The following is a 445014-nucleotide window of genomic DNA, read 5'->3' as shown; positions in this document are numbered from 1 at the left end:
GCCGCAGCCGCGAACCGCTCGATCTTCTTCGACAAGGCCGGCCGGGCCCGCAGCGCTCAGGAGGTCTACGGCCTGCTCGCCGCCAGCCACGCCAACACCCAGGTCGCGGCGACGACCGGTGCCATGCTGGCGCAGGCCAAGCCGATAGGGGCGGCCGCCACCACCGCGGCCGCCTATGCTGCGGAGCCGCCGGTCGTGCCGATCGCCGCCGCGCTGGCGCCGGATCGGGCGAGGGGGCTGATCGGCCTGTTCTCGACCGAAGGGTCGCGCGCGCCGGTCTCGAAGGCCGTCGCCAATCTCTGGACGACGCCGCGCAGCGGAGGCGGATCCCGAACCGCCAATGACGATCCGTCGCTACGCTATTTCCCGCGCGTCGGTTCCGCGGCGAGCGAAGGCGAGGCCTCGTCCGCCAGCAAGGCCGCCAAGACCGAGAGCGGCGCGACAACCAAGACCACGACTGCTGTCAACGCACCGCTGCCGCCGTCGCGGCCGCGCGACCTTGCGGTCGCGGACACGCAGACGGCCTCCAGCGAGGCCGTCGCGCCCCGCCGCCAGCGGCGCGGGCCGCTCGACCTCAGCCAGTTCATGACCCATGGGAGGCGCGGATGATCGTGCGTCGCTTCCTGCTCTGGGCCCGCACCGCGCCGGCCGAGGCGCGCGCGAAAGGCGCTGCCGCGCTGGCTGGCGCCTATCTGCGCTCGGCCATGTCACCCGAGGACCGGCGCGAGGCCGAAACGGCGCTGATCGCCCTGGTCGACGATCCCTCGCCATTGGTCCGCCGCGCGCTGGCCGAGGAACTCGCTGCCGCGCCGCAGGCGCCGCGCAATCTGGTGCTCGGCCTGATCGCCGAGCAGAGCGACATCGCTGCCCTGCTGCTGGCGCAGTCGCCGGTGCTGACCGAGGCCGATCTGGTCGACGCCGCCGCGATCGGCGACGGGCTCGCGCAGCGTGCGATCGCACAGCGGCCTTGGCTGTCGCCGGGAATCTGCGCGGCGCTCGCCGAAGTCGGCTGCGAGGACGCGCTGGTCGCGCTGCTCGCCAATCCGACGGCGGAGATTCCGGATTTCTCGCTGGAGCGCATCTTCGAGCGCGAGGGCGAGGCCGGCGCGGTGCGCGAGGCCATGCTGGCGCGCGACGATCTTCCGACAGGCCTGCGCCAGGCGATCGCCGCCAAGGTCTCCGATGCGCTCGCCGCCTTCGTCTCCGGTTGCGGCTGGTTGACCGAAGAGCGAAGCGCCCGGCTCGCGCGCGAATCGACCGAGCGCGTCGCGGTCGCGCTTGCGGCCGGCGGCGAAGCAAGCGATGCCCCGGCGATCGTCGATTGCCTGCGCGAGAATGGCCGCCTGACGCCGGGCGTGATCCTGCGTTCGCTGCTGAGCGGCGAGCCGGCTCTGGCCGAATCCGCTTTTGCAGCACTGTCCGACCTGCCGCTGAAGCGCGTGCGGGCGCTGCTCTGGGATCGGCGCGGGGCAGGCCTCAAGGCGCTCTATCGCAAGGCGGCGATGCCGGAGGCACTGTTGCCGGCCTTCGCCGCCGCTGTGGAGGCGCTGAAACAGGCGGGCCACGGCGAAAGGCGGGGTGGTGGCATCGATCGGGATCTGCTGGCAGAGGTGCTGATCGCTTGCGAGGGCCTGGAAGGGCCTCAGGCCAATGCACTCATGGCGCTGCTGCGCCGGCTCGATGCCGAGGCGGCCCGGGACGAGGCGCGGGCACTGGCGGATTCGCTCGCCGACGATGCGGCCCTGGCTTTGCTGGTCGAAGCCGATCCGAACTTCCTGATCGAGCTCGATCTCGGCGACCTGCGCGACGCAGCTTGAACGGTCCGGGGGAGGTAGCAGCCGGCTTGACCGGTCGCTGGCATGCTGGTTGCCTGCAGCCCGCCGTATTGCCAGGGCCTCACCATCCCGGATCGACGCCCTGCTGCAGAGCCGGATCCGATCAGGTTGTTCCAACCTGATCGGTGAATCCGTCTCTCCCTTTAGTTTGGAGACCGTTTGCCGATCGGCTTGCGGTACAAGCTGATCGGAACGGGCTCCAGGGAGCCTGAAATGCCGACACGTCGCGCTTTCATCGCAGGCACGGCTGCCGCCATTGCGGTCAGCAAACCCAATATCGGCCGCGGGGCCGACAAGAATGTCATCAAATTCGTGCCGCAGGGCGATCTCGCCGTCGTCGATCCGATCTGGACGACAGCGACCGTCACCCGCAACCACGCCTTCCTCGCCTATGACACGCTGTTCGGCCAGGACGAGAGCTACAAGGCCCAGCCACAAATGGCGGAGGGCGCGCTCGCCGAGGCCGATGGCAAGAGCTGGACGATCAAGCTGCGCGATGGCCTCACATTCCATGACGGCACGCCGGTGCTGGCGAAGGACTGCGTCGCCAGCCTGAACCGCTGGGGCAAGCGCGACTCCTTCGGCCAGACGCTGATGGCGCAGACCGATGAGCTCGCCGCTGTCGACGACAGGACTTTGCGCTTCCGGCTGAAGAAGCCGTTCCCGCTGCTACCCGACGCGCTCGCCAAGATGACGGCCTCGGTGCCAGTGATCATGCCGGAGCGGCTGGCTCAGACCGATGCGGCGACCCAGGTCACCGAAGTCGTCGGCAGCGGCCCGTTCCGCTTCATCGCCAGCGAACGCCAGTCCGGGAGCCGGGCGGTCTACGAGAAATTCGCGGGTTACGTGCCACGCAGCGATGGCAGGCCCGGGCGCACGGCGGGGCCGAAGATCGTCCATGTCGAGCGGATCGAATGGCATACCCTGCCGGACCCCGCGACGGCGGCGGCGGCACTGCAAAGCGGCGAGATCGATTGGGTCGAGCAGCCGCTGCCGGACATCCTGCCGCTCCTGGCGAAGGACCCGAAGCTCGAAGTCGCGGTCAAGGAGACGACGGGCGCCATCGCGATCATGCGGATGAACCACCTGCATCCGCCCTTCGACAATCCGGCGATCCGCCGGGCGATGCTGCTGGCGATCGACCAGGCCGAGTTCATGGAGGCGGTCGGCGGACCGGACAAGGCGCTGTGGCGCACGGGCGTCGGCCTGTTCCCGCCGGGCACGCCAATGGCCAACGATGCCGGTATGGAGATTCTGAACGGCCCGCGCGATACCGGCAAGGTCAAGCAGGCATTGGCTGCTGCCGGCTACAATGGCGAGAAGGTCGTGCTGCTTGGCGTCACCGATCTCGCCAACCTCAAGGCTGAGTGCGAGGTCGCGGGCGAGATGCTGAAGCGCATCGGCATGAACGTCGACTATCAGGTGATGGACTGGGGCACGGTGGTGACGCGCCGCGCCAAGAAGGAACCCCCGGCACAAGGTGGCTGGAACTGCTTCTTCACAGGCTGGAACGGCATCGACATCCTCGATCCCGTCGGCCACATCTCGCTGCGCGGCAATGGCATGGCAGCCTGGCCGGGCTGGCCGGTGGCGCCGAAGATCGAGGCGCTGCGCGAAGCCTGGATGGAAGCCGCCGACCTGCCGGCCAAGCAGAGGATCGCGGCCGAGTTGCAGAAGCAGGCCTTCGAGGACGTGCCTTACGCGCCGCTCGGCCAGTATTTCCAGCCGACGGCCTTCAGCCGCAAGCTGACGGGCGTGCTGCCGAGCTTCCCGACCTTCTGGAACGTCAAGCGCGTCTAGCCATCGCGATGCGGGCAAGGAGGCCGCCGAGCAGCAGGCAACCTGCCCGCAGCCAGGCGGCCAGAGCCTGGCGGCCGAGTTCCGGCATTGGCTGGGCCGCCGGCGGCGGCAGGCCAATCGCGCGCAAGGCCTGGTCGGCAAGGAGCGCCAGCCCGAGGACTGCGGTGAAGCCGGCGAGCGCCGCCACGAGGCCGCGCAGCCGGGGCAGGGCCGGCAATAGGGCGGTGGCTGGGACGGCTGGCGGGCGCATCGTCTTGTCCTCGGCGGGTTCGCTTCGAGGACGGGCGAGGATCGGTGTTGCCGACATCGCATCAGAAATTTTTTAAAGCGCAGGGTCCGCAGGGCAGCTAGGCGCGTTTCGACATGGACAAAGCCGGCGAATTGACGAATGTCCTGTTATCGCCACGCTTTCCTGCGAAAACCCTTCCCATCATGACCATTCACGATCCCGCCGTCCCCGCGCTCTCCGTCTGGGTTGCGCTGGAGAGCCCCACCCATCACGTGCCCGGCGTCAACGGCATGATGGACCTCGTCGCCAGGGAGGTCGAAGGCCTGCCCATCGCCGTCGAGCGCATTCCCGGCCGCAACGGGCTCGGCGACAATCTGATCCTGCGCGCCGGCGTCCGGAACGGCGAGAAGGCGATCGCATTGATGTCGCATCTCGACACGGTCCACCCGGTCGGGACCAGCGCCCAGGACCTGCCGGTGCGGGTCGAGGGTGACCGGCTCTACGGTCCCGGCGTCTACGACATGAAGGGCGGTGCCTGGCTGGCGCTGCAGGCCTTCAAGGATGCGGCCAGGTCCGGCACGGTGCAGCGGCCGCTGGTCTTTCTGTTCACGCCGGATGAGGAGATCGGCTCGCCGACCTCGCGGGATCTGATCGAGGCCGTCGGCCGCGAGGCGATGGCGGTGCTGGTGACCGAGCCAGCGCGCGAGGGCGGCAAGATCGTCACGGCGCGCAAGGGCGTCGGCCGTTTCGAGGTTAAGCTCGAAGGCCGGCCGGCACATTCCGGCTCGCGCCATGCCGATGGCCGCAACGCCATCCGCGAGGCGGCGCACCAGATCCTCGCGATCGAGGGCATGACCGATTATTCGCGCGGCATCACCACGACGGTGGCGCTGGTCGGCGGCGGCACGGCCGCGAACGTCATCCCGCAGCATGCCTGGTTCAGCGTCGATTGCCGCGTCACAACGGTGGCGGACGGCGTCGCCATGGAAGAACGCATCCTTGGGCTGAAGCCGCATGATCCGGATGTGAAGCTCTCGATCACCGGCGGCATGAACCGGCCGCCCTACGAGAAGTCGCCGGAGGTCGCGGCGCTCTATGAACAGGCGCGGGCGGTGGCGGCCAAGGTCGGCTTCGACCTGCAGGACTGCCCGATGACCGGCGGCGGCTCCGACGGCAATTTCACTGCGGCGCTCGGCATTCCGACGCTGGACGGGCTCGGCATCGACGGCGACGGCGCTCACACCTTGCAGGAATACGCGCTGATCTCCTCGATCGCGCCGCGCCGGGCCCTGATCAAGGGGCTGCTGGAGACGCTGTGAGATAAACCTGCCGTCATGCTCGGGCTCGACCCGAGCATCTCAGGCCGAAGGAGAGTCCAACCAGCGCCTCCTCGTCCTGAGATTCTCGGATCTGCGCTTCGCTTCGCCCGAGAATGACAGTAAGCCACCCCCTTCCGTTAGCCGGACAAATCCGCTCTGATCTCCCGCAAGGCCGTGCGACGGCCGGAGTGGAGGAGTGCGGCATGAAGGGCTGGATCGCAGGTGTGCTCGGTGTCGTTGGCGTGATGGTGACGGGAATGGCTGACGCGCAGGATCTGATCGTCGAGAAGAAGGTCTTCGAGCTGCCGAGCTACACCACGCAAGGCGGGCGGACGCTGAAGAACGTCAAGGTCGGCTGGGAAAGCTACGGCACGCTCAACGCCGACAAGTCCAACGCGATCCTGATCTGCCATTTCTTCTCGGCCAATTCGCACGCCGCCGGCAAATATGCCGCCGCCGATGCCGCCCCCGGCTATTGGGACGCGATCATCGGCCCGGGCAAGGCGATCGACACCAACAAGTATTTCGTCCTGTCCTCCGATACGCTGGTGAACCTCAACACCGGCGACCCCAAGACCACGACCACCGGCCCGGCCTCGATCGACCCGGACACCAACAAGCCCTACGCACTCGACTTCCCGGTCGTGACCGTCGGCGATTTCGTCAATGTCCAGAAAGCCTTGGTCGAGAGTCTTGGGATCAAGAAGCTCGTCATGGTCGCCGGCCCGTCAATGGGCGCGCTGCAGACCTATGAATGGGCGGCGAGCCATCCCGACATGGTCGGCAAGGCGATGGCGGTGATCGGCGCGGCCGAGGCTGATGCTCAATTGATCGCCTGGCTCGACGTCTGGGCGGCGCCGATCCTGGTCGATCCGAACTGGAACAAGGGTGATTATTACGGCAAGACGCCGCCCACTGCCGGCCTCGCCAAGGCGCTGACCGTCGTCACCCTGCAGGCCAACCACAGCGACTGGACCAACGGCACCTTCGGCCGCCGCCCGGCCAAGGAGGGCGAGGACCCGGCCAAGGCGCTCGGCAACAAGTTCCAGGTCCAGAGCATTCTGGACAATGCCGGCGAGGCGCGTGCGAAAGTCTCGGACGCCAACCACTTCCTCTATCTGGTCAAGGCCAACCAGCTCTATGCCGCCGGCGGCAAGTCGCTCGCTGACGCGACGAGCCGGATCAAGGCACCGCTGCTGATCGTCAACCAGCCGAAGGACCTGGTCTTCCCCGACGAGATGATCCAGCGCACCGTGGCCGAGGCGAAGAAAGCCGGTCGCGACGTCACTCACGTCACCATCCAAGGCGCGCGCGGCCATCTCGATGGCGTGATCTCGATGAAGCAAGCCGAAGGGGCGGTGAAGGCCTTTCTGGAGAAGTGAGGGCATGGCTTAAGCGTGTTGGTCGTCTCATTGCGCGAGATCACGGCCGAGACCGTGCGCGCAATCTGCGATCTCGAGCCGCATGAGGCGCAGAGCGGCTTCGTCGCGCCCAATGCGGTCTCGATCGCGCAGGCTCATTTCAATCCGGCTGCGGTGTTCCGGGCGATCTATGCCGGTGAGGAGCCGGTCGGCTTCATCATGTGGCGGCCAGACGATGACGGCGCAAGTTGCTTCCTCTGGCGCTTCATGATCGACGGGCGCCATCAGGGCAAAGGCTATGGGCGCGATGCGATCGCGCTCTGGCTGAAAAGCCTTCCGGCGCTGGGATATGGGGTCGCCCGGCTAAGCTACGTGCCTGGTGCCGCCGGGCCGCATGGCTTCTATTTGGCGCAGGGCTTCCGGGATACCGGCGAGCAGCGCGCCAATGGCGAAAAGCTGATGGAGCTGGGGCTGTAGAGGCCTTCAGGCTGGAGTGCCGTGCATCGCCCGGATGCTGCACGACCAGTTCATCCGCTCCGGTGGCCCCCCGATCATGACGCTGGTCCGGAGCTGGGCGTCGAAGCCGTCACGAATGGCTCAAGGAGTTTTTCCCTGCTCGCAATTGACCGCAGACCCGTTCGTTTCCTAGACGGAAAATCGTGATTTCTTCAACGAAATCAATGTAATCGATAAAGAGGAAACGAAAATGTCAAGCGTCGAAATCGAAAAGCACCTTGTCGATTCCATCAGGCTCGGGATGGAGAATGTCAGGGAGCGTCGGACCTGGCCGTTCGGCGCGGTGCTGGTCAAGGATGGCAAGGTCGTCGCGCGCGCCGTCAACCAGGTGGAAAGCCTGTGCGATCCCAGCGCCCATGCCGAGATGCAGGCGGTTCGCGCCGCCGCCAAGACGCTCGGGACGACCGACCTCCGCGGCGCCGTGGTCTATGCCAGCGGCTCTCCGTGCTCGATGTGCTGCTCGGCCATGTATCTGTCCGGCGTTTCCCGGGTCTACTACGCCTATTCGAACGAGGACGGGGCGCCCTATGACCTGTCCGCCGAGCGCGGCTATGTCGAGTTGAGCCGGCCCGCCGAGCAGCGCGAGATGCAGCTGACCCATGTCCGCGTTCGCGATGAGGGCGAGGATCTCTACGAAGCCTGGCAGCATCTGTTCGACGCCGGCAAGGCGTTCTAGGCCGTTCAAAAGAGGGTAGGCGGGCTGTGTCGCCCGCTCACCCCGCGAACCTGTCGCGATAGGCCTGAGGGCTGGCGCCGAGCCGGCGCAGGAAGGCGCGGCGCAGCGTTTCCTCCGAACCGAAGCCGCAGCGGCGGCCGGCTTGCGCGACGGAGAGGCCCTGTTCGAGCAGGCGGCGCGCCGTCTCGATCCTGATCTCCTCGACGGCGCGGGCCGGCGTGCGGCCGGTCGCCTGGCGATAATGCCGGGCGAAGCTGCGCAGGCTCATATTGGCTTGCCCAGCGAGGGCCTCCAGCGAGAGGTCGCCGGGCAGGTTCTCGACGATCCAGCCATGCAGGCGGTCGAAGCGCTCATCTTTCTCCTGCAATGTCAGCGCAGCACTGAACTGCGCCTGCCCGCCGGGGCGCTTCAGGAAGACGACGAGCTGGCGGGCGATGGCGAGCGCCGGCTCGCGGCCGAGATCGGCCTCGACCAGCGCCAGAGCAAGGTCGATCCCGGCGGTGACGCCGGCCGAGGTCCAGACATCGCCGTCGCGGACATAGATCGGGTCGGGCTCCAGCCGCACTTGCGGGAACATCGCGCGGAATTCGACGCAGCGACCCCAATGCGTCACGGCGCGCTTGCCGTCGAGCAGTCCCGCTGCCGCCAGCAGGAAGGCGCCGCTGCAGACCGAAGCGACACGCTGCGCCGCTGCGGCGCGCTGCCGGACCCAACCAACCAGCGCCTCGTCGCGGCAGGCGGCGTTGACGCCATAGCCGCCGGCGACGACCAGCGTGTGCAGTGGCGCATCCGGCTCGGGGAGCGGGGCAGCGCCGAGTTCGAGCCGCGCGCTCGTGACGACACGCCCGCCGGCGGCGACGACCGCAGTTTCGTAGGGCAGGGGCCGGCCGGCGAGGTGGGCGAGGTCGTTGGCGGTGGCGAAAACCTGCAAGGGCCCGGCGACGTCGAGCAATTGCCCGCCGGGGAAGGTCAGGATCTCGATGCGGCGCATGTTTGGCATGAAGCGAGGGATGCTTGGCAGTTCGGCCAGAGCTTTGCGCGCTAGGTTGCGTCAGTCAATCAGGAGTTCTGCCCATGTCCCTCAGCTTTGGCATTCTCGTCTTCCCGCAGGTCCAGCAGCTCGATTTGACCGGCCCCTATGAGGTCTTCGCCTCGGCCAAGGGCGCACAGGTGCATCTGATCTGGAAGGACACAGCGCCGCTGAAAGCCGCGACCGGGCTGACGCTGACGCCGACCACGACTTTCGCCGAGTGCCCGCCGCTCGATGTGCTCTGCGTGCCGGGCGGCAGCGGGGTCAATCCGTTGCTGACCGATGAGACCGTTCTCACCTTCCTGCGCGAGCGGGCCGGGCAGGTGCGCTATCTCACCTCGGTCTGCACGGGATCGCTGGTGCTGGGGATGGCCGGACTGCTGAAGGGCAAGCGCGCGACCAGCCACTGGAACGCGCATGACCTGCTAGCTCGGTTCGGCGCGATCCCCATCGAGGGGCGCGTGGTGCGCGATGGCAACCTGATCACGGCGGGCGGCGTCACCTCCGGCATCGATTTCGGGCTGACCGTGATCGCCGAGCTGCTCGGCGAGGAGGAGGCGCAATTGATCCAGCTCTCGCTGGAATATGCGCCGCAGCCGCCGTTCAAGGCGGGCACACCGCAGGAGGCGCCCGAGGCGATCCTGGCTGCGGCAAGGCAGCGCCTTGCCGGCTCGCGCGCGGCGCGCGAAAAGCTGCTGGCGGCGCTGTAGCCGTAAGTGCAGGAGCCGCAGAATGGCCGAGGACCGCAGTATCCTTCTGTTCTCCTATGGCACGCTGCAGCAGGAAAACGTGCAGCTATCCTCGTTCGGGCGCCGGCTCGACGGCCATGACGACGCCATGCCGGGCTTTGCCCAGACCATGCTGGAGATCACCGATCCAGAGGTGATCCGCACCAGCGGCAAGCGCTTCCATCCGGTGGTGGCGCCGAGCGACGATCCGGCCGACAGCGTGCCGGGCAAGGTCTTCGCCATCACGGCCGAAGAGCTTGCCGCGGCCGACCGCTACGAGGTCTCCGACTACAAGCGCATCAGCGTCCGGCTCGCTTCCGGCAAGGAGGCTTTCGTTTACGTCAAGGCTTGAGCCGCTGCGGCGGTTCGGCTGATGGACAGCTCTCGGGCCCTTCGCTAACGACGGGGCAGGGAGCCTGTCCTTGAGCGCAGCCAAGTCCATCAGAGCGAGATCCTGGGTCGCGATCATCGCGGCCTATGTGCTCGTGCTGCAGGGGCTGTTCGGCGCGGTCGTGTCGGGACAGAGCCTTGCGCCGGCGCTGCTCGACCGCGCTGCGCATCTGACTCTCTGCGCGCCCGGTGCGCAGAGCGCGCCACTGCCGGGCGAGGAGCCCGCTCCGCATCTGCCGGCCTGCTGCCTGCTCGGTTGCGCCTGGATCGGCGCGGCTTATGCGCCGCCTGATCGGCCGGCGCTCTTCGAGGAAGTCGAGGCGAGCGTCACGATCGTCAGCTTCGACGGTCTGACCGAGCGGCCGCTGCCGGGAGAAGAGCGGCTCGCCGCCCGCCCCAGAGGACCGCCCGCCCGGGCCTGACGCCGCGGCGGCCCTCGGGCCGTTTTCCGTCGCAATGACCGAATGCTCCGCCAGGCCAGCGCGCCGGCGGGATTTCGGCAGGTCCATCTCGGGAAATCCAGCCATGACCGCTCACGCGGATATAAGCACGCGCGCCGATGCCGGCCGCAGCCTTGCCCTGTCGTCCGAATTAAAGGCCTTCATCGCGAGGCTGCACTTCTATGCCGGGCTGTTCGTCGGCCCGTTCATTCTCATCGCAGCGCTGACCGGCACGCTCTATGTGCTGACGCCGCAGATCGAGAGCCTGATCTATCGCGAACAACTGACCGCAACGACGGCGGGAGAGCCAGCTTCGCTCGCCGCCCAGACCGAAGCCGCGCGCAAGCATATAGGCGAGGGGCCGCGCTTCTTCGCCATCCGTCCCGCACCAGCCGCCGGCCAGACCACGCGCGTGATGTTCGCGCAACCCGGCCTCGGCGATTCCGAAAGCCGGGCGATCTTCGTCGACCCAGTCTCTTTGGCGATCAAGGGCGACCTCATCGTCTACGGCACCAGCGGCATCCTGCCGTTCCGGACGCAGCTCGACTATCTCCACCGCAACCTGCTGCTCGGCGAGTTCGGGCGCAATTACAGCGAGCTGGCGGCGTCCTGGCTCTGGGCGGTGGTGCTCGGCGGCGTCCTGATGTGGTTCTGGCGGCGCAATCCCAGGGCGGCCGAGCGGGCGCGCGCCAATCCGGCTTTGCGCGACCGGCGCTGGCACGGGCTGATCGGGCTCACCCTCTCGCTCGGCCTCGTCTTCCTGTCGGTGACGGGGCTGACCTGGTCGAACTATGCCGGCGACCGGATTGATGCTTTGCGAGCCAATCTCGGCTGGGTGACGCTGTCGGTGTCGCTGAAGCTCGGCGCCGCGCCTGCGGCCGACGAGCACGCCCGTCACGGCGATCATGGCTCGGCTATGGGGACGGCTGCTCCCGGCAGCGTCCAGCAGCTCGACGCGGTCTTTTCCGCCGCCAAGGCGGCGGGGATCGATTCCCCGCATGTCGAGATGCGGCCGCCTCGGGCCGAGGGGCAGGCCTGGCTGGTGCGGGAGTACGACCGGAGCTGGCCGACGCAGGTCGATACGCTTGCTATCGACCCGCGCGACCTTTCCGTCGTCAGCCGGGCCGATTTCGAAACTTTCCCGCTGATCGCCAAGCTGATCCGCTGGGGCATCGACGCCCATATGGGCATCCTGTTCGGCTGGCCGAACCAAGTGCTGATGGCGGGGCTCGGCATCGCACTGATCGTGACGACGCTGCTCGGCTACCGGATCTGGTGGCGGCAGCGGCCCGCGCCTGGCTCGTTGCCGCGCACGGTTATCCAGGCCTGGCTGCGGCTCGGCTGGGCGGGCAGGCCGATGGCGGTTCTCGTCGCGGCGGGATTGGGTTGGGCGCTGCCGCTGGTCGGCGCCAGCCTCGCGGCCTTCCTGCTCGTGGACCTCGTCCGCTGGCGGCTGGCGCGAACGGCCTGAGCCCAAATTCGATCCGGGGCGGCTCAGCCGCTCCGGATCACGGCACGGATGCCGTCGATGACGAACTGCACCGCCAAAGCGGCGAGGATGACGCCGAGCAGGCGGGTCAGCACGACATTGCCGGTGACGCCGAGCAGGCGCGCGATCGGCACCGCCATCAGGAAGACGGCAAGGCAGGACAGGACCACCAACCCGCAGATCACCGCGAGCGAGGCCAGCATCGCGACGTCGCCATTGGCGCGGCCGGCGAGCAGCATCATCGCGGTCAGGGCGCCGGGGCCAGCCATCAGCGGGATCGCCAGCGGGAAGGCGGCGACATTGCGGATATGGTCCTGGGTGATGGCGGTGTCGGCCGTCTGCTGCTTGCGCTCGTTGCGGCGCTCGAACACCATCTCGAACGAGATCCAGAACAGCAGCAGGCCGCCGGCGATACGGAAGGCCGGTAGCGAGACGCCGAGCGCCTTCAGTACGACATCGCCGGCGAGGCCGAAGAAGGCCATGATGCAGAAGGCGATGATGCAGGCGCGGACCGCGACCTGCCGCCGTTCGCTCGCCGACATGCCGCGCGTCAGCGACAGAAAGATCGGCGCCAGCCCCGGCGGATCGAGCGTGACCAGCATGGTGACGAGGGCGGAGGAGAGATATTCGGCGAACATGTCTTCTCCCGAGCTTATTGCGCTGCTCTTGCCGCGCCCTCGCGGTTTTGGCTGTCGCCGAACTCCATCGTAGTGCCCAACGCATAGCGATGGAAACCCGGGTTTGCGTCGCCGGCGCCGCTTGTCCAGTCCGATCGTGCCGATGGTCGCGGTGAGGCTTCCCGGGCCAGGTCCAGCCCCTACCGTCAGTTGCACTGTGATGCGGGATTCGCCAGCATCTAGCCTGCGCGGCCACGGGCCGCCGAGCCGGAGCATCGAGATGGACCATGCCTTGTCCCGCCGCCAGCTGACCGCCGCCCTTGCCGCGGCTCCGCTGATCGCCATCGCCGGCCGGGCGCAGGCGCAGGCCTATCCCGCCAAGCCGATCCGCTTCATCGTGCCCTATGTCGCCGGCGGCACCACCGATCTCGTCGCCCGCCTCGTCGGCGAGAAGGTCGGGGCGCGTTTCGGCCAACCGGTCGTGATCGAGAGCCGGCCCGGCGCTGGCGGCAATATCGGCATGGACGCGGTCGCGAAGTCGGCGCCCGACGGCTACACCATCGGCTTCGGCGCGATCTCGACCAATGCGCTCAACCCGCACATCTACAAGAGCGTCTCGTTCGACCCGCGCAAGGATTTTACCGCGATCAGCCTGCTCGGCACCTCGACGATCGTGCTCGAGGTCGGGCCGAAGCTGCCGGTGAAGACCGTCGCCGAATTCATCGCCAAGGCCAAGGCGGAGCCCGGCTTGCAGTACGGTACCGCCGGCAACGGCACCTCGATGCATCTCGCCGCGGTGCTGTTCGGCCAGATGACCGGTACGCAATTGACCCATGTCGCCTATCGCGGCAGCGCGCCCGGCGTCAACGATCTCCTCGGCGGGCATCTCGGCGCGATGTTCGACAATCTCCCTGCCTCGCTGCCGCACATCCAGGCCGGCAAGCTCACCGCTCTGGCGGTTGCAAGCGCGACGCGCTCGCCGGCCTTGCCGGATGTCCCGACGATCGCGGAGGCCGGATTGCCGGGCTACGCGGTCGAGCCCTGGTTCGGTGTCTATGGGCCGGGCGGTCTGCCGCCGGCGATCGTCGAGGCGCTCAATGCGGCCTTCGTCGAGGCGCTCGGCACGCCCGAGGTCAAGGACAAGCTGTCCCAGGCCGGTTTCAACCCCAAATCGTCGAGCGCGGCCGAGCTCACTGCGCTGACGGCGTCCGAGTACGAGAAGTTCGGCAGGATCGCGCGCGAAGCCAAGATCACCATCGAATAGCCCGGCGGCGCGGCGCCCCACCAAGCTTGGCGAGGCTGCGGATGGGGCTTGAAGGCGAGGCAGACGAGATGAGTACCGTCGATGTGCAGGCCGAAATCAATGCGCCGAACCGCATCGAATTTCGCGGCAATGAGCGCCGCTGGGAAACGGGTTTCTATCTTTGTGCTGCCGGGGCCATCGTCTCCGCCTTCATAAGACTCATATACACGGGCGGATCGGGGCCGATCGTTGGACTGCTCATCGCTGCGTTCGTGCTTTTCGGCCTTGGAAGGGCCTGCCGCGATTTCGACCGCTCAGTGCATCTGGCGTTCGATGAGGAGGGGCTGACGGTTCCCGACATCCTTACACGCAAGGTGCCTTGGCCCGCTGTGCAGAGTTACTCGTTCGACCCTGGCAGAAACAAGGAATTGGTTCTCAGCGTCGACCTGATCGAGCCCAATTTATATCGGCCGCATATACTGGATTTCACCAGGTTCCGGAGGCCTTGGCCGTTTCCGAGGTCCGGGGTTCGCCTTTCCCTGGCTGGGGTTGCAGGCGGCGAAAAGGAGATCGATGCCGCCTTTCAGCGCCTCGCTCCGCAGGTTCGGAAGGTCTAGCGCGCAGGCTCCGGACGAGGGTTTCGCCAATTTCAGCGCGCTGCCGCCAGCCAAACATGGCGAGAATGCGGAGGGGGCGCGAAAGCGAATCAAAAACACCCCGTAACATGCTGCAATAAAACGGTTTTATTTTCTCTGAATAGAATCGCGTTTCGCTGGCTTCGCCCGCCGGAATCGGGTAGCCAGAGCGTTGAAAAACCAGCGGTAAACGGGACTTTTTCCCTTGAGCGAAGACAACGACGACAAGCGCGACGACGGCCCGCAGCCGGGCGGCGACATCAAGCCGATCGCGATCACCGACGAGATGAAGAAGAGCTATCTCGATTACGCGATGAGCGTGATCGTGAGCCGCGCTCTGCCTGACGTCCGCGACGGTCTCAAGCCCGTGCACCGGCGCATCCTGTTCTCGATGCACGAGAACAAGAACCTGCCCGACCGGCCCTATACCAAGTGCGCCCGCATCGTCGGCGACACGATGGGTAAGTACCACCCGCACGGCAATCTCGCGGTCTATGACGCGCTCGTGCGCATGGCGCAGGACTTCTCGCTGCGCCTGCCGCTGATCGACGGCCAGGGCAATTTCGGCTCGATGGACGGCGACAGCCCGGCGGCCGATCGCTACACCGAGGCGCGCCTCGACAAGGCGGCGATGCCGCTGCTCGAAGACCTCGATCTCGACACCGTCAATTTCCAGCCGAACTATGACGGCAAGGAGCACGAGCCGACGGTCCTGCCGGCGCGCTATCCGAACCTGCTGGTGAACGGCGCCGGCGGCATCGCCGTCGGCATGGCGACCAACATCCCGCCGCACAATCTCGGCGAGGTCATCGATGCCTGCATCGCGCTGATCGACGATCCGGAACTGACGATCGACCAGTTGATCGAGATCGTGCCCGGCCCCGACTTCCCGACCGGCGCCCAGATCATGGGCCGCAGCGGCATCCACTCGGCCTATCACACCGGGCGCGGCTCGATCGTGATGCGCTCGAAGACCCATATCGAGGAGCTGCGCAAGGAGCGCGAGGCGATCATCGTCACCGAGGTTCCCTATCAGGTGAACAAGGCGACGATGGTCGAGAAGATCGCCGATCTCGTCCGCGAGAAGCGGATTGAGGGCATCTCGGACCTGCGCGACGAATCGAACCGCGAGGGCGTGCGCGTCGTCATCGAGATCAAGCGCGATGCCGTCGCCGACGTGGTGCTGAACCAGCTCTACCGCTTCACGCCGCTGCAGACCTCGTTCGGTGCCAACATGGTGGCGCTGACCGGCGGGCGGCCGGAGATCCTGAACCTCAAGGACTTCATCTCGGCCTTCGTCGAGTTCCGCGAGGAAGTGGTCTCACGGCGTACGCGCTATCTGCTCAACAAGGCGCGCGAGCGCGCCCATGTGCTCTGCGGTCTCGCCACTGCCGTCGCCAATATCGACGAGGTCATCCGCCTGATCCGCACCGCGCCGACCCCGTCGGCCGCGCATGAGGCCCTGATGGCGCGCGACTGGCCGGCCGACGACATCGCGCCGCTGATCGCGCTGGTCGACGACCCGCGCCATCCGATGAACCCGGACGGCACGTACCGCCTGTCGGACGCGCAGGCCAAGGCGATCCTCGAACTGCGCCTGGCACGCCTGACCGCCCTCGGCCGCGACGAGATCGGCGACGAGCTCGAGAAGCTCGCCAAGGAGATCGCCAACTATCTCGACATCCTGCGCTCGCGCGCCCGCATCCAGGAGATCATCAAGGCCGAGCTCGCCGAGGTGAAGGCTGCCTTCGCGACGCCGCGCCGCACCGAGATCCACGACTGGGGCTCGGATCTCGACGACGAGGACCTGATCGCCCGCGAGGACATGGTCGTCACCGTCTCCCATGCCGGCTACATCAAGCGCGTGCCGCTCTCGACCTATCGGTCGCAGAAGCGCGGGGGCAAGGGCCGCTCCGGCATGTCGACCCGCGAGGAGGATTTCGTCACGCGGCTCTTCGTCGCCGATACGCATACTCCGATCATCTTCTTCTCCTCGCTGGGCCAGGCCTACAAGGAGAAGGTCTGGCGGTTGCCGCTCTCGGCGCCCAATGCCCGCGGCAAATTCCTCAACAACATGCTGCCGCTGGACAAGGACGAGCGCATCACCACGGTGATGCCGCTGCCGGAGGACGAGGAGAGCTGGGGCCGGCTCGACGTGATGTTCGCTACCAAGAGCGGCAATGTCCGGCGCAACAAGCTCTCCGACTTCGTCCAGGTCAATCGCAACGGCAAGATCGCGATGAAGCTCGACGAGGGCGATTCCATCGTCGACGTGCAGATCTGCTCCGAGCATGACGACGTGCTGCTCACCACCGCCGGCGGCCAGTGCATCCGCTTCGCCGTGCCTGAGGTGCGCGTCTTCAAGGGCCGGGATTCGACCGGCGTGCGCGGCATCAACCTCGCCGATGGCGACGAGGTGATCTCGCTGGCGATCCTGCATCATCTCGACGCGACTCCGGACGAGCGCGCCGCCTATCTCAAGCGCGCCGCCGCTGCTCGCAGGGCGCTGACCGGCGAGGGCGAGGAGACGGCCGAGCCAGTGACGAGCGGAGATGCCGAGGAGACCGGCAGCGACATCGAACTCGGCCAGGAGAAATATGCCGAGATGGGCGCCGCCGAGCAGTTCATCCTGACGGTGTCGGAGAATGGCTACGGCAAACGCAGCTCGTCCTTCGAGTACCGGGTGACCGGACGCGGCGGCAAGGGCATCGTCGCCATGGTTGTCAACGACCGCAACGGCAAGCTTGTCGCCTCCTTCCCGGCCGAGGAGAAGGAGCAGATCATGCTCGTCACCGATGGCGGGCAGGTGATCCGCGTGCCGGTCGATGCCGGCCCACAGAACCGCATCCGCATCGCCGGGCGCTCGACCCAGGGCGTCACCGTGTTCAACACGGCTGAGGGCGAGAAGGTGGTCTCGGTCGAGCGGATCGGCGAGGAAGCCGAGGACGAGGGCGAGGCCGGTGAGGCCGAGAATGGGGCGGGCGAGGAGCCGGCCGGGGAGGCGTGAGCCTCCTTTCAGATGCGGCGGCGTTCTTCTGCTGAAATCGAAAAGTCCCGGGTCGAGCTGTGCTCACCCGGGACTTTTTTGGCTCGCGGCGCTGACAACCCTTCTTGGGCCGGCAGCAACGCTGGTCCGGAATAGACCTTCTAATCAGGGGAGCGGTGGCGTCAGCGCAGCAGCGGGATCGCCGGGCCGATCGGCCGCAAGGCCGCGTCGATCTCGGGGGTGAAGGCGGCGCCGAAGAAGGGGCCGCGCAACTCGAAGGGCACGCGCGCCGAGGTCGTGGTCGAGCTCAGCGCGCCGTTGAGGTCGAGCCAGCGCCGGGTGAGATCGGCCGTGCCGTTGAGGACGACATTGTAGCCGGAGCCGGCGATCTGCGTGTCGGTGATGTAGAGCACACCGAGATTGGCGAGGGCGGAGAGCTGCAGGGTCTCGAAGGCGCTCTTGCCCTGGCGCCAGTCGCGCGCCGAAGTCGGCGGCTTCTCGGCCTTGCGCAGCAGATCGGGGAAGGCGATGCCGCGGAATTCGCCCTGCCGGATCGTCAGGCCGGCGCGGCCGGTCAGCGAGCTCACCACCTGCTCCAGGCTGCTGCCGACACCGTCGAAGGCGAGCTGCCCGGTGGCGGTGCCGCTGAGGCGGGCGAGCGCCGGCAGATCGTCGGCGACCAGAGCGAGATTCACCTTTTCGAGGCCGAGCTGCAGCTTGACGTCGGCGCCGGCGGCGACCGGTGTGGCGAGGATGCGGGCGCGGGCCGAGCCGCCATAGGTCGAGGCGCGCAGCAGCGATGCTTCGAACCGGCCCTTGCGGATCAGGAGCTGGGCCGCGAGATCGCCGAAGCGTGCCGCGCCGATTCGGGCGGAGTCGAGCGACAGGCGCAGGTCGACATCGTTGGTGGTCCAGCCGTCGAATTCGAGCGGCGTGTCGGCCGTTTCGCTGCTGCCGGCCGGCATCTGCGGCTCGGCCTGGCGCAGCAGGCGCCCGAGATCGAATTCGGCGCCGGCGAGCGTGCCGGACAGCGCCCAGTTGGGCATGGCGCCGTCGAGCTTGAGCGCCCCTTCGAGCTGGTCGCCGTCGACCATGGCGACGACCGAGTCGAGTGCGGCACTGCCCGGGCTGATCTGGGCCTGCGCAGTCAGCTCGACGTGGCGGACCAGGGACGCGATGCGAGGGCGCGGGCCGATCCAGGCCAGGGCGTCGGACAGCGATTTCGTGCTGAACTCGACCTGGCCGCTGGTTGTGCCCTGGGCGGCGGAGCGCGTGCCGTTGAGGCGCAGGTTCATCAGGCGCGAGCCGAGGGAGAAGGCGGTGCGGGCCCGCTCGCCGGCGACGGGCCAGAGGATATCGACCTTGGTGGCCTCGCCGCGCCAGGTGAAGGAGCCGGCGAGCGCGACCGGCGCCTGGGCCGTCCGTTCCTCGATCAGCAGGTTGACGTCGCGCAGCGTCGTCAGGACCGTGCTGTCCGAGCGCATCATGACGCTGCCGGAATTCAGGACGAGCCGGGTCTGGCTGTCGAGGCGCGCGAGATAGCCGAGAATGCGGTCGAGCCAGAGAGCGTAACTGCCACCGGAGTCACTCGCGGCGACGTCGATTTCGGGAGCGACCAGGTCGATGCGGTCGAAGTCGAGCTGTCCGCCGATCAGGGGCAGCAGGCGGGCGCGGGCGCGCAGGCGCGCGGCCTTGCCGGAGAGCACGCCCTGCGGATCGACGAAGCTGACATCGGAGAGGCTGATCCGGGGCAGCGGCAGGATCGCGATCTCGGCGCGACGCATGCCCGTCACCTTGAGGCCGGTCCGGGCCTCGATGCCGGCGACGACGGAGCGCTCGACCTGCGACAGGGCGAGATTCCACGACCGCAGCCCGAGCGTGAGCAGCAGCGCGGCGACGGCGAGGCCGATCAGGAGTGCGCGTCGTGACATGGCCGGGCGTATGGCCTTCATTTGCGTGACGGCAGGGCCCCGTCGTCAGGCAATCCGATAGCGCGAGCGATTCGGCCGGGCGGCCGGCATATCGTCGCGCGGCAAGGGTTTAGTCCTCCGGCTCACGAATGTCGAGTTCTGCACCCGCCTGGACGCCGGAAAGCCGGGGAAACATCTCAATTATCGCGTGAAACCGGTCGCTGTTCGCCGGCGCGGGCGAGTCTCAACGCTGGATAGATGCCGATTGCAACGATCAGCAGCGCCGCCAGCGCGCCGTCCTCGAAGACGCCGCGGGCGGCGTGGCCATAGACCAGGGTGGCGAGGGTGTCGAAGTTGAGCGGGCGCAGCAGCAGCGTCGCCGGCAGTTCCTTCATGCAGTCGACGAAGACGAGCAGCGCGGCGGCGGCGATGGCCGGGCGCATCAGCGGCCAGTGCAGCCGGCGCAGCAATTCGTGCCGGTCGGCGCCGAGCGAGCGCGCGGCGTCGTCGATGCGCGGCGAGATGCGGGCATAGCCGCTCTCGACCCCGTTCACGGCGATGGTCAGGAAGCGCACGAGATAGGCGATGACCAGCGCCGCGCCCGATCCCAGCAGAAGCAGGCCCGGGCTCGCGCCGAAGAGCGCGCGGCTCAAATCGGCGACGAGGTTGTCGAAGGCGGCGAGCGGCACCAGCAGCCCGAGCGCCAGCACCGTGCCGGGCAGGGCATAGCCGAGCGAGGCGATGCGGGCGAGCAGCGGCAAGGCCCGCTCACGCCCGAGCCGCAGCGCCGCGGCGATGCCGATGCCGATCGCGACGATCAATGCGGCTGAGAGTGCGGAGATCGCGACGGTGTTGGCGAGCGCTCGCCAGAGCGTCGCATCGGCCTGGGCGAAGAGGTCGCGGCGCCAGAGTTCGCCGAGCAGGTAATAGAGCGGCAGCACCGCCCCGAACAGCGCCGGGAGGAAGCAGGCGATCGATGCAATCCAGCTGCGAGCCCCCGAGAGCTGGATGCGGCCGACCGGGCGCGGCCGCTTCACCGGCAGGGCGAAGCGCCGCGCGCCGCGCGTGCGCGCCTCGGCGGCCATCAACCCGACCACGACGAGTAGCATGACGCAGGCAATCTGGGTGGCGCCCGCCAGCGAACCGCGATTGATCCAGGTGGTGTAGACCGAGATCGTCAGCGAGCGGACGCCGAGATATTCGCTGGCGCCGATGTCGTTGAGCGTCTCGAGCAAAGCGAGCGTCAGCCCGGCGGCGAGGGCGGGGCGGGCCATCGGCAGGCCGATGCGCCAGAACAGCGGCCAGCGCCTTGTGCCGAGCGTGCGGGCGGATTCGATCAGCGCGGCGCTCTGCATCGAAAAGAGCGCGCGCACGCTGAGATAGACATAAGGGTAGAGCACGAGCCCGAGGATCAGGATCGCGCCCGGCAGGTTGCGCGGATCGGGAAACCAGTAGTCGCGCAGCGAACGCCAGCCGGTCAGCGCCCTGAGCGCGCTCTGGAACGGCCCCTGGAAGCCGAGGATTTCGACGTAGACATAAGCTGTGATGTAGGTCGGCAGTGCCAGCGGCAGCACCAGCAGCCATTCCAGGCTGCGGCGGCCGGGGAAGTCGTATTGCGTCACCAGCCAGGCGGCGCCGGTGCCGACCGCCCCGCAGAACAGGGCGACGCCGGCGAGCAGCAGCGCCGTGTTCCAGAGCGCGACCGGCAGGACATTGGCGGCCAGATGCGGCCAGACCGCCAGCGCCTCGCGCGACAGCGCGGTGAAGGCGAGCGCCAGCACCGGCAGGGCGACCAGGCCGGCGGCTGCCGCGGTGACGTAGACCAGACGCGTCGACGGCCGCCAGCGAGCTGGCGGCCGTTCTGGATGTGCTGCGGAGGCGCTCAGGCTCAATTGTCGAAGCCGGCCTTGTCGACCAGCTCAGAGGCGGCCTTGCGGTTCTTGGCGATGTCGGCGAGCGGCAGCTTGTCCGGGGTAACGGCGCCGAGCAGCTTCACGGCCTCGGCCTCCTTGACGTCGGCGTTGACCGGGAACTCGAAATTGCCGTCGGCATAGATATGCTGCGCCTTCTCGCCGAGCATGTATTCGATCAGCTTGACGGCATTGTCCTTGTTCGGCGCGTGCTTGGCGATCGCCGCGGCCGAGACGTTCACATGGGTGCCGCCATTCGCGAAGGTGGTCTTGAGCGGCTTGATCGCCTCGTACCAGCCCTTCTGCTCGTTTGTCGCCTTGCTCATCAGCCCGATATAGTAGGTGTTGATGATGGCGATGTCGCACTGGCCCGAGAGGATGTCACGGGCGACGTCGCGGTCGCCGCCGCCGGGCTTGCGAGCGGTGTTGGCCTTGAGCGCCTTGAGATAGGCCTCGGTCTTCTCGGCGCCGTGATGGCTGAGATAGGCCGAGAACAGTGCGGTGTTGTAGGGGTGCTGGCCCGAGCGGATGCAGAACTTGCCCTTCCACTTGGGATCGGCGAGGTCTTCATAGGTGATCGCGTCCTGCTTGACCCGGTCCTTGGAGACGACGACGACGCGGGCGCGCTTGGTCAGCGTGATCCAGTTGTCACCGGCGCCGCGCAGCTGGGCCGGCACGGTCTTGTCGACCAGCGCCGACTTGACCGGCTGGGTGATGCCGGCATCGGCCGCCGCCTGGATCTCGCCGACATCGACCACGAGCATCACGTCGGCCGGGCTGTTGTTGCCCTCGGCCTGGATGCGCTGCTGCAGCCCGTCCTTGAGGAAGACCGCGTTGACCTTGATGCCGGTGTCCTTGGTGAAGGCTTCGATGACCGGGTTGAGCAAGGCCGGCTCGCGCGTCGTGTAGAGATTGACGCTCTGCGCAAGGGCAGGGGCGGCCAGCAGGCAGGAAGCCAGGGCTGTCGCGGTGAGCGCGGTGCGGATGGTCATGTTTCGCTCCTTCGGGCGGGGGCTATGAAAATCGGCCATTCGGAGGGAGCGGTAGAGCGGCGAACCGGGGTGGTCAAGGGTAATATCCCTTTTATTTCAATGTGTTATATCTATTCTAAACTGGATCCTCATTAGATGAATTCTAATCCTTGTGACCCAAGGATTGTTGTCGAAAGCTCGGCCGGTTTCGCTCGGATGATCTAAAAGTCGTACGACTTCAATAGCTTGATTAAGAGCTTTCGGGCCGCCGGACGCTGGTTGGAATGGCGCAGGCCGCGCTGACATTGTTTCAGTTCGCCCATTCGGGATCTGACGCTGTGCCGGGATCGTGAAACGCGGGCGATGTCCGGCTGCACGCTGGGATTGCGGGCAAGGCCGGTGCGCATGCCTTTGCGCGCCGGGATGTCGTGACTTTTCTACAACATCGGCAGCTATTGCAGCGTAGCGCGGGCGGGCTGCCACGATTGCCGCGAAGCCGCCACAAAGCGGCCTCAGCTGCAAACTTCAGTAACTATCTGAGATACGGAAGAATTAAGCCCCGTCAGGCAGGATGCGGAGCAGAAAAATGCTTCGCGACCCACTTGGGGGCGGATGATTGCACCAGCGGGTGGCGGCGTGGCACAGCTTTCGCCCGCCAGGTGGGGTGGCGGGACAGAGTTTGAATGGACGCGCGCGTTTTCGATAAGTCGAAGCTGCCCAGCCGGCACGTGAGTGTCGGGCCGGCCCGAGCTCCGCATCGCTCCTATTATTACGCGATGGGCATGACCGCGAAGCAGATCGCGCAGCCCTTCGTCGGCGTCGCCTCCTGCTGGAACGAGGCTGCTCCCTGCAACATCGCCCTGATGCGCCAGGCCCAGGCGGTGAAGAAGGGCGTCGCCTCGGCCAGCGGCACGCCGCGCGAATTCTGCACGATCACTGTCACCGACGGCATCGCCATGGGCCACCAGGGCATGAAGTCGTCGCTCGCCTCGCGCGAGGTCATCGCCGACTCGGTCGAGCTCACCATGCGCGGGCATTGCTATGACGCGCTGGTCGGCCTCGCCGGCTGCGACAAGTCGCTGCCCGGCATGATGATGGCGATGGTGCGCCTCAACGTGCCCTCGATCTTCATCTATGGCGGCTCGATCCTGCCCGGCAATTTCAAGGGCCAGCCGGTCACCATCCAGGACGTGTTCGAGGCGGTCGGCAAGCATTCGGTCGGCGCCATGTCGGACGAGGACCTGAAGGAGCTCGAGGAGGTCGCCTGCCCGTCCTCCGGCTCCTGCGGCGCCCAGTTCACCGCCAACACCATGGCGACCGTGGCCGAGGCGATCGGCCTGGCGCTGCCCTATAGCTGCGGCGCGCCGGCGCCCTATGATGTCCGCGATACCTTCTGCTACACCGCCGGCGAGATGGTGATGGACCTGATCGCCAGGAACATCCGCCCGCGCGACATCGTCACCCGCAAGGCGCTGGAGAATGCGGCGATGGTCGTGGCGGCCTCCGGCGGCTCGACCAATGCGGCGCTGCACTTGCCGGCGATCGCGCATGAATGCGGCATCGATTTCGACCTGTTCGCCGTCGCCGAGATCTTCAAGAGGACGCCCTACGTCGCCGACCTGAAGCCGGGCGGCAAATACGTCGCCAAGGACATGTTCGAGGTCGGCGGCATTCCGCTGCTGATGAAGACGCTGCTGGACAACGGCTATCTGCACGGCGACTGCATGACCGTGACCGGCCGCACCATCGCCGAGAACCTCGCCTCGGTGAAATGGAACGACAAGCAGGACGTCGTCCATCCCGCGAGCAAGCCGATCACCCAGACCGGCGGCGTCGTCGGCCTCGAGGGCAATCTCGCGCCGGAAGGCGCGATCGTGAAGATCGCCGGCATGCCGCAGGAGAGCCTGGTCTTTTCCGGTCCGGCGCGCTGCTTCGACTGCGAGGAGGACGCCTTCAAGGCCGTTACCAACCGCGATTACAAGGTCGGTGACGTGCTGGTCATCCGCTATGAGGGACCGAAGGGCGGCCCGGGCATGCGTGAGATGCTGGCGACCACCGCGGCGCTCTACGGCCAGGGCATGGGCGACAAGGTCGCGCTGATCACCGATGGCCGCTTCTCGGGCGCGACCCGCGGTTTCTGCGTCGGCCATGTCGGCCCCGAGGCCGCTGTCGGCGGGCCGATCGGCCTGATCCGCGACGGTGACATCATCGAGCTCGACGCCATCACAGGAAAGCTCGCAGTCCGCCTTTCTGATGCCGAACTTGAAGAGCGTCGTAAGGCCTGGACGCCGCGCCAGACGGACTATCGGTCGGGCGCGCTTTGGAAATACGCGCAGACGGTCGGATCCGCCAAGGGCGGCGCCGTCACCCATCCGGGAGGCGCAGCCGAGACACAGTGCTATGCGGATATCTGAGGCCATCATTGCCGGAGCGTTGCTTGCTCTGGGCTGCCAGCAGGCAGCCTGGGCGCAGAACGCAGTCGTGGAGCGCGTGCCGCTGCCGCCGCTTCCGATTCCCGGCGCTGCCCTGCCGGAGCCGGAGGTGGAGAGCCGCGCCGCGCCTGCGCCGCTTGCTCCCGGCCGTGGCGCGATCGCGCCTGCCCCGAGTGGGCCAGCCGCCCACACCGCCTTGCCGATCGCCCCGTTCAGCAGCGCCCGCGACGCTCTGAAGGCCTGGATGCGCGACTCGACCGCCGGCGATCAGGCCGGCGCCGTGCGGGCGCTCGAATACGCCGCGGCGCAGGGCCACCTCGCCGCGCAGTTCAAGCTCGGCCGCGTCTATGCCAGCGGCGACGGCGTTCCGACCAATGATCTCAAGGCCTTCGAGTATTTCTCGAAGATCGCGGACGAGAATGCCGACGAGGTTCCCGGCACCTCGGACGGGCGTATCGTCTCGGCGGCCTTCGTCGCGCTCGGCGGCTATTTCCTCGACGGGATCAAGGGCACCTATGTGAAGCCCAATCCCGACCGCGCCTTCGACATGTTCCACTACGCCGCCTCCTATTTCGGCGACCCGGATGGCCAGTACAATCTAGCCCGGCTCTATCTCAACGGCACCGGCGTCTCGCGCGACCCGCGCCAGGCGGCGCGCTGGATGAAGCTCGCGGCCGAGAAGGGCCATGCCCCGGCGCGCGCCGTTTTCGGCGACATGCTGCTGCGCGGCGGCGACGGCGTGCCGCGTCACCCGATCATGGGGCTGATGTGGCTGGCGCTGGCTCGCGAGGGCGCCGATACCGCCCGTGAGGGCTGGATCGTCGAGCGCTACGACGCCGCCTTCGCCAATGCGAGCGCGAGCGACCGCACGGCGGCGCTGGCCCTGGTCGAGCGCCAGCACGTGCGCGCTGAGCGGCGCTGACTGCATCCAGCGTCTGCAGGCCGAAGTAGCCGAGGTATCGAACCTCGGAGCTTCCGCCATGCGTCATACTGCACGCCTCAGCTTCATCGCCGCCTTCGCGGCGCTTGCCATGCACGGCGCGGGCGCGCAGGAGCGCTTCGAGGACTGGCCACCGCTGACCAACCCGTTCCCGAGCACGGGCGGCGGCGGCATCATGATCCACGACTACGACCCGGTCGTCGCTGGCGGCAAATGCACCACGCGCTTCCGGGCGGTCGAGCCGAACGGCACGACCTATCACAACCTGATCGAGTTCGAGGCGAGCGAGACGCAAGGGGGCGTGCTCTGCAGCAAAGGCCGCTGGCGTTCGGCCGATGGCAGCGCCAGCGGCACGACGCCGTTCCGGGTGTTCATCAAGGACGGCGTCAGGCGCGGCTCGCCGCAATGAGCACGGCGGCAGGCCTTAATTCAGCTCGATCAGCACCGGCACGTGGTCGGAAGCCTTGTCCCAGCCGCGGACATGCTTGGCGATCGAGACTGCGCCGAGCCTGTCGGCAGCCTGCGGCGAGAGCAGGAGATGGTCGATGCGGATGCCGTTGTTCCGCTGCCAGGCGCCGGCCTGATAATCCCAGAAGGTGTAGAGACCGGGCGCGTCGGTGGTGGCGCGCAGCGCCTCGGTGAAGCCGAGGCTCTGCAGCTTGCGGAAGGCGGTGCGGGTCGGCGGCAGGAAGAGCGCGTCGCCTGCCCAGGCTGCGGGATCGCGGGCATCGCGCGGCTCGGGGATGACGTTGTAGTCGCCGGCCAGCACCAGCGGTTCCTCATGCGCGAGCAGGCCCTTGGCGTGGACCGCGAGGCGCTCCATCCAGGCGAGCTTGTAGGGGTACTTCTCGGTGTTCGGCGGATTGCCGTTCGGCAGGTAGATCGAGACCAGCCGCACGACGCCGTCGCCATGCGGCAGCACGCCTTCGAGATAGCGCGCCTGTTCGTCGCTCTCATCGCCCGGCAGGCCGCGCCTGACGTCCTCGAGCGCGCTGCGCGAGATGATGGCGACGCCGTTGAAACCCTTCTGGCCATGGGTCGCGACCTGCCAGCCGGCTTCCTCGATCTCGGCCCGCGGAAAATCGGCGTCGACGCATTTCAGCTCCTGCAGGCAGAGCGCGTCGGGCTCGGCTTCCTTCAGGAAAGCGAGGACATGGGTCAGCCGCTGGCGGATCGAATTGACGTTCCAGGTGGCGATGCGCACGGGCCGGCTCCGATTCAGACGAGCGGAGACTAAGAGCCGCCCGAGCCGTCAATGCAAGTCAGCAGCGGCCACAAAAAACCTCCCGGCCACGGCCGGGAGGTTCTGATCGCCGGTGTATCGGCTGGGACTTACGGGCAGGCGCGGACGACACCGCCGGAGCCGATATAGGTGCCGGTCTGCGGGTCGTAGCTACGGAAGCGGCGCGAGCAATAGGCGATCGCGTCGGCGTCGGGCTCCGCGTAGACCGGCGCGGGCGCGGCGTAGACCGGCGGCGGGGCAGCATAGACCGGGCCGGGCGCGAGCAGGGCGCCGGCGGCGAGAGCGCCGAGCGCACCGGCGGCGATGCCGGCGCCGACGGCTGCGCCGCGGTTATAGCGATAGCCTCGCCCATAATAGCCGCCGCGATAGCCGTAGCGCGGGCCGTAATAGCGACGGTACTGCACCTGCTCGACGAGATTAGTCGAGCCGGCGGTGGCAACGCTCGCCTGGGCCGGCGCGAGCGGGGCGGCGGCAGCCGGCGTTGCCAAGGCAAAACCGCCAGCGAGGGCGGCGGCGATCATCGTCGTCCTGATCATCTCGAACTCCTTGTCCCTCCCGGATGGGAGGATTCCCGCGCGAACCTACCGGTATCGCCCGGACACTGTCACCTCAGCGTCAGAACTAGACGCAAAACGCGGCTAAATTTCAACGACTTCCGAGAGCTTTCGGCATTTTTCGGCTTGCGCGTCGCCGCGGCAGGCCCCATTTCGCGTTTCCGCGTTGCACCATCTATCCGGGAGACCCATGTCGCACTCCGCCGAACCCGCCGACCTTTCTGCCAAGGGCCCGCTGCGGCCCCTGCCGATGGTGATCTTCGCCTCGCGCTGGCTGCAGGTGCCGCTCTATCTCGGCCTGATCGTAGCGCAGTGCGTCTACGTCTTCCTGTTCCTCAAGGAGCTCTGGCACCTCGTCACCCACGCCTTCAACTTCAGCGAACAGCAGATCATGCTGGTCGTGCTGGGGCTGATCGACGTGGTGATGATCTCCAACCTGCTGATCATGGTGATCGTCGGTGGGTATGAGACCTTCGTATCGCGGCTAAAACTGCAGGGGCATCCGGACCAGCCGGAATGGCTCAGCCACGTCAACGCCTCGATCCTCAAGATCAAGCTCGCCATGGCGATCATCGGCATCTCGTCGATCCACCTGCTGCGGACCTTCATCGAGGCCGGCAATATCGGCGGGCCGACGGCGACGAACTACACCACCACGGGCGTGCTGCTGCAGACGCTGATCCACACCATCTTCATCTTCTCGGCGCTGGGCATCGCCTGGGTCGACCGGATGACGCTGGCGCCCGGCAAGGGGCATTGAGGATCATTCGCCAGCCTCGGCAACGATGTCGCCGGGGCGCCGAGAGGCCGTCCAATGGACGGCCCGCCAGCCGGCGTGCCGGGCAGCAGTGACATTCTCGACGGTATCGTCGATCAGCAGGAGCGCTTCGGGCGGCTCGCCCAGTGCCTGCTCGATGTGGCGATAGAAGGCGGAATCCGGCTTTCGCGCGCCGATCGCTGCCGAATAGTAGAAGTGGTCGACATGGCCTGCGAGGCCCAGCCGCTCCGAAAGGTCGCGGGCACGCAAGTGCTCCTGATTGCTCGCCAATGCGACGGTCAGGCCACCGCGGCGCAGCGCCGCGATATCCTGCAGCAAGGCCTCTTCCAGCCGCGCGTCGTGCACGAACCAGTACTCGAGAAGAGCCTTGCTGCTCACAGCAGGAGCGATCTCGGCCAGGACTGGCGTCAGTGTCTCTTGTAGGCCGACACGACCAGTGACGATGTCCGCCCAGTAGCGGGCGAAGAAACGCCGCTGAAGCAGCTCGGGCGCGATGCCGAGATCGCGCTCGAGATCATGGCTCCAATGCAGCCCATCTGCTGGCCGCCCGGTGACCAGCACGCCGTCGACATCGAGGAGGACGGCGCGGATCAGGTCTAACCTCGTGCCCGCCGCGGCGGCAGGCCCTTGACCAGTGGCGAGGCGAGGCCCGGCGCGGTCTCGACGCCGAGCGCCGGCAAAGCGAGCGTGCGCTGGCCGCGGAAGTCGACATGGCAGACGAGGAGGCCGCGCTCCTCGATATAGCCGATCAGGCGGCGCGCCCGGCTCGGCGAATGGCTTCCATAGGCTTCTGCCAGTTCGGCATCGGAGGGGCAGGGCGCCCCTTCGATCGCGCTGCGCGCGATGAACAGGAAGAGCCCGTGCAGGTCCTCCGGCAGGGTCTCGGCTGCGGTCAGCGCCTTCTCCCAGGCATCGGAGGACAGGACCTCCTCGCTCGCCCCGGCGCGGGCGACGGCGAGGCGCTTGCGGAAGGCGTCCAGGCTGGTCTCCGGGCCGCTGACGCGGCGCATCCGGCAGCGCACGGTGAAATCCTGGTAGAGTACGGCGACCGGCCGGTCGCGCGCTTCGGGGTCGTCGAGCAATTCGTTGAGGATCTCGACCAGCGCTGCCGCGCGCTCTTCCGGATCCATCTCGATCTCGGGCTCAGGCGGCGGCACCGGCTGGTGCGTCTCGATGCGGCGGATGATCTCGGGTGCCACCACCGGCCGCGGGCGCGGCTGCTTCGGCCAGGGGGCAGGTGCGACCTCGTCCTCGCCGGCGGTGAAGATCAGCTTGCTGGCATCCTCCGGTGCCTGCTCGGGCAGCGGCATCAGGCTCGGCGCGCCACCGCGATCGACCGAGGCGACGGGGCCGATCCGGACCGGCAGCGGCTTCTTCGACAGGGCCGGGCCGAGCGCGACGAACTGGCCGCGTTCGAGATCGCGGAACATCTCGGCCTGGCGCCGGTCCATGCCGAGCAGGTCGGCGGCACGCTGCATGTCGATGTCGAGGAAGGTGCGGCCCATCAGGAAGTTGGAGGCCTCGGCCGCGACGTTCTTGGCGAGCTTGGCGAGGCGCTGCGTCGCGATCACCCCGGCAAGGCCGCGCTTGCGGCCGCGGCACATCAGGTTGGTCATGGCGCCGAGCGAGAGGCGCCGCGCCTCGTCCGAGGCCTCGCCCGCCATCACCGGAGCGAAGAGCTGGGCTTCGTCGACCACGACCAGCATCGGATACCAATGGGCGCGGTCGATATCGAAGAGGCCGCCGAGGAAGGCGGCGGTGGCGCGCAGCTGCTCGTCGGCGTCGAGCTCTTCGAGGTTGAGCACCACCGAGACGCGGTGCTGGCGCACGCGCAGCGCGATCTTCTGCAATTCGACCGGGCTCGCCGTGCCGTCGACCACGACATGGCCGAACTGGTCGGCCAGCGAGACGAAGTCGCCCTCGGGATCGATGATCGCCTGCTGAACCAGCGGCGCGCTCTGCTCCAGCAGGCGGCGCAGCAGATGCGACTTGCCCGAGCCGGAATTGCCCTGAACCAGCAGACGCGTCGCCAGCAATTCGGCGAGGTTAAGCTCAGCGGGCTCGCCGCTGCGCGTCGACCCCATGTCGATGCCAGTCTTCATGCCGGGAATCCAGGCCGCTCCTTGCCGTGGCGGAAAACGCAAGGCGGCGCTTCTAGCACGCCCGCCGGCAGTCAAGGCAAGGCCCGGCCTGCATTCCACAGCTTTGCGCAGCGCAGGACAGGCCTCGGTCAGGGCCGGCGGCGCAGGATCATGCCGCCATGATGCAGCGTGTCCGCGTCGACGAAGGTGCCGTCGGCAGTGAAACCGGTATCGTCCCAGTACTCGATATAGCTGCCGGTGACCTTGTAGCGGCCGCGATAGGCGCTCTCGCGATTGCCGCGCGCTTCGTCGTAGCGGCTATTCGGCAGCAATTCGTGGCGGACATGGCCGTCGGCTGTGACCCACATGCCGACATAGGGGTGGGACTGCGGGTTCTCGGTGGCTGCTGCCCGGGCGATGGTCATATGGCTGGATCCTTCGGGGCCATTCTGGATGGTCGTGGTGGCGAGGCCGATGCCGGCGGCCAGCAACAGGGAGGCATTCACGAGCAGGGTGTTCACGATCGTTTCCCTCACTGCCTGCGGCGTTCGGCGAAGAGCTCCGACAGAGCCTGCGATGCCGCGATCGCGCGCGACATTCCGGCCGGCACGGTGATCAGGTAGACGATCTCCTTCAGCTCTCCCTCGGGCACGCCGATGTTGAGAGCGTAGCCGGCATGGACCTTCATGAAGGCGGTCTGGCCGGTTGCGGCGAAGGCTGCGACCGCTGCGAGCTGGCGTGTGCGGCTGTCGAGGCCGGTTCGCGACCAGACATCGCCGAGCGCATAGGCCTCTGTCGCCTCGGCCAGGAACGGAAACTCCTGCCGCATGCGCTCCAGCGCCTGCTGGGGGGCGCCGTTGTTCAGGCTGCGAATGACGGCTTCGCCGCGCTTGCGCCGCTCCTCGGTCGATTCGGCGATGGCGGGTGCGGGCATCGCGGCTATGGCGACGGCGGCCGCGGCGGTGCGCAGCGGTGATCGCATGGCTCGGGTCATGGCATCCTCCTCAGCGGGTGGCGGTGGGGCGGACGACGATCTCGTTGACGTCGACGTCGTCGGGCTGCTCGATCGCGAAGCGCACGGCGCGGCCGATCGCATCGGGCTGGAGCGCGATGGCGCGATAGCTCTTCATCAGCTCGGCCGCGGCCGGATCGGTGATCGTGCCGGCGAGCTCGCTCTCGACGACGCCGGGATGGATGCAGGTGACGCGCAGGTCGGAGTGCTCCTGTCGCAGACCGTCCGAGATGGCGCGCACCGCGTACTTGGTCGCGCAATAAACGGCGGCGGTCGGCGACACGGCGAGGGCGCCGATCGAGGCGATGTTGACGATCTGGCCGGAACCGCGCGCCAGCATCTGCGGCAGCACCGCGGCGATCCCGTAGAGCACGCCCTTGATGTTGACGTCGACCATGCGGTCCCACTCGTCGACCTTGAGCGAGGCCATCGGCGAGAGCGGCATGACGCCGGCATTGTTGACGATGACGTCGACACGGCCGAAGGCCTCGCCTGCCGCCTCTGCGAAAGCGGCGACATCGGTGCGATCGGTGACGTCGAGCCGGCGGGTACGGACCTCGTCGCCTGTCGCGTTGAGCTCTTCGGCAAGCGCATCGAGGCGTTCTGTGCGCCTTGCGCCGAGCATCAGCTTCGCGCCTGCGGCTGAAAGCTCGCGGGCGATGCCGGCGCCGATCCCGCTCGATGCGCCGGTGATGAGGACGACCTTGTCGATGGCCATGTCTGCTCCGTCTGGTTGTGCCGTGGAACCGCTGTGTTGCGGTTGCCCAAAAGCTAGGAGCGGGTCATTGTCGCGATAAGCCGCTCATTTCTTTCCAGACTGGAGAGTTATTCTAACCAATGGAGATGGACCTCAACGCGCTCGCCGTGTTCGCCCTCGTCGCCGAGGAGAAGAGCTTTCGCGGCGCGGCGGACCGTGTCGGCGTCACACGCTCGGCGGTCAGCCAGACGATCCGGAAGCTGGAGGAGCGGCTCGGGATCGCCCTGGTGCAGCGCACGACGCGCAGCGTCAGCCTGACCGAGGCGGGCGAACGCCTCCTCGCCGATCTCGACCCCGCCCTGGCTGATCTGCGCGCGGCCGTCGAAGCGACACGCGACCTGCGCGCCGGCCCCCGTGGACGTCTGCGTCTAGCGGTGTCGTCGATCGCCGAGCGCTTCCTGTCGGGGCCGTTCCTGGCGAGCTTCGTCGCGGGCCATCCCGAGGTCGAGCTCGACATCACCGTGACCGACGAGGAATTCGACATCGTTGCCGCGGGCTACGACGCCGGCGTCAGGCTCGGCGAGGTGATCGAGCAGGACATGATCGCGGTGCCGATCGGCGGCGAGGAGCGCCAGCTCGCCGTCTGCGCGCCAAGCTATCGCGAGCGCTTCGGCATGCCGTCCCATCCGCGCGAGTTGGCCACGCATCGCTGCATCGGCTGGCGGCCGGGGCCGAAGCTGCCGCCCTATCGCTGGGAATTTGCGGAGGATGGCAGGGAGTTCAGCGTCGCCGTCGCACCGGAGATCACGGCCAGCGACATGGCGCTGATGATCAAGCTCGCGGTGGCGGGCGCCGGCATCACCTTCGGCATGGAAGAGAGCTTCCGCCCGGCGATCGCGCGTGGCGAGCTGGTGCCGCTGCTGGAGGAATACAGCCCGTATTTCGCGGGCTTCTATCTCTACTACCCCGGCCGCCGCGCCATGGCGCCGAAGCTGCGCGCCCTGGTCGACCATCTGCGCGGCTTCGATTGGGATAGGCGCAAGGCGACGACCAGAACGGGATCGGCTATAATCTGATTCCAGGTGCTGCCCGCGCCTCCACCCTCCATCAGGGAAGCACGCTGCCGTGCAGGGTATCTTCATCGTCGAACCGACTGTTCGAGCGCTACGCATAAGGAGGGGTTGCGGACTTCGCTCGCATCAGGAGGTTCACCGATGAAGCTTTCCGCCCCCGTCTATCGCCTGAAGCGCAAGGCCAAGGAATTGGCGCGCAAGGACGACATCCCGCTCCATCTGGCGCTCGACCGCGTCGCCATTGGCGAAGGCTTCGGCACCTGGAGCCTGCTTGCGTCCAAATCCGCTGAGAGCCTCTCCGCCGAGGGGCTGTTGGCCCGCCTGGAGCCGGGCGACCTGCTGCTGATCGGCGCACGGCCTGGGCATGGCAAGACGCTGCTCAGCCTCCAGCTCGCCGTCGAGGCGATGAAGGCCGGCCGCCGTGCAGTGTTCTTCACGCTTGAATATACGGCCAGGGATGTGCTCGGGCGTTTCCGGGTACTCGGCGTCGACCCCGCGCAGTTCGAGGCGCTGTTCTCCTTCGACGATTCGGAGGCGATCAGTGCCGACCACATCATGCAGGCGCTGGTGCAGGCACCGCGCGGCACGCTGGCGATCGTCGATTATCTGCAGCTGCTCGACCAGAAGCGCGGCAATCCCGAGCTCGGCGCCCAGATCCGTGCGCTCAAGGCGTTTGCGGAGGCGAGGGGCGTGATACTGGCCTTCATCTCGCAGATCGACCGTTCCTACGATCCCGCGATGAAACCCTGCCCGGATCTGAGCGATATCCGCCTGCCGAACCCGTTCGATCTCTCGCTGTTCAGCAAGAGCTGCTTCCTGAACGAGGGGGAAGTTCGGTTTCAGGCCGCGGGTTAGGTCCACTCTCAAGGGCTTTCGATCGAGCTGATCGTCATTGCGAAGGGCAAGCGACGAAGCAATCCAGGGGCCGTAGAGCGATACTGGATTGCTTCGCTACGCTCGCAATGACGGCCTGGCGGATCGGATGCCACTCGTTGGAAAGGCGCTCAGCGCGGGCAGCCGCGGGTGCGCTCGGCGCGCTGGATGTCGGCGATGACACGGTGCTGGGTCGCCGAGAGCGGCACGTCCTCGATATTGTCGTACTGGCAGCCGGCATTGCCGAAGGCGCTGATGCCGCGCTGGGTGCGGAAGCAATAGCCCTGCGCCTTGTAGATCTCGTTGCGCTGATACCAGAGGTCCTCGCAGCTCTGGGCCGCCGCGGGCGTGGCGGTCACAAGGAGGGGCAGGGCGATGCCGAGGGCGAGGGCTGGGAGGAGAAATTTCGGCATGACGACCTCTTGCGGTGCGAGCGCTATGTTGTCGCCCCTTGCGGGTGCGACAAGCTTTTTCGCTCCCTGCCATGGCAGGATCACGATCTTGTTGCAGGAGGGCGCGATCGCTCCGCTGGCAAAGCTGTGAATTGACGCTGCCGCGCCCGCGGAGGACAAGAATTGAGGGATTTTTCAGCCTTTCGCCTCCCACATCGAGGCGAGCCGGGCGCCGGCCAAATTGCCGCAGGGATTGCCTGCGGCACTGCGCGCGGGTGCCGTCATCGGGTATGTTTCTCCCGACAAGCAATGGTAGTGCGCGCGAATCGCGCTCTGGAAAGGACCGTCGTCATGATCTTCTCTTCGCTGCGCCGCCTGGCGCTCGCCGGCATCGCCGCCTGCGCGCTCGGCGTCGCTGCCGCGCCGGCACAGGCCCAGTCGCTCTCGGCCGAGCAACGTGCGGCCGTGGTCGAGCTGATCAAGGAGACGCTGCTGAAGAATCCGGAGCTGATCCAGGAGGCCCTGGTCGAGCTGGAGAAGCGCAACCAGGTTGCGCAGGTCGAGGCCCAGCGCAATGCGCTCGCGGCCGAGAAGGCCAGCCTGACCGACCCCGCGACCTCGGTGATCGCCGGCAACCCGCAGGGCGACGTCACCCTGGTCGAGTTCATGGATTACAATTGCGGCTTCTGCAAAAGGGCGATGGAGGATGTCCGCGCCCTCGCCAAGGACGATCCCAAGCTCAAGGTCGTGATCAAGGACTTCCCGATCCTCGGCCCTGACTCGGTCGAAGCGAGCCGCGTCGCCATTGCGGTGAAGAACCAGCTCCAGGGCCAGAAGTACTGGGATTTCCACCTCAAGCTGATGGCGACCAAGGGCCGGGTCAACGGCGCCAAGGCGATGGAGATCGCCAAGGAAGCCGGCGCCGACATCGAGCGCGTCAAGAAGGAGATGGAGGCGCCGGCGACGCGCGCCGTGATCGAGCAGACGGTCGCCCTCGGCGATCGGCTCGGCCTCACGGGCACGCCGGCCTTCATCGTCGGCGACGAGGTGGTGTTCGGCGCTGTCGGCCAGGCGGCGCTGAAGCAGAAGATCGAGGCCGTCCGCAAATGCGGCAAGGCGACCTGCAGCGGCTGACGCCGCCAGTCATAGCGACCACCTGACAAGATGAGGGCGATCCAGCAACCATGCTGGGTTGCCCTTTTTGCTTGGTGAGAGCGGAGAGACCGCGGAGTTAAGCCGCGTTCTTCCTGAACTGCCGGCGATAGCTGGCCGGCGAGATCGAAAACGCCCGGGTGAAATGCTGCCGGAGCGAAACGGCCGAGCCGAAGCCGGCCATCTCCGCGATCTGCTCGATCGAGCAATCGCCGGTTTCGAGCCGCCGCTGCGCCTCGGCGAGGCGGTGGTTCAGCAGCCATTGGACGACGGTCACGCCCGTCTTCTGCTTGAAGCGGCGCGTGAAGCTGCGCAGGCTCATCCCGGCGCGCGCCGCCAGTTGCTCCAGGCCGAGTGGCTGGTTGAGATGCGCGAGCGCCCATTCCAGCGTCGAGGAGAGCTGATCGGGGTTGCCGAAGGCGGGCAGGGGGCTCTCGATATATTGCGCCTGTCCGCCATGGCGGTGAGGCGCAACCACCAATCGCCGGGCGATGCGGTTGGCGATCTCGGCGCCGTGGTCGCGGCGGATCAGATGCAGGCAGCAGTCGATCGCAGCGGCGGTTCCGGCCGAGGTCAGGATGTCGCCATCGTCGACATAGAGGGCGTTGCGATCCAGCGTGACGTCCGGATAGGCCCGTTCGAATTCATCCGCCCAGGCCCAATGCGTCGACGCCGTGCGGCCTTCCAGCAGGCCGGCGCGGGCCAGGACGAAGGTCCCCAGACACAGGCCGACGATTCGGGCGCCGCGCGCATGGGCGGCGCGCAGGGCGTCCAGCAGGATGTCGGAGGGCGGGTCGATCGGATCGCGCCAGGCCGGGACGATCACGGTGTCGGCCTGCGCGAGGGCTTCGAGACCGTGCTGTACGCCGATCTGGAAGCCGGAGATCGTCGGGATCAGCCCAGTGTTCTCGCCGCAGATCAGCAGGCGATAGCGCGGCGCTCCCAGCTTCAGCAGATCGTCGCCGAAGACGATGCAGGGAATCGAGAGATGGAAGGGAATGACCCCCTCATAGGCGAGGACGGCGACGGTGTGCATGGCAAGGCCGGTCATCAGGGCGTTTGGCCGGATCCTATCACATATTGTCTTCCAGGCCACTTTCGCGCAGCCGGCAATCGGTCAGTCTTGGCCGACCACAGACGCGGCGAAGGAGCCAGCCATGACCCAGACCATTCGACAGATGATCGGCGCGAGCGCGCCCGAGAGCCTCGATCCCGCGACGAGCGCCTTGCTGGTGATCGATTTCCAGAAGGAGTATTTCGACGGCAAGATGCCGATCCCGGACGGCGGCAAGGCGTTAGCCAATGCCAGGCGGCTCATCGATAGGGCCGACGCCGCCGGAATCCCGGTCTACCACATCCAGCATGTGACGCCCGCCGGTGCGCCGATCTTCGCCGAAGACGGCGAGACGGTCGCCTTTCATCCGCTGGTCACGCCGGCGCCGCACCATGAGACGGTGCGCAAGAACTCGGTCAGCGTCTTCCCGACAACCAATATCGACGCCCGGCTCAAGGCCCGCGGCGTGAAGACCCTGATCGTCAGCGGGCTGATGACGCATGCCTGTGTTGCAGGCGCGACGCGCGACGCAGTCCCGCTTGGCTACGCTGTCATCGTCGCGGCCGATGCCTGCGCCACGCGCGATATCACCGGGCCGGACGGGGCTGCCGTTCCGCATGCCGAATTGCACCGGTCGTCGCTGGTAGCGCTCGCCGATACCTTCGCCGACGTGCTCGACACGGACGCCATTCTGGCGCTCCCCAGCGCCTGAGAAAGGGGGCCGAGCCCCGTTTCACCTTGGACGGGGCTCCTTTCGCCCTTTTCCTGATGCTCGGTTCCGGGTAAAGACGCGCGACATCGCGAGGCCGCCGGCTTGATCCGGGCGCAGCGCCATCGCATATGCGCATCCTCTTCGGGACCTGCCGTCCCGCCCATCGAGCTCACGAAGACGGTGAAATCCGCCATGGCGACCAAGAGCCCCATCGATCCCGAACTCGTGCGCGAGATGGCGCAACTGATCAACGAGACCGATCTGACCGAGATCGAGGTGCAGAAGGGCGACCTGCGCATCCGCGTCGCCCGCACCATCACCGCCACCGTGATGGCGCCGGTCGCGGCCGCGCCGGCCTTCGCGCCTGCGCCCGTGGTGACTGCGGCGCCTGCCGCTGCCCCGGCCGACGCCAAGGCGGCTGCCGCCCATCCCGGCACGGTCAACTCGCCGATGGTCGGCACCGCCTATCGCCGGCCGTCGCCGGAGGCCAAGCCCTTCATCGAGGTCGGCCAGGAGGTGAAGGTGGGCGAGCGCGTGCTGCTCGTCGAAGCGATGAAGACCTTCAACGACATCGTCGCCCCCCGCGCCGGCAAGGTCGTCGCGATCCTCGTCGAGGACGGCCAGCCGGTCGAATACGGCGAGCCCCTGCTGGTGATCGAGTGAGGATTCATCCGGGCGGGAGCGGGCTCAAGATGTTCGACAAGATCCTGATCGCCAATCGCGGCGAGATCGCTCTGCGGGTGCTGCGGGCCGCCAAGGAACTCGGCATCGCCACCGTCGCGGTGCATTCGACCGCCGACGCCAACGCCATGCATGTGCGCCTCGCCGACGAGAGCGTCTGCATCGGCCCGCCGCCGGCGCGTGAGAGCTATCTCAACATCCCTGCTTTGATCGCCGCCTGCGAGATCACCGGCGCCGATGCGGTCCATCCCGGCTACGGCTTCCTCTCCGAGAACGCCCGCTTCGCCGAGATTCTGGAGCGGCACAACATCGCCTTCATCGGCCCCAAGGCCGAGCACATCCGCAGCATGGGCGACAAGATCGAGGCCAAGCGCACCGCCAAGCGCCTCGGCATCCCCTGCGTGCCGGGCTCTGAGGGCGGCGTCGCCGATGACGAGGAGGCGCTGCGCATCATCAGAGAGATCGGCCTGCCCGTCATCATCAAGGCCGCCTCGGGCGGCGGTGGCAAGGGCATGAAGGTCGTGCGCAGCGAGGACGAGGTGTCCGTCATGCTCGCCACGGCCCGCAGCGAAGCCAAGGCCAATTTCGGCGACGATGCTGTCTACATCGAGAAGTATCTCGAGAAGCCGCGCCATATCGAGATCCAGGTGCTCGGCGACGGCAAGGGCCGGGCGATCCATCTCGGCGAGCGCGACTGCTCGCTGCAGCGCCGCCATCAGAAGGTCTGGGAGGAGGGCCCGTCGCCGGCTCTCAACGCCGGCGAGCGCGACCGGATCGGCGCGATCTGCGCCAAGGCGATGGCCGATATGGGCTATCTCGGCGCCGGCACGATCGAGTTCCTCTACGAGGACGGCGAATTCTACTTCATCGAGATGAACACCCGCATCCAGGTCGAGCATCCGGTCACCGAGATGATAACCGGGATCGACCTGGTCAACGAGCAGATCCGGATCGCTGCCGGCGCGCCGCTCTCGATCAGCCAGAAGGATGTCGTCATCGAGGGCCACGCCATCGAATGCCGCGTCAACGCCGAGCATCCCGCGACCTTCCGGCCTTCGCCCGGCAAGATCGCCTCGTTCCACACGCCGGGCGGACTCGGCGTGCGCGTCGATTCGGCGGCGTATCAGGGCTATGTCATCCCGCCGCATTACGACTCGCTGGTCGGCAAGCTGATCGTGCACGGCCGCAACCGGGCCGAATGCCTGATGCGGCTGCGCCGTTCGCTCGACGAATTCGTCATCGACGGCGTCGACACCACGCTGCCGCTGTTCCGCACGCTGGTGCGCAACCCCGATATCCTGAACGGCGACTACAACATCCACTGGCTGGAGAAATTCCTCGCCAATGGCGGCATGGACCAGCCGGGCGAGGGGTGAGGCCCGGCGTACACCGTCATGCTCGGGCTTGACCCGAGCATCTCAGGCCGGAGGAAGTTCCGACAGTGCCTTCTCGTCAGGAGATTCTCGGGTCTGCGCTTCGCTTTGCCCGAGAATGACGCTTCGGGTTTGACTCAACCGCCCGCCCGCGCTCCCATCGCTGCATGAAGGCCCGTTCCACACCTGCGCGCGCGCCGGCGATCACGCCGGAGATCCTGTTGCGCGCCTATGCGGCCGGCGTCTTCCCGATGGCGGAGAGCGCTGACGATCCCGGCCTGTTCTGGGTCGAGCCGGACATCCGCGGCATTATTCCGCTCGACGCCTTCCATCTGCCGGGCCGCCTGGCGCGCACCGTCCGCTCCGACCGCTTCGAGATCCGGATCGACCACGATTTCGCCCGCGTGATCGCGGCCTGTGCCGAAAGCCGGCCGGACCGGGCCGAGACCTGGATCAACGGCCGCATCCGGGCGCTCTATGGCGAGCTCTTCCATCTCGGCTATGTCCACACCGTCGAATGCTGGCGCGAGGACAGGCTGGTCGGCGGGCTCTATGGCCTGTCGCTGGGCGGTGCCTTCTTCGGCGAAAGCATGTTCCATCGCGAGACCGACGCTTCGAAGGTGGCGCTGGTGCATCTCGTCGCCCGGCTGCGGCGCGGCGGTTACCGGCTGCTCGACACCCAGTTCCAGACCGCGCATCTCTCCCAGTTCGGCACGCGCGAAATCCCGCGCGAGGCCTATCGCGAATTGCTCGACGCCGCGGTCGCGGTCAATGGCGATTGGTGGAGTTGGCCGGCTGGACAGGCGGTCAGTGGCGGCGAAGCGCTCGCGGAGCTCTCCGACTGATCCGATCAGGCGGCAGGTTCGCCCGTCGCCGTCGGCGCGGGCTCCCAGAGCTCGATCGGGTTGCCGTCGGGGTCGTGGATGCGGCAGAAGCGGCCGACCTCCGAATCCCATTCCGGCCGGGTCTCGACGGCGATTCCGGCTGCGCGCAGCGAGGCCATCATCGCATCGAGATCATCGACGCGGAAATTGACCATCCATTGCTGGTTCGGCCGGCCGAAATACTCGGTCGTCGCGGCGAAGGGGCCGAAGATGGTCGGCCCGGCCTCCTGGCTCCAGACCGCCCTGTTCATGTCGGCGATGCCGAGATGACGCTCGTACCAGGCCGCCAAGGCTTGTGGGTCACTGCCGCGGAAGAACAATCCGCCGATGCCGGTGATCCGCGCCATGGTCAGTTCCCGCCGGCCGGATCGCGCCCCGGTGCCGGGTTGGTCGGGAAGAAGCGCTGTGACGGCGTCTGGCGCGGCTGCACCGGCACGCCCTGCGGCGGCGCGACGTCGATGCGCTGGTTCGGCGGCGGGGTCTGCTGGGCCGGACGGGCAGGGCGACGCTGCTCGGGGGTGAGCGGCGGGGGCGGGGCCTCCGGCTCCTTGGGATCGACCACCAGTTCGGTGCCGCCTTTGCAGTCGGTCAGCCAGACATCGTAGATCGCGTGCTCGACGCCGTGCAGGCCGGGGCTCGACGCGTACATCCAGCCGGTGAAGATGCGCCGGTATTCGTTGTTGAAGGTGACCTCGTCGACCTCGGTGAAGGAGGTCGTCTGCGGCGCCTCGGTCGGCGGGCGCGTCCAGCAGACGCGCGGCGTGATCTGCAGCGCGCCGAACTGCACGGTCTCGTCGATCGCCACCTCGAAGGAGATGATCCGCCCGGTGATCTTGTCGAGCCCGGCGAAGACCGCGGTCGGGTTGCGGATGCGGTCGGCCTTGGCGGGGAGGGCCAGTGCGAGCGCCGCGCCGGAGACGGCGGCGAGGGCGAGGATCCTGCGGAGCGAAGGCATGCTGGCTTGCGATTCTCTTCGAGCGGGCCCGAGCCGCGACGGGGCGCAGTAGCACGGCAATCGCAGCGGAAAAAGGGCGGGAAGGCACTCGCGGCCAAGGCTCGCACCGAAAGCTGCCGCGGCCCTCCGTGGCCGGCCATGCGTTTCCCGGGACATTTCCGACATCGAGGTGCATGACAGGCGGGAGTTTCCGCTCTTGCAAACCGTTTGCAACTCGATATCTTGCGAATGGGTTGCAAAAGCAAGATAGGGAATTCGCATGGACGCTCGGGTCGAGAAGATGCCCGCTGGTTGGCGCAGCGAGCGGGGCGAGGCTTCGCTGGCCGACGTCCATCGCTCGATCGCGGTGCGCGGTTCCGGGCCGGGCTGGCGGCGCGCGGCGGCTTTCGTCGGGCCGGGTTATCTCGTCGCCGTCGGCTATATGGATCCCGGCAACTGGGCGACCTCGATCGCCGGCGGCTCGAAGTTCGGCTACACGCTGCTCGTCGTCGCGCTGGTCTCCAACATCATGGCGATCGTGCTGCAGTCGCTCTGCGCGCGGCTCGCGATCGCCTCGGGGCGCGATCTCGCCCAGGCCTGCCGCGACGCCTTCCCCAAGCCCGTCGCCTATGTACTCTGGTTTCTCGCCGAGACCGCCATCATCGCGACCGACATCGCCGAGGTGATCGGCACGGCGATCGGCCTCAACCTGATCTTCGGCATCCCGCTCGAGCTGGGCGTGATCATCACGGCGCTCGATGTCTTCTTGATCCTCTATCTGCAACGGCTCGGCTTCCGCTGGGTCGAGGCGCTGATCATCACCCTGCTCGGCGTGATCGCGGTCTGCTTCGCGATCCAGATCGCGCTCGCCGATCCGAACTGGGGGCAGGTGATCCGCGGCTTTGCGCCGACTACCGAGATCGTCACCAATCCGGAGATGCTGTACCTCGCGCTCGGCATCCTCGGCGCGACCGTAATGCCGCATAACCTCTATTTGCATTCCGGCATCGTGCAGACGCGCGCCTATGGCGAGAGCCTGCCGGAGAAGCGCCAGGCGCTGAAATTCGCCACGATCGATTCGACGGTCGCGCTGATGTTCGCGCTGCTGATCAACGCCTCGATCCTGATCCTGGCGGCGGCCACGTTCTACAAGACCGGCCGGACCGAGGTCGCCGAGCTCGGCGATGCGCACAAGCTGCTCGGTCCGCTGCTGGGTGTGGCGATCGCGCCGACCCTGTTCGGCATCGCGTTGCTCTGCTGCGGCATCAACTCGACGGTGACGGCGACGCTCGCCGGCCAGATCGTGATGGAGGGCTTCCTCAAGATCAAACTGGCGCCCTGGCTGCGTCGGCTGATCACCCGCGGCATCGCCATCATCCCGGCCGCGGCGGTGACGATCTGGTACGGCGATGCCGGCACGGCGCGGCTGCTGATCCTGACCCAGGTCGTGCTCTCGTTGCAGCTCTCCTTCGCCGTCTTCCCGCTGGTGATGTTCACCGCCGACAAGGCCAAGATGGGCGAGCTCGTCGCGCCGCGCTGGCTCATCGCCTTCGCCTATCTGATCGCGGTGGTGATCGCGGCGCTCAACGTCAAGCTGCTGGTCGATTTCGTCGGCGGGGCGGGCTGAAGGACAGCGGCGCGGCTCCACCGGCTGCGCCGCTCCAGACCCAAGGCAAGAGCCGGATCCGATCAGGTTGATTCAACCAGATCGGATCCGGCTTCAATGTGTAGCGCGCCTGGCGCGGAAGCGGGCGATCTTGTCGCGGTTGCCGCAGAGGCTCATCGTGCACCAGCGCCGGGTGTTGTTGCGGCCGCGATCGTAGAAGACGAGCGTGCAATGTTCGGCGGAGCAGCGCTTCAGCCTTGCCGGCTCGGCCTCGCAGACGAAACGCGCGAGATCGAGCGCGATCAATGCCGCGGGCCTGGCGGGATCGAGCGCGAGTCCGAGCACCGGTCCATGCTCGCCACGCTGCAGGACATGGTGGCCGTTGAGGCCGGCTAGCCGCCGATTGACTGACGTCAGAGCCGCATCGGACAGCGGCTGACCTGCCTCGAGCCCCTCGAAGACCGACCGCAGTTCCGCGCGCAGGGCGCGCAGATCGGCCATTGCCTCGCTTGCGTCCCCGGCCGCATCGCCGAGCCCAGCGGCTCTCAGCCAGGCCAGCGCCCGCTCGGGACCATCGATCAGCTCCTCGGGGCCGGTTTCGCTGGCCGGGGTGGTGTTGAGCAGATCCAGCCAGGTCGCGCCGCCGACGAAGGGAAAGCCGTCGCGGAATTCGCTGGAAGCCTCTGTCGTGGATGCCATGTCGGACCTCGGAGGGACATGTCGGTCTGTAACCGCTTATTTATCGATTGACAGGTGTCAAATCAAGTGACACCGTTGAAAGATAGAAACAGAGGTTACGTCTCTCGCAATGACCCGCTCCCTCTGCCGCCTTGCCGCCATCACCCTTGCCGCAGGAGTTCTCACCATGACGTCCGTGACCGCTGCCGAGCCCGTTCCGACCCATTTCCGCACCGCCACGATCGCCGGTACCGAGATCTTCTATCGCGAGGCCGGGCCGCAGGACGCGCCGGCGCTCCTGCTGCTGCACGGCTTCCCAACCTCCTCGCACATGTTTCGCGACCTGATTCCGCGCCTGGCCGGGCAGTACCGAGTGATCGCGCCGGACTATCCCGGCTTCGGCCATAGCGGCGCGCCGTCGCCGGCCGAGTTCGACTATCGCTTCGACCGCCTCGCCGATGTGGTGGAAGCGTTGGTCGATCGGCTCGAGCTGAAGAGCTACGTGCTCTATTTGCAGGACTATGGCGGTCCGGTCGGGTTTCGCCTGGCGCTGCGCCGGCCGGAGCGGGTGCGCGGGCTGATCGTGCAGAACGCGGTCGCCAATGCCGAAGGCTGGAACCCGGAGATCACCGCGCCGATGGGGCCGTTCTGGCGCGAGCGCAACGCCGAGACCGAGAAGCCCTTTGCCGACCTGCTGAAGCCGGAGACGACGCGTTTCCAATACGTCCATGGCGCAACGCGAGCCGAGCGGCTTTCGCCCGATGCCTGGACGATGGACCAGGCCGGGTTGGACAGGCCCGGCAACCGCGAGATCCAGCTGCGGCTGCTGCACGACTATCAGAGCAATTTCGCCGCCTATCCGGCTTGGCAGCGCTACCTCGCCGAACGCCAGCCGCCGATGCTGATCGTCTGGGGCAAGAACGATCCTTTCTTCACGCTCAAGGGGGTCGACTATCTGAAGCAGCAGGTTCCGGGCGCCGAGGTGCACCTGTTCGATGCCGGCCACTTCGCCCTGGAGACGCATGCCGGCGAGATCGCCGAGCACATCCGGACGTTCATGGCGCGATTGCCGGCCGAGTAAGTCGGGCGCTGGGCTCCGGCATCATGATGAGCAGCAGGGCCAATGCGATGCCAGCCGCGATGCCCAGCGTTATGAAGGCGGAGCCATAGCCGTAGCCGACGACGATCGCCCCGGCGACAGAGGTGCTCAGGGCGCCGCCGATGCCCTGAGCTGTCGCGATGGCGCCCTGAGCGACGTTGAAATGGCCGGTGCCAGCGGTGAGATCGGCGACGATGAGCGGAAAGAGCGCACCGAAGATGCCGGCGCCAACACCGTCCAGCAGCTGAACGCCGATCAGCCAGGGCGCCGCATCAGAGAGTGGGTAGAGCAGGCCGCGCAGGCACAGCACCGCCAGCGCGACCGCGAAGATCGGCTTGCGGCCCCAGCGATCGGCCTTCGCGCCGACGACGAGGGCGACCGGGACCATCACCAGCTGGGCCGCGACGATGCAGGCGGACATCATTGTGGTGGCGAGCTCCGGATTGGCCAACGCCAGCTTCTGGCCGACGAGCGGCAGCATTGCCGCATTGGCGAAATGAAAGAGCGTAGTCGACGCAGCGAAGACGAGCAGTGGCGGGCTGGCGAGCAGCACTCCCAAGCCGGACGGGCGCGCCGCATCGGAGCTGCCGGACATATCGTCGAGGCCGCGTGCGACATCGTGATCGATCGCATCGGCGGGCACGCTCAGCGTGGCGACGATGCTGGCTGCTGCCATCGCCGCCATCAGCCAGAAGACTGCGACGGGGCCAAGCCAATAGGCGAGCGCCCCGGCGAGCAGCGCGGCGACAGCATTGCCGGCATGGTTGAAGGCCTCGTTGCGGCCGATCCGCGCTGCGAAGGCCTTCGGCCCGACGATGCCGAGCGTGATCGCAGCGATCGCCGGAGGGAACACTGCGCCGGCGACCCCGGAGATCGCCTGCAGGATCGTGACGGGCACCAGGCCGGGAAAGAGCGGGATGGCGAGCGAGGCTGCCGTGATCGCGACTGCGGCAGCGACGAGGATAGCGCGTTTCGCCCGCACCGTATCGATCAGCGCGCCGGCAGGCGTCTGCGCGATGATGCCGGCGATCCCCGCCGCGGAGAGCGTGAAGCCGATCGAAGCTTCGTCCCAGTGCTGGACCGTCAGCAGGTAGATCGCGAGATAGGGGCCGAGGCCGTCGCGGACATCGGCGAGGAAGAAGTTCAGTGCGTCGAGCGGCCTGCGAGCCGAAGCGGTGCGATCAGGACCCATATCGATCTCTCGGCCGGAATGGCGCGGATCAACGAGCGAGGCTGGGCGCGGTTCCCTTACGTCCGGACACAAAAAAGCCGGCGGTGCGAGGCACCGCCGGCTGATCTCGATTCTCAGTCGCTTGTCAGCGGCCCGGCGTCCAGGGCTGATAGTCGCCGGTTGCGGCCGGGGTCTTGTTCTCGCCCAGCGTCGAGCCGGGCGGGTGATAGGCGAGCGCCGTGCCGGTATGGTTCGGCTGGTGCGGCTTCTGCCACTCGCGCGGAGTGTACTTTTCCTCGGAGGGGGCGACGTCGACGGTGTGGTGCAGCCAGCCGTTCCAGCCCGGCGGGATGGTCGAGGCCTCGATCGGGCCGTTATAGACCACCCAGCGGCGCTGGACGCCGAGCGCCTTGTCTTTCACGCCGCCCTTGGTGCGGTAGTAGACATTGCCGAACTCGTCCTCGCCGACCTTCTCGCCGAAGCGCCAGGTGTGGAACCTCGTGCCGATGGTCTGGCCGTTCCACCAGGTGAAGATCTGGAGCAGGGTCTTGGTCATCGCTTCGCGTCCGCGCAGGCCTTTGGGCCGTCGCGCGACTTATGAAGATGCGGGGGCGCGATGTCCAGTGCGGCCGGGCGCTGCGGGCATTCGCCGTCATGGCGCCGAGGCCACGATCTCGCGCAGAAGGCCGATGAAGTCGCGTGTGCGGGTCCCCTTTCGGCTGCTCCCGGATTCGGCGGTCTGGACCATGACGAGGCGCTTGCCCGGGACGATGGCGAGCAACTGCCCGCCATAGCCGGAGGCGAGCGCCGTACCCTCGCCGGAGCCGTCCTCCGGCAGCGTCCACCACATATAGCCATAGCCGCGCTCCGGCCGATCGGTCATGGCATGGGGCGCTGTCGATTCGTGCACCCAGGTGGCGGGTATGACCTGCCTGCCGTTCCAGCTGCCGCCATTGGCGAAGAGCACGCCGAAACGGGCGAGATCGCGGGCGCTCAGCCGGAACGGATAGGCCGGATGCCGCGAAACTGGCGATTTCGCATAGCGCCCGTCCGCGGTCGAGAAATCCTCCATGCCGATCGGCCCGGCGATGCGGCGGGCAAAGCCCTCGAAAATGTCCTCAGCCGTACGTAGGCGATAGATCGTGCCGAGCGCGTTGAAATCCCAGTTGTTGTAGAACCAGAAGGTGCCGGGCGCGTGGCTGCCGCGGGCCGGGCGCTTCTCCCTGATCTCGGAGGTCTCGTGCGCCGCCGGAAGGTAGATGCCGGAGCGGGCGGTCAGCAGGTCGCGGATCGTCGCGCTCTTCTCCTGTGCGTTCAATCCGGGCGGCTTCTCGTCGATGCCGAGCTCGCCGAGCGTGGCGTCGAGCTTGATGCGCCCATCGGCGACGGCGATGCCGTAGAGGGCGCTGAGCAGGCTCTTACGGACCGAGGCGACGCCGATCTTACGGCTGGGATCGCCGAAGGAGGCGAGGATGGTGCCGTTCTGCACCAGCATCAGGGCGGTCGGCTTGCGCAGCTCTGCATAGTCTCGCAGCGACTGCAGCGCGGTCGCGGTCCAGCCGGCCGAGGCGGGATCGACGGTCTGCCAGTGTAGGCCGGGCTCTGCCCGTGCCGGCAGCACGCAGAGACAGAGCGCGATGATGGCGAGCAAGCGATTCATCGGTCTGGCCTCCGGCGTGCGGGCGCATCAGGCCGAGCCATCCCGGCGACTCTGCGGCACTGGAGCAGACTTAGCGCAAAAGCGAGCGCGCGGTCGGGACGAGACGGGCGATGTCCGGCGCGCGGCCCGTGGCGGGCGCCATCTCGTGCAGGGCCGTTTCGAGCGCCGGTATCGCCTGCGGGACCGCAGGCCTCACCAGCGTGAGCGTCACGCATTCGCCCTCGCGCACGGGCAGGCGCTTGAAGCCGTTCTCGCTGCGATCGCTGATCAGGCTGGCGAGGACCTCGCCGCCTGCGGCGCGTACGGCGTCGGCGATCGCCTTCGCGAGCAGCGCGGCCTCGTCGTCGGCTGCATCCGGCATGAGATGGTGGACGGCGACCAGATAAGTCCGCCCGTCTTCGAGGTCGGCTGTGCCCGGGGGCAACCGCTCGCGTCCGGCAACCGTGAAGCCGGACTCGGCCGTGGCGGGCTTCAGCATCAGCACGTCATGCCATTCCAGCATGGTCTCGTTGGCAGCAGGGCCATGCTGTGCCCAGACCGGGCCGCCATAGAAGGCGGGGAGGGCGCGGGTCCGCGCCGCCTGATCGGCAAAGCCGCGGAACCAGACGAACTGGTCGGGCGCCGCGGGATCGCGGAACTGGCAGAGCACGCTCATCCCGACTGCTTCTTGCGTCTCGACGAGATGGGTGTCGAAGACCTCGATCAGGGCTTCGCGCGCGCCGGGCTTCAAGGTGTAGCGGCGCAGTTCGAACACGGTGTCGGTCATGGCGGCTCTCCCGCTGCCTGGAGCTGCCCCGGCAGCTAGATGGCGGGCGCGACCAATCCCGTCAGCAGCGTCGCTGCGTTCATCGCCACGATTCGGTCATGATTCGGATGGTGCGGGATCGGCGCTCAAGTTGCGTCAGCCGGCCAAGCATCGCGCGGATTCAAGCACTTGTGGCCGCGGCTGCAGAGTGCGCTTCCACTAGTAGGGTTCGCCAGATCCTGTTGATGTCTTGTTAACCATGGTCCGGCGGATTTTAGGGATTTCACACCGGCGAGGATCGTTGCAAGCTCGCAACGGCGCCGCGATTCCGCATGTGATTCCTTGGGCTTAGCGGGTGCCTTGAAACTTATCCCCACGATCCACATCTTCCTACAAGATGTCGTATCCACACCTATCGGCCCGCACTAATCCTTGACGGCGCGACCCAATCGGGACTAAATTTTGACGGTCGCGTGACGGTTGGCGGTGACGCCTTTTTCGACCCGCGAAACGAGTTCCCAGATGGGTCGAGCGATCACCGCGGCGCGCCAGAGATGGCGACGGCGAACGGCGACGTGCGTCTCCGCCTGGCCGCATCAGGACACCGATGGCGGGGCACACCGTCGCGGGATCCAGGGGCATCAAACCGAGTTGGACTGACATCAGGAGCCGGTGATCAACCGGCCGCGCGGAGCGTCGGATACGCCCGCGGCAAGCATTGGGGACGAAGCTTATGCGCATCGAGCGCCGCCATACCACCGCCGGCCAGTCGCCCTATTCGGCGATCCCCTTCCGCTCGGCGGTGAGCGAGATCCGCAATCCCGATGGTTCGATCGTCTTCCGGCTCGAGGGCATCGAGGTGCCCGAGGCCTGGTCGCAGGTCGCGAGCGACGTGCTCGCGCAGAAGTATTTCCGTAAGGCCGGCGTTCCCGCCGCTATGAAGAAGGTCGAGGAGAACGACGTTCCCTCCTTCCTCTGGCGTTCGGTTCCCGATGAGGCGGCGCTTGCGGCGCTGCCGGAAGACAAGCGCTACGGCTCCGAGATCTCGTCCAAGCAGGTCTTCGACCGGCTCGCCGGCTGCTGGACCTATTGGGGCTGGAAGGGCGGCTATTTCTCCTCGGAGGAGGATGCCCACGCCTTCCATGACGAGCTGCGCTTCATGCTGGCCTCGCAGATGGTCGCGCCGAACTCGCCGCAATGGTTCAACACCGGCCTGCACTGGGCCTATGGCATCGACGGGCCGAGCCAGGGCCATTTCTACGTCGACTTCAAGACCGGCAAGCTGGTGAAGTCGAAGTCGAGCTATGAGCACCCGCAGCCGCATGCCTGCTTCATCCAGGGCGTGCAGGACGACCTCGTCAACGAGGGCGGCATCATGGACCTGTGGGTGCGCGAGGCGCGCCTGTTCAAATACGGCTCTGGCACCGGCTCGAACTTCTCGATGCTGCGCGGCGAGGGCGAGAAGCTCGCCGGCGGCGGTCGTTCCTCCGGCCTGATGTCCTTCCTCAAGATCGGTGACCGCGCTGCCGGCGCGATCAAGTCGGGCGGCACCACCCGCCGCGCCGCCAAGATGGTGGTGGTTGATGCCGACCATCCGGACATCGAGGCCTATATCGACTGGAAGGTGAAGGAGGAGCAGAAGGTCGCGGCCCTGGTCGCCGGCTCCAAGACCGTCCAGAAGGCGATGAGGGCGGTGATGAAGGCCTGCGTGAACTGCGAGGCCGCCGACGATGCCTGTTTCGATCCCGAGAAGAACCCGGCGCTGAAGCGCGAGATCAAGCTCGCCCGCAAGGCGATGGTGCCTGACAACTACATCAAGCGCGTCATCCAGTTCGCCAAGCAGGGCTATACCGAGATCCAGTTCGACACCTACGACACCGACTGGGATTCGGAAGCCTATCTCACCGTCTCCGGCCAGAACTCGAACAATTCGGTCTCGCTGACCGACGATTTTCTGCGCGCGGTGGAAACGGATGGGGATTGGAACCTGGTCGGCCGCACCACCGGCAAGGTCACCAAGACCCTGAAGGCGCGCGACCTCTGGGAGAAGATCGGCTACGCCGCCTGGGCCTCGGCCGATCCGGGCCTGCACTTCAACACCACGATGAACGACTGGCACACCAGCCCGGCCTCGGGACGCATCCGCGCCTCGAACCCGTGCTCGGAGTACATGTTCCTCGACGACACCGCCTGCAACCTGGCCTCGGCCAACCTGCTGCAGTTCTATGATCGCGAGGCCAAGGCCTTCGACGTCGCCGGTTACGAGCATCTCTGCCGGCTCTGGACGATCGTGCTCGAGATCTCGGTCGCGATGGCGCAGTTCCCGAGCCGCGAGATCGCCGAGCTCTCCTATGAGTACCGCACGCTCGGCCTCGGCTACGCCAATATCGGCGGCCTGCTGATGACCATGGGCCTCGGCTACGACTCCGACGAGGGCAGGGCGCTCGCCGGCGGCCTGACCGCGATCATGACCGGCGTCGCCTATGCGACCTCGGCCGAGATGGCGGGCGAACTCGGCCCGTTCCCGGGCTACAAGAAGAACGCCAGCCACATGCTGCGCGTCATCCGCAACCACCGCACCGCCGCCCATGGCCTGGCGACGGGCTATGAGGCCCTGCAGGTGACGCCGGTGCCGCTCGACCATGGCACGCTGGAGCGCCTCGGCGGCTCCTCGCTGACGCTGTCGGAGCGGGCCAAGGCGACCTGGGACGATGCGCTCTCGCTCGGCAAGCAGTACGGCTACCGTAACGCCCAGGCGACCGTGATCGCGCCGACCGGCACGATCGGCCTGGTGATGGATTGCGACACCACCGGCATCGAGCCCGATTTCGCGCTGGTGAAGTTCAAGAAGCTCGCCGGTGGCGGCTACTTCAAGATCATCAACCGCGCCGTTCCCGATGCGCTGCGCGCGCTCGGCTATCGCGAGGCCGATATCGCCGAGATCGAGGCCTATGCCGTCGGTCATGGCTCGATGAAGCAGGCGCCCGGCATCAACCCGGGTTCGCTGCGGGCCAAGGGCTTCAGCGACGAGAAGATCGAGGCGGTCGAGAAGGGGCTGAAGAGCGCCTTCGACATCAAGTTCGTCTTCAACAAGTGGACGCTGGGCGAGGATTTCCTCACCGGCACGCTCAAGGTCCCGGCCGAGAAGCTGAACGACATGTCGTTCGAGCTGCTGCCCTTCCTCGGCTTCAGCAAGGCCGAGATCGAGGCCGCCAATGTCCATGTCTGCGGGGCGATGACGCTGGAAGGCGCGCCGCACCTGAAGAAGGAGCACTACAACGTCTTCGACTGCGCCAATCCCTGCGGGCGCATCGGCAAGCGCTATCTCTCGGTCGAGAGCCATATCCGCATGATGGCGGCGGCGCAGCCCTTCATCTCGGGCGCGATCTCCAAGACGATCAACATGCCGAATGACGCCACCGTCGAGGACTGCAAGAGCGCCTATCTGCTCTCCTGGAAGCTGGCGCTCAAGGCGAACGCGCTCTACCGCGACGGCTCGAAGCTGTCGCAGCCGCTGAACTCGGCCCTGATCGCCGACGAGGACGACGACGCCGACGACGCGACCGAGGCGCTCTACCAGCAGCCGCTGGCGGCGCGCGCCACCCAGATCGCCGAGAAGATCGTCGAACGCGTGGTCGAGCGTGTCGAGCGCGTCCGCGAGCGTGAGAAGATGCCGGCGCGGCGCACCGGCTACATCCAGAAGGCGGTGGTCGGCGGCCACAAGGTCTATGTCCACACCGGCGAATATGCCGATGGCCGCCTCGGCGAGATCTTCATCGACATGCACAAGGAGGGCGCGGCCTTCCGGGCGATGATGAACAACTTCGCCATCGCGGTCTCGCTCGGCCTGCAATACGGCGTGCCGCTGGAGGAGTATGTCGAGGCCTTCACCTTCACCCGCTTCGAGCCCTCGGGCTTCGTGCAGGGCAACCAGTCGATCAAGAACGCGACCTCGATCCTCGACTATGTCTTCCGCGAGCTGGCGATCTCCTATCTCGGCCGGCACGACCTCGCCCATGTCGATCCCAGCGAGATCGGCCATGACGTGATGGGCAGCGGCGTCGACCAGGGCCGGGCGCCGGATGCAGCCGGGCCGATCACCTCGACCCCGCTGGCCTCCTCGGGCTTCCGCCGCGGCAAGCCGATCAACCTGCTCGCCATCCAGGGCGGGGCGGCGGCCAATGACGCGGTCGCCCGCTCGACGAGCAGCGCAACCGGCCTCGCCACCGCCGGCGCGACCGCGCTGAAAGAGGAGCCGGAGGAATTCGGAGAGGTTGAGATGAGCAAGCTCGGCTTTGCCGCGCCGGCCGCCCAGCCGACGGCGTCCGAGCGCCGGGCCGAGGCGATCATGAAGGGCTATGTCGGCGACAGCTGCGGCGAGTGCGGCAACTTCACGCTGGTCCGGAACGGCACCTGCCTGAAGTGCAACACGTGCGGCTCGACGACCGGGTGCAGTTGATTATTCCATCCGTTCCGACTGTCGGCGAATTCGGCCAACGGGCATATGTAACGACGATCTGTAGAGTATTTTGCATCGATGGATTTTGCAGGTTGACGGATCGGTTATCGCCACTCGCTCTGGTCTGAGCGAGTGGCGACAGCTCAATCGGTAAGAAATGACGCTGCAATCCACCTCGCGAAGTCTGCTTCGGGCAGACCTCCGCCTCCTGCTAGTGGCGCCTTGGGAAGCGTTCGCTCTCAGCGGCTGGGGTCGTCCGACCGTTTCTGCAGATGGAACAGATAGGCACAGAACATGTCAGCGAGGCCGCCAGCATAGGCCAGAATCTCGGCATCGGTTCTTGCCGTTTCAGAGAAATTCTTGCCCACGGCGCTCATCGTTGCGGTGATCAGGTCACCGGCGAGCGCGCGCTCGCTGGCCGAAGCGACTGGCAATGCCTCCTCCATGAACCTTTTGAACAGGCGGGTACCGGCGGCGCGAGCCGCTTGTGCCTCGGGCGTGTCGCGGTAGAGCGGGGCCGCGTCATTGAGGGCGATGCGCACGGCAGCTTCCTCGCATTCGGAGCGGATGAAGGCATGCACGAGCGTGCGTAGCCGGGCGAGTGGGGGTTGCGCCGCGTCGCTGAGGATTCCGGTTAGCATCGCATGGGTTTGCCGCCATTCATCGCTTTGCAGCCGGAACAGGATGGCCGCCTTGTTCGGGAAGTATTGGTAAAGGGAGCCGACACTGACGCCGGCCTTCTCGGCGACGCGCGCTGTGGTGAAACGTTGCGCGCCCTCCCGCGCCAGAACCTGAACAGCTGCCTCCAGAATCGCCGACACCAGTTCCGCCGAGCGGGCCTGCTGCGGCGCTTTTCGTGAGGAAATTCGGGAGGTTGGCCGGCCGGCCATGATGCGCTCCAGCAATACGAATAGGAAACACGACGAATTATTCGTATTTTCTGCTCCGAGACAAGCACCAGCCCTCTTCCGCTCGGAGATGCCCTATGACGACCCTGGCCACCGCGCCGCTCGCGCCCCTTCTCGATCATCTGTTCGCACAGGCGAATGCCGCTCCCAGCTCTGCGTTTGCAGGCTTCTCGCGCGAGGAGCGAGACCGGCTGATGCGCAGCAAGACCGAATATCTCGACCTCTACGGCCGCCTGAAGGATCTCTGGCTGCCGGTTTCGCGGGAGACAGGCGTGCTGCTCTACATGCTGGCGCGAAGCAGCCGAGCACGGACGATCGTCGAGTTCGGAACTTCCTTCGGCATCTCGACCCTGCACCTCGCCGCCGCTCTGCGCGACAATGGTGGGGGACACCTGATCACCACCGAATTCGAACTCTCCAAGGTGGCGCAGGCTCGCAAGCACTTGGACGCTGGTGGCCTTGCCGACCTCGTCGAGATCAGAGCGGGCGATGCATTGAAGACGCTCGCTGCCGATCTCCCTAAACAGGTCGATCTGCTGCTGCTCGACGGCGCTAAGCCGCTCTACCCAGATATCCTCGATCTGGTCGAAGGCAGCCTTCGTCCTGGCTCGCTTATCGTCGCGGACAATGCCGATGATAGCCCGGACTACCTTCGGCGGGTGCGGGAGCGCGACAGCGGATACCTGTCCGTCCCCTTCGCTGAAGACGTCGAATTGTCGATGCGCATCGACTGATCTGCTGGGACATCGATCATGCGTGTTTTCGCAACGGGAGAGACCGGCTGAGTCGGCTCCGCCGTCGTCATCGTCCTCCTTGGCACTGGGCACCGCCCGACCGGGGTCGTTTGTTTCGGTGAGAAAGCGAAAGCGTATAAGGCTTTGAAAGGAAACGTGAAGCGTGGCGACCCGGCGTTGTTTAGATGTCGTATCGCGCCACGCGCTCACTAGCCGCGGAAATCGTCCGAGAACAGGCCGCGCTCGGCCGTCAAGGCTGACGATGCGCCCCGCGCCGGTCAGTCCCAGCGATCCCAGTAAGGCGGGTCGCCGAAGCTGCGGCGCAGGCTGTCGGCCAGAGCGCGGATCTTCGCCGAGGCGCCGTGATCGCGGGCATAGGTGATGAACAGCTCCGCGCCTTCGCTTTCGGCGCCGACATCGAGCGGAACCAGCGCGCCGCTCTTGATGCTCCCGTGCAGCAGGAAGGTCGGCAGCAGCGCAATCCCCAGGCCCGCGGCGGCTGCATCGCGCATGACGAGGCCGTTGTTGACCCGCAGCGCGGCCTTCGGCCTGATGACCGACCAGCCATGCCCCGTCGCGAACCGCCAGTCGCCCTCGCGGTTCGCATAGAGGACGCCGCGATGCTGGGCGAGCTCGGCGAGCGAGCGCGGATTGCCGTGCTCTGCCAGATAGGCCGGGGACGCCACCAGCAAGCGGCGGCTGACCGCGAGGCGCCTGGCGATCTGCCTGGTGTCGCCGACGGCGCCGTGCCGGAGCACTGCGTCGAAGCCTTCGGCCATCGCGTCGACGAAACGATCGTCGAGCTCCAGCGAGACGTCGATCTCGCGATGCTGCGCGATGAACGTATTCAAGGCGGGGCCGAGATGGAGGATGCCGAAGCTGACCGGCGCCGATAGCCGCAGCGGGCCCGCCAATGTCCCGCTGCGTGCGGCGAGTTCGGCCGAAGCCTCCTCGGCCTCGCGCAGGATGCGCTGGGCCCGCGGCAGGAACATGTGCCCGCCTTCGGTCAGCGAGAGCTTGCGGGTCGTGCGCTGGATCAGCCGGTTGCCGAGGGAGCGCTCGAGCTCGGCCAGGCGCTCGCTGACGACGGATTTGGCCAGGCCGAGGCGCCGCGACGCCGCGCTGATCGAGCCGGCTTCTGCCGTGGCGACGAAAGCGGCGATCCCGTCGAATTTCATCGTTCGGAAAATCCGGCGTCAAATTTCGGGGTTATCCGGCTAGTTCGAACAATACCTTCAGCGCATCTATCGGTCCAGAAAGCACGGGAGCCGTGCCGCAGGTCTGGAGACAGGATGATGACTGATTTCACCGGAAAGAATGTTCTCGTTCTCGGCGGCAGCCGGGGGATCGGGGCCGCGATCGTGCGGCGCTTCGCCAGGGGCGGCGGCAAGGTCGCCTTCACCTATGCCGGCTCGAAGGATGCGGCCGACGCGCTGGCGTCCGAGACGGGTGCCGAGGCGATCCGGGCCGATAGCGCCAATCGGGCCGAGCTGACCGCGACGGTCGCCGGCCGCGGCGCGCTGGACGTGATCGTCATCAATGCCGGCACGCTGGTGCTGGGCGATCCCCTGACCCTCGATGCCGACAGCGTCGACCGGATGATCGACGTCAATGTCCGGGCGCCCTATCACGCCTCGGTCGAGGCGGCCCGGACGATGAACGACAATGGCCGGATCATCGTGATCGGATCGGTCAATGCCGACCGCATGCCGTTCGCGGGCGGCGCCGCCTATGCCCTGACCAAGTCGGCGATGCAGGGGATGGTGCGCGGCCTTGCCCGCGATCTCGGCGAGCGCGGCATCACCGTGAACAGCATCCAGCCCGGCCCGACCGACAGCGACATGAACCCGGCCGAAGGGCCGATGGCGGCGACGATGCACAGCTTCATGGCGATCAAGCGCCATGCCCGGGCCGATGAGGTCTCCGAGCTCGCGGCCTATGTCGCCGGCCCCCATGGCGCGATGATCACGGGCTCGATGCAGACCATCGATGGCGGTTTCGGAGCGTGAGCGACCGAGCCTTGCATTGAAGCGGAATCGGGCCAATCCAATAGAGAGGTCATATCGACGCGCAGTGTCTGATCGGCGCTTTGCTGCGAGCTGACGGTCGCCACAGCGCAAAGGTGTCAGGCTCAGATGGACCGCTTCGATGCGATGCAGGTTTTGCTGGCGGTGGTCGACGCGGGCAGCTTGTCGGCCGGCAGCCGCAAGCTGAACGCGCCGCTGCCGAGCGTCAGCCGGAAAGTCGCGGAGCTCGAACGCCATCTCGGCACGCGGCTCCTGGTCCGGACCAGCCGCAATATCCAGCTCACCGATGCAGGCCGCGACTATGTCGATGCCGCCCGCCAGATCATGGCGCAGCTCGACGATGCCGAGCAGCGGGCTTCGGGCGAATACGAGACACCGCGGGGCGTCCTGACGGTGACCATGCCGATCTCGTTCGGCCATGACCACATCCTGCCGCTCGCCTATGATTTCCTCGGCGAGCACCCGGAGATCACGCTGAACGTGCTTTGCCTCGACCGCGCCGTGAGCCTGGTCGACGAGCATGTCGATGTCGGCATCCGGCTGGGCGAGCTTGCCGACAGCGCGCTGCATGCGGTCAAGCTCGGTGAGTTCGGCTTCGTGACCTGCGCCAGCCCGGACTATCTGAAACGCAAGGGCCATCCGGCGCGGCCGGAAGACCTCGCCGGCCATGACGGCGTGGTTTTCGGGCATATCACCCAGCCGGGCTGGACCTATCACGAGGACGGTCTGAAGGTTGACGCGCAGCCGGATGTCCGGGTCCGGGCGAACACGGCGACCGCAGCCCTTGCCGCCGCCTTGCGCGGGACCGGCATCATCCGGGCTCCTCGCTATCAGGTCGCAAGGGAGCTACGCTCGGGCGCCCTGGTCTCGCTGCTCGACGCCTATGAGAAGCGGCTCTTCCCGGTCCACCTGATCTATGCGCGTCAGGGCCTGTTGCCGCTCAAGGTGCGGGTGTTCATCGACTGGATGGTGCCGCGGTTGCGGCAGGCCCTGAAGGAGCTTGCCGCGTCCCCGCAGGATGACTGATCGGGCGCGCTCAGTCGCTCAGCCTGCCGGCCGGCGGTAGACGACCAGCCTGGCGGTCAGGATCTGCAGGACCTCGCCGCGCTGGTTCAGCGTCCTGCTGACGATGGTGGCGATGCCGCGATCGGGGCGCGAGCGCGAGGGGACGACCTCCTTCACCTCGCTTTCGACATGGAGGATGTCGCCCGGGCGTGTCGGGGCCGGCCATTGGATCTCGCCGCCGGCGCCGATGATGCCGTTGGCGAGCGGCAGGCCGGCCTCGACGTTCAGGCGCATGGTGATCGCGGCGGTGTGCCAGCCGCTGGCGGCGAGGCCGCCGAACAGCGTGCCTTTCGCCGCCTCATGGTCGAGATGGAACGGCTGCGGATCGAAGGCGCTGGCGAAAGCCTTGATCTGCGCCTCGTCGAGCGCGTGCGAGCCGCTGACGAATGTCTGCCCCGCGTGGAGATCCTCGAGATAGAACTTGGTCATTGTTCAAACACCTCGTCCTCGATGCCATCGTCGCCTGGCCGGGCGGTCAGGCCGCGTTGCGATAGCGGGGGGCGGGGTGGGCGGTCGAGAGCTTGCCGATCATCGTTTGCCGAGCGGCTTCGTAGGCATCGTAGAGCGTGTCGTCCTGCAGGGAGGGGATCGAGGCGAACTCGCCGCGGTCGAGCCCGACGAGCGCGGCATCGACGAGATCCTCGCTGCGCATCACGATCTCGGTCGGGAGATGTTCGACCGGCCGGCCCGCGATCGCCCAGAAGTCGGTGGCGGTTGCGCCGGGAAGGACGACCTGCACGGTGACGCCAGTGCCGGCGAGCTCGTGCTGCAGGTTCTGGCTGAAGGCGAGGACGAAGGCCTTGCTGCCGCCGTAGACGCCGTTCAGCAGCTCCGGGTTGATGGCCACGACCGAGGCGATGTTGACGATCATGCCGGCGCCGCGTCCGATGAACTGCGGAACGATCGCATAGGTCAGGCGGGTGAGGGCGGTGACGTTCAGCGCGATCAGCGACGTCATCTGGTCGACATCGGAGTCGACGAGCGTCAGCGCGCCGCCGAGGCCGGCATTGTTGACCAGCAGGGTGATGTCCGGGGTTTCCCGCAGGAAGGCCTCGACACGGGCGAGATCCGACGCGTCGGCCAGATCCGCCGGCAGGATGTCGACCTTGCGCCCGGTCTTCGCGCTGATCCGGCTGGCGACGTCCGCCAGCTTGTCGGCACTGCGCGCGACCAGAACGAGATCATAACCCCGTTCGGCAAGGCGGTCGGCATAGACCGCCCCGATGCCGCTCGATGCGCCGGTGACGACGGCAGTTCCCAATACGTCCGACATGTTTGCTCTCCTCGTTGATCCAGCGGCGACGCGGTGCGGCGTGCCGTGATGGGGAGCAAGCTAGGCCTGCCGGATTGCGCCCGGCAGCCAGCGAGAATGAAAGCCAGCCTCTCAAAACGCAGAGGAGGTGGGGGAGGGGCAGCTCTTCGCGACCCGGGACGATACCGGCTTGGGATTCGCATCGGCCTCAGGAGGGCGAAGTTGATGTCGGTCCGACCATTCGAGACCGGTCTCCCGGTAGACTTTATTAAGGCATCATCCTGCCCCGAGCGGAATAGTCGCTGCGCGATCTTCAGAACTGAAGACGGTCTGCCAAGTCAGTGGCGCCGTTCCATAAGGCCATGAGCGCCGCAATACAGTTTTGTTGCGGTGCAATATTGCTCCTGCGACGTTCCATCGCACTGCATACGATGGTTTAGGCGCGCCTGCCAAAGTGTCGCCTTGACGCCGTACTCCCAGAGTCTCACTATTCCAAATTGAGAGAATGGCGACATGCGCCCTCTGGGAGGTATGAGATGCTGAAGGAGCTATCACGCCGCCAATTTTTAGCAGGGGGAGGGGTCGCACTAGCCGGCTCGGCCATCGCTGCACTCGGCTTCGGCGGGCCGGAAGAGGCGCTCGCCCAGGCGGTGCGCCCGTTCAGGCTGGCGCAGACCACCGAGACTCGGAATACCTGTCCGTACTGCTCCGTCGCCTGCGGCGTCATCATGTACAGCCTGGGCGACAAGTCCAAGAACGCCCATTCCGCCGTCGTCCATATCGAGGGCGATCCGGATCATCCGACCAATCGCGGCACGCTCTGCCCCAAGGGCGCGGCGTTGCTCGACTTCGTCCATTCCGAGACCCGCACCAAATTCCCGCAATATCGCGGCCCCGGCGAGCGAGAGTTCCGCCGCATCGGCTGGAGCGAGGCGCTCGATCGCATCGCCCGGCTGATGAAGGACGATCGCGACAAGAACTTCGTCGCCACCAACCAGGACGGGGTGACCGTCAACCGCTGGCTGACCACCGGCTTCCTGGCGGCTTCGGCGACCACCAACGAAACGGCCTTTCTGACCTACAAGACGGTGCGAAGTCTCGGGATATTGGCGTTCGACAATCAGGCGCGCGTTTGACACGGACCGACGGTGGCCAGTCTGGCCCCAACATTCGGTCGCGGTGCGATGACCAACTCCTGGACGGACATCAAGAACACCGACCTCGTCATCGTCATGGGCGGCAACGCCGCCGAGGCGCATCCTTGCGGCTTCAAATGGGTCACTGAGGCGAAGGCCCAGCGCGGCGCCAAGCTGATCGTCGTCGATCCGCGCTTCACGCGCACGGCCTCGGTCTCCGATTTCTATGCGCCGATCCGGCAGGGCACCGACATCGCCTTCCTGCTCGGGGTGATCAAGTACTGCATCGAGAACGACAAGATCCAGCACGATTATGTGCGCGCCTTCACCAACGCGCCCTATATCGTGAGGGAGGGCTTCAGCTATCAGGACGGCCTCTTCTCCGGCTATGACGAGGCTAAGCGCGACTACGACCGCGCCAGCTGGGAATACGAGCTCGGGCCGGACGGCTATGTGCAGGTCGACGAGACTCTGCAGAACCCGCGCTGCGTCTATCAGCTGCTGAAGCAGCATGTCGCGGCCTATACGCCGGAGATGGTCGAGCGCATCTGCGGCACGCCGAAGGACAAGTACCTGGCGATCTGCAAGATGATCTCGGAGTGCTCGGCGCGCGACAAGACGATGACGTCGATGTACGCGCTCGGCTGGACCCAGCACTCGAAGGGCGCGCAGAACATCCGCACCATGGCGATGGTGCAGCTGCTGCTCGGCAATATCGGCGTGCGCGGTGGCGGTATGAATGCGCTGCGCGGCCACTCCAACATCCAGGGATTGACCGATATCGGCCTGATGTCGGACCTGATCCCAGGCTATCTGGCGATCCCGAAGGACAGGGAGCCCGATTTCGCCGCCTATATGTCGACGCGCGGCTTCAAGCCGCTGCGGCCGAACCAGATGAGCTACTGGCAGAACTACAGGAAGTTCATGGTGAGCTTCCTGAAGTCGATGTGGGGCCCGGCCGCGACGGCGGAGAACGACTTCGCCTATCAATGGCTGCCGAAGCTCGACGTATCCGGCTACGACATGCTGCGCACCTTCGACCTGATGCACCAGGGCAAGGTCAACGGCTATTTCTGCCAGGGCTTCAACCCGCTGCTGTCTGCGCCCAACCGCGGCAAGATCACGGCCTCGCTGTCGAAGCTGAAGTTCCTGGTGGTGATGGACCCGTTGCAGACGGAGACATCGCGCTTCTGGAAGGACGAAGGCGTCCATAACGACGTCAAGCCGGAGTCGATCAAGACCGAGGTCTTCGAGCTGCCGACGACCTGCTTCGCCGAGGACGAGGGCTCGCTGGTCAATTCCGGCCGCTGGCTGCAATGGCATTGGCCGGGGCAGGAACCTCCGGGCGAGGCGAAGACCGACACCTGGATCATGGCACAGCTGCAGTTGCGGCTGCGCGAGCTCTACAAGAAGGAGGGCGGGGCCTTCCCCGACCCGATCGTCAATCTGCACTGGCCCTATCGCGATCCGCAGGACCCGCAGCCCGACGAAATCGCCAAGGAGCTTAACGGCTACGTCGTCTCGACCGTCACCGACCCGGCCGATCCGAGCAAGGTCGTGCTGGAGAAGGGCAAGCAGGTCGACACTTTCGGCCAATTGCGCGATGACGGCTCGACCGCCTGCGGCTGCTGGATTTATTCCGGCTGCTGGACCGAGCGGGGCAACATGATGGCCCGCCGCGACACCAATGATCCCGGCAACACCGGCGCCTATTCGAACTGGGCCTTCTCCTGGCCGGCCAACCGGCGCATCCTCTACAACCGCGCCTCGGCCGATCTCGACGGCAAGGCCTGGGATCCCAAGCGCAAGCTGATCGAGTGGAACGGCACGGCCTGGACCGGATACGACGTGCCGGACATCGCGGTGAACGCCAAGCCGAGGGATGTCGGCCCGTTCATCATGAACCCAGAAGGATCGGCCCGCCTGTTCGCTCGCGGTCTGATGCGGGACGGCCCGTTCCCGGCGCATTACGAGCCGTTCGAAAGCCCCGTGGTCAACCTGATGGCGCCCAAGATTCGGGGCAACCCGGCCGCGCGCATCTTCAAGGACGACCTCGCCGCGCTCGGGACTTCCGACAAGTTCCCCTATGCGGCGACCTCCTACCGCCTGACCGAGCACTTCCACTTCTGGACGAAGCATGTCTGGGTCAATGCGGTGCTGCAGCCGGAGTTCTTCGTCGAGATCAGCGAGCAGCTCGCGGCGGAGAAGAACATCCAGAAGGGCGGCTGGGTGAAGGTCTCCTCCAACCGCGGCTCGGTCTACGCCAAGGCGGTGGTGACCAAGCGCATCAAGCCGCTGATCTGCGACGGCAAGACCGTCCATATCGTCGGCATCCCGCTCCACTGGGGCTTCACCGGTGCGGCACGCAAGGGCTTCGGCCCGAACAGCCTCACCCCGTTCGTCGGCGACGCCAACACCGATACGCCCGAGTTCAAGGCGTTCCTGGTGAATGTCGAGCCGTCCAACGGACCGGCGGTCAGCTAGGGAGGCGGCGATGGCAGGATTGCAAAGTCAGGACTTCGCCCGGATCTCGGCCACCAATTTCCGGCCCCCCGACGTTCGCCACGATTTCGAGGTGGCGAAGCTCATCGACGTCTCCAAGTGCATCGGCTGCAAGGCCTGCCAATCGGCTTGCCTGGAGTGGAACAATCTGCGCGAGGAGATCGGCATCAACCGGGGCGTCTACGACAACCCGCACGATCTGACGCCGAACACCTGGACGTTGATGCGGTTCACCGAATGGGAGAACCCGCAGAGCGGCAATCTCGAATGGCTGATCCGCAAGGACGGCTGCATGCATTGCGCCGATCCGGGCTGCCTCAAGGCCTGCCCTTCGCCTGGCGCGATCGTCCAGTACAACAACGGCATCGTCGATTTCGTCTCGGAGAACTGCATCGGCTGCGGCTATTGCGTGAAGGGCTGCCCCTTCAACATCCCGCGCATCAGCCAGGCCGACCACAAGGCCTATAAGTGCACGCTGTGCTCCGACCGCGTCTCGGTCGGCCAGGCGCCGGCCTGCGCCAAGGCCTGCCCGACCGGCGCGATCGTGTTCGGTACCAAGAAGGCGATGCTGGACTACGCCGAAACGCGGCTCACCGACCTTCGGTCGCGGGGCTTCAAGAATGCCGGTATCTATGATCCGCCCGGCGTCGGCGGCACCCATGTGATGTATGTGCTGCATCATGCCGATCAGCCGCAGCTCTATGCCGGCCTGCCGCAGAATCCGCGGATCAGCCAGGTGGTCGAACTGTGGAAGGGGCTGACCAAATATGCAGGCATGGCGGCGGTCGGCTTCGCCGCCGCCTTCGCCTTCGTCCACGCGACGGTGGCCAGGCGCAACGACGTCAGCCGCGCGGAGGACCGTGAGGCCGAGCATCTGATCGACGAGGAGGCCGCCAGTGGCCGTAAGGCGTGAAGAAGCGCGCACGACCGTCGACCGCTATCCCGGCCGGGTCCGCGTCAACCATTGGGTCACCGCGCTCTCGCTGATCCTGCTAGCGATCAGCGGCGCGGCGCTGTTCCACCCCTCGCTGTTCTTCCTGTCGAGCTTCTTCGGCGGTGGTTCGAACACGCGCTGGCTGCACCCCTGGCTCGGCGTCGTCCTGCTGGCGAGCTTCACCATCCTGTTCATCCAGATGGTGCGCTACAATTTCTGGGCGAAGGTCGACACGCAATGGATGCGCCAGATCGGCGATGTGATGTCGGGCCATGAGGAGAACCTGCCGGAGATCGGCAAGTACAATGGCGCGCAGAAGCTCGTCTTCTGGTCGATGACGCTGCTGATCATCGTCCTGTTCGCGAGCGGGATCGTGATCTGGTACGAGCATTTCGGCGCGACTTTCACCATCGAGCAGCAGCGTCTCGGCCATATCGTCCACGCGCTGGCGGCGGTCGCCATGCTGCTCGTCGTGATCGTCCACATCTATGCCGGCTTCTATGTGCGCGGCACGATGAGCGCGATGACCGAGGGCAAGGTCACCGGCGGCTGGGCCTATCGTCATCATCGGCTCTGGCTGCGCGGCGAGGCGCGCGAGGGCGTGATCGACGAGCGCCAGACGCCGCCGCGCCGGCACAATGCGCGCCCGGCCGAGTAGAACACTGGCGAGGCGGCTCGGGCCGCCTTGCTTACCGACGTGACCCGTGTGGTTCGGAAGGTCTGTGCCTGATGAGTGAAGACCAGGGCTTTGCGACATTCGAGGATGTCGGCATCGCCGAACGCGACAAGCCGCCATTCCTGCGCTTGCCCGAGCCGCGATCGCTCTTCGGCCTGCGCGCCATGCGTTTCGAGGCGCTCGCATCCGGTCACCAGCTCGAACCTTATCTGCGCTTCCTTGCGGCGCTATCACGGGCGCAGGACCAGCTGGTGGGCGAGGTCGATATGCCCGCGCTGCCTTTGCCTGGCGAGCAACGCCGCCGCGCCGCCAACGCGATGCCGCCCGTGCCGCGCGAGGATCTGGCCGAGGACAAGGCTGCCGCCGCCTGCTTCACGCGGCTGATCGCGCTGATGGACGAGGTCGCGATGCCCGAGCTCGCGCGCGAGGCGCTCGGCCGCGCCAAAGCCGCGGACGAGGAGGGCCGGCGCGTCATGTTCGCCGCCGTGCTCAGCGATGCGGTGCCGGCCGAGACCGTCGCCGACCACATCTTCGCAGCCGCGGCGCTTCAGGTGGTCGCGGCCAGGCGCACGGCCGGGCTCGATCCGCTGCTGCCGCAGCCGGTCGCCGACGGCGTCTGCCCATGCTGCGGCGGCCCGCCGGTGACGAGCACCATCGTCGCCACGATCGACATCGACGGGGTGCGCTATGTCCAATGCTCGCTCTGCGCGGCGCAATGGAACCATGTCCGGGTGAAATGCGTCTCCTGTGGCTCGACCAAGGGCATCAACTACCAGGCGATCGAGGGCATCGCCGACACGATCAAGGCCGAGACCTGTGACGAGTGCAGAACCTATGTGAAGATATTGAACCAGCGAAAGGACGCCGAACTGGAGGCGGTGGCCGACGATGTCGCGAGTCTAGGGCTCGACATCCTCGTCTCCGAGGCAGGCTGGCGGCGTGCCGGCGTGAACCCATTCCTGCTGGGATATTGACCATCCTGTCTCCCGGAGGGAGCTGATGAACAGGCCCGAACGCTTCCGCCCGCCATCGGTCGATGAGGTGCTGCGCAGCCCGCATTGCGAGCTGGCGATCGCTCGCCATGGCCGGCAGGCTACGACGGGAGCGGTCCGGCAGGTGCTGGAGCGCCTGCGCCGGGACCAGGGCGTGGCGGCGGTTCCGGTCGAGGCCATCGCCGAGCGGGCGCTGGCGAGCCTGGAGGAGCAGGAGCGGCCGTCGCAGCGTCCGGTGATCAATCTCACCGGCACCGTGCTGCATACCAATCTTGGCCGCGCGCTGCTGGCCGAGGAGGCGATCGAGGCCGTCGTGGCGGCAATGCGGGCGCCGAGCAATCTCGAATACGAGATCGTCACCGGCCAGCGCGGCGAGCGCGATGCGCATGTGCGCGGCTTGATCCGCGAGTTGACCGGGGCCGAGGATGCCGTCCTCGTCAACAACAATGCCTCGGCCGTGCTGCTCGTGCTCAACACCCTCGCCAGGGAGCGCGAGGCGATCGTCTCGCGTGGCGAATTGATCGAGATCGGCGGGGCCTTCCGCATGCCCGACATCATGGCGCGCGCCGGAGCGATGCTGCGCGAGGTCGGCACCACCAATCGCACCCATCTGCGCGACTATGCCGAGGCGGTCGGCCCGCAGACTGGGCTGCTGATGAAGGTCCACACCTCCAATTATCTCGTCCAGGGCTTCACCGCCGAGGTGTCGCCTGCCGAGCTCGCCAAGCTCGGCCGCGAGCACGGCATCCCCTTCGTCGACGATCTCGGCTCCGGCACGCTGGTCGATCTGGCGCGCTGGGGCCTGCGCCATGAGAAGACGGTGCAGGACGCGCTGAAGGGCGGCGCCGATCTCGTCACCTTCTCCGGCGACAAGCTGCTCGGCGGCCCGCAGGCCGGCATCGTCGCCGGTCGGAAGGACCTCGTCGCAAAGCTCGCCAAGAACCCGCTGAAGCGGGCGCTCCGGCTCGACAAGCTCAGGCTGGCCGCGCTCGAAGCGACCCTGAAGCTCTATCGCGATCCCGACCGGCTGGCACAGCGCCTGCCGACATTGCGCCTGTTCACCCGCTCCGCCGCCGAGCTGCGCGCCCTGGCCGAGCGGCTGCTGCCGGCGCTCTCCGGCGCGGTCGGCTCCGGCTGGACCGTCGAGATCGTCGACTGCTCCAGCCAGATCGGTTCAGGCGCGCTGCCGTTGGAGACGCTGCCGAGCGCAGGGCTGGCGCTGAAGCCTGCCGGCAAGGCGTCGGGCTCCGCGGTCGAGGGGCTCGCCGCGGCCTTCCGCGCTCTGCCCTTGCCGGTGATCGGCCGGATCTCGCAAGGAGCGTTGCTCTTCGATCTGCGCTGCCTGGAGGACGAGGCGGCCTTTGCGAGCCAGCTGAGCCAGCTGAAGCCGGGAGCGGACCATGCGCTGGCTTGACCGCCTGCTCGGCAAGGGGGAGGCCGCTCCCGCCGATATTGGCGCGGCGATGGCCGAGGCGGCCGCGGCGGTCGAGCGCGGCGAGCATGGCGCCGCGCTGGCGATCTGGGGGCCGCTCGCCCATGCCGGCGTCGCCCGCGCCCAGAACAATGTCGGGGCGTGCTTCGCCGAGGGACTCGGCGTCGAGCGCGATCCGGCTCTCGCTCTGCGCTGGCTGACGCTCTCGGCCGAAAGCGACGACCCGGTCGGGCAACGCAACCTCGCGACGCTGCATTTCAAGGGTGAGGGCATCGCGCAGGACAATGAAGAGGCGATGAGGCTCTATCGCCTCGCCTCCGAACAGGGCGACGCGCCAGCCCAGGACATGCTGTCCTGGATGCTGCTCGAGACCGGGCTTGAGGCGGATCGGCCGGAGGCGCTGCGCTGGGCGCAAGGAGCGGCCGAGGCCGGCGTTGCCAGCAGCATGACCCGGCTCGGCATGATCCATCACGATGCGCTCGGCGTGGAACGCGATGCCGGGCTCGCCGCGCAGTGGTGGCGGCGCGGCAGCGAGGCCGGCGATCCCGACGCGATGGCGATGCTCGGTGCCGCCACCTTGCTGGGGCAGGGGGTCGACAAGGATCCGGCCCGGGCTCTGGCGCTGCTGCTCGAAGCGGAACGCAATGGCAGCCTGCTCGCCGCGCCCTTCGTCAAGGCCGCGCGCGTGGCCGTCAGCCCGGCGGAGGCTTGAGCCGATGATCATCGGCACCGCCGGCCATATCGACCACGGCAAGACCTCGCTGGTGCGGCGGCTGACCGGCGTCGACACCGACCGTTTGAAGGAGGAGAAGGAGCGCGGCATCACCATCGCGCTCGGCTTCGCCTATTGGCCGCTGGCCGATGGCCGCATCGTCGGCTTCATCGACGTGCCCGGCCATGAGAAGCTGGTCCACACCATGCTCGCCGGCGCCTCCGGCATCGACCTGCTGCTGCTGGTCGTCGCGGCCGATGACGGGGTGATGCCGCAGACGCGCGAGCATCTCGACATCGCCCGCCTGCTCGGGATCGAGCGCGCGGTGGTGGCGCTGACCAAGGCGGACCTCGTCGAGGAGGAGCGGCTCGCCGAGGCGCAGGGAGAGATCGCGGCGCTGCTGGCGGCAACGCAATTCGCGGACGCGCCGATCCTCCCGGTTTCGACGGTCACGGGCTACGGCGTCGATGACCTCGCGCAGTTGCTGCGCGAGCTTGCCCAGGCGGCGCAGCTGCGCCGCAGCGACGGCGCCTTCCGGCTCGCCGTCGACCGCTGCTTCACGCTGCCCGGGGCCGGCACGGTCGTCACCGGCACGGTGCTCTCCGGCACGGTCTCGGCGGGTGACAGCGTCACGGTCTCGCCCTCCGGCATCGCGGCGCGCGTGCGCTCGATCCATGCCCAGAACCGCCCGGCCGAAAGCGGCGCGGCCGGTAATCGCTGCGCGCTCAACCTCGCCGGTCCCGACGTCTCGAAGGACGCGATCCTGCGCGGCGACATGATCGTCTCGCCCGCTCTGCACGCGCCGGCAACACGGATCGACGCCGAGCTGACGGTGCTCGCCTCCGAGAAGAAGCCGCTTGCGACGTGGCAGCCGGTGCGGCTGCACCATGGCTCCAGCGAAACCGGCGCACGCATCGTCCTGCTCGGCGACGAGGTCTCGCCCGGTACGACCGGGCTGGTCCAGCTCGTGCTGGAGACGCCGATCGCGGCCGCGGCGCTCGACCGGTTCGTGCTGCGCGACACCAGCGCCTCGCGGACGCTCGGCGGCGGCCGCTTCCTCGATCTGCGCGCGCCGGAACGAAAGCGCCGCAGCCCGGAACGCCAGGCGCAACTCGTCGCCCTCGCCGGGAGCGACCATGCCGAGGCACTGCGGGGCCTGCTCGATGCGCCGCCGTATCATGTCGATCTCGACGCCTTCGCCCGCGACCGTGCACTCGGCCCGGCACAAGCCGAAGCGTTGGCCGGGCGGCTGGGGCTGGTGCGGATCGGTGCCGCGACGATGCTGCCGGACGTCTGGCAGCGCTTCTCCCGGGCGCTGGTCGAGGCGCTGAAGGTCTATCACCTCGAAAACCCCGACCAGCAGGGCATGGGGCTGGAGCGTTTGCGCCTTTCGCTCCAGCCGCGCCTGCCGGCCGCGCTGTTCCGCGCGGCGCTGGCGCAGCTCGCGGCAGCCGGTGAGCTGGTCGTGATCGGCTCCTGGATCAGGCGGCCCGAGCACGAGATCAGGCTGACGCCGGAGGACGAGGCGCTCTGGAGCCGCATCGCGCCATTGATCGGAGCCGGCGAGCGTTTCCGGCCGCCGCGCGTGCGCGATATCGGCCAGCTGCTCGGCCGGCGCGAGGAAGATATCCGCCGGCTCTTCCGCCTCGCCGGCCGGCGCGGCGACGTACACGAGGTCGCGCTTGACCACTTCTTCCTGCGCGATACGGTTTCCGAGATGGTCGGGATCGCGGCCGAGCTCGCAGCTGCCGATGCCGCCGGCTTCAACGCTGCGCAGTTCCGCGACAGGCTGGACAATGGCCGCAAGGTCGCGATCCAGATCCTGGAATTCTTCGATCGCCATGGCGTCACAATCCGCCGCGGCGATCTCAGGCGCATCAACCGGCAACGGCTCGACCTGTTCGGGCCGCGGCCGGAGGTGCCAGCTGGAGGAGAAGCGTCCCCGGTGGGGCGTCCGGACTTCAAATCCGGGAGGGGCCGTCAAACGGTCTCTGGTGGGTTCGACTCCCATTCTCTTCCGCCAGTTCACTGAGGGGCCATGACGCAGACCGGCAGCGAATCCTGCGCGCTGTTTGAGCGCTCCATCCCGGAGAACCTGCGTGTCGAAGCCTAGGGGCCTCGGCACGGATTTCGAGCGCTGGCTCGGGAAGATGCTCCGCAAGGGCCATTTCACCGCGCTGATCGTGCTCGTCCGGATCGCCGAGCCGAGGCTGGAGCCGCTGCGCTCGACCTTCGTCCATGTGGTCGGCGACGAGCTTGACTGGGGCGACATCGTGCTGCTGCTGCGCGGCGCCGGCGTGAGCTGGGACGGCGCAGCCTTCTTCCCGACGCGCGAGGATGGCGGGCTGGTTCCCGACGAGCTCGCGCGTGCCCGGCTGCGCGAGCTCGAGGCGGCGCTGGATCAGGACCGGCTCGTGCTCAACAAGGGCGAGTTCTTCGACGTCTGGGGTCGGCGCCTGCAGGTGGCGGAGGCGTGAAGGCGTCACGTCATCCCACGGCCACACGACCCGGGCCGGCTTCGACCGTGCCGATGATCCGGGCCGCTGGGTAACCGGCTGCCTTGATGCGCGCGAGCAGATCCTGCGCCCTGCCAGCCGCGCAGGAGACCAACAACCCGCCGGAGGTCTGCGGATCGGTCAGGAGATGGCGCTGCCAGTCCGGCAAGCCGGCCGGCAGATCGATGCCGTCGCCATAGCTCGTCCAGTTGCGATGCGAGGCGCCGGTGACGCGCCCGTCGCGCGCCAGCCGCTCGGCCTGGGACAGGAACGGCAGGTCGGCCAGCCGCAACTTTAACGTTGCATCGGAGCCGCGCGCCATTTCGAGCCCGTGGCCAAGGATACCGAAGCCGGTGACGTCGGTGATCGCGTGCACGTCGGCATCCCTGGCGAGTTCGGTGCCGACACGATTGAGCAGCGTCACCGAGGCGATCATCTCGTCATAGGCCTCGGGCGACAATTGCTCCTTCTTGAAGGCGGCGGAATAGATGCCGACGCCGAGCGCCTTGGTCAGGATCAGCGCATCGCCCGGCTTCGCCCCACTGTTGCGGCGCAGGTTCTTCGGCTTCAGCAGGCCGATGACGGCTAGGCCATAGATCGGCTCGGGCGCGTCGATCGAATGGCCGCCAGCGACGGGGATGCCGGCCTCGGCGCAGATCGAGGCGCCGCCCTTCAGGATCTCGCGGGTGACCTCAACCGGCAGCTTGTCGAGCGGCATGCCGAGGATGGCGAGCGCCATGATCGGCGTCCCGCCCATGGCATAGACGTCGGAGATCGCATTGGTCGCGGCGATACGGCCGAAATCGCGGGGATCGTCGACCATCGGCATGAAGAAATCCGTGGTCGCGACCACGCAGGTCTCGTCGTCGACCTGCCAGACGGCGGCATCGTCGCCGGTCTCGGTGCCGACGAGCAGTTGCTTGTAGGGGCCGGCAGCCGGATGGTCAGCCAGCAATTGCTGCAGCACCGAGGGCGCGAGTTTGCAGCCGCAGCCGCCGCCATGGGCCAGGCTGGTCAGGCGCGGTGCAGCGGTACGCGGCGGGGCTTCGCGCTCGATCGTGTCGCTCATTTCTCAGTTCTCCCTATCAAGCGGCGCTCTGCTGTGCCGATGCGAGCGAGCGCCAGGAGCCGGCAAGCTCCGTGATCGCGGTGTCGATATCCTCGGCCGTGCTGTCCCAGCCGAGCGAAAGCCTGACGGCGCCGAGCGCCGCCTCACGCTCGAAACCGAGCGCGGTCAGGATGGCGGACGGCTCCTCGTTATCGGCATGGCAGGCCGAGCCGACCGAGGCCATCACCGCGGGGCAGCTTTCGAGCAGGCGCCGCCCGGAGACGCCGGGGAAGAGGACGTTCAGCGTGTTCGGCAGCCGGCGCTCGGGATCGCCGACCAGCACCAGTCCAGGCACGGCCTCGCGCAGGCCGGCCAGCAGCCTTTGGCTCAAGGCCGCAAGCGCGGGACACCGATGCTTCAGTCGCTCGCCGGCCAGGGCGCAGGCGGCGCCGAGGCCGACGATATAGGGGACATTCTCAGTGCCGGGCCGGATGCCGCGTTCCTGCCCGCCGCCGACCAGCACCGGCCTGACGGTCACGCTGCGGCGGATGAACAAGACGCCGATACCTTTCGGGGCATTGAGCTTGTGGCCGGCGATCGACAGGAGATCGACGCCGAGCTCTCGGACATCGACGGGCAGCTTGCCGACGGTCTGCGCCGCATCGGTATGGACCAGGGCGCCGGCGGAGCGCGCGAGGGCGGAAATGTCGGCGACCGGCTGCAAGGTGCCGATCTCGTTTTGCGCCAGGATGACCGTGACCAGCCCGACGTCCTGATCGATCGCCTTCGCCATATCGGCGCTGCGGACGATGCCGCCAGGACCGGCGGCGACGCGCCGGACAACGCGTCCGGCCACCTCGTGCAAGCGGCAGCATTCCTCGGTGGCCGGGTGCTCGATCGCGGTGGTGACGATGGCGCGGCGATCATCAGGGGCGAGCGAGCCCCGGATCGCCAGGTTGTTCGACTCCGTCCCGCCGCCGGTGAACAGGATCTCGTCCGGCTCCGCGCCGATCAGCCCGGCGACCTCGGCCCGCGCGCGCTCGACCGCAGCATGCGCCTGCCGGCCGAGCACATGGCTGGACGAAGGATTGCCGAAGCTGCCGGTCAGGAATGGCATCATCGCCGCGAGCACCTCGGGCGCGACCGGTGTCGTGGCGTTGTAGTCGAGATAGACCGGCTGCATCGCAAATCCTTGCAGGGGCAGGGCGAAGGGTTCGCCTTCGCCCTGCGATCGGGTTCAGGCCGTCAGTTCGGCCGCCTTGATCGTGTATTTGAAGGTGTCGGGATCGAGGCAGTCGAGCAGCGCTCCGGCGACCTCCGCCTGCGGATACATCAGGAAGCCGATCTTGTGCTTCGAGCCCGGCAAGGCGAGGTCGTGCGCGACATTGTAGCCGAGCCAGTTGCCCTCCCAGGCGCCGAACAGCACCTGCCGTGCCGCGGCGACCTTGGGATTGTCGACCGCGTTGTTGCCGGGCGGCTCCTCCAGCACGACCTTGCGGACATCGGCCGGATCGGTCGCGACCCAGCCATAGCCGTCGAGCCAGATCTCGGCGCGGCAATGCTGCGCCTTGGTGATGACCTCCGACCCTGCCCCAAGGCTCTTGTAGCCGAACTTCGAGGGCGCGACGCGGATGCCGTAGATGTCGCGGGCCGGGATGCCGACGCTGCGGACCAAGGCGACATAGAGCGCGTTGAGATCGGCGCATTTGCCGCCGAGATTGCCGGTTCGCAGCATCGAGGCGACGTCGCCGGTGCCACAGCCCCGTGTCTTGGCATCGCGGAAGGTGTTGGCGACGACCCATTCATAGATCGCCCGGGCCCGGTCGAGATCACCAGCCTTGCCGGCCGCGGCCTTCTCGGCTGTCTCCTTGACGATGCCGTCGGTCGGCATCAGCTCGGTCGCTTCGAGATAGAGCTTTTGGTCGGCGGCGCTCAAGGCCGGGACGGCGCTTGTCGTGCCGAGATCCTCCGCTCGGTCGCGCAGCGAGAACCGGCTGCGGACTTCGACGCTCGGCGCGCTCTCGCCATCCTTGAAGACGAGATGCAACAGCTCGGCGCCGTATTTCGGATCGCGTACCACCTCGGCCGAGATCGCATTGGTCTCCCAGCTGTTCTTGCCGGGCTTGATCCACTCGTCCTCCCGCACCGATGGCAGGGGGATCCAAGCCTGGGCCTTGCCGCTCGCCGACAGGTCGAGACGGGTCGCCACCGAAAAATCACGCCAGGCGCCCGGCTTCGGCGCGAAGGGCGCGTCCTGCGCGGCAGCGAAGCGCGGGACGGACAGCGCCGCCGCAGCGGCGGCGCCGGTCTTCAACATGTCGCGACGGCTGATCATTGCGATGTCTCCTCTTCCCCGTTGTCTTTTCTCGATCGTTCGGACGGCAGAGCGGCGAGCGCCGCCATGATCGGCGGGCTGGTCCAGTCCAGCGGTTCCTCGGTCTTCAGCGCCGGCTTGAGGTCGCGGTCGAGCACGAAGCTGGTCGGCAGGCCCTCGACGGTCCAGGCCTTCATCGTGGCGCGGTCGCGATCGAGCAGGATAGGGAAGGCGACCGGACGGTCGCGGAAGAAGGTCCGCACGCGCGCATCGACCTCGCCGACATTGACCGCGAGGATGGCCGTGCCGTCCTTCGCAGTCGCGGCGAGCGCATTGAGCGAGGTCATCTCCTCGATGCAGGGCGCGCACCAGGTCGCAAAGAAATGGACGATGACGGGGCGGCCGCGCAGCTCGGCAAGAGCGATGGCGGGGCCGTCGAGCCGGTCGAGGGCGAGCGTCGGGGCTGTCTCGGCGGCCCACGGCTTGAACTCACCGGCCGAACCGGGCGCACTGACGACGCAAAGCCAGCAACTGGCCAGCAGGATGCGCCGGAGCAGTCCCAGCCTGGAATTCAGTCGATGAGCGCCCCGAAACTCGGGAGCCGTGACGGCGACCACACCGCATCTTGGCGGCAAGCCCGGCGAGACGTCAATTTCTACTTTCGCACGGAAACGAGAGCACGGCTCGGCCCGACCGCACGTCCCGATCCGACGATGGATGGCTGGGAAGCCGGAGGTCCGGGGTTCGGCCGGAGGCGTCCCTTCCCGGCATGATTTTCGATTTGAAAGCAAGAGCCGGGGAGGCGCGGCCGGATCCGGGATCTAAGGTCCAACGCATTGAAACAAGAAGGCAAAAACAATGCGTGAGATCATTCGCTTTGCATGGGGGATCAGCTCCCTCGGCGATTTCATCATCGCCCTGTCCGACAAGGGCATCGTGGCGCTGGAATTCGGCTCGACGCGCGAGGCGATGGAAGAGGCTTTGCGGGCACGCCTTGCAGAGGCCGAGCTGCATCGGAGCCAGGATGGGCTGGCGGAGGTCGTCGCGACGGTGACGGGGCTGATCGACGATCCGGCCAGGGATTGCGACCTGCCGCTCGACATGCGCGGGACGGCCTATGAGGTGAACGTCTGGACGATGCTGCGGGAGATCCCGTCCGGACAGACGACGACCTATGGGGCGCTGGCCGCCAGGCTCGGCACGCGCGATCCGCGCGAGGTGACGCAGGCGATCGCGAACAACGCGATCGCGCTCATCGTTCCGTGCCATCGCGTCATCAAGAAGGACGGCTCGATCTCCGGCTATCGCTGGGGCGTCCGGCGCAAGCGCGTGCTGCTGGCGCGCGAGCAGGGCAAGCAGGAGCATTGACATGCCCGGCATCCGCGCTCCCGGCAGATCAAGCAAGCCGCAGGATCGTGGTCTCTGCGAGCAGGTATGTTTCGCCGGAGGTGAAGCGAACCTCGACTTCCCCGTTGTCGAGCATCTCCCAGGCGGCGAAGCCGTCGGCGACGAGCCGGCCGATATAGCTCATGACCAGCGCCTTGTCGGGATTGTCCCTGGCGAGCGCGACCAAGGCGTCGATGGCCTCCTCCGTTCCGGGGAGCTTGCCTCCGCTCGTCCTGGCGTCGAATCCGCCGCGCGAAAACATCGGTGAAACTTTCTCTCTTCCGGTCGCCGATCGCGTCGGGCCGCAAAGGCTCCGGCAGCGTCAGCGGCGACCATCCAAACGATAGCATATCAGGCCGTGAGATCGCCCCGGCATCACTCCGGTTGTTGTCGTCAAAGCGGAAGAAACAAGGGCGTCACAGCGCTCCGCGGAAGGTGAGATTGATGCGCATGCGCCCGACAGTTGCGTGGACGCCGTCCTTCAACTCGGGAACCCCGTGATAGAACAGGCGCGACGGGCCGCCCCATACGGCGACGTCCCCGTGCCGCAGGGCATATTTCCTCACCGGATCGTTGCGCTTGAGGCCGCCGAACTGGAAGATCGCCGGCAGGCCGAGCGAGACAGAGACGATCGGGTTGGCGAAATCGCGCTCGTTCTTATCCTGGTGAAGCGAGAGCCTGGCTCCCGGCTCGTAGCGATTGATCAGGCAGGCATCCGGCCGGAAATCCGGATAGCCGGCCTGCGTGGCGGCTGCCGTCGCCAGCGCGAGGAAGCTCGCAGGCATGGCTGGCCAGGGGCGGCCGGTCTGCGGGTCGTTGCGGTCATAGCGATAGCCGGTGCGGTCCGTGACCCAGCCTGCCACGCCGCAATTCGTCATCGCGACGGACATCACGAACCCTCCCGGCGTGACCATGTGCCGGAACGGCGCCTGGCTGGTGATGTCGTCCAGCGCGGCGAGAAGCTCCGTCTCGAACGGAAGGGCGGCGCCGCGCAGCAGCATGGCGCCCTCGGCCATGGTCTCGGCCGGCGGATTGAGCGGGGCGAGGGTCTCAAACAGATCGAGCATGCTGTGGCCGATCGGTTTCCAGTTCTATGGCAAGGGCCATGGGTGGCTGTCGCTGCGACATGGCGATTGTCCGCTAGGCCAGGACGTTTCCGCGCTCGCGCGGCATCCGCCAAAGGTACCAGGCCGCGACCGTGCGATGCGGGGCCCAGGTCTTCGATATCTCGCGCAGCGCCTTGGGCTTGGGCTGCTCGGGCAGCGACTTGAGCGCGCGATAGCCCTCGCGCACGCCGAAATCGTCGGCCGGCAGGATGTCCATCCGCTCCAGCGAGTACATCAGCAGCATCTCGACGGTCCAACGGCCTATGCCCTTGATCGCCACGATCCGATCGATGAGCTCCTCATCTGTCATCGCGGCGGCGGTTTCGCGGCTGGGAATCGTGCCGGTGATCGCGCCTTCCGCGATCGCCTTGATCGTGGCGATCTTGCTGGCCGAGAAGCCGCAGGCGCGCAGGGCGTCGAACTCGGCCGCGATCAGGTCTTCCGGACCGGGAAAGGCACGGCCCTCGAACAGCGCCTTGAGGCGGCCGATGATGGCGTCCCCGGCCTTGGCGGTGAGCTGCTGATAGGCGATGGCCCGCACCAGCGCCTCATAGGGCTCGCGGGCGGCCTTGGGATCGTGCCGGCACGGGCCGACGAGGGCGATGAGTCTTGCCCAGTCCCCGTCGAGGCCGGCGAGAAAAGCGACGGATGCGTCGTAGCGTGCAAACAGGTTCATCAAGCGTCCGTGGTGTTGCTCATGCGGTTTGCGCCGCCTCCCGATCAAGCAGCGCGCGCTTGCGCTCGACGCCCCAGGCATAGCCTGAGAGCGCGCCGTCATTGCGGACCACGCGATGACAGGGGATGGCAACCGCGAGGTTGTTGGCGGCGCAGGCGCCGGCGACGGCGCGCATCGCGGTCGGCGCCCCGATGCGGCGGGCGATCTCCGCGTAGGAGACCCGCTGGCCGACGGGGATATCCTGGAGCGCCTGCCAGACGCGCCGCTGGAAAGCGGTGCCGCGGACATCGAGCGGCAGGTCGAGGCCGATGCCCGGATTCTCCACGAAGCCGCAGACGCGGGCGATCAGCGCCTCGTATTCGCGGTCCATGCCGATCAGGCGCGCCTTCGGGAAGCGATCCTGCAGATTGCGCACCAGCTGATCCGGATCATCACCGAGCAGGATCGACGCGACGCCCTTGGTGCTCGACGCGACCAGGATGGCGCCGAGCGAGGTCTGGCCGACCGCGAACTTGATCTCCTCGTTGGCGCCGCCCGCCCGGTATTGCGACGGGGTCATCCCGAGCATGCCGGTCGATTTCTCGTAGAAGCGGCCGCTCGAGTTGAAGCCGGCGTCATAGATCGCCTCGGTGATGCTGTCGCAGGCGTCGAGGCCATGGCGGACCTTCCTGGCCCGGTCGGCCGTGGCATAGTCCTTCGGCGTCAGACCTGTCGCCGCCTTGAAGACGCGATGGAAATAGCTGGGGCTGCGCCCGACCGCTTCGGCGAGGTGTTCGAGGGACGGTTCCTCCTCGCTCTCCTCGATGATCCGGCAGGCGTTGGCGACCAGCCCGGCATTCTCGCAGGCGAGCGAGGGGCCATCGGGATTGCAGCGTCGGCACGGTCGGAAACCGGTGGCCCGGGCGCTCTCCAGCGTATCGTGCAGCGCGACGTTCTTGGGATTGGCGGTCCGCGACGGGCAGGACGGACGGCAATAGACCCCGGTCGTCGCGACGGAATACCAGAGCTGGCCGTCGGCGCTCTTGTCGCGCGCGACGATGCGCGCCCAGCGCGGATCCTCCGTGACCGGAAGCGCCTTCATGGGCTGCGATGGCATGGATTTCGCGGTGATTGTCATGGCTGTCATCTCGGATCGTCCTGGCTCGACCGTGCTCCCGATCTGCGTCCGTCACACTCCGATCCTTGCCGCCAAATCGGATTGCCTCCCACCCGGTTCCTGCTGAGCCGATGCAGAACGCTCCTGAAAGACCAAGGGTGGCGATAAAGAAAAGGCCCGCGCTTTCAGCGCGGGCCCAAAGCGTTGCCTCGTTCGGCTCAGACGGCCTTGATCAGGCCGAGCTGCGTCATCGCCGTCAGGCCGTCGTCCAGGCCGATCTCCTCGACGATCTTGCCGTCGACGACCTTCAGGACGGTCGTGCCGGTGAAATGCATCTTGCGGCCGGAGGCGGCCGGAAGGGCCTGGTAGCCGACCAGGACATCGTCGAAGGCTGCGCCGGTATGGGTGCCGCCGCCTTCCCACTGGCCGACGACATAGTCGCCTTCGGCGATCAGGTCGGCCGTGCCCCAGAAGTTGAGGTCCGGGAAGGCCGCGCGGAAATCGGTCATGAACGCCCTGATGTCGTCCCGGCCGCGGCGCGGCTCATGCAGCGAGTACTGCAGAAGCATGTCCGGCGCTGCGATCTCGTCGATGACCGCAAGATTGACGTCCTTGCCCCAGAACTCGGTGAACCAACGACCGACGACGGCCTTGTTGTCATCCTGCTTGCTCATTGGAAAACATCCTTCCATCGACTTCGGTCGGTCGTCGAAAACGCTCGACAACCCAGGCGAAGGGATAGGAGGGCGGCTGCTTTCCAGAACTCCGATTCATGCCTTCAAACCGACGACGACTGCGTTGCCGCCCGGCTGGCCACCTTGCAGCCAGCAGGCCTTTCGGCTCCGCGAACGCGCAACGGCGCCGAAACAGGCCCGATCTCAGGCCGCTTGCCCGACCAATTCGCCGTGCCGGGCGACGATCCTGCCGCGCTTCACGACCGTCCGGTCGGCGGGACGCGCCACCACGGCTTCGACCACGGTTTCACCGGGCAGGATCACCAGGTCGGCGACGCAGCCGATGTCGAGCCCATAATCGGCCAGCTCCATCACCTTGGCGCCGCCATAGGTGCAGACGTCGAGCGCCAGCTGCACCTCCTCGTCGCGGCGGAAATTGTTGCGCAGGCCGACAAGCATCGCCCGCTCCAGCATGTCGCCCATGCCATAGGGGTTCCAGCTGTCACGGACGCCGTCGGAGCCGCCGGCGATCACCACGCCGGCCGCGATGCAGGCCTGGACCGACGGCGCCGGCGAGGCGGCCGGGGCGGTGGTGACGAGCGTGACGCGTTCCCTGGCGAGGTCGTCGAGCAGCCGGCGGGCATTGTCGACGTCCGGCATGCCCAGGCAGAAGGCGTGGCTGATCGCGACCTTGCCCTGCATGCCGAGCGCGCGCGTCCGCTCCAGGATCAGGTCCATCGAGAAGGCGCCCATCTCGCCGCGCTCATGCAGATGGATATCGAGCGGCCGGCCGTATTTCTGCGCCAGCGCGAAGATCGCGTCGAGATGGCCCTTCGGGTCGCGATCGACGGCGCAGGGATCGAGGCCGCCGACGACCTCGGAGCCGAGCGCCATCGCCCGGTCGACCAATTCGAGCGTGCCGGGCCGGATCAGCAGGCCCGACTGGGCGAAGGCGACGATCTCGATGTCGACCACGTCCTTGAGCCGCTCGCGCATGGCCATGACGCCCTCGATACCGGCAAGGCCGACCTCGGTGTCGACGTCGACATGGCTGCGGATATGGGTGGTGCCCATCCTGATCATCTGGCTGGCGAGCCGCTCCGACTGCCGATCGGGATCGAGCTTGAGCTCGCGGCGATTGCGGCGCTCGGTTTCGATCTTCTCGATCAGGCTCGGCCCGGCCGTATGACGCTGCCAGCCCATGCCCCAGAAGCTCTTGTCGAGATGGGTGTGCGCCTCGACCAGGCCGGGGATCATCAGCCGGCCGCCGGCGTCGAACACGGCACCGCCGGTTGAGGTCGCATCCATACCGATGGCAGCGATCCTGCCATCACGGATCAGGACATTCGTCGCCGCTCCGCCGGCGGGCCGGACGTTCCGGATCAAGAGCTCTTCGGCCATCTTTCGTTTCCTCTCTCCAGGTCCGGCGCGCTGCCGGGCGAATTTCCGTGTTTTCTCAGCGATGTGCAGCCAGCGGCTCAGCTCCGGCCGGAAGCTTCATCGACCGCGCATAGCCATGCGGGACGAAGCGCAGCGACAGGAGCGCGACCAGCGCCGCGCAAGCCAGATGCATCAGCCAGCCGGCGGCGAAGCTGCCGGTCTGGTCGTGCAGGACCGCCATGATCCAGGGCGGCAGCCCAGCGAGCAGGAAGCCGCCGCCCTGCATCAGCGCCGACAGCGCCCCGGCATCGGCCGGGTTCTCCAGATGGTCGAGCGCCACGATCATGGAGAGGGCGAAGCTGCCGCCGAGACCGGCGCCGACCAGCATGGTCCAGCCCACCGGCAACAGCCCGGGCCAGAACGCGAGCCCGGCGAAGCCGGCGACCTGGAAGCCGAGCGACAGGCAGATCCAAAGCCGCCGGTCCCGGCGACGCGCGGCGAGGATCGGCATGGCGAGCGCGGCGACGGCCTGGCTCGCCGCCATGATCGCCAGCAGCGTTCCGCTGGCGGCGCCGGTCCAGCCGAGCGCCTGGTAGTAGGGCGCGAGCCAGGCGATGATCGAGGAATAGCCGCCGTTCACCAGGCCGAAGCAGGCCATCAGCAGCCAGGTGCGCGGCCGGCGCAGCAACAGCCCGACCCGCAGCGCACCCGGCTGGGACGATCGATCACGCGGCAAGGCGACGGCCGCGGCCAGGGCTGCGAGGGCCGCCGGCACGGCGATCCAGGCGAGGCCGACATGCCAGCTGCCGGCGAGATCCGCGATGATCGGCGAGACTTGGGCGCCGAGCGCGCCCCCGCCCATCAGCATCGCGGAGTAGAGCCCCATCACGATCGCGACCCGGCTGGGGAAATGCGCCTTGATGATGCCCGGAAAGACGGACTGGACGACCGCGACGCCGAGGCCGCACAGGGCTCCGGTCGCGATCAGCGCATATCCGTCCTCGATGACGAGGCGCGCGGCGGAGGCGAGGCAAAGCAGGGTGAGGGCGCCGACGACCGCGCCGCGCGCGCCCATAACGCGCTGCAGCCATGGGCCGGCGAAGGCGCATAGCCCCATCAGCGCCATCGGCACGAGGGTGAAGAGCGACATGCTCTGATAGGCGAGGCCCGTCGCCCGTTGAATTTGCGGCGCGAGCGGCCCGATCCCCGCGAGGAACGGCCTGAGGTTCAGGCCCACGAGCACGACAGCGATCAGAAGCAGCAGCCGGGACGGGTCGGACGGGTGCCTCCCGGGACTCATGCCGGCCCTGCCTGCCGGCGCTTCCATTCCGCGTACAGGTCCGGTCGATCGTCGAGCCGAACCGGCAGGTGGCCGGCCTTCATTGACTGGTCCGAGAAGGACTTGGCCAGCTCGGCATAGATCGCCGCCGTGGAGAGGCCATAGGGCGCGCCGTCGTCGTTCGAATAGGCGTAGTAGACGCGGGCAACGCCGGAGAGCCGCATCGCGGCCATGCACATCGGGCAGGGGTGGCCGCTGGCATAGACGGTGCAACCCGCCAGGTTGGGCGAGCCGAGCGCACGGCCGGCCGCGCGGAGCGCCATCAGCTCGGCATGGGCGGTCGGGTCGTTGCTGGCGATGATCTCGTTGACACCGGTGGCGACAACCTTGCCGTCCTTGACGACCAGTGCCCCGAAGGGCCGTCCGCCGCTTTCCATATTGGCTTGCGCGAGCTCGATGGCCTCGCAGAGAAAGCGTTGCGCTTCGCTCATCATCCGCTCCTTAGTCGCATGCCGGATACGCCGCGCCCCAATCCAGCCGGCCCGCCAGAGGACGAGTCAGGGGCGCCGCACGACCGGCCCGGTAACCAGATAGAAGTGTCGACACGTATTTGAAAATTAAATGTCTGGATGCCGGCCAGTGGATCTGTGAATGATCAGGGCACCGCCCCGCCATTCGGCGGAGGCGATTGCCGATTCCCGCCCGCCCGCACAGGCCCATGCTTGACCCACGCCTTCTCCGGTCCTTCGTCGCCATCGCCGATGCGGGCAGCTTCACCCAGGCCGCCGAACGACTGAACATGACGCAATCGACCATCAGCCAGCAGCTCGCCCGGCTGGAGGATGCCGTCGGGATCGCGTTGATCGATCGCATCGCCCGCCCTGTCCAGCCGACGGCATCGGGCGAGCGCCTGCTGGGCTATGCGAGGCGGATCCTGTCGCTTCAGCATGAGGCGCAGAGCATGCTCGCGGATCCTGCCGGCACGGCCTCGATCCGCATCGGCGTGCCGGAGGATATCGTGACCGGGGCGATGGCGAAGGTGTTCGCCGGCTTCACCAGCCAGCACCGGGAAATCCGGCTCGACGTCGTCGCAGGGCTGAGCCGCGATCTCACCAGGCGCTATCGCGCCGGCGAGTTCGACATCGTCGTCGTCAAGGAGGCGTCTGCCAGTTCGGACCATCAGGCGACCTTTCCGGAGCCGATCGCCTGGTTCGAGAGTGCCGATGCGCCCGAGGCGTGGCCTGACCCGTTGCCGCTGGTCACGTTTCCGCCTGGCGGGCTCTATCGCGACGCCATGTTCGAGCGGATCGAGCGCGAGCGCCGGCGCTGGTACATCGCCTTCTCGGGTAGCAGCCTGCTCAATGTCCTCGTCGCGGTCGAGGCGGGGCTAGGGCTGTCGCTACTGCCGATCGAGGCCACTGCCGGCCGGCGCCTGCGCCTCTATGCCCCTTTGGGCCAGGAGCCCGCGATCGTGGTCTCGCTCTATTCCTGGGAGAAGAGCGGGCCGACCGCAGCGCTGGTCCAGAGCATGAGGGCGGTGCTGGCCGAGCGCTTCAACACTGGTGGTCAGGCGTGAGCGCGTCGGAGTCTTGTCATTCAGGTATTGGATAATCTGGATTGGATAATTTAATTTGCGCATGATCTGCGCGAGATCATGATCTCCCCAACGACACCGACAACGGGGAGAGACAGGGATGAGACGCCGCGACCTCCTGAAATATGCCGCCCAATCAGCCCTTCTGGCGCAATTGGCGCCCTTCTTCACGGCGCCGGCGCATGCAGCCGGCAAGAAGGAGCTCCGCTACATTCCCGAAGCGGACCTGAACATCCTCGACCCGGTCTGGAGCACCTCGACCATCGTCCAGGTCTATGGCCACCTGGTGTTCGACACGCTCTATGGCTTCGACAAGGACTACAACGTCCATCCGCAGATGGCCGAAGGGCATGTCGTCTCGGACGACAAGCTGCAATGGACGGTGAAGCTGCGCGACGGGCTGCAGTTCCATGACGGCCAGCCGGTCCTCGCCAAGGACTGCGTCGCCAGCATCACCCGCTGGGGCAAGCGCGACTTCATGGGCGCGGCACTGCTCGCCGTGGTCGACGCGCTGACCGCCGCGGATGACCGCACGCTGGTGTTCAAGCTCAAGAAGCCGTTCCCGCTGCTGCCGATGACGCTCGCGACGAGCGGTTCGAACATGCCGGCGATCATGCCGGAGCGCCTGGCCAATACCTCGCCGAACGAGCAGGTCCGCGAAAGCATCGGCAGCGGGCCCTATCGCTTCGTGAAGAGTGAATGGGTCTCCGGATCGAAGGCGGTCTTCGAGAAGTTCGCCGGCTACAAGCCGCGCAGCGACAGTTTCGCGCCGAGCTATACCGCCGGCCCGAAGATCGCTCATTTCGAGCGGATCATCTGGCACGTCATCGCCGATGCCTCGACGGCCGCGGCCGCCCTCCAGGCCGGCGAGATCGACATGGTCGAGATGGTGGGGGCCGACTTCCTGCCGGTGCTGAAGGCCGATCCCAACATCCAGCTGCTGCCGCGCACGACGCCGAATTTCGCGATCATGCGCTTCAACCATCTGCAGCCGCCCTTCAACAACCCGGCGATCCGGCAGGCGCTGCTCAAGGCCTTCGACCAGAAGGAGATCATGGCCGGCACGTTCGGCGAGGAGAACCAGGAGTTCTGGCAGTCGGGCGTCGGCTTCTTCAGCCCGGATTCGCCGATGACGACCACAGTCGGGCTCGAGGTCCTCACCAGCCCCCGCGACGTCAAGAAGGCGGCGGAGGAGATCAAGGCCGCCGGCTACAAGGGCGAGCCCGTCGTCGTGCTCGACCCTGTCGACTATCCCTGGACGCACCCCTGCACGCTGCTCGCCGCTGATACGCTGAAGAAGGTCGGCCTCAACGTCGACATCCAGGCCATGGACTGGGGCACGCTGATGCAGCGGCGCCAGAGCCAGGAGCCGCCGGGCAAGGGCGGCTGGAACGTCTTCCTCACCGCCTTTTCGGGGATGAGCAATTTCAATCCGGTCGGGCATATCGGCCTGCGCGGCAACGGCAAGGACGCCTGGGTCGGCTGGCCGACCAATCCGCGGCTGGAGGAATTGCGCCAGCAATGGCTCGATGCGCCCGACGAGGCGGCGCAGAAGAAGCTCTGCGAGGAGATCCAGAAGCAGGCCCTGATCGACGTGCCTTATATCCCGCTCGGCGCCTTCGCGACGGTGAGCGGCTATCGGCGCAACCTCGTCGACGTCCAGCTGCAGCGGCCGCTGTTCTTCACGATGACGGCCAAGGGCTAGGCCGGCCGAGGGCAGGGCGCTCTGGCAGATCAAGCCCTACATCATCCTGTTTCCGGCGCTGTTCCTGTCGGTCACCGTGCTCGCCATCAACATGCTGGGCGACGGCCTGCGCGACGCGCTCGATCCACGTCTGCTGAAGCGGTTCTGAAGCCTTCACCACTTTCCCCGCGGGGAGCGAAAGCTCGACACGTCCACTCTCCGCGCAACTCGCCCTTCCGGCTTCATGCCGGAAGGGCATTTTTCGTCTGTGGCGAGCGAGGCGCCTATAGCATCGGACCGAAAAGTGGAATCCACTTTTCGGAAAAATCCGATGCGATAACAAAGTGATAGATCATCGTGACCGCGTCCGATCGGACGCGCGATGATCTAAGCAGTCAGCCCCATCTGCCAGAAGTCGGCTTCCAGCCGCGAGGCCTGGCCGAAGAGGGCGGCAAGCTCGGAAAAGCGCGCTTCCGTCATCGCTCGTGCCGCGAGCGCATCGAGATGGCGGCGGGCGTCGCGAGCGACCTGCTGATAGGGCTCGCCGGCGTATTCGCCGATCCAGTCGCGATAGGGATGGGTTTCGAGGGCCGGTCCGATCTCCTTGGCGAGGCGGGCGCCGATCTCGGCATAGCCCACGATGCAGGGGCTGAGCGCGACATGAAGGTCGAGCAGGTCGCCCGAAACGCCGCAATCGAGCACGAAGCGGGTGTAGGCGACCGTCGCCCGGTGCTCGGGCGCGGCTTCGAGCTGCTCGGGCGAAAGCCCCCAGTGGCCGCAGAGCCGGACATGCAGGTCCATTTCGAGGTCGAGGATCGCCGACAGGCCCGCCTTGGCGGCGCGCATGTCGGCGAGATTGCGGCTCTTATAGGCCGCCAGCGCATAGGCGCGGGCGAACTGGATCAGGAAGAGATAGTCCTGGACGAGATAGGTCCGGAACGCCGCCTCGGGCAACGAGCCGTCGCCCATCTGCCGGACGAAATCATGCTCGACATAGGAAGCCCAATCCGCCGCCGCGGCGGCCTTCAACCGGTCGAAAATGTCCACGGCCGCCCTCTCGCAACGGGAATCGCTGGCCGCAGTCTTAGCCCAGTCGGAGACGGGAGGAAGCCGAAGCTCAGACGCTACAGCACCAGCGCCGTCATCGCCTCGTTGATCCACCACCATTCGCGGCCGGGCGCATCTTCGCCGCGCAAGGTCGCGAGCAACTGCTGGTAGCGCAGCGAACGCTCATGGTGGCGGCGGTACTGGTCGAGGTGCCAGGTGCGGAAGCTCTCGTCCGGCTCGCGTTTCATCGCCTTGGCCGAGGCCTCCAGCCAATCCCCGGCGATGGCGCGGCCGGTCTGCGAAGCCGGGGCCTCGCCCGCCGCCATCGCCTTGCGGACGTCAGCGAAGATGCGCTCGGCGGCGGCATGATAGGCGGCCGGGTCGAAGTCCGGCGTCCACATCGCCGCGGCGTCCGCCTTGGCGCTGGCGATGACGGTTTCGTCTGATAGCATCGCCCTGAGCTCGGCGAAGGCGTCGATCTGCTCCGGCGTCGGATCATCGGGAAGTTCGGGCGCGCCGGCTGCGATCGCCTTCTGCCGCCATTCCGGGTTCATCCGGTCGCCGGTGACCTCGTCGTAGAAGCGTTCGGTCAGGCTGCGCATGTCGGCATTGGACAGGCTGGTCATGGTCCATAGTCTCCTGAGGTCGTCGGCGGTGGGTTCGGGATGGCGCAGGGCGGCGCGCAAGGTCGCTGCGATCCGGCGCTTGCCGGCGATCTCCGCTTCGAGCGCCGAGAGGCGCAGCGCCAGCAACTCGGCCAGCGATCCCTTACGGGCGAGGATGCCCCGGATCGCGGCGAGGCCGACGCCCATGGCCCGCAATGCCTGGATCAGGTCGAGCCGGGCCGCATCGGCGTCGGAATAGACGCGGTAGTTCGCCATGGTGCGGGTCGCCGGCGGCAGCAGCCCCTTGTCGGAATAGAAGCGGATGCGCCGCACGGGTACGGCGCAGAGGCGTGCGAGCTCGCCGATGGTGTAGCGCTGGTCGAAAGTCGTCATGAGAGCGTCCTAGCGTCTCCATCAGATGGAGGGTCAAGCGCCCTGGGGCGGCAATCGTTCGAATGCGAGTGATCGCGAAAGGGGGCGGGAAACCCTGTTCGGCGAAAGCCGTGTATCTCTGGCAATGCGTCAAAGCGGCGTTAGCCAGTCGCGGCCATTGTCCTGCGCGTGCACGCCCCACGCCACGATCCGATATCCCGGCACACCGAGCCGGCGAGCGACACGCCGAGCGTCGTTGCCGGGCCGCGCCATGTCGACGGGCTCGGTTTCGAGCCGGCGTTGGAACGTGAATATCGGCACCACATGCGCACGGAGCAGCGCCGCAGCACGCTGGTCTGCCTGATCACGGCGCTCGGCATCTGGCTGACCTTCATCGGGCTCGACCTGACGCGTCTCGACAATCTAATCGCGATCGACAGCCGGGACGTCTTCGTCGAGCTCGCTGTCCTGCTGCGGCTCGGGACGCTTGCCGTGATCCTGCGCCTGGTCTGGGTCGTGCGCCGCAATCGCCAAGCCTATGGCTATCACCACCTCACCATGCTGGCGCTGGCGCTGATCGGCGTGACCTGCGCCTTCATCGCCAACATGTACAAGCTGCGGGGGCTGCCGCAGGCGGACATCGCGCAGCTCGTGATCATCGCTGCGGTGTTCCTGCCGGTCGGGCTGACCTTCTTCCAGAGCCTGAGCATCGCCTTGCTGATCGCGGTGTTCACTACCGGCCTCGGCTTGCTGATGCTCGAGCCAACGCAATTGGCCGAGCACGGCCGGCTATCGATCCTGCTGTTCTTCGCCGTCTTCGTCAGCGCCGTCGGTGCCTGGCTGCGCGAGCGGGCCGAACGCGACCAGTTCCTATTGCGTCGCATGCTGCACAGCCGGGCGATGTCGGATGCGCTCACTGGCGTCGCCAACCGGCGCGGCTTCGAAGAACATGTCGCGATGGCGCTGCTGCAGGCGCGGCGCGAGCGTGCGCCGGTCGTCTTCGCCGTGCTCGATGTCGACCATTTCAAGCGCTACAACGACCGTTATGGCCACCAGGCCGGCGACGTCGCGCTGGCCCTGATCGCCCGCGCCATCGACAGCAGGCTGCGCCCGCCGATGGACATGGTCGGGCGGCTCGGCGGCGAGGAATTCGGGCTATTGCTCTACGATGCCACGCCGGAGAAGGCGCAGGAGCGGCTGCAGCGTGTCGCGCAGGCGATCGCCGAGCTCAGGATCGAGCATGCCGCTTCGCCGACGGCGCAGTATATCACCGTCAGTATGGGGGCGGTCGGCTTCGACGGGCAGGAGACGGCGGTCGATCTCTACCGGCGCGCCGATGCGGCGCTCTATGCCGGCAAAGCCTCGGGTCGCAACCGGGTCGAGCTGGGCGAGGACGGCGAACGCCTGGCGGGGTAGCCTGCCGCGCTACCGAGCTGCTATGCGGCATCCGTCCTGCTGCCACGAGAGAATCCCATGTCCGCACCCGTTTCCATCGGCCTGATCGGCGCCGGCATCATGGGCGAGCGCATGCTGCGCGCGATCCTGGCGCAATCTCCGGAGCTGGTGCGCGCTGCCGGGATTTGGGATCCGTCCGGCGAGGCGATGGCACGGATCGCGGGCGAGCTGCCACAGGTCGCGCAGCAGCCCGACGCGGCCGCCGTGATCGCGGCGAGCGACTGCGTCTACATCGCCTCCCCGCCGGCCTCGCATCTCGGCCATGCCCGCGTCGCGCTCGCCGCCGGCAAGAGCGTCTTCTGCGAGAAGCCGCTGGCGATCGACGTCGCCGATTCCCGCGCCTTCGTCGCCGAGGCAGGCGGGCGCGGGGCGGTCAACTTCCCCTTCGCCTCTTCGCCGGCGGTGTCGCAACTGCAGGAGTGGGCCGGCAGCGTCGGCGACAACCGGCGGATCGCGATCGAGGTCGCTTTCGCCACCTGGCCGCGCTCCTGGCAGGCCGATGCGGCCGGCTGGCTCGACCGGCGCGAGCAGGGCGGCTTCACCCGCGAGGTCGTCTCGCATTTCCTCTTCCTGAGCCGCCGGCTCGGCGGCAAGCTGCACGGCCTGCAAGCGAGCGTGTCGTTCCCGGAGGCGGGCAAGTCGGAACGCCGGATCGAGGCGCGGCTGATGGCCGGCGATATCCCGGTGACGCTCACCGGCAGCGTCGGCACGACCCAGAAGGACGACCACAACATCTGGATGCTGGAAGGTGAGGGCGGTGCGATCAGGCTGTGCGACTGGTCGCTGGCCGAGCAGCGCCAGCAGGACGGTTCCTGGCAGCGGGCGCCGGATGCGCTGACCCAGCTCGAGGCGCGCCCGGTCGCGCTGAAGCGGCAGCTCGAAGGTGTCGCCAGGCTGGCGCATGGAGAGGCGCATCAGCTGGCGACGCTGGAGGAAGCGCTCAACGTGCAGGAGATCGTCGAGGCGATTCTGGCCAGCTAGACGCCTTCATTGAGGCGACATGGCGGGAGGTCTATGATCGGCGGGCTCAGGAGGCCTGCCGATGCGCCATGCCTTCCTCACCGATGCACAGATCGACGCTCGCGCGCTGGCGCATCGGCGTGGGCTCGGCTTCCATGATGACGAGGCCGTCGAGGTCGCTGTGCTGCTGACCAGGCTCGCGGCGCGCTATCCCGAGTTCTCCCATGAGCGCGTGCCGGACGGCGCGCTCGGCGCGGCCGAGGCGCAGTGGGATTCGCAGGGAAAGCGGTTGCTGATCCCGGAAACCGTGTTCCAGGCGGCAGCGCGTGGCGAGGGCAGGGCGCTGATGACGGTTGCGCACGAGGTCGGCCATGCCCTGCTCGGCCATGACGGCAATCTCAACCGCGCGCCGGCCGGCGGCCGGGCCGAGCGGGTCTCGGCCAAGCTGCGCTCGATGGAATACCAGGCCCGGCGCTATGCCGCCGCCTTCCTGATTCCGGATACGCCGGCCGTGCGCAGGCTCGACGCGACGGCGCTGAGCGAGCGCTATCGGGTCAGCATGAGCGCCGCGATCGTGCGCCATAGCGAGCTGCGATCGGGCGAGAGCGCGCGGGCCCTGCCATTGCGACAGGCCGAGCTCGACCTCTGAGCCGCTTGCGGTTCGTCCGCTGGCGGGGCATGGCTCGGGCAACGTGAATGCTATCGAGGACGCCATGACCATCGCCGCTACCGGCCTGCCGCCGGCGCCGAAGCCCGCCCAGCGGGCGCAGGGCGTCTCACCCTTCATCGTGATGGATGTGATGAATGCCGCCGAGGCGATCGAGCGGCGCGGCGGCTCGGTCGTGCACATGGAGGTAGGCCAGCCTTCGGCGGCGACGCCGGCGAGCATCCGGGCCGCTGCGGCGAAGGCGCTGGAGGATGGCCGCATCGGCTACACCCAGGCGCTTGGCATCGGTTCGCTCAGGGCGAGGATCGCGCGCCATTATCGCGACACCTACGGTGTCGAGGTGCCGGCCGAGCGGATCGTCGTGACGACCGGTTCCTCCGGCGGTTTCATCCTCAGCTTCCTCGCCTGCTTCGAGCCGGGCGCACGCATCGCGATCACGGCGCCGGGCTATCCGGCCTATCGCAATATCCTGACTGCGCTTGGGCTCGAGCCGGTCGCGATCCCGGTCGGGCCCGAGACGCGCTATGCGCTGACCCCCGAGCTGATCGCCAAGGCGCATGCCGAGAAGGCGCTCGCCGGCGTGCTGACGATGAGCCCGGCCAATCCGACCGGCGTGGTGATGACGCCGGAGGCGATCGCCGCGGTCGCGGCTGAATGCCGGCGCCTCGGACTCTGGTACATCTCCGACGAGATCTATCACGGCCTGACCTATGAGCGGCCGGCGACGACGGCGCTCGCCGCCGACCCCGACGCGATCATCGTCAACTCCTTCTCCAAGTACTATTGCATGACCGGCTGGCGCGTCGGCTGGCTGGTGGTGCCGGAGCGGCTGGTGCGGGTGATCGAGCGGCTGCAGCAGAATTTCTCGATCTCGGTGCCGATGCTGAGCCAGGTCGCGGGCGAGGCCGCTTTCGATGCGAGCGAGGAATGCGAGGCGATCAAGGCCGGCTATGCGGAAAACCGGGCTTATCTGCTGAAGGCGTTGCCGGAGATCGGGCTCGGCGATTTCCTGCCGGTCGACGGCGCCTTCTACATCTATCTCGACATCGGCCGATATTCGAACGATTCCATGAGCTTCTGCCGGGATGCTCTGGAGAATGCCGGCGTCGCGATCACGCCTGGGCTCGATTTCGACGAAGGCCGCGGCGCGCGGACCGTCAGGCTCTCCTTCGCCGGTTCGCTGGCCGAATGCGAGGAGGCGGTGGCGCGCCTCGGACGCTGGCTGAAGACGCGCTGAGACGGATACTTGCCAAGGCGCAGCGCTGGACTCAATCTGATCCGGCTCGGGGACTGGACATGGTCGCAATGCGGAACCGGCTGAGAGCCATGACGTTGTGCGCGGCGGCGTTGTTGCTGGTCGGCCTGGCCGCGGGGCCGGCTGCGGCGCAACACGCCAAGGCCGAGACCTCGCCGGTCCTGACCCTGCGCGGCGACGAGACGCCCGAGACGGTGCGCAAGCTCGTCGATGCCCTGTCGGCCGGTGGGCGCCAGGTCGAGATCAGGATCGCCGGCAAGGATGAACCCAAGGCCGCTGCAACGCCGTCCGCCGCATCTGCGCCGGCTTCTACCGGTGCCGCCACGCCTTCTGGCAAGGCCCAGCCCCAGGCCGAGGACGAGACGCCGGTCGAGGTGTTCTGGGATCATTTCGTCGACGGGGCGTCGATGGGGCTCGGCGCTGTGCCGCGCCTGAGCCAGCTCCCGGACGCCTGGAGCCAAGCCTGGGCGCAGAACCGCAATGGTGCCAGCGGCGTGTCCGCCAGCTGGCGGCTCATCGCGGGCCTGGCGCTAGCGCTCGTCTTGGCCGGGCTGTACCGCCGCGTGACGGCGCCCTGGTTCGCGCGTCGGCTACAGCCAGAGGGGCCAGAGTTCTCGCCGCGGCTGATCGCCTCGTCTTGGGGGCTGCTGCAGGACCTGGTGACGCTCGGGATCTGCCTCGGCGTGCTGCATGCGGTCCGCATCGTCTGGCTCCCGCAGCCTGACCTTGCCCATTTGACCCTGCGCACCATCGCCAACGGCATCGCAATCGGCGCGGGCCACCTGATCCTCGGACGTTTCCTGCTCGCCCCCGGCGCGCCGGAGCGCCGGATCATGCCGCTGCCGCGGGCCGAGCGGGCCTTCACGTTCCTGGCCATCTACGGCATCGTCATGCCGATCGTGCTGACAGTGACCGTTTCGGCCCAGCATGCCACCGGGCCAGGGCCGGTTACCGGAATGTTCGCGCTGGTCGGAATCGCCTCGACCCTGTTCAAGACGTGGTGGTTCATCGATGCGCGGCACGATCTTGCCGCGCTCATTCTCCATTCCGCACATGAGCCAGGACCGCTCCGGCGCGTGGTCGCTCACACCGCCGGCTGGCTTTATGCCGTGCTTGCGGTCGTGATCTGGATGGTCGGCAATGCGGCGATGATGATGGAAGGTGGCGGGCGCTGGGCAGAAGCCGCCGCGCTGACGCAGTTCATCATCGTACTGGCGCCGATCCTCGCGGTCGGAATCACCAGCCTGATGGCCTGCCGCCAGGCGCATGCGGCGGCGATGGGCGAGGTTGCGCCGCTTTCGCTCGCGGTCGGACATGCGCTGCAGGCTGCCGCCGGCGGAGCGATCTGGGCAGGCGGCTTCTATCTGTTGGCGCGGCTCTGGGCTGGATTCCTCTTTGGTGTCAGCTCCGATCAGTTCGCCGTGCTGATGCGCCAGGCGGGCGGCGTCGCCGTGCTCGCCTTTGCGGGTTGGGTCGCGATCGTTTTCCTGCGCAGTTTCTTCGACGCCTATGCGCCGCACCCGGCCACAGCTGGCCCGGCCGACGAGGATGCCATTCCGCACGACCATGTGCCGTCACGGCTGGCGACCGTGATGCCGATCCTGCGCGGCGTGGTGCTCACCGCCGTGTTCGGCCTGACCGGGCTCGTCCTGCTGTCGCGCCTCGGCGTTGACATCGGCCCGCTACTGGCGGCCTTCAGCATCCTCGGCCTCGCCGTTTCCTTCGGCTCGCAGGCTCTGGTGCGCGACATCGTCTCCGGCTTCTTCTTCATGCTGGAGGACGCTTTCCGCGTCGGCGAATATGTCGATACCGGCCGGCTCAAGGGTACGGTCGAGAAGATATCGCTGCGCTCGATGCAGCTGCGCCATCAGAGCGGCCAGATCCATACCGTGCCGTTCGGGCAGGTGCAGTCGCTGACCAATGCCAGCCGCGACTGGGCGACGGTGAAATTCAACGTCCGCCTCGACCATTCCGCCGACATCGAGAAGGCACGCAAGACGATCAAGAAGATCGGGCTGGCGTTGCTGGAGGATCCCGAATACGGGCCGCATTTCATTACCCAGCTCAAGATGCAGGGCGTGGCCGACATCACCGATTCGGCGGTCGTGATCCGGTTGAAATTCACCGGCAAGCCGAACCAGGCCTCGATGCTGCAGCGAGAGGCGCTGAAGCGGGTCTATCGCGGACTGAACGAGGCAGGGGTTCCGTTCGCCTCCAATGCGGTCACCGTCAAGGAAGGGAGCGGCAAGAGCGGCGCCGCGGCGATCGCGGCCGTGCCGCCGCCGACGCCGCTCGTGCCGGCAGCGGAGTGAGGCGAAGCATGGGCAGCCTGGTGCGATCGGGCTATGCGGCGCTGGCCTTGGCAGCCGGCATGATCGCAAGCGCCACGATGGCGCAAGCGCAGTCGGCGGATGAGCTGATCGCCAGCTATCGCGCGCTCAACAGCGCCTGTCGCGGCGGGTCTGGCGACGATCCCCGCACGCAGAAGGCTTGCGCCGAGCGGGGCCGCGTCGTCACGGGATTGCAACAGGCTGGCTATTGCTATGGGCGGCGCGGCCAGGTCGGCGCGCAGATGAACTGGCATCGCTGCGGGCGGGATTCGCTGCGATAGGGCGTTAGATCATCGCGCATCCAAACGGATGCGATCACGATGATCTATCACATTGTTATCGCATCGGATTTTTCCGAAAAGTGGATTCCACTTTTCGGTCCGTTGCTATAGCGCGCCGGTTACTGCACGAATTCCAGCATGAGGAAGAAGCCGAAGCCGAGCAGGGTCAGAAGGGCACCCATGCCGGCGGCGAGGCGGGCAGCCGAGAGCTGGCCCTTCCATTCATGGCGCCGATCGGCGTGCTCGGCGTCATGCTCGCGGCCGTGCTTGCCGAACTGGCTGGCATAGAGGTCGGGCGTCATCTGCGGGCCGACCGGCAGGTTGCCCTCGAGCTCGTAGCGCACGGCGACGAAGAGGGTGAACAGGCCGAGTAGGCCGACACCGAGCCAGCCGATCGCCTGCTGTGCGAGGACGGCCAAGCCGATCAGGCCGGCACAGGCGAGGGCGGCGATCACGACTCGCTCGGGACTTCGCGGTGGCCGCATATCCTCTCCGCCTAAGGAAAAGGCCGCCGCGATCGCTCGCGACGGCCCGATGTTTACTTGCGTCCGGCCAGCTTGTTCCACCAGCCGCCGCGCTTCGGCCGGTCCGGATCGGGCGGCGTCAGCACGACCGCGACCGGCTCCTCGACCACGCGCGGTGCGGGGGGAGGCTCCTCGGCGACGGGCTCCGGTTCCGGAGCAGCCGCTACCGGCTCGGGAGCAGGCGCCGGTTCGGCCGGGGCCGCGGCGACACCGTCCTCGGTGATCGGCACGACCTTCTTGCGCGAGCGGCTGCGCTTGGGCTTCTCGGCCGGCTCGGCGACGACTTCTGCGGCGACATCGGCAACCTTGGCGGCCTCGGCCGTCTCGGTCTCGGCTTCCGCCTCGACCTTCTTGCTGCGGCTGCGACGGGCGCGCTTCGGCTTGGCATCGGCCTCCGGTTCGGGGGCGGGGGCTTCGCTCACCGGCGCGGCCGGCTCCTCGACGGGCGCTGCTGCGACCGGCGCCGCATCGTCGGACTCGCCGACGGTCGCGTCGTCGTCGTCCTCACCTTCGTCCTGGTCTCCGGCCCCATCGGCCGCGCCTTCGACATGCGGCTGACCATCACGCTCTCCGCCCCGCCGACGACGGCGCCGACGGCGGCGACGACGGCCGTCGCGGCCGTCCTGGCCCTCGCCCTCGGCAGAGCCGTGCTGCGTCGCCTCGTTCTCGCCGTCGCTCTCGCTTTCGACCTCTGCCTCGACTTCGACCTCGACGATGTCCTCATCCTCGGGCTCGTCGATGATCGCTTCGGCGCGCAGGCTCGACACCGGCACGACGCGGTTCTCGTTGCCGACGAACTCGCCGCGCTCGACCTCGAAATAGCGGGAGCCGAGCAGGGCCGCATCAGCCGAGATGGTGATCGCGATGTTGAAGCGCTCTTCCAGGTCGCGCAGATGGGCGCGCTTCTGGTTGAGCACGTAGAGCGCGACCTCCGGCCGGGTGCCGACCTCGAGATTATGCGAGGCGCTCTTGATCAGCGCCTCTTCGAGGGCGCGCAGGATCTGCAGCGCGATCGAGGGCGTCGAGCGGACGAGGCCGGCGCCGGCGCAATGCGGGCACGGCACCGAGGAGCTCTCGAGCACGCCGGTGCGGATGCGCTGGCGCGACATCTCCAGCAGGCCGAAGGCCGAGATGCGGCCGACCTGGATGCGGGCCCGGTCGTTCTTCAGGCACTCCTTCAGCTTCTTCTCGACCGCGCGGTTGTTGCGGTTCTCCTCCATGTCGATGAAATCGATCACGATGAGGCCGGCAAGGTCGCGCAGGCGCAGCTGGCGCGAGATTTCCTCGGCCGCTTCGAGATTGGTCTTGAGAGCGGTGTCCTCGATGTTGTGCTCGCGGGTCGAGCGCCCGGAGTTGATGTCGATCGCGACCAGCGCCTCGGTCTGGTTGATGACGATGTAGCCGCCCGACTTCAGCGTCACCGTGTTCGAGAACATCGCATCGAGCTGGCTCTCGACGCCGAAGGCGGCGAAGAGCGGGGTCTGCTCGCGATAGGGCTTCACGCTCTTGGCATGGCTCGGCATGAGCATGCGCATGAAGTCCTTGGCCTCGCGATAGGCGCTCTCGCCGGCGACGTGAACCTCGTCGATGTCCTTGTTGTAGAGGTCGCGGATCGAGCGCTTGACGAGGTTGCCCTCCTCATAGACCAGCGCCGGAGCGACCGAGCCGAGCGTCAATTCGCGCACGCTCTCCCACATCCGCATCAGGTATTCGTAGTCGCGCCTGATTTCCGGCTTGGTGCGGGAGGCGCCGGCGGTGCGCAGGATGATGCCCATCCCCTCCGGCACCTCCAGTTCCTGGGCGATCTCCTTCAGGCGCTTGCGGTCCTCGGCATTGGTGATCTTGCGCGAGATGCCGCCGCCCTTGCCGGTGTTCGGCATCAGCACCGAATAGCGGCCGGCGAGCGAGAGATAGGTGGTGAGGGCCGCGCCCTTGTTGCCGCGCTCTTCCTTGACGACCTGGACCAGGATGATCTGGCGGCGCTTGATCACCTCCTGGATCTTGTACTGGCGGCGGATGTTGCGCGGCCGCTCGGGCATGTCGTCGAGGGCATCGCCGCCGCCGAGCTGCTCGGGCTCTTCCTGGGCCTCCTCGCTGCCATTCTCCTCGCCATCGTCGCCGGCATCGTCGTCCTGCGCGGGGCGCCGGGCCTCGGAGGCCTCGGCGTTCTCGTCGGCCGCGGGCGCTTCCGTCGTCTCGAAAGTCAGCGGGGCGGCGTTCTCGGCCGCGTTCTCCGTGCTGGATTCGGCGATCTCGGGCGCGAAGAATTCGCCGAAGGCGGGGCCGCCCTCGTTGACCATCGCGGCTTCCTTGCCGTCGGTCTCGACGCGCTCGCCGGAGGCCTCGACCTCGGCGCTGACGGTCTCGCCGCTTTCGGCGGTGCGCTTGGGCCGGTTGTCGCGATCGCGGCGGCCGCGGCGGCCACGGCGCTCGCGCTTCTCCTCGTCACGCTCTTCCTCGCGCTCGGCGCGCGCTTCCTCGGCGAGCAGGGCCTGCCGGTCGGCCACCGGGATCTGGTAGTAGTCGGGGTGGATTTCGGAGAAGGCGAGGAAGCCGTGGCGGTTGCCGCCATACTCCACGAACGCGGCCTGGAGCGAAGGCTCCACCCGCGTCACCTTCGCCAGATAGATATTGCCGCGGAGCGGCTTGCGGCTGGCTGATTCGAAATCAAACTCTTCGATACGCGAACCGCGGGACACCACGACCCGGGTCTCTTCCGGGTGGGTGGCGTCGATGAGCATCTTGTTGGCCATGGGACAATTCCATTGGCGCGACGGCCTTGGCAATCCGCCGGGCTGCGGACGCAAGTCCACGGCCGCGGGCAGGGGCGCCGCGCATGTGCCGGCTGAAGCCGGCCTGTTGCAGGGAGAAAAGTTCGGTCAGGGACGGACGACGGAAGCGAGCGGCAGAGCGGGCGGACAGCCCGTCGCCACCTGAGAGGTTTCGACGAAACACCGAAAGGGAGAACGGCGTCGTTTGCTCCGACATCTTACCTTTGACCTGCAGCGCGCCTCGAACGGGGCGCACCGCGTTGACACGCTCGCGGACAAGAAGACCGGCGCCGATTGCTGCCTGGCGCAAGCCCGTCCGCGGACGATTCCGTTGCTGGCTGCCTTCGCGCCGGCACGGATCGGAATGATCCGGTCGTTCGGCCAGTTCGCAGGGCGTCAGCGGGCCAGGGACCCGGTTTGCGCGCTGCGGTAGCCTTCGCGATGCAACCGTCTCCATTACAGACAGGCGATGCATTTTTGCAAGCGCGTTAACGGTGGGTGATCGGCAAGGCTCGGGTTCCGGGCGCTGGCCGGGCGTGGTAACGAGTTGTCAACGATTGGCGACGCTATGGTTAAGTCTTGTTAAGCGTCGGACCAGCGAATCGAGGAGTTTCCTCCTGCTTCACCGGCTTCGCCTCTCCGCAAAGGGCGTCCCGCACCGCATCGCCATGATGGCCTTGCGGCTTTTCGCATGTGCGGCATTCATCCTGTCGTCGCTCGCGCTCGCAGTTGCGAATTCGCCGGCGCGGCCCTCCGGCGATCTTCCGGTCGCCACCGATGCGCGGCTGGAGGTCCAGGGCGAGAACGTCCGGCTGACCATGGCGCTGTCCCGGCCGGTGAGCGCCAACGCCACGGTCATGGCGGGGCCCGACCGCGTCATCGTCGAGCTGCCCTCGGTCAACTTCCAGGTCGATGCGAAGCAGGGGCGCAAGTCCGCGGGCTTCGTCTCCGGCTTCCGCTACGGCCTGTTCATGGCGGACCGGGCCCGCATCATCCTCGATCTCGCCCAGCCGGCCGCGGTGGCGAGCGTCACGGTCAAGCCGGTGCGCGGCGGCTTCGGCGAGCTCGTCGTCGAGCTGAAGCGGGTCAGCCGCGAGGAGTTCGCCGCGCTCGCCCGCGAGACCGCGGCGAAGACGCAGCTGCCGAGCATCCCGGTCGAGCGCAAGGCCGAGGGCGATTCGCGCCGCATCGTGGTGATCGATCCCGGTCATGGCGGCATCGACCCCGGCACCCAGGTCGCGGCGATCGCCGAGAAGGCGGTGGTGCTCGCCTTCGGGCTGAAGCTGAAGGAGCAGCTCGAGGCGCAGGGGCGCTACCGGGTGATCATGACCCGCTCGGACGATACCTTCATCTCGCTGAACGACCGCGTCCGCATCGCGCGCGGCGTCGAGGCCAATCTCTTCATCTCGATCCACGCCGATTCGCTGGCGCAGGCCCAGGATGTGCGCGGCGCCACGATCTATACCGGCTCTGAGCGCGCCAGTGATGCCGAGGCGGCGCGGCTGGCGGCCAAGGAAAACCAGGCCGACGCCGTCGCCGGCCTCGATTCGAGCGAGGACGTGCAGGATGTCGCCGGTATCCTGATGGATCTCGCCAAGCGCGAGACCCGCAGCTTCTCGACGATCTTCGCGCGAAATCTGGTCGAGCGGCTCGGCGGTTCGGTCAGGATGCACAAGGTGCCGTTGCGTTCGGCGGGTTTTCGCGTATTGACCGCTCCCGACGTGCCGTCGGTTCTGATCGAGCTCGGCTACATGTCGAGCCCGAAGGACGCCGAATTGCTGAATTCCGAGGGCTGGCGCACGCAAGCTTCCGCGGCCGTCCAGCAAGCGGTCGACCAGTATTTCGAGCGCCTGCAGAGCCCGGGCAAGGCTGCGCAAAGCAGGCCCTGACGGGACGACGGCCGAACATGGCGATTTGTGGTCGCAAAGCCACGGTTCCGCCATCTCTGCCGTGATATAGAGACGAGTTGAAGATCAGCCGGGCAGGTCGCGACGCCGTAGGGGGAGGGCGACGACGCTGCCGCTAGCCGAGGTCAAAGTTCTCGATGCGGTTCATACTGCGCCTTTTCGGATGGGCGTTCGCCGCCGGCACGATCCTGTTCGTGATCGGCGTCGCAGGCGCGGCCGGCGTGATCTGGCACTACTCCAAGGACCTGCCCGATTCGGCGCAGCTGCGGAATTACGAGCCGCCGGTGATGAGCCGCGTCCATGCCGGCGACGGCAGCCTGATCGCCGAGTTCGCGCGTGAGCGGCGGCTCTACCTGCCGATCCAGGCGGTGCCGAAGCTGATCATCGACGCCTTCCTCTCGGCCGAGGACAAGAACTTCTACAAGCATTTCGGCGTCGATCCGGAAGGCTTGGCCCGCGCCGCGATCTCGAACTTCCGCAATCGCGGCTCCGGCCGCCGGCCGCAGGGCGCCTCGACCATCACCCAGCAGGTGGCGAAGAACTTCCTGGTCGGCTCCGAGCAGAGCATCGAGCGCAAGATCCGCGAGGCGCTGATCGCGCTGCGCATCGAGTCGACCTATTCGAAGGACAAGATCCTCGAGCTCTATCTCAACGAGATCTATCTCGGCGCGCCGGCGCCGGGGCAGGGTAGCTACGGCGTCGCCGCGGCTGCGCTGAACTATTTCGGCAAGTCGGTGCATGAGCTCAACGCGCAGGAGGCGGCCTATCTCGCCGCCCTGCCGAAGGCGCCGACCGACCTGCACCCGTTCCGCAACCGCGAGCGCGCGATAGAGCGCCGCAACTACGTGCTCGACCGCATGGCCGAGAACGGCTTCCTCAAGCGCGCCGATGCCGACACGGCCAAGAAGCAGCCGCTCGGCGTCAATCCGCGCACGGTCTCGCCGAACCAGATCGCCGCCGGCTACTTCGCCGAGGAGATCCGGCGCGAGCTGCAGGACCGCTATGGCGAGAAGAAGCTGCTCGAAGGCGGCCTCTCCGTCCGCGCCACCGTCGATCCAAAGATGCAATTGATGGCGCGCAAGGCGCTGGTCGACGGCCTCGTGCGCTTCGACGAGGCCCGCGGCTGGCGCGGCGCGATCCAGAAGATCGACGCGGCGAGCCGCGAATGGGGCCTCGCCATCGCCGAATTGCCGGTGCTCGGCGACGTCAAGCCCTGGCGCCTCGCCGTCGTGCTCGACGTGGCCGGTGACAGCGCCCGCCTCGGCCTGCAGCCGATCCGCGAGGCCTCCGGACAGCTCAGGCCGGAGCGCGAGACGGTGACGCTCGGCCCAGACGGCATCCGCTGGACGCGGCGCACCCGTGTCTCGCAGGCGGTTTCGGCGGGCGACGTCGTCTATGTCGAGCCGATCGACGGCAAGCCTGGACAGGTCCGTCTGCGCCAGATGCCCGAGGTCAACGGTGCGATCACCGTGATGGACCCGTTCTCGGGCCGCGTGCTCGCCATGGTCGGCGGCTTCTCGCATGACCAGTCGGAGTTCAACCGGGCGACGCAGGCGCTGCGCCAGCCGGGCTCGTCCTTCAAGCCCTTCGTCTACGCGACTGCGCTCGACAACGGTTACACCCCGTCCAGCATCGTGCTCGACGCGCCGATCGAGGTCGACCAGGGCGGCGGCCTCGGCATGTGGACGCCGAGCAACTACGACGGCAAGTTCACCGGCCCGCGCACGCTGCGCTACGGCATCCAGTTCTCGAAGAACCTGATGACGGTGCGCCTCGCCAAGGATGTCGGCATGCCGCTGATCGCGGAATATGCCCGCCGCTTCGGCATCTATGACGACATGCTTCCGGTGCTCTCGATGTCGCTCGGCGCCGGCGAAACCACGGTCATGCGCATGACCGCGGCCTACTCGATGCTCGCCAATGGCGGCAAGCGTATCCGGCCGACCTTGATCGACCGCATCCAGGACCGCTGGGGCGCGACGATCTACAAGCACGACCAGCGCACCTGCGAAGGCTGCGAGGCGGATAAATGGGCCAACCAGCGTGAGCCGCGCCTGATCGACAATCGCGAGCAGGTGCTCGATCCGCTGACCGCCTACCAGATGGTCTCGATGCTCGAAGGCGTCGTCAACGCTGGCACCGCGACGGTGGTCAAGTCGGTCGGCAAGCCGCTTGCCGGCAAGACCGGCACGACCAACGACGCCAAGGATGTCTGGTTCGTCGGCTTCTCGCCGGACCTCGCCGTCGGCGTCTACATGGGCTTCGACAAGCCGAAGTCGCTTGGCAACTCGGCGACCGCCGGCCAGTACGCCGCGCCGATCTTCCGCGACTTCATGACCGTCGCGCTGAAGGACAAGCCGGCGACGCCGTTCCGCGTGCCGCCGGGCATCAAGCTGATCCGCGTCGATCCCCGCACCGGCATGCGCGCCGGCGGTGAGGGCGGCATCCTCGAAGCCTTCAAGCCGGGCACGGCGCCGCCGGACAGCTATTCGGTGATCGGCGCTTCCGACGGTACCGGCGGGGCGATGAGCGTTGCTCCTGCGGGCGGTCGCTCGGTCGGCTCGGGCACGGGCGGTCTCTACTAGAGATCGTTTCTGCTAATGCGGAGCGCGGGCGCTGAAAGCGGCTCCCGCGCCTGTGGTTGGGTTTTGCAGCTAGGTCTCGGCTTCAGCCGAGATGCTTTGTCCCCTGCGGGCTGTGACCAATGAAGGCCTATGTAGCGCTGCTGCGCGCGGTCAATGTCGGTGGGACCGGAAAGCTCCCGATGAGCGAGCTGACGGCGATGTGCCAGGATGCAGGCCTGCTCAAGGTCCGGACCTATATCGCCAGCGGCAATGTCGTATTTTCCAGCGACGCGGACGAAGCGGATATCAAGGCGAGACTCGAGGCCAGGCTGCAGGCCTATGCCGGAAAGCCCGTCGGCGTGCTGATCCGGTCTGCGGATGAGATGGCTGGGGTGCTGGCTCGCAATCCGTTCTCGGACAAGCCGGGCAATCGGACGGTCGCACTGTTCGTCGATGGTCCGCTTCCTGCCGACGCATTGAATGACGCGCGCGGTGTCCAGGACGAATTGATGCGGCTGGGGCAGCGCGAGATCTACGTCTTCTACGGCGATGGAATGGCTCACTCGCGCCTGCGCATTCCGGCTGGCGATGCCGGCACGGCGCGCAACATGAATACCGTCGCCAAGCTCGCCGAGATGGCCGGAGCGCTCTGACTGCGACTGCCAGCGAGACCATGGCCGCCGTTTACACCCGGTCCTTTCACCCCTATCTGAACAGCTTCGCTCGGCGTGCCCGACCGAATCCCATAAGGAAGCCCCGACCGTACCATGCGACCCGAAATCCAGACGCAACTCGATAACGCCAAGCAGTCGATCGGACTGCTGAGGAGGCATCTTTGACTGGGATGTCGCACAACGACGCCTAGCGGAGCTGAACGCGCTTTCCGAAGGCCCCGATTTCTGGAACGACGCCGAAGCCGCGCAGAAGCTGATGCGCGAGCGCACCCAGCTCGAGACGCAGATCGAGGGCATCACCAAGCTCGAACGTGACGTCGAGGACGCGCTCACGCTGATCGAGCTCGGCGAGATGGAAGAGGATGAGGCGACGATCGCCGAGGGCGAGGCTGCGATCAAGGCGGTCGAGGCCGAGGCCGGCCGCCTGCAGGTCGAATCGCTGCTCTCCGGCGAAGCCGACATGCTCGACACCTATGTCGAGATCCATCCGGGCGCGGGCGGCACGGAGAGCCAGGACTGGGCCGAGATGCTGCTGCGCATGTATCGGCGCTGGGGCGAGCGGCGGAAGTTCAAGGTCGAGACGCTGGAATACCAGGACGGCGACCAGGCTGGCATCAAGTCGGCGACGCTGCAGTTCAAGGGCCACAACGCCTATGGCTGGCTGAAGACCGAATCGGGCGTGCACCGGCTGGTCCGCATCTCGCCGTTTGATTCCAATGCTCGGCGCCAGACCTCGTTCGCGTCGGTCTGGGTCTATCCGGTCGTCGACGACCGCATCGTCATCGACGTCAAGGAATCCGACTGCCGGATCGACACCTACCGGGCCCAGGGCGCTGGCGGCCAGCACATCAACACCACCGATTCGGCGGTGCGCATCACCCATATCCCGACCGGGATCGTGGCCGCGTGCCAGCAGGAGCGTTCGCAGCACAAGAACCGGGCCAAGGCCTGGGAGATGCTGCGCGCCCGCCTCTATGAGGTCGAGCTGAAGAAGCGCGAGGAGAAGGCCAACGCCGAGCAGGCCTCGAAGACCGATATCGGCTGGGGCCACCAGATCCGCTCCTATGTGCTGCAGCCCTACCAACTGGTGAAGGACCTGCGCACCGGCGTCGCCTCGACGGCGCCGTCCGACGTGCTGGACGGCGATCTCGATCCGTTCATGGAGGCCTCGCTGGCGCAGCGTGTCTACGGCACGAGCGTCGAAGTCGAGGACATCGATTGAGCGCGGCCAGAGCCGGATGCATTCAGATGGCAATGCTAGCGTTGCCATCTGAATGCTGAATCCGTCTCTTATCAAAAGCTTAGAGCGGGATTTATGCGAAAAACCGGTTCCCACTTTTTCGCATCCCGCTCTGAGCGTTCCCGCGGCCGCGAGGTTCTCATCAATCTCGCGGTCTCGCTCGGCAGCGTCGTCGTCTTCCTGCTGTTCTGCGAGCTGGTGCTGTTCCGCTTCGTGCTGCCGGCCAGCGACGTGCCGCGCAATGCCTTCGTCAACGAGGTCGTGCGCTACCAGCCCGGGCAGAGCGGCGTCTGGCGTGTGCGCGACGAGATCGCGGCGCCCTTCCAGATCAATGCGCGGGGCTGGAACTCGCCGCTGCCGGACTACCCGGTGGAGCGCAAGCCGGGAGTAAGCCGCATCGCCTTCGTCGGCGACAGCTTCGTCGAGGCGCTGCAGGTGCCGTTCGACAAGACCTTCGCGGAGGCGGTCGGGGCCAGGCTTGCGGCCAGGGGACCGGTCGAGGTCCAGCGCTTCGGCGTCGCCGGCGCCCCGCTCAGCCAGTACCTGCAGATGGTCGAGCGCGAGGTCGAGCAGCGACGGCCCGATCGCATCGTCGTCATGCTGGTCCACAATGATTTCGACGAAAGCTTCGTCTTCAAGCCGGGACGCTACACCTCGAGCTTCCTCAAGCTCAGGATCGAGGGCGGCAAGGTGGTCGGCGAAGTGCCGCCGCAGCCCTGGCAGGCCGGCTGGGTCGAATTCGTCCGGCAGAGCGCGACCGCTCGCTTCCTGCTCTATCGCTGGCAGGTCAGGCCGCAGACGCTGGTCGATGCGATCCTCGGACCGGCCAAGGCAGCGGGTGAGGGTGGCTATGCCGCCAATATCGATGTCGCGAGCGTGTTGGTGCTGGAGGCCGACATTCGGGTTGCGACGGACTATCTCTTCGGCCGCCTGAAGGCGCGCGCCGATTCGATCGGGGCGAAGCTCCAGCTCGTCATGGATGGCGATCGCGAGGCGATCTATGCCGGCCGCGCCAACAGCCCGGCGTTGAAGCTCAACAGGATTTCCGCGGAGATGGCGGCCAGACACGGCATCGCCTTCCTCGACCTGCATCCCGTCTTTGCGGCCGAATGGGCCAAGGCCGGCAAGCGCTTCGAGTTCGGTTCCGATGCGCATTGGAACGAATACGGCCACCAGGTGGCCGGCGCGGCGATCGCCGAGGCGCTGAAGTAGCGAAGAGACAAGTTATCGAATCAAAACAGCCTGCTGTAGCGGAATGCTGCAGCAGGCTGTGAAAGCTTTGCCTATGCCTCTGAGAGACTTCAGAGCTGCCCCGCCAGCTTGTCGCCGGCGCGCAGGAAGCGGTTCGGATCGGCAGGCTCGCCGTCGATACGGGTCTCGTAGTGAAGGTGAGGCCCAGTGGAGCGGCCGGTGGAGCCGACGCGGCCGACCAGCGTGCCGGCCGTGACCGTCTGTCCCTCGCTGACCAGGATCGCCGACATATGGGCATAGCGAGTGGTGATGCCGCTGGCATGCTCGATCTCGACCATATTGCCGTAGCCGCCGGAGTACTCGGCCGTCACGACCTTGCCCGGGCCGGTCGCGCGCACCGGCGAGCCGTGCTCGGCGCGCAGGTCCATGCCGGTGTGCAGGGCGGCGCCGCGCGTGAAGGGGTCGGCGCGATAGCCGTAATTGGAGCTCAGCTCGAGTTCTCCGGCGAGCGGCCGGCGCAGCGGCAGCTGCTCGACGAGGCCACGCAGGCGGAAGACGGTGGCGATGCGCGGCTGCAGCGAGCTCAGGGTCGCCTCGAACGGCCCTGCAGAGGCATCGAGGTTGACCGGGACCAGGGGGCCACCAACGCCTTTTGGAAGCGGGGTCGCGACGGCCAACCTGTCGGTATCAAGGCGGGTTTCGGCAAGGGCGCTGCGCAGGGTCTTCTGGGTATCGCCGAGATTCTTGTCGATCTCGCGCAGGGCCGCAAGCTGCGTCGCCGAGCTGCGTTCGATCGACTGGTCGAGCTGGATGAGCGTTTCGGCGACGCGCTTGGCCGGGGCTACCGGCTCCTCGGCCTCGCCCGACTGCCAGGGCGCCGGGCGGTCGTCCGCCCCACGCAGCGGCAGGGCTTCCGGCGCCGGCGTCGGCTTGCCCGAGGCGAAGGGCGCGAAGCTGGTGACGCCGGAGGCGCGGATTGGCTCCTCGGGCTTGATCATGCGCTGGCGGAGCGGGTTCTTGGCAGCCTGCGACACGCCGATTCCGGCCGATTGCAGGCTCTCGGCGACCGCGCTGACCAGGGATTGCCGCGATTCGAGCTCGGCCTGGCGCATGGCGATCTCGCCGACGCGGGCCTCGACGCCGTCCTGGTCGAGCAACGCGCGGCTGGCGAGCCGGTCGACATCGGCGCGCAGGGTGGCGATCCGATCCTCATAGGCATACTGGCGGGAGGTCTCGCGGCTGATCAAGCGCGCGGCGAGATCGTCCTTGCGTAGGATGTACCAGCTCGTCGCGCCGCTCCAGGCGGTGGTCAGCGCCAGCAGGCTGAGGCCGAGCAGGGCGGTCGAGCGGCGAATGGTGAAGCTGCGGCGGGCGAGGAGGCCGGTCACGGCAAGCTCGTGGCCGGCGGTCTGAGCACGGGAATCGGAGGAGGTCATACGCAATACCGACAGTGACGCTGCGATAGGGTGATTAGACCTCGTTAGGGTTAATCAATCGCAAATCGCCGCGGGTTTTGCAAGCTTTCGAACCGCTATCTCAGATATCGCGTGCTGCCGCGAGCACGGCCTCGGCATGGCCCTTGACCCGGACCTTGGCCCAGACGCGCGCGATCTTGCCGGTCTCGTCGATCAGGAAGGTGCTGCGCTCGACCCCCATATAGTGGCGGCCATACATCTGCTTCTCGACCCAGAGGCCGTAGGCCTCGATCGCCTTGCGCTGCTCGTCGGAGACCAGCGTCAGCTTCAGGTCGTATTTCTGCTTGAACTTGTCGTGGCGCTTCACCGAGTCCGGCGAGATGCCGATCACCGTCGCGCCGGCCGCAGCGAAGTCGTCGCGCAGCGCGTCGAAGGACAGCGCCTCGTTGGTGCAACTCGTCGTGTCGTCCTGCGGATAGGCATAGAGCACGATCTTGCGCCCACGCAGGCTGGAGAGCGTGAGCGAGCCGCCGCCATCTGTCGGCAAGGTGAAGTCGGGGGCCGCCATGCCTTCGTTCAACGCCATCTTCGCCTTCCTTTGGTCTCGATCACATGCAAGGGCCGGGGAAGCCGCAGGCGATAAGCCGGCTCAGACCACAGACCAGAACCGACCGGAGCGAATCAGCTAGCGTGCCGCTGCTGTACCGCTCACCGGATCAGGCGCATCATAGGGATGGCGAGGCGGCCTGGCTGCCAGAGCTGCCGCATCGATCCGCATGATTCGAGCAGCAAGACAAGAAGCGATTTCGTTTGACCGAGACCAGCAAGATCGACGCGGTTCCCGCACCTGCCACGGCTGCCGAGGCGGAGTGCCAGGAGGTCGTCGCCGTGGCCAAGCGCGCCTGGCGCGGCATCGTCACCGTCGCGCTCACGGTCTGCGTCGCCGTCGTCATGCTGGGTTTCGCTGCAGCCGCCTTGCTGGTCAGCGGCTTCATCCCGCTCTCTGGGCTCGAGGGCCGGATCTCCACTGCCATCGAGGAGCGGCTCGGGCCGAACTGGAAGGTCACGGCCGAGCACGCTCAGCTCGACCGCCTCGACGGTCGTTCGCGCCTGCGGGTCCGCGAGGTCTCGTTCCGGCATGCCGGCGGAGCCTCGTTCCGGGCGCCGGAGGCGGTGCTGGGCTATGATCCGATGGCGCTGCTGCGCGGCGACATCCGCCTGGTCTCGCTCGACCTGCGCGGCGTGAACATCCGGCTCGGTGTCAGGCAGGACGGCTCGCTGCTGCTGGAGCAGGACGCCCAGCCGGAGCAGGCGCCGAAGACGCCTGTCGCCGGCGATCCCGTCGACTGGGACGCCTTTGCCGGCGCGATGAACGCCATCGGCGCTCTGGTCTCGAACGACGGGCTGCTCGGCTCTCTGGAAGTCGCCGGCATCGGCGGAGCGCGCGTGACGCTGATCGATCCGGCCGGACGGCAACGCTCCGGCCTGGAGGATGTCGACGTCAGGCTGGAACGGTTCGGTGGCGGGCAGGCGCGGCTCTCGATGAAGGGACGGATCGGTCCACGCTGGAAGGAGCTGGCGATCGACCTGGCGAGCGCACCGGATGGGACGCGTAGCGCCACGGTCGACATCCAGCGCTTCGAGCCGGCCGAGGCGGTGGCGCTGGCCTTCGGCAACGCCATGGTCGCACTCGATGGCCTGGCGCTCAGCGGCAAGATCTCGCTGACCCAGACCGGCGGCGGTGAGCGCAGGATCGCGGCGGGGCTCTCCGTCGCACCGGGCGTGGTCAAGGTCCACAATGCCGGGATCGACCCGGTCGAGATTCAAGGCGCCAAGCTCGACTTCACCAGCGAGGACGGGCTCAAGACGATCAAGATCGCGACCGCCCAGCTCCAGGCCGGCGAGACCAGGCTCGCCGGCAGCGGCGAGGGGCGCAACGAGAACGGCATCTGGCGGCTGGCGCTCGACGGCTCCGGGCAGGTCGCCGGCATCGGCAAGGATCCCGCTGTCGTCCTCTCGAGCCTACACACGCAGCTCGAGGTCGATCCTGGCGCCGGCGAAGTCAGGATGGGGCAACTCTCCTTCAAGGGGCCGCTGATCAACGCCGAGGGCTCCGGCATGGCGCGCCGGCGCGACGACAAGAATTCGCATCAGTTCCAGATCAGGGCGGTCGATACCGACATGCGGGCGGCGCTCGCGGTCTGGCCGGCGGTGACCTCGCCAGGCCTGCATGCGGCTTTGGTCGAGATGGTGAAAAACGGGCGGGTCGAGGAGATCGACGTCAAGCTGGCGATGTCGCCGGAGGCCAATGCACGGCTGTTCGATGGCAAGGGCATGGACGACGACGCCGTCGCTGTGCGCTTGAAAGCCTCGCAAGTCAGCTTCCTGCCCAATCCCGGCCTGCCGCTCCTCACCGATGCGCGCGTCGTCGGCTCGACGACCGGCCGCACTGTCGACCTCGCCATCTCGCAGGCCACGGCCGAGGTCGGGGAGGGCCGCAAGCTCCAGCTCGGCGAAGGCACCTTCGCCATGTCCGACACCTGGGCAGATCGGCCGCAGGCCCGGATCGGCTTCAAGTCGACGGGGTCGGCCGATGCGCTGGTCGCGCTCCTCAATTTCCCGTCCCTGCGCGAGTTCTCGCCGCTCAAGATCGAGCCCGGCGCGCTGCGCGGCGCGATCGACCTGAGCAACCAGCTCTCCCTGCCGCTGGTCAACGATCTGACCTTCAACGACGTCGTGATCCGCAGCAATGGCATGCTCACGAACATCGCCTCGGACAATCTGCTCGGCGGCGAGAAGCTGGAAGGCGCCAATCTGGCGCTGACCTATGATCGCGGCCAGCTCTCGATCAAAGGCGAGGGCAGGGTCGGCGGCGACAAGGCGCCGATCGAGCTCAGGCAGAATGCGAAGGGGCAGGGCGAGGCGACCGTCTCGCTCAATCTCGACAATGCCGCGCTGAAGCGACGCGGCTTCGGCCCCGAGACCGGGATCAGCGGGCCGATGCAGGTCAAGGTCGTGAAGTCGCTCGGCCGGACGCCGGAGGCACCGCCGCGCGTCGAGGTCGACCTGACCAAGGCCGCGATCGACACGGGCGTGCCCGGCGTCAGCAAGCCGGCCGGCCGGGCAGGCAAGGCAGCCTTCAGCTATGTCGTCGACGATGACGGCCCGGATCTTGAGGACCTGACGATCGAGAGCGCGCCGCTGCTGGCCAAGGGACGCATCTCGCTGACCAAGCAGAACACGTTCGAGAGCGCGAGCTTCTCGCAATTGCGCCTGTCGCCCGGCGACAACCTGACCAAGGTCGAGATCGGCCGCGACGGAAACCTGACCAAGCTCTCGGTGCGCGGTGCGGTGCTCGACGCCCGGCCCTTCATCCGCGACCTGTTCGATGCCCCGGCCCCGCCGGCAAGGAGCGGCGCTCGCGGCAGCCAGAACACCGCGTCGGGCCCCGATTTCGACCTCGACCTCGACGTGCCGATCCTCACCGGCTTCAACAGCGAGGCGCTCGGCAATTCGCAGCTCAAGCTGTCGCGCCGGAATGGTGCCCTCCGCTCGATCGCCTATCAGGGCCGTATCGGCAAGGCGGACCTCTCGATCAAGCAGGTCAAGCAAGGCGATGGCGCGTCGCCGATCGTGGTGCAGTCCGAGAATGGCGGCGCCACCTTGCGCTTCCTCGACCTCTATCGCCGCGCCTATGGCGGCGACCTCGTCCTGCAACTGGGAGCTGGCGAGGGGCGCCAGCCGGGCGAACTGCTCCTGCGCAACTTCATGGTGCGGGACGAGCCGGCGTTGCGCCGTGTGGTCGGCCCGCCGGGCTCCCAGGCGCCGGGCGCGCTCGACAGCACCGGTGCGCCGGCCCCGCGCATCGATGCGAGCGATGTCGCCTTCACCAAGCTGCGCGCCGAATTCGTGCGCAGCGCCAGCCGGGTCGACATCAACGATGCCGTGCTCTGGGGCCAGCAGGTCGGCTTCACCATCCAGGGCAATGTCGACTATGGCCGCGATCGCGTCGATATCGGCGGCACCTTCGTGCCGGGCTATGCCTTCAACAACGCCTTCGCCCAGGTGCCGGTGGTCGGCATGATCCTTGGCGGCGGGCAATATGGCGGGCTGTTCGCGGTGAATTTCCGCGTCTCGGGCTCGGCCAGCCAGCCGACAATGACGGTGAATCCGCTTTCGGCGATCGCGCCCGGCATCCTGCGTCGCTTCGTCGACCCGCTCGGCGGCGGGCCGATGGGGCAGACACGGCCCGGGGCGCAGATGCCGGTGCCGGGGACGGCGGAGCGCTAAAAAGGGCGCTTGGCTCGCAATACGAACCGAGCGCTCAAATCAGCCTTTGTGCGGCGAAGGCGGCCGTCAGACCGGCCGCAGCAGGACGTGTTTCTTCTTGCCGAAGGAGAGCTTGACCGCGCCGTCGACGAGGTCGGCCGGCGAGAGCGTCGCGCGCTCGTCCGAGACCTGGGCATCGTTGACGCGCAGGCCGCCGGCCTTGATCTGGCGGCGGGCTTCGCCGGTCGAGGGCACGAGGCCGGCGCTGACGAAGACGCTGAGCACGCCGAGGCCTGCGTTCAGCTCGGCCGCGGGTACCTTGATGCTCGGCAGGTCCTGCGCCGCGCCGCCTTCCTCGAAGGTCTTGCGAGCGGTCTCGGCCGCCGCCTCGGCCGCTTCGCGGCCATGCAGCAGCGCCGTCGCCTCGGTCGCCAGCACCTTCTTGGCTTCGTTGATCTCGGAGCCGCCGAGCGCGGCGAGCTTGGCGATTTCCGCCAGCGACAGGCGCGTGAACACCTTGAGGAAGCGGCCGACATCGGCGTCCTCGGTGTTGCGGAAATACTGCCAGAACTCATAGGGGCTGAAGAGGTCGCCATTGAGCCAGACGGCGCCGCTGGCGGTCTTGCCCATCTTGGCGCCGGATGAGGTGGTCAGCAGCGGCGTTGTCAGCGCGAAGAGCTGCTTGCCCTCCATGCGGTGCGAGAGGTCGACGCCGTTGATGATGTTGCCCCACTGGTCCGAGCCGCCCATCTGCAGGCGGCAATCATAGCGGCGGCTGAGCTCGACGAAGTCGTAGCCCTGCATGATCATGTAATTGAATTCGAGGAAGGAGAGCGACTGCTCGCGATCGAGCCGCAGCTTCACCGAGTCGAAGGAGAGCATGCGGTTGACCGAGAAATGCCGGCCGACGTCGCGCAGGAACTCGACATAGTTGAGCTTGAGCAGCCAGTCGGCGTTGTTCACCATCAGCGCGTCGGTCGGGCCGTCGCCATAGCGCAGGATGCGCGAGTAGACCCGCTTGATGCTCTCGATATTGGCGTTGATCTCCTCGATCGAGAGCAGCTTGCGCTGGTCGTCGCGGAAGGACGGGTCGCCGACCATTGAGGTGCCGCCGCCCATCAGCGTGATCGGCCGATGCCCGGTCTCCTGGAACCAGTAGAGCATGGTGACCGAGATCAGGTTGCCGATATGCAGGCTGGTCGCGGTCGCGTCATAGCCGACATAGGCGGTCTGCGGTCCCTGCCGGCAGAGCTTGTCGAGCTCCTCCGGGTTGGAGATCTGGTGGATCAGGCCGCGCTCGTCGAGCGCACGCAGGAAATCGGACTTGAAGGCGGTCATGACAGGGCTCGATGGTTTGACGGTTCTCGCGTCATGGTCGGGGTTGTCCCGACCATCCACGTCTTCGCTGGTCGCAGGCGGTGTGCAAGACGTGGATGCTCGCCACGAGGGCGAGCATGACGGCGCTGGCGCTCAGGCCTTTTCCTGCTCGCTCTTGAGGATCTCGGGGCCGACCTTGCGGTCGAGATAGACGCCGACCTGGTCCATCAGCTGGTCGACGCGGCCGTCGAAGAAGTGGTTGGCGCCCTCGACCACGGCGTGCTCGATCTGGATGCCCTTCTGGGTCTTCACCTTCTCGATCACCGCCATCACCTCCTTGACCGGGGCGACGCGATCCTCCGAGCCGTGCACGAACAGGCCGGAAGACGGGCAGGGGGCGAGGAAGGAGAAGTCGTAGCGGTTGGCCATCGCCGCGATCGAGAGGAAGCCCTCGATCTCAGGGCGGCGCATCAGCAGCTGCATGCCGATCCAGGCGCCAAAGGAGACGCCGGAGATCCAGCAGCTCTTGGCCTCGGGGTTCAGCGCCTGCATCCAGTCGAGCGCGGCGGCGGCGTCGGAGAGCTCGCCGGCGCCGTGATCGAACTGGCCTTGGCTGCGGCCGACGCCACGGAAATTAAAGCGCAGGGCCGAGAAGCCGCGGTTCACGAAGGTGTAGAACAGGTTGTAGACGATCTGGTTGTTCATCGTCCCGCCGAATTGCGGGTGCGGGTGCAGGATGATCGCCAGCGGCGCGCCGCGCTTCTTGGCGGGCTGGTAGCGGCCCTCGATCCGGCCGGCCGGTCCGTTGAAAATCACCTCAGGCATTCTGATCCCGCCTTTTGCTGGGCGAAACCGCAGGCAGAGCGGGTGCGAAAGCGGCCATGCGACCGCCGCGTACCCGTTCCACCCTTGACGGCCCCGCCGCTCGCGCCCTACATCAAGCGCTTAGAATGGTTCTAACAGCCGTGAACAGAACTGGAACATGCAGGCGAAACACGCCTGCGGTTCCGGTCCATCGCGGCTCGGACGGGCGGCTATAGCACGGCGCAGGGGTGCGATTTCAAGCATTTCGTGCCGCGTCCTCGGGCAAGCCCTCCGGAACGGAGCATAAGCGCAGGTGTTCGCGACGACCCGCAGCTATCTCGACCACAACGCCACGACGCCGGTGCGCCCGGCCGTGGCGGAGGCGATGCTGCGGGCCTTGCAGATGCCGGGCAACCCGTCTTCCGTCCATCATGAGGGCCGTGCGGCCCGCGGCGCCGTCGAGCAGGCGCGCGAGCAGGTCGCGGCGCTCTGCGGCGCCAAGGCGAGCAATGTCGTCTTCACCAGCGGCGGCACCGAGGCCAATGCGACGATCCTGTCGCCCGGCCTCAGCGATTGCAGCGGTGCGCGCGATTGCGCGCGGGCACCGGTGACGCTGCTGCTCTTCAGCGCGAGCGAGCATCCTTGCGTGCGCGACGGCCATCGCTTCCCGACCGGCCAGGCTGAGGCGATCCCGGTCGATGGCGAAGGCATTGTCGATCTCGGTTGGCTTGGCGAGCGGCTCGTGCGCTTTGCGGCGGAGCGGCCGGATGAGCGTGCGCTGGTCTCGGTGCATCTCGCCAACAACGAAACGGGCGTGCTGCAGCCGGTCGCCGAGATCGTTGCCATCGCCAGGCGACATGGCGCGCTCGTGCACTCCGACGCAGTCCAGGCCGCTGGCAAGATCGCGATCGATATCAATAGCTTGGGTGTCGATGCCCTGACATTGTCCGCCCACAAGATCGGTGGCCCCAAGGGCGTCGGCGCGATCGTGTTCCGCACCGGGGCGCTCGAACTCGCCGACAAGCCCTTGCGCGGCGGCGGCCAGGAGCGCGGCTGGCGCGCCGGTACCGAGAACCTGCCGGGCATCGTCGGCTTCGGCGTCGCGGCTGAGGAGGCGGGCAAGGCGCTCGCTGCCGAGGCGACCCGGCTGGGCGGGCTGCGCGATGAGCTGGAGGCCCGGCTGGTGGCGCTGGCGCCGGATACCGCGATCTTCGGCAGCAAGGCACCGCGCCTGCCCAACACCTGCGCCTTCGTAACGCCCGGCATCAAGGCCGAGACGGCGCTGATCATGCTCGATCTCGCCGGGGTCGCCTTGTCCTCGGGCTCGGCCTGTTCCTCCGGCAAGGTTCGGCGCTCGCATGTGCTGACAGCCATGGGCATCGACCCTGTCATGAGCGAAGGGGCCTTGCGCGCCTCGCTCGGATGGACCACCTGCGAGGCAGACATCGACCAGTTTATCGCGGCCTATGCGAAAGCCCTGGCCGTAAACCCGAACCGGAAGGTTCAGGCAGCCGCCTGAGGCCTCCCGCAAGACCAAGACCGAACCGGCGGGCCTTGAACCCGCGACAGGAGTGTAGACATGGCAGCGGTCCAGGAGACCATTGATCAGGTCAAGTCGATCGACGTGACCGAGTACAAATACGGCTTCGTCACGGAGCTTGAGGTCGACAAGCCGGCCAAGGGCCTGACCGAGGACACGGTCCGCTACATCTCGGCTCGCAAGAACGAGCCGGAATGGATGCTGGAATGGCGCCTCGACGCCTTCCGGCGCTGGAAGACCATGACCGAGCCGACCTGGTCGCGCGTCAACTATCCGCCGATCAACTACCAGGACATCTATTACTACGCCGCGCCGAAGAAGGGCGCCGACCCGAAGTCGCTCGACGAGGTCGATCCGGCGATCCTGGAGACCTACAAGAAGCTCGGCATCCCGCTGCGCGAGCAGGAGATCCTGGCCGGCGTCGCGCCGGAGAACCGCGTCGCGGTCGATGCGGTGTTCGACTCGGTCTCGGTCGTCACCACCTTCAAGGACGAGCTCGCCAAGGCCGGCGTGATCTTCTGCTCGATCTCGGAGGCGATCCGCGAGCATTCCGAGCTGGTGAAGAAATATCTCGCCACCGTGGTGCCGGTGACCGACAACTATTTCGCCACGCTGAACAGCGCGGTCTTCACCGACGGCTCCTTCGTCTACATCCCCAAGGGCGTGCGCTGCCCGATGGAGCTGTCGACCTATTTCCGCATCAACGAGCAGAACACCGGCCAGTTCGAGCGCACGCTGATCATCGCCGACGAGGGCTCCTATGTGAGCTATCTCGAAGGCTGCACAGCGCCCAAGCGCGACGAGAACCAGCTGCATGCGGCGGTGGTCGAGCTGATCGCGCTCGACGATGCCGAGATCAAGTACTCGACCGTGCAGAACTGGTTCCCCGGTGACGCCGAGGGCAAGGGCGGCATCTACAACTTCGTGACCAAGCGCGGCGATTGCCGCGGCAAGCGCTCGAAGATCTCGTGGACGCAGGTCGAGACCGGCTCGGCGATCACCTGGAAGTACCCGTCCTGCATCCTGCGCGGCGACGGCTCGCGCGGCGAGTTCTACTCGATCGCGGTGTCGAATGGCGCGCAGCAGGTCGATAGCGGCACCAAGATGCTGCATCTCGGCAAGAACACCACGTCGAAGATCATCGCCAAGGGCATCGCGGCCGGAAAATCCGACTCGACCTATCGCGGCATGGTCTCGGCCCACCGCAAGGCGACCGGCGCGCGCAACTTCACCAATTGCGACTCGCTGCTGATCGGCGACCAGTGCGGCGCCCACACGATCCCGTACATCGAGGCCAAGACCTCCACCGCGATCTTCGAGCACGAGGCGACCACGTCGAAGATCGGCGAGGACCAGATGTTCTACTGCCAGCAGCGTGGCCTCTCCGAGGAGGAGGCGGTGGCGCTGATCGTCAACGGCTTCGTCAAGGAGGTGCTGCAGCAGCTTCCGATGGAGTTCGCCGTCGAAGCGCAGAAGCTGATCACCATTTCTCTTGAAGGCTCCGTGGGCTGACGCCCGGTCGTTTCCGAGGTGCCCGGGTCAAGCCCGGGCATGACGCCTGAATGAAGCGCGTCATGGTCGGGCCTGACCCGACCATCTCCAGCAGAATGGAACTCTGAACAATGCTCGAAATCCGCAACCTCACCGTCAAGATCGCCGACGAGGACAAGCAGATCCTCAACGGCCTCAACCTCACCGTGAACGCCGGCGAGGTCGCCGCGATCATGGGGCCGAACGGCTCCGGCAAGTCGACGCTCTCCTACGTCATCGCCGGCAAGGAGGACTATGAGGTCCTCGACGGCGAGATCCTGCTCAACGGCGAGAACCTGCTGGAGATGGAGGCCGATGCCCGCGCCGCCGCCGGCATCTTCCTTGCCTTCCAGTACCCGCTGGAGATCCCCGGCGTCGCCACCATGACCTTCCTCAAGGCGGCGATGAACGCGCAGCGCAAGGCGCGCGGCGAGGCCGAATTGCTGACGCCCGACTTCATCCGCCAGGTCAACGGCGCCGCCGACAAGCTCGGCATCGACCGCGAGATGCTGCGCCGGCCTCTCAATGTCGGCTTCTCCGGCGGCGAGAAGAAGCGCATGGAGATCCTGCAGATGGCGCTGCTGTCGCCGTCCATGTGCATCCTCGACGAGACCGATTCCGGCCTCGACATCGATGCACTGCGCATCGTCGCCGAGGGCGTCAATGCACTCCGCGCCCAAAACCGCGGCTTCCTGGTCATCACCCACTATCAGCGCCTGCTCGACCATATCGTGCCCGACACCGTGCACGTGATGTCGAAGGGCAAGATCGTGCGGACCGGCGGCAAGGAGCTGGCGCTCGAGCTCGAGAAGAGCGGCTATGCCTCCTATGGCGAGGCCGCGTGATGGCGATCATCACCCCGCTCAAGACCGCGGCCGAGCAGCAGCTCGCCGAGCAGTTCGCCAGCATCAAGGCCGAATTGCCGGGCGCCGGCGCGATGCGCAAGGTCCGCGAGGACGCTTTCGCCGGCTTCGAGGCCAAGGGCCTGCCGCATCGCCGGCTCGAATCCTGGCGCTATACCGATCTGCGCAATCTCGTGCGCGAGGCGATGCCGCTGGTGCGCCGTCCGGCGCGGCCGCAGGCGATCGCCGACCGGCTGGCGCTGCAGACCATCGCCGGCCGGCGCTTCGTCACCATCGACGGCGTGCTCAGCGCGGCTGATTCCGATCTCGGCGCCCTGCCTGATGGCGTCACCGCACGCAGCCTGGCCGAGGCGTTGACCGAGAGCCCCGACGAGATCGCCGCGGCCTTCGCTCCGCCGGAGGTGGCCCGCGACGACAGCGCCCTGATGCTCAATGCCGCCTTCGCCCAGGACGGCGTCGTGATCGAGGTCGCCGATGGTGCGGAAATCGCCCAGCCATTGGTGCTGCTGGCACTGGGCTCCGGGGCGAGCGAGGCGTCGATCGTCTCGCGCGCGCTGATCAGGGTCGGTGCCGGTGCCAAGGTCACGGTGGTGGAGCTGCAGGAGAGCGTCGGCCCGGTGCCGGTGCAGATCAACCACGCGACCTCCTTCGTCATCGACGAGGGGGCAGAGGTCGAGCATGTGCGGATGGTGACGCGCCAGCGCGCCGAGACCGTGCAGGTGCAATCGCTGCTGGTCGAGCTCGGCGGTCACGCCACCTTCGATTCCGTCGCTGTCGCGGTGAATTGCGGCGTGCTGCGCCAGCAGAGCTTCCTGCGCTATGGCGGCGAACATAGCCGCGCTGGCCTGCGCGGCATCAACCTGCTGCGCAAGCAGGAGCACTCCGACGTCACGCTGGTGATGGACCATGCGGCGGCCCATGGCGAGAGCCGCGAGCTGTTCAAGACCATCATCGAGGGCGAGGGCACCGGCGTCTTCCAGGGCAAGGTCGTCGTGCGCCCGCATTCGCAGAAGACCGATGGCAGCATGAAGAGCCATGCGCTGCTGCTGAACGATGGTGCGACCATGTTCAACAAGCCGGAGCTCGAGATCTTCGCCGACGACGTGGTCTGCGGCCATGGCGCGACCGTGGCGCAGATCGATGCCGAGCAGCTCTTCTACCTGATGGCGCGCGGCCTGCCGCGGCCGCAGGCCGAAGCGCTGGTGCTCGCCGCCTTCGTCGGCGAGGTCGCCGATATGGTCAGCGACGAAGGCGTGCGCGAGATCGTCGGCCGCGAGATCGATTGCTGGCTCGGCCAGCGCGAGGGTGCACCCAAGCTTGGAGCGGCCTGATGCCTTACGTCAACCTGCAGATCACCAAGGGCGCGACCCGCGCGCAGAAGGCCGAGATCGTCAAGGAATTCACGCAGACTTTGGTCCGCGTGCTCGGCAAGAACCCGCAGGCCACCCATATCGTGATCCAGGAGATCGAGCGCGAGGATTGGGGCCATGCCGGCATCCTCGTCGCCGATCGGCCCGCAGAGCCCGCCGGGAAGGCCTGAGATGAACGCGATAGCGAAGCCCTACGACGTCGAGACGATCCGCAAGGACTTCGCGATCCTCTCGCGCCAGGTTTACGGCAAGCCGCTGGTCTATCTCGACAATGCCGCTTCGGCCCAGAAGCCGGAAGCGGTGATCGAGGCGATGACGCGGCTGATGCGCGAGGACTATGCCAACGTCCATCGCGGCCTGCACTACCTCGCCAATGCCTCGACCGAGGCCTATGAGGCGGCCCGCGAAAGCGCCCGCCGCTTCCTCAATGCCGCGCATATCGAAGAGGTGCTGTTCACCCGCTCCTCGACCGGGGCGCTGAACACGGTCGCCTCCTCGCTCGGCCAGTACCTCAAGATCCAGGACGGCGACGAAATCATCCTCTCGATCCTGGAGCACCATTCTAACATCGTGCCCTGGCACTACTGGCGCGAGCGGCATGGCGCCGTGATCAAATGGGCGCCGGTCGACGAAGACGGCAATTTCCTCATCGAGGAATTCGAGAAGCTGATCACGCCGCGCACCAAGGTGGTGTCCCTGACGCATATGTCGAACGCGATCGGCACCATCGTCCCGATCGCCGAGGTCGCGAAGATCTGCCAGGCCTATCGTATCCCGCTGGTCGTCGACGGCTCGCAGGGTGCAGTGCATCTGCCGGTCGACGTGCAGGCGCTCGGCTGCGATTTCTACGCTTTCACCGGCCACAAGACCTATGGGCCGACCGGTTCGGGTATCCTCTGGGGCAAGCGTGAATGGCTGCAGAAGCTGCCGCCCTATGAAGGCGGCGGCGAGATGATCGCGACCGTCAGCGAGGACGCGATCACCTATAACGATCCGCCGCACCGCTTCGAGGCCGGCACGCCGGCGATCGTCGAGGCGGTCGGCCTGGGCGCCGCGCTCGACTACATGATGGCGCTCGGACGCGAGAACATCGCCGCGCACGAAGCCAGGCTCAACGCCTATGCGATGGAGCGGCTCGGGCAGATGAACTCGATCCGCGTCTTCGGCAAGGCGAAGGAGAAGGGCGCGATCATCGCTTTCGAGCTCGCCGGCGCGCACGCCCATGACGTCGCGACGGTGATCGACCGGGCCGGCGTTGCGGTCCGGGCCGGAACGCATTGCGCCATGCCGCTGCTCGCGCGCTATGGCGTGACCTCGACCTGCCGTGCGTCCTTCGGCCTCTACAATACGCTGGAGGAAGTCGATATATTGGTGGAAGCCCTGCGCAAGGCGGAAGAGCTGTTCTCCTGACGCTCCCGCTCCCGCTCGCGCCGAACGGACGATTTACGATGACCGACACCGTTGCCGAAGACCTCAAGCCGAACGCGCCGACCATGGGCGCGAGTTCCGGCCTGCCGCCGGAGGAGATCGACCGGCTGACCGACGACATCATCGCGGCGCTGAAGACCGTCTACGACCCGGAGATCCCGTCCGACATCTACGAGCTCGGCCTGATCTACCGCGTGGATATCGCCGATGACCGGCAGGTGGCGATCGACATGACGCTGACCGCGCCGGGTTGTCCGGTCGCCGGCGAGATGCCGGGCTGGGTCGAGAACGCGGTCGGTGCCGTGCCCGGCGTCTCGGGCGTGACGGTCAACATGACGTTCGATCCGCCCTGGGACCAGTCGCGCATGTCGGACGAGGCGAGGGTCGCGCTCGACATGTGGTGAGCCGGGCCGGACAGGCACCGAGGTCGAGTGAAGGCCGCTGCACAACAGCGGCCTTTTTTCATGAGCGCCGTCGCGATCAGAAGCCGAAGTTGAAGCCGGCCCTGACGATGTCGCCGGCGGTGCGCGTCCGCATGGTCGCATACTGGTCGGGCGCCAAACCGGTAAAGTCCCGCAAGGTCATCCGCTTCTGGCCGAATTCGTAGTGGGTGTAGTCGAGCCGGACCGTCATGCCGGGGGCCATCGCGTATTCGACGCCGCCACCGAGCGCCCAGCCGCTGAGCAGGCCCGAGCGCGAGCCGCTGGCGGCTGAGGTAGTCTGCAGATTGTCGGGCGTGATCGAGCCCTTCTGGTCGACGAGGCCATAGGCGTAGCCGCCGGTGCCATAGATCAGGAAGTCCCCGAGCACGACACCGGCGCGCACCCGCACCGTGCCCAACATCGAGAGCTCGTTGCTGGAGCGGGTGGTGAACTGCGTGCCGGGATTGGCGGAGGTGCCCTTGCTGCCGCCCAGGCGCGTGGCGGAGAGGTCGGCCTCGGCGCCGATCACGACCATGCCGATCTGGTAGTTGAAGCCGAACTGGGCACCACCGACCGCGCCGGCACCATCTGGTGTCAGGCTGCGCGGGACTGCCGAGGGGTTGATCGCCCAGGGCGCGAGCGTCGGCGTCCCGGCCACGGTGGTGGCCGTGGTGTTGGTCGCGTTGGCCGTCGTGGCGGTCGTCGTCGTGGTTGTGGTCGTGGTCGTGGTCGAGCCCAGATCGACGGTCGTCGACGTCGTCGTTGACGTGGTCGTGGTCGTGGTCGTGTTCGTTGTGTTGGTCGTCGTGTTCGTCGGCGTCACGGTTGGGGTGCCAAAGGGGCCATTGACCGTCGTGCGCCCGCTTTGCTGTCCGCCGCCGAGCGAGCCGCCGACATAGAAGCCGGTCCAGCGCGGCTGCGTCGGGAGGATGACGGGAAGGGGCGGCGCATAAACGGCCGGTGCCGACTGGACGGGGCGTGGCTGTCGCGGCGCGCCAAGCCGGCTGGGCGAAGGCGAGCGCGGCGTGTAATCGGCGCGGCGCACGCGCGGCTGCAGGGCCGGGCAGACCGGGCAGGTCTGGGCGACCTGGACACGGTTGCGGCTCGGCGCGCTCGCGGCCAGGCGCAGCGCCTCGTTCTCATGCTGCGAGCCGGGATAGAGGCGGGCGAAGAGCTTGAGGGACTCGGCGTCGCCGGCGAGCACGGTCTCGGCCCAGGCGGTCTCCTCGGTCCGCTGCGCCAGGATGCGATGCAGCCTCAGGGCGCCCTGGTCATCCGGGTTGATGGCGAGGGCGCTGCGATAGATGTCGCGGCGATCCCAGGCGATGGCGGTGCGATAGGCGTCTGCGGGCGACATGGCGCGCAGCGCTGCCGCGGTGGGGCGAGCGGCGAGTGGAACTGCACCAGCGGCAGCAGGAGCGCCTGCCGGCTGCGTTGGAGCGGCACCGGCCGGGCGCTGGAAAAAGCTGACATCGGTGATCAGCGAAGAGGTGTCCCAGGGGATCTGCGTACCGCTGGTGGTGTCGTAGACGGCGAGGCGGATGCGGCGGAACACTTGCTCGATCGGCAGGCCGGGCTCGCGCGCCTCGCGCAGGAAGGCGGTGGTGAACGGGCTGTTGGCACCGGTGCCGTCGGCCGCGGTCGAGCCGGGCGAGGTCGCGAAGGCGACGAAGGTGCCGCTGGTGGAATCGACGCGGGCGAGGCCCGCTTCGCTGCGAATGCCCTCGTTGGCGCCGTCGACCATCTGCAGTGCCAGCCCGCGCGACAATTCGCGCGCGGCGAAGGGGTTGTTGCGGCAGGCGTCGAGGATCGCGATCTTCGATTTCGCGCCGGCGGCGTCGAGCTTGCGCAGGATCTCGGTGAGCGAGAGCGACTGGTTCGGGATGTTCGCCGAGGTTTCGACGCGGACATCGGTCGGCAGGATATAGTTGGCGCCGTCGAGCTGCACGGCATGGCCGGCATAGTAGACGAGAGCGGTCGCGCCGGTGCCGCTTTGCTTCACCTTCTCCACGAAGACGTCGAGCGCGCTGCGCAGGCCGGCGAGCGAAAGATCGGTCGCGGCGGTGACGTCGAAGCCGGCCTCCTGCAGCATCGTGCGGGTCGCGTTGGCGTCGTTGAGGGCGTTCGGCAGCTTGGCGATGTTCTGGTAAGCGCCATTGCCCATGACGAAGGCGAAGCGTCTTTGCTGCGCCATGGCCGGCGACAGGCTGAGCGCGAGGGCGCTTGCGATGGCGGCGAACGCCAACAGGAGGCAGATGGGTAGCCGCAGGCCGGTCCGCATGGCGCCTCCTCGGCGGCCTGGTTTGGAGCCCAGCCGCAGCTGATTCGTCTGTTACGCTTACCCTTAGCGACGCATAGATTAGCGGCGGCGCGGCCATGAAGAGAACAACAAACTGCCGTCTGGCGGCCTTCATCTGGCATGTGTGTGCAAATTGCCACCGATCATCCAGCGCTCATCCGGCCAGGTAGCGCTAGGTCAAGGCTCGCGGACGACGCGGAAACCGTTGGTGTAGAAGCGCACATCGCTCTCGTATTTGAAGCGCGCCGCCGAGCGAAGATAGCGCGGGTCGTTGTTGAAGGAACCGCCGCGCAGCACGCGTTCGCGGCAGCCGGCGGGCGCATAGGCGCTGCCGTCGCGGGGGGCGGCGCGATAGTTCTCGCTCCAGCAGTCGGCGACCCATTCGGCGGCGTTTCCGGCCATGTCGCGCAGGCCGAAGCGGTTCGGCGGGAACTGGCCGACCTCGCTCGCCTGTCGGCGCGGCTGCGCATTGCAGCCGAGGCAGTTGGCCATCTCCTTGTCGACCGAGTTGCCCCAGGGATAGCTGGTCGTCGTGCCTGCCCGGGCGGCGTATTCCCATTCCGCCTCGGTCGGCAGCCGGTATTTGCGCCCGGTCTTGTACGAGAGCCAGACGAGATAGGCGTTGGCGTCGTTCCAGTGGATGTCGGTGACCGGGCGCTTGCCGCGGCCGAGATTGCGATCGCTCGGGCGGTGGCTGCAGCCGCCCTCGGCGACGCAAGCGTCCCATTGCGCGAAGGTGACCTCGTCGGAGCCGATATAGAACGGCCTTGCGATGGTGACGGCATGGACGGGCTTCTCGAACTCGAACATCTCGTTCGAGCCCATCTCGAAGCTGCCGGCCGGGATCAGGGCGAGTTCAGGGCAGTCGTCGCAATCGCGCACGGTCCTGGAAGTGGCGGAGGGTGCCGGAGTCGGAGCCTGGGCAGGGGCCGAAGCGGGTGCCTGCGTGGCCGAAGCCCGCTGGGCTCGGAGCGACTGCTCGCGGGTGCGGGCGAGCCCCGCGAAGCGGCCATTCGGATAGGCCTCGAGATAGGCGCGGTACTCGTCCGGATTCCGGCTGTCCTTGATCGTTTCCCAGAAGGAGAGCTCGTAGGGGCCGAGCTGGTCGGATTGTGGTCCGGGCGGCGGCGGCGCGGTGGTGATGGCTCGGGTGGTGTTGAGGGCGGTGGCGACCGGCCGGCCGGTCGGTGTGACGACCAGCCCGGCCGGCGGCATCGAGGACAGCCAGAGCTGCTGCGAGCGCCGTGTCGCCCGGCTGACGGCCTCGCGCGCGCGGGTCAGGGCCGTCGTCATGTCGAGGCCCGGCGTGCGGATCGCCTTCAGCCACTCCTCGGTCGCCGGATCGGTGCGGCCGGGCGTCTCGGCCACGGTCCTTCCCGGCGCAGCCGGCGCCATGATCGCGATCGTCTCGATCCGTTCGATCGGGGCGAGCCCCTTGCCGCCGCCGAGGCCGGTCTGCCAGGGATTGTCGCGGGCCGCGTCGAGCACGACCAGCGCACTGGCGGGCCGGCTGACGATCAGCGCATCGAGCAGCTGGTCGAGGTCGATGGCGTCGCGCGCGACCTCGGCCGGGCCGCGCGGCGTGGCATCGACCGGGACGAGGAAGTTGCGGCCGCGCGACTGCACCGCGTGCCCGGCATAGAAGACGACGACCTGGGCGCCGCGCGTCAGCTTGCCGCGGAAGGTCGCGATCGCGCCGTCCAGCGCGGGACGGTCGGCGTTCTCGATGCTGACGAGGTCGAACTCGCCCTGGCGCAGCACATCCGCGACGGCGCGGGCATCGGCCGCGGCGTTGGCCAGGGGCGCCGTGCGATAGGCGGCATTGCCGACGACCAGGGCGACACGTGGCGGCTGGCCGTCACTGCCTTGGGCGCGGGCCGGGGCGAGCGGCGCGAGGAGCGTCAGCATGGCGACGGCGAGGCAACGATACCAGGACATGGCGTTCATCCTTCGCTGCGGCCTTCCGCTTGGCGATGCGACAGGGCCGCATCGCTCCTTCATCTGACGTAGACTGTGATCTTCTGGGACATAACCGGCGGCCGGTGCGGCGTGTGGGTGTGATCGCCGAGCAGCAGCTGCAGGGTATGCGTGCCCTTCGGCAGCGTGACCACCACCTCGGTCTGGCCGTTGCCGAGATGGATATGGTTGTAGTCGGCCGGGATCGGCTGATCCGGCGGGCCGGAATCGGTGTCGATCAGCAGGTGGTGATGGCCGGTGCCGGGCTTGTCGACACCAGCGGGGGCGACGCCCATCTCCTTCAGCCCGATCCGCACGGTGAAGCGCTCGGGCACGCGCAGGCCGTCGAGCGGATAGTGGAAATAGACCAGGGCGTTGCGCGGGGCCGGCTGACGCGGGCTGGCGGTCTGGGCGCAGAGCGGCGCGGAGATCGGCGCCAGCGCCGTAAGTAGCAGGAGCAGCCTCGCGGTGGCGCGGCGACGGGGCGGGGAGGGAAGGCGGGCAGCGGCCGTCATCGGCGCGCGCTCCGCTTCGCCGGCGCGCCGACATAGACGGTGATGCGCTCTGACAGGATCGGCGGGTCGTGCGGGACATGCTGATCGTCGCCAAGGATGAGCTGCAGCGTATGCTCACCCGGTGGCAAGGTGATCTTGCGCTCGGTCTGGCCGTTGCCGAGATGAATGTGGTTGAGGTCGGCCGGGATCGCGGCGTCGAGCGGCGGCGTCGGCACGTCGATCAGCAGATGGTGGTGGCCGGTATTGGGCCTGACGACGCCGGCCGGCGCGACTCCCATATTGCGCAGGCCGAAGCGGATGGTCGAGGTCGCGAAAATGCGCGTGCCGTCGCGCGGGTAGATGAAATAGACCGCGGCGTCGTTGGGCGCTGGCGTCCGGCCGGATGCGGTGCGGGCGGGGGGCGCAGTCGTCGGTGCCGGGGTCGCCATCGACGCCGTTGCCGAGCCCTCTTGCACGCGCACCCTGATCTTCTGCGACATCACCGGCGGATCGTGCGGAACGTGCTCATGGTCGGCGAAGAGGAGCTGGAGCGTGTGCTCCCCGGGGGGCAAGGTGAGCTCGGTCTCGGTCTGGCCCCGGCCGAAATGCAGATGGTTGAAATCGCTGGGGATCTCGCGGTCGAGCGGCGGCAGTTCGGTGTCGATCAGGAGGTGGTGGTGGCCGGCATTGTCCTGCTTGGTGCCGGCGGGGACGAGCGCGATGTTCTCCTGGCCGAAGCGGACGAGCGAGCGTGGCGGGATCACGGCGCCGTCCTGCAGGCCGACGAAGAAGACCTTGGCATTGGGCGGCGCCGCCGTGCGCGGCTTCTCCTCCGGGGCGGCCAAGACCTCGACGGTGATCTTCTGCGACATCACCGGCGGATCGTGCGGGACATGGTCGTGGTCGGCGAAGAGGAGCTGGAGCGTGTGGCGGCCGGGCGAGAGCAGGATCTCGGCCTCGCTCTGGCCACCGCCGAAATGCAGATGATTGAAATCGCTCGGGATCGGCTGGCCGAGCGGCGGCAGCTCGGTATCGATCAGCAGATGGTGATGTCCGGTGTTGCGTCGCGCCGTCCCAGCCGGCGCGATCTCCATGCCCGATATGGCGAAGCGGATCGTCGCCTTGCCGGGAATGTGGGCATTGTCCTTGAGGTCGATGAAGGTGAGCTTCGCGCCGGCGGGAGCAAGGCTGCGCGCCCGGGCGCGCTCCTGTGCGAAGCCCGCGGAGACGGAGGCGGCGAAAACGGCCGTAACCCCGACAATGAGCTTAAGTCGAAGCCCCCGCATCGGCGCTCTTCCTCGCGGCGCGTGACCGCCGTAAAGTTAGCAGCGGGCCGGGTGGGGAGCAAGCAAACCGGCTGTCATGACAGGCGGATAAATCTGGATTTTCACGGTCGCTTTCTTTAGGGTGACGCAGGGAATGGTGCCATGATCGTAGCCGTCAGATTTTGTGCACTGATCGCTCTTCTTGCCCAGCTCGTCGCGGTGCCGGCGCTGGCGCAGACGCAGGACCGTCGCGTTGCCCTGGTGATCGGCAACTCCGCCTACAAGAACGCGCCCGCTTTGCCCAATACACCGAACGATGCCCGCGACACGGCCGAGGCGCTGCGCAAGGTCGGCTTCGAGGTGGTCGACGGCATCGATCTCGACAAGCGCGGCATGGATGCCGCCGTCTCGCGTTTCGCGCGGCTCGCCCAGGATGCCGATGCGGTGATGTTCTACTATGCTGGCCACGGCTTCCAGTTCAACGGCGAGAACTTCCTGGTCCCGGTCGAGGCCAAGATCGATGACGAGGTCTCGGTCCAGTACGAGACGGTCAAGCTGAGCGAAGTGACCACGGCGCTCGGCTTCGCCAAGGGCGTCAAGATCATGGTGCTCGATGCCTGCCGCAACAATCCCTTCCTCGCCCAATTGTCGAAGAAGTCGACGACGCGCAGCATGTCGGTCGGCGCCGGCCTCGCGCCGATCGTGAAGGCGCAGGGCATGGTGACCGCCTATGCGACGCAGGCCAACGACGTCGCTGCGGACGGCGCCGGCCGCAACAGCCCGTTCACCGCGGCGCTGGTGCAGGAGATCCAGCAGCCCGGCCTCGAGATCGCGACCATGTTCCGCCGCGTCCAGAAGGCGGTCTATGACTCCACCGGCGGCAAGCAGACGCCGGAGCTGTCGCTCTCGCTGCTCGGCGACTTCTACCTCAATCGCGAGGAGACCGACGCCGACATCTGGAAGCGCTTGCGCAGCAGCGACAACCCGGCCGAGATCAAGGCCTTCATCCAGCGCTTCCCGACCAGCTTCTTCGCTGTCGACGCCAAGACGAGGCTCGACCTGATCGAGCGCCGCGGCCTTGGTTCCGGCGAGCGCGAGAAGCTCGAGCAGGAATTCGCCGCGAGGGAGAAGGCGCTGCTCGACCGTGTCCAGCAAGCTGAGAAGGACCGTTCCAAGGCGGCGACTGACCTCGCCGGCCGCGATGCCGGCAAGACCGCCGACATCGAGCGCGCCGTGCCCAAGCCGGGCGATGTGACGCCGGCGAAGCAGACCGACGCGAACGAGCGCGACCGCCTCGCCAAGGAACTGGCCAAGAAGGAGCAGGAGCTCGCCGCGCTCGAAGCCGAGAAGGCCAAGCTGTCGCAGGAGCGCGAGGAGCGCGAGAAGGCGGTGGCGACGCGGATGAATTCCGGCGGCGTGACCGAGTTGCCGCCCCCGCAAAAGCCGCTGCTGCCGGCGGCGCCAGGTACGCGCCCGCAGCGCCAGGAGCCGCGCGAGGTCCAGCAGCCGCGCGTCGTGCTCGACCGCAAGTCGACCGGCATCCTGACTGGCGGCATCGAGACTGCGCCGGAGCCGCGCAACAACAAGCGTCGCCCGAACAGCGGCGCCGCCACCGACTGCACCGACGCGCTGATGCGGGCCCAGCTCGGCGATGGCGGCAGCGTCCCGAAGAACTGCCGCTGACAAACTGCGAAGCGGCCTTCGCCACCGGCGAAGGCCAGACATCGCCTCGGACAGAATGCAATTGGGGGCTTCGATGCGTCGTTCTCCGCTCGTCCGCATGATCTTGCTGGCGCTGCTGGCCTTGCCGGCTGCGGCCCTGGCCCAGACGCAGCCAGCCCCGAGCCCGGCCCCGGCGGCCGCTCCGACGCCCATTCCGTTTCCGCAGGCGCTTGAGCGGGCTGCCAACGATCTGTTCTCCAAGGCGCAGGTCGAGGGAGAGCGAGTCGCGCTGGTGATCGACCCGTTGATCGATGGCGTCTCCGGCGCGCAATCAAACTCGACACGCTCGATGCAGCAGAGCCTGATCGAACTGGTCGGCCGGTCCTATCCGCGCTTCCAGGTGCAGCCCTTCTCGGCCGAGGCGCTGGCGCGCAATCCGGCGGTGCTGGTCGGGACCTTCACCGCGGTCAACAATGCCGGGGATGCTAAGGGCGCGCGCGATGCCTACCGGATCTGCCTGACACTGCTGGACATGAAATCGAAGCGGGTGGTGTCGAAGGGCGTCGCCCGGGCCAAGCCCGAGGGCGTCGACGTTACGCCTACGACCTATTACCGGGACTCGCCGATGTGGTCGAAGGACCCGGCGACCGAGGTCTATATCAAGACCTGCCAGGGCACGAAGCTCGGCGACGCGATCGATCCGCTCTATGCCGAGCGCCTCAACGTCGCAGCGCTGATCAATGACGGCATCCTCGAATACGAGGCGCGGCATTATCGCGAGGCGCTCGCCTTCTACCGGACGGCACGGGTACTGCCGGGCGGCGACCAGCATCGCGTCCGCATCGGCGCCTATCTCTCTTCCAGCAAGCTTGGGCGCAAGGACGATGCGGTCGAAGCTTTCGGCGACCTCGTCGACAGCGGCCTTTCCGGCAACCAGCTGATGGTCAAGCTGCTGTTCCAGCCCGGCTCGACCCAATTCATCGCCAATCCTGAGATCACCGAGCCTTATCCGATGTGGCTGAGCCAGATCGCGACCCGCGCCAAGCAGAAGGGCGCCTGCCTCGAGGTCGTCGGCCACACCTCGCGCACCGGTCTGCCGCAGGTCAACGAACGCCTCTCGGTGCTGCGGGCGCAATATGTGATGGACCTGCTTCAGGCCGGCGCGCCGGACAGCCGGGGACGCATGATTGCGAGCGGGCGTGGCTACAACGAGAATCTGGTCGGCACCGGCAAGGACGATGCCAGCGACGCGCTCGACCGCCGCGTCGAGTTCAAGGTGATCGGCTGCTGACCGCGCCGCAGAATCCGCAACGATACGAACGGGATAGACGGAATTCCGTGATGAACGACATGGCCATGAAAGACTTCGCGACGAACCCTTATGACGCGGTCGCCTATCCCGGGCACGCCTTCTCGCAGACGCACCCCGCGCATCTGGCGACGATCGCGCATATCCACGGCATGAACCCCGCGCCAACCGCGACGATGCGGGTGCTGGAGCTCGGCTGCGGCAGCGGCGGCAATCTGATCCCGATGGCGCTGCAATGCCCAGGCGCCAAGCTCGTCGGCATCGACCTCAGCGGGCGGGCGATCGCGCGCGCCAAGGCCGAGGCGGCTGAGCTGGGACTGAGCAATCTCAGCTTCGAACAGCGCGACATCATGGCCGTGACGGCAGATCTCGGCCAGTTCGACTACATTCTCGTCCATGGCGTCTATTCCTGGGTGCCGCAGCCGGTGCGCGAGCGGATCATGGCGCTCTTCGGCGAATTGCTGGCCCCGCAGGGCATCGCCTATGTCAGCTACAATGCCCTGCCGGGCTGCCGCCTGCGCGATATCGCCCGCGACGTCATGCTGTTCGAGACGCGCGAGATCGACGATCCCGTCGAGAAGGTCAGGGTGGCGCGAGAGGCGATCAAGCGCTTCGCCGAGGCGACCGATGCCGAGACCTTCCATGGCGCGGCGCTGCGCGAGCGGGCGAAGCAGATCGAGGACATCCCGGACAACGTCCTCTACCATGACGATCTCAACCCCGGGGCACGCGCCTTCGCCCTGCACGAAGTGCTGGCTGCAGCCGAGCCGCATGGGCTGCAATTCCTGGCCGAGACCTCGTTCCCGAACAATTTCGGCGGCGCGCGCGGGCCGGCGCAGCAGGTGCTGAACGCGATCCCGATCTCCGAGCCGCTGCGGCAGGAGCAGGCGCTCGATCTGCTGATCGGCCGCTGCTTCCGCCAGACCCTGCTCTGCCGTACCGGCATCGCGCTGCATCGCGGCCTCGCCGGCTTCAGCTTCGCGCCCTATCATCTCGCCGCCAATGTCCAGGAAGAAGTGGACAAGGTGGACGAGAAGCGGCCGGGGGCAGCGAGCTTCCTGTTCGCCGATGGCGTCCGTCTCGCCGTCGATCTGCCGGCCGGCAAGGCGGCCTTGCGGGCGCTCGGCCGGACCTGGCCGGGCAATATCCGTTATGACGAGCTGGTCGCCCTGGCGCTGCGGGAGGCCGGAGCCGGCTCCGATCGCGAGCGCGAGATCGAACGTCTGAATGAGGCGCTGACCGCGATCTACCGGGCCGGGCTGCTTGAGATCGCCCTGGAGCCGCATCGGCTGGCGACGATGATCAGCGAGCGGCCGGTCGCGAGCCGCCTGGCGCGGCGCCAGGCGCTGGCAAGCCACGAAGTCACCGATCTGCGCCATCGCGCGGTTGCGCTCGACGGCGTGGTGGTGCGCAAATTCGTCAGCCTGCTCGATGGGACGCGCACGCAGACGATGCTGCTCGACGAGCTCAACGCCTTCCTGAGCGAAGCGCATGCGTCGGGCCGAGGCGGTCCGGCCCTGCCGAAACAGGCGACGGAGGCGGAGGTCGACATGCATTTGAAGGATGTCGCGCGGCTGGCTCTGCTGGCAGGCTGAGACGTCGAGGCTTGTCGAGGCCACGCCGGCTGCGTATGGCGAGGCGCGGCAGCAGCGGTAGTGAAGGATGGGGCAGCGCTTCAAGCAGTTTCAGGCCGCATTCCAGGAGGATGCCTGCCTCGAAACCATCATGCGGGCGCAGCGGGGCGGCACGACGCTGGCCTGCTCGGCCTGCGGCAAGACCTCGGCCTTCGCGCCGCGGGTGAAGCTGCGCGCCTATGCCTGCCCGCATTGCAACTTCCTGGTCTCGCCCTGCCAGGGCACGCCGCTGGAGAGCCGGCGCATCTCGCTCCAGCTCTGGTTCTTCGCGCTGAAGGCGCTGACCGAGCAGGGCGCGCGCAGTGCGGCCACGACGCTGGAGCGTGAGGCGGACGTTCCGGCCCAGCAGGCGCGCCGGATGATCGCCGACCTGCAGGAAGCCGCCAGCAAGGGCGGCAAGCCGCCGGATTGGCTGGTGCTGGCGCAGAAGGCCGTGGCCGGCGGCGCCACTGCCACCAATGTCGCCGCCGGCGTGCCCTTCGCGGTCGCGGATGGCGGCTCGCGGCTTCGGCTTGTTTCGTTGGTCGGCGGGGGTGCGCTCGTGCTGGCGATCGCCGGCGGTGTCGCCGTCGCGACGCTGAAGCCCGGTTCCACCGAGGTGACCGGTGGCTTCGAGCCGATCGAGAGCGTCGAGGCGCCATCACTGAGGGCGCCGACCCGGCCGTCGCTGATCCTGTCCTCGGTCGAGGGCGATCTCGAGGCTGCCAGGCAGGCGACGCAGTTCGCGCTGAACGCCGATCCCACGCTCGCGGCGATCAAGGAGCAGGTCGCATCGGAGATGCCGAACCAGCCGGCGCTGCCGATCCCGGTGATGCCGCCGTCGAACATCATCCTGGTGCCGCCGACCTTGCCGGGCAAGCCGGGCGCTCCCGTGGCCGGCCCGCGCAGCCAGCTGCCGCAGGCACCGATCAACTATAGCGGCGATCCCAACCAGATCCTGACCTTCGGGCCGATCAAGATCCGCCGGCATCTGGTCGAGATGATCGTCAGGGCAGGGCGCGTCGTCGGCGCCGACCCGACGCTGCTGATGGCGGTCGCCGACAAGGAATCCTCGTTCGCGACGGAGGTGAAGGCCAAGACCTCCTCGGCGACCGGGCTCTACCAGTTCATCGAGCAGACCTGGTTCGGCGTGATCTTCGAGTTCGGCCGCAAGCACGGTATGGTCGCGGAAGCGGCGCTGATCAGCCGCAACGGTCGGCAGTTCGTCATCGCCGACGCCAATGAGCGCCAGCGCATCCTCGATCTCAGGCGCGAGCCCTATCTCTCGGCGCTGCTGGCGGGAGAGATGCTGAAGCGCGACACGCTCCGGCTGGAGAAGGCGATGGGGCGCCATCTCACCGGCGGCGAGATCTACCTGATCCATTTCCTTGGGCCCGACGCCGCCCAGACCTTCATCGAGACGATGGAGGAGACGCCTGGCGCCAGCGCAGCGGCCCTGCTGCCGAAGCCGGCCGAGGCCAACCGGCCGATCTTCTACGCCCAGGCCGGCGGCGAGACCAAGACGCTCTCGGTCTCCGAGGTGCACAAGAAGTTCGACGAGATGATCAAGGTCAGGCTCGACCGCTACAAGGTCGTGCGCGGCGGGCCGGCGACCGCCCCGGCGCCGGCACGACAGAAATAGGGATGGAAGGCGAATACTGGCCAGGTCCGGCCAAAGTGGTTGCGGCCGCTGCGGATTTGCCGCGGGCGTGGCCATGGCCCATGATCAACCCACCGCAGGGGCGAGGAGACGACGATGGCGAAGAACCGGTTCGAGCAGGTCGATGAGCCGCAGCCCGATGCCATCACGCTGAGCCTCGGCCAGCGCGACGGCAAGACCTTCGCCCGCATTGCCTGTCCGGCGGAGCTGGCGGCGGGCCATCTCGCCAATGACTTCGTCAGCGATGAGCTCGAGCCGGTCGAGGGCTTCCGCTCGGCGGTGCGCCTCGCCAACGAGATCAAGGCGCCGATCGTCGTCGAGGACACCGAAGGTCTCTGGCAGGACGAGTGGGGCGAGCTCTACCGCGAGGATTGATGGCGGGCGAATACCTCACAGAGGTTGCCGCTTGTCGTCATGGTCGGGCTTGTCCCGACCATCCACGTCTTCGGATCACCGATCCCGTTTGGCGTCCAAGACGTGGATGCTCGCCACAAGGGCGAGCACGACGTTGAGGCCTTCATCAGTTCACTCGATCCGGAAATATTTGATTCCGACGCCGACCTTGCCGCCGGCGCGGGCGATGTCCTGGTGCAGGCCGGGAAAGATGTCGCCGGCGGGGGCCGGGTTCGGGCCCGACAGCGACGGCAGCGGCGCCGAGCTCACCAGAGCAAGCACAGTCTGCGGCCTGACCGGAGCCCCTGAAGCCGCCGTCGATTCCAGCTTCAGGTTGAAGCTCGCCTTGCCGCCTTCGCGGCGTGTGTAGTTGGCGAGATTGTAGACCAGCCCGTCATCGCCGATCAGCAGAATGTCGAGATTCTTGTTCGGATCGCTCTCGACCGTGCCGGAGAGCGTCTCGCCGCTCTTCATGGTGAAGGCGCCGATCTGCATGACCGGGCTGCGGTCGATGCCGCGGCCGAGTTGGCGCAGGAAATCCACCATCGGGCATTGGGCGGCGGTGACAGTGCGCAGGCTGATCTGCGCCTCGTAGCCCTGCGCCTTCTTGAAGGCCGCGTCGAAGCTTACGAAGGGTTCGGCCGTGCTGCCGAAGCCTTCGACCGTGGTGCGCTTGTCGGCGATCGTCGTCGGCCACAGGAAGAAGCAGGCGCCGCCGTTGTAATCCGCCACATAGCGGGCCGTCCGCTCGGCGGCGGTGCGCGGCTCGGGCTCTGGCGCCGACGAGGCTGGCGGCGGCGCGGCCGGTGGCGATTTCGGGCCGGTTGTCGCGGCCGGGGTGGTGGGCGGTGGTGTCGGAGCCGGTACCGGGTTCAATTCCGGTGTCGGGGGCGCGGGGGATTGCGAAGACGGGGCCGGTTGCGGCGGCGCAGTGGGAACGGAAGGTGCCGGCGGCTGCAGCGTGGGCGGCTCGTTCTGGCTTGCCGGCTGCGGCGACGGCGTCGGAATTGCCGGTGGTGGCGTCGCGGGCGTCAGCTCCGGCACGGGGGCGCTCGATCCCGCGCTCGGCGAGAGCGCCGGGCGATCGTCGCTCAAGGCGGGCGGCGGGCTGTTCAGCGCCTGCTGGACCGGAGTGCTGCCGCCCAGCAGTTTCCAGGCGAAGAAACCGCCACCAGCAAGGAGCGCGAGTGCCGCGACGCCGGCGACAAGCGCCCAGGGAAAGGCACGCCCGCCGCCTCCAGCGGAGCTCGCGCCGCCTTTCGCCTGCCAGGAGGCGACCTCGGCCATGTCGGCCGGGCGGTCCTTCGGATCGGGCGCCAGCATGCGTGCCAGCAGCGGGCGGATGCGCTTGTCGATCGTCGCAAGATCGGGAACGCGGCGGCGCTTCTCCAGAATCTGCATCTGCGTGCCGCCCATGTCGAGCGGGCGGCCGCCGAGCGCCTCGGCCAGCACCAGGCCGAGGCTGTAGATGTCCGACTTGCCGGTGACCTCGGCGCCGTAGAGGCCGAGCTGCTCGGGCGAGACATAATTGTATTTGCCGGCAAAGCCGGAGCCGATCACCGTCTTCTCGGCCAGCTTCGACTTGGCGATGCCGAAATCGATGATCTTGGCGCGCGTGACCTGGCCGCCGGGCAGGATGATGTTGTCCGGCGAGACGTCGCGATGGGTGATCCCCAGCATATGGGCGGCATGCAGGCCGGACGCGATGCGCCGGCGCAGCAGGTCGACCTCCTCGAAGGGCAGCGGGCCCTGCTTCAACAGGTCGGAGAGCGACTTGCCGTCGACGAACTCCATGGCGAGATAGGTCGCCTGCGTCGCCGGGTCGACGGTGAAGACGTAATAGCGGACGATCGCCTCGTTGTAGAGGTTGTGCAGCGCCGACGCCTCGTTGCGGAACAGGGCGATGACGTTGGCGTCCTGCGCCATATCGGAGCGTACGATCTTGATCGCGACGGCATCGCCGGTCTGGATGGCGCGGCCCTGATAGACCTCGCCCATGCCGCCGGTGGCGATCAGGCGCTCGATCTCGTAGATGCCGTTCAGCCGCACGCCGGGCGCCAGGCCCGTGCGCGGCATGAAGACGGTACGGTCGGAATCGCTCATGACGCATCGCTCCTGCGCTGGCGCATGTTCGGCACCCAGCGCGTCTTTTCAGCTCCGCCGTCGTGATGATAGCGCACCACGATCACGGTGACATTGTCGGTGGCGCCGCGCTCCAGCGTCAACGCAAGCAGGGCATCGCAGGCAGCCTGGGCGCCGCTGGAGACGGCCGCGCGCAGAATCTCCTCGTCGCGGACATGGTCGGTGAGCCCGTCCGAGCAGAGCACGAAGACGTCGCCGCCTTCGAGCTCGCCATGGTCGATGTCGAGCTCGGGCCGGTCATGGACGCCGATGGCGCGGGTGATGACATGGCGCCGCGGCCAGGTCCGCGCCTCCTCGATCGTGAGCAGGCCGCGTTCGATCATGTCCTGCGCCTCGGTATGGTCGCGGGTGACCTGGGTGATCTGCCCGCCGCGGATGAGATAGACGCGGCTGTCGCCGCACCAGACGCAGGCGAAATGGCGGCCATGGGCAAGCAGCACGGCGAGCGTCGCGCCCATGGTGGCGCCGTCATGCTCGCGGATCTTGCGGCGCAGTTCCGTATTGGCCTCGACCACGCTGCGTTCGAGCCGGTCGAGCAATTCGGCGGCGGAGGCGGCCTGGCCGACGGCCGACAGGCTTGCCGCCACGGTCGCGCTCGCCATGGCGCCGTTCTGATGGCCGCCCATGCCGTCGGCGACGGCCCAGAGCCCGTATTCGGGCCGGACCACCAGATTGTCCTCGTTGTGGCTGCGCACGCGCCCGGCATGGCTGACCGCGCCGGTCTCGAAGGAAGAGCCGGTGCGGTGCTCGTTCATGCGGTCGATCCTGCGCCGAGGAAAGCGTCGAAGCGGCCGGTCAGGAGACCGGTGAAGAGATAGGGGCTCGGCAGGCCGTGGCCGACTAAAGCGAGCGGTTCGAAATCGTCGCCGCCGATGGTCCAGAGATAGCTGGCATGGGCATAGGCGCGGGTATGGTCCTCGACGCGCAGCGCCGAGAGCCGGGCCGGGAAGGTGGCGGAATCGAGGGCGCTGACGATGGTGCCGTCGGAGAGGCGCACCATGTCGGCGGGCGGGGCCGCCTTGAGATCGTCATTGGGCAAAGCGAGCCCGCCCAGCGCGTGTGAGACGGCCTCGAAGCTCGCCTCGGGTTCGAGCGCGCGCAGGAGGAAGTCCTCGGCCTGGGCGAACCAGGCATCCTGGGGGTCGAGCTCCGGCGGCGGGATCGCGGCGCCGGGGCCGCCGAGGGCGAAGACGGTCAGCGGGAAATAGCGGCCGATGCCGTCGACGGAGGGCATGAAGGCCCCGGCGACCGTGGTGCCGCAGAAGGCGCTGCCGAACCAGAAGCGCCAGATCGGGGCGTTGAGAAAGGCATCCTGCCAGCCGCCGCCAAGCTCGACCCGGCTGGCGGTGAGGCCGCCCTGGAGCCAGCGCTCATAGGCCGACAGGAAGGCCGTCGGCGCATTCAGCGCGATGAAATCCCGCTTGCCCGGAAGCTTCCCGAACAATCCACACGCCATCTCAAATCCCCGCCGGACAACGGATTTCACGCAGCGCCGGCAGCACCAGCGGGTTCTTCAGCGAGCCGACACCGAACTGGTAGCCGATCTGACGGCCGCCGGCGGCAAGGGTGAAGACGACGTTGTCGCCCTGGCGCAGCACCGAGCCGGCATCGAGCAGGCGGAAGAACGACCAGACGCCGGTGCGGTCGAACATCTTCACCTCGGTCGGCGCCGCAGGCGTCGGGCTGTTGGAGAAGAAGCCGCCACCGAAGATGCCGCCGGCATTGTTGTTGGCGGCAGCGGCGCCGCCGATCGTCAGCGTGATCGAGGTCTTGGCGAGGCCGCCGCCAGGCCACATCACCGGCGTCGGCGTGTTGACGCCCTGCTGGCTCGCCACCGTGAAGCCGTTGATCTCGAGCTTGGCGCCGGAGGCGTCGGAGGAGAGGGTGGTCGGCACCACCACCATCTGGAAGTTCGGCAGGTTGCCGCCGGTTGGGAAGAAGGCTTCGCGGATGTCGCTGGCGCGCTGGAACTCGCGCAAGGTCGTCGGCGAGAGGGCGCGGGCGACGCGGCTGTCCTGGCGCCAGCTCCAGTTCTGGCCGGACTTGTCGATATAGGGGTCGAGCCGCTCCTTCATGAACTTGTCCATCGCACCGGTGCCCGGCGCGAAGAGCTGGGCGAAGTCGGCAAGGCCGATCTCGCTCGTGCTGCCCTTGGCGAAGGGATAGCGATTGGCGAGCAGGCTGGAGCAGCGGCCGGTGACCTCGCTGGCCAGCGCTTGGCGCAGCAGCGAGACGGTCGCGCCGGTGGCGTCGCCCTCGAAATCGTTGACGGCAGCAACGATCATCGCGTCGAACGGCGCCGGGTAGCGCGAGGAGTTGCCGCGCAGCGAGGCGATCAGCGGCACCAGCGCGGCGTTGGCCGCCGCCGCCTGTGCCGGCGTGGTCGCGGCCATCGCGAGGTTCTGGTTGATCTCGGCGAAGATCTGCAGCGCCTGGTCGACCGGCCGCTTACCGCCATCGCCCTCGACGAGGACATGGAAAGCCTTGAACTGCGCCTCGATATTGGCGCCGAGCGCCTCGCCGCCGCCACCGCCGGCAATGACGCGATCGACGCCGGGCGCGCTGAGCGGCAAGCTGGTGCCGAGGCGGCTGAGCGAGTAGTTGGCGCGCTCCTCCAGCGTCTTCGCAGCCTTGTCGGCGACTTGCCCGGCCATCTTCTCGGCCGCCTGCGCTGCCGCAGGCCGCTTTGCCGCCCGCTCCTTGGTGAGCTGCGTCTCGTCGCGGATCGATTCGAGCAATTGCTTGAAGGGCGAGGTCGGCGCCGAGATGGCCGAGAGCGCGATGTATTTCGGCTTGTCGGCATTGAGCGGCCGCAGCTTCAGCCGGCGCAAGGCCTTCTGCCAGGAGGCGGTGAAGTCGCGGGCATAGAGCTTGAGCAGGTCCTGGAACAGGCTGGCATATTGCGAGGTGATCGCCGCCTGGTCGGCATTGTCGCCGAGGACCCAGCGCTCCTTCTCGATGCGCTCGCCGATATCGCCGAGCCGGTCGACGAAGGCGCCCTGGAAGCCGTCATAGGTGTAGAAATACGGTACCCGGATCGAATCCAGATCCTCGCCGGAAACACCCTCGAAGACCAGCCGGGCATCGGAGCCGCCACGGATCGCCGCGACCCAGTCACGGGCGGCGTTGCGCCCTTGCGTGCGCAGCAACTCGTAGGCGCGCTCGGCGATGCTGAGCCGGCGCAGAGTGCGCTGGCTGCTCTCGATCAATGGCTGGTTGAGCTTGACCACCGGTTCGCTGCCGTCGTCGAGGTCGAGCAGCGCGACCAGATGCTCCTCCAGCGCCTCGCGACCCTTGGCGTTGGCGGCACCGGGGAAGAGGTTCTCGGCCCAGTCCTGCCGCATCCAGGCGAGGACGAGGTCGCGGTCGAGCGGGGCGCGGCCGCCGACCATCAGATAGACCTTGAGCGCTTCGTAGATGAAGCCGGGATTGTTGACGTTGGCTTCGAGCTGCTCCTCCAGGCGGAAGATGACGCGCGAGCGCAGCAGCCGCTCCAGCGCCTGATGATAGCTCTCCTGCGTCGCCGATTGCAGGCGCTCGCGCTGGCTGAGGCCGAAGGTGGCGGCGACCGGCGTCGGCTCGTCCTTGTCGGCGTAGCCGGCCGGCATGTGGCGAAGCTTGTGGAGCAGCGGCAGGACGCGGCTGAAATTGCGGTCGGAGAGGGTGGTCTCCTGTAGCACCGGGGCGGCGCTGGAGCGGTAGTCGGCGAGGCCGTAATTGGTCTGGTTGATCAGGTCGCTGTTGCGGGCATAGCTCGTCCACCACATGCCGCCGAGCGCCAGCGAGACCAGCGCGATCGCGCTGAAGCCGGCGATGCGCAGCAGGGTGGAGCGGCGGGCGGCGCGCAGGTCGGTCGAGACCCAGCCGGATTCGCCAATGATCACCTTCTGGATCAGATCGGTCAGGAAGAAGCTCTTGCCGCGGCCGGAATAGGAGCCGGAATCGGCGTGATCGCTGCCGAAATTGCGCGAGAGCGCGCCGATCAGCTGGTCGATCGGCGTGCCTTCCTGGGTGCCGGAGGTGAAGTAGAAGCCGCGCAAGGTCGCGCTCGATTGATAGCGCGTCGGCTCGAAGACGCGGCCGAGGAAGTCGATGATAACAGGCTTCAACGTCGCCATCTGGCTCGGCAGGCCGAAGAGCTTGGCACGCGAGGTCGGGTTGTGCTCGTCCTGCAGGCGGTCGGAGAGCCGCTCGTTCAGCCGTTCGATCAGCGCGTCGAACTCCGGCGGCACGTCGCCGATCATGTTGCGGGTCTTGTCGACGGTCTGGAAGGTGTGGCCCCAGACCATGCGCCGCTGCGGCTCCGAGAGCGCGGCGAAGAACTCGTTGAAGCCGGCGATCAGGTCGGCTTTGGTGAAGACCGCATAAACCGGGAAATCGACCTTGAGGCGCTCGTTGAGCTCGAGCAGGCGGGCGCGGATCGCATCGGCATGGGCAATGATCTCCTCCTGCGAGGAGGTCAGCAGGTCCTCGATGCTGATCGCGACGATGACGCCGTTGATCGGCTGGCGCGGACGGTTGGCCTTGAGCAGATCGAGGAAGCCAAGCCAGCTCGTGCGCTCGGCCCGCGTATCGGTATCCTGCGTGGTGTAGCGGCCGGCGGTGTCGATCAGTACCGCGTCCTCGGCGAACCACCAGTCGCAATAGCGCGTGCCGCCGGCGCCGGCGACCGCGGCCGGCGTCTGGCCGCCGCGGGCGAGCGGGAATTTCAGCCCGGAATTGATCAGCGCCGTGGTCTTGCCGGCGCCGGGCGGGCCGATGATGACGTACCAGGGCAGGTCGTAGAGATAATCGCCGCCATCCTTGCCGCGGGTGCGCCGGAGCGTCGCGAGCGCATCGCGCATGGCGGCGGAGAGGGCAGCTCCGTCACCGGTCTGGCTTTCCTCCTTCGCCATCGCTTCCGAGAGCGCGGCGACGGCCTTGCGCCGCTTGATCACGATCCAGGCGATCCAGCCGAGCGCGCCCAGCATCAGGGTGAGCGCGATCGGCAGCCTGACCCAGAACGACTCGAACGGGCGCACCTCGCCGAAGGCGACGAAGGGGCCGCCGAACCAGATCAGCAGCGTCAGCGCCAGCGCGCCGACGAAGATGGCTGCGATCCTGAGCCACGTCGCAAGATTCATCGTCTACCCGTCTCCTGCATCGTCGTCCGTCCTAGCCGTTGCGCTGGATCAGGATCTCGACGCGTCGGTTCTTCGCCTTGCCGGCCGCGGTTGCGTTGGTGTCGATCGGCACGTCGGAGCCCTTGCCGTCGGTGCTGATGCGATCCGGCTGTTTCAGTCTGGTCTTGAGGAGAGCGCCGACCGCCGCGGAGCGCGCCTTCGACAATTCGAGATTGTTGGGGAAGCGGGCGGATCGGATCGGGTCGGAGTCGGAGTGGCCGACGACCTTGATCGTGCCGCCTTCCTCGTTGAGCACGGTCGAGATCCGCTCGATCAGTGGCCTGAACTCATCGCGCACCACCGCCTGGCCGGGATCGAACAGGGTGATGCCCATCAGGCGCACGATGATCAGGTTCGGCGTCACCTCGCAGGTGATCGGCGGCTGCACCGTGCCGCAGACCTTGGGCTGCTGCGCCGGCGGGGGCTGCGGCAGCGGCGGAGGCGGCCGGGCTGCGACCCTGCGGATGATCTCGATGTCGCCCTTGGGATGCACCGCGAGCAAGGCGCTGGCCGAAGCCTCGGCATTGCCGCCGAGCAGGGCGCGGAAGATGAAATACAGGCCGAGCACAGCGACCGCGGCGACGGCCGCGACCGACCAGACCGGAATCTTGAAGCCGGCGAGCCGGGCGGTCAGGGCCTGGCCCTGCCAGCGCGGCGACAGTTCCGGATCGGGCTGCTTCACCCGCCGCAGCGTCTCGAACAGATTGCGCTGGATCATCTGCAGGTTGGCGGAGCCGCCGGCCGAGGTGCGGTGCACGCCCTCGAAGCCGAGCGTCAGGCAGACATGCATCAGCTCGAGCAGGTCGTAATTGACGCTCGGATCACGCTTGGCGCGCTCGAGCTCCTCGAAGAAGCGCACGCCACCGGTCCGCTCGCCGAAGAAGCGCGAGAGCATGCTGTACTGCGTCCAGACATGGCGCTCCTCGCCCGGGATGTTCTGGACGATGTCGTCGGCGAAGGCGCAGATGATGTATTTGGCGGTGCGCGTCTGCTCGGCGGTGAAGCCGGCTGCCCGGACCTCGTGGTCGAAGGCCTCGATCGTCTCGCCGACCTGGCCGATCATCTGCGTCGCCGGTGCTCGGGAGAGATTGGCGCGCAGGCGCCCGAGCAGGAGCAGGAGCGGGCCGGCGGCCTTCAGCAGCGGATTGGTGTTCGGCGTGAGCATCTGCTCGCGCTTGGGCAGGGCCTGCGGCACATAGCCCTGCGGCTGGGGGGGCGGCGCGCTCGGCCGCGGCTGCGGCTGCGACATCCACTCCTCGCCGCCGGGCACGCCCGGCGAGGGCGCGGCACTGGGATATTGCGGCGCGCCCGACGGGGCATAGGGCGAGGGCTGCGGGGGATAGCCGGCAGGCGGAGGCGGGTAGGGCGCGTTCGGCGGTGGGTAAGGCTGGCCCTGGGGCGGATAGGGTTGCCCTTGCGGCGGGTAGCTCGGGGCGGCATCCGCCGGGCGCGAGGGCGACGGCACGCGCCGTCCAGCCGGATTCGGCCGGATGAAGGTCCGGTCCGAGCGGCCGAACGGATCGGAGCCGTCATTGCTCATCGCCTGCCCTCGAGCACGGCCCAGAGCTCCATTTCGAGATCGGGCCAGTCACCGGAGAAATGCATGCCGATCGAGCTCGCCGTGCTGAACTCCGGCCAGAGCGGCGAGGTGCGGTCGAGATAGAAATAGACGTGGTCGGTCAGCGCCCGGATCTGGGGCGGCGGCGTCGGCAGGTGGACGAGATTGATGCCCGGCAGATGGGCATGGACGATCTCGTTCATCTTGGTGTTCGGACCAACCTTGAACAGATGCGGGAACTGCGACTGGATCTCGGTCAGCGGCCGGCGCGCCGCGACTTCCAGGATCAGCGTCGCATTGCGCATCAGGGCGCGGTCGCGGATCGTCGACATGAAGGCGTTCTGCGCCCGCTCGACGATCTCCAGCCGGATGGCGCGGCGGCCGAGCTGGGCCGAGAGGAAGTCCTGGATGTCGCGCACCACCGGGGTGAAGCAGCCTTCCAGGTCGTCATGATCATAGGCCGGATAGTCGCGGGCGCGGCGCTCGGCGGTGGTGAAGGTCGCAAGCTCCCCCGCGATGGCGAGCAGGGTGATGAACAGGCGCTCGGGATGGACGAAACGCGAGCCGCGCATGTGCTTGAGAACCGGGATGTGCCGGTTGAGCAATTGCAGGATGAAATAGTCGGCGCTCTGCAGGCCGCCGCCGGCGGTCGGGTCGGCGGCGTAGCGGGCGAGCTCCTCCAGCTTGTTGTCGATCCAGCCGATGACGCGGTCCATCCAGCCGTCGACCACCGGGTGGGCCGAGCAGAGCAGCACGGGCGGGGCGAACTTCTCGTCGAACAGGATCGCGCGGTCGCGCACTTCGAGGATACGGCCGAGCGCCAGGCCGACATAGCCCGGCTTGCCGGTCTTGCGCAGCTCCAGGCCGAAGCGCGGATGGGCGATGTCGATCTCCTCGTCGACGCGCAGCGAGGCGGTCGAGTCGATCAGCATCTCGGTGGCCGGATAGAAGCGGCTGGCCGAGCCGTTCAGGCTGTCCTCGACCTCGCGGGTATTGGAGGCGGCGAGCGGCAGAGACAGCCAGGCGATCTGGCCGGCGGCGTTCTCCGGCACCTCGATGGCGGGCGGCAAGGGCGAGTTGTCCGGCATGGCGAACGGCGTGCCGTCCGGCATCACGCCGACGGCGCGTCGGAGCCCGATGCGGCTCTGCTGCGCCAGGTCGCGGTCGATCTCGAGCACCGAGAACCCCCACGGATAAGGCGTGACGTGCCGGACGCGGTTCTCCAGCAGATTCTCGAGATAGCGATCGTTCTGCTGCAGGTGATGCGGCCGCAGGAACAAGCCTTCGGACCAGACGACCTTACTGTACCACGACATCCGGTTCTCGCTATCTCAAGGCCTATCCAAGACACTATACGGCTCGTTCCCGAGCGTCACCATTGCAATGTCATCGCTGCCTCGACCATTGGCGGTTTCAGGACGGATTTCGCCGGGGCGCTGCGAAATGATCGCAAGTGCGCGCAGATGGATGTAGCGTGAGAGGCAGCCGACCGACCGTCACCTATCGGGGCAGCAGGATGAACCAGGATCAAGCGCCAGACTACGATCGCAGCGGGCGGTTCCCGATCGACGAGGATGGCTGGCAAGTCATCAATCTCGATCGTGACCTCTACCCCGGCGGGCCCTGGGCGTTCCGCGTCCTCGCGCCCGGATTTCCGGTGTTCCACGGCGGCTACCGTTATGCCGGCGAGCGCGATGCCCAGGGGCGCAGGCGGGTGGTGATGTCGCATCTGGGAGGCAGGCTGGCAGCATCCGAATACGGGCGCGTGATCTTCACCGCTGCGATGCTCAGACGCATCGAGGACCATCTGCGCGCCTATGCCATGCTCCATGCCGGCCAATTGTTCGGAAAGCCGATCCTCGGTGTCGACTTCGTCGCCGAAGACCGGCGGGTCGAGATCTTCTGAGGTGACGCGATGACGACGGCTGCCGACGCGATCGCGCGTCTGAAGGGAGCGAAACCGAGCGTTGCGGATCTCATCGCGCTGGCCCGCGAGGTCCCGGCGACCGCAGCCGGCCCGGGAGCGATCCTCTATTCCCGCCTCGGCTCGAAGGCGGCGAGGGCTGAGGACGTAGTCGCCGAAGCGCAGGAGGCGACCGGATACGCCCTGATCGACGACACGCCCCGTGCGGCCTTCCTCATGAGCCGCCCATTTCAGCTCGCGCTCGCTCAGGCGTTCGGCCTGACGGGTGTCGACGACGACGAGGTGATCGAGAAACTTCAAACGGGCTCCTGGCTGCCGGCGACCGATCCGCAAAGGGCAACCGCGATGGCGGCGAACGAGCTGCTCTACGGGGTCGAGGGCGATGCCAAGTCGCTGCAGGATTCGTTCTGGGGCGATGCCTCGCGTGAGTTCGCCGAGAGCCTCGAGGGACCGGTCCACGTCATGCTGATGATGGGCCAGCCGGTCCAGAAGGTGTTCTGGGCCGTCGAGTTGCCGACGGTGATGGCTGCAGCCGCTGCCGGCAAGCTTGCACCGAACGCGACCATCAACGGTATTCCGGTGGCATCGCTGCCGCCGAACCGGGATGCCGCCTTCGCGGTGCTTACCGCGTCGGCGGACAGGAACGCCAAGGCCTTCATGAGCAGCGCGGCGGTGACCGCGGCTGCAGCCGGTGGTGCTGGAGCCGGGGGTGGCGGCGGTGGCGGGGGAGGAGGCGGAGGTGGGGGAGGCGGCGCCGGTCGCCCCGCGGCCCGCATTCTCGATCCCGTCATCCATCCGCTGCCCGGCATGCTGACGCCAGGGCCGGGAAGCTTCAACGTGGTCATCGGTAGCAAGCCCGCCTGGCGCGGCGTTCCGGCCGCCGCCGCGGCGGGGATCCAGTCCGCCAAGGCAACCTCGGACGCAGCGATCGCAACTGCAGAGGCGGCGACGGTGGCTGCCGCCCCAACGCCAGGCGCGGCCGCCGCAAAGACTGCGGAGGAGGGTGTCAAGGCGACGGCCGCTACCACTATGGGCTCGACGATCACGAGCGCTGCCGGCGGCGCCGACATTCATATGTGTGCGACGCCGCTGCCGATCCCGCCGCATGGGCCGGGCGTGGTGATCGACGGCTCGCAGACCGTGCTGGTCAACGGCCTGCCGCTTTGCCGCATGGGCGACACGATCATCGAGGCGGTCGGGCCGCCGAACAAGATCGCCATGGGCGAGCCGACCGTGCTGATCGGCGGCTGAGATGGGGCGTCGCCGTTCTCCCGACCGGGCCGTGGCCGCGCAGGAGCGCTTCCGCTTGCTGCGGGTCCAGCGCTTCTCATCCGACACCGAGCAGGCGCTCTGGCACGGGCGCTCGCGCAATACCCGGGTCGCCAAGGTCTTGGTCTACATGGCGGCGATCCGGATGCCCGACCGGCCGGGCCTGCCGCTGACGCCCAATCCGAGCGTGACCTGCAAGGGCGCCGAGCAGCAGTTCTTCAGCGCCTCCGGCGACAACCAGGCGGCACATCTGCTGCCGGGGCAGATCCTGATCGACAACACCTATCCCTGGCTCTTCCTGCAGGGCGAGCCGGCGCGGCTGCTGCAGAATGAGTTCGCCTATGTCGATCCGATCCACGCCAACTACAACGCTGCCGACCGGCTGGCTGAGCGCAACGGCATGATCGATGCCTTCGCCGTCGCCTGCCGTGCCGTGCTGACCGGCACGGGCGACGCCGAGCGCGACGTCTCCAACGCTTATCATCGCGCCTGGGTGCCGGGTGCGCTTGCGGCGATCGCCGCGGCGGAGAACGAACTGCGCACCGAGCCGCTGCCGCCGCCGCTGGTCTACGGCACAGGCCCCGAGGACTACGGCATGATCCTCAACCTCGAGGAGCGCAGCCAGGCGATGAACGACGAGGAGATCTGGGACAGCTTCGAGCAACTCAGCATGCTCGACTACTATCGCGCCGCCTTCGACGAGACGCCGCGCGAGATCGAGCCGCGCTCCGTCATCTCGGCGCTGAATGCGCTGGTGAATTGAGGGCGGCGCTGCGTTGCCTCATGGCGCCATGCGACGCTTTGCCGGCGGTGCAGTGGCGACGATCAGCCCGGCTGCGACGATCACCGCGATCCCGGCCCAGGTCATCGGCGAGGGCAGGTCGCCGAACAGGATAAAGCCCAGCGCCGTCGCGCCGATCAGTTCGAGATAGACCAGGGGCGAGAGCGTCGCGACCGGCGCCAGGCGGAAGGCGCTGATCGTCATCAGATGGCCGAATGTCGAGACGAGGCCCATCAGCAGGATCAGCAGCAGCCCGTCGCGCGTCGGCGTCGTCCATTGCAGCAGGGCGACGGGCGTCAGCATCAGGACGCCGAGGGTAAGCTGGATCGTCAGCGTCGCGACCGGCAGCCTGTCCTGTGCCGTGAGCCGGGTCATCACCAGATAGCCGGCCATGCAGCCGCCGGAGGCCAGCGCGATCAGCGTGTCGGCGCTGGTCTCCGCACCCGGGCGCACGACGAGGATCGCACCGAGGAAGCCGAGAACGACAGCCAGCAGCTTTCGCCGGTCGAGCCGCTCGCGCAGGACAAATGTAGCGAGCAGCGTCGCTGCGATCGGGGCGATGAAATAGGCGCCGAGCGCATCGGCCAGCGGGATGCGCGCGATCGCCGCGAAATAGAGCGCCATCGCCGCGACGAGGAAGGCAGCCCGCAGGATCTGCGAAAGCCAATGTCGGCCGGGCCGCGGCGGCGCGGGGGATGGAGTCCGGCCGCGCTGGATCATGGCAACCGGCAGGATGAAGCCGAGCGCGGCGACATAGCGCGCCCAGGTCAAGAACACCGGCGAGTGGGCGCCGCTGAGATATTTCGCGATCGCATCGGCGGCCGGAACGATCAGCATCGCCACGGCCATGAGCGCGATGCCGAGCGCCTCGCTGCGCGGTTTGTCGGGCGCCTGATCGGGGGAAGGAAGCATGGCGCCGACCCTATCTGATTCCGCCCGGCGGCGGCGTCGCCGTTAACGCTTTCGCAGCCTCGGTAAATCCGGATTAACTCTCCGGCGTGTCTTCCAACGTCAGCTGCCCCAACGATATTGACGTGAACAAGAAGAGAACTAAACTGAACATATAGAGAACATTGGAGATCGGACATGGTGATTGCCCGCAAGCTGATGGCCGGAGCCGTGGAGTTCCTGGCGCTCGCTCTCTTCGTCGGAATGATCTGGGTCTGGGCTGCGCTCGCCTCGGGACCGCATGTCTGAGTGGCCTCTCATGGTCGCAGTCGAGCGCCATCGCGACGGCATCCACAGCCTCGCAGATGGACCGGCTCGACCGGGGAGGGGTGGCGCGCAATAAGCGGTTCGGAGCATGCTCCTGGGATCAGGAATCGGCGCAGGTCCTCTCGCTCGGCTTAGTGGCTGAATGGAAGACGCGCCGGAGGGCGCGATGACCGACCGCAAAGACGATACACAGGTTCAGGACGAGGTCGGCTTCGTCCACCTCCATGTCCATTCGAGCTATTCGCTGCTCGAGGGCGCGATCCAGGTCGGCTCGCTCGCCAAGCTTGCGGCCGGCGACGGCCAGCCGGCCATGGCGCTGACCGACACCAACAACCTGTTCGGCGCGCTCGAATTCTCCGAGAAGCTGGCGGGTTCCGGCATCCAGCCGATCGCCGGCGTGCAGCTCTCGGTCGATTTCGCCGATGAGGACACGGGCGGGCGCAAGCCGGTCCAGAGCGTGACGCCGCATGTCGTGCTGCTGGCGACCAGCGAAGCCGGCTACGGCAATCTGATGAAGCTGGTGACGGAAGCCTGCCTCGCCGCCGCCGGCGGGAGCCCGGTCGCAAGCATCGACCATCTCGCGGCCTTCCACAGCGACGTCATCGCCCTGACCGGCGGGGCGGGCGGGCCGCTCGACCTCGCCTTGCGTGCCGGCCAGCCGGCTCAGGCGGAAGCGCGCCTGAAGCGCCTGCAGGCGATCTTCGGCGACCGGCTCTATGTCGAGATCCAGCGCCATGAGCGCGAGGACGGGCCGGCGGTCGAGGCCGGACTGCTCCGGCTGGCCTATGACAACGACCTGCCGATCGTCGCGACCAACGAGCCCTTCTTCGGCAAGCCGGCCGATTTCGAGGCGCATGACGCGCTGCTCGCCGTGGCGGCAGGTCGGCTGCTCTCGGATGGCGAGAGGCGGCGGGTGTCACCCGCGCATTTCTTCGCCGGCCGCGAGGAGATGAAGCGGCGCTTCGCCGATCTGCCGGAGGCGCTCGCGTCCACCGTCGAGATCGCCCGACGCTGCTCCTGGCGCGTCGGCACGCGCAAGCCGATCCTGCCGCGCTTCGGCGAGGAGGGGCGGGACGAAGCGGATGAGCTGGAGAGCCAGGCGAAGGCCGGGCTCGAAGCACGGCTGGCCAAGCATGGACCAGCCGCCGGGTTCACCGTTGAGGACTATGAAAAGCGGCTCGCCTTCGAGCTCTCGATCATTACCCGGATGAAATTCCCGGGCTATTTCCTGATCGTCGCCGACTTCATCAAATGGGCGAAGGAACAGGACATCCCGGTCGGGCCGGGCCGCGGCTCTGGCGCTGGCTCGCTCGTCGCCTATGCGCTGACGATCACCGACGTCGATCCGCTGCGCTTCGGCCTGCTGTTCGAGCGCTTTCTCAATCCCGACCGCGTCTCGATGCCGGACTTCGACATCGACTTCTGCCAGTACCGGCGTGAAGAGGTGATCGAGTACGTCAAGCATCGCTATGGCGAGGAGCGCGTCGCCCAGATCATCACCTTCGGCACCTTGCAGGCGCGCGGCGTGCTGCGCGACGTCGGCCGCGTGCTGGAGATGCCCTACGGCCAGGTCGACAAGCTGACCAAGCTGGTGCCGCAGAATCCGGCCAAGCCGATCACGCTGCCGGAAGCGATCGCCGGCGAGCCCAAGCTGCAGGAGGCGGCGGCCGAGGAGCCGGTCGTCGGGCGCCTGCTCGAAATCGCCCAGAAGCTCGAAGGCCTGCACCGCCACGCCTCGACCCACGCCGCCGGCGTCGTCATTGGCGACCGGCCGCTGGAGCAGCTCGTCGCGCTCTCGGTCGATCCGCGTACCGGCATGCGCGTCACCCAGTTCAACATGAAATGGGTCGAGCAGGCTGGGCTGGTGAAGTTCGACTTCCTCGGCCTGAAGACGCTGACGACGCTGACCATCGCGGTGCAATTGATCGCCCAGCGCGGCATTGCGGTCGACCTGGCGCAATTGCCCTTCGACGACCCGAAGACCTACGAGATGCTGGCACGCGGCGAAACGGTCGGCGTGTTCCAGGTGGAATCGGTCGGCATGCGCAAGGCGCTGGTCGAGATGAAGGCCGACCGAATCGAGGACCTGATCGCGCTGGTGGCGCTCTATCGCCCCGGCCCGATGGACAACATCCCGACCTATTGCCGCCGCAAGCTCGGGCTGGAGGAGCCGACCTATCTCCATCCCGGCATGGAGCCGTTCCTGTCCGAGACGCATGGCATCATCGTCTATCAGGAACAGGTGATGCAGGTGGCGCAGGCGCTGTCGGGCTATTCGCTCGGCGAAGCCGACCTGCTGCGCCGCGCCATGGGCAAGAAGATCAAGGCCGAGATGGACGCCCAGCGCGACCGTTTCGTGAAGGGCGCGATCGAGGCTGGCCTGAAGAAGGACCTAGCCTCCGAGATCTTCGACCTCCTGGCGAAGTTCGCCGACTACGGCTTCAACAAGAGCCACGCGGCCGCCTACGCCGTCGTCGCCTTCCAGACCGCCTATCTCAAGGCCAACTACCCGGTCGAGTTCATGGCGGCGTCGATGACGCTGGACATCGGCAACACCGACAAGCTCTCGGAATTCCGGCGTGAGTCCGAGCGCCTCGGCATCAAGGTCGAGCGGCCCTCGATCAATCGCTCCGGCGTCGATTTCGACGTCGCCGACGGCGCGATCCGCTATGCGCTCGGCGCGATCAAGGGCGTCGGCCGGGCGGCGGTCGAATCGATCGTCGCGGCGCGGACCAAGGAAGGCCCGTTCCGCGATCTCGCCGATTTCGCCCGAAGGATCGATACGCGTCTGGTCAACCGGCGCACGATCGAGGCGCTGATCTCGGCCGGCACGCTCGACGAGATCGAGCCGGAGCGGGCCAAGGCGATGGCGGCGGTCGACGGCATGCTGGCGCTGTCGAACCGCATTCGCGACGAGGCAGCGGCCGGGCAGCTCGACATGCTCGGCAGCGGCGGGAACGCCGAAGCCTTCCGGATCCCGCCCTTCGAGCCCTGGGCGCCGGCCGAGCGGCTGAAGCGCGAGCACGAGGCGGTCGGCTTCTTCCTCTCCGGCCACCCGCTCGACGAATACGAGCATGTGCTGAAGCGCCTGCGGGTGCAGAGCTATGCCGATTTCGCCCGCGCTGTCCGCGCCAGCGGCACCTCGATCGCCAAGGTCGCGGCCTCCGTCATCGACCGGTCGGAGCGGCGGACCAAGTCCGGCAACAAGATGGGCATCGTCCAGCTCTCCGATCCGACCGGCCAGTTCGAGGCGATCCTGTTTTCGGAAGGGCTGCAGCGCTATCGCGAGCTGCTTGAGCCTGGCGCAGCGCTGGTGATCAGGCTCTCGGCCGTGCTCGATGGCGAGGAGGTCCGCCCGCGCATCGAGGATGTCGAGCGGCTCGACGAGCTCGCCGGCCGGCAGAAGCAGGATCTTTGCATCTTCCTGCGCGACGACAAGGCATTGTCCTCGATCGCCGAGCGGGTGAAGCCGCGCGACGGCGTGCGCTCCGTTGGCAAGATCTCGCTGGTGATGATCCTCGACGACGGCGCCCAGGAGATCGAGATCGAATTGCCGGGGCGCTATCCGGTCAACCAGCAGCTCGCCAATGCCGTGCGCGCCGCGCCGGGGGTGGTCAACGTCGAGCTGCGCTGACCGGCCTCGGCTGCGCAGAGCCTTGCGCTGCCGGCGGCCAAGGCATCAGAGTGCCCGCAGACAATGACAGTCTCCGGGGGGACGATGAAGCAATACGTCGCGCGCATTCCGATGAGTCTTGCCGTGCCCGAGGCGATGCACTGGGCGATCAAGGACGTGCTCGAGGGCGAGTACGAATGCGGCTATGACGGTGTCGGTCTCGATATCCTCGACATCGGCGCCAATGTCGGCTCCTTCGCGCTCTGGGCGAGTGCCCGCTGGCCGGGCAGCACCGTGACCTCCTACGAGCCGCATCCCGGCACCTACGAGCTCCTGAAACGCAACACCGACCGGCGCCGCGACATCGTCACGGTCAATGCGGCGCTGTTTCCCGGTGGTCAGACGACCGCGACCTTCCTCAGCCGCTTTGCCGGCGACGGCGAATCGGGCCTCGCTTCCTATGCCGGCGACACCTTCGTCGCAGGGGCGATGGTCGAGCGCTACGAGGTCACGGTGGTCGATCCGGCGAGCCTGCCTTCGGCGGATATCGTCAAGATCGACATCGAGGGCGGCGAGGGTGATGTGCTCGACCATCTCGATCTGTCGAAGACCTCGCTGGTGCTGCTCGAATACCAGAACCGCAAGAATCGCCTGCAATTGGAGGAGCGGCTTAAAGCGGATTTCGAGCTGATCGACACGGTCGAGCACATCTGGGACCCGCTGCTCGAACAGCGCTGCTACCGGCCCGATCTCGCCGGCGACGTCTATGGCCGCATGTTCGCCGCCCGCAAGGGCATCACCCGGATGACGCGGACCGCCACCTAGAGCATTTCCGCGTTTCTCCGAATCGCGGAAATGCTCTAGCTCTTTGTTTTATCGCATTTTCTTTACGCGAACCGGTGCCCACTTCGCTCGAAAATGCTCTGGTGAGGGCAAGCCCGTGATCGATGCCAGGACCGCGCTGATCGTCGTCGACGTCCAGAATGATTTCTGTCCCGGCGGCGGCCTGGCGGTCGCTGGCGGCGACGAGATCGTTCCGCTCGTCAACGAACTCGGCAAGCGTTTCGCCACGGTCGTGCTGACGCAGGACTGGCACCCGGCCGGGCATTCCTCCTTCGCGTCGAGCCATCCCGGCAAGGGGCCGTTCGAGACGGTCGCCATGCCCTATGGCACGCAGGTGCTCTGGCCGGATCATTGCGTCCAGGGCAGCGCGGGGGCGGCCTTCCATCCCGGTCTCGACCTCAGCATGGCGCAGGCAATCATCCGCAAGGGCTGCCGCCGCGAGGTCGACAGCTATTCCGGCTTCGTCGAGGCCGACCGCACCACGCCGACCGGGCTCGGCGGCTATCTCAAGGAGCGCGGCATCGCTCGCGTCGCGGTCGTCGGCCTCGCCACCGATTTCTGCGTCAACTGGACGGCGCAGGATGCGGCCCGCCACGGCTTCGAGACGGTTATCGTCGAGGAGGCCTGCCGCGCGATCGACCTTGACGGCTCGCTCGAACGCGCCTGGGCGGAGATGACCACGCTTGGCGTCAGGCGGGTCGGGCTCGCCGATCTGAGCGGCTGAGCGATGTCGCGTTCGGAGCGCCTGCTCGACCTCGTCCAGGTGCTGCGCCGGCATCGCCGGCCGGTCAGTGGCCGGAAGCTAGCCGAGGAGACCGGCGTCAGCATCCGCACGCTCTATCGCGATATCGCGACCTTGCAGGGGCAGGGCGCCCCGATCGAGGGCGAGCCCGGGCTCGGCTATGTGCTGAAGCCCGGCTTCATGCTGCCGCCCTTGATGTTCGACGAGGACGAGATCGAGGCGCTGGTGCTCGGCTCGCGCTGGGTCGCCGGCCGGGCCGATGACCGGCTTGCGGGGGCGGCCCGAAACGCCATGGCCAAGATCGTCGCGGTGCTGCCGCCCGATCTGCGTGACAAGGCCGATGCCTCGGCGCTACTCGTCGGTCCCGGCGCCAGGATCGCTGCCACGTCCAGCGTCGATCTCGGCCTGATCCGCAAGGCGATCCGCGCTGAACGCAAGCTGGCGCTGAGCTATCAGGACGGCAAGACGGCGGCGACGCAGCGGCTGGTCTGGCCGTTCGCGCTCGGCTTCTTCGACCATGTCCGCGTCGTTGTCGCCTGGTGCGAATTGCGCAACGATTTCCGCCATTTCCGGGCCGACCGCATCGCGCAGGCCGAATTGGTCGATGTCCGCTATCCGCGCCGCCGCCAGGCGTTGCTCAAGCAATGGCGCGAGCGCGAGGGGATTCCATCACCGGCTTGAGATACACTGCCGGAAATTGGCAGCATCAGCAGCGATTATGCGCGCATCCCCAACCGGAGATGACCCCGATGCTCGATGCCAATTTCATCATCCTCTATGTCGACAGCCCCGAAGCCAGCGCCCGCTTCTATGCCGATCTGATCGGTCAGGCTCCGCTGGAGGCCTCGCCGACCTTCGCCATGTTCGCGCTGCCGTCGGGGGCGCGGCTCGGCTTGTGGTCGCGCCATACCGTCGAGCCGGGCGCGCAGGCGGCCGGAGGCGGCGGCGAGATCGCCATGGTGGTCGGCAGCGGCGAGGCGGTCGATGCGACCCATGCCGACTGGCAGCGGCGTGGTCTTGCGATCCTGCAGGCGCCGACAGATCTCGATTTCGGCCGTACCTTCGTCGCGACCGATCCGGATGGCCACCGCCTGCGCGTCTTCCACCCGTTCGAGGGCTAGGGACTTACCGCGCCAGAGCGCGGATCTGGACCTGGACCCGATCGCGGCCGAGCCGCTTCGAGCGATAGAGCGCTTCGTCCGCGTGCTGGAGCAAGGTTTCCAGTTCGTCGCTGGCAGCATCGCCCTCGGCGACGCCGATGCTGAGCGTCGGCTGCCGGAGGGGAGCGCCGTCCCAATCGAAAAGCGCCCGCGCGAAGGCGGTGCGGATCCGGTTGGCGACGGGCACCGCGTCCTTGGCGCTCATATGCGGGAGGAGGGCGACGAATTCGTCGCCGCCATGGCGCGCCAGGATGTCGCTGGCGCGCAGCTCGCTGCGGGCCGCCTCGGCGAAGAGCTGCAGGATGCGGTCGCCGGCGGCGTGGCCATGCGTGTCGTTCAGGCTCTTGAAATGGTCGATGTCGATCAGCAGCAGGGTCAGCCGGCCCGGGCGCCTGCCCGCATCCGCCGCGATCTGGGTCATGGCGCGCTCCAGGCCGCTGCGGTTCATCGCGCCAGTGAGCGGATCGTGCTGGGCGATCGTGACCAGCCTGTTGCGGCTGCGTTCGGCGGCGAGCAGCAGGAGCGCGCTGCCGCGCAGGATCAGGAAGGCGGTGCCGGTGGCCGTGAGCCACTGACTGGTGTTGTCGGTCGGGAACATCTCCGTTCCGAGGCGCCCGGTGGCGGCCAGATAGCCGCGGATGGCGAACAGGACCACGGTCGGTGCGAACAGCGCCGCCAGGATCGCGCCGGAGACCAACTGCTCGCGCCGCCACAGGAGCAAGCCTTCCCGGACCAGCAACACATCACAAACCATGACCAGGACGGCGATGAGAACGACCCGCTTGGCAAAGCCTTCGGGCTCGTTCCACAGGAACAGCGGGACGGCGGCGGCGGCGATCGCGAGCAGATAGAGCAGCGGCCGGGCAGGGCGCCCGGCGAAGCTCCTCACCCCGAACAGGATGAGCAGATAGCCGGTCCAGCTGACCGTATTGGCGAGCGGGATCGAGATGATGTCCGGGATGCTGCCCCGCAGGCCGACGCCGATCAGGCCGAGGCCGATCAGGATGTTGCTCAGCCCCCACCAGAGCGGCCAGCGTTCGAAGCGGCCGGTGGCATAGGCGGACAACTGCACGAAGCCGAGAATCACGCAGGTGAGAGCCCCTGCCAGATAGATCGTCCTCAGATCGAGCAACACGTCCCGCCAGTTCAAGTCGACTCACCGATCCTGCTAGCAGATCGGCGTGAACGTTTTGCCAATGAGATGCCGGGCATCCGTGTGATCAGGACATCTGCTCAGGCGACGATTACCTCGATCTTGACGATGCGTTTTCGGCGAAACGGCATCAGGCTTTCACAAATGCGGTTCGCTTTCGCCGTGCCCGAGTTGTCCTGTCGCGTCCTTGTCGCGTCCGGCAGGAAGGCTATTTTGGCGCTGGGGAAGCGGGGCTTGCATCTGCGGATGCGTTCAACCTGAGAGAGATTGTCATGCTGCTTTCCTTCAAGCGTTTCAGCGCGCTCGCCGCGTTTGCGGTCCTGTCCTGCGGCTCGTCCTTCGCCCAAAGCCAGGCCGACCAGCTTGCGATGGCCTATCAGGCCGGCCGCAACCAGCTCGGAATCCTGAGCTACTGTGCCGAGAAGGGCCATGTCGGCGCAGATGTCGTCGCGATCCAGGCCAAGGTACTGGCCCTGATTCCGCCTCCGGCCGACAAGAGCGCCGGCGACACCGCCGAGGCGGCCGGCAAGAAGGGCACGATCGCGATGATGGGCGTGACCCAGGACCTGGAAACGATCGCCAAGGCGCAGGGCGGCACCGCCGCGGCCTATTGCAAGCAGATCGGCGACGTCGTGCAGAAGGCTGCAGCCTCGCTGCCGAAGTGACATCGACGCGGCCTGCGCCTGCCAGATATTGGCAGGGCATGGCTTGACCTGAACTTTGGTTGAGGCCGTATCGACCCGGCTCCTGCATCTACATCAAGGGAGCCGGGCATGCCCGATCAGCCTGTCGTCAACATCAGCGTCATCACACCGAAGCCGGAACACTTCGCCGAGTTCATGGAGCTTCAGCTTGCCCAGCATCGTGCCGTGCGCGGCAAGGTCGAGGGGCTGATCGGCGGGCGCCTGTTCCGCTCGCGCGAGGATCGCGACGTCGTCCTGGTGACGATGTTCGAATCCGAGGAGGCGGCGCTGCGCTTTGCCCGCGACGAGCGTCTCACCAGTCATCTGGCGCGCGTGCGCCCCTTGCTGGAACGTGCCGTGCCGGGAGCGTATGACGTCGCTTATGAGGTCGGCTCGCTCTGACGAGCCGACTGCAAGCCTTGCAATTGCGCGCCATCGCGTGTATGGCGCGCCTCATTCCACATGGGAAGCATCACCTCGACACCGAGGCGTTCCGGTGACTGGCCAGTTCATGGCCGGCTCATTCGCTCCCCAGAGGCTCAACCGGAAGGACAAGAATACCATGGCTCTGCCTGATTTCTCCATGCGTCAGCTGCTCGAGGCCGGCGCCCACTTCGGCCACCAGGCTCACCGCTGGAACCCGAAGATGTCGCCGTTCATCTACGGCACGCGCAATAACATCCACATCCTCGACCTGTCGCAGTCGGTGCCGATGCTCTCGCGCGCCCTGCAGGCGGTCAGCGACACCGTCGCCCGCGGCGGCCGCGTCCTCTTCGTCGGCACCAAGCGCCAGGCGCAGGACGCCATCGCCGACGCCGCCAAGCGCTCGGCCCAGTACTATGTCAACTCCCGCTGGCTGGGCGGCATGCTGACCAACTGGAAGACCATCTCGGCCTCGATCCAGCGCCTGCGCAAGGTCGACGAGCTGCTCTCCGGCGGCGGCTCCGGCCTGACCAAGAAGGAGCGCCTGATGCTGGCGCGCGAGCGCGACAAGCTCGAGAAGGCGCTCGGCGGCATCAAGGACATGGGCGGCACGCCCGACATGATCTTCGTGATCGACACCAACAAGGAGCAGCTGGCGATCAAGGAGGCTCAGCGCCTCGGCATCCCGGTCGCCGCCATCGTCGACTCGAACTCGGATCCGGACGGCATCACCTTCCCGGTCCCGGCCAATGACGACGCCGGCCGCGCCATCCAGCTCTATTGCGACCTGATCGCCCGTTCGGCCATCGACGGCATCTCGCGCGCCTCGGGCGACAGCGGCATCGATCTCGGCGCCGCCGAAGCCCCGGTCGTCGAGACCGCGCTCGCCGAGCCGGCTGCTGACTCGGTCGCGGCCTTCGAGCTGCTGACCGCGCCGCGCGGCGCGCCGGACGACTTCATGAAGCTCTCGGGCATGGGCCCGGAGATCGTTCAGAAGCTCAATGACGGCGGCATCTTCCACTTCTGGCAGCTCGCTGCCATGAGCCCGGCCGATGTCAGCAAGGTCGATCACGATCTGAAGCTTGCCGGCCGCATCGAGAGCCAGGGCTGGGTTGCCCAGGCCCGCGATCTCGCCGACGCCTGATAATCCGGATTGCGGCGCGTCATCGGCGCGTCGCACTTCGATACCTGACTAAGCCCAAGCAACGCCGACGCCGGAAACGGGCCGTCGGCGTTTGCCAATGGGGACGGATTTGGATTAGCGGCGCGCCACCGGGCGCAGGCCGCAAGATAAGCAAGGACGACGCAAATGGCTGCGATCACCGCCGGCATGGTGAAGGAACTCCGCGACAAGACCGGCGCGGGCATGATGGACTGCAAGGCCGCGCTCTCGGCCACCGACGGCAACATGGAAGCCGCCATCGACTGGCTGCGCGCCAAGGGCCTGTCCAAGGCCGCCAAGAAGGCCGGTCGCGTTGCCGCCGAAGGCCTCGTCGCCGTCGCCGTGCGCGGCCATAGCGGCGTCGTGGTCGAGGTCAACTCCGAGACCGACTTCGTCGCCCGCAACCTCGAATTCCAGGCGCTGGCCCGGACCATCGCCGATGTCTCGCTCGAGCGCGGCGGCGACGTCGAGGCTCTGGCCGCCCATCACTATCCGGGCGGCGGCACCGTCGCCGACGCGATCGCCAACGCCATCGCCACGATCGGCGAGAACATGACGCTGCGCCGCGTCGCGCAGGTCTCGGTCTCCTCGGGCGTGATCGGTTCCTATGTCCACGGCGCGATCGCCGACGGCCTCGGCAAGATCGGCGTCATCGTCGGCCTGGAGACCAGCGGCAAGGGCGACGAGCTCGCCGCGATGGGCCGCCAGCTCGCCATGCACATCGCCGCGACCAACCCGGTTGCGCTCGACCTCGCCTCCGTCGATCCGGCTGTGCTGGAGCGCGAGAAGGCGATTCTGGCCGAGAAGAACGCCGGCAAGCCCGAGCACGTCCTCGCCAAGATCGTCGAGAGCGGCCTGAAGAGCTACGCCAAGGAATATTGCCTGCTCGACCAGGCCTATATCCATGACGGCTCGAAGTCGGTCGCCCAGGTGCTGAAGGAGGCCGAAGGCAAGGTCGGCGGCCCGCTCAAGATCACCGGTTTCGCCCGCTTCGCGCTGGGCGAGGGCATCGAGAAGGAAGAGACCGACTTCGCGGCCGAGGTCGCGGCGGCCGGCGGCACCACGGGCTGACAAGCTCGTTGATAGCGTTCAGAAAGGCCGCGCCTCGCGCGGCCTTTTTTGTAAGTAGAGAAGGTCGGCCTACCGATTCGGTTGGGTCGTACGATGTGGCGCAAGCAGTGGAGAGCCCCGATGAGACCTAAACGCGTTCTCGTGAAGCTCTCCGGCGAAGCCCTTGCCGGACCTCAAGGAAACGGTCTCGACGGCGCTACGCTCACCGCGCTTGCCGCCGACATCGCCCATGCCTCGCGCGAGGGGGTCGAGATCGGCATCGTGGTCGGCGGCGGCAATTTCTTCCGCGGCGTCCAGGGGCTCACCAAGGGGCTCGACCGTACCAGCGCCGACTCGATCGGCATGCTGGGCACGGTGATGAATGCGCTCGCGCTCGAACATGCGATCGAGAGCGCCGGCGCCCCGGCGCGTGCCATGTCGGCGGTGCCGATGCCGTCGCTCTGCGAGAGCTATGCCCGCAAGCGGGCGCTCGACCATCTCACCAACGGCAAGGTCGTCATCCTTGGCGGTGGTACCGGCAATCCCTATTTCACCACCGACACGGGCGCAGCCTTGCGCGCGGCCGAGCTTGATTGCAGCCATCTCCTCAAAGCGACGCAGGTCGATGGCGTCTATTCGGCCGATCCGAAGACGGATCCGAGCGCGACCCGCTACGACACGCTGACCCATGAGGACGCGATCAAGCGCGACCTCAAGGTGATGGACACCGCCGCCTTCGCGCTCGCGCGCGACGCGGCGCTCACCATCGTCGTCTTCTCGATCGCAGCGCCCGGCATGCTCGCGGCCGTGCTGCGCGGCGAGGGCAGGGCGACCTACGTCACGCCGTGACGCTCAATAGCTCGGCCAGTTGCCGGGCGTCATGATCTCGAGCAGATGGCCGTCGGGGTCGCGGAAATAGATGCTGGTGCCGCCGCGATTCCAGCGCATGCGGCCTTCGATCTCGACGCCCTGCCGGCCGAGCTGCGTCTCCCATGCGGCGAGTTCGTTGGCGTCGACGGCAAAGCAGATGTGCAGCGGGCCATGGCCGTCATGCGGCGGGATGTTGCCACGCTCCGAGACCTGTGTCTCGACCGAGGCGCCGCGCAGGAACAGCAGCAGGACGTTCTGGCCGCCGATGTCATAGGCGAACAGCGTCCTGGTCCTGAGCATGGACGAGAGCTCCAGCGTCCCCTCATAGAACGCCGCGGCGCGGTCGAGGTCGTCGACATAGAGCGCGGTTTCGACGATGCGGTTCAGCCGGGGCATGGGATGTTCTCCTTGCAGGGCCGGGACCGTTCGTGCGGCCCTAGCTTGAGCTAGGATCTGTCCCCGGCCTTGGCCAGCACTCAGCGATCGTGCCGGCCATGCAAAAAGCCGGGGAGCTCCGATTCCGCTTGCGGACTCGTCGGGGAAAATGCTGTTGACGCATAAATCCTTGACCCTGGGGCGGGCGCTCGCCATGGTCGCGCGCATTTCCGGCTCCACTCGGCCGGTTTCGACAAGGTTTTGAAGACGATGGCCCAAACCACTTTCGATCTCGCCGATCTCAATCGCCGCATGGACGGCGGCGTGCAGAAGTTCAAGAGCGACCTGGCTTCGCTTCGCACCGGCCGCGCCTCGGCCAATGTGCTCGATCCGATCACGGTCGAGGCCTATGGCGCGCGCACGCCGCTGAGCCAGCTCGCCACCGTCAGTGTGCCGGAGCCGCGCCTGCTCTCGGTCCAGGTCTGGGACCGCAGCATGGTCCAGGCCGTCGAGAAGGCGATCCGCGAATCCGACCTCGGCCTCAATCCCCAGACCGAGGGGCAGGTGCTGCGCATCCGCATCCCCGAGCTCAACGAGCAGCGCCGCAAGGAGATGGTCAAGGTCGCGCACAAATATGCCGAGGACGCCAAGGTGGCGGTCCGGCATGTGCGCCGCGACGGCATGGACCTGATCAAGAAGCTGGAGAAAGACGGGCACATGCCCAAGGACGACGTCACCAAGCAGACCGACCTCGTCCAGAAGGCGACCGACAAGCATATCGGTGAGATCGACCAGGCGCTCGCCGCCAAGGAAAAGGAAATCCTGCACGTCTAAAGTGCGTGGCAGGGCGCCGTCCTGTATCATCGGTGCATGAACGTTCGGCCCAAAAGAGGCATTCGATGTCAGACGGCGCGCGCCCGGCAGTTCCCGCCCATGTCGCCATCATCATGGACGGCAATGGCCGCTGGGCGCAGATGCGTGGGCTGCCGCGACAGGAAGGGCATCGGCGCGGCCTGGAAGCGCTGCGGCGCACCGTCCGCAACGCCGCCGATCTCGGCATCCGCGTCCTGACGCTCTACTCCTTCTCGACCGAGAACTGGCGCCGGCCGATCACCGAAGTCTCGTTCCTGATGGGGCTGCTGCGCCGCTTCGTCGAGAACGATCTCGCCGAGCTGAACGAAGCCGGCGTGCGCGTGCGGATCATCGGCAACCGCGAGAACCTCCCGCCCGACCTGCGCGGGCTCGTGGAGCGGGCCGAGACGATGACCGAAGGCAATACCGGTCTCACTCTGGTCGTCGCCTTCAACTACGGCTCGCGCGACGAGATCGCGCGCGTCGCCCGGCACCTGGCGCAGGAGGTGGCTGCCGGCCGGCTCGCCCCCGAGGCGATCGACGAGACGATGCTCTCGTCGCATTTCGATACCGGCGAGTTGCCCGATCCGGATCTGGTGATCCGGACATCGGGCGAGACCCGCATCTCGAACTTCCTGCTCTGGCAGGCGGCCTATGCCGAATTCATCTTCACGCCGGTGCTCTGGCCGGATTTCGACCGCAAGGCGCTGGAGGAGGCGCTGGCCGAATTCCACCGCCGCGAGCGCCGCTATGGCGGGGTCGGGCAGCCGGCCGAAGCCAAGATGGGGGTCGCGTGAATGCGGCCGGCGCCGGCACGGGCGCATCCGAGCTTCGCCTGCGGGTCATCTCGGCGCTGGTGCTCGCGGCCGTCATCCTGGGCGTCACCTTGTTCGGTGGCTGGCCGTTCCGCCTGATCTGGACCGCCGTCGCCGGCCTCGTCGCCTATGAATGGCTCGCCATGGTCAGCCGCAGGAATGCGGTTGCGGTCGGCATCGGCGTCGGCTTGGCCGGGCTCGCGCTCAGCTTCCTCCACTTGAGCGGCGCGGCGCTCGCGGGCGTGTCGGCTTTGGCCGGACTGATCGCCGCGATCGTGACGACGCAGGCCGGCAATCAGCGCCTGCTCGAAGCGTGCGGCGTCGCCTATGCGCTCTGCTTCGCGCTGGTGACGCCGGCGCTGCGCGAGGTGCCCGAGCTCGGGCTCGCCTTGATCATCTGGACCTTCGCGGTGGTCTGGCTCACCGACATCGCCGCCTATTTCACCGGCCGGGCGCTGGGCGGGCCGAAGCTCCTGCCGAGCGTCAGCCCGAAGAAGACCTGGTCCGGCGCGCTTGGCGGCGCACTGGCCGGGACCCTGTGCGGGACGGCGGTCTGGGCCTGGTTCTTCCCGGGGCTGCCCTCGGGCCTCTGGCCGGTGCTCGCCGTCTCGCTCATGGCATCCGTCGCCAGCCAGGCCGGAGACCTGTTCGAATCGTCGATCAAGCGGCGCTTCGGCGCCAAGGATTCGAGCCAGCTGATTCCGGGCCATGGCGGCTTCCTCGACCGGCTCGACGGCTATTGGGCCGTGCTGGTCTTCGCCGGCCTGCTGCTTTATCTGGCGCGCCTGGGAAACTGATCACCTTATGCGCCGCACCGTCACCATATTGGGAGCCACCGGCTCCATCGGCCGCTCGACGCGCGCCGTCATCGCCGAGAATCCGGAGCGGTTGCAGGTCGCTGCGGTGGTCGCCGGCCGCGATGCCGTGGGGCTGGCTCGCATCGCCCGCGAGACCGGCGCAAGCTTTGCCGCGATCGCCGATGAAGGGCAGGGCGAAGAGCTTGCCGCAGCACTCGCCGGCAGCGGCATTCGCCACGGCGCCGGCCGGGAGGCGGTGCTCGAAGCGGTCTCGCGCGACAGCGATATCGTGGTCAGCGCCATTTCCGGGGCAGCGGGGCTGGAGGCGACCTTCGCGGCGCTGACGCCGGATCGGGTCGTCGCGCTCGCCAACAAGGAGAGCCTGGTCTGCGCCGGCGCTGCGGTGATGGCGCGGGCGAAGGCAGCCGGCACCCGCATCCTGCCGCTCGATTCCGAACACAACGCTTTGTTCCAGGTGCTGGGAGCCGAGCCGATCTCGGCGATCCGCACGATGACGCTGACTGCCTCCGGCGGGCCCTTCCGAACCTGGCCGGCGGAGAAGATCGCCGCCGCCACCCCCGAGCAGGCGCTGGCCCATCCGAACTATGCGATGGGCGCCAAGATCACGATCGACTCGGCCAGCATGATGAACAAGGGGCTGGAGCTGATCGAGGCCTCCTTCCTGTTCGGGCTCGGCGCCGACCAGCTCGAGGTGCTGGTCCACCCGCAGCAGATCGTGCACGGGCTCGTCACCTTCCGCGACGGCTCGGTCAGCGCCGGCATGGCGGTGCCGGACATGCGCGTCGCGGCCGCCCATTGCCTCGGCGTCGACGGCCGGCTTGATGCGCCGCAAAACCGCTTCCTCGATCTGGTCGCAGCCGGCCCGCTCGCCTTCGAACGTCCCGATCTCGGCCGCTTCCCGGCGCTGCGCCTCGCCATGGCGGCGCTCACGGAAGGGGGAGCCATGCCGGCTGTGCTGAACGCCGCCAACGAGATCGCCGTCCAGGCCTTTCTCGACCGCCGCATCGCCTTCCCTGCGATTCCCGCTTTGGTCGAGGCCGTCTGCGAGCAGTTGGCCGGCGCCTTGCCGTCGCCACCTTCCGACGTCACGGAGGCGCTCGTCGTTGACCACGATGCGAGAAACCGGACCCACACGCTCTTGTCCGGGGGCCGCTTCACTGTCACTTAGTGACTGAAGCTTGGAGAGTTTTATGGATATCGTCGGATCGGTCTGGCACGCGGCGAGCTTCCTGCTGGGCTATCTGCTGCCATTCCTGTTCGTTCTCACCCTCGTCGTGTTCGTGCATGAGCTCGGCCACTTCCTGGTCGGGCGTTGGTGCGGCGTCGATGTGAAGACCTTCTCGATCGGATTCGGCCGCGAGCTGTTCGGCTTCAACGACCGGCACGGCACGCGGTGGCGCTTCGCGGTGATTCCGCTTGGCGGCTACGTCAAGTTTTCAGGCGATGCGGACGCCGCCAGCTCCACCGACGGCGACGCGCTGGCGGGCATGAGCCGCGAGGAGCGCGAGCGATCCTTCCCGGCGCAGTCGATCGCGGAACGTGCGGCGATCGTCGCCGCGGGGCCGATCGCCAATTTCCTGCTCGCCATCCTGATCTTCGGCGGAACGGCTTATTTTCTCGGCAAGCCGGTGCTGGCGCCTCGCGTCGATGCCGTCACGGTCGGCGGGGCCGCGGCACGCGCCGGGCTGCAGTCGGGCGACCTCATCCAGCTGGTCGACGGCCGCGAGGTCAAGAGCTTCGCCGATCTGCAGCGTGCGATCTCGATCCGGCCAGGCGAAACCTTCCCGATCACGGTCGAGCGTGGCGGCACGGCCGTCGTCCTCTCGGTGACCCCGGACCTGGTCGAGACCTCCTCGCCGCTGGGCAAGCAGCGGCTCGGGATCATCGGAGTCCAGGCCTCGGCGAAGCCAGAGGACTGGACGACCCAGCATTTCAGCCTGGGCCAATCCGTCATGCTCGGCCTGAGCGAGACCTGGTTCGTGGTCGAGCGGACCTATGACTACATCGCCAAGCTGATCAAGGGGAAGGAATCGACCGACCAGTTGTCGGGGCCGATCCGCATTGCCCAGGTCTCGGGCATGGTCGCCTCCAGCGGCGGCCTGCTGGCGCTGATCAATCTGGCGGCGCTGCTCTCGGTCTCGATCGGATTGATGAATCTGTTCCCGGTGCCGATGCTGGATGGCGGGCACCTGCTGTTCTATGCGATCGAGGCGGTGCGCGGGAAACCGCTGAGCGAGCGCGCGCAGGAGCTCGGTTTCCGGGTCGGACTCGGGCTCGTGCTGATGCTGATGCTGTTCGTGACCTGGAACGATCTCGTCCACGTCCGCTCACTGCTGTGAGCCCATGTAAGCCTGGTGCAAGCCAGCTTGCGCCAGGCTGACATGATTGGCGGCCAAGGCTGCCCGCGTCGATGGATTGTGGCTTTTTATGGCCTGTTTTCGTGGGCCTGGCCGGTTTTTCGACTGGCGCGCGTGACCTACCAGCAACGACCGCCGCAAAAATCTTTTGTTAACGACAATGGCGGTTTGCACCCCGCAGGAAACTTTGTAGAAGCGTTTGGTCTTCAATGTCGCCAAGCCTCGCCCGTAGCGGGGCTCCCCGTTCGCGGGGTGGTGACCCAAAGAATGGAATAGGCGACCCGATGACGTCGACGCTTCAGAGCCGGTCCTTGCGCATGCGGCTCTCTCGATCAGTCGGACTTGCGGCCGTCATGGTGGCCGTCAGCGGTGGCGTGGTGTTCGCGCAGTCCGTGATTGTCCAAGGCAACCGTCGTGTCGATGCGGAGACGATCCGCTCCTATGCGACAGGGCAGGGCTCGAACAGCCCGCAGGAGATTCGCCAGAATCTCATGGCGACGGGCCTGTTCTCCAATGTTCAGGTCAGCCGCCGCGGCGCGCAGACCGTCGTCTCCGTCCAGGAAAACGACTCGATCAACCGCGTCGCCTTCGAGGGCAATCGCCGCCTGAAGAGCGACGTGCTGCTCGGCCAGGTCCAGTCCAAGGCGCGGGGCCCGCTGAGCCAGCAGCTCATCGACGCCGACGTCGAGCGTCTCAAGGACGTCTATCGCCGCGCCGGCTACGGTCTGGCTACGGTCAGCGGTCGCATCCAGCCGCTGCCGAACGGCCGTTCGGACGTGGTCTTCACCATCTCCGAGAGCGGCAAGACGGGCATCAAGTCGATCAATTTCACCGGCAACGGCGTCTATTCGTCGTCGCGCCTGCGTGGCTTGATGACCTCGACCGAGTCGAACTTCCTGAGCTGGATCAAGACCTCCGACGTCTATGACCCCGACCGGATCAATTCCGACCTTGAGCTGATTCGCCGCTACTACCTGAAGAACGGCTATGCCGACTTCCGCATCGTCTCGAGCGATGCGCGCTTCGACGATGCGGCCGGCGGCTGGGTCGTCGACGTTACCGTCGACGAGGGGCCGCAATACAAGGTTGGCAACGTCACGGTCGATTCCCGGCTGCGCGACGTCGATCCGGCTGCGCTCCAGTCGCTCGTGAATACCTCTGCCGGCGATACCTACAACGCCGAGGCCGTCGAGCGCTCGCTGGTCACCCTGACCACCGAGGTGGCCAAGCGCGGCTATGCCTTCGCGCAGGTTCGCCCGCGCGGCGAGCGGGACGCGGCCGGCCAGCAGATCGGCATCACCTATGTGGTCGAGGAAGGTCCGCGGGTCTATGTCGAGCGCATCAATGTGCGCGGCAACACCCGCACCCGCGACTATGTCGTCCGCCGTGAGCTCGATCTCGGCGAAGGCGATGCCTACAACAAGGTCTTCATCGACCGCGCCGAGCGTCGCCTGAACAATCTCGGCTTCTTCAACAAGGTTCGCATTACCAACGAGCCGGGCAGCGCGCCCGACCGCGTGGTCGTCAACATCGACGTCGAGGACAAGGCGACCGGCTCGTTCTCGATCGCGGGCGGCTACTCGACCTCGGACGGCATCATCGGCGAGGTCTCGCTGTCGGAGTCGAACTTCCTCGGTCGCGGCCAGTTCGTCCGTATCGCCGGCACGATGGGCCAGCGGACCCAGGGCATCGACTTCTCGTTCACCGAGCCGTATTTCCTCGGCCATCGGATCGCAGCGGGCTTCGACCTGTTCTCGAAGTTCAACGACAACACCAATATCGGCTATTTCGAGAGCCGGGTGACGGGCGGTCAGGTTCGTTTCTCCTTCCCGATCACGGAAGAGTTCTCGATCACGCCGCGCTATTCGATCTACACGACCGAGATCAAGATTCCGAACACCTATTCGAAGCCGTATAACGACTGTACTTTCCCGCTCGACGGCATCACGCCCGGAACGCCTGGCGGGTCGGCCGCCTCGCAGACCTTCAGCTGCTTGACGAACGGCGAAGCGACGGTCGCGGTCAAGGAGGCCCAGGGCTCGACCCTGACCTCGCTGGTCGGCCTGAACTTCAATTACAATTCGCTCGACAACTACCAGAACCCGCGCAACGGCTTCGTCGCCGAGCTCAAGCCGGAATTCGCTGGTGTCGGCGGCGATTCGAAGTTCCTGCGCGTCAGCGCCGATGCCCGCTACTACAAGGAGTTCCTCGAGGACTTCGTCGGCATCGCCCGTCTCCAGGGCGGTCACGTCCAGGCTACGAGCGGCGATCTGCGCATGATCGACCACTACTTCCTCGGACCGACGCTGGTGCGCGGCTTCGCGCCGTCCGGCATCGGCCCGCGTGACCTGCGCAACGATCCGACCGCGAACGCGCTCGGCGGCACCACCTATTTCGGTGGTTCGCTCGAAGTGCAGTTCCCGATCTTCGGATTGCCGCGCGATCTCGGTCTGAAGGGCGCGATCTTCGCCGACGCCGGTACGCTGTTCAACTATGACGGTGGCCGCAAGGTCGCCGGCAACTTCTGCCCGGCGGGCAGCGAGGCGCGGCAGTTCAACGTCTCGATCGACCAGACCTACGGCCTGCCGTTCCAGAACAACATCGCCTGCGTGCGTGACAAGAACGTGCTGCGCTCCTCGGTCGGCGTGAGCTTGCTCTGGCAGTCGCCGCTCGGCCCGATCCGCTTCGACTACGCCTATGCGCTGTCGAAGGATGACGGCCAGTTCGGCACCGATCCGGTTACCGGCCTCACCGGCAAGTTCGGCGGCGACCGGGTCCAGGCCTTCCGCTTCTCGGGCGGCGCCCGCTTCTGACCGGCGGGGCGCTTCCCGCGCCCCGCAACGGACCATCTTATGGCAGATCCCAGTTTCTTTCCGATCGCGACCTCGCTGTCCTTCAGCGAGGTCGCTTCCTTGTCGGGTGTCGGCTTGCCCGACGGCGCCGACCCCGAGCGCCGGATCGAGGGCGTTGCGCCGCTCGAAACCGCTGGCGGCAGCGATGCCGCCTATATGGACAATCCGAAATATGTCGCGGCCCTGGCGGGGACGACGGCGGCGCTCTGCTTCGTCTCGGCGCGCTTCGCCGAGCGCGTGCCGGCCGGCACCGTCGCGCTGGTCACGCCTGCGCCCTATCATGCCTTCGCCAAACTGCTGTCGACCTTCCATCCGCAGGCGCTGCGGCCGGGCTCGATGTTCGGCTCGGCCGGCGTCGCACCCGGCGCCTTCGTGCATGCGACGGCAAGGCTCGAAGCCGATGTCACGGTCGATCCCGGCGCCGTGATCGGCCCCGGCGCGGAGATCGGCGCCGGCACGGTGATCGGTCCGGGCGCGGTGATCGGCCCGCAGGTGCGGATCGGGCGGCACTGCGCGGTCGGCGCCGGCTCGACGCTGCAGGCGGCCTTGATCGGCAACCGTGTCATCATCCATCCCGGCGTGCGGATCGGCCAGGACGGCTTCGGCTTCGCCATGGGGCCGAAAGGGCACATGAAGGTACCGCAGGTCGGCCGCGTCATCATCCAAGACGATGTCGAGATCGGCGCCAATACGACGATCGATCGCGGCGCCAGCCGCGACACGGTGATCGGCGAGGGCAGCAAGATCGATAACCTCGTCCAGATCGGCCATAACTGTGTGGTCGGGCGGCATTGCGTCATCTGCGCCCAGGTCGGCATGGCGGGCTCGAGCACGCTCGAGGATTTCGCCGTGCTCGGTGGGCAGGTCGGACTGGCGGGCCATCTGACGATCGGGATGGGCGCGCAGATCGCGGCGCAGAGCGGCGTCGCCGGCGATGTCCCACGTGGTGCGCGCTATGGCGGCTACCCGGCGCAGCCGGCCTTGAGCTGGGCGCGCGAGGCCGCCTTGCTCAAGCAACTCGTGGCCAAGCGCGGCAAAGGGCCGAGTGGCGGCGAAAACGCTTGATCTCACGCCGACTTCCGGCAAAAGCAGCTTTACGTGACAGGTGACGTGCTTCGGCGCGGGGCGCAGGGCGTTCGAGGAGAAACGACACGATGACGGATGCGACGAAAGCGCTCGGCGTGGCCGATATCCAGAAGATCATGGCCTGCATTCCGCATCGCTATCCGTTCCTGCTGGTCGACAAGGTCGTCGAGATCGACGGGGACGCGTCCGGCGTCGGCATCAAGAACGTTACTTTCAACGAACCGCAATTCACCGGCCATTTCCCGGGCCGCCCAGTCTTCCCCGGTGTTCTGATGATCGAAGCCATGGCGCAGACCGCGGGCGTGCTCGTCGTCAGCGCGCGCGGCAATGACGATCTGGCCGTGACGACCGTGCTGTTCACCACGATCGACAAAGCGAAGTTCCGCAAGCCGGTCGTTCCCGGCGACACGCTGCGCTTCCACCTCACCAAGCTGGCGCACAAGCGCAATATCTGGTTCTACCGCGGCGAGGCCAGGGTCGACGGCGTGCTGGTCGCCGAGGCCGAGCTGTCGGCCATGGTCGTGTGAGCAAGGGGACCGCGATGCACGCTCCCGTTCCCGACCAGCCGCAGGATACTGCCATGAGCACATCGATCCATCCGATGGCGATCGTCGATCCGGCCGCCAAACTCGGGGCCGGCGTCAAGGTCGGCCCGTTCTGTACGGTCGGCCCCGATGTCGTCCTTGGCGACGGCGTCGAGCTGATCAGCCACGTCGTCGTTGCCGGGCGTACGACGATCGGACCACGCACCAAGATCTATCCCTTCGCCTCGATCGGCCACCCGCCACAGGATCTGAAGTACAAGGGCGAGCTGTCGACGCTGGCGATCGGCGCCGATTGCGTGATCCGCGAAGGCGTGACGATGAATCCAGGCACCGAGGGCGGCGGCATGAAGACCGTCGTTGGCGATCGCGGCCTGTTCCTGGCCAACTCGCATGTCGGTCATGACAGCGTGATCGGCAACAACGTCATCTTCTCGAACAACGTCATGTGCGCCGGGCACGTCACGGTCGGCGATTTCGTCATCGTCAGCGGCGGCACCGGGCTGCAACAGTTCGTTCGGATCGGCGATCATGCCTTCATCGGCGGCGGTTCGGGGGTCCTGCTCGACGTCATCCCATTCGGCATGGTGCGCGACAACCCGGCCCATCTCGCCGGGCTCAATCTCGTCGGCCTGAAGCGCCGCGGCTTCTCGCGCGAGCAGATCCACGAACTGCGCCGCGCCTATCGCCTGCTCTTCGCCGACGAAGGCACGCTCTCGGAGCGCGTCGAAGACGTCGCTGCCGAATTCGCCGAACACCCGCTGATCCACGAGATCCTCGATTTCATCCGCGCCGGCGGCGATCGGGGGATTTCGGTGCCGCGCGACGTCAACGCGCCCGAACGGTGAGCACAAAGGCGGCCGATGCGGCAGGACGGCCGCAGGGACGGCGCATTGCCGTCCTGGCCGGCCGCGGTGATTATCCGGTGCGGGTTGCCGGCGCGGCCACGGCGCAGGGCGCCAGCGTCTATGTCGCTGTGCTCTCCGGCGCGGGCGATCCGGCCGACTATGCCGCCTATGACGCCAAGGAGTATCGTCTTGGCCAGCTCGGGCGTTTCCTCGACGAGATCAAGCGTCGCGAGATCGACGAGGTCGTCATGGTCGGCGCCTTGCCGCGGCCGAGCTTCGGCTCGCTGGCTCCGGAATTGTCGACCCTGAAATACCTGCCTCACTTCGCCCGTGCCTTCCAGGGCGGCGACGATCATCTGCTGCGCGGCGTCGTCACCTTCTTCGAGGGCCAGGGGCTACGCGTGCTCGGGCCGGCCGATCTCGCGCCCGATCTCGTCGCGCCGGTTGGAGCGCTTGGGCGTCACAAGCCTGCGGCCGTCGCGCGCGAGGCGATCGCGACCGGCTTCAATCTGCTTGCGGCGCTCTCGCCCTTCGACATCGGGCAGGCGGCGATCATCGCCGATCATCGCGTCGTCGCCGTCGAGGCGGCGGAAGGAACCGACGCGATGATCGAGCGTGTCGCCGGCCTCGTCCAGTCGGGGCGCCTCAAGCCAGGTAAGGGCGACGGCGTGCTGGTCAAAGCGCCCAAGTTCGGGCAGGACCTCAGGGTCGACATGCCGGCGATCGGCCCGGAGACGGTGGCGCGCGTCGCCGCCGCCGGCCTTGCCGGCATTGCGGTCAAGGCCGGCAGCGTGCTGATCGGCGATCGCGAGCGGCTGGCGACGCTGGCGGATACTTCCGGCCTGTTCATCGAGGGCGTGGCGTGAGCCGTCCGTTCAGGCTGTTCGTCGTCGCCGGCGAAGCCTCGGGCGATGCGCTCGGCGCACGCTTCGTAGCGCGGCTGCGCGAGGTGCTGGGCGACCGGCCGCTTGAGCTGTCGGGCGTCGGTGGCGAGGCGCTGATCGCCGAAGGGCTGCATAGCGTCTTCCCGCAGGAAGATATCGCCGTGATGGGCTTCGGCCCGGTGGTAGCGCGCTTGCCGCTGCTGCTGCGCCGGATGTCGGACGCGGCGCGCGGCGCTGCTGCCTTCAAGCCGGACCTCTTGCTCACCATCGATGCGCCTGATTTCAGCCTGCGCGTCGCGAAGAAGCTGAGGCGGCTCGCGCCCACCGTGCCGATCGCGCATTGGGTCTGCCCGAGCGTATGGGCCTGGCGGCAAGGCCGGGCCAAGCGGATGAAGCCGCATGTCGACCGGATCCTGGCGCTTCTGCCGTTCGAGCCGGCGGCGCTGGAGCGGCTCGGCGGTCCTGAAACCGTCTATGTCGGCCATCCCTTGATCGAACGGCTGCAAGAGTATCGGCCGGGGCCGGATGAGGCTGCGCGCCGCGACGACGAGGAAGCGCCGACCATCCTAGTCCTGCCCGGCAGCCGGGGCTCGGAGATCCGGCATCTGCTGCCGCCTTTCGGCGAGGCGGTGGCACTGGTCGCCGAGCAATTGCCGCGCGCCCGTTTCGTGCTGCCTGCGGTGCCGCGTCTGGTCGAGCCGATCGCGCAGCTCACCGCCGATTGGCGCGTCAAGCCGGAGATCGTGACGGGCGAGGCGGCGAAGCTCGCGGCTTTCCGCGAGGCGAGGGCGGCGCTGGCAGCTTCAGGCACTGTGACGCTCGAACTGGCGTTGGCGCAGGTGCCGACCGTCGCGGCTTATCGCGGCGCCAACTGGGAAGCCGTCCTCGCGCGGCGCCTCATCAAGCTGCCGAGCGTGATCCTGCCCAATCTGATCATCGGCGAGAGCGTTGTGCCGGAGTTCATCCAGGACGAGGCTTCGCCGCAGGCCCTGGCGGCGGCGCTTCTCGCCGCGATAGCCGACGGCCCGGCGCGCCAGCGCCAGATCGACGGTTTCGTCACTGTCGAGCAGAATATGCGCAGCGCCGGCCCGAGCCCGGCGGCGAACGCCGTCGATGCGGCGCTCACCCTTGTTCGGGAGCCGACAGGCGGTTGACAGTCGACTACTCGACGACTGCGCCCGACGCCTTGGCGATCGGACCCCATTTCGCGAGTTCGGCCTTGACGTGCTCGCCGAGCGCTTCCGGTGTCGAGCCGACGATCACGGCGCTGACGTCCTCCAGCCGCTGCTTCACATTGGCGTCCTTGAGCGAGTCGTTGGCGGCGGCGTTGAGCTTGTCGACGATCGGGCGCGGCATGTTGGCGGGACCGAACAGCGCGTTCCAGGTGTAGGTCTCGTAGCCGGCGAGCCCGCCCTCGGCGATGGTCGGCAGGTCCGGGAAGGAGGAGACGCGTTCCTTGGTGGTGACGCCGATGGCGCGCAACTGGCCGCTGCGGATGAATTGGGCCGAGGAGGGCAGGTTGTCGAACATGATCGGCACCGCGCCGGAGACGACGTCGTTCAGTGCCGGGCCGGCGCCGCGATAGGGGACATGGTTCATGCTGACGCCGCCGAGCGACTTGAACAGCTCGCCGGAGAGGTGCAGCGGCGTGCCGACGCCGGAGGAGGCGTAGGAGTACTTGCCGGGATTGTCCTTCAGCAGCTTCAGCACCTCCGGCACGGTCTTGGCCGGGAAGCTCGGATGCACGACCATGACGTTCGGCACCACTGCGAGCAGCGAGATCGGGGTGAAATCCTTGACCGCGTCGAAGGTGACGGTCTTCAGGATCGCCGGGTTGAGCGCATGGGTCGAGATCGTGCCGAGCAGCATGGTGTAGCCGTCGGGCGTGGCGCGGGCGACCGCGGTCGAGCCGATATTGCCGCCGGCACCGGCGCGGTTGTCGATCACGATCGATTGGCCGAGCAGTTCGCCCATCTTCTGGCCGACCAGGCGCGCGACGATGTCGGTCGAGCCGCCGGCGGCGAAGGGCACGATCAGCGAGATCGGCCGCGTCGGGAACGGAGCCTGAGCGAAGGCGGTGCCGGCAAGAGGCAGGGCCGACGCACCGGCCAGGAAGCCACGGCGGCTGAGACCTTCGGTTTTCGACATGGGCGATAAACTCCTTTTGCGGGTCGGCGACTGTAGCGCGCTGGACGCAACCGTCATTTGCGTTTGATGCATCAATCTCTGGAAACAATAAAGGCCGCGACGGGGTTCCGTCGCGGCCTCGCTTGTCTCAGGTCGCTGCTGCTCAGCGGCGGCCGATCGGGGTGTAGTCGCGCTTCGGGGCGCCGGTATAGAGCTGGCGCGGACGGCCGATGCGCTGGGACGGATCCTCGATCATCTCCTTCCACTGCGCGATCCAGCCGATGCTGCGCGCCAGCGCGAACAGCGCCGTGAACATCGAGGTCGGGAAGCCCATCGCCTTCAGGGTGATGCCCGAATAGAAGTCGATGTTCGGATAGAGCTTCTTCTCGATGAAGTACTCGTCGTGCAGGGCGATGCGCTCGAGCTCCATGGCGACGTCGAGCAGCGGATCGTCCTTGATGCCGAGCTCGGCCAGGACCTCATGCGTGGTCTTCTGCATAATCTTGGCGCGCGGATCGTAGTTCTTGTAGACCCGGTGGCCGAAGCCCATCAGGCGGAACGGATCGTTCTTGTCCTTGGCCTTGGCGATGTATTTCGGGATGTTGTCGACGCTGCCGATCTCCTCGAGCATCTTCAGCGCCGCTTCGTTGGCGCCGCCATGCGCCGGCCCCCAGAGGCAGGCGACACCGGCCGCGATGCAGGCGAAGGGGTTGGCGCCGGAGGAGCCGGCGAGCCGGACCGTCGAGGTCGAGGCGTTCTGCTCATGGTCGGCATGGAGGATGAAGATCCGGTCGAGCGCGCGCGACAGCACCGGGTTGACCTTGTACTCCTCGGCCGGCACGGCAAAGCACATGCGCAGGAAGTTCGAGGTGTAGTCCAGCGAGTTCAGCGGATACACAAAGGGCTGGCCGATCGTGTACTTGTAGGCCATCGCCGCCAGCGTCGGCATCTTCGCGATCATCCGCATCGATGCGATCATGCGCTGCTGCGGATCCGAGATGTCGGTCGAGTCGTGGTAGAAGGCCGACATGGCGCCGACCGAGGCGACCAGAACCGCCATCGGATGCGCGTCGCGACGGAAGCCCTGGAAGAAGCGGGCCATCTGCTCGTGCACCATGGTGTGGCGCGTGACGCGATAGTCGAAATCCGCCTTCTGCGCCGCCGTCGGCAGCTCCCCATAGAGCAGGAGATAGCAGGTCTCGAGGAAGTCGCCGTGCTCGGCGAGCTGCTCGATCGGGAAGCCGCGATAGAGCAGGACGCCCTCGTCGCCGTCGATATAGGTGATCTGCGACTCGCAGCTCGCAGTCGAGGTGAAGCCGGGATCGTAGGTGAACATCCCGGTCTGGCCGTAGAGCTTGCCGATGTCGATGACCGAAGGCCCGATCGAACCCGTTTTGACCGGCATGTCGACGGTCTTGCCGTCGACAGTCAACTGGCTGGTAGTTCCGCTCATGGATCCGATCCTTTCAGGCTCGCTCTTCAGTCATGTCCCGGTCGGACGGAAACGCCGGCCGCTCATCTGCAATCAGGCGTCATCCGAACGTCCCACGATGACGGCTCCGTGACGGAAAACCTGGAAGCGGACAGGCGGGAAGGGTTCATCGGACTGATTTTGAAGCATTTTTTATGCCGGACCGGCAGCGGGAGCAGCCGGTCCGCAGCGCGTTGCTAGACCAATTCGGCGAGGGGTTCAACCGACCGGCCATTAGCCTTTCTGGGAGCGATCAGGCCGCGTCGGCGAGGCGCGCCAGCACCTCGTCGCGGCCGAGCACGGCCATCACGTCGAACAGGCCGGGCGAAGTGGTCTTGCCGGTCAGCGCCGCGCGCAGGGGCTGCGCCACCTGGCCGAGCTTGACGCCGCTCTCCTCGGCGAAATCGCGGATCGCGCTTTCCAGCGGTGGCGGCGCCCAATCGGCGACCGCCGAGAGCTTTTCCGCCAGTTTCGGCAGGCGCTGGCGCGCCGCGTCGTCGAGCAGGGCGGCCGCCTTGGGCTCCAGCGCCAGCGGACGCTGGGCATAGAGATAGGAGGCGCTGTCGATCAATTCGATCAGCGTCTTGGCGCGCTCCTTCAGGCCGGGCATGGCCGCCATCAGCTTGGCTTCCAGCTCCGGAGCAGGCTCCGTGCCGATGCCGCGCGGCGGGCCGATCTCCGACCAAATCGCCTTCAGCGCGCTCATCAATTCGTGATCCTCCGACTGGCGCATATAGAGGCCGTTGAGGCTCTCGAGCTTGGCGTAGTCGAAGCGGGCTGGCGAGCGGCCGATCGAGGAGAGGTTGAACAGCGCGATCATCTCCTCGGGGGAGAAGATCTCCTGGTCGCCATGACTCCAGCCCAAGCGCAGCAGATAGTTGCGCAGCGCGATCGGCAGATAGCCCATCGAGCGATAGGCATCGACGCCGAGCGCACCATGGCGCTTCGACAGCTTGGCACCGTCCGCCCCGTGGATCAGCGGGATGTGCGACATGCTGGGGACCTTCCAGCCGAGCGCCTGGTAGATCTGCGTCTGGCGGGCGGCATTGGTCAGGTGGTCGTCGCCGCGGATGATATGGGTGACGCCCATGTCGTGATCATCGACGACGACGGCGAGCATATAGGTCGGGTTGCCATCCGAGCGCAGCAGCACGAGGTCGTCGAGATTCTCGTTCTGCCAGGTGACGCGGCCCTGGACCTCGTCCTCGACGATCGTCTCACCGGTCTGCTCGGCCTTGAGCCGGATCACCGGTTTGACGCCTTCCGGCGCGGTGGCCGGATCGCGATCACGCCAGCGCCCGTCATAGCGCAGCGGCTTGCCCTCGGCGCGCGCCTTCTCGCGCATCTCCTCGAGCTCCTGCGGCGTCGCATAGCAGTAATAGGCCTTGCCGGCGGCCAGCATCTGCTCGGCGACCTCGCGATGGCGCGCGGCGCGCTGGAACTGGTAGACGGTCTGCCCATCCCAATCGAGGCCGAGCCAGGCGAGGCCGTCGAGGATCGCGGTGATCGCGCCTTCGGTCGAGCGTTCGCGGTCTGTGTCCTCGATGCGCAGCAGCATCTTGCCGCCATGGCGGCGGGCATAGAGCCAGTTGAACAGCGCGGTGCGGGCACCGCCGATGTGCAGGAATCCGGTTGGCGACGGCGCGAAGCGCGTGACGACCGTATCGCTCATGAAAGGAGGCTCCGGAGGAACGGGTAAGCAAAAGACGAGGGCGGTTTCGATGCGAGCCTCGGCCGGGGCTGACATCCGGCGCCGCCGCTGTAACATGGCTTGCCGGCTGCCGTTAAGAGCCTCCTGCGGGGAGGGGGCACGATCATCGCGCGGCCGCGACGGGGGACGGATGCTCTCCTACGGGCCAGAACAGCGCCGTAGCAGGGTGGGCGCGCTGGCTCTGCCGGCGCGGTTGCGGCGCGTCGCCCATTTTGCCCAGCCGCTATCCGCCTCGTTGCTCGATTGGGGCGACCACTTCCGCAGAGCGATCGAAACCGAGATCGAGCGCCGCCGCCTGTTCAACTGGCTGCCGGTCTGCATGGGCGCCGGCGTGCTGCTCTATTTCCTGGCAGATCGCGAACCGGGGCTGGCCGCACCCTTGGCCGGGCTGGTGCTGTCCGCGCTCGCTGGCCTGCTGATGCGCCGGCGTCGAACCGTCATGGCGATCTGCATCGCAGTCGCCGCGGCCTTTGCCGGCTTTGCGGCTGCGACCTGGCGGACGGACAACATCGCGGCACCGGCGCTTGCCCGCAATCATGTAGGCAAGCTCACCGGCTTTGTCGAGGCGCTGGAGCAGCGTGAGAAGGGCGTGCGCATCGTCGTCCAGGTCACCGACTTGCCGGGCGTCGAGCCGGCGCAGCGGCCGCGGCGGGTGCGCGTCACCACACCGGTGACGACGCTGAAGCCCGGCGACCATATCAGCGCGACCGCGCGCTTGCTGCCGCCGCCCGGGCCGGCGCGTCCCGGCGGTTATGACTTCGCCCGCGATGCCTTCTTCCAGGGTGTCGGCGCGGTCGGCAATATTGCCGGCAAGATCGCGCTTGCGCCGGCGCCGATCCCGATGCCGCGCCGGCTCGCTCTGGCGGTCGCGATCGACCAGGCCCGCAACGCGCTGACCGAGCGCATCGCGACCAGCGGGGGCGGGCAGGCGGGGGCGATGGCGGCGGCGCTCGTCACCGGCAAGCGTGGGCTGATCAGCGAAGCGACCAACAACGATCTGCGCGCCGCCGGCATCTACCATATCGTCTCGATCTCCGGCCTGCACATGGTGCTCGCCGCGGGCACGATCTTCTGGCTGGTGCGGGCGCTGCTCGCGCTGTCGCAGACGGCGGCGCTGCATTGGCCGGTGAAGAAGCTTGCAGCGCTCGCCGCCATGCTCGGCGCCACCGCGTATTGCATCTTCTCCGGCGCCGATGTCGCGACCGAGCGTTCGCTGATCATGACGCTGGTCATGCTCGGGGCGATCCTGGTCGATCGGCCGGCGCTCTCCATGCGCAATCTCGCTCTGTCCGCGATCATCGTGCTGCTGCGCGAGCCGGAGGCGCTGCTCGGGCCGAGCTTCCAGATGTCGTTCGGGGCGGTGGCGGCGCTGATCGCCTTCGCCGAGCGTTGGCAGGAGCGGGCGCCCGATGCGGCGGCGGCGTCCTGGCCCTGGCCGCTGCGCCCGCTCTGGCTCTCGGCCGTCGGCATCCTCACCACCACCATGGTCGCCACCGCCGCGACGGCGCCCTATGGCGTCTATCATTTCCAGACCTTCAATCCGTTCGGCTTGCTCGGCAATGCGCTGGCGCTGCCCTTCGTCTCGCTGATCGTGATGCCGGCGGCGGTCTTCGGCGTGCTCGCCTATCCGTTCGGGCTTGACTGGCCGGCCTGGGCGCTGATGGGCTGGGCCTCGAGCTATGTGCTCCAGCTCGCCCATTGGGTCGCCGGCATCGACCGTTCGACCTTGGTGCTGCCGGCCTTCGGCCCGACCGCGCTGATCCTGTTCTCGCTGTCGCTGCTCTGGCTGACCCTGTGGACGACGGCGCTGCGTTTCCTCGCGGCGCTGCCACTGGTCGGTGGGCTGGCGCTGGCCTCGGCGCCGTCGCGGCCCGACATCCTGATCGAGCGCGACGGCTCGGGTGTGCTGGTGCGCGGGCCGGAGGGGAAGATGGTGCTGGCCGGCAAGCCGAGCCGCTTCGTGCTGATGCAATGGCTGCATGCCGACGGCGATTCACGCTCGCCTGATGATGTGGTGCTCCGCAATGGCGCCGCCTGCGATGCGCGCGGCTGCGTCATTCGCCTGCCGGATGGTCGCAGCGTCGCCTATACGCGCGATCGTATTGCCCTGGTCGAGGACTGCCAGCGCGCCGATCTCGTGGTGACCTCGCTCTATTGGACGGCACCTTGCGCCGCCCGCCTGATCGATCGCAGCGCGCTCGTCCGTGACGGCGCGACCGCCTACCACGCAGCCCGCGGCGGCTGGCGCGCGTTTACGGCCGACGAGGTCACGCGTCTTCGTCCCTGGACCAGGGTGCGGCCGGAACCGAGGCCGGCGCCGGAGCCCGCAGTTGCTCCCGCGCCGAGCCCCACAGCTGCAGAGCCGGCACAGGATCTGGAGGCGCTTCAGTAGCGCCGCATCAGGTTGACGAGCCGGCCCTGGATCTTGACCCGGTCGGGACCGAGCACGCGTGTCTCATAAGCCGGGTTGGCAGCTTCGAGCGCGATCGAGGAGCCGCGCTTGCGCAGCCGCTTCAGCGTCGCTTCCTCGTCGTCGATCAGGGCGACGATGATGTCGCCGGTATTGGCGGTGTCCTGCTTGCGGATCACGACGGTGTCGCCGTCGAGGATGCCGGCCTCGATCATCGAATCGCCGCGGACCTCAAGCGCGTAATGCTCGCCGCCGCCAAGCATGTCGGCCGGCATCGAGACGCTGTGGCTGCGTTCCTGGATCGCCGAGATCGGGGTGCCGGCTGCGATGCGGCCCATGACCGGGATCGAGACGGTCGAGCGCCCGCTCTCCTCGGCAGCCGGCGGGCGCGGCTTCGTCAGATTGACAGTCGGTGCTGGGGGCGGCGGAGTCTGGCCAAGGCCGCCCTGGACGATGGAGGGGCTGAAGCGGCCGCGCTGTGCCTGCGGCCCGCCGATGCCGTCCGGCATCTTGATGACTTCGAGGGCACGGGCCCGGTTCGGGAGCCGGCGAATGAAGCCGCGCTCTTCGAGCGCCATGATCAGCCGGTGGATGCCGGATTTGGAGCGCAGGTCGAGCGCATCCTTCATCTCGTCGAAGGAGGGCGGCACGCCGGATTCGCGCAGGCGCTCATGGATGAAGCGAAGCAGTTCGAACTGTTTGCGTGTCAGCATGGTCGCGCCGCTCGCCTCTCGGGCTGGAATCGAAACAAAGCACGAACACCATAGCTGTTCGCCTTGTGTTCCGCAAGGCGCTTCCTCCCGCAAGGTGAATGGATCAGCGCAGCCGGATGACGCGGCAGGGATCGCCTGACTTGGCCGGCTTGGCGAAAGCCGGGCGGATCACCAGCGCTTCGGCCCGCGACAGGTTCGCCAGCATCGAGGAATCCTGCTTGGCGAAGGGCCTGACGCGACGCTCGCCGCCTGCCGTCTCGATCGTGGCGCGCAGATAGTCCTGGCGCTCGTCATTGGCCGGCAGGTCGGTGGCGAGGATGGCGGGCTCGCTGCGATCGCGCTCGGGGTCGGCGATGCCGAGCAGAGCCTCGACCAGTGGCATTGCGAAGAGATGGCCGCAGACGATCGAGGAGACCGGGTTGCCGGGCAGGCCGAGCGCGACCATCGCGCCGAGCCGGCCCATCATCATCGGCTTTCCCGGGCGCATCGCGATCTTCCAGAAGCCGAGCGCCATGCCTTGCGCCTTCAGCGCCGCCTGGACGAGATCGTGCTCTCCGACCGAGGCGCCGCCCAGCGTGACCAGGACATCGGCTCCAGCCTCGCGCGCCGCCTCGATCTTGGCGGCGAGATCGGGGTGGTTGTCGCGGGCGATGCCGAGGTCGAGCGCCGTGCCGCCGGCCTGCTCGATCATTGCGGCGAGGGCGAAGCTGTTGGAAGCGACGATCTGGTCGGGACCGACCGGCTCGCCGGGCAGGACGAGTTCGTCGCCGGTGGCGAGGATCGCGACCAGCGGCTTGCGGCGGACGGACAGGGTTGGATGCCCCGCAGCGGCGGCGAGGCCGAGCGCAGCGCTGTCGAGCCGGCGGCCGGCCTTCAGCAGGATCTCGCCGGTCTCGAAATCGAGCCCGGCCGGGCGGATAAACTGGCCTTTGTTCGCCGGCTTGGTGACGCGGATGACCGGGCCGCCGACGCCCTCGGCGTGTTCCTGAATCAGGATCGCGTCGGCGCCGTCGGGGATGGGCGCGCCGGTGAAGATGCGCACCGTCTCGCCGGGGCCGATCGGGCCGGGAAAGCCGCGGCCGGCGGCGGATTCACCGATGACCTTGAGCTCCTTGCCCGGCTCGAGATCGGCGGCTCGGGTGGCATAGCCGTCCATGGCCGAATTGGCGAAGGGCGGTTGGGTCCTGAGGGCAATGACCTCTTCAGCCAGCACCCGGCCGGCGCAGTGCGCCAGCGGCAGCGTCTCGGACGGCGTCGGGCCGGGTATGCTGTCGAGCAGCGCCTTGAGCGCGACCGGGACAGGGGTGAGGCTCATGCCAGTTGTCCTGCGATCTCGTAGGTTCCGGACTTGCCGCCGGATTTATGCACGAGCCGGATGCCTTCGATATGCATGGCGCGATCGACCGCCTTCACCATGTCGTAGACGGTGAGACAGGCGACGCTGACGGCGGTCAGCGCCTCCATCTCGACGCCGGTCTTGCCGGTCAGCTTGACCTCGGCGCGGACGCGCACGCCCGGGAGCGTCTCGTCGATCGTGAGGTCGACTGCGATCTTCGAGAGCAGGAGAGGGTGGCAGAGCGGGATCAGTTCATGGGCGCGCTTGGCCGCCATGATGCCGGCGAGGCGGGCGGTACCGAGCACGTCGCCCTTCTTGGCCTCGCCGTCGCGGACGATGGCCAGCGTTTCGGCTTGCATCACGACATGGCCTTCGGCGACGGCGATCCGGACGGTCTCGGCCTTGTCGCCGACATCGACCATATGGGCTTCGCCCTTCTGGTCGAGATGGGTGAGGCGGCTCACGCCGCCGCCTCGGCGGCGTTTCCAGTCAGGAGCTGGCGGGTCGCGGCAGTAACGTCAGCCTGGCGCATCAGGCTCTCGCCGACCAGGAAGGTGTTGACGCCGCAGGCCTGCAGCCGGGCGATGTCGGCATGGCTGAAGATGCCGCTCTCGCCGACCAGCAGGCGGTCCTTCGGCACGCGCGGCGCCAGGCGCTCGGTGACGGCGAGGTTGAGCTCGAAGCTGCGCAGGTCGCGGTTGTTGATGCCGACCAGCCTGGTGTCGAGCTTGAGCGCGCGCTCAAGTTCGGCTTCGTCATGGACCTCGGCGAGCGCGGCCATGCCGAGCGCCTTGGCGGTAGCGTTGAGCTCGCGCGCGGCCGTGTCATCGAGCGAGGCCATGATGATCAGGATACAGTCGGCGCCCCAGCTCCTGGCTTCGAAGACCTGATAGGGCTCGAACATGAAGTCCTTGCGCAGGCCGGGCAGGCCGGAAGCGGCGCGTGCTTCAGCGAGGTATTCCGGCCGGCCCTGGAAGGAGGGCGTGTCGGTCAGCACCGAGAGGCAGGCGGCGCCGCCTTCGGCATAGGCCCTGGCCAGCGCCGGTGGATCGAAATCGGCGCGGATCAGGCCCTTGGAGGGCGAGGCCTTCTTGATTTCGGCGATCAGAGCCGGGCCGCCGGCGCGGTGCTTGGCTTCGAGCGCGCCGATGAAGTCGCGCGGCGTGGGCTCAGCCGCGGCGCGCTTCTCGATCTCGGCCTGGGGCACTGCGGCGCGGGCAGCCGCGATCTCCTCGCGCTTATAGGCCTCGATCCGCCTGAGGATATCGGACATGGGCAGCCTCACGCATTGGAGCTGGCGACCAGGGTCGCGAGCGCCGCCTTAGCCTTGCCATTGTCCAGCACCGCATAGGCCTGCGCCAGTCCCTCGCCGAGCGCAGCCGCCTTGCTGGCGACGACGAGCGCGGCCGCGGCGTTGAAGGCGGCGATGTCACGGAAGGCGCTCTTCGCCCCACCGAGCACATCCTGCAGCGCCTGCGCATTCTGCGCCGGCTCGCCGCCGCGCAGGTCCTCCGGCCTGGCGCGGGCGATGCCGACATCTTCGGGCGCGATATTGAAGCTCTCGATCCTGCCATCCTTAAGCGCGACGACGCGGGTCGGGCCGGTGGTGGTGATCTCGTCGAGGCCGTCGGAGCCGTGCACCGCCCAGACCGTCTTCGACCCCAGCGATTGCAACACCTTGACCATCGGCTCCAGCCAGGTCTCGGAGAAGGCGCCGATCAATTGCTGCTTGACGCCGGCCGGGTTCGAGAGCGGGCCGACGAGGTTGAAGATGGTGCGGGTGCCGAGCTCGGTGCGCACCGGCGCGACATGGCGCATCGAGGCGTGGTGGGTTGGCGCGAACATGAAGCCGACGCCGGCCTGCGCGATGCAGCGCTCGGTGCCGGCGGGTTCGAGCCCAACCTTGACGCCGAGCGCGGTCAGCACGTCGGCGGCGCCGGAGCGCGAGGACGCCGCGCGGTTGCCGTGCTTGGCGACCGGCACGCCGCAAGCCGCGACGATGATCGAGGCCAGCGTCGAGACATTGTAGGAGCCCGATGCATCGCCGCCGGTGCCGACGATGTCGATCGCGTCGGCCGGTGCCTCGACGGGGAGCATGCGGGCGCGCATGGCGGTGACCGCGCCGGCAATCTCCTCGGTGGTCTCGCCGCGCACGCGCAGCGCCATCAGGAAGGCGGCGGCCTGCGCGTTGGTGACCTCGCCGGAGAGCATGGATTCGAAGGCGTCGCGAGCCTCCTCGCGCGACAGCGAGGCGCCGGTCGCGACCTTGGCGATGAAGGGTTTGAAGTCGTCCATGGGAACTCGATCGATCAGGCTGTCGCGGAAAGGGCGGCTTTGTTGGTCTGGCGCGGCCATCGCTCGGCGAGATCGAGGAAATTGCGCAGGATCGTCGCGCCATGCTCCGAGGCGATGCTCTCGGGATGGAACTGCACGCCATGCACAGGCAGGTCGCGATGCGACAGCGCCATGATCATGCCGTCGCCGGATTCGGCCTCGATCGACAGTTCTGGCGGGCAGCTTTCCCTGCGGACGACCAGCGAATGATAGCGCGTCGCCTCGAGCGGGCCGTTGATGCCGTGGAACAAGCCGCGGGCGCGGTGCGTGATGGTCGAGACCTTGCCGTGCATCGGTAGCGGTGCGCGCACGACCTCGCCGCCGAAGACCTGGCCGATGGTCTGCAAGCCCAGGCAGACGCCGAAGATCGGCTTCCTGTCGGCGCCCTGGCGCACGAGATCGAGGCAGATGCCGGCTTCGTTTGGGGTACAGGGGCCGGGCGAGAGCACGATCGCGTCATGGTCGCCGGTGAGGGCGTCATCGACCGAGAGCGTGTCGTTGCGGCGCACGTCGACCTTGGCGCCGAGCCCGCCGATCAGGTGGACCAGGTTCCAGGTGAAGCTGTCGTAATTGTCGATCAGCAGGATGCGCATCACGTCCAGGCCGTTCCCACCCAGTTTCTCAGGGCTGCACATGCCCCCGAACGCGCGTGCGGGTCAAGCAGGAGGGCGCGGAGCTGGTCGCTCCGCGCCCTCGAAAGGCGTTCAATCGCGGCGGTGCCGGGCCGTCATTTCACCCGGCGGTAATGCGCCGTCATGAACTGGACCCATTGGCCATCCTCGCTTTTGCCGCGCGAGGACAGGACGTGATGGTCCGGGCTCTTGATCTCGACGATGTCCTGATAGGCCGCCGTCTTGCCGGGCTTGGTGAAGTCGGGGCCTTCGGTGTCGAGTGTCAGCACCGTGCCGTCGGCGCTGCGCGTGCCGGTGTAGACCCATTGGTTGCCCATCATCGAGCCGATGAAGGAGCCGACATAGCGTTCCTGTAGCGGATCGTAGCCGAGCGTGATCCGGGTCTTCGCCGGGCTGCCGTCGGGCATGCAGCCGGTGCCGTCGCCGACGAGCCAGAGCCCGCCGATGGACGAGTAGGACTGCGTGCCTGAAGACTTCATCGGCGGCTGGTCCGGACCCATCATGCACTCGCTTTCATAGGTCCATTCGCCGACGAGCTGGAGGAGCCAGTCATGCTCCGCCTGGGGCTTGGCCGGCATGCAGCCAGAGAGGTCACCGGCTTGCGGCTTGTCGAGTTCTGCTGCGTTGCTCATGGTTCTTCCTCCTTGGCTTTGCTTCTCTCTGGGTGAACAGTCGAATGCGCTGTGGTCAGGCCGCGGCAGCAACCAGTTGCGGCCGCTCGCTGGCCTGCTTGAGGGCGGCCAGGCCCTTCTCGAAATCGTCGCCGACCATGCGGTCCATGTTGAAGATCGTACCCATGACCTTGCCGATGAACGGGCAGGCGCCCTGCATGTGCCAGGTCACCAGCGTACCGCCCTCTGCGGGGGTGAGGCTGAAGGTGATCAGGTTGTGGCAGGCCATGGGCTTAGTCATGTCGAGCGTGACGGCGAGTTTCACCGGCGCCTGGACCTCGACGATAGCGAGTTCGCCAGTGCCGGCCTGCTTGTTTCCGTCGAAGACGTAGACGGCTCCAACGCCGGAGGTCGCACCCGGGAAGCTGCGCTTCATCGCCGGATCCTTCTTCTCATAGGGCGACCAGGCGCCCCATTCCTGGAAGTCCGCGAGCAGAGCGAAGATGCGCTCGGGCGTCGCCCGGATCGTCGCGGAACGGCTGACCTGGAAAACATCGGGCTTGCGTGCGGCGACAATGAGGATGCCGGCGACGAGGGCGAGCACGGCGACGGCAATGTATGTGAGCATGGCACTCTCCTGTGTTGCGTGGGTGCGGGTCAGGCGTCGAGACGGACGGGGAACAGGCGGCGCAGTCGCGGATCGCGCAGATAAAGACCGCCCCAGGCCAGAAGGCCGAGATAGAGGCCGAAAAAGAGATGGCTGAAGAGCGGGCTGCCGACGCGCAGATGCGTCGCCATGGCGCCGCCGAGCAGGCCGGTCAGCAGGATCGCGCCAAGCAATGACGTGCGCGGCAGCGCATAGAGCAGGGCGATGACCAGCGTCATCACGCCGAGCCCGCGCGCCAGCTCCGGCGAGCCGGAATAGCCGAGCTGCTGCATCGTCTCGGTGACGATGGCGAGCGGCGCGAGCTTGATGCCGCCGTCGAAGACCAGGAACGCGACGACGAGGCCGCTCATGATGCGCCCGGTCCAGAGCTGTCCGGTGGGGGGAGTGGTGGTCGGCATGGAAAGCTCCGATTTGGCAAGGCTCCGCCTGCCGGCTGCGGAGGCAGCCGGTGGGAAGCCAATGACGATGTGAATGGCGCCGGCTGCCCGGCGCCGATGCTTTACTTGGGCGCTGAGACCAAGGCCCAGAGCACGCCGAACGGGTCGCGGTACTGGCCGTAGCGGTCGCCCCAGAACATCAGCTCGACCGGGGTCACGACCTCCATGCCGGCCTCGACGCCACGCTTCCACCAGAAGTCGATGTCGTCGACGCGCAGGGTGAGGGTGAAGCCCTGTGGCTTTTCCCAGGCGTAGCCGTGCTCGGGATAGGGATCGCTCAGCATCAACGAGCCGTCGTTGACGTAGAGGTGGATGTGCATGGTCCGCCCCTTCTCGTCGATCGGCATGCGCGCCACTTCCTCAGCACCAAAGGCCTTCTGGTAGAATTCCGAGGCTTTCACCGCACCGTCGACGGCGAGATAGGCGACGACGCCGCCGCGGGTCTCGGGCTGGGCTTGCGGCTGGATGGCTTCTGCAGCTTGGGACATCGTCGAACTCCGATGGCGGGTTGGTAGGTGCTTCGCCTGAGATTCAGACCGGTTAAGTCCGGTCGGTTGCTGCAAGGACGTTGGCGGTCCGGGCGTTCCGACAGGGCGAGTGAAAATTTCTTCGCAACGCCATTTTGCAATCTATCTTGATGGCAAGATAAATCCGATATTGTCTCGATGTCAAGATATTTGCATCATGCCCCCTATCGGATTTGCGGAGGCGGGAATGAGCGACAGGACGGAGCAGGGCGGCGATCATATCGACCGGCTGCGCGGGCAATGGCAGCAGGAATTGCCGGAGCTGGATACCTCGCCCATGGCGGTGATCGGCCGGGCGCGCCGGATCACATTGCGGCTGCGGCCGGGAATCGAGGCCGTCTTTGCCCGCCATGGGCTCGATGCCGGCGAATTCGACGTGATCTCGACGTTGCGACGGGCCGGAGCGCCATGGCGGCTGACGCCGACCGAACTCTACCGCACGCTGATGATCTCCTCGGGTGGGCTCACGGCTCGCCTCAACCGTCTGGAGGCGGCCGGGCTGATCCGGCGGCGCGAGGCGGAGGAGGACAAGCGCAGCCTCCTGGTCGAATTGACCGAGGCCGGCCGCGCCAAGGCCGAGGCGACGTTCCGCGAGGACATGGCGCTGGAGAAGCACCTGCTCGCAGGGCTGAGTGCGCACGAGCAGGAGGAGCTGGCGGCGCTGCTGCGCAAGCTCGCGCTCAGTCTGGAGAGCGCCGACATCGGCTAGAGCGAGAGCGCGTTCGCCCTCAGCCCCCCGCCGGAGCGTGGCAGCAGGACGCTGACGCCTCCTCGCGCCAGCGGCCGGTCATGTCGGTCTTGCCGGGCGTATCGTAGCGGTCGTGCGGGCGGACCCAGTCGGTCAGGTTGCCGGCCGGGCCGGTCTCGTTGCGACCCTTCGGCGTCAGGTCGAGATACATATAGGTGCCGAGCAGCTCCTCGGCGCCGCGACCGAAGGTCGAGTAGGTCTGGTAGATCGTCCCATCCGTGTCCTTCTCGAAGACGGTATGGCCGGACAGGTCCTCCAGCGGCGAAGCGATCGTCTCGAAATTGTAGAAGGCGTTGGCGAGATGCTCCGGCGCGTAGGAGACGTCGAAATCGTAGTTGAAGTCGCTGCCATGGGACGAGACCCAGTGGAAGCGCCAGCCCATGCGGGTCTTGTAGGCCTCGATCTCGGCGAGCGGCGCCCGCGCCACCGCGACATAGGCGACGTCATGGCGCTCGAGATGCTGCAGCACGCCGTCGACATGGTCTGCCTCGAAGGAGCAGCCGACGCAGCCCTCGAACTGGCCGGGCGCGAGCATGAAGTGCTTGACGATGAGCTGGCTGCGGCCGCGGAAGAGGTCGGCGAGCGTCTGCTTCCCGGCCGGTGTATCGAAGACATAAGTCTTCTCGATCCGGATGCGCGGCAAAGCGCGGCGCTCGGCGGCGATGGCATCGCGTTGGCGCGTCAGCGCCTTTTCCTTGACGAGCAGGGCCTTGCGGGCGGCGATCCAGTCTTCCTTGCTGACGGTGGTCTGCGTCATGGTCGGTCTCCTCGCTGCATTGGCCGCTTCGGATCCTGAAGCTCAGGAGTCCGAGGCAAGCGGTTGTCATCGACGAGTTTTTGGCTTCGACCGTTCGTAGCCGACACCATTCGCTCGTCGCCCCTTTGAGGCAAGGACGAACGGGCGGGCGTTGTGCCGACATGGCACCTCAGAAATTTCAAGCACCGATCGCTCGCCGGTCTCAGCCGGCCGCGACCCGTCCGCTCTCGCGCATCAGCCGGTCGATATGCTGGCGGATATGGGCGGCCTCGCTGGCCGAGCCGGCCAGCGCAATGGCGCGATTGAAGGTCGTGCGCGCCTCGCGGTCGCGGCCGAGCTGCATCAGCAGCCAGCCCTTGAAGCCGAAGAAGTAGAAATAGCCAGAGAGCTGCTGTTCGAGCGGCTCGACCATGGCCAGCGCCGCCTCCGGCCCGCGCAGCTTGGCGATGGCGACGGCGCGGTTGAGCGTGATCACCGGCGATGGCTGGATATGCTCCAGCGTGGCGTAGAGGATGTCGATCTGGGCCCAGTCGGTCTCGTCCGCCCGCACAGCGCGACTGTGGACGCCGGCGATCGCTGCCTGGATCTGATAGGGGCCGGGCCGGCGATGACGCATCGCCTTGTCGACCAGCGCCAGGCCTTCGGCGATCATCTCACGATCCCAGAGCGAACGGTCCTGATCATCGAGCAGGACGATCTGGCCGTCGGCGTCGAGCCGCGCCGCGGCGCGTGCGTGCTGGAGCAGCATCAGGCCCAGCAGCCCCATAATCTCTGGCTCGGTCTGGAACAGGCGCAGCAGCAGCCGTGTCAGCCGGATCGCTTCCTCGCTGAAAGGCCGTCGCCGGTCGGCCTCGGCGCCGCTGGCCGAATAGCCTTCGTTGAAGACGAGGTAGAGCATCGCCGCCACGGCCGCGAGGCGCTCAGCGCGCTCGACCGGGCCGGGAGTCTCGAACGGCACGTTCGCGGCGGCGACCCGGCCCTTGGCGCGGGTGATGCGCTGCTCCATCGCGCTCTCGCCGACGAGGAAGGCGCGGGCGATCTGCCTGACGCTGAGCCCCGAGACGATGCGCAAGGCGAGAGCGACCTGCTGCGTCGATGGGAGATCGGGGTGGCAGCAGATGAACAGCAGGCGCAGGATGTCGTCGCGGTAATGGCCGCCGTCGAGCCGCTCGGCGACCTCGCTCTCGGCATCGCCGAGATCGGAGAGCCGATCCTCGTCGGGCAGGGCTTCCTGCTTCTTCTGCCGCCTGACCTGGTCGAGCGCGACATTGCGGCCGACGAAGATCAGCCAGGCGGCCGGATCGCGCGGCGGGCCGTTCTGCGGCCAGGTCTTGAGCGCCCTGAGGCAGGCCTCCTGATAGGCCTCCTCGGCGATGTCGAGATCGCGGAAATAGCGCAGCAGGGCGCTGATCGCCTGAGGGCGCGCCGAGGTCAGCGCCGCATGGATCCAGGCGATCTCCGCCATGATCAGACTCCCGCCGGGTAGTAGACGGCGAGCGGGCGAACCTCGAAGGCGCCGCCCGGATTGGCCTCGCCGAGCTCGCGGGCGATGCCGAGCGCCTCGTCGAGATCGGCGACGTCGACGATGTAGAAGCCGAGGAACTGCTCCTTGGTCTCGGCGAAGGGGCCGTCTATCACCAGCGGTGGGTCGCGGTCCTTGCGCAGGGTCGTCGCCGCCGTAGTCGGCAGCAGGCGCGCGACCGGGCCGAGCTTGCCTTCCTTGGCGATGCGCTGGCGGACCTTTTCGAGGCGGCCCATCACCTCCTCGTTCTGCTCCTTCGTCCAGGCCATCACGACCTCTTCGGAATGATAGCAAAGGATGGCGTAGTGCATGCGCGGCGCTCCGGTTCAGGCCAAGGACGTTCGGCCAGGCCGGCAGCCGACAAGGCCGGGCAGAAAAAATCAAGCTGCGTTCAAACCAAGTCGCCCCGGGCGACCGGAGGGAGACCCGGGACCCATTCCGGAACCTCTTTCGCATAGGCTCAGGCATGGATCCCGGATCGCCGCTGCGCTGCGTCCGGGATGACGATGTGGGAGAAGAAGGAGCTAGACGACTGGAGGGTTGAGCCGGGCGAAGCCCTCCTGGCGGTGATAGGGGAAGGCCGGGTAGGGCGGGACGGTCGCGCTCGCCTTGTCGAGCCGGGCGATCTGCTCCGGCGTCAGAGCCCAGCCGACAGCGCCGAGATTGTCGCGCAATTGCTGCTCGTTGCGGGCGCCGATGATCACCGAGGCGACCGTCGGGCGCTGCAGCAGCCAGTTGATCGCGATCTGCGGTACGCTTCTGCCGGTCTCCTTCGCGAGCGCGTCGAGCACGTCGACGATGGCGTAGAGCTTCTCGTCGTCGACCGGCGGGCCGAAATCGGCGGTCTGGTGCAGGCGGCTGCCTTCGGGCAGTGGCTGGCCGCGCCTGATCTTGCCGGTCAGGCGACCCCAGCCGAGCGGGCTCCAGACCAAAGCGCCGACGCCCTGGTCGAGGCCGAGCGGCATCAGGTCGAACTCGTAGTCGCGGCCGACCAGCGAATAATAGACCTGATGGGCGACATAGCGCGGGAAGCCGTGCTTCTCGGCCAGCGCCAGCGACTTCATCAATTGCCAGCCGGCGAAATTGGAGACGCCGACCTGGCGGATCTTGCCGGCGCGGACCAGCGCGTCAAGCGTCGAGAGCACCTCCTCGATCGGGGTGAAGGCGTCGAAGGCGTGGAGCTGGAGCAGGTCGATATGATCGCTGCCGAGCCGGCGCAGCGCGCTTTCCGTGCCGTCGATCAGCCGGCTGCGCGAGGAGCCCGCATCGTTAGGGCCATCGCCCATCGGCAGGGTCAGCTTGGTCGAGATCAGGACCCTGTCGCGCCGACCCTTGATCGCGGCGCCGAGAATCTCCTCGGAGGCGCCGTTCGAATAGACGTCGGCGGTGTCGAACAGGTTGAGCCCTGCCTCCAGGCAGATGTCGACGAGGCGGGTCGCTTCCTTGGCGTCGCTGGTGCCCCAGTTGCTGAAGAGCGGGCCCTGGCCGCCGAAGGTGCCGGCGCCGAAGCTGAGGGCGGGAACCTTGAGGCCGGAACGGCCAAGATATCTGTAGTCCATGGTTCAGTTCCTTATGCGAAGTCTTTGATATTTATGCCTGCGGGCAGGAGGCGGTCTGCAGCGCCGTCTGCGGGCGCTTGTCGAGGCGCAGGCTGATCACTGCCAGCACCAAGCTCGCCAGCGGCACCAAGGCGGCGACCCAGGTCACGGCGGCCAGGCCCGGGCCATGGTCGATGGTGAAGCCGCCGAGCCAGGCGCCGAAGGCATTGCCGAGGTTGAAGGCGGCGATGTTGAGGCTGGAGGCGAGATTACGCCCGGCCGGGCCCGCCTTGTCGAGCACGCGCATCTGCAAGGGCGCGACAGTAGCGAAGGCGGCGGCGCCGATCAGGCCGACGAAGATCGTGACTGCGACGGGCGAGCGCAGCGTCGCCGTCATGGCGAAGAGCACGATGGCGAGCGTCGCGGTGGTCGCGAGCAGCGCGACCGGCAAATTGCGGTCGGCGAGCTTGCCGCCCAGCATGTTGCCGACGATCAGGCCGAGGCCGAATAGCAGCAGGATCGGCGAGACCGCTTCCTGCGAAAAGCCGGTGATCTCGACCAGGATCGGCTGGATATAGGTGAAGACCGCGAAGACGCCGCCGAAGCCGAGCACGGTCATGGCGAGGCCGAGCAAGACCTGCGGGTCGGCCAGCGTCGCAATCTCCTGGCGCAGCGGCGCGACCTCGACCTTGCCCTTGTCGGCCGGAACGAGGCGGGCGAGCACCAGCATGGAGATGACGCCGATGCCGGCGATGGTCCAGAAGGTGGCGCGCCAGCCGAAATGCAGGCCGAGCCAGGCGCCGGCGGGCACGCCGAGCAGGGTCGCGATGGTGAGGCCGGTGAACATCACGGCGATGGCCGAGGCCTTCTTGTCCTCGGGGACGAGGCTGGTCGCGACGACCGAGCCGACGCCGAAGAAGGTGCCATGCGCCAGCGAGGTGACGATGCGGGCCGCCATCAGGAGACCGTAGCTCGGGGCGAGCGCACAGGCGATGTTGCCGAGGGTGAATATCGCCATCAGCAGGATCAGCACCTGCTTGCGCGGCAGCTTGCGGGTGGCGAGGGTCAGGACAGGCGCGCCGACGAAGACGCCGAGCGCATAGCCGGAGATCAGCAGGCCGGTCATCGCGACCGAGACCTGCAGATCGGCGGCGACCTGCAGCAACAGGCCCATAATGACAAATTCGGTGGTGCCGATGCCGAAGGCACCGGCGGTGAGGGCATAGACGGCAATGGGCATGGGAGGCTCCGCGCCAGGCGAAAGGGGATGGTGCCCAGCCAGATGGTGCAATGCAGTGGTTTGAACTAGGATGCCGCCCGTAACATCACTTGTGACTTGAGTTCACTATGGCAATGCTAATCAGCAACCGCTCCGGCGAAATGGAAGTGTTCGCGGCCGTGGTCGAGCGCGGCGGCTTCTCCGCGGCCGCCAAGCTCTTCGGCATGACGCCGTCTGCCGTCAGCAAGTTGGTCACGCGGCTGGAAGGTAGGCTCGGCGCGCGGCTGATCAACCGCTCGACGCGCAAGCTGCAATTGACGGCGGAGGGTCAGGCCTTCCACCAGCGCTGCGTCACCATCCTCTCCGACATCGCCGAGGCGGAATGCGAGGCGGCGGCCGGCCGAGCGCCGCGCGGACGGGTGCGCGTCAATGCCAATGTCGCCTTCGGCAACCAGGTGCTGCTGCCACTGGTGCCGGCCTTCCTGGCGGAGCATCCCGAGCTCTCGATCGATCTCGTCTTCACCGACCAGGTCGTCGACCTGATCGAGGAGCGGGCTGACATCGCGATCCGGGTCGCGCCCGGCCCCTTGCGTGGCAACCAGTTGATGGCGCGCAAGATCGGCGAGAGCGCCGTCGCCGTCGTCGCATCGCCGGATTATCTCGCCCGCCATGGCGAGCCGAAGACACCGGCCGATCTGGCGAAGCACAATCTGATCGGCTTCAATTTCGCCCGCTCGGTCGAGGGTTGGCCATTTCGCGTCGACGGCGCGCTGATCTCGATCGCCGCGGTCGGCAACACCCAGGTCGGCGATGGCGAGATCGCGCGCCAGCTCGCCGTCGCCGGCATCGGGCTCGCCCGGCTCGGGCGCTTCCATACCCAGGCCGAGGTCGCCGCAGGACGGCTCGTCACAGTGCTGGAGGATTTCAGCCCCGGCGACATCGAGGTCATTCACGCCGTCTATCTCGGGCAGGGTGGCTTCGTCCCGGCACGGATGCGGGCCTTCATCGATTTCCTGGCGCGGAATGTGAAAATCCGAGCTTAGTCGTCATTGCGAGGAGCGTAGCGACGAAGCAATCCAGGAGGACGTAGCGCGCTGCCGCACCTGGATTGCTTCGCTGCGCTCGCAAAGACGGCGGAGCTCTCAGCTCAGCAGCAGGCTGTCGTCGGAAAGCTCCTCGCCGCGGACCTGCTTGAACAGGCGCAGCAGGTCCGGCACGTCCATCGCCTTGCGGCGCTCGCCGGCGATGTCGAAGACGACCTTGCCCTCGTGCAGCATCACGGTGCGGCTGCCATGGTCCAGCGCGTCGCGCATCGAATGGGTGACCATCAGCGCCGTCAGCTTCTGCTCGTCGACGATGCGCCGGGTCAGGTCGAGCACGAAAGCGGCGGTGCGGGGATCGAGCGCGGCGGTGTGCTCGTCGAGCAGCAGGGTCTTGGTGCCCGCCAGCGTCGACATCAGCAGGCTGACCGCCTGACGCTGACCGCCCGAGAGCAGGCCCATCGAATCGCCGAGCCGGTTTTCGAGACCGAGGCCGAGCATCGCCAGCTTATCGCGGAACAAGGCCCGGCGCGAGCGATCGAGCGCGGCGCCGAGGCCGCGGGCGCGACCGCGCGCCTGGGCCAGCGCCATGTTCTCCTCGATCGTCAGGCGCTCGCAGGTGCCGGCCATCGGATCCTGGAAAACGCGCGCGATCAGGCTGGCGCGCTTCGGCGTCGGCCAGCGGGTCACGTCGATGCCGTCGACCTCGACCGTGCCGCGTTCGGCCCGGGCGTCGCCGCTGAGGACGTTGAGCAGTGTCGACTTGCCGGCGCCGTTCGAGCCGATGACGGTGATGAACTCGCCATCGGCCACGGTCAGGTCGAGGCCGCGTAGCGCCCGGTTCTCCAGCGGCGTGCCGCGGCCGAAGGTGACATGGACGTCCCGGACGCTGATCATGGCGCGCTCCGCTTGAACAGACTGCGTAGCGGATTGGCGACACCAGGCAGCATCAGCGCGATGCCGACGAGCACTGCGGTGACGAGGTTGAGGTCGGAGGCACGCAAGCCGAGCCAGCCGGCGTTGAGCGCGAGGGCGATGGCGAGCCGATAGGCGATGGCGCCAATCAGGCAGGAGAAGATCGCGATGACGATCGACTTCGTGCGGAAAATCGTCTCGCCCAGGATCACGGCGGCGAGGCCGGCGATGATCGTGCCAGTGCCGATGCTGACATCGGCGAAGCCCGCTGTCTGCGCGAACAGCGCGCCGGCCAAGGCGACGAGGCCGTTGGAGAGGGCGACGCCGACATAGACGTGCATGTCGGTGCGGATGCCCTGCGCCCGCGCCATGCGCGGATTGGCGCCGGTGGCGCGCATGGCGAGACCGAACTCGGTCTTGAGGAAGCGGGCGAGCAAAGCGGCGATCACGGTGACGATGATCAGCAAGGCGAGAACGCGCAGGGTCGGGCGGCCGGGCAGCCCGGTGGCGGCAATCAGCGGGTTCAGCCAGGCGAAGAAGTCGATCACCGTCGGCCGGTTCATCAGCGGGATGTTGGGCACGCCCATCACCCGCAGATTGATCGAGAACAGCGCCGTCATCGTCAGGATGCCGGCGAGCAGATGCAGGATGGCGAAGCGGATGTTGAGCCAGGCCGTGACGCTGCCGGCGAGGCAGCCGGCGACGATCGCCGCCAGCGTGGCGAAGATTGGATTGACCCCGCCGGCGATCATCGCCGCCGCGACGGCGGCGCCCAGAGGCAAGGTGCCGTCGACCGTCAGGTCAGGAAAATCGAGGACGCGGAAGGTGATGTAGACGCCGAGCGCCACGAGAGCGAACACCAGTCCGATCTCGATGGCGCCCAGGGTGGCGATGAGACTCATCGGTCGCCCCGTTTGTTCTGTTCTGGAATGGGTAGGCGGCCGGTCGCGGCGGCGTGGGAGTGCCGCCGCGTCTCAGATCAGTTGATCACCTGCTTGGCGCGGGCCTGGACGGCGGCGGGGATCGTCACGCCCATTGCGGCGGCGGCCTTGGCGTTGATGACGAGGTTGCTGCCGCTGGCGTTCTTGACCGGGATGGTGCCGGGCTTCTCGCCCTTGAGGACACGCACGACCACTGCGCCGGTCTCGACGCCGACCTGGAAATAGTCGAAGCCGATCGAGGCGACCGAGCCCTTCTGGACCGACTCGGTATCGCCGGTGAAGACCGGCAGCTTGTTGTCGGTGCCGACGGCCAGCACGGTGCCGAGGGCCGAGATGATGGTGTTGTCGGTCGGCAGGTAGATCGCATCCACCTTGCCGACCAGGCTCTGCGCGGCGGCGGAGACGTCGGCGGTGCGGCCGGCCGAGGCCTCGACGATCTGCAGGCTGCGGGCCGGAGCCAGCGCCTTGACCGCGTTGAGCAGCGCGACGCTGTTGGCCTCGCCGGGATTGAAGACGACGCCGATCTTCTTGGCCGCGGGCACCAGCTCCTTGATCAGGTCGAACTGGGCTTCCAGCGGCGAGAAGTCTGAGATGCCGGTGACGTTGCCGCCCGGCGCCTGCTTGTCCTTGACGATCTGGGCGGCGACCGGGTCGGTCACGGCGGTGAAGACCACGGGAATCGTCTGCGTCGCCGTCACCATCGCCTGGGCGGATGGGGTCGCGATCGCGACGATCACGTTCGGGTTCTCGCCCGCGAATTTCTGGGCGATCTGCGCTGCCGTAGCGGGCGAGCCCTGCGCCGATTCATAGCGGAAGGTGAGGTTGGTGCCGTCCTTGTAGCCGGCCTCCTCCAGCGCCTTCTTGACGCCGTCGCGGGCGGCATCGAGCGCCGGGTGCTCGACGATGGCGGTGACGGCGACCGTCACTTTCCCCGCCTGCTGTGCGAAGGCGGTCGTGCCGGCCAGAAGCGCCAGAGCGATACCGCTGCTGATCATGGTTGCGCGCAAACGCATGGTTTCCTCTCCATTTGTCGCCGAGCCCTGTCTGTCCGCGTCAGGCATTCGTGCCAGCGGGCAGGGCCGGTTCTGATTGCTGAGTGGCCGTCCGAAGCAACCTGAGGGCTAGGGAGTGGCGCTCTCGACTACCGGCAATATGCGCGGGCGAAAACGCGGCGCGCAAGTGAGCGGACATGCGTCTTCGGGGTGCGCGTATGCAGGCTATTGCTACCGGATCACTGCCCCCGCCGGCTACGGGCAGCGAAGCGCACGGCTTCCTCGGCCGCCTTGAACAGGGCCTTGGCCTTGTTGATGCATTCGAGCTGCTCGGAGGCTGGGTTCGAATCGTAGACGATGCCGGCGCCGGCCTGGACCTGCATGCGGCCATCCTGGACGACAGCGGTGCGCAGGACGATGCAGGTGTCCATCTCGCCATTGGCGCCGAAATAGCCGATGCAGCCGCCATAGGCGCCGCGCCCGTCCTTCTCGAGCTCGTCGATGATCTCCATGGCGCGCACCTTCGGAGCGCCGGAGACGGTACCGGCCGGGAAGCCGGCGGCGAGGGCCGAGAGCGCATCGTGCTCGCCGGAGATGCGTCCCTCGACGTTCGAGACGATGTGCATCACCTGGCTGTAGCGCTCGATGAAGAAGGAATCGGTGACGTTGACGCTGCCGATCTCCGCGACCCGGCCGACATCGTTGCGGCCGAGGTCGAGCAGCATCAGATGCTCGGCCCGTTCCTTCGGATCGGCCAGCAATTCGTCGGCGAGGGCTTCGTCGGCGGCGGGCGTCGCCCCACGCGGGCGCGTGCCGGCGATCGGCCGGATGGTGACCTTGCCGTCGCGCAGGCGGACCAGGATCTCCGGGCTGGAGCAGACGATCTGGAAGGCCTCGAAATCGAGATAGCAGAGGAAGGGCGCCGGATTGACCCGCCGCAGCGCGCGGTAGAGGGCGAAGGGAGGCAGTTCGAACGGCGCTTCGAAGCGCTGCGAGAGCACGACCTGGAAGATGTCGCCGGCGCGAACGTATTCCTGCGCCGTCGCCACCATGGCGTGGAATTCGGCCTCGCTGGTGTTCGAGGTCGATTCCGGGTGGGGGATCGCCGAGATGTCGATGCCGGCCTCGTCGGGCAGGGGGCCTTCGAGCGCCCGCACCACCGCGTCGAGCCGCTCCTGCGCCCGTTCATGGGCGGCGCGGGCCGGGACGCCGGCCTGAGGCCGCACCGGCGTCACCACCGTGATTTCGTCGCGGATCGAATCGAACACGACCATCAGCGTCGGCCGCGTCAGGATGGCGTCGGGCACGCCCGGGCCGGTGGCTTTCGCGTCCGGCAGGCGCTCCATCAGGCGCACCATGTCATAGCCGAGATAGCCGAAGACGCCCGCCGCCATCGGGGGCAGGCCGTCGCGATCGGGGATGGCGCTTTCGGCGAGCAAGGTACGCAGGGAATCGAAGGCCGGGCGCGGGTCGGCGACGAAGTCCTCGCCTTGCGCCAGGCGGCAGAGTGAGGCCTGCCCGCGATGGCAACGCCAGATCAGGTCCGGATCGAGCCCGATCATCGAATAGCGGCCGCGCACGGCGCCACCCTCGACCGATTCGAGCAGGAAGGCTGGGCCCTTATAGGCGTGGCGCAGCTTCAGGAAGGCGGCGACCGGCGTCTCGCAATCGCCGACCAGCGACAGCGTCAGCAATTGCGGCTCGCCGGCCTGATAGGCGGCGGCGAAGCGGGCGAAGTCGGCGGCCGGATCCATGCGTCCCGCTTCAGTTCTGGCCGCCGGTGGCGTTGCGCAACGCCGCCTGGTTGAGCTGGACCCCGAGATCGTTCTGCAGCTTGCCGACATATTGGGCGAGCAGATCCTCGCTGATGCTCGACGTCAGCAGCCGCACGAAGTTCTCGGCATCCTCGGTGGTGCGGGCATAGGGGCTGACCGTCGCCGACTTGACCTGGAAGACGACGCGGCCGGCGTTCTCGACCGCGGCCGAGCCTGCCTTGCCGGCCGGCGTGCCGAAGACCAGCGAGACGACGTTGCGCGGCAGCGCCTCGCTCTGGTCCTGCCGGCCGAGCGTCGCATCCTCCAAGGCAAGTCCCTGGGCGAAGGCGATCGCGTCGAGCTTCTCGCCGGCGTCGAGCTTCTGCACGATTTCGCGCGCCTGGGCCGAGAGGCGCGAGGCGACCTCGTCGGACCGCCATTGCTTCTCGACCTCGGCCTTGACCTCGTCGAAGCCGCGCTCGCGCGGCGGATCGATCTTGGTCACGTCGAACCAGACATAGCCGCCATTGTTGGGCAGGCGCACCGCCTCGTTGTCGACGCCGATATCCGAGCGGAACAGCGCCTGCAGCGTCGTGTCGCCGCCGGGGAGGGAGGTCTCCTGCGTGCCGTCGGCCTTGCCGAGGCTGGAATCGGCCGGGCCGAAATTGCGCAGCGCGAGATTGAACTCCTTGGCGATCTCCGGCAGCGGTCGCGCCGAGGCGCGCTGGTCCTCGATCTTGTCGTGCAGATCGGTCAGCTGCTCGGCGGCGCGGCTCGTCGCAACATCGCGGCGGACTTCGTCGGCGACCTCCTCGAAGCTCTTCAGCCGGGCCGCCTCGATCGTCGGGACGCGCAGCAGCACCACGCCGAATCCGCCCTGCACGGGCTCGCTGACCGCGCCCTGCGCCAAAGCGAAGGCGGCGTCGCGCACGGCCGGATCGAACAGGCCCTCGCGGGTGAAAGTGCCGAGCGTCAGATCGGCCTCGGCGATGTTGCGGCCGGCGCCGATCGCCTCGAAGGTCTCGCCGGCATCGATCTTCGCCTTGGCGGCCTTGGCCTCCTCCATCGAGGGGAAGCCGATCTGCTGGACGGTGCGGCGCTCGGCCGAGCCGAAGCGCTGGGTCTTGACCTGCTCGTAGCGGGCACGGGCGTCGGCATCGCTGACCTTGGCGGGGTCGGCGAGGCTGGCGGCCGTCAGGACCAGAACGTTGGCGGTGCGGTATTCGGGGGCGCGGAAGGCGGCCTTGCGCTCATCGAAATACTTGCGCAGCACCTCGTCGCTGGGCGCGGGGATCTCGCCGGCAGCGCTCTCGGGCAAGGTGATGTAGGCGATCTCGCGCTGCTCATGGCGCAGGCGATGGCCGAGTTCCTGCAGCGCGACGGGGGCCGTCACGGCGCCGACCACCATCTCGGCGAGCTCCTGGCGCATCGTCGCGGTGCGCTGCTCGCGCACGAATTGCTGTTCGTTCATGCCGATGGCGCGCAGCAGCTCGTTGAAGCGGGCGGGATCGAACTGGCCGGCGGCGTTCTTCAGGTTCGGATCGCTGAACAGGATGTTGCGCACGGTCTCGTCGGAAACCGCCAGGCCGAGCTTCGTCGCGGTCTGGTCCAGCGTCGCGTCGGTGACGAGGCGCGACAGCACGCGCTGGTCGAGGCCGAGCGCCCGGGCGAGATCGGGGCTGATCTGGCGGCGCTGCTGGCGCTGCAATTGCTGGATCTCGTTCTGATAGGCGGTGCGCACCTGCTCCAGGCCGATCTCGGTCTTGCCGACGACGGCGACGGCGTTGCGGCCATAGCCGCGGAAGATGTCGCCGATGCCCCAGATCGCGAAGGAGATGATCAGGAAGCCGAACATGATCGCGACGACGATCCTGCCGATCAGGCTCTGTCCCGCCTTGCGCAGGCCCTGCATCATCATGGTCCGGTCTTCCCAATTCTCACGCGGCCGTGCCGCTGCGCGCCGCTTATAGGTAGAGCGACGCCTTCGGGCAATCGCTCCAGTTCGCGTCGATTGCGATCAGGAGGCCGCGTTGCTAGAGCCGAACGGACAAGATTTGGAGAGCAGCCGTGACGCGAACGATCAAGCCGCTGGTGGCAGGCAACTGGAAGATGAACGGACTGAAGGCGGATCTCGCCATCGCCGCCGAGGTGGCGAAGGGGGCTGACGCTAGCCTGCGGCGCGCCGTCGATCTGGCGATCTGCCCGCCTGCGACGCTGCTGTTCACACTGACGGCATCGCTGATCGGCTCGCGCATCGCCACCGGCGGACAGGATTGCAGCGCCCATGCCAGCGGCGCCTATACCGGCGAGGTCGCAGCACCGATGCTGGTCGATGCCGGCGCGACCTATGCCATCGTCGGCCATTCCGAGCGCCGCACCCTGCACGGCGAGAGCAATGCGCAGGTCAAGGCCAAGGCCGAGGCGGCGCTGGCGGCAGGGCTGACGCCGATCGTCTGCGTCGGCGAGACCAAGGACGAGCGTGAGGCCGGCAAGGCTTTGGCGATCGTGAAGAAGCAGCTGCGCGGCTCGGTGCCGGACGGGGCGACGGCGGCCTCGCTCGTCGTCGCCTATGAGCCGGTCTGGGCGATCGGCACCGGCCTGACGCCGACTGCAGCCGACGTTGCCGAGATGCATGAGGCGATCCGGGCCGAGCTCGGGCGCATCCTCGGCAAGGCCACGGCGGCCGGCGTCCGGCTGCTCTATGGCGGTTCGGTCAAGCCGAGCAACGCGGCCGAGCTGATGAACGTCGCCAATGTCGACGGCGCACTCGTCGGCGGCGCCAGCCTCAAGGCCGAGGATTTCCTTTCGATCGCGCGCGCCTGCGCCTGATCTCCCAGAGGACATCGAACAAGGACATCGAAATCGCGGGTGGCATGGGCGGAAAGCCCATGCTATGGGCAGCGCCGATCCGCGGGATGCCGCCATCTTGGCAGGCGCCCGCGCCATACCCATTTCGTGAGCCATGCAGAACGTCCTCATCGTCATTCACCTGTTGATCGTGATCGCGCTGGTCGGCGTGGTGCTGCTGCAGCGCTCCGAAGGCGGCGGCCTCGGCATGGGCTCGGGCGGCGGAGGCGGCGTCGGCGGCTTCATGACCGGCCGCGGCCAGGCCAATGCGCTGACCCGCGCCACGGCGATCCTCGCCGGCCTGTTCTTCATCACCTCGATCGCGCTCGCGGTGATGGCGACGCATGGCCGCACGCAGCGCTCGATCATCGACGGCGCCCCGGCACCGGCCGGCACGACCGCTCCGGCCGCCCCGAGCGGGCCTTCCGCGCCGAATGCCGGCGGGGTGCTCGACCAGCTCCGGCAGATGCAGAACCAAGGCGGTTCACAACCGCCGCAGCCGGGAACGCCGACACGGTGACCGGAACGAGACTAGGGCAGGGGCCGGGAAACCGGCCCTTCTCTTTTGTGGACAAGCACAAGGCGCAGGAACGGTCTGCACCAGCGTGCTTAGCGAATCGAACTCTAGGCGTTAAAGGTGATCCCCCATGACGCGGTATGTTTTCATCACCGGCGGCGTGGTGTCCTCGCTCGGCAAAGGCCTGGCGGCGGCTGCTCTGGCTGCTCTCCTGCAGGCGCGTGGCCATAAGGTCCGCCTGCGCAAGCTCGACCCCTATCTCAATGTTGATCCGGGCACGATGAGCCCGTATCAGCATGGCGAGGTCTTCGTCACCGACGACGGCGCCGAGACCGATCTCGACCTCGGCCATTACGAGCGCTTCACCGGCCGGCCCTGCAACAAGGGCGACAACATCACCACCGGGCGCATCTACATGGACATCCTGACGCGCGAGCGCCGGGGCGACTATCTCGGCGCCACCATCCAGGTGATCCCGCACGTCACCAACGCCATCAAGGAATTCGTGCTCTCCGGCAATGACGGCTACGACTTCGTGCTCGTCGAGATCGGCGGCACGGTCGGCGACATCGAGAGCCTGCCCTTCCTCGAATCGATCCGCCAAATCAGCCAGCAATTGCCGCGCGGCCAGTGCATCTTCGTGCACCTGACGCTGCTGCCCTACATCCCGACGGCCGGCGAATTGAAGACCAAGCCGACCCAGCACTCGGTCGCAGAATTGCGCTCGATCGGCATCCAGCCCGATATCCTGCTCTGCCGCACCGACCGCGAGATTCCGGTCGAGGAGCGCCGCAAGCTCGCGCTGTTCTGCAATGTCCGCGAGACCGCTGTGATCGAGGCCCGCGACGTCGCCTCGATCTACGACGTGCCGCTGTCCTATCACGCCGAGGGGCTGGACACCGAGGTGCTGGCCGCCTTCGGGCTGGACGACAAGACCGCGCCCGACATCAGCAACTGGCGTCGCATCTCCGAGCGTATCAAGAACCCGGAAGGCGAGGTCACCATCGCCATCGTCGGCAAGTACACCGGGATGAAGGACGCTTATAAGTCGCTGATCGAGGCGCTGACCCATGGCGGCATCGCCAACCGGGTCAAGGTCAATCTCGACTGGATCGAGTCGGAGGTCTTCGAGAAGGAGGACCCGGCGCCGTTCCTGGAGCATGTCCATGGCATCCTCGTCCCCGGCGGCTTCGGCCATCGCGGCGCCGAGGGCAAGATCAAGGCGGCGAGCTTCGCCAGGCAGCGCAAGGTGCCGTATTTCGGCATCTGCTTCGGCATGCAGATGGCGGTGATCGAGGCGGCGCGCTCGCTCGCTGGCGTCAAGGACGCCAACTCGACCGAGTTCGGCCCGACCGAGCAGCCCGTCGTCGGCTTGATGACCGAATGGATGCGCGGCAACGAGCTGGAGCAGCGCTTCTCCGGCGGCGATCTCGGCGGCACGATGCGGCTCGGCGCCTACCAGTCGAAGCTGTCCGAGGACACCAAGATCGCCAAGATCTACGGCTCGACCGAGATCTCCGAGCGGCATCGCCACCGCTACGAGGTCAATATGGGCTATCGCGAGCTGCTCGAGGCCAAGGGCCTGCGCTTCAGCGGCGTCTCGCCCGACGGTCTGCTGCCGGAGACGGTCGAATATCCCGACCATCCCTGGTTCATCGGCGTGCAGTACCATCCCGAGCTGAAGTCGCGGCCGTTCGAGCCGCATCCGCTCTTCGCCAGCTTCATCGAGGCGGCGGTGGTGCAGAGCCGCCTGGTCTGATCCCGCTGATCAATCGGCTGGCACCGCGACCCAAGGGTGGCGGTGCTGGGTGTAGACCTGCTTGCCGGGCGCCGGGAACTCCGGATCGGCGAAGGCGCCGACCGCGACCGCGATCATCCCGGGCTTGCGCGCGGCCTCCCAGTAGACCGTGCTGCCGCAGCGCGGACAGAAGTGCAGCGTGACGTCGAAGCCACTGTCGGCTTGCCGGCGATAAGCCGTCGCATCGCCGCTGATCTCGACCTGCGGGCGCGGAAAGAAGGCGGCGATGCCATAGGTGCTGCCGGTGCGGCGCTGGCATTCCCGGCAATGGCAGAGCGAGACGAGCGCCGGATCGCCGCGGCAGATCAGGCTCAGAGCCCCGCAAGAGCATTGGGCATGTCTTTCCTTCATGGAGCCTCTCCGTGACGTCGTCCGCGCGCCCATTGCACAATCCGCGACAGTCTGGCGCAGCGGCGCCGCTGACGTATAGTGACCGCCTTGAGCATCATGGCGTGCAAGGGGCGGCAGCATGACGATCTCGATGGCCGGCTTGCCGGCGTTCATCCTCTATTTCTGCGTCGGCTTCGCGCTGATCGCCGGCTTCGCCGCCGTCTACATGCGGCTGACCGCCCATGATGAGATCGCGCTGATCCGGGGCGGCAATCTCTCCGCCGCGATCGCCTTCGGCGGCAATCTCGTCGGCTTCTCCGTGCCGCTGGAGACGGCGATCGAGCAAGCGGCGAGCATTCCCGACCTGGTGATCTGGGCCGTGATCGCCATGGTCGTCCAGCTTGGCGCCTATGGCTTTGCCCGCATCGTCATCCCCGACCTCTCGCGCAAGATCGAGGAGGACCGAATTCCCTCGGCAGCGATGCTGGCAGTGATCGCCGTGATCAGTGGCACGCTCGCTGCTGCCAGCATGAGCTTGTAGGAGGCGGCGATGAAGCGCTCGACCCAGATCGGGCTCGCGGCGGCCGGTGTGGTGCTGGTCGCGACCTACTGGTCTCTCTCCGGCGGCGAGACCGACGATTCGCTGATCTACAGCAATCTCTCAGAGTGCCGGGCCGCCAACCTGCTTGGCTCCAGCCAGTGCGAGCAGCGCTTCAACGAGGCCTCCGCAAACCATCTGCGCGACACCAAGAAGTTCACCAGCAGCGCCGCTTGCGAGCAGGAATACGGCGCCAGCGGCTGCCAGAGCGCGGTCTGGAACAACGCCCAGGTCTTCGTCCCGGCCTTGGCGGGGATCATGCTGGCACGCCAATTCATGTCCGGCGGCGGTGCCGCCCAGCCGCTGCTGCCGCCGACCAACGCGGCTTGCCCGCCCGGCACACGCCAGCCCGGCTCCGGCCGCCCCGAATGCGAGCAGCCGGCGAGGAGTTCTTCGTCATCGTCCTCCTCGTCCAGCGGCGGCTATTACGGCGGCAGCAGCAGCCGCGCGCGCGCCTATACCACGACCTCCGGCCAGGCGATGGTTGCCCGCAACATCTCCTCGACCGGCATGGCGAGCACGCCGAGCGTTGCCTCGCGCGGCGGCTTCGGTTCGTCCTCGCGCTCCTATTCCTCTCACTCCTCGTCCTGAGAGATCCTGTCAGGAGCTCTTTTCATGCAACGGCTTCGTCCAACACCGCGCAAGAACTGGCAGACCGAGGCCGAGCGCCTCGGCTTCACCTATCACACGCTCGACGGCGAGACCTATTGGGATGAGAGCGTCGCCTATGCCTTCTCGCTGAAGGAGATCGAGGAGGACATCGAGGCGCCGACCAGCGAGATCGAGGGGCTCTGCTTCGCCTTCGTCGAGCGGGCCCTCAAGGACGAGGCGATCCTGCGCCGGCTCGCGATCCCCGAAGCGCAATGGGGCTTGATCCGCGACAGCTGGCAGCGCGGAGACCGCAATCTCTACGGCCGGCTCGACCTCGCCTATGACGGCAAGGGACCGGCCAAGCTGCTGGAATACAACGCCGATACGCCGACCTCACTGTTCGAGGCGGCCGTGGTGCAATGGGACTGGCTCGAACAAGCTATGGCGCAGGGGCTGATCTCGCGCGGCTGCGACCAGTTCAACTCGCTGCATGAGCGCCTGATCGCCGCCTTCGGCCAGATGCGCAATCCGAAGCCCGAACGCATGCACTTCACCTGCGTGCAGGACAGCGTCGAGGACAAGGGCACCGTCGACTATCTGATCGACTGCGCCGGCCAAGCCGGAATCGACGCCCGCTTCACCTTCATCGAGGAGGTCGGCCTGCTCGCCGACGGGCGCTTCTGCGACGGCGCCAGCCTGCCGATCGAGATGCTGTTCAAGCTCTACCCCTGGGAGTGGCTGTTCCGGGAGCAATATGCCTCGGCGCTCGCCGGCTCACGCTGCCAGTTCATCGAGCCGCCCTGGAAGGCGCTGGTTTCCAGCAAGGGCCTGTTGCCCTATCTCTGGGAGATGGCGCCCGGCCACCCCAATCTGCTGCCGGCCTATTTCGAGGGCGATCCGCGTTGCGCCGAGCTCGGCTCCAGCCATGTCCGCAAGCCGCTCTATTCGCGCGAAGGCGCGAATGTCACGCTCATCGAGGGCGGGGCGGTGCGCGACAGCGATGACGGCCCCTATGGCGCCGAGGGCTTCATCCTGCAGGCGATCGCGATGCTGCCGAATTTCGACGGCAATTATCCGGTGCTCGGCTCCTGGCTCGTCGCCTCGCAACCTTGCGGGCTCGGCATCCGCGAGGATACGACTCCGATCACCAAGAACACCTCGCGCTTCGTGCCGCATGTCATCGAGGCTTGAAGCATCTCCGCGCTTCTTCGAAACGCGCAGAAGCTTCAAGTCCCTTATCCCACGCATTTTCTTCACGCGGACCGGTACCCACTTCGCTCGAAAATGCTCTGGCGCCTCCAGCCTACGGTCTGCCCATGCCTGAAACAAATGCCCGCGGCCTCGACCATCTCGTCATCGGCGTCGCCGATCTCGATGCGGCCGGCGCCTTCTATGCCGATCTCGGCTTCCGCGTCGGCGCGCGCAACCGCCATCCCTGGGGCACCGAGAACCGGATCGTCCAGTTCCCCGGCGCCTTCCTCGAATTGATCACGGTCGGCGATGCCATGCTGATCCCGCCGCATGCGCCTCGGCATTTCTCCTTCGGCGCCTTCGTGCGCGACGCGTTGGCGCGCGGCGAAGGCATGTCGATGCTGGTGCTGGAGAGCCGGGATTCGCAGGGCGATGCCGAGGGCTTCCGCAGCGCGGGCATCGGCGATTTCGAGCCGTTCTTCTTCGAGCGGCAGGCGCGCCGGCCGGATGGCAGCGAGGTCCGCGTCGCCTTCTCGCTCGCATTCGCCGATAATCCGGCGGCGCCGGATTGCGGCTTCTTCGTCTGCCAGCAGCACGAGCCGCAGAACTTCTGGAACCCGGCTTTCCAGCAGCACGAGAACGGCGCAAGCGGGCTGTCCGCCGTGTTCCTGGCAGCGCAGGAGCCGGCCGGGCAGACCGCTTTCCTCAGCGCCTTCTCGGGCGCCGAGAGTTTCGCGACGCCGGAAGCAGGCCTGCGCCTGCCGCTGCCGCGTGGACGCCTGGAGGTGCTGACGCCGCAGGCCGCTACGGCCAAGCTCGAAGACGAGAGTGGGCGCGAGCGAGCCCACTTTGCCGGCTTCGCAGTCGCGGTTCCCGACCTGGAGCCGATTCGTTCGCGGCTCGCCGAGCGCGGCATCGCGCATGGCGGAGATGGCGCGCGTATCGTCGTGCCGGCGGATGCCGCCTTCGGCTGCGCCATCGTTTTCGAGACGAGCTGAGCGCCGGAGGCTCGGCGCATCGAATCAGCGCCGGCCCGGCCTGCCCCTGCGACCCCAGGCGCGCGCCCGGGCGACGCGCATGCGCCACCAGCCGCCGGCTCGCCGGCGATGCGTCAGCCGCCCGACCAGCAGCGTGTAGTCGGCCTCCACGTCGGAAGCCTGCGCCAAAGTGCGGTCGAGATCGAGCGGGCTGGCTGCCGTTGCTGCAGAGGGCAGGGCGGCGAGGGATGCCCCGCCGGCGACGGCACCGATCAGACCCAGGAAAAATTGGCGGCGCTGCATGACGATCTCCTTGCTGCAATGGCAAGGAGAATGCGTGAGCCGGCCGGGCTGGTAGTCCTTCAAACCGATGACGGCTCGAGCGAGACGATACGGAACCGCCCGCGAGGCCGTTGCAGGGCGCTGTGTCCTGTAGCATCGGACCGAAAAGTGGAATCCACTTTTCGGAATAATCCGATGCGATAACAATGTGATAGATCATCGTGATCGCGTCCGTTCGGACGCGCGATGATCTAGTGGGCGGGCGCTTCGGCGCCGGCATGGGCCGGGCCTTCCGGCAGGTTCGCCAACAAGCCGAGCAAAGCGCGGTCGTGCAGCACGACCATGCGCTCCTTCGGCTTCAGCCAGATCGCTGCGTCCGCGATCGTCTCGGCGTCGATCAGCTTGGCCTGCGCCACGGCGCGGTCTGGCTCGATCTCGCCGCGCCGGCGCGGCTGGACATGCGGCAGCATGGCTTCATGCGTCGCCCGCAGCATCGGATCGGCGTGGAGCACGGTCAGCCCGTCGGCATCGTCGAAGCCGGCCTGCGAGAACTCGGCCTGGAGCGCGTTGGCCCGCAGGGCGATCGCCGGCGGGTCGCCTTCCTCCGGCGTCATCAGGAGCCCGCGCCGCTTCAGCCAGAGGCCGAGCGCGAGGTTGCCCGAGGCCCAGGACAACGGGATCGCCAGCAGCAAGCCGACGATCGTCGGCGACATCCAGGCGAAGAGCGAGGTCGCGATCATGAAGGCCGACAGGCCGGCGACGAGGCCGAGCAGCGTATGGGCGCGGTGCCGGCGGACGATGTCCTTGAGCGGGATCGAGCCGTCGTCGCGGCGCTGCGGATTCCAGCCGGTGTCGCGCCCGACCAGGATCTGGAAGACCGAGCCGGACTGGATCACCATCATGATCGGCGCGAAGAAGGCCGAGAACAGGATCTCCAGCAGGGCCGAGAGGACGAGGCGGATGCCTCCGCCGCAGGCGCGCCTGAGCTTGCCGTCGAACAGCGTCAGCAGGAGGCCGAACAGCTTCGGCGCCAGCAGGATCGCCATGGTCAGCCCGAACAGGTTGAGCGCACGCTCGGGGTCGAAGCGCGGCCAGACCGGGAAGAGCCTGAACTCCTCGGTGAAATACTCGGGCCTGGCGTAATTGACCTGCAGCACGATCAGGATGCCGACCACCAGCTGCATCAGCCAGAAGGGCGAGGCGAGATAGGCCATCATGCCGGTGGCGAAATGCTGGCGGGTCGAGAGCTTCAGGCCCTTGGCGCCGATGATGCGTGAGTGCTGCAGATTGCCCTGGCACCAGCGCCGGTCGCGGGTGGCGATGTCGATCAGCGAGGGCGGGCTTTCCTCATAGGAGCCCGTCAGGTCGGGCAGCATATAGACCGACCAGCCGGCGCGCCGGATCAGCGCCGCCTCGACGAAGTCATGGCTGAGGACATGGCCACCGAAGGGCGGCTTGCCCTTGAGATCGGGCAGGCCGCAATGGTCGGCGAAGGCCTTCGTCCTGATGATCGCGTTGTGGCCCCAGTAATTGCCGTCGCGGCCGGACCAGATCGCGAGGCCTGTCGCGATCACGGGGCCGTAGACCCGCGCCGCGAACTGCTGCAAGCGCGCGAAGAAGGTGTTGCGATTGATGATCAGCGGCAGCGACTGGATGATGCCGGCGTCGGGGTCGGCCTCCATCGCCGCGGCGAGGCGAACGATGCAGGTGCCGGTCATCAGGCTGTCGGCGTCGAGCACGACCATATGGGGGTAGTGGCCGCCCCAGCGCGTGACGAAATCGGCGATGTTGCCGGCCTTGCGGTGATGGTTCTTCGGCCGGTGGCGGTAGTAGATGCGGGCGTCCGGCCCGAGCCGTTGGCGCAGCGCCAGGAAGGCGCGCTCTTCCGCCACCCAGATGTCGGGGTTGGTGGTGTCGGAGACGATGAAATAGTCGAAATGAGCGCCCAGGCCCGTCGCCTCGATCGACTCGCGGATCGCCGCCACCGCGGCGAAAGTCCGCGCCGTCGATTCGTTGTAGATCGGCATGACCACGACGGTCTTCTGCGTCAGCGTCTCGGCGCGTGGGCTCTTCACCAGCCGGAAGAGCAGGGCACAGAAGCCAAGGATGGCGCTGGTGAAGGCGAGCGCGATCCAGGAGAAGTTCACCGTGAAGAGGACGAGCAGCACATACTGCAGGAAGGTCGTGCGGCTGACCGACACGACATGATACATTTCCCAGGCGCCATAGGCGGTCAGCGCCCAGGCGCCGCCGAAGACGAAGATCCGGGCGAGCCAGGGCGTGCGCCAGGCTTGCGGTGCGGCCCGCTTGCGTCCCTCCGAGGCGTTCCAGCTGCGGAAGGACTGCACCGGCATCTCCAGCCGGTTCTCGGGCGGCGTTGCTTCGACCGGGGCGGGATAGCCGGTCGCGACCTCGATCTCGGCCGGGCGGGCAAGCGCTTCCACAGTCACCAGGTCCACCGATTGAGCAGGGTTTCCGAAACCGGCTGGCCGCCGGCGTCGAGCACCAGGCGCAGCTCCGAGAGTGTCTCGCTGCCGGGATCGACCTCGAAGGCGACGCGCATGGTGCGCCGCTCCGGAAACGGCCAGATCCGCAGATTCTGGATCGTGCCCGGCGTCGCCGTGACATTGGCGCGGATGGCCGCGACGAGAGCGGGGTCGCCGAGCCGCTCGCCGGTGAAGTCGACGAGGAAGCGGCGGCGGCGCGCCTGCGAGCCGCGTCCCTGCCGGAGCCGGGTCGCGGTGGCGAGCGGCGGCCGCTCCGGCGGCTGCCAGCACCAAGCCTGGCGATAGGCGATCGTGGTCTCGCTGCCGGCGGCTATCGGCTGGCGCGGGCGCCAATAGCTGATGATGTTGTCGTTGAGCTCGGATTCGCTGGGGATCTCGATCAATTGGACCGAGCCCGGGCCCCATTCGCCCAGCGGCTCCATCCAGACGCTCGGCCGCAGCTCGAAGCGCTGGTCGTCGTCGACGAAGGCGTTGGGATCGCGCTCGCGCTGAACCAGGCCGAAGCCACGCGGGTTCGAATCCTGGAAGGACGAGACCTGCAGGTTGGCGGGGTTGCTGACCGGCCGGTAGATCCATTCGCCGTTGCCGGTGAGCATCTGCACGCCGGAGATCTCGTGCACCGCCGGGCGCAGATCGTCGAAGCCGCGCCGGCTCTGCGGTCCCGAGAGGAAGGTACCCATCACGCAGCCGAAGCCGACATGGTCGAGATTGGCGCGAGCGAACAAAGTCATCTCGACGTCGATGAAGGTGACGTCGCCGGGGCGCAGCGTCATGCGGACTGCGCCGGTGACGCTCTCTGAATCGAGCAGCGCGTGGATGATCAGCACGCCGGCTGCGGGGCTGGGCCGCTCGATCCAGTAGGCACGGAAGAACGGAATCTCCTCACCGCGCGTTTCGCCCGGCCGCAGGATCAGGGCGCGGGCCATCGCGCCGAAATTCTGGCCGCGAGCAAGCGAGCGGAAGAAGGTCGCTCCCTGGAACAGCGCGAGCTCATAGGGACGCTCCAGCCCGGCCGAGACGCGGAATCCGGAAAATTGCAGGTCCGCGCCCGCAGGCGGCGGCGTCACGCGGCCGTAGTTGAACTTGCCGGGATCGAAGGCGACCCGCCGGACCACCTCATCCTCGACCGTGAACAGGCTGACGGGCGAGGAGAAGACATAGCCGCGGTGCAGCGGCTCGACGGTGAAGCCGCGATTCTCGCCGGCCCAGATCATGCCCGAAGGCTGCGCCCTGATGCCGACATACTGGTCGTAAGGCAGGGTGGCGTAGCCTTCCGGCAGGTCGGTCGCGAGCAGGGGCACCATCGGGCGGCGCGAGAGCACGCGGGCGGCCTCGATAACCAGCGCGGGGTCGAAGCGCTGCCCCTCGGTAATGACCGATTGCACCAGCCCGGCCCATGTCGTCGGGGCCTGCGCCGCCGCGGTGCCGACGGCAAAGCGCTGCGCGATGGCGCCTGTCGCTGCGAGGCTCAAAAATCGGCGGCGATTCAAGGATTTCGACATCAGATCCAACTTGGGCCGGCAAAGCTCTGCCGACTTGCGCTTCTAGAGCATTTCGCGCGGGGCTGAAAAGCGCGGTGCAAGGCCAAACGCGAAAAAAGGGACGCCTTGCATGCAGGAATGCCATGCCGAAAACGATGCCACATCAGATGGCTCGTCGGAGGCCGGCGCCGGAGCGCATCGTCCGCTGGGTTTTGCCAAATCCGCTCGCAATCGGCTATCCACCGCCGGTGCGGCACTCGCCTGCATCCGGGACGACGGCCGGTCTTGGCCGCGTTTCCTCTCTAGAGACCATGTGACAGGACGATCATGACGGAAATGCAGCCCGCCCGGACCTGCCTCGCCATCGTGCTGGCGGCCGGCGAGGGGACCCGGATGAAGTCGGCGCGGCCCAAGGTGCTGCACGAGGTGGCCGGCCGTTCGCTGCTCGGCCATGCCCTGGCTGCCGTGACCGCTGCAGGCGCCGATGCACTCGCCGTGGTGATCGGACCCGACCGGCCGGACGTCGCGGCCGAGGTCAAGAAGCACGCGCCGCACGCCGCGGTGTTCGTCCAGAGCGAGCGCAAGGGCACGGCGCATGCGGTGCTGGCGGCTCGCGAGAGCCTGGCGGGCACGCATGACGATATCCTGGTCGCCTTCGCCGATACCCCGCTGGTGCGGCCCGAGACCTTCGCCGAGCTGCGCAAGGCGCTGCATGGCGGTGTCGGCGTCGCGGCGCTCGGCTTCGAGGCGCGCGACCCGACCGGCTATGGCCGCTTCGTCACGCAGGACGGCGCGCTGCAGGAAATCGTCGAGCACAAGGATGCCGACGAAGCGACGCGCGCGATCACGCTGTGCAATGCCGGGCTGATGGCGCTGGACGGCGGCAAGGCGCTCGCCATCCTCGATGCGATCGGCTGCGCCAATGCCCAGAACGAATATTATCTGACCGACGCCGTCGCGGTGGCGCGCGCGCAGGGCCTGAAGGCGGTCGCCCGGGTCGCGCCCGAGGCCGAGGTCCAGGGGGTCAACGACCGGGCCCAGCTCGCGGCCGTCGAGGCCGATTTCCAGCGCCGCAAGCGGCTGGAGGTGATGCTGGCCGGGGCCACGCTGGTCGCGCCAGAAACCGTGTTCTTCAGCCACGACACGCAGATCGGCCGCGACGTCCTGATCGAGCCCAACGTCGTCTTCGGCCCAGGCGTCAAGGTTGCGGACAACGCCGTCATCCATGCGTTCTCGCATCTGGACGGGGCGAGCGTCGGGCCTAGCGTCTCGATCGGTCCTTATGCCCGCCTGCGCCCCGGTGCCGAGCTGGCGAAGGGCGCGCGGGTCGGCAATTTCGTCGAGATCAAGGCGGCCGCGATCGGCGAGGGCGCCAAGATCAACCACCTGACCTATATCGGCGATGCCGAGATCGGCGCGAACGCCAATATCGGCGCCGGCACCATCACCTGCAATTACGACGGCTTCTTCAAGGCGAAGACGATCGTCGGCGAGGGCGCCTTCGTCGGTTCCAACTCGGCTCTGGTCGCGCCGGTGACGATCGGGGCGGGCGCCTATGTCGGCTCGGGCTCGGTCATCACCCGCGACGTCAAGCCGGACGCGCTCGCCGTCGCCCGCGGCCGGCAGATGGAGCGCGAGGGCTGGGCTTTGGCCTTCAGGGCTGCCGCCCAGGCTCGAAAGGCCCGGCAATAGGCGATTTGCAAGGCATTTCGTTCACAGTTCGACATTCAACGTGATTTCGCATTTGCCGGCTCGCGGCTTATTGCGATGCGCATCGACATCAACGGATGAGGCACATTCATGTGCGGGATCGTGGGCATTCTCGGCAAGCAGGCCGTCGCCGGCCAGGTCGTCGAGGCGCTGCGGCGGCTCGAGTATCGCGGCTATGATTCGGCTGGCGTCGCGACGCTCGAAGGCGGCCGGCTCAGCCGCCGCCGCGCCGAGGGCAAGCTCAAGAATCTCGAGGTGCGTCTTTCCAACGAGCCGCTCGAGGGCCTGATCGGCATCGGCCACACCCGCTGGGCGACGCATGGCAAGCCGACCGAGAGCAATGCCCATCCGCACGCCACCGAGAAGCTGGCGGTCGTCCATAACGGCATCATCGAGAACTTCCGCGAGCTCAAGGCCGAACTCGAGGCCGATGGCCATGTCTTCGCCAGCGAGACCGACACCGAGGTCGTCGCCCACCTCGTCACCCGCGAGCTCGACCGCGGCAAGGACCCGGTCGCGGCGGTCGGGGCCGCGCTGCCGCATCTGCGCGGCGCCTTCGCGCTCGCCTTCCTGTTCGAAGGGCAGGAAGACCTGCTGATCGGCGCCCGCAAGGGCTCGCCGCTGGCGGTCGGCATCGGCGACGGCGAGATGTATCTCGGCTCGGATGCGCTGGCCTTGGCGCCTTTCACCAACCTCATCGCCTATCTCGACGAGGGCGATTGGGTGGTGCTGAACCGCAAGGGCGCGACCTTCTACGATGCAGACGGGACTCAGGTCGATCGCCGCGCCCAGCGCGTCGCGGCCGGCGCCTTCCTGGTCGAGAAGGGCAACCACCATCACTTCATGGCCAAGGAGATCTACGAACAGCCGGAAGTGGTCGGCCATACCCTGACGCATTATGTCGACATGGCGAATGGGGTGACGCGGCTGCCCTTCGAGACGCCGTTCGACTGGAAGAACCTTTCCCGCCTCTCGGTCTCGGCCTGCGGCACGGCTTATTACGCCGGCCTGACCGCCAAATACTGGTTCGAGAAGCTGGCGCGCCTGCCGGTCGAGATCGATGTCGCCTCCGAATTCCGTTATCGCGAGGCGCCGCTGCCGGCGAACGGGCTCGCGCTCTTCGTCTCGCAATCGGGCGAGACCGCCGACACGCTCGCCTGCTTGCGCTATGCCCGCCAGGAAGGCCAGCACATCATGTCGGTCGTCAACGTGCCGACCTCGACGATCGCCCGCGAGAGCGACGTCGTCGCCCCGACGCTGGCCGGCCCCGAGATCGGCGTCGCTTCGACCAAGGCCTTCACCTGCCAGCTGACGGCGCTCGCTGGCCTCGCCATCGCCGCCGCCCGTGCCCGCGGCACGCTCTCGGCCGAGCAGGAGGCGCGATACGTTCAGGAACTGATCGCGCTGCCCGGCCTGATGGCGCAGGCGCTGACGCTTGAGCCGGAGATCGAGAAGCTCGCCCGCAAGCTCTCCAGGGCGCGCGACGTGCTCTATCTCGGCCGCGGCACCGCCTTCCCGCTGGCGCTGGAAGGCGCGCTGAAGCTCAAGGAAATCAGCTACATCCACGCCGAAGGTTATCCGGCGGGCGAGCTCAAGCACGGCCCGATCGCGCTGATCGACGAGGACATGCCGGTGGTGGTGATCGCGCCGCATGACGCGCTCTTCGAGAAGACCGCCTCGAATATGCAGGAGGTTGCGGCGCGCGGCGGCCGGATCATCCTGATCACCGACGCCAAGGGCGCGGAAGAAGCCGGCATCGTGCCGGAGGCGACGATCATCATGCCGGAGATGGATCCGCTGTTCGCGCCGATCGTCTACTCGGTGCCGATCCAGATGATCGCCTATCAGACGGCCGTCTTCATGGGCAAGGACGTCGACCAGCCGCGCAACCTGGCGAAGTCGGTCACCGTCGAGTGAGCCGTCATTGCGAGCGAAGCGAAGCAATCCAGAAGGGCTCGCTCAACGGCCTCTGGATTGCTTCGTCGCTACGCTCCTCGCAATGACGAAAAACGTCCGGCTGATGTTCTAATCGGGCTCCGGCCGGCTCGCGACATAGGTGCCGGCCGCGATCAGGCCGGCGCCGCTCAGCCAGAGCGCGATCGGTGGCGCATCGGTCGCCGCCACGATGACGAAGCTCAGCAGCATCGAGCCGCAGGCGATATATTTCGTCCTGCGGGCGATCGCACCGGTCTTGCGCCAGCGCACCACCTCCGGGCCGAGCCGGGGATGATTGACCAGCCAGCTTTCGAAGCGCGGCGAGGAACGCGAGAAGCACCAGGCGGCCGCGATCAGGAAGACCGTGCCGGGCATCACCGGCAGAATCAGCCCGATGATGCCGAGCAGCACGCAGAGCCACCCGACAGCGAGATAGAGCGGGCGATGCCAGCGGGGCTGGGGGCTGGACGGTTCGGACACGAGGCACATCGACGAATCGGGGGCTAGCCAGCAGCCTAGGCTCGGCTATCGTTCGATAGTGCGGCGCAATATGATCTGGCCGCAAGAGCGGATGGAGACCCGGATCGTCGATGATTAGCCGTACGCCCGATCCGCGCCTCGTCATCCAGCCCGATCTGCTGCGGCCGACCTTCGGCACCAGGCTCAGGCGCTATTTCCTGACCGGCCTCGTACTGGCGGCGCCGCTCGCCATCACGGCCTCAGTGACCTGGTGGTTCGTCAACCTGGTCGACGGGCTGGTGAGACCCTTGGTGCCGGCCCAGTTCTGGCCGGAAAGCTATCTGCCGTTTCCGGTGCCGGGCTTCGGTCTCGTCATCGCGCTGATCGGCCTGACGGTGATCGGCTTCTTCGCGGCGAACCTGGTCGGGCGCACATTGATCGGCGCGGGCGAATCGATCCTCAACCGGATGCCGGTGGTGCGCGGGCTCTACAAGGGCGTGAAGCAGATCTTCGAGACGATCTTCTCGCAGTCCGGCACCTCCTTCCGCAAGGTCGGCATGGTGCAGTTCCCGCAGCCGGGCATGTGGTCGATCGTCTTTATCGCCCAGGAGGCAGCGCCCGAGATCGCCGGCAAGCTGCCTGATGGCGATGAGCAGATCGGCGTCTTCCTGCCCTGCACGCCGAACCCGACCACCGGCTTCTTCTTCTACCTGCCGCGGCGCGAGATCGTCGAATTGTCGATCTCAGTCGAGGACGGCGCCAAGCTGATCATGTCCGCCGGGCTGATCCAGCCCGGCGAAACGGCTCCGCGCTCGGCGCCCGAAATGGGCAAGTAGCTCACCCTTTCAGCGGCACCCAGATCTCGACGACGCCGTTGCCGGTCGCACCGTCGAAGCGCTGGTCCATGCGCTCCAGCGTCACGCCCATCGCCGGCTCGCGACCGGATTTCGGCAGCCAGTCGCGCCAGATCGCCTCATAGGTCTGCTTGATGCCGGTGATATGGCCGCTGTGCTCGAAGACGGCGCAAAGCTGCTCGGGCACGCTCAGCCGCGCGAACTCGTTCGGCAGGTCGCTGAAGGAGGCGACTTCCGCGCCGGCGATGTAGTCGAAGGCGCCGACATCGTCGCAATTATAGCTCGCGCCGTAGGCGACGAAGCCCTTCTGCCCAGGGATATGGCCGAAATGCGGGACGATCTTCTGCCAGAGCAGCGGGATGCCTTGCGTGTTGTCGACCGAGAATGGCCGCTGAAGCCGGCGATGAGCATAGGCTTGCCGGTAACGATACGCGGTTCTGCGAGGGGAATGCGGTTTGCAGCGTGCATGGACAGAGGCTCCACGAGAGCAAGGGATGACAGGTCACGCCTTGAACGCAGCTCTTCCGGCGTGATGCCGAACTGCTCGCGGAAGGCGCGGGTGAAGGCCTCGTGAGAGCCATAGCCCCAGTCGAGCGCGACCTGGAGGATGTCGGGCGCGCCATCAGCCAGCTGGCGCGCCGCTTCCGAGAGCCGGCGCTCGCGGACATAGCGCATCACCGAGCGGCCGGTCGCCACGCCGAAGGCGCGGCTGAGATGGAAGCGCGAGACACCGCTCACCTCTGCGATCTCGTCGAGCGAGAGCTCGGAGGCGAAGCGGCTTTCGATGCACCAGAGGGCTTTCTTGATCGGGTCCATGGCTCACTCACGAAACGCCGGCACCATGGCGGAGGCAGGACGGGCGTGCTTGATCGAGATTGCTCTTGCTTCTAGCGCGCAGCCTTGGCGACATCGAGGAAGGCCCGCAGTGCCGGCGGCACGGCGCGGTGACCGGGATAGTAGATCGCGATCCGCTCGGGAGCCGGCGCCCAGGCCGTCAGAATCTGGCGAAGACGTCCGTCAGCCAACGCCATTTCCGCCGCCGGACTTGCGATATAGGCGATGCCGAGGCCGCCTATTGCGGCCTCGGTCATGAGCTCCTCATCGTCGAGAATGACCGAGCTGCCTGTATCGATCGTCAGCTCCTGCCCGGCCCGCTCGAACTCCCAGCGATAGAATTTGCCGCTCGGCATGCGGTGGCCGATGCAGCGGTGATGCTGGAGGGCATCGGGCGTGTCTGGGACGCCAAAGCGCTCAAGATAGGCCGGCGACGCGACGCAGATGAAGCTGACGGAGCCGCCGAACGGCACGGCGACCATGTCCCGCGGGATCGAGCCGACGAGGCGCACGCCGGCATCGAACCCGGCAGCCACGATGTCGATCAGCTTGCCTTCGACGACGAGATCGACGGCGACGTCCGGAAAGCGCTCCGCCATCGCGGGAAGGACCTCGCGAACGAGCAGCGCCGCAGCCAGGCGTGGCGCGTTGATCCGGACGCTGCCGGCGACGCTGCCGCGGAACGTGGCCATGCTGTCCAGCGCCGCGTCCAGCGTTGCTAGCGCCGGCTGCAGACGGCTGAGCAGTTCGAGGCCGGCTTCAGTCGGCGCGACGCTGCGGGTGGTGCGATTGAGCAGGCGCACACCCATACGCTCCTCGAGCGCCCGCATCGCATGGCTCAGCGTGGAAGGTGCGGTGCCGAGTTCGTCCGCCGCGCGCCGGAAGCTGCGACGGGTCGCGACGGTGACGAAAGCCGTGAGGTCGTTGAGCGAAGGGTGAGCCATTGCTGGTGATTTTGCATCAGCTCATGCAGGTTTCAACGGCTAATCCGAACAATCATTGCCCGCTATCTCCTGTCGGCAAGAGCGAATCACGCGGAGAGGCCGCCTACGTTCGCAGCCAGTGAAAGGAACCGACATGCCCAAACGTGACGCGATTTTCCCAGCCAACCGCCACGCCCTCTACGACGTCCATCAGTACTCGGCCGCCATCCGCTCCGGCGATCTGCTCTTCATCTCCGGGCAGGTCGGTAGCCGCGAGGATGGTTCCCCCGAACCCGTGTTCGAGGATCAGGTCCGGCGCGCCTTCGCCAATTTGCGCGCGGTTCTGGCAGCGGCCGGCGCGAGCTTTGACGATGTGATCGACGTCATCTCCTTTCACACCGACCCACAGACGCAGTTCGAGAAGATGATGGCCATCCGCGCCGAGGAAATCGGCGAACCGCCCTATCCGACCTGGACCGCCGTCGGCGTGACATGGCTCGCCGGCTTCGACTTCGAGCTCAAGGTCGTCGCCCGCATCCCGGCGGCGAGTGGCAGCACCCGCTCGCACGGCTGAATGTCGCCTCAGCCCGCCCGCAGCAGGCGGATCGCGACGTCGCGCTCGAACAGGTAGAGCAGCGTCCTTATCGCCTGGCCGCGCGGCGTCTCCAGATGCGGGTCGCGCTCGATCAGCAGGCGGGCATCGTCTCGCGCCGCTGCCAGCAGATCGCCGTCGATCTCGGGGCGGGCGATGCGCCAGTCGGGCGAGCCGGATTGGCGCGTGCCCAGCACCTCGCCTTCGCCGCGCAGGCGCAGGTCCTCCTCGGCGATGCGGAAGCCGTCCTCGCTCTCGCGCATGATGGTGAGGCGCGCTTCCGCCACCTGCCCGAGCGGGCCCTTGTAGAGCAAGAGGCAGGTCGAGGCGGCGCTGCCGCGACCGATCCGTCCGCGCAGCTGGTGGAGCTGGGCGAGGCCGAAGCGCTCGGCATGCTCGATCACCATCACCGAGGCGTTGGGCACGTCGACGCCGACCTCGATCACCGTGGTCGAGACCAGCACCCGCGTCTGCCCACCGGAGAAGGCGGCCATCGCCGCATCCTTGTCGCGTCCCGGCATCTGGCCGTGCAGCAGGCTGACCTTGTCGCCAAAGAGGCCCTGCAGCGCCTCGAAGCGCTCCTCTGCCGCCGCAACGTCGAGCGTGTCGGATTCCTGTACCAGCGGGCAGACCCAGTAGACCTGCGCGCCGCTCTCCAGCGCCCGCCCGACCGCACCGACGACCTCGTCATAGCGCTCCAGCGAGATCGCCCGCGTGGTGATCGGCTTCCGGCCGGCCGGCTTCTCCGAGAGGATCGAGACGTCCATGTCGCCGAACCAGGTCAGCGCCAGCGTGCGTGGGATCGGCGTCGCGGTCATGACGAGGATGTCGACCGCCTCGCCCTTGGCGCCGAGGAGCAGGCGCTGGTGCACGCCGAAGCGGTGCTGCTCGTCTACGACGGCCAGCGCGAGGTCATGGAAGACGACGCCCTCCTGGAACAGCGCATGGGTACCGACGACGATGTCGATCTCGCCATTCGCCAGGCCCTCCAGCACCTGCCGGCGGCCGGCGCCCTTCTCGCGGCCGGTCAGCAGAGCGAGCTTGAGCCCGGCCTTGTCGGCGAGCGGCGCCAGGCGCTCGGCATGCTGGCGGGCGAGGATCTCGGTCGGCGCCATCAGCACCGATTGCCGACGCGCCTCGGCCGCTGCCGCCATCGCCATCAGCGCGACCACGGTCTTGCCCGAGCCGACATCGCCCTGGAGCAGGCGCAGCATGCGCTCGGGCTTTTCCATGTCGTCATGGATGTCGGCGATCGCCTTGCGCTGGCCGTCGGTCAGCGTGAAGGGCAGGGCGGTTTCGATGGCGTGGCGCAGGGCGCCGTCGCCCGCCGTGGCGCGGCCGGCCGCCTTCTTCTGCTGGCGGCGCACCAGGGCAAGCGCGATCTGGCTCGCGAGCAGCTCGTCATAGGCGATGCGCCGGCGCGCGACGGTCTCGCCCGTCGCCGCCTTCAAGTCGACCGGGTGGTGCAGAGCGTGGATGGCGTCGCGGAAGGGCGCGAAGTCGTGGCGTGTGAGGAAGGCCGGATCCTGCCACTCCGGCAGCTCGGGACAGCGCTCGGCGGCGCCGGCGGCGATCCGCGCCATGACGCGCCCGCCGATGCCTTCGGTCAGCCCGTAGACCGGCTCGACCGAGGGCAGGGTGGCGGCGAGCTTGGGATCGAGGATGCGGTCGGGATGCACCATCTGGCGCATGCCGTCCCAGAGCTCGAGCTTGCCCGAGATGATGCGATAGGCGCCGATCGGCAGGGTCTGCAGGAGATGGCGGACATCGGCATGGAAGAAGACCAGCGTGACGTCGCCGGTCTCGTCCTCGACGATGACGCGATAGGGCGCTTTCGCCTTGGTCGGCGGGGCAGGGCGGTGCTCGGTCACTTGCGCCGAGAAGGTCGCGACCTCGCCGACCGGGGCCTCGGCGATGCTTTCGCTCGGCCGCCGGTCGATCGCACCGGTCGGCAGATGGAAGAGCAGGTCGATGACGCGGGCGGCATGCGTCTCGTCGCCCAGCAGCTTGTCGAGCGCCTTGGCGAGCTTGGGGCCGACGCCGGACAGCGCGGTGGCCGGGGCGAAGAGCGGATCGAGGAGAGATGGACGCAATGGCTTCACGGCATGTCAGGAGTGCGAGTCCGGCGGCATTCGTACCGCTGACTTCGCGAGATGGCATCGCTATATAGCTCGCGACGGCAGGCTCCGCGATGGGGCCGGCCCTATTCCTATTGTCCGCGAGGCGATGATGAGTGGCTCGACCCGTAGCAGCGCCGACCTCGACCCGCGGCGGCGCAAGATCCTGTTCCGCGCCTGGCATCGCGGTATGCGCGAGATGGACCTGATCATGGGCCGCTTCGCCGATGCGCAGATCGGCAATCTGAGCGAGGTCGAGCTCGACGAGTTCGAGCGGCTGATCGAGGTGCTCGACCGCGACCTGCTGAGCTGGGTGACCGGGGAGGCTGAGGTGCCAGAGAACTACGACAGCGATGTCTTCCGGCAGCTGAAGGCGTTCCACCAGCACGACAAGCCGATTCATGTCTGAGGGCTTGGCCTGCTCCCTTCGTTGTCATTCCGGGGCTTCGCGCAGCGAAGAACCCGGAACCCACGACCGGGTGAGCGGTCAGGAACCACGTACCAGATGTTCCACCCAGTCGTGGGTTCCGGGTTCGCGCCTGCGGCGCCCCCCGGAATGACAAGCCATAGTCAGAATTGAAGCGTCCCAATGAGCATTCCGCCTCCCACCCAGATCGCCAAGCCGCAGCTCGAGCGCATCCTCGATGCGTTGAATCGCGGCGACAAGCCGATGCTTGCCGGCGTGCCCGACGGTTTCGATGCCGTCGTGCTCGCCGACCTGACGCGCGCCCGCGCCAAGAAGTCGGAAGGGCCGGCGCTGATCGTCTTCATCGCCCGCGACGGCCAGCGCCTGCAGGTGCTGGAGAATGCACTGGCCTTCGTCGCGCCCGATCTCGAGGTGATGACCTTCCCGGCCTGGGACTGCCAGCCCTATGACCGCGTCTCGCCGGCGCCGTCGATCGTTGCGCACCGGATGACGACTTTGTCGCGCCTGGCCCGGACCAAGTCGGGCGACCGGCCGCGCCTGCTGCTGACCACGGTGAACGCCGCGCTCCAGCGCGTGCCGGCCTTCGGCAAGGTCGCGTCGGAGAGCTTCTCGGCCGCGCCGGGCAACATGGTCGACACCGAGGAGCTGGCGCGCTGGCTCGACGTCAACGGCTATCTCCGGACCTCGACCGTGCGCGAGACCGGCGAATTCGCCGTGCGCGGCGGCATCGTCGACCTCTACCCGCCGGGCATGCCGGCGCCGATCCGGCTCGATTTCTTCGGCGATACGCTGGAATCGATCCGCACCTTCGATCCGGAGACGCAGCGCACCACCGGGCAGTTGCGCGGGCTCGACCTCGTGCCGATGTCCGAAGCGCAGATGACGAGCGACTCGATCCGTCGCTTCCGCCAGTCCTATATTTCGACCTTCGGCACGCCCGGCCGCGACGACACGCTCTACGAGGCCGTCAGTGAGGGCCGGCGTCCGGCCGGCCTCGAGCACTGGCTGCCGCTGCTGGCCGAGAAGCTCGACACGCTCTTCACCTATCTGCCCGACGTCCCGATCGTGCTCGACCATCACGCCGACGACGCGGTCGGCGAGCGCATCAGCCTGATCAAGGACTATTACGACGCCCGCAAGAGCGCGCTCGACCAGCCTTCGCCCGGCTCGATACCGTACAAGCCGCTGCTGCCGGAGGCGCTCTATCTCTCGCCGGCGGATTGGCGTGGCATCATCGGCGAAGCCGGCGTCGCCTCGCTGACACCGTTCCAGCTGCCAGAAAGCGCGGGCAAGCTCGTCGTCGATCTCGGCGGCAAGCAGGGCCGCAGCTTCGCCGCCGAGCGCGCCGACAATTCTGGCAGCGTCTTCGACGCGGCCGTCGCGCATGTGAAGGCGCTGGAGGCAGAAGGGCGACGCGTCATCCTCGCCGGCTGGTCGGAAGGCTCGCGCGAGCGCCTCGCCCATGTGCTGGCCGACCATGGCCTCAAGACCGTGCAGATGACCGGCTCGTTGCGCGCCGCCTTCGACCTCAAGCCCGGTACCACGGCCCTTGCCGTCTGGGGCTTTGAGACCGGTTTCGAGGCCGGCAAGCTCGCGGTCATCGGCGAGCAGGACATCCTTGGCGACCGGCTGGTGCGCCCGCGCAAGAAGACGCGCCGCCCGCAGGACTTCATCAACGAGCTGTCTTCGCTAACACCGGGCGACATCGTCGTCCATGTCGACCACGGCATCGGCCGCTTCGTCGGCCTGCAGACGATCACGGCGGCTGGGGCGCCGCATGACTGCCTCGAAATCCATTATGCCGGCGATGCCAAGCTGTTCCTGCCGGCGGAGAACATCGAGCTGCTCTCGCGCTATGGCTCGGAGGACACCGAGGTCGTGCTCGACCGGCTCGGTGGTGGTGGCTGGCAGGCGCGCAAGGCCAAGCTGAAGCAGCGTATCCGCGAGATGGCGGGCAAGCTGATCCAGATCGCCGCCGCGCGCGCTCTCAAGGAAGCGCCGCGCCTGATCCCGCAGGACGGGCTCTATGACGAGTTCTGCGCCCGATTCCCCTATGAGGAGACCGAGGACCAGCAGAACACCATCGACGCGGTGCTGGAGGACCTCGCCGCCGGCCGCCCGATGGACCGGCTGGTCTGCGGCGATGTCGGCTTCGGCAAGACCGAGGTCGCGCTGCGCGCCGCCTTCACCGCCGCGCTCGCCGGCAAGCAGGTCGCGGTCGTCGTGCCGACGACGCTCTTGGCGCGCCAGCACTACCGCAACTTCGCCGAGCGCTTTGCCGGCCTGCCGGTCAAGGTCGGCCAGGCCTCGCGCTTCGTGTCGGCGCCCGATCTCAAGGCGGTGAAACAGGGCATTTCCGACGGCACGATGGACATCACCGTCGGCACCCATGCGCTGCTCGGCAAGGGCATCGACTTCAAGGATCTCGGCCTCGTCATCGTCGACGAGGAGCAGCATTTCGGCGTCGCCCATAAGGAGCGGCTGAAGGAGATGCGCGCCGAGGTCCACATGCTGACGCTGACCGCGACACCGATCCCGCGCACGCTCCAGCTCGCCATGACCGGCGTGCGCGAGCTCTCGATCATCGCGACACCGCCGGTCGATCGCCTCGCTGTCCGCACCTTCGTCACGCCGTTCGATCCGCTGATCGTGCGCGAGGCGCTGCTGCGCGAACGCTACCGCGGTGGGCGGTCGTTCTATGTCGTGCCGCGCATCGAGGACATCGCCGAGGTCAAGGACTTCCTCGACAAGCAGGTGCCCGAGTGCAAGGTCGGCATCGCCCATGGCCAGATGGCGGCGGGCTCGCTGGAAGACGTGATGACGGCCTTCTATGAGGGCCAGTACGACATCCTGCTCTCGACCACGATCGTCGAATCCGGCCTGGACATCCCGACCGCCAACACGCTGATCATCCACCGCGCCGACATGTTCGGCCTGGCGCAGCTCTACCAGCTGCGCGGCCGCGTCGGCCGTTCGAAGGTGCGCGCCTATGCGCTCTTCACCGTGCCGGCCAACCGCAAGCTAACCGAGCAGGCCGACCGGCGCCTCAAGGTGTTGCAGTCGCTCGATACGCTGGGCGCAGGCTTCCAGCTCGCGAGCCACGACCTCGACATCCGAGGCGCCGGCAACCTGCTCGGCGACGAGCAATCCGGCCACATCAAGGAAGTCGGCTACGAGCTCTACCAGCAGATGCTGGAAGAGGCAGTCGCGGCGCTCAAGGCCGGCATCGAGATCGAAAGCGATGCGCACTGGTCGCCGAGCATCCAGATCGGCGCGCCGGTGATGATCCCCGAGCACTATATCGGCGATCTGACGCTGAGGCTGACGCTCTACAAGCGCCTCTCGACCATGGACGACGACGCCGAGTTGCAATCCTTCGGCGCCGAGCTGATCGACCGCTTCGGCCCGCTGCCGGAAGAGGTCAAGCAGCTGCTGGAGATCGTCGCGATCAAGGCTTTGTGCAAGCGCGCCAATGTCGAGAAGGTCGAGGCCGGCCCGAAGGGCATCATCGTCGCCTTCCGCGACAGCGAGTTCGCCAATCCGGAAGGGCTCGTCAGCTACGTGGCCAAGCAGGGCACGCTGGCCAAGGTGCGCCCCGACATGCGCGTCGTCTTCATCGACGACTTCGAGACGGCCGAGCAGCGGCTGACCGGCACGCGCCGGCTGCTGACCGATCTGGCGCGCATCGCCGAGCGCAAGAAGGCGGCCTGACGGGCGAGGCAGCCCGGCGCCTCGATGTCGAGGAGGTCCTCGTCTAGACCGACGAGCTGATCGTCCTTTGGCTCAGCTGCTCTTCGGCTCGACGGCCGGCTCGTCGGTCATCGACTTGCCCGCCGGGCGCAGGCGCGTGGCAATCAGCCGTCCGGCATCGCGGAACGGGACCCAGAGTGCATTGCCGACCGTGTTGTGCTCGGCACCTTCATGGCCGATGCCGAGCGTGATCTTCTCGCCCCGGCGCGGCATATGGAGCGTGCCGGCCATCCAGTCCCAGATCGACAGCAAGTAGCCCATGTTCCGATCGAAATGGGCGGGGTTGTCCGAATGATGGATGTGGTGATGCGCCGGACTGTGCAGCAGCACGCCCATCAGCCCGGTGAACGGCATGTTGATGTGGGAATGCCGGAGGTGATGGAAGGTGAAGATGTGCGCGCAGATGATGAGGTTGTAGCCGAATATGCCCATCGAGGGCGCGCCGCTGCCGAGCCAATGAGTCACCAGCGCATAGACCAGGCCGTTGGTGAAGCCGGTCACACAGGGGAACAGGGCGAGTTCGACCGGATGCTGCCGGAATTCCGTCGCCGGCGTCATGACCTCTGCCGAATGATGCAGTTTGTGGAATTGCCAGAGGATCTCGCTCTTGTGCATGGCAAGATGCGCGAGCCAGTAGCCGAAGTCGAAGGCGAGCACCTGCAGCACCGCGAGGAACAGGATAATCCCCCAATGCGCGGCAACCGTCTCGGCGGGCGGCCCGAACAAGGCGGCCAGCCAGCTGCCGAAGGCACCGGCCCAAAAATCCGCACCGATGATGAAGAAGCCGATCACGAAGGCGAGCAGCGGGATATTGAGGAGGTAGAGCTTGTAGTCGAGCAGCGACGAACGGTGCAGCCAGACGGTCCGCTTGCTCAAAAGCCGCCAGAAGGCCCTCAGCCCGATATCTTTGCGCCGGCGTCGCAGGCGCGTGGGGATGATAGCTAGGAAGACGAAGGCTGCCGCCGCGACGTAGGAGAATACCGATCTTTGGTCGAGCGGGTGGAACAGCGGCAGGACCAAGGCTTCGATCGCAGCCGTGAATGCGCTGGCGAACTCCATCGCGTCGTCCCAGTTTCAGCTTGGATGCTCCTATCGTCTACTGTCCGAGGGTTAACCCGGATTGAATTCCTTGCGGCAAGCTTTGCTGCTGCTGGGAATTCGATCGAGGTTCTCACGGTGACCGCCGTGTCACCGAAACATCCGTCGCCGCATTGGTCACGACGTCGACGATGGCGATATCCGGCCGGTCGAGCCGTGGCAAACCGTCATCCTCGCCGGCGCGGCGGGTGACGACGAGGCTGGTCAACGCCTTGTGGCCGCCGAGCCGCGAGCGGGCCAGCGCCGGCTCCAGGGCCGCCGGTATGACGAGATGGACCATGCGCCCGCCTTCCAGGCAGGCGCGCAAGTCGTCGAGCACGAACAGCCCGAGCGGCAGGAGCTCGACGCCGGTGAGCAGCGCGATGCCGGGGCCGGTAGCCAGCGCGGCGAGATCGCCGCCGACCAGCGTGGTGATGACACGCGACGAAGCGAGCGGTTTCAGCACGCGCGAGATTTCGAGCGCCTTGGCCAAAACTTCCTTCTCGCTGACCGGAAAGGGACCGGTGAGGCTATGCCCATCGACGACGCGGATCGGCGCCCGGATCGCGGCTGGGGGCAAGGCGGATGGCGTAGCGCCATGGCCGAGCAGCGGCTCCAGCGCGGCGACGCCATCGGGCACGCGCGCCCCGAAACCGCCGATGAAGCGCATGCCGAAGGAGCGCGCGGCTACATCGCGGAGCAGGTGCAAAGGCTGCAACTCTCCGATCCGCGGCACGCCGAGCGCCATCACCGCGCCGGAGCGCTCAATCAGGGGCAAGAGCTCCGCCTCCTTGGCATGGGCCGGCAGGAGCATCGGTGAGAGGCCGGCCCGCAGGCTGGCGAGGATCGAGACCAGTGCCTCGGGGCCGAGTGGCGCCAGGATCGCGACGCAGGCGCCGGGCTGGGGCCTGGCGAGCAGGAGAAGGTTGGCGAGCCGGTCGACGCGACCGTCGAGCTCGGCGAAGCCGAAGGCGTTGGGAGAAAAATCGCTCCAGTCGCGTCGGCCCGGCGGGTCGCGGAAGGCCGGCTCATAGCCGCGGCGGGCGGCGAGCGCCTTGAGCAGGCTGTCGAAATCGAGCCCCTCGACCAGTGCGCCGATGGAGATTTCGTCGGAGCCCATGCGCATCGCCGGACCTAGTTGGCGGGCGCTGGCGGCGAGGGCGACCGCGCCAGCGTTTCGTTGGAGAAGAAGAATCTCGGCCGCCGCTCGGGCAGGACGATGTCGCGCGAGCGCGCCAGCCAGGTCTCGGGCAGATAATAGAGCGGCACGACGTAGAAGCCGGAGAGCAGCAGTCGGTCGAGCGTGCGCACCGTGGCAACGAAATCCTCGCGCGAGCGCGCGCCCAGCAGCGCCTGCAAGGTCGCATCGACCGCCGGCGAACGCACGCCGGCATAGTTGAGTGCTCCCTTGCGCTCGGCATTGGCCGAGCCCCAGCGGCCGATCTGCTCGTTGCCGGGCGAGGCCGAGGCCGGCCAGGTCCACTGGATCATGTCGAAATCGAAGGTCGAGAGCCGGCGCCAGTATTGGACGTCGTCGATCAGGCGGACCGAGACGGCGATGCCGAGCCGGGCGAGCGAGGTCGCATAGTTCAGCGCCAGCCGCTCCTGCGGTCGGTTGGTGACGGTGATCTCGAAGCCGAAGGGCTCACCTTCGCCGTTTTTTTGGCCGCCCTTGCGCAATTGCCCGTCATTGAGGCGGTAGCCTGCGGCTTCCAGCAGGTCGAGCGCGCGACGGGCCTGGTCGCGGTCGCGGCCGGAGCCGTCGGTCGCGGCCGGAGCCCAGGTGCCGGCGAGGATGTCGTCGCGCACGGCGCCGGGGAAGGCCGCGAGCAGCGTCTTCTCACGCTGATCGGCCGGCACGCCGAGGGCCGAGAGCTCGCTGTCGGCGAAGAAGCTGCCGGCGCGGCGATAGACGCCGTGGAACAGGTTGCGATTGGCCCATTCGAAGTCGAACAGCATCGCCAGCGCCTCGCGGACGCGGATATCGGCGAATTGCGGGCGGCGGGTGTTGAAGACCAGCCCGGTCATGCCTTTGGGCGTCTGGAAGCGGAAGGTGTCGCGGATAATCCTGCCGTCGCGTACGGCCGGGACGTCGTAGCCCGTCATCCAGCGGGTCGGGTCGCTTTCGAGGCGGACATCATAAAGTCCTGCCTTGAAAGCCTCGAACAAGGCGTTGGAATCGCGGTAGAAATCGTAGCGAATCTCGTCTGCGTTGAAGAGCCCGCGGGTGAGGGGGTGATCCTCCGCCCAGAAATCCTTGCGCCGCTTCAGCCTAAGCATTTCGCCAGGCTTGATCTCCTCGACGATGTAGGGGCCGGAGCCGAGCGCCGGCTTGAAGCTGGTGTCGCCGAACTTCTCCGCGTCGGTGGCGTGCCTGGCGAAGATCGGCATGGCGCCGATCACCAGCGGCAGTTCGCGATTGGAGCCGTCGCCGAGCTCGAAGACGACGCGGTCGGGCGAGGGGGCCTCGACCTTGGTCACGCGCGCGAGGCTGGAGCGATGGAACGGCTTGCCCTTGGTCTTCAGCATCTCGAAGGTGAAGATCACGTCGTCCGCCGTCACCGGCTTGCCGTCGGAGAAGCGGGCGCGCGGGTCGATCTGGAAGGCGAGACGGGTTCGTTCCGAGTTGAGCTCGACCTTGCTCGCCAGCAGGCCGTAGGCTGTGAAGGGTTCGTCGGCCGAGCGGAAGAGCAGGCTCTGCTGGACATAGCGCGGCACTGCGTCCGGGGCGACGCCAAGCACCACCAGCGGATTGAGGCTGTCGAAGGTGCCCTGCTGGCCGTAGATGATTCGCCCGCCTTTCGGCGCCTGCGGATCGGCATAGGGCAGGTGGTCGAAGCCCTTGGGCAGTTCCGGCTCGCCGTGCATGGCGATGGCGGTGTCATTCTCGGCCGCAGCCGCGCGCAGGTTCCCGATCGGCCCGAAAGCCGCCAGGCCCGCGAGGACGAGCCCGAGACACCAAGCGGAACACGCCGCTGCGCTGAAAGGTCGATGCATGCTCGAAACTGATTCCCTGCCGCAGGATAACATGCGATCAAACTTGTCGCGCCGCGCTCTTCGGGCTGGAAACCTGCGACGGAACTCGCTAAACGCAGGCCGGCGTCATCCAAACGCCGCAATCGCGCTTGATGTGCTCACGCCGCCACCGGCTCCGGCACCTTGCTGGTTGAGCCTTGGGTGATGCATGCCGCCGGATCCGGCGGCCGAACCAGTTTCATGGTCAAGGAAACGCAGATGTCAGCTTCGACCCGCCTGTCCCGGAGCCAGGGCGCCACCGCGAAGAGCACGGTCCGCGGCCTCGCGCTCGTGCTGGGCGCCGCCGTCGCTCTCACCCCGATCGCCGCGAGCGCCCAGCAGGCGCAGCCGCAGCGTCCGGCGAGCCGCCCGGCGGCGCCGGCTCAGCCCGCTCCGGCTCAGCAGCCGGCCCAGGGCCAGGCCGCGCAGACCGGCCCGACCGTCGTCCAGGTCAAGCCCGAGCCGTCGCAGACGAGCTGGACCAAGGTCTGCGGCAAGGACCCGACCGCCAACAAGGAAATCTGCTACACCACCCGTGACTTCGTCTCGGATCAGGGCCAGCCGGTGCTCGCCGTCGCGATCTATGACGTCAAGGGCGACGCCAGCAAGATCGTGCGCTTCCTGATGCCGCTCGGCCTGCTGCTGCAGCCCGGCATCCGCTTCGGCGTCGACAATGCGCAGCCGATCCCCGGGCGCTTCGCGATCTGCTTCCCGAACGGCTGCTTCGCGGAGGCGCAGGTCAAGGACGACTTCATCAACGCGATGAAGAAGGGCACCAACCTCAACATCAGCGTGCAGAACCAGGGCGCGCGCGAGGTCACCTTCAGCGTGCCGATGGCCGAGTTCGCCAAGGCCTTCGACGGCGCTCCGATCGATCCGAAGGTGCTGGAAGAGCAGCAGAAGGCGCTGCAGGACGAGCTCGCCAAGCGCCAGGAGGAGCTGCGCAAGCGCCTCGGCGGCGCCGAGGCCACGCCCGGCGCGGCGCCGGCTCCCGGCACGCCGGCGGCTCCCGCTCCGGGCGCGACGCCGGCCCCGGCTCCGAAGCCCTGATCGGCCGATCAGGCGGATCACCTATCGACGCCGGGCCTCGCGCCCGGCGTTTTTGTTTGCTTATGAGGCAGCGCGCTCGGCGCGCTTGACCTGCTGCCAGAGCTCTTCGAGTTCCTCCAGCGAGGCCTGACGCGGCTCGCGCCCTTGCTGTTCCAGCGCCGCCTCGATGCCGGCGAAGCGACGCTCGAACTTGGCGTTGGCGGCGGTCAGGCAGGCCTCGGGATCGGCATCGACATGGCGGGCGAGATTGGCGATGACGAAGAGCAGGTCGCCGATCTCCTCCTGGATCGCGGCCTTGTCGCCGCCGGCGAGTGCCTCCTCGATCTCGGCGGTCTCCTCGCGGGCCTTGTCGAGCACCAGCCGGGCGTCGTTCCAGTCGAAGCCGACGCTCGAGGCCTTGGCCTGGAGCTTCCAGGCCCGGGTCAGTGAGGGCAGGGAGGTCGGCACGCCTGCGAGCACGCCTTTGGCCTCCGCGGGCTCCGGTAGCCCGGCCTGCGCCCTCGCCCGCGCCTTGTCGGCCTTCTCCTGCGCCTTGATCTGCCCCCAGAGCGCTTTGACCTCGGCGGGCGACAGGTCGCGCGCATCGCCGAAGACGTGAGGATGCCGGCGAATCAGCTTGGTGGTGATCGCCTCGACCACGTCGGGGAAGGCGAAGCTGCCCTGCTCCTGCGCCATCCGGGCGTGGAACACCACCTGCAGCAGGAGGTCGCCGAGCTCGTCCTTGAGATCGACCAGATCGCCGCGGGCGATGGCGTCGGCGACCTCATGGGCCTCCTCGATCGTGTAGGGTGCGATCGAGGCGAAATCCTGCTCGAGATCCCAGGGGCAACCGGTTCCCGGCGTGCGCAGCGCGGCCATGATCTCGATCAGGCGCTCGATGTCGCGAGCTGGCTTCATCGCTGCAATTCTCCGTGGCTTGGGGTAGCGTCCTCCCATGATTCAAGTGACGCCGTCCATTGCGATCGACGACAGCGAGATCGAGGAGAGCTTCGTGCGCGCCTCCGGTCCGGGCGGGCAGAACGTCAACAAGGTCTCGACGGCCGTCGAGCTCAGGTTCGACGCGCGCCGCTCGGCCTCGCTGCCCAATGAGGTGGCGATCCGCCTGATGAAGCTCGCCGGCAGCCGGCTGACGCAGGACGGGGTGATCGTCATCACCGCGCAGGAGCATCGCAGCCAGAGCCGCAACCGCGAGGAGGCGCTGGCGCGGCTGGTCGAGCTGATCCGGCAGGCGGAGGTGCGGCCGAAGGTCCGGCGGGCGACCAAGCCGACCAAGGCCTCGAAGGAGCGGCGCCTCGCCTCGAAGGAGAAGCGCTCTTCGGTCAAATCGGGCCGCGGCAAGCCGAGGTTCGACTAGGTTGAGGTCAGAGCGGGACGGTGAGGCATCGCCGGGAGAGCGGCCGGCGCCCAAGCGGATTTCGGCCGACTATCTGCGGCGCGCAGCACTCCATTATCTCGAACGCTATTCGGTGCCGGCGGCGCAATTGCATCGCGTCCTGCTGCGCAAGGTCGAGCGCAGTTGCCGGCATCATGGGGGCGATCCGCAGATGTTCCGCGCGACGGTGGACGAGATCGTCGCCTCCTGCGTCGCCTCCGGCCTGATCGACGACCGCCGCTTCGCGGAGGCGAGGGCGCAAAGCCTGCGTCGCAAGGGGCGCTCGGCGCGGGCCGTAGCGGCCGGGCTCGCGACCAAGGGCGTCGAGCGCGGCCTTGTCGCCGAGGTGGTGGTGGCCGACGAAGACGCCGAGCTGGAGGCGGCGCGTATCGCCGCCAAGCGCAAACGCCTTGGCCCATGGAGCCGTGGCGATCGCGCCGTGCAGCGGCAAAAGCATATCGCGGCGCTGGCGCGGGCCGGCTTCAGCCTGGCGATCGCCCGCGCCGTGATCGACGGTGCGGGCGAGGGCGGATGAGCGTCTTCCGGCTCAGTCCGGCTTGACGTTGGCCTCGGCCACGACCTTGCCCCAGCGCGCGACCTCGACCTTGACGAAGTCGCCGAAGGCAGGGCCGTAGAGGTTCGGGATCTCCGAGCCGTTCTTCTTCCAGGCCTCTGTCACCATCGGCGTCGCCAGCGCCTTCTGCAGCTCGGCCGTCATCCTGGCGACGATCTCGGGCGGCGTGTTCTTCGGCGCCCACATCGCATACCAGGTCGAGACCTCGTAGCCCGGCAAGCCGGCTTCGGCGGCGGTCGGCACATCGGGGAAGGCAGCGGCGCGCTTGGGCGCCGCGACGGCAAGAGCCCGCAGCGTGCCGCTGGAGATCTGCGAGGCGGAGGAGCCGAGCCCGTCGAAGGCGAGGTCGACCTGACCGGCGATCAGGTCCTGCATCAGCGGGCCGGCGCCGCGATAAGGCACATGAGTCAGGTTCACCTTGGCGGTCAGCTTGAACAATTCGCCGGCGAGGTGGTGCGTGGTGCCGTTGCCGGCCGAGCCGTAATTCAGCTTGTCAGGGTTCTTCTTGGCGAAGTCGATCAGCTCGGCGAGCGTCTTGGCCTGGACCTTGCCGGGATGGACGACCACGACCTGCGGCGGCTGGGCGATCACGCCGATCGGGATGAAATCGCTCTGGATGTTGTAGTCGAGCTTGGGATAGAGCGCCGGCGCGATGGCGTGGTGCGCGGCGCCGATGAAGAAGGTGTAGCCGTCGGGCGCGGCCTTGGAGGCGGCCGAGGCGCCGACCGTGCCGCCGGCGCCGCCGCGATTGTCGATCAGGATGCGCTGGCCGAGCTGCTGCTCGAGCTGGGCGGCGAGGGGGCGGGCGAAGGCGTCGGTGCCGCCTCCGGCCGGGAACGGCACGATGAAACTGACGGGCCGCTGCGGCCAGGATTGAGCCGTCGCCACCGTAGCCGGGGCAAGCTGGGCAAAGGTGGCAAGCGCGAGCGCGCCGAGCCAGCCGGATTTCAACATCGATTTGACCTCCCTGGGATTCTCAGGACTCTTCAAGGTCCTTGCGATGGCGCTTCAGGCGATCGCCGAGCGTTGGCGAGATTAGCGCATCGCGATCTTCGAATGGCAACCCGACCAAGGTCGGGGGCGATGACCTCAGATGCCGTGGAGGTGAGCATGCGTGGATCGAGAACGCTGATTGCAACGGCGGCACTGGTTGCCGGAAGCGCCTGCGCTTTCGCGCAATCCGCCCAGAAGCGCGACGAATTCTATTGGCTCGGCCAGATCAACAAGGCGAGCACCGTCATCAACAGCGAGGAGGGGCTGCTCGACCCAGCGCTGGCGCCGCGCATCGCTGCCGGCCTCGACAAGATGCTGAAGGCGGCGGACAAGCCCGGCGCCAAGCGCCCGACCCTGGTGATCACCTTCGAGCCTCTGCTGATCGAGGCCGCGGGCGTCGAGGCGACGCTGCTGCATGCCGGCAGATCCAGCCAGGACATGCTCTCGGCCATGCGGGCGGCGATGATGCGCGACGAGCTGCTTCGGCTCGCAGGCCAGCTCAACCGGCTGAGCACGACGATGCTGGGGCTCGCCGAGAAGCATGCCGGGACGATCGTGCCGAACTATACCAACGGCGTCGCGGCCCAGCCCAACAGCTACGGGCATTATCTGCTCGGCCATCTCGCCGGGCTGGAACGGGACGCCGAGCGGCTGCGCGAAGCCTATGCGAGGCTCGACCGTTCGCCGATGGGCACGACGGTGCTGAACGGCACGAGCTGGCCGCTGAACCGCCCCCGCATGGCCGGCTATCTCGGTTTCGCCGCCACGGTCGACAACGCCTATGACGCCGCTCAGATCACCGCGGCCGAGATGCCGGTCGAGGTGGGGGCGCTCGCCACCAGCATCGCGCTCCATGCCGGCGCCTTCGTCGAGGATGTCATGGTCCAGTATGCGCAGCCGCGGCCCTGGATCCTGCTGACCGAGGGCGACGGCAACACCTACGTCTCCAGCGCGATGCCGCAGAAGCGCAATCCCGGCCTGCTCAACGGCGTGCGCAGTCAGGCCTCCACAGCGATCTCCCTCGGCATCGGGCGGACCATCCAGGCGCACAACATTCCACCGGGCATGAGCGACCCCAAGAGCGTGCGAGAGAATGCGGCGGTGATCTCCGGAGCCGGCGCGGTCGTGGACGGCTGGGACCGCATCCTGAAGGCGCTGGTCGTCGATCCTCAGCGGGCCCTGGAGGAACTCAACAGCGATTGGACGGCCTCACAGGAGCTCGCCGACGTGCTGATGCGCCAATACAAGCTGCCGTTCCGCGTCGGGCACCATTTCGCCTCGGAGGTCGTCGACCACGCCAAGGCGCACGACATCAAGCCGTCGGATTTTCCCTATGCCGAGGCGCAGCGCATCTACCAGAAGACGCTGAAGGAGATGGGTGTCGCCGGCGGCGAGCTGCCGATGAGCGAGACAGAGTTCCGCGCGACGCTCGATCCGGTCGCGATCGTCCGCAACCGCGCAACGGCTGGCGGGCCGCAGCCGGCCGAGATGGCACGCATGATCGCAAGCGCCAGGCAGACGCTCGCCACGCAGGAAAGCTGGATCAACGAGCGGCGCCAGCGGATCGATCAGGCATCGGCAGGGCTCGATCGCGACTTCGACAAGGTCGTCGCACGCGCAAACTGACAGGAGAGGGCTGTCGCGGCCTCCAACGCGGAGGCGCTGCCCGTGGGCGGGGATTTCGACCGAGCCAGCGAGATTGGCCAGAAAACCGTCACTCTTTGGGACATCTCGATGGGAATGGGATGGCAGGAGCGTTCGGCCGAGAGGTTGACAGCCGTCGGCTATATAAGTTGGTATCAACATATCTTGAACGCCGAGCCGGATCGCGATGCCAGCTTGCCTGAACCTTCTTCGTCAGCGGCGCGTTTGGCGATGAGCGGGAGCTGCTCGGGGTCGAAATGTCGGCTGGCGGCAGCTGCCGGCGGTTCGACCAGGGCGGCTTCGGCTAACGCCTAGGCTGGATCGCCAACTGTCTCGGCAGGTCGATACTGCCCGTTTCGTCCCGAACCCCAGACAACAGAGGAGACGACCATGAAGATCGTGACCAGCTTGAGCTTCCAGGGCCAATGCCGCGACGCGTTCGAGTTCTACGCCAAGGTTCTCGGCGGCAAGATCACCGCCGCCATGCCATATGGCGACGCGCCGCCCGGCATGGGCATGCCGGACACCGACGGCAAGTACAAGAACTGGCTGATGCATTGCTGGCTCGAGGTCGGTGATCAGGCGCTGATGGGCGCCGACATGGATCTCGCCTGGGCCCACAACATCGACAAGCCGAAGAACGGCTTCGACGTCACGCTGCACACCAATGACAAGGCGCAGGGCCAGCGCTGGTTCGAGCAATTGGCCGAAGGGGGCAGGGCGGTGATGCCGTTCAGCGAGACCTTCTGGTCGCCCGGTTTCGGCTCTCTCGTCGACAAGTTCGGGATCCCGTGGATGGTCAACACCATCCCGTCGGCCGACTGGAAGCCGCCGCAAGGCTGATCAAGCGGCGTGATCGCAAAAAAATCGCAGCGGCCTGTCGGCGCGGTCGAGGCCGCTGCGTCCTAGGGGCATCGAGCGCGCGTCAGGCCGCATGGCATCGCCAGCGGAACGCGATACGTCCCGGAGGCACCTATGAATCAATCCTATCGCTGGGTGATCGTCGCCGCAGGCGGCCTGCTCGGCTGCGTCGCGATCGGCGCCATGTTCTCGTTGCCGGTCTTCCTGCGGCCGATGTCGCAGGACACCGGCTGGTCGGTCACCGGCATCTCCACGGCGATGACGATCGGCTTCCTCGCCATGGCAGGCGCCAGCATGGCCTGGGGCAACCTCTCCGATCGCTACGGACCGCGGCCGGTGGTGCTGACGGGCTCAATCGTCCTAGCGGCGAGCCTGGCGCTTGCCAGTCATGCTAGCTCGCTGGTCGAGTTCCAGTTGCTCTTCGGCCTCCTGGTCGGCGCCGCGACAGCCGCCGTCTTCGCGCCGATGATGGCTTGCGTCACCGGCTGGTTCGACACCCAGCGCGGCCTGGCGGTCTCGCTCGTCTCGGCCGGGATGGGCATGGCGCCGATGACGATGGCGCCGCTAGCGGCCTGGCTGGTCACGATCCATGACTGGCGCACGTCGATGCAGATCATCGCCGGCATCGCAGCGGTGCTGATGATCCCCGCGGCGCTCCTCGTGCGCCGCCCACCGGCTCTGGAGGCAAGCGCGCAGGCGCAGGCGACGGAGGAGGCGCAGTCGGAGATGAGCGTCGGCCAGGCCGTGCGCTCGCCCCAGTTCGTCACGCTCATGCTGGCGAACTTCTTCTGCTGCGCGACCCATTCCGGGCCGATCTTCCACACGGTGAGCTATGCCGTGACCTGCGGCATCCCGATGCTCGCGGCCGTGTCGATCTACAGCGTCGAGGGGCTGGCCGGCATGTTCGGCAGGCTCGGCTTCGGCGTGGCGGGTGACCGGTTCGGCGCGCAGCGCGTCCTGGTCCTCGGGCTGCTGGCCCAGGCCTTCGGCGTGCTGGCCTATGCCTTCGTCGGGCAGCTCGCCAGCTTCTATGCGGTCGCGGTGATCGTCGGCTTCATCTACGCCGGCACCATGCCGCTCTATGCCGTGATCATCCGCGAGAATTTCCCGCTGAAGATGATGGGCACGATCATCGGCGGCACGGCGATGGCCGGGAGCCTGGGCATGTCGACGGGCCCGCTGCTCGGTGGCCTGATCTACGACCGGTTCGGCACCTATGCGCCGATGTATGTCGGCTCCTGGATCCTCGGCCTGGCGGCGATGCTGGTCCTGTGGAGCTTCCGGCCGTTTCCGGAGAAGCGGGAGGAGTTGGCGGTGGCGTGAGGATCGGATCGGAAGCGAGAGGCGCGCCTGATCCTGCGTTCTTGCTGCGTGCAAGCGAGCGGACTATATTCGGACCGAATTTAGACCATGGAGCGGTCATGCGATATTCGGCCCGGATCAAGCCGATCAGCTATCTGAAGGCCAATGCAGCCGAGATTCTGCTCGACCTCGCCGAACGGCGCGAGCCGCTGGTCATCACACAGAACGGCGAGGCTAGGGCAGTACTGCAGGACGTCGCGTCCTTCGAGCAGACGCAAGAGACGCTCGCACTGCTGAAGCTGCTGGCCATCGGCAATCAGGACGTCGATGCAGGCAAGACCAAGCCAGCTCGCGCCGTCATTGAAAGGCTACGCGGAAAAGCGGCTGATCGTCGATGAGCGAGAGGCGCTTTGAGGTCGCGCTGACGCAGGGCGCGGAGGATGATCTCGAAGCCATTCACCGATATCTCGCCGAGCACCATTCAATCGATGCCGCCGAGTCGCTGCTCGATGCATTCCTTGAGAAGATATCGACGCTGGAGCGTCATCCCGAACGCGGCAGCGTCCCCAAGGAACTCGATGCCTTGGGAGTTCGGGAGTTCCGGCAGGTTCTGCTCGGCCCGTATCGTCTGATCTATCGCGTCATCGGCAGGCAGGTCGTCGTTCTCGTCATCGCTGACGGCCGCCGCGACATGCAGGCTCTGCTTGAACGGCGCCTCCTGGGGCGGTGAGGCGAGTCGCCAGCGGACGACCTTGAACTAACGTGACAAGGGGAGCCTGGAAATCCGCTGGCTTCAGTCCAAGTTTGATTCGCATAAGACATATTATGGAACTTAAATTGATGCCCGGAAATGCCGTTGCGATGTCAGCTAGGCTTCGACGGTCAGCTTCATGCCATCGAACGCCGGTTCAATGTTGTCTGGCAAGCGCTTGGACAGGCTGAGATAATCGAGATCGACATGGAGGTTGGTCAGGATCGCGCGGCGCGGTTTCAGTTGTGCGATCGCCTCAAGCGACTGCTCCAGATTGAAGTGGCTGGGATGCGGCGATTCACGCAGGCAGTCGAGCACCAGCACGTCGAGCCCGCTCATCGCCGCCATCGCCTCGGGCGGGATTGCGCTGACATCGGGCGCATAGCCGAAGCCGCCGAAGCGGAAGCCGAGCGCGTCATAGTTCGGCCCGTGCTCAAGCCGGAACGGTAGCGCCTCGATCGGCCCGCCGGCGCCGTCGATCACGAGCGGCTCGCCGGCGGCGAGCGGCTCCAGGTCGAGGATCGGTGGATAGAGGCTGCCGGGCGGCGTCTCGAACAGATAGGCGAAGCGCTGGCGCAGCGTCGCGCCGGTCACGGCGTCGGCATGGACCGGGATGCGCTTGCGCATATGCAGGACGAGCGCACGCAGATCGTCGATGCCGTGGGTGTGGTCGGCATGGTCGTGGCTGAACAGTGTCGCATCGAGTCGGTTGATCTCGGCCGAGAGCAATTGCTCGCGCAGGTCCGGCGTGGTGTCGATCAGCACGCTCGTCGTGCCGCCCGGACCGCTGCGCTCGACCAGGATCGAGCAGCGCCGGCGCCGGTTCTTCGGATTGGCCGGATCGCAAGCACCCCAGCCGGAGCCCGGCCGCGGCACACCGCCGGATGAACCGCAGCCGAGGATGGTGACGGTCAGGCTCATGCGGCGCGGCTTGCCTCAGGCCACCTGCGCCACAGGCGCGGCGTGGTCCATCTTCCAGTAGCAGCGCCGGGCGTTCTCGGTCGTGATCCGGGCGATCTCATCGAAGGAGACGCCCTTGACCTCGGCGAGAACCTTCGCGGTTTCAACGACATAGGAGGGTTCGTTGCGCTTGCCGCGATAGGGCGTCGGGGCGAGGTAGGGCGCGTCGGTCTCGACGAGCAGGCGCTCCAGCGGGATGTCGCGGGCGATATCGCGCAGCGCCTCCGAGGTCTTGAAAGTCAGGATGCCGGAGAAGGAGACATAGAGCCCGAGCTCGACGCCGGTACGCGCCAGCATCTCGCCAGCGGTGAAGCAGTGCAGGATGGCGGGGAAGGCGCCCTTCCCCATCTCCTCGCGCAGAATCGCCGCCATGTCCTCGTCGGCCTCGCGCGAATGGATCACCAGCGGCAGCTGGGTCTCGCGAGCCGCGGCGATATGGGTGCGCAGGCCCTGCTCCTGCGCCGCGCGCGGGCTCTTGTCGTAGTGATAGTCGAGCCCGGCCTCGCCGATGGCGACGCAGCGCGGATGGTGCGACAGTTCGACGAGCTGCTCGACGGTGACATCGAGCTCTTCATGGGCGCCGTGCGGATGCGTGCCGACCGTGCACCAGACCGACGGAAAGCGCTCCGCCAGCGCCGCATAGGTCGCAAAGCGGCCGACGCGGGTCGAGATCGTCACCATCCGGCCGACGCCGGCCGCTTCGGCGCGACCGACATAGGCTCCGATATCCTCGGCGAAATCCGGGAAATCGAGATGGCAATGCGTATCGATCAGCATCAGGCTGCCTCGCCGCCTTCCGGCTCGACATAGCGCGGGAAGACCGCGCTCGGCGCCGGCAGGACGGCTCCCGAGGTCAAGCGGCCGGCCTCGCCTAGCGCGGCGAAGTTGCGTGCGTCGGCCGGAACGGCCAGCAGGTCGAGCAGCCTTGCCATGGCCTGCGGCATCACCGGCTGGGTCAGGATCGCGACCTGCCGGATCGTCTCGATCGTGACGTAGAGCACCGTATCGCGCCGGGCCGGGTCGCTCTTGGAGAGCTTCCACGGCTCGTTGTTGGCGAAATAGCGATTGGCCTCGGCGACCACGGCCCAGATGTCCGCCAGCACGACATGCAGAGCGAAATCCTGCATGGCCGCGCGCGTCTTCGCCAGCAGCCCGTCGGCCTGCGCCAGCATGGCCTTGTCAGCCTCGGTCAGCGCGCCGGCCGGCGGTACCCTGCCCTCGCAGTTCTTGGCGATCATCGACAGCGATCGCTGCGCCAGATTGCCGAGATCATTGGCGAGATCGGCGTTGATGCGCCCGACGATCGCCTCATGGCTGTAATTGCCGTCCTGGCCGAAGGAGACCTCGCGCAGGAAGAAATAGCGGAGCTGGTCGACGCCATAGATGTCGGCGAGCGCGAACGGGTCGACGACATTGCCGACCGATTTCGACATCTTGGCGCCCTTGTTCAGCAGGAAGCCGTGGCCGAAGACGCGCTTCGGCAGCGGCAGGCCTGCCGACATCAGGAAGGCCGGCCAGTAGACCGTGTGGAAGCGCACGATGTCCTTGCCGATGATATGGACATCGGCCGGCCAATAGTGCCAGCGCGGATCGCTCTCGTCCGGGAAGCCGCAGCCGGTGACGTAGTTGTTGAGCGCGTCGACCCAGACATACATCACATGCTTCGGATCGCCCGGGACCGGCAGGCCCCAGTCGAAGGTGGTGCGGCTGATCGAGAGATCCTCGAGCCCGCCTTGGACGAAGGAGACGATCTCGTTGCGACGGGTCTCCGGCGAAACGAAGTCCGGCACGTCGCGGTAGAGCGCGAGCAGCTTGTCCTGATAGGACTTCAGGCGGAAGAAATAGCTCTCCTCCTCGACCCATTCGACCGGCGTGCCCTGCCCGCCCAGACGCGTGCCGTCAGGCTGGAGGGTGGTCTCCTCTTCGCCATAGAAAGCCTCGTCCCGGACCGAGTACCAGCCGGAATATTTGGCAAGATAGATGTCGCCATTGGCCTCCATCCGGCGCCAGAGTTCCTGCGTCGAGGGCAGGTGGTCGGCGTCGGTCGTGCGGATGAAGCGGTCGAACGAGCAGCCGAGCCGCTGCTCCATCTCCTGGAAGCGTGTGGCAATGCCGTCGACGAAATCCTTTGGCGAGAGCCCGTTCTGCGCAGCAGTGCGCTGCACCTTCTGGCCATGCTCGTCGGTGCCGGTCATGGCGAAGACGTCATAGCCGTCGAGGCGCTTGAAGCGAGCGATCGCGTCCGCCGACACCATCTCATAAGCGTGGCCGATATGCGGCGGGCCATTGGTGTAGTGGATCGCGGTCGTCAGATAGAACTTCGGGGCCGAGGCCATGGTCTGTCCGGTCGTCTTAAACGGGTTTCAGGCCGCGCGCGAACGGGAAACCGCCTCCGACAGATCGTGAAACAGCGACATGACGAGGGGGCGGCGATCGAGATTATAGGTTTCGACCTCGTTCGCGGCGCGTGCAAGTCTCTCCCACACCTCCGCGAGGGGCGCAAGCCGGGCAGGGCCTGCGGCGGCATGTGCGTGGAGATGGGCCCCGAGCCAGCCCTGGACGGTTTCGATCATCACGGCGAAATCGGCCTCGCCCGCCCTGCCCGCGACATCCTCGCCGAGCGCCAGCAGCGCGGCGAGGTCGATCGAGGGCAGCGCATCGAGCCGCGCCCGCACCGCCTCGACCAGCGCCAGCGTCTCCGGATCGACATAGGTCAGCGCCCGCCTGACCGAGCCCTCCGACAAGGCTGCGGCGCGGCCGAGCGCTGAGGCGTCATAGGGCAGGCGCATGCGCTCCAGCGCGATCGCGCCGGCCTGTGCGACGTCATCCTCGCCGAGTGGCTCGAAGGAGAGCAGCCGGCAGCGCGAGCGGATCGTCGGCAGCACGCGGCCGGGCGCGTGCGCGACGATCAGGAAGAGGCAGCGCGGCGGCGGCTCCTCCAGCAGCTTCAGCAAGGCGTTGGCGGCATTGCGCTCCAGATACTCGGCGGAATCGACGATGGCGACGCGCCAGCCGCCCTCGCCTGCGCTCGAGCCGAAGCGGTCGATGATCCGGCGCACCAGGTCGACCGGGATATTGCTGGTGAAGCTCTTGCCGTCCGGCTTGGCGATACGACGCAACAGGTGCAGGTCCGGATGCGACTGCGCCGCGATCTTGCGGGTGGCACCGTCTGCTTCCGGCATGGCGAGGTCATGGGAGCCTTCCGCGCGGCGCAGCGGATCGCCCTCGGCCAGCATGAAACGGGCGGCGCGATAGGCGAAGCTCGCCTTGCCGACGCCCTCCGGGCCACCGAGCAGCCAGGCATGGTGCATGCGGCCGGAGCGCAGCGCCGTCAGGAGGGCGTCCTCCTGGCGCTGATGGCCGATGAGCACCAGCGTCTCGCGCGGATGCGGGGCGTTCGGCAGGCGGTCTGGTTCGTTGCTCGATTCGATCATGCCGGCGCAATCTGCGGCAAGGGCAGCCGGCTGGAAAGCGCTTCCCAGGCCGTTTCCGCCAGCATCTCCGGCGCCAGGCTGGCGTCGAGCACGACGCAGCGTTGCGGTTCGGCTACGGCGATGTCGAGAAAGCCCTGGCGCAAGCGGCGATGGAAGGCGATCGTTTCGCTCTCGAAACGATCTGTCACCTCGCCCGGCTGGCGACGACGCGCGGCGCGCGCCAGCCCGGTTTCGGGCGCGAGATCGAGGATGAAGGTCAGCTCCGGCATCAGCCCGGCGATGGCGACGGCCTCCAGAGCCGCAAGCTTGTCCGCGGGGATCTCGCCGAGAGTACCCTGATAGACGCGGGTCGAATCGATGAAGCGGTCGCAGATCACCCAGGCGCCACGCTTCAGCGCCGGCCTGATCCGGCTGTCGACATGGTCGATGCGGGCGGCCTGGAACATCAGCGCCTCGGCGAAGGCGCCATAGGGCTTGATCTTGCCGGCAAGCAGGGCTGCACGGATGCGCTCGGCCTTGGGTGAGCCACCGGGCTCGCGCGTCAGCTCGACGCTGAGCCCATGCGCTTCCAGCCGGGCCGCGAGCGCCTTGGCGAGGGTCGACTTGCCGGCCCCCTCCCCGCCTTCGAGCGTGATGAAATGCCCCGCCGCGGGCCGTACCTTCCTGGCCACGCTCAGCTCCGCTTGAGGGCCTTGCGGACCCAGCCGGTCGCGGCCTCCATCAGCGCATCGAGCGCCCGTTGCTGCAGTGTGCCGGCTGCGACCGACTCGGCGGCGTAGACCGGGATCTCCAGCGTCTTGATCTCGCCGCGCGTGACCAGCAGGCGGCCGACCTCGGTCCCCTCCGCCACCGGCGCCTGCAAGGGGCCGCGATAGACAATGCGGGCGGCGAGGCGCTCGCTGCTGCCGCGCGGCACCAGGAGGTTGACCGCTCCCTTCGCCTTCAGCGCGATCCGGCCCTTCTCACCGCCGAAGACGCTGGCCTCGCCGACGCTCTCGCCCTCGGCGAAGACCTGGCGCTGCTCGAAGGAGCGAAAGCCCCATTCGAGCAGCTTGCGAGCCTCGGCGGCGCGGTCGCGCGCATTCTTCAGCCCGTTGACGACGACGATCAGCCGCTGGCCCTTCTGCACAGCCGAGCCGACGAGGCCGTAGCCGGTCTCGTCGATATTGCCGGTCTTGAGGCCGTCGGCGCCGATGTCCATGGTGAGGAGCGGATTGCGGTTGCTCTGCTTGATCTTGTTCCAGGTAAAGTCACGCTGGCCGAAGATCCTGTAGAGCTCCGGATAGGTCTTGATGATGTGGTCGGCGAGGAAGGCGAGCTCGCGCGCCGTCACCTTCTGCTGCGGATCGGCCATGCCGGTGGCGTTGCGGAACTGCGACTTGGTCAGACCGAGGGCGTGGACACGCTCGGTCATAATCCTGGCGAAGCTGGCTTCGTCGCCCGCCACCGCCTCGGCCAGCGCGATCGCCGCATCGTTGCCGGACTGCACGATCAGCCCTTGCAGGATGTCGCCGAGCTTCACCCGGCTGTGGACGATCGCGAACATGGTCGAGCCGCCGGAGACGCCGCCGCCCTTGCGCCAGGCATTCTCCGAGATCGAGATCTCGGTCTCCGGCGTCATCTTGCCGGCGGCGATTTCCTGGAAGGCGACGAGTGCGGTCGCGAGCTTGGCGAGGCTCGCCGGAACCATCAGTTCGTCGGCCGCCTTCTCGTAGAGCACGGCGCCGCTGGCGGAATCGACGAGGATCGCGTAGGGCGCGGCCGACTGGAACGCCTGGGCGCGGGCAAGTCCGGGTGCCAGGACGAGCAGCATCGCGACGAGAGCGAGAACTGCGCCAAGAACCGGCGAGTGGTGGGCGCGCGCCATCCCTGATCGACCTTGCGTCATATCGAGATCAGATGATGCGCGCCGCCGGGCGGTCAAGCCCGGAGCGAAATCAATTCCGCGCCACCGACTGCTGCTTCATGCCGGTAGACGGCGTCTGGCCCTTGGCAAGACGCAGGGCCGGCACCTTCTCGGTGGCGGCAGGCAGGCTGGCCGTGCGCGGCACCGGCATCGGCGTCGTCACGACATTCGGACGCAAGCCCAGGACCGGCTTGCCGGCATGGGCGGCGGCGCCGAGGTCGAAGGGCCGGGACGGCGGCAGGCGGACGCCGCTGACCGGGACGCCCGCCGCGGAGGACGAGGTCGCGACGCTGGCGACGATCGGGCTTTGCACGGCGATCGTGCGCGGCTGCTCGGGGGCGTAGGCCTGGACGACGGGCTGGGCCTCGACCGGAGCCGGCGCGGGTTCGGTGCGGACGGGCGTCGGCGCGGGAGCCGGCCTGGCGGCCTCGTCGTCGAGATCGGGACCGGCGGAGCGGCCGAGATCGACCTGCGAGCTGGCGCTCGCGATCATGGTTCGGCTGCTCTGGCCCGGGATCGAGGCCGGCGAACCGTCGGTGCGCAGCGAGGCGAGCAGCATCTGGTCATCGGAGCCGGCGAGCGAGGCCTGGCCGAGATACTCGACCTTGATGCGGGCGGTGCCGAGATGGCGGAAAGCGAGCGCGTCGGCTGCCTTCTGCGAGACGTCCATGATGCGCCCGCTATGGAACGGGCCACGATCGTTGACGCGCACGATCATCGAGCGGCTGTTGGCCATGTTGGTGACGCGAGCATAGGCCGGCAGCGGCATGGTCGGGTGCGCGGCGCTGATGCCGTAGCGGTCATAGACCTCGCCATTGGCGGTGCGGCGGCCATGGAAGGCTTCGCCATACCAGGAGGCGGTGCCGACCGCGGTGTAGCCGACCGGTTTCTGATACGGGGTGTAGCGCTTGCCGGCGACGGTATAGCTGTTGCCGATCAGCTCGCGGCCGCCGCCCTTCGGCACCGGCTGGCCGTCCTCGACGACGCGGGCGCTGGCGGGGCCGTATTTCGAGGACGGGAAGGCGCCGATCTCCTTCGACTTGCCGCGACGGGCAACCTGATTGTTGGCGCAGTTGGCGAGGAACAGACCGGCCAGCACGACGCAGCCGAGGCGGGTCGCCGTGGACAAGGAGGAGGATGAGCTGCGAGGGGCGTCGCCGGACTCGGCCACAGAGGAAATCTCCGCCGCTGCGCTCGTGCCTCGCATCATGCCGCATTCCCGTTCGTCGCGCCGAAAACGCTGCGCCGCCCAAGCCACTCGCGTGGCAAGGTCGCAGTTTTCGACCAATTCCATTAAGGGATCGTTAAGCGGCGGCAGCGCGAACGCATGACCGTCAACGGAAACCCAGCAGTGCCCTTGGGCGGGCATAAAGGTGTCGGAAATGCGGCAACTGTCAATCCGCCACCATTCCGTCGCCATTTTTCGGTGGAGCGTGACAAGCGCGCAACGCCCGGGCGAGCTTTGCGGCGCGTCTAGCTGCTGCAGGCGCGAATGCGCCTCAAGTCTTTGAAATTGCGTGTAATCCTTGAGCGAAAACAAAGATCGACATGTTCGCCCCCCGCAGGCGGCTTGCAAAATGCGGCAGCTAGCGGCAATGACGGGGCGCCGGAAGGGTGGCCGAGTGGTTTAAGGCAGCGGTCTTGAAAACCGCCGTGGGTGCAAGCCCACCGTGGGTTCGAATCCCACCCCTTCCGCCAGATGTCATGGACAAGCGAAGCGCCTGCCTGCGGGGCAGGTAACCTTCTCCAGCCGCTGGATTGCGATCCTCGGAGCGCTGGTCTGGTGCTGGCAGTGATCGCAATGTGGTTGTCGACGAGCGGTCATGTCGGGACCGGACAAGAAAAGGCGGCGCTCTGGTGCCGCCTTCTCATTTGATCCGTCGGTGTCGCAGCCCCGAAGGTCGAGGCAGACCGCCTCAGCAGGCCCGGCATTGGAAGGGCTCGACCTGCGCCCTGCCCTGCTGGATGACGATCCGCTCGGCCGCGCCGCCAGGGCGGACTCGGATCACCCCCTCATCCTCGCATTCGTCGAGGAAATAGGCGGGGAGTCCGGCACGCAGGGCCTTCTCGATCGATTGCCTGCGGAATTGCTGCAGCTTCTCTTGGTTCATGGCGGGCTCCGCTTCACAGAGACGATGGCACCCTTTGACCGGCATTTGGGGGCTGGCCCGGTTTCTTCAAGCACGGACATGGCAGGAGGGTGCTCCGGCACCGCCTCGGGGCTGGCGCCTGCTTGCCCCGCTGCCTAACAATCGTCGCCGGCCGATCACCGGGCCGATCTCACGACGGAAGGGCAGCGCCATGCTGGACTGGACCACTTATCGCACCGAGCTGAAGGGCCGCGTCGGCGATTTCGGCAAGGCTGCGCCGGACGCGCTTCGCGGCTATGTCGCGCTGGCCGGCGGGGCGGCCAAGACCACGCATCTCGACGCCCGCACGCGCGAACTGATCTCGCTGGCCGTCGCCGTCACCACGCGCTGCGACGGCTGCATCACCACCCATGTCGATGCGGCGATCAAGGCCGGGGTCAGCCGCGAGGAGATCGCCGAGGCGCTCGGCGTCGCGATCGCGCTGAACGCGGGAGCGGCGCTGGTCTATTCGGCGCGGACGCTCGACTGCTTCGAGCAGATGACGGCCCCTGCCCCGGCGGCTGCCGCCGAATAAGACCGACCTCTGTCCGAAGGAGCCGTCGCCTGACTCCGAAGGGGCTCATGCGAGCGCCATATTGCCGTGGCAGATTGAGCGGGAGGCGCGGAACGCCTGATGGCGTTCCGTCGTTTCCTCGTCGACCGCAACGGAACCAGGAGGACGAGATGAGTCATACTGGCAAGGCCGAGCGCGAGATCCGCAAGATCGCCTACGCGCTCTGGATGGAGGAAGGACAGCCGGAAGGCCGCGACCACGAGCACTGGGAAGCGGCGAAGGCGATCTGGACCTTCCGCAACCGCAGCGAGGAGATCGTCGATCACGGCGCGGAGGATGAGCTCAAGGGCGAGCGCACCCGTCGCCGCGAGCAGGAATGGCTGTCCTGACCAGCCTCCGCAGGGCTGTGGCTCGCCCGCAGCCCTGCCATTCGCCCTCCGCATGATCGCAGCCGAAGACAAGCGCTCACGTCACGCCCACATTGTGGTCGAAGCGGCACCCGTCTTTGTCGGTGGCAGCGGAGGAGAAACATGACGCAACATGTGGAGGCCGGCCGGGCTGAGGTCGTCGAACGGCCCGAGACTGGGCGTTTCGAGCTCGATTTCCCGGGCGGACAGGCTTTCGCCGTCTATCGCAGCGACGGCGACCGGATCCTCGTCACCCATACCGAGGTTCCGCCCGCCTTCAACGGGCGCGGCATCGGCTCGCAGCTGGCGGAGGGCATCTTCAGGATCGCCCGGGCCAGCGGACGGCGCGTCGTGCCGCGCTGCTCCTTTGTCGCGGACTGGGCGCGGCGCCATCCCGATTATTCGGATGTGCTGGCCTGACCACAGATCCCCGACCTTGCCTTGCCTGCGGTGATCGCGTTTGAAGGCTCCGTCACAGAACGGGGCCTGCCATGCCGGACGAACTCGCCATCACCGATTTCCCGCTGCGGGCGAAGGACAAGCTCCGCTATGGCGACACCGACCGGCAGGGGCACATCAACAACGCGGTGTTCTCGACCTTCCTCGAAACCGGGCGCGTCGAGCTGATCTATGATCGCGCCCGCCGGCTGGTCGAGCCGGGGACGGCCTTCGTCATCGCCCGGCTAGAAATGGATTTCCGAGCGGAATTGCTCTGGCCCGGCGAGGTCGAGATCGGCACGCGCATCGCCTCGATCGGCCGCAGCTCGGTCCGGCTCGAGCAGGCGATCTTCCAGGGCGAACGCTGCGTCGCCAGCGGCATCACCGTGATGGTCCAGATGGACGAGGCGACACGCAAGGCACGGCCATTTTCCGAGGCGGTGCGGGAGCAACTGGCGCAACTCGCCGCGCCAGCAGCCTGATCGGCTTACGCCTCCGGCCGTCCCACCAGCTCGGTCGGCGTCCAGCGCGCCTTGCGGCGCTCGCGTCGCCCTTCCAGCGCCTCGCCGCTGAAATCGCGCGGTTCGGCTGGCCTGTTGAAACGGGCGCGCTGGTCGAGCGCATCGATGTTGATCGTGGTCCAGGCCTTGCCGGCCTCGATCATCAGCATGGCGACGTAGACGCCGCAACGGCGGCAGAGGACGACCTCCGAGGCTCCGAGCCCGAAGCGATAGCGCTGGAGCTCGGCCGGCTCATGCACGACGAGGCGGGCCTGGGCCTTGGGATCGGAGACCGTCCGGGCATTGTGCTTGCGGCAGAAGGAGCACTGGCAGGCGCCGACAATCTCCTCCTCGGGCGGGCGCGGCAGCGTCAATTCGAGCCCGATCGCGCCGCAATGACAGGCGCCGCTCAAACGATGTGTCATGCCGTTCCTCCTCGTCGCGCTTGTCACATCACCGCAATTATTGATGTGCGATGGTCCGATCAAAACAAGTGATTTGATGCCGCATCGAATCGGGGGAACGGAATCGCTCCCGCCGCGTTCGAAGCCAAAATGCGGGAGGACATCATGAGCAGCCTTGTTGCGGTCTCGGCGCTGTTCCTGGCCGGCGGCCTATCTGCGGTGACCATGGGGGCCGCGCCCCTGCAAGGCGTTCTCAACGATTTCTTCTGGGCCGGCCTCGCATTGTCCGGCTTCCTCGCCATCGTGGGGCTGGAAGCGGCGAGCTGACCGGCAAGTCCGGCCTTCCGGCGCTTTCGCACCCAGTATGATCGGAATCGAGTTGGCCAGCTTGTCGTCGGGCTTGAGTGCGGTGTGCATTGCGCCGCGTTCTCGTTATGGTTGTGGCGGACTCTGGCTAGGGCCGCCCGACATGGCAACTGAAGCGCATGTACTTTTCGACGCGGCCTTGCCAGCTATCGGAGATATCAACGCCGAGTTGAAGCGCCTCGATTTCCCCGTCAGGCTTCAATACGGAAACGGTAGTCTCGCCGACCACGCCGGCTTCCTTCCGGCGACGCTGCGGCGGCAGCGATCCGGCTGCGAATTCGATGTCCGCAGCGGCCCCGATGCTGCTGACGATCTCGATCCTCCGGATGCTGCCAAGCCGTTCTCATGCTGCGTCAGTCTGCGTTGGGCGAGCGATGAGGATGAAGCCGGTGTCGGCCTCTGCCTCGCGGCCGCCCTGGCCATGCTGACCAAAGGCATCGTGCTCGAAGAGGGATCGGGTGAATGGCAGAACGTTGGCAAGGCCGTCGATTATGCCAGGCAGCATCTCAAGACGGCGAGGTTAAGGGGAGGCCCAACTGAACCGGGAACGCGTCCGGCTGACATCAAGCGGTATCTGAAAAGCCTTCTTGGCGAACGAGACGACCTCGTCCTCGTCGGCCGACACCTCTTGATCCGGCCTGTGCGGCACATTCTCAGAGGTGTATTTTTCGAACCGACAGGAGAGCGGACGCGCTTTCGGATCTGGCCTTATCTCCAGCCTCTCTACGGACATCCTCACTCCACCGGTTGCTTGGAGCCGATCCACGGATCGCTCTGGGACGTCACGGCGGCACATTTCATGCCGTTGCTGCATGACGCGCTGCTCCACGACGTGTTCACCGATATCGGGTCTGTCACCACGCTATCGAAGCTGGCCAGCCGACTGGAAGCCGATCGGCAAATGGTGACCTTCTGCGTGGTCGCCTTGGCCCTGTCCGGACGGCATGAGACTGCCGGCGCATTCTTGGATGCTCTCTCGGCGCAAGATCCGACATGGGACCCTTGGCTGATCAGGGATCGGCAATTCCTCGAACGAGACATCCAGGCCGTCTGCGCCGAGTTCCACGATCGGGAGGAGCGAACGGTCAAGGAGCTCAAGATCGCGTCGATCTGGGAACGTTCTCCCTTTCCAGCCGAGGTACCGGATAATCAGCGCGAAAGCGTGGCGGAGCCGGAGTTTCAGGCGGGAAACTGGCCTGTGACGCCGGACGGCCTGTTGGCGCCACTCCCCGACCAGCCCGGTGAGCTCGGGTTCAGCAAGGACTATATCTTTCGCCGCGCCTTTCCCATCCTGCTAGAGCCGATGACGAGCGAGGCCGGGCGGCGGGCTTATCACGCTCATGAGCCGCTGATCGCGGCGCAGCGCCTGCATGACGGGAAGCTTCTGCTCAGTATCATGCGCCCTAAGCGCGCGCATCAGAGCTGGATCGACCAGGCGTCGCCCGAGTTGGATCCGATCCGGGTCGATACGCGCCTGCTTCTTTATGGCAGCGAGCGCCTTGCTGAAATCTGGCTCAGTCGCCGATCGTTATCTGTGGAGCCTATTTCGATCCATTCGATTGAAATCCGGACTAAGGACCGCCGTCACAGCATCTGGCATTGCAACTTCGAATATGAGCAGGCCTCTGCGACGGTGTTCGACTATCGCAGCGTACCGAGAGGCGGGGGTACGTCCGAGCTTCCGTCGGAACTCTGTGTGGCACTCGTGCTCGACCACCCCGTGCCAGGCGCGCCGGACGACATCCTGCACCGCACCCGACATCTCCTCGACGGCATGGGATATGGCGAACTCGATCTCGATCTGCCCTTCGAACGATCCTGATCTTTACGCCGTCCTTATGCCCCCGCCTGCCCTTCCCGCTCGACCGCTTAGCAGGCCCGGCACCACATCTCCGGTCTGAAACCAGGCTGGAGAGCCATCATGGCCGATATCGTCTTTCTCGCGCTCGGAGCCGGGGCTTTCGCGCTCTTCGGCTGGTACGCAGCGCTGCTGCGCAAGGTCTGACGCCATGGGCCTGACCTTGCTCTATGCCGCCGCCGCCCTCGGGCTCGCGGTCTACATGGTCGCCGCGCTGCTGCGCCCCGACCGCTTCTGAACCAACAAGAAAAAGGAGACCTCGCATGGACTGGCGGGGCTGGGCAGAGATCGTCTTCACGATCGCGCTGACGGTAGCCGTGGGCTGGCCGCTCGGCATCTATATGGCGCGCGTCTGGGCGCGCGAGACAACGCCGCTCGACCTGGTGCTGAAGCCGGTCGAGGCCGGCTTCTACGCCGCGCTCGGCATCGACCGGAACAAGGAGCAAAACTGGCTCGGCTATGCCGGCGCCGTGCTCGCCTTCAGCGCGGCCGGCTTCGTGCTGCTTTATGCGATACTCCGACTGCAGGGGGTGTTGCCGCTGAACCCGCAGGGCTTCGACGGCGTCTCGCCGCACCTTGCCTTCAACACCGCGGTCAGCTTCGTCACCAATACGAACTGGCAGTCCTATGGCGGCGAGACGACGCTGAGCAGCCTCAGCCAGATGGCGGGCCTGACCGTGCAGAACTTCGTCTCAGCCGGTGCGGGGCTGGCGATTGCCGCCACAGTGGCGCGTGCCTTCGCCGCCGACCGCGGCGAGACGCTCGGCAATTTCTGGGTCGATCTGACCCGCTCTGTCCTCTACGTGCTGCTGCCGGTCTCGATCGTCACCGCGCTTGCGCTCGTCGCTGCCGGCGTGCCGCAGAGCCTGCTCGCCAACGTCACCGCCAAGACGCTCGAAGGCGCCGACCAGATCATCGCGCTCTTCCCGGTTGCCAGCCAGGAGGCCATCAAGCAGTGGGGCACCAATGGCGGCGGCCTGTTCAACGTCAACTCGGCCCATCCGCTCGAGAACCCGACGCCACTGACCAATCTGATCGAGGTCGTCTCGCTGAACGCGCTCGCCTTCGGCACCGTCATAGCCTTCGGGCGCGTGGCCGGCGCCCGCAAGGAGGGGCGCGCGCTGCTTGCCGCAATGGTGATCCTGGTCGGCCTCGGCGGCGCCGCGATCTACTCCTCCGAGACGCTGACGCCGCAGCCCGCCATGATCGCCGCGGGCATCACCGACGCGCCTGCCAACATGGAAGGCAAGGAGGTCCGCTTCGGCGCGGCTGCCTCGTCAATCTGGGCAGCGCAGACCACCGGTGCCTCGAACGGCTCGGTCAATTCCATGCACGGCTCCTACATGCCGCTCGGCGGCGGCGTCGCGATGTTCCTGATGCAGCTCGGCGAGATCCTGCCGGGCGGCGTCGGCTCCGGCCTCTACGGCATGGTGGTGATGGCGCTGCTCGCGGTCTTCGTCGCCGGCCTGATGGTCGGGCGCACGCCGGAATATCTCGGCAAGAAGGTCGAGAGCCGCGAGATCAAGTTCGCCATGCTGGCGGTGCTGATCCTGCCGATCACGATCCTCGGTTTCTCGGCGGTGGCGGCTGTGCTGCCGGCCGCGCTCGAGGGGCTGCTTAACAAGGGACCGCGCGGCCTGTCCGAGATCCTCTACGCCTATTCATCGGCGGCGGGGAACAACGGCTCCGCCTTCGCCGGCCTGACCGCCAACGCGCCCTGGTGGAACACCACGCTCGGCATCGCCATGCTGCTTGGCCGTTTCGCCTACATGGTCCCGGTGATCGCCATGGCCGGCGCCATCGCCGCCAAGCCGAAGCTCGCGCCGACCGCCGGCACCCTGCCGAGCGATAGCCCGCTCTTCGTCGGCCTGCTCATCGGCATCATCCTGATCCTGGGTGGCCTGCAATTCTTCCCCGCGCTCGCACTCGGGCCGATCGTCGAGCACTTCCAGGTGCTTGCGGCTGTTCGCTGAGCCGACAAAGGAACTCGTTAGATGAGTGTCTCACTCGCCAAATCCAGCGCCTTCAATCAGACCGTCGTCCTGACGGCCCTGAAGAGCGCTATCAGCAAGCTCGACCCGCGCAAGCTGGCCGGCAACCCGGTCATCCTCGCGACCGAGGTCGTCGCAGCTCTCGCCACTGTCTCGGCGATCGTCGCGATCCCCAACGGCCAAGCCGCCGCCTTCCCGATCCAGATCGCGGTCTGGCTCTGGCTCACCGTGGTCTTCGCCAACTTCGCCGAGGCGATCGCCGAAGGGCGCGGCAAGGCGGCGGCGGATTCGCTGCGCGCCACCCGTGTCACCACCAAGGCCAAGCTGATCATCGATGCCGAGCGCAATGCGATGATCCCGACGCCGGCTCACGAACTCGCGCCAGGCGATATCGTCCTGGTCGAGGCGGGCGACGTCATCCCCGCCGATGGCGAGATCATCGAGGGCGTCGCCTCGGTCAACGAGGCCGCGATCACCGGTGAATCCGCTCCGGTGATCCGCGAGAGCGGCGGCGACCGCTCGGCCGTCACCGGCGGCACCACCGTCGTCTCCGACTGGATCAAGGTCCGCGTGACCTCGCGGCCGGGCTCCTCCTTCCTCGACCGCATGATCGCCATGGTCGAGGGTGCCGACCGGCGCAAGACCCCGAACGAGCTGGCGCTCGCCGTGCTGCTTGCCGGCCTAACCCTGGTCTTCCTGATCGCGGTCGTCACCCTGACCGGGTTGGGAGCCTTCTCCGGCGTCTCGCTCGATCCGATGGTGCTGGGTGCGCTCTTCGTCACGCTGATCCCAACCACGATCGGCGGCCTGCTCAGCGCCGTCGGCATCGCCGGCATGGACCGGCTCCTGAAGGTCAACGTGTTGGCGACCTCGGGCCGCGCGGTCGAGGCTGCCGGCGATGTCGATACGCTGCTGCTCGACAAGACCGGCACGATCACCTTCGGCAACCGCATGGCGGTCGAGGTCATCCCGGTTCCGGGCGTGCGCCCTGATTCAGTGCTGCGGGCCGCGCTGATGGCCTCGCTCGCCGACGAGACGCCGGAAGGCCGTTCGATCGTCGAGCTCGCCCGCAACCAGGGCGTCACCGCCGAGGTCCCGGCCGGAGCGACCACGATCCCGTTCAGTGCGACCACACGCCAGTCCGGCCTCGACCATGACGGCAAATCCTGGCGCAAAGGCGCGGTCGATGCCGTGATCAAGACGCTCGACCTCGCCGAGAGCCAGGTGCCGGCGGAATTGCGTCAGGCGGTCGACGGCATCGCCCGCTCGGGCGGCACGCCGCTCGCCGTCAGCGAGAACGGCGCGCTGGTCGGCGTCATCCATCTCAAGGATGTGGTGAAGCCCGGCGTGAAGGAGCGCTTCGCGGACCTGCGCCGCATGGGCGTGCGCACGGTGATGATCACCGGCGACAACCCGGTCACCGCGGCGGCGATCGCCTCGGAGGCCGGCGTCGACGATTTCCTCGCCGAGGCGACCCCCGAGGACAAGCTGCGGATCATCCGCACCGAACAGGCCAAGGGCCGGCTCGTCGCCATGTGCGGCGACGGTGCCAACGACGCCCCTGCCCTCGCCCAGGCCGATGTCGGCGTCGCCATGCAGACGGGCGCGCAGGCGGCGCGCGAGGCCGGCAACATGGTTGATCTCGACAGCGACCCGACCAAGGTCCTGGAGATCGTCGAGGTCGGCAAGCAGCTGCTGATCACCCGCGGCGCGCTTACCACCTTCTCTATCGCCAACGACGTCGCGAAGTACTTCGCCATCATCCCGGCGTTGTTCGTCGTCTCGCTGCCGGCGCTCGGCGCGCTTAACATCATGGGGCTGGCCAGCCCGCAGAGCGCGATCCTCTCGGCGGTGATCTTCAACGCATTGGTCATCGTCGCGCTGATCCCGCTCGCTCTGAAGGGCGTGCGCTACCGGGCGATCGGCGCGGCCAAGCTGCTGTCGCGCAACCTTACCGTCTACGGCATGGGCGGGATCATCGCGCCGTTCATCGGCATCAAGCTGATCGACCTCGCCATCGCCGCCCTCAAGCTCGTCTGACGGCCTGACAGGAGAGCCGTATCATGATTGCCAATCTTCGCCCCGCCATCGTCTCGATGGCCCTCTTCACCGCCCTGCTCGGCCTCGCCTATCCACTCGGCGTCACCGGGCTGGCGCAGGCGCTGTTCCCGGCGCAGGCCGGCGGCTCGCTGATCCGCAACGCTTCCGGCGAGATCGTCGGCTCGCGCTGGATCGGGCAGAACTTCAAGGACGATGCCTACTTGCGTCCCCGTCCCTCGGCCGCCGGCAAGGACGGCTATGATGCCTCGGGCTCGTCCGGTTCCAATCTCGGGCCGCTGAACGAGGACCTCGCCGCCCGCATCAAGACCGATGCCGAAGCCTTGCGCGCCGAGAGCAAGGCGCCGATCCCGGTCGATGCCGTCACGACCTCGGGCTCCGGGCTCGACCCGCATGTCTCGCCCGCCAATGCGGCCCGGCAGGTTCCGCGCATCGCCGCGGCCCGCAAGGCCCCGGCGGCGGAGGTCCAGGCCGTGATAGCGGCCAATACCGAGGGCTCGACCTTCGGCCTGCTCGGCGAGCCACGCGTCAATGTGCTCGCCGTCAATTTGGCACTCGACGCGCGCTGGCCGCGCGCCCAACGTTAGGTTCGATGGCAACAGACGAATCCCAGTTCCGCGAGGCAGGGCGGCCCGACCCCGACGCCCTGCTGGCTTCAGCCGGCCGCGGCAAGCGTGGCCGGCTGAAGATATTTCTCGGCATGGCGCCGGGCGTCGGCAAGACCTACGAGATGCTGACCCAGGCCCGGCGCGCCCAGGAAGAGCACGGCGAGGTGCTCGTCGGCGTCGTCGAGACGCATGGTCGCCGCGAGACAGAAGACCTGCTCGACGGGCTCGAGGTGATGGCGCGCCGGCCGCTCGAGCATCGCGGCCGGCTGATGATGGAGTTCGACCTCGATGCAGCACTCGCGCTGAAGCCGCGGCTGCTGCTGGTCGACGAATACGCCCATTCGAACGCACCGGGCAGCCGCCATCCCAAGCGCTGGCAGGATGTCGAGGAACTGCTGCAGGCCGGCATCGACGTCTGGACCACGCTGAACGTCCAGCATCTCGAAAGTCTGGTCGACGTGGTCTGGAAGATCACAGGCGTGCGCCAGCGCGAGACGGTGCCGGACAGCGCCCTCAGCCGCGCCGACGAGATCGAGCTGATCGACATCACGCCGACCGAGCTGCGCCAGCGCATGGAGGAGGGCAAGGTCTACGTCCCCGAGACGGCGCGGCTCGCGGCCGGCAATTTCTTCAAGCCGGAGAACCTGACGGCGCTGCGCGAGCTGGCGTTGCGGCGTGCCGCCCAGACGGTCGACGACCATCTCAACCAGGCAATGAAGCGCGCCGGCGTCGAAGGCCCTTGGGCGGCGGGCGAGCGCATCCTCGTGCTGATCGGACCTGATGCGATGGCCGGCTCGCTGGTCCGGGCCGGGCGCCGCCTCTCCGACATGATGATGGATGCGCCTTGGACCGTCGCTTATGTCGAGCGCTCCGGCGGAGCGGAGCCGGACCCTGCTCGTGGCGCCCATCTCGCCGAGGCACTGAAGCTTGCGGAGCAGTTGGGCGGGGCCAGCGTCGTGCTGAATGGCGACGACCTCGTCGGCGCGGTGCTCGACTATGCTCGCCGCAACAACGTCACCCAGATCGTCGTCGGGAAATCGCATCGCAAGGGCTGGCGCGCCTGGTTCCATCGCTCGCTCGCACCGGAGCTGCTGAAGGCGCAGAATGGCGCTGCGCTGCATGTCATCACCGAGGTCACGACCGGGCCGGCACGGCCCGCGATTCCCGGCACGCCGCGGACGGGGAGCGATTGGCTAGGACATCTCGGCGCGATCGCCATGGTCGGGGCCGTGATCGGCCTCGCCGAGCTGATCGACAAGCGGGTCGAGAACGTCAATCTCGCCATGCTGTTCATGGTCAGCGTGCTTGGCGCCGGCCTCGCCTTCGGCCTGTGGCCGGCGGTGACGGCGGCGGCGCTCGCCGCCTTCGCCTACAACTTCTTCTTCCTCGAGCCGCGCCTCTCCTTCTGGATCGGCCATCCCGCCGACGTCCTGACCTTTCTCGTCTTCTTCGCGGTGGCGCTCACGACCGGCGGCTTGACCGGGCGCATCCGCGACCAGGCCAAGGCGACCGCACGGCGTGCCTCGGCGATCACCGCTCTGCTCGCGGCCAGTCGCCGGCTCTCGGCCGCGGCCCGGCGCGAGGATGTCGCCTCGATCCTGGCCGAGCAGGTCTCGGCCGCGACCTCCGGCAAGGTCGTGGTGCTGCTGCCGGCCGATGGCGAGATTGCCCCGGTGGCCGGGGCGCCCGAGCTCGAAGCCCTCTCGACCGCCGACATGACCGCCGCACGCTGGACCTGGAACCGCGGCGAACCGGCCGGCGCCGGCACCGGCACCTTGCCGAATGCGGCCTGGACCTTCCGGCCACTGCAGGGCGTGCGGGCCCGCTCCGGCGTGGTCGGTTTCGAGCCCAAGGCGCTGGCGACGGCGGAGAGCGAGCGTTTCGCCCTGGCGTTGCTCGACCAGGGCGCGATCGCGATCGAGCGGGCCGAGCTCGCCGCCGCCGCCGTCGACGCCGAGGCGCTGCGCCGCAGCGATCGCCTGCGCTCGGCCCTGCTCAACTCGGTCAGCCATGACCTGCGCACCCCGCTCGCCACGGTGCTCGGCTCGGCGACGACGCTGATCGACTATGGCCAGGGCATGCGGGCGGCCGTGCGCGACGACCTGCTGCTTTCGATCCGCGAGGAGGCCGAGCGGCTCAACCGCTATGTCGGCGACCTGCTCGACATGACCAGGCTCGAAGGCGGAGCGCTGGTGGCGCGGCGCGACTGGATCGATGTCCGCGACGTGATCGCATCGGCGTTGTCCCGAATCTCGCGCCGGCTCGGGCAACGCCGCGTCCAGCGCGATTTTCCGGCCGAGCTTTCTCTTGTCAGGGCCGATGCCGGCTTGCTCGAACAGGTGCTGGTCAACATCCTCGAAAACGCCATCGCGTATAGCGAGGACGGTGCTCTGATCGAGGCGGCGGCCTATGAGGATCGCGGCAATGTCGTGATCTCGATCGAGGACGAGGGCCGCGGCATTCCGACCGCCGAATTGGAGCGCGTCTTCGAGAAGTTCCGGCGGCTGGAGGAATCGATCGATCGCGGCGGCGAGCGCGGCAAGGGCGCCGGTCTCGGCCTCGCCATCGCCAAGGGCTTCGTCGAGGCCATGGGCGGGCGCATCGCCGCCGCCAGCCCGATCCATGACCGCCCGGATGGCAGCAAGGGCGGCACCCGCATCCTGATCAGCCTGCGCAAGGACGCCGCGGGCGGAGAGAGCAAGAGTTCGCAGCCATGACCGCGTTTCGCCCGCGCATCCTCGTCATCGACGACGAGCCGCAGATCCACCGCTTCCTCGGCCCGGCGCTCGACGCAGCCGGCTACGAGCCGATCCGCGCCGACGACGCCACCACCGGCCTGCGTGAGATCGCCCGCAAGCCGCCGGACGCCGTCGTGCTCGATCTTGGCCTGCCCGACATGGACGGCAAGGAGGCGCTCGCCAAGGCACGCGCCTTCTATGACGGGCCGGTGATCATCCTCTCGGCCCGCGACCGCGAGACCGAGAAGATTGATGCGCTCGACGCCGGCGCCGATGACTATGTCGAAAAGCCCTTCGGCGTCGGCGAGTTGCTGGCGCGGCTGCGCGTTGCGCTGCGCCATCGGCTGGAGCGGCAGGGCTCGGAGCCGGCATTGCAGGTCGGCGATGTCGAAATCGACCTGGTCAACCGCCGGATCAGCAAGGGGGGCGTGGCAGTGAAGCTCTCGCCCAAGGAATACGACCTGTTCGCCTGCTTGGCCCAGGGCAATGGCCGCGTGCTGACCCACAAGCAGATCCTCACCGCCGTCTGGGGCCCGGCGCATGAGCACGACGTGCAGTATCTGCGCGTCTTCGTCGGCCAGCTCAGGCAGAAGCTGGAGGACGACCCGGCCGAGCCGAAGCTGATCGAGACCGAGCCAGGCGTGGGCTATCGGCTGGGCGGATTGGTGTAACGTTCTTCTTGGCCTCTCATATCACTGCTAGTCATCCCGGACGCAGCGAAGCGGAGATCAGGGATCATTCCGGAGCCTATCCGAAAGAGGTTCAGGCATGGGTCCCGGGTCTCCCTTCGGTCGCCCGGGACGACTCGCGCTTGATGTGTCGCGGCAGCAGGATTTTTCCTGCTGCGCGCCTGGCTGCCTTAATCCGAAGAGAGATTTCCTCTTTTGGAACGGGAATAAGAAAAATCACACTACCTGACGTGAATTGATGCCTCGGGGCCTCTGCCTTATGTAAAACGTTCGTAATAGCGAACGTAGCGAGCATCATTCATGGCTGCCGCCAAGCGCCCTGCCCTGCCGGTGATCCTGCTGGCCAACGACCTGCTCGACGGCGATGTCGTCTTCGCGGCGGGCGATGCCAATAGCCTGCACTGGTCGCGCGATCCCGGCGCGGCGCTGGTCGGCGATGACGACGCGACCGCCGACCGGCTCGACGCCTTCGCCGCCGCCGAGCTCGGCAACCAGCATGTCGTCGACGCCTATCTCGTCGATGTCGCGGTCGAGGACGGCGTGCCCGTGCCGCGCCATTACCGCGAGCGCATGAAGACGACCGGGCCCAGCATCCGGCGCGACCTCGGCAAGCAGGCCGAACTGCCGCTCGCCCAAGCATTCCTGAGAGCCTGACGCATGTATCGTTACGACGAATTCGACGAACGCTTTGTCCGCGAGCGCGTCGCGCAGTTCCGCGACCAGGTCGGCCGTCGGCTCAGCGGTTCGCTGACCGAGGACGAGTTCAAGCCGCTGCGCCTGAAGAACGGCGTCTATCTGCAACTGCATGCCTATATGCTGCGGATCGCGGTGCCCTACGGCACGCTCTCGTCGAAGCAGATGCGCCAGCTCGCGCTGATCGGCGAGCGCTATGACCGTGGCTACGGCCATTTCACCACGCGGACCAATCTTCAGTTCAACTGGCCGAAGCTGCGCGACATTCCCGACATTCTCGACCTGCTCGCCGATGTCGAGATGCATGCGATCCAGACCTCGGGCAACTGCATCCGCAACGTCACCGCCGACCATTTCGCCGGTGTCGCCCAGGACGAGGTCGAGGATCCGCGCCCGACTGCCGAGTTGATCCGGCAATGGTCGAGCTTGCATCCCGAGTTCGACTACCTGCCGCGCAAGTTCAAGATCGCGGTGACCGGCGCCGAGCACGACCGCGCCGTGGTCAAGGCGCACGATATCGGCCTGCGCATCCTGCGCCACCCGGACACGCATGAGATCGGCTACGAGGTCATCGTCGGCGGTGGCCTCGGCCGTACCCCGATGATCGGCAAGGTCGTGCGCGAGTTCCTGCCTAAGGCCGACCTGCTCGCCTATCTCGAGGCGATCATGCGGGTCTACAATCTCGAGGGCCGGCGCGACAACAAGTACAAGGCCCGCGTCAAGATCCTCGTCCACGAGATCGGCACCGAGGAATTCTCCCGCCGCGTCGAGGAGGAGTTCGCCCGGCTCGACGGTCCCTCGGTCAACGCCGACCCGGCCGAGGTCGCGCGCATCGCCGCCTATTTCGCGCCGCCCTCCTATGAGTCGCTGCCGGCGACCAGCGGCGCCTTCGAGGCGGCGAGAGCCGGCAATCCCGATTTCGCCCGCTGGGTCGAGACCAATCTCACGCCACACCGGCAGCCGGGCTATGCCGCGCTGACGATTTCGCTGAAGCCGATCGGCGCGCCTCCCGGCGATGCCACCAGCGAGCAGATGCGCGTCGTCGCCGATCTCGCCGACGAGTTCTCGCTGTCGGAGATCCGCGTCACCCATGCCCAGAACCTCGTCCTGCCGCATGTGAGGCTGTCGGATCTGTTCGCGGTCTGGCAGCGCCTCGGCGAGGCCGAGCTGGCGACCGCCAATGCCGGGCTGATCACGGATATCATCGCCTGCCCCGGCCTCGACTATTGCGCGCTGGCGACGGCCCGTTCGATCCCGATCGCGCAGGCGCTGGCCCAGCGCTTTGCCGATCCCGTCCGCCAGAAGGAGATCGGTGTGCTCAACATCAAGATCTCCGGCTGCATCAATGCCTGCGGCCACCACCATGTCGGCCATATCGGTATTCTCGGCCTGGAGAAGCGCGGCATCGAATCCTATCAGATCACGCTCGGCGGCGACGCCACCGAGAACGCCGCGATCGGCGAGATCCTCGGCCCCGGCCTCGCCGCCGAGGACGTGCCGGATGCGATCGAGCGCATCGTCTCGGTCTATCTGGCGCAGCGCCAGTCGGGCGAGAGCTTCATCGACAATGTCCGCCGCATCGGCCTGGCGCCGTTCAAGGCGGCCTTTCAGGAGGTCAGCCATGCCGTTGCTTGATCGTCACGGCGCCAAGGCCGAGATCTGGACGCGCAGCGACGGCGCGGCGATCGACAATATCTCGCATGCGCTCGTGGAGTGGACGGCGCTGCCGGAGGCGCTGGCGCAGAAGACACGCGACCAGCGCATCGGCGTCGTCATCCCCAACACTGTCCGCATTCCCGAGCTCAAGCTCCTGATGCGCCAGCTCTCGCTGATCGCGATCAGCTTTCCCTCCTTCGGCGACGGGCGCGGCTTCAGTCTGGCGCGGCTCATCCGGAATCACGGCTTCACCGGTACCTTGCGTGTGAGTGGTCCGCTGATCGTCGACCAGTTCGCCTATGCCCTCGCCTGCGGCTTCGACGAGGTCGAGCTGCCCGAGGCGAGCGCCGTGCGCCAGCCGGTCGAGCAATGGACCCGCGCGCTCGGCCAGATCAGCCATGGCTACCAGCGTGGCTATGGCGACAGCGGCAACATCCTCGACCGGCGCCGTTCGGCCCGGCTGAAACATGCCGCGGCGGGTTGAGACGATGCACGGTTCGGCCCAATCCAGCCTGCGGCGGCCGGCCGATCGCCATAGCGACGATGAATGGGAAGAAGCCATGCTGACCGACATCGACCGTGCTATCGGCCAATCGGCTCCTGCCCCGCGCGAGCGCTGGTTCGATCTTTGCTTCCGGCTTATCATTCTGGTGCTTGCCGGTCTGTGGCTGTTCGTGCCACCTGCGGGCAACACCCGGACGCAACCCGATGTGAAGGCCGCAGCGACACAACGATGAGCGCAAGACGCCCGGAAGCTATTGCCCCGCGCCGGATCGACCGGCTCGCGACACTGCCGCTCTTCCACAAGCTGGAGGGGCGCAAGGTCGTACTCGCGGGGGCGAGCGAGGGCGCGCTCTGGAAAGCCGAACTGCTCGCAGCCGCTGGCAGTGAGCTGCTGATTCTCGCCGGTGACAATCCGGAGCTCTTTGCCGGGCTCGCGAACGATCCGCCGGCCGGTTCGGTGACGGTGCTGCCGCGCGCCTGGCAGGCCGATGATCTCGATGGCGCCGCGCTCGCCATCGCCGACATCGACTCCCTCGATGAAGCCAAGGCCTTCGCCGCCGCGGCCCGGCAGAACGGCGTGCCGGTCAACCTCGTCGACAAGCCCGAGTTCTGCGATTTCGCCTTCGGCTCGCTGGTCAACCGCTCGCCGCTCGTGGTGGCGATCTCGACCGACGGCGCCGCCCCCGTCTTCGGCCAGGCGATCCGCGCCAAGATCGAGGCGCTGCTGCCGGCCGGTCTCAAGTCTTGGGCTCAGGCCGCGCATGACTGGCGCCCAATGGTCAAGGCGCGCGAGCTCGCCTTCCCCTTGCGCCGCGACTTCTGGGAACGCTTCACCAGCCGCGCCCTGGCCGAGCCGCAGCGCCGGCCTGACGAGAGCGATCGGGACGACCTCTCTGCCGTGCTCGACGAGATCGAGCGCGGCGGTACGCCGAACGGCCGCGTCACCCTGGTCGGCGCCGGCCCGGGCGATCCGGAGCTGCTGACGCTCAAGGCGATCCGCGCGCTGCAGAGCGCCGACATCATCCTCTATGACGATCTCGTCTCGTCCGGCGTGCTCGAGCTCGCCCGGCGAGAGGCCAAGCGCATGCTGGTCGGCAAGCAGGGCTATGGTCCGGCGGTGAAGCAGGACGACATCAACGCGATGCTCGTCTCGCTCGCCGGCCAGGGCAAGCATGTGGTCCGGCTGAAGGGCGGCGACCCCGGCATCTTCGGCCGTGCCGGCGAGGAAATCGAGGCCTGCCAGCGCGCCGGCATCCCGGTCGCGATCGTGCCGGGTATCTCGGCGGCGCAGGGCGCGGCGGCTTCGCTCGGCTTGTCGCTGACGCACCGCGATCACGCCCGTCGCCTGCAATTCGTCACCGGCCATGCCCGCGACGGCAAGCTGCCGCAGGATCTGGACTGGAAGGCTCTCGCCGACCCCGCCGCAACCACGGCGCTCTATATGGCACGCGCCACGCTGCCGCTGTTCCGCGAGAAGGCGCTCGCCGCCGGGCTCGATCCGGCGACGCCGGCGATCGCCATGCTCGGCGCCACCACCCCGGCGGAGACACGGATCGCCAGCACGATCGCGGAACTGCCCGAGCGTCTCGGCGAGCTGCCGAGCAAGGGGCCCGTCCTCGTCCTGATCGGCCATGCCATGGGCGCTGCGCTGCCGGCTGTGGCCGGTGTAAAATTGGCCCAAGGCTGAAATGAACCAAACTGCCGGAGACGCGTTTTCTCTCTGGCGCTGAAAGTTTGGAAGGGCTCTACTGCCCTCACCGGTTGAGTAATGACCGCCAATTCAGTACGTTCTGTTTGTTATTAAGAACAAGATTTGAACTGTTCCAACGGTTCGAAGCGCTGTTCAGCACGGAGCACTGAGATGACGCGACAGAGACTTCACCGCCTGCTGCAAGCCGGCCTGGCGCTCGGAGCCTTCGCCCTGTGCTTCGGCGTGATCAGCGGCGCCCGCGCCCAGACCGAGCTGCTCAACGTCTCTTATGACCCGACCCGCGAGCTCTATCGCGAGATCAACGCGGCCTTCATCGCCGACTGGAACGCCAAGAACGCCAAGAAGATCAGCACGATCCGGCAGTCGCATGGCGGCTCGGGCGCGCAGGCCCGCACCGTGATCGACGGGCTGAATGCCGACGTGCTGACGCTGGCGCTCGCCGGCGACATCGACGCCGTCGCCGAGCGCTCGAAGAAGCTGCCGCTCGACTGGCAGAAGCGCCTGCCGCAGAACTCGTCGCCCTATACCTCGACCATCGTCTTCCTGGTCCGCAAGGGCAATCCGAAGGCGGTGAAGGACTGGGGCGACTTGGTGAAGCCGGGTATCCAGATCATTACGCCGAACCCGAAGACCTCGGGCGGCGCGCGCTGGAACTACCTCGCCGCCTGGGCCTATGCCGAGAAGGCCTTCAACAAGGACGAGGCCAAGGTCCGCGACTATATCGGCAAGCTGCTGGCCAATGTCCCGGTGCTCGACACCGGCGCGCGCGGCGCGACCACGACCTTCACCCAGCGCGGCATCGGCGACGTCTTCCTGTCCTGGGAGAACGAGGCCTTCCTGGCGCTGAAGGAGTTCGGCGAGGACAAGTTCGACATCATCGTGCCCTCGCTCTCGATCCTGGCCGAGCCGCCGGTCGCGGTGGTCGACGGCAATGTCGACGCCAAGGGCACCCGCGCCGAGGCGCAGGCCTATCTCGAATTCCTCTACACGCCGAAGGGCCAGGCGATCATCGCCAAAAACTATTATCGCCCGCGCAATCCGGAAGCGGCCGACCCGAAGGACGTCGCCCGCTTCCCGAAGGTCGAGCTCGTCACCATCGATGAGAGCTTCGGCGGCTGGGCCAAGGCGCAGCCCACCCATTTCGGTGACGGCGGCACCTTCGACCAGCTCTACAAGCCGGCGCGCTGAGCATGACCGCGACGGTCTCCCGCTGGCGCGAGCCCAGCATCCTGCCAGGCTTCGGCCTGGCGCTGGGCATCACCGTGACGGCGCTGTCGCTGATCGTGCTGATTCCGCTCGCCGCCCTCTTCATCAAGGCGGCGAGCGCCGGTCCCGCCGACATCTGGGCGGTGGCGACCTCGCCGCGCACGCTCGCCGCGTTGAAGCTCTCCTTCTTCGGGGCCTTCTTCGCCGCGACGGTCAATGCGGTCTTCGGGCTGATCCTGGCCTGGGTGCTCGTCCGCTATGATTTTCCGGGGCGGCGCCTGATCGATGCGGCAGTCGACCTGCCCTTCGCACTCCCGACCGCCGTCGCCGGCATCGCGCTCGCCGCGATCTATGCGCCCAATGGCTGGGTCGGCAGCCTGCTCGCGCCCTACAACATCAAGGTCGCCTATACGCCGCTCGGCGTGATGGTGGCGCTGATCTTCATCGGCCTGCCTTTTGTCGTGCGCACCATCCAGCCGGTGTTGGAAGAGCTGCCGGCCGACATCGAGGAGGCCGCGGCGCTGCTCGGCGCCAGCCGCTGGCGCACCGTCTTCACCGTCTTGCTGCCGCCGGTGCTGCCTGCGCTGCTGACCGGCTTCGTGCTCGCCTTCGCGCGGGCCGTCGGCGAATACGGCTCGGTGATCTTCATCGCCGGCAATGTGCCGATGGTCTCCGAGATCGCGCCCCTGCTGATCGTGATCCGGCTGGAGCAGTTCGACTATGCCGGGGCGGCGGTGGTCGCAACGATCATGCTGCTACTTTCGTTCTCGCTGATCCTGCTGGTCAACCTGATCCAGGCCAGCGCCCGCCGGAGGTTCGGCGATGTCTGATGCCAGCCTGCCCTATCAGATCGAGGACCTCGCGCCCGCCCGCGCCGCACGTCGCGTCAAGGGCGAATCGCGCATCGTCCAGGTCGTGCTGGTCGCGGTTTCGCTCATCTTCCTCTGCCTCTTCCTGTTCCTGCCGCTGATCTCGGTCTTCGGCGAAGCCGGCGCACGGGGCTGGCAGGCCTATCGCGAGGCGATCCTCGAGCCCGACGCCTTGGCGGCGATCCGGCTGACCCTGCTCATCGCGGCGATCGCGGTGCCGTTCAACGTGATCATCGGCCTAGCGGCCGCCTGGGCGATCGCCAAGTTCGAGTTCCGCGGCAAGAGCCTGCTGATCAGTTTCATCGACCTGCCCTTCTCGGTTTCGCCGGTGATCTCGGGCCTGGTCTTCGTGCTGCTGTTCGGAGCGCAGGGCTATTTCGGTCCCTGGCTCGCGGCCAACGACCTCAAGATCATCTTCGCGGTGCCGGGTATCCTGCTGGCGACGATCTTCGTCACCTTCCCGTTCGTTGCGCGCGAACTGATCCCGCACATGCAGTCGCTCGGCTCGGCCGACGAGGAGACGGCATTGACGCTCGGCGCCTCGCCCTGGCGGACCTTCTTCACGGTCACGCTGCCGAACGTGAAGTGGAGCCTGTTCTACGGCGTGCTGCTCTGCAATGCCCGCGCCATGGGCGAGTTCGGCGCCGTCGCCGTCGTCTCCGGCAAGATCCGTGGCGTGACCACGACCATGCCGCTGCATGTCGAGATCCTCTACAATGAGTACATGGGCGCTGCCGCCTTCGCCGTCGCCTCGCTGCTGGCGGGCCTCGCCCTCATCACGCTCGTCCTGAAAACCGTGCTGGAATGGCATTTCGCCGATGCGATCGCCGCCAGCCGTCGTCACTGAGTGGAAGAGCCCATGTCGGTTGCCGTCACCATTGAAAGCGTCGAGAAGCGCTTCCAGAATTTCCCGGCCCTCCGCGGCGTCTCGCTCGACATCCAGCCGGGCGAGCTCGTCGCGCTGCTCGGCCCGTCCGGCTCGGGCAAGACGACCCTGCTGCGAGTCATCGCCGGGCTGGAGCAGGCCGAGCGCGGCCGCGTGCTCTTCGGCGAGACCGATACGCGCGAGCTCTCACTGCGCGAGCGCCGGATCGGCTTCGTCTTCCAGCATTACGCGCTGTTCAAGACGATGAGCGTCGCCGAGAACATCGCCTTCGGGCTGAAATCGCGTCCGCGAGCCGAGCGGCCGGCCCCTGCCGAGATAAGAAAGCGCGTCTCCGATCTCCTGGAACTTATCCAGCTGCCCGGCCTCGAGAAGCGCTATCCGAGCCAGCTCTCCGGCGGCCAGCGCCAGCGCATTGCGCTCGCCCGGGCGCTGGCGATCGAGCCGCGCGTGCTCCTGCTCGACGAGCCCTTCGGTGCGCTCGACGCCAAGGTCCGCAAGGACCTGCGCGCCTGGCTGCGCCAGCTCCACCAGCGCACCGGCCACACCACCGTCTTCGTCACGCATGACCAGGAAGAGGCGCTGGAGCTCGCCGACCGGGTCGCGATCCTTCATGATGGCCGGCTCGAACAGGTCGGCTCGCCCGACGATGTCTACGATCACCCGGCTACGCCCTTCGTCTGCCAGTTCCTCGGCGACGCCAACCATCTGCCGGTCAAGGTCGTCGGCAGCCAGGCTTTCTTCCAGGACCGGCCGGTGCTCGGAGGCCTGCGCCAGAACCAGGGCGGGCCGGCCTCGCTCTATGTCCGGCCGCAGCACCTGCGCATCGTCGACGACGCGCCCCTCGCTTTGCCCGGCGTCGTCGAGCATCTGCGCCGCAACGGGCCGCTGCGCCGTGCCGAAGTCGCCGTCGACGGCCTGCCGAAGCGGCTCGATGTCGATCTTGCCAGCCAGGTGGCCCCGGCGATCGGCGAACGCATCCGGCTGCGTATCACGCATGGCAACTTGTTCGCTGCGGCCTAAGGCCACCCTCGCCTCATCGTCTCCGGCACGTTATCCCTCAGGCAAAGCGAACCGGAGGAGAGTGCGATGAAGGCGCGGGCGAAATGGGTCGAGGGCATGGCCTTCATGGGCGAGGCCGGCAGCGGCCATGCCATGATCATGGACGGCGCGCCTGAATATGGTGGCCGCAATATCGGCATCCGGCCGATGGAGATGCTGCTGATAGGGCTCGCCGGCTGCACCGGCTTCGACGTCGTGCAGATCCTCAAGAAAGGGCGCGAGGCGGTGACCGGCTGCGAGGTCGAGGTCGAGGCCGAGCGCGCGACCGAGGACCCCAAGGTCTTCACCAAGATCCACATCGCCTATCGCGTCAGCGGTCGCGGTCTGTCGCAGGCCAAGGCCGAACGCGCCGTCACATTGTCGAAGGAAAAGTACTGTTCCGCTTCGATCATGCTTGGCGCCACTGCTGAGATGAGCACGTCGCTGACAGTCGTCGACGAACTGCAACAGGAGGCCGCGGAATGACGGATATCCCGACCTCGGGGCTCATTTCTCCCGAAGTCCTGGCCGGGGCGCTGGGCTCACCCGATCTCGTCATCATCGACATCCGCGCTGCCGCCGAGGGCGGGCGCCAGGCTTTCGAGGCTGGCCACATTCCCGGCGCCGTGCACAGCGACTACGCTGCCGATGGCTGGCGCGCCAAGGTCGGCAATGCGCCCGGCATGCTGCCGCCGCTCGGCCATCTTGCCGAGCTGGCGGGCCGTCTCGGCATTACGCCGCCGAGCAAGGTGGTGATCGTGCCGGCAGGGCTCAGCGCCAGCGACCTTGCCGCCGCGACACGCGTCTACTGGACGCTGAAGCTGATCGGCCATGGCCAGCAGGCGATCCTCGATGGCGGCTTCAAGGGCTGGCAGAGCTCGCTCGGGCTGCCGATCGAGACCGGGCCGTCCAAGCCCAGCTCGGCGTCGCCTTATCCTGTGGTCATGCAGCAGAAGCTGCGCAGCACCGCCGACGCCACGCTCGTCGCCTCGCGCAGCAAGCTCGCGACGCTCGTCGACGCCCGCTCATCCAGCTATTTCGAGGGCAAGGAGAAGGCGGCCGAGGCCACGCGCGCCGGGCACATCCCGGGCGCCGTCTCGCGCGATTATTCCGCGGCCTTCGATCCGGCGACGGGACGTTTCAAGCCAGCCGGGGACCTCGCCGCTCTGTTCGGCCCGGTGCCGCAGGGACCGGCGATCTCCTATTGCAACACCGGCCACACCGCGTCGCTGAACTGGTTCGTGATGTCGGAGCTGCTCGGCCGCGAGGAGGTCTCGCTCTATGACGGCTCGATGACCGACTGGACGCAGGATCCGGAGCGGCCGGTCGAGAGCGCACCGGCCTGAGCGGCTGGAAATATCTGCCTCGCCACGCGTTCTCCTTCCATAGCGAAGGAGAACGCGATGTTCGAAGGGAAAGTGGCGATCGTGACCGGGGCGGCGACCGGCCTCGGCGAGACGATAGCGGAAGTCCTCTTCCGACGCGGTGCCTGTGTCGCACTCCTGGATGTCGACCGCTACGGCGTCAGCAAGATCGCGGCACGGCTCGACCCTTCCGGCGCGCGAACGCTCGCATTGGAGGCGGACGTCGCCGAAGCGACGGCGGTCGAGGCGGCCGTACGGCAAACGGTCGAGCGCTTCGGAGCCCTCCATCTTGCCGTGAACAATGCCGGCATCACCGGCGAACACGGCGTGCCGCTGGCCGAGACCGAGCTCGAGGCCTGGCAGCGCATTCTCGCGATCAACCTGTCCGGCGTCTTCCACGGCATGAAATACGAGATTCCAGCGATGCTCGCGGCCGGCGGCGGCGCCATCGTCAACATGTCGTCGGGCGCCGGAGCGATCGGACAGGCCGGGATCGCGCCCTATTGCGCGACCAAGCACGGCATTGTCGGGCTGACGCGTGCGGCGGCACTCGACTATGCGACGCAGGGCATCCGCATCAATGCGATCGGACCCGGCTATATCGAGACGCCGGAGATAGCGAAGCTCCCGGAGGATGCCAAAGCGGACTTCGCGGCCGCACATCCGCTCGGGCGGCTCGGGACACGCAAGGAAATCGCCGACACAGTCGCTTTCCTGCTCTCAGGTGAGGCCTCCTTTCTGACCGGCGGATTCTACATGGCCGATGGCGGGCTGACCGCGCGCTGACGCCGGCCAGCGCTAGACCACCCTCAATGGCGAGGGCGGCCGCCGCGAAATCCGGTAGACCGCCGCCGGAGGCAGGTTGCGCAAGGTCGAGCCGATCCGCGTCGCCTTCAGGCCGAGACGAGAGAGGATCGCCTCGGGGATCGGGCAGCGTGTGGTGTAGGTGAATTGATAGAACGCGCCACCCGGCCGCATATAGCCGAATGCGCCCCTCAGAATCGCGATGACCTTGCGTGGCGGCATCGACAGTACCGGCATGCCGCTGATCACAGCGCCGACGACCGGCCCTTCGAACAGGTTGGCCTCGCGCAGGCAGGCGGCATCCATCCAGCGAACTCGGGCGGCCGGAAAACGCATTTCGAGCAACCGCGCGAAATCCGAGCCGAACTCGACCAAAGTGAGGTCGTTCTCGGCGATGCCGCGGGCAATCAGGGCGCGCGTGAAGGAACCCGTGCCAGCCCCGAGCTCGAGCACCGGGCCTGTCGCCGGTGTGATCTCGCATGTGATCAGCTCGGCAAGGGCAGTGCTCGACGGCGCGACAGCCGCGACGCGTAGCGGCGCCTCCAGCCAGGCGCGAAAGAAGGACCAGGCGTCGGAGCGCATCTGGTTTGTGGACTCGCTCGGCATCCGATTGGCGGCATTGGACAGGGATCTGGATGGCATTGCAGGCGATCTCGCAAACGGATGACAGGCCTGCCGATATCCCGCGGCTGCATTGAGCCTACCTGTCATGATCGTTGGCGCCGACAGGAGCCGTGCGAAGGCCTTCCCAGCGTTTTGCAATGCAGACGCAATGAACCTGCGCCAAGCCGCTTGCGATCCGGAGGAGGAAGCGGCTTGCGCATCTTGTTGGTCGAGGACGAGCCGGCGATGGCGCAGGCCTTGCGCGACGCCCTCACCCGCCAGGACATGGTGGTCGACCACCTGCCGACCCGGGCCGAGGCGGAGGCGGCGTTGCGCGAAGGCCGGGGCGTCTATGATGCCGTGCTGCTCGATCGCCAATTGCCGGATGGAGACGGCCTCGCTGTGATCGGCGCGCTGCGGGCTGCTGGCGACACCGTGCCCGTGCTGGTGCTGACGGCGCGGGGCGATCTCGGCGAACGGGTGCTCGGCCTCGATGGCGGCGCCGACGACTATCTCGGCAAACCCTTCGCATTCGAAGAATTGCTGGCGCGGCTGCGCGCCATCCTGCGCCGCCCGCCGCAATTGCGGCCCGACATTGTCCGCGTCGGCCGCCTCTCCTTCGACTTCACCCATCGGGAAGCTCGCATCGGCGGGGAGATGCTCGTGATGCCGCGACGCGAGCTGCTCGTCCTCGAAGCACTTGCTCGCCGGACCGGGCGGATGGTAGTGCGCGGCTTCCTGATGGAGGCGGTGTTCGGACTGGACGACGACATCCAGTCGAATGCGCTCGATACCCATGTCTCCCGCCTGCGCCGGAAGCTGGCCGAAGCCTCGTCGGGCGCCGTGATCGATGGCATCCGCGGCGTCGGTTACCTGCTGCGCGAAGCCGCCTGACCATGGCCGGTTCGCATTCGCTGGAGCGCCGGCTGGTCCTGCGCCTGATGGGCTTCCAGGCGATCGTGGTCGTCCTGATCGTCGCAGGGCTCTTCGCCAGCGGCGTGCTGATGAGCTTCAGGTCGGAAGAGAATACGATCGAGACGTTGCGTGGGGCCGTGACCCGCGGACCCGGCGACCAGCTGGCGCTGCGCCCGACGCGCGAGCTCTTGCGGATGCGGACGCAGGCTTCCGATCTCTGGTTCGTCATCCGGGACCGTGCCGGGCAGCAGCTGTCGGAAGGGACGGTTCCCGCCGAATATGGCGCCCTCGGCAGCGCGCTCGATCAGGTCGGCCAGGCCCGGCTGGGCTGGAACTTCGGCGACCCGCCCCGGCCGACGGCGCGCGTCAGATGGGTTCAGAGCGCGGTCGGCGAGATCCAGATCGTAACCGGCACCGAGACTCCGATCTCGACCTATCTGATGGTCCTCGGCATCGCTCTGGTGCTGCTGAAAGAGGTCCTGCCGGTCCTTGCCGTCATGGCCGCCGCAGCGCTGCTGGTGACGCCCTGGGTGGTGAGAAGCGCCCTCGCCGGCCTCGGTCAGGCAGTCGCGCAAGCGCAGCGGATCGAGGTCGAGCAGCGCGGAGTTCGCCTGCCGCTGAACAATGTACCGGTCGAGGTCGTGCCGCTGGTCTCGGCGGTGAACGCGGCGCTGGCACGGCTCGACAAGGGACATGAGCGCCACAAGCGCTTCCTGGCGGCCGCCGCCCATGAGCTGCGCACGCCCGTCGCGATCCTGCAGACCCGGCTGGCATCGCTTCCTCCCGGCCCCGACAAGACGCGTCTGCTGCAGGACGTCACCCGACTCGCCACGGTGACGGAGCAATTGCTCGATCTGGAAAGGCTCGATCAGCAGGCCGCCCCGTTCACGCGGCTCGATCCGACTGACCTCGCGCAGCGGGTGGTGGTCGAGCTTGCTCCGCTGGCCTTCCTGGCGGGCTATCAGGTGGAATTCGCTGCCGCGAGCGAGCAGGTTCCGGTGTGGGGCGACGCCCCTGCGATCGAGCGGGCGCTGACCAATCTTGTCCAGAACGCGATCGAGCACGGCGGCCGCGCGGGGACCATCTCGGTCCGGGTCGACGCCGCCACCATCGAAGTCAGCGACGAAGGCGACGGCATTCCACTGGAGCAACGCGAACATATCTTCGAGCCGTTCAGCCGTCTGCGCTCGCAGAGCCGTGGGTTCGGCCTCGGTCTCAATCTCGTGCGCGAGATCATGCACCGCCATGGCGGCGATGTGGTCGCCCTCGATTCAGCATCCGGTGGCGCCTGCTTGCGGATGACCTTCCCGCAGCAGCCTCCTGTCGGCTGAGCAGAGGTTACTTCCAAGAGCGCTCGTGCCGATCGCGCCAGTGCCGGGCGCGGAGCTCGGCATAGCAATCGCGCGGCCTGCCATGGCTGTAGCGCCCGTCGGTGCAGGGATCATAGGCAGGGAGGCCCTGGCGCAAGCGGCGCAGCTCCGCCTCGCAATCCATTGGCCGACCGGTGCTGAAGCGTCCGTCCCGGCATGGCGAATAGGGGCGATCCCAGGCATTCGCCGAAGAGAGCGAACTCCAGAGGGCGAGCATGGCGATACCCATGCCCGAAACGGTGCCAGTCCAGCGCATTGCGGTCTCCAGTCGCAGAGGCCTCGCCTCTCATGACCTGGACTGTTCCCGTCGAGGATTGAGGGAGCCTTGCGCTTTCGAGTGGGCGGCTCTGGAAGCAAGCCGAGTTGCAAAATCGACTAAAAAGGATCAAAGGAAGCGCCAACGCGCCGGCCTCGCCGCGCCTTTCCCTTGCTCCGTTTTCAGAGTTCCGCCGCCGATGAACGCCGTCGCGCCGAAAATCTCGTTCGTCTCCCTCGGGTGCCCGAAGGCGCTCGTCGATTCCGAACGCATCATCACCTCGCTGCGCTCCGAGGGCTACGAGCTCAGCAAGAGCCATGCGGGCGCCGACGTCGTCATCGTCAACACCTGCGGCTTTCTCGACAGTGCCAAGCAGGAATCGCTGGAAGCGATCGGTTCGGCCATGGCCGAGAACGGCAAGGTCATCGTCACCGGCTGCATGGGCGCCGAGCCCGAGCAGATCCGCGACGCCTTCCCGAACCTGCTCGCGATCACCGGGCCGCAGGCGTATGAGAGCGTCGTCTCGGCCGTGCACCAGGCGGTGCCGCCCAAGCACGATCCCTTCATCGACCTCGTGCCCGACCAAGGCATCAAGCTGACGCCGCGGCACTACGCTTATCTCAAGATTTCAGAAGGTTGCAACAATCGCTGCAGCTTCTGCATCATCCCGAAACTGCGGGGCGACCTGGTCTCGCGGCCGATCGGCGATGTGCTCCGCGAGGCCGAGAAGCTGGTCAAGGCCGGCGTCAAGGAGCTGCTGGTGATCTCGCAGGACACCAGCGCCTATGGGCTCGATATCAAATACGCACCCTCGATGTGGAAGGGTCGCGAGGTTCGCACCCGCTTCTTCGAGCTGGCGCGCGAGCTCGGCCAGATGGGCGTCTGGGTCCGGATGCACTATGTCTACCCCTATCCGCATGTCGACGAGGTCATCCCGCTGATGGCGGAGGGCAACGTGCTGCCCTATCTCGACATCCCGTTCCAGCACGCCTCGCCCTCCGTGCTGAAGGCGATGCGCCGCCCCGCCCATCACGAGAAGACGCTGGAGCGGATCCGGAAGTGGCGCGAGATCTGCCCGGACCTCGCCATCCGCTCGACCTTTATCGTCGGCTTCCCCGGCGAGACGGAAGACGATGTCGACTTCCTGCTCGACTGGCTGAAGGAAGCGAAGCTGGAGCGCGTCGGCTGCTTCAAATACGAGCCGGTCAAGGGCGCGACCGCCAATGACCTCGGCCTGCCGATGGTCGACGAAGACGAGAAGGAAGCGCGCTGGCACCGCTTCATGAAGACGCAGGCCGAGGTCTCGGCCCGCATCGTCAAGGGGCGTGTCGGCAAGCGTATTCCGGTGATCATCGACGAGGCCGGTCCGACCGTCGCCAAGGGGCGCTCGAAATGGGATGCGCCCGAGATCGACGGCAATGTCTATGTCTCGAGCCGCCGGCCGCTGCGACCGGGCGATATCGTCACGGTGAAGGTCGAGCGTGCCGACGCCTACGATCTGCACGGCATGGCGGTCTGAGCCCGCTTCGGCTCAGGCGAGATTGGCGGCTACCGGCCGCGGGATGCGGCGCAGCTGGGTGACCCGGCCGGTACGCGGCTTGGACGACTTCTCGAAGACGACCTGTGCGTCGCTGACCTGAGTCGCGAGCTGGAGTGTCGGGCGGGCGGAGAGCTGCGTCTGGAGCGCCATCGCGACGATGACGAAGGAGAGAGCGAAACCAGCGCGGCGAAGAAACGGGGACATGACGTGAGGACCAGGGATCTTGCTGTTGGTCCCGCTTTGCCGGCTCCAGGTGCGCTTTCGCTTTCAGGTTTCGGAATTTTCGTTTTTTTTGCTCTACCTGCGTCAGGCGGCTTGCGTCGACATCTCGGCACGACGCTTCCGGCCGAGCCGTCCCAGCCACCAGCCGAGGCGTTGCGCGGCCATGGCGATGGCCATCGCATAGCCGAGCAGCGCCAGCATCCAGCCGGCCGCCTGCAGGCTGAGGGCACCGATTACCAGCGCCGAACGCCCAAGTAGCTTGAGAATCGCACGAGCCGTGGATGGTCTGGCTGCTGCGAGCTTCGCTGCCTTGCCGATGTCCCCGGCATCTTCGGCGACAGCGAGCACCTGGCGCAGGCCGCGCTGGCCGGTCCGGCCATAGAGCGCGCCGGCGTCCTGGCCGAGCGTAGTGAAGCGTGCCAATGCCGCTGGCCGGACGATGCCGCCGGCACTGGCTTTCGCTGCCGCAAGGTCGAGCCGTGCCGCTGCACCGAGGCTCGCCGCCAGGGCCGGCCGGTCGAGTGCGCCGGCCGCCATGCGGCCGAGATTGGCGGTCAGCACCGGAGACAGCAGTTTCGCCTTGCTCGCCGCCTTGACGGCGCTGAGGCCGCCGCGAGCAGGAAGGCCCCCACCCAGGCTGATCCAAGTCGCGGCCGTGATCGCCAGACCAACCGCCGCGATCGCCAGCGCCGTCTCGTCGGCCTGCCCGCCATCGATAACCTTGCGGCCCTCCCGGGCGAGATCGCGCAGGTCGCCGAAGCCGCTGACATCACCCACCAGCGCACCCGCGAAAGCGGCGTCGCTCTCGCGCTCGCCGGCGACGAAGCCGTGGCCGAAATCCGAGACGGCCCGCATCACGGCGTTCTGCCGCAAGGCTTCGACCTGTGCGATGCGTTCGGGAGCAACGGCGATGCCGCGCTCGGCCGCCAGCGAGACGAAGCTCTCGGCGAGCGCGAGATCGCCGGCCGCAGCCGCCTGAGCGATCTCGTGGTCGATGCGATCCTGCGTCGCGACGCCGGCAAGGCGGAGCCGCGACAATTCGGCGGGGTCGTCTTGCGCCTGCTGAAGTCGCCAGCCCTGCACGGCCGGCGGCGCGATCATCGCCCCGCCTGCTGCGAGAGCCGCGATGATGCTGGATGAGACGATGAGCCTGGCGATGCGCAAGCGGGCTACCTGAAACGCAAACGGCCCGGCCACCTGGCCGGACCGCTGTTCGCATAGCCTTCGATTCAGGCCGAATTTACGCTGCCGATCAGGGCACGATCACAGTCGAGCCGGTGGTGCCGCGCCCTTCCAGCGCGCGATGAGCATCGGCCGCATCCTTCAACGCGAAACGGGCGTTGATTGCGACGTTGACCTTGCCGGAGCCGACTGCCTCGAACAGGTTCTTCGCCATCGCGACCAGGGTGTCGCGATTGGCCGTGTGCGTGTTCATCGTCGGGCGGGTGACGTAGAGCGAGCCCTTCGCCGAGAGGATGCCGAGATTGAAGGCCTCGACAGCACCCGAGGCATTGCCGAAGCTCGCCAGCAGGCCGAACGGCCTCAGCGAGTCGAGCGAGGCCATGAAGGTGTCCTTGCCGACACCGTCATAGACGACGTTGCAGAGCTTGCCGCCGGTGATTTCCTTGACCCGCGCCGGGACGTCCTCGTCGCGGTAGAGGATGACGTGATCGGCCTTGTTTGCCTTGGCGAGCTCGGCCTTCTCCTTGCTGCCGACGGTGCCGATCACGGTGGCGCCCAGCGCCTTGCCCCATTGGCAGAGGATCGAGCCGGTGCCGCCGGCCGCGGCATGGACCAGGATGATGTCGCCCGGCTTCACCGGATAGGTGCGATGGAGCAGGTATTCGGCGGTCAGCCCCTTCAGCAGCATGCTGGCGCCGGCCTCGTAGGAGACGTTCTCGGGCAGCGCGACCACGGCTGACGCCGGCACGATGCGCTCCTCGGCATAGGCGCCATGGGCGGCGACGACGGCGATGCGGTCGCCCGGCTTGAACTCGGTCACGCCCGGGCCGACCGCGAGCACGTCGCCAGCCGATTCATTGCCGAGCGTGAACGGCAGCGGCGCCGGATAGAGGCCGGTGCGGAAATAGGTGTCGATGAAGTTGAGGCCGATGGCGCGGTTGCGGATCAGGATCTCGCCCGGTCCCGGCGCCGGCAGGCTGACCTCCTCCAGCTGCAGAACCTCGGGCCCACCGGTCTTGTGCACGCGGATTGCTTTCGCCATGGCGATCTCCTGATGTCGATGGCCGCAACGATAGGGACTTGCCTTCCTCCTGCGCAACGGCTGCACTGCACGGCAGACCCGCGCAAACGCCGAGTCGGTCTGGCATAACTGCATGATCGGTCTCTGACATGAACAGGCAAGGCGCTCATCTCGGCGGCCACCCGATCCTGCGCGAGGCCTTCACCCCCAAGCTGATCTCCGCCTTGCGCGAAGGCTACGGACTTGCCCGCCTGCGGGCCGATGCGCTCTCCGGGCTGACGGTCGCGATCGTCGCGCTGCCGCTCTCGATGGCGATCGCCATCGCCAGTGGCGCGACGCCTGCCGCCGGGCTGTTCACCGCGATCATCGGCGGCTTCCTGGTCTCGGCGCTGAGCGGCAGCCGCCACCAGATCGGCGGGCCGGCCGGCGCCTTCATCGTCCTTGTCGCCGCGACGATCGACCAGCACGGCTTCGACGGGTTGCTGCTCGCGACGATGCTGGCCGGCGCGATGCTGATCGCGGTCGGGGCGCTGAGACTCGGCACCTACATCAAATACATCCCGCATCCGGTGCTGGTCGGCTTCACCACCGGCATCGCGATCATCATCTTCGCCAGCCAGATCCGCGACCTCCTCGGCCTGACGCTGCCCGGCAAGGAGCCGGCGGCGCTGATCCCGAAGCTGCAGGCGCTCTCAGGCGCGCTCGGCACGCTCAATCCGGCGGCGCTCGGCCTCTCGGCCCTGACCATCGCGACGATCCTGGCTGTGAGGCGCTGGCGGCCGAGCTGGCCGGGGCTGCTGATCGCGGTCGCACTCGCCGCCGCCGCGACCTTCCTGCTCAACCTGCCGGTCGAGACCATAGGCAGCCGCTTCGGCGGAATTCCGCACGCTCTGCCCGCCCCGCATCTGCCGGCTTTCAGCCTCGACAAGCTGGTTGAGGTGCTGCCGGCAGCGCTGTCGATCGCGGTGCTCGGCGGCATCGAATCGCTGCTCTCGGCCGTGGTCGCCGACGGGATGAGCGGGCGCCGGCATCGCTCGAACATGGAGCTGGTGGCGCAAGGCGTCGCCAATATCGGCTCGCCCTTGTTCGGCGGCATCTGCGTCACCGGCACCATCGCCCGCACCGCGACGAACATTCGCGCCGGCGGCGTCACGCCGGTCGCCGGCATGCTGCACGCCGCCTTCGTGCTGTTGTTCATGCTGGTCGCGGCGCCCCTCGCCTCCTACATCCCGCTCGCGGCGCTCGCCGGCGTACTCGCCGTCGTCGCCTGGAACATGGCGGAGAAGGCTGCCTTCGCCGCGATCCTCACGCATTCGCGCGCCGACTCGCTCGTGCTGCTTTCGACCTTCCTGCTGGTGATCTTCGAGGACCTGATGGTCGGGATCGGCGTCGGCGTCGTGCTGGGCTCGCTGATCTTCATGCACCGCATGGCCAATATCGTCACGGTCGATGCCGGCATGGACGCAGGCCTCGTCGACTATGATGAAGCAGGCCATGACGAGCCTCAGGCGAACGGCAACGGCAAGCGCGACGGCGAAGCCTTCCACTACAAGATCACCGGCCCGCTCTTCTTCGGCGCCAGCAGCCATGTCGCGACGGTGCTCGATCGTGTCGGCCCCTTTCCCGAGCGGATCGTGCTCGATCTCTCCGGCGTGCCCTTCGCCGATTCGAGTGCAGCAGTCTCGCTAAAGGCGATGATCGACAAGGCGCTGCGCCATGGCTCCGCTGTCGAGATTCGCGGTGCCGGACGGCAGGTTCGCGCCGTGCTCGGCCATGAGGGCATCGACGAGCGGATCGTCTCGTTCCGGGAGATCGCACAGAAGCCCGGCAAGGGCGTGGTCTGGGGGTAGCTGCGGCAAGGGCGCGCTCGCCAGCGGCGCCGGCATCGGCTACCCAAAGGCCATGACGGACCAGCAGCATTGCGACATCGCCATCGTCGGGGCCGGCGCGGTCGGGCTCGCGGCTGCGCTCGCGCTTGCCGCCGCCGGGCGGCAGGTCGTGCTGTTCGGTCAGGCGAGTGCGCCGCGTGATGGCCGCACCGTCGCCCTGCTCGACGGCTCCTGGCGGCTGCTCGAAGCGCTTGGCCTGACGGAGGCGCTGGACGCGGTCGCAGCGCCACTCGCGGTGATGCGGCTGGTCGACGATACAGGCAGCCTTTTCCGGCAGCCGCCGGTCGAATTCAAGGCGGCCGAGCTTAGCCTGCCGGCCTTCGGCTGGAATGTCGAGAACGCGGTGCTGGTCGAGGCCATGGTAGCCAAGGCGGCTGCCGAGCCGCGTATCCGCCTGATCCCGCAGGCGGTGACGGACATCACGGCAAGCGCCGAGGGCGTCCTCCTTGCTGGCGACGGGTTCGCTCCGATCAGGGCGCGGCTCGTCGTCGGCGCCGACGGCCGCAAGTCGCGTGTCCGGGAGGCCGCCGGCATCACAACGCGCGACTGGAGCTATCCGCAGGTGGCGCTGACCGCGATCCTGAGCCATCGCCGCGAGCATCAGGACGCCTCGACCGAATTCCACACCCGCTCCGGCCCCTGCACGCTGGTGCCGATGTCCGGCCGCCGCTCCTCGCTGGTCTGGCTGCTCGAACCCGGCGAGGCCGAGCGTATCGCCGGGCTCGATGACGCCGCTTTCGCCCGCGCGGTCGAGCGCCAGACCCATTCGATCCTCGGCGCAATGACGCTTGCCGGCCCACGCGGGCGGGTGCCGATGGGGGGCCTGTCGGTCGATCGGTTCGCGGATGGGCGCATGGCGCTGATCGGCGAGGCCGCGCATGTCTTCCCGCCGATCGGGGCGCAGGGGCTCAATCTCGGTCTGCGCGATGTCGCGGCGCTACGCGATGCGGTCGCTGGAGCCGAGGATCCGGGCGAAGACGCAGCACTCGCTGCTTACGATCGCTCGCGCCAGGCGGATGTGCGCCTGCGCACCGGGGCGGTCGATGCGCTCAACCGGACCTTGCTGACCGACCTTTTGCCAGCCGATCTGATGCGCGGCGCCGGGCTGCTGGCGCTGTCGCGGCTCGCGCCCTTGCGCCGGCTGGTGATGCGCCAGGGACTGGCCGGCGGCACGGCAGCAGGCTGACCTCAGATCTCGTAGTCGCCGATCGGCGGGCTCGCGCGCAGCGCCGGCGCGGCATCGCGGAAGACCGGCGCGAGTGGCAGCGGCGTCGAGACCATGCGACGCCCGCCCGGCTCCTCGACTTGCCGGTCGAGCAGGCCTCGCGCGGTCAGGTGCGGATCGGCCAGAGCTTCGTCGAGCGTCCGGACCACCGTGCAGCAGCAATCGAGCGGCTCGATCGTGTCCCGCCAATACTTCGCAGGTCGCGAGGCTATGATCGCGGTGATCGCCGCCTGTGTCGCTGCCGGATCGCGCCGGTCGTCGCGCAGTTCGGCGTCCAAACCGATGCCCTCGCAGAAGCTCCTCCAGAATTTCTCCTCGATCGCGCCGACCGCGAGGAACCAGCCATCCGCGGTCGCATAGAGGCCGTAGCGCGGGCTGCCGCCCGTGAGCATCCCCTCCCCGCCGGCCGGATAGCGGCCCGACGCCTGGCCCTGCGCCAGCGCATACCAGGAGAAGGCGAGCATCGCATCGGTCATGGCGATGTCGAGATGGCAGCCCTGGCCGGAGCGGTCGCGCTCGCGCAAGGCGAGCAGGATGTTGATCACGGCCGGCATGGCGCCGCCGGCGATGTCGGCGACCAGGGTCGGCGGCAGCGGCGCCGGCCTGCCGGGTGCGAGTGATTGGCCGAGCAAGCCGCCAATCGCCTGGTAGTTGATGTCGTGGCCCGCCTCGGAGGCGCGCGGGCCGTCCTGGCCGTAGCCGCTGATCGAGCAGTAGACCAGTCGCGGGTTGAGCGCCTTGAGCGCCTCATAGCCGAAGCCGAGACGCTCCATCACGCCGGGCCGGAACTGTTCGATCACGATGTCGGCCTGTGCGATCAGCGGTGTCAGGCGCGCCAGGGCGCCCGGCGCCTTGAGATCGATGGCGAGGCTCTGCTTGCCGCGGTTGAGCGCGGCGAAGGGAGCGGAGGTCTCGCCGAAGCGCGGCGGAAAGCGGCGCATGTCCTCGCCGTCCGGCCGCTCGATCCGGATCACGCGCGCCCCGGCCTCGGCGAGGAAAAGGCTCGCCAGCGGCCCGGGCAGCAGGGTCGAGAAATCGAGGACGAGGAGGTCGGACAGCGGCTGCATCGATGGGCCCGGGAAGGCAGGCCCTTGTGGGCCCTCAGTGGAATAGGTCTGCCGGCATCCTGCCCGTCTTCACCAGCCACAGGAAGCCCGTCAGCGTCACCGTCGAGACGATGGTGCCGACGAGGATGCAGGCCGAGGCGCGCTCGATGCCGACGCGGTACTGCGTCGAGATCACGAAGATGTTCAGGGCCGGTGGCAGCGCCGCCATGATCACGGCGGCATAGACCCAGGGCGCCGAGAAATCACCGAGGCCGGAGAGCAGCAGCCAGACCAGGAGCGGATGCAGCAGCAGCTTGATCGCGACGAGCCAGGGCAGCTCGCTGGGCATCTGCCGGATCGGCTGCAGCGCGACCGTGACCCCGAGCAGGAAGAGCGCACAGGGCGCCGCGGCCTGCGAGAGCCAGAGCGTCATCTTGTCGAGCGCCGTCGGCAGTTCGAGCTTGAGGAAGGCTGCGAGCACGCCGGCGACGGTGGCGACGTTGAAGGGATGGGTCACGACCCGCCGGACCACCTCGGCCGCCGTCGCGGCGAAGCTGCGTTTCTCGACGCCCGCCAGCGCCATCAGGAACGGGATCAGCGAGAACAGCAGCAGGTTGTCGAAGACGAAGATCAGCACGACCGGCGCGCTGGCGGCAGGCCCGAGCGCCGCCAGGATCAGCGGCGGGCCCATATAGCCGATGTTCGAATAGGAGCCGGCGACGCCTTGCATCACCGCTTGCGGCATGTCGCCCTGGGTATGGCGCCAGCCGAGCGCGAAGGAGAGCACGAAGGCGCAGAAGGTCGCGAGCGTCGTCACCGCGACGAAGCGCCAGTTGGTCAATTCGCTCAGCGGCTTGTCGGCGATCAGCCGGTAGAACAGGCAGGGCAGCGCGACATAGATCAGGAAGAACTGCATCCAGGCCAGCCCCTCGCCCGGCAGGCGCTTGTAGCGGCCGATGAGGAATCCGAGCAGGATCAGCCCGAAGAAGGGCGCGACCAGGTTGAACAGGCTGGCGATGTCGGCCATGCGGCGTTCCCGGGTGGCCGACGATGGCGACGGCGTCGCCTTATAGGATGGGCCCAGGCGCCTGAGAACCCGGCCGGGCCACACATCCTGCGCCGGCTGCATGACGTGTGGCCCGGCGAGCCGATTACCTCAATTCCAGCTCGTAGCCCGCACAACTAAAAATTGCAGCTTTCGACGAAGCTGGAAGCGATCGGGTAACATATTTCTGCCATGTTCCCTGAATGGCTCATGGAACAGGCGATAATGAGCAGCTCTCAAGCGGCGGCAGGTAGTCCGGTGTCCGGGACCGTCTGGCGATCTTCGATCACGTCTCCGACCTTCTGGATCGTGGCGTTCCTGGTGATGGTGATCCTGGGGCTCGCGCTCCCGATCCGCCTGCCGCTGGGACCCAATTATTGGGATACCGACATCTACCTCGATGCAGCGCAGCGCATCCGGCAGGGTCAGATCCCCAATATCGACTTCTTCACCTCGATCGGGCCGCTCGGCTTCTATCTCACCGCCTGGATCAAGGCACTGTTTCCGCAGGCGCAGCCGGCCCTGCTCGCCAACTGGGCGATCGTGCCACTCTCGCTCCCGATCGCGGCGCTGATCGCCTGGGACATCGACGCACGCTCGCGCAAGCTGGCGCTGGCGATCGTGATACCGTTCCTGGTCCTGACCTCGCTGCCGATCAACCTTCACAGCCTCTACCCCTCGCCCGGCTTCGACGGGTTCGGCTACTACAACCGCCACGTCGCCCTGCTGCTCTATCTGCTGCTGGCGGCGCTACTGTTCGTCGAGAACCGGGCCCTGCTGACGACGCTCGTCGCGGTGCTGATGGTCGCGCTGTTCCTGGTCAAGGTGACGGGGCCGGTCTCGGGCGCCGCCCTCGTCGGCTATGCGGTCCTGGCCGGGCGCATGCGCTTTCGCGACGCTGCGATCGCCGCTGGCGCGGTCATCGCCTGCCTGGGCGTGGTCGAACTCGCGACCGGCCTCGTCTTCGCCTATCTCGAAGACATCCTCGACCTTGCCATGCTCAACTCCGCCTCGTTTCTGCGGCGCTTCCTGACGCTGGGCTCGATCAAGTTCAACGTGATCGCGCCCTGCCTGGCGCTGATCGGCGTCCTCGCCTATGCGGCGCGGCGGGACCGGTTGTCACCCGGGAGCCTGTTGACCTCGCCGCTGGGCTGGCTGAGCGCGAGCCTCTTCGCGCTCGTCCTCGGCGAGACGCAGAACAGCGGATCGCTCGAATTCATCGGGCTCTGGCCGGTGTTGATCCTGATCCTCAGGGATTATCACCACAAGTCCGGCGACCAGTTGCGCCCGTGGGTGCTGATGCTCGTCATGGCCGTCTCGCTGCCGAGCGCCGTGATCTTCCTGGAACGCGGCGCGCGTGCGCTGATCGCCGCTCCACGCTACCAGGCGCTGGATGTGCCGGATGTCGGGCCGCTCGGCCGCGTCAGCCTGAAGCCGGAGCTGGCGCAACGCGCGGTCGGGCAGCTGGAGCACTACGTCAAGTATTACGACGCCTCGGCCGATCTCGTCCGCCGGGGCCTGCTGCCGTCGGCCACACTGTTCTCCGAGATCGACCACCAGGCGACCTGGCTTCTGGAAGTGCAGCAGGGCATCGACGCGATCAAGCGCTGGGAGGCGACGAACCGGCGCCAGCTCAACGGCTTCTTCGCGCTCGACTTCATCAGCCCGTTCAACCACCTGCTCGGCCGCGCCGCTCCGCAGCATGTCGCGCTCGGCATCGACACCGAGCGGACCAATCCGAAGGTCACGCGCGAGATGCTGGAGGCGCTGCGCGACATCGACGCGATCATGCGGCCCAAATGCCCCTACGAGGTCAAGCGGGCGGCGATCTGGATACAGTTCGCCCAGGCCCTGGAAGGCCGCCAGCTGATCAGCCTTGCGCCCTGCTGGGACATGTATCTGAGGAAGTCGGAGTTGCCAGGACCGCCGCCGCGATAGATGGCGGTCCTTTCTCTCGCGAGACGGCCTTTGCGAGCGACTGCATCGGCAGGAGAGTCGATCAGCCCTTGGCCAGCCAGGCGTTGAAACGCTCGTTCAGCGTCTCGAGATTGTCGTTCCAGAACTGCTCGTCGTACCGGACGTTCTGCTCGACATTCTTGCCGACCGGCATCAGCGGTAGCCGGTCGGGCGCGAGCAGGCCGGCGGACTTACCGTTCACCGGCGCGACCGGCTGGATCGCCGAGAAGGCGGCCTGCGCCTCGGGCGAGGTCGCGAAGTTGATGAACTCGTAGGCCCGCTCGATGTTCTTGCCGCCGCTGACGATCGTCCAGTAGTCGATCGTGTAGAAGGCGTCCTGCCAGCCATAGCCGAGCGGCGCCCCTTCGGCGCGGGCCTCGAGGATGCGGCCGATGAAGGAGGTCGACATCACGACATTGCCCGAGCTGAGCCAGTCGGAGGGCTGCGCGCCCGCCTCCCACCACTGGATGCTCGACTTGATCTCGTCGAGCTTCCTGAAGGCGCGGTCGATGCCGGCGGGCGTGCGCATCACCTTGTAGACGTCCTCGCGCGCGACCCCGTCCGCCAGCAGGGCGATCTCCAGCGTCGCCTTCGGTTGGCGGCGCAGGGCGCGCTTGCCGGGGTATTTCTTGAGGTCCCAGAAATCGGCCCAAGTCTTGGGCTGCTCGCCGGTCAGCTTGCTGTTGTAGGCCAGCACCAGCGACCAGCCGACGGAGCCGATGCCGCAGGGCGTGATGCCGCCGGCCGGGAAATCGGCGGCATGCGTCAGCTTCGACTTGTCGAGCTCGACGATCGCCCCCTCGGCGCAGGCATTGATCGTCTCCGGGGAACCGAGCGTGATGACGTCCCAGATCGTGTTCTTGGCTTCGACCATCGCGCGGATCTGGCCGAGACCGCCGGTGTATACAGCGTCCCGCACATCGGCGCCCGTTTTCTTGGTGAAGGGCTCCATCAGCACCGAACGCTGCTTATGCGTGTAGCTGCCTCCCCAAGTCGCAACGGTAAGGCTGTCGGCAGAAGCGACCGAAGGAACGGCAAAAGCCACTGAAATACCGGCCAGAACCGCGAGATACTTCATGGAACGTCCCCTGTTTTCTGATCCGGCAAGCCAACTGCCTTTGCCGCATTGAAACATCTCTGTAAGAAACGATGTTTCTTTATAGGAAACGTACTGACCCGCTCGCCACCTGTCAACGAAACCTCACGCTAGGGCAAGGTAGCGAGCGATCAAACGCCGGTCCGCCTCCCGGGGCCGGCGATCACTGGTAGCGATGAGGAAGGCCGTCACGCCGCAGCACGCCCGCGACGGATACGGCGCGTTCGTCATGGCTAGCGGGGGAGATTGCCTGGGGAGCGTTCGGCGCCGCTGTCAGGCCGGGCGGCGCAGCGGAATGATCGAGCCCTTGTAGCCGAGATTCCAAGACGCCTTGATCGCGGCGCGCAGGACGGCGTCGACCTGCGCCTTGTCCGGCTCGGCCTTGATGTACTGGATCGAGCCGACGATCGCGATCGAGCCGATCGCCGTGCCGGTCTCGTCGAGGACGGGAGCGGCGAGCGCATTGATGCCGAGCGTGTCCTCGTTCGGAGCCACCGCATAGCCGCGCTCCCTGACGCGGTCGAGCTCGCGCGCCAGCGCATCGCGCGACGAGATCGTATGCTCGGTGAGGATATCGAGCTTGCGGCGGTCGAAGGCCTGGACGATCTGCGCGGAGCCGAAGGCGAGCGTCACCTTGCCCTGCGCCGTTGCATGCAGCACCAGCTCGCTGCCGGCGCGCACCCCGATCTCCAGCGGGGACTTGCCGAGGGTCGTGCTCAGCACGACGAGGCTTGGGCCGACGCCGCCGCTGATGACCACGGTCTCCCCGAGCTCCTCCCGCAAGTCGCGGGCCGGAACCTCACAGGCGGAAAGCAGATTGAGCTGGCCCGTCGCGCTGCGGCCGAGGATATGCGCCCGCAAGCCGAGCTTGTAGCGCGAGGTCGCGGCGTTCTGCTGGCAATAGCCGCGATCGACCAGCGTCTGGAGATGGCGGAAGATGGTGCCCTTCGTCGTGCCGAGCGCCAAGGCGAGTTCGCTGACGCCGACCTCCCCTTCCGCCGCCGCGATGGCTTCGAGGACATCGAAGGCAAGCTGCACGGATTTGACCCCGGCTTCACCCCGTTCCGAATCCGACGCCATTCTCGATCTCGTCCTTCTGCACGCCGGCTATCGTTCGTCGGCGCGATGCCCGTCAGAGCATACTGCCGACACAACCTCAATAGCGTGTAACTCGGCTGGCGCCGCACGCCGAGCGCTCGTGTCAGCTCTCCTGGAGGCCGCGCGCTCTGGCCGAGCGGCGGCGCAGCGCCTCGACGCAGATCATGCCGCCGACGGAGACGAAGAGCATGATCGTCGCCGCCGAGATCACGACCGGCGTCAGCTCGTCGCGGATGCCGTCGAAGAGGCGGATCGGCAGCGTCACCTGCTCGGGGCTCGCCAGGAACAGCGAGATCACCACCTCGTCGAAGGAGACGACGAAGGCGAACAGCGCCCCCGCCACGATGGCCGGCTTGATGATCGGGAAGACGACGCGCCGCTGCGCGCCCCAGGGCGAGGCGCCCAGGCTCTTGGCGGCGCGCACCAGCGTCGTATCGAAGTTCTGCAGCGCCGCGTTGACCGAGATCATCACATAGGGTGCGCCGACGATGGTGTGAGCCAGGACCATGCCGGCGAGCGAGCCGGTGAGGCCGAGCTTCGAGAAGAACAGGAACAGCGCCACCGCCAGGATGATGACCGGCACCACCAGCGGCGCGATGAACAGCCCATAGGCGAGCGCCCGCGCCTTCGGCGGCAGCGAGGTCAGGGCCAGCGCCGCGCTGACGCCCAGCACCGATGACAGCGCCGCGGCGCAGACGCCGACGATCGCGCTGTTCTTCAGGGCGAGCAGCCATTTGTAGTTATGGGCGAGCTCCTCGTACCAGCGCAGCGACAGCCCCGGCATCGGATAGGTCAGGAAGGAGCCGGAGCTGAAGCCGAGCGGCAGGACGACGATGATCGGCAGGAGCAGGAAGGCGTAGACCAGCACCGAGATCACGACGGTCAGGATGCGCCAGGGCGATGGGCCGAGCTGCTGGCGGGGCGCGGTGGATCCGGACATCGCTTACCCCTTCACGACGATTGTCTGGCGCCGGCCGACCAGGGCATAGAGGCCGGTGACGAGCAAGATGGTCAGGCTGAGGACGATGGCGAGCGCCGCGGCGAGACCCCAATTGACCGTCTGCTTGGTGTAGAAGGCGATGAAATAGCTCATCATCTGGTCGGTGTTGCCGCCGACAAGCAGCGGCGTGACGTAATAGCCGGAGCAGACGACGAAGGTCAGCAGCGTGCCGGACCAGATGCCCGGCCAGACCAGCGGCAGATAGACCTTGAAGAAGGCCCGCGGGCCGCTCGCGCCGAGGCTGAAGGCGGCGCGCAGATATTCCCGCGAGATGTTCGACATGACGCTGTAGAGCGGCAGTACCATCAGCGGTAGCAGCACGTGGATAAAGGAGATGTAGACGCCGGTGCGGTTGAAGATCAGGCGCAGTGGCGTCTCGATCAGGCCGGCGCGTAGCAGCATGCTGTTGATCATGCCGTTGTCCTGCAACAGCACGACCCAGGCGCTGGTCCGCACCAAGAGCGAGGTCCAGAACGGCAGCAGCACCAGCAGCAACAGCAGATTGCGCCAGCGCGGCGTGCTCGACGCGATGTGATAAGCGACCGGGAAGGCGAGCAGCAGGCAGCTGACGGTGACGACGAGCGAGATCCAGAGCGTGCGGCCGAGCACGCCGAGGAAGATGGCGCTCTCCTGTGGCGCCGCGCCGATGCTGCCGTCCGGCCGGATCTCGAGGTCGAGAGCCGACAGAAGGTATCTCGGCGTGATCGGCGATGCCGCCCGGCGCAATGCCTGCCAATAGCTGTCCTCTCCCCATTTGGGATCGACGGCGATGAGGCCTGCCCTGCCCTGCGTGCTCGCGGCACGCCCTGCCGTCTTCAGGATCAGGGCGCGGTAGCCGGGTATCTCGTAGTTGAGCCTGCGGCCCGCTTCCGCGACCGCGCGCCGGTCGGCCCCGCGCAGATCGGTGATCAGCGCCTCGAAGGCGGCATCGTCCGGCAGGCCCTGCCCGTTCCAAGACAGCACGGCGCGGCTGGTCTGCGGCAGCGCCTGCGACACTTCCGGGCTATGGAATCCCCCTGTCAGCAAGGAGAGGATCGGCCAGACGAACAGGCCGAGCATGAACAGCAGGCACGGCAGGAGCAGCCCGTAGCGGCTGATCGGCGCGCGAAGGGCTTGCGGCAGGGATAATCCGCTCACGGCTTCCTCCGCCCGCTCAGTGGCGCAACACTTCGCTCTCGACGTCGAGAGCATGGCAATCGTCCTCGTCCCAGCCGACGGCGACCGAGGAGCCGGCAACGGGAACCTCGACGCCTACGACATTGGAGAGCTTGGCGACGAAGCCGTCCTGGCCGGCGACCTGCATGGCGACGCGGACATGGTCGCCATGGAAGACGACATTGCTGACCAGCGCCTCGAAACGGTTGGCCCGGCTCGCGGCGGCTGCGCCGAGCACGACGCGCTCGGGCCGGACCGACAAGGTCGAGGGCGAGCCGACCGCGCCGGCATTGACCGGCCGGGCCCGCAGGCGCGCCCCGTCGGCGAGCGTCACGGCGCAGGAAGAGCCGTTCCGTTCGGTCACCTTGCCGACGAGGCGGTTATTCTCGCCGATGAAGCGGGCGACGAAGGCATTGGCCGGCGCCTCGTAGATCTCGCGCGGCGGCGCCAATTGCTGGATGACGCCGGCATTGAACACCGCGATCCGGTCCGACATCGTCAGCGCCTCGGACTGGTCGTGCGTCACATAGACGACGGTGACCCCGAGCTCCTGCTGGATGCTCATGATCTCGTACTGCATCTCCTCGCGCAGCTGCTTGTCGAGCGCGCCGAGCGGCTCGTCCATCAGCACGAGGCTCGGCTGGAAGACCAGCGCGCGGGCGAGCGCCACGCGCTGCTGCTGGCCGCCTGACAACTGGCCCGGCAGCCGGCTGGCGAAGCTCTCCAGCTTGATCATCGCGAGCGCGCGCTTGACCTGCGTTTCGATCTCGGCCGAGCGCAGCTTCCGGCAGGTGAGCGGAAAGGCGATGTTCTCGGCCACGGTCATGTGCGGGAACAGCGCATAGCTCTGGAAGACCATGCCGATATTGCGCTTCTGCGCCGGCACATAGCCGATCGAGCGCCCGTCGACGAGGATATCCCCCTGCGACAGGGCCTCGAAGCCCGCGAGCATCAGGAGGCAGGTCGTCTTGCCCGAGCCGGAGGGCCCGAGCAGCGTGATGAACTCGCCGCGCTTGATGTCGAGGTTCAGGTCATGAACCACTTTCGCAGCCCCGAAGGATTTCTGAACGCCGACGAAGCGGACGAAATGCTCGTCCATGGTGGAAGAGGTCATGCCAGGTCCATCGCAGCCAGTTGGTGGAATGGGCGATTGCCGCCGGCCCGCTCAGCGGGCCAGCCAGGCGTTGAAGCGCTCGGTCAGGGCGTCGATGTTCTCGACCCAGAACGTGTCGCTGAAGACGGTTCCCTGCTTCAGGTTGTCGCCGATCGGCATGATCGCCAGCCGCTCGGGCTTCAGCAGCGCGGCGGCCTTCTGGTTGACCGGAGCGACCGGCTGGATCTCGGAGAACGCGGCCTGGGCCTTGGCGCCGGTGGCGTAGTCGAGGAAGGCGTAGGCGTCCGGCTGGCGCTTGGTGCCGTCGACGATCGCCCAGGAATCGACCGAGTAGAACGAGCCGCCCCAGCCGAAGGACACCGGCGCTTTCTCGGCGCGGGCTTCGAGCAGGCGCCCGACATAGGAGGTCGCCATCGCGACCTCGCCGCGCGCCAGCCACTCGGGCGGCTGCGAGCCCGCTTCCCACCACTGGATATGCGGCTTCAGCGCGTCGAGCTTCTTGAAGGCCCGGTCGACTCCGTCCTTCTTGCCGAGCGTCGCATAGAGCTCCGCCGGCGCGACGCCGTCGGCGAGCAGCGCCGCCTCCAGCGCATATTGCGGCGAGCGGCGCATGGCGCGCTTGCCGGGGAAGGTCTTCACATCCCAGAAATCGACCCAGGAGCGCGGCGCCTGCTTCACCAGATCGGAGTTGTAGCCGATCACGATCGACCAGCCGACCGCGCCGACCCCGCATTCACTGGCGCCGCCCGGCCCGAGATCGGAGAGGTTGGCGAGCTTCGCCGGATCGAGCCGCAGGACCAGCCCCTCGGCGCAGGCGGCGATCAGGTCGGGCGCCTCGAGCTGCACCACGTCCCAGGTGCTGTTGCCGGCCTCGCGCATCGCCCGCAACTGGCCGAGCCCGCCGGTATAGGGTGCATCGAGCACCCGCACGCCGGCTTCCTTCGCGAACGGGTCGATGATCGTCGCTCGCTGCTTCTGGGTATAGGTCCCGCCCCAGGTCGCGACGGTGAGCTGGCGCTCCTGCGCGCCGGCCGAGACGGCCCCGGCGGCGAGGAGCAGGGCAGCAAGCGATATCCGGCCGTAAGTCATGATCCTATCCCCCTTGCTTTCCATCCAGCCCCGGAGCGTCGTCTCGCAGTCGCGAGTGCCTCCGTGTCGAAACGGTGTATCGTTTTGAGAAACGATATTGTTTTGTCGCGAACGCGTCAATGCCGATTCTGGGTGACCGGCATCGAGGGCGGGGCCGCCGCAGAATTCCGATGGCGAGCATGCGCTGGAACCGGCTTCGGCCGAACGAGAAAGCGTCGGCGGGGCGCCTTTTATCTGATTGTTATAATAGATTTATCGGAATTTCCGCGACGCGGAGCGCCGCTTCGATCGTGCGCGTCTCGCTTTCGTGCCGGGAGCAAATCGCTCGCCTCCAAAGCGTGGCCTGATCGTATCTTTATACAAAACATTGTCACGCTAAACGGGAAATGATAGCCTGGCAGCAAGGTGCCGCGAGCGCATCGCGCCGAGGACCGCCGCCCGTTGCCAGGAGATCGACATGTCGCCTCAACCCCAATCGAACCGTGCGCGCGACATCGCGTATCACATCCACCCGCAGACCAATCTGCGCCAGCACGAGAGCGCGGGGCCGATGGTGATCGAGAGCGGCGACGGCATCCATGTCATCGACGACGAGGGCCGGCGCTTCATCGAGGGCATGTCCGGCCTGTGGTGCGCCTCGCTCGGCTTCAGCAACAAGCGATTGGCCGAGGCGGGCGCGCGCCAGCTCCACGCACTGCCCTATCAGCAGGTCTTCGCGCATCGCTCGAATGGGCCAGTGATCGAGCTGGCCGATGTGCTGGTCTCGGTCGCGCCGGAGGGGCTGACCCGCGCCATGTTCCAGTCCTCAGGTTCGGAGGCCATCGACACGGCGATCAAGTTCGTCTGGTACTATCATGACGCGATCGGCAAGCCGGAGAAGCGCAAGATCATCGCCCGGCTCGGCGCCTATCACGGCACGACGATCGCCGCCGCCAGCCTGACCGGCCTGCCGAACATGCACCGCTCCTTCGGCCTGCCGCTGCCCGGCTTCTTGCATGTGACCGCGCCGCATTTCTACCGGAACGGCCAAGAGGGCGAGAGCGAGGCGGCCTTCGTCGAGCGGCTGGCCACCGAGCTCGAAGAGCTGATCCTGCGCGAGGGGCCGGAGGCGATCGGCGCCTTCTTCGCCGAGCCGGTGATGGGCACGGGCGGCGTCATCGTGCCGCCCGCCGGCTATTTCGAGCGCATCCAGGCCGTGCTGCGCCGCCACGACATCCTCTTCGTTGCCGACGAGGTCATCTGCGGCTTCGGCCGCACCGGCAGTTATTGGGGCTGCCAGACCTTCGGCATCGCGCCGGACATGCTCACCTGCGCCAAGGGATTGTCGGCGGCCTATGCCCCGATCTCGGCGCTGCTGGTGAACGACAAGGTGTATGAGGCGATCGCCGACCGGACGAAGGCGCTGGGCGGCTTCGGCCACGGCTATACCTATGGCGGCCACCCGGTCTCGGCCGCGATCGCGGTCGAGGCCCTGAAGATCTACGAGGAAGAGCGGATCGTCGACCATGTCCGCGCGGTCGCGCCGCGCCTGCAAGACGGGCTGCGCCGTCTCGCCGGCCATCCGCTGGTCGGCGAGGTGCGCGGCGTCGGCCTGATGGCCGCGGTCGAATTGGTCGAGGACAAGGCCAGCCGGCGCTCCTTCCCGCTCGAGCGCGGGGCCGCGCAGGCATTGTCGAGCGCTCTCGCTCAGCGCGGCATCCTGCTGCGTGCGCTGGGTCACACGCTCGTCTTCGCCCCGCCTCTGATCATCCAGGCGGCTGATGTCGACCGGATCGTATCGAGCGTCGGCGACAGCCTCGACGAGATCGCCGGCCCGCTACGGAACGCGGCGTAGCGCGCGTTCGTCGGGGTGTGCAGGTCGCTGCTCCGGCGGATCGTAGCCACGCCACCGTCATTCCGGGGCGGCGCACCAGCGCCGCGCCCGGAATCCATGGACACGACGGCGCCGGACGAAATGCCGTCATTGCGAGCGTCCGCGAAGCAATTCAGGAGCGGCAGAGCTCTACGTCCCCCTGGATTTCTTCGTCGCTGACGCTCCTCGCAATGACAGGATGTGTCGTAGTCATGGGTTCCGGGCTCAGCCCTGCGGGCTGCCCCGGAATGACGCGCGAGGCCCGTCGTCCCTCAGCGACGCAGGATGAAGTCGGCGCAGCGTTCGCCGATCATGATCGCCGGTGCGTTGGTGTTGCCGCTGACGATGCTCGGGACCACCGAGATGTCGGCAATGCGCAGGCGCGGCACGCCGCGCACCCTCAGCATGGGATCGACGACAGCGAGCTCGTCCGTGCCCATGCGGGCGGTGCCGGCAGGGTGGTAGACGGTCTTGGCGACGGTGCGGATGTGGTCCTCGACGACGCTGTCGGGCACGTCGTCCTCGCGCGCCGGCGCGATCTCGTGGCTGAGCAGCTTGGCCAGCGAGGGCGCGCGCAGGATGCGCCGCGCCAGGCGGACGCCGCGCACCAGCGTCGCCATGTCCTCCGGCGCGCTGAGATAATTGCCGTTGAGCACGGCGGGATCGCCCGCATCCTTGCCGCCAAGACGGACGGTTCCGCGTGATTTCGGCCTGAGGTCGCAAGGATTGATCGAGATGCCGTGGCCGCCGGGCGGCAGGCGATCGACGTCCCCGACCAGATTGGGCACGACGTGGAACTGCACGTCCGGCCGGCCCGTGCCCGACGTGTCGACGAAACCACCACTCTCGACCACGTTGGACGTCAGGAGGCCGTGCCGGAACGCGATATAGGACAGGCCGTGGCGGAGCGCCTTCAGGCCCTTGTCGTTGCCGAGCAGGCTGATCTCCTCGCGGGTCTGGCCGTAGACCGAGGCCGAGAGATGGTCCTGGAAATTCTCGCCGACGCCGCGCAGCTCGCGCCGCACCGGGATGCCGAACTCCGTGAGGTGCTCGGCTCGGCCGATGCCGGACAGCATCAGGATCTTCGGGGTCGAGAGCGCGCCAGCGGAGAGGATCACCTCCTCGCGCACCCGCGTCTCGATCTCCTGGCCGTTGTCGTGGCGCGTGCGCACGCCGACCGCTGCGCCGTTCTCAAGCACGAGACCGAGCACATGCGCATTGGTGACGACCTTGAGCAGCTTGTTGCCGCGCACTGCGCGCAGATAGGTCGCGGCCGAGCTGGCGCGGCGCTCGGCGAAGGTCGTGGTCTGGAAATAGCCGACGCCCTCTTGGTTCGCGCCATTGAAGTCGTCGTTATAGGGAAGCCCGACCTCCTGCGCTGCACGCAGGAAGGCGGCGCTCAGCGGGTGGCGATGCCTGGCATCGCTAACCTTGAGCGGTCCGTCAGTGCCGTGGAGCGGGCCTGACAGCCGCTCATTGCCCTCCGCCTTGCGGAAGAAGGGCAGCACGTCCTCGTAGCCCCAGCCGGTGCAGCCGGCAGCGCGCCAGTCGTCATAGTCCTGCGCCTGGCCGCGGATATAGATCATCGCGTTGACCGAGCTGCCGCCGCCGAGCGTGCGCCCTTGCGGCACATAGACCTGCCGGCCGTTGAGCTGCGGCTCCGGCGCCGTCCGGTACAGCCAGGTCCGCGCCGTGCCGTGCACCTTGATGAAGGTCGCGGGGATGTGGATGTAGGGATGGTTGTCCTTCGGCCCGGATTCGAGCAGCAGCACCGACTTTCCGGCTTCGACGAGGCGGGAGGTCACGGTGCAGCCGGCCGAGCCGCCCCCGACGACGATATAGTCGTAGGTCTCCATCAGGGCCGCCGCGGCTCGGCGCCGATCTGGCTGACGAATTTGGTCGAGAGATAGGCGTCGAGCCCCTCCGAACCGCCTTCGCTGCCATAGCCGGAATCCTTGATGCCGCCGAAGGGCGTCTCGGGCGCGGCGATGCCGAAATGGTTGATCGAGACCATGCCGCTCTCCAGCTCGTCACCGAGCTGCGTGGCGCGGGAGACCGAGCTGGTGAAGGCGAAGGCCGCGAGGCCGAATGGCAGGGCATTGGCCTGCGCGATCGCCTTGTCGAGCGTGTCGAAGCGGTTGACCGCCGCGATCGGTCCGAACGGCTCGTCGCGCATCAGCCTTGCCTTGTCCGGCACATTGGCGAGCACGGCCGGCGCATGGAAGAAGCCGCGATTGCCCGGCCGCTCGCCGCCATAGGCGAGATCGGCGCCGGCATCGACCGCATCGCGCACGAAGCCCTCGATGGCATCGACGCGGCGGGCATGGGCAAGCGGGCCCATCTGCGTGCCCTCGGCCGCGCCGTCGCCGAGCTTCAGCGCCTTCGACGCCTCGACGAAGCTGCCGAGGAAGGTGTCAAAGACGCTGTCCTGCACATAGAAGCGCGTCGGCGAGGCGCAAACCTGCCCGCCATTGCGGAACTTGAGCGCTGCGCCAAGCTTGGCTGCGGCGGTGACGTCGACATCGTCGCAGACGATGAAGGGGGCGTGGCCGCCGAGCTCCATCGTCGCGCGCTTGACGTGACGGGCGGCGAGCGCACCAAGGTGCCGTCCAACCGGCACCGAGCCGGTGAACGAGACCTTGCGGATGATCGGCGAGGCGATCAGGTGCTCGGAGATTTCCGACGGCACGCCGAAGACGAGGTTGACGACGCCGGCCGGCACGCCCGCGTCATGGAAGGCCCGGATCAGCTCGATGCAGGAGGACGGTGTCTCCTCCGGCGCCTTGGCGATGATCGAGCAGCCGGCCGCAAGCGCTCCCGCGACCTTGCGCACGAGTTGGCCGGTCGGGAAATTCCACGGGCTGAAGGCGGCGACGGGGCCGACCGGCTCGCGCAGCACGATCTGGCGGGCGCCGTATTGCCGGGGCGGGATGACGCGGCCATAGGCGCGCCGGCCTTCCTCGGCATACCAGTCGATATGGTCGCCGAGGCCACCGGCCTCCATGCGCGCCTCGGAGAGCGGCTTGCCCTGCTCGCGGGTGATGAGCTGGGCGATGGTCTCGGCGCGCTCGCGCGTCAGGTCGGCGGCCCGGCGTAGGATCTTCGAGCGGTCATAGGCCGAGGTCTTGCGCCAGATCTCGAAGCCCTTCTGGGCGGCGGCGAGCGCGCGGTCGAGATCGGCGATCTCGGCGAAGGGCACCTCGCCGATCTGCTCGCCGGTCGCCGGGTTCAGCACCGCGCCGCGGCGGCTGCCCGAGCCGTCGGTCCACTGACCGTCGATGAGGAATGAAGGCATGGGTGATCTCCTGGACGGGCGGCGGGGCCGCGCCATGCGCGGCCTGCGAAAGGCATCAGTTGGCGGCGAGCGCGAGGCCGGCGAGATCGGCGGCGTTACCGGCCGTCATCAGCCGGATCTGGTCGTCGGAGAAGCCAGCATCGATCAGCATCGCGATGATCTGCTCGAAGCCTTCGACCGGGGTCGGGTTGTTGTTCTGGCCGAGATCGGAACCGAACAGCGTGTTCTCGATGCCGGCGGCCTCGATCACCGCCTTGAGATGGTCGGCATCGAACAGCAGGAAGGTCGAGGGCACGAACATGCAGATCGAGTGCTCCATCTTGACGCCGAGCGAGGCGAGATGGCGCACGTCCTGCAGCGAGCATTCGTTGACATAGGTCGGGTGGTTGAGCAGCAGCCGCTTGACGCCGCGCGCCTTGGCCTCCTCGTAGAAGGGCAGCAACTCGCTGACATGGTGATGTCCGCCCGAGACCACGGCGTCGGCGGCAGCAACCAGGTCGAGGATCGCCTTGACCTCGTCGGAGATCTTGCCGTCGGGGCCGAGCAGCGAGAGCGGCGCCGGCGCCAGCGTCTTCTGCGTCGCGACCGGGAACTTGGAGTCGAACTTCGCGTCGGTCTTGTAGTGGTCGAGATGGTTGTTGGCGTGCGCCGTCGGCATCCAGACGACGCGGGCGCCCTGCTTCAGCGCATAATCGACGGCCGAGGGGTTGATGCTGCCGAGCGGGTTGTTGAGCACGATCGCGCCCAGCACCTTCACGCCCTTGGAGATGTGCGTCTCGAGGATCGTGGCCAGCGGCATGGTCGGGTAATAGTGATCCTTGAGCAGGATCGCGGCGAAGCCGGCCTCGTCGGCCTGCCTGACGGCCTCGACATGGTCGATCTTGCGCGGCATCAGCGAGGGGCCGCTGTGGATGTGGAGGTCCACCGAGCCCTTGAGCAGGGCCTTGATGCGAGCGTCCTGCGACGTTGCGGCTGCGTCGGTCATGGTCATTCTCCTGGGGTGATCCGCGCCTTCGGCACGTAGTTGCGCCAGTTGTCCTGGCGCAGGGGCATGTCGGCGAAGGCCTTGCGGTGGTTGACCGCGACGCCGACGAGATCGGCCGCATCGATGCCCTTGGCATCGAGATAGTCCTGGAACTCGGCCAGCGATTGGCCGAGCAAGTCGAAACCGCGCAACATCACCGGCGAGGCGATGCCGACGGCAGAGGCGCCGGCCAGCATCATCCGCGCGATGTCGAGCCCGCTCTGCGCGCCGTTGATGCCGATCAGCGACCGCTCGGGACCGAGCGCGAGCCGCGAGGTCGCCAGCCAATGGCAGGTCAGCGGCAGGTTCCAGAAGCCGCCGATGCCGAGGCTGGTGCCGAGGAAGGGCTCCATCGTCTCGACATCGGGCAGGAAGCCGAGCAGCCGGCCGGCCATGACGACGGAATCGGCGCCGGCCTCGAAGGCAGCGCGCGCCAGCTCCGGCACGCGCTCGCTCTGGCCGGTAACCTTGATCCAGAGCGGCAGCGAGACGGCTCCGCGCATCGCCTGGACGAGATGGCTGATGCGCTCGGGCAGGAGCTCGGTCGAGACGGCGCCCTTCGCCGCCTGGCTGGCATAGGGCGTGCCGATGTTGAATTCGAGCACGCGCAGGCCGGCCTGCTCGACCTGCCGCGCCATGGCGAGTGCATGGTCGAGATCGCCGAGGATCAGGCTGGGGATCGCGTAGGAATCGAGCGCCCTCGCCTCACGGTCGAGCATCGCGGTCTGCTCCAGCCAGGGCTCGAAGCCGAGCGGATGCAGGCCGGAGCGGCAGGCGATGGTGGCGCCGCGCGGCGCGTCCGGTCCCCAGGGCACCGGCCGCCAGTGCTCGTCGAGCACCATGTATTCGGCGCGCTGGAGCTGGTCCTTCGCCGCCTGGACCTCGTTGGTCGACTTGACCACCACGGCCCCTGCCCCGGCCTTCAGCGCGGCACGGACCCCGTCGGCATCGATCAGATGCTCGGCCGAGGCCGCGATCAGCGGGTTCTTGAGCGCGGTGCGGCCGATGCGGGTGGCGAGCGAGCGTGTCATGCCATCATCCTCATTTGACCAGGAGGTTGGGCAGGAACAGCACCAGCTCCGGCACGAAGGCGATCAGCATCAGCAGCGCGAGCGCGATGCCGATCATCGGCAGGGCCTGCATGGTCACCTTCTCGATCGGCGACTTCGCCACGCCGGAGACGATGAAGAGGCACAGGCCCAGCGGGGGGTGCACGAAGCCGATGATGGTGTTGAAGGTCACCATCACGCCGAGATGGACCGGATCCATGCCGATCGCGGCGCCGATGCCGACCAGCGCCGGCACGGTCAGGATCAGCACGCCGGCGACGTCGAGGAACATGCCGAGCACCAGCAGCGCGAGGTTGACCATCAGGATGATCAGCACGCGATTGTCGGTGAGTTGCTGGATGCCGGCGACGATGTTCTGCGGCAGCCGCTCCAGCGCGAAGACGAAGGCGGCGATGTTCGCCATGGCGATCAAAAGGTAGATCGCCGAGGAGATCACCGCGGTCGCGATCAGCGCATGGCGCAGATGGGCCCAGGTCAGCACCCGGTACCAGAAGGCGGCGACGACCAGGGCGTAGATCGCCGCGATGGCGGCGGCCTCCGTCGCGGTAAAGGCGCCGCCGCGAATGCCGACCACGATCAGCACCGGCAGGAACAGCACCGGCAGCGCGGTCAGCGTCAGCCGGCCGATCTGCGCCAGCGAGGGCGGCGCCAGGCGCGGATAGCCGCGCTTGTGCGCGATGAAGACGGCATAGGCGGTGAGCGACAGCGCCAGCAAGATGCCGGGCACGATGCCGCCGATGAACAGCTTGGCGATCGAGGTTCCGCTGAGCGCGCCATAGATGATCATGGTGATGCTGGGCGGGATCAGCGGGTCCATCAGCGACGCCACCGCGATCAGGGCGGCGGCGTAGTTCACGTCATAGCCCTGCTTCTTCATGTCGGGGATCAGCACCGAGCCCATGGCGGCAGCGTCCGCCGCGGCCGAGCCCGAGATGCCGCTGAACAGAAAGCTGCCCCAGATCGCGGTCAGCGAGGTGCCACCGCGGAAGCGGCCGACGAAGGCGTTGGCGAATTCGAGAAGGCGGCGGGTCAGGCCGCCAGTGTCCATCAGCGCGCCGGCGAGCACGAAGAGCGGGATCGCGAGCAGGATGAACTGGTCGACGCCGGCGAACATGCGCTGCGGGATGACCAGGAGATATTGCGGCTGGCCGGTGAGGACGAAATAGGCGAGCGCGCTGATCCCGAGGACGAAGATCACCGGGATGCCCATCAGGATGGTGAAGGCGAAGACGGAGAGCAGCCAGACCATGGGCGTGCGCCTCAGAGCGAGTGCGAGGTCTCTTCCTTCGGCAAGGCCGAACGGAAGAGGTCTGCGAAGGCGACGTGGACAGCGAGCAGCAGGCAGCCGACAGGGATCGCCGCATGCAGCCAGCCGAGCGAGATCTCGAGCGAGACCGCTTCCTGCTCGCTGGTGCGCATGGTGAAGAGCCAGCCATACCAGGCGACCACCAGCAGGAAGAGCACGATCAGCACACGGCCGGCGATATCGATCTTGGCGGTGAGAGAAGGGCGCAGCCCGTCGACGACGAAGCGCATGCCGAGCATCTCGCCGCGCGAATAGGCGATGCCGGCGGAGAGGAACGCGATCCAGACCATCAGGGAGCGCATCAGCTCCTCGGACCAGAACAGCGACTCGCCGACGACGTAGCGAAAGAAGACCTGCATGGCGGCGACGACCACGAGGGTCGCTACGCCGGCCATCGCGAGATAGTGCAAGGCGCGCAGATAGAGCGAGACTGCGCGCAGAAGCCGGGGATTGTGACGGGACATCCTGGTCGGACCCATGGCTAGAGGGAGCCCTCGCCGCAATGTGCGGCCGAGGGCTCGGACTGCGATCAGGGCCGGAGCTTCTCGGCCGCGGCCACGAAGGCGGCGATCTCGGGGCTCTTCTTCACATAGGCCTCGACGACCGGGCGCGTGCGCTGCTTCAGCGCGTCGAGCAGCTCCTTGGAGGGCTCGGTGATCTTCACCCCGCGGCCCTTCAGCTCGTTGATCAGCTTCTTGTCGAGCTCGGCGACGGCCATCACCTGCGGCGCGACCGTCTCGTCGGCGGCCTTGCGGATGGCGGCCTTCTGCTCGGCGGTCAGGCCGTCGAACTTCGCCTTGTTGATCAGCAGGTAGCTCGGCCAGAAATACTGCCCGGTCAGGCTGACATTCTTGCCGACCTCGTAATACTTCTCGCTGTCGATCGAGGTGAGGTTGATCTCGACGGCATCGAGCGCGCCGGTCTCCAAGGCCGAGTAGACCTCGCCATAGTTGAGCGGGGTCGGATTCACGCCGACGGCCCGCCAAGTGTCGAGGAAGAGCCGGTTCGGCGCGATACGCGTCTTCAGTCCCTTGAAGTCCTCGACCGCGTTGACCGGCTTCTTGACCGACAGGAAATGCCGCTGGCCACCGTCATAGAGCGCCAGCGCGATCATGCCGTGCTTCTCGAGCCCGGCCGCGACGGCCTTGGCCTCGGGGGAGACGGCGAGCTTGGCGAAGGCCTCGTAGCTGCCGATCACGAAGGGGAGCTGCAGCGCGTCGGTGGCCGGGACCAGCGTGGACAGCGCCGAGGTCGAGTTCACGGTCATGTCGACGGTGCCGAACTGGACCCCTTCCATCAGCTCCTTGACGTCGCCGAGCTGGCGCGAGGGGTAGATCTGGATCTTCACCGAACCCTTCGACTCGCGCTCGACCGCCTCTTTGAAGCGGACGGCGGAGTCATGGTTCGGATGGCTCTCGAACACGGCATGGCCGAGCTTGAGCGTGACGTCCGCCGCCAAGGCGGGGATGGCGGCCGCGAGCATGGCTGCGAAGGCCGTGCCGGTGACGAGCGTTCGGCGAAAACAGCGAAACATGAAACCTCCCTCGATGATCTGTCCGCGAACCGCGCTTGTTCTCACTGCGCGTTTGTGGTTCTCTTAACGAGAACGCTTATAGCCACAGCGAGAACGGCCGGTCAATGCCGCTCCGGTTGTGAAGCGAACACCGCTCCCGTTCGTCCAGGGCTCGGGCGAAAGGACAAGGTTCGCGCTTTTGACAAGCTGCGGCGAAGGCTCCAAATAGGGCAAAACGTGCGAATGACCGCCAAGAAACAGAACGAGAGAGGGTGAAGACGTGGTCATAGACCGACCCGAGAAACAGGAACGGTCAGAAAATGCCGTTCGCGCAGGGGAAACAACACTCCTCGTCCTGGAAACGGTCGCCTTCGCGGACGAGCCCATGGGCGTGACGCAGATCGCCAACCGCCTCGGGATCGCCAAGAGCGCCATCCACCGGCACCTGCAGGGCCTGACCGAGCGCGGCTACCTGACCCAGAACCAGTCGACCGCCCGCTATACGCTGGGCCCGAAAGCCTATCTGATCGGCCGGCTCGCGCCGGGGATCGAGGATGTCGCCGCCGCCGCCGACGGCCCGATGCGGGAAGCACGCGACAAGGTCGGGCTGACGACTGTCCTAACCGCGCCCTCGATGAGCGGGATGGTGGTCCTCAAGACGGTGCACGGCACCACCGCCATCGCCATCGGCGCGCGGCCCGGCAGCGAGTTGCCGATGCATGCCTCCGCACAAGGCTTCGTCACCCTGGCTTTCGGCCCTGCCCTGCATCTCGAGCGGACCCTGCGTCAGCCGCTGGTGCCGCTGACGGCCCATACCATCACGGAGCCGGAGGCGCTCAAGGCGGTCGTCGAGATGGTCCACAAGAACGGCTACGCGACCGCGCCCGAGCAGGCGCTCCTTGGCATCAACGCCCTGGCCGCGCCGGTCTTCAATGCCGCCGGCGAGCTCGTCGCCGCGGCGGCGATCGTGAGCTCGATCCAGTTCGTTCCCGCCGAGCCCGATGCCGGGATGATCGCCGCCGTCGTCGAGATGGCGCGCCAGATCTCGCGCAATCTCGGCCATGGCTATGCCGGTCAGCGCGCCGCTCATTAGGCGGCAAACTTTCAGAAGAGGAGACCGAAATGACCGTCCATCATGTCGACTGGGACGCCATCGAGTGGAAGACGATCCGCCACGGCGTCGAGCAGAAGGCCTTCTCAGGCGATGGCGCGACGATGGCCCTGCATCGGCTCTGGCCCGACCACGAGCCTAAGCCGCACTCGCATGTGCATGAGCAGCTGGTCTACATCCTCTCCGGCGAGGTCGATTTCCATGTCGGCGATGAGGTCGTGCGCCTGCGCGGCGGTGGCCTGCTCGCCGTGCCGCCGAACGTCGTCCATTACGCCGTCGTCGTCGGCAACGAGCCCGTGCTGAATCTCGACGTCTTCACGCCGTGCCGGCCGGAATATGCGATCAGCGCCTCGCAGGCTGTCGGAGCGGCATCGTGAGCGCATTGCGCGCGGTTGCCGGCCAGTCGTTGACCGGCACCTTCATCAAGACCCCGCATCCGATCATCGCCGAGATCCTCGGCGGTGCGGGGCTCGATTTCGGCGTGGTCGACGCGGAGCACGCGCCCTTTGACCGGGCCTCGCTCGACATGATGCTGATGGCGGGGCGTGCCGGCGGCCTGCCTCTGCTCGTCCGCATCCCCGACGGCACGCCGTCCTTCATCATGTCGACGCTCGACATGGGGGCGGACGGCATCGTCGTGCCGCGCGTCGACAGCGCCGCGGATGCGCGCGCGATCGTCGCCTGCGCCCGCTTCGAGGGTGGCCGGCGCGGCCTGTCGAACTCGCCGCGCTACGCCTCCTACGGCAAGCTCAGCCCGGCCGAAGCCGCACGCCACGGCGATGTCGCCATCGTCATGTGCCAGATCGAGAGCGCCGGCGGGCTGGCCGAGGTCGAGGAGATCGCAGCGACGCCGGGCGTCGACGGGCTGTTCATCGGCCGGGCCGATCTCAGCCAGGCGCTCGGCGTCTCCGACATCAGGAGCCCCGAAGTCACCGAGGCCTGCAAGCGCATCGTCGCGGCCGCCTTGCGCCACGGCAAGATCGCCGCGATCTTCCTCCCAACCGTCGACGAGCGCGATGCTTTCGCCGCGCTTGGCGTGACTTGGTTCATCGTCAATTCCGACCAGGGCCTGATGAAGGGCGCGGCCGCGAAGCTGCAGGGCAAGTGACAACACCGCCGGGTTGCGGACAGATGGCGGGATGACGACTCAGAGCCCTGCCCGCGCCTATCTCTACCTCCTGGTGGCGACGCTCTTCTTCGGAAGCAATGTCGTCGCCGGCAAATTGTCCGTGGGCGAGATGTCGCCCATGGCGATCGTCATGCTGCGCTGGGTCATCGCCGCGGCCTGCCTCGCCTTCATCGCTCGGCGGGCGCTGCTCGCCGAATGGCGCGTCCTGCTGAAGCGCTGGCCCTATATGCTCGCCATGGGCGGCGTCGGCTTCACCGTCTTCAACGTCATGTTCTATGCCTCGGCGCATACGACCAGCGCGATCAACATGGCGATCATCCAGGGCGCGACGCCGATCGTCGTGCTGCTGATCTCGGGAGCGCTGCTCGGAATCTGGCCGCCCGCTTTGCAATGGCTCGGCGCCTCGATCACGGTCCTCGGCGTCGTCGTCGCGGCCTCGCACGGTTCCCTCGCCATCCTGCTCGAGCTCTCTTTCAACCGCGGTGACATCCTGATGATCGCGGCCAGCGTCATCTATGCGGTCTACACCGTCGGCCTGCGCTGGCGGCCGCAGGTCTCGCCGCTCGTCTTCATCGCCGGCCTCGCCTTCGCCGCCCTGCTCACCTCGATTCCGCTCGCAATCGGCGAGGCCGCCCTCGGGCAGTTCCAATGGCCGACGCTGAAAGGCTGGGCGATCCTGCTGTTCATCGGCCTCTTTCCGTCGCTGCTGTGCCAGCTGCTCTATCTGCGCAGCGTCGAGCTCATCGGCGCCGCCCGCGCCGGCGTCTTCTACAACCTCGTCCCGATCTTCGGCATCGTCCTGTCGGTCGCTGTCGCGCATGAGCCGTTGCGGCCCTACGCGATCGTCGCCATCGCGCTCGTCATCGGCGGGATCGCCGTCTCGGAGATCCGCAAGGGCGCCCGGGCGTGACCGTCGGCCCTTCCCGCCCCGCCGGAGCGCGATGCCGATGATCATCGAGCCTCGCAATGGCGACGCCGAGGACGATCTGAGCAGCACCAAGACGCGCTCGCTGCTCGCGATCGCCGGCAGCCTGCTCGGCGAGATCAGCCTGCCCAAGCTCGGCCTCGCCTGGGTTCTCGGAGCCCTGCTGCCGAGCCTCCTCCTGGGTGCCGCCCCGCTGGTCGTCACGGCCTGGGTCGCCTCGGTCTCCGGCCGGATGGCGGCCTTGGCCGGGGTCAGCTCGCTGATCCTGCTCGCGCTCGTCGGAATCCTCGGCTGGTACGGTTTCCGGCCGCTGTTCCGCATGGCCGAGAAAAGCTTCTGGTCCCTGATCGCACTGGTGGTCCAGCCCGGCTACGCCGTCTGCCGCGAGGGCCTGCAGCATCTCGCTGAAAGAGTGACGTCGAGCGGCGCCGATCCCGACAGGCGCGCGCGGCTGCGGGCCGGCAGCGCGATCGGGGCGGGCCTGCTCGGCTGCGCCGTCGCCGGAGCGGTCTTCGCCCTGGTCTGGCCGGCGACGCGCTGGTCGGGCGGCTTCGCCGACTTCGCCGAGCCGCTGCGGCTCGTCGTGCCGGCCCTCGCCAATGCCGTCGCGCTGATGTCGCTCTATCTGGCGGCAGCTTCGCTGCTCTGGGGCATGGCCGATGGGCTGATGGACCAGCCGCGCGACCTCGGCGGCTTCGACACCCTGCCTGCCTCGGCCCGCACATGGCGCGTCGCGCATCTATCCGATGTCCATGTCGTCGGCGAGCGCTATGGTTTCAGGATCGAGAGCGGGCGCGCCGGCCCACGCGGCAACCAGCGCTTCCTGCAGGTGCTCGCCCGGCTGGCAGAGATCCACAAGCGCGAGCCGCTCGACCTGCTGCTCGTCACCGGCGACATGACCGATGCCGGCCGCTCCGCCGAATGGGCGGAATTCCTCGACGCGATGCAGCGCCATCCGGCGCTTGCCGAGCTGAGCCTGATCTTGCCGGGCAATCACGACGTCAACATCGTCGACCGCGCCAATCCCGCCCGGCTTGAACTGCCGGGCAGCCCGGGCAAGCGCTTGCGCCAGATGCGGACGCTCTCGGCCATGGCGTCCATCCAGGGGGAGCGGGTGCAGGTCTTCGACCGGAGCCGGACCAGGCTCGCCGGCAGCCTCTCAGACGCATTGCAGCCCCATCGCGAGGCGATCGCGACCTTCGCCGACAAGGGCGGCCTGCGCCTCTCGGCCGGCCTTTCGGCGATATGGGCGGACGTCTTTCCGATGGTTCTGCCTCCGGCGGAGCCGGACGGGCTCGGCGTCATCCTGCTGAACTCGAATGCGGAGGCGCATTTCTCCTTCACCAACGCGCTCGGCCTCGTCGCCGAGGAGGACATGCGCGCGATCCTGGCCGTCGCCCGCGAATTCCCGCAGGCGCGCTGGATCCTGGCACTGCACCATCATCCGATCGAATATCCGAAACCGGCGAAAGCGTTCTCGGAACGCATTGGCACCGCGCTGATCAATGGCAGCCGCCTGCTGCGGCTATTGCGGCCGATCGCGGCCCGCACGGTCGCGATGCACGGTCACCGCCATATCGACTGGATCGGCCGTTGCGGAGCGCTCAGGATCGTCTCCGCGCCCTCCCCAGTCATGGAGGCGACCGACGCCGAGCCGACCTGTTTCTACATCCACACTCTGGCAGCGGCAGCGGATGGAATCGCGCTGCTCGAACCGCAGCGCATCGTAATCGAGCCCGCGCCGATTACGGCGTGACGGATACAGCTTCTCGCCAGCCTCAATGCTTGGCGTGGATCGGAAGCGTCGTTGAGAGAGCGCGCATTGCGGCGCCAGAGTGGCGCGGTCTACGGGAGTCGAACCCGTCTCCCCAGCGTGAAAGGCTGGTGTCCTAACCGATAGACGAAGACCGCAGGCCGGAGCGCGAAGCGCTCTTGCGAGGCGGGGCGAGCTATAGTGTCCCCGCGAAGCTTGGGCAAGCCCGCCATCGCGGTTTTTCGCATTCGCTCACAGCGGCCGGGCGAGATCGACCACGCGCAGCTCGGCCCGCTCGCTGCCACCCCAGCGATTCAGCGTCAATGTGCCGGCGAGATGCACACTCTCGCCGCGAGCCGCCAGCAGCGCCTGGCCGAGGGGCTCGCGCGCGGCGCGGAAGGCGATTCCGCCGATCGTGGCGCCGTCGCCCGCGCGCAGCTTGATTCGCAGATGCCCGCCGGCACCGACCTCGATCACCTCCGTCAGGCGGTGCGCCGGCAGCACGAAGACCGGTTCCGGGCAGCCGGCGCCGAACGGCCCGGCCCGGTCGATCTCGGCGAGCAGGCGCGGATTGGCGCCGCCGGCGCTGATCGCCGCGTCGATCAGCAGGGCTTCGGCCTCGCGCGAGCCGGCGACGCCACGGGCCAGCCGCTCGCTGACGAAGCTGGCGAAGGCGCCCTCCTGCCCGGGTGCGAGCGTGACGCCGGCCGCCATGGCATGGCCGCCCCCCTTGACTGCGAGCCCGGCCTCGACCGCCTGGCGCACGGCCGAGCCGAGATCGACGCCGGCGATCGAACGGCCCGAGCCGGTCGCGCCACCATTGGCGTTGCGCGCCAGTGCGAAGGCCGGCCGGTTGAACCGTTCCTTCAAACGCCCGGCGATCAGCCCGACGATGCCCGGATGCCAATCGGCCGAGCCCACGACGAGCACGGGATGCGAAGCAGCATCCTCGAAGCAATGCTCGACCTCGGCGACAGCCTCTTCGACCGCAGCGCGCTCGATCTCCTGACGCTCCTGGTTGAGCCGGTTGAGCTCGACGGCGATCGTGCGCGCCTCGACCTCGTCTGACGTCAGCAGCAGCCGGGCGCCGAGCGCCGCGTCGCCGATTCGTCCACCGGCATTGATGCGCGGGCCGAGCAGGAAGCCGAGATGCCAGGGCTGCACGGGCCCGTCGAGCCCGGCGATGTCGAGCAGCGCGGCGAGACCGGGCCTGTGACGCTGCCGCATGATCGCGATGCCCTGGCGCACGAAGGCGCGGTTGAGGCCGATCAGCGGCACGACGTCGGCGACCGTCGCCAACCCGACGAGGTCGAGCGCTGCGAGCAGGTCGGGCTCGCCGCCCCGCGCTTGCCAGGCTCCGCGCCGGCGCAGTTCGCGATTGGTCGCCACCAAGGTGAGGAAGACGACGCCGGCGGCGCAGAGATGGCCCAGGCCAGCGAGATCGTCCTGCCGGTTCGGGTTGACCAGCGCGCGGACGTCGGGAAGGACTTCGGGCGCTTGGTGATGGTCGAGCACGACGGTGTCGAGGCCAAGCCGTGCTGCCTGCTGCAGCGGCTCATGGCTGGTCGTACCGCAGTCGACGGTGACGAGCAGCGTCGCCCCCTCGCCTGCCAGCATGGTGATCGCCTCGGCGTTCGGGCCGTAGCCCTCGATCAGCCTGTCGGGGATATGGATGCGCGGCTTCGCTCCGGCCTCGGCCATGAAGCCGGCGAGCAGCGCTGCCGAGCAGGCGCCATCGACGTCGTAATCGCCGAAGATCGCGACCTTCTCGCCGGAGATCGCCGCCTGCGCCAACCGCGCGGCCGCGCGGTCCATATCGCGCAGCACGGACGGGTCCGGCAGCAGGTCGCGCAGCTTCGGCTCGAGGTGGCTCAGCGCGTCGCTGGAGGCGACGCCGCGGCCGGCCAGGACGCGGGCCAGCGTGTCGGGCACGCCTTCGACCTGCGCCAGCGCTTCGGCTTGCGCAAGGCCGGCGATGTCGAGGCGGTCGCGCCAGGGGCGTCCGAGGGCCGAGTGCCCAACGCCGAGGAACAGGCGATTCTGGCCGAGGGTCATGCGCCACCGCTGGCGCAGCGGCGCGGCTTCGTCAATTGGCGCATTTTTTTGCGGTGCATCACTCGAGCGGCTTCTGATCCTCGATCGCCTGGGCGGTGACCTTACGGGCGCTCACCGGCGCGTGGCCGGAAACCTCGGCGCCGGCATCGGGCTTCAACCTGATCATCCACAGCGCCGACGAGGCCGAGATCAGGCCGACCAGGACGAAGGCCGGCCAGAAATCGCCGGCGCCGAGCGTCTTGCCGCCATTGTAGAGATTGGCGGCTTCTAGGGCGAAGGCGCCGACGGTGATGCCGAGGCTGAGCGACAATTGCTGGGCGACGCTGGAGAAGCTGGTCGCGCTCGACATGTCGCGGTTGGAGACGTCGGCATAGCTCAGCGCGTTGATGCCGGTGAATTGCAGCGAGCGGAAGCAGCCGCCGACGAAGAGCACGCCGAGCATGATCCAATGCGGGGTCGACGGCGTGAACAGGCCTGAGGCTGCCAGGAAGGCCGAGCCGATCAGCGCATTGAACGTCAGCACGCCACGGAAGCCGAAGCGGGCGAGGATCGTCTTCGCCAGCGTCTTCATCACGAGGGCACCGGCGGCCGAAGCGAAGGTGATCAGGCCAGACTGCAGCGCGTCGAGGCCGAAGCCGAGCTGCAGCATCAGGGGCAGCAGGAACGGGATCGCGCCGATGCCGATGCGGAAGATCGAGCCGCCGAGGACGCCGATCCGGTAGGTCGGAATCCGCAGGAGCGAGAGGTTGAGCACCGGATAGGCCAGGCGGCGCGCATGGAACCAGTAGAGGATGAGCGCCGCGATGCCGAAGGCGACGCAGCCATAGGACACTGCCAGCGGAACGAGATGGCGCCCACCGGTGGCAAGGCCGAGCATCAGGGCGGCAAAGCCGGTCGAGGACAGCAGGAAGCCGGTGATGTCGAGCGGCGCGACGTCCTCCTCACGGACATCCTCGAAGAACATGGTCGCAAGCGCGATGCCGAGCAGGCCGATCGGCAGGTTGATGAAGAAGATCCAGCGCCAGTCGAAATAGGTGGTGATGAAGCCGCCTACCACCGGCCCGACGACCGGGCCGACCAGCGCCGGCACCGTCAGATACGCCAAGGCGCTGACCAGTTCGGACTTCTCGACGCTGCGCAGGATGACGAGCCGGCCGACCGGCACCATCATCGCCCCGCCCATGCCCTGGATGAAGCGGGCGCCGACGAAGGCGCCCAGCGAGTTCGAGAAGGCGCAGAGCACCGAGCCGAACATGAAGATGCCGAGCGCCGTCCTGAAGATGGTGCGGGCGCCGAACCTGTCGGCCATCCAGCCGGAGATCGGGATGAAGACGGCAAGGCTGACGAGATAGGAGGTCAGCGCCAGCTTCAGTGCGATCGGGTCCTCGCCGAGCGATTTGGCGATCACCGGCAGCGAGGTCGCGATCACCGTCGAGTCGGTGTTCTCCATGAACAACGCGCAGGCGACGATCAGGGGCAGGAGCTTGGCGCGCTGCAAGGAATCGAGCTTTCGGATTTTGGCCGCCCGCTGCCCTTTAATGCCGGTGCATCCGGCTGGCGAGGGCCGATCGGAGCTTGGTGACGAGGGTTGCAGCTGACGCATGGCCCGACGTGACCTCAGCCGCGAAGGTGGCGAAATCTCGATCCGCGCCCTGCGCATCACAAGGACGTGATGGCGGTTCCGCCATGCATCTCAAGCAGGTCATTTCCGCGGGGGCATCCCTATGTTTCTTTGGCAGGGGCGATGACTTCGAACCCACCCGTGCGGCAGGCCGCCGGGCAGGAGGTGTGTCATGATCGGTCAAGCTGTTTCTCAGAGATCGCATCGTGTTCGCCGGACAAGGCTGGGAGCGCTGGCCTTGGCTCTCGGCGCCGGCTGGGCGTTGGTCGGTCTGGCCGCGACGCCGGCGGCAGCGCTCGACACAAGCTGGCAAGGCGTTTGCACGTTCAAGGTCGCGCCTCAGGCCTATAACGAGATGATGCGCGAACGCGTCTGCCTCGACCAGAATTACTGCCAGCGAATGGCCGACGCGCAGGGCAGCCCCTTCACCGGCAATGGCTGCATCATGGTGGCGCCGTCGGTCACCGCCAACGCGGCCCCGGCACCGCGTTCGAGCTACGCCAAGCGCTAGGGATGGCCCCACAAGACCCGGGGCGAGTCTTGCGGCTGCCTGCCTGATTCAAGATCAGATCGCGCGTTCTTGGCCCAGTGGCATTCCGATGAGAGTAATCGCGGCCCCATCCGTCGGTGTCTGGCCGGCAAAGGATCGTTCCGACGGCTTCGGCGCGAAGATGTGAATGCTGGTCACGTATTCGCGGCAAGCATGTCGTCAATTCGCGATCGATCACTATTTGAGTTGTGACGGGGCACTATTTCAGCGAGCCACGGCGTTCGCCGCGAGAGGTTTTATGACTGACTTGTTCCACCTCCATATCCATCCCTTGACCGCGATCCGCCATGGCGCCGCAGCTGCCTTGCTGGCTGGGGGCGTCGTCTTCGGCCTGGGACAGGGCCCGGCCCTGGCCCAGTCGACCAGCTGGGAAGAAGGCTGCGCGATGCGAGTCGTTACGCCAGGCTCGGGCGACATTCTGCGGACGACCAACTGTGGCCGCCAGAAGGACTGCCAGCAGATGGCCAATGCCCAGGGCAGCATGATGATGGACAAGGGCTGCTTCTTCGTGATGCCCAACGCCTCCGCCCCTGCCTCGCAGGCTGGCCAGGCCCGCCCCGTCCGCAAGCAGTGATGATCTGCTGATCAGGATTGCACCGGGCGTGACTCCGCGTTGCGCCCGATGCCGGCAACTTTTGTCATGATGCCCCTAGCGGGGGCGTCACACGCGTGATATCGGGCCTCGTCAACTCGGCTTAGGGCACACCCGCCCTGCCCCTTTTCAGTGCCGGCCGCACCGGCCCCGGAGTTGACCATGGCGACGATCACTGACGGCCTCATTCGCGACGGTTTCACCTTCGACGACGTGCTGCTCGAGCCGGGTCCGTCCGAGGTGATGCCTGGCGACGTCGATATCTCGACCAAGCTCACCAAGACGATCTCGCTCAACCTGCCGATCATCGCTTCGGCGATGGACACGGTCACCGAGGCGAAGATGGCGATCGCCATGGCGCAGGCCGGCGGCCTGGGCGTCGTGCATCGCAATCTCGAACCCGACCAGCAGGCGGCGCAGGTCCGGCTGGTCAAGAAGTTCGAATCCGGGATGATCGCCAACCCGATCACCATCCATCCCGACGAGACGTTGGCCGACGCGTTCACGCTGATGCGCAACAACGGCATTTCCGGCATCCCGGTGGTCGAGCGCGGCCCGCAGGGGCACAAGGGCAAGCTGGTCGGCATCCTGACCAATCGCGATGTCCGCTTTGCCGCCAACCCCGAACAGCCCGTCTCCGAGCTGATGACCAAGGACCGGCTGATCACGGTTCGCGAAGGCGTCGCGCAGGATGAAGCCCGCCGCCTGCTCCACCAGTTCCGCATCGAGAAGCTGCTGGTGGTCGACGATCACTACCGCTGCATCGGCCTGATCACGGTCAAGGACATGGAGAAGCAGGTCACGCACCCCAATGCCGCCAAGGACGGCCAGGGGCGCCTCCTGGTCGCAGCCGCGACCACCACCGGCGACCTCGGCTTCGAGCGCTCGGAGATGCTGATCGATGCCGGCGTCGATCTCATCGTCGTCGACACCGCCCATGGCCACTCGGCCAAGGTGCTGGAGGCGGTGACGCGGGTGAAGAAGCTTTCGAATGCCGTGCAGGTGATCGCCGGCAATGTCGCGACCGCCGGCGGTGCGCAGGCGCTGATCGATGCCGGTGCGGATGCGATCAAGGTCGGTATCGGCCCGGGCTCGATCTGCACCACCCGCATCGTCGCTGGTGTCGGCGTGCCGCAGCTCACAGCGGTGATGGACGCGGCCTCCGCCGGGCACAAGGCCGGCATCCCGATCATCGCCGATGGCGGCATCAAGTATTCGGGCGACCTCGCCAAAGCGCTCGCGGCCGGCGCTGCCTGCGCCATGGTCGGCTCGCTCCTTGCCGGTACCGATGAGACGCCGGGCGAGACCTTCCTGTACCAGGGCCGCTCCTACAAGGCCTATCGCGGCATGGGTTCGGTCGGCGCGATGGCGCGCGGCTCGGCCGACCGCTATTTCCAGCAGGACATCAAGGACGCGCTGAAGCTGGTGCCGGAGGGCATCGAGGGCCAGGTCGCCTATAAGGGCCCGGTCTCAGGCGTGCTGCACCAGCTCGCCGGCGGCCTGCGTGCCGCGATGGGCTATGTCGGCGGCCGCAATCTTGAGGACTATCGCAGCAAGGCCCGCTTCATCCGCATCACCAGCGCCGGCCTGCGCGAGAGCCATGTCCACGACGTGACGATCGTCCGCGAAAGCCCGAACTACCCGACGCGGTCCTGATCTCGGATCGCCTCACGGCGATCTGTCCTTTTTCGATCGGGCATCAGATACTTCCGGAGGGTGGACCCAGTTGTCGGTCCGCCGCTCCGCGAAGAGGACGATATGACCCTGAAGCTGATCTATCCGGCGCTGGCCCAGATTTTCTGGAGCTTCGTCGTCCTCGTCATCATGTTCCGGCGCCGCAAGCAGGCCTTCGCCAATCGCGAAGTCGGGCTCGCCGATATCGCCGTCTCGACCGAGCGCTATCCGGATTCAGCCCGGCTCGCCGCGGCCAATTTCAGTAATCAGTTCGAGACACCGGTCCTGTTCTTCGCGCTGATCCTGATCGCGATCCATGTCGGCGCGACCGGCTATGTCATGGCGGCACTGGCCTGGGCTTATGTCGCGACGCGTGTCGTCCATACATTGGTTCATACTGGAACCAACAGCCTGAAGCAGCGCGCGCTCATCTTCGCAGCCGGCATTGCCTGCCTGTTCTTCATGTGGGTCGGCATTGTGATTGCTGTTCTCTGAACGGCCTTTGCTTATCGCACGCAAGACGTGTGGCACTGATTTCGACCGCCCGAATTGTCGTCCTGTCACCGCGTCGCTACAGCGCTCAATAAACCGTGTTAGACACTTGCGTCGAAACCGGGCCGTCTTCATGCTAAATTCTTGCGGTGAGGACAATGTGGGGAGCGACCGTCCGGATTAGCCGGATACGGCGCTCCCGTGGCGCAAGGCTTTCTATGGCAGTGCTGACTTTCGGGCGTGTGGCTCTGTTCTCGGCCGCTGGCGTGCTCGCCGCGGGCGCGTTTCTTCATTACACTGGGCGTCCGGTTCCCTGGCCGCTCGACCAGGTCCCCTACGGCAAGGTGATCCCCGGCCCGGCCAAGCCGGCCGCGACGGCGTCAGCTCCCGCCAGCGGTGGCAACAACCGCTCCGGCCAGGCCAACCGGCCGCCGGTGACGGTCGTCACCGCCAAGGTCGAGCGCCGGGTAATGCCGGTCCGGATCGATGCGATCGGCACCGTCCAGGCGATCTCGACCGTCAACATCCGCTCGCGCGTCGACAGCCAGATCATGGCCGTCGAATTCCGCGACGGCGCCATGGTCAACAAGGGCGACGTACTGTTCCGGCTGGATTCGCGCCAGCTCGAGGCACAGCTGCGCCAGGCCGAGGCGAATGTTGCGCGCGACAAGGCCTCGCTCATCGCGGCTGAATCCGATCTGCGCCGAGCCGAAGAGCTCTCCCGGCGCGAAATCGCCACCGACGCGCGGCTGGACACGGCCCGCACGGCTGTGAGCACGCTGCGTGCCGCGATCCGTGGCGGCGAAGCGGCTGTCGACAGCCTGCGCGTCCAGCTCAGCTATTATACGATCAGCGCGCCGGTTTCGGGCCGCGTCGGTGTCGCCGCCCTCAAGGAAGGCAACATCGCCAAGAGCGGCGACAGCTCGGCGATGCTGGCGACGATCAACCAGATCGATCCGATCTATGTCAGCTTCGCCGTGGCGCAGCGCTATCTGCCCGAGATCCGCGAGGCGATGCAGGCGAAGACGGCGGTCGTCCAGGCGAGCCAGCAGGGCGTCGGCAAGACCATCGAGGGTACGATCGCGGTGATCGACAACGCGGTCGATGCGACGACCGGCACGATCCAGATCCGCGCCAGCTTCGACAACCCCACCGAGACGCTCTGGCCTGGCGCGCTCGGCCAGGTCAGGCTGACGCTGCGGACCGAGCCCGACGCCGTCACCATCCCGCGCGAGGCGGTGCAGACCGGGCAGAACGGCTCCTATGTCTTCGTGATCGAGAACAATGTCGCCCGCGCCCGCCCGATCGTGCTCGCGCGCAACATCGACGATCGCGCCGTCATCGCGTCGGGCCTGACCGGCGACGAGACGGTGGTGATCGACGGACAACTGCTCCTGACCGAGGGCGCGCGCACCGTCGAGCGCGGCCGCGGCGGACAGAGCCCGCCGGCTCCCAACCTCACCTCCCAGCGGGGGAGCGCCGGCTGATGAACCTGCCCGAGCTCTGCATCCGTCGCCCGGTCATGACGACCCTGCTGATGGCGACGTTCCTGATCTTCGGGCTGTTCGCCTTCAAGCAGTTGCCGGTCGCGGCGCTGCCCCGGGTCGATTTCCCGACCATCAATGTCAGCGCCCGCCTGCCGGGCGCCAGCCCCGAGACGATGGCCTCCTCGGTCGCGGCGCCGCTGGAGCGCGAATTCGCCTCGATCTCCGGCATCACCTCGATGTCGTCGGTCTCGCAGCAGGGCTCGACTTCGATCACCCTGCAATTCGACCTCAACCGCAACATCGACGGCGCCGCGCTCGACGTGCAGGCCGCCCTCAGCGCGACCGTGCGGCGCCTGCCGCCCGAGCTCCCTGCCCCGCCGAGCTTCAGGAAGGTCAACCCGGCCGACCAGCCGGTGCTGTTCATGGTGCTGACCTCGGCGACCAAGCCGCTCTACGAGGTCCACGAGTTCGGCGAGAACATCCTGCAGCAGCAGATCTCTCAGCTGCCCGGAGTCGCCCAGGTCAACATCTTCGGCGCGCAGAAATATGCAGTGCGCGTGCGGGTGAACCCCGACGCCGTCTCGGCCCGCGGCCTCTCGCTCGCCGAAGTCCGCACCGCCATCGCTGCTGCGAATTCCAACTCCCCGGTCGGAACGCTGAACGGCTCCAACCAGCGGCTGACGCTCGGCGCCACCGGCCAGATGGAACGGGCCGGCGAATACGGCAACCTGATCATCTCGCAGAAGAACGGCATCCCGATCCGGCTCAACGACGTCGCGCAGATCTACGATTCCGTCGAGAACGACCAGACCGGCAGCTGGTACAACGGCCAGCGCTCGATCATGCTGGCGGTCTACCGCCAGTCGGATGCCAACACCGTCCAGGTCGTCGACAGCATCAAGGACAAGCTCGACGCCTATCGCGCGCAATTGCCGGCGGCGATCGAGCTGCACGTCCTCAACGACCGCTCGATCCCGATCCGCGAGGCGGTCGAGGACGTCGAGGTCTCGTTGATGATCGCGATCGCTCTCGTGATCATGGTGATCTTCCTGTTCCTGAAGAGCTTTGCCGCTACGGTGATCCCGACGTTGGCGCTGCCGATCTCGCTGGTCGGCACCTTCGCGATCATGTTCGCGTTGGGCTATTCGCTCGACAACATCTCGCTGCTGGCGCTGACGCTCGCGGTCGGCTTCGTCGTCGACGACGCCATCGTCATGCTGGAGAACATCATCCGGCATATCGAGATGGGCAAGAAGCCGTTCCAGGCGGCGCTCGACGGCTCGCGCGAGATCGGCTTCACCATCCTGTCGATCACCATCTCGCTGGTCGCCGTCTTCATCCCGGTCTTCTTCATGGGCGGCGTGGTCGGCAAGGTCTTCGCCGAATTCGCCGGCACGATCGCCGCGGCGATCATCGTCTCCGGCTTCGTCTCGCTGACGCTGACGCCGATGCTCTGCGCCCGCTTCCTCAAGGCGCACGACCACCACAAGAAGCCGAACATCGTCGAACGCGTGTTCGAAGCCGGTTTCCAGGGCATGCTTTCAGCCTATCGCTGGTCGCTCGATTGCGTGCTGAAGGCGCGCTTCCTGATGCTGCTGGTGACGCTCGGCACGGTCTATGTCTCGGTCCAGCTCTATATGGACGTGCCCAAGGGCTTCTTCCCGACCGAGGACACCGGCCTGTTGCGCGGCGCCACCGAAGGCCCGCCGGACACCTCCTTCGAGGCGATGGCGGCGCGCCAGAGCCGGGTCGCCGAGATCGTCCGGGCCGACCCGGCGATCGACTACCTGACCTCGAATATTGGCGGCTTCAACGCCACCAATAACGGATTCATGTTCATCGCGCTGAAGCCGAAGGAGCAGCGCGACAAGGCCGAGGTCGTGATCGCGCGCCTGCGCCGGGCCGTCTCCGAGGTGCCGGGCATCACCGCGGTGTTCCAGCAGGTCCAGAACATCAACCTGAACGCCGGCCGCTCCTCGCGGGCGCAGTATCTCTACTCGCTGCAGGGGCCGGATCTCGGCGCCCTCTTCAACTACGCGCCGCTGATGCAGCAGCGCCTTGCCCAGCTGCCGCAATTGCGCGACGCCAATATCGACCTGCAACTGCGCAACCCGCAGCTTTCGATCGACATCGACCGCGAGCGCGCCGCCAGCCTCGGCATCTCCAGCGACCAGATCCGCCAGGCGCTCGGCAACGCCTTCGGCTCGCGCCAGATCGCGACGATCTTCACGCCGGCGACCGACTACCAGGTGATCATGGAGGCCGAGCGTGCCTACCAGCAGGATCCGGCAGTGCTGTCGCGCCTGATGCTCAAGGCTGCCAACGGCCAGAACGTGCCGCTCGAGACGGTGGCGACGATCAAGCCGAGCGTCGGGCCGCTCGCGGTCAACCGCATCTCGCAGCAGCCGGCGGTGACGATTTCGTTCAACACGGCACCTGGCGTCTCGCTCGGCGATGCCGTCAACGCGATCCGCGCTGCCGAACGCGAGATCAACCTGCCCGCCTCGATCGTGACCAGCTTTGCCGGCTCGGCGCAGCTCTTCCAGGATGCGCTGAAGGGCCAGGGCCTGCTGATCTTCGCGGCGATCCTGGTGATCTACATCATCCTCGGCATTCTCTACGAGAGCTTCATCCACCCGATCACGATCCTGTCCGGCCTGCCCTCGGCTGGCCTGGGCGCCCTGCTCGCGCTGCAGTACTTCCACATGGACCTATCGGTGATCGCGATAATCGGCATCCTGATGCTGGTCGGCATCGTCAAGAAGAACGCGATCATGATGGTCGACTTCGCGATCGAGCGCCGCAAGATGGGCGACGATGCGCTGACGGCGATCCGCGATGCGGCGCTGGTTCGTTTCCGGCCGATCATGATGACGAGCTTCGCGGCGATCTTCGGCGTGCTGCCGATCGCGCTCGGCGCCGGCGCCGGTGCGGAACTGCGCCAGCCGCTCGGCATCGCCGTGGTGGGCGGCCTCGTGGTCTCGCAGTTGCTGACGCTCTACATCACGCCTGTGGTCTACTTCTATCTCGACAAGGTCGACAGCTTCATCTCCGGCCGCGGTCGCGGCGAGCGGGAGGAAGCGGCGTCGGTGCCGGGTGCAATCCCTGTCGCGATTCCGCAGGCGGTGCATCGCCAGCCGGATTGAGGCCTGCATCTCGGGTCGCCGGTCGCTTCAGACCGGCGACCCCTCTTCCAACGATCTGCGCATTAACGATGACGCCGGCTTTGCGGTGACGGCTGCCGTGCAGCCGTTGAGTCTTAACGAAAAGTAAACTAAGCCAATCCTGCGGCGGACAATGAACCAGCGAGCGATGGAGAGATCGCGGTGTTTCGTGTCCGTAATGTCGATTGCCTGCGTTCCGATCCTGTCCCGCCGACCGGTTCCAGTTCCTCGACGACGATGAATACGGTTTCGCGCGGCCGCAGCAGCGGCCTGCGTCTGGTCGCCATGGCCGGTGTCGGGCTCGCGCTCGGCGCGGGCGGCACGATCCTGACCGTCTCTCTGGTCCAGGCCGAGGACGACGCCGGCATCCGCGCCTTCTATCGCGAGGAAGCCACCCGCCGGGCCGAGCGCGCGCCGCCACGGGCGGCCTACACCTCCGTTCCGGTGTCGGCCTATGCTCCGGCGCGCCAGACCTGGTCCCTGCCCTTCTTCCAGCAGGCGCGCCCGGATGGGCGCCTCGCACCGCCGCCGGTCGCGCTCAACCCGTTCAAGCCGGTGCAGGCGGCGCCGAAGCAGGCGCAGCACAAGCCCAAGCTGCCGGCGATCCGCTACGACACGGTGTCCGGCGCGGCCGATGTGACACGCACCATCTGCGTGCGCCTGTGCGACGGCTTCCAGGCGCCGATCGGCCACCTGCGCAGCCAGTCCGACCTCAAGGCGCATGAGGCGCTCTGCCAGGCCGCCAATCCCGGCGTGCCGGTCAAGGTCTTCAAGGTCGCGGCCGGCGCCGCGACGATCGACGACGCCGTGGCGAACGACGGCAAGACCTATCGCCAGCTGCCGATGGCCTATGCCTATGAACGCGGCGCCGATCCGGCCTGCCGCCCCGCCATCGCGACGGCGAAGGATCGCCGCGTCTCGCTGCTGCGTGACTTCACCTTGCGACCGGGCGACAGCATCGTGCTCGACGGCCGGGTGCGGACCTTCACCGGCGGCAAATGGCCCTACACCACCGCGGATTTCCGCGATTTTCGCGGCTCGCCCGATCTGACCGCCAGCGACCGCCGCAAGATCGACGAGAAGGTCGGCATCTCGCATATGGAAGCACAGGCCCGCGCCTTGCGCCGGCAGATGCGGGTGCGCGAGGCCAGCCTGCATGACGACAGCTATGCGAGCGACGCCGATACGCTCGGCCTACGCGGCCTGCTCAGCCCGCGCGATCCGATCGCCAATCCGGCGCGCGTCGTGCTGCAGACGCCGTTTTCGCGGAACTGAGCGAGGGACAAGATGATTATCCTAGGCTTTTTGACCTAGGATAATTCACCCAAGCCCTGTTGAAAGACCGATGGACGGCGGGCTGCCCTTCCGGCACATTCGCTGCGTTGCAGCATGGAGCCGAGCATGACCACCAAGACGCCGCGCCAGTTCTTCCGCCCGCTGGCGATTGGCGCGCCGGAGCCCTATCGCGAGCTGCCGCTGCGGCTGGAGCGGATGATCCATTTCGTGCCGCCGCATCTGGAGAAGGTGCGCGCCAAGGTTCCCGAACTCGCCGGCCAGGTCGACATCGTGCTCGGCAATCTCGAGGACGCGATCCCGGTCGAGGCCAAGCAGGCGGCGCGCGACGGCTTCATCGAACTCGCCAAGGCGACCGATTTCGGCGCGACCGGCCTGTGGACCCGCGTTAATGCGCTGAACTCGCCCTGGTTCCTGGACGACATCGCCGCGATCATGGGCGAGATCGGCGGCAAGCTCGACGTCGTCATGGTGCCGAAGGTCGAGGGTCCCTGGGATATCCATTATGTCGACCAGCTGCTGGCGCAGTACGAGGCGCGGCATGCCCTGCCCAAGCCGGTGCTGATCCACGCCATCCTGGAGACGGCCGAAGGCGTGAAGAACGTCGACGCCATCGCCACCGCCTCCCCGCGCATGCACGGCATGAGCCTTGGGCCGGCGGATCTCGCCGCCTCGCGCGCGATGAAGACGACCCGCGTCGGCGGCGGCCATCCCGAGTATAAGGTCATCGCCGATCCCACGCCGGATGGCGGCCCGCGCGCGATCGCGCAGCAGGATCTTTGGCATTACACCCTCGCGAAGATGGTCGATGCCTGCGCCTCGGCCGGCCTGAAACCCTTCTACGGCCCGTTCGGTGATTTCTCGGACGCAGCCGCCTGCGAGGCGCAGTTCCGCAACGCCTTCCTGCTCGGCTGCGCCGGCGCCTGGACGCTGCATCCCTCGCAGATCGAGATCGCCAAGCGCGTCTTCAGCCCCGATCCCGACGAGGTTTCCTTCGCCAGGCGCATCCTGGAGGCGATGCCGGACGGCTCGGGCGCGGTGATGATCGACGGCAAGATGCAGGACGACGCCACCTGGAAGCAGGCCAAGGTCATCGTCGATCTGGCGCGGCAGGTGGCAGCCCGCGATCCGGCGCTGGCGGCGCGCTACGGCTTCTGAACCGAGCCGGCCCGCGACATCCACGGATATTGACGCATTTGCGACGTAATCCTACGTCAAGCGCAGGGGGCGGCGACACCGGCTGTGACGGGCCGGTTTGGGGCTGAACGAGGATCATGGAATCACGCACGGCGAAATTCCGCATCGGCGACGTTGTACGCCACCGCGTCTATCCGTTCCGCGGCGTGATCTTCGACGTCGATCCGGTGTTCTCGAACTCGGACGAATGGTGGCTGGCGATCCCGGAGCATCTGCGCCCGTCGAAGGACCAGCCCTTCTATCACCTCTTCGCCGAGAACGAGGAGACCGAGTATGTCGCCTATGTCTCGGAACAAAACCTCGTGATCGACGAGTCCGGCCAGCCTATCCGCCATCCCCAGGCGCGCGAATATTTCCGGCGTGACCGCAAGGGCAAGTACCGGCTCGACAAGGCCGAGCTGAACTGATCTGCCAGCCTTCCGACCAACATGCTGCGTGCTGACGAAGGAGTGGTTTCGTGAGCACCAGCCATGCCGATATCGTCATTCTCGGTGGCGGCCATAACGGGCTCGTCTGCGCCTTCTATCTCGCCAAAGCCGGGCTGAAGGTCACTGTGCTGGAGCGGCGCGCGGTGGTCGGTGGCGCGGCCGTCACCGAGGAATTCCACCCCGGCTTCCGCAATTCCACGGCGAGCTACACGGTCAGCCTGCTCAACCCGCGCATCATCGCGGAGATGGAACTGGCCCGGCATGGGTTGCGCATCGTCGAGCGGTGCATGGCCAACTTCCTGCCCTTGCCGGACGGGCGCTATCTCGCCGCCGGCGAAGGGCGCACGGAAGCAGAAGTGGCGAAGTTCTCTGACCGCGACGCCGAACGGCTATCGGCCTATGGCGAGCGGCTGGAACGCATCGCCGCCATGCTGCGCGATCTCGTGCTGCAGGCGCCGCCCAATCTCGGTGACGGCAGCTGGCTCGCTGCGCTGCCGCAGATGCTGGACGCCGCCGCCATCGGAAGGCGCATCGCCGGGCTCGACCAGTCCGGGCGGCGCGATCTTCTCGACCACTTCACCAAATCGGCCGGCGACTGGCTCGACGGCTGGTTCGAGAGCGATCCGGTCAAGGCGCTGTTCGGCTTCGACAGCGTGGTCGGCAACTATGCCAGCCCCTATACGCCGGGCTCGGCCTATGTGCTGCTTCATCACGTCTTCGGCGAGGTCAACGGCAAGCGCGGCGCCTGGGGCCATGCGCTCGGCGGCATGGGCGCGATCACGCAGGCGATGGCGCGGGCCTGCGCGGAACAGGGCGTCGAGATCAGGCTGGAGACGCCGGTCGCACAGGTGCTGACCGAGAAGGGCCGCGCCGTCGGCGCCGTGACCGAGCAAGGCGATGTGGTGCGGGCGCGCGCCGTGGTGTCCAATCTGCATCCGCGCCTGCTGTTCGAGCGGCTCGTCGATCCGGCGACCGTCCCCGCCGACTTCAGCGAGCGCATCCGGCGCTATGCCTCGGGCTCCGGCACCTTCCGGATGAATCTGGCGCTGTCGGAGCTGCCGCGCTTCGCCTGCCTGCCCGAACCGGGCGACCATCACACCGCCGGCATCATCATCGCGCCGTCGCTCGCCTATATGGACCGCGCCCATGCGCAGGCGCGGCTGTCAGGCTGGTCGAGCGAGCCGATCGTCGAGATGCTGATCCCGTCGACGCTCGATGATGGCCTCGCTCCGCCTGGCCGGCATGTCGCGAGCCTGTTCTGCCAGCATGTCGCCCCACAACTGCCGGATGGCGAGAGCTGGGACGGGCATCGCGACACGGTCGCCGATCTGATGATCGACACCGTGGACCGCTATGCCCCGGGTTTCCGCGCCTCCGTCATCGGCCGGCTGGCGCTGGCGCCGAGCGATCTGGAGGCGCGTTTCGGACTGGTCGGCGGCGACATCTTTCATGGCCGGCTGACGCTCGACCAGCTCTTCAGCGCCCGCCCGGTGCTCGGCCATGCCGATTATCGCATGCCGGTGCCGGGCCTCTATCTTTGCGGCTCAGGTGCCCATCCGGGCGGCGGCGTCACCGGCGCGCCGGGGCACAATGCGGCCCGCTCCGTGCTCGCCGACCTGAAGCCCCGACGCTTCAGGCTGCGGTCACTGCGAGCGTGACCGAACCCATCTCCCGTCAGGGATTGCTGCTGACCCGTTCGGCCTGCGGGAAGCGTGCGCCGAAGGCCCCTTCCCGCTCGGACGGCAATCTCACCAGCAGGTCGAGCGTGCCGTCCTCGGCATCCTCGCGCTCGAGGATCTCGCCATTGGCGTGCAGCCACGCCAGCGACTTGCCGTCGCCCGGCTCCAGCGTGAGCCGGTAGACCGGCCGCGTACGTGCGATGCGCCGCTCGATCGCGTCGGTCAGCCGTTCCATGCCCTCGCCGGTCAAAGCGGAGACCAGGACCGGGCGCGAGGCGCCGGGCTTGAGCTCGGTCAGCGCCGCCTGGCGCTCGCGCTCGTCGCCCGAGAGCAGATCGGCCTTGTTCCAGACCTCGATGACGCGGTCGCCATCCTCCGGATCGATGCCGAGATCACGCAGGATGCCCTGGACGTCGGCAGCCTGGGCCTGCGTGTCCTCATGCGAGACGTCGCGGACATGCAGCAGCACATCGGCCTCGATCGCATCCTCCAGCGTGGCGCGGAAGGCGGCAACGAGCTGCGTCGGCAGGTCGGAAATGAAGCCGACCGTGTCCGAGAGCATGATCCTGGCGCCGTGCGGCAGCTTGAGCGCCCGCGCCGTCGGGTCGAGCGTGGCGAAGAGCATGTCCTGCGCCAGCACTTCGGCGGAGGTCAGCCGGTTGAACAGGGTCGACTTGCCGGCATTGGTGTAGCCGACGAGCGCAACCACCGGATAAGGCACGCGCTTGCGGCTGGCGCGATGCAGCGAGCGGGTGCGCTTCACGCTGTCGAGCTCGCGCTCGATCTTGGTCATCCGCTCCTGGATGATGCGCCGGTCGGCCTCGATCTGGGTCTCGCCGGGGCCGCCGAGGAAGCCGAAGCCGCCGCGCTGGCGTTCCAGGTGGGTCCAGGAGCGCACGAGCCGGCTCTTCTGGTAGTTGAGATGGGCGAGCTCGACCTGCAGCGCGCCTTCGCGCGTGCGGGCGCGCCGGCCGAAGATCTCGAGGATCAGGCCGGTGCGATCGATGACCTTGCAACCGAAGGCCTTCTCAAGATTGCGCTGCTGCACCGGCGACAGGGCGCAGTCCATCACGACGAGACCGATCTCCTCGATCTTGACGCGCTCGGCGAGCTCCTCGACCTTGCCCTTGCCGAGATAGGTCGCGGGCCGCAGCGCCGTCAGCACCACCGGGATCGCCTCGACGATCTGGAGGTCGATGGCGCCGGCGAGGCCGAACGCCTCGTCCAGCCGCGCCGCATGGCTGCGCTGGTTCTCGTCGCCCGCAGCGGCCCGGCTGGCGGCATGGCGCGCCAGATAGGGACCGATCACAAAGGCGCGAGTGTCCGCAGCCAAGGCATGCTCGGCCGCATCGATCGAGATGCCGATTGCGCTTCCGCTGCCTGTCGTCGAGCCGCCGGCCTTGCCGCCCACGGTCAGGCCTTGTCCGTGTCCTCAGGCTCGAACAGCTGGACCGGATGGCCCGGCATGATCGTCGAGATCGCGTGCTTGTAGACGAGCTGCGAATGCCCGTCGCGACGCAGGAGAACGCAGAAATTGTCGAACCAGGTGACGACGCCCTGCAATTTGACGCCATTCACGAGAAAGATGGTGAGGGGAATCTTCTGCTTGCGGACGTGATTGAGAAAGGTGTCCTGTAGATTTTGAGCCCGCTCGGCGGCCATGGGTAACCCCTGTTGTTGGGATCGCAATCGGCTTGCCCTTGCGATCCAGATCGTTCCGTTCGGCTTCGGCGCCAATCGCCGGGCCGTCGGAACACCGACACTCCATTAGATCGCGACCCGGCGAGAACGCGCAAGGGTTGCGGAACGCCAATTTCAGCCGGCCGCCTTGCGTGCAGTGCAACACAGCGGCCGGATTTCAGCCCACGCCGAGCGATTTGAGCTTACGGTGCAGGGCTGAACGCTCCATGCCGATGAACTCGGCCGTGCGTGAGATGTTTCCAGAGAAGCGGGCAATCTGCGCCATCAGATACTCGCGCTCGAAGATCTCGCGAGCATCGCGCAGCGGCAGGCTCATCAGCTTCTCGCCGCCCGAGCCGGACGGCGTCGTCGGCACCATGGCGCCGACCTCGGCCGGCAGCATGTCGACCGTGATCTCGGCCCCGGGATCGCCCTTGGTCAGGATCATCAGCCGCTCGACATTGTTGCGCAGCTCGCGAACGTTGCCCGGCCATTCATGCGATTGCAGGATCGCCATGGCGTCGCCGCCGATCTGGCGCTTGGGCAGGCCGCTCGCGACCGAGATCTGGTCCATGAAGAACTCGATCAGCTCGGGGACGTCCTCACGCCGTTCCGACAGGGCCGGCACGCGGATCGGCACCACGCCGAGCCGATGATAGAGATCCTCGCGCAATAGGCCGTCAGCGATCAGCTTGGCGAGGTCACGACTGCTGGAGGAGATGATCCGGACATCGACATGGACGCGGGTCGCCCCGCCGACGCGCTGGAAGTTCTGGTCGACCAGCACGCGTAGGATGCGATTCTGCGTCTCGCGCGGCATGTCGCCGATCTCGTCGATGTAGAGCGTGCCGCCATGGGCTTCCTCGAGCGCGCCGACGCGGCGCGAGCGCCCGTCGCCGCCCTCGATGCCGAACAGTTCCTCTTCCATCGTCTCGGGGGTGATCGTCGCCGCGTTGATCACGACGAAGGGGCCGGCCGAGCGGGTCGAGGCGTCGTGCAGGGTGCGCGCGGTCAATTCCTTGCCGCAGCCCGGCTCGCCGGTGATCAGCACGCGGGCATTGGTCGGCGCGACACGCTCCAGCGTCTGGCGCAACTGGTTGACCGCGGTCGAGCGGCCGACGATGCGGCTGGCCTGGACCGAGCGGGTCTTGAGCTCGCGGACCTCACGCCGCAGCCGCGAGGCTTCCAGCGCGCGCTCGGCGACGAGCACGAGCCGGTCGGCCTTGAACGGCTTCTCGATGAAGTCGTAGGCGCCGCTCTTGATCGCCGAGACGGCGGTCTCGATATTGCCATGGCCGGAGATCATCACCACCGCGAGGTCGGGATGGCTCTCCTTGATCAGCTCCAGCACCTGCAACCCGTCGAGCCGGCTGCCCTGCAGCCAGATGTCGAGGAAGACGAGGTTGGGCCGCCGCGCCGCGATCGCGGCCAACGCCTCGTCGGCGGAGCCCGCCTTGCGCGTGCGGTAGCCTTCGTCCTCCAGGAGGCCGGCTACCAGTTCGCGAATATCGACCTCGTCGTCGACGACGAGAATGTCAGCACTCATGCCTTCGTCCCGTTTACTTGTCGTGCGGCGGAATCCGCCGTGCTCTTGCCTGTTTCTGGTCTGTCTTCGCCGGCTGGCGGCGGTCCGGTCTCGATGAACCAGAGCCTGATGCGGGCACCGCGGGCGCCGTCGGGCCGGTCGAGCAGCTCAATGCCGCCGCCATGGTCCTCGAGGATCTTGCCGACGATGGCGAGGCCGAGCCCGGTGCCGCCGTCACGGGTGGTCATATAGGGCTCGAGCAGCTTCTGGCGCTGGTCGGCCGGCAGGCCCTTGCCGTTGTCGAGGATGTCGATGACGATCCGGCCGTCCTGCGTCCGTTCGAAGCCGATCTCGATGCGGCCCTTGCCGCGCTCCTCGGCCGGCACGGCCTGGATCGCCTCGGTCGCATTCTTGATGACGTTGGTCAGGGCCTGCGAGATCAGGCGGCGGTCGAAATGGGCCAGGACCGACGCCTCCGGCAGGTTGTCGGTGATGTCGATCTCGGGATTGCCAACCCGCATCAGGAAGGCGACCTGCCTCGCCGTCTCGACGATGTCGTCCCGAGCCGGCGACGGCTTGGGCATGCGTGCGAAGGACGAGAACTCGTCGACCATGCGGCGGATGTCCTCGACCTGGCGCACGATGGTGGCGGTGCACTGATCGAAGATCTCTTTGTCGTCGACGATGACGCGGCCGAACTTGCGGCGGATGCGCTCGGCCGAGAGCTGGATCGGCGTAAGCGGGTTCTTGATCTCGTGGGCGATGCGGCGGGCGACGTCGGCCCAGGCGGCGGTGCGCTGCGCCGAGACGAGATCGGTGATGTCGTCGAGCGTCACGACGAGGCCGGCTCCGGCGCCCTCGCCTTCGCGCGTCGCGCGGATGTTGAGCATGCGCTCGCGGCCACCGCGCGTGATCGCCGCCTGGCTGGAACTCAGGCGCTGGCGATTGCTGAGCGCCTCGGAAACGAAGCCCGCGATCTCGGGAACGACGCGTGCGACCGGCTCGCCGAGCAGCCGGCCGCCGGAGCCGAGCAGGGTCTCGGCCGAGCGGTTGCTGAGGGTGATGTGTCCGTCCTCGTCGATGCCGAGCACGCCCGAGGAGACTCCGGAGAGCACCGTCTCGGTGAAACGCCTTCGCCGGTCGATCACTTCGCTCGCCGTAACCAGGCCATCGCGCTGGCGGCGTAGTTCAGCGGTCATCTTGTTGAAGGTCTCGCCGAGATGGGCGAGATCGCCCTCCGCTCGTCGTATCGGCACCTGGACGTAGAAATTGCCGCTGGAGACCTGGTCGGTGGCGTGGATCATCCGCCGGATCGGGGCGACGAGGCCGTTGGCGAAATTGAGGCCGAGCCAGATCGCCGAGAGCAGCAGGATCACCGAGATCAGCGCGTACATCGAAGCGAAGGCGATCTGCACGCCCTTCCGGCGCGCATCGATGCCGAGATATTCGACGACAGCGCCGCGGGCGACGGCCGGGAACTCGACGGCGAGCGGATCGACCTCGCGGGCGACATAGAGGAAGGCGCCGTCATAGCTCGGCAGCTTCATCAGCGCGCCGAAGACCCGGCCCGTCGAGGGCAGCACGCAGATCGGCTCCGGCGAGCTTTGCGCATCCTCGAAGGCGTCGGCATTCGGCTTGTGGGCATCGCGCAGCACGTCGATATTGGCGCGGACGAGGATGTTGTCCGGCGGCTTCATGATCCAGGCCACCGGCAGGCCGAGCGCCGTGGCGCGCGCCGTCAGGAAGTTCTCGAACCAGCGCCGATCGGCGTCATAGGCGGTCTTAGCGCGCCCGAGATCGTCGGCGAGCAGGCGGATCTCGCGGCCGAGCGAGCGGCACTGTCCCGTCGTATAGGCGTCGGCAACCTCGACGGATTTGAAGATCACGTCGCGCATGCGATCGGAGAACCAGGGTTCGAGACCGCGCTCCAGCGTCGCGGTCGCGATGATCGCGACAAGGACCGCCGGCAGCGCGGCGACGATGCTGAACAGGCTGACGATCCGCACATGCAGGCCGGCGGCCGCGACGCCCTTGCGTCTGGCGCGGATCAGAACCGCCGCCTCGAAGGCGACGATGATCAGCAGCAGCAGGATCAGCAGGCCGTTGATGATGAAGACGCCGACCACGACCTCGTGGACCGGCGCGACCGGCGTCGCGCCCGAAAGCACGAGGAAGGTGGTGAGCGCCGAGACCAGTGCGAAGCCGACGACGAGCGCGCCGAGCCAGCCCGAGACCCGGCGCGGCGGGTCGTCGCTCCGGGGCGTCATGCGCATGTCGCCGGTCGATGTGGTCAACGTGAAATCGGAGCTCCGTTGCCGCGGCGCTCCGTCACTGGAGCCGCCGCACAGCGCACTGATGCGCCGCCGCAACGGTGTTGTCAAAATATGACAGATGCAAGGCAGCCACAGTGGCTGCCCTCAACGCGGCGAGCGGACCACCTGCATGTCGAGCTCGCGGATCTTCTTGCGCAAGGTGTTGCGATTAAGTCCCAGCAACTCTGCGGCGCGAATCTGATTGCCACGCGTCGCCGCCAGGGCAGCCGCGATCAAGGGCGGCTCGATCTCGCGCAAGATGCGGTGATAGAGGCCGGGCGGCGGGATCTGGTCGCCGAAACCGCCGAAATACTGGCCGAGATGGCGCTCGACCGAACCCGAGAGGGTCTCGGCCCGCTCCGGCGCGCTGCCGCTCCCGGCCTGTATAGGAGCGCCGCTCGCCGGCTGCAGCTCGGCTTCGACGATCGGCGCGGTGATCGTTTCCTGCGGATAGAGCGCGGCCAGACGCCGCACCAGATTTTCGAGCTCGCGAACATTGCCGGGCCAGCGATAGCGCCGCAGCACGTCCATTGCTTCCGAATCGATCTGCTTGCGCGGCAGCCCTTCCTTCTCGACCAGCGCGAAGAAATGGCGGACGAGGTCGGGAATATCCTCGACCCGCTCACGCAGCGGCGGCAAGCGGATCGGGACGACGTTGAGGCGGAAGAACAGGTCCTCGCGGAACAGCCCGTGCGCGATCGAGATGCGCAGGTCCTTGTTGGTCGCGGCGACGATGCGGACATTGGTCTTGATCGGGGTGCGGCCGCCGACCGTGGTGTATTCGCCTTGCTGCAGCACGCGCAGCAGCCGCGTCTGCGCCTCCATCGGCATGTCGCCGATCTCGTCGAGGAAGAGCGTGCCACCCTCAGCCTGCTCGAAGCGGCCGGAGGAACGGGTCAGCGCGCCGGTGAAGGCGCCCTTCTCATGGCCGAACAGTTCCGATTCGATCAGGTCCTTCGGGATCGCCGCCATGTTGATCGCGACGAAGGGGCCGTTGCGGCGCTTGCCGTAGTCGTGCAGGGCGCGGGCGACCAGCTCCTTGCCGGTGCCGGATTCGCCGTTGATCATCACGGTGAGATCGATCGGCATCAGTCGCGCCAGGGCGCGGTAGACGTCCTGCATCGCCGGCGAGCGGCCGACCAGCGGAATGTCCTCGGGCTCGGCCGCGTGGCTGCGCGCGGCATCGTTGCGTGGCCGCGACAGCGCCCGGCCGACGATGGCGACGAGTTCCTTCAGGTCGAAGGGCTTGGGCAGGTATTCGTAGGCGCCGCGCTCGGAGGCCTTGATCGCGGTCATGAAGGTGTTCTGCGCGCTCATCACGATGATCGGCAGCTCGGGCCGGACCCGCTTGATGCGCGGCAGCAGGTCGAAGGCGTTGCCGTCCGGCATCACCACGTCGGTGATGATGAGATCGCCGAGGCCCTGGGCGGCCCAGGTCCAGAGCGTCGCCGCCTGACCGGTGGTGCGGACTTCGTAGCCGGCGCGGGCGAGCGCCTGGTTGAGGACGGTGCGGATCGCGGCGTCGTCGTCGGCGATGAGGATGTTACCCGTCGGCATGCGCTTTTCCGTGTCCTACTCGTCTTTTCACCCAGCCTGAGACGGCTTCGCCTCATGCAGGGGCAGTCGAATGCGAAATGTCGTACGTCGCGGAACGGAGTCGCATTCGACGATTCCGCCGTGATCGCCGATCACCTTGGCGACGAGTGCAAGTCCAAGGCCACTTCCCTGCGCCTTGGTAGTGACGAAGGGATCGAACAGGAGTTGATGCAGGTCGGGCGGCACGCCGGGCCCATTGTCGCGGACGCCGATCTCAAGCGGCAGAGCGAGCCTTGCACCGGAACCGGGCGCCTGCATCCGGATGCCGGGGCGGTAGGCGGTGGTCAGCGTGATCTCGCCGTCGATGGCGTCCTGGCCGATCGCTTCGGCCGCGTTCTTGACCAGGTTGAGCAGCACCTGGACGAGCTGGTCGCGATTGCCCGCGACCGGCGGCAGCGAGGGATCGTAGACCTCGCTGAAGCGGATGTGGCGGGCGAAGCCCGACTGCGCCAGCCGCTTCACATGGTCGAGCACGTCATGGACGTTGACCGGCCCGCGCTCGCTCGGGCGTTCGTCGCCGAACAGTTCGACGCGCTCGACCAGCTTCACGATCCGGTCGGCCTCGTCGCAGATCAACTGCGTCAGCAGGCGGTCCTCGTCGCCGACGGAAGCCTCGAGCAATTGCGCCGCACCGCGGATGCCGGAGAGCGGGTTCTTGATCTCATGCGCCAGCATGGCGCCGAGCGCGGTGATCGAGCGGGCTGCCCCTCTATGCGTCAATTGCCTGTCCATTTTTTCGGCAATTGTCCGTTCTTGCAGCAGAAGCACCACCGCGTCGGGCTGGCTGGGCAGCAATGAGGCAAAGACGTCGACGACCCGGTCGAGGCCGAGACGGGGCGAAGCGAGCTCGACCCGGTATTCACTGACGCTGGCGCCGCGGCGTTGCACCTCCTCGACCAGCCCCAGGACCGGCGAGCCGAAGGCGACGAGATCGTCGAGGCGCTGGCGCTTCAGGACGGGCGCGCTGGCCTGGAAGAAATCCTCGGCGGCGGTGTTGGCGTAGAGGATGCCGTGCCCCTCCCCGATCACCAGCACAGGCATGGGCAGGACGTTCAGCGCCTGGATTTCGAGCAGGTCGGACAAGGGATCGTACCGCTCCTCCACACTGTCGTTGAACAAGGCCATCGTCATCTGCGGGCTTTCGTGGTCAGGCGGCCGCGCCGAGGCGGTCGGTCGAGAACAATTGCCCGAGCGCGGCGATTGCCCGGGCGGGCTCGGTGGTGGTGAGAAGCTCGCGGCGCGCGCGCTCGTCGGGCTCCAGTCCGCTGGCGAGCGCCTCGTCGGCATAGGCGGCGAGGTGCTTGCGAGCATGTCGGACGCCGGATTCGCGCCCCATCAGCGACAGGAGGCCCTCATAATGTTCGCGGGCAATGTCGTGCTTGGCAGCGAGTGAAACGTGCGCCGGCTCGCGGCCGGTAAGCGCAGCACCGATCGTGCCGGGTAGCCAGGGACGGCCCATCGCAGCCCGGCCGACCATGACATAGTCGGCGCCCGACCGTTCCAGGCAGGATTGCGCCTGCTCCAATGTGGCGATGTCGCCATTGGCGACCAGCGGGAATGTGCCGGCGGCGCGTACCGGGCGGATCGCGGCCCAGTCGGCCTGTCCCTTGTAGAATTGTTGCCGCGTGCGGCCATGGACCGTGATCGCAGCTGCACCGGCGAAGACGGCCCGACGCGCCAGTTCCGGCGCGTTGCGGCTGGCATCATCCCAGCCGAGCCGCATCTTGACCGTGACCGGCACCTTCACCGCCGCGACGACCGCCTCGACCAGGCCGACAGCGTGGTCGAGATCGCGCATCAGCGCCGAGCCGGCCCAGCCGCCGACGACGCGTTTGGCCGGACAGCCCATATTGATGTCGACGATATCCGCGCCGGACGCTTCGGCGACCTGCGCCGCCTCGGCGAGCCAGCGCGCCTCGCAGCCGGCGAGCTGGACGACATGCGGTGTGACGCCGGCGCCCTCGGCCCGCAGCCGCGCCTCCTCGCTGCCGCGGACGAGCTCATCCGAGGCGACCATTTCGGAGACGACGAGCCCGGCGCCGAAGCGCGCGGCGATCCGGCGCATGGCCAGATCGGTCACGCCCGACATCGGCGCCAGAAAGGCCGGCGAGACCGGCAGCAGGCCGCCGATCGACATTTCGCGCTCGCCCGAATTTGAGGCAGTTTCCATTCTGCCGATTTATTGGACAAATGCTGCGCCGCGCAAGAGAATTTCACGCCATGTTGCATTGCAATATCGACATGCTCGTTTTTAGCGAGTGCAGGCGCGATGGTAGTGACGGCTTGGCGGCAGGCTGTTGCCGTCCTATCAGCGAACCCTATCCAGCGGAGCTAAGAGGATTGGATGACATCGGCCGTTGCCGCCCTCATCGTTGCCGCCGGGCGCGGCCTGCGCGCCGGGGCCGATGCTCCCAAGCAGTATCGGCGGCTCGGTAATGTGCCGGTGCTCTGCCGCACGCTTGCGCCGTTCCTTGCCGAAAGCCGGATCGGCACGGTGCTGGTGGTGATCGGCGCCGGCGACCGTGCACGCTATGACGAGGCGATCGGCCATCTTCCGGAACTGGTCCGCACTCAAATGACCGCGCCGATCGAAGGCGGCGAGACCCGACAGGATTCGGTTCGCGCGGGATTGGAAGCGCTCGCCGCCACGGGTTTTGCGGGCAGCGTGCTCGTGCATGATGCCGCCCGCCCCTTCGTCTCGCCGGCCCTGATCGAGCGGGCACTGGCGGCAAGCGCCGAGCATGTCGCCGCCATCCCGGCGCTCGCGGTCACCGATACCGTCAAGCGCATCGACAGCAACGACCTGATTGCGGAAACCTTGCCACGAGAGCAGCTGGTCTTCGTGCAGACGCCACAGGCCTTCGCCTTGGCGGAGCTGCTGGCTGCGCACCGGGCTGCCCATGCCGCCGGGGCTGGCGGCTTCACCGACGATTCCGCCATCATGGAATGGGCCGGCCACCGTGTAGCCACGTTCGCCGGGGATCCGGTGAACCTGAAACTGACCTATGCGGAGGATTTCGAATTGGCCGAGCAGCGTTTCGCCCGTCCGCTCGTGACCCGTACCGGTACCGGTTACGACGTCCATGCCTTCGCGGAAGGCGACCATGTCTGGCTCGGCGGCATCCGCATCGCGCACAGCCGCGGCGTCACGGCGCACTCCGACGGCGACGTCGCCCTGCACGCGCTGACCGATGCGGTGCTCGGCGCCCTGGCCGATGGCGATATCGGCAGCCATTTCCCGCCAAGCGATCCGCAATGGCGCGGCGCCTCCTCAGACCGCTTCCTTGCCTTCGCCGCAAGCCGCGTCCGGCAGCGCGGCGGCCGGATCGATCATCTCGACCTCACCATCGTCTGCGAGGGCCCGAAGATCGGCCCGCATCGCGACGCGATCCGGGCCCGCATCGCCGAGATCGCCGGCCTGCGCCTTGACCAGGTCGGCACCAAGGCGACGACCTCGGAGCGGCTGGGCTTCACCGGGCGCGGCGAGGGCCTCGCCGCGCTCGCCACCGCCACCATCCGCCTGCCCGAGCCGGAGTGAGGCCATGTTCGATCTCGACATCCGTTCACTTGCCGCGGAATTGCTGACCATCTCACGCGAGCGCGGCATCACCGTCGCGACGGTCGAATCCTGCACGGGCGGGTTGGTCGCCGGAGCGCTGACCGCCATCTCCGGCTCGTCCAGCGTGGTACTCGGCGGCCTCGTCACCTATTCCAACGAGGCGAAGACGGTACTGGCCGGCGTCCCGGCCGAGCTGATCCGCCAGCATGGCGCGGTCAGCGAGCCGGTCGCACGCGCCATGGCGGAAGGCGGCCGCGAGCGGCTGTCGTCGCGGCTCGCCGTCTCGGTCACCGGCGTCGCCGGCCCGGATGGCGGCAGCGAAGCAAAGCCGGTCGGGCTGGTTCATTTTGCCTGCGCCAACGGCGCATGGACGCTGCATCGCGAGAAGCGCTTCGGCGCCAAGGGCCGCGACGAAATCAGGCGCCTGAGCGTGCTCGAGGCGCTCGATCTGCTGCGCGAGGCGGCGCTGACCGTCGAATAGGCGGCTCGCCTATTTCGGCGAAAGCTGCCGCCAGATCGCGCCGATAATATCGGCATAGTCGTCGCTCCAGGGACGGGTCGTCCCGGGACTGGCGTGCTGCTCCCAGCCTCTCACGACCGGACCGGGATCAACCCCCGGCCGCGTGACGAGCGCGACGCTGGGTGCGGATTTCAGCGCCCGCAGATCGGCTTCGATCCGGGCCGAGTTGTGGAGCCAGCTCACCAGTCCCTGGCCTGCCGCCGTCGCCCTGACCACGGATGCCAGCTCCATGTTCCGATTGGAGATGTGCAGGAGAACGGCGCCATCCGGCTTGAGCTTGCTCACATAGAGCGCCAGGGCCTCGCCAGTCAGCAGATGGACGGGGATCGCATCGGACGAAAACGCGTCCACGACGATCAGGTCGAGCGAGCCGTCGCGCGCGTCGGCGAGCGTCAGCCGTGCATCGCCGATGACGAAGGTCGGTGTGGGTGCGCAGGCGGCAAAGAAGCCGAAACGGGCCGGATCGGTCGCGATCTTGATCACGGCCTGGTCGATCTCGTAGAAGCGCCAGTCCTCGCCCGCGCGCGCCTGGCAAGCGAGCGAGCCCGTCCCGACGCCGATCGCCGCGACGGCAGCAAGCTTGCCTCCCTTCGCTTGGCGGACGGAGTCGATCCCGTCGGCGATGCCGCCACCGGTGTAGTAGTAGGTCAGCGGCTCGGGCCGCCCCGATACCGGCGTGCCGTCGTCCTGACGCAGGCGCTGCGCGCCATGGACCGTGCTGCCGTGACTGAGCACACGGAAGCGGCCATCCGTGGTCTCGGTGATGCGGTGCACGCCGAAGAAGGAGCGCACCATGTCCGTCCGCGAGGCTTCGCTGACGATCTGAGTTCCCAATCCGACGATGGCGAGCCCGGCGAGCGCCACTCCCTGCAGTCGCGATGGACGGATCGAGGTGAAGCCCGGCCGGCAGAGCACACCGGCTACGATAAGCAGTGGGTATTCTGCCACCGAGTTGAACAGCAGCGGCGCGAGCAAGGCGGCAAACACCCCACCGAGCACGCCGCCGAGCGACATCCAGAGATAGAAGCCCGTCAACCCTGCTGCAGACGGCCGCAACCGCGCCAGCTCGCCATGCGCGACCATGGCCGTGACGAACAGAACGGAGAGATGGAAGACCAGTTCAGGGCCCCAGTCCAGGCGTAGACTGAACACTGTCAATGCCATGTAGCCGAGGACGAGCAGCAGTTGGGCATTCAGCATCCAGCCATGGCGCAGCAACGGCTTGCGCTGGAAGACGATGACGAATGTCAGCAGGAAGAGCGCCAGCGGAGCGACCCAAAGCAGCGGCCCGGCCGCCACATCGGTCGAGATATGGGCGGTCACCGCAACCAGCAGACCTGACGGCACGAAGGCCAGGACAAGCCAATGCAGCTTGCGGCCGGCGGTGACCGGCTCGGCGACGAGCGGGGTCGCATTGCGCCCGCTCGTCGACGGCCCGACGCTCAGGCCGGCGCAGGCCGTTATGCCGGCGAGCAGCAGGCCGAATCCCCACGCCCAGGCCGACGCCTGCGTCACCAATCTCAGGGTCGGCTCGACAGCGAACGGATAGGCGAGCAAGGCGAGGAAGCTGCCGATATTCGAAGCGGCATAGAGGAAGTAGGGGTCGCGCGCTTGCGCATGTCCGGTGCGCGCGAACCAGGCCTGCAGCAGCGGCCCGTTCGCCGCGATGGCGAAGAATGGCAAGCCGACCGAAGCGGAAAAGAGCAGCAGAAGCCAGGCAAACTCGCCTTGCTGCGGCGGCCGCTCGAAGCCGGCGGCGATACCGATGGGTAGCGAGGTTGCCACGACCACGATCATCAAGGCGATGTGGATCAGCGCGGCACGCCGCACGCTGAAGCGGCTGACCAGCCAGTGCGCATAGGCATAACCGGCAAGCAGCATGGCCTGGAAGAAGACCATCGCCGTCGACCAGACCGCCGGCGAGCCGCCGAGCTTGGGCAACACCATCTTGGCGAACATCGGCTGGATGCCGAAGAGCAGGAAGGCGGAGAGAAAGATCGTGCCGGTATAGACCGGCAGAACCGCGCTCATCCGACGCGCGCCAGCACCGGCACCCGCCTGCACAATTGGAGCTTCCATGCCTTCCCCCTGCCGGAACAAGGGAATGATGACGCAAGCAGCTTAAGACTAGGTGAGCGCCGCCGGGTTGCTTTTCCCGTAGATCGCATCGGCGCGCTTCTCGAAAGCCTCGGCGAACTTGCGGAAGGCCTTGTCGAACATCGCGCCCATCAGCAGGCCGAGCATGCGGCTGGCGAATTCGTAGGAGATGAAGAAGCCGATCTCGCTGCCCGTATCGAGCGGCTTGAAGCTCCAGCGGTTCTCCAGATAGCGGAACGGCCCATCGACATATTCGACAAGGATCTTGAGATTCGCCGGGTCGAGCGTGACGCGGCTGGTGAAGGTCTCGCGGATCGCCTTATAGCCGACAGTCATGTCGGCAAGCAGCACCTCCCCGCCACCCTCGCGCGGCGTGCGCCGGCGGACCGTCAGCCCCTCGCAGAGCGGCAGGAACTGCGGGTACTTCTCGACATCCGCCACGAGCGCGAACATCTCTCCGGGTGAGTGCTTCACCCGGCGGGTGCTGTTGAACATCGGCATGGGACTTTGAGCCGATCAGCCGCCGAGCTTGGCGGCGCGCGCCGCGCGCAGCTTGGCGAAATCCTCGCCGGCATGATGCGAAGAGCGCGTCAACGGCGTCGAGGACACCATCAGGAAGCCCTTCACATAGGCGATGGTCTCGAAGCTCTTGAACTCGTCCGGCGTGACGAAGCGGATGACCGCATGATGCTTGCGCGACGGGGCGAGGTATTGGCCGATGGTGATGAAGTCGACTTCGGCCGAGCGCAAATCGTCCATCAACTGCAGCACTTCGTTCCGCTCCTCGCCGAGGCCGACCATGATGCCGGACTTGGTAAAGATGGTCGGGTCGAGCTCCTTGACCTGCTGCAGCAAGCGCAACGAATGGAAGTAGCGGGCGCCGGGGCGCACCTTCAGGTACTTGCCTGGCACTGTCTCGAGATTGTGGTTGAAGACGTCGGGCTTGGCCGCGACGACGACTTCGAGCGCGCCGGGCTTGCGCAGGAAGTCCGGCGTCAGAATCTCGATCGTCGTGGCCGGCGAGGCCTCGCGGATGGCGCGGATGACGCGCGCGAAATGCTCGGCACCGCCGTCCTTGAGATCATCGCGGTCGACTGAGGTGATCACGACATGCTCGAGGCCGAGCTTGGCGACGGCATCGGCGACCTTGCGCGGCTCGTCATGGTCGAGCGCCTCGGGCACGCCGGTTTTGACGTTGCAGAAGGCACAGGCGCGCGTGCAGGTGTCGCCCATGATCATGAAGGTGGCGTGCTTCTTCTCCCAGCACTCGCCGATATTGGGGCAGCCCGCCTCCTCGCAGACGGTGACGAGCTTCTCGGCCTTCACGATTTTCTGGGTCTCGGCCCATTTCGGCGAGCCCGGCGCCTTGACCCGGATCCAGTCCGGCTTGCGCAGGATCGGATTCTCCGGCCGCTTCTGCTTCTCCGGATGACGCAGCTCGGGCTTCACCTCGGATTTCGGGTTGCCGGCATTGGGGCGCGGATCGCGGTTGAGGAGGTCGAGCACGACGGCCATGGACGGGTCCGTTACTGGCGCCGCGCAGCAGGGCGCGGCCACTCCCGTCTAGCTAATGCCGAAGTGCGGCGCGGGCAACCCGCGCGCAGCAGAACTCAGTTACGCACAGCGCGCCAGACGATGATCAGCAGACAGGCACCGGCGATCGCGGCAGTAAGCGTGCGCCAGAAGCCGAAGACCGGGATCTCCAGCAATTCGGCCAGCCGGCTGCCGACGAAGGAGCCGGCGACGCCGACGATCATGTTGGTGAAGAGGCCGTGATCGGACGAGGTGACGCGCTCGGCGATCCAGCCGGCGATGATGCCGATCAGCAGCGTCATGAAGAAGCCGTAGCCCGGCGTGCCGAGCGCGGCATAGATTTGGTCGTTCATGGTGATCCCCCTGCCCTCAAAGACCGGCCCTGCGGCCGCCCACGACAACGCGCGGAGCGCGTCTCGGTTCCGTCAGGCGATGAAGCGCGCCAGCAGCACGACCAGGATCGCGCCGATCACCGCCATCGCCATCGAGTCGAGGAAACGGTAGCCGGTGCTCGCCCGCCAACCGGTGACGTGGACGATGCCCTGGCCGACCAGCATGCCGAGCAGGCCGACCACGGCATGGCGCAGGAAGCCGCCGCCACCGACGACCAGGCTGGCGATGAAGCCTGCTGCCGTGCCGAAGGCGACAGGCGGCAGGAGGCGATGCCAGTCGAGCGTCGGACTTCGCCGCGGCGGCAGGATCTCGACCTTCTCGTCGGGCACGATCTTGTCGGGCTTGGCGGATTTGCGGGCGCGGCTCATCGGCCGGATATGGCTTGCACCATCGACAAATGCCAGCGCTTGCCGATCAGGCGACCAGCCGGGCGAGAAAGACCACGACGATCGCCCCGATCGTCGCGGTGACGATCTGCGAGATCAGTGGATTACCGATACCGAGGCTGATGCCAAGGAACTGCAGCAGGAAGCTGCCGACGAAGGCGCCGATCAGGCCGGTGATGATGTAGCGGATCAGACCGCCACCGCCCATGACGATGCTGGCGAGCCAGCCGGCGACGGCACCGATGGCGATGGCGACGAGAAGGGCACGAAGGTCCATGGCGATCCTCCCAGAGCAATAAGGGAAGGATCGCCGAGCTCATGTGAAGCGGATGTGAACGCTCTAGCGCGCTTTCCGTTCGATCGGAAACGATCGAACGAAAGAATTCGCGCAAAATCAAAAAGCTGGAGCATGTTCCTATCACAAAAGTGGTTCCCACTTTTGTGGAACATGCTCAGGCGTTCAGCACCTTGCCATAGGCATCGAGCACGGCCTCCTTCATCGTCTCCGACAGGGTCGGATGCGGGAAGATGGTGTGCATCAGCTCTTCCTCGGTGGTCTCGAGGTTCATCGCGACCACGAAGCCCTGGATCAGCTCGGTCACTTCCGCGCCGACCATGTGCGCGCCGAGCAGCTTGCCGGTCTTGGCATCGAAGATCGTCTTGACCATGCCCGAGTCTTCGCCGAGCGCCACCGCCTTGCCATTGGCGACGAAGTTGAAGCGGCCGACCTTGAGCTGGTGACCGGCTTCCTTGGCCTTGGCCTCGGTCAGGCCGACGCTGGCGATCTGCGGGTGGCAATAGGTGCAGCCCGGGATCATCAGCTTGTCCATCGGGTGCGGATGCAGGCCCTTGATCGCCTCGACGCAGATCACCGCCTCGTGCTCGGCCTTGTGGGCCAGCATCGGCGGGCCGGCGACGTCGCCGATCGCGTAGATGCCCTTCACATTGGTGCGGCAGAGCCCGTCGATCGCGATCACGCCGCGATCGAGCTTCACACCGAGCGCCTCCAGACCGAGATTCTCGACATTGGCGACAACGCCGACGGCCGAGATCATCCGCTCGGCGGTGATCGTCTGCTTGTTGCCCTTGTCGTCCTCGATATGGGCCGTGACGGAGTTCGCACCCTTCTCGACCTTGGTGACCTTGGTCGAGGTCAGAATCTTCATGCCCTGCTTCTCGAAGGCTTTTCGGGCAAAGGCGCCGATCTCGGCATCCTCGACGGGGACGACCTGCGGCATGACCTCGACCACCGTCACCTCGGCGCCGAGCGTGCGGTAGAAGGAGGCGAATTCGATGCCGATCGCGCCCGAGCCCATCACCACCAGCGATTTCGGCATGGTCGGCGGCACCAGCGCCTCGAAATAGGTCCAGATCAGCTTGCCGTCCGGCTCCAGCCCGGGCAGCACGCGCGGGCGAGCACCGGTCGCGACGATGATATGGTCGGCGGTATAAGTGCCTTCGCCCTTGGCGCCCTTCGGTACCGGCCCCTGCGGCTGCATCGCCGGCTTCTTGGTCGGCGTGACCACGATGGTGTTGGCCTTGGTGAGTTTGGCCTCGCCCCAGATCACGTCGACCTTGTTCTTCTTCATCAGGAACTGGACGCCGTTGTTCATCCTGACCGCGATGCCGCGCGAGCGCTTCACCACCGCTTCCAGATCGGCCTTGAACGAGCCTTCAAGGGTCAGGCCGTAATCCTTGGCATGCTGGCCGTAGTGCAGGATCTCGGCCGAGCGCAGCAGCGCCTTGGTCGGGATGCAGCCCCAGTTCGAGCAGATGCCGGCGAGATGCTCGCGCTCGACGATCGCGGTCTTGAAGCCGAGCTGCGCCGCGCGGATCGCCGCGACATAGCCGCCGGGACCGGAGCCGATGATGATGATGTCGTAGTCAGCCATGGGAGATGCCTCGGCTCGTTCTGCCCACTGCGGGCAGTGTTGATGGTGCGGGGCAAGGCCCCGGTCGAATGTCGTCTACGGGCCCGCAATCCGCAGCGCCGGCCCACGCGCCGGCAGCGGCAGGCCGAGCAGGCCGTCGACGACGGGCGCCAATGCCAGGCCGATCGCGCGCGTATTCTCGGCGTCGAGATGGATGCCGTCCGCGCCGGTCACGCTCGCGACCTGGGCCGCGTCGAAGAAGCTGACGCCGATCTCGTCGGCGATGCGGCGATAATAGGTCGCCAGCAGCGCCATCTTGTCGGGCGCCCCTTCCATGAAGAAATTGGCTTCGTGGTCGGGATCATCGGGCATGCGCACCACCGGCGGCGATACGATCAGCACCTCGGGCACCGGCATGCCAAGCTCGACGGGCGGACGTTGCGCCACCTGCGCCAGCATCCGCATCGAGCGGGCGACGTCGTAGGGCGCCAGCGAATGCTGGCGCTGGCAGTCGTTCGTCCCGAGCATCAGGATGACGAGATCGAGCGGCGCATGACACTCGATGAAGAGCGGCAGCAGCGAGATGCCGGAGCGATAGGGGCGCAGCGGATCGTCGAGCGCGATCCGCCGGCCGTTGAGCCCCTCCTCGATCACGGTGGCGTAGCCGCCGAGCGCCTTCTCCAGCACGCGCGGCCAGCGCACATCGTCGCCATGCCGCTCCGGCCGGTTGGCGATGCGGCCCCAGGTCAGGGAATCGCCGAAGGCGAGGATGCGGGCCTGGCGGGTCATCGCCGCCTCACGACAGAAATCGCCGTCAGCTTTTCGATATAGCGCTTGCAAACTTGCAGGCCGCCCTCGCCCGCATAAATTGTGACAGCATCGTCATTCGGACCGGAGCCGATGGTGATGGTATCGTCGTGCATCGAGTTCTCCCTTGCAGCGTCAGTCAGAGGAGATGGCCGGTAGCGGCTTTGACGCAATCTTCGTTGATCGCACCGAACTGTTTGTCGGCCTCGTCAAATAATTTGACAAATTCGGGCGGTGGCAGTTTCGGCGCCTCCTCGGCGATCCGGTTTAGCTGCCATGTCAGTGCCGTGTAACGCTCGCGAGCCAAATCGGCGCGGAAATTCGCGAGGAACGTGCCCAGTGCTCCGAATTGATAGGCAAGTCCCTTCAGCTCGACTGACGCCATCGGACTCGGGCCGGTCATGTTGGCAATCTCCGCCTGCAGTCTGAAGCGAAAGAAGATGTCGATCATTTCCTTGCAGGTCCGCAGGCTTTCCGTTCGCAGAACGTTGCGCTGAACGCTGTCGATGCCCCGGGCATAGTTCAGATTCTGCAGCAACGAGGCACCAAGCGACAGGAGCGCGATCACCACGGACACGGCGGCAAGACGCCTGCCGTCGGTCCGGTGATTGCGTTCATCGGCCATCGCGTTCCTTGCGCCCTCACACCAGCATCGCCATCGGCTTTTCGATATAGCCCTTAAAGGCCTGGAGCAGCTCGGCGCCGAGCGCGCCGTCGACGGCGCGGTGGTCGGTCGAGAGCGTCACCGACATCACCGTCGCGACGGCCGGCTGGCCGCCCTTGACGATGACGCGCTGCTCGCCGGCGCCGACCGCCAGGATCGTCGCATGCGGCGGGTTCACCACCGCGGCGAAGTCCTTGACGCCGAACATGCCGAGATTCGAGACCGCGGTCGTGCCTCCCTGATACTCCTCGGGCTTCAGCTTGCGTGCCTTGGCTCGCGCCGCCATGTCCTTCATCTCATTGGAGATCTGGCTCAGCGTCTTGTGGCAGGCGTCGCGGATGATCGGGGTGATCAGCCCGCCCGGGATCGAGACGGCGACGCCGACATCGGCATGCTTGTGCTTGAGCATGGCGGCGTCGGTCCAGGAGACGTTGGCATCCGGCACAGCCTTGAGCGCCAGAGCAAGCGCCTTGATCACCATGTCGTTGACCGAGAGCTTGTAGGCCGGCTTGCCGTCCTTCTCCGGCGCCGCGGCGTTGAGCTCGGCCCGCAGCTTCAGCAGCGCGTCCAGCTCGCAATCCAGCGTGACGTAGAAGTGCGGGATGGTCTGCTTGGCCTCGGTCAGGCGGCGCGCGATCGTCTTGCGCATGCCGTCATGCGGGATCTCCTCATAGGAGCCCGGCGCGAACAGCTTCTTGGTCTGCTCGTCCGAGGGACCGGTCGCGAGCGGCGCGGCCGCCGGCTTCGGTGCGGCAGGAGCGCCAGCCGCGGGAGCCTGTGCAGCCTTGGCCGCCCCACCCTGCTTGGCGGCCTCGATGTCCTTCTCGACGATGCGGCCATGCGGGCCTGAGCCCTGGACCTTGCCGAGATCGATGCCAGCGTCCTTGGCGAGGCGACGCGCCAGCGGCGAAGCGAAGGGGCGGTTGCCGGAAGCGGGCGCTGCGGCCTGCGCAGTAGGCGCCGGTGCAGCGGCCGGAGCCGGAGCGGCAGCAGGGGCCGGGGCAGGTTCACCCGCCTTGCCATCCGCCTTCGGAGCCGGCTCGCTCTTGGCCGGCGCGGCGCTCGGCGCGGAGACGCTCTTGGCGTCCTCGCCCTCGCCGGCGATCACGCCGATCACCTCGTTGACGGCGACGTCGGCGGTGCCTTCCGGCACGACGATCTTGGCGAGAACCCCCTCGTCGACCGCCTCGACTTCCATGGTCGCCTTGTCGGTCTCGATCTCGGCGATGATGTCGCCGGACTTGATCGTGTCGCCTTCCTTCTTAAGCCACTTGGCGAGATTGCCCTTCTCCATAGTGGGAGAGAGCGCGGGCATCAGGATGTTGGTCGGCATCGGTCAGCCCTCTCTCAGCGATAGCAGACGGCCTTGGCCGCCGCGACGACCTCGCCGATGTTCGGCAGTGCCAGCTTCTCGAGGTTGGCGGCGTAGGGCATCGGCACGTCCTTGCCGGTGACGCGCGCCACGGGCGCATCGAGATAGTCGAAGGCCGCTTCCATGATCTTCATGCCGATCTCGGCGGTGACGCCGGACTGCGGGAAGCCCTCCTCGACCGCGACGCAGCGATTGGTTTTCTGCACGGAAGCGACGACCGTCTCGATGTCCATCGGCCGGATGGTTCTGAGGTCGATGACCTCGGCCTCGATCCCTTCCTTGGCCAGCGCCTCGGCGGCGCCGAGCGCATAGTTCATGCCGATGCCGAAGGAGACGATGGTGACGTCGCTGCCGGGGCGCACGACCTTGGCCTTGCCGATCGGGATCGTGAAGTCATCGCCCTTGGGCACGTCGAAGGAGCGGCCGTAGAGGATCTCGTTCTCGAGGAAGATGATCGGGTTCGGGTCGCGGATCGCGCTCTTGAGCAGGCCCTTCGCGTCCGAGGCGCTGTAGGGCATCACCACCTTGAGGCCAGGCACGTTCGAGTACCAGGCGGCGTAGTCGTGGCTGTGCTGCGCGCCGACGCGGGCCGCGGCGCCGTTCGGGCCGCGGAAGACGATCGGGCAGCCCATCTGGCCGCCGGACATGTAGAGCGTCTTGGCGGCCGAGTTGATGATGTGGTCGATCGCCTGCATGGCGAAGTTGAAGGTCATAAACTCGACGATCGGCTTGAGGCCGGTCAGCGCCGCGCCGACGCCGATGCCGGCGAAGCCGTGCTCGGTGATCGGGGTGTCGATGACGCGGCGGGCGCCGAACTCCTGCAGCAGCCCCTGCGTGACCTTGTAGGCGCCCTGGTACTCGGCGACCTCCTCGCCCATGACGAAGACGTCGGCATCGCGCCGCATTTCCTCGGCCATGGCGTCGCGCAGCGCCTCGCGCACCGTCATCGAGACGATCTCGGCGCCGGCGGGGAATTCGGAGGAGGCGTCATAGGATTTCGCCTGCGCCGGCACGCTCGGCGCCGCAGCGGCGGGAGCCGGCGCAGCGGGCGCTTCGGCCGGCGCGGCCGGAGCGGGCGCCTCGGCAGCCTGCGGGGCCGGGGCCGCCTTGGCAGCGCCGTTCGCGGCGGCGGATACGTCCTCGCCATCGGCGGCGATCAGGCCGATCAGCGTGTTGACCGCGACGTTGTCGGTGCCGTCAGCGACCAGGATCTTGGCGAGGACGCCCTCGTCGACCGCCTCGACCTCCATGGTCGCCTTGTCGGTCTCGATCTCGGCGATGATGTCGCCGGCCTTGATCTTGTCGCCCTCGGCTTTCAGCCATTTGGCGAGCTTGCCCTGTTCCATGGTCGGCGACAGGGCGGGCATCAGAATGTCGATCGGCATTTACGCACCCGGAGTTCTGGATTAGCCGCGAGGGCTGAAATGGGCGGGGAGGATCGGGCGCGGCCGTCAGGCCTGCGCCGGCTCCAGCAGGATGTCGGTGTAGAGCTCGGACGGATCCGGCTCCGGGTCATGCGTCGCGAATTCGGCGGCGTCGTTGACGATCTCGCGGACCTTGGCGTCGATCGCCTTGAGCTCGTCCTCGCCGACCTTGTGCTCGCGGGTCAGGCGGGCGCGGACCTGCTCGATCGGGTCGTGCTCCTCGCGCATGCGCTGGACCTCGTCCTTCGAGCGGTACTTCGCCGGATCGGACATGGAATGGCCGCGATAGCGATAGGTCTGCATCTCCAGGATGTAGGGGCCCTTGCCGGAGCGGGCATGCTCGATGGCGCGGCTCGCAGCCTCGCGAACGGCCCGGACGTCCATGCCGTCGACCTGCTCGCCCGGGATGCCGAACGAGACGCCGCGCTTGGAGAAATCGGTCTGGGCCGAGGCGCGGTTGACCGCAGTGCCCATGGCGTAGCGGTTGTTCTCGATCACGAACACGACCGGCAGCTTCCAGAGCTCGGCCATGTTGAAGCTCTCATAGACCTGGCCCTGATTGGCGGCGCCATCGCCGAAATAAGCCATCGATACGCGGCCATCCTGGCGGTACCAGTTGGCGAAGCCGAGGCCGGCGCCGAGCGAAACCTGCGCGCCGACGATGCCGTGGCCGCCGTAGAAGTTCTTCTCGCGGCTGAACATGTGCATCGAGCCGCCCTTGCCGTGCGAATAACCGCCGCGCCGGCCGGTGAGCTCGGCCATCACGCCGCGCGATTCCATGCCGCAGGCCAGCATATGGCCGTGGTCGCGATAGCCGGTGATGACCTGGTCGCCGTCCTTGGAGGCCATCTGCATGCCGATGACCACGGCTTCCTGGCCGATATAGAGATGGCAGAAGCCGCCGATCAGGCCCATGCCGTACATCTGGCCCGCCTTCTCCTCGAAGCGGCGGATCAGCAGCATCTCGCGATAGGCGTGGAGTTCTTCCTCCTTGTTGAAGGTCGGGACGTTCGACAACGCCTTGGCCGCACCTTTCGAAGCGCTCTTTGCTGGCGTCTTAGCGGCCGCCTTGGCAGGCGCCCCTGCTTTCGTCTTCCGTGCGGCAATGGCCATGAACGGTCCTCCCGAGCTCTGCTGCTTTGGTTGTAGAGGAAGCCCCAAAGCTTGGCGAGACGGGTATCTCGCACTGCAACATCAGCTAACTATCTGTCATTGCTGGCATAATGTCATTTAACCGATTATCGGTTAATCAATCTTTTTGCGACTATTGACGTTGGGAAAGCCGGTGCGGCGCCAGCCTGATCGAGCCCTGCGGCCCGGCCAGAAATGCCATGTTCGAGCTGAAAGAGAGATCGTTTCAGCGCCGCGGTTCACGAGCCGAGCAACAGCGGAGCGCCCTCAGCGCCCCATGATGACGACGTCGTTGCGGTGGACGCGCCCGAGCATGGCGCGCGCGCGCTCCTCGAGCAGGTCGCGATCGATCGCCTCGTCGCGCATCAGACCCAGGCGCTTCTCCCAGTCCTGCCGTTCGCCGCTCAGGCTGGCGATCTCGGCTTCCATCTCGCCGAGCTTCTCGCGCAGGCCGGCCGATGTCTCGAGCCCGCGAGCGCCATGCTGCGCGTGGAACAGGAAATAGCCGACGACAGCGCTCGACACGAGGTAGAGCGCGAGCGTGACGAGGACGGAGCGGAGGCCGCGGCGGATGACCATGCAGCCACGGTAGAGTCGCTTGGTTGACGCGCCGTTAACGATGCGAACCGATCACGGTCAGGGCCGGGTCGTTCGCAGCGGCCGCACCTCGCCCGAGCGCGATCAGGTCGGCCTCGATCCGGCGCGCGATCGGCAGCCGGTAATGCGCCGGATCCCAGTAGTTGGTATCCTCACGGGTCAACGCCGAGGGATGCGCGTAGTCGGCGACCACGGCGTTCTGGCGTACCGCAATCGCCGCGATCTCAGCCTTGCAGGCCGCGAAGCGCTGCCAGGCGGCGCCGCCCTCGCGCGGCATCGCGCCGGCATGGACCGGCGGCAGCACGATCAGGCGTCGCGTCGTGGCCGGAAAGGCGGCCAGGCCCTGCTCCAGCCAGGCTAGCGCCGGAAAGCGCCAGCTCGCGCGCTCGGCAGCCGGGACTTCGGCTGCAGGCACTTGCGGCGCGAGATCGGGCGCATGGCCGCCATGGTCGCGATGGAGATGGAAGCGCGCGCGGGCGAGGTCATAGGTGCCCTCGGGCGGGGTGAAGACCTCGTAGCCGTCGCCGCGCAGGCGCTGCGGCTGCAGGCCGAGCCGGTGGGCGGCCAGGCGCAGCGCGATCTCGAGCGTGGTGAAGTTGAGCTGCTTTGGCCAGTCGTTCCAGGCGCGGTCGTCATAGAGCCAGGGCGGGAACGGCCGCGGCGTCAGCCGACGCGCCTCTTCGGTGGCATCGGCCTCGCACCAGGTCTGGTCGATGCCCCAGATCACCGTATTGGGCGATGCGGCCTTGCGCGCGAACAGGCCGGCGAGCTGGGCCTGCTCCCAGGGCGTCGCAGCGTTCATGCCCAGATTGGCGAAACGGGCGGACAGCCCTTCCGACAGGATCCGCGGATCGAGCAGCCGCATGGTCGAGGTGCCAAACACCGCCGAATCGAAGGCGCCGGACTTGACGATCTGCGGGTACATGAAGCGCTGGTTGAGATCCATCAGCGGCCGCGCCGGCTGCCCTGCGCGGACGCGCACCCCATAGGGGTCGAGCGCGACGATGAAGCCGAGCAGCATCGCTGTCAGCGTCAGCGCAGCGAGCGCAAACGTCAGTGTCCAGCCGCGCCAGCCTTGCTGTGCGCCGCCCGAAACCGCTCCTGTCACGTACTCGTTCGCCATCGGTGCGGCTTCTGCCACGATGCGTGCGCTGGAACAATGTTGACCGGCGCGCTGGCCTTGCCTATGTCAGCGCCCCAGTGAGGGCGGGTAGCTCAGTGGTAGAGCACGTGACTTTTAATCATGTGGTCGAGGGTTCGATCCCCTCCCCGCTCACCAGCTAATCTCAATAAAATCAAATACTTGGTGGATTTGCCGTATTATAGTGCGGCGAGTCATGCTGCGGTTAGCTACCAATCAGCTACCACGAGAGCGGCTGCCGCTCGCCCTCTCTGCTGAGCGGAATCGGCATTTTCGGGCAAAACTCTGTCCTCGAAAGACGGCGTAACGCCCCGCATCGTGCCCCCAGGCCGTCAAGGAGACGGCAATCGGGAGCATAATCATGAAACCCAGCCCACGCTACATCCGCCCGAGCGCCGCAGCCGAGCGGTATAGTCTCTCCCCGTCCACGCTCGCTCAGTGGCGTTGTCGCGGCGAGGGGCCGCGCTTCGTCAAGCTGTCGCCTACGGTCGTCGTCTACGACGTGGACGAGTTCGACCGATGGGTTGCCGAGCGCAGCGTTTCGACCACCACCCAAGCTGACCGGCTGCCGGCGCGAGGCTCCGATGAAGCTGCTTAGTCCCCTCAGGTTCGCGGCCGTCCTGGCTGCGCCCAACTGGCCGACAGTGCTGTGCGCACCGTCCCCGGCATCACAGACAACCCCCATCAATCTGACTGTCCAAACGGCATCTCATGCACCTTCCATCCAGCGTCCTAGCCGCCGGGCGACGCGGAGAGCGCGCGGCCGGGCAAAGGAGAACCGCAATGATCGTTGAAGACGAGAACTGGCGCTCGGCCGAGGCGGACCGCGAGCGGTTGGCGAAGCGGCTCGGCATGCTCGAACGGCCGACCGAGGAAACTGAACACCTGAACGCGATCCTGTGGGCAGGCCGGGACAGCGTGGCGGCTCGTGCCCGCGACCGCCGGCCGGCTCAGTTCACGGCATCGGCGGATGCAGGCGGCCAGGCTCAACCGACCGATGCCCGACTGACCGGCTCGATGGTGGTCCACGAGGCGCACGTCATGTCGCCGCGCCTCCCGACCAGCTTCCGGCACCTGACGCCCGGCGAGCGTATCAAGCTAGGGCTCGCGGCGCACGAGGTGGCGGTCGCGCATGACGCGATCGTTCAGGGCGAACTCGTCACCTCCTCCCGCACGACCTATTGGCGCGACCCACCGGCCGCGATCCTCAACATGCTGATAGTCTGCGGCGACGGCGTTCCAGCCCCTACCGAAGCCGAGTTGCTGGCCGCCGGCTGGCGTCGGGCCGGCGGCGCGGCGATCGAAGAAAACGGCGTCAGCCCGGTCGAGCCGACGCCGTCCAACTCTCAAAGCTGAAGACATAACCGCGCACTGGCCTGCCAGCTTATACGCGCTCAACAGAGGCAATCACTATGCTGAAATCCTATGCGCAGCTCAACCGCCAGTCGGGGCGGCTGACCCATGTCGAATTCGATCCGCTCCTTGGCGAATTGCTCGTTTCGGTGCCGGCACCGGCTCAGACAATGCCGGCTCCGCTGGTGATCCACGACATAGATTTGGGGGAACTGGTCGTCGCACCAGACGCCCCTGGCAACCCACGCCAGACACTCGCTCCGCCACATTGCTGCTCTGCCAAGCTCGCGGGAGACCGCTGACCATGGCCGACCTGGACCCATTCAACGACTGGTTCGGCGAGCGCAATCCCTCCGCGCCCGCCCCCGAGCCCACGGACCGCCACGAGGGGGCGTCCGATCCCTCAACTGCTAACGAAAACGAGACTGCCTCGATGGTCAGCCCGGCCACGGAGAAATCCGACGCCATGCGTGCCGAGGCAAGCGTTCCTGCATCGATATCCATCCTTAATCACGCGCTGGCGTGGGCCGCGCGGGGGTTCAGAATTTTTCCGATCCTGCCCGGCGACAAAGTCCCGCCCAAGGACTTGCGGTGGAAGGAAGAGGCGACCACCGACCCGGCCAAGATCAGGGCGTGGTGGAGCTTCGAGCCGCGTTACAATTACGGCGTGGCCGCCGGCAGCGGCGCTTTGATCCTCGACGTGGACGCTAACAAGAATGGCTACGCCGCGCTGCTCGACATCGACCTGCCCCCGACCCTGACAGTCAGCACACCGGGCGGCGGCGAGCACCGCTACTTCTCCGGCCCCGACGTGGCGAACAGCGTGGACCGCATCGCGCCCGGCCTGGATATCCGATCGGCCGGCGGCTACGTCGTCGGTCCAGGATCGTGGTTCGCCGATCCCGGCGGCAAGAAAGGCTACAGCGGCCCGTACACGGTCGTTCAGGACATCGCCCCTGCCGAGGCACCGGAAAGCTTCGTCCTGCTCGCCGGCACCCCCAAGGAGCGCGAGCACGGCCCGGCCGTGAGCATCGACGATCCCGACGACATCGTGTTCGCGATCCACTACCTGCTAAAGGACGCACCGATCGCGATCGAAGGACGCGGCGGCAACAGCACGACCTATGCCGTGGCGGCTCGCGTCATCGAGATCGGCGTCTCAGCCGAGCGCGCCGTGGACCTGATGGCGCAACACTGGAACGAACGCTGCCTGCCGCCGTGGACCCGCGAAGAGCTGCTGGTCCTGTGCACCAACGCGCAGAATTATGCGCAGAGCCGCCAGGGTTCCGGCGGCGTGTCGGCCGCTGCCGCCGACTGGCAAGGCGCGGTCGTGCTGCCCCCTGCTCAGGAACCCGCGCGGAAAGCGTTCGACGTGCCCGCGCTCGACTTCGACGCCATGATGGCGGTGCAGCCGCGAGAATGGCTCTATGGCCTGCACTACGCTCGCGGATATGTTTCGGCAACCGTGGCGGGCGGCGGAGCCGGCAAGACGGCTTTGGCAATCGCAGAGGCCCTTTCCATCGCGACGGGAGAGGCGCTCCTTGGCGTCGAAGCTCGAGAGCGAGCGCCCGTAGCATTTCTCCAGTTGGAAGATCCGTTGCACGAGATGCACCGACGCATTCGCGCCGTCGTGATGCATTATGGGCTTCAGCGTGGCGATATCACCGGCCGGCTCTTCGTGGTGTCAGGTCGTGATATGCCCGTGCGGATCGCGTCGGTGCGGGGTGGCGGGCTCGAAATCGCCGCTCCGCTCGTCGCGGAAATCAAGGAGTGGATCAAACGCTCGAATGTCGGGCTGGTCGTGGTCGATCCATTCGTGAAGAGCCATGGGGTCGCGGAGAATGATGCGGTGCTTATCGACCGAGTCGTGAGCGAGTGGGCTGACATAGCGAACGAGTGCGGCTGCGCCGTGGAACTGCTCCACCATGTCCGCAAGACCGGCGGACAGGATGCTACAGCAGAGGACGCGCGTGGCAGCACCTCGCTTCACGGGGCAGTCCGATCCATGCGGACGGTTAATGCGATGTCGCAGACGGATGCAGGGAGCCTCGGGGTTCGGCGCGAAGACGCCTGGCGCTATTTCCGCGTGGACAACGCCAAGGCGAACATGGCCCCACGTGGCGAGGCGTCTTGGCGCAAGCTGGTGAGCGTGGACATTGGAAACGGCACGTTCGACCGCGAAGCCGACAACATCGGCGTCGTGACAAAATGGACGCCCCCCGATCCGATGTTGACGATGACAGAGGAACGCAAGGCGGTGGCCCTCGCGGGCCTGGCGAAAGGCCCCGATGGTGCGGGTTCACCGTGGCGGGCCAGCGAGAAGGCGTCCGGCTATGCTGGAGAAGGCATCGCCGAAGCGCTGGGATTGGACCCTGCCGACCCGCAGACGCGGTTCACCTGCCGCAAGCTCCTGAAGACGTGGCTTGCAGACGGTTCGCTTATCCAGCGCCACGAGAAGGACAGGAGCAACCGCCGCATCGCACCCTTCATCTATGTGCAGTCCGCGTCGGGGTGCTCGCCGCCCGCTTGAGCCCATCAAGAACGCAGTTGGCGTATCCTTCTGCGTTCTCATGATTGCGGCGTGCCTGATCGTCAAATTCGGTGTTCAGGCCGTCAATTGCCAAGGAAGCGCATCTCGCCGCTTCCTTGGCGATGTCGAGTAAGAGGTGGAGATCGGAGTATTTCGGAAGCTCGTCGGGCTCTTTGTCGAACAATGAGTGAGCGAGGCGCTTGTCGCGAAATTCGCGGACACGCACGAGGGCGCCTTGTTCTTCGGAGCCGTCCACGTCCAGCTTGGAAGCGATAGAAAGGAAGCTGACCGAGGCTTTCCGAAAAGCTGCTCTGTCGCCGGAGCGGTAATCGTCTTCCTGTGATTTCGAGATGGTGTCGCACAGGTCGGCCGGAAGCGGGTCCGCCTCGCCAACAAATTCGACGCCGGGGAACCAGCCACCGGCATCTTCTTCCAATGATTCCAGCACATCCGGCCTACTCATGAGCGCGGCCAGGACGGGAACCGACGCCTTGTCTTGCTCGTCAGGTGGAAACCGCTTCCCTTTCGAGAGATCGAAGATGCGGGCCAGGTCCATCGCCAGCTTCATGGTAAGAGCATACTGGACGCCGTGATAAGTTTCGACGAACGGCGTACTTACGCCCGCAAGCCCCTTGGGAAGGATCGCATTGCTGGCCTCAAGCACAGCATGCGAAACGATCGCGTTATGCACATCTTCACGCAGCATCGGGGTTATCAGGTGGACGCGCCGGACAGCAGTTTCGGTATCCATCGCGCGAGTATCCTTAGCTCTGCAAACAAACGTTTTCCGGCGGCATTCTAGCGGTTCTGCACCGCGCCACGCAGTCGCGCAGTCTATAAAGTGACTGCGCACTGCGCAGGCAGTGCCGATGGTGCGGATCGGCGCGCAGGGCGCAGTGATCTGCGCGCAGTGCCATTGACTGCGCAAGTCTTTATTTATCAGCGAATTAGCGATTCTTCATGGCGATTGAGGTCGCGCAACGCGGCGCACCGCGCAGAGGGGCGGGAAAACGCGCGCATGATGGCGCTATGTCGCTGGGACGGCGGTTTGCAGCGGCAATAGCGCTATCCGAGAGAACGAATGTTTGCAGGGTCGGTGACTTGGCTCGGCGTTGGGACGTGCGAAGGCGCGACGGGGCTCTGGCGGTGCTCCTGAAACGGCAGGGCCTCTGAGCACAGTTCGCGCGACCACCTTTTTCGGGCTTGATCCCCGAACCGCAGAGCGTCCGGCCAGCCACCAAGTCGTGGCCCTCCGGCGGCCGAGGCGCGTCAGGTCGCGAGCACGACGACCAGCGGAGAGATGCCGCCAAGGAACGCGGTGACGCCAGACCAAAGCGCGGCCCGCGCATTGAGCCGGGCTCCCCGCTCTGCCGCCTGGAGCATGCCTGCCGTCCAGCCCGCCTGAGCCAGCCCCGTGTCGAGTGGTTCGAACTGGCTGGCGCTCTGCGCCCATGTCGGAACGATCTGCACCCGGCTCGCGGCCAACCAGAGCCACGCGGAAACACACCCGGCAATGCATGTGAGACCGGCCATCACCATCGTTATCATCTGCGTTCCCCCTCTGAGGCCGCTATCCGGCGCGCGGCGGCCATGCGATGCACCTCGCGAGCCTTGCATAGGGCGCAGCCCCGACAATATGTCTGCCTAGAAGCTGGAGCCTGAACCAACGGCGAGCTTCTAAAGCTTCGGCAGTTGCATAAGATGCCATCAACGGCGGTCTCGAATCGCCAGGGGGAGAGCAGTCATAGCTAAGTCGCCGCCAGTCGTAGGGCTCACGCCCGCCGTGCTGAAATGGGCGCGCGAAAGCGCGAACATGACGACGGCTGACGTGGCTGGGCGACTGAAAAAGGCCGCTGATCTCATTGAGGCATGGGAGGCCGGTGAGGACGCCCCGAGCTACCCCCAGCTAGAGACGCTGGCGTATGACATCTACAAGCGGCCTCTCGCACTATTCTTCATGCCGGCCGCGCCCGATGAGCCGCGCCCGCGTGCGGAGTTCCGGTCCCTACCTGACGCCGATCTCAGCCATCTCTCGCGCGACACGACCTTGCTAATCAGGAAGGCCCGCGCGTTTCAGGCTGCCTTGATCGAGCTCTATGGCGAACGAAGCCCTGTGGCTGCGCCGATATGGCGGCAGGCGCGCCTGACCCCCCGTGCCGGCGTCGTCCAGCAAGCCGCTCGCGTCCGCGAGGCGTTGGGCGTCAGCTTGGAGGATATCCGGCAGCGGCCGGACGCCGATGCAGCTTTGAAGCTTTGGCGGCGAGCCGTCGAGCGCGGCGGCGTGCATGTCTTCAAGGACACGTTCAAGCAGCGCGAACTCTCGGGGTTCTGCCTCTGGCATCCCGAGTTCCCCGTCATCCTCATCAACAACAGCACGACCAAGACGCGGCAGGTGTTCAGCCTCATCCACGAGTTGGCGCATGTGCTGTGCGACCGAAGCGGCATCAGCCGGTTTGACAGTCGGGGGATAGAGGAGTTGCCGCCGGCCGACCGGGCTGTTGAGCGCTTCTGCAATGCGGTAGCTGCCGAAATCCTCGTGCCCATGGCCGATTTCGAGGCGGCTGCGCGCGGCATTGATCCCGAGCGTGCGTCTGATGACCAGTTTGCGGCCCTGGCCGCGCGGTATCACGTCAGCCGGAGTGTCGTGCTGCGCCGCTTTGTCGAACGCGGCGAGGTAGCTGTGGACCGATACCTCGCGAAAGATCGGGAATGGGCCGATCAGCAGCGGGATGGCGGCACCGGCGGCAACTACTATGCGACGCAGGGGGCTTATCTCAGCGAACAATTCCTGCGCGAAGTGGTATCCCGCTATTCGCGGCGGCTGCTGACCCGAACTGAGGCTGCTGAACTAATCGGCGTGAAGCCGAAGAACTTTGAGCAATTCGAGGAAATGGTACTGCGGGGTGCCGCAGCATGATTTATGTCTTCGATGCCAATTCGTTTTCTGAGATGAGCCCTTATTTCCCAGATATTTTTCCAACGTTCTGGACCAAATTTGAAGAAGCCTTGGCAGCCGGGGAGATAACCTCGACGCGCGAAGTTTTGCGGGAGTTAACAGACGGGCCGAAGCATCATGTTCTGGATTGGTGCAATCGCAACAAGGCGATATTCGCCACTCCCGACGCGGAAGAGACGGCATTTGTCGGAAAGATATTCGCAGTCGCGCATTTTCAGGGTTTGATTAGCGAGAAATCGCGGCTGCGCGGGACGCCGGTTGCTGACCCGTTCCTGATCGCTCGTGCGTCGGTCCTTGGAGCCACGGTGGTCAGCGAGGAAAGCCCGAAGCCCAATAAGCCCAACATCCCCGCTGTCTGCCAGCATTTCGGCGTGCCGTGCATGAAGCTGGGCGACTTTCTCAGGGCGAAGGGCTGGCAGTTTTAATCCCAGCCCTGCCCATTACCGCGCGCCTATGCCCGCTTCGCCAGCCGCGCGAGCGTGGACCGGCTGGCCCCTGTGGCTTTCACGATGGTTGCCCACGACTGGCCGGCCTTCAGCATCTTGACGATGGCAGCGTTGCGCTCGGCGTCCTCGGGACGGCCACGATAGCGGCCACCGGCTTTCGCCTTCGCGATCCCCTGCGCCTGCCTACGCCGCCGGTCGTCATAGTCCTTGCGCGCCACGGCCGCGAGCACGTCCAGCATCATCGCATTGACGGCCCCGAACATGCGGCCGGTGAACTCATCGGCCGGCGCTGCCAGCATCCATGACGTTGGCAGATCGAGCGCGACCACCTTGACGGAGCGGCTATCGAGTTCCGCCCGCAGGCGCTTCCACTCGGCCTCGTTTAGGCGTGACAGCCGATCCACCTGCTCAATCACCAGCACGTCGCCCGGCTTGCTGTCCCTGAGCAGCCGGAACAGTTCGGGGCGGGCGAGCTTCGACCCGCTCTCGTTCTCGACATACCAGGCCGCGACCGGCAGGCTACGCTCAGCCGCGAAGCGCTCCAGATCGGCGCGGGCGCGAGCGGCGTCCTGCTCATCGGTGGAGGCTCGGAGATAGCAGCGCGCGAAAATGACGAACACCTCATAGGTTCGATTTATATGGTTCGCATATTATTGGTTCGATTTGAGTTGTAAAGGCGGTTTATGAGACCAGCCGCGCGTGGCCCTCGTTTAGGTTCTCTATAGGTATACTCTAATCGAACCTGCACGAACGCGGTGGCTCTGGCTGCCTGGAGCGTAGCCAAGCGGCTATCGCTTGCATGCGACCGTCAGAGCGTCGGGCTTCTAAAGGCCAGGGTTCGCGCAGCATCCGGAGCGATATTCAGCCAGCCAGCGGGCACAACTGATGCGGAAATTGCCTGCGCCGGCTTGCCAACTTGGAGGGGGCGGGAGCCCCACGATCAGCCCGACACCGCCGAGCGGGAGGTGATCCACATAGCGGGGTCAATTTTCGTTCCGGCTGCATAGATTTCTATGCAATTTAGGCAATAGAAATTTTCAACTCCTCGGCAAAAGGCCGATCCATCCTACGCATATAATTCCATGCAATACTCGCCATTTACGTAGATATGCAGCCAATCTATTCTTTATGTAGAAGATTGGAGGCAACGCCATGGTAAGCTCGACCCCGAAGACCCCTCGATCCGCCCGCGAAGACATGGCCAAACAGGCCGCTGCGCTCGAAGGACAGTGCCAGAGGTTAGGGCTCGCGGTCGGTGAGGCCCGTGCCGAGTGCAACCGCGCGACGGCGCGCGCTTCTGTCGATGGCTCCAAGGCTGCATCCGATGCCAAGGCTGCTGCGACCGGCGCGGTGGTCCGGGCCGAGGCTGAACTGAAGGCGGCGCAGGACGCGCTCCAGCAGGTGCAGGCCGACCTCGCTGCGCTCGATGAAAAGCGCGCCGATACGGCCAGGGCCGGCAAGCTGAAGGCAGCCGGCGCGGCCGTGCAGTCGCTTATCCAGCACGCCGAGAGAGCAGACCGGGCGGCCGTCGAATTCGCCAAAAGCTTCCAGGCGCTGGTCGAGGAAGTCGGCCGGCTCTACGGCACTCTGCCGGCTCACCTGAAGGAACCCGTCTTCGGCGGCGGGCAGAACCTTGGGGCTCAGGCGCTGCTCAGCACTGCATCTTTCCTGATCTCCAAATCCACCGTCATTCCCAAGCCACTCCACCCGCCGTCCGAACACCGCCAATCGCTGGCCTCGCTCGTGGCCTATTTCGGCAAGCCGGTGCTCGACGAAGCCGCCGCTACCCAGCGGCCGGAAACCGAGTGGGAGTAAGGCCATGGGCTACAGCCCTGCCGAGATTGCGCTGTATTGGGCGGCAGACCACGCTCAGCCTGGCGCGGCGATAGAGGTGACGCTAACGCCCGGCGAAGCGCTCACTGTTCGCATGCTGGCCCCTCATAGCCGCAGGAACGCCAAAGACCTTCGATCCGCCGCGCTCCAGATCAATCAGGATGAGGATGGCCTGACTGCCGCGCCGGCGCGCGAGTGCCACCTGAAGGTCGGTCTGCGGAATATAGGCTTCGGGGCGAGCGACACCGCCCCGCTGACCCTCAGTCTGCCGGCAGAGGCGGCGCTGGTCATCCTGCCGGCGTCTGGCCATCTGGTGCACACTCGTCCCGAGTCGAAGGAACTGACGGTCGAAGTAGCGGCTCTCCAGCCCACCGCTCCGCATCGGCCGCGCTCCAGCACCGCTCACGGCAAATTCGCCCTCACCTGAAAGGCATGAGGATGTCCGAAGCCCCGATCCCGACCAGCCAAGCCCCGGTCAATGGCTCCTCAGCCCCGCCTTCGGCCGATCAGCTCGCCGCCATCAATGAGCTGACGACACGCATGGTCGCGTTCAGCGACAATCAGTTCGAGGAGCGGCTGCGCCTCACGGAGGCCGTCCATGCGGAAATCGGCCGTGGTGGCACGGGCTGGGACGCGCTCAATGCCAATCCAGCGATGCTTGCAGCCCACGCCCAGGCGCGCGCGATGTCGGATCAGTCTGGCGATGCCGCGCCTGCTGGCGCGACCCCTGCGGCCGAATACTCGGTGTTGCGGCCGGAGGCCTTCGCTGATCACGACGAGCGCCAGGCGTTCGGCGAGGCCATGTCGGCGGCCGGCCTGGATGTCCGGGTAATCCAGAGCCTCGTGCCTGATGTCGCCGGCGATCGATATGTGACCGAGGCGATCCGCAAGGGCGAAGCTGGCATTGAGGCCCGGCTCCGCGAGGTGCGCGGCTTCTTCGAGCGGAATGGCCAGATGGAAGGCCTGCGGCTCGCGGTTGCGTTCGGCGAACACCTCGTGACCAAGCAGCCGAAGCTCGCCGCGACCTGGGATGCTGCGATGCTCTCCGAGAACGCGCTGTTCACGCTGGCTAGCGAGGCACGGCGGCTTGGATTCTCTGCGCCCGCGCGCCGCTGACCACAGGACGGGATGCGAGCGACAAGGCTGGCGCAACGGCGCTGCCGAATCGCACTTCAATGTGATTAGAATGCGCACAGCGATGGGAGCCGGCTGTGCGTAAAATAAACCCAGCAGATGTGAAAAGCGACTTTGATCAGCAATTGACTGCATTGAACGCTTTCTATGCTTCCGGAATAGAGAAATTCTCGGGGGACGCTGAACGATCTACGTTCATCGAGAATTGCATGCTTGTTATTGCGGTTGCGTGGGAAGGTTTCGTCAATGATCTATTTATCGCTTACATCAACCGTAACCCAGACCGATTTAAGCAACATCTGCGAAATGCTCTGGATCAGCACCTCTTAGACGCACTAAAGCCGAAAAAGATTTTCAGTGAATTTGGAGTTTTGCGGATACCGACGCACTTGAGCAAAAAGCAAATCCAGGACTTTGCAGACGATGCTGGAAGCAACATAACATTCTCAAACTTTGAAAAACTCGAAGAGAAAGCAGGCTCTTGGCTTGTTGAAAACGATGCTCGGCGGTTCCAAAATCTATCGGCTCAACAGAAGGCGATTATTGATGCCGTCGTTGCCTTGCGCAATCACATTGCTCACCGTAGCGACATGTCGTTCAAGAATATGAATACTAAGCTAGACAGAGGGCCTTTGCACTTGGTCAGCTTGCGAAGAGGCAATAAGAAAGTCGCGAAAGTTGGTGCTTGGCTGAAGGCAAAGCCGCCCGGCCGGCAAACAATTCGTTTCTCAATGTTTCTCACCGAACTGAAGGCAATCGGCGCATCCGTCTAGACGGACTTCCGCTCGGCCGACGCGGGAGTTTTGCGACAAGTCCCGTGGCGTGAGCGATGTCATCGCGCTGAAGGGCTTCGCTGATTGCGTGGTGCAGTCGATATCGGGGCATATCGGCAGCATATCCACGGCTGAGGTATCCCCTAGCTAGCCGCCTAATCACATCGGGAGCCAATGGCTCTCCCCTGCGGCGCAAGATTGCCGCGGCGGCCGCATACTCTTGCCCGTTGCCGGCAGCCATTAGCCGGACCATCTGCTGGAGAATTTCAGGCTCGCCTCGTGCCAGGTATGTCGGTTTGCCTGCCACCGGCCCCCGCTGGCCAGCGGAGGCCGGTCGTTTCCACTTGGCCATGGCCCGCTGCTGAGCTTTGCTCGGGAATAAGACCGAGAGCGGCTTGCTCTGCCGCCCGCGCGGCCGGAGCGGCTCTGGCGGCTTCCCGTGGGGCTCGTATGCCGCCAGTGCGAAAAGCAGATCGAACAGCGGGCGCACCGCCATGGGGGAAGCTCTTCGTTCGATCTCCGCCCTGAGCACCGTTCCCGTGGCGACAAGCAGTCTGTCGCGCTGCTCCCATGTCAGCGGCGGCATGCGCTCATTGGCATCTCCGTCATGCATCGGGGCGCACCTTGCTCACGAGCGACAGGACATGGTCGGCCCAGCCATCGGCCGCCGCGCGCCGCTCGTCCCAGTATTCGTGCCGCTGGTAAACCCCGACAATGCCTGCATGCGTCCCGCTGCCGTGGTTCAGCAACTTCTCCACGACCTGCACCGGCACCGCGCGCTTCGCGCAGCCGGTCGCGAAGGTGCGCCGCAGATCGTGCATGACCCACGGCTTCATGGGATCGGCCGGGCGGCCAGCTTCAGCCGCCGCTTTCGCGAAGATGTCGGCCGCAGCGGTACACAACCGCTCGAATGACTTGTTGAAACCGGAGAACGGGGACGAGCCCGTTGTCGTGAACAGGAACTCGGGCTCGGCTGGCGTGCCGTCCTCTGCCGCTCTGGCGATCCGGGGCAGGCCCGTGATGAGATCAAGCGCGGCCTGGCTCAGCGGGACGATGTGCTCGCGGTCACTCTTGGCCCGCTCGCGCGGGATCGTCCATGCTCGCTCGACAAGGCCGAACTCCGGCCAGCGCGCGCCAAAGACTTCGGACCGCCGCTGCCCGGTCAGGATGAGCATGCGCACGCCAGCGCCGAACGGGAACCCGGCGGCCTCGGCGGCCTCCCACACCGCAGCGAGTTCCGCGTCGCTGAGGACACGATCACGCGCGGTTTCGGCGTGTTTGGGCTTCAGGCCGGCGGCAGGCGAGCGGTCGAGAATGTCCTCGTCAACGCACCAGTTGAACAGCTTCCGCACCGCCGCCAGAAGCCGATTGGCCGCGACTGGGTGGCCACCTGCGGCAACCGCGCCGATGGCCGCGCTGATGTCGCGCTTTTCAACCGACCGGATGTCCCGATCCTGCCAAGCCGCGAGCGGCCCGGCCGTGAGCAGCCGTTCCGTGGCCTTCCATGTGCGGTTCTTGGGGCGGGCATGCTCGGCAATGAAGCGCTCCACCACCTTCGCGAAGCGCACGCGCACCGTCTCGGCCTCGGCCCGCTGGCGCTCCTGCTCATCCTCCCGCTGCTTCGCTTCCGTCTCGCGGCGTTTGGCCTTGTCCGTCTTCGGTTCGCCGCCCTTCGCAACTTCTCCGATCAGCGCTTCGGCCTCCTTCCGCGCCTGGTCCAAGGCCAGCGCCCCGTGCCGCCCGAGCGTGAAGAAACGCTGCTGCTTGTTGACGCGTAGTTTGAGGATGTAGACCCGGTCCTTCGCCTGCCGCCGAACGCCAAAGCCCCTCGTCACGGTGTCCCATATGACCGCGCCGGGCGGCATCTCATCCACGAGCGTTTTTGTCAGTTTGGCCTTGGCCATTTGTGCCGCCTTGCGTTGGTAGCTACCATTTAGCTACCACAAGCGCAGCAACATGCAATATCGCGGCGAAACAAAAACGATAATATTTCAAATGCTTTGTCAGGGTGACGCATCACCCAACAACACGGCGAAAGGTGCTAAATCTGACTTTTAATCATGTGGTCGAGGGTTCGATCCCCTCCCCGCTCACCATCGCAAAGTCGCAAGCGACGCTCCTGCCTTCGACCATGGGGGAAACCTCGAGCACCCCGTTTCCCAGGCTTCGGTAAGAGCACTGCGGCGAACGCCCAAGTCACCTCGGCCTCGGTTTCCGACAGTCTCTAGATATCGATCAGGGTCTCGGAGGGGATGATCCACGACTTCGGAGTCGGCGCCCAGGTCATCACGTAGTTGTTGTTCTCGCCCGTCACGATGTGTTCGGCACCGAGCGCATGGAGGATCTCATGGGCGCCGCGCACGACCAACGCGCGGTGGGACAAGCCAACTCTCGATCTCAACGGCGCCCAGCACAGGCGGGTGCCGTTCAGGTTCTCTCCGACCGTACTCTCGTCCAGGGCGCGCAGATTGCGGCCGTAGAACAGCGTTACACCGGTCGTCTGGTGAAAACGTTCAAGGTCGCGCCAAGTCACGGCCTGCTCACCCGGTGGGGGCTGTTCCGCACTCTTGAGGATGAAGAGCGGCTTGTCGGGATCGATGGCGAAAGTCGGCCCGCCGCGGTAGCTGATGCGCGGCTCGACGCGAATGGTGATCGGCAGGCAGAGCAGGTTGGTCTGCGGCGTCAGGATCAAATTGATCCAGTTGAAGACATTCATGGCATAGCCTTTGAAGTCGTCCACGCTGTTGCTCGGTCCGAGGTAGACGGCGTTCAGATGGAACGAACTCCTGGCGCGCACCGGTATGCGTATGAAGCCGCGGCGGACACCTCCGACGAAATAGGCCAGATCGGTCGTGCCGGCCCGGCGACCGAGGATCGTCGCGAGGTAGCGCCGCTCGGCTCCCGCTTCGCGTTGCAGATCGACCACCAGTGCGATCGTAGGGTCATCCGACACGAGCTGGAGATCGCCGGGGGCGTCATAGGACAGGCGTAGAGTCCGGGTCAGACCGAGCGGGATCATCTGGTGGACCGGCACCTTGTCGCTGATCAGCGTCCAGTTGCCGCTGTCGCCATGGCGCGCCAGCCTTCGACGGCTGAAGCCGTTCATGTCGCACTCGCCGCGTAGGCTGCCATGCGGCGGGCGAATGTCGACCTTGCCGGCGGACTGACGCTGCTCGAGCACCAGCATTTCCTCATCGAGCGCTGCGATCGTCATCTTGCCGACGACGTTGTCGGCCTTGTTCTGTCGCTGTGGGGCGACGATGTTTCGCTTCGTCTTGAATTCGAGCACCGCGGCCGAGGTTTCGGGATCGTAGCGGCCGCTCACCATCAGCCGAAAGTCTTCGCCGCCCGGCAGATCACGCAATTTGTTGAGGGATTGCTGGATCAGACTCACATGGTCGCCCTGGCTGCCGGGCGTAACATGCGCCGGATCGCTGACCAGGCACTGCTCCAGCTGGGCGTTGCGCTTCGGTTGCGTGAAATGTCGTGACTGCAGCGGCATTGCAAACCGACTCCATTCGCCATCGACGGCTCTGCCGCCGGCCTGCAAAGGTTCTCCCGATGCGCTGGAGACCACATCCTCCGAATGAATGAGGAGATACCGCCCGCCTTACCCCAGCCGGCTGACAGCTCCACCGCGGCGCATCGGACGCTTGCCCCACTGTTCAGCAGGACCGAATCCGCCATAGCCCGGCGCGATCTCTCCGGCGTAGCCATCGAGCTCCCAGCAGCGCCAGCGCTGGTATTCGGCTGCTGTCGTCCCTTCCGAGCAGACGCGCCATTGCGAGCGCTGCCAGAAGGCCGCAGCGGGGGCCGTCATTGCGATCATGCCGAGTGCGGCAAGGCCGAGAAGCGTGAGATTCCTGCGCATCCTGTCAGGCTCCGGGCCGTGGTGGCCAGCCGCCAGCAAAGCGCGCAGGCCTTACCGAAGCGCTAAGCCGGCCTCGTCGCTTTCCATCCGAATCCGTCAAACGGCAGGCGCATGCTCCCCATACGCGAACCAAAGTGCCGTTTCCGCGTTGTCCAATCATCCCGCAAACGCGGACACGATAGGAGGACACCCATGTACAAGCGTCACGTTGCATTGACGGCTATTGGCGGCGTCATGCTTGCCGCAGCTGCCGTTGCGCAGACCTCTTCGCCCTCGAACCAGCCGCCGAGCCCGCAGCCGACCGCGCCCGCGACGAGCGCGCCGGCCACTCCGGCACCGGCGGCCGAAACTGCCAAGGCTCCTGAGAACAACCTCGCCGGCCAGGGCAAATGGCGGGCGTCGAAGCTGATGGGCGTCGACATTTACGGTCCCGACAACAAAAAGGTCGGCGACGTCACCGAGGTGGTGTTCGACAAGACTGGCAAGATCGAGATCGTCACGGTCGGCGTCGGCGGCTTCCTCGGCATCGGCACCAAGGATGTGGCGATCCCGTTCGAGCAGGTGCAGTGGAGCGAGGAGCCGATGGTCACCCCGGCCCCTGCCCCTGCCGGCGGAACCGGAGCCGGCGGCAGCACCGCGATGAACGCACCGCCGACCGCCAAGAAGGGCCCGGAAATGTATCCGGACCACGGCAAGATCACGATGACCAAGGAGCAGCTCACTTCCGCTCCGGCCGTAACCTACGCCGCCCGCTAAGGACAAGCCGACAAGGCTTGGCACAGGCCCGCCCTTCCAGGGCGGGCTTTTTTTTCGCAAGCGCAGCGTTCAGCGGCGGAGCTCCGCCAGCAGGCCGGGCAGCGCCTCCGGCAGGTCGTCTGCGATCAGGCCCATGCCGCGCTCTTCGCCGGCGCGCCCATGCACCCAGACGGCAGCGCAGGCCGCCTCGAAGGCCGGCATCCTCTGCGCCAGCAATCCGGCGACGATCCCGCCGAGAACGTCGCCGGAGCCGGCCGTCGCCAAAGCGGGAGAGCCGGTGCCGTTGATCGCACCGCGTCCATCGGGCGCCGCGATGACGGTGTCCAGGCCCTTGAGGACGACGACCGCGCCCAGCAACCGGGCGGCACGGCGCGCCCGTTCAAGCTTGCCGCGTTCCGGTTCGAAGCCCGCGTCACCGGCGACGAGGCGCTTGAACTCGCCCTCATGCGGCGTCAGCACCGCCGGCCCCGCACGCCGTTGCAGCAGATCCGTAAAGGCCGGCCGTTGTGCGCCGATATGGGTGAGCGCGTCGGCATCGAAGACGCAAGGATGGTCGCTGCGCAGGGCGGCCGCCACCCAGGACCGCGCTTCGTCGTCGAGGCCGAGCGCAGGCCCGATCAAGAGCGCGTCGACCCTGCCGGCCGAAAGCATGGCCTCGAAGGCCGCGGCGCCCGCCGCGCTTCGTTGCATCAAGGCGTCCGGGCCGCGTGCCGCATGCGCCGCCAGCGCCTCCGGCTGGCAGATGATCGTCGCCAGCCCCGCGCCGCTGCGCAGAGCCGCACGCGCGCCAAGCCGCGGCGCCCCGACGCCGGACAGCCCGCCTGCCGCGATTGCAACCGCACCGCGGGCGTATTTGTGGACATCTGCGCGATGGTCCGGCCAGTGAGAGAGCCAGAGTTCCGGGGCGTTGCGGAAGCTCGAGGGCGTGATCCCGCCAGGCGCGAAGACGGTCTCGGGAGCAATGCTGATATCGGCCAGGGTGACGACGCCACAGAGTGTCCGGCCAGGATGAAGCAGATGGCCAGGCTTCATCCGAAAGAAAGTCACGGTCTCGTCGGCGCGGATGGCGGCGCCGTCAGTGAGCCCGGTATCGCCGTTGACCCCGCTCGGCACGTCGACCGAAACCACGGTCCGTCCGGCTCCGTTGACCTGCTCGACCAGTGCCGCGAGCTCGCCCGAGAGCGCCCGGCTGAGGCCGGCACCGAACAAGGCGTCGACCACGAGGTCATGTCGGGCCGGATCGATTCGATCTATTGTCGCGACCGGGCCGGTCCAGGCTTGCGCCGCCAGCGCGGCGTCGCCCTTCAGGGCAGCGCGCTCGCCGGCGAGCGCCAGCGTGACCCGGCAGCCGCGCTCCGCCAGGAGGCGGGCCGCGACGAAGCCGTCGCCGCCATTGTTGCCGGGGCCGCACAGCACGAGGACGCTCTGGCCGGGGCGGATGCGGCGCGTCACGGCATCGGCCGCCGCCCTGCCCGCCTTGTCCATCAGGACAATGCCCGGAGTGCCGGCGGCGATTGTTGCCGCATCCGCCGCAGCCATCTCGGCGACGCTGAGCAAAGCGAGGGGCGAGAGATCGGCAACCGTCGTCATGCGCGGATTGTCCGCTGGCTCGGGCGATGAGGCAAGGATGCCGGCGATTTCCTCGTTTGCACTCATGATGGGCATCTGCATAATTTTTGGACGGTTTTTCGCCTCTTCAAGAGGCGGTTTGCCCTGGGGGGCGTCATGGCGGCCGGGCAGCGCCGATGCTATGAGCAGCACAGGCGAGGTTTTTACTGGACGCGCCGAGGTTGATCCGCGCCGACCGAGATGGTCAGAACGGAAAAAGGCTGCGTACAGTGGTCGAAGGTCACGCCAAGGAGGTCGGTCGGCGCATGAAGAAGATCGAAGCGATCATCAAGCCCTTCAAGCTCGACGAGGTGAAGGAGGCGCTGCAGGAGGTCGGCCTCCAGGGCATCACGGTGCTCGAGGCGAAGGGCTTCGGCCGCCAGAAGGGCCATACCGAGCTCTATCGCGGCGCCGAATATGTGGTCGACTTCCTGCCGAAGGTGAAGATCGAGATCGTGCTGGCCGACGACATGGTCGAGCGCGCGATCGAGGCGATCAAGAAGGCCGCCCAGACCGGCCGCATCGGCGATGGCAAGATTTTTGTATCGAGCGTGGAGGGGGCGATCCGCATCCGCACCGGAGAATCCGGCGCAGACGCGATCTGATTATTCCCAACACCCAAGGAATGCGTGCGCCGGCGGAGTGCCGCAGGCAACGTCTGTCGTGAGACCCTAGCAGTCGACAAAGGAAGTCGTGAGATGAAGAACGCCAAAGAGGTCCTGAAGGCGATCAAGGACAATGACGTCAAATACGTCGACTTCCGCTTCACCGATCCGCGCGGCAAGTGGCAGCACGTCACCTTCGACGTCTCGATGATCGACGAGGAGATTTTCGCCGAAGGCACGATGTTCGACGGCTCCTCGATCGCCGGCTGGAAGGCGATCAACGAGTCCGACATGCTGCTGATGCCCGATCCGTCGACGGCCTGCATCGATCCGTTCTTCTCGGCCTCGACCATGGTCATCAACTGCGACGTGCTCGAGCCGGCGACCGGCGAGCCCTATAGCCGTGACCCGCGCGGCATGGCGAAGAAGGCCGAGGCCTATCTGAAGTCGACCGGCATCGGCGACACCGTCTATGTCGGCCCGGAAGCCGAATTCTTCGTCTTCGACGACGTCAAGTTCTCGGCCGACCCGTACAACACCGGCTTCAAGCTCGACAGCGTCGAGTTGCCGATCAACGGCCAGACCGAGTACGAGGGCGGCAATCTCGGCCACCGCATCGCGATCAAGGGCGGCTACTTCCCGGTCCCGCCGCAGGATTCGGCGCAGGACATGCGCGGCGAGATGCTCGCGGCCATGGCGGCGATGGGCGCCAAGGTCGAGAAGCACCACCACGAGGTCGCCTCGGCCCAGCATGAGCTCGGCCTGAAGTTCGACACGCTGACCCACATGGCCGACACCATGCAGGTCTACAAGTACGCCATCCACAACGTCGCGCAGAGCTACGGCAAGACCGCGACCTTCATGCCCAAGCCCGTCTATGGCGACAACGGCTCGGGCATGCACGTCCACCTGTCGATCTGGAAGGGCGGCAAGCCGCTCTTCGCCGGCAACAAGTACGCCGACCTGTCGCAGGAGTGCCTGTGGTTCATCGGAGGCGTGATCAAGCACGCCAAGGCGCTGAACGCCTTCACCAACCCGTCGACCAACTCCTACAAGCGTCTGGTCCCGGGCTATGAGGCGCCGGTGCTGCTCGCCTATTCGGCGCGCAACCGCTCGGCTTCCTGCCGTATTCCGTGGACGACCTCGCCGAAGGCCAAGCGCGTCGAGGTCCGCTTCCCCGATCCGATGGCGAACCCCTATCTCGCCTTCGCCGCGCTGACGATGGCCGGCCTCGACGGCATCCTCAACAAGATCGATCCCGGCCCGGCGATGGACAAGGACCTCTACGACCTGCCGCCGCGCGAGTTGAAGAAGATTCCGACCGTCTGCGGCTCGCTTCGCGAGGCGCTCGACGCCCTCAAGAAGGACAACGCCTTCCTCAAGGCCGGCGGCGTCTTCACCGACGACTTCATCGAGAGCTATATCGAGCTCAAGATGCAGGATGTGGCGCGCTTCGAGATGACGCCGCACCCGGTCGAGTTCACGATGTACTATTCCTACTGAGCAGGGCTCCGGCCGGGCTTGGCCCGGACAGGATTTCCTCCTGGCTGCGGCGATCCGCAGTCCACCTTCCAACCGGGGCGGAAACGCCCCGGTTTTTTGTTGATGCGAGCAGCGCGAGCCAAGTCGCGCTGCAGGCGGCTCAGAGATAGCGGTTGTGGCCGAAGGTGACGCTGCCGACGGCGGTGGCGAGGTCGTTACCATAGTCCGAAGTGCCGACACGGTTGATCGTCGTTCCCGTGAATACGGTCGGCACGATGCCGCCGAGGCTGGCGCCGTTGACGATGTTGCCGGAGACCACGACGGTGCGGCCGATGTTGGCGACAGCCTCGTTGGAGACGCCGATGCCGATCGGCGCGTTGCGGACCAGATTCCCGGTGACGACGAGCGCACGGGCGGCCGTGTTGATGCCGGCCTGGATGCCGACACGTGCCGCGCCGTCGATCAGATTGCCCGAAACCACGCAGTCCTGCTCGACGACGATGGCGTTTCCGATCGTCGAAGGCGGGTAATAGCCGGGATCGGGGATCGGATTGTCCATGACATTGGAGATGCGGTTGCCCTCCACGATGACGCTGCGCGAGACGCCGTCACTGAACTGGCCGGAATTGGCGACGAGGATGCCGCCGCCGACCGTGTCGAGGCTGTTGTTCGAGACGATGCAGCCGGTCAGGTCGATCCCGGCGCCGGGCGCCTCGATGAAGATCGCCGCTTCGCGCGTGTTGTAGATATTGTTGTTGCTGACATTGTGCAGCCCGCCGCCATTGCAGCGGATCGCCGAGAACTTCGTGCTGAAGATCTTGTTGTCGGTGATCGAGACGCCGACCGCCCGGAAGACGCTGATGCCGTTGCCGTTCTGCCCGGTGCCTCCCGCCACGGTGTCGATACCGTTGATGAAGTTGCCGGTGATGGTCGAGCTGTCGCCCGTGATCGTATCGCGCCAGATGGCGATCCCGTTGTTCTGCATTCCGGCAATGGTGTTGTTCAGCGCCTTGATCTGGGCGTTCTCGCTCCAGATCCCGACCGAATGGTTGCCGAAGTAGCAGGCGCGGAAGACGGCGCCGGACGAACTCGCGACATAGGCGCCGATGCCCGGCGAGTTGAGGACCTGACAATTCTCGAACGAGATGTCCTGCGCGTTGCTGGCAATAGCAATCAGAGCCGGGCGGCCGGACACGTAGTCGGACAACGCCCGGTTCTGCCCATCGAAGGTGATGCCGTCGAAATGGACCTGGTTCTGGCCTTCGATCCGCAGGAACGTATTGGTGCCGTTGAAACGCAGCGCCACCGATCCGGGCATCGCCCGCACGAAGAGCGGTCGACCGCCGCCATTGCTGGGAAGAGCCGTGGTGGTAGGAGAATCATAGACGCCGGGCTGGAAAAACAGCGGCCGGTTCTGGCTGCGGGCATAATCGAAGACCGTCTGCAGATTCGTGAACGCGGTCCAGCCGGCGCTCGCAGCGGCCGTGCGCGCCACGACGGTATCGTCAAACAGGGCAAAGGAAGGCATAGGCTTCTCCTGAACGAAATATCGAGAACATAATAGGAACATATCTAGGATATAATTCCTTCCCTTTCAAGGTCGACGCTCTCTTGCATTGTACGGTGGCAGACTCCCGCCGGGCGGCCAGCCGCAACCACAGGTTAAATGTTCCGTAGAGGATCGCTGCTAAGGCTGCGCGCTCTGTGATCTCAACGAACGAGCCGGCCATGCTGAGGATCAAAGAGACGCGCGCGAGCTATGCGATCCGGCGCGCCTACGATCTGCTGGCCAAGGCGATCGTGCCGGGCAGCCGAAAACACCTGCCCCCTTTGCCTCGGTTTGCCGTGATTCCGACCGACTATCTCGGCGTTTCCATCATCGGGAACGGCATCTATGAGCGCCGCGAGATCGAACTGCTCAAGGCCATATTCCAAGCTCGGAATCTGCAGGACACCGCCTTCCTCGACATCGGCGGCAATATAGGAAATCATTCCGTATCATTGGCAGGATCGTTCGCGGAGGTGATCGCCTTCGAGCCCAACCCTCCCATCGCATCGCTGTTCAAGACCAATCTCCTGCTGTCCGGGACCGCCAATGCCCGCCTGCACGAGGTCGGGCTGGGGCGGGAAGACGCCGAGCTTCGCTTCTCGTTGCTCCAGGCTGGCAATGACGGCAGCGGCAGCTTCGCCTCGGGCAAGGGCGACATCGTGCTGCCTGTGCGCCAGGGCGACCGCTATCTGGCGCAGCACGAACCGGAGATCGCGAGCGGCGCGAAGCGGATCGGCTTCGTGAAATGCGATGTCGAGGGTTTCGAGGCCGACGTCTTTGCCGGGCTGCGCGAGACCTTCGCCCGCCATCGCCCAATCCTCACTTTTGAAAGCAACCACAAGCCGGACGGCGAGAAGGCCTGGGCCGAGCTGCGCGCCGCTGGCTTCGACACCCTCTCATGCCTGCGCGAAACCGGTGACGATGGCAGCCGCCCGCTTCAGGAAATGAAGCGGCTGGTTCTCGGTTACTCCTGCTGGGCAGAGAAGGTCGCCAGCATTCCGGACAGGCGCTGCAATCTGGTGGCGAGCTTCGGCCCGCTGGAGGCGGCCGCCTGACTCAACGCAAGCTTAGGAAAGCTGTGCGATAGACGGCGCCTACCCCTTCGCACGACGGCAGGTGCATGCACTCACCCTCTCCCGCCCCCTCCGTCGTCATCTTCGGCTCGGCCAGGCCCGTCACCTGCGCGGTGATGGACTATGCCTACCGGCTTGCCGGCGCCGTCAACGCGCTGCGCCCGGGCCTCGTCGCGGTCCGGACGATCGAGCCGGAGCGGCCGACCGCCTTCGTCGGCGCCATCGCCGAAGAACTGCGCCGGGACCGCATCGTGCATCTGCAATTGCCGATCGAAGGCTGGGGCAACAGCCTCGTGCCGGGCTCGGCGCTGATGGCGGCGCGATTGCTGACGCGCAAGGGCCGCATCGCCATCACCCTGCACGAATGGGCCTCGCTCAACCGCCTGCGCTATCTCTCTATGGTGCCGGACATTCTGGCCTGCGACGGCTTCGTCTTCGTCTCGCCGCAGCAGCGCGAGAGCTTCCTGAAGACGCCCTTGGTCGGTGCCGCGAAGAAGCAAGCGGCGCCGGTCATCCCGATCGGCCCCAACATCATGCCGGCCCGGATCGATCCGGAGCGCGTCGCGGCGGAGCGGGCGAAACTGCGCGGCAGCGGCGCAAGCGAAGCCGATGTCGTGATCGGCTATTTCGGCGTGCTCTATGCCAGCAAGCGGCCCGATGTCCTCCTGCGCACGACGCGGGCGCTGCATGAGCGTGGCGTCAAGGCACGTCTGCTGATCTGCGGCGATTTCCTCTGGGACAAGCCGAAAGACCGCGAGGCGTTCTTGGCGCTCGCCAGTGAGCTCGGCGTCGCCGACTGGCTCGATTTCCGCGGCCGGATCGACGACGAAGGCGAGCTGATGGCGACGCTCTGCGCCGCCGATGTCTTCCTGCTGCCATTCACCGACGGGATCAGCACACGGCGCGGCAGCTTCCAGGCCGTCAGCCAGCTGGCGATCCCGCTGGTCTCGACTGAAGCCGAGCGGCAGGACGAGTTCGCGCTCGCCCCGGCCCTTAAGGCGAAGATCGACAATCCGGCGACGGTGCTCTGTCCGGTCGATGCGCCGCCCGAGCGCTTCGCCGACGCCATCCTCGCGGCGCAGGCCCGCAAGGCGGTGGCGATCGGCGTCGACCTCGCCAGACTGTGGGACGAGGCCGCCCTCGCCCATCTCAGCTTCTATGACGGCTTGAAGGCGCCCGCCTGAGCAGTGCGGCGGAGCGCTCAGCGCAGCGCGACGATCGCCAGGCCGATCAATGCGACGATGGCAGCGGCCCACCAGAGCCGGCGCATCTGCTTGCTCTCGGCATCGTGCCGCGTCTCGAGGCCGGACAGCTCCTCATAGGCGAAGGCCTCGCCTGCAAAACGCGCGGCCCGCTCGAGGCCGGCGATGCGGATCTTGGGTACTGCGGAACGCGACGCCACGTGACCTTCCCCCCTCTGGCCAGCTTAGCCGAATGCGCTGTCGGGACCAGTCCCGATTCGCAATCGCGATGATGAAACCGGGGCCCTTAACGGCTGCTGAACCGGCGAACGCGGGCCAAGGTTCCGTGGCCCACTGTGCCATCCCAGGATGACGGTTCAGCGACGGCGTCGCTCATCCTGACTTCCGGCGACGATCCGATCGGTTTATTGCGGAGAAGCGGCGGGTTATAGGGGCTCCGGCAGGCGGCCGGCGGGCCGATACGATATCCTGCAAGACAAGCGAATCAGCGAGTGCGGTGACGATGACGGACGATCTCTTCGGCGAGGATGGCGGCAAGGAGATGCGCGAGGAATCGCGTGCGCCCGCCCCTGCGCCGAAGCCGGCTGCGCGCCCCGCTCCGCCGCCGCGCAGCGGCACGCCCTCCGAGGCCGGCTACGATGCCTCCGCGATCGAGGTGCTCGAAGGGTTGGAGCCGGTGCGGCGCCGGCCGGGCATGTATATCGGCGGCACCGACGAGCGGGCGCTGCACCACCTCTTCGCCGAAGTGATTGACAACGCCATGGACGAGGCGGTCGCCGGCCATGCCAGCTTCATCGATGTCGAGCTCTTCGCCGACGGTTCGCTCGCGGTGACCGATAATGGCCGCGGCATGCCGATCGATCCGCATCCGAAATTCCCGGACAAGTCGGCGCTCGAAGTGATTATGACGATCCTGCATGCCGGCGGAAAGTTCGACTCCAAGGTCTACGAGACCTCGGGCGGTCTGCACGGCGTCGGCGTCTCCGTCGTCAACGCGCTCTCCGACCTAGTCGAGGTCGAGGTCGCGCGCGGCCAGATGCTCTATCGCCAGACCTTTTCGCGCGGCCTGCCGCAGGGGCCGCTGGAGACCGTCGGCCGGGCGCCGAACCGGCGCGGCACCCGCGTGCGCTTCCATCCCGACGCGCAGATCTTCGGCGAAGGCGCGCATTTCGTGCCGGCGCGGCTGTTCCGCATGGCGCGCTCGAAGGCCTATCTGTTCGGCGGCGTCGAGATCCGCTGGCGCTGCGCGCCCTCGCGGTTGCAGCCGGAAGGCGATGTCGCAGCCGAGGCGGTGTTCAAGTTCCCAGGGGGCCTGCGCGACTATCTCGCCCGCGAGATCGAGGGCAAGGATCTCGTCGCCGAGCCGATCTTCTCGGGAAAGGTCACCAAGGACGGCGGCCATGGCTCGCTCGAATGGGCGGTGGCCTGGCTCGCGACCGGCGAAGACGGCTTCTCTTCCTCCTACTGCAACACCATCCCGACGCCCGAAGGCGGCACGCATGAGCAAGGCCTGCGCATCGCCCTGCTGCGCGGCCTGCGCGACCATGCCGAGCGCATCGGCCAGTCCAAGCGCATGGCGCAGGTCACCGCCGACGACGTGATGGCGACCTGTGCCGCCATGCTCTCGGTCTTCATCCGCGAGCCGGAATTCCAGGGCCAGACCAAGGACAAGCTGGCGACGCTGGAGGCGGCCCGCATCGTCGAGAACGCGATACGCGATGCCTTCGACCACTGGCTCGCCGCCTCGCCGCAGCAGGCGCTGAGGCTGCTCGACTGGTCGGTCGACCGGGCCGAGGAGCGCCAACGTCGCCGGCTCGAGAAAGAAGTCTCGCGCAAGACCGCGACCCGTAAGCTGAGATTGCCCGGCAAACTCGCCGATTGCAGCAATGCCGGCGCGGCGGGCTCCGAGCTTTTCATCGTCGAGGGCGATTCCGCCGGCGGCTCGGCCAAGCAGGCCCGCAATCGCGCCAATCAGGCGATCCTGCCCCTGCGCGGCAAGATCCTCAACGTCGCCAATGCGACGCGCGAAAAGCTCAACGCCAACCAGCAGCTCGCCGACCTGATCCTGGCGCTGGGTTGTGGCATCGGCAGCCAGTTCCGTGAAGACGACCTGCGTTACGAGAAGGTCATCGTGATGACCGACGCCGATGTCGACGGCGCCCATATCGCCTCGCTCCTGGTTACGTTCTTCTGGCGCCAGATGCCGCGCCTAATCGAGAAGGGCCATCTCTATTTGTCCGTGCCGCCGCTCTATCGGCTGCGGCATGGCACCAAGTCCGTCTATGCCCGTGACGATGCCCATAAGGACGAGCTGATCGAGACTGTGTTCAAGGGCAAGAAGCCGGAGATCGGCCGCTTCAAGGGCCTGGGCGAGATGATGCCGGCCGAGCTCAAGGAGACCACGATGGACCCGAGCAAGCGCTCCTTGCTCAAGGTCATGGTCGACCACGAGGCGAAGGAGGAGACCTCCGACACGGTCGAGCGGCTGATGGGCAACAAGCCCGAGGCACGCTTCCTCTTCATCCAGGAGCGGGCCGCCTTCGCCGGCGAGCTGATCGACCTGTGAGATTGGGCCCGGCAGGCTTGCGTGCCGGGCTCCCCCGCAAGCCTGCCGGGCTGCTTCAAATCATGCGTGCGCTCATCCTGCATGCATGCCGACCGATCCGCACGACACCGACCATGATACCGTCCAGCGCCGCAGCCCGCCGGCCCCTCTCTGGCCCCTGAGCGCATGGGCGAGCCTCCTGCCTCTCCATCTCGACGCGATGCCTTGGCCGCGGCCCAGACCTCGCTCTGGGCCGATCTCGAGATCTTCCACGCCATCGCCTCGACGGGTGGTCTCGCTCTGGCAGCGTCTGCGCTCGGATTGAGCGAGACGACGGTCGCGCGGCGCCTGAAAGCCTTCGAGGCGCGGCTCGGCCTGCCGCTGTTCAAGCGCGGCGCCAACCGGCTGATCCCGACCGATATCGGGCTTGCGCTCGCTGCAGATGCGGCCGCCGCCGCCGAGGCCGTCGCGCGCTTCGAGACGCGGGCGAACGCCGCCCGTGCCCGCGACGATGCCCCGGTGCGCATCACGGCGACGACCTCGATCAGCCTGTTCCTGACCCAGCATGCCGCCCGCCTCTCGGCTGCTGCGGGTGGCATCGAGATCGTCATCATCAGCACGCGCGAGCGCCTCGACCTGGCCCGCGGCGAGGCCGAGATCGCGATCCGCATGCGCAAGCCGCCGGCAGATGCCGGCTATTTCGGCCAGAAGGTCGGCAAGCTGGCCCAGGCTTTCTATGTCCGGCGCGACGTCGATCCGGCGACCGCGCCGGTGATCTCGGTCAGCCGGGACGTCTCCTCGCGGATCGAGCAGCACATCCTCGCCTGGGCGGCCGGACGGCCGATCGCCGCCCGCGTCGGCGATTCCGCCGCGCGCTATGAGAGCATCCGCTCGTCCGGCGCGGTCTCGATGGCGCCCTGCTTCCTGGCCGATGCCGATGCGGGGCTAGTCCGGCTGGAGGAACCGCCCGAAGCGACCGCCGACGAGATCTTCCTGGTCTCGCATGAGAGCAGCCGGCAACGGCCGGCGGTGCTGGCCGCGCTCGATGCCTTGCGCGCGTTGTTCCGCGAGCATCGCGGCAGGCTGGAAGGCAAGCGCTGAAGAGCTGAGCGCCTCTTCAGTCACGACGTCTGGATGCCGAGATAGAGGCAGTAGAACGGCATCGTCCAATTGTGCATGTAGTCGTATTCGCCGTCGGTCTTCAGGCGGAAATTCGCCCACTCATTGCGCCAGCGGCCGACAGGCAGGAAATCCGAGCCCGGCAGCGGCGGCCCCTGCGAGGTCACGCCGCTGCGGAACAGCCGCTTCTTGCCCTTCGAGATCGCCGGCCGGGTCTGCGGCACAGGATCGATGGCATAGCTCGCGGCGATGTCGAATTGCTTCTCGGCGTGCGAGACGAACTGGTTGTGGTCACCGATGCCGCTCGAAAATGTCATCGTCTCCAGGGTGTTGAACGAGAAGGCGCCGTCGGTGAGATCGCTCATCTCGGTCAGCACCTGGCGCAGGAAGGCCGCATCCTTGGCGAAGGGCCCGAGCTCGCCGCCGGCGGCACCGGAGCGGACGATCTGCATGTAGCCGAGATTGCGCTTTTGCGCCGCGAGCGTCTGGGCGCCCCAGCGATTGACGACGTGATTCAGCAGCACATAGTCGATCAAGGGCTTCGACAGCGGGTTGGTCCAGTTCAGCGCCGCGAGCCGGGCCCGCGTCTTCGGCCCCTGCCCGCCGAAGCCGTGGCTGATGCAGATCAGCAGGCGATCCGGTTTCACTTGCGCCGGCAGCAGCAGGATCACCGCGCGCTCGATGCCGTCCTTGTTGCGGGCGGCGAAGATCGCGAGCCGCCCGGTCGTCAACGGCATGACCTGGAAGTCCAGCGGTGGGCCGCCGGCTCCCTGCTTGTAGGTGGCGGTCTGAATCACGGAGATAGGCGGAATGACCTGTGTGATCAGGTTGTTGGCCGATGGAAAGGAGCCGAGGATCTGGTCGGTGACCAGCCTGACCGCCGACGGCTTCTTGGGAACCGGCATCGGTGGCGGCACCGGCAGGATGTTGTTGAGGTTCTTGAGCAGGTTCTCGAGCAGCTGCACCGTCAGCGGACCGACGACGCCGTCCTTCTCGAGTTGGTTGTTGCCCTGGAATTCCAGCACACGGCCATGGGTCCGCGTGCCGAAAATGCCGTCGACGACGAGCTTGACGAGCCGCGTCGGCAACAGATTGAGCTGGCTCTGCAACAGCCGGACCGGCTCGCCTCGGGCACCCAGTTTCAGCATGCGACGCCCCTTTGACCGTGACGACCATAGGCTATCCCAGCGTAAGGTGTTTATTCGCAACAGGCGACGTCGATCTGTTCCTGAGACGCTTCACTAACCAAGTTTTTACAGCCGTCGTCGCATGCTCTGTCTGTCGGCGCCTGGCGCCTTTTGCTTTCCGGAGTTCCGCGATGCGCCACGTCATCGCCTTCCTGCGCAGCCAGCGCGGCAGCATGGTCGCCGACGTCGCCAAGGCCGGCGCAGCGATCGCCTTCCTCTCCGTCATTGCCGCCAATTTCGTCTCGAGCCGCACAGCACAGCTCGATCGCGACGCGATGCGCCAGGTCGCCCAGGCCGCAGCCAAGGGCCAGGCGGTCGATCCGCTGGTCACGGGCTCGATCGTGAAGCGCGCCAACGAAACGAAGCTCGATCCCTGCGTCGTTCCGCGCTGAAGCTCAGCCGAGCCAGTCGAGCAGAGCCGCGGTGACGATCTCCGGCGCTTCCAGCGTCGATAAGTGGCCGCAGCCCGGTATGTCCAGATAACGTGCCTTCGCACCGATGCCGCCGGCGATCTCGCGCGCCTCGTCAGGCGGCGTGATCGCATCCTCCGCGCCAACGACGACCAGCGTCGGGACAGATATCGTCCCGAGCACCGGCCGGGCGTCGCTCCTGCCCATGATGGCGCGCTGCTGGCGGATGAAGCCTGCAGGCCCGACTGCTTCCGCCATCGCCCGCACCTCCAGCCGCAGCGCCTCATCGGCCAGCCGGTCGGGCGCGACCAGCTTCTGCCAGAGCAAGGTCACGACATTGTCGAAGGCGCCCTTTCCCGCCAGAGCGATCATCTGTTCGCGCGGCGCATTGGTCTCGGACGTCGGCGGCTTGGCGGTGGTGTCGAGCAGAGCGAGCCGCGTCACCCGCTCCGGCGCGCGCCGCATGACTTCGAAGGCGACATAGCCGCCCATCGACAGCCCACACAGCGCAAAGCGTTCCGGCGCGGCCGCCAGCAGGCGCTCGACCATGGCGGGCATCGTGTCGTCAGTGGTGTTGTCGGCGACCAGAATCTGCCGCCCCGGTGCCAGGGCCGGCCATTGCGGAGCATAGAGCGCCGGCGTGCAGTTCAGTCCCGGAATCAGGACGAGTGGCTCCGGAATCTTCGCCTGCATCGCAGCCATTCTTCATCAACCTAGCTAGAATGTTGACTTTGCCCTGTTTTTTCTGCATTGCACGGGCGTCCGAAGGCGCGCAACCCAGCAAAGTCGCGCCACCGTTGCGGTCGATCGGTCATCCCGCCACGTGTCCCCGACCCTTGAGAAGCGCAACCATCGATGTCTTTTGCCGAACTCGGCCTGAGCGATAAGGTTCTAACCGCGGTCTCGACCGCCGGCTACACGACGCCTACCCCCATCCAGGCCCAGGCTATCCCCCACGTGCTCGCCCGCAAGGACGTGCTCGGCATCGCCCAGACCGGCACCGGCAAGACCGCGGCCTTCACCCTGCCGATGCTGACCATCCTGGAGACCGGCCGCGCCCGCGCCCGGATGCCGCGCACGCTGATCCTGGAGCCGACGCGCGAGCTCGCCGCGCAGGTCGAGGAGAATTTCACCCGCTACGGCGTCAACCAGAAGCTTTCGGTCGCGCTGCTGATCGGCGGCGTCTCCTTCGGCGACCAGGATGCCAAGATCACCCGCGGCGTCGACGTGCTGATCGCGACGCCCGGCCGCCTGCTCGACCATGTCGAGCGCGGCAAGCTGCTGCTCACCGGCGTCGAGCTGCTCGTCATCGACGAGGCCGACCGCATGCTCGACATGGGCTTCATCCCGGACATCGAGCGGGTTTGCAAGCTTGTTCCCTTCACGCGGCAGACCCTGTTCTTCACCGCGACGATGCCGCCGGAGATCACCCGGATCAGCGAGCAGTTCCTGCACAATCCGGTTCGCATCGAGGTCGCCAGGCCGGCGACCGCCGCCGCGACCATCACGCAGCGCCTGGTCGCCTCGCACAACCAGGACTACGAGAAGCGCGACACGCTGCGCCGGCTGATCAAGGACGCCAAGGATCTTCAGAACGCGATCGTGTTCTGCAACCGCAAGCGTGATGTAGCAACGCTGCACAAGTCCCTGCAGAAGCACGGCTTCCCGGCCGTGGCGCTGCATGGTGACATGGACCAGTACGCCCGCATGGCGGCGCTCGACTCGTTCCGCACCGGCGAGAATCCGATCCTGGTCGCCAGCGATGTCGCGGCGCGCGGCCTCGATATCCCCGCCGTCAGCCACGTCTTCAATTTCGACGTACCGACCCATGCCGAGGACTATGTCCACCGCATCGGCCGCACCGGCCGTGCCGGCCGCGAGGGTGCCTCCTTCACCATCGTCACCCGCCATGACGACAAGCTTCTCGCTGCGATCGAGAAGCTGACCGGCCAGAGCATCGAATGGGCCGGGCCGGGCCTCGAGAGCCTGCCGGCAGCCGAGCCGCGCGAGGAGCGCCGGGGCCGCCGCGGCGATGACCGAAAGGGTGGCCGCCCCGCTCGCGGCGGGCGCGATGGCAAGCCGTCGCGAGGCGAGCCGAGAAGCGAGCGCGCTCGCTCCGAAAGCCGGCCTGAACGAGCCGAGGTGGAGGCTGCGCGCAGCAACGAGGCGCCGCGCTCGCCGCGCCGTGAGGAGACCTCCGGCAATGGCGCGCCACACGGCAACCGTGGCCGTTCGTCCCGTCGCGACGACCTCGACGACGGCCCGCAGGTCAAGGGCCTCGGCGACCACGTCCCTGCCTTCCTGCTGCGCCCTGTCCGCGTCGGCTGAATCACGGCTCCTGGCAACCTTGCATTAACTCCGCCTGTCCTACGGTCAGGCGCGTAGCGGGCGCGGAAGAATTTCGCGTCCGGCGGGGACAGGACGTCATGACCAATAGCCGCTCAGGCTCGCCGCAGGCTCACGACCTCGCCGAACAGGTCGTCGCAGCGATGCGACAGCATTATTCCCCTGGTTATCCGCGCGCTTTCGAAGTCTGGTACGCCCATCTCAGCGGCGAGATGCCGGCGCTCAGCATGGCGATGCAGGCCGTGATCGCCGCCAGCAACGGCGAGGTCGGCGCCGCCGACATCGATACGCTTTACGAGAAGTTCGTCAGCACCGACCGCTTGTCGCGCCAGGCAGAGCGCACCAGCCTGCAGGTGCTCGCCGAGATCGAGAGCATGATGGCGCTGGTCGACCGGGCGCTCACCTCCAGCGAGCAGTATCACGGCCGGCTCTGCGCCATGTCGGAGGAGGTTCCCCCTTCGGCCGATCGACAGAAGCTGCGCGAATGGGTCGAGGCGCTGGTGCTGTCGACCCGCGAGGAAGTCGCGCGCAAGACCCAGCTCGAAGGCCAGCTGCGCGAGAGTGCGCACGAGATCCGCAATCTTCGCGAGGCGCTGGAATCGACGCGCGCCGAGGCTCTGACCGACCCCCTCACCGGCCTCGCCAATCGCCGCCATTTCGAGGAGATGCTGCAGAAGGCGATCGATCAGGCGACCTTGCGGCGCGAGCCCTTCGCGCTGGTCATGGCCGATATCGACTTCTTCAAGCACTTCAACGACATGCACGGTCATCTGACGGGCGATCAGGTGCTGCGCCTGGTCGCCAGGACGATGAAGGACAAGTTCAAGGACAAGGCGATCATCACCCGCTTCGGCGGCGAGGAGTTCGCGATTATCCTGCCCGAGGCCGATGTCGTCGCCGGCAAGTTCGGCGCCGAGACGGTGCGTCAGGCACTGCTCACCCGCGAACTGGTCAAGCGTTCGACCAATGAGAGCTTGGGGCGGATCACCATCTCGCTCGGCGTCTCGGTCTATCGGCGCGGTGACACGGCGAGCTCGATCGTCGAGCGGGCCGACAACGCCCTGCTGCAGGCCAAGCGCGACGGTCGCAACCGCACCGTCACCGAGGACGCGGTCCAGGACGCGGCGAAGGTCGCCTGAGCGGCCGCTTCTTCTTGAGCGCCGCTTCGCGCGCGGCCGCCAGCGCGAGCTCGGTGTAGCGGCGCAGCGCCTCATCGTCGTCGAAGGCAGCAGCCGGCAGGCGCCAATAGCCGGTTTCGCGCTCGCGGCTACGTGCGGCATAGCGGAATGGCTCGCTGCCGGCCGCCATGAAGTCCGGCCGGGTCGCTTCCGTCGTCTTCAGGAAGATCTCGCCATCGTAGGCGAGCGCGAACATCGCCTCATCTGAGTAGACGCCGAGCCCGCCGAACATGCGGCGTGTGCGAACCGCAAGCACCGGCGCGAACAGCTCCGCGACGGCAGCAGCGTCCATGGCGGCTACTGCGCCGCCAGCGCGGTTTCCGAGCGCGGCTTGATCTCGACTGATTCGCCGCAGCCGCAGGCCGAGACCTGGTTCGGGTTGTTGAAGACGAAGGTCGAGGAGAAGCGGTCGGTCTTGAAGTCGAGCTCGGTGCCGAGCAGGAACAGCACCGCCTTGGCATCGACGATCACGGTCGCATCCTTCTCGGTCACGACCTCGTCGCCCTTCCCGACCGCCCGCGCGACCTCGAAGGTGTATTCCATGCCGGCGCAGCCGCCCTTCTTGACGCCGACGCGCAGGCCGAGCGCGGGCGCCTCGGCATCGTCGCGCGCTGATTGCGCCATGATCTCGCGAATGCGCTGAGCGGCGGCATCGGTCAGCGAGACCACCTTCAGGCCGGGTATCGAAAACATTCCTCGTCCCTCCTCGACCGGATTCAAGGTCCGGTGAAAACAGGATTGCTGACAGCAACATAAGGATTGGTGAGCGCAACGTCGAGATGCACCGGCCGGGACGGCGCCATTTGCTTGCGTCCATTGCATGCGGCGCACGCCCGTGCACTCTGCCGGGACCGTTCAACATCCGACAGATGGCCATGACCTCGTATCGCCTGCACCGGCCCGACGCGCTCCGTGCCCTCACCCGCGCCATGATCATCGCCGCAGGCTGGAGCGAGGACGAGGCGAAGGAAACCGCCGAGCATCTGGTACTCGCCAATCTCAGCGGCCATGACAGCCATGGCATCGGCATGCTGCCGCTCTATTTCAACTCGCTCGCCGACGGCAACCTGAAGCCGCAATCCAAGCTCAGCATCCGCACCGAAGCGGGCCCCTTCCTGATCGCGGACGGCAATGTCGCGCTCGGCCAACCGACGGCCCGCAATGCCGTCGACCGCGCCATCGCGATCGCGCAGGTCGGCGGCGTCGCCGTGCTCAACCTGCTCGATTCCCACCATATCGGCCGCATCGGCCACTATTCCGAAGTCGCGGCGGCTGCCGGGCTGATTTCGGTGTTCTGGGTCAATGTCGCCGGACGTCCGCCGATCGTCGCGCCTTTCGCCGCCAAGGAGGCTCGCTTCGGCACCAATCCGATCGCCATCGGCCTGCCGGTGCCGGGCGGCGAGCCGCTGATCCTCGACTTCGCCACCAGCCGCATGGCGCATGGCAAGGCCCGCGTCGCCTTCAACAAGGGCATCGATGTGCCGGAAGGCTACATCATCGATGGCGAGGGCCGCCCGACCGTCGAGCCGAGGCATGTCTTCCCGCAGGAAGGGCTGCCGCTCGGCGCGCTGCTGCCCTTCGGCGACCACAAGGGCGCCGGCCTCTCGCTGATCGCCGAACTGCTCTCGGCCGGGCTGATGGGCGCCGCCCGCATCGACGAGAAGCCACACAAGACCTGGATCATCAATTCGCTGTTCGGCGTGCTGATCGATCCGGCCCGGCTCGAACCCGATGCCGGCCTCCGGCAGCAGCGGATCGAGAGCTATCTCAAATTCGTCCGCGCCGCCGAGCCACAGGATCCGTCCCAGCCCGTGCTGGCGCCCGGCGACAAGGAGCGCAGGACACGGATCGAGCGCGAGCGTGACGGCATTCCGCTCGACGACGAGACCTGGTCACAGATCGTCGCCGCCGCGAAGACCCATGGCGTCGACGCCGAGAGTTTCTGACGATCAGGCGCCGGGCTGCTCGCGATCGCGGGTATGCTGCTCGGCGCCCTTCTGGTGCGCCAGCCAGGGCTCGCGGCGGATGGTCCAGAGCTCATAGGCCGGAACCAGCGCGCTCGGCAGGCTGTCCAAGGTGCCGAGCTTGATCTCGATCTCGTCGGAGCCCTCCGCCCAGCAGAACAGCGGAGAGCCGCAGGCCAGGCAGAAGCGCTCGCCGCCCGCACGGCTCTGCCAGCAGCCGAGTTCGCCGGATATGGTGGCGCCGGCTCTGGACCAGATCCCGAAATAGGAAAAGGCCGAGCCGGAGCCTTTCCGGCAGGTCTCGCAATGGCAGATCCCGGCGCGGATCGGCTCGCCGTCGAGCTCGTAGCGGACCTGTCCGCAATTGCAGCCGCCCGAAAGTTTCACAATCGCCTCACCTTGGTTTGCCGGTCACCAGTGCCTGACCAACCGTGATCGGCCCGGCCGGTTCCCAAGCGAGGCAGTCTGACATCGCCTTAGCCCCGATGACCAGCGTCGGGCCGCTTCACTCCGGCAGGCCGGCCTTGCGAAAGCCGTCGACGAAGCGCTCGCGCAGGGCATCGTCGCGGAAAGGCTCCATCGTCGCCCAGTGGCGGATGCTGAAATCCGGATTGCCGACCAGAAAGAGCTCGGCCTCCGCACGCGCCTCGTCGAGTTGGCCGAGCTGGGCAAGGCTCGCGGCCAGGAAACGGCGCGAACTCGTCCGGTGCGTCTCGTCACGGCGCAGCGCCTCGACTGCGGCCCCGTACTCCTCGGCCGCATAGAGCGCCTGGCCGAGCGGCAGATAATACCAGCTTGCCGGAAAGGGATTCAGCCGGAAGGCCTTGCGGATGTGCTCGAGGCCTTCCTCGACCCGCCCGGCCAGAACGGTGATGTCGGAGAGCGCCGCCCAGGCATCGGCCTCGTTCGGATCGAGCGCGAGCGCCTTGGCGAATTCGACGTCCGCCTCGGCGAAACTGCGCTCATAGGCGAGCAGATAGGCCAGCGCCCAGCGGCAGCCGGCGTCGTTGGGATCCAGCGCTACGGCCTTGCGCGCGAGTTCCAAAGCGATGCTGCGGGACGCCTCTGTCGGGCCACCGGAATGCACCCAGCCCATCCAGTGATTCAAGGCGAGCCAGCGATAAGCATCGGCATAATCCGGATCGAGCGCGACCGCGCGCGTCAGCAGCAGATGCGCTTCCTGCGCCGCTTGCGGCGTGTCGTCCATCAGCCGGCGCGCACGGACGCATAGATCATGGGCGTCGAGGCTCTTCGGCCGCTGACGTGGTGGCGGGGTGCGCAGTCGGCCAAGCAAGGCCTCGATGATCCGGGCTGTCACCTCATCCTGGACGGCGAAGATATCGTCTAGCCTGCGGTCGAAGCGTTCTGCCCAGAGATGGTCGCCACTCGATGCATCGATGAGCTGGGCGTTGATGCGCACCCGCCCGGCGGCGGGCCTGACGCTTCCCTCCAGCAAGTAGCGCACGCCGAGTTCCTCGGCGATCTCGCGCACATCCCTTGCCTTGCCCTTGTAGGCGAAGGCGGAATTGCGAGCGATGACGAACAGCTCAGCGGTTCTCGACAGGTCGGTGATCAGGTCCTCGGTCAGCCCGTCCGCGAACGTCTCCTGCTCTGGATCGTTGCTGACATTGACGAAGGGCAGCACGGCGATCGACGGCTTGCTCGGCAGTGGCAAGGGCTTCCGCTGCGAAGGGCCGAGCTGCGCGACCTCCCCCGCGAAGCGGTAGCCGACCCGCGGGATCGTGGCGATCCAGTCGCCGCCGTCGGCACGCGTGCCGAGCAGCTTGCGCAATTGCGCGATCTGGACGGTGAGATTGCTTTCCTCGACCGCCAGTCCCGGCCAGCCTGCATCCAGCAATTCAGCCTTGCTCAGGATGTCGCCGGAGCGTGCCACAAGCGCCCCGAGCAGCTTCAGGCCGCGATAGCTGGCGCTGACAATCACATCGTTCTCAAGGAGCGTTCCCGCACTCGGATCGAGCACGAAAGGGCCGAAGGCGAAGCGCGATCCCTGCATAGGCCAAATCCATAGCCCGTTTGGAAGTTTTTGGAACTCTTCGGGCGGGCTTAAGGACCGCACTGCCTGCATCCAGCAGAACAAAACCTCCCTTCACTCAGGGCGCAGAGCGCCCCCCGAACCAAGGGAGGTTGCCATGGACGATACTCCCACTCTCGCGCCCGACTCATCGGAGCCTGTCCCGCAAAGCCTGCTGGCAATCTGGCAGGAGCGGATACGCACTCGCTGGAAATTGGCGCAAATGGCACAGGAGAATCCGCACCTGCTCAAGGATATCGGCCTGACGAAACAGCAGGTCGAGACCGAGATCGCCAAACCGTTCTGGCGGACGTAGCTGATTTCAACGATGTGGATCGAAGCGTCGGCTCCCGTCACCAATCGGTGTCGTTTGGGCTATCAATCGATGCGACGTAGTGGCCCACGACAGCAGGACAGCATGACCCTCGCCGAATACAATGCCTTCTGCGCCGCCCTGCCCGCGACCAGCCATGTTATGCAATGGGGCGGCGCCGATGTCTGGAAGGTCGGCGGCAAGGTCTTCGCCCTCGGCCGCGACGATGCCGAGGGGACGCTGTTCGTCTCGTTCAAATGCTCGCCGATGGCCTATGAGATGCTGCGCGACGCGCCCGGCTGTCGCCCGGCGCCCTATCTCGCCTCGCGCGGGATGAAGTGGATCCAGCGCTTCTCCGACGAGGGCCTGCCTGACGACGCCTTCCGCGACTATCTGCGCGAGAGCCATCGGCTGGTCGCGGCCGGGCTGACGCGGAAGGTTCGGGTGGAGCTGGGGCTCAGCTGACTACCTCGTCATTCTCGGGCGAAGCGAAGCGCAGGCCCGAGAATCTCATGATAAGAAGGCGCCATTCAGAGCTTCCTCCGGCCTGAGATGCTCGGGTCAAGCCCGAGCATGACGCGCGTTTCTTACACCGTTGCATCGCCCCTGAGCACCGGCACGCAACCGCCGCCGACCGTCGCCCGGATCTCGCCATCGACACGCCGCGCCGTGACATTCAGCAGGCTCGGCCGGCCCATCTCGACGCCCTGCGTGATGTCGAATGCCACGCTGTCCTTGTCGGAAAGCGACAAGGTCAAAGCAGCCAGGGTCGCGCTGGCGCTGCCGGTCGCGGGATCCTCCCAGGTGCCGGCGAGCGGGGCGAACATGCGGGCGCGGACCCTGTCGCCGTCCCAGGCATAGAAGAAGATCGACAGGCGCCCTTCCAGCACCGGGTTGGCCTCGGCTAGCCGCCGATAGGGGGCGATCTCCGGCATCGCCCGTGTCAGTGCCTCCGGCGTGACCTCGGCGAGCACGAACTTGACGCCGACCGAGGCCTGCTGCGGCGGATGGCGACCGGTGAGCACATCCCGTGTGGAGAGCCCGGCGCAGGCGGCGATCGTATCAGGCGGCAGCTGGATGCCGAGCGAGAGCGCCTGCGGCGCGGCGATGGTCGCCCCCGTCACCAGCCCGGCTGCATCGCGCGCGACCCGGACCTCGACAAGCCCCGCGAGTTCCTCGAACAGCAGGATGCCGTCGCGGTCGCGGCCCTGGCTGGCGAGCACGCAAGCCGTGCCGACATTGGGATGGCCGGCGAAGGGCATCTCGGCGGTGCGATGGAAGATCCGGACGCGCGCCGTGTTGGCCGGATCGCTCGGCGGCAGCACGAAGGTCGTCTCGCTGTAGTTCATCTCCGCCGCCAGCGCCTGCATCTCGGCATCCGACAGGCCGCGCGCATCGGTGAAGACGGCGAGCTGGTTGCCGCCGAAGCGGGTGTTGGTGAAAACGTCGACGGTTTCGAACGGATAGGTCGGCATGGCGGTCTCCGGCTGCCTGATCAGGCGCGGAGACTGCCACCCGGTGCCGCGTCCGGGAAATCAGGATTCGGAATGCGACCGATCACGCGCTGACGGGTTTCAGGCCCACCAGCGCTCGCCGACCGGGAAGCGGCCGGCGGCCTCCTCGATCACCTGCCCGAGCGAGAACAGCGTCTCCTCGTCGAAGGGCCGGCCGATCAGCTGCAGGCCGAGCGGCAGACCCTGGCTGTCGAGCCCGGCAGGCACGGCGATGCCCGGCAGGCCGGCCATGTTCACCGTCACCGTGAAAACGTCGTTGAGATACATCTCGACCGGGTCGGACGAGCCCTTCTCGCCGATGCCGAAGGCGGAAGACGGCGTCGCCGGGGTCAGCACCGCATCGATGCCCTGGTCGTAGACCTGCTCGAAATCGCGCTTGATCAGCGTGCGCACCTTCTGGGCGCGCAGGTAATAGGCGTCGTAATAGCCCGAGGACAGCACATAGGTGCCGATCATGATGCGGCGCTTGACCTCGGCGCCGAAGCCGGCGGCACGGGTCTTCTCATACATCTCGATGATGTCGCGGCCCTGCTCGCGCAGGCCGTAGCGGACGCCGTCATAGCGAGCGAGGTTGGAGGAGGCCTCAGCGGGCGCGACGATGTAATAGGCCGGCAGCGCGTATTTCGAGTGCGGCAGCGAAATCTCGACGATCTCGGCGCCGGCGGCCCTCAGCCAGTCGATGCCCTGCTGCCAGAGCGCGTCGATCTCGGGATTGAGGCCTTCCAGCCGGTACTCCTTGGGAATGCCGATGCGCATGCCTTTCACCGATCGGCCGACGGAGGCCTCGTAGTCCGGGACAGCCCTGTCCACCGAAGTGGTGTCCTTCGGGTCGTGCCCGGCCATGGAACGCAGCATCACGGCGCAGTCGCGCACCGTCTTGCCGATCGGCCCAGCCTGGTCGAGCGAGGAGGCGAAGGCGACGACGCCCCAGCGCGAGCAGCGGCCATAGGTCGGCTTGATACCGACCGTGCCGGTGAAGGCGGCCGGCTGGCGGATCGAGCCGCCGGTATCGGTCGCGGTCGCGGCGAGGCAGAGATGCGCGGCGACGGCTGCGGCCGAGCCGCCGGAGGAGCCACCCGGCACGAGATGATTGCCTTCGATCGCGCCGGCGGCCCCTGCCCCGACATTGGAGCCCTGGCGACGCCAGGGGTTGACCACCGGCCCGAAGGCCGAGGTCTCGTTCGACGAGCCCATGGCGAACTCGTCATTGTTGAGCTTGCCGAGCATGACGGCGCCGTCGCGCCAGAGCTGCGACGAGACGGTCGATTCATAGGGCGGTACGAAATTGCCGAGGATGCGCGAGCAGGCCGTGGTGCGCACGCCTTCGGTCGCGAACAGATCCTTGATGCCGAGCGGCAGGCCTTCGAGCGGGCCGGCCTCTCCCCTGGCGAGCTTATCGTCAGAGGCGGCGGCCTGCTTCAGCGCGTGCTCCGGCGTCTCCAGCACATAGGCGTTGAGCGCCCGCGCCTGCTCAATGGCAGCAATATGAGCTTTGGCGAGCTCGGTGGCGGAGAACTGCTTGGCCATCAGCCCTTCGCGGGCCTCGGTCAGGGTCAGGCGGGTGAGATCGGTCACGGGGAATATCCGTAAAACGTACAGGAACGGCAATGAGGGTGAGTGGAGCGCGTCAAGCGCTCATTCGATCACCTTCGGCACCATGAAATAATCGTCCTCGGAGGCCGGCGCGTTCGCGACGATCTCGTCGGCGATCTCCCCGTCGTTCACCACGTCCTGGCGCTTCTTCATCACCATAGGTGTGACCGAGGTCATCGGCTCGACGCCAGAGACGTCGACCTCGTTGAGCTGCTCGACGAAGCCGAGGATGGCGTTGAGCTCGCCTTGCAGCTTCGGCACATCCGCATCATCGACGGCGATGCGCGAGAGATGCGCGACGCGTTTGACGGTGGCGGCGTCGACCGACATGGGCGGGCTCCTGAAACTTCGCGGGCGTCGTTGGGTACGATTTGTAATCAGCGGCTATAAGGTGCCGGCAAGCCAGCCGCAACAAGCCGGACCTCAACCTTTCAAATCGAGCGCCGGAACCCCTCTCCTGGAAGGAGAGGGGTAGGGGTGAGGTGTTCGGACCGAAAACGTGAGCTTGAACCCGATCGCGCGGTGGGCGGTCGCGCAACTGGTCAAACGGCCTACACCTCACCCTGCCCTCTCCTTCCAGGAGAGGGTTCCCCGCGCCTTGCTGCCCGACCTTCGCAATCTTTCAGATCGTCGCCGCCTTGCCCTTCTCCGGCACCAGCACCTCGACGCCGCTGCCCTTCAGCCCATCGACGAAGACCGCCGCATCCTGGGCGATGATCGGGAAGGAGCCGTAATGGCAGGGAATCGCGAGCTTCGGCTTGACGAAGCGGGTCATCGCCAGCGCTGCCGTCCTGGCACCCATGGTGAAGCGGTCGCCGATCGGACAGATGCAGGCTTCGACGCCGTGGATCTCGGCGAGCAGGGCCATGTCGGAGAAGATGTCGGTGTCGCCCATGTGCCAGAGCGTCTTCTCGCCCGACGCCTTGATGATCGCGCCATTGGCGTTGCCGACGGGGACGGCCACGCCCGCTTCGCCCATGCCGGCCGAATGGTCGGCCCGGACGAGCGTCACCGAGAAGGCTCCGAGATCGACGGTGCCGCCGGTGTTCATCGGCTGGAACTTCTTCAGCCCCTTCGAGGCAAGGTGCATGCAGAGATCATAATTGGTGATCACCGTGGCGTCGTTCGCCGCGGCGATCGCGAGCGTATCGCCGACATGGTCGCCATGGCCGTGAGTGACGACGATATGACTGACGCCCTTGCTTGCGGCGGCAGCGTCGCCCTCGAAGGCGGGGTTGCCGGTGAAGAACGGGTCGATCAGGACCGAGGCGCCGGGCAGGTCGAGCCGAAACGCCGAATGGCCAAACCAGGTGAGCTGCATGATGGTCTCCGCGAAAGGCTGGACAGCGCCTGTCTAGGCCGGCGAGATGGCGTAGCCAAGCCGGCCCGAACCCGGAGCACTCTCTCATGACCGATGCAGCCACCCTCGCCCGCCGGATTGCGCAAGGACGCGGCGATGAGCCGGCCGATCTCGTCATCCGCGGCGCGCAGCTGTTCGATCTCGTCTCGGGTGACCTGATCGAAACGGACATCGCGCTCTGCGGCGACACGATCGTCGGCACCTACGGCCGCTATGAGGGCAAGGCGAGCTTCGATGCCTCCGGCCTGATCGCAGTTCCTGGCTTCATCGACACGCATCTGCATGTCGAATCCTCGCTGGTGACGCCGCTCGAATTCGAGCGCTGCGTGCTGCCGCATGGCGTCACCACCGCGATCTGCGATCCGCACGAGATTTCCAATGTGCTCGGCGCGGAAGGCATCCGCTATTTCCTCGACTGCGCCGAGGCCATGCGCATGGATTTGCGCGTGCAGCTCTCGAGCTGCGTGCCGGCGACACATCTGGAGACGGCTGGTGCGGCGCTGGAGGCTGGCGACCTCACCCCGTTCATGGACCATCCCAAGGTGATCGGGCTCGCCGAGTTCATGAACTTCCCCGGCGTGCTGCATCGCGATCCCGGCTGCCTCGCCAAGCTGGAGGCGTTCTCACACCGGCATATCGACGGCCATGCGCCGCTGGTGCGCGGGCTCGACCTCAACGGCTATCTCTCCGCCGGCATCCGCACCGATCACGAGACCACGACCGCCGACGAGGCCCGTGAAAAGCTCGCCAAGGGCATGGCGATCCTGATCCGCGAGGGCTCGGTCTCAAAGGATCTGCACGCGCTGATCCCGCTGATCAGCCGCGACACCTCGCCCTTCCTCGCCTTCTGCACCGACGACCGCAACCCGCTCGACATCGCCGAGGAAGGTCATCTCGACTACATGATCCGCACCGCGATCGCGCATGGTGCCGACATCCTGGCGACCTATCGCATTGCGAGCCTGTCGGCGGCGCGGAATTTCGGCCTGTTCGATCGCGGCTTCATCGGCCCCGGCAAGCGCGCCGACATCGTGCTGGTCGACGATCTCGCCGCTTGCCGCGTCAAGCAGGTTTTCGCTGGCGGCAGGCTGGTCGAGGGCGAGCTATTCGAAGGCCGGAAGGCGGTCCCGCCCGTGGGCCTCGCCAGCGTTCGCAGCCGCAAGCTCGCGCCGGAGGATTTTGCGGTGAAGGCGCGCGACGGCGAGACGCCGGTGATCGGCGTCGTGCCGGGCCGGATCATCACCGAGCGCCTTTCGATGCGCCTGCCGGCGAAAGACGGCCTCGCCTTGCCCGATCTCGACCAGGACGCCGTCAAGGTCACGGTGATCGAGCGCCATGGCCGCAATGGTGGCACCGCTTCAGGCTTCGTCCATGGCTTCGGCATGAAGCACGGCGCCATCGCCTCCTCGGTCGGCCATGATAGCCATAATCTCTGCGTCGTCGGCGTCGACGAGGCCTCGATGGCGGCGGCGGCCAACCGGCTGATCGAGATCGGTGGCGGCTTCGCAGTGGCCGATGGCGGCAAGGTCGTGGCCGAGCTGGCGCTGCCCGTCGCCGGGCTGATGAGCGACCAGCCCTTCGAGACGGTGCGGCACGGGCTGGAAGGCCTGCGCGCAGCGGCAAAGGCGCTCGGCGTCGTGCTGGCCGAACCCTTCCTGCAGGTCGCCTTCCTGACCCTGCCGGTGATCCCGCATCTCAAGATCACCGACAAAGGCCTTGTCGATGTTGATCGATTCGATTTCGTTTGAGCTGCGCCGTCATTCTCGGGCTTGACCCGAGAATCTCGTAACGAGATCGCGCTGACTGGCGCCTCTTCCGGCCTGAGATGCTCGGGCGAAGCCCGAGCATGACGCGCCTTTTTCAGAGACTGACCTCGATTCCCTCCGCCCGCGCCTTGGCCCGCAGCCCATAGCGCCGCATGCCCGGCAGGCGCGTGCCCGGCTGCTCCTCGATCGCATGGGTCAGCAGCTTCATGCGCTCGGCGAACCAGTTGCCGCCCATGCTGGCCGGCTCGATGGCGAGGATGAGCTGTCCGGTGTCGGGCGGCCCGCCCTGGTCGTCGAGGAAGGACGAGGCTTGGAAGGCGAAGTGCGTTCCGACCAGCGCCGCGGCGAGGATCTCGACCATCATGGCCAGCGTCGCGCCCTTGGCGTCGCCGAGCGGGACCATGGTGCCGGCGATCGCCGCGGCCGGGTCGGTGGTCGGCCTGCCGGCGGCGTCGAGCGCCCAGCCCTCGGGGATTGGCTCGCCCTTCTGCCTGGCGGCGACGATCGGGCCGCGCGCCACCTTGGACAGGGCCATGTCGATCACCAGCGGCTCCCGGCCAGCCAGAGGCGCGGCGAAGGCGATCGGATTGGTGCCGAAGACCGGCTTGGCGCCGCCCCAGGGCGCCATCGCACCGGGCGTGTTGGCGAAGAGCAGCGCGACGAGCCCCTGCTCCGCCAGCCGCTCGACATGCAGGCCGGCGGCGCCGCAATGGTTGGAGCGACGGATCGGCGCGGCGGCAATGCCCTGCTTGCGGGCGATTTCGGGCAGTTCGATCACGGCGAGGTCGATCGCCGGATAGGCGAAGCCATGGGCGGCGTCGATCGCCAGCACGCCGGGCTTGGGCTGGCGCGCGATCGGCACGGCCTGGCCGTCGATCTTGCCAGCGCGCAGCATGGAGATGTAGGTCGGGACGCGCGACAGGCCGTGGCCCTTGAGCCCGTCCGCCTCGGCCATGACCAGCGCCAGCGCGACGGACGCCGCATTGGCTGGCGAGGCGCCGGCTTCGATGAAGAGATCCGCGACCTTCTGCTCGGCCGCTTCCAGCGAGAGCTTCGTCATGACCTGCCCTCCAGCGCGGCCATGACCCGCTCGGCGACGAGGCCGGAGACGCGGCCGTTCGATTCCACCGTATTGCCGGCGATATGCGGCGTCAGGATCAGATTGGGCGTGCCGGCGAATATCTTGGCGCCGTCGGCCTTGAGCGGCTCCTGCTCGAAGACGTCGAGCGCCGCTCCGCCAAGGCGGCCGCCCTTCAATGCTGCGACCAGCGCCGCCTCGTCCATGATGCCGCCGCGTGCGGCGTTGATCAGGATGGCGTCGGGCTTCATCTTGGCGAACGCCGCCTCGCCGATCAGTCCGCGCGTTTCGGGCGTCAGCGGCAGGTGGATCGAGATCACGTCGGAGGTCGACAGCAGCGCGTCAAGCTCGAGCTTCTCGATGCCCTGCCAGGCATCGCCAGCCGGGACATAGGGGTCATAAGCCGCAACGGTCATGCCGAGCGCCCTGGCGTGACGCGCCGCGTCGCGGGCGATCGCGCCGAAGCCGACCAGGCCCATGCGCTTGCCGGCGATCTCGCGACCGATCAGCTTGGTCTTCGGGAACTCGCCGGCGATCATCGCAGCATTGGCGAAATAGGCGCCGCGCAGCAACGTCATCGCCGTGCCGATCACATACTCGACAACCGACAGGCTGTTGGCGCCTGTCGCCGGGAAGACCTGGATGCCGCGGGCGGAGCAGGCCTCCATGTCGATATTGTCGAGCCCGACGCCGAGCCGGCCGACGACCTTGAGGTTCTTCGCACCGGCCAGCAGCGCGCCGCGAACCTGCGTCTGGTTGCGCACGATCAGCGCCGGGATGTCCATCACCAGCCGCGCGAGCTCGTCGGGCTTGCCGAAGAGATCGGGATCGTGATGGACGCTGTAGCGCGCCTTCAGCGCCGCCACCGCCGCCTCGTCCATGAATTCGGTGATGACGATGTCGGTCATGGCTGTTTCCACTGTGAGGTCCAGTCAGCCGAGCAGGATGATCCCGCCCGTGGCGACGATAAGAATGACGAGGCTGGTGCCGGTGACCACGGCGAGATGGCGCCAGCCGAGCCGGGCCATCGCCGCGATCGAAGTGCCGAGGCCGAGCGCCGCGATCGCGATCAGCAGGCCCCAGCGCGAGATTTCGAGCAGGATGTCGCGGATCGGCAGGTAGATGCTGGCGAGCCCTGCCTGTGTGCTCAGCACGCTGTTGATCAGGCACATGATCAGGAAGACGAAGGCGAAGACGGGGACCGGCACCTTGGCATCGCCATGGGTCTCGCCATGGCGGGTCAGCCACCAGCCGACGATCAGCACCGCGGGCAGCAGCAGGAAGACCCGGAACAGCTTGACGATGACAGCCGCGTTCGCGGCCTCGTCCGAGACCGCCTGGCCGGCGCCGACGACCTGGGCGACGTCATGGATGGTCGCGCCGAGCATGACGCCGGTCTGCTGCTGCGAGAGCCCGAGCCAGACGCAAAGCAGCGGATAGGCCAGCATCGCGACCGTGGCGAGCACGTTCATCGCGATCACGGTGAAGGCGGTGTCGGCGGCCTTGTTGCGATAATCGGGCACCACCGTTGCCGTGGCGAGCGCGGCCGAGGCGCCGCAGACGGCGGTGGCGACGCCGCCCAGCGCCCCGACGCCGGGCTCACGGCCGAGCAGCCGCGCCAGCACGAAGCCGGTGACGACGGTCACGACCATGGAGACGACGACGAGCAGAGCCGTACCGAGGCCGAGCGCGGCGATGTCGCCGAGCGCGACGCGCAGGCCGAGCAGTGCGATCGCCCAGCGCAGCAGCTTCTTGACGCAGAAGGTCATGCCCGGCTCGAAGCGCCTGGTATTGGCGATCGGGTGCAGGATCATGCCGATCACCAGCGCAATCACCACGGCCGGGATGCCGACGCGCCCGCCGGCGAGCTGCTTCAGCACAGGCTCGGCCAGGACGGAGGCGATCGCCACCGCTGCTGACAGGGCGATGCCCGGCGCGAGCCGCGCCAGCATGCCGCCCTTCGCCCCTTCCGTGAGTGTCACCATCAATCGAGCCTGATCAGGAAACGCAGATGCGGTTCGGTGCCGTAGCGCGGGTTGACGAAGGATTCGACGAAGACGCCGCCATTCTTCTCGATGACCCGACGCGAAGCATGATTGTCGGGATCGCAAGTGATCTCGACCTGCGTCAGGCCGACATCGCGCGCTTCATCGAGAATCAAGGCCAGCGCGTGCGTGCCATAGCCGCGGCCACGATGCGCCGGCAACAGCGTATAGCCGATATGTCCCAGCACATGCTCCGGCAATGCGGCCGTGCCCTCCTGCCAGCGCAGACTGATCGAGCCGACCAGCGGCTCGCCCGGCTGGTCGAGCGCGACGATCCAGCGCAAGCGATCCGGCAAACGCCTGACCTCGAGCCCATCGGGCAATCGGATCATCTCGCCCGGCCGAAGCAGCCAGGCAATGAACTCGTCCGGATCCTCCTCGATCCGGACGAGGTATTCGTCGCTGACGTCGCGCGAATTGTTCGGCGACCAGCCAGCGCGGAGCGCCGCAGAATAGGCCGGCAGCAGCGCGCGCGAAGGCCGGCGCAGGCCGACCCGCGCCTCCCTTCCGTCGCGATGCTGCGTTGCGGTGGTCATCAGTGCTCTAGGCGCTGCGGTATAGCTTGGTCATCGAGAACTCGCGATGGCCGAGCGCTTCGGCAGCTGTGAGGCGGCCATTCGCGGTACGCACGATGTTCTCGATCAGCGCGTCGCCGGCCTGCGGGATGGTCAGGTCACGGCGCAGGATACCGGAGACGTCGACGTCGATGTGCTCGGGCATGGTGCGCATCGTCTTCGGGTTGCCGGTGATCTTGATGACCGGGACGATCGGGTTGCCGATGACGTTGCCCTGCCCGGTCGGGAAGGTGTGCACGACATAGCCGCCAGCCGCCATCAGGGTCACGCATTCGGCGGCGGCCGACGAGGTGTCCATGTAGTAGAGGCCCGGACCCTTCTCCGGCGCCTGCGCCGGCTCGAGGATGTCGATGAACTTGCACTCGCGGCCGATCTTCTCGAGGTTGCCGAGCGCTTTCTCCTCGATCGTGGTCAGGCCGCCGGCGATATTGCCCTTGGTCGGCTGCGAATCGGAGAGGTCGTCGGTCTTGTGGGCCTCGATGACGTCGTCCTGATAGGCCTTCCACATCTTGTACCAGCGCTCGCCGACCTCCGGGGTCGCGGCGCGCGCCTTGCAGAGATGTTCGGCGCCGGTGATCTCCGAGGTCTCGCCGAAGACGCCGTAGACGCCGCGCGGGATCCACTTGTCGTACATGTTGCCGACGGTCGGGCAGGAGGACAGGCCCGTGGTGGTGTCCGATTCACCGCATTTGGTCGAGACCCAGAGCTCCTCGATGCCGCACTTTACGCGCTGCAGCTCTGTCGCCCACTGCACGAACTCCTTGGCGACATAGGAGGCCTTGGCGATGGTGGCGATGTCGCCATGACCCTCGATGCCGAAGCCGACCACCGGCTTGCCGGTCTTGGCGATGCCGTCGACGACGCGCTTGGTCCAGCCGTCCTCGATGCCGATGACGATGACGGCGGCAACGTTCGGGTTCGAGCCGGTGCCGATCAAGGTGCGGAAATGGACTTCCAGATCCTCGCCGAACTGCAGGCGGCCATAGGCATGCGGGATGGCGAGCGTGCCCTTGATGTTGTTGGCGACGGCCTCGCAGGCGGCGTTGGAGAGATCGTCGAGCGGCAGCAGCAGCACATGGTTGCGCACGCCGACGCGGCCATTCTCGCGGCGCCAGCCCATGAAGGAATCGAGGCTGCGGCCGGTTGGGCGCTTGACGAAGGGCGTCTTGAACTCGGGGGCCTCGATCTTGCGGCCCTTCACCCGGGCGAGCTTGCCTTTGACGAGGTCGAAATTGGCGACGATGGAGGACATTGGCGTTTCCTGGATGTTGGGGCTCGACCTAGCGGGAGCCCTGGGATCGGAATGGGCTAAGACCGGCGCTCACCAGCGCTTGGTCTTGGCATTGTGGACGTGGAGATGCTCGCCCTTGCCGACGTCGGCGATGGCCTTGCCGATGTCCTGGCCGTATTTCCAGATCGTATCGCCCTTCTTGATGTCCTTGAGCGCGACCTTGTGGCCGATCGGGATGTCCATCTTGGCGGCGAGGCGGAAGTCAGAATTGTCGTGGGTGACGACACAGAGCATGTCGGTCCCAGCCTTCAGGCCCTCGACGACGACGACACCGACCGTGTCCTTCTTCTCGTGCACCAGCAGATGCGGCTTGCTCATGGCTGATATCCCTGACCGTTTCCCGTGATCTTCACGCCGTGACCCAATTCGTGAAATCGGGCTCGACGCGGCTGCGCTCAAGTCTTATATAAGACATATGAGTGTGCACAAGCTCGAAATCGCAGGGCAGTCCCGCGAGCCCGATACGCCGGAGACGCTGGGCTTCCGGCCGCTCTACCGGCAGGTGAAGGCGATCTTCGTGCGCAGGCTCATGGATGGCGTCTGGGCGCCCGGCGCGATTTTGCCGAGCGAGGGCCAGCTCGCCGCCGAGATCGGCGTCAGCCAGGGCACGGTGCGCAAGGCGCTCGACGAGCTCGCCGCCGAGAACCTCGTGGTGCGGCGCCAGGGCCGCGGCACCTTCGTCGCCGAGCATGACGAGCGCCGCATCCTGTTCCAGTTCTTCAAGCTGGCGCCGGACCAGGGCGAACCGCGTTTTCCAGACAGCGTCGTGCTTTCGGTGACAACCGCCCTCGCGGACGAGGCCGAGCGCGCAGCACTCGACCTCGCCGAGGATACCGCCGTCATCCGCATCCGCCGGCAGCGCGCCTTCGATGGCGCTCCCCTGATCGTCGAGACGCTCAGCCTTCCGCAGCAGCTCTTCCCGGGGCTGGAGAACGGGCCGATCCCGAACAATCTCTACAGCCTCTATGCCGGCCATTATGGCATCACCATCGCCAATGCGCGCGAACGGCTGAAGGCAGTGGCGCTCTCCCCGGAAGATGCCGCCGCGCTTGGAGCTGCTGCCGGCGAGCCGGCCCTGCAGATCGATCGCATCGCCCTGTCGCTCGACGGCACGCCCGTCGAGCGCCGGCTCAGCCTGTGCCTGACCCAGGAGGTTCACTACCTCTCAGATCTGCGCTGAGCCGTCTCCGGATCACCAGTTCGTTGAAGCGCCAATCATCGCTATCGGCGCAACATCAGTTTGTTGTCGAATCTTCTTAAAGTTTCGCTCGAAATCGAGCGAGCCACGCTCGATGACCAAGAACCACGAGATTTCGACCAAGCCGACGCAGAGCGGCCGCCCTATTGGAGGAAACGAATGATCGCGCATGTCCGCAGATTCCTCATGACGCGCCGCGGCGCCCTGGCAGGCTTGGCCCTGCTTGGACTAGGCACAGCTGCCCCGGCGCAAAGCTTCCCGACCAAACCGATCACCCTGATCGTGCCTTTCGCCGCCGGCGGCCCCAGCGATGTGATCGCTCGCCTGCTCGGCGAGCATATGGGCCGCACGCTCGGCCAGCAGGTCATTGTCGAGAACATCGCCGGTGCCGGCGGCACGGCCGGCGCCAAGCGCCTCGTCGCGGCCGATCCGGACGGGCACACCCTGCTGATCCACCACCTCGCCCTCGCCGCGGCGCCGGCGCTCTACGCCAATCTCGGCTACGACACGCAGACCGCCTTCGCACCGGTCGGCCTCGTCAACACCGGGCCGATGGTCATCGCCGGCAAGCTCGCTTTGCCTCCGGTCGACGGCAAGGCCTTCTTCCCCTACGCCAAGCAGCAGGCCGAGAAGCTCACCGTCGCCCATGCCGGCGTCGGCTCGAACGCGCATCTGTGCGCCGTGCTGATCTCACAGGCACTGGGCGTCAAGCTCGCCCAGGTCGCCTATCGCGGCACGGGGCCGGCGATGAACGACCTCGTCGGCGGGCAGGTCGACGTGCTCTGCGACCAGTCGACCACGGCGGTGCCGCAGATCCAGTCCGACAAGATCCGCGCCTATGCCGTGACCTCGCCGGAGCGCCTCGGCGTGCTGCCGAACGTTCCGACCTCGCGCGAAGCCGGCACCGAGATCGACATGACGATCTGGCACGGGCTTTACGCGCCGAAGGGCACACCGGCCGCAGCGCTCGACAAGCTCAACGGCGCGCTGCAAGCGGCGTTGAAGGACCCGACCGTGCTCGAGCGCTTCAAGTCGGTCGGCACCAGCGCCTTCCCGAGCGCCGAATGGACGCGTGAGGCCCATGCCAAGCGCTTTGCCGCCGAAGTTGCCAAATGGGGAACGGCGCTGAAGGCTGCCGGGTTGACGCCGCAGAACGCCAACTAGACCTGGGCTGGGCCGCTCGCCTCTACGGGCGGCCCGTGCTACCGGCCACGGATGGCCACCAATCTCGTCGACCTCGACCAGTTCCTCGCCCTGCCCGAGCACGCACGCCTGCTCGGGCTGGACCTTGGCACCAAGACGATCGGGCTCGCTTTGTCCGATGTCGAACGCCGGATCGCGACGCCGCTGGAGACGATCCAGCGCATCAAGTTCCGCCAGGATGCTGCGGCGCTGCTGAAGGTGGCGGAGAAGCATGCGATCGCCGGTCTGGTGATCGGCCTGCCGCTCAATATGGACGGAACGGAGGGTCCGCGGGTCCAGTCGACCCGCGCCTTCGTGCGCAATCTCGCGCCGCTGACGGCGCTGCCGATCGTGTTCTGGGACGAGCGGATGTCGACGCTTGCCGTCACCCGTACCCTGCTCGACGCCGATGCCTCGCGCGCCCGGCGCGCGGCCGTCGTCGACAAGATGGCCGCCGCCTATATCCTGCAGGGCGCGCTCGACCGGCTCGCCCGTCTCGGATCGGACGGGGGCGAGCCGGAGGATGGCTGGGCTACGGAATGACGTAGCCGCGCTTGATCGCCTTCTTCTGCGCGTCGCGATGGTTCTTGATCGCGCGCTTCTGATCGTCGATGCTCATGCCCGCCATCGGGTTGCTGGGATTGGGGCCGCGCCGATAGCCGCCACCGTCCTGGCCATAGCGCCGGTCGTCGCGTCCATAACTACGGTCATCACGCCCATAACCACGGTCGTCGCGACCATAGCCCCGGTCACGCCGGCCCTGATCGTAGCCCCGGTCGTAGCCTCGGTCAGAGCCTGCGTCATAGCCACGGCGGCGGCCATAACCGTCATCGGAATAGTACTGGGCCATCGCCGCACCGGAGCAGAGCACCGCCAGGGCGGCCGCAGCGCAACCGGACAGCAGCGTCTTGAGCGAGGATTTCATCGTCTTTCTCCAAGGCGACGGCTCCGGGAGCGGAACCGCGAGTTCCCATACGCCGTGAAAAGGGCCACTCCCGTCATGCGACGGAAGCGACCCTTCTAAGCCTAGGCGGCAGGCGTTCAGAATTGATTAAGGCTGTTTGTCCGGGCCGGTGCTCAGCGATAGCTGCCGCCGGCAGGGTCGCGGATGTTGTCGGGGACGTAGTAGCGCGGCGCGTAGTAGCGGCGCGGCGCCACATAGACCGGCTCGTCATAGTAGCCATCGTCATAGCCATAGACCGGCTCGGCATAGGCCGGACGGCTGGCCGCTATCGCCGCCGCACCGAGGATGCCGAGGCCGACGCCGGCCGCGATCGCCGCGCCGCGATTGCCGCCGCGCCAGCCGCGACGATAATACTGCGAATAATCGGCCTGCGCCGCATCGAGGCGGCTCTTGTCGAAGCCGACCGGACGGGTCTCGCCCGCCATGACAGGCGTCAGGCCTGCCGCCAGAACGCTGCCGGTGACGGCGAGCGTCACGAGGAAGCGGCTCTTTCCGAAAACTGACATGGCAATCTCCTTTCGGCGGATCACCGCCCTGGCGCCTGATCTAGCTCGCCCCGGTTGAACCGGGCCTGAACCAATCGCGGCCAAATTGCGACCGATGATCAACGCGCCATGCCTAAAACTGTTCCTCCCGAGAAATTTATTACACGCAGTGATTGCATTTCTGCAGATCGAGTAGCAAGAATAGCGTCGTCGAACGCCGGTTCGTTTCCTGCAATTAATGCGGCCACGGGGGTGGGCGAGATGAGGAAAGCAACATCACGGCGAATCAAGGAGGATAAAATCTATCAGGATGACAATCGGTTGCCCCGAGTTTCCGGTATCGGCCGCAGGGTTTCGGCCTCGCCCGGCCCGCACAATATGGACGCGCTGGCGCGCATGCAATTGGAAGTTGCATCCTACATCGAGGAGATCAGCATCGAGCTCGGCGCGATGGCCCGGGCAGCGCAGCTCAGCAGCCTCGCTTATTTCGTCGAGATGACGCGGCTGGAAGCTGCGATCAATCGCCGGACCTGCCAATTGCAGCTCGGCGAAACGGCCGATCCCGACATCTAGCCGTAGGCATCCGGCTTTTGCAGATTATTAAACTATAGGTTGCAAAAATTTGAATAAGCAACCTGACGGGAGTGCCCGATGCCGGCTCCTCCGACGACCGCCTACCCTCGCAGCGACCTCCTCTTCTCGCAAGGTCGGCAGGTCTACGGCGAACCCGAAACTCTGGCCTTGCAGCTGCTCGTCGAGAAACGGGCCCGCCAGCGTGATCTGCAGCGCGACATCGCCGTCAAGGCGGCGAGGACGCTCGCCGAACTCAGCGACCAGGCCCGCGCCGCCGATCTCGACCTGCTCGTGACCTTCCTGGAGCTCGCGGCAGCGGAGGCAGAGCGCGAGCGTTGCCGCTGGGGCGAAACCACGGGCTGATCACCCGGCCCTCGTGCTCACGCTGACCGTGAGAGCGCACCTCCGGCATGGCGCTGCACCATGCCTTCCAGTTCCAGCTCCAGCAGGATGCGGCTGACCTCGCGCGCCGGCTGGCCGCTGGCGCGAACGAGATCGTCCAGCACCATGGGCGTCGCTCCGATCAGGTCGAGCAGGCGTCGACGGGGAGCATCTTCGACCTGCCCCTCCTGCGCCATGGGCTCGCGCTCGAGCTCGAGCTTCGGGGCCGGCAGGACTTCAGGCAGATCGAGTTCATCCCAGAGCGCTTCCTTTCGACGCTCCGTACCGGCCTCTTCGCGTGCCAGAATGGGCGCAGACCCGAACAGGTCGCCCTGCCGGAGCATCGGCGCGAGTACATCGACGACATGCGCCGTCTCGGCGCAGAGGATCGCGCCTTCGCGAATCAGGTGGTTGCCGCCCTCGGCGCGCGGATCGAGCGGCGAACCCGGCACGGCGAAGACCTGGCGCCCCTGTTCATTGGCGAAGCGGGCGGTGATCAGCGAGCCGGATTTGCGCGCGGCTTCGACCACCACCGTCCCTAGCGCCAAGCCCGAGACGAGCCGGTTGCGTCGCGGAAAATCACGCCCACGCGGCACCCAGCCGAGCGGCATCTCGCTCAGTGCGGTGCCACGCCCGCGGATGCGGTCCAGCAAGGGGATGTTCTGCGGCGGATAGACCTCGTCGAGGCCGCCGGCCAGTACGGCGATCGTGCCGCTCTCCAGGCTCGCCTGATGTGCGGCCGTGTCGATGCCGCGCGCCAGCCCGGAGACGACGACGAAGCCGGCCTCGCCCAGTTCGCGCGCCAGCGTCGCGGTGAACTTGAGCCCGGCAGCGGACGCATTGCGCGAGCCGACCAGGGCGACGCAGGGTCGATTGAGCACCGCCGGGTCGCCCTCGATCGCGATCAATGGCGGAGCCGAATCGATCGCCTGCAGCGGCACTGGATAGGCCGCCTCGCCGAGCGCAATCAGATGGGAGCCGCGCCGGCGCAGCGCCTCGAACTCACGCTCGGCCTCGGGTGGCGTGCACAGCCTGAGCGTCCGCCCGGCCTGCCGGCCTAGCTCAGGCAAGGCGTCGAGCGCGCCACCAGCACCGCCGAAGCGGTTGACCAGGGTGCGGAAAGTGCGCGGGCCGATGCTCTCGCTGCGGATGAGACGGAGCCAGTCGAGGCGTTGCCGGTCGTCGAGAGCGAAACCGGCCATCGCCATTCAGCCCTTCTGTCCGATCTTGCCCTCGCGACCGGAGAGCAATCTCGCAATGTTCTCGCGGTGCATAAACCAGAGCAGTAGCGCGAGGATCGCCATCAGCCCGGCCGCCTGGACATCACGAATCCAGAACCAGAGCAGCAGCGGCGTCAGCAGGCTCGCGATCAGGGCCGAGAGCGAGGAATACTTGGTCAGATAGGCGATGCTGAGCCAGATTGCGGCGAAGATCAGCGCGATCGACCATTTCAGCCCGATCAGGATGCCGAGGAAGGTCGCGACGCCCTTGCCGCCCTTGAAGCGCAGCCAGACCGGAAAGAGATGGCCGATGAAGGCGCCGAGGCCGGCAGCCAGCGCCGCGCTCTTGCCGCCGAGGAGCCAGCCGGCGAGCAGCACCGCGGCAGTGCCCTTCAGCATGTCGCCAAGCAGCGTCAGCGCCGCGAGCTTCTTGTTGCCGGTGCGCAGGACGTTGGTGGCGCCGATATTGCCGGAGCCGATCGTGCGCAGATCCGGGCCGCCGGACAGCCGGGTTAGGATGATGCCGAAGGGGATCGAACCGAAGAGATAGCCGAGGACGAGCGCGGCAATCCCCATCGGGCCTGAAAACGCCCAAGCGAACGCCTCAGCCATGTAATCTCCCCTGCCCGCCTTGGTTGAGCTTAAGCTGCTTCGCCGCGATAGACCACCCGGCCGCCGACCCAGGTCGCCTGCACGATTCCCTGCAGCCGCGCCTCATCGAAGGGCGAGTTCTTGGCGCGCGATTTGAGCTTGCGCTTGTCGACGACGAAGGGTGCGTCGATGTCGATCAGAGCGAGGTCGGCCGGTGCGCCTATCGCAAGTCGACCGCAGCCAAGGTCCAGCAGTTCAGCCGGCCGGCTCGACAGGGCTGCGAACAGCGAGGCAAGCCCGATCTGCTCGCCGTGATAGAGCCTGAGCGCCGCCGGCAGCAAAGTCTCGATGCCGAGCGCGCCGTTGGCGGCCTCGGCGAAGGGCTGGCGCTTGGTCTCGACGTCCTGCGGATCGTGGTCGGAAACGATGACGTCGATCAGACCCTCGGCCACGGCCTCGATCATCGCCAGTCGCTCGTCCTCGTGCCGCAGCGGCGGCGAGACCTTGCAGAAGGTGCGGTACTCGCCGACATCGTTCTCGTTCAGGCAGAGATTGTTGATCGAGACGCCGCAGGTGACGTTGAGCCCGTCTTCCTTGGCCCGACGGATCAGCACGAGCGAATCCGAGCAGGAGACCATGGCGGCGTGGTAGCGGGCGCCAGAGGCGCGGGCGAGGCGCAGGTCGCGTTCCAGCATTACCGTCTCGGCCTCGTGCGGGATGCCGGGCAGGCCCTTGCGGCTGGCGAACTCGCCCTCGTTCATCACGCCGGTACCGCGCAGGTCGGGATCCTCGACATGGTTGATCAGCAGCGCGTCGAAGTCGCGGGCGTAGATCATGGCGCGGCGCATGAGCTGGGGGTTGCGCACGCCGTTGGCGCCGTCGCTGAAGGCGACCGCACCGGCTTCGAGCAGCAGGCCGAACTCGGTGATCTCCTTGCCGTGCAATCCCTTGGTGAGCGCCGCCGCCGGCAGGACATTGACGATCGCCTTGTCGCGGGCGCGGCGCTTGATGAAGTCGATGACGGAGGGATCGTCGATCGGCGGATCGGTGTCGGGGCGGCAGATCACGGTGGTGACACCGCCGGCCGCGGCCGCCTGCGACCCGGTGCCGAGCGTCTCGCGGAATTCGGCGCCGGGCTCGCCGAGGAAGGCGCGCAGGTCGACGAGGCCGGGCGCCAACACGAGGCCCTGGCCGTCCTCGATCGCGATATCGGCCGGCAGTTCCGGACGGTCGCCGCCCCAATGGACGTCGGCAATCAGCCCGTCGCGGATCAGAACGCTGCCGACGCCTTCGCGGCCGGAGGCGGGATCGACCAGCCGCGCACCGAGGATCGCACAGCCGCTAGTTTGCTCGCTGCTGTCAGCCATCGCTACGCTCGACCTCGTTCATGCGCTCGCGGCGCTGCGTGAAAACATAATGCCAGAATCCGACCAGCCCCCAGATGCCGACGCACAGGAGCGCGCCGAGCAGCACGATCAGCCAAGTCCAGGCCGAACGTGGCTCGGCATAGATGAAGCCGGCCATGACCAGGATATAGAGGCCAACGAAGACAATCCGGGCCCGGTGCATCTGTCGCAGCAGCCAGGCGAGGAAGAGCTCCATCGGGCTCAGCCATTTGGGAGATGCTGCGCAAGCGCATCGAGCACTGCCATGCGCACGGCGACGCCCATCTCGACCTGCTCGCGGATCAGCGACTGGGCGCCGTCCGCCACCTCGGACGAGATCTCGACGCCGCGGTTCATCGGGCCAGGATGCATGACGAGCGCGTCCGGCGCCGCCAGCGAGAGCTTGTCGCGATCGAGCCCGAAATAGCGGAAATATTCCTTCGAGGACGGCACGAAGGCGCCGTTCATGCGCTCGAGCTGGAGGCGCAGCATCATGACGATGTCGACGCCCTCCAGCCCCTTTTTCATGTCGCGGAAGACCTCGACGCCCATGCGCTCGACACCAGCCGGCAGCAGGGTCGAGGGCGCGATCAGGCGAACCTTGGCGCCAAGCGCGCTGAGCAGGATGATGTTGGAGCGGGCGACGCGCGAATGCACGATGTCGCCACAGATCGCGACGGTCAGCCCGGCGATGCGCCCCTTGTTGCGCCGGATCGTCAGCGCGTCGAGCAGCGCCTGTGTCGGGTGCTCATGGGCGCCGTCGCCGGCGTTGACGACCGAGCAGTCGACCTTGCGGGCGAGCAGATTGACCGCGCCGGCCGCGTGATGACGAACGACCAGGATGTCGGGCCGCATCGCGTTCAGCGTCGCAGCGGTGTCGATCAGCGTCTCGCCCTTCTTCACCGATGAGGAGCCGACCGACATATTCATGACGTCGGCGCCGAGGCGCTTGCCCGCGAGCTCGAAGGAGGCTTGCGTGCGCGTCGAGGGCTCGAAGAACAGGTTGATCTGGGTGCGGCCGCGCAGCGTCGCCGTCTTCTTCTCGATCTGCCGCGAAAGCGCGACATAGGTCTCGGCGCGCTCTAGCAGCGCCTCGATATCCAAATGGGACAGCCCCTCGATCCCGAGGAGATGCCGGTGCGGATAGAGCGGAGCGGTCGATGTCATTTGAAGACCGCTGTTTAGGGGCGAGTCGTGGCCGGCGCAAGGCAGCGTGCATGTTCTCTGTGGGTCATTCGGCCTTCAAAGCGTAGACATGCGCCTCGCCCGGGAACTGGTGACTGCGCACCTCGGCGGCATAGGTTCGCACCGCCTCGCGCGCCTGGCCGGCGAGATCGCCATAGGCCTTGACGAATTTCGGCACGCGGCCGGTGAGGCCGAGCATGTCGTCGAGGACGAGCACCTGCCCGTCGCAAGCCGCGGACGCGCCGATGCCGATCGTCGGGATCGTGATCCTCTCGGTGATCTCTACTGCCAGTGGCTCGGCCACTGCCTCGACCACCAGGGAAAAGGCGCCTGCATCGGCGATCGCCGTGGCGTCGGCGATGAACGCCGGCCATTCCGCCTTGCTGCGCCCTTGTGCCTTGTAGCCGCCGAGCGTGTTGACCGCCTGCGGCGTCAGGCCGACATGGCCCATCACCGGCACGCCGCGCTCGACGAGGAAGCGGACTGTCTCAGCCATGCGCTGGCCGCCTTCGAGCTTCACGGCGCCGGCGCCGGTCTCCTTGAGCAGCCGGGCAGCGTTGCGGAAAGCCTGTTCGCGGCCTTCCTCATAGCTGCCGAAGGGCATGTCGATCACGACGAGTGAACGCGTCGTGGCGCGCGTCACGGCCTGGCCGTGCAGGCTCATCATCTCCAGAGTGACGGGGACGGTGCTGTCGAGCCCGTAGACGACCATGCCGAGCGAGTCGCCGACCAGGGCGATGTCCGAGACCTCGTCGACGATCCTCGCCATCGGCGCCGTATAGGCGGTCAGGGCGACGAGCGGCTCGCCGCCCTTGCGCCCGCGGATATCGAGCGAGGTCAGGCGGCTTGTCCGGTTCTGCGATGACATGCGGGATCTCCTGACATACATCAAAAACAGCGTTGGCTGGTGACCTAGCCTGACCACCCTGCCCTCGAAAAGCAGAATCGGGTTTGACAGGACCGGCCGCGTGAACCACTTTCGCGCGCAATCCCGAACCGCTATCAACGCGCCCCGCGCCAAGTTCGGCGAGGCTGGCATACCAATGCCGCCCCCGCTCCTTGCCTACGAGATCGAAAGCGTCATGAAGCTCCTCGTCGTCGAGTCGCCGGCCAAGGCCAAGACGATCAACAAGTATCTGGGCTCCGACTACGAGGTCATCGCCTCGTTCGGGCACATTCGCGACCTGCCCGCGAAGGATGGCTCGGTCGATCCCGAGAACGACTTCGCCATGCTGTGGGAGACCGAGGGGCGCGGCGCCAAGCAGGTCGCCGAGATCGCGCGGGCGGCGAAGAACGCCGAGAAGGTCATCCTCGCAACCGACCCGGATCGCGAGGGCGAGGCGATTTCCTGGCATGTGCTGGAAGCACTGAACCAGAAGCGTGCGATCAAGGGCATCCCGGTCGAGCGCGTCACCTTCAACGCCGTGACCAAGGACGCCGTGCAGAAGGCGCTGGCCAATCCGCGCCCGATCGACCAGGCGTTGGTCGACGCCTATCTCGCCCGCCGGGCGCTGGACTATCTCGTCGGCTTCACGCTCTCGCCGGTGCTCTGGCGCAAGCTGCCCGGCGCCCGCTCGGCTGGACGCGTCCAGTCGGTCGCGCTGCGCCTGGTCTGTGACCGCGAGCGCGAGATCGAGGCCTTCCGGGCCCGCGAATACTGGTCGCTGGTCGCGACGCTCGCGACCCAGAGCGGCGCGACCTTCGATGCCCGCCTCTCCGGCGCCGACGGCAAGAAGATCACCCGGCTCGACATCGGCACGGGCGAGGAGGCGCAAGCCTTCAAGACCGCACTGGAGACCGCGCGCTTCTCGGTCGCCGAGGTCGAGGCCAAGCCGGTCAAGCGCCATCCGCAGCCGCCCTTCCAGACCTCGACCTTGCAGCAGGAGGCCTCGCGTAAGCTCGGCATGGCGCCGGCCCGCACCATGCAGGTCGCCCAGCGCCTCTATGAAGGCGTCGACATCGGCGGCGAGACCGTCGGCCTGATCACCTATATGCGTACCGACGGCGTCGACATGGACGGCTCGGCGATCGCGGCGGCGCGCCGCGTCATCGGCAAGGAATTCGGCGACAATTACGTGCCGGGCGTGCCGCGCAAGTACACCGTCAAAGCCAAGAACGCGCAGGAAGCGCACGAGGCGATCCGCCCGACCGATCTCGGCCGCCTGCCGGCCATGATCGCGCGCCATCTCGAGCCGGAGCAGGCCAAGCTCTATGAGCTGATCTGGAAGCGCACCATCGCCAGCCAGATGGAATCGGCCTCGATCGAGCGCACTACGGTCGACATCGCCGCCCAGGTCGGCGCCCGCGCGCTCGAACTGCGCGCCACCGGCCAGGTCGTGCTCTTCGACGGCTTCCTGACTCTCTATCAGGAGAGCCGCGACGACGAGGAAGACGAGGACAGCAAAAAGCTGCCCGCGATGAAGGCTGGCGATCCGCTGGAGAAGCGCGCCATCGCCGCCGACCAGCATTTCACCGAGCCGCCGCCGCGCTTCTCGGAAGCGAGCCTGGTCAAGCGCATGGAAGAGCTCGGCATCGGCCGGCCCTCGACCTATGCCGCGACGCTGGCAACGCTGCGTGACCGCGAATATGTCCGCATCGAGAAGAAGCGCCTGGTGCCCGAGGACAAGGGCATGCTGGTCACTGCGTTCCTCGAGTCCTTCTTCAAGCGCTATGTCGAGTTCGACTTCACCGCCAGCCTGGAGGAGAAGCTCGACCTGGTCTCCAGCGGCGATGTCGACTGGAAGGCGCTGCTGCGCGAATTCTGGGACGAGTTCACCAAGTCGATCGGTGAGACCAAGGAATTGCGCGTCGGCGACGTGCTGGAAGCACTGAACGGCATCCTGGGCGAGCACGTCTTCCCGCCGCGCGCCGATGGCGGCGATCCGCGCAGCTGCCAGGTCTGCGGCACCGGCACCCTCTCGCTCAAGCTCGGCAAGTTCGGCGCCTTCGTCGGCTGCTCGAACTATCCGGAATGCCGCTTCACCCGCCCGCTCAGCGCCTCCGCCGCCGACGGCGAAGCCTCGGCCGAGGGCGGGCAGGTCGTCAACGGCGTGCGCACGCTCGGCAAGGATCCCGTCACCGATCTCGAGGTCACCGCGCGCGAAGGCCGCTTCGGCCCCTATATCCAGCTCGGCGATGGCGAGAAGCCGAAGCGTTCGAGCCTGCCCAAGGGCGAGACCGTCGGCTCGCTGACGCTGGAAAAGGCGCTCGCTCTGCTCTCGCTGCCGCGCGAGGTGGCCAAGCATCCAACGAGCGGCGAGCCGATCCTCGCCGGCATCGGCCGCTACGGGCCTTACGTCCAGCACGGCAAGACCTACGCCAATATCGACAAGGACGACAATATCCTCGACATCGGCGCCAACCGGGCGATCGACCTGGTCGTCGCCAAGGAGAGCGGCGCCGGCGGCCGTCGCTTCGGCAGTGCCGCGGCGACACCGGGGCGCGATCTCGGCGAGCACCCGCAGGGCGGCAAGATGGAGGTCAAAGCCGGCCGCTACGGCCCCTATGTCGCCTGGGGCAAGGTCTTCGCCACCTTGCCGAAGACGATGGCTCCGGAGAGCATCACCGCCGAGCAGGCGATCGAGCTGGTCAACGCCAAGGCGGCAGCCGGCGGCGGCTCGAAGAGCAAGGCGAAGGCGCCTGCCAAGAAGCCGGCGGCGGCCAAGAAGGCTCCAGCGAAGGCCAAGACCGCCAAGGCCAAGAAGGCCGGCGCAACCGAGGGCTGAGACCGCTCGCGCGGCCTGTCGCGTCATTCCGGCGGAAGCAAAAGCCAGAATGACGCTTCAATCGGTTGAAGTGCTTTGACGCCGATCGCGGTTAACTCCGGATTCAAGGCCGCCGAGTACCCTGCGGCGCCGCATAAAAAACAGCGGCCTGCGAGGGGACATCATGAAATCCATCAGGACCCAGATTCTGGGGCTGATCGCGATTGTCGCGGCCGGCGCCTTGGTTGCACTCGGCTGTGCCTTGCTGGCGATGACCCGCATCGACACGATGAACGACCGTTCGTCGCAGCAGAACCACATCGCCCTCGCCGCCGAACGGCTCAATGCCGCGGTCAATCTGGTCGTCGCCGATTCCTACCTCGTCTACACCGCCCGCAACCCGCATTTCGCCGGCATCGCCGCGACGACGATCGAGGGCGGCCTGACCAGGGTCGAGGAGCGCCGCAAGGATCTCGCCAAACTCATCCCTCCGGCCGAGCGCGAGCGCATGGAGAAGATCAGCGCGCTGATCAGCGAATTCGTCGCCATCCGGCTGGAGACGACGCGCATGGTCCGCGAGATCTCGGCCCGCGCGGCGGAAGCCTGGGGCAACAGCGACGCCAGCAAGAAGAACCGCGCGACGCTGCAGGAAGAGCTCACGTCGCTGAGCAGCTTCAACGAGACCCTCGCCAACGAGGTCGATACGGCCTCCAGCGCCTTCTCGGGGCAGGTGCGGACCTGGCTGCCGGTCGCGCTGGTCGTGGTGCTCGGCGGTGCGATCTTCGGCGCGCTGGTCTTCTCGCGGCGTTCGATCATCCGTCCTCTCGTCGACCTCGGCGGCACGATGAGCCGCCTGACCGCGGGCGAGACCCAGATCGAGGTGCCGCACACCAAGCGCCGCGACGAGATCGGCGAGATGGCCCGGGCGGTCTCCGTCCTGCGCCAGAGCACCGAGCAGGTCGCGCTGCTGCAGGAGCAGGAACGCGCCGCCTCCGCAGCCCGAATCCGCTCGGCCGATGCGATGGCCTCGGTGGTGTCGGATGTCGGCGAGGTCGTCGCAGCAGCGGCTGCCGGCGATTTCTCGGCCCGGCTGCAGATCGAGCATGGCGACGAGCAGATGCAGAAGCTGGTCGCCGGGATCAACGAGATCAATGCGGTAGTCGACAACGCCACCACGGAATTCGTCGCGGTGCTGCAGGCTCTGGCTGCCGGCGATCTGACCCATCAGGTGCCGACCGCCTATCGCGGCCGCTTCGCCGAATTGAAGGACGCGATCAACGAGACGCTGGCGCGCCTCTCGGCGACGGTCGGCACGATCCAGACCATGTCGGCCGATGTCGGCCTGTCGGCGCGCGAGATCAACATGGGCGCCGACGATCTCTCCAAGCGGACGGAAGAACAGGCTTCCTCGCTGGAAGAGAGTGCCGCGACGACGGAGCAGCTCGCCGCTTCGGTGAAGGCTGCCGCTCAGGCGGCCCAGCAGGCGGTGCGCCAGGCCGGAGAGGCGATGCAGGTGGCGCAGGCCGGCGGCAACATCGTCACCGACGCGGTCTCGGCGATGGAGCGGATCGAGCAGGCCTCGAAGAAGATCTCCGACATCACCCGCGTGATCGACGACATCGCCTTCCAGACCAACCTGCTGGCCCTCAACGCCGCGGTGGAAGCCGCCCGCGCCGGCGACGCCGGCAAGGGCTTCGCGGTGGTCGCTTCGGAGGTCCGCTCCCTGGCGCAGCGCTCGGGTGAGGCGGCGAAGGACATCACCGGCTTGATTTCCTCCTCGAACACCGAGGTCGAGGCCGGCGTGAAGCTGGTCCGCCAGGCCGGCGACGCGCTGACCCGCATCGTCTCGGCCTCGCAGAGCGTCCAGGCCACCGTCTCGGAGGTCGCGGCCGCCTCGAGCGAGCAGGCCAACGGCATCGAGGAGATGAGCCAGACCGTCGCGCATATGGACGAGATGACCCAGGCGAACGCGGCCCTGGCCGAGCAGAGCGCCGCCTCGGCCGGCGCGCTGTCGAGCAAGATCGGCGAACTCAACGCCCTGGTCGCCGGCTTCCGGACCAATGAGAGCGCTGCGGCGCTGTCGCATCAGCCGGCTGCATTTGAGTTGGCTGGCGCATCTGAACCCGGACGCCTGCAGCAACTGGCTGAAGCCGCCTTTGCTCAGCAGAGACCGGCACCGCGTCGCGAACGTGTTGTAACCGCCCCTATGCCGGCCCCTGCCCGCAAGGTCGCCAACGCTCGCGGCGGCGACGCAGGTTGGGAAGAGTTCTGAAACAGATTTTTGGTGCGGGGCCTGCGGGAATTCCGCGGCCCTGCTCGCTGTTGAGACGAGAATGAAGAGGGCCGGCTTCGCGCTAGCCCTTTCGTTTTGTCAGCGCCGCCTGATGCGCTGAAGGTGGCAGACCTTCACCCGCCCGCCCCTGCCGTCCGATCGCCAGGTGCAGCCGGGATTGCGCGGCCGGCCTTCATGGATGTGGTAGACCCCGCGGTTCCGGCGATCGAAGCGCTGGTTCGAGACATCGTTCCCGCCGACGCGGACATTGTTGCCGAAACGCACTTCGGCGGCGGCTGGAGCAGCCACCGCCAGAGGAAGCACCAACGCAGCAAGCGCCAGCACGGATGTCGCAAGATGGACCGGCCTCGTCATCCGCCGATCAGAGCAGCCGCGCTCCAGCGGCGCAAGGCCGGCAGGGCGTTCAGCCCCGCCCGCCCACGACGACCAGTTGCTTGATCTCGCCGCGCAGGAAGGACTGCAGGAAGCGGTCATAGTCCTTCACCGAGACGCAGCCATTCGAGTCGCCACGCGGCCCGAGCAGGTAGTTGTGCACCAGCAGACCGGCGCGGCCGAAAATCTTGCCGCTGCCGCCGACCGGATGCATGCGGATGGCGCGCACGCCGTGGAACAGAGCCTCGCGCTCAGTCAGATTGTAGACATGCGGCGGCGTCGGCCCCTTCATCCGGACATGGACGAAGCGCAGATCGTTCATCATCTCGCCGAGGCCGGAATTGGCTTCCAGACGCTCGCCATTGGGCAGATAAACCACACGCGCGCTGATGTCGTAGACCGCGGTCTTGCCGCTGGCCGCCGGCGTCGCCGACGACATCGGCACGGGCATCGGTGCCGGGGCGACGGTCAGGCCGCTGCCGCGGCCGCTGCGCTGGGTGATGTCGTCCTGCGGCGCCGCATAGGCGAGGCGCTCGCCGGAGCTCTGCGGCGCATTGGCGTTCACGCCGAAGAGCTTCTCGAAGAAGTTGCGGTTGTCGGGGGTGGGCTCGGCCTTGGCGACGACGTCCTTGCCCTGGCGCGAGGTCGCGCGCAGCGCGACACGCGGCTCGGGCGTCGTCGGCAGCTTCAGGTCGGATGGACGCGGGACCGGGCGCGGCGCGATCAGGGCAATCCGCGATGGCTCAGTCGTGGCAGGCTGGACCGCGACCGTGGTCGTCGCCACGCTCGGAGATACAGGCTCGGCCGGTGCGATCGAGCCTGTGGTCTCGGGATCGAACACCACCGCCTGCGGCGCGGGAGCCGTCGACTGGAAACGGCCGGAGAGTGGCGCACTGTCGGCGAGCGACTGCGCGACATAGCCGACGACATAGCCGGGGCGGAGTAGCGGCGTCGCGCCATGGACAGGGGCCGGGTGGGCTAGCGCGTGCCTCTGTGCCAGCGGAGCGGCCGTCATTACCTGCTCGGCCTGCCTGTTCGACCAGACGGATACACCCGCCATCGCGCTGGCGGCAACGGCCACCAGGATGCCGAGACGGGCGAAGGGGCTGCCGCGCCGGCGCTTCAGGCTATAGGAATAACCGGCGAACTTGTTCGAGCTACGCATACACAACGCCTCGGGACACCTTGCAGGCTTCCCGCTGAGGCGCAGCGCCGTACTCGTCTCGCCATCGCGCTCGATCGCGCTCTGGGCAGACCGCAGCGGCCTGTTCGTCAGTCTCGGGAGGCCCCAACCTCTCGAGGTTCATTCAGCGCGACCTTGGTTAATTCGCGATGAATCAAAAGCAATTTTACGGAATGCCTCGCGCGCTGCGACCGCTCTGGCCGCAGCACGCTTTGTTGGCCCGGATGTCGTCAGGCCAGGGGCTTCAACCCGGCCTCGATCGCCGCCCGCTGCGACTCCAGGAAGGGCGGCAGCGACAGCCCCTCGCCCATCGTCTCGAAGGGCTCGTCGGTAGCAAAGCCCGGCCCGTCGCTGGCGATCTCGATCAGCACCCCGTTCGGCTCGCGCAGATAGAGCGAGCGGAAATAGAAGCGATCGACCGGCCCGCTATTGGGGTAGCCGGAAGCGCGCAGCCGCTCGGCCCAGGCGTCGTACTCGCCGAAGCTCGGCGTGCGCAGCGCCAGGTGGTGGACGCCGCCGGCGCCTTCGCGGGCCGGAGCAAGACCGGGCTCGACCGCGACGTTGAGCTCGGCAGCCGGGCCACCCTCGCCGATCCGGAAGACATGGATGTCGCCGGTGGCATGCGCCGCATCGCGATAATCCGCGATCCGCTCCAGCCCGAGCAGCTTGGTCAGGACCAGCTCGGTCCGCTCGATCTGCGGCACGGAGATCGTCACCGGACCAAGGCCGCGGATCTGGTGCTCGGCCGGGACCGGGCTCTTCTCCCAGGCGACGAAGGGAATCGCACCGCCATCGACGACGAGCGTCAGGCGCTGGCCTTCCGGATCCTCGAAATCAATGATGGCGCGGCCATTGAGCAGGCGCGTGTCGGAGACCGCCACGCCGGCCGCAGTCAGCCGCTCACGCCAGAAGTCGAGCGAGGCTTCGCTCGCGACCCTGAGCGAGGTGCGCGTGATCGAATGCGTGCCGCGCCTGGCCGGAGACGTCGGCCAATCGAAGAAGGTCAGGTCCGTGCCGGGGGAGCCGGCGCCGTCGGCATAGAACAGGTGGTAGGCGGATGTGTCGTCCTGGTTCACCGTCTTCTTGACCAGGCGCAGGCCCAGCGTCTCGACATAGAAGCGACGGTTCTGGGCTGCCTGTGCGGTGATGGCGGTGACATGGTGGATGCCGGTGAGCTGCATGGTGCGGGCCCCTTGGTTGCGTGCCTCATCTGACGAAGCGCTTGCGTTGCCCACCAAGATAATCGTTGCATTCACGCCATAAAGACGACGCGTGTCCAATCATAAATTGCACCGATGCAATGTCGTATGCTCCACCGTCATTCCGGCTGGAGCGCGGCGTAACGCCGGAAACCGTCGAAAGGCTCGGCGCCCTTCGACGGTTTCCGGAACGGCGTGGCTTCGCCGCATGCTCGCAATGACGCCGTGCTACTCCGCCGCCCGTGCAATCGGAGCCACCGGCTCACCGCCATGCCGGCTCGGCTTGGCCTTGAGCTTGAGGTCCTGGAGCTCCTCGCGCTCGCGGGGCGTGTTGCGCATGAGCTGGTCCTTGCCGGGCTGGTATTGCACCGGCTGGGCGACATCCGCCCCGTACCAGGCGGCTGCCCTGAGCACGAAGGACGGATCGGCCAGATGCGGGCGGCCGAGAGCAACGAGATCGGCGCGGCCGGCGGCCACGATGGTGTTGGCCTGGTCGGCCGTGGTGATGGCGCCGACGCACATGGTGGCGACACCGGCCTCGTTGCGGATGCGGTCGGCGAACGGGGTCTGGAACATGCGGCCATAGAGCGGCCGCGCCCGCGGGGTGGTCTGCCCGGTCGAGACGTCGACGAGGTCGCAGCCGGCCTCAGCGAAAGCCTCGGAGATCGCAACCGAATCCTCGGCGCTGATGCCGCCCTCCTGCCAATCGGTCGCCGAGATGCGCACCGACATCGGCTTGTCCGCCGGCCAGAATTCGCGAAGCGCGGCAAAGACTTCGAGCGGGAAGCGCAGGCGGTTTTCGAGCGAGCCGCCATACGCGTCGCTGCGCTGGTTGGTCAGCGGCGAGAGGAAGCTCGCGAGCAGGTAGCCGTGGGCGCAGTGCAGTTCGAGCATGTCGAAGCCGGCGCGCAGGCCGCGTTCCGCGGCCGCGACGAAGTCGGCCTTGACCCGGTCCATGTCGACGCGGGTCATCTCGCGCGGCACCTGGCTCTCGGGGTAATAGGGCAAGGGCGAAGCCGAGACGATCGGCCAGGCGCCCTCGGCGAGCGGGCGGTCCATGCCGTCCCACATCAGCTTGCTCGCGCCCTTGCGGCCGGCATGGCCGAGCTGGAGGCAGACCTTCGCAGCCGAGTTGCCGTGGACGAAGTCGACGATGCGCGTCCAGGCCGCTTCCTGCTGGTCATTGTAGAGGCCGGTGCAGCCGGGGGTGATGCGGGCGTCAGCGGCAACGCAGGTCATCTCGGTGAAGATGAGCCCTGCCCCGCCGATGGCGCGCGCTCCGTAATGCATCAGATGCCAATCGCCGGGCAGACCATCTTCAGCCGAATACTGGCACATCGGCGAGACGACGAAGCGGTTCGCGACCTTCATCTCACGCAGGTGGAAAGGCTGGAAGGCCGGCGGCACCGGCGAGCCGTCACGGCGCGTCGCCTGATCAGCGCCGAGATCGTCGGCGACCAGCCGGTCGATCGCCGCGACGAAGTCCGGCGCGCGCAGAGCGAGGTTGTCGTAGGTGATCGCCTTGGAGCGCGTCATCAGGCCGAAGGCGAAGCGCAGCGGCTCGAAATCCCAGAAGCGCTTGAGCTGCTCGAACCAGACCAGCGAGACATCGGCGGCATGCTGGGTCTTCTCGACTTCTTCGCGCCGCCCGGTCTCGAAGGCGGTGAGCGCCGCCTTGACGTCGAGCCCGGCCCGATGGAAGGCGCGATGCAGCGCGATCGCATCCTCCATGGCGAGCTTGGTGCCGGAGCCGATAGAGAAATGCGCCGTCGCCTTGGCGTCGCCGAGCAGCACGACATTATCGACGACCCAATTGCTGCATCGGATCATCGGGAATTGCCGCCAGAGCGAGCGGTTGGTGATCAGCCTGTGGCCCTGCAATTCCTCGGCGAAGACCTCCTCCAGGAAAGCGGCCGTGCCGGCTTCGTCCAGACCCTCCAGCCCGGCGCGGGCGAAGGTCTCGGGGTCGGTTTCCAGCACCCAGGTCGATTGCCCCGGCTCGTACTGGTAGCAATGGGCGATGAAGACGCCGTGCTGCGTCTGCTTGAAGAAGAAGGTGAAGGCGTCGAAGGGCCGGGTCGAGCCCATCCAGACGAAGCGGTTCGGCCTGAGGTCGACCTGCGGCGCGAAGCGCTCGCGGTCACCCTCGCGGATGCGGCTGTTGATGCCGTCGGCGGCAACGACGAGATCGTAGTCGCGCTTCAACGCCGCGACATCCTCGATCTCCTGCGAGAAGACGAGCTTGACGCCGACCTGGCGCGCCCGCTCCTGCAACAGCATCAGCAGCGTGCGGCGCGAGCAGCCGCAGAAGCCGTTGCCGGGCACGCGGCGGACCGTGCCTTTGAAATGAATCTCGATATCGTCCCAATAGGCGAAGCTGCGGACGATCGCCTCATAGCTCGGCAGGTCGGCCGCCTTGAACAGATCGAGCGTCTGGTCGGAGAAGACGACGCCGAAGCCGAAGGTGTCGTCGGGGCGGTTGCGCTCGAAGACGGTCACGTCGAGCTCGGGCCAATCCCGCTTCATCAGCAGCGCGTAATAGAGACCCGCCGGCCCGCCGCCCACCACCGCAATGCGCATGACGCCCTCCTTGGCTGAGAAAATCATTTTAAACCTAAAATAATTTTGGCTCAAGCCTTCATCTCAAAGCCCCCGACGCTTGTATCGAAAATCGCGATTAACTCGCCCAAGATACCGCACAACATGCTGTTAAATAAGCGATTTATATATTCATTCCTCGCCTCGCACGGTTCCTCTTGCAAAATGTTTCAGACCTAAAATATATTCGACTGCAAGAGGGAGTGAACGGCATGGCATCGGCTCTGGCGGGACAGCATGCCCTGGTGAGTGGCGGCGGACGCGGCATCGGTCGCGCCATCGCCTCCGCTCTACGCCAGGCCGGCGCCCGCGTCTCGATCATCGGCCGCAATGACGGCATCCTGCAACAGGCAGTGCTCGCCGGCGCCGCCGATGCCGCCCATTCCGTCGATGTGACCGACGAGGCGGCGGTGCGCGAGGTGATGGCGGGACTGGCGTCGGGGCAGCCCTTCGACATCGTCGTCGCCAATGCCGGCGCGGCGGAAAGCGCGAGCTTCCAGCGCAGCGATGCCGACCTGTTCCGGCGCATGGTCGAGATCAATCTGATCGGCACGGTGAACTGCTTCCGGCCGGCCTTGCCCGCGATGACCCAGCGCGGCGCCGGCCGGTTGATCGCGATCGCCTCCACTGCGGGCCATCGCGGCTATCCTTATGTCTCGGCCTATGTCGCAGCCAAGCATGCCGTGGTCGGCCTGGTGCGCTCGCTGGCGCTGGAGACGGCAAGGTCCGGCGTCACCGTCAACGCGGTCTGCCCCGGCTATACCGATACCGACATGGTCGCCGGCAGCCTGACCACGATCGCCGCCAAGACCGGCAAGAGTCGCGAAGAGGCGCTGGCGGAGCTGACCAAGGACAATCCGCAGCACCGGCTGATCACGCCGGAGGAAGTCGCGGCCGCCGTCCTCAATCTCTGCGGGCCGCAAAGCCGTGGCATCACAGGCCAGTCCGTCCTGATCAATGGCGGGGAGTTCTGATCATGGAGATTCCGTCCACGGCCCCCCTGCTCGACCGCGAGACCAAGGCCAGCGAACGCCCCGGCGACCACAAGGACGAGCTTCGGCTCTGGCTGCGGATGCTGACCTGCTCGACCCTGATCGAGAGCGAGATCCGCACCCGCCTGCGCGAGGAGTTCAAGACGACGCTGCCGCGCTTCGACCTGATGGCGCAGCTCGAGAAATCGACCACCGGCATGACCGTCGGCGAAGTCTCGCAGCGCCTGATGGTCTCGAACGGCAACGTCACGGCGGTGGTCGCCGGCCTGCTCGCCGACGGGCTGGTCGACAAGCGCCCGGCGGCGCAGGACCGGCGCGTCCAGGTGCTGACGCTGACCGCCCAGGGCCGGCGCGCCTTCAAGGCGATGGCCGAGCGCCATGAGGACTGGATCGCCGAGCTCTTCGCCGGCCTCGGGCCGGCCGAGATCGGCCAGCTCTTCCGCCTGCTCGGCGGGGTCAAGGCCTCGCTGCACCAGGCCATCAGCAATCGCCAGAACGGCACGCCGACAGCGGCGGGAGACACCGAATGACCAGCGCCAACCCCGTCACCCTTCCGCTCTCCGATTTCACGCCGCAACATTTCCAGCTCTCGGTCGCCGGCAAGGTCGCGACCGTGACGCTGAACCGGCCGGAGAAGAAGAATCCGCTGACCTTCGAGAGCTATCGCGAGCTCACCGATTTCTTCCTGGCGGCGCAGAAGGAAGAGGCGGTCAAGGCGATCGTGGTCACCGGCGCCGGCGGCAATTTCTCCTCGGGCGGCGACGTCTTCGAGATCATCGGGCCGCTGGTGGCGATGGACACCAAGGACCTGCTGAAATTCACCCGGATGACCGGCGAGCTGGTCAAGACCATGCGCGCCTGTCCGCAGCCGGTCGTCGCCGCGATCGACGGCATCTGCGCCGGCGCCGGCGCGATCATCGCCATGGCTTCCGACCTGCGCCTCGGCACGGCCGAGACCAAGATCGCCTTCCTGTTCAACCGCGTCGGCCTCGCCGGCTGCGACATGGGCGCCTGCGCGATGCTGCCACGGATCATCGGCCAGGGCCGCGCCGCCGAGCTGCTCTATACCGGCCGGGTGCTCAGGGGCGAGGAGGCCGAGCGCTGGGGCTTCCTCAACCGGCTGATCGCGCGCGATTCCGTCCTCGCCGAGGCGCAGGCGCTCGCTGCAGAGCTCGCCGACGGGCCGACCTTTGCCAACGCCATGACCAAGCGCATGCTCGAAATGGAATGGGCGATGTCGGTCGAATCCGCGATCGAGGCGGAAGCGGTGGCGCAGGCGCTGTGCATGCAGACCGAGGACTTCGCCCGCGCCTATCACGCCTTCGCCGAGAAGCGGAAGCCGGTGTTCGAGGGCAACTGAGATGGCTTCGCTCGGCACCGGCATTCTCGGCGACACGCTCGACTGGCCCTTCTTCGAGGCCCATCACCGCGACTTCGCGCAGCAGCTCTCCACCTGGGCCGACGCCACCCTGCCTTGCCTGCCGCATGACGATGTCGACGAGGCCTGCCGCGCCCGGGTGAAGGCGCTCGGGCAAGCCGGCTTCCTCAAGGCTGCCGTGCCGGCCGAATATGGCGGTCTGCATGCGACGCTCGACGTGCGCACGCTCTGCCTCGCCCGCGAGATATTGGCCGCCCGCGACGGGCTCGCCGATTTCGCCTTCGCCATGCAGGGGCTCGGCACCGGCTCGATCACGGTGGCCGGTTCACCCGAGATGAAAGCGCGCATTCTGCCGGCGGTGGCGCGCGGCGAGAGGATCGCGGCCTTCGCCCTCTCCGAGAAAGAGGCCGGCTCCGACGTTGCGGCGCTGGCGACGACTGCGACGCCTGACGGCAACACCCATGTCCGGATCGACGGCGAGAAGACGTGGATCTCGAATGGCGGCATCGCCGACCACTACGTCGTCTTCGCCAGGTCGGGCGAGGCGCCGGGCGCCCGCGGTCTCTCGGCCTATCTGGTCGAGGCCGATACGCCCGGCCTCTCGATCGCCGAGCGCATCGATGTGATCGCGCCGCATCCGCTCGCGACGCTGCGCTTCGATGGCTGCCGCATCCCCGCCGCGAACCGCATCGGCGGACCGGGCGACGGCTTCAAGGTCGCCATGGCGACGCTCGACATCTTCCGCTCGACGGTCGGCGCCGCAGCGCTCGGCTTCGCCCGCCGCGCTTTGCACGAGACGGTTTCACACGCGAAGAACCGCAAGCTCTTCGGCGGCACGCTCGGCGACCTCCAGCTCTCGCAGGCGGCGATCGCCGACAGCGCGACCGAGGTCGACGCCGCCGCCCTCCTCGTCTATCGCGCGGCCTGGACCAAGGACCGGGGCGCTGCCCGCGTCACCCGCGAGGCGGCGCTCGCCAAGCTGGTCGCGACCGAGAATGCCCAGAAGGTGATAGACCGCGCCGTGCAGATCCATGGCGGGCTCGGCGTCACCCGCGGGGTCAAGGTCGAGGAACTCTATCGCGAGATCAGGGCGCTCAGGATCTACGAGGGCGCCAGCGAGGTGCAGAAGGTCGTGATCGCGCGCGACCTGCTGAAATAGGCGCGAGCATGGTCCGCAAACGGGGGAGCCGACTTTGCGACAGGATCATGCTCGAAAAATAGACCAGGGGAACGAGATGGGTACCGCAGATCTCATGCGGTCGGGACATGTGGACAGTTTCGCGCGGGACAATCTGCCGCCGCGCGAAAGCTGGCCGCGCCTCGACCTCGCAGCCGCCGGGCTGAGCTATCCCGAGCGACTGAATGTCGTCACCGAATTCGTCGACCGCCATGTCGCCGAGGGGCGCGGCGAACGCGATGCGGTGATCGGCCCGAGCGAGACCTGGAGCTATCGGGCGCTCGCCGAAATCGTGAACCGCATCGCCAACGTACTCACCCGCGATCTCGGCATGGTGCCCGGCAACCGTGTACTGCTGCGCGCCGCCAACACGCCGATGATGGTCGCGACCTATTTCGCGGTGCTGAAGGCCGGCGGCGTCGTGGTCGCGACCATGCCGATGCTGCGCGCCGGCGAGCTCGCCTATCCGATCCGCAAGGCGAAGATCGGGCTGGCGCTCTGCGACGCAACGCTGGTCGACGAACTCCATGCCGCGCAACAGCTTGCACCGGAACTCTCGACCATCGTCACATGGGGCGACGGCGCGCTCGAAGCGCTGATGAACCAAGCCGGCTACGAGAGTTTCGAGCCGGCTGACACGGCGCAAGACGATGTCTGCCTGATCGCCTTCACCTCCGGCACCACCGGCGAGCCCAAGGGCACGATGCATTTCCAGCGCGACCTGCTGGCGATCTGCGACGCTTATGGCGCGCGCGTGCTGAAGGCCGCGCCGGACGACCGCTTCATCGGCTCGCCGCCGCTCGCCTTCACCTTCGGGCTCGGCGGCATCGTGCTCTTCCCCTTGCGGATCGGCGCCGCCTGCATCCTGCCGGCCAAGGTCGCCCCGGCCGATCTCGCCGAGGCGATCGCGCGCTATCGCGCCACCGTCTGCTTCACCGCGCCGACCGCCTATCGCGCCATGCTCGGCAAGCTCGGCGAGCTCGACCTGTCATCGCTGCGCATCTGCGTCTCGGCCGGCGAAGCCTTGCCGAAGGCGACCTTCGATGCCTGGCAGGCCGCCACCGGGCTGCCGCTGATGGACGGCATCGGCGCGACCGAGATGCTGCACATCTTCATCGGCGCGCCGCGCGAGACGATCCGGCCCGGCTCGACCGGCCTGCCGGTGCCCGGCTATGAGGCGAAGATCGTCGATGAGGACGGCAAGGAGGTGCCTGACGGCACGCCCGGGCGGCTCGCCGTACGTGGCCCGACCGGCTGCCGCTACCTCGCCGACCCGCGCCAGCAGCGCTATATCCTCGACGGCTGGAACGTCACCGGCGACACCTATCTGCGCGATGGCGACGGCTATTTCTGGTACCAGGCCCGCTCCGACGACATGATCATCTCGGCCGGCTACAACATCGCCGGGCCCGAGGTCGAAGCCTGCCTGCTGACGCACGCGGCGGTGGCCGAATGCGGCGTCGTCGGTGCGCCCTGCCCCGAGCGCGGCCAGATCGTGAAGGCCTATGTGCTGCTGCGCGAAGGCTTCACCGGCGATGCCGCCCTGGCCAAAGCACTGCAGGAGCATGTCAAGGCATCGATCGCGCCCTACAAGTACCCGCGCGCCATCGCCTTCGTGACAACCCTGCCGAAGACCTCTACCGGGAAGCTGCAGCGCTTCGCCCTGCGCGAGATCGCGCGTCAGGAAGCCTCGGCCTCCTGATCATCATTTGAGAAAGACCACGCCCATGACCAGCGGCATGCCGCCCTCCGATTCCGCTTCGCGCCGCGCCCGCGCGGTCCTGCCCGAAGGCTGGCCGCAGCCGCGCGGCTACGCCAACGGCATGGTCGCCGAAGGCAAGGTGCTGGTGACCGGCGGCCTCGTCGGTTGGGATGTCGATGGCGTCTTCGCCAAAGGCTTCGTCGCCCAGATCGGACAGACGCTCGCCAACATCAAGGCGGTGGTCGAGGCCGGCGGCGGCAAGGTCGAGGATATCGTGCGCCTGACCTGGTACGTCACCGATATCGTAGCCTATCGCAACAGCCTGGCCGAGCTCGGCCCGGTCTACCGCGCCAATTTCGGCCGGCACTTCCCGGCCATGGCGGTGGTCTCCGTTCCCGCTTTGGTCGAGCCCGAGGCGATGGTCGAGATCGAGGCGACAGCGGTGCTGCCGAGCTGAATCTCCCCGTAGGAATTTACCAAGAATTAGCCACGATACTCGACGGCGCCGCCCAATCCGGGCGGTGCATCGTCAGGAGTATCGCATGACGAGTATCAGCGGCGCTGGGGGCTTTCGCCCGCCACCGCCAGGAAAGCCGCCGAGCTTCGACAAGCTCGACGGCAACAGCGACGGGGTGCTCAACCTCGCCGAGTTCTCCGCCGGCGCGCCGAAAGGCGCCGACAGCGCCAAGACAGAGAAACTGTTCAAGGCGATGGATACCGACCAGGACGGCTCGGTCAGCAAGGCGGAATCGGACGCCTTCAAGGCGAAGTTCGAGAAGGCCGACCAGCAGATGCAGGCCCTCCTGCTGATGCTCCAGTCGGATACGGCCAATGCCAAGGCGACGACCAAGACCGACGCCAAGGATGGCGAGGACAAGAACTACTTCGCCAAGATCGATGCCGATTCCGACGGCAGCGTCGCCAAGGACGAATTCCTGAAGGCGGTCGCGCCCGATGGCGACAGCTCGAACGGCCTGCTCAGCCGCCTCTTCGCCGCGATGGATGCGGACAAGGATGGCAAGATCTCCAAGGAGGAGATGGCCGACTTCAAGAAGCAGATGGAAGAACGCGCCTCGCACCGGCCGCCACCGCCTCCGCCGCCAGCGGAGATCAGCGGCGCGTCGGAAGCCTATGGCCAGACCTACCAGCTCGGAGCGAAGGCTTCCGCTGGCGCGACCTATTCCCAGGCGGCCTAGTCACCGCTTGCGCAACGCCGGGCCGGCAGAAGGCCGTCCGGCGCTCTTAAGCTTCAGATTCCCGCCCCGTCATAGAGCGCAGGCGGCACCCTCCTCGCCCATACTCTCGCATGCAGGCCCTTCAGCAGCGGTCTCAGCACGATATCGCCGAGCCCCAGCGCGGCGGCCAGAGCCCACTGCCCCGTCGGCAGCGCCACGGCGGCAAAGACGAACAGCCCGCTCGCCAGGCGCCAGCTCGCCGCCTCCAGCCAGGCGCGCCGCTCCTGAGCCCCACGCCAGCCGACGAGACGCAGAGCCGTGCGGGCTATTCCCCCCGTTTCGGCAATCGAGCGAACCTTGTTCGGAGCCGCGCGGGTCTCGACGAAGCCGAAAGCGACCGTCTGGTTACTGAGCCTGTCGATCAGGATGAAGCCGCCGAGTTCGCGGCTGCTTGTGTAGTCGAGCACGGCAAGCTGCCGGTCGAGCGTCAGCGTCGCCAGGCCGATGCCGTTCATGGCGAGGCTCTGCGCCGGCGCCTCGGCATAGCTCTCGATGTCGACGCTATGGTGCAGCCGGACGATCTGGGCATTGGCGCTGGCGGTGGCGAGCTTGAGGATGAACTCGCCGCCCTCACGCAGCGCCGCCTCACCGGTCCAGAGCAGCCGCGCCTGCAGCTCCTGCTTTACCACCGGGGCATGCGCGACGGAGGCGATGACGTCACCGCGCGAGATGTCGATCTCGTCGGCGAGCGTAACGGTCACAGATTGCCCGGCGCTCGCCTGCGAGACGTCGCCTGATGGCGCAAGGATACGGGCGATCGTGCTGCGGCGGCCCGATGGCAGCGCCGCGACCGCATCGCCGACGCGCAGGCGCCCGCGCGCGACCGTGCCGGCAAAGCCGCGGAAGTCGAGATCGGGCCGATTGACCCATTGCACCGGCAAAGCGAAGCCCGCCTCAACCTCAGCCTCGGCGACGACCACGGCGGATTCGAGCAGCGGCAGCAGCGCCGGCCCGCGATACCAGGGCGTCAGCCTGGAGAGGCTGGTGACGTTCTCGCCGTCGCGGGCCGAGACCGGGACGAAGTCGATGCTGGCGAAACCGAGCCCTGCGACCGCTTTGCGGTAGTCCTGCTCGATCTGGCGGAAGACCGCTTCGTCATAGCCGACCAGGTCCATCTTGTTGACGGCGACGACGACATGGCGGACGCCGACCAGCGAGACGATGAAGGAGTGGCGGCGCGTCTGCGGCAGCAGGCCCTTGCGGGCATCGATCAGGATGATGGCGAGATCGGCGGTCGAGGCGCCGGTCGCCATGTTGCGGGTGTACTGCTCGTGGCCAGGCGTGTCGGCGACGATGAAGCTGCGCTGGTCGGTCGAGAAATAGCGATAGGCGACATCGATGGTGATGCCCTGCTCGCGCTCGGCGGAGAGCCCGTCGACCAGCAAGGCGAAATCGGGCGCCGCACCTTGCGTGCCGAATTTGCGGGAATCGCTGTCAAGCGCGGTGAGCTGGTCGTCGAAGACGGCGCCGGCCTCGTAGAGGATGCGGCCGATCAGCGTCGACTTGCCATCGTCGACCGAGCCGCAGGTGATGAAGCGCAGCAAGGCGCGGGCGCTGCCCTCGGTACTCTGGCCCTGGTCGTTGGCGGGATGCGGCTGGCCAGTCGACGCCGGCTGGCCCTTCAACTTCGCGAGTGCCGCCATCAGAAATAGCCTTCCTGCTTCTTCTGTTCCATCGAGCCGGAGCCGTCATGGTCGATGACGCGACCCTCGCGTTCGGAGGAGCGCGACGCCCGCATTTCCGCAATGATGTCGGTGAGGTTGGCCGCCTCGCTCTCGACCGCGCCGGTCAGCGGGTAGCAGCCGAGCGTGCGGAAACGAACCATGCGGGTTTCGAGCTGCTCGCCGGGCAGCAGCTCCATGCGCTCGTCGTCACGCATGATCCAGGCGCCGTTGCGGCGGACGACCGGACGCGGCGCGGCGAAATAGAGCGGCACGACCGGGATGTTCTCGAGCGCGATGTAGTCCCAGACGTCCTTCTCGGTCCAATTGGAGAGCGGGAAGACCCGGAAGCTTTCGCCCTGCGCCTTGCGCGTGTTGAACAACCGCCAGGGCTCCGGCCGCTGGTTCTTCGGGTCCCAGCGGTGCTGGGCCGAGCGCAGCGAGAACACCCGCTCCTTGGCCCGGCTCTTCTCCTCGTCGCGCCTGGCACCGCCGAAGGCCGCGTCGAAGCCGTGCTTGTCGAGCGCCTGCTTCAGCCCTTGCGTCTTCATCACGTCGGTGTGCAGGCGCGAGCCGGAGGCGAACGGGCTGACGCCGGCGCGCACGCCCTCTTCGTTGATATGCACGATCAAATCGAGCCCGAGCCGGCTCGCGGTCTGGTCGCGGAAGGCGATCATGTCCCTGAATTTCCAGGTCGTATCGACATGGAGCAGCGGAAATGGCGGCTTGCCGGGATAGAAGGCCTTCATGGCGAGATGCAGCAGGACGGCCGAATCCTTGCCGATCGAATAGAGCAGCACCGGTTTTTCGCAGGTCGCGGCGACCTCGCGGATGATGAAGATCGCCTCGGCTTCGAGTTTCTGCAGATGACTGAGCTGGATCACGCCAAAACCTCCGCGGCCGGCTTCGACCGCACCAATCGTCCATCCGGGCCGACATGCAGGCCGCATTCCTTGGCGGCCTCCTCTTCCCACCACCAGCGCCCGGCCCGTTCCGGCTCGCCCGGCTGGATGGCACGGGTGCAGGGCTGGCAGCCGATCGAGAGAAAGCCCTTCTCGTGCAGCGGGTTGAGCGGGATGTCGTGCTTGCGGGCGAAGGCCAGCGCTTGGTCGCGCGACCAGTCGAGCAGCGGGTTGAGCTTGATCAGGCTGCGCTCGGTATCGACTTCGGCGAGCGCGACGCCGCCGCGCGCAGCCGACTGATCGGCGCGCAGGCCGGTGATCCAGGCGGCGGCTCCGGCGAGCGCCCGGCCGAGCGGCTCGACCTTGCGGACATTGCAGCAGGCCTTGCGCGCCTCGATCGCGTTGTAGAAGCCGTTGATGCCGTGGCCGCGGACAAAGGCCTCGACGGCGTCGTGACGAGGATAGAATGGCGTGATCGTGATGCCGTAGCGCGCCTCGGTCTGCGCCCAGAGGGCGTGGACCTCGCCGAAGAGCCGGCCGGTATCGAGCGTGACGATCTCGATCGGCAGGTTCTGCGTCGCGATCAGATGGGTGACGACCTGATCCTCCAGGCCGAAGCTGGTGGTGAAGACGAGACGGCCTGCGACTTGCCGCACCAGTCCCGCAAGGCGCTCGGCTGCATCCGACGTTCCGAACGCAGCATTGAGGTTTTCGGCCTGTTCCTGCAACTCGAACATGTGCTTGCTCTGCGCAGGCGAGGCCCGCGCGGACGGCTCAATGCCGCCCTCGCTTGCCGCCACCTGCCGTACCATCGGTCAGTGGGACGTTCTGTAAATCGAACAATCCACATATAACCTGAATGCCAACCAATCAATTTACATCGAGTAGCGTGAAATTTCTTATTTCGAGGAGTAAGGAGAAGATCTTTCCCACGCTGCCCGATTTGCATGGCGAACACCGGCACGGCCGCCCCTCTGCGAAAGGAACTTTCGCTCCTGCACCCGCGTTGAACGCGCATGCAGGCTGGCCCTGCAACACAACAGGGGGAACGCAATGGCAAATTCCGCAAACCGGGCGGTCGAGAGCTTGCGCAAGGAACAGCGCGAGCAGCGCAAGGATGAGAAGAAGGCCGGCGGTTCGGCCGAAAAGCAGCTCGACAGGGCGCTGAAGGACACCTTTCCCGCCAGCGATCCCGTCGCGCCGCAAGTGCCGACCAAGCCTGGCGCCCCGAAGCGCCGCAGCTGATGCTGACACGCTGAGTTGCGGACGCAACTACGCTACCCCATCTCGACCTGACGAGATGGAGATGCCTATGCCTGAACGTGCCAGAGTGGATGCCTTCGTTGCCGCGGTCGTCAGTGGCGACCATGTCGGGGCGATCCGCGACTTCTATACAGACGACGCCACGATGCAGGAGAACGCCAACGAGCCCCGCCGCGGCCGCGAGACGCTGATGGCGCATGAGGCGCGTGCGCTGGAGCGGCTCAACAAGATGCATACGCATCCGCCCGTCGCGGTGTTGGTCGACGGCGACCACGTCGTGGTCCGCTGGATTTTCGATGCGACCGACAAGACGGGCGTGACGCGCCGGCTCGAAGAGCTCGCCTTCCAGCGCTGGCAGGGCGACCGCATCGCCGAAGAGCGCTTCTTCTATGATACCGGAAGCGCGTGGCAGGTGGTCAGCTGAACCTGCTGCTCAACGCAACCCGCTCGGCCCGACCGTCAGCTTGTCGCCGGTCTGGATGAATTTCAGCGGGTTGCGGGCCTCGTCCGACAGCCGCGTCTCATAGTGCAGATGCGGGCCGGTCGAGCGGCCGGTCGAGCCGACGCGGCCGATGACCTGGCCGGCGGCGACGAGCTGCCCTTCCTGGACGTCGAAGGCCGAGAGGTGGCCATAGCGCGTGGTGACGCCGTTGCCATGGTCGAGCTCGACGAGATTGCCATAGCCGCCGGCGACCTCGGCACGCAGCACCTTGCCTGCCCCCGCGGCGCGGACCGGCGTGCCGGTCTCGCCACGGAAGTCCATGCCGGCATGCATCGCCGTGCCGCCAGTGAACGGATCGCTGCGCGGGCCGAAATTGCTGGTCGTGGTGTCGTCGCCTTCGAGCGGGCGCTGGAACGGCACGATCGCCGCCAGGTCGCGCCAGCGGCCGAAGAGCGCCCTCGCCTCGCCGAGCTGCATCAGCGCATGCTCGAATGTGCCGGGCTTCACCGTGATCGGTATGAGCGGACCGCCCATGCCCGGCCGGCCCGGCGGCAGCTTGACCTTTGCAGGGTCGAGCCCGATCTCGGACAACGCCGTCTTCACCTCCTGTACGCGGCCGACAAGCTGGCGCCCGAGCGCCGGGAGCTGCTGGTTCTGGCCGTTCTGCACCCGGTCGAGCGACTGGCCGAGGATGGCGATGCGCTGGTCGAGCGACATGGTCTCAGCTGCCTTGACCGCCGCCGCGACCTGCCGGCGCTGCTGCGCCAAGACTGCGGGATTGACGCGGTCGAGCACGTTCTGCCCGTCGGCGAACTGGTTGCCGCCCGGCGCCTGCGCGCCGCCCTGCGGCAGGATCGGGCCGACGGCCTGTCCGGTCAGCGCGCCGAGCAGGGCCTGGCGGGCTTCCAGCTCGATCTGGCGGGTGATCAGGTCGGCGAGCTGGTCGCCCGCCTTGCCGGAGGCGGCGGGCTGGCCCGGCTGCGCCGGCAGGCCGGGTGAATTGCCGGAGGCGACGATCGCGCTCACGAGCCGGCGCTGCAGTGCCTTGAGCTTCTCATCATAGCTGCTCTGCAGGATGGCCTGTTCCTGCTGGAGCGCGGCAACGCGGCTCTTCTCCTCATAGAGCAGATAGCCGGTGACGCCGGCGCCGACGAGCGCCAGCACCGCGAGCGTCCAGGGCAGCAGGCCCCCACGTCCGGATCCCGATCGTCCGCCGCCGCCGCGCGGACGCCGCGGCGTGTTGCTCTCCGGCTGGAGAGAGGTCGTGCTGGCGGCCTCGTCGGGCCGTCGCTTCAGGCGAACCGGTTGCACGTTCTCACTCCTGATCCCGACCGGCCATACCCGCGCAAGGCCCGCGCGACCTCCGCCAGAGGACAGGCTGCAAGTATAGCGCAAACAATGCTTGGCAGCGATCCACCTCGCGCTAAGCTGCGGCTCGGCAGTTCCCCTGCGGCATCCATGCCGAGGGGCTGTTCCCACGCCAGGTTGCCTACCTTGTCCGAACTCCGTGCAGCATCCCAGCGGGAGGTGGTGCCATGGCCGCCGACATCGCCGTTCACATGTACAACAGCTCCTATCCGGAGTTCGAAGCCAACTTCAAACGGAAGATGGCGCGCGGTGCGACGCTGCCGTTCAGACAGGTCGGCGCCTACCACAAGTCGACGCCGCGGCAAGTGGTCGATGCGGTCAAGTCCGTGGTCGGGACCGATCGCGTCGCGATCATGCGGATCATGTCCCATGGCAACAGCGGCGTCTTCTATTTCCCGGGCTTGTGGAACTACAACCTGATCGCCTTGGAATATGCCGATCTGCGCAGCGTCTTCACCCCGCTGGCGCGTCTGGAAATCCATGGTTGCGGCATCGCCAGCGAGACGGACGTGCTGAAGCCCGGCGCGAATCCGCAAAGCCCGCGCCGCTCCGATGCTGTGCCCGGCACCTTCACCGGCAACAAGAACGGCCAGGGCCTGCGCTTTCTGAAGCGGGTCGCCTCGTTCTTTAACGTCCCCACAGTCGGCGCCGTCAACGTCCAGCCGGCCGACAGCTGGAGCTATGAGGGCGACACCGTTACTGCGTATCCGTTCAGCGACAAGTTCTACATGGACAGCGAAGGCACGCGCATCTGGGATTTCGATGCGCAAGCAGATCAATTCAAAGCCTTCATCATCAGGACCTATGTGAAGACACGACAGTTCAAGGACGCCCTGCGCCAGTTCAAGGAGCTGGCGAAGTCCTACCCGAACACTGTGGCCGGCCAGCTTGCTGCCCGGATCACCACCGTCCGAGAGGTCGAAGCCATGCTGGACCCGCTCGTTCCGGATTGAGTCCGGCAGGTGCGAGACTGCCGGACGCACGATCCGAGTGCAGATCAGCTCAATTGCAGGCGTAGTGGAAGGCGCCGTCCTCGACCGTGACCTTCGCCTCGGTCAGCGGCTTCTTCTCCAATTGCAGGTTGAGGATGCTGCGCGAGAGCGCCGGCAGCATCGAGTTGGTGATGATGTTGTCGATCATGCGCCCGCCCGAATCCGGGTCGTTGCACTGGGCAACGATGTGCTCGACAACCGCGTCGTCATAGACGAACGCCGCGTTGTGATTGTCGCGCAGGCGCTTGCCGATGCGGCCGAGCTGCAGGCGCACGATGCCGCCCAGCATCTCGCCGGAGAGCGGGTAGTACGGGATCGTCACCAGACGGCCGATCAGCGCCGGCGGGAAGACCTTGAGCAGCGCCGGACGGAGCGCCACCGCGAGTTCCTCGGAATCCGGACGGCTGCTCTCGTCGCCGGCCATGCGCATGATCTCGTCGGTGCCGACATTCGAGGTCAGGATGATCAGCGTGTTCTTGAAGTCGATGCGCCGGCCGGTGCCGTCCTCCATCGTGCCCTTGTCGAAGACCTGGAAGAACAGCTCGTGCACGTCGGGATGGGCCTTCTCGACCTCGTCGAGCAGCACGACCGAATAGGGCTTGCGCCTGACGGCCTCGGTGAGGCGTCCCCCCTCGCCATAGCCGACATAGCCGGGAGGCGCGCCCTTCAGCGTCGAGACGGTGTGCGCCTCCTGGAACTCGCTCATATTGATGGTGATGACGTTCTGCTCGCCGCCATAGAGCGACTCGGCGAGCGCCAGCGCCGTCTCGGTCTTGCCGACACCAGAGGGACCGCAGAGCATGAACACGCCGATCGGCTTGTTCGGATTGTCGAGCTTGGCGCGGTTGGTCTCGATGCGCTTGGCGATCATGCCGATGCCGTGACCCTGACCGACGACGCGCTTGTTCAGCGTCGCGGCGAGGTTGAGCACGGTCTCGATCTCGTCCTTGACCATGCGGCCGACCGGGATGCCGGTCCAGTCGGAGACGACCGAGGCGACCGACTGCTCGTCGACATGGGCGTAGATCATCCGGTTGGCGGGATCGATCGCGCCGAGCACGTCGAACTTCTCGCGCAGGCTGGCGCGTGTCGCCTCGGGATCGGCGGGCGCTTCGGCTGGCGCGGCCACGGCCGGCGCCTCACCATCGGCGGGAGCAGCCTCAGCGGCCACCTTCTCGCCGAGCTTGCCGCGCAGCAGCGTGATCTCCTCGACGATCGCGAGTTCGGAAGCCCAGTCGGCCTCCAGCGCCTCCAGCTTCGCCGTCAGCGCGGCGCTCTCCTCCTCGATCTTGCCGAGGCGCTCGTCGGTGGCATCGCCGAGATCCTTGTCGGCGATCAGGGCGATCTTCTCCTTCTCCAGTGCCGTGATGGCAACGCGGGCATCCTCGATCGCCGCCGGTGTGGCGGTCTGGCTGATCGCGACGCGGGCGCAGGCGGTGTCGAGCAGGCTCACCGCCTTGTCGGGCAATTGCCGCGCCGGGATGTAGCGCGAGGAGAGCTGGACGGCGGCGACGATGGCGGCGTCGGAGATGCGGACCTTGTGGTGCTTCTCCATCGGCCCGATCAGGCCGCGGAGCATGGTGCAGCAGCGGACGACGTCCGGCTCGTCGACCTGCACCGGCTGGAAGCGCCGGGTCAGCGCCGGGTCCTTCTCGAAATACTGGCGGTATTCCGACCAGGTCGTCGCGGCGATGGTGCGCAGCGTGCCGCGCGCCAGAGCGGGCTTCAGCAGATTGGCAGCATCGCCGGTACCGGCAGCACCGCCGGCTCCGATCAGCGTGTGTGCCTCGTCGATGAACAGGATCACCGGCGTCGGCGAGGACTGGACCTCGTCGATGACCGAGCGCAGGCGCTGCTCGAACTCGCCCTTCATCGAGGCGCCGGCCTGCATCAGGCCGATGTCGAGGGCGCAGACCTTGACCCCGCGCAAGGGCGGCGGCACGTCGCCGGCGACGATGCGCTGGGCGAAGCCCTCGGCGATCGCGGTCTTGCCGACGCCGGCCTCGCCGGTGAGGATCGGATTGTTCTGGCGCCGGCGCATCAGCACGTCGATGACCTGGCGGATCTCATCGTCGCGGCCGAGGATCGGGTCCATCGTGCCCGAGCGCGCCTTTTCGGTCAGGTCCTGCGAGAAGCGGTCGAGCGCGGTGGTGCCCTTGGCGCCTTCGGCCTGCTCGGCGCCGGGCGTGCCGGCGGCGCGAAGCCCCGAGCCGTCCATCGGCCGCAGGTTCTCCTCTTCGGAGTCCTTCCAGATTTTGGCATGGCCGGCGGCAAGCTCCTCGACCGGGATCTTGCCGAACTCCTTGGATATGCCGGTCAGCGCACGCTTCAGTTCCAGCGATTTGAGCGCCGCGACCAGGACATGGCCGGTCCGGATCTGGGTCTCGCCGAAGAACAAGGTGGCGTAGTGCCAGCCGCGGTCGAGCACATCGACGACGTTGTTGGCAACGCCGGGCATCTCCGTCTCGTTCTTGCGGAAGCCCTCGATGACGCCGCCGATATCCGTGGCAAGCCGGGCCATGTCGAGGCCGTAGTGCTGCGCAGTCAACCCGATATCGGTGGAGCGTCGCTGCAGGATCTGGGCGAGCCAGTGCGCCAGCTCGACATTGCGGTTGCCCGCCCCCTTCGCCTGGCGCAGCGCCTGGATGAAGGCCTCATAGCCGACGCGGTTGAGTTTGCCTGTAACGGCTTCGAGACTGATATCGGCCATGGCTGCCTCCTATCGTTTCGTTTGTTGTTTCTGGCTGCGCTTCAGCCGCATGCGTTCGGCGGGATGGAAACGGGCGTCGCGGCGCAAGGTACCGTCAGCCACATCCCAGTTCGGCGAAACCCAGCTCGACCATCCCAGCGCACCGGAGCGGCCGAGCTGCATCGGCCTGACCTTGCCGACCGGCAGAGCAAGCTCGACATCCCATTCGAACTGCTCGCCGAGATAGAAGAAGACCGCGTCCGCGAGAGGTTCGCAGCGGTCGCCGTTCGGCAGGAAGCGGTTGAACTGCTCGAGGTCGCGCGCGACCAGCTTGACCCGGAACTTGTCCTCGACGCTGTAGACGCTGGCACCGAGCAGGACGTTGCTCCCCAAGGCGCATTGGCCGCGGCCGAGCTTGGTCCGATCCTCTGGGTCGAAGACCAGCCGCATGCCGACGAACTGCTCGACCTCGACCTCGATATCGAAGAGCCCGGCGAGCAGGCTGCGCAGGCGCGAGGCTGACTTGGCCTGCGCGCCGGTAAGCCCGGCATGGGCGAGTTTCTCGGGATCGGGGACGCTGTCGCGGTTCTGGTAGGGCGTGGAGCCCAGGCCCGCCATGCTGCCGACATAGGCGATGAAGCGGTCCTTGTCGGGCCGGTCATGCTGCGCGACCGGCCGCGAATCCGCCCAGGCCCGGTAGAAGAGCTGCAGGAAGCGATTGTTGAAGATGTCGAGGAAGCGCGGGAAGGCGTCGTCGCGGAGAAGCTGCCAATGATAGCTCTCCTCTGTCGTCGCCAGCGGCAGCGCCCCCTGCGGGCCGAGCAGGCCGAGGAACTTGACGAAAACCCGCAAGCGCCCCTGCAGGTCGCGATCGGCCTCGGCAACGGTCGAGGCCGGGAAATCCATATAGGGCTGCTCGCCGAGCGCGACGTATTCGTCGCGCCGCGCGGCGACGTCGCCGATACGCTCGCGTTCCGGGAAGCTGCGCTCGATCCGGCGCAGCACCGCGTAGAAGTCGTGCCGCCAGGGCTCGGACCGCAGCCCTTCGACGAAGGGCGGCTCGACGCGCAGATCGTCGAGCGCGGCCGGCGGCGGCAGGGCTGGCGCGATCTCGCTCACAGGATGCGCCTCGTGCCGGCGCGAGGCGGAAAGCGCATGACCTCGCCGCGCTCGACGGTGCGGATCACCGTCTGGGTGAAATGGTTCATCGCGGCATATTCGGCGAAGAAGCGGTCGAGGATCGCCCCCAGCAGGAAGACGCCGCTGCCCTCGAACGCCTTCTCGTCGAAGAGCACGGTGATCTCGAGTCCGCGGGCGGCGCCCGTTCCGGCCCGCTGCGGGAAGCGCCGGATCACCGGGCGGCTGTCGACGCTCTTGATGCCGCGGATGCGGCGTTCGGTGGCACTGTCGGCGAGGTCGGCGAAAAGCGAGAGCATCTCGCGCAGCGCCTCGGCATTCTCGCCGGCCCCGCGCTGGACAAGGCCGAGATGGTTGAGGCTGAGCAGGTTGATCAGCCGCCAGGTGACGACCCCGGTGCTCGCCGTCTCGGAGCGGAGCCTAAGCTGCGAGACGATCGGCTCGCGCGGCGGGGTCGGCCCGGCGAGGCAGGTCACGTCGAGCACCACATTGTCGATCAGGCGAAAATCGGCGCCGCCGATCCCGGTCGGCAAATGCTCGGTCAAATGACGGTTGGAACATAGCGCCCGGATGCTGAGCTCGGCCACGGCAGAGGCATCGGACACAGTCGCCGGCTCGTAGAGCGAGATGAACATCTCGGTGCCGGTATAGTCGGAGGCCCGTCCCTCGCGGCGCTCGGCCACCGAGCGCCGGCGCGGCAAGCGTCTTTGCGTGTAGAGCAGGCCATGGGTCGGCGAGGCGCCTTCCGGCGATGAATACAGCGGGTGGACCGGCTGCTTGTCGCGGCCCCCGCTATAATGCGCGTAAACGTCGAGGATCGAGTGCGGCTCATAGTCGAGCATGCGGCTGCGATCGGGCACGACATGGTATTCATGCTCGTTCCGGCGCACAGGGATGCGGTCGGTAGTCTTCTCGAACAGGTTCACCGCCGGGGCGGCATAGAGCGCGAACATCTCGCGCTGGACGGCCGCCGGCAGACGCGCGTTGACCTCGTCGAAGACGACGATGATGTCGACCGTCTTGGCTTTGAGCCGGGACATCACCTTGTCGAGGCCGGTCAGCTTGAAGCCGAGGAATTTGCGCGGGAACCAGAACTGCTCGCGCAGCAGGTCGAAGCCGCGGAAGATCCGCGTATCGGCTGGCAGCAGCGCCTCGTCCTCGCCGAAGCCGATCTGTTCCAGCCCGCACTCCGCTCCGGACAGCACCACCGGATCGCCGAATTCGTCGAGATAGCGGAAATAGAGGCCGAGACGATCGGCGAAGATCTGCTCGTAGAGCGCGATCGCATCGGCTTCCGTGCCAAGCAGGTGCACTGTCAGCTCACGCGTCTTGCAGCCGGCAAACCAGCTGGTCGGTAGTTTGCTCGCCTGCTCGGGCGAGGGCTCCTCGGCAGGGTCGCTGGCGATGCGATGGGTCAGCGAGAGGCGCAGGCCCGAGAGCACCCGGCCATCGGCGGGGAGGCCCAGCGCCTGCAATCGGCCGGGCGCGGCAATGTATTCGGCCGAAGCGACGTCGAACGGCCAGAGCGTCACGGGCGAACCCATCCGGTAGCGGCAGGCGACGCGCCGGTCGCGCTCGACATAAGTCGCGTCGAGATAGGAACCGCGCGGCACCTCGACACCTTCGCGCAAGGCCGGATCGCCAAAGGTCGGCGCGATCCCGGCGAGCAGCGCCGAGGGCGTCGGCGCCAGATAGTTCGGGATCAGCTGCTCGAGCAGGTTGTTGGTGAACTCCGGGAACTCATGCTTGAGCTTGAGCTGCACGCGCGCCGCGAGGAACGCAGCGCCTTCGAGCAGGCCACCGACCATCGGATCCATGCGCTCGCCGACCAGACCGCCGAGCCGCTCGGCGATCCCCGGATATTCCTCGGCGAACTCCTTCGTATGCTCGGTGAAGAGCCTGAGCTCGCGATTGTAGAAGTCGAGGAATTCCTGGTTCATTCCGCGCTACCGATTCTTGATCGCGATCTTGCCGGTGTCGAGCTCGACATCGGCGACGAATTGCACAGGAATATTGAGCGGCTCGCAATTGAGATCGGCCCGGACGACGAAGCGGATCTTGAGCTCCGCCTTGTCGAGCGCCTCGTCGCGCTCGACCACGATCGACTGCTTGAGCAGCCTTGGCTCATAGGCGAGCAGGACCTGGGCGAGTTCGGTCTTGATCGCATCGACCCGGTGCTCGTCGATCGACTTGTTCTGGATGTCCGGGAAGCCGCGGTTGAGGATGGAGCGGCGGACGTTCTCGAAGCGCGAAAGATCGGTGGAGGAGCCGAAATTGATCGTATTGACCAGCGTCTCCAGGTCGATCGCGATCTCCTGGCGCAGCTTGCTCTCGGTGATTGCGGTCCGCGGCGCCGCGCGGCGTCCGGCGACCACGCGCTCTCCGCCGGCGTCGCGCAGGTCGAGCTGGACCCTCGCGTCCTTGGCGCGATGCGCCTCGCGGAAGGCGAACATCAGAGGCGGCCGCAACCGGTTCTTCGCCTTGGGGTCGAGCATCTGGGTTGTCCCGAACGAGGCTGCTCAAAACGATGGACCCCTGGCGATCGCTGCCGCGATCGCGAGGAGTCCAGTCGCGACGGGAAAAGGACCCTGCGTCATCGGCGAAAGCCGTTGGCGCAGGGGGCCGTTCCCGATGCCGGGGCCGCTGGAGCGGACCCGGCATCGGCGATGTGTTATTCGGCGTTCTTCTTGAGGTCGTAGGTGCCGGTGATCGCCGAACCGAGCGAGCCGTCCTTGTTCTGCGGCTTGTACTCGAACTTGATCTTGGCGAAATTCAGCGAGAACTGATCGGTCGGAACCGGGTTGCCGCCGGTGCTGTCGCCCGACTGGTAGCTCGACACGAGCAGGTCCTCGAGCGTGACCGTATAGAACTCCTGCTGACCCTTGCCCTGCTTGCGGACGTGCAGCACGGCCTTCTTGATGTGCTCGCCGGTGGAGCACTTCAGCATCAGGGTCGCCGACGCCTTGTTGACGTTGGCCGTGCAGTGCAGGTCCTGGTAGCTCGCCTTGCCGGCGCCGCCGCCGTGCCCGGCGGCATGCGTGCCGGAATTGCTGACGCCCCAGGAGAAGGACTCGATCTCGATCGTGTCCTTGTGCTTGGCGTCCTGGCTTTCGCCCTTGATACCGTCGATCTCCAGATGGAAGTCGCTAGCCATGGTGCTCTCCGATGATTGGCTGTTTCAGGGTGATTTAGGCATAGAACTCGCGTCGCCTGGAGAGCTCCCCCCATGCGTCGCCACTCTCCCTGCGCGATCAGCGCAGGGCCAACTGTTGTCCTGGGGGGCCGGCGCGCCTTAGGGCACGCCTGGGTCTCAGGTCTTGGGCGCCGGCAGGCGCGAGACGAGGCTCAGACCGATATCCATGCCCTCGAGCTGGAAGTGCGGCCGGAGGTAGAACTTGGCCGAATAATAGCCGGGGTTCTCCTCGTCCTCGAAGACGTCGATGCGCGCATCGGACAGGGGCTTGCGCGCCTTCGTCTCCTCGCTGGAGTTCAGCGGATCGCCGTCGACATATTCGGTGATCCACTCCTGCAGCCAGCGACGCAGGGGTTCGCGCTCCTTGTAGGAGCCGATCTTGTCGCGCACCATGCACTTCAGGTAATGCGCGAAGCGCGACACGGCGAACATATAGGGCAGACGCGAGGACAGGTTGTCGGAGGCCGTCGCCGCGACGCCGTCAGGCCCGAAGAAGGCCTTGGGCTTGTAGAGCGACTGCGCGCCGATGAACGCCGCCTTGTCCGTATTCTTGCGGTGGATCAGCGGGATCAGGCCGGACTTGGCCAGTTCCGCCTCGCGGCGGTCGCTGATCGCGATCTCGGTCGGGCACTTCAGGTCGACGCCGCCGTCATCGGTCGGGAAGGTATGGGTCGGCAGGTTGAGGACCTCGCCGCCCGACTGGACGCCGCGGATGCGGGTGCACCAGCCATACTCCTTGAAGGCCCGGTTGATGTTCACCGCCATCGCATAGGCGGCGTTCATCCAGGCGTATTTCTCGCCCTTGTGGCCGTCGGTGTCCTCCTCGAAGGCGAACTCCTCGACCGGCTCGGACTTGGCCCCGTAGGGAACCCGCGCCAGCACCCGCGGCAAGCACAGGCCGACATAGCGGGAGTCGGCTGCATCGCGCAGGCCCTTCCAGGCCGCGTAGTCCGGCGTGTCGAAGACCTTGCCGAGATCGCGCGGGTTGGAGAGCTCCGTCCAGGAGTCCATGCCCATCAAGTTCGGGTCGGCCCCGGTGAAGAAGGGCGCGTGAGCGGCGGCCGCGATCTTCGAGAGATCGCGCAGCAGCTGCACGTCCGTCGGAGCGTGGCTGAAGTGATAGTCGCCGACGAGCGCACCGAAGGGCTGACCGCCGAGCTGCCCGAACTCCTGCTCGTAGAGCTGCTTGAAGAGCGGGCTCTGGTCCCAGCGGGCGCCGGGATAGGTCTTGAGGTTGCGGTAGAGCTCGGTCTTGCCGACGTTCATCACCTTGATCTTCAGCTGCGAGTCAGTCTCGGAGTTGAAGACGAGGTAGTTGAGGCCGCGCCAGGCGCTTTCGAGCTTCTGGAACTCCGGCGCATGCAGCACCTCGTTCATCTGCTCGCTGAGCTTGGCATCGAGCCGGGCGATCATCTCCTCGATCGTGTCGAGCACGTCGCCCTTGATCAGCGTCGAGTCGGCGAGCGCCTGGTTGACCAGGGTCGCGACCGCGTTCTCGACTTCGCTCGCCGCCCGTTCTGTCTTCGGCTTGAAGCTCTGTTTCAGAAGGGCCGAAAAATCGTCGACGCCTTGCGTTTCAGTAGCTGCCGCGCCGGGCTGTTGGATCTGTGTTTCCGCCATGGCCGCCTCGCTCAACCGTTGCTGTCCTGCTTGTCGTCACCAGCCGGCTTTTCGCCGAGCTTATCCTTCAGCGCCGCCATCAGGTTCGGATCGGCGAGAAGGGCCTTGAGCTGGTCGCTGGCCGCGACCTTGCCGTCCATGTAGCGCAGCAGATTGGCGAGCTGCTCGCGCGCCTCCAGCAGCTTGGCCGTCGCCGGAATCTGGCGGGCGATCGCAGCGGGGTTGAAGTCATCGTATTTCTTGAACTTGAGCGACACGGAGAGCTTGTCGCTTCCGTCGCCGAGCTTGTTCGGCACGGCAAAAGCTGCACCGGGCTCGATCGCGGCCATGCGCTGATCGAAATTGTCCATGTCGATGTCGAGGAACTTGCGTTCGCCGACATCCGGCTTCTCGACCGCCGAGGCATTGCCCGAGAGATCAGCGAGAACCCCCATCACGAAGGGCAGCTCGACCTTCTGGTCGGCGTTATAGGGGTCCTCGTAGGTGATATGGACCCGCGGCGGCCTGTTGCGGCGAATGAATTTCTGCCCGGAATCTCCAGCCATAACGGCGCCCCTTCCTTTAGAGGCATCACGCAAGGAGAGCGTGATGCCACGCTTACGATCCAGCTCGCTATACCATACACACTTGCCGACGGCTTGACAGTTCTCGTCGAACTGCTCGCATCGGCTGCGCCAGATCCAGCCAGCTCAGCTTTGCAGGCGGATGACGTCACCGCATCCACCGAACGAATGAGGCGCGGCACTCCTTAGAGGGAGCGTCGCGACTTATTCGCCGCTGCTCTGCCTTATGCCGACGTCAGGGAGGATATCGCCGAGGAGCGAGAGAAAATCTTGCTGCGCCAGCGCACAGGCCTTGTCCATCAGCAGCGGCACCGGATTGGACGGCTCGGCATGGCGGTAGAAGCCGGCGACGGCCTTCATCCGGGCGATCGCTTCGGCCCGGCTCGCGACGGTGATCGCAAGCACCGGCGCAGGCTTTGCGGGGGCGTCCGCCTTGGGTTCGGCCTCGGCCTCCTCTTCCGGCTGCTCGCTCTCGGACTGCTCGCTCTGCGCTTCCTCGTCGGCGTCCTGCGCCTCTTCGTCGTCGGTTTCCTCGGCAACGTCGTCCCCGGCGCTCTCCTCCTCGTCGTCGGAAGAGCTTTCCTCGTCATCATAGGACGAGCTCTCGTCGTCGCCATCGGAGGCATAGTCGTCATTGCCGCTATCGTCGCTGTAGTCGCCGCCGGAGCCATCGCCGCCGAGGCGCTCGAGGGGCAGCTGGTATTTGGTGTCGTCGCCGATCTCGAGCATCGCCTTGTCGACGTGCTCCGGGAACATGATCTGGATCACCTCGATCAGTGACTTGCCGACCAGGCGCTGCGCCTGGCCGATCAGCAGCACGGCCGGGCTCGACGGCTCGGTCCGCCGGAAATAGCCAAGGCAGCCGGCGAGCGCGGCCTGGGCTTCGTCAACGGAGGCGCAGACACCGGGCGGAAGCGCCGCGACGACGATCGTCCCGGTCGCGGCCGCGCTCCCGCCGCCGGCGGCAGGCGCCTCGGCGATTGCAGCGCCCTGCCCGCCCGGCGCCTTCCGTTCGATCGCGGCCTCAAGGAAGGTGATGATCTGCCCGACCAGGCCGGCGAGCCGCGGGAAGGTCACCGCCTGGTCGGCGCCGAGCCGCTCGCTCCAGATCGCGCGCATTCGCGACTGCGCGTCCCGGATCGCGGTGACATGGCCGAGCATCGCTGTCAGGTCGGCGAGCTCCGCCTCCTTCAGCGCCGCATTGATTCCGCCGGCATCTGGATGATCCTCGTCCTCGTCGGCACGCACCTCGCCGGTGGCGACCAGCTGGCTGCGGAAGATCACCGGCCCCAGGCGCTTGCTGGTGAAGATCGGCGCATGCTGCAGGGGCAGAGCGACGGTGGCGTTTTCGTCCAGCGCCTGCAGCGCGACCTCGCGCATGATGAAGTCGCCATCCTCGGCCCTGGGATAGATCTCCTCCCAATAGTCGCCGAGATAGCTCGTGATCAGCCCGAGGCAGCTTGCAAAACCGGCGATGTCGCGGTTGAGCAAGCAGAGCTGGCCCGCGATGACGAAGCCACGCAGGTCACGGCTCTGCTTGAGGATCTTGCCGAGATCGTTGAAAGCCGCCGGAAAATCGATCTTGGAGCGATCGAAGGGCTTCTGCCGCCCTTCGGGGTTGTCGCGGGAGAAATATGATTTCGGCAGCGCCACCTCCAGGCGCGCCAACACATTCATGAACGCCGGATCCGCATCGGGATCGGGGCCGCAGGGATCGTCAGCCGAAATCGGCTTCGCCAGATCAGCGAAATTGAGCGCGGCCATGCCCCCTCACGGTCGATCGAGATTATCGAGCCGGCCGCCTGGCCGTCACTCCACCTGCAGTCGCGTCTCGACCCGGCGGTTGTCGGCCGAGAACTTGTCGGCGACGACGGGCTTGCTCTGGCCGAGGCCGCGCGGGACGAGCTTGGCGGTATCGACGCCGCGCTCACTGAGATAGCGCACGACCGCCTTGGCCCGGCGTTCCGACAGGCTCAGATTGTAGTCCGCCGTGCCGCTGGCGTCGGTGTGTCCCTCGACCAGGAAACTGTTGGCGGAGAGCTGCGGGTCCTTCAGCGCCTTGGCGAACTCATCGAGATTCGACTTCGCCTCGGACTCGAGCACGTCGGAATTGTACTTGAATTTGACCACGAGATCGAAGGCGGTCGGCGGTTTCACGACGTGGCCGGCCTTGTTGCATTCGGCCTCGGTGCCGACGCAAAGGCCGCGCGAAACGCCGAGATTCGGCTTCGCGGCTCCGAAATGCTTGACGATATCGTCCGCCTTGTAGGCTTGGGCCTGCGCAAAAAGCGGCGACAGGACGCAGAAGCCTGCGGCAAGAGCGGCACTAACCATGACAAGGGCCTGCTTGCGCACGGTCTTCCTCCCGTTTAGGTTCGCTGAGGCGGTTGAAGACTGACGGCGCGAATTATGCCTCGCAGCGTTTGCTGCGTCAATAGTCGTCTCTTGTCGCAAGCCACGAGGTTTGGTTGATGGCCGCCGCTCCTGGACAATCGAAAAGACTTGCCTCCTTTACGACACCGTCAGGTCAAGATGTCTTTTCACTTTTAAAGTTTGAAGCGCGCGAAGCTCTCAGCGAATTGTTCGTTTATCAGATCGAAGCCGTGAGCACTTCTCAGGGCGACGTTCTTCAAAATTTAATTGGCGAGAAATGTCACATCAAGATGACGCTGAAGAACGGTGAAGACCGGATCTTCAACGGTATCCTGGTCGAGGCGCAGTGGCTCGGCCGCGAGAAGGATCTCGACCATTACCGCTTCGTGCTGCGGCCCTGGCTCTGGCTGCTCTCGCAGCGCACGGATTGCCGCATCTTCAAGAACAAGACGGCGATCGACATCATCAAGACGATCTTCGGCAAGGAAGACAAGGCGAGCTTCGAGGACCGCGTCAGCGAGCCGCCCCCGGAGATCGACTATTGCGTGCAGTACCGCGAGTCCGACCTCGATTTCGTCCTGCGCCTGATGGAGAAGTACGGCATCTACTATTACTTCAAGCACACCGAGGGAGATCACAAGCTGGTCCTCTCGGATGCCCGCAGCTCCCATGATGCCGTCACTCCCGCGGCCGAGCCGACCTTCACCGGAGCCGGCAGCGCCTATCCTTTCATGCCGACCGACGGGGCGCAGCGACGCCATATCGAGCATCTGACCCAATGGACGGCACAGCGGCGGCTGCGGACCGGCAAGATCGAGCTCAAGGACTATGATTTCGAGAAATCCACCTCGGACCTGACGGCGCGCGCCGAGGACGGCTTCCCGCGTACCAAGTCCTACGAGGCGTTCGACTATCCCGGTGCCTATCTCGATCGCGGCAAGGGCGAGAAGCTCGCCCGCATCCAGGTCCAGGCCGAGCAGGCGCAGGATGAACGGCGGCTCGCCGTCGGCGAGGCTCCCAGCCTCAATCCCGGCACGCTGATGACGCTGACCGATCACCCCGTCGGCTCGGAGGACGCCGAGTTCCTGGTGGTGCGGGCGACGCACAGCTACGGCGTGCAGAGCTATCGCTCGTCGAAGCGCGCCGACCAGGCGATCTATCACGGCTCCTACGAGTTGCAGAAGGCGACCAAGCGCTTCCGCGCCCCGCAGGTGACGCCCGCCCCGCTCCATATCGGCCCCGACACAGCCAAGGTGGTCGGCGAGAAGAACAAGGGTGAGGAAGGCGACGTCGACGTCGACAAGTACGGCCGGGTCTGGCTGCGTTTCCACTGGGACCGCGAGAAGGATTCGACCTCCTGCCGCGTGCGCGTGGCGCAGGCCTGGTCCGGCAAGAACTGGGGCGGCCAGATCATCCCGCGGATCGGCCAGGAAGTCGTCGTCTCCTATATCGGCGGCGATCCTGACCGGCCGATCATCACCGGCGCCGTGGTCAACGACCAGCACATGCCGCCCTACGACCTGCCCGCCAACAAGACCCAGTCCGGCCTGAAATCGGAATCGACCGATGGCGGCGGCAAGTCGGGCAAGTTCAACGAGATCAAGTTCGAGGACCTCGCCGGCAAGGAGGTCTTCTCCATGCAGGCCGAGCGCGACCACAAGACCGAGGTCTTCAATCTCGAGACCCGCGATGTCGGCAAGAAATTCGAGGGTGGCCCGACCGACTTCGCCCGCACGACCCAGATCCTGAGCGGCAGCGACAAGCTGCACGTCAAGCAGGGCAAGCGCTATGTCGAGGCGGCGCTGGAGATCAAGCTGGTCTGCGGCCAGAGCGAGATCACGATGACGCCGACCAACATCACCATCTCCTCGCCGACGATCACGGTGCAGAGCACGGCGAAGACCGAGATCAACGGCGGCGGCAACACGATCATCACCGCCGCCATGATCAAGATCAACTGAGGCCGCGATGTCGAAGCTTCGTTTCAGCACGGCGCTGGAGGTCTTCGAGGCCTTCCCCGCCGCGCGCGAGATCATCCAGACCGCGCCGACCACCGAGCCGCCGTTGAGCTTCCTGCGCAAGCTCGTCGCGGCCGCCGATCACAAGGACGCGATCGGCTTCTGCGCCTTCCTGATGCCGCGCCGAGAGACGGTCTGGTGGGCGCTGCAATGCGTTCAGCGCATGCAGCCAGCCGGAACCCCGGCAGACCCCAGCCTGAAGGCAGCCGAGGCCTGGGTGCGCGACCCGACCGACGAGACGCGCCGCGCAGCTCTGGCGCTCGGCGAAAGCGGCCATCATGCCAACCTCGGCACCTGGGTCGCCCTCGCGGCCGGCTATTCCGGCGGCAGCATGGTCGCGACCCATGCGGTGCCCTCCCCGCCGGACCTGACCGCAAAGACGGCACGGATCGCGGTATTAACCGCACTCGGACGGGTATCCGAGCCAGAGCGCGATGCCGCATTGCGAAATTGCGTCGAAGCATGCATTCGTCTGATCGATGACGAAAGCGGCAGGACGAGAGCGTAGCATGGCCCCGGCGCCGATGCGGCAGCCGGTGTCGAGCTACGACCAGGCGGGCGGCCCGACATGGCGCTGACGCTGACGATCGAGAATCAGGCTTCGCTGCCGGATGGCGGCCCGCTCAGCGTGACGCTGAGCGGCGGGCGCGGGCTCGATATCGGGCGGGACCAGCATCTCGACTGGTGCCTGCCGGATCCGAGCCGCGCCGTTTCCGGGCGCCATTGCGAAGTCCGCTTCAACGACAACGCCTATTGGCTGCGCGACATCTCGACCAACGGCACCTTCGTCAATGGCGGAGCCTACCGGGTGCAGTCGCCCTACCGGCTGCAGCATGGCGACCGGCTCGAAATCGGCCACTACATCATCGCGGTGGCGATCGACGAGGCGGAGCGCGGCGCGCCCGGCCCGGTCGAGCGGACACCGGCGCCGCCGCCTCCCGGCGAATCGCTCTGGGATTCGAACGGCGACGAGGCGCCGCCGATCGCTCGCCGCGACCTGATTCCGCCGCAGAAATACCAACCGGTGCACGCGCCTTTCATCGACTGGGCGGCCGATATCCCGACGCCCTCGGAACCGGCGCAGGTCTATGCCGCACCACCGGCTCCGCCGCCGCCACCATCGCGGCCCGACGAGTTCGCCTGGGCGCCATACCAGGCGCCGCCGGTAGCCGAACCCGAGCCGATCGCGCCGATCCCGACGCCGCGCCGACCGGCCTCCGCCGCATCCGCCGGCAATCCCTGGGACGAGGCGCCGGCCGAGCCGCCGTCGCGCCCGAGCTTCGACGCCCCTTACGAGCCGCCGCCGCGCGCCGCACCCCCGCCGCCTCCACCTCCGGTGGGCGTTCCGGCCGGCGGCCCGTCGATCTCGGCGGCCGAATTCATCGCCCGCTTCGCGCGCGGCGCGGGACTGCCGGTCGAGGAACTGTCCTGGCAGGACCCCGGCGCCTTCGCCGAGCAGACCGGCGCGTTGATGCGCCTGATCGCGATCGAGCTGAAGGCGCTGCTGGCGGCGCGGGCCGAGAGCAAGCGCATCGCGCGCAGCTCCAACCAGACGATGATCCAGGCACAGGACAACAACCCGCTGAAGTTCTCGCCGACGATCGAGGACGCGCTGAAGCTGATCTTCGGCAGGCCGACCAGCGGCTATCTCAACGCCCAGAAGGCGTTCGAGGAGAGCTTCAGGGACCTCAAGGTCCACCAGATCAAGACCTATTCGGCGATGCAGCACGCGCTGCGCATGCTGGTCGAGGACCTCGATCCGCAAGCGGTCGCCGAGGGGCTCGACGCCGGGCGCGGGCTCGACGGCCTGCTCTCCTCGCGCAAGGGCAAGCTTTGGGATGCCTATGTCGCGCGCTGGGAGGCGAAGACCGCCCCCTATGAGGACGGTCTGGTCGACGCCTTCATGCTCTATTTCGCCGAGTGCTACGACCGCGGCGGGCGCTGAGGCCATGCCGTCATTCCGGGGCGCGCCGCAGGCGCGAGCCCGGAACCCATGAACACCCCCCGCTCCGGAGAAAACTCCGTCATTCCGGCCGCAGCGAAGCGGAGTGCCGAAATCCATCGTAGGGAACGGCGCTCTACGATGGATTCCGGAGCTGCGCCGCTTCGCGGCTTGTCCGGAATGACGGAGCTTTTTTCACGATAGCATCGTGGTCATGGGTTCCGGGCCCTTCGCTGCGCGAAGTCCCGGAAAGACGGCGTGTTTCCGCTCGTAACTGATACCGTTCAGCCCAGCGGCACCACCATCCCGTCGCGGATCGTGACCTGGCGATCCATGCGGGCGGCGAGGTCGAGATTATGCGTCGCGATCACCGCCGCCAGGCCCGAGGCACGCGCCAGCGCCACCAGCGTGTTGAAGACGTGCAGCGAGGTATGCGGGTCGAGATTGCCGGTCGGCTCATCGGCCAGCAGCACGCGCGGCGCATTGGCGACGGCGCGGCCGATGGCGACGCGCTGCTGCTCGCCGCCCGACAATTCGCCCGGCAGATGGTCGAGCCGATCGGCTAGGCCGAGGAAGCTCAGCAGCTCGGTCGCGCGCGATTCCGCCTCGGCCTTGCCGAGGCCGCGAATGCGCTGCGGCAGGACGACGTTCTCCAGCGCGGTGAACTCCGGCAGGAGATGGTGGAACTGGTAGACGAAGCCGATCTCGGTGCGCCGTAGCCGGGTCAGGCCCTTGTCATCGAGCTGCGAGGTCGGCACGCCGCCGATGAAGACCTCGCCGGCATCGGGGCTCTCCAGCAGGCCGGCGACATGCAGCAGGGTCGACTTGCCGGTGCCGCTCGGCGCGACCAGCGCCACGAGCTCGCCCGGCCAGATCGCGAAATCGGCCTTGCGCAGGATCTCGAGCGGACCATCGGACTGGGGATAGTAGCGCTCGATCTGGGAGAGGAAGAGCGCGGGGGTCTCGGTTGCCATTCGCTACGCCCTCAGCCCATCCGCAAGGCTTTGACGGGGTCGAGCCGTGCCGCCTTCCAGGCCGGATAGAGCGTCGCCAGCAGCGACAGCACGAGCGTCATCACCACGACGGTGGCAACCTCGCGCCAGTCGATCACCGAGGGGATGTCGCTGAGGAAGCGCACGGTCGGGTCCCAGGGATTGATGCCGAGAATGCTGCTCACGCCCTTGTTGATGGTCTGGATGTTCCTGGCGAAGAGGATACCGAGGACGAACCCAGCGAAGGTACCGAGCACACCGATCGCCGCGCCTGTGATCAGGAAGACCCGCAGCACCGTACCGCGCGAGGCGCCCATGGTGCGCATGATCGCGATGTCCTCGGTCTTGTCCTTCACCAGCATGATCAGGCCGGAGACGATGTTCAGCGTCGCGACCAGCACGATCAGGGTCAGGATGATGAACATGACATTGCGCTCGACCTCGAGCGCGTTGAAGAAGGTGCGATTGCGCTGCCGCCAATCGGATAGCACGAGCGGCCGCGGCGGATCGGCCTCGATCCGGTCACGCACCGCCTGCGTCTGGTCGGGATTGTCGATGAAAACCTCGATGACGTTCACATCGCCGTCGCGGTTGAAATAGGCTTGGCTCTCGGCGAGCGGCATGAAGACGAAGGAGGCATCGAACTCCGACATGCCGATCTCGAAGATCGCCGTGACCGGATAGGCCTTGATCCGTGGCGCCGTGCCGAAGGGCGTCGAGGCGCCGCGCGGAGTGACGATCGTGATGGTGTCGCCGACCTGCAGGCCGAGCGAGCCAGCGAGCCGCCGGCCGATCGCAACGCCGTTGGTTGTGGCGAAGCCGTCCAGCGTGCCCTGGCGGACATTGCCCGCGATGAACGGAATCGACTTGATGTCGTTCTCCGAGATGCCGCGCACCAGGACGCCGCCATTGCCGACCTGCGAGGACGCCAACGCCTGCCCCTCGACCAGCGGAATGGCGAGCTTGATGCCCTGGACCTGGCGCAGCTTGGCCGCGACCTGCTCGTAATCGTCGAGCGGCCGGTCGATCGGCGTCGCGAAGATGTGGCCGTTGACGCCGACGATCTTCTCCAGCAGCTCCTTGCGGAAGCCGTTCATCACCGACATCACGATGATCAGCGTCGCGACGCCGAGCAGGATGCCGAGGAAGGAGAAGCCGGCGATGACAGAGACGAAGCCTTCGCGCCGACGCGTGCGCAGGTAGCGACCGGCGAGCAGCCATTCGAAGCCGGCGAAGGCTTTCGTGCCGGTCGGCACGCTCTCCCGAGCCTCGGAGCCGGCGCTCATGACCGCTCTCCTCCGCTCACGCGTTCGTGCCCTTGCCCGGGAAGCGCGCCAGCGCCGCCTCGAGCGAGACCAGCTCGCGCTCGCCGCCGGCGCGGCGCTTGAGCTCGACCTTGCCCTCGGCCAGCCCCTTCGGGCCGACGATGATCTGCCAGGGGATGCCGATCAGGTCGGCGGTGGCGAACTTGCCGCCAGGGCGCTCGTCGCGGTCGTCATAGACCATGTCATAGCCCTTGGCGGCGAGGCCCTTGTAGAGCTGCTCGCTGGCGGCATCGCTGGCGGCGTCGCCGACCTTGAGGTTGAGCACGGCTATATCGAAGGGCGCGATCTCGTCGGGCCAGACGATGCCGCCCTCGTCATGGCCGGCCTCGATCAGCGCGGCGACGAGACGGCTCGGGCCGATGCCATAGGAGCCGCCATGCAGCAGAACCTGCTGGCCGTCCGGGCCGGTCACGCTCGCGCCCATCGGCTCGGAGTACTTGGTGCCGAAATAGAAGATATGGCCGACCTCGATGCCGCGCGCCGAGACACGCTTATCCTCCGGGATCGCCTCGAAGGCGGCCTTGTCATGCATCTCCTCGGTGGCGGCGTAGAGGCTCGTCCACTTGTCGAAGATGCCCTGCAGGCCGGAGACGCTGTCGAAATCGGTGTCCGCGGATGGCGTGTCGAAAGTCAGGTAGTCGCTGTGGCAGAAGACCTCGCTCTCGCCGGTCGAGGCGAGCACGATGAATTCGTGGGAGAGGTCACCGCCGATCGGGCCGGTATCGGCGCGCATCGGGATCGCCTTCAGGCCGAGCCGGGTGAAGGTGCGCAGATAGGCGGTGAACATGCGGTTGTAGGCATGGCGCGCCGAGTCCTTGTCGAGGTCGAAGGAATAGGCGTCCTTCATCAGGAATTCGCGGCCGCGCATTACGCCGAAGCGCGGGCGGACCTCGTCCCGGAACTTCCACTGTATGTGGTAGAGGTTGAGCGGCAGGTCCTTGTAGGACTTGACGTAAGAGCGGACGATCTCGGTGACCATCTCCTCATTGGTCGGGCCGTAGAGCATGTCGCGATCATGCCGGTCCTTGATCCGCAGCATCTCCTTGCCATAGGCGTCGTAGCGCCCGCTTTCGCGCCAGAGATCGGCCGATTGGATGGTCGGCATCAGGATCTCGATCGCGCCGGAGCGGTTCTGCTCCTCGCGGACGACCGCGCTGATCTTGTTAAGCACGCGCAGGCCGAGCGGCAGCCAGGAATAGATGCCGGCCGATTGCTGGCGGATCATGCCGGCGCGCAGCATCAGCCGGTGCGAGACGATCTCCGCCTCCTTGGGCGTATCGCGCAGGATCGGCAGGAAATAGCGGGACAGGCGCATGGAACACTCGTCGGAGGGGCGATGCGCCAAGCGCGCACCGAGTCAGGTCAGTCCAGAGACACCATCGCCGTTTGCAAATTGCAAACGCTAATGCACATCGCCGGAAGGCAAATGCACATCGATGGCGTTTGCGAAGGCGTCAGCGCTTGGCGAACTTCGCCTTCAGCCTGTCGCTGACAACCGGCGGAACGAAGGCGGAGACGTCGCCGCCCATCGCGGCGATCTGGCGCACCAGGGTCGCGGTGATGTGCCGCGCCTGCGGCGTCGAGGGCAGCAGCACAGTCTGCAGGTCGGGCGCCATGGTGTGGTTCATGCCGGCGAGCTGCATTTCGAGGTCGAGATCGGTGCCATCGCGCAGGCCGCGCACCAAGATAGTGGCGCCGGCGCGCTTGGCCGCGTCGATGGTCAGGTCGGCGAAGGTCGTGACCTCAAGCTCCGTCTTGAACTCGGCGGCGACTGGGCCGGCGATGGCGCGCAGCAACTCGGCCCGCTCCTCGGCGGAGAAGATCGGCGTCTTGCCGGGATGGACGCCGATGGCGAGGACCAGTCTGTCGACCAGCCGGCAAGCGGCCACGATCATGTCGAGATGGCCGTTGGTGACGGGGTCGAACGACCCGGCATAGAAGGCGGTGTGGCTCATGCCCTGAGCGTTAGCCAACGCAAGCTTCCGCGACAAGCCATCAGGCGACGCGCAGCTCGCCGATGACATGGTCGACCCGCGCATTCAGCGCCTGGGCCAGCCCGGTCAGTTCGCTCGCCGCCTTCAGCACCGCGTCGGACGCGCCGGCGGTGTTGCGCGAGGCGAGCGCGACCTGGCTGGTCGCCTGGCCGATCAGCACGATCTCCTGCGTCGCCGCCAAGACGTCGGCGGCGATGGCATGGGCCGCCTCGTGCTGGCGCTGCATGGTTTGGCTGGTGCGGCGTGTCGCCTCGTTCAGCTCCTGCACCAGCGCACGGATGCCGGTGATACCCTCGACCGTCGCGGCGGTCGCCTGGTTCATCGCTTCGATCTGGCGGGCGATGTCCTGCGTCGCATTGGCAGTCTGCGTCGCCAGCGACTTCACCTCGTTGGCGACGACGGCGAAGCCCTTGCCGGCCTCGCCAGCCCGAGCGGCCTCGATGGTGGCGTTGAGCGCCAGCAGATTGGTCTGGCCGGCAATCGCCGAGATCAGCCCGACCACCTCCGAGACCCGCGCCGCGCCATTGGACAGGCCATCGACGATCCGGCTGACCGAATCCGCGTGCGCGCTGGCCTGGCCGGCGGTCGCGTCCGAGGTGAGCACCTCGGCGGCAAGCGCATCGACAGCGCCGAGCAGGTCCTGGGCCGCGCGTTCGATCGACTGCACGCTGCGTATCGCATTGCCGGTCGCTCCGTCGGTATCGGCGGCGCCGGCTTGGGTCTCGCGTGCGCCTTCGGCGAGCTGATGCGCCGTCGTGCCCAGGGTTTGCGCCGAAACGGAGACTGAGGCCGAGACGGTTCTGACCGAGTCTTCGAGCTCGCCCGCCAGCTCGCCGAGCAGCGCGCGGCGGTGCTGCTCGGCCTCGGCCAGGCGGGTCCCCTGCTCGGCCTCCCGGCGCTGCGCCTCGCCGCGCAGGGTTTCGCGGATCATGTCGATCGACTTGGCGATGCCGCCGATCTCGTCGCGGCGTCCGGCTCCGGGAATCGCCTCCTCGGTCCGCCCCGCGGCAACGCCGGCCAGCCTGTCAGAGAGCCGCGCGATCGGACGCGCCACCGACCAGCCGAGCAGGATCGCGATGCCGAACAGCGGCAACAGCACGAGCAAGCCGGCCGAGACGACGGCGCTGCGGATCGTGCCGACCACGGCGAAGGCGTTCTCCTCGGGCTCGGTCAGCCAGAGCAGCCAGCGCCAATCGCCGATCACGACCTCCTCGCCGCTGCCGACGAGCGGGCGGCCGTCATGGCTGGTCATGCGGATGAGCGTATTCCCGGGCTGCCCGGTCAGCCGGCTCCGGTCGAGCGTCTCGCGCGGCGAGGCCGCGTTGCGGCGGGCGGCCGGGTTGGAGCGCATGAAGCCGTCGGAACCGATGACAAAAATCCGCTCGGCGCCGGAGCCGGCCGGGTTGAAGGCGAGGACATCGTCGATCAGGCGTGTATCGACGGCGATGACGATGGTCCCGACCTGTTCGCCGGTGCCGGCCTCGGCGTCGTAGAAGGGCGCTGCCAGGAAGGCGCGCGGATCGCCGCCGACCGGGTCATAGGGCGCAAAGTCGAGCACCACCTGCTCGCCGGCCGCCTTGCCGCGCGCCAGCTCGACCGATTTCGCCAGGCCGGTGCCGGCGAGGTCCTCATCGCTCAGCAGCCGGCCGAATTCCGGCCCCTTGGTGACGCTATAGACCACCCTGCCCTTGCGCGAGACCAAGTAGATGTCGGCGTAGTTGAACTGCTTGAGCGCCGCCGAATAGGTCTCGTGGACCGGCACATGCCGCCAGGAATAGCCGTGCTGGTGCTCGCGGCCGGTGCGGGCGATGCGCTCGGCCTGC

The 445014-nt window shown here is 67.0% G+C and carries 408 protein-coding genes, 4 tRNA genes and 3 pseudogenes (2 of these 415 cut by a window edge); 210 read left to right on the top strand and 205 right to left on the bottom strand.

All coding sequences use genetic code 11. The features are described 5' to 3' along the window. The 3 genes from AC3WLC_RS17885 to AC3WLC_RS17875 all read left to right on the top strand — a co-directional run. Positions 1 to 609, top strand: partial view of a transglycosylase SLT domain-containing protein gene (locus tag AC3WLC_RS17885; protein WP_493685242.1) — the 3' portion only. Its footprint begins 531 nt before the window's first position; only the last 609 of its 1140 coding nucleotides appear in the window; the start codon falls outside the window, past its left edge; its stop codon occupies positions 607 to 609. Beyond that, on the top strand, positions 606 to 1817 hold the full coding sequence (locus tag AC3WLC_RS17880) for a DUF2336 domain-containing protein (protein WP_493685241.1): 1212 nt from the start codon (positions 606 to 608) through the stop codon (positions 1815 to 1817). Before AC3WLC_RS17885 ends, AC3WLC_RS17880 begins: the two co-directional genes overlap by 4 nt. Positions 1818 to 2048: 231 nt before the next feature. After that, a complete protein-coding gene (locus AC3WLC_RS17875; RefSeq protein WP_493685240.1) occupies positions 2049 to 3635 on the top strand; it encodes an ABC transporter substrate-binding protein in 1587 nt (528 codons plus the stop codon). Here AC3WLC_RS17875 and AC3WLC_RS17870 read toward each other — a convergent pair. Next, positions 3622 to 3885 carry a hypothetical protein gene (locus AC3WLC_RS17870; RefSeq protein ID WP_493685239.1) on the bottom strand — a complete coding sequence of 88 codons (264 nt, stop codon included), beginning with the start codon at positions 3883 to 3885 and terminating at the stop codon, positions 3622 to 3624. The two genes, AC3WLC_RS17875 and AC3WLC_RS17870, sit on opposite strands and share 14 nt — an antisense overlap. 182 nt (positions 3886 to 4067) lie before the next feature. Here AC3WLC_RS17870 and AC3WLC_RS17865 point away from each other — a divergent pair, with 182 nt between their 5' ends. The 4 genes from AC3WLC_RS17865 to AC3WLC_RS17850 all read left to right on the top strand — a co-directional run bounded on the left by AC3WLC_RS17865 (position 4068) and on the right by AC3WLC_RS17850 (position 7736). Then, positions 4068 to 5183, top strand: a complete 1116-nt coding sequence (locus AC3WLC_RS17865) for a M20 family metallopeptidase (protein WP_493685238.1) — start codon at positions 4068 to 4070, stop codon at positions 5181 to 5183. A gap of 203 nt (positions 5184 to 5386) precedes the next feature. Beyond that, positions 5387 to 6565, top strand: coding sequence for an E22 family MetX-like putative esterase (locus AC3WLC_RS17860; protein ID WP_493685237.1), 1179 nt, complete (start codon positions 5387 to 5389; stop codon positions 6563 to 6565). 15 nt (positions 6566 to 6580) lie between these two features. Beyond that, positions 6581 to 7021, top strand: a complete 441-nt coding sequence (locus tag AC3WLC_RS17855; protein ID WP_493685236.1) for a GNAT family N-acetyltransferase — start codon at positions 6581 to 6583, stop codon at positions 7019 to 7021. A 229-nt stretch (positions 7022 to 7250) separates the two neighbouring features. Further along, complete coding sequence (locus tag AC3WLC_RS17850) at positions 7251 to 7736, top strand: nucleoside deaminase (protein WP_493685235.1); 486 nt, start codon at positions 7251 to 7253, stop codon at positions 7734 to 7736. 37 nt (positions 7737 to 7773) lie between these two features. On the opposite strand, the gene AC3WLC_RS17845 is transcribed toward AC3WLC_RS17850, so the two are convergent. Then, complete coding sequence (locus tag AC3WLC_RS17845; RefSeq protein WP_493685406.1) at positions 7774 to 8727, bottom strand: GlxA family transcriptional regulator; 954 nt, start codon at positions 8725 to 8727, stop codon at positions 7774 to 7776. Between the two features lie 83 nt (positions 8728 to 8810). On the opposite strand from AC3WLC_RS17845, the gene AC3WLC_RS17840 reads away from it, so the two are divergent. The 4 genes from AC3WLC_RS17840 to AC3WLC_RS17825 all read left to right on the top strand — a co-directional run bounded on the left by AC3WLC_RS17840 (position 8811) and on the right by AC3WLC_RS17825 (position 11795). Further along, positions 8811 to 9476, top strand: a complete 666-nt coding sequence (locus tag AC3WLC_RS17840; protein ID WP_493685234.1) for a DJ-1/PfpI family protein — start codon at positions 8811 to 8813, stop codon at positions 9474 to 9476. Positions 9477 to 9498: 22 nt separating this feature from the next. Further along, positions 9499 to 9846 (top strand): gamma-glutamylcyclotransferase family protein, encoded by a 348-nt coding sequence (locus AC3WLC_RS17835; protein WP_493685233.1) that lies wholly within the window; start codon positions 9499 to 9501, stop codon positions 9844 to 9846. Positions 9847 to 9916: 70 nt separating this feature from the next. After that, on the top strand, positions 9917 to 10306 hold the full coding sequence (locus tag AC3WLC_RS17830; RefSeq protein WP_493685232.1) for a hypothetical protein: 390 nt from the start codon (positions 9917 to 9919) through the stop codon (positions 10304 to 10306). 103 nt (positions 10307 to 10409) lie between these two features. After that, complete coding sequence (locus AC3WLC_RS17825) at positions 10410 to 11795, top strand: PepSY-associated TM helix domain-containing protein (protein WP_493685231.1); 1386 nt, start codon at positions 10410 to 10412, stop codon at positions 11793 to 11795. Positions 11796 to 11818: 23 nt separating this feature from the next. Here AC3WLC_RS17825 and AC3WLC_RS17820 read toward each other — a convergent pair whose 3' ends face one another. Beyond that, positions 11819 to 12451: a MarC family protein gene (locus AC3WLC_RS17820; RefSeq protein WP_493685230.1), complete on the bottom strand. Its 633-nt coding sequence runs from the start codon at positions 12449 to 12451 to the stop codon at positions 11819 to 11821. Between the two features lie 259 nt (positions 12452 to 12710). Between AC3WLC_RS17820 and AC3WLC_RS17815 the strand changes: the two genes are divergently transcribed. The 3 genes from AC3WLC_RS17815 to gyrA all read left to right on the top strand — a co-directional run bounded on the left by AC3WLC_RS17815 (position 12711) and on the right by gyrA (position 17315). Further along, the gene (locus AC3WLC_RS17815) at positions 12711 to 13694 is read left to right on the top strand and encodes a Bug family tripartite tricarboxylate transporter substrate binding protein (protein WP_493685229.1); all 984 of its coding nucleotides are present in this window, start codon (positions 12711 to 12713) and stop codon (positions 13692 to 13694) included. Positions 13695 to 13762: 68 nt separating this feature from the next. After that, positions 13763 to 14290, top strand: coding sequence for a hypothetical protein (locus tag AC3WLC_RS17810; RefSeq protein WP_493685228.1), 528 nt, complete (start codon positions 13763 to 13765; stop codon positions 14288 to 14290). Between the two features lie 223 nt (positions 14291 to 14513). Further along, positions 14514 to 17315, top strand: a complete 2802-nt coding sequence (gene gyrA / locus AC3WLC_RS17805; protein ID WP_493685227.1) for a DNA gyrase subunit A — start codon at positions 14514 to 14516, stop codon at positions 17313 to 17315. Positions 17316 to 17476: 161 nt separating this feature from the next. On the opposite strand, the gene AC3WLC_RS17800 is transcribed toward gyrA, so the two are convergent. From AC3WLC_RS17800 to AC3WLC_RS17790, 3 genes are all read right to left on the bottom strand, one after another. Next, a complete protein-coding gene (locus AC3WLC_RS17800; protein WP_493685226.1) occupies positions 17477 to 19225 on the bottom strand; it encodes an AsmA family protein in 1749 nt (582 codons plus the stop codon). A 176-nt stretch (positions 19226 to 19401) separates the two neighbouring features. After that, positions 19402 to 21096, bottom strand: coding sequence for an ABC transporter permease (locus AC3WLC_RS17795; RefSeq protein WP_493685225.1), 1695 nt, complete (start codon positions 21094 to 21096; stop codon positions 19402 to 19404). Then, complete coding sequence (locus tag AC3WLC_RS17790) at positions 21093 to 22106, bottom strand: extracellular solute-binding protein (RefSeq protein ID WP_493685224.1); 1014 nt, start codon at positions 22104 to 22106, stop codon at positions 21093 to 21095. Before AC3WLC_RS17790 ends, AC3WLC_RS17795 begins: the two co-directional genes overlap by 4 nt. A gap of 662 nt (positions 22107 to 22768) precedes the next feature. On the opposite strand from AC3WLC_RS17790, the gene ilvD reads away from it, so the two are divergent. The 3 genes from ilvD to AC3WLC_RS17775 are packed head-to-tail and all read left to right on the top strand — an operon-like array spanning position 22769 to position 25866. After that, positions 22769 to 24499, top strand: coding sequence for a dihydroxy-acid dehydratase (gene ilvD, locus AC3WLC_RS17785; protein ID WP_493685223.1), 1731 nt, complete (start codon positions 22769 to 22771; stop codon positions 24497 to 24499). Then, positions 24486 to 25439: a tetratricopeptide repeat protein gene (locus AC3WLC_RS17780; protein ID WP_493685222.1), complete on the top strand. Its 954-nt coding sequence runs from the start codon at positions 24486 to 24488 to the stop codon at positions 25437 to 25439. The genes ilvD and AC3WLC_RS17780 overlap by 14 nt, the downstream gene beginning before the upstream one ends. A 58-nt stretch (positions 25440 to 25497) precedes the next feature. Continuing rightward, the gene (locus AC3WLC_RS17775) at positions 25498 to 25866 is read left to right on the top strand and encodes a hypothetical protein (RefSeq protein ID WP_493685221.1); all 369 of its coding nucleotides are present in this window, start codon (positions 25498 to 25500) and stop codon (positions 25864 to 25866) included. 15 nt (positions 25867 to 25881) lie between these two features. On the opposite strand, the gene xth is transcribed toward AC3WLC_RS17775, so the two are convergent. Further along, positions 25882 to 26661, bottom strand: coding sequence for an exodeoxyribonuclease III (xth, locus tag AC3WLC_RS17770; protein ID WP_493685220.1), 780 nt, complete (start codon positions 26659 to 26661; stop codon positions 25882 to 25884). 128 nt (positions 26662 to 26789) lie between these two features. After that, positions 26790 to 27236: a BA14K family protein gene (locus AC3WLC_RS17765; RefSeq protein ID WP_493685219.1), complete on the bottom strand. Its 447-nt coding sequence runs from the start codon at positions 27234 to 27236 to the stop codon at positions 26790 to 26792. Positions 27237 to 27444: 208 nt separating this feature from the next. Here AC3WLC_RS17765 and AC3WLC_RS17760 point away from each other — a divergent pair, with 208 nt between their 5' ends. Further along, positions 27445 to 28014, top strand: coding sequence for a TIGR00645 family protein (locus tag AC3WLC_RS17760; protein WP_346359195.1), 570 nt, complete (start codon positions 27445 to 27447; stop codon positions 28012 to 28014). Positions 28015 to 28017: 3 nt separating this feature from the next. Here the strand turns inward: AC3WLC_RS17760 and AC3WLC_RS17755 are convergent, their stop codons facing one another. From AC3WLC_RS17755 to AC3WLC_RS17735, 5 genes are all read right to left on the bottom strand, one after another. Continuing rightward, positions 28018 to 28623: an HAD-IA family hydrolase gene (locus AC3WLC_RS17755; protein WP_493685405.1), complete on the bottom strand. Its 606-nt coding sequence runs from the start codon at positions 28621 to 28623 to the stop codon at positions 28018 to 28020. A 5-nt stretch (positions 28624 to 28628) separates the two neighbouring features. Next, positions 28629 to 30134: a helicase HerA domain-containing protein gene (locus tag AC3WLC_RS17750; RefSeq protein ID WP_493685218.1), complete on the bottom strand. Its 1506-nt coding sequence runs from the start codon at positions 30132 to 30134 to the stop codon at positions 28629 to 28631. 128 nt (positions 30135 to 30262) lie between these two features. Then, positions 30263 to 30634 (bottom strand): Atu4866 domain-containing protein, encoded by a 372-nt coding sequence (locus AC3WLC_RS17745; RefSeq protein WP_493685217.1) that lies wholly within the window; start codon positions 30632 to 30634, stop codon positions 30263 to 30265. A gap of 11 nt (positions 30635 to 30645) precedes the next feature. After that, entirely contained in the window at positions 30646 to 31047 is a 402-nt protein-coding gene (locus AC3WLC_RS17740; protein WP_493685404.1) for a carboxymuconolactone decarboxylase family protein, read from the bottom strand. Between the two features lie 70 nt (positions 31048 to 31117). After that, a complete protein-coding gene (locus AC3WLC_RS17735) occupies positions 31118 to 31843 on the bottom strand; it encodes an SDR family oxidoreductase (protein WP_493685216.1) in 726 nt (241 codons plus the stop codon). A 119-nt stretch (positions 31844 to 31962) separates the two neighbouring features. Between AC3WLC_RS17735 and AC3WLC_RS17730 the strand changes: the two genes are divergently transcribed. Together AC3WLC_RS17730 and AC3WLC_RS17725 are read left to right on the top strand one after the other, a co-directional pair. Beyond that, entirely contained in the window at positions 31963 to 32898 is a 936-nt protein-coding gene (locus tag AC3WLC_RS17730) for a LysR family transcriptional regulator (RefSeq protein WP_493685215.1), read from the top strand. A gap of 138 nt (positions 32899 to 33036) precedes the next feature. Further along, positions 33037 to 33750 carry a DNA helicase gene (locus AC3WLC_RS17725; RefSeq protein ID WP_493685214.1) on the top strand — a complete coding sequence of 238 codons (714 nt, stop codon included), beginning with the start codon at positions 33037 to 33039 and terminating at the stop codon, positions 33748 to 33750. A 149-nt stretch (positions 33751 to 33899) separates the two neighbouring features. Here the strand turns inward: AC3WLC_RS17725 and AC3WLC_RS17720 are convergent, their stop codons facing one another. Continuing rightward, positions 33900 to 34181: a YARHG domain-containing protein gene (locus AC3WLC_RS17720; RefSeq protein WP_493685213.1), complete on the bottom strand. Its 282-nt coding sequence runs from the start codon at positions 34179 to 34181 to the stop codon at positions 33900 to 33902. Positions 34182 to 34511: 330 nt separating this feature from the next. On the opposite strand from AC3WLC_RS17720, the gene AC3WLC_RS17715 reads away from it, so the two are divergent. Further along, positions 34512 to 35294 (top strand): DsbA family protein, encoded by a 783-nt coding sequence (locus tag AC3WLC_RS17715; RefSeq protein WP_493685212.1) that lies wholly within the window; start codon positions 34512 to 34514, stop codon positions 35292 to 35294. 97 nt (positions 35295 to 35391) lie between these two features. Here the strand turns inward: AC3WLC_RS17715 and AC3WLC_RS17710 are convergent, their stop codons facing one another. Continuing rightward, positions 35392 to 36363 carry a GlxA family transcriptional regulator gene (locus AC3WLC_RS17710; RefSeq protein ID WP_493685211.1) on the bottom strand — a complete coding sequence of 324 codons (972 nt, stop codon included), beginning with the start codon at positions 36361 to 36363 and terminating at the stop codon, positions 35392 to 35394. Here AC3WLC_RS17710 and AC3WLC_RS17705 point away from each other — a divergent pair. The 4 genes from AC3WLC_RS17705 (at position 36347) to aat (ending at position 39977) form a co-directional block, all read left to right on the top strand. Beyond that, a complete protein-coding gene (locus tag AC3WLC_RS17705; protein ID WP_493685210.1) occupies positions 36347 to 37078 on the top strand; it encodes a cysteine hydrolase family protein in 732 nt (243 codons plus the stop codon). The two genes, AC3WLC_RS17710 and AC3WLC_RS17705, sit on opposite strands and share 17 nt — an antisense overlap. Positions 37079 to 37270: 192 nt before the next feature. Then, positions 37271 to 37741: an acetyl-CoA carboxylase biotin carboxyl carrier protein gene (gene accB / locus AC3WLC_RS17700; RefSeq protein ID WP_493685209.1), complete on the top strand. Its 471-nt coding sequence runs from the start codon at positions 37271 to 37273 to the stop codon at positions 37739 to 37741. 29 nt (positions 37742 to 37770) lie between these two features. After that, positions 37771 to 39135 (top strand): acetyl-CoA carboxylase biotin carboxylase subunit, encoded by a 1365-nt coding sequence (gene accC / locus AC3WLC_RS17695; protein ID WP_493685208.1) that lies wholly within the window; start codon positions 37771 to 37773, stop codon positions 39133 to 39135. A 164-nt stretch (positions 39136 to 39299) separates the two neighbouring features. Next, positions 39300 to 39977 (top strand): leucyl/phenylalanyl-tRNA--protein transferase, encoded by a 678-nt coding sequence (aat, locus tag AC3WLC_RS17690; RefSeq protein ID WP_493685207.1) that lies wholly within the window; start codon positions 39300 to 39302, stop codon positions 39975 to 39977. Between the two features lie 5 nt (positions 39978 to 39982). On the opposite strand, the gene AC3WLC_RS17685 is transcribed toward aat, so the two are convergent. Both AC3WLC_RS17685 and AC3WLC_RS17680 read right to left on the bottom strand, forming a co-directional pair. Further along, on the bottom strand, positions 39983 to 40363 hold the full coding sequence (locus tag AC3WLC_RS17685) for a VOC family protein (RefSeq protein WP_493685206.1): 381 nt from the start codon (positions 40361 to 40363) through the stop codon (positions 39983 to 39985). Between the two features lie 2 nt (positions 40364 to 40365). Further along, the gene (locus AC3WLC_RS17680; RefSeq protein ID WP_493685205.1) at positions 40366 to 40971 is read right to left on the bottom strand and encodes a DUF2155 domain-containing protein; all 606 of its coding nucleotides are present in this window, start codon (positions 40969 to 40971) and stop codon (positions 40366 to 40368) included. Between the two features lie 259 nt (positions 40972 to 41230). Between AC3WLC_RS17680 and AC3WLC_RS17675 the strand changes: the two genes are divergently transcribed. Next, positions 41231 to 42577, top strand: coding sequence for an Nramp family divalent metal transporter (locus AC3WLC_RS17675; RefSeq protein WP_493685204.1), 1347 nt, complete (start codon positions 41231 to 41233; stop codon positions 42575 to 42577). A 93-nt stretch (positions 42578 to 42670) separates the two neighbouring features. Here AC3WLC_RS17675 and AC3WLC_RS17670 read toward each other — a convergent pair whose 3' ends face one another. Then, positions 42671 to 43255, bottom strand: a complete 585-nt coding sequence (locus AC3WLC_RS17670) for a CGNR zinc finger domain-containing protein (RefSeq protein ID WP_493685203.1) — start codon at positions 43253 to 43255, stop codon at positions 42671 to 42673. Positions 43256 to 43421: 166 nt separating this feature from the next. Here AC3WLC_RS17670 and AC3WLC_RS17665 point away from each other — a divergent pair, with 166 nt between their 5' ends. After that, entirely contained in the window at positions 43422 to 44315 is an 894-nt protein-coding gene (locus AC3WLC_RS17665) for an alpha/beta fold hydrolase (RefSeq protein ID WP_493685202.1), read from the top strand. Here the strand turns inward: AC3WLC_RS17665 and AC3WLC_RS17660 are convergent. The 4 genes from AC3WLC_RS17660 to AC3WLC_RS17645 all read right to left on the bottom strand — a co-directional run bounded on the left by AC3WLC_RS17660 (position 44290) and on the right by AC3WLC_RS17645 (position 47930). Continuing rightward, on the bottom strand, positions 44290 to 45525 hold the full coding sequence (locus AC3WLC_RS17660) for an MFS transporter (RefSeq protein ID WP_493685201.1): 1236 nt from the start codon (positions 45523 to 45525) through the stop codon (positions 44290 to 44292). The two genes, AC3WLC_RS17665 and AC3WLC_RS17660, sit on opposite strands and share 26 nt — an antisense overlap. Before the next feature lie 124 nt (positions 45526 to 45649). Further along, positions 45650 to 46060: an NADH:ubiquinone oxidoreductase subunit NDUFA12 gene (locus AC3WLC_RS17655; RefSeq protein WP_493685200.1), complete on the bottom strand. Its 411-nt coding sequence runs from the start codon at positions 46058 to 46060 to the stop codon at positions 45650 to 45652. Positions 46061 to 46156: 96 nt separating this feature from the next. Continuing rightward, positions 46157 to 47164, bottom strand: coding sequence for a serine hydrolase domain-containing protein (locus AC3WLC_RS17650; RefSeq protein ID WP_493685199.1), 1008 nt, complete (start codon positions 47162 to 47164; stop codon positions 46157 to 46159). Between the two features lie 70 nt (positions 47165 to 47234). Further along, on the bottom strand, positions 47235 to 47930 hold the full coding sequence (locus AC3WLC_RS17645) for an NIPSNAP family protein (protein WP_493685198.1): 696 nt from the start codon (positions 47928 to 47930) through the stop codon (positions 47235 to 47237). Between the two features lie 712 nt (positions 47931 to 48642). Here AC3WLC_RS17645 and AC3WLC_RS17640 point away from each other — a divergent pair. Next, entirely contained in the window at positions 48643 to 52368 is a 3726-nt protein-coding gene (locus tag AC3WLC_RS17640; protein ID WP_493685197.1) for a vitamin B12-dependent ribonucleotide reductase, read from the top strand. A 239-nt stretch (positions 52369 to 52607) separates the two neighbouring features. On the opposite strand, the gene AC3WLC_RS17635 is transcribed toward AC3WLC_RS17640, so the two are convergent. Next, positions 52608 to 53258, bottom strand: a complete 651-nt coding sequence (locus tag AC3WLC_RS17635) for a TetR/AcrR family transcriptional regulator (RefSeq protein ID WP_493685196.1) — start codon at positions 53256 to 53258, stop codon at positions 52608 to 52610. Positions 53259 to 53353: 95 nt separating this feature from the next. Between AC3WLC_RS17635 and AC3WLC_RS17630 the strand changes: the two genes are divergently transcribed. Next, the gene (locus AC3WLC_RS17630) at positions 53354 to 54010 is read left to right on the top strand and encodes an O-methyltransferase (protein WP_493685195.1); all 657 of its coding nucleotides are present in this window, start codon (positions 53354 to 53356) and stop codon (positions 54008 to 54010) included. Between the two features lie 278 nt (positions 54011 to 54288). On the opposite strand, the gene AC3WLC_RS17625 is transcribed toward AC3WLC_RS17630, so the two are convergent. After that, on the bottom strand, positions 54289 to 55188 hold the full coding sequence (locus tag AC3WLC_RS17625) for a LysR family transcriptional regulator (RefSeq protein WP_493685194.1): 900 nt from the start codon (positions 55186 to 55188) through the stop codon (positions 54289 to 54291). Positions 55189 to 55305: 117 nt separating this feature from the next. On the opposite strand from AC3WLC_RS17625, the gene bdcA reads away from it, so the two are divergent. Further along, entirely contained in the window at positions 55306 to 56019 is a 714-nt protein-coding gene (bdcA, locus tag AC3WLC_RS17620) for an SDR family oxidoreductase (RefSeq protein WP_493685193.1), read from the top strand. 126 nt (positions 56020 to 56145) lie between these two features. Beyond that, positions 56146 to 57063 (top strand): LysR family transcriptional regulator, encoded by a 918-nt coding sequence (locus tag AC3WLC_RS17615; RefSeq protein ID WP_493685192.1) that lies wholly within the window; start codon positions 56146 to 56148, stop codon positions 57061 to 57063. 18 nt (positions 57064 to 57081) lie between these two features. Here the strand turns inward: AC3WLC_RS17615 and AC3WLC_RS17610 are convergent, their stop codons facing one another. Both AC3WLC_RS17610 and AC3WLC_RS17605 read right to left on the bottom strand, forming a co-directional pair. Next, positions 57082 to 57531: a MaoC family dehydratase gene (locus tag AC3WLC_RS17610; RefSeq protein WP_493685191.1), complete on the bottom strand. Its 450-nt coding sequence runs from the start codon at positions 57529 to 57531 to the stop codon at positions 57082 to 57084. A gap of 46 nt (positions 57532 to 57577) precedes the next feature. Next, positions 57578 to 58375 carry an SDR family NAD(P)-dependent oxidoreductase gene (locus AC3WLC_RS17605; RefSeq protein ID WP_493685190.1) on the bottom strand — a complete coding sequence of 266 codons (798 nt, stop codon included), beginning with the start codon at positions 58373 to 58375 and terminating at the stop codon, positions 57578 to 57580. Between the two features lie 515 nt (positions 58376 to 58890). On the opposite strand from AC3WLC_RS17605, the gene fdnG reads away from it, so the two are divergent. The 9 genes and pseudogenes from fdnG (at position 58891) to AC3WLC_RS17560 (ending at position 69215) form a co-directional block, all read left to right on the top strand. After that, positions 58891 to 61974, top strand: coding sequence for a formate dehydrogenase-N subunit alpha (gene fdnG / locus AC3WLC_RS17600; protein WP_493685189.1), 3084 nt, complete (start codon positions 58891 to 58893; stop codon positions 61972 to 61974). Between the two features lie 10 nt (positions 61975 to 61984). Continuing rightward, positions 61985 to 62905 carry a formate dehydrogenase subunit beta gene (gene fdxH / locus AC3WLC_RS17595; protein ID WP_493685188.1) on the top strand — a complete coding sequence of 307 codons (921 nt, stop codon included), beginning with the start codon at positions 61985 to 61987 and terminating at the stop codon, positions 62903 to 62905. Next, positions 62889 to 63584 (top strand): formate dehydrogenase subunit gamma, encoded by a 696-nt coding sequence (locus tag AC3WLC_RS17590; protein WP_493685187.1) that lies wholly within the window; start codon positions 62889 to 62891, stop codon positions 63582 to 63584. The genes fdxH and AC3WLC_RS17590 overlap by 17 nt, the downstream gene beginning before the upstream one ends. Before the next feature lie 71 nt (positions 63585 to 63655). Continuing rightward, a complete protein-coding gene (gene fdhE, locus AC3WLC_RS17585) occupies positions 63656 to 64576 on the top strand; it encodes a formate dehydrogenase accessory protein FdhE (RefSeq protein WP_493685186.1) in 921 nt (306 codons plus the stop codon). 25 nt (positions 64577 to 64601) lie between these two features. Continuing rightward, positions 64602 to 66008: an L-seryl-tRNA(Sec) selenium transferase gene (selA, locus tag AC3WLC_RS17580; protein WP_493685185.1), complete on the top strand. Its 1407-nt coding sequence runs from the start codon at positions 64602 to 64604 to the stop codon at positions 66006 to 66008. Next, on the top strand, positions 65995 to 66738 hold the full coding sequence (locus AC3WLC_RS17575) for a tetratricopeptide repeat protein (protein ID WP_493685184.1): 744 nt from the start codon (positions 65995 to 65997) through the stop codon (positions 66736 to 66738). Before selA ends, AC3WLC_RS17575 begins: the two co-directional genes overlap by 14 nt. Continuing rightward, positions 66671 to 68557 (top strand): annotated as a pseudogene (gene selB, locus AC3WLC_RS17570) (selenocysteine-specific translation elongation factor); the annotation flags it as partial. The gene AC3WLC_RS17575 and the pseudogene selB, both read left to right, overlap by 68 nt. 108 nt (positions 68558 to 68665) lie before the next feature. After that, positions 68666 to 68761: transfer RNA gene (locus tag AC3WLC_RS17565), tRNA-Sec, on the top strand. A 76-nt stretch (positions 68762 to 68837) separates the two neighbouring features. Next, a complete protein-coding gene (locus AC3WLC_RS17560; RefSeq protein WP_493685183.1) occupies positions 68838 to 69215 on the top strand; it encodes a hypothetical protein in 378 nt (125 codons plus the stop codon). 10 nt (positions 69216 to 69225) lie between these two features. Here the strand turns inward: AC3WLC_RS17560 and selD are convergent, their stop codons facing one another. Genes selD through AC3WLC_RS17540 form a run of 4 tightly spaced genes read right to left on the bottom strand, consistent with a single transcriptional unit; the run spans position 69226 to position 73212 of the window. Further along, complete coding sequence (gene selD / locus AC3WLC_RS17555) at positions 69226 to 70302, bottom strand: selenide, water dikinase SelD (protein ID WP_493685182.1); 1077 nt, start codon at positions 70300 to 70302, stop codon at positions 69226 to 69228. Between the two features lie 16 nt (positions 70303 to 70318). Continuing rightward, positions 70319 to 71464: a cysteine desulfurase family protein gene (locus AC3WLC_RS17550; protein WP_493685181.1), complete on the bottom strand. Its 1146-nt coding sequence runs from the start codon at positions 71462 to 71464 to the stop codon at positions 70319 to 70321. A 54-nt stretch (positions 71465 to 71518) separates the two neighbouring features. Then, positions 71519 to 72616, bottom strand: a complete 1098-nt coding sequence (locus tag AC3WLC_RS17545) for a transglutaminase-like domain-containing protein (RefSeq protein ID WP_493685180.1) — start codon at positions 72614 to 72616, stop codon at positions 71519 to 71521. Beyond that, positions 72613 to 73212: a TlpA family protein disulfide reductase gene (locus tag AC3WLC_RS17540; protein WP_493685179.1), complete on the bottom strand. Its 600-nt coding sequence runs from the start codon at positions 73210 to 73212 to the stop codon at positions 72613 to 72615. Before AC3WLC_RS17540 ends, AC3WLC_RS17545 begins: the two co-directional genes overlap by 4 nt. Positions 73213 to 73453: 241 nt before the next feature. On the opposite strand from AC3WLC_RS17540, the gene AC3WLC_RS17535 reads away from it, so the two are divergent. Beyond that, positions 73454 to 73963: a methylated-DNA--[protein]-cysteine S-methyltransferase gene (locus AC3WLC_RS17535; protein WP_493685178.1), complete on the top strand. Its 510-nt coding sequence runs from the start codon at positions 73454 to 73456 to the stop codon at positions 73961 to 73963. Between the two features lie 28 nt (positions 73964 to 73991). Here the strand turns inward: AC3WLC_RS17535 and AC3WLC_RS17530 are convergent, their stop codons facing one another. From AC3WLC_RS17530 to AC3WLC_RS17495, 8 genes are all read right to left on the bottom strand, one after another. Beyond that, positions 73992 to 74243, bottom strand: coding sequence for a hypothetical protein (locus AC3WLC_RS17530; protein WP_493685177.1), 252 nt, complete (start codon positions 74241 to 74243; stop codon positions 73992 to 73994). A gap of 154 nt (positions 74244 to 74397) precedes the next feature. Then, complete coding sequence (alkB, locus tag AC3WLC_RS17525) at positions 74398 to 75048, bottom strand: DNA oxidative demethylase AlkB (protein WP_493685176.1); 651 nt, start codon at positions 75046 to 75048, stop codon at positions 74398 to 74400. 73 nt (positions 75049 to 75121) lie between these two features. Beyond that, positions 75122 to 75763: a DNA-3-methyladenine glycosylase family protein gene (locus AC3WLC_RS17520; protein WP_493685175.1), complete on the bottom strand. Its 642-nt coding sequence runs from the start codon at positions 75761 to 75763 to the stop codon at positions 75122 to 75124. 19 nt (positions 75764 to 75782) lie between these two features. Continuing rightward, on the bottom strand, positions 75783 to 76880 hold the full coding sequence (gene ada, locus AC3WLC_RS17515; protein ID WP_493685403.1) for a bifunctional DNA-binding transcriptional regulator/O6-methylguanine-DNA methyltransferase Ada: 1098 nt from the start codon (positions 76878 to 76880) through the stop codon (positions 75783 to 75785). A gap of 197 nt (positions 76881 to 77077) precedes the next feature. Further along, positions 77078 to 77533, bottom strand: coding sequence for an ester cyclase (locus AC3WLC_RS17510; RefSeq protein WP_346362813.1), 456 nt, complete (start codon positions 77531 to 77533; stop codon positions 77078 to 77080). Between the two features lie 204 nt (positions 77534 to 77737). After that, positions 77738 to 78934, bottom strand: a complete 1197-nt coding sequence (locus tag AC3WLC_RS17505; RefSeq protein ID WP_493685174.1) for an amidohydrolase family protein — start codon at positions 78932 to 78934, stop codon at positions 77738 to 77740. Positions 78935 to 78989: 55 nt separating this feature from the next. Then, positions 78990 to 80213 (bottom strand): cyanate transporter, encoded by a 1224-nt coding sequence (locus AC3WLC_RS17500; RefSeq protein WP_493685173.1) that lies wholly within the window; start codon positions 80211 to 80213, stop codon positions 78990 to 78992. Continuing rightward, complete coding sequence (locus AC3WLC_RS17495) at positions 80210 to 80683, bottom strand: nucleoside deaminase (RefSeq protein ID WP_493685172.1); 474 nt, start codon at positions 80681 to 80683, stop codon at positions 80210 to 80212. The genes AC3WLC_RS17500 and AC3WLC_RS17495 overlap by 4 nt, the downstream gene beginning before the upstream one ends. Before the next feature lie 227 nt (positions 80684 to 80910). On the opposite strand from AC3WLC_RS17495, the gene AC3WLC_RS17490 reads away from it, so the two are divergent. The 3 genes and pseudogenes from AC3WLC_RS17490 to AC3WLC_RS17480 all read left to right on the top strand — a co-directional run. Continuing rightward, a complete protein-coding gene (locus AC3WLC_RS17490; RefSeq protein ID WP_493685171.1) occupies positions 80911 to 81768 on the top strand; it encodes a LysR family transcriptional regulator in 858 nt (285 codons plus the stop codon). A gap of 118 nt (positions 81769 to 81886) precedes the next feature. Then, positions 81887 to 83491, top strand: coding sequence for an ABC transporter substrate-binding protein (locus tag AC3WLC_RS17485; RefSeq protein WP_493685170.1), 1605 nt, complete (start codon positions 81887 to 81889; stop codon positions 83489 to 83491). Between the two features lie 4 nt (positions 83492 to 83495). After that, a pseudogene (locus tag AC3WLC_RS17480) lies at positions 83496 to 83639 on the top strand (ABC transporter permease); the annotation flags it as partial. Between the two features lie 218 nt (positions 83640 to 83857). Here AC3WLC_RS17480 and tenA read toward each other — a convergent pair. Continuing rightward, positions 83858 to 84517 carry a thiaminase II gene (gene tenA / locus AC3WLC_RS17475; RefSeq protein WP_493685169.1) on the bottom strand — a complete coding sequence of 220 codons (660 nt, stop codon included), beginning with the start codon at positions 84515 to 84517 and terminating at the stop codon, positions 83858 to 83860. Between the two features lie 77 nt (positions 84518 to 84594). Continuing rightward, entirely contained in the window at positions 84595 to 85515 is a 921-nt protein-coding gene (locus AC3WLC_RS17470; protein WP_493685168.1) for a MerR family transcriptional regulator, read from the bottom strand. A 168-nt stretch (positions 85516 to 85683) separates the two neighbouring features. Between AC3WLC_RS17470 and AC3WLC_RS17465 the strand changes: the two genes are divergently transcribed. From AC3WLC_RS17465 to AC3WLC_RS17440, 6 genes are all read left to right on the top strand, one after another. Continuing rightward, positions 85684 to 86910 (top strand): GGDEF domain-containing protein, encoded by a 1227-nt coding sequence (locus AC3WLC_RS17465; protein WP_493685167.1) that lies wholly within the window; start codon positions 85684 to 85686, stop codon positions 86908 to 86910. A 57-nt stretch (positions 86911 to 86967) separates the two neighbouring features. Then, on the top strand, positions 86968 to 87930 hold the full coding sequence (locus AC3WLC_RS17460) for a Gfo/Idh/MocA family protein (protein ID WP_493685166.1): 963 nt from the start codon (positions 86968 to 86970) through the stop codon (positions 87928 to 87930). A 61-nt stretch (positions 87931 to 87991) separates the two neighbouring features. Further along, on the top strand, positions 87992 to 88558 hold the full coding sequence (locus tag AC3WLC_RS17455; protein WP_493685165.1) for an ImmA/IrrE family metallo-endopeptidase: 567 nt from the start codon (positions 87992 to 87994) through the stop codon (positions 88556 to 88558). Between the two features lie 64 nt (positions 88559 to 88622). After that, complete coding sequence (locus tag AC3WLC_RS17450; RefSeq protein WP_493685164.1) at positions 88623 to 89813, top strand: pyridoxal phosphate-dependent aminotransferase; 1191 nt, start codon at positions 88623 to 88625, stop codon at positions 89811 to 89813. Between the two features lie 89 nt (positions 89814 to 89902). Continuing rightward, the gene (locus AC3WLC_RS17445) at positions 89903 to 92143 is read left to right on the top strand and encodes a mechanosensitive ion channel family protein (RefSeq protein ID WP_493685163.1); all 2241 of its coding nucleotides are present in this window, start codon (positions 89903 to 89905) and stop codon (positions 92141 to 92143) included. Between the two features lie 8 nt (positions 92144 to 92151). Next, a complete protein-coding gene (locus AC3WLC_RS17440; RefSeq protein ID WP_493685162.1) occupies positions 92152 to 92442 on the top strand; it encodes a hypothetical protein in 291 nt (96 codons plus the stop codon). 119 nt (positions 92443 to 92561) lie between these two features. Here AC3WLC_RS17440 and AC3WLC_RS17435 read toward each other — a convergent pair whose 3' ends face one another. Together AC3WLC_RS17435 and AC3WLC_RS17430 are read right to left on the bottom strand one after the other, a co-directional pair. Continuing rightward, on the bottom strand, positions 92562 to 92897 hold the full coding sequence (locus tag AC3WLC_RS17435) for a hypothetical protein (protein ID WP_493685161.1): 336 nt from the start codon (positions 92895 to 92897) through the stop codon (positions 92562 to 92564). An 83-nt stretch (positions 92898 to 92980) separates the two neighbouring features. Then, on the bottom strand, positions 92981 to 95719 hold the full coding sequence (locus AC3WLC_RS17430) for an Rne/Rng family ribonuclease (RefSeq protein ID WP_493685160.1): 2739 nt from the start codon (positions 95717 to 95719) through the stop codon (positions 92981 to 92983). Between the two features lie 689 nt (positions 95720 to 96408). Here AC3WLC_RS17430 and AC3WLC_RS17425 point away from each other — a divergent pair. The 5 genes from AC3WLC_RS17425 (at position 96409) to AC3WLC_RS17405 (ending at position 103334) form a co-directional block, all read left to right on the top strand. Next, positions 96409 to 97626 carry an N-acetylmuramoyl-L-alanine amidase gene (locus AC3WLC_RS17425; RefSeq protein WP_493685159.1) on the top strand — a complete coding sequence of 406 codons (1218 nt, stop codon included), beginning with the start codon at positions 96409 to 96411 and terminating at the stop codon, positions 97624 to 97626. Between the two features lie 155 nt (positions 97627 to 97781). Further along, positions 97782 to 100229 (top strand): penicillin-binding protein 1A, encoded by a 2448-nt coding sequence (locus AC3WLC_RS17420; protein ID WP_493685158.1) that lies wholly within the window; start codon positions 97782 to 97784, stop codon positions 100227 to 100229. Positions 100230 to 100348: 119 nt separating this feature from the next. Next, complete coding sequence (locus tag AC3WLC_RS17415; protein ID WP_493685157.1) at positions 100349 to 100861, top strand: DUF1697 domain-containing protein; 513 nt, start codon at positions 100349 to 100351, stop codon at positions 100859 to 100861. Between the two features lie 114 nt (positions 100862 to 100975). Next, a protein-coding gene (gene prfB / locus AC3WLC_RS17410; protein WP_493685156.1) for a peptide chain release factor 2 occupies positions 100976 to 102104 on the top strand; the annotation gives its coding sequence in 2 pieces (ribosomal slippage) (positions 100976 to 101044 and positions 101046 to 102104; 1128 coding nt in all). A gap of 93 nt (positions 102105 to 102197) precedes the next feature. Continuing rightward, entirely contained in the window at positions 102198 to 103334 is a 1137-nt protein-coding gene (locus tag AC3WLC_RS17405; RefSeq protein WP_493685155.1) for an SGNH/GDSL hydrolase family protein, read from the top strand. 89 nt (positions 103335 to 103423) lie between these two features. Here AC3WLC_RS17405 and AC3WLC_RS17400 read toward each other — a convergent pair whose 3' ends face one another. Together AC3WLC_RS17400 and AC3WLC_RS17395 are read right to left on the bottom strand one after the other, a co-directional pair. Next, a complete protein-coding gene (locus AC3WLC_RS17400) occupies positions 103424 to 104701 on the bottom strand; it encodes a M23 family metallopeptidase (RefSeq protein ID WP_493685154.1) in 1278 nt (425 codons plus the stop codon). Between the two features lie 148 nt (positions 104702 to 104849). Then, positions 104850 to 105314, bottom strand: coding sequence for a peroxiredoxin (locus AC3WLC_RS17395; protein WP_493685153.1), 465 nt, complete (start codon positions 105312 to 105314; stop codon positions 104850 to 104852). Positions 105315 to 105538: 224 nt separating this feature from the next. Here AC3WLC_RS17395 and AC3WLC_RS17390 point away from each other — a divergent pair, with 224 nt between their 5' ends. Beyond that, the gene (locus AC3WLC_RS17390; RefSeq protein ID WP_493685152.1) at positions 105539 to 109018 is read left to right on the top strand and encodes a hypothetical protein; all 3480 of its coding nucleotides are present in this window, start codon (positions 105539 to 105541) and stop codon (positions 109016 to 109018) included. A gap of 66 nt (positions 109019 to 109084) precedes the next feature. On the opposite strand, the gene tyrS is transcribed toward AC3WLC_RS17390, so the two are convergent. Together tyrS and AC3WLC_RS17380 are read right to left on the bottom strand one after the other, a co-directional pair. After that, complete coding sequence (gene tyrS, locus AC3WLC_RS17385) at positions 109085 to 110335, bottom strand: tyrosine--tRNA ligase (RefSeq protein WP_493685151.1); 1251 nt, start codon at positions 110333 to 110335, stop codon at positions 109085 to 109087. A 132-nt stretch (positions 110336 to 110467) separates the two neighbouring features. Next, a complete protein-coding gene (locus AC3WLC_RS17380; protein ID WP_493685150.1) occupies positions 110468 to 111139 on the bottom strand; it encodes an alpha/beta hydrolase in 672 nt (223 codons plus the stop codon). 292 nt (positions 111140 to 111431) lie between these two features. Here AC3WLC_RS17380 and AC3WLC_RS17375 point away from each other — a divergent pair, with 292 nt between their 5' ends. From AC3WLC_RS17375 to AC3WLC_RS17345, 7 genes are all read left to right on the top strand, one after another. Further along, complete coding sequence (locus tag AC3WLC_RS17375; RefSeq protein WP_493685149.1) at positions 111432 to 112637, top strand: cysteine desulfurase family protein; 1206 nt, start codon at positions 111432 to 111434, stop codon at positions 112635 to 112637. A gap of 60 nt (positions 112638 to 112697) precedes the next feature. Then, on the top strand, positions 112698 to 114170 hold the full coding sequence (gene sufB / locus AC3WLC_RS17370; protein WP_493685148.1) for a Fe-S cluster assembly protein SufB: 1473 nt from the start codon (positions 112698 to 112700) through the stop codon (positions 114168 to 114170). Positions 114171 to 114280: 110 nt separating this feature from the next. Beyond that, positions 114281 to 115033 (top strand): Fe-S cluster assembly ATPase SufC, encoded by a 753-nt coding sequence (gene sufC / locus AC3WLC_RS17365; protein WP_493685147.1) that lies wholly within the window; start codon positions 114281 to 114283, stop codon positions 115031 to 115033. Beyond that, on the top strand, positions 115033 to 116382 hold the full coding sequence (gene sufD / locus AC3WLC_RS17360) for a Fe-S cluster assembly protein SufD (RefSeq protein ID WP_493685146.1): 1350 nt from the start codon (positions 115033 to 115035) through the stop codon (positions 116380 to 116382). The genes sufC and sufD overlap by 1 nt, the downstream gene beginning before the upstream one ends. After that, positions 116382 to 116591 carry a tautomerase family protein gene (locus tag AC3WLC_RS17355; RefSeq protein WP_377010217.1) on the top strand — a complete coding sequence of 70 codons (210 nt, stop codon included), beginning with the start codon at positions 116382 to 116384 and terminating at the stop codon, positions 116589 to 116591. Before sufD ends, AC3WLC_RS17355 begins: the two co-directional genes overlap by 1 nt. 1 nt (position 116592) lies before the next feature. Next, positions 116593 to 117831 carry a cysteine desulfurase gene (locus tag AC3WLC_RS17350; protein WP_493685145.1) on the top strand — a complete coding sequence of 413 codons (1239 nt, stop codon included), beginning with the start codon at positions 116593 to 116595 and terminating at the stop codon, positions 117829 to 117831. 83 nt (positions 117832 to 117914) lie between these two features. Continuing rightward, the gene (locus AC3WLC_RS17345) at positions 117915 to 118253 is read left to right on the top strand and encodes an SUF system Fe-S cluster assembly protein (protein ID WP_493685402.1); all 339 of its coding nucleotides are present in this window, start codon (positions 117915 to 117917) and stop codon (positions 118251 to 118253) included. Positions 118254 to 118329: 76 nt separating this feature from the next. Here the strand turns inward: AC3WLC_RS17345 and AC3WLC_RS17340 are convergent, their stop codons facing one another. The 4 genes from AC3WLC_RS17340 to AC3WLC_RS17325 form a co-directional block, all read right to left on the bottom strand. Then, positions 118330 to 120552 (bottom strand): caspase family protein, encoded by a 2223-nt coding sequence (locus AC3WLC_RS17340; protein WP_493685144.1) that lies wholly within the window; start codon positions 120550 to 120552, stop codon positions 118330 to 118332. A gap of 195 nt (positions 120553 to 120747) precedes the next feature. After that, positions 120748 to 122508 carry an SUMF1/EgtB/PvdO family nonheme iron enzyme gene (locus tag AC3WLC_RS17335; protein ID WP_493685143.1) on the bottom strand — a complete coding sequence of 587 codons (1761 nt, stop codon included), beginning with the start codon at positions 122506 to 122508 and terminating at the stop codon, positions 120748 to 120750. A gap of 59 nt (positions 122509 to 122567) precedes the next feature. Next, positions 122568 to 123041, bottom strand: a complete 474-nt coding sequence (locus AC3WLC_RS17330; protein ID WP_493685142.1) for a DUF4399 domain-containing protein — start codon at positions 123039 to 123041, stop codon at positions 122568 to 122570. After that, positions 123038 to 124306, bottom strand: a complete 1269-nt coding sequence (locus tag AC3WLC_RS17325; RefSeq protein ID WP_493685141.1) for a DUF4399 domain-containing protein — start codon at positions 124304 to 124306, stop codon at positions 123038 to 123040. Before AC3WLC_RS17325 ends, AC3WLC_RS17330 begins: the two co-directional genes overlap by 4 nt. 141 nt (positions 124307 to 124447) lie before the next feature. On the opposite strand from AC3WLC_RS17325, the gene AC3WLC_RS17320 reads away from it, so the two are divergent. The 5 genes from AC3WLC_RS17320 to AC3WLC_RS17300 all read left to right on the top strand — a co-directional run bounded on the left by AC3WLC_RS17320 (position 124448) and on the right by AC3WLC_RS17300 (position 130904). Next, on the top strand, positions 124448 to 125968 hold the full coding sequence (locus tag AC3WLC_RS17320; protein WP_493685140.1) for a caspase family protein: 1521 nt from the start codon (positions 124448 to 124450) through the stop codon (positions 125966 to 125968). Positions 125969 to 126041: 73 nt separating this feature from the next. After that, the gene (locus AC3WLC_RS17315) at positions 126042 to 127238 is read left to right on the top strand and encodes an OmpA family protein (RefSeq protein ID WP_493685139.1); all 1197 of its coding nucleotides are present in this window, start codon (positions 126042 to 126044) and stop codon (positions 127236 to 127238) included. Continuing rightward, entirely contained in the window at positions 127232 to 128851 is a 1620-nt protein-coding gene (locus AC3WLC_RS17310) for a methyltransferase regulatory domain-containing protein (RefSeq protein ID WP_493685401.1), read from the top strand. The genes AC3WLC_RS17315 and AC3WLC_RS17310 overlap by 7 nt, the downstream gene beginning before the upstream one ends. Positions 128852 to 128981: 130 nt before the next feature. Further along, on the top strand, positions 128982 to 130511 hold the full coding sequence (locus tag AC3WLC_RS17305) for a transglycosylase SLT domain-containing protein (RefSeq protein WP_493685138.1): 1530 nt from the start codon (positions 128982 to 128984) through the stop codon (positions 130509 to 130511). A 114-nt stretch (positions 130512 to 130625) separates the two neighbouring features. Next, on the top strand, positions 130626 to 130904 hold the full coding sequence (locus AC3WLC_RS17300) for a hypothetical protein (RefSeq protein WP_346362771.1): 279 nt from the start codon (positions 130626 to 130628) through the stop codon (positions 130902 to 130904). 150 nt (positions 130905 to 131054) lie between these two features. On the opposite strand, the gene AC3WLC_RS17295 is transcribed toward AC3WLC_RS17300, so the two are convergent. Genes AC3WLC_RS17295 through tssK form a run of 6 tightly spaced genes read right to left on the bottom strand, consistent with a single transcriptional unit; the run spans position 131055 to position 141100 of the window. Next, positions 131055 to 133025, bottom strand: coding sequence for a serine/threonine-protein kinase (locus AC3WLC_RS17295; RefSeq protein WP_493685137.1), 1971 nt, complete (start codon positions 133023 to 133025; stop codon positions 131055 to 131057). Continuing rightward, complete coding sequence (locus AC3WLC_RS17290; protein WP_493685136.1) at positions 133022 to 133819, bottom strand: PP2C family protein-serine/threonine phosphatase; 798 nt, start codon at positions 133817 to 133819, stop codon at positions 133022 to 133024. Before AC3WLC_RS17290 ends, AC3WLC_RS17295 begins: the two co-directional genes overlap by 4 nt. Beyond that, positions 133816 to 134508 carry a type VI secretion system-associated protein TagF gene (gene tagF, locus AC3WLC_RS17285; RefSeq protein ID WP_493685135.1) on the bottom strand — a complete coding sequence of 231 codons (693 nt, stop codon included), beginning with the start codon at positions 134506 to 134508 and terminating at the stop codon, positions 133816 to 133818. The genes AC3WLC_RS17290 and tagF overlap by 4 nt, the downstream gene beginning before the upstream one ends. 13 nt (positions 134509 to 134521) lie before the next feature. Continuing rightward, positions 134522 to 138187, bottom strand: a complete 3666-nt coding sequence (gene tssM, locus AC3WLC_RS17280; protein WP_493685134.1) for a type VI secretion system membrane subunit TssM — start codon at positions 138185 to 138187, stop codon at positions 134522 to 134524. Between the two features lie 31 nt (positions 138188 to 138218). Further along, positions 138219 to 139766, bottom strand: coding sequence for a type IVB secretion system protein IcmH/DotU (gene icmH / locus AC3WLC_RS17275; RefSeq protein ID WP_493685133.1), 1548 nt, complete (start codon positions 139764 to 139766; stop codon positions 138219 to 138221). Continuing rightward, the gene (gene tssK / locus AC3WLC_RS17270; protein WP_493685132.1) at positions 139763 to 141100 is read right to left on the bottom strand and encodes a type VI secretion system baseplate subunit TssK; all 1338 of its coding nucleotides are present in this window, start codon (positions 141098 to 141100) and stop codon (positions 139763 to 139765) included. The genes icmH and tssK overlap by 4 nt, the downstream gene beginning before the upstream one ends. Before the next feature lie 200 nt (positions 141101 to 141300). Here tssK and AC3WLC_RS17265 point away from each other — a divergent pair, with 200 nt between their 5' ends. From AC3WLC_RS17265 to AC3WLC_RS17255, 3 genes are read left to right on the top strand one after another with little or no spacing between them, the layout of a single operon-like run. Further along, a complete protein-coding gene (locus AC3WLC_RS17265) occupies positions 141301 to 141690 on the top strand; it encodes a hypothetical protein (RefSeq protein WP_493685131.1) in 390 nt (129 codons plus the stop codon). A 9-nt stretch (positions 141691 to 141699) separates the two neighbouring features. Then, entirely contained in the window at positions 141700 to 142959 is a 1260-nt protein-coding gene (locus tag AC3WLC_RS17260; protein ID WP_493685130.1) for a PAAR domain-containing protein, read from the top strand. Positions 142960 to 142990: 31 nt separating this feature from the next. Next, the gene (locus tag AC3WLC_RS17255) at positions 142991 to 143740 is read left to right on the top strand and encodes a hypothetical protein (protein WP_493685129.1); all 750 of its coding nucleotides are present in this window, start codon (positions 142991 to 142993) and stop codon (positions 143738 to 143740) included. 18 nt (positions 143741 to 143758) lie between these two features. Here the strand turns inward: AC3WLC_RS17255 and AC3WLC_RS17250 are convergent, their stop codons facing one another. Continuing rightward, positions 143759 to 144670, bottom strand: coding sequence for a DMT family transporter (locus AC3WLC_RS17250; protein ID WP_493685128.1), 912 nt, complete (start codon positions 144668 to 144670; stop codon positions 143759 to 143761). 469 nt (positions 144671 to 145139) lie between these two features. Here AC3WLC_RS17250 and dnaE point away from each other — a divergent pair, with 469 nt between their 5' ends. From dnaE to AC3WLC_RS17225, 5 genes are all read left to right on the top strand, one after another. Then, positions 145140 to 148607, top strand: coding sequence for a DNA polymerase III subunit alpha (gene dnaE, locus AC3WLC_RS17245; RefSeq protein WP_493685127.1), 3468 nt, complete (start codon positions 145140 to 145142; stop codon positions 148605 to 148607). Positions 148608 to 148691: 84 nt separating this feature from the next. Continuing rightward, on the top strand, positions 148692 to 149411 hold the full coding sequence (locus AC3WLC_RS17240; protein ID WP_493685126.1) for an FkbM family methyltransferase: 720 nt from the start codon (positions 148692 to 148694) through the stop codon (positions 149409 to 149411). A gap of 115 nt (positions 149412 to 149526) precedes the next feature. After that, entirely contained in the window at positions 149527 to 150153 is a 627-nt protein-coding gene (pncA, locus tag AC3WLC_RS17235) for a bifunctional nicotinamidase/pyrazinamidase (RefSeq protein WP_493685125.1), read from the top strand. A 3-nt stretch (positions 150154 to 150156) separates the two neighbouring features. Further along, positions 150157 to 150852 carry a helix-turn-helix transcriptional regulator gene (locus AC3WLC_RS17230; protein WP_493685124.1) on the top strand — a complete coding sequence of 232 codons (696 nt, stop codon included), beginning with the start codon at positions 150157 to 150159 and terminating at the stop codon, positions 150850 to 150852. 68 nt (positions 150853 to 150920) lie between these two features. Further along, the gene (locus tag AC3WLC_RS17225) at positions 150921 to 151292 is read left to right on the top strand and encodes a VOC family protein (protein WP_493685123.1); all 372 of its coding nucleotides are present in this window, start codon (positions 150921 to 150923) and stop codon (positions 151290 to 151292) included. A 4-nt stretch (positions 151293 to 151296) separates the two neighbouring features. Here AC3WLC_RS17225 and AC3WLC_RS17220 read toward each other — a convergent pair whose 3' ends face one another. Next, complete coding sequence (locus tag AC3WLC_RS17220; protein WP_493685122.1) at positions 151297 to 152481, bottom strand: GGDEF domain-containing protein; 1185 nt, start codon at positions 152479 to 152481, stop codon at positions 151297 to 151299. 275 nt (positions 152482 to 152756) lie between these two features. On the opposite strand from AC3WLC_RS17220, the gene AC3WLC_RS17215 reads away from it, so the two are divergent. The 5 genes from AC3WLC_RS17215 to pyrH all read left to right on the top strand — a co-directional run bounded on the left by AC3WLC_RS17215 (position 152757) and on the right by pyrH (position 156651). Beyond that, positions 152757 to 153149 carry a pore-forming ESAT-6 family protein gene (locus tag AC3WLC_RS17215; protein WP_493685121.1) on the top strand — a complete coding sequence of 131 codons (393 nt, stop codon included), beginning with the start codon at positions 152757 to 152759 and terminating at the stop codon, positions 153147 to 153149. A 108-nt stretch (positions 153150 to 153257) separates the two neighbouring features. Beyond that, a complete protein-coding gene (locus AC3WLC_RS17210; protein WP_493685120.1) occupies positions 153258 to 153569 on the top strand; it encodes a putative quinol monooxygenase in 312 nt (103 codons plus the stop codon). A gap of 160 nt (positions 153570 to 153729) precedes the next feature. Then, positions 153730 to 154734, top strand: coding sequence for a 30S ribosomal protein S2 (locus AC3WLC_RS17205; RefSeq protein ID WP_493685119.1), 1005 nt, complete (start codon positions 153730 to 153732; stop codon positions 154732 to 154734). A 165-nt stretch (positions 154735 to 154899) separates the two neighbouring features. Further along, complete coding sequence (gene tsf / locus AC3WLC_RS17200; RefSeq protein ID WP_346362751.1) at positions 154900 to 155823, top strand: translation elongation factor Ts; 924 nt, start codon at positions 154900 to 154902, stop codon at positions 155821 to 155823. A 120-nt stretch (positions 155824 to 155943) separates the two neighbouring features. Then, entirely contained in the window at positions 155944 to 156651 is a 708-nt protein-coding gene (pyrH, locus tag AC3WLC_RS17195) for a UMP kinase (RefSeq protein WP_493685118.1), read from the top strand. A 3-nt stretch (positions 156652 to 156654) separates the two neighbouring features. Here pyrH and AC3WLC_RS17190 read toward each other — a convergent pair whose 3' ends face one another. Beyond that, a complete protein-coding gene (locus AC3WLC_RS17190; RefSeq protein ID WP_493685117.1) occupies positions 156655 to 157068 on the bottom strand; it encodes a VOC family protein in 414 nt (137 codons plus the stop codon). A 249-nt stretch (positions 157069 to 157317) separates the two neighbouring features. Here AC3WLC_RS17190 and frr point away from each other — a divergent pair, with 249 nt between their 5' ends. From frr to lpxB, 11 genes are all read left to right on the top strand, one after another. Beyond that, entirely contained in the window at positions 157318 to 157881 is a 564-nt protein-coding gene (frr, locus tag AC3WLC_RS17185; RefSeq protein WP_092154115.1) for a ribosome recycling factor, read from the top strand. A gap of 32 nt (positions 157882 to 157913) precedes the next feature. After that, complete coding sequence (locus tag AC3WLC_RS17180) at positions 157914 to 158696, top strand: isoprenyl transferase (RefSeq protein WP_493685116.1); 783 nt, start codon at positions 157914 to 157916, stop codon at positions 158694 to 158696. Further along, complete coding sequence (locus AC3WLC_RS17175) at positions 158693 to 159511, top strand: phosphatidate cytidylyltransferase (RefSeq protein WP_493685115.1); 819 nt, start codon at positions 158693 to 158695, stop codon at positions 159509 to 159511. Before AC3WLC_RS17180 ends, AC3WLC_RS17175 begins: the two co-directional genes overlap by 4 nt. A 7-nt stretch (positions 159512 to 159518) precedes the next feature. Continuing rightward, entirely contained in the window at positions 159519 to 160700 is a 1182-nt protein-coding gene (gene dxr / locus AC3WLC_RS17170; protein ID WP_493685114.1) for a 1-deoxy-D-xylulose-5-phosphate reductoisomerase, read from the top strand. Positions 160701 to 160722: 22 nt separating this feature from the next. Then, entirely contained in the window at positions 160723 to 161871 is a 1149-nt protein-coding gene (gene rseP / locus AC3WLC_RS17165) for an RIP metalloprotease RseP (RefSeq protein ID WP_493685113.1), read from the top strand. A 302-nt stretch (positions 161872 to 162173) separates the two neighbouring features. Further along, the gene (bamA, locus tag AC3WLC_RS17160) at positions 162174 to 164702 is read left to right on the top strand and encodes an outer membrane protein assembly factor BamA (protein WP_493685112.1); all 2529 of its coding nucleotides are present in this window, start codon (positions 162174 to 162176) and stop codon (positions 164700 to 164702) included. Positions 164703 to 164741: 39 nt separating this feature from the next. After that, on the top strand, positions 164742 to 165806 hold the full coding sequence (gene lpxD / locus AC3WLC_RS17155) for a UDP-3-O-(3-hydroxymyristoyl)glucosamine N-acyltransferase (RefSeq protein ID WP_493685111.1): 1065 nt from the start codon (positions 164742 to 164744) through the stop codon (positions 165804 to 165806). A gap of 89 nt (positions 165807 to 165895) precedes the next feature. Then, entirely contained in the window at positions 165896 to 166354 is a 459-nt protein-coding gene (gene fabZ / locus AC3WLC_RS17150) for a 3-hydroxyacyl-ACP dehydratase FabZ (RefSeq protein ID WP_346362743.1), read from the top strand. 53 nt (positions 166355 to 166407) lie between these two features. Further along, positions 166408 to 167217, top strand: a complete 810-nt coding sequence (gene lpxA / locus AC3WLC_RS17145; RefSeq protein WP_493685110.1) for an acyl-ACP--UDP-N-acetylglucosamine O-acyltransferase — start codon at positions 166408 to 166410, stop codon at positions 167215 to 167217. Next, the gene (locus AC3WLC_RS17140) at positions 167214 to 168083 is read left to right on the top strand and encodes an LpxI family protein (RefSeq protein WP_493685109.1); all 870 of its coding nucleotides are present in this window, start codon (positions 167214 to 167216) and stop codon (positions 168081 to 168083) included. Before lpxA ends, AC3WLC_RS17140 begins: the two co-directional genes overlap by 4 nt. Next, positions 168080 to 169255 (top strand): lipid-A-disaccharide synthase, encoded by a 1176-nt coding sequence (gene lpxB, locus AC3WLC_RS17135; RefSeq protein WP_493685108.1) that lies wholly within the window; start codon positions 168080 to 168082, stop codon positions 169253 to 169255. The genes AC3WLC_RS17140 and lpxB overlap by 4 nt, the downstream gene beginning before the upstream one ends. 7 nt (positions 169256 to 169262) lie before the next feature. On the opposite strand, the gene AC3WLC_RS17130 is transcribed toward lpxB, so the two are convergent. The 3 genes from AC3WLC_RS17130 to gltX all read right to left on the bottom strand — a co-directional run bounded on the left by AC3WLC_RS17130 (position 169263) and on the right by gltX (position 173371). Further along, positions 169263 to 170249 carry a Bug family tripartite tricarboxylate transporter substrate binding protein gene (locus AC3WLC_RS17130; protein ID WP_493685107.1) on the bottom strand — a complete coding sequence of 329 codons (987 nt, stop codon included), beginning with the start codon at positions 170247 to 170249 and terminating at the stop codon, positions 169263 to 169265. A 142-nt stretch (positions 170250 to 170391) separates the two neighbouring features. Further along, on the bottom strand, positions 170392 to 171681 hold the full coding sequence (gltA, locus tag AC3WLC_RS17125; RefSeq protein ID WP_493685106.1) for a citrate synthase: 1290 nt from the start codon (positions 171679 to 171681) through the stop codon (positions 170392 to 170394). A gap of 271 nt (positions 171682 to 171952) precedes the next feature. Continuing rightward, positions 171953 to 173371, bottom strand: a complete 1419-nt coding sequence (gltX, locus tag AC3WLC_RS17120; protein WP_493685105.1) for a glutamate--tRNA ligase — start codon at positions 173369 to 173371, stop codon at positions 171953 to 171955. 169 nt (positions 173372 to 173540) lie between these two features. On the opposite strand from gltX, the gene AC3WLC_RS17115 reads away from it, so the two are divergent. Then, a complete protein-coding gene (locus AC3WLC_RS17115) occupies positions 173541 to 175802 on the top strand; it encodes a ComEC/Rec2 family competence protein (RefSeq protein ID WP_493685104.1) in 2262 nt (753 codons plus the stop codon). Here AC3WLC_RS17115 and lexA read toward each other — a convergent pair. From lexA to AC3WLC_RS17065, 10 genes are all read right to left on the bottom strand, one after another. Beyond that, a complete protein-coding gene (lexA, locus tag AC3WLC_RS17110) occupies positions 175796 to 176533 on the bottom strand; it encodes a transcriptional repressor LexA (protein WP_493685103.1) in 738 nt (245 codons plus the stop codon). The genes AC3WLC_RS17115 and lexA overlap by 7 nt on opposite strands. A 103-nt stretch (positions 176534 to 176636) precedes the next feature. Beyond that, positions 176637 to 177848 (bottom strand): molybdopterin molybdotransferase MoeA, encoded by a 1212-nt coding sequence (locus AC3WLC_RS17105; protein WP_493685102.1) that lies wholly within the window; start codon positions 177846 to 177848, stop codon positions 176637 to 176639. Continuing rightward, positions 177845 to 178333 (bottom strand): cyclic pyranopterin monophosphate synthase MoaC, encoded by a 489-nt coding sequence (moaC, locus tag AC3WLC_RS17100; RefSeq protein WP_493685101.1) that lies wholly within the window; start codon positions 178331 to 178333, stop codon positions 177845 to 177847. Before moaC ends, AC3WLC_RS17105 begins: the two co-directional genes overlap by 4 nt. Beyond that, the gene (gene trpC / locus AC3WLC_RS17095; protein WP_493685100.1) at positions 178330 to 179142 is read right to left on the bottom strand and encodes an indole-3-glycerol phosphate synthase TrpC; all 813 of its coding nucleotides are present in this window, start codon (positions 179140 to 179142) and stop codon (positions 178330 to 178332) included. The genes moaC and trpC overlap by 4 nt, the downstream gene beginning before the upstream one ends. Positions 179143 to 179150: 8 nt before the next feature. Then, positions 179151 to 180164, bottom strand: coding sequence for an anthranilate phosphoribosyltransferase (gene trpD / locus AC3WLC_RS17090; RefSeq protein WP_493685099.1), 1014 nt, complete (start codon positions 180162 to 180164; stop codon positions 179151 to 179153). A 14-nt stretch (positions 180165 to 180178) separates the two neighbouring features. Next, the gene (locus AC3WLC_RS17085) at positions 180179 to 180799 is read right to left on the bottom strand and encodes an anthranilate synthase component II (RefSeq protein ID WP_493685098.1); all 621 of its coding nucleotides are present in this window, start codon (positions 180797 to 180799) and stop codon (positions 180179 to 180181) included. Between the two features lie 131 nt (positions 180800 to 180930). After that, entirely contained in the window at positions 180931 to 181467 is a 537-nt protein-coding gene (locus AC3WLC_RS17080) for a DUF1579 domain-containing protein (protein ID WP_493685097.1), read from the bottom strand. Between the two features lie 55 nt (positions 181468 to 181522). After that, the gene (locus AC3WLC_RS17075) at positions 181523 to 182074 is read right to left on the bottom strand and encodes an SRPBCC family protein (RefSeq protein ID WP_493685096.1); all 552 of its coding nucleotides are present in this window, start codon (positions 182072 to 182074) and stop codon (positions 181523 to 181525) included. 29 nt (positions 182075 to 182103) lie between these two features. Further along, positions 182104 to 182511 (bottom strand): DoxX family protein, encoded by a 408-nt coding sequence (locus tag AC3WLC_RS17070; RefSeq protein WP_493685095.1) that lies wholly within the window; start codon positions 182509 to 182511, stop codon positions 182104 to 182106. A 101-nt stretch (positions 182512 to 182612) separates the two neighbouring features. Beyond that, positions 182613 to 183038, bottom strand: coding sequence for a VOC family protein (locus AC3WLC_RS17065; RefSeq protein WP_493685094.1), 426 nt, complete (start codon positions 183036 to 183038; stop codon positions 182613 to 182615). A 226-nt stretch (positions 183039 to 183264) separates the two neighbouring features. Between AC3WLC_RS17065 and AC3WLC_RS17060 the strand changes: the two genes are divergently transcribed. Continuing rightward, entirely contained in the window at positions 183265 to 183786 is a 522-nt protein-coding gene (locus tag AC3WLC_RS17060) for a MarR family winged helix-turn-helix transcriptional regulator (RefSeq protein WP_493685093.1), read from the top strand. Between the two features lie 19 nt (positions 183787 to 183805). Here the strand turns inward: AC3WLC_RS17060 and AC3WLC_RS17055 are convergent, their stop codons facing one another. From AC3WLC_RS17055 to AC3WLC_RS17035, 5 genes are all read right to left on the bottom strand, one after another. Beyond that, positions 183806 to 184582, bottom strand: coding sequence for a DUF899 domain-containing protein (locus AC3WLC_RS17055; protein WP_493685092.1), 777 nt, complete (start codon positions 184580 to 184582; stop codon positions 183806 to 183808). Positions 184583 to 184784: 202 nt separating this feature from the next. Further along, positions 184785 to 186047 carry an RNA polymerase sigma factor gene (locus AC3WLC_RS17050; RefSeq protein ID WP_493685091.1) on the bottom strand — a complete coding sequence of 421 codons (1263 nt, stop codon included), beginning with the start codon at positions 186045 to 186047 and terminating at the stop codon, positions 184785 to 184787. A gap of 2 nt (positions 186048 to 186049) precedes the next feature. Beyond that, positions 186050 to 186415, bottom strand: coding sequence for a YciI family protein (locus AC3WLC_RS17045; protein WP_493685090.1), 366 nt, complete (start codon positions 186413 to 186415; stop codon positions 186050 to 186052). Between the two features lie 213 nt (positions 186416 to 186628). Continuing rightward, entirely contained in the window at positions 186629 to 187663 is a 1035-nt protein-coding gene (locus tag AC3WLC_RS17040) for an aldo/keto reductase (protein WP_493685089.1), read from the bottom strand. Between the two features lie 31 nt (positions 187664 to 187694). Further along, positions 187695 to 188882: an MFS transporter gene (locus AC3WLC_RS17035; protein WP_493685088.1), complete on the bottom strand. Its 1188-nt coding sequence runs from the start codon at positions 188880 to 188882 to the stop codon at positions 187695 to 187697. Between the two features lie 107 nt (positions 188883 to 188989). On the opposite strand from AC3WLC_RS17035, the gene AC3WLC_RS17030 reads away from it, so the two are divergent. Further along, positions 188990 to 189904 (top strand): LysR family transcriptional regulator, encoded by a 915-nt coding sequence (locus AC3WLC_RS17030; RefSeq protein WP_493685087.1) that lies wholly within the window; start codon positions 188990 to 188992, stop codon positions 189902 to 189904. A gap of 99 nt (positions 189905 to 190003) precedes the next feature. Here AC3WLC_RS17030 and AC3WLC_RS17025 read toward each other — a convergent pair whose 3' ends face one another. The 5 genes from AC3WLC_RS17025 to AC3WLC_RS17005 form a co-directional block, all read right to left on the bottom strand. Further along, a complete protein-coding gene (locus AC3WLC_RS17025; RefSeq protein WP_493685086.1) occupies positions 190004 to 190798 on the bottom strand; it encodes an ABC transporter ATP-binding protein in 795 nt (264 codons plus the stop codon). Continuing rightward, positions 190795 to 191718: an ABC transporter permease gene (locus AC3WLC_RS17020; protein WP_493685085.1), complete on the bottom strand. Its 924-nt coding sequence runs from the start codon at positions 191716 to 191718 to the stop codon at positions 190795 to 190797. Before AC3WLC_RS17020 ends, AC3WLC_RS17025 begins: the two co-directional genes overlap by 4 nt. A 77-nt stretch (positions 191719 to 191795) precedes the next feature. Then, on the bottom strand, positions 191796 to 192770 hold the full coding sequence (locus tag AC3WLC_RS17015; protein ID WP_493685084.1) for an ABC transporter substrate-binding protein: 975 nt from the start codon (positions 192768 to 192770) through the stop codon (positions 191796 to 191798). 218 nt (positions 192771 to 192988) lie between these two features. After that, positions 192989 to 194503, bottom strand: a complete 1515-nt coding sequence (trpE, locus tag AC3WLC_RS17010; protein ID WP_493685083.1) for an anthranilate synthase component I — start codon at positions 194501 to 194503, stop codon at positions 192989 to 192991. Positions 194504 to 194513: 10 nt separating this feature from the next. Further along, positions 194514 to 196421, bottom strand: coding sequence for a peptidylprolyl isomerase (locus AC3WLC_RS17005; RefSeq protein WP_493685082.1), 1908 nt, complete (start codon positions 196419 to 196421; stop codon positions 194514 to 194516). A 149-nt stretch (positions 196422 to 196570) separates the two neighbouring features. Between AC3WLC_RS17005 and tpiA the strand changes: the two genes are divergently transcribed. The 3 genes from tpiA (at position 196571) to pyrG (ending at position 199626) form a co-directional block, all read left to right on the top strand. Then, complete coding sequence (gene tpiA, locus AC3WLC_RS17000; protein WP_493685081.1) at positions 196571 to 197332, top strand: triose-phosphate isomerase; 762 nt, start codon at positions 196571 to 196573, stop codon at positions 197330 to 197332. Positions 197333 to 197465: 133 nt separating this feature from the next. After that, positions 197466 to 197870: a preprotein translocase subunit SecG gene (gene secG / locus AC3WLC_RS16995; protein WP_091828792.1), complete on the top strand. Its 405-nt coding sequence runs from the start codon at positions 197466 to 197468 to the stop codon at positions 197868 to 197870. 127 nt (positions 197871 to 197997) lie between these two features. After that, positions 197998 to 199626: a CTP synthase gene (gene pyrG, locus AC3WLC_RS16990; protein ID WP_493685080.1), complete on the top strand. Its 1629-nt coding sequence runs from the start codon at positions 197998 to 198000 to the stop codon at positions 199624 to 199626. 9 nt (positions 199627 to 199635) lie between these two features. On the opposite strand, the gene AC3WLC_RS16985 is transcribed toward pyrG, so the two are convergent. After that, complete coding sequence (locus tag AC3WLC_RS16985) at positions 199636 to 200016, bottom strand: GFA family protein (protein WP_493685079.1); 381 nt, start codon at positions 200014 to 200016, stop codon at positions 199636 to 199638. A gap of 118 nt (positions 200017 to 200134) precedes the next feature. Between AC3WLC_RS16985 and AC3WLC_RS16980 the strand changes: the two genes are divergently transcribed. From AC3WLC_RS16980 to AC3WLC_RS16965, 4 genes are all read left to right on the top strand, one after another. Beyond that, positions 200135 to 200536 carry a DUF350 domain-containing protein gene (locus AC3WLC_RS16980; RefSeq protein ID WP_152014781.1) on the top strand — a complete coding sequence of 134 codons (402 nt, stop codon included), beginning with the start codon at positions 200135 to 200137 and terminating at the stop codon, positions 200534 to 200536. Positions 200537 to 200545: 9 nt separating this feature from the next. Further along, positions 200546 to 201184 (top strand): DUF1190 domain-containing protein, encoded by a 639-nt coding sequence (locus AC3WLC_RS16975; RefSeq protein WP_493685078.1) that lies wholly within the window; start codon positions 200546 to 200548, stop codon positions 201182 to 201184. A 24-nt stretch (positions 201185 to 201208) separates the two neighbouring features. Then, positions 201209 to 202375 (top strand): glutathionylspermidine synthase family protein, encoded by a 1167-nt coding sequence (locus tag AC3WLC_RS16970; protein ID WP_493685077.1) that lies wholly within the window; start codon positions 201209 to 201211, stop codon positions 202373 to 202375. 125 nt (positions 202376 to 202500) lie between these two features. Further along, positions 202501 to 203373, top strand: a complete 873-nt coding sequence (locus tag AC3WLC_RS16965; protein ID WP_493685076.1) for a VOC family protein — start codon at positions 202501 to 202503, stop codon at positions 203371 to 203373. Between the two features lie 24 nt (positions 203374 to 203397). Here AC3WLC_RS16965 and AC3WLC_RS16960 read toward each other — a convergent pair whose 3' ends face one another. The 3 genes from AC3WLC_RS16960 to AC3WLC_RS16950 form a co-directional block, all read right to left on the bottom strand. Beyond that, entirely contained in the window at positions 203398 to 203655 is a 258-nt protein-coding gene (locus AC3WLC_RS16960) for a hypothetical protein (RefSeq protein WP_493685075.1), read from the bottom strand. A gap of 230 nt (positions 203656 to 203885) precedes the next feature. Beyond that, complete coding sequence (gene mdoH / locus AC3WLC_RS16955) at positions 203886 to 205988, bottom strand: glucans biosynthesis glucosyltransferase MdoH (protein ID WP_493685400.1); 2103 nt, start codon at positions 205986 to 205988, stop codon at positions 203886 to 203888. Positions 205989 to 206080: 92 nt separating this feature from the next. Beyond that, entirely contained in the window at positions 206081 to 207643 is a 1563-nt protein-coding gene (locus tag AC3WLC_RS16950; RefSeq protein ID WP_493685074.1) for an OpgD/OpgG family glucan biosynthesis protein, read from the bottom strand. Between the two features lie 315 nt (positions 207644 to 207958). Between AC3WLC_RS16950 and glmU the strand changes: the two genes are divergently transcribed. Continuing rightward, positions 207959 to 209314: a bifunctional UDP-N-acetylglucosamine diphosphorylase/glucosamine-1-phosphate N-acetyltransferase GlmU gene (gene glmU, locus AC3WLC_RS16945; protein WP_493685399.1), complete on the top strand. Its 1356-nt coding sequence runs from the start codon at positions 207959 to 207961 to the stop codon at positions 209312 to 209314. A gap of 108 nt (positions 209315 to 209422) precedes the next feature. After that, the gene (gene glmS, locus AC3WLC_RS16940) at positions 209423 to 211249 is read left to right on the top strand and encodes a glutamine--fructose-6-phosphate transaminase (isomerizing) (RefSeq protein ID WP_493685073.1); all 1827 of its coding nucleotides are present in this window, start codon (positions 209423 to 209425) and stop codon (positions 211247 to 211249) included. Positions 211250 to 211357: 108 nt separating this feature from the next. Here glmS and AC3WLC_RS16935 read toward each other — a convergent pair whose 3' ends face one another. Next, positions 211358 to 211747: a YbaN family protein gene (locus AC3WLC_RS16935; protein WP_493685072.1), complete on the bottom strand. Its 390-nt coding sequence runs from the start codon at positions 211745 to 211747 to the stop codon at positions 211358 to 211360. Between the two features lie 110 nt (positions 211748 to 211857). Here AC3WLC_RS16935 and AC3WLC_RS16930 point away from each other — a divergent pair, with 110 nt between their 5' ends. After that, complete coding sequence (locus AC3WLC_RS16930) at positions 211858 to 212562, top strand: DUF502 domain-containing protein (RefSeq protein WP_493685071.1); 705 nt, start codon at positions 211858 to 211860, stop codon at positions 212560 to 212562. Between the two features lies 1 nt (position 212563). Here AC3WLC_RS16930 and AC3WLC_RS16925 read toward each other — a convergent pair. Continuing rightward, positions 212564 to 213396 (bottom strand): annotated as a pseudogene (locus tag AC3WLC_RS16925) (AraC family transcriptional regulator). Positions 213397 to 213467: 71 nt separating this feature from the next. Then, entirely contained in the window at positions 213468 to 214358 is an 891-nt protein-coding gene (locus AC3WLC_RS16920) for a LysR family transcriptional regulator (protein ID WP_493685070.1), read from the bottom strand. Between the two features lie 133 nt (positions 214359 to 214491). Between AC3WLC_RS16920 and AC3WLC_RS16915 the strand changes: the two genes are divergently transcribed. After that, complete coding sequence (locus AC3WLC_RS16915; RefSeq protein ID WP_493685069.1) at positions 214492 to 214911, top strand: RidA family protein; 420 nt, start codon at positions 214492 to 214494, stop codon at positions 214909 to 214911. An 8-nt stretch (positions 214912 to 214919) separates the two neighbouring features. Here AC3WLC_RS16915 and recG read toward each other — a convergent pair whose 3' ends face one another. Beyond that, positions 214920 to 217022, bottom strand: coding sequence for an ATP-dependent DNA helicase RecG (recG, locus tag AC3WLC_RS16910; protein WP_493685068.1), 2103 nt, complete (start codon positions 217020 to 217022; stop codon positions 214920 to 214922). Between the two features lie 136 nt (positions 217023 to 217158). Here recG and AC3WLC_RS16905 point away from each other — a divergent pair, with 136 nt between their 5' ends. After that, positions 217159 to 217455: an FAD assembly factor SdhE gene (locus tag AC3WLC_RS16905; RefSeq protein ID WP_493685067.1), complete on the top strand. Its 297-nt coding sequence runs from the start codon at positions 217159 to 217161 to the stop codon at positions 217453 to 217455. Positions 217456 to 217635: 180 nt separating this feature from the next. Beyond that, positions 217636 to 221184, top strand: coding sequence for a transcription-repair coupling factor (gene mfd / locus AC3WLC_RS16900; protein ID WP_493685066.1), 3549 nt, complete (start codon positions 217636 to 217638; stop codon positions 221182 to 221184). A 72-nt stretch (positions 221185 to 221256) separates the two neighbouring features. Here mfd and AC3WLC_RS16895 read toward each other — a convergent pair whose 3' ends face one another. The 3 genes from AC3WLC_RS16895 to AC3WLC_RS16885 form a co-directional block, all read right to left on the bottom strand. Beyond that, on the bottom strand, positions 221257 to 222282 hold the full coding sequence (locus tag AC3WLC_RS16895) for a sterol desaturase family protein (protein WP_493685065.1): 1026 nt from the start codon (positions 222280 to 222282) through the stop codon (positions 221257 to 221259). 112 nt (positions 222283 to 222394) lie between these two features. Then, a complete protein-coding gene (locus AC3WLC_RS16890; protein WP_493685064.1) occupies positions 222395 to 223420 on the bottom strand; it encodes an AMP-binding protein in 1026 nt (341 codons plus the stop codon). Between the two features lie 14 nt (positions 223421 to 223434). Then, positions 223435 to 225297, bottom strand: a complete 1863-nt coding sequence (locus AC3WLC_RS16885; protein ID WP_493685063.1) for an extracellular solute-binding protein — start codon at positions 225295 to 225297, stop codon at positions 223435 to 223437. 237 nt (positions 225298 to 225534) lie between these two features. Here AC3WLC_RS16885 and AC3WLC_RS16880 point away from each other — a divergent pair, with 237 nt between their 5' ends. Next, positions 225535 to 226365, top strand: coding sequence for an invasion associated locus B family protein (locus AC3WLC_RS16880; protein WP_493685062.1), 831 nt, complete (start codon positions 225535 to 225537; stop codon positions 226363 to 226365). 60 nt (positions 226366 to 226425) lie between these two features. On the opposite strand, the gene mazG is transcribed toward AC3WLC_RS16880, so the two are convergent. Beyond that, positions 226426 to 227262 (bottom strand): nucleoside triphosphate pyrophosphohydrolase, encoded by an 837-nt coding sequence (gene mazG, locus AC3WLC_RS16875; protein WP_493685061.1) that lies wholly within the window; start codon positions 227260 to 227262, stop codon positions 226426 to 226428. A 37-nt stretch (positions 227263 to 227299) separates the two neighbouring features. Here mazG and arfB point away from each other — a divergent pair, with 37 nt between their 5' ends. Together arfB and AC3WLC_RS16865 are read left to right on the top strand one after the other, a co-directional pair. Then, the gene (gene arfB, locus AC3WLC_RS16870; RefSeq protein ID WP_493685060.1) at positions 227300 to 227719 is read left to right on the top strand and encodes an alternative ribosome rescue aminoacyl-tRNA hydrolase ArfB; all 420 of its coding nucleotides are present in this window, start codon (positions 227300 to 227302) and stop codon (positions 227717 to 227719) included. A 1-nt stretch (position 227720) separates the two neighbouring features. Continuing rightward, positions 227721 to 228272, top strand: a complete 552-nt coding sequence (locus AC3WLC_RS16865) for a regulatory protein RecX (protein WP_493685059.1) — start codon at positions 227721 to 227723, stop codon at positions 228270 to 228272. Between the two features lie 12 nt (positions 228273 to 228284). Here the strand turns inward: AC3WLC_RS16865 and AC3WLC_RS16860 are convergent, their stop codons facing one another. After that, on the bottom strand, positions 228285 to 229265 hold the full coding sequence (locus AC3WLC_RS16860) for a Bug family tripartite tricarboxylate transporter substrate binding protein (protein WP_493685058.1): 981 nt from the start codon (positions 229263 to 229265) through the stop codon (positions 228285 to 228287). A gap of 156 nt (positions 229266 to 229421) precedes the next feature. On the opposite strand from AC3WLC_RS16860, the gene AC3WLC_RS16855 reads away from it, so the two are divergent. From AC3WLC_RS16855 to AC3WLC_RS16835, 5 genes are all read left to right on the top strand, one after another. Next, complete coding sequence (locus AC3WLC_RS16855) at positions 229422 to 230930, top strand: lyase family protein (RefSeq protein WP_493685057.1); 1509 nt, start codon at positions 229422 to 229424, stop codon at positions 230928 to 230930. A 408-nt stretch (positions 230931 to 231338) separates the two neighbouring features. Continuing rightward, on the top strand, positions 231339 to 231791 hold the full coding sequence (locus AC3WLC_RS16850) for a VOC family protein (RefSeq protein WP_493685056.1): 453 nt from the start codon (positions 231339 to 231341) through the stop codon (positions 231789 to 231791). 132 nt (positions 231792 to 231923) lie between these two features. Continuing rightward, positions 231924 to 233132, top strand: a complete 1209-nt coding sequence (locus AC3WLC_RS16845) for an MFS transporter (protein ID WP_493685055.1) — start codon at positions 231924 to 231926, stop codon at positions 233130 to 233132. A 98-nt stretch (positions 233133 to 233230) separates the two neighbouring features. Further along, positions 233231 to 233509: a type II toxin-antitoxin system Phd/YefM family antitoxin gene (locus AC3WLC_RS16840; RefSeq protein ID WP_493685398.1), complete on the top strand. Its 279-nt coding sequence runs from the start codon at positions 233231 to 233233 to the stop codon at positions 233507 to 233509. After that, complete coding sequence (locus AC3WLC_RS16835; protein WP_493685054.1) at positions 233506 to 233841, top strand: type II toxin-antitoxin system RelE/ParE family toxin; 336 nt, start codon at positions 233506 to 233508, stop codon at positions 233839 to 233841. The genes AC3WLC_RS16840 and AC3WLC_RS16835 overlap by 4 nt, the downstream gene beginning before the upstream one ends. 138 nt (positions 233842 to 233979) lie before the next feature. On the opposite strand, the gene AC3WLC_RS16830 is transcribed toward AC3WLC_RS16835, so the two are convergent. The 7 genes from AC3WLC_RS16830 to AC3WLC_RS16800 all read right to left on the bottom strand — a co-directional run bounded on the left by AC3WLC_RS16830 (position 233980) and on the right by AC3WLC_RS16800 (position 241291). After that, a complete protein-coding gene (locus AC3WLC_RS16830) occupies positions 233980 to 234783 on the bottom strand; it encodes an MBL fold metallo-hydrolase (protein WP_493685053.1) in 804 nt (267 codons plus the stop codon). Positions 234784 to 234798: 15 nt separating this feature from the next. Next, positions 234799 to 235599, bottom strand: coding sequence for a TatD family hydrolase (locus AC3WLC_RS16825; RefSeq protein WP_493685052.1), 801 nt, complete (start codon positions 235597 to 235599; stop codon positions 234799 to 234801). Beyond that, positions 235599 to 237158 carry a methionine--tRNA ligase gene (gene metG / locus AC3WLC_RS16820; RefSeq protein WP_493685051.1) on the bottom strand — a complete coding sequence of 520 codons (1560 nt, stop codon included), beginning with the start codon at positions 237156 to 237158 and terminating at the stop codon, positions 235599 to 235601. Before metG ends, AC3WLC_RS16825 begins: the two co-directional genes overlap by 1 nt. Positions 237159 to 237185: 27 nt before the next feature. Further along, positions 237186 to 238256, bottom strand: coding sequence for a DNA polymerase III subunit delta' (locus tag AC3WLC_RS16815; RefSeq protein WP_493685050.1), 1071 nt, complete (start codon positions 238254 to 238256; stop codon positions 237186 to 237188). Then, positions 238253 to 238927, bottom strand: coding sequence for a dTMP kinase (tmk, locus tag AC3WLC_RS16810; protein ID WP_493685049.1), 675 nt, complete (start codon positions 238925 to 238927; stop codon positions 238253 to 238255). Before tmk ends, AC3WLC_RS16815 begins: the two co-directional genes overlap by 4 nt. A gap of 2 nt (positions 238928 to 238929) precedes the next feature. Beyond that, complete coding sequence (locus AC3WLC_RS16805; RefSeq protein ID WP_493685048.1) at positions 238930 to 240123, bottom strand: D-alanyl-D-alanine carboxypeptidase family protein; 1194 nt, start codon at positions 240121 to 240123, stop codon at positions 238930 to 238932. A gap of 70 nt (positions 240124 to 240193) precedes the next feature. After that, positions 240194 to 241291 carry a septal ring lytic transglycosylase RlpA family protein gene (locus tag AC3WLC_RS16800; RefSeq protein WP_493685047.1) on the bottom strand — a complete coding sequence of 366 codons (1098 nt, stop codon included), beginning with the start codon at positions 241289 to 241291 and terminating at the stop codon, positions 240194 to 240196. A 479-nt stretch (positions 241292 to 241770) separates the two neighbouring features. Here AC3WLC_RS16800 and AC3WLC_RS16795 point away from each other — a divergent pair. After that, positions 241771 to 241860 (top strand) — tRNA-Ser (locus AC3WLC_RS16795). A gap of 218 nt (positions 241861 to 242078) precedes the next feature. Here the strand turns inward: AC3WLC_RS16795 and AC3WLC_RS16790 are convergent. Further along, entirely contained in the window at positions 242079 to 242273 is a 195-nt protein-coding gene (locus AC3WLC_RS16790; RefSeq protein WP_493685046.1) for a hypothetical protein, read from the bottom strand. Positions 242274 to 242463: 190 nt separating this feature from the next. On the opposite strand from AC3WLC_RS16790, the gene AC3WLC_RS16785 reads away from it, so the two are divergent. The 4 genes from AC3WLC_RS16785 (at position 242464) to AC3WLC_RS16770 (ending at position 244132) form a co-directional block, all read left to right on the top strand. Beyond that, complete coding sequence (locus AC3WLC_RS16785) at positions 242464 to 242826, top strand: carboxymuconolactone decarboxylase family protein (RefSeq protein WP_493685045.1); 363 nt, start codon at positions 242464 to 242466, stop codon at positions 242824 to 242826. A 149-nt stretch (positions 242827 to 242975) separates the two neighbouring features. After that, positions 242976 to 243194, top strand: a complete 219-nt coding sequence (locus AC3WLC_RS16780; RefSeq protein WP_346361189.1) for a DUF2934 domain-containing protein — start codon at positions 242976 to 242978, stop codon at positions 243192 to 243194. Positions 243195 to 243335: 141 nt separating this feature from the next. Continuing rightward, entirely contained in the window at positions 243336 to 243632 is a 297-nt protein-coding gene (locus tag AC3WLC_RS16775; RefSeq protein ID WP_485846867.1) for a GNAT family N-acetyltransferase, read from the top strand. A gap of 71 nt (positions 243633 to 243703) precedes the next feature. Further along, positions 243704 to 244132, top strand: coding sequence for an acyl-CoA thioesterase (locus AC3WLC_RS16770; RefSeq protein ID WP_493685044.1), 429 nt, complete (start codon positions 243704 to 243706; stop codon positions 244130 to 244132). A 5-nt stretch (positions 244133 to 244137) separates the two neighbouring features. Here the strand turns inward: AC3WLC_RS16770 and AC3WLC_RS16765 are convergent, their stop codons facing one another. Next, a complete protein-coding gene (locus AC3WLC_RS16765) occupies positions 244138 to 244575 on the bottom strand; it encodes a GFA family protein (protein ID WP_493685043.1) in 438 nt (145 codons plus the stop codon). Between the two features lie 144 nt (positions 244576 to 244719). Between AC3WLC_RS16765 and AC3WLC_RS16760 the strand changes: the two genes are divergently transcribed. From AC3WLC_RS16760 to AC3WLC_RS16665, 20 genes are all read left to right on the top strand, one after another. Next, positions 244720 to 244881, top strand: a complete 162-nt coding sequence (locus tag AC3WLC_RS16760; protein ID WP_493685042.1) for a hypothetical protein — start codon at positions 244720 to 244722, stop codon at positions 244879 to 244881. Positions 244882 to 245023: 142 nt separating this feature from the next. Continuing rightward, on the top strand, positions 245024 to 246742 hold the full coding sequence (locus AC3WLC_RS16755; protein ID WP_493685041.1) for a hypothetical protein: 1719 nt from the start codon (positions 245024 to 245026) through the stop codon (positions 246740 to 246742). Between the two features lie 187 nt (positions 246743 to 246929). Continuing rightward, on the top strand, positions 246930 to 247016 hold the full coding sequence (gene kdpF / locus AC3WLC_RS16750) for a K(+)-transporting ATPase subunit F (protein ID WP_091828939.1): 87 nt from the start codon (positions 246930 to 246932) through the stop codon (positions 247014 to 247016). A gap of 25 nt (positions 247017 to 247041) precedes the next feature. Next, positions 247042 to 248751, top strand: coding sequence for a potassium-transporting ATPase subunit KdpA (gene kdpA, locus AC3WLC_RS16745; RefSeq protein ID WP_493685040.1), 1710 nt, complete (start codon positions 247042 to 247044; stop codon positions 248749 to 248751). A gap of 21 nt (positions 248752 to 248772) precedes the next feature. Then, the gene (kdpB, locus tag AC3WLC_RS16740) at positions 248773 to 250809 is read left to right on the top strand and encodes a potassium-transporting ATPase subunit KdpB (protein ID WP_493685039.1); all 2037 of its coding nucleotides are present in this window, start codon (positions 248773 to 248775) and stop codon (positions 250807 to 250809) included. A 23-nt stretch (positions 250810 to 250832) separates the two neighbouring features. Next, complete coding sequence (kdpC, locus tag AC3WLC_RS16735; RefSeq protein WP_493685038.1) at positions 250833 to 251414, top strand: potassium-transporting ATPase subunit KdpC; 582 nt, start codon at positions 250833 to 250835, stop codon at positions 251412 to 251414. A 5-nt stretch (positions 251415 to 251419) separates the two neighbouring features. Further along, complete coding sequence (locus tag AC3WLC_RS16730; RefSeq protein ID WP_493685037.1) at positions 251420 to 254152, top strand: DUF4118 domain-containing protein; 2733 nt, start codon at positions 251420 to 251422, stop codon at positions 254150 to 254152. Next, entirely contained in the window at positions 254149 to 254844 is a 696-nt protein-coding gene (locus AC3WLC_RS16725) for a winged helix-turn-helix domain-containing protein (RefSeq protein WP_493685036.1), read from the top strand. The genes AC3WLC_RS16730 and AC3WLC_RS16725 overlap by 4 nt, the downstream gene beginning before the upstream one ends. A 318-nt stretch (positions 254845 to 255162) precedes the next feature. Next, entirely contained in the window at positions 255163 to 255516 is a 354-nt protein-coding gene (locus AC3WLC_RS16720) for a DUF2849 domain-containing protein (RefSeq protein WP_493685035.1), read from the top strand. 3 nt (positions 255517 to 255519) lie between these two features. Next, on the top strand, positions 255520 to 257190 hold the full coding sequence (locus AC3WLC_RS16715; protein WP_493685034.1) for a nitrite/sulfite reductase: 1671 nt from the start codon (positions 255520 to 255522) through the stop codon (positions 257188 to 257190). Next, positions 257177 to 257695, top strand: coding sequence for a DUF934 domain-containing protein (locus AC3WLC_RS16710; RefSeq protein WP_493685033.1), 519 nt, complete (start codon positions 257177 to 257179; stop codon positions 257693 to 257695). Before AC3WLC_RS16715 ends, AC3WLC_RS16710 begins: the two co-directional genes overlap by 14 nt. Before the next feature lie 4 nt (positions 257696 to 257699). After that, positions 257700 to 257948 carry a hypothetical protein gene (locus AC3WLC_RS16705; protein WP_493685032.1) on the top strand — a complete coding sequence of 83 codons (249 nt, stop codon included), beginning with the start codon at positions 257700 to 257702 and terminating at the stop codon, positions 257946 to 257948. Further along, positions 257945 to 259402, top strand: a complete 1458-nt coding sequence (gene cysG / locus AC3WLC_RS16700; RefSeq protein WP_493685031.1) for a siroheme synthase CysG — start codon at positions 257945 to 257947, stop codon at positions 259400 to 259402. The genes AC3WLC_RS16705 and cysG overlap by 4 nt, the downstream gene beginning before the upstream one ends. 174 nt (positions 259403 to 259576) lie before the next feature. Beyond that, complete coding sequence (locus AC3WLC_RS16695; RefSeq protein WP_493685030.1) at positions 259577 to 260614, top strand: sulfate ABC transporter substrate-binding protein; 1038 nt, start codon at positions 259577 to 259579, stop codon at positions 260612 to 260614. Positions 260615 to 260616: 2 nt separating this feature from the next. Further along, the gene (gene cysT / locus AC3WLC_RS16690; RefSeq protein WP_326873695.1) at positions 260617 to 261462 is read left to right on the top strand and encodes a sulfate ABC transporter permease subunit CysT; all 846 of its coding nucleotides are present in this window, start codon (positions 260617 to 260619) and stop codon (positions 261460 to 261462) included. Next, positions 261455 to 262348 (top strand): sulfate ABC transporter permease subunit CysW, encoded by an 894-nt coding sequence (gene cysW, locus AC3WLC_RS16685; protein WP_493685029.1) that lies wholly within the window; start codon positions 261455 to 261457, stop codon positions 262346 to 262348. The genes cysT and cysW overlap by 8 nt, the downstream gene beginning before the upstream one ends. A gap of 12 nt (positions 262349 to 262360) precedes the next feature. Beyond that, positions 262361 to 263407 (top strand): sulfate/molybdate ABC transporter ATP-binding protein, encoded by a 1047-nt coding sequence (locus AC3WLC_RS16680; protein WP_493685028.1) that lies wholly within the window; start codon positions 262361 to 262363, stop codon positions 263405 to 263407. A 66-nt stretch (positions 263408 to 263473) separates the two neighbouring features. Continuing rightward, the gene (locus AC3WLC_RS16675; protein WP_493685027.1) at positions 263474 to 263911 is read left to right on the top strand and encodes an OsmC family protein; all 438 of its coding nucleotides are present in this window, start codon (positions 263474 to 263476) and stop codon (positions 263909 to 263911) included. Further along, positions 263908 to 264771 (top strand): sulfurtransferase, encoded by an 864-nt coding sequence (locus tag AC3WLC_RS16670; RefSeq protein WP_493685026.1) that lies wholly within the window; start codon positions 263908 to 263910, stop codon positions 264769 to 264771. The genes AC3WLC_RS16675 and AC3WLC_RS16670 overlap by 4 nt, the downstream gene beginning before the upstream one ends. Before the next feature lie 57 nt (positions 264772 to 264828). Then, positions 264829 to 265575, top strand: a complete 747-nt coding sequence (locus AC3WLC_RS16665; RefSeq protein WP_493685025.1) for an SDR family NAD(P)-dependent oxidoreductase — start codon at positions 264829 to 264831, stop codon at positions 265573 to 265575. A gap of 12 nt (positions 265576 to 265587) precedes the next feature. Here the strand turns inward: AC3WLC_RS16665 and AC3WLC_RS16660 are convergent, their stop codons facing one another. Then, positions 265588 to 266175, bottom strand: coding sequence for a class I SAM-dependent methyltransferase (locus AC3WLC_RS16660; RefSeq protein ID WP_493685024.1), 588 nt, complete (start codon positions 266173 to 266175; stop codon positions 265588 to 265590). 234 nt (positions 266176 to 266409) lie between these two features. Between AC3WLC_RS16660 and AC3WLC_RS16655 the strand changes: the two genes are divergently transcribed. After that, the gene (locus AC3WLC_RS16655) at positions 266410 to 267090 is read left to right on the top strand and encodes a response regulator transcription factor (protein WP_493685023.1); all 681 of its coding nucleotides are present in this window, start codon (positions 266410 to 266412) and stop codon (positions 267088 to 267090) included. Positions 267091 to 267092: 2 nt separating this feature from the next. After that, positions 267093 to 268442 carry a sensor histidine kinase gene (locus AC3WLC_RS16650; RefSeq protein ID WP_493685022.1) on the top strand — a complete coding sequence of 450 codons (1350 nt, stop codon included), beginning with the start codon at positions 267093 to 267095 and terminating at the stop codon, positions 268440 to 268442. A gap of 7 nt (positions 268443 to 268449) precedes the next feature. On the opposite strand, the gene AC3WLC_RS16645 is transcribed toward AC3WLC_RS16650, so the two are convergent. Next, positions 268450 to 268737, bottom strand: coding sequence for a hypothetical protein (locus tag AC3WLC_RS16645; RefSeq protein WP_493685021.1), 288 nt, complete (start codon positions 268735 to 268737; stop codon positions 268450 to 268452). A gap of 199 nt (positions 268738 to 268936) precedes the next feature. On the opposite strand from AC3WLC_RS16645, the gene rimO reads away from it, so the two are divergent. Next, positions 268937 to 270256 carry a 30S ribosomal protein S12 methylthiotransferase RimO gene (rimO, locus tag AC3WLC_RS16640; RefSeq protein ID WP_493685020.1) on the top strand — a complete coding sequence of 440 codons (1320 nt, stop codon included), beginning with the start codon at positions 268937 to 268939 and terminating at the stop codon, positions 270254 to 270256. 12 nt (positions 270257 to 270268) lie between these two features. Here rimO and AC3WLC_RS16635 read toward each other — a convergent pair whose 3' ends face one another. The 3 genes from AC3WLC_RS16635 to AC3WLC_RS16625 all read right to left on the bottom strand — a co-directional run bounded on the left by AC3WLC_RS16635 (position 270269) and on the right by AC3WLC_RS16625 (position 272723). Next, on the bottom strand, positions 270269 to 270481 hold the full coding sequence (locus AC3WLC_RS16635; protein ID WP_493685019.1) for a hypothetical protein: 213 nt from the start codon (positions 270479 to 270481) through the stop codon (positions 270269 to 270271). Between the two features lie 102 nt (positions 270482 to 270583). Further along, complete coding sequence (locus AC3WLC_RS16630) at positions 270584 to 271663, bottom strand: hypothetical protein (protein ID WP_493685018.1); 1080 nt, start codon at positions 271661 to 271663, stop codon at positions 270584 to 270586. An 88-nt stretch (positions 271664 to 271751) separates the two neighbouring features. Continuing rightward, a complete protein-coding gene (locus AC3WLC_RS16625) occupies positions 271752 to 272723 on the bottom strand; it encodes a quinone oxidoreductase family protein (protein ID WP_493685017.1) in 972 nt (323 codons plus the stop codon). Between the two features lie 128 nt (positions 272724 to 272851). On the opposite strand from AC3WLC_RS16625, the gene AC3WLC_RS16620 reads away from it, so the two are divergent. Continuing rightward, positions 272852 to 274552: a SulP family inorganic anion transporter gene (locus AC3WLC_RS16620; protein WP_493685016.1), complete on the top strand. Its 1701-nt coding sequence runs from the start codon at positions 272852 to 272854 to the stop codon at positions 274550 to 274552. Between the two features lie 52 nt (positions 274553 to 274604). Continuing rightward, a complete protein-coding gene (locus AC3WLC_RS16615) occupies positions 274605 to 275777 on the top strand; it encodes a UbiH/UbiF family hydroxylase (RefSeq protein WP_493685015.1) in 1173 nt (390 codons plus the stop codon). A gap of 2 nt (positions 275778 to 275779) precedes the next feature. On the opposite strand, the gene AC3WLC_RS16610 is transcribed toward AC3WLC_RS16615, so the two are convergent. Together AC3WLC_RS16610 and AC3WLC_RS16605 are read right to left on the bottom strand one after the other, a co-directional pair. Further along, on the bottom strand, positions 275780 to 276883 hold the full coding sequence (locus tag AC3WLC_RS16610; protein WP_493685014.1) for a CaiB/BaiF CoA transferase family protein: 1104 nt from the start codon (positions 276881 to 276883) through the stop codon (positions 275780 to 275782). A 34-nt stretch (positions 276884 to 276917) separates the two neighbouring features. After that, positions 276918 to 277889: an AEC family transporter gene (locus tag AC3WLC_RS16605; protein WP_493685013.1), complete on the bottom strand. Its 972-nt coding sequence runs from the start codon at positions 277887 to 277889 to the stop codon at positions 276918 to 276920. Positions 277890 to 278165: 276 nt separating this feature from the next. On the opposite strand from AC3WLC_RS16605, the gene AC3WLC_RS16600 reads away from it, so the two are divergent. Then, positions 278166 to 279845 (top strand): hypothetical protein, encoded by a 1680-nt coding sequence (locus AC3WLC_RS16600; protein WP_493685012.1) that lies wholly within the window; start codon positions 278166 to 278168, stop codon positions 279843 to 279845. 61 nt (positions 279846 to 279906) lie between these two features. On the opposite strand, the gene AC3WLC_RS16595 is transcribed toward AC3WLC_RS16600, so the two are convergent. The 6 genes from AC3WLC_RS16595 to AC3WLC_RS16570 all read right to left on the bottom strand — a co-directional run bounded on the left by AC3WLC_RS16595 (position 279907) and on the right by AC3WLC_RS16570 (position 286415). Then, complete coding sequence (locus AC3WLC_RS16595) at positions 279907 to 280941, bottom strand: ABC transporter substrate-binding protein (protein ID WP_493685011.1); 1035 nt, start codon at positions 280939 to 280941, stop codon at positions 279907 to 279909. 291 nt (positions 280942 to 281232) lie between these two features. Further along, the gene (locus AC3WLC_RS16590) at positions 281233 to 282039 is read right to left on the bottom strand and encodes an IclR family transcriptional regulator (protein WP_493685010.1); all 807 of its coding nucleotides are present in this window, start codon (positions 282037 to 282039) and stop codon (positions 281233 to 281235) included. 121 nt (positions 282040 to 282160) lie between these two features. Next, positions 282161 to 282997: an ABC transporter permease gene (locus AC3WLC_RS16585; RefSeq protein ID WP_493685009.1), complete on the bottom strand. Its 837-nt coding sequence runs from the start codon at positions 282995 to 282997 to the stop codon at positions 282161 to 282163. A 3-nt stretch (positions 282998 to 283000) separates the two neighbouring features. After that, a complete protein-coding gene (locus AC3WLC_RS16580) occupies positions 283001 to 284194 on the bottom strand; it encodes an ABC transporter permease (protein ID WP_493685008.1) in 1194 nt (397 codons plus the stop codon). A 16-nt stretch (positions 284195 to 284210) separates the two neighbouring features. Beyond that, complete coding sequence (locus tag AC3WLC_RS16575) at positions 284211 to 285326, bottom strand: ABC transporter ATP-binding protein (protein WP_493685007.1); 1116 nt, start codon at positions 285324 to 285326, stop codon at positions 284211 to 284213. A gap of 51 nt (positions 285327 to 285377) precedes the next feature. Then, positions 285378 to 286415, bottom strand: coding sequence for an ABC transporter substrate-binding protein (locus AC3WLC_RS16570; RefSeq protein ID WP_493685006.1), 1038 nt, complete (start codon positions 286413 to 286415; stop codon positions 285378 to 285380). A gap of 457 nt (positions 286416 to 286872) precedes the next feature. On the opposite strand from AC3WLC_RS16570, the gene AC3WLC_RS16565 reads away from it, so the two are divergent. Continuing rightward, the gene (locus tag AC3WLC_RS16565) at positions 286873 to 288249 is read left to right on the top strand and encodes an aminotransferase (protein WP_493685005.1); all 1377 of its coding nucleotides are present in this window, start codon (positions 286873 to 286875) and stop codon (positions 288247 to 288249) included. Between the two features lie 290 nt (positions 288250 to 288539). Here AC3WLC_RS16565 and AC3WLC_RS16560 read toward each other — a convergent pair whose 3' ends face one another. The 7 genes from AC3WLC_RS16560 to AC3WLC_RS16530 all read right to left on the bottom strand — a co-directional run bounded on the left by AC3WLC_RS16560 (position 288540) and on the right by AC3WLC_RS16530 (position 296496). After that, a complete protein-coding gene (locus AC3WLC_RS16560) occupies positions 288540 to 290123 on the bottom strand; it encodes a GMC family oxidoreductase (RefSeq protein ID WP_493685004.1) in 1584 nt (527 codons plus the stop codon). After that, positions 290123 to 291562 carry an NAD-dependent succinate-semialdehyde dehydrogenase gene (locus AC3WLC_RS16555; protein WP_493685003.1) on the bottom strand — a complete coding sequence of 480 codons (1440 nt, stop codon included), beginning with the start codon at positions 291560 to 291562 and terminating at the stop codon, positions 290123 to 290125. Before AC3WLC_RS16555 ends, AC3WLC_RS16560 begins: the two co-directional genes overlap by 1 nt. Positions 291563 to 291617: 55 nt before the next feature. Further along, complete coding sequence (locus AC3WLC_RS16550) at positions 291618 to 292547, bottom strand: DUF6282 family protein (RefSeq protein WP_493685002.1); 930 nt, start codon at positions 292545 to 292547, stop codon at positions 291618 to 291620. A gap of 2 nt (positions 292548 to 292549) precedes the next feature. Beyond that, positions 292550 to 293617, bottom strand: a complete 1068-nt coding sequence (locus AC3WLC_RS16545) for a beta/alpha barrel domain-containing protein (RefSeq protein WP_493685001.1) — start codon at positions 293615 to 293617, stop codon at positions 292550 to 292552. Between the two features lie 10 nt (positions 293618 to 293627). Beyond that, the gene (locus tag AC3WLC_RS16540) at positions 293628 to 294905 is read right to left on the bottom strand and encodes a TRAP transporter large permease (RefSeq protein WP_291672083.1); all 1278 of its coding nucleotides are present in this window, start codon (positions 294903 to 294905) and stop codon (positions 293628 to 293630) included. An 11-nt stretch (positions 294906 to 294916) separates the two neighbouring features. After that, positions 294917 to 295426, bottom strand: coding sequence for a TRAP transporter small permease (locus AC3WLC_RS16535; RefSeq protein WP_346361150.1), 510 nt, complete (start codon positions 295424 to 295426; stop codon positions 294917 to 294919). 65 nt (positions 295427 to 295491) lie between these two features. Then, positions 295492 to 296496, bottom strand: a complete 1005-nt coding sequence (locus AC3WLC_RS16530; protein WP_493685000.1) for a TRAP transporter substrate-binding protein — start codon at positions 296494 to 296496, stop codon at positions 295492 to 295494. Between the two features lie 259 nt (positions 296497 to 296755). Here AC3WLC_RS16530 and AC3WLC_RS16525 point away from each other — a divergent pair, with 259 nt between their 5' ends. From AC3WLC_RS16525 to AC3WLC_RS16505, 5 genes are read left to right on the top strand one after another with little or no spacing between them, the layout of a single operon-like run. Then, on the top strand, positions 296756 to 297568 hold the full coding sequence (locus AC3WLC_RS16525) for an IclR family transcriptional regulator (protein WP_493684999.1): 813 nt from the start codon (positions 296756 to 296758) through the stop codon (positions 297566 to 297568). Between the two features lie 29 nt (positions 297569 to 297597). Then, positions 297598 to 297963, top strand: coding sequence for a cupin domain-containing protein (locus AC3WLC_RS16520; RefSeq protein WP_291672688.1), 366 nt, complete (start codon positions 297598 to 297600; stop codon positions 297961 to 297963). Next, positions 297960 to 298694 (top strand): HpcH/HpaI aldolase family protein, encoded by a 735-nt coding sequence (locus AC3WLC_RS16515; protein WP_493684998.1) that lies wholly within the window; start codon positions 297960 to 297962, stop codon positions 298692 to 298694. Before AC3WLC_RS16520 ends, AC3WLC_RS16515 begins: the two co-directional genes overlap by 4 nt. A gap of 31 nt (positions 298695 to 298725) precedes the next feature. Continuing rightward, a complete protein-coding gene (locus tag AC3WLC_RS16510; RefSeq protein ID WP_493684997.1) occupies positions 298726 to 299625 on the top strand; it encodes a DMT family transporter in 900 nt (299 codons plus the stop codon). A gap of 37 nt (positions 299626 to 299662) precedes the next feature. Further along, positions 299663 to 301396, top strand: coding sequence for a metallophosphoesterase family protein (locus AC3WLC_RS16505; RefSeq protein WP_493684996.1), 1734 nt, complete (start codon positions 299663 to 299665; stop codon positions 301394 to 301396). An 80-nt stretch (positions 301397 to 301476) separates the two neighbouring features. On the opposite strand, the gene AC3WLC_RS16500 is transcribed toward AC3WLC_RS16505, so the two are convergent. From AC3WLC_RS16500 to AC3WLC_RS16490, 3 genes are all read right to left on the bottom strand, one after another. Further along, positions 301477 to 301551: transfer RNA gene (locus AC3WLC_RS16500), tRNA-Glu, on the bottom strand. Between the two features lie 94 nt (positions 301552 to 301645). Then, complete coding sequence (recJ, locus tag AC3WLC_RS16495) at positions 301646 to 303448, bottom strand: single-stranded-DNA-specific exonuclease RecJ (protein ID WP_493684995.1); 1803 nt, start codon at positions 303446 to 303448, stop codon at positions 301646 to 301648. Positions 303449 to 303506: 58 nt separating this feature from the next. Continuing rightward, a complete protein-coding gene (locus AC3WLC_RS16490; protein ID WP_493684994.1) occupies positions 303507 to 304946 on the bottom strand; it encodes an MFS transporter in 1440 nt (479 codons plus the stop codon). 361 nt (positions 304947 to 305307) lie between these two features. Here AC3WLC_RS16490 and AC3WLC_RS16485 point away from each other — a divergent pair, with 361 nt between their 5' ends. The 10 genes from AC3WLC_RS16485 (at position 305308) to AC3WLC_RS16440 (ending at position 317604) form a co-directional block, all read left to right on the top strand. Further along, on the top strand, positions 305308 to 305580 hold the full coding sequence (locus tag AC3WLC_RS16485) for a hypothetical protein (RefSeq protein WP_493684993.1): 273 nt from the start codon (positions 305308 to 305310) through the stop codon (positions 305578 to 305580). A 277-nt stretch (positions 305581 to 305857) separates the two neighbouring features. Next, positions 305858 to 306193 (top strand): hypothetical protein, encoded by a 336-nt coding sequence (locus tag AC3WLC_RS16480; protein ID WP_493684992.1) that lies wholly within the window; start codon positions 305858 to 305860, stop codon positions 306191 to 306193. Between the two features lie 180 nt (positions 306194 to 306373). Next, complete coding sequence (guaB, locus tag AC3WLC_RS16475; RefSeq protein WP_493684991.1) at positions 306374 to 307867, top strand: IMP dehydrogenase; 1494 nt, start codon at positions 306374 to 306376, stop codon at positions 307865 to 307867. A gap of 102 nt (positions 307868 to 307969) precedes the next feature. Further along, a complete protein-coding gene (locus AC3WLC_RS16470; RefSeq protein WP_493684990.1) occupies positions 307970 to 308380 on the top strand; it encodes an MAPEG family protein in 411 nt (136 codons plus the stop codon). Positions 308381 to 308595: 215 nt separating this feature from the next. Beyond that, entirely contained in the window at positions 308596 to 309864 is a 1269-nt protein-coding gene (locus AC3WLC_RS16465) for an efflux RND transporter periplasmic adaptor subunit (protein ID WP_493684989.1), read from the top strand. Beyond that, complete coding sequence (locus tag AC3WLC_RS16460) at positions 309864 to 313010, top strand: efflux RND transporter permease subunit (RefSeq protein WP_493684988.1); 3147 nt, start codon at positions 309864 to 309866, stop codon at positions 313008 to 313010. The genes AC3WLC_RS16465 and AC3WLC_RS16460 overlap by 1 nt, the downstream gene beginning before the upstream one ends. 180 nt (positions 313011 to 313190) lie before the next feature. Continuing rightward, positions 313191 to 314303, top strand: a complete 1113-nt coding sequence (locus tag AC3WLC_RS16455; RefSeq protein ID WP_493684987.1) for a DUF2865 domain-containing protein — start codon at positions 313191 to 313193, stop codon at positions 314301 to 314303. Positions 314304 to 314429: 126 nt separating this feature from the next. Beyond that, positions 314430 to 315479, top strand: a complete 1050-nt coding sequence (locus AC3WLC_RS16450) for an HpcH/HpaI aldolase/citrate lyase family protein (RefSeq protein ID WP_493684986.1) — start codon at positions 314430 to 314432, stop codon at positions 315477 to 315479. A gap of 116 nt (positions 315480 to 315595) precedes the next feature. Beyond that, entirely contained in the window at positions 315596 to 315925 is a 330-nt protein-coding gene (gene hspQ / locus AC3WLC_RS16445; protein WP_091829030.1) for a heat shock protein HspQ, read from the top strand. 50 nt (positions 315926 to 315975) lie between these two features. Beyond that, positions 315976 to 317604 carry a phytoene desaturase family protein gene (locus AC3WLC_RS16440; RefSeq protein ID WP_493684985.1) on the top strand — a complete coding sequence of 543 codons (1629 nt, stop codon included), beginning with the start codon at positions 315976 to 315978 and terminating at the stop codon, positions 317602 to 317604. A gap of 16 nt (positions 317605 to 317620) precedes the next feature. Here AC3WLC_RS16440 and hflX read toward each other — a convergent pair whose 3' ends face one another. From hflX to dusB, 7 genes are all read right to left on the bottom strand, one after another. Beyond that, positions 317621 to 318958: a GTPase HflX gene (hflX, locus tag AC3WLC_RS16435; protein WP_493684984.1), complete on the bottom strand. Its 1338-nt coding sequence runs from the start codon at positions 318956 to 318958 to the stop codon at positions 317621 to 317623. Positions 318959 to 319038: 80 nt separating this feature from the next. Then, positions 319039 to 319287: an RNA chaperone Hfq gene (hfq, locus tag AC3WLC_RS16430; protein ID WP_057192822.1), complete on the bottom strand. Its 249-nt coding sequence runs from the start codon at positions 319285 to 319287 to the stop codon at positions 319039 to 319041. 196 nt (positions 319288 to 319483) lie between these two features. Further along, entirely contained in the window at positions 319484 to 320851 is a 1368-nt protein-coding gene (gene ntrX, locus AC3WLC_RS16425; RefSeq protein ID WP_346360153.1) for a nitrogen assimilation response regulator NtrX, read from the bottom strand. Then, positions 320848 to 323124: a sensor histidine kinase NtrY-like gene (locus AC3WLC_RS16420; RefSeq protein WP_493684983.1), complete on the bottom strand. Its 2277-nt coding sequence runs from the start codon at positions 323122 to 323124 to the stop codon at positions 320848 to 320850. The genes ntrX and AC3WLC_RS16420 overlap by 4 nt, the downstream gene beginning before the upstream one ends. A gap of 123 nt (positions 323125 to 323247) precedes the next feature. After that, positions 323248 to 324699, bottom strand: coding sequence for a nitrogen regulation protein NR(I) (gene ntrC / locus AC3WLC_RS16415; RefSeq protein WP_493684982.1), 1452 nt, complete (start codon positions 324697 to 324699; stop codon positions 323248 to 323250). Positions 324700 to 324726: 27 nt separating this feature from the next. Then, on the bottom strand, positions 324727 to 325779 hold the full coding sequence (locus tag AC3WLC_RS16410) for a two-component system sensor histidine kinase NtrB (RefSeq protein WP_493685397.1): 1053 nt from the start codon (positions 325777 to 325779) through the stop codon (positions 324727 to 324729). 106 nt (positions 325780 to 325885) lie between these two features. Next, the gene (gene dusB / locus AC3WLC_RS16405) at positions 325886 to 326875 is read right to left on the bottom strand and encodes a tRNA dihydrouridine synthase DusB (protein WP_493684981.1); all 990 of its coding nucleotides are present in this window, start codon (positions 326873 to 326875) and stop codon (positions 325886 to 325888) included. A 207-nt stretch (positions 326876 to 327082) separates the two neighbouring features. Here dusB and AC3WLC_RS16400 point away from each other — a divergent pair, with 207 nt between their 5' ends. Together AC3WLC_RS16400 and AC3WLC_RS16395 are read left to right on the top strand one after the other, a co-directional pair. Continuing rightward, positions 327083 to 328276: a bifunctional 2-C-methyl-D-erythritol 4-phosphate cytidylyltransferase/2-C-methyl-D-erythritol 2,4-cyclodiphosphate synthase gene (locus AC3WLC_RS16400; protein ID WP_493684980.1), complete on the top strand. Its 1194-nt coding sequence runs from the start codon at positions 327083 to 327085 to the stop codon at positions 328274 to 328276. A 4-nt stretch (positions 328277 to 328280) separates the two neighbouring features. Further along, positions 328281 to 328778 (top strand): CinA family protein, encoded by a 498-nt coding sequence (locus tag AC3WLC_RS16395; protein WP_493684979.1) that lies wholly within the window; start codon positions 328281 to 328283, stop codon positions 328776 to 328778. 9 nt (positions 328779 to 328787) lie between these two features. On the opposite strand, the gene AC3WLC_RS16390 is transcribed toward AC3WLC_RS16395, so the two are convergent. The 15 genes from AC3WLC_RS16390 to AC3WLC_RS16320 all read right to left on the bottom strand — a co-directional run bounded on the left by AC3WLC_RS16390 (position 328788) and on the right by AC3WLC_RS16320 (position 342215). After that, positions 328788 to 330848, bottom strand: a complete 2061-nt coding sequence (locus AC3WLC_RS16390; protein ID WP_493684978.1) for a fused MFS/spermidine synthase — start codon at positions 330846 to 330848, stop codon at positions 328788 to 328790. Between the two features lie 96 nt (positions 330849 to 330944). Then, on the bottom strand, positions 330945 to 331415 hold the full coding sequence (locus AC3WLC_RS16385; protein ID WP_493684977.1) for a type II toxin-antitoxin system RatA family toxin: 471 nt from the start codon (positions 331413 to 331415) through the stop codon (positions 330945 to 330947). Positions 331416 to 331430: 15 nt separating this feature from the next. Next, complete coding sequence (lipA, locus tag AC3WLC_RS16380) at positions 331431 to 332429, bottom strand: lipoyl synthase (protein WP_493684976.1); 999 nt, start codon at positions 332427 to 332429, stop codon at positions 331431 to 331433. 95 nt (positions 332430 to 332524) lie between these two features. Then, positions 332525 to 332800, bottom strand: coding sequence for a GlsB/YeaQ/YmgE family stress response membrane protein (locus AC3WLC_RS16375; RefSeq protein ID WP_493684975.1), 276 nt, complete (start codon positions 332798 to 332800; stop codon positions 332525 to 332527). 72 nt (positions 332801 to 332872) lie between these two features. Next, positions 332873 to 333208, bottom strand: a complete 336-nt coding sequence (locus tag AC3WLC_RS16370) for a GlsB/YeaQ/YmgE family stress response membrane protein (RefSeq protein ID WP_493684974.1) — start codon at positions 333206 to 333208, stop codon at positions 332873 to 332875. 46 nt (positions 333209 to 333254) lie between these two features. After that, a complete protein-coding gene (locus AC3WLC_RS16365) occupies positions 333255 to 333503 on the bottom strand; it encodes a GlsB/YeaQ/YmgE family stress response membrane protein (RefSeq protein WP_465248217.1) in 249 nt (82 codons plus the stop codon). A 175-nt stretch (positions 333504 to 333678) separates the two neighbouring features. After that, positions 333679 to 335118: a dihydrolipoyl dehydrogenase gene (lpdA, locus tag AC3WLC_RS16360; protein ID WP_493684973.1), complete on the bottom strand. Its 1440-nt coding sequence runs from the start codon at positions 335116 to 335118 to the stop codon at positions 333679 to 333681. A gap of 75 nt (positions 335119 to 335193) precedes the next feature. Next, on the bottom strand, positions 335194 to 335886 hold the full coding sequence (locus tag AC3WLC_RS16355; RefSeq protein WP_493684972.1) for an SGNH/GDSL hydrolase family protein: 693 nt from the start codon (positions 335884 to 335886) through the stop codon (positions 335194 to 335196). Then, positions 335883 to 336020, bottom strand: coding sequence for a hypothetical protein (locus AC3WLC_RS16350; protein WP_493684971.1), 138 nt, complete (start codon positions 336018 to 336020; stop codon positions 335883 to 335885). Before AC3WLC_RS16350 ends, AC3WLC_RS16355 begins: the two co-directional genes overlap by 4 nt. Before the next feature lie 23 nt (positions 336021 to 336043). Then, the gene (locus AC3WLC_RS16345; protein ID WP_493684970.1) at positions 336044 to 336529 is read right to left on the bottom strand and encodes a hypothetical protein; all 486 of its coding nucleotides are present in this window, start codon (positions 336527 to 336529) and stop codon (positions 336044 to 336046) included. A gap of 16 nt (positions 336530 to 336545) precedes the next feature. Continuing rightward, on the bottom strand, positions 336546 to 337901 hold the full coding sequence (locus tag AC3WLC_RS16340) for a pyruvate dehydrogenase complex dihydrolipoamide acetyltransferase (RefSeq protein WP_493684969.1): 1356 nt from the start codon (positions 337899 to 337901) through the stop codon (positions 336546 to 336548). Positions 337902 to 337915: 14 nt separating this feature from the next. Beyond that, positions 337916 to 339325 carry a pyruvate dehydrogenase complex E1 component subunit beta gene (locus tag AC3WLC_RS16335; protein WP_493684968.1) on the bottom strand — a complete coding sequence of 470 codons (1410 nt, stop codon included), beginning with the start codon at positions 339323 to 339325 and terminating at the stop codon, positions 337916 to 337918. Between the two features lie 66 nt (positions 339326 to 339391). Next, positions 339392 to 340477 carry a pyruvate dehydrogenase (acetyl-transferring) E1 component subunit alpha gene (gene pdhA, locus AC3WLC_RS16330; RefSeq protein ID WP_493684967.1) on the bottom strand — a complete coding sequence of 362 codons (1086 nt, stop codon included), beginning with the start codon at positions 340475 to 340477 and terminating at the stop codon, positions 339392 to 339394. Positions 340478 to 340762: 285 nt separating this feature from the next. Beyond that, positions 340763 to 341074 carry an FtsB family cell division protein gene (locus AC3WLC_RS16325; RefSeq protein WP_493684966.1) on the bottom strand — a complete coding sequence of 104 codons (312 nt, stop codon included), beginning with the start codon at positions 341072 to 341074 and terminating at the stop codon, positions 340763 to 340765. A 34-nt stretch (positions 341075 to 341108) separates the two neighbouring features. Further along, positions 341109 to 342215 (bottom strand): hypothetical protein, encoded by a 1107-nt coding sequence (locus AC3WLC_RS16320; RefSeq protein WP_493684965.1) that lies wholly within the window; start codon positions 342213 to 342215, stop codon positions 341109 to 341111. Positions 342216 to 342296: 81 nt separating this feature from the next. Here AC3WLC_RS16320 and AC3WLC_RS16315 point away from each other — a divergent pair. From AC3WLC_RS16315 to AC3WLC_RS16295, 5 genes are all read left to right on the top strand, one after another. Then, positions 342297 to 342371, top strand: a tRNA-Lys gene (locus tag AC3WLC_RS16315). Between the two features lie 223 nt (positions 342372 to 342594). Continuing rightward, on the top strand, positions 342595 to 342831 hold the full coding sequence (locus tag AC3WLC_RS16310) for a helix-turn-helix transcriptional regulator (protein WP_493684964.1): 237 nt from the start codon (positions 342595 to 342597) through the stop codon (positions 342829 to 342831). A 185-nt stretch (positions 342832 to 343016) separates the two neighbouring features. Further along, positions 343017 to 343589 carry a hypothetical protein gene (locus AC3WLC_RS16305; protein WP_493684963.1) on the top strand — a complete coding sequence of 191 codons (573 nt, stop codon included), beginning with the start codon at positions 343017 to 343019 and terminating at the stop codon, positions 343587 to 343589. 56 nt (positions 343590 to 343645) lie between these two features. Then, positions 343646 to 343888, top strand: coding sequence for a hypothetical protein (locus AC3WLC_RS16300; RefSeq protein WP_493684962.1), 243 nt, complete (start codon positions 343646 to 343648; stop codon positions 343886 to 343888). Positions 343889 to 343890: 2 nt separating this feature from the next. Further along, entirely contained in the window at positions 343891 to 346116 is a 2226-nt protein-coding gene (locus AC3WLC_RS16295; RefSeq protein WP_493684961.1) for an AAA family ATPase, read from the top strand. On the opposite strand, the gene AC3WLC_RS16290 is transcribed toward AC3WLC_RS16295, so the two are convergent. Both AC3WLC_RS16290 and AC3WLC_RS16285 read right to left on the bottom strand, forming a co-directional pair. Then, positions 346073 to 346867: a hypothetical protein gene (locus AC3WLC_RS16290; protein ID WP_493684960.1), complete on the bottom strand. Its 795-nt coding sequence runs from the start codon at positions 346865 to 346867 to the stop codon at positions 346073 to 346075. The genes AC3WLC_RS16295 and AC3WLC_RS16290 overlap by 44 nt on opposite strands. A gap of 518 nt (positions 346868 to 347385) precedes the next feature. Further along, positions 347386 to 347664 carry a hypothetical protein gene (locus AC3WLC_RS16285; protein WP_493684959.1) on the bottom strand — a complete coding sequence of 93 codons (279 nt, stop codon included), beginning with the start codon at positions 347662 to 347664 and terminating at the stop codon, positions 347386 to 347388. A gap of 265 nt (positions 347665 to 347929) precedes the next feature. On the opposite strand from AC3WLC_RS16285, the gene AC3WLC_RS16280 reads away from it, so the two are divergent. Together AC3WLC_RS16280 and AC3WLC_RS16275 are read left to right on the top strand one after the other, a co-directional pair. Continuing rightward, the gene (locus tag AC3WLC_RS16280; RefSeq protein WP_493684958.1) at positions 347930 to 349033 is read left to right on the top strand and encodes an ImmA/IrrE family metallo-endopeptidase; all 1104 of its coding nucleotides are present in this window, start codon (positions 347930 to 347932) and stop codon (positions 349031 to 349033) included. Further along, positions 349030 to 349497, top strand: coding sequence for a PIN domain-containing protein (locus tag AC3WLC_RS16275; RefSeq protein WP_493684957.1), 468 nt, complete (start codon positions 349030 to 349032; stop codon positions 349495 to 349497). Before AC3WLC_RS16280 ends, AC3WLC_RS16275 begins: the two co-directional genes overlap by 4 nt. 26 nt (positions 349498 to 349523) lie before the next feature. Here the strand turns inward: AC3WLC_RS16275 and AC3WLC_RS16270 are convergent, their stop codons facing one another. Next, on the bottom strand, positions 349524 to 350129 hold the full coding sequence (locus tag AC3WLC_RS16270) for a recombinase family protein (RefSeq protein ID WP_493685396.1): 606 nt from the start codon (positions 350127 to 350129) through the stop codon (positions 349524 to 349526). A 586-nt stretch (positions 350130 to 350715) separates the two neighbouring features. On the opposite strand from AC3WLC_RS16270, the gene AC3WLC_RS16265 reads away from it, so the two are divergent. The 4 genes from AC3WLC_RS16265 (at position 350716) to AC3WLC_RS16250 (ending at position 353258) form a co-directional block, all read left to right on the top strand. Next, on the top strand, positions 350716 to 351333 hold the full coding sequence (locus AC3WLC_RS16265) for a hypothetical protein (RefSeq protein ID WP_493684956.1): 618 nt from the start codon (positions 350716 to 350718) through the stop codon (positions 351331 to 351333). 4 nt (positions 351334 to 351337) lie between these two features. After that, positions 351338 to 351778: a hypothetical protein gene (locus tag AC3WLC_RS16260; protein WP_493684955.1), complete on the top strand. Its 441-nt coding sequence runs from the start codon at positions 351338 to 351340 to the stop codon at positions 351776 to 351778. Between the two features lie 11 nt (positions 351779 to 351789). Next, positions 351790 to 352467 (top strand): hypothetical protein, encoded by a 678-nt coding sequence (locus tag AC3WLC_RS16255; RefSeq protein WP_493684954.1) that lies wholly within the window; start codon positions 351790 to 351792, stop codon positions 352465 to 352467. Between the two features lie 95 nt (positions 352468 to 352562). Continuing rightward, a complete protein-coding gene (locus AC3WLC_RS16250) occupies positions 352563 to 353258 on the top strand; it encodes a HEPN domain-containing protein (protein ID WP_493684953.1) in 696 nt (231 codons plus the stop codon). Between the two features lie 605 nt (positions 353259 to 353863). On the opposite strand, the gene AC3WLC_RS16245 is transcribed toward AC3WLC_RS16250, so the two are convergent. The 3 genes from AC3WLC_RS16245 to AC3WLC_RS16235 form a co-directional block, all read right to left on the bottom strand. Then, positions 353864 to 355162 (bottom strand): tyrosine-type recombinase/integrase, encoded by a 1299-nt coding sequence (locus tag AC3WLC_RS16245; protein ID WP_493684952.1) that lies wholly within the window; start codon positions 355160 to 355162, stop codon positions 353864 to 353866. A 320-nt stretch (positions 355163 to 355482) separates the two neighbouring features. After that, entirely contained in the window at positions 355483 to 356760 is a 1278-nt protein-coding gene (locus AC3WLC_RS16240) for a peptidoglycan-binding domain-containing protein (protein WP_493684951.1), read from the bottom strand. Between the two features lie 108 nt (positions 356761 to 356868). Further along, positions 356869 to 357129, bottom strand: a complete 261-nt coding sequence (locus AC3WLC_RS16235; protein ID WP_493684950.1) for a hypothetical protein — start codon at positions 357127 to 357129, stop codon at positions 356869 to 356871. Positions 357130 to 357321: 192 nt separating this feature from the next. Between AC3WLC_RS16235 and AC3WLC_RS16230 the strand changes: the two genes are divergently transcribed. Next, the gene (locus AC3WLC_RS16230; protein WP_493684949.1) at positions 357322 to 357885 is read left to right on the top strand and encodes a PRC-barrel domain-containing protein; all 564 of its coding nucleotides are present in this window, start codon (positions 357322 to 357324) and stop codon (positions 357883 to 357885) included. A 69-nt stretch (positions 357886 to 357954) separates the two neighbouring features. Here the strand turns inward: AC3WLC_RS16230 and AC3WLC_RS16225 are convergent, their stop codons facing one another. After that, positions 357955 to 359475 (bottom strand): NAD(P)H-hydrate dehydratase, encoded by a 1521-nt coding sequence (locus AC3WLC_RS16225; protein WP_493685395.1) that lies wholly within the window; start codon positions 359473 to 359475, stop codon positions 357955 to 357957. A gap of 284 nt (positions 359476 to 359759) precedes the next feature. Here AC3WLC_RS16225 and AC3WLC_RS16220 point away from each other — a divergent pair, with 284 nt between their 5' ends. Continuing rightward, a complete protein-coding gene (locus tag AC3WLC_RS16220; protein WP_057192756.1) occupies positions 359760 to 360098 on the top strand; it encodes a P-II family nitrogen regulator in 339 nt (112 codons plus the stop codon). A gap of 93 nt (positions 360099 to 360191) precedes the next feature. Next, positions 360192 to 361601 carry a type I glutamate--ammonia ligase gene (gene glnA / locus AC3WLC_RS16215; RefSeq protein ID WP_137880731.1) on the top strand — a complete coding sequence of 470 codons (1410 nt, stop codon included), beginning with the start codon at positions 360192 to 360194 and terminating at the stop codon, positions 361599 to 361601. Between the two features lie 139 nt (positions 361602 to 361740). On the opposite strand, the gene AC3WLC_RS16210 is transcribed toward glnA, so the two are convergent. After that, positions 361741 to 363108 carry a TIGR03808 family TAT-translocated repetitive protein gene (locus AC3WLC_RS16210; protein WP_493684948.1) on the bottom strand — a complete coding sequence of 456 codons (1368 nt, stop codon included), beginning with the start codon at positions 363106 to 363108 and terminating at the stop codon, positions 361741 to 361743. Positions 363109 to 363308: 200 nt separating this feature from the next. Here AC3WLC_RS16210 and AC3WLC_RS16205 point away from each other — a divergent pair, with 200 nt between their 5' ends. Further along, positions 363309 to 364184, top strand: coding sequence for an FkbM family methyltransferase (locus AC3WLC_RS16205; protein ID WP_493684947.1), 876 nt, complete (start codon positions 363309 to 363311; stop codon positions 364182 to 364184). Positions 364185 to 364249: 65 nt separating this feature from the next. Continuing rightward, positions 364250 to 365386 (top strand): glycosyltransferase, encoded by a 1137-nt coding sequence (locus tag AC3WLC_RS16200; RefSeq protein ID WP_493684946.1) that lies wholly within the window; start codon positions 364250 to 364252, stop codon positions 365384 to 365386. A gap of 17 nt (positions 365387 to 365403) precedes the next feature. On the opposite strand, the gene AC3WLC_RS16195 is transcribed toward AC3WLC_RS16200, so the two are convergent. Next, positions 365404 to 365604, bottom strand: a complete 201-nt coding sequence (locus tag AC3WLC_RS16195; protein ID WP_493684945.1) for a hypothetical protein — start codon at positions 365602 to 365604, stop codon at positions 365404 to 365406. A gap of 302 nt (positions 365605 to 365906) precedes the next feature. Between AC3WLC_RS16195 and parE the strand changes: the two genes are divergently transcribed. Both parE and AC3WLC_RS16185 read left to right on the top strand, forming a co-directional pair. Then, positions 365907 to 367970: a DNA topoisomerase IV subunit B gene (parE, locus tag AC3WLC_RS16190; RefSeq protein ID WP_493684944.1), complete on the top strand. Its 2064-nt coding sequence runs from the start codon at positions 365907 to 365909 to the stop codon at positions 367968 to 367970. Positions 367971 to 368174: 204 nt separating this feature from the next. Beyond that, positions 368175 to 369050, top strand: coding sequence for a LysR family transcriptional regulator (locus AC3WLC_RS16185; protein WP_493684943.1), 876 nt, complete (start codon positions 368175 to 368177; stop codon positions 369048 to 369050). Between the two features lie 20 nt (positions 369051 to 369070). Here the strand turns inward: AC3WLC_RS16185 and AC3WLC_RS16180 are convergent, their stop codons facing one another. After that, a complete protein-coding gene (locus AC3WLC_RS16180; protein ID WP_493684942.1) occupies positions 369071 to 370216 on the bottom strand; it encodes a peptidoglycan-binding domain-containing protein in 1146 nt (381 codons plus the stop codon). A gap of 170 nt (positions 370217 to 370386) precedes the next feature. Between AC3WLC_RS16180 and AC3WLC_RS16175 the strand changes: the two genes are divergently transcribed. Further along, the gene (locus tag AC3WLC_RS16175; RefSeq protein WP_493684941.1) at positions 370387 to 370647 is read left to right on the top strand and encodes a hypothetical protein; all 261 of its coding nucleotides are present in this window, start codon (positions 370387 to 370389) and stop codon (positions 370645 to 370647) included. A gap of 3 nt (positions 370648 to 370650) precedes the next feature. Here AC3WLC_RS16175 and AC3WLC_RS16170 read toward each other — a convergent pair whose 3' ends face one another. Beyond that, positions 370651 to 371358 (bottom strand): alpha/beta fold hydrolase, encoded by a 708-nt coding sequence (locus tag AC3WLC_RS16170; protein WP_493684940.1) that lies wholly within the window; start codon positions 371356 to 371358, stop codon positions 370651 to 370653. A 162-nt stretch (positions 371359 to 371520) separates the two neighbouring features. Here AC3WLC_RS16170 and AC3WLC_RS16165 point away from each other — a divergent pair, with 162 nt between their 5' ends. Continuing rightward, positions 371521 to 372993 carry a DEAD/DEAH box helicase gene (locus AC3WLC_RS16165; RefSeq protein WP_493684939.1) on the top strand — a complete coding sequence of 491 codons (1473 nt, stop codon included), beginning with the start codon at positions 371521 to 371523 and terminating at the stop codon, positions 372991 to 372993. Between the two features lie 98 nt (positions 372994 to 373091). Next, complete coding sequence (locus AC3WLC_RS16160; RefSeq protein WP_346360118.1) at positions 373092 to 374150, top strand: GGDEF domain-containing protein; 1059 nt, start codon at positions 373092 to 373094, stop codon at positions 374148 to 374150. On the opposite strand, the gene AC3WLC_RS16155 is transcribed toward AC3WLC_RS16160, so the two are convergent. Beyond that, entirely contained in the window at positions 374110 to 374481 is a 372-nt protein-coding gene (locus tag AC3WLC_RS16155) for a TfoX/Sxy family protein (RefSeq protein WP_493684938.1), read from the bottom strand. The two genes, AC3WLC_RS16160 and AC3WLC_RS16155, sit on opposite strands and share 41 nt — an antisense overlap. A gap of 5 nt (positions 374482 to 374486) precedes the next feature. Continuing rightward, positions 374487 to 374882, bottom strand: a complete 396-nt coding sequence (locus tag AC3WLC_RS16150) for a HesB/IscA family protein (protein WP_493684937.1) — start codon at positions 374880 to 374882, stop codon at positions 374487 to 374489. 176 nt (positions 374883 to 375058) lie between these two features. Here AC3WLC_RS16150 and AC3WLC_RS16145 point away from each other — a divergent pair, with 176 nt between their 5' ends. Further along, positions 375059 to 376135, top strand: coding sequence for a malate/lactate/ureidoglycolate dehydrogenase (locus AC3WLC_RS16145; RefSeq protein ID WP_493684936.1), 1077 nt, complete (start codon positions 375059 to 375061; stop codon positions 376133 to 376135). Between the two features lie 3 nt (positions 376136 to 376138). On the opposite strand, the gene AC3WLC_RS16140 is transcribed toward AC3WLC_RS16145, so the two are convergent. Both AC3WLC_RS16140 and AC3WLC_RS16135 read right to left on the bottom strand, forming a co-directional pair. After that, positions 376139 to 376543: a GFA family protein gene (locus AC3WLC_RS16140; RefSeq protein WP_493685394.1), complete on the bottom strand. Its 405-nt coding sequence runs from the start codon at positions 376541 to 376543 to the stop codon at positions 376139 to 376141. A gap of 115 nt (positions 376544 to 376658) precedes the next feature. After that, complete coding sequence (locus AC3WLC_RS16135; RefSeq protein WP_493684935.1) at positions 376659 to 378167, bottom strand: winged helix-turn-helix domain-containing tetratricopeptide repeat protein; 1509 nt, start codon at positions 378165 to 378167, stop codon at positions 376659 to 376661. A 136-nt stretch (positions 378168 to 378303) separates the two neighbouring features. Between AC3WLC_RS16135 and AC3WLC_RS16130 the strand changes: the two genes are divergently transcribed. Together AC3WLC_RS16130 and AC3WLC_RS16125 are read left to right on the top strand one after the other, a co-directional pair. Continuing rightward, positions 378304 to 378501: a DUF1127 domain-containing protein gene (locus tag AC3WLC_RS16130; RefSeq protein WP_493684934.1), complete on the top strand. Its 198-nt coding sequence runs from the start codon at positions 378304 to 378306 to the stop codon at positions 378499 to 378501. Between the two features lie 102 nt (positions 378502 to 378603). Further along, a complete protein-coding gene (locus AC3WLC_RS16125) occupies positions 378604 to 378963 on the top strand; it encodes an MmcQ/YjbR family DNA-binding protein (RefSeq protein ID WP_493684933.1) in 360 nt (119 codons plus the stop codon). Positions 378964 to 379085: 122 nt separating this feature from the next. Here the strand turns inward: AC3WLC_RS16125 and AC3WLC_RS16120 are convergent, their stop codons facing one another. The 4 genes from AC3WLC_RS16120 to AC3WLC_RS16105 all read right to left on the bottom strand — a co-directional run bounded on the left by AC3WLC_RS16120 (position 379086) and on the right by AC3WLC_RS16105 (position 382926). Then, complete coding sequence (locus AC3WLC_RS16120) at positions 379086 to 379973, bottom strand: PhzF family phenazine biosynthesis protein (RefSeq protein ID WP_493684932.1); 888 nt, start codon at positions 379971 to 379973, stop codon at positions 379086 to 379088. 99 nt (positions 379974 to 380072) lie between these two features. Continuing rightward, on the bottom strand, positions 380073 to 381587 hold the full coding sequence (gene gatA / locus AC3WLC_RS16115) for an Asp-tRNA(Asn)/Glu-tRNA(Gln) amidotransferase subunit GatA (protein WP_493684931.1): 1515 nt from the start codon (positions 381585 to 381587) through the stop codon (positions 380073 to 380075). A 60-nt stretch (positions 381588 to 381647) separates the two neighbouring features. Beyond that, positions 381648 to 381935, bottom strand: coding sequence for an Asp-tRNA(Asn)/Glu-tRNA(Gln) amidotransferase subunit GatC (gene gatC, locus AC3WLC_RS16110; protein WP_137880711.1), 288 nt, complete (start codon positions 381933 to 381935; stop codon positions 381648 to 381650). A gap of 292 nt (positions 381936 to 382227) precedes the next feature. After that, positions 382228 to 382926 (bottom strand): metal-dependent hydrolase, encoded by a 699-nt coding sequence (locus AC3WLC_RS16105; RefSeq protein ID WP_493684930.1) that lies wholly within the window; start codon positions 382924 to 382926, stop codon positions 382228 to 382230. An 86-nt stretch (positions 382927 to 383012) separates the two neighbouring features. On the opposite strand from AC3WLC_RS16105, the gene ade reads away from it, so the two are divergent. Continuing rightward, entirely contained in the window at positions 383013 to 384713 is a 1701-nt protein-coding gene (gene ade / locus AC3WLC_RS16100; RefSeq protein WP_493684929.1) for an adenine deaminase, read from the top strand. Between the two features lie 112 nt (positions 384714 to 384825). On the opposite strand, the gene AC3WLC_RS16095 is transcribed toward ade, so the two are convergent. The 6 genes from AC3WLC_RS16095 to AC3WLC_RS16070 form a co-directional block, all read right to left on the bottom strand. Further along, positions 384826 to 385791: an Ldh family oxidoreductase gene (locus tag AC3WLC_RS16095; protein WP_493684928.1), complete on the bottom strand. Its 966-nt coding sequence runs from the start codon at positions 385789 to 385791 to the stop codon at positions 384826 to 384828. After that, positions 385788 to 386717 (bottom strand): hydroxyacid dehydrogenase, encoded by a 930-nt coding sequence (locus AC3WLC_RS16090; protein WP_493684927.1) that lies wholly within the window; start codon positions 386715 to 386717, stop codon positions 385788 to 385790. Before AC3WLC_RS16090 ends, AC3WLC_RS16095 begins: the two co-directional genes overlap by 4 nt. Before the next feature lie 24 nt (positions 386718 to 386741). Continuing rightward, positions 386742 to 387794: a YeiH family protein gene (locus AC3WLC_RS16085; protein ID WP_493684926.1), complete on the bottom strand. Its 1053-nt coding sequence runs from the start codon at positions 387792 to 387794 to the stop codon at positions 386742 to 386744. Further along, complete coding sequence (locus tag AC3WLC_RS16080) at positions 387794 to 388390, bottom strand: GNAT family N-acetyltransferase (RefSeq protein ID WP_493684925.1); 597 nt, start codon at positions 388388 to 388390, stop codon at positions 387794 to 387796. The genes AC3WLC_RS16085 and AC3WLC_RS16080 overlap by 1 nt, the downstream gene beginning before the upstream one ends. 7 nt (positions 388391 to 388397) lie before the next feature. Further along, positions 388398 to 389549: a UxaA family hydrolase gene (locus AC3WLC_RS16075; RefSeq protein WP_346360159.1), complete on the bottom strand. Its 1152-nt coding sequence runs from the start codon at positions 389547 to 389549 to the stop codon at positions 388398 to 388400. A gap of 201 nt (positions 389550 to 389750) precedes the next feature. Further along, positions 389751 to 390038 (bottom strand): UxaA family hydrolase, encoded by a 288-nt coding sequence (locus AC3WLC_RS16070; protein ID WP_326873770.1) that lies wholly within the window; start codon positions 390036 to 390038, stop codon positions 389751 to 389753. 103 nt (positions 390039 to 390141) lie between these two features. Between AC3WLC_RS16070 and AC3WLC_RS16065 the strand changes: the two genes are divergently transcribed. Beyond that, the gene (locus AC3WLC_RS16065) at positions 390142 to 390900 is read left to right on the top strand and encodes a GntR family transcriptional regulator (protein WP_493684924.1); all 759 of its coding nucleotides are present in this window, start codon (positions 390142 to 390144) and stop codon (positions 390898 to 390900) included. Between the two features lie 12 nt (positions 390901 to 390912). Here the strand turns inward: AC3WLC_RS16065 and AC3WLC_RS16060 are convergent, their stop codons facing one another. After that, positions 390913 to 391089, bottom strand: coding sequence for a hypothetical protein (locus AC3WLC_RS16060; protein ID WP_493684923.1), 177 nt, complete (start codon positions 391087 to 391089; stop codon positions 390913 to 390915). Between the two features lie 15 nt (positions 391090 to 391104). On the opposite strand from AC3WLC_RS16060, the gene AC3WLC_RS16055 reads away from it, so the two are divergent. Next, positions 391105 to 392082, top strand: coding sequence for a tripartite tricarboxylate transporter substrate-binding protein (locus AC3WLC_RS16055; protein ID WP_493684922.1), 978 nt, complete (start codon positions 391105 to 391107; stop codon positions 392080 to 392082). A 51-nt stretch (positions 392083 to 392133) separates the two neighbouring features. After that, positions 392134 to 392643, top strand: a complete 510-nt coding sequence (gene ruvX / locus AC3WLC_RS16050; protein WP_493684921.1) for a Holliday junction resolvase RuvX — start codon at positions 392134 to 392136, stop codon at positions 392641 to 392643. Here ruvX and AC3WLC_RS16045 read toward each other — a convergent pair. Both AC3WLC_RS16045 and AC3WLC_RS16040 read right to left on the bottom strand, forming a co-directional pair. Beyond that, complete coding sequence (locus tag AC3WLC_RS16045; RefSeq protein WP_493684920.1) at positions 392633 to 393025, bottom strand: hypothetical protein; 393 nt, start codon at positions 393023 to 393025, stop codon at positions 392633 to 392635. The two genes, ruvX and AC3WLC_RS16045, sit on opposite strands and share 11 nt — an antisense overlap. Positions 393026 to 393177: 152 nt before the next feature. Beyond that, complete coding sequence (locus tag AC3WLC_RS16040) at positions 393178 to 393570, bottom strand: hypothetical protein (protein ID WP_493684919.1); 393 nt, start codon at positions 393568 to 393570, stop codon at positions 393178 to 393180. A 108-nt stretch (positions 393571 to 393678) separates the two neighbouring features. On the opposite strand from AC3WLC_RS16040, the gene AC3WLC_RS16035 reads away from it, so the two are divergent. Both AC3WLC_RS16035 and AC3WLC_RS16030 read left to right on the top strand, forming a co-directional pair. Continuing rightward, on the top strand, positions 393679 to 394122 hold the full coding sequence (locus tag AC3WLC_RS16035) for a hypothetical protein (protein ID WP_493684918.1): 444 nt from the start codon (positions 393679 to 393681) through the stop codon (positions 394120 to 394122). Between the two features lie 78 nt (positions 394123 to 394200). Beyond that, on the top strand, positions 394201 to 394485 hold the full coding sequence (locus AC3WLC_RS16030) for a hypothetical protein (protein ID WP_493684917.1): 285 nt from the start codon (positions 394201 to 394203) through the stop codon (positions 394483 to 394485). Between the two features lie 17 nt (positions 394486 to 394502). On the opposite strand, the gene dprA is transcribed toward AC3WLC_RS16030, so the two are convergent. The 6 genes from dprA to panB all read right to left on the bottom strand — a co-directional run bounded on the left by dprA (position 394503) and on the right by panB (position 399752). After that, entirely contained in the window at positions 394503 to 395711 is a 1209-nt protein-coding gene (gene dprA, locus AC3WLC_RS16025) for a DNA-processing protein DprA (RefSeq protein WP_493684916.1), read from the bottom strand. Next, a complete protein-coding gene (gene plsY / locus AC3WLC_RS16020; RefSeq protein WP_493684915.1) occupies positions 395712 to 396335 on the bottom strand; it encodes a glycerol-3-phosphate 1-O-acyltransferase PlsY in 624 nt (207 codons plus the stop codon). Between the two features lie 29 nt (positions 396336 to 396364). Beyond that, the gene (pyrC, locus tag AC3WLC_RS16015) at positions 396365 to 397681 is read right to left on the bottom strand and encodes a dihydroorotase (RefSeq protein WP_493684914.1); all 1317 of its coding nucleotides are present in this window, start codon (positions 397679 to 397681) and stop codon (positions 396365 to 396367) included. Further along, positions 397674 to 397916 carry a hypothetical protein gene (locus AC3WLC_RS16010; protein WP_493684913.1) on the bottom strand — a complete coding sequence of 81 codons (243 nt, stop codon included), beginning with the start codon at positions 397914 to 397916 and terminating at the stop codon, positions 397674 to 397676. The genes pyrC and AC3WLC_RS16010 overlap by 8 nt, the downstream gene beginning before the upstream one ends. Positions 397917 to 397921: 5 nt before the next feature. Next, on the bottom strand, positions 397922 to 398866 hold the full coding sequence (locus tag AC3WLC_RS16005; RefSeq protein ID WP_493684912.1) for an aspartate carbamoyltransferase catalytic subunit: 945 nt from the start codon (positions 398864 to 398866) through the stop codon (positions 397922 to 397924). Between the two features lie 64 nt (positions 398867 to 398930). Then, positions 398931 to 399752: a 3-methyl-2-oxobutanoate hydroxymethyltransferase gene (gene panB / locus AC3WLC_RS16000; RefSeq protein WP_493684911.1), complete on the bottom strand. Its 822-nt coding sequence runs from the start codon at positions 399750 to 399752 to the stop codon at positions 398931 to 398933. 214 nt (positions 399753 to 399966) lie between these two features. Between panB and topA the strand changes: the two genes are divergently transcribed. Together topA and AC3WLC_RS15990 are read left to right on the top strand one after the other, a co-directional pair. Continuing rightward, entirely contained in the window at positions 399967 to 402609 is a 2643-nt protein-coding gene (gene topA, locus AC3WLC_RS15995; RefSeq protein ID WP_493684910.1) for a type I DNA topoisomerase, read from the top strand. Positions 402610 to 402772: 163 nt separating this feature from the next. After that, complete coding sequence (locus AC3WLC_RS15990; RefSeq protein ID WP_493684909.1) at positions 402773 to 404860, top strand: methyl-accepting chemotaxis protein; 2088 nt, start codon at positions 402773 to 402775, stop codon at positions 404858 to 404860. A 99-nt stretch (positions 404861 to 404959) separates the two neighbouring features. Here AC3WLC_RS15990 and AC3WLC_RS15985 read toward each other — a convergent pair whose 3' ends face one another. The 4 genes from AC3WLC_RS15985 to AC3WLC_RS15970 form a co-directional block, all read right to left on the bottom strand. Beyond that, positions 404960 to 405235: a hypothetical protein gene (locus tag AC3WLC_RS15985; RefSeq protein WP_493684908.1), complete on the bottom strand. Its 276-nt coding sequence runs from the start codon at positions 405233 to 405235 to the stop codon at positions 404960 to 404962. Positions 405236 to 405284: 49 nt separating this feature from the next. Continuing rightward, complete coding sequence (locus AC3WLC_RS15980) at positions 405285 to 406418, bottom strand: DUF2778 domain-containing protein (RefSeq protein WP_493684907.1); 1134 nt, start codon at positions 406416 to 406418, stop codon at positions 405285 to 405287. Positions 406419 to 406666: 248 nt separating this feature from the next. Next, positions 406667 to 407617 (bottom strand): ring-cleaving dioxygenase, encoded by a 951-nt coding sequence (locus tag AC3WLC_RS15975; RefSeq protein WP_493684906.1) that lies wholly within the window; start codon positions 407615 to 407617, stop codon positions 406667 to 406669. 246 nt (positions 407618 to 407863) lie between these two features. After that, the gene (locus AC3WLC_RS15970) at positions 407864 to 410215 is read right to left on the bottom strand and encodes a bifunctional salicylyl-CoA 5-hydroxylase/oxidoreductase (protein ID WP_493684905.1); all 2352 of its coding nucleotides are present in this window, start codon (positions 410213 to 410215) and stop codon (positions 407864 to 407866) included. 230 nt (positions 410216 to 410445) lie between these two features. Here AC3WLC_RS15970 and AC3WLC_RS15965 point away from each other — a divergent pair, with 230 nt between their 5' ends. The 7 genes from AC3WLC_RS15965 to AC3WLC_RS15935 all read left to right on the top strand — a co-directional run bounded on the left by AC3WLC_RS15965 (position 410446) and on the right by AC3WLC_RS15935 (position 416678). Then, a complete protein-coding gene (locus AC3WLC_RS15965) occupies positions 410446 to 411207 on the top strand; it encodes an SDR family NAD(P)-dependent oxidoreductase (RefSeq protein ID WP_493684904.1) in 762 nt (253 codons plus the stop codon). Between the two features lie 2 nt (positions 411208 to 411209). Continuing rightward, entirely contained in the window at positions 411210 to 411755 is a 546-nt protein-coding gene (locus AC3WLC_RS15960) for a MarR family winged helix-turn-helix transcriptional regulator (RefSeq protein WP_493684903.1), read from the top strand. Continuing rightward, on the top strand, positions 411752 to 412585 hold the full coding sequence (locus AC3WLC_RS15955; RefSeq protein WP_493684902.1) for an enoyl-CoA hydratase family protein: 834 nt from the start codon (positions 411752 to 411754) through the stop codon (positions 412583 to 412585). Before AC3WLC_RS15960 ends, AC3WLC_RS15955 begins: the two co-directional genes overlap by 4 nt. 1 nt (position 412586) lies before the next feature. Then, positions 412587 to 413762, top strand: a complete 1176-nt coding sequence (locus AC3WLC_RS15950) for an acyl-CoA dehydrogenase family protein (RefSeq protein ID WP_493684901.1) — start codon at positions 412587 to 412589, stop codon at positions 413760 to 413762. A gap of 76 nt (positions 413763 to 413838) precedes the next feature. Further along, positions 413839 to 415482 carry an AMP-binding protein gene (locus tag AC3WLC_RS15945; RefSeq protein WP_493684900.1) on the top strand — a complete coding sequence of 548 codons (1644 nt, stop codon included), beginning with the start codon at positions 413839 to 413841 and terminating at the stop codon, positions 415480 to 415482. 25 nt (positions 415483 to 415507) lie between these two features. After that, positions 415508 to 415939 carry a RidA family protein gene (locus AC3WLC_RS15940; protein WP_493684899.1) on the top strand — a complete coding sequence of 144 codons (432 nt, stop codon included), beginning with the start codon at positions 415508 to 415510 and terminating at the stop codon, positions 415937 to 415939. Positions 415940 to 416024: 85 nt separating this feature from the next. After that, positions 416025 to 416678 (top strand): EF-hand domain-containing protein, encoded by a 654-nt coding sequence (locus AC3WLC_RS15935; RefSeq protein WP_493684898.1) that lies wholly within the window; start codon positions 416025 to 416027, stop codon positions 416676 to 416678. Between the two features lie 53 nt (positions 416679 to 416731). Here the strand turns inward: AC3WLC_RS15935 and cysN are convergent, their stop codons facing one another. The 3 genes from cysN to AC3WLC_RS15920 are packed head-to-tail and all read right to left on the bottom strand — an operon-like array spanning position 416732 to position 420017. Next, positions 416732 to 418360 carry a sulfate adenylyltransferase subunit CysN gene (gene cysN / locus AC3WLC_RS15930; RefSeq protein WP_493684897.1) on the bottom strand — a complete coding sequence of 543 codons (1629 nt, stop codon included), beginning with the start codon at positions 418358 to 418360 and terminating at the stop codon, positions 416732 to 416734. Next, positions 418360 to 419262: a sulfate adenylyltransferase subunit CysD gene (gene cysD / locus AC3WLC_RS15925; RefSeq protein WP_346360216.1), complete on the bottom strand. Its 903-nt coding sequence runs from the start codon at positions 419260 to 419262 to the stop codon at positions 418360 to 418362. Before cysD ends, cysN begins: the two co-directional genes overlap by 1 nt. Beyond that, complete coding sequence (locus tag AC3WLC_RS15920; RefSeq protein ID WP_493684896.1) at positions 419259 to 420017, bottom strand: phosphoadenylyl-sulfate reductase; 759 nt, start codon at positions 420015 to 420017, stop codon at positions 419259 to 419261. Before AC3WLC_RS15920 ends, cysD begins: the two co-directional genes overlap by 4 nt. 316 nt (positions 420018 to 420333) lie before the next feature. Here AC3WLC_RS15920 and AC3WLC_RS15915 point away from each other — a divergent pair, with 316 nt between their 5' ends. After that, positions 420334 to 420525: a hypothetical protein gene (locus AC3WLC_RS15915; protein ID WP_346360218.1), complete on the top strand. Its 192-nt coding sequence runs from the start codon at positions 420334 to 420336 to the stop codon at positions 420523 to 420525. A gap of 67 nt (positions 420526 to 420592) precedes the next feature. Beyond that, complete coding sequence (locus AC3WLC_RS15910) at positions 420593 to 420967, top strand: nuclear transport factor 2 family protein (RefSeq protein WP_493684895.1); 375 nt, start codon at positions 420593 to 420595, stop codon at positions 420965 to 420967. A gap of 9 nt (positions 420968 to 420976) precedes the next feature. Here AC3WLC_RS15910 and AC3WLC_RS15905 read toward each other — a convergent pair whose 3' ends face one another. Next, positions 420977 to 422296, bottom strand: coding sequence for a peptidoglycan DD-metalloendopeptidase family protein (locus AC3WLC_RS15905; protein WP_493684894.1), 1320 nt, complete (start codon positions 422294 to 422296; stop codon positions 420977 to 420979). A gap of 224 nt (positions 422297 to 422520) precedes the next feature. Between AC3WLC_RS15905 and AC3WLC_RS15900 the strand changes: the two genes are divergently transcribed. Beyond that, positions 422521 to 423306, top strand: a complete 786-nt coding sequence (locus AC3WLC_RS15900; RefSeq protein ID WP_493684893.1) for a hypothetical protein — start codon at positions 422521 to 422523, stop codon at positions 423304 to 423306. 49 nt (positions 423307 to 423355) lie between these two features. Here AC3WLC_RS15900 and tssH read toward each other — a convergent pair whose 3' ends face one another. The 9 genes from tssH to AC3WLC_RS15855 all read right to left on the bottom strand — a co-directional run bounded on the left by tssH (position 423356) and on the right by AC3WLC_RS15855 (position 434902). After that, a complete protein-coding gene (gene tssH, locus AC3WLC_RS15895; RefSeq protein ID WP_493684892.1) occupies positions 423356 to 426055 on the bottom strand; it encodes a type VI secretion system ATPase TssH in 2700 nt (899 codons plus the stop codon). 9 nt (positions 426056 to 426064) lie between these two features. Then, positions 426065 to 427153 carry a type VI secretion system baseplate subunit TssG gene (gene tssG, locus AC3WLC_RS15890; protein ID WP_493684891.1) on the bottom strand — a complete coding sequence of 363 codons (1089 nt, stop codon included), beginning with the start codon at positions 427151 to 427153 and terminating at the stop codon, positions 426065 to 426067. Further along, complete coding sequence (gene tssF, locus AC3WLC_RS15885) at positions 427150 to 429111, bottom strand: type VI secretion system baseplate subunit TssF (protein ID WP_493684890.1); 1962 nt, start codon at positions 429109 to 429111, stop codon at positions 427150 to 427152. The genes tssG and tssF overlap by 4 nt, the downstream gene beginning before the upstream one ends. Before the next feature lie 6 nt (positions 429112 to 429117). Continuing rightward, a complete protein-coding gene (locus AC3WLC_RS15880) occupies positions 429118 to 429666 on the bottom strand; it encodes a type VI secretion system baseplate subunit TssE (protein ID WP_493684889.1) in 549 nt (182 codons plus the stop codon). Positions 429667 to 429842: 176 nt separating this feature from the next. Further along, positions 429843 to 430325 (bottom strand): Hcp family type VI secretion system effector, encoded by a 483-nt coding sequence (locus AC3WLC_RS15875; RefSeq protein ID WP_493684888.1) that lies wholly within the window; start codon positions 430323 to 430325, stop codon positions 429843 to 429845. A gap of 156 nt (positions 430326 to 430481) precedes the next feature. Further along, the gene (tssC, locus tag AC3WLC_RS15870) at positions 430482 to 431984 is read right to left on the bottom strand and encodes a type VI secretion system contractile sheath large subunit (protein ID WP_493684887.1); all 1503 of its coding nucleotides are present in this window, start codon (positions 431982 to 431984) and stop codon (positions 430482 to 430484) included. Between the two features lie 11 nt (positions 431985 to 431995). After that, on the bottom strand, positions 431996 to 432529 hold the full coding sequence (gene tssB, locus AC3WLC_RS15865) for a type VI secretion system contractile sheath small subunit (RefSeq protein ID WP_493684886.1): 534 nt from the start codon (positions 432527 to 432529) through the stop codon (positions 431996 to 431998). A gap of 222 nt (positions 432530 to 432751) precedes the next feature. After that, entirely contained in the window at positions 432752 to 434311 is a 1560-nt protein-coding gene (locus AC3WLC_RS15860) for a type VI secretion system protein TssA (protein WP_493684885.1), read from the bottom strand. A 45-nt stretch (positions 434312 to 434356) separates the two neighbouring features. Next, positions 434357 to 434902 carry an OmpA family protein gene (locus AC3WLC_RS15855; protein WP_493684884.1) on the bottom strand — a complete coding sequence of 182 codons (546 nt, stop codon included), beginning with the start codon at positions 434900 to 434902 and terminating at the stop codon, positions 434357 to 434359. A 116-nt stretch (positions 434903 to 435018) separates the two neighbouring features. Between AC3WLC_RS15855 and AC3WLC_RS15850 the strand changes: the two genes are divergently transcribed. From AC3WLC_RS15850 to tagH, 3 genes are read left to right on the top strand one after another with little or no spacing between them, the layout of a single operon-like run. Next, the gene (locus AC3WLC_RS15850) at positions 435019 to 436881 is read left to right on the top strand and encodes a type VI secretion system Vgr family protein (RefSeq protein ID WP_493684883.1); all 1863 of its coding nucleotides are present in this window, start codon (positions 435019 to 435021) and stop codon (positions 436879 to 436881) included. Positions 436882 to 436888: 7 nt separating this feature from the next. Further along, positions 436889 to 437446: a DUF6931 family protein gene (locus AC3WLC_RS15845; protein WP_493684882.1), complete on the top strand. Its 558-nt coding sequence runs from the start codon at positions 436889 to 436891 to the stop codon at positions 437444 to 437446. A gap of 60 nt (positions 437447 to 437506) precedes the next feature. After that, positions 437507 to 438883, top strand: coding sequence for a type VI secretion system-associated FHA domain protein TagH (gene tagH / locus AC3WLC_RS15840; protein WP_493684881.1), 1377 nt, complete (start codon positions 437507 to 437509; stop codon positions 438881 to 438883). A 281-nt stretch (positions 438884 to 439164) separates the two neighbouring features. On the opposite strand, the gene AC3WLC_RS15835 is transcribed toward tagH, so the two are convergent. The 5 genes from AC3WLC_RS15835 to AC3WLC_RS15815 all read right to left on the bottom strand — a co-directional run. Beyond that, entirely contained in the window at positions 439165 to 439854 is a 690-nt protein-coding gene (locus tag AC3WLC_RS15835; protein ID WP_493684880.1) for an ABC transporter ATP-binding protein, read from the bottom strand. 11 nt (positions 439855 to 439865) lie between these two features. Continuing rightward, positions 439866 to 441158: a lipoprotein-releasing ABC transporter permease subunit gene (locus AC3WLC_RS15830; RefSeq protein ID WP_493684879.1), complete on the bottom strand. Its 1293-nt coding sequence runs from the start codon at positions 441156 to 441158 to the stop codon at positions 439866 to 439868. Between the two features lie 16 nt (positions 441159 to 441174). Then, positions 441175 to 442512: a proline--tRNA ligase gene (gene proS, locus AC3WLC_RS15825; protein ID WP_493684878.1), complete on the bottom strand. Its 1338-nt coding sequence runs from the start codon at positions 442510 to 442512 to the stop codon at positions 441175 to 441177. Positions 442513 to 442651: 139 nt separating this feature from the next. Next, positions 442652 to 443152: a pantetheine-phosphate adenylyltransferase gene (gene coaD, locus AC3WLC_RS15820; protein WP_493684877.1), complete on the bottom strand. Its 501-nt coding sequence runs from the start codon at positions 443150 to 443152 to the stop codon at positions 442652 to 442654. 40 nt (positions 443153 to 443192) lie between these two features. After that, positions 443193 to 445014 carry the 3' portion of a methyl-accepting chemotaxis protein gene (locus AC3WLC_RS15815; protein ID WP_493684876.1) on the bottom strand. The gene runs 317 nt beyond the window's last position, so the window shows 1822 of its 2139 coding nt (coding positions 318–2139); its start codon lies off the right edge, out of view — the gene reads right to left on this strand; it ends in the stop codon at positions 443193 to 443195.

This window comes from Allobosea sp. GW821-FHT03A12 (assembly GCF_058986765.1).
This window is presented reverse-complemented; position numbering and strand designations above follow the sequence as displayed.

What these genes read in the sequence shown, in the direction of transcription:
- AC3WLC_RS16030 (WP_493684917.1), top strand. Translation starts at nt 394,201, where the DNA reads ATGCCGGCTCCTCCGACGACCGCCTACCCTCGCAGCGACCTCCTCTTC.
- AC3WLC_RS17660 (WP_493685201.1), bottom strand. Translation starts at nt 45,525, where the DNA reads ATGGGTCCTGATCGCACCGCTTCGGCTCGCAGGCCGCTCGACGCACTG.
- AC3WLC_RS16680 (WP_493685028.1), top strand. Translation starts at nt 262,361, where the DNA reads ATGTCGGTTGCCGTCACCATTGAAAGCGTCGAGAAGCGCTTCCAGAAT.
- AC3WLC_RS16620 (WP_493685016.1), top strand. Translation starts at nt 272,852, where the DNA reads ATGAACAGGCAAGGCGCTCATCTCGGCGGCCACCCGATCCTGCGCGAG.
- AC3WLC_RS16220 (WP_057192756.1), top strand. Translation starts at nt 359,760, where the DNA reads ATGAAGAAGATCGAAGCGATCATCAAGCCCTTCAAGCTCGACGAGGTG.
- AC3WLC_RS17800 (WP_493685226.1), bottom strand. Translation starts at nt 19,225, where the DNA reads ATGTCACGACGCGCACTCCTGATCGGCCTCGCCGTCGCCGCGCTGCTG.
- AC3WLC_RS16670 (WP_493685026.1), top strand. Translation starts at nt 263,908, where the DNA reads ATGACGGATATCCCGACCTCGGGGCTCATTTCTCCCGAAGTCCTGGCC.
- AC3WLC_RS17730 (WP_493685215.1), top strand. Translation starts at nt 31,963, where the DNA reads ATGGAGATGGACCTCAACGCGCTCGCCGTGTTCGCCCTCGTCGCCGAG.
- kdpB (WP_493685039.1), top strand. Translation starts at nt 248,773, where the DNA reads ATGAGTGTCTCACTCGCCAAATCCAGCGCCTTCAATCAGACCGTCGTC.
- AC3WLC_RS17225 (WP_493685123.1), top strand. Translation starts at nt 150,921, where the DNA reads ATGCTCGATGCCAATTTCATCATCCTCTATGTCGACAGCCCCGAAGCC.
- sufB (WP_493685148.1), top strand. Translation starts at nt 112,698, where the DNA reads ATGGCAGCGGTCCAGGAGACCATTGATCAGGTCAAGTCGATCGACGTG.
- rimO (WP_493685020.1), top strand. Translation starts at nt 268,937, where the DNA reads ATGAACGCCGTCGCGCCGAAAATCTCGTTCGTCTCCCTCGGGTGCCCG.
- kdpC (WP_493685038.1), top strand. Translation starts at nt 250,833, where the DNA reads ATGATTGCCAATCTTCGCCCCGCCATCGTCTCGATGGCCCTCTTCACC.
- AC3WLC_RS16345 (WP_493684970.1), bottom strand. Translation starts at nt 336,529, where the DNA reads ATGGCCGATGAACGCAATCACCGGACCGACGGCAGGCGTCTTGCCGCC.
- AC3WLC_RS17825 (WP_493685231.1), top strand. Translation starts at nt 10,410, where the DNA reads ATGACCGCTCACGCGGATATAAGCACGCGCGCCGATGCCGGCCGCAGC.
- AC3WLC_RS15970 (WP_493684905.1), bottom strand. Translation starts at nt 410,215, where the DNA reads ATGCGCATTGCGGTGGTGGGCGGCGGGCCGGCGGGTCTCTATTACGCG.
- AC3WLC_RS17305 (WP_493685138.1), top strand. Translation starts at nt 128,982, where the DNA reads ATGCGGGCGCAGCGGGGCGGCACGACGCTGGCCTGCTCGGCCTGCGGC.
- AC3WLC_RS15915 (WP_346360218.1), top strand. Translation starts at nt 420,334, where the DNA reads ATGGCAAATTCCGCAAACCGGGCGGTCGAGAGCTTGCGCAAGGAACAG.
- AC3WLC_RS17325 (WP_493685141.1), bottom strand. Translation starts at nt 124,306, where the DNA reads ATGCGGGGGCTTCGACTTAAGCTCATTGTCGGGGTTACGGCCGTTTTC.
- AC3WLC_RS17820 (WP_493685230.1), bottom strand. Translation starts at nt 12,451, where the DNA reads ATGTTCGCCGAATATCTCTCCTCCGCCCTCGTCACCATGCTGGTCACG.
- AC3WLC_RS17050 (WP_493685091.1), bottom strand. Translation starts at nt 186,047, where the DNA reads ATGGCGGAGATCGCCTGGATCCATGCGGCGCTGACCTCGGCGCGCCCT.
- AC3WLC_RS16320 (WP_493684965.1), bottom strand. Translation starts at nt 342,215, where the DNA reads ATGGCGAACGAGTACGTGACAGGAGCGGTTTCGGGCGGCGCACAGCAA.
- AC3WLC_RS15875 (WP_493684888.1), bottom strand. Translation starts at nt 430,325, where the DNA reads ATGGCTAGCGACTTCCATCTGGAGATCGACGGTATCAAGGGCGAAAGC.
- dnaE (WP_493685127.1), top strand. Translation starts at nt 145,140, where the DNA reads ATGACCGACCGCAAAGACGATACACAGGTTCAGGACGAGGTCGGCTTC.
- tssH (WP_493684892.1), bottom strand. Translation starts at nt 426,055, where the DNA reads ATGGCCGATATCAGTCTCGAAGCCGTTACAGGCAAACTCAACCGCGTC.
- AC3WLC_RS17060 (WP_493685093.1), top strand. Translation starts at nt 183,265, where the DNA reads ATGAGCGACAGGACGGAGCAGGGCGGCGATCATATCGACCGGCTGCGC.
- glnA (WP_137880731.1), top strand. Translation starts at nt 360,192, where the DNA reads ATGAAGAACGCCAAAGAGGTCCTGAAGGCGATCAAGGACAATGACGTC.
- rseP (WP_493685113.1), top strand. Translation starts at nt 160,723, where the DNA reads ATGGATATCGTCGGATCGGTCTGGCACGCGGCGAGCTTCCTGCTGGGC.
- AC3WLC_RS16010 (WP_493684913.1), bottom strand. Translation starts at nt 397,916, where the DNA reads ATGGAGCTCTTCCTCGCCTGGCTGCTGCGACAGATGCACCGGGCCCGG.
- AC3WLC_RS16815 (WP_493685050.1), bottom strand. Translation starts at nt 238,256, where the DNA reads ATGATCGAATCGAGCAACGAACCAGACCGCCTGCCGAACGCCCCGCAT.
- AC3WLC_RS16395 (WP_493684979.1), top strand. Translation starts at nt 328,281, where the DNA reads ATGTTCGATCTCGACATCCGTTCACTTGCCGCGGAATTGCTGACCATC.
- AC3WLC_RS16585 (WP_493685009.1), bottom strand. Translation starts at nt 282,997, where the DNA reads ATGTCCGGATCCACCGCGCCCCGCCAGCAGCTCGGCCCATCGCCCTGG.
- AC3WLC_RS16605 (WP_493685013.1), bottom strand. Translation starts at nt 277,889, where the DNA reads ATGGCCGACATCGCCAGCCTGTTCAACCTGGTCGCGCCCTTCTTCGGG.
- AC3WLC_RS17665 (WP_493685202.1), top strand. Translation starts at nt 43,422, where the DNA reads ATGACGTCCGTGACCGCTGCCGAGCCCGTTCCGACCCATTTCCGCACC.
- guaB (WP_493684991.1), top strand. Translation starts at nt 306,374, where the DNA reads ATGGCGACGATCACTGACGGCCTCATTCGCGACGGTTTCACCTTCGAC.
- AC3WLC_RS17380 (WP_493685150.1), bottom strand. Translation starts at nt 111,139, where the DNA reads ATGCCTGAGGTGATTTTCAACGGACCGGCCGGCCGGATCGAGGGCCGC.
- AC3WLC_RS15990 (WP_493684909.1), top strand. Translation starts at nt 402,773, where the DNA reads ATGAAATCCATCAGGACCCAGATTCTGGGGCTGATCGCGATTGTCGCG.
- AC3WLC_RS16770 (WP_493685044.1), top strand. Translation starts at nt 243,704, where the DNA reads ATGCCGGACGAACTCGCCATCACCGATTTCCCGCTGCGGGCGAAGGAC.
- AC3WLC_RS16505 (WP_493684996.1), top strand. Translation starts at nt 299,663, where the DNA reads ATGATCATCGAGCCTCGCAATGGCGACGCCGAGGACGATCTGAGCAGC.
- AC3WLC_RS16975 (WP_493685078.1), top strand. Translation starts at nt 200,546, where the DNA reads ATGAAGCGCTCGACCCAGATCGGGCTCGCGGCGGCCGGTGTGGTGCTG.
- ntrX (WP_346360153.1), bottom strand. Translation starts at nt 320,851, where the DNA reads ATGAGTGCTGACATTCTCGTCGTCGACGACGAGGTCGATATTCGCGAA.
- AC3WLC_RS17675 (WP_493685204.1), top strand. Translation starts at nt 41,231, where the DNA reads ATGGACGCTCGGGTCGAGAAGATGCCCGCTGGTTGGCGCAGCGAGCGG.
- AC3WLC_RS16230 (WP_493684949.1), top strand. Translation starts at nt 357,322, where the DNA reads ATGTACAAGCGTCACGTTGCATTGACGGCTATTGGCGGCGTCATGCTT.
- AC3WLC_RS17790 (WP_493685224.1), bottom strand. Translation starts at nt 22,106, where the DNA reads ATGACCATCCGCACCGCGCTCACCGCGACAGCCCTGGCTTCCTGCCTG.
- ruvX (WP_493684921.1), top strand. Translation starts at nt 392,134, where the DNA reads ATGGCCACCAATCTCGTCGACCTCGACCAGTTCCTCGCCCTGCCCGAG.
- AC3WLC_RS15945 (WP_493684900.1), top strand. Translation starts at nt 413,839, where the DNA reads ATGGGTACCGCAGATCTCATGCGGTCGGGACATGTGGACAGTTTCGCG.
- mdoH (WP_493685400.1), bottom strand. Translation starts at nt 205,988, where the DNA reads ATGCCGGTGCAGTCCTTCCGCAGCTGGAACGCCTCGGAGGGACGCAAG.
- dusB (WP_493684981.1), bottom strand. Translation starts at nt 326,875, where the DNA reads ATGTCGATCGGCGGCCTGCTGCCGGTCTCGCCGGCCTTTCTGGCGCCG.
- accC (WP_493685208.1), top strand. Translation starts at nt 37,771, where the DNA reads ATGTTCGACAAGATCCTGATCGCCAATCGCGGCGAGATCGCTCTGCGG.
- AC3WLC_RS15980 (WP_493684907.1), bottom strand. Translation starts at nt 406,418, where the DNA reads ATGCGTAGCTCGAACAAGTTCGCCGGTTATTCCTATAGCCTGAAGCGC.
- AC3WLC_RS17025 (WP_493685086.1), bottom strand. Translation starts at nt 190,798, where the DNA reads ATGATCAGCGTCCGGGACGTCCATGTCACCTTCGGCCGCGGCACGCCG.
- AC3WLC_RS16285 (WP_493684959.1), bottom strand. Translation starts at nt 347,664, where the DNA reads ATGATAACGATGGTGATGGCCGGTCTCACATGCATTGCCGGGTGTGTT.
- AC3WLC_RS17750 (WP_493685218.1), bottom strand. Translation starts at nt 30,134, where the DNA reads ATGAAGACTGGCATCGACATGGGGTCGACGCGCAGCGGCGAGCCCGCT.
- AC3WLC_RS17740 (WP_493685404.1), bottom strand. Translation starts at nt 31,047, where the DNA reads ATGCCCGCACCCGCCATCGCCGAATCGACCGAGGAGCGGCGCAAGCGC.
- lipA (WP_493684976.1), bottom strand. Translation starts at nt 332,429, where the DNA reads ATGGCCGTCGTGCTCGACCTCCTCAACCGCGATCCGCGCCCCAATGCC.
- AC3WLC_RS16715 (WP_493685034.1), top strand. Translation starts at nt 255,520, where the DNA reads ATGTATCGTTACGACGAATTCGACGAACGCTTTGTCCGCGAGCGCGTC.
- AC3WLC_RS16225 (WP_493685395.1), bottom strand. Translation starts at nt 359,475, where the DNA reads ATGACGACGGTTGCCGATCTCTCGCCCCTCGCTTTGCTCAGCGTCGCC.
- AC3WLC_RS17840 (WP_493685234.1), top strand. Translation starts at nt 8,811, where the DNA reads ATGTCCCTCAGCTTTGGCATTCTCGTCTTCCCGCAGGTCCAGCAGCTC.
- AC3WLC_RS17605 (WP_493685190.1), bottom strand. Translation starts at nt 58,375, where the DNA reads ATGTCGGACGTATTGGGAACTGCCGTCGTCACCGGCGCATCGAGCGGC.
- tyrS (WP_493685151.1), bottom strand. Translation starts at nt 110,335, where the DNA reads ATGACCGCCTTCAAGTCCGATTTCCTGCGTGCGCTCGACGAGCGCGGC.
- AC3WLC_RS17130 (WP_493685107.1), bottom strand. Translation starts at nt 170,249, where the DNA reads ATGTCGAAAACCGAAGGTCTCAGCCGCCGTGGCTTCCTGGCCGGTGCG.
- AC3WLC_RS16705 (WP_493685032.1), top strand. Translation starts at nt 257,700, where the DNA reads ATGCACGGTTCGGCCCAATCCAGCCTGCGGCGGCCGGCCGATCGCCAT.
- gatC (WP_137880711.1), bottom strand. Translation starts at nt 381,935, where the DNA reads ATGTCGGTCGACGCCGCCACCGTCAAACGCGTCGCGCATCTCTCGCGC.
- lpdA (WP_493684973.1), bottom strand. Translation starts at nt 335,118, where the DNA reads ATGGCTGACTACGACATCATCATCATCGGCTCCGGTCCCGGCGGCTAT.
- AC3WLC_RS17470 (WP_493685168.1), bottom strand. Translation starts at nt 85,515, where the DNA reads ATGACGACTTTCGACCAGCGCTACACCATCGGCGAGCTCGCACGCCTC.
- AC3WLC_RS16085 (WP_493684926.1), bottom strand. Translation starts at nt 387,794, where the DNA reads ATGGTGACACTCACGGAAGGGGCGAAGGGCGGCATGCTGGCGCGGCTC.
- AC3WLC_RS17550 (WP_493685181.1), bottom strand. Translation starts at nt 71,464, where the DNA reads ATGCAGCCGGTCTATCTCGACTACAACGCCACGACACCGGTCGCGCCC.
- AC3WLC_RS17765 (WP_493685219.1), bottom strand. Translation starts at nt 27,236, where the DNA reads ATGATCAGGACGACGATGATCGCCGCCGCCCTCGCTGGCGGTTTTGCC.
- cysN (WP_493684897.1), bottom strand. Translation starts at nt 418,360, where the DNA reads ATGGCGGCACTCGCGAAGTTGAAGGGCCAGCCGGCGTCGACTGGCCAG.
- AC3WLC_RS16355 (WP_493684972.1), bottom strand. Translation starts at nt 335,886, where the DNA reads ATGACCCGCCAGGCCCGCATCCTCGCCTTCGGCGATTCCCTGACCTGG.
- AC3WLC_RS16180 (WP_493684942.1), bottom strand. Translation starts at nt 370,216, where the DNA reads ATGCTGAAACTGGGTGCCCGAGGCGAGCCGGTCCGGCTGTTGCAGAGC.
- lexA (WP_493685103.1), bottom strand. Translation starts at nt 176,533, where the DNA reads ATGCTGACACGCAAACAGTTCGAACTGCTTCGCTTCATCCATGAGCGC.
- AC3WLC_RS17395 (WP_493685153.1), bottom strand. Translation starts at nt 105,314, where the DNA reads ATGGCGTTGAACGAAGGCATGGCGGCCCCCGACTTCACCTTGCCGACA.
- AC3WLC_RS17250 (WP_493685128.1), bottom strand. Translation starts at nt 144,670, where the DNA reads ATGCTTCCTTCCCCCGATCAGGCGCCCGACAAACCGCGCAGCGAGGCG.
- AC3WLC_RS17640 (WP_493685197.1), top strand. Translation starts at nt 48,643, where the DNA reads ATGCGCATCGAGCGCCGCCATACCACCGCCGGCCAGTCGCCCTATTCG.
- AC3WLC_RS16590 (WP_493685010.1), bottom strand. Translation starts at nt 282,039, where the DNA reads ATGGCGTCGGATTCGGAACGGGGTGAAGCCGGGGTCAAATCCGTGCAG.
- AC3WLC_RS17610 (WP_493685191.1), bottom strand. Translation starts at nt 57,531, where the DNA reads ATGACCAAGTTCTATCTCGAGGATCTCCACGCGGGGCAGACATTCGTC.
- AC3WLC_RS17030 (WP_493685087.1), top strand. Translation starts at nt 188,990, where the DNA reads ATGGCAATGCTAATCAGCAACCGCTCCGGCGAAATGGAAGTGTTCGCG.
- AC3WLC_RS16775 (WP_485846867.1), top strand. Translation starts at nt 243,336, where the DNA reads ATGACGCAACATGTGGAGGCCGGCCGGGCTGAGGTCGTCGAACGGCCC.
- ade (WP_493684929.1), top strand. Translation starts at nt 383,013, where the DNA reads ATGACCGATGCAGCCACCCTCGCCCGCCGGATTGCGCAAGGACGCGGC.
- AC3WLC_RS16155 (WP_493684938.1), bottom strand. Translation starts at nt 374,481, where the DNA reads ATGGACGCTGCTGCCGTCGCGGAGCTGTTCGCGCCGGTGCTTGCGGTT.
- AC3WLC_RS16240 (WP_493684951.1), bottom strand. Translation starts at nt 356,760, where the DNA reads ATGCCGCTGCAGTCACGACATTTCACGCAACCGAAGCGCAACGCCCAG.
- AC3WLC_RS16130 (WP_493684934.1), top strand. Translation starts at nt 378,304, where the DNA reads ATGGACGATACTCCCACTCTCGCGCCCGACTCATCGGAGCCTGTCCCG.
- cysT (WP_326873695.1), top strand. Translation starts at nt 260,617, where the DNA reads ATGACCGCGACGGTCTCCCGCTGGCGCGAGCCCAGCATCCTGCCAGGC.
- AC3WLC_RS17455 (WP_493685165.1), top strand. Translation starts at nt 87,992, where the DNA reads ATGCGCCATGCCTTCCTCACCGATGCACAGATCGACGCTCGCGCGCTG.
- AC3WLC_RS16960 (WP_493685075.1), bottom strand. Translation starts at nt 203,655, where the DNA reads ATGCAGCGCCGCCAATTTTTCCTGGGTCTGATCGGTGCCGTCGCCGGC.
- metG (WP_493685051.1), bottom strand. Translation starts at nt 237,158, where the DNA reads ATGGCCTCGGCCCCGAAGTTCTATCTGACGACCGCGATCCACTACACC.
- selD (WP_493685182.1), bottom strand. Translation starts at nt 70,302, where the DNA reads ATGAGCGACACGATCGAGCGCGAAGCCCCGCCGCGTACCGCTGCACCG.
- AC3WLC_RS16470 (WP_493684990.1), top strand. Translation starts at nt 307,970, where the DNA reads ATGACCCTGAAGCTGATCTATCCGGCGCTGGCCCAGATTTTCTGGAGC.
- AC3WLC_RS17625 (WP_493685194.1), bottom strand. Translation starts at nt 55,188, where the DNA reads ATGAAATTCGACGGGATCGCCGCTTTCGTCGCCACGGCAGAAGCCGGC.
- accB (WP_493685209.1), top strand. Translation starts at nt 37,271, where the DNA reads ATGGCGACCAAGAGCCCCATCGATCCCGAACTCGTGCGCGAGATGGCG.
- AC3WLC_RS17315 (WP_493685139.1), top strand. Translation starts at nt 126,042, where the DNA reads ATGCGTCGTTCTCCGCTCGTCCGCATGATCTTGCTGGCGCTGCTGGCC.
- frr (WP_092154115.1), top strand. Translation starts at nt 157,318, where the DNA reads ATGGCCCAAACCACTTTCGATCTCGCCGATCTCAATCGCCGCATGGAC.
- dprA (WP_493684916.1), bottom strand. Translation starts at nt 395,711, where the DNA reads ATGGCGATGGCCGGTTTCGCTCTCGACGACCGGCAACGCCTCGACTGG.
- AC3WLC_RS16205 (WP_493684947.1), top strand. Translation starts at nt 363,309, where the DNA reads ATGCTGAGGATCAAAGAGACGCGCGCGAGCTATGCGATCCGGCGCGCC.
- AC3WLC_RS16095 (WP_493684928.1), bottom strand. Translation starts at nt 385,791, where the DNA reads ATGACGAAGCTCTCGCTGGAAGCGGCCGAGCAGAAGGTCGCGGATCTC.
- dxr (WP_493685114.1), top strand. Translation starts at nt 159,519, where the DNA reads ATGCGCCGCACCGTCACCATATTGGGAGCCACCGGCTCCATCGGCCGC.
- AC3WLC_RS17635 (WP_493685196.1), bottom strand. Translation starts at nt 53,258, where the DNA reads ATGGCCGGCCGGCCAACCTCCCGAATTTCCTCACGAAAAGCGCCGCAG.
- AC3WLC_RS17330 (WP_493685142.1), bottom strand. Translation starts at nt 123,041, where the DNA reads ATGACGGCCGCTGCCCGCCTTCCCTCCCCGCCCCGTCGCCGCGCCACC.
- tssB (WP_493684886.1), bottom strand. Translation starts at nt 432,529, where the DNA reads ATGGCTGGAGATTCCGGGCAGAAATTCATTCGCCGCAACAGGCCGCCG.
- lpxD (WP_493685111.1), top strand. Translation starts at nt 164,742, where the DNA reads ATGGCAGATCCCAGTTTCTTTCCGATCGCGACCTCGCTGTCCTTCAGC.
- kdpA (WP_493685040.1), top strand. Translation starts at nt 247,042, where the DNA reads ATGGACTGGCGGGGCTGGGCAGAGATCGTCTTCACGATCGCGCTGACG.
- AC3WLC_RS16255 (WP_493684954.1), top strand. Translation starts at nt 351,790, where the DNA reads ATGTCCGAAGCCCCGATCCCGACCAGCCAAGCCCCGGTCAATGGCTCC.
- AC3WLC_RS17425 (WP_493685159.1), top strand. Translation starts at nt 96,409, where the DNA reads ATGGCCTTGCGGCTTTTCGCATGTGCGGCATTCATCCTGTCGTCGCTC.
- AC3WLC_RS17445 (WP_493685163.1), top strand. Translation starts at nt 89,903, where the DNA reads ATGACGTTGTGCGCGGCGGCGTTGTTGCTGGTCGGCCTGGCCGCGGGG.
- AC3WLC_RS17320 (WP_493685140.1), top strand. Translation starts at nt 124,448, where the DNA reads ATGATCGTAGCCGTCAGATTTTGTGCACTGATCGCTCTTCTTGCCCAG.
- tssK (WP_493685132.1), bottom strand. Translation starts at nt 141,100, where the DNA reads ATGTCGTGGTACAGTAAGGTCGTCTGGTCCGAAGGCTTGTTCCTGCGG.
- gltA (WP_493685106.1), bottom strand. Translation starts at nt 171,681, where the DNA reads ATGAGCGGAACTACCAGCCAGTTGACTGTCGACGGCAAGACCGTCGAC.
- AC3WLC_RS16930 (WP_493685071.1), top strand. Translation starts at nt 211,858, where the DNA reads ATGATTAGCCGTACGCCCGATCCGCGCCTCGTCATCCAGCCCGATCTG.
- AC3WLC_RS17450 (WP_493685164.1), top strand. Translation starts at nt 88,623, where the DNA reads ATGACCATCGCCGCTACCGGCCTGCCGCCGGCGCCGAAGCCCGCCCAG.
- AC3WLC_RS17870 (WP_493685239.1), bottom strand. Translation starts at nt 3,885, where the DNA reads ATGCGCCCGCCAGCCGTCCCAGCCACCGCCCTATTGCCGGCCCTGCCC.
- AC3WLC_RS16265 (WP_493684956.1), top strand. Translation starts at nt 350,716, where the DNA reads ATGGCCAAACAGGCCGCTGCGCTCGAAGGACAGTGCCAGAGGTTAGGG.
- AC3WLC_RS16855 (WP_493685057.1), top strand. Translation starts at nt 229,422, where the DNA reads ATGCGTGGATCGAGAACGCTGATTGCAACGGCGGCACTGGTTGCCGGA.
- trpE (WP_493685083.1), bottom strand. Translation starts at nt 194,503, where the DNA reads ATGGATCCGGCCGCCGACTTCGCCCGCTTCGCCGCCGCCTATCAGGCC.
- AC3WLC_RS17670 (WP_493685203.1), bottom strand. Translation starts at nt 43,255, where the DNA reads ATGGCATCCACGACAGAGGCTTCCAGCGAATTCCGCGACGGCTTTCCC.
- AC3WLC_RS16340 (WP_493684969.1), bottom strand. Translation starts at nt 337,901, where the DNA reads ATGCCGACCAACATCCTGATGCCCGCGCTCTCTCCCACTATGGAGAAG.
- fabZ (WP_346362743.1), top strand. Translation starts at nt 165,896, where the DNA reads ATGACGGATGCGACGAAAGCGCTCGGCGTGGCCGATATCCAGAAGATC.
- AC3WLC_RS16290 (WP_493684960.1), bottom strand. Translation starts at nt 346,867, where the DNA reads ATGGATACCGAAACTGCTGTCCGGCGCGTCCACCTGATAACCCCGATG.
- parE (WP_493684944.1), top strand. Translation starts at nt 365,907, where the DNA reads ATGACGGACGATCTCTTCGGCGAGGATGGCGGCAAGGAGATGCGCGAG.
- AC3WLC_RS16510 (WP_493684997.1), top strand. Translation starts at nt 298,726, where the DNA reads ATGACGACTCAGAGCCCTGCCCGCGCCTATCTCTACCTCCTGGTGGCG.
- fdhE (WP_493685186.1), top strand. Translation starts at nt 63,656, where the DNA reads ATGAGTGAAGACCAGGGCTTTGCGACATTCGAGGATGTCGGCATCGCC.
- AC3WLC_RS16450 (WP_493684986.1), top strand. Translation starts at nt 314,430, where the DNA reads ATGACCACCAAGACGCCGCGCCAGTTCTTCCGCCCGCTGGCGATTGGC.
- AC3WLC_RS17505 (WP_493685174.1), bottom strand. Translation starts at nt 78,934, where the DNA reads ATGGCCGAAGAGCTCTTGATCCGGAACGTCCGGCCCGCCGGCGGAGCG.
- AC3WLC_RS15960 (WP_493684903.1), top strand. Translation starts at nt 411,210, where the DNA reads ATGGAGATTCCGTCCACGGCCCCCCTGCTCGACCGCGAGACCAAGGCC.
- AC3WLC_RS16090 (WP_493684927.1), bottom strand. Translation starts at nt 386,717, where the DNA reads ATGACCGACATCGTCATCACCGAATTCATGGACGAGGCGGCGGTGGCG.
- pyrH (WP_493685118.1), top strand. Translation starts at nt 155,944, where the DNA reads ATGAGACCTAAACGCGTTCTCGTGAAGCTCTCCGGCGAAGCCCTTGCC.
- AC3WLC_RS16160 (WP_346360118.1), top strand. Translation starts at nt 373,092, where the DNA reads ATGACCAATAGCCGCTCAGGCTCGCCGCAGGCTCACGACCTCGCCGAA.
- AC3WLC_RS16635 (WP_493685019.1), bottom strand. Translation starts at nt 270,481, where the DNA reads ATGTCCCCGTTTCTTCGCCGCGCTGGTTTCGCTCTCTCCTTCGTCATC.
- AC3WLC_RS16625 (WP_493685017.1), bottom strand. Translation starts at nt 272,723, where the DNA reads ATGGCGAAAGCAATCCGCGTGCACAAGACCGGTGGGCCCGAGGTTCTG.
- AC3WLC_RS16840 (WP_493685398.1), top strand. Translation starts at nt 233,231, where the DNA reads ATGCGATATTCGGCCCGGATCAAGCCGATCAGCTATCTGAAGGCCAAT.
- AC3WLC_RS17850 (WP_493685235.1), top strand. Translation starts at nt 7,251, where the DNA reads ATGTCAAGCGTCGAAATCGAAAAGCACCTTGTCGATTCCATCAGGCTC.
- AC3WLC_RS17780 (WP_493685222.1), top strand. Translation starts at nt 24,486, where the DNA reads ATGCGGATATCTGAGGCCATCATTGCCGGAGCGTTGCTTGCTCTGGGC.
- AC3WLC_RS17430 (WP_493685160.1), bottom strand. Translation starts at nt 95,719, where the DNA reads ATGGCCAACAAGATGCTCATCGACGCCACCCACCCGGAAGAGACCCGG.
- AC3WLC_RS15910 (WP_493684895.1), top strand. Translation starts at nt 420,593, where the DNA reads ATGCCTGAACGTGCCAGAGTGGATGCCTTCGTTGCCGCGGTCGTCAGT.
- AC3WLC_RS17490 (WP_493685171.1), top strand. Translation starts at nt 80,911, where the DNA reads ATGCTTGACCCACGCCTTCTCCGGTCCTTCGTCGCCATCGCCGATGCG.
- AC3WLC_RS16170 (WP_493684940.1), bottom strand. Translation starts at nt 371,358, where the DNA reads ATGCAGGCGAAGATTCCGGAGCCACTCGTCCTGATTCCGGGACTGAAC.
- AC3WLC_RS15940 (WP_493684899.1), top strand. Translation starts at nt 415,508, where the DNA reads ATGACCAGCGGCATGCCGCCCTCCGATTCCGCTTCGCGCCGCGCCCGC.
- AC3WLC_RS16035 (WP_493684918.1), top strand. Translation starts at nt 393,679, where the DNA reads ATGCCTAAAACTGTTCCTCCCGAGAAATTTATTACACGCAGTGATTGC.
- AC3WLC_RS16650 (WP_493685022.1), top strand. Translation starts at nt 267,093, where the DNA reads ATGGCCGGTTCGCATTCGCTGGAGCGCCGGCTGGTCCTGCGCCTGATG.
- AC3WLC_RS16465 (WP_493684989.1), top strand. Translation starts at nt 308,596, where the DNA reads ATGGCAGTGCTGACTTTCGGGCGTGTGGCTCTGTTCTCGGCCGCTGGC.
- AC3WLC_RS17575 (WP_493685184.1), top strand. Translation starts at nt 65,995, where the DNA reads ATGCGCTGGCTTGACCGCCTGCTCGGCAAGGGGGAGGCCGCTCCCGCC.
- AC3WLC_RS16165 (WP_493684939.1), top strand. Translation starts at nt 371,521, where the DNA reads ATGTCTTTTGCCGAACTCGGCCTGAGCGATAAGGTTCTAACCGCGGTC.
- AC3WLC_RS17545 (WP_493685180.1), bottom strand. Translation starts at nt 72,616, where the DNA reads ATGATCAGCCGTCGCGACATGTTGAAGACCGGCGCCGCCGCTGCGGCG.
- AC3WLC_RS15880 (WP_493684889.1), bottom strand. Translation starts at nt 429,666, where the DNA reads ATGCTCGACCCCAAGGCGAAGAACCGGTTGCGGCCGCCTCTGATGTTC.
- AC3WLC_RS17230 (WP_493685124.1), top strand. Translation starts at nt 150,157, where the DNA reads ATGTCGCGTTCGGAGCGCCTGCTCGACCTCGTCCAGGTGCTGCGCCGG.
- AC3WLC_RS16560 (WP_493685004.1), bottom strand. Translation starts at nt 290,123, where the DNA reads ATGGAGACCTACGACTATATCGTCGTCGGGGGCGGCTCGGCCGGCTGC.
- AC3WLC_RS16535 (WP_346361150.1), bottom strand. Translation starts at nt 295,426, where the DNA reads ATGTCCCGTCACAATCCCCGGCTTCTGCGCGCAGTCTCGCTCTATCTG.
- AC3WLC_RS16645 (WP_493685021.1), bottom strand. Translation starts at nt 268,737, where the DNA reads ATGCGCTGGACTGGCACCGTTTCGGGCATGGGTATCGCCATGCTCGCC.
- tssF (WP_493684890.1), bottom strand. Translation starts at nt 429,111, where the DNA reads ATGAACCAGGAATTCCTCGACTTCTACAATCGCGAGCTCAGGCTCTTC.
- AC3WLC_RS17350 (WP_493685145.1), top strand. Translation starts at nt 116,593, where the DNA reads ATGAACGCGATAGCGAAGCCCTACGACGTCGAGACGATCCGCAAGGAC.
- AC3WLC_RS17845 (WP_493685406.1), bottom strand. Translation starts at nt 8,727, where the DNA reads ATGCGCCGCATCGAGATCCTGACCTTCCCCGGCGGGCAATTGCTCGAC.
- AC3WLC_RS16905 (WP_493685067.1), top strand. Translation starts at nt 217,159, where the DNA reads ATGAGTGGCTCGACCCGTAGCAGCGCCGACCTCGACCCGCGGCGGCGC.
- AC3WLC_RS17240 (WP_493685126.1), top strand. Translation starts at nt 148,692, where the DNA reads ATGAAGCAATACGTCGCGCGCATTCCGATGAGTCTTGCCGTGCCCGAG.
- AC3WLC_RS16565 (WP_493685005.1), top strand. Translation starts at nt 286,873, where the DNA reads ATGTCGCCTCAACCCCAATCGAACCGTGCGCGCGACATCGCGTATCAC.
- AC3WLC_RS17775 (WP_493685221.1), top strand. Translation starts at nt 25,498, where the DNA reads ATGCGTCATACTGCACGCCTCAGCTTCATCGCCGCCTTCGCGGCGCTT.
- AC3WLC_RS17535 (WP_493685178.1), top strand. Translation starts at nt 73,454, where the DNA reads ATGCGTGAGATCATTCGCTTTGCATGGGGGATCAGCTCCCTCGGCGAT.
- AC3WLC_RS17810 (WP_493685228.1), top strand. Translation starts at nt 13,763, where the DNA reads ATGAGTACCGTCGATGTGCAGGCCGAAATCAATGCGCCGAACCGCATC.
- mazG (WP_493685061.1), bottom strand. Translation starts at nt 227,262, where the DNA reads ATGAAGCCAGCTCGCGACATCGAGCGCCTGATCGAGATCATGGCCGCG.
- AC3WLC_RS16950 (WP_493685074.1), bottom strand. Translation starts at nt 207,643, where the DNA reads ATGTCGAAATCCTTGAATCGCCGCCGATTTTTGAGCCTCGCAGCGACA.
- AC3WLC_RS16370 (WP_493684974.1), bottom strand. Translation starts at nt 333,208, where the DNA reads ATGAGCCGCGCCCGCAAATCCGCCAAGCCCGACAAGATCGTGCCCGAC.
- arfB (WP_493685060.1), top strand. Translation starts at nt 227,300, where the DNA reads ATGATTCAAGTGACGCCGTCCATTGCGATCGACGACAGCGAGATCGAG.
- AC3WLC_RS17735 (WP_493685216.1), bottom strand. Translation starts at nt 31,843, where the DNA reads ATGGCCATCGACAAGGTCGTCCTCATCACCGGCGCATCGAGCGGGATC.
- AC3WLC_RS17880 (WP_493685241.1), top strand. Translation starts at nt 606, where the DNA reads ATGATCGTGCGTCGCTTCCTGCTCTGGGCCCGCACCGCGCCGGCCGAG.
- AC3WLC_RS16985 (WP_493685079.1), bottom strand. Translation starts at nt 200,016, where the DNA reads ATGAAGGAAAGACATGCCCAATGCTCTTGCGGGGCTCTGAGCCTGATC.
- AC3WLC_RS16245 (WP_493684952.1), bottom strand. Translation starts at nt 355,162, where the DNA reads ATGGCCAAGGCCAAACTGACAAAAACGCTCGTGGATGAGATGCCGCCC.
- AC3WLC_RS17485 (WP_493685170.1), top strand. Translation starts at nt 81,887, where the DNA reads ATGAGACGCCGCGACCTCCTGAAATATGCCGCCCAATCAGCCCTTCTG.
- AC3WLC_RS16665 (WP_493685025.1), top strand. Translation starts at nt 264,829, where the DNA reads ATGTTCGAAGGGAAAGTGGCGATCGTGACCGGGGCGGCGACCGGCCTC.
- AC3WLC_RS17500 (WP_493685173.1), bottom strand. Translation starts at nt 80,213, where the DNA reads ATGAGTCCCGGGAGGCACCCGTCCGACCCGTCCCGGCTGCTGCTTCTG.
- AC3WLC_RS16695 (WP_493685030.1), top strand. Translation starts at nt 259,577, where the DNA reads ATGACGCGACAGAGACTTCACCGCCTGCTGCAAGCCGGCCTGGCGCTC.
- AC3WLC_RS17080 (WP_493685097.1), bottom strand. Translation starts at nt 181,467, where the DNA reads ATGAGCAACGCAGCAGAACTCGACAAGCCGCAAGCCGGTGACCTCTCT.
- ntrC (WP_493684982.1), bottom strand. Translation starts at nt 324,699, where the DNA reads ATGCCGACGGGTAACATCCTCATCGCCGACGACGACGCCGCGATCCGC.
- AC3WLC_RS16055 (WP_493684922.1), top strand. Translation starts at nt 391,105, where the DNA reads ATGACGCGCCGCGGCGCCCTGGCAGGCTTGGCCCTGCTTGGACTAGGC.
- AC3WLC_RS17015 (WP_493685084.1), bottom strand. Translation starts at nt 192,770, where the DNA reads ATGCGTTTGCGCGCAACCATGATCAGCAGCGGTATCGCTCTGGCGCTT.
- lpxA (WP_493685110.1), top strand. Translation starts at nt 166,408, where the DNA reads ATGAGCACATCGATCCATCCGATGGCGATCGTCGATCCGGCCGCCAAA.
- pyrC (WP_493684914.1), bottom strand. Translation starts at nt 397,681, where the DNA reads ATGGCTGACAGCAGCGAGCAAACTAGCGGCTGTGCGATCCTCGGTGCG.
- AC3WLC_RS17760 (WP_346359195.1), top strand. Translation starts at nt 27,445, where the DNA reads ATGTCGCACTCCGCCGAACCCGCCGACCTTTCTGCCAAGGGCCCGCTG.
- hfq (WP_057192822.1), bottom strand. Translation starts at nt 319,287, where the DNA reads ATGGCCGCCGAGCGGGCTCAAAATCTACAGGACACCTTTCTCAATCAC.
- AC3WLC_RS16300 (WP_493684962.1), top strand. Translation starts at nt 343,646, where the DNA reads ATGCTGAAATCCTATGCGCAGCTCAACCGCCAGTCGGGGCGGCTGACC.
- AC3WLC_RS16295 (WP_493684961.1), top strand. Translation starts at nt 343,891, where the DNA reads ATGGCCGACCTGGACCCATTCAACGACTGGTTCGGCGAGCGCAATCCC.
- AC3WLC_RS17075 (WP_493685096.1), bottom strand. Translation starts at nt 182,074, where the DNA reads ATGCTCACATACATTGCCGTCGCCGTGCTCGCCCTCGTCGCCGGCATC.
- ada (WP_493685403.1), bottom strand. Translation starts at nt 76,880, where the DNA reads ATGACAATCACCGCGAAATCCATGCCATCGCAGCCCATGAAGGCGCTT.
- AC3WLC_RS17115 (WP_493685104.1), top strand. Translation starts at nt 173,541, where the DNA reads ATGCTCTCCTACGGGCCAGAACAGCGCCGTAGCAGGGTGGGCGCGCTG.
- hspQ (WP_091829030.1), top strand. Translation starts at nt 315,596, where the DNA reads ATGGAATCACGCACGGCGAAATTCCGCATCGGCGACGTTGTACGCCAC.
- AC3WLC_RS17215 (WP_493685121.1), top strand. Translation starts at nt 152,757, where the DNA reads ATGCTGCTTTCCTTCAAGCGTTTCAGCGCGCTCGCCGCGTTTGCGGTC.
- AC3WLC_RS17260 (WP_493685130.1), top strand. Translation starts at nt 141,700, where the DNA reads ATGACGACGGCTGCCGACGCGATCGCGCGTCTGAAGGGAGCGAAACCG.
- bamA (WP_493685112.1), top strand. Translation starts at nt 162,174, where the DNA reads ATGACGTCGACGCTTCAGAGCCGGTCCTTGCGCATGCGGCTCTCTCGA.
- AC3WLC_RS17680 (WP_493685205.1), bottom strand. Translation starts at nt 40,971, where the DNA reads ATGCCTTCGCTCCGCAGGATCCTCGCCCTCGCCGCCGTCTCCGGCGCG.
- AC3WLC_RS15900 (WP_493684893.1), top strand. Translation starts at nt 422,521, where the DNA reads ATGGCCGCCGACATCGCCGTTCACATGTACAACAGCTCCTATCCGGAG.
- AC3WLC_RS17040 (WP_493685089.1), bottom strand. Translation starts at nt 187,663, where the DNA reads ATGGACTACAGATATCTTGGCCGTTCCGGCCTCAAGGTTCCCGCCCTC.
- tssC (WP_493684887.1), bottom strand. Translation starts at nt 431,984, where the DNA reads ATGGCGGAAACACAGATCCAACAGCCCGGCGCGGCAGCTACTGAAACG.
- AC3WLC_RS16005 (WP_493684912.1), bottom strand. Translation starts at nt 398,866, where the DNA reads ATGACATCGACCGCTCCGCTCTATCCGCACCGGCATCTCCTCGGGATC.
- AC3WLC_RS17630 (WP_493685195.1), top strand. Translation starts at nt 53,354, where the DNA reads ATGACGACCCTGGCCACCGCGCCGCTCGCGCCCCTTCTCGATCATCTG.
- recJ (WP_493684995.1), bottom strand. Translation starts at nt 303,448, where the DNA reads ATGACCCTCGGCCAGAATCGCCTGTTCCTCGGCGTTGGGCACTCGGCC.
- AC3WLC_RS17495 (WP_493685172.1), bottom strand. Translation starts at nt 80,683, where the DNA reads ATGAGCGAAGCGCAACGCTTTCTCTGCGAGGCCATCGAGCTCGCGCAA.
- tagH (WP_493684881.1), top strand. Translation starts at nt 437,507, where the DNA reads ATGGCGCTGACGCTGACGATCGAGAATCAGGCTTCGCTGCCGGATGGC.
- AC3WLC_RS15955 (WP_493684902.1), top strand. Translation starts at nt 411,752, where the DNA reads ATGACCAGCGCCAACCCCGTCACCCTTCCGCTCTCCGATTTCACGCCG.
- AC3WLC_RS17210 (WP_493685120.1), top strand. Translation starts at nt 153,258, where the DNA reads ATGCCCGATCAGCCTGTCGTCAACATCAGCGTCATCACACCGAAGCCG.
- sufC (WP_493685147.1), top strand. Translation starts at nt 114,281, where the DNA reads ATGCTCGAAATCCGCAACCTCACCGTCAAGATCGCCGACGAGGACAAG.
- AC3WLC_RS17815 (WP_493685229.1), top strand. Translation starts at nt 12,711, where the DNA reads ATGGACCATGCCTTGTCCCGCCGCCAGCTGACCGCCGCCCTTGCCGCG.
- AC3WLC_RS16070 (WP_326873770.1), bottom strand. Translation starts at nt 390,038, where the DNA reads ATGAGCAAGCCGCATCTGCTGGTGCACGAGAAGAAGGACACGGTCGGT.
- AC3WLC_RS17835 (WP_493685233.1), top strand. Translation starts at nt 9,499, where the DNA reads ATGGCCGAGGACCGCAGTATCCTTCTGTTCTCCTATGGCACGCTGCAG.
- AC3WLC_RS17265 (WP_493685131.1), top strand. Translation starts at nt 141,301, where the DNA reads ATGAACCAGGATCAAGCGCCAGACTACGATCGCAGCGGGCGGTTCCCG.
- AC3WLC_RS17655 (WP_493685200.1), bottom strand. Translation starts at nt 46,060, where the DNA reads ATGACCAAGACCCTGCTCCAGATCTTCACCTGGTGGAACGGCCAGACC.
- AC3WLC_RS15835 (WP_493684880.1), bottom strand. Translation starts at nt 439,854, where the DNA reads ATGGCAACCGAGACCCCCGCGCTCTTCCTCTCCCAGATCGAGCGCTAC.
- pyrG (WP_493685080.1), top strand. Translation starts at nt 197,998, where the DNA reads ATGACGCGGTATGTTTTCATCACCGGCGGCGTGGTGTCCTCGCTCGGC.
- AC3WLC_RS16305 (WP_493684963.1), top strand. Translation starts at nt 343,017, where the DNA reads ATGATCGTTGAAGACGAGAACTGGCGCTCGGCCGAGGCGGACCGCGAG.
- AC3WLC_RS16725 (WP_493685036.1), top strand. Translation starts at nt 254,149, where the DNA reads ATGACCGCGTTTCGCCCGCGCATCCTCGTCATCGACGACGAGCCGCAG.
- AC3WLC_RS16765 (WP_493685043.1), bottom strand. Translation starts at nt 244,575, where the DNA reads ATGACACATCGTTTGAGCGGCGCCTGTCATTGCGGCGCGATCGGGCTC.
- AC3WLC_RS16615 (WP_493685015.1), top strand. Translation starts at nt 274,605, where the DNA reads ATGACGGACCAGCAGCATTGCGACATCGCCATCGTCGGGGCCGGCGCG.
- AC3WLC_RS17345 (WP_493685402.1), top strand. Translation starts at nt 117,915, where the DNA reads ATGGGCGCGAGTTCCGGCCTGCCGCCGGAGGAGATCGACCGGCTGACC.
- AC3WLC_RS16350 (WP_493684971.1), bottom strand. Translation starts at nt 336,020, where the DNA reads ATGCACGACGATACCATCACCATCGGCTCCGGTCCGAATGACGATGCT.
- mfd (WP_493685066.1), top strand. Translation starts at nt 217,636, where the DNA reads ATGAGCATTCCGCCTCCCACCCAGATCGCCAAGCCGCAGCTCGAGCGC.
- AC3WLC_RS17005 (WP_493685082.1), bottom strand. Translation starts at nt 196,421, where the DNA reads ATGATGATGCAGGGCCTGCGCAAGGCGGGACAGAGCCTGATCGGCAGG.
- AC3WLC_RS16790 (WP_493685046.1), bottom strand. Translation starts at nt 242,273, where the DNA reads ATGAACCAAGAGAAGCTGCAGCAATTCCGCAGGCAATCGATCGAGAAG.
- AC3WLC_RS16375 (WP_493684975.1), bottom strand. Translation starts at nt 332,800, where the DNA reads ATGAACGACCAAATCTATGCCGCGCTCGGCACGCCGGGCTACGGCTTC.
- AC3WLC_RS17710 (WP_493685211.1), bottom strand. Translation starts at nt 36,363, where the DNA reads ATGACCGGCCTTGCCATGCACACCGTCGCCGTCCTCGCCTATGAGGGG.
- AC3WLC_RS16575 (WP_493685007.1), bottom strand. Translation starts at nt 285,326, where the DNA reads ATGACCTCTTCCACCATGGACGAGCATTTCGTCCGCTTCGTCGGCGTT.
- AC3WLC_RS17715 (WP_493685212.1), top strand. Translation starts at nt 34,512, where the DNA reads ATGATCTTCTCTTCGCTGCGCCGCCTGGCGCTCGCCGGCATCGCCGCC.
- AC3WLC_RS16200 (WP_493684946.1), top strand. Translation starts at nt 364,250, where the DNA reads ATGCACTCACCCTCTCCCGCCCCCTCCGTCGTCATCTTCGGCTCGGCC.
- AC3WLC_RS16080 (WP_493684925.1), bottom strand. Translation starts at nt 388,390, where the DNA reads ATGACCACCGCAACGCAGCATCGCGACGGAAGGGAGGCGCGGGTCGGC.
- AC3WLC_RS17055 (WP_493685092.1), bottom strand. Translation starts at nt 184,582, where the DNA reads ATGACGCAGACCACCGTCAGCAAGGAAGACTGGATCGCCGCCCGCAAG.
- AC3WLC_RS16610 (WP_493685014.1), bottom strand. Translation starts at nt 276,883, where the DNA reads ATGCAGCCGCTGTCCGACCTCCTCGTCCTCGATTTCTCGACCCTGCTG.
- AC3WLC_RS16325 (WP_493684966.1), bottom strand. Translation starts at nt 341,074, where the DNA reads ATGGTCATCCGCCGCGGCCTCCGCTCCGTCCTCGTCACGCTCGCGCTC.
- AC3WLC_RS16895 (WP_493685065.1), bottom strand. Translation starts at nt 222,282, where the DNA reads ATGGAGTTCGCCAGCGCATTCACGGCTGCGATCGAAGCCTTGGTCCTG.
- AC3WLC_RS15935 (WP_493684898.1), top strand. Translation starts at nt 416,025, where the DNA reads ATGACGAGTATCAGCGGCGCTGGGGGCTTTCGCCCGCCACCGCCAGGA.
- AC3WLC_RS17510 (WP_346362813.1), bottom strand. Translation starts at nt 77,533, where the DNA reads ATGAGCAAGCAGGATGACAACAAGGCCGTCGTCGGTCGTTGGTTCACC.
- AC3WLC_RS17065 (WP_493685094.1), bottom strand. Translation starts at nt 183,038, where the DNA reads ATGTCCCAAGCTGCAGAAGCCATCCAGCCGCAAGCCCAGCCCGAGACC.
- AC3WLC_RS15860 (WP_493684885.1), bottom strand. Translation starts at nt 434,311, where the DNA reads ATGGCCGCGCTCAATTTCGCTGATCTGGCGAAGCCGATTTCGGCTGAC.
- AC3WLC_RS17705 (WP_493685210.1), top strand. Translation starts at nt 36,347, where the DNA reads ATGGCAAGGCCGGTCATCAGGGCGTTTGGCCGGATCCTATCACATATT.
- AC3WLC_RS16040 (WP_493684919.1), bottom strand. Translation starts at nt 393,570, where the DNA reads ATGTCAGTTTTCGGAAAGAGCCGCTTCCTCGTGACGCTCGCCGTCACC.
- AC3WLC_RS16550 (WP_493685002.1), bottom strand. Translation starts at nt 292,547, where the DNA reads ATGACCGACGCAGCCGCAACGTCGCAGGACGCTCGCATCAAGGCCCTG.
- bdcA (WP_493685193.1), top strand. Translation starts at nt 55,306, where the DNA reads ATGACTGATTTCACCGGAAAGAATGTTCTCGTTCTCGGCGGCAGCCGG.
- AC3WLC_RS16860 (WP_493685058.1), bottom strand. Translation starts at nt 229,265, where the DNA reads ATGTTGAAATCCGGCTGGCTCGGCGCGCTCGCGCTTGCCACCTTTGCC.
- AC3WLC_RS15950 (WP_493684901.1), top strand. Translation starts at nt 412,587, where the DNA reads ATGGCTTCGCTCGGCACCGGCATTCTCGGCGACACGCTCGACTGGCCC.
- AC3WLC_RS16235 (WP_493684950.1), bottom strand. Translation starts at nt 357,129, where the DNA reads ATGCGCAGGAATCTCACGCTTCTCGGCCTTGCCGCACTCGGCATGATC.
- AC3WLC_RS16175 (WP_493684941.1), top strand. Translation starts at nt 370,387, where the DNA reads ATGCGCCACGTCATCGCCTTCCTGCGCAGCCAGCGCGGCAGCATGGTC.
- AC3WLC_RS17520 (WP_493685175.1), bottom strand. Translation starts at nt 75,763, where the DNA reads ATGAACCTGTTTGCACGCTACGACGCATCCGTCGCTTTTCTCGCCGGC.
- AC3WLC_RS16720 (WP_493685035.1), top strand. Translation starts at nt 255,163, where the DNA reads ATGGCTGCCGCCAAGCGCCCTGCCCTGCCGGTGATCCTGCTGGCCAAC.
- AC3WLC_RS16145 (WP_493684936.1), top strand. Translation starts at nt 375,059, where the DNA reads ATGGCCATGACCTCGTATCGCCTGCACCGGCCCGACGCGCTCCGTGCC.
- AC3WLC_RS17415 (WP_493685157.1), top strand. Translation starts at nt 100,349, where the DNA reads ATGAAGGCCTATGTAGCGCTGCTGCGCGCGGTCAATGTCGGTGGGACC.
- AC3WLC_RS16125 (WP_493684933.1), top strand. Translation starts at nt 378,604, where the DNA reads ATGACCCTCGCCGAATACAATGCCTTCTGCGCCGCCCTGCCCGCGACC.
- AC3WLC_RS17335 (WP_493685143.1), bottom strand. Translation starts at nt 122,508, where the DNA reads ATGTCCTGGTATCGTTGCCTCGCCGTCGCCATGCTGACGCTCCTCGCG.
- cysG (WP_493685031.1), top strand. Translation starts at nt 257,945, where the DNA reads ATGAGCGCAAGACGCCCGGAAGCTATTGCCCCGCGCCGGATCGACCGG.
- AC3WLC_RS17205 (WP_493685119.1), top strand. Translation starts at nt 153,730, where the DNA reads ATGGCTCTGCCTGATTTCTCCATGCGTCAGCTGCTCGAGGCCGGCGCC.
- AC3WLC_RS15965 (WP_493684904.1), top strand. Translation starts at nt 410,446, where the DNA reads ATGGCATCGGCTCTGGCGGGACAGCATGCCCTGGTGAGTGGCGGCGGA.
- ilvD (WP_493685223.1), top strand. Translation starts at nt 22,769, where the DNA reads ATGGACGCGCGCGTTTTCGATAAGTCGAAGCTGCCCAGCCGGCACGTG.
- AC3WLC_RS16880 (WP_493685062.1), top strand. Translation starts at nt 225,535, where the DNA reads ATGTCAGCTTCGACCCGCCTGTCCCGGAGCCAGGGCGCCACCGCGAAG.
- AC3WLC_RS17860 (WP_493685237.1), top strand. Translation starts at nt 5,387, where the DNA reads ATGAAGGGCTGGATCGCAGGTGTGCTCGGTGTCGTTGGCGTGATGGTG.
- AC3WLC_RS17530 (WP_493685177.1), bottom strand. Translation starts at nt 74,243, where the DNA reads ATGTTTTCGCGCGGCGGATTCGACGCCAGGACGAGCGGAGGCAAGCTC.
- AC3WLC_RS16825 (WP_493685052.1), bottom strand. Translation starts at nt 235,599, where the DNA reads ATGCTGATCGATACGCATTGCCATCTCGATTTCCCGGATTTCGCCGAG.
- AC3WLC_RS16570 (WP_493685006.1), bottom strand. Translation starts at nt 286,415, where the DNA reads ATGACTTACGGCCGGATATCGCTTGCTGCCCTGCTCCTCGCCGCCGGG.
- AC3WLC_RS16965 (WP_493685076.1), top strand. Translation starts at nt 202,501, where the DNA reads ATGCCTGAAACAAATGCCCGCGGCCTCGACCATCTCGTCATCGGCGTC.
- AC3WLC_RS17460 (WP_493685166.1), top strand. Translation starts at nt 86,968, where the DNA reads ATGTCCGCACCCGTTTCCATCGGCCTGATCGGCGCCGGCATCATGGGC.
- AC3WLC_RS16045 (WP_493684920.1), bottom strand. Translation starts at nt 393,025, where the DNA reads ATGAAATCCTCGCTCAAGACGCTGCTGTCCGGTTGCGCTGCGGCCGCC.
- aat (WP_493685207.1), top strand. Translation starts at nt 39,300, where the DNA reads ATGAAGGCCCGTTCCACACCTGCGCGCGCGCCGGCGATCACGCCGGAG.
- glmS (WP_493685073.1), top strand. Translation starts at nt 209,423, where the DNA reads ATGTGCGGGATCGTGGGCATTCTCGGCAAGCAGGCCGTCGCCGGCCAG.
- AC3WLC_RS16890 (WP_493685064.1), bottom strand. Translation starts at nt 223,420, where the DNA reads ATGGGCTCCGACGAAATCTCCATCGGCGCACTGGTCGAGGGGCTCGAT.
- AC3WLC_RS15850 (WP_493684883.1), top strand. Translation starts at nt 435,019, where the DNA reads ATGGCCGCCGCTCCTGGACAATCGAAAAGACTTGCCTCCTTTACGACA.
- AC3WLC_RS17190 (WP_493685117.1), bottom strand. Translation starts at nt 157,068, where the DNA reads ATGCCCCGGCTGAACCGCATCGTCGAAACCGCGCTCTATGTCGACGAC.
- AC3WLC_RS16310 (WP_493684964.1), top strand. Translation starts at nt 342,595, where the DNA reads ATGAAACCCAGCCCACGCTACATCCGCCCGAGCGCCGCAGCCGAGCGG.
- trpC (WP_493685100.1), bottom strand. Translation starts at nt 179,142, where the DNA reads ATGTCCGATATCCTCAGGCGGATCGAGGCCTATAAGCGCGAGGAGATC.
- AC3WLC_RS16845 (WP_493685055.1), top strand. Translation starts at nt 231,924, where the DNA reads ATGAATCAATCCTATCGCTGGGTGATCGTCGCCGCAGGCGGCCTGCTC.
- topA (WP_493684910.1), top strand. Translation starts at nt 399,967, where the DNA reads ATGAAGCTCCTCGTCGTCGAGTCGCCGGCCAAGGCCAAGACGATCAAC.
- AC3WLC_RS16660 (WP_493685024.1), bottom strand. Translation starts at nt 266,175, where the DNA reads ATGCGCTCCGACGCCTGGTCCTTCTTTCGCGCCTGGCTGGAGGCGCCG.
- AC3WLC_RS17645 (WP_493685198.1), bottom strand. Translation starts at nt 47,930, where the DNA reads ATGACCGACACCGTGTTCGAACTGCGCCGCTACACCTTGAAGCCCGGC.
- sufD (WP_493685146.1), top strand. Translation starts at nt 115,033, where the DNA reads ATGGCGATCATCACCCCGCTCAAGACCGCGGCCGAGCAGCAGCTCGCC.
- coaD (WP_493684877.1), bottom strand. Translation starts at nt 443,152, where the DNA reads ATGAGCCACACCGCCTTCTATGCCGGGTCGTTCGACCCCGTCACCAAC.
- AC3WLC_RS16520 (WP_291672688.1), top strand. Translation starts at nt 297,598, where the DNA reads ATGACCGTCCATCATGTCGACTGGGACGCCATCGAGTGGAAGACGATC.
- AC3WLC_RS16970 (WP_493685077.1), top strand. Translation starts at nt 201,209, where the DNA reads ATGCAACGGCTTCGTCCAACACCGCGCAAGAACTGGCAGACCGAGGCC.
- AC3WLC_RS16755 (WP_493685041.1), top strand. Translation starts at nt 245,024, where the DNA reads ATGGCAACTGAAGCGCATGTACTTTTCGACGCGGCCTTGCCAGCTATC.
- AC3WLC_RS16390 (WP_493684978.1), bottom strand. Translation starts at nt 330,848, where the DNA reads ATGAGCGCGGTTCTGCCGGTCTATACCGGCACGATCTTTCTCTCCGCC.
- plsY (WP_493684915.1), bottom strand. Translation starts at nt 396,335, where the DNA reads ATGGCTGAGGCGTTCGCTTGGGCGTTTTCAGGCCCGATGGGGATTGCC.
- AC3WLC_RS16730 (WP_493685037.1), top strand. Translation starts at nt 251,420, where the DNA reads ATGGCAACAGACGAATCCCAGTTCCGCGAGGCAGGGCGGCCCGACCCC.
- AC3WLC_RS15985 (WP_493684908.1), bottom strand. Translation starts at nt 405,235, where the DNA reads ATGACGAGGCCGGTCCATCTTGCGACATCCGTGCTGGCGCTTGCTGCG.
- AC3WLC_RS16780 (WP_346361189.1), top strand. Translation starts at nt 242,976, where the DNA reads ATGAGTCATACTGGCAAGGCCGAGCGCGAGATCCGCAAGATCGCCTAC.
- AC3WLC_RS16710 (WP_493685033.1), top strand. Translation starts at nt 257,177, where the DNA reads ATGCCGTTGCTTGATCGTCACGGCGCCAAGGCCGAGATCTGGACGCGC.
- fdxH (WP_493685188.1), top strand. Translation starts at nt 61,985, where the DNA reads ATGGCAGGATTGCAAAGTCAGGACTTCGCCCGGATCTCGGCCACCAAT.
- AC3WLC_RS16410 (WP_493685397.1), bottom strand. Translation starts at nt 325,779, where the DNA reads ATGCCTGTGCTGGTGATCGGGGAGGGGCACGGCATCCTCTACGCCAAC.
- AC3WLC_RS17020 (WP_493685085.1), bottom strand. Translation starts at nt 191,718, where the DNA reads ATGAGTCTCATCGCCACCCTGGGCGCCATCGAGATCGGACTGGTGTTC.
- AC3WLC_RS16335 (WP_493684968.1), bottom strand. Translation starts at nt 339,325, where the DNA reads ATGCCGATCGACATTCTGATGCCCGCCCTGTCGCCGACCATGGAACAG.
- selA (WP_493685185.1), top strand. Translation starts at nt 64,602, where the DNA reads ATGAACAGGCCCGAACGCTTCCGCCCGCCATCGGTCGATGAGGTGCTG.
- AC3WLC_RS16075 (WP_346360159.1), bottom strand. Translation starts at nt 389,549, where the DNA reads ATGGGCTGGCGCCGCGAGAATGGCCGCGTCGGCGTGCGCAACCATGTG.
- AC3WLC_RS16120 (WP_493684932.1), bottom strand. Translation starts at nt 379,973, where the DNA reads ATGCCGACCTATCCGTTCGAAACCGTCGACGTTTTCACCAACACCCGC.
- AC3WLC_RS16835 (WP_493685054.1), top strand. Translation starts at nt 233,506, where the DNA reads ATGAGCGAGAGGCGCTTTGAGGTCGCGCTGACGCAGGGCGCGGAGGAT.
- AC3WLC_RS17295 (WP_493685137.1), bottom strand. Translation starts at nt 133,025, where the DNA reads ATGAGCGATTCCGACCGTACCGTCTTCATGCCGCGCACGGGCCTGGCG.
- AC3WLC_RS16385 (WP_493684977.1), bottom strand. Translation starts at nt 331,415, where the DNA reads ATGCCGATGTTCAACAGCACCCGCCGGGTGAAGCACTCACCCGGAGAG.
- AC3WLC_RS17720 (WP_493685213.1), bottom strand. Translation starts at nt 34,181, where the DNA reads ATGCCGAAATTTCTCCTCCCAGCCCTCGCCCTCGGCATCGCCCTGCCC.
- AC3WLC_RS16915 (WP_493685069.1), top strand. Translation starts at nt 214,492, where the DNA reads ATGCCCAAACGTGACGCGATTTTCCCAGCCAACCGCCACGCCCTCTAC.
- cysW (WP_493685029.1), top strand. Translation starts at nt 261,455, where the DNA reads ATGTCTGATGCCAGCCTGCCCTATCAGATCGAGGACCTCGCGCCCGCC.
- icmH (WP_493685133.1), bottom strand. Translation starts at nt 139,766, where the DNA reads ATGAGCAATGACGGCTCCGATCCGTTCGGCCGCTCGGACCGGACCTTC.
- AC3WLC_RS16480 (WP_493684992.1), top strand. Translation starts at nt 305,858, where the DNA reads ATGACTGACTTGTTCCACCTCCATATCCATCCCTTGACCGCGATCCGC.
- secG (WP_091828792.1), top strand. Translation starts at nt 197,466, where the DNA reads ATGCAGAACGTCCTCATCGTCATTCACCTGTTGATCGTGATCGCGCTG.
- AC3WLC_RS17420 (WP_493685158.1), top strand. Translation starts at nt 97,782, where the DNA reads ATGCGGTTCATACTGCGCCTTTTCGGATGGGCGTTCGCCGCCGGCACG.
- AC3WLC_RS17685 (WP_493685206.1), bottom strand. Translation starts at nt 40,363, where the DNA reads ATGGCGCGGATCACCGGCATCGGCGGATTGTTCTTCCGCGGCAGTGAC.
- AC3WLC_RS15975 (WP_493684906.1), bottom strand. Translation starts at nt 407,617, where the DNA reads ATGCAGCTCACCGGCATCCACCATGTCACCGCCATCACCGCACAGGCA.
- AC3WLC_RS17725 (WP_493685214.1), top strand. Translation starts at nt 33,037, where the DNA reads ATGAAGCTTTCCGCCCCCGTCTATCGCCTGAAGCGCAAGGCCAAGGAA.
- AC3WLC_RS16150 (WP_493684937.1), bottom strand. Translation starts at nt 374,882, where the DNA reads ATGTTTTCGATACCCGGCCTGAAGGTGGTCTCGCTGACCGATGCCGCC.
- AC3WLC_RS16595 (WP_493685011.1), bottom strand. Translation starts at nt 280,941, where the DNA reads ATGAAGTATCTCGCGGTTCTGGCCGGTATTTCAGTGGCTTTTGCCGTT.
- trpD (WP_493685099.1), bottom strand. Translation starts at nt 180,164, where the DNA reads ATGGACGACTTCAAACCCTTCATCGCCAAGGTCGCGACCGGCGCCTCG.
- AC3WLC_RS16805 (WP_493685048.1), bottom strand. Translation starts at nt 240,123, where the DNA reads ATGGCGCGCGCCCACCACTCGCCGGTTCTTGGCGCAGTTCTCGCTCTC.
- AC3WLC_RS15920 (WP_493684896.1), bottom strand. Translation starts at nt 420,017, where the DNA reads ATGTTCGAGTTGCAGGAACAGGCCGAAAACCTCAATGCTGCGTTCGGA.
- AC3WLC_RS16060 (WP_493684923.1), bottom strand. Translation starts at nt 391,089, where the DNA reads ATGCGCGATCATTCGTTTCCTCCAATAGGGCGGCCGCTCTGCGTCGGC.
- AC3WLC_RS16785 (WP_493685045.1), top strand. Translation starts at nt 242,464, where the DNA reads ATGCTGGACTGGACCACTTATCGCACCGAGCTGAAGGGCCGCGTCGGC.
- AC3WLC_RS16675 (WP_493685027.1), top strand. Translation starts at nt 263,474, where the DNA reads ATGAAGGCGCGGGCGAAATGGGTCGAGGGCATGGCCTTCATGGGCGAG.
- AC3WLC_RS16400 (WP_493684980.1), top strand. Translation starts at nt 327,083, where the DNA reads ATGACATCGGCCGTTGCCGCCCTCATCGTTGCCGCCGGGCGCGGCCTG.
- AC3WLC_RS17440 (WP_493685162.1), top strand. Translation starts at nt 92,152, where the DNA reads ATGGGCAGCCTGGTGCGATCGGGCTATGCGGCGCTGGCCTTGGCAGCC.
- AC3WLC_RS16920 (WP_493685070.1), bottom strand. Translation starts at nt 214,358, where the DNA reads ATGGCTCACCCTTCGCTCAACGACCTCACGGCTTTCGTCACCGTCGCG.
- AC3WLC_RS15830 (WP_493684879.1), bottom strand. Translation starts at nt 441,158, where the DNA reads ATGAGCGCCGGCTCCGAGGCTCGGGAGAGCGTGCCGACCGGCACGAAA.
- AC3WLC_RS16540 (WP_291672083.1), bottom strand. Translation starts at nt 294,905, where the DNA reads ATGGTCTGGCTGCTCTCCGTCTTCGCCTTCACCATCCTGATGGGCATC.
- AC3WLC_RS17875 (WP_493685240.1), top strand. Translation starts at nt 2,049, where the DNA reads ATGCCGACACGTCGCGCTTTCATCGCAGGCACGGCTGCCGCCATTGCG.
- AC3WLC_RS16210 (WP_493684948.1), bottom strand. Translation starts at nt 363,108, where the DNA reads ATGCCTTCCTTTGCCCTGTTTGACGATACCGTCGTGGCGCGCACGGCC.
- AC3WLC_RS17340 (WP_493685144.1), bottom strand. Translation starts at nt 120,552, where the DNA reads ATGCGGACCGGCCTGCGGCTACCCATCTGCCTCCTGTTGGCGTTCGCC.
- AC3WLC_RS16830 (WP_493685053.1), bottom strand. Translation starts at nt 234,783, where the DNA reads ATGAGCCTGACCGTCACCATCCTCGGCTGCGGTTCATCCGGCGGTGTG.
- AC3WLC_RS17650 (WP_493685199.1), bottom strand. Translation starts at nt 47,164, where the DNA reads ATGAATCGCTTGCTCGCCATCATCGCGCTCTGTCTCTGCGTGCTGCCG.
- AC3WLC_RS16260 (WP_493684955.1), top strand. Translation starts at nt 351,338, where the DNA reads ATGGGCTACAGCCCTGCCGAGATTGCGCTGTATTGGGCGGCAGACCAC.
- AC3WLC_RS16545 (WP_493685001.1), bottom strand. Translation starts at nt 293,617, where the DNA reads ATGACACGCTCGCTCGCCACCCGCATCGGCCGCACCGCGCTCAAGAAC.
- AC3WLC_RS16850 (WP_493685056.1), top strand. Translation starts at nt 231,339, where the DNA reads ATGAAGATCGTGACCAGCTTGAGCTTCCAGGGCCAATGCCGCGACGCG.
- tssM (WP_493685134.1), bottom strand. Translation starts at nt 138,187, where the DNA reads ATGAATCTTGCGACGTGGCTCAGGATCGCAGCCATCTTCGTCGGCGCG.
- panB (WP_493684911.1), bottom strand. Translation starts at nt 399,752, where the DNA reads ATGTCATCGCAGAACCGGACAAGCCGCCTGACCTCGCTCGATATCCGC.
- AC3WLC_RS16280 (WP_493684958.1), top strand. Translation starts at nt 347,930, where the DNA reads ATGACGACGGCTGACGTGGCTGGGCGACTGAAAAAGGCCGCTGATCTC.
- tsf (WP_346362751.1), top strand. Translation starts at nt 154,900, where the DNA reads ATGGCTGCGATCACCGCCGGCATGGTGAAGGAACTCCGCGACAAGACC.
- AC3WLC_RS16555 (WP_493685003.1), bottom strand. Translation starts at nt 291,562, where the DNA reads ATGCCTTCATTCCTCATCGACGGTCAGTGGACCGACGGCTCGGGCAGC.
- alkB (WP_493685176.1), bottom strand. Translation starts at nt 75,048, where the DNA reads ATGCTCGATCTGTTTGAGACCCTCGCCCCGCTCAATCCGCCGGCCGAG.
- AC3WLC_RS15845 (WP_493684882.1), top strand. Translation starts at nt 436,889, where the DNA reads ATGTCGAAGCTTCGTTTCAGCACGGCGCTGGAGGTCTTCGAGGCCTTC.
- AC3WLC_RS17035 (WP_493685088.1), bottom strand. Translation starts at nt 188,882, where the DNA reads ATGCCCATTGCCGTCTATGCCCTCACCGCCGGTGCCTTCGGCATCGGC.
- AC3WLC_RS16135 (WP_493684935.1), bottom strand. Translation starts at nt 378,167, where the DNA reads ATGCAGGGATCGCGCTTCGCCTTCGGCCCTTTCGTGCTCGATCCGAGT.
- AC3WLC_RS16530 (WP_493685000.1), bottom strand. Translation starts at nt 296,496, where the DNA reads ATGTTTCGCTGTTTTCGCCGAACGCTCGTCACCGGCACGGCCTTCGCA.
- AC3WLC_RS17865 (WP_493685238.1), top strand. Translation starts at nt 4,068, where the DNA reads ATGACCATTCACGATCCCGCCGTCCCCGCGCTCTCCGTCTGGGTTGCG.
- glmU (WP_493685399.1), top strand. Translation starts at nt 207,959, where the DNA reads ATGCAGCCCGCCCGGACCTGCCTCGCCATCGTGCTGGCGGCCGGCGAG.
- gltX (WP_493685105.1), bottom strand. Translation starts at nt 173,371, where the DNA reads ATGAGCGATACGGTCGTCACGCGCTTCGCGCCGTCGCCAACCGGATTC.
- pdhA (WP_493684967.1), bottom strand. Translation starts at nt 340,477, where the DNA reads ATGGCCATTGCCGCACGGAAGACGAAAGCAGGGGCGCCTGCCAAGGCG.
- AC3WLC_RS17355 (WP_377010217.1), top strand. Translation starts at nt 116,382, where the DNA reads ATGCCTTACGTCAACCTGCAGATCACCAAGGGCGCGACCCGCGCGCAG.
- AC3WLC_RS17045 (WP_493685090.1), bottom strand. Translation starts at nt 186,415, where the DNA reads ATGCACTACGCCATCCTTTGCTATCATTCCGAAGAGGTCGTGATGGCC.
- proS (WP_493684878.1), bottom strand. Translation starts at nt 442,512, where the DNA reads ATGCGCCTGTCCCGCTATTTCCTGCCGATCCTGCGCGATACGCCCAAG.
- AC3WLC_RS16105 (WP_493684930.1), bottom strand. Translation starts at nt 382,926, where the DNA reads ATGCAGCTCACCTGGTTTGGCCATTCGGCGTTTCGGCTCGACCTGCCC.
- AC3WLC_RS17105 (WP_493685102.1), bottom strand. Translation starts at nt 177,848, where the DNA reads ATGAGCCTCACCCCTGTCCCGGTCGCGCTCAAGGCGCTGCTCGACAGC.
- AC3WLC_RS17300 (WP_346362771.1), top strand. Translation starts at nt 130,626, where the DNA reads ATGGCGAAGAACCGGTTCGAGCAGGTCGATGAGCCGCAGCCCGATGCC.
- AC3WLC_RS16275 (WP_493684957.1), top strand. Translation starts at nt 349,030, where the DNA reads ATGATTTATGTCTTCGATGCCAATTCGTTTTCTGAGATGAGCCCTTAT.
- AC3WLC_RS16460 (WP_493684988.1), top strand. Translation starts at nt 309,864, where the DNA reads ATGAACCTGCCCGAGCTCTGCATCCGTCGCCCGGTCATGACGACCCTG.
- kdpF (WP_091828939.1), top strand. Translation starts at nt 246,930, where the DNA reads ATGGGCCTGACCTTGCTCTATGCCGCCGCCGCCCTCGGGCTCGCGGTC.
- AC3WLC_RS16760 (WP_493685042.1), top strand. Translation starts at nt 244,720, where the DNA reads ATGAGCAGCCTTGTTGCGGTCTCGGCGCTGTTCCTGGCCGGCGGCCTA.
- AC3WLC_RS16365 (WP_465248217.1), bottom strand. Translation starts at nt 333,503, where the DNA reads ATGGACCTTCGTGCCCTTCTCGTCGCCATCGCCATCGGTGCCGTCGCC.
- AC3WLC_RS17405 (WP_493685155.1), top strand. Translation starts at nt 102,198, where the DNA reads ATGCGAAAAACCGGTTCCCACTTTTTCGCATCCCGCTCTGAGCGTTCC.
- AC3WLC_RS17290 (WP_493685136.1), bottom strand. Translation starts at nt 133,819, where the DNA reads ATGAACGAGCACCGCACCGGCTCTTCCTTCGAGACCGGCGCGGTCAGC.
- AC3WLC_RS16980 (WP_152014781.1), top strand. Translation starts at nt 200,135, where the DNA reads ATGACGATCTCGATGGCCGGCTTGCCGGCGTTCATCCTCTATTTCTGC.
- AC3WLC_RS17070 (WP_493685095.1), bottom strand. Translation starts at nt 182,511, where the DNA reads ATGCCGACCACCACTCCCCCCACCGGACAGCTCTGGACCGGGCGCATC.
- AC3WLC_RS17615 (WP_493685192.1), top strand. Translation starts at nt 56,146, where the DNA reads ATGGACCGCTTCGATGCGATGCAGGTTTTGCTGGCGGTGGTCGACGCG.
- AC3WLC_RS16885 (WP_493685063.1), bottom strand. Translation starts at nt 225,297, where the DNA reads ATGCATCGACCTTTCAGCGCAGCGGCGTGTTCCGCTTGGTGTCTCGGG.